Origin of the sequence: Bradyrhizobium sp. CCBAU 21365, from assembly GCF_015291305.1 — a bacterium.
GTDB classification, from domain to species: Bacteria; Pseudomonadota; Alphaproteobacteria; order Rhizobiales; family Xanthobacteraceae; genus Bradyrhizobium; species Bradyrhizobium elkanii.
The window spans coordinates 2,161,611-2,622,983 of the sequence record NZ_CP030036.1 but is presented as its reverse complement, the minus strand read 5'-3'; the positions used below and the strand labels follow the sequence as shown (position 1 = coordinate 2,622,983).

The following is a 461,373-nucleotide window of genomic DNA, read 5'->3' as shown; positions in this document are numbered from 1 at the left end:
TTTCGGCTCGATCGACCGCGTGGCTCAAGCGACGACGCTTCTGACGCGACGAGCCTGTACGTTACGGACCGATCTATCTCTTTCATAAACACCCGATTCAGCTAGTCTCCAACTAAGATAGCCCTGTTCGTTGAGCTAGCGGGCGGTATGAGATTGGACGCGCAGCGATGGGCTGTCTGCCGATAGCTCCCGAACCGTTGTATATTCCTGCAGTACGAACCGTTGTCTCATCAAGTCAAGGTAGACTCCTGCTCTCACATAGCGGCGCAATCGAACGGTTCGATGCGCGACCGTCACTTTATCTCGGGCTGCTTCCTGCCACTGACCGCCGCGCGGTCGCCTTGCTCTGCTCAAGCTTGCTCGCCGCCGCGTTCACCCCTGTGAGGACTCCCCATGAAATCACTTAAGCTAATCGGCTTTGCACTTGGAGCATCGATTGTGCTATTCACCGCGGCATTGGCTGAGGAAATCACCATCGCCGTCGCTGGACCGATAACCGGGGGCGAGTCCGCCTTCGGTCGGCAAATGAAGAACGGCGCCGAGATGGCGGTGGAGCAGATCAACGCTTCCGGCGGCGTACTCGGCAAGAAGCTAGCCCTCGACATCGAGGACGATGCCTGCGATCCCAAGCAGGCGCGATCGGTAGCGGAAAAGGTCGCTGCCGCCAGGATCCCGTTCGTTGCTGGGCACTTTTGCTCTTCGTCATCGATCCCGGCCTCGGAAGCCTATGCGGATGGCGGTGTGCTGCAGATCACGCCGGCTTCGACCAACCCGCTATTCACCGAACGCAAGCTATGGAACGTGGCGCGCGTCTGCGGCCGTGACGACCAGCAGGGCCAGGTTGCCGCCCAGTATATCGCGAAGCAATTCAACGGCAAGAACATCGCGATTCTGAATGACAAGACAACGTATGGAAAGGGACTTGCCGACGAGACGAAGAAGGCACTCAATAAGGCCGGTGTCATTGAAAAGATGTACGAGTCCTACAATAAGGGCGACAAGGATTTCAATGCGATTGTCTCGCGACTGAAGCGTGACAATATCGACCTCGTCTATGTCGGCGGCTATCACCAAGAAGCGGGCCTTATCTTGCGCCAGATGCGCGATCAGGGCCTCAAGACCGTCCTGATGTCGGGTGACGCGTTGGCTGATAAGGAATATGCTTCGATTACCGGCGCAGCTGGAGCAGGTACGCTCTTCACTTTCGGGCCCGACCCACGCAAGAAGACGACGGCGGCTGCGATCGTCGATAAGTTCAGAGCCAAGAATATCGACCCCGAGGGCTACACGCTATATACCTACGCTGCGGTGCAGGTCTGGACGCAAGCCGCAACGAAAGTTGGCACCGTAGATCCGAAACAGGTGATGGACACGATTAAAGCGGGCTCTTGGGACACTGTGATCGGCACACTGCAATACGACGCCAAGGGCGACATCAAGCAGCTCGACTACGTCGTTTATAGGTGGGACGACAAAGGTGGCTATAGCGAGACTAACCCGACCGCGTTCTGACGTATCTTAGTGCAAGATATCAAAGTTAGCGTCCCCATGGAGGTAGGACGGGGATCAATCTCGATCGATCGATTGCTCCAAGGCAGCAAGCTGCCGCCGGAACAAATTGAATGTCTGCGGTCAGCGTATGCTCGGACAATGCGCTCGCTCCGCTTGGTTGATCGAGACGACCCTATCGCCGAAATCGTCGCAAAGAAGGTCATCGAGATTGGCACAAGCGGGGTTGGCGATCCAGCAGACATATCAAAGCGCGTCATCGAGCAGCTCGGTGTCCGCAAACCGCCATCGGTCTAAAGCGAGCGCCGCGCATATGCGCAGTTTGGATCTAGTTTCCGATCGATGCACAACCTGCACCGGTTCGACGCCTCACGGGCCGGACTCAATTGAAGCTGATGACTTGGCCCAACGCAGACGTTTAGCGGCGGCACGAATAAGGCGTCCCTTCGCCGGACTGTAGTCACCGGTTTCGGCTTATGGAGAGTTTCGGCTATCAGGCCACGCGACGCGCATTAGCTCGGGCGCTTCGTTCCACGAAAAAGTTCGACCGGAAATTGAGCGGCCCCGCCTCGGGGAAACAAGGCGGGGCCGCTCCCCCTCCCCCTGGGGCCGCCGCGCTGCGGATCACAGCGGAAATCGTCTAGTTGCCGTCCTCTGTCACATATGATCACACGCCCAAGCGATTCACCTGGATTGCGGCTTCCGGTCCTCGCTACTTTCCGCGACGTGCCGCAAGACGAGCTGAGAAAGCTGCACTACCAGATTCTTGAGACGCGCTATTTCCTGCCTGCACCGCGCCAACTCTCGTTCTTTTTCTGTCACTATCGACACTTCGGAGCGGTCCCCGGCCGCATGGCTCATGCTGGACCTCATTTCGAGTAGGTGATCACGAGCGACGGCTCAAGCACATCCTTCGCTTGGATTGTACTGGAGTCCCGTATTTTTACGCCGTTAAACACGGTACGCTGCGGTCGGACGATCTCGCTACCTCGGCTCAGTGTGCCATTGCGGTCACAGATCCGAGCATTCCGTACAGAATCTTGGCGGGCATGACGGCCAACACGATCGAGCAGAAGCGCCGCCTCCCTTTCTTATCTGCGCGGCTTGAGCTCGTGGGCTGCTGGACAATGGTCGTCTTCATGTCCCCGTCATGCAGCAAGACGTCGCCGATGCATGCGGCCTCTCGACTGCGCAAGCGAATCGGACGATCCCGGAGCTTAGGCGTAGGGAGCTCATTGAATGGAACGGTCATGCTGTTGATTTTCTGCGAGATCAGTTCGAATTACTGGGGGAATTCCGCGCTCATGCTTCCTGCGCTGAATTTCTTTGGCCGCCGCTTCGTATTCTTCGTACAAGCAAATCAACAAGCGCACGCCAGTTCCGATCCGTACCGACGCTATTCGACCTGCAGCCGCGTTCGCTCGGCTGTGCTTTCTGGAACCACTTGAGCGTGATTACAGCGTGCGCGACCTAACCTGCGGTCGCAAAGCTTCGTCGCTGCAGTGATCTGTGCGGAGACTCCACAAACCGCGCTGGTAAAATCTCCAAGCGCTCACGTGGTACAAGCACAGGCACATAAGCAGAATATGGCATGCACTGTTGCGGCAGCTCGCGGATTGATTAGCTGCCTGTTAGAAATCGGAGTTCAGATTTTAATGGCGCGCGCCGCAGCTCAAACAACTTGATTCGTACCTAGCGTCACGTTGTAGCATCTCAAAGCAGGACGCGAGGGGCCTCGGACAAGCCAGCGGGGCTCCTCCGCCAGAGGCGCGACAACGACACCTAAGCGGTCGACTTTGCTTTACGAGGATCGTCAAGAACATATCGATAAGATGAGTGGCGTCGAGGATAGATGATCCCGGGCTGTCGGCGCATTGGTGAGTATCGCCTTGGTAAAAAAGGAAACAACGCCAGACCGACATCAATCCTTTTGTGATTAGAAATTTGCGGTGAATGCATCACCGCAAATAACCGTCGGCAGCCCTCCCTCTGTCGACGCGAGCTGGCGCGACGCTTAGCAGCCTCGTTCGCCCAGACTGACTTCCGCCCGGCCCTCGAATGAGGCCGGGCTTTTTTCCGATAAATGCGCAGCTTTGCTGTTCCAGCTAACCCCCGTCTGATGATTGCTAGAAGTTTAGGAGACAACAGTCCTGGTGGCCTTCGAAATGCTGCCCGCATGGCCTTTGTGACGCTTAACCGTAACCGGTATGAGCTCCCACGTCGGCGGTGATCAGCGTGCGCGTGCGTAGCGGATCGGCATCCAGTATTGGCGCATGGCCTCGACGGCTGCGGGAATATCGAGGTGGGCGTTGCGCAGAGAGTCTCGGGTCTCGCGGCCGGTCCGTGGCGGTCCGAGCAGCGGACCGGCCTGATCGTCGCGACAGTGAAGCAGGATGGGCAGAAGCAGGCGGTGATTGACGTTGCTGGCGTCCAGCAATGGCGCCCACGCCGACAGCCTGAGCCGCATCGCGGCGTAGAATCCCTGGCACCATGGTCGCGGATCGACGACGCCGTTGGGTTGACGCCGGTGCATCGGGGCGAACTGGTTAGGCGTGGTGGAAAGGATCTGGCTGATCTCGTTATGACGCAGCGCGACGGCGGAGATCGCAGCGAACTCCGGGGTGCCGCCGTGGTTGAAGGCATCGGCATCGATGGCAAGCAGTGGGCATATCCAATCGAGCGGGCTCATCGACACCGGTCCGGCCACGATCGCGGCGACGTAGCCGTCGAGCATGGGGAGACCGGTGGCGGCGGGATGCTGATCGACGCGGGCCTGGAGCCATTGCTCGAGCTCCGCAAGCGGCATGGCGGCGGCCGCCATCGACGATGAAGCTTTAGGGCGACGTGGGCTCATGCTGCAGCCTGTGCGATGCGCTCACGGGCCGCCTTCCAGTTCCAGACGAGCAGCTCGTGGAGCTGGTGGCTCTTGGTTCGCCCGGAGACAATCCGCTCCAGCACGTCCGTCAGATAGATCTGAGGATCGAGTTCATGGAGTTTTGCCGTGTTCACGATCGACGACAGGATCGCCCAGCTCTCGGCGCCGCCTTCGCTGCCGCTGAACAATGAGTTGCGTCTTCCCATGGCAATCGGGCGCATGGAACGCTCTACCGTGTTCGAATCGACCTCGACGCGGCCGTCGCGAAGAAACAGCGTCAACCCGTCCCAGTGATTGAGTACATAGTTGATCGCCTCCGCCAGCTTCGACTGCGAGAAGAGCTGGCCAACCATTGTGGTCAATCGTGCCTTGATCGCCTCCATCAACGGAGCGGTCCTGGCGCGACGGACGGCGAGCCGCTGCTCGGCGCTCGAGCCGCGGATCTCGGCTTCGATCGCATAGACCGCCTGCAGGCGTTCGATCACCTCGCGCGCGAACGGCGACTGCGTCGTCTTGAACACCTCGACGAACTTACGGCGGGCATGGGCGAGACAAAAGGCGAGCTGGATCTCGCCGCCATGATCGCGGGCGAGCGCCTTGTAGGCGGCATAGCCGTCCACCTGCAGAATGCCGGAAAAGTCCGTCAATTGTCCGGCGATCTGCTCCGTGCCGCGGCCGGCAGCGAACACGTAGGCAACCGCCGGCGGCGAGGGCCCGCCCCATGGTCGGTCATCCATGGCATGCGCCCAGAACTGGCAGATGCGGGTGCGATGTCGTCCGGGGTCGAGCACCGGCATCGGCGTCTCGTCGCAGAACACGCGCGCCGCGCTCTGGATCGTCCTCAGCTGAAGCTCATAGAGGCTTTTGAGCCACCAGGCGGCACGCCTCACCCAGCCGGCGAGCGTCGCGCGGTCGAGCTGGATGCCCTGGCCGGCCAAGATCTGCACCTGCCGGTACAGCGGCAGATACCAGGCGAACTTCGAGACCACCACGTGGCTCACGAGTGCGGTCGAGGCCATGCCGCTCTCGATCAGGCGCGGCAGCACCTTCGCTTGGACCACACCATCGGTGCAGCTGCGGCAGCCAAATTTGGGACGGATCGTGCGCAGCACCCGCAGGATCGCCGGGATGATGTCCAGCACCTCGCTGACGTCCTCGCCGATCTTGTGGAGCTGACCCTGGCAGCACGGGCAAGCCGTCGCCTCCGGCTCCAGCACCTGCTCGCAGCGCGGCAGGTGCTTTGGGAGTGCGCCGATGTTGCGGCGCGCCTTCTTCCGCGGCGGCTTGCCAAGCGGCTTCGCCGCTGCCGCATCGTCGTTGGCAGCGGCAGGTGGCGTGGCGTCGGTCTCGAGATCGCCCAGCTCAAGCGCGAGTTGCTCGTCCACGAGCACCGCAAGTCGCTCCGAGCGCTTCCCGAAGATCATCTCCTTGAGCGTCTGCATCGCCACGCGCAGCTTCTCGTTCTCGGCGTCAAGCGCGAGCACCATCTCGGTCAGAGCTGACGGATCGGTCGGGAGAGCGTCGGGGCGAATCGCCATGACCAGACGATACATCCGCGCGCGACACGCTCCAGCGAAATCCTCGCCTCTCAGCCGACAACGGCCGGCTGCTTCACAGGCTTGGGTGAGACACGCGTCCACTCGAGCCCGTCGACCAGCATCGCGAGCTGCGTCGCACTCAAACGCACCGCGCCGTCGCGGATCGGCGGCCAGGTGAAATGCCCTTCGTGCAACCACTTCGTTACAAGCACCATGCCGTTGCCGTCCCACGCCAGCAGCTTCACTCTGTCGGAACGTTTGGAACGGAAAACGAAGACGGTGCCGTCATAAGGACTCGTGTGTAACGCTTCGCTCACCAGCGCCGACAGCGTGTGCACCGACTTGCGAAAGTCGACCGGCTGGGATGCCAGCATCACCTTGAGGTCGGGCCGCAGCGCTATCATCGATCGCCTCTGAGCACCGACAGCACCGTGCAAAGCGTCGCAGTGTCCACTTCTCCCTCGACGCGAATGCGCGCCCCACTCACCTCGATCTCGACCACCCCACAGGCCATGGTCGGCGGCGCGGTCACCTTCAAGGGCCTCGCTTGCGCCGACGCTGCGAGCTGGCCGCTCTCGGCGCCAATCTGGATCGGCACGAAGCTCGGCGCCTTGCCGGCCATTGCCGTAATCTGGCGTCGCCACACCGTGAGCAGCCCGCGGGAAACGCCGTTGCGCCGCGCTACCTCGGAGATGTTCGTGCCTTCCTCAAAACTCTCCGCCACGATCCGGGCCTTCTCCTCGCCCGTCCATCGTCGCCGCCGGCGCTCCCCGGTGATCACCTCGACACGACGATAGGAGTCACCTTCCTGCCTGGCATCAAGCATGGCATTTACCATCGATCCACCTCCTCCGAGCAACTCATGCCAGGCTCTATCGCGCGTAAGCCCAGGGTGGGCTAGGTGGGGGCCTCATGCCGGTTACGCTGAATACGAGCACGTATTGTTCGAACAACCGCACGGCCATCCGGCCGCCGAGGCTGCGGGGAAGCCGCTGCACCGAGGCAGGATCGGTCGTTACGTCCAAGATCTGACGCGAGCCCAGATCGAGGAATTCGAGCAGATCGCCGAAAGTGAGCTGAGCCGACTTGGGTATCTGTCGGCTCCCCGCCTGTCTGGCGACGCGTGAGCCGCCCGCGCTGTTCCGCCGCGCCTCGTGGACTGCCACGAAGCTATCTTGCGCTGCTCGTCGGCCAGACCATTTCGCTGCTGGGCTCTAATGTAACCTTGCTGGCGCTGCCGCTAACCGCAATCACGTTGCTGGACGCGGGACCGGCGCAAACGGGGCTGCTGTTGGCCTGCGGTCGAGCGCCGTACCTGGTGGTGAGTCTGTTCGCCGGGGTCGTCGTGGACCGCCTCCCGCATCGGCGGATCCTTTTGACCGCCAATCTGGTGATGGCGGCGACGCTGGCCACAATTCCCTTGTTCGCCAACCTTGGACATCTTGGACTGGTTCAGTTGTACACGACGAGCATGCTGGTTGGGGTTGCCGCAGTGATCGCTGACGTGGCTTATCTGGCGTGCATACCCACCCTGCTAGATCGCTCACAGCTGGTTCGGGCACAGAGTTCATTGGAGCTCAGCCAAGCGGGCGCGATGGCAGCAGGTCCGTTCCTGGCCGGTTGGCTCGTCAACGAATTCTCTGCCCCGACCGCAATACTGGCGGACTCGATTTCATTTTTGCTTGCCGCCGCGTTGCTGTCTCTGGTGCCCCTGCGTAACGCTGGGTGCTCGGAGGCCGCGCCGAGAGCAGTGCTCGGCCAAGTCGCCGAGGGTTTGGTAAGCCTGTTCGGCAATCCGGTTTTGCGGGCAGTCACGTTGGCGAGCGGCACATTCATCTTTTGGCACAACGCGTATTCTGCGGCGTTTCTGCTGCATTTGACCAAGGATCTCGGGTTTGACAGCCGGCTCGTCGGCATGGCGCTCGGCATCGGTGCGCTTGGCGGTGTGGTCGGTGCGGCTAGCTCACCGCGGGTGGGCCGGGCGATCGGCCTCGGCCCAACTTTAATGATCGGTTTGGCGGTGAGCGCCGGCGGAATGAGCTTGGCGGCCCTGCTCACCCAGCCCTGGTGGGCCGCAGTGGCATGCGTGACCCTCTCTCAATTCATGCTGTGGATCGGCCAAGGGATCTACAACGTGCAGCAGGTTCCCATTCGATATGCGTTGGCCCCGCCGCACTTACAGGGCCGGATCAATGCGAGTATCCGCAGCGTGGTGTGGGGACTGGCCTCATTGGGGGCGCTCGCCGGCGGCGCGGTCGCTGCTGCGACGAGCCTGCGCACCACGTTGCTCGCGAGCAGCGTGCTTGGCATGGCCTCCATAGTGTGGATTTGGCCGCTGCGCCAGGCGCGCAGCTTGCGTCTATGACCGCGACGGACTGGCTCATGGACATCAAAGAATTTGGCGATCTTGATCGGCAGCCTGGGCGGCTAATGGTTTGGCGGATCAACGTCACCGAGCCGATCAGCTGGCGGGCTGACCCGCGCCGCCCGTCCTATGTGCAAGAGGAACATCTTCGCTCTGCGGACGATGGCCGACCGGGCTGGCTCGGCGCAGCATTCGAGTTGCCAGGCGAGCTCAATGCCGCTGCGCTGACCAAAGCGATCCTTGGCTGGGTCGATCGGCACGAGGTATTACGCAGCCGATTGGCCAAGGATGGATCGGCAATGCGTCGCGCCACGATTGATCCAGGCGCTGCAGCGCTTGAGCAAACCGTGGTGAGTGACTGCGCCGATAGCGGCGAAACTGCTCAGCTGCTCGAAAAACTGTTTGACGCGGAGACCAACCCGCTGCGCTGGCCGGCGTACGTCTTCGTGACGATCAGCCGGCCGACATCCACGAGCCTCCTGCTCGCCTCCGACCACTCTGTTAGCGATGCCTACTCGATGGCCTTGGTACCGTATGAGATCCACGAACTGTACACAGCCGCGATCCGTCGAGTGGAACCCCAGCTGGCGGCGGTGCACAGCTATCTGGATCACGCCGAGGCCGAACGAGAGCGATTGACCGATCTAACCGATGACCATCCTGCTATCTGCCATTGGCGCGAGCTGATCGCGGCGAACGGCGGTCAATTGCCGGACTTTCCGCTATCATTCGATACGCCGGAGAAATCCTTGCAGCGGAGCGGAAAAATGTGGCTGCTCGATGCGGCTGGCGCATGCGAATTCGATCGCGGCTGCAGGTCCCAGGGCGGAAACGCGGCGACGGGAATTTTCGCCTGTCTGGCGCTGGCAGGAAAGACACTGGCGAACCAACGACAATTCCACGCCGTTGCACCCTTTCACACCAGGTACGATCTGCGATCGATGCGTTCGGTTGGATGGTATGTCGGGATGAGCCCGGTGAGCTTCCGGGTGGCCGATACGTTGCCGGAAATCCTGAACGCCGCCCGGTTCGAACTCAAACGCGCCAAGAAAACGGCTCAGGTGCCATTTTCAAAGGCCATGGAGCTGCTCGGCACCACACTGCGCGACCGTTTCATGGTATCCTATATGGACAATCGGACGGTGCCCGGATCGGACCGCTGGCCCCATTGGCGGACGCGATTTCTGATTAGCCGTAGCTCCGATGCGTGCGAGACATACCTATGGATCAGTCGCTGGCAGGACGGAATTTCCGTGAACTTCCGCCACCCTGGTACAGCCACCGCGCGAAGTGCGATGGACAACTATCTTGCTGAGGTGGCCGCGCAGGCCCATCTGATCAGCGGCGCCCGTCCGCTACCGCGGCTCTCAATCGACTGACAGGATGGCCGAGAGGTTAGCGTTCTTGACCAAGAACCGCTCGCGTTACGATCACGATCATTCGGGTGACCGGAAGGGAGCTAAATTAAGGAGCCGAGAGCGCCATCTGCTCCGAGGCGGGCGCAAGCATAGGCCCTATCTGCTCTATCTTTTGGTTCGGGCGACTTTCTCGCGCGTGGCTTTGCGAGCGATCAAGATGATCCTCGCCAGAGGCCAAGTCGACACAATTCTTGCTCCGGACAGCAACGTGCGTAGTGCCGACCAGGATTTCGGGTCTACCACCAGCCAGATATTGCGATCAATTGCGAGTTAGCATCCTCACATCCATGCCTTTCTTGCATTGAGCTAGCGATGGCACGGTCATTGCAAGTCTTCGTTCAATGAATGGATTCGCCCCCACACGGCAGGCGTTGATTTTACGGGATCATGCGCTGATGCAGGCATATTCGTGCATGAAGGCGCAGAGGCTCATCGACGATGCTTTGTGCCAGCGACGTATCACGGAATACAAGCTGCAGCCGATGAGCGGCGACGAACTCGCTATCCAACGCCCCACTGGCGATTGACTTGGGCTGGAGACGAATGTTTCGGCATGACGGAACAATAGCGGTGGAAAGCGCGTAATTGAAGTGGCGCATCTTAAGGATCTACGAGAACTGATGCAGCTGCTTTGGCATTTGTTCGAAGCAGTGAACCGCCTTCCGAGGGGGCCAGAGCATACAGCAGCAGTTCGGACGATTAAGCGCTTTGAGCGTCGGCTGGCAGTATTGGTTCAGGCATCTGAGAAAGCTCGAGCTGCTCGCCCCGGAGTCGCGAGCCGTGCCGCCCCGCCAAACAAATGATCGTCAAACGATAATAGTATTTATCGAAGGTACCTAAGTGCGCTATCGCCAAGGCCTGCATAGCGACCGAGACGGGAACGTGAGGCTTGCAGCATCCATTCGCGCGGTGATCGGCCGTCCTGCGGCGCTGCGCCGCAGAGAATCCGAGGCAGGTCTTCCGGGGAATGACGACCAGGGCCGGATGTGATAGGCGCTAGAAGCGTGTATTCTTAAGCAATACATCACCTTCCACAGCGCGGGGATAATGAGCCGCCACTTCGAATGACGGCAATAGATCAAGAATAGCCTGCAGCGACAGCTGACCTTCGTAGAGCTCTCGGTCGCTATACTCCGTGTACACGAAGCGCGTATTGCTCAAGGTCTGCATGCCGCCTGCAATGACGTCGGCCTCCGCGCCTTGGACATCCATCCAAATGAAGTCAACCGTGTTCAGCTTAGCCTCGCTGCACCAATCGTCCAGCCGCCGGGTTTCAACCGAGAACGGGCGATCGAACCGAACCCAATCATACTCGGTAAGATGGTTTTTCGGTCGGCGTATCGAGCCGGAGAGATCCCATTCTTTTGCTTCTCCATCTGCATTGCTTGGATGGAAATCGATCGTCCCGTTTCTATCACTGATCGCGATTTCAAGCAGCTGCACCTTATCGAGGGAAAGGCCCAACTTCTTCTTGAAGCGCGCGATCGCCCGAGGGTCCGGCTCGAAGCAGTAAAGCTGAGCTTGTGGGCACAGGGTAAGAAACTGTTGCGTATCGGTTCCGTCATTGCAGCCGATATCCAAGATGACCGGATCGGGCTTCTGAAGAAGTGAAACGATATGCTGATGTACTTCTACAGACGACACAGGTTGTTTTCCTATTGGCGCGGAGATCGGTTGGATTCGCCATCAACTTCGCAATCACACGCCAGACGCTTCGGCACAACGTATATCAACGTATATAATCCATATGCCGGTCCCAATCGCCTTGATCCATCAGCGCTATGCAGCGCCGTCGACGCAAAACAGCCCGGCCGTATAGTTTTCCTTTAGCCAGTTCGTACGAGCAGCTTTGCTCGCAGGGCCGACAAGGAAGAGCCGTGAAAAAGATAGGGAAGGAGACTGTCGGCGCTTGATTGCTATCCCATTCGTGGGCCGTGATCGGCCTGATCTTGTTGCGCCGAGCGTGCACGACCTTGATCCATGCGCGTGACGGTAAACTCATATTTTGACGAGAAGCAATGTCAGGTTGGCAACAGCTTGGCGAGCTGTGTACACAAAAACGTTTGCTTCCCGACGAATGCACGAGCGGGCCAAGCGAGAGATTCAGCACGATTGCAGGCAGATCGCTCGGCTCATCTTTGGCCTGGCTCTTGCAACAATGAGGCTGCTCAAAAGGCGCCCATTGTCAACTCGTTCAAATGCTCAGGAGGCCTACATGAATTTCCGTCCGCTTCACGACCGCGTCGTGGTCAAGCGCATCGACGCTGAAGAGAAGACAGCTGGCGGCATCATCATTCCCGACACAGCCAAGGAAAAGCCCTCGCAGGGCGAAGTCGTCGCGGTTGGCCCAGGCGGCCGTGACGAGACCGGCAAGTTGATTCCGATCGACGTAGAGGTCGGCGATCGCGTGCTGTTCGGAAAGTGGTCAGGGACCGAGGTGAAGGTCGACGGTCAGGAGCTGTTGATCATGAAGGAGAGCGACATTATGGGCGTTCTCACCGATGTGTTTTCCAAGAAAAAAGCCGCCTAGTCCCAGCCCTCCACATCCACTCCGCCCTTGACAAACGCCTTGCCCGGGCGCGTCGAAGGATGAGAAACTGAACTGAGGAAATTCGATTATGTCAGCCAAGGAAGTCAAGTTCGGCGTAGAAGCGCGAGACCGCATGTTGCGCGGTGTCGACATTCTCGCCAACGCCGTGCAGGTCACCCTCGGTCCGAAGGGCCGCAACGTGGTGCTCGAGAAGTCGTTTGGCGCTCCCCGCATCACCAAGGACGGCGTCGCCGTCGCCAAGGAGGTGGAGCTCGAGGAGAAGTTCGAGAACATGGGTGCCCAGATGGTGCGCGAGGTCGCGGCCAAGGCAGCGGACGCCGCCGGTGACGGCACCACCACCGCGACCGTGCTTGCGGCTGCCATCGTGCGCGAGGGCGCCAAGTCGGTCGCCGCCGGCATGAACCCGATGGATCTGAAGCGCGGTATCGACCTCGCGGTCGAAGCCGTCGTTGCGGACCTCCAGAAGAACTCGAAGAAGGTCACCTCGAACGAGGAGATCGCCCAGGTCGGCACCATCTCCGCCAACGGCGACGCCGAGATCGGCAAGTTCCTCGCCGACGCCATGAAGAAGGTCGGCAACGAGGGCGTCATCACGGTCGAGGAAGCCAAGTCGCTCGAGACCGAGCTCGACGTCGTCGAGGGCATGCAGTTCGACCGCGGCTACATCTCGCCCTACTTCGTCACCAACGCCGACAAGATGCGCGTTGAGATGGAGGACGCCTACATCCTGATCAACGAGAAGAAGCTCTCCTCGCTGAACGAGCTGCTGCCGCTGCTCGAGGCCGTGGTGCAGACCGGCAAGCCGCTGGTCATCGTCGCCGAGGACGTCGAAGGCGAGGCCTTGGCCACGCTCGTCGTGAACCGCCTGCGTGGCGGCCTGAAGGTCGCGGCCGTCAAGGCTCCGGGCTTCGGCGATCGCCGCAAGGCCATGCTGCAGGACATCGCGATCCTGACCGGCGGCCAGGCCATCTCGGAAGACCTCGGCATCAAGCTCGAGAACGTCACGCTGCAGATGCTCGGTCGCGCCAAGAAGGTGATGATCGACAAGGAGAACACCACGATCGTCAACGGAAGTGGCAAGAAGGCCGACATCGACGCCCGCATAGCCCAGATCAAGGCGCAGATCGAGGAGACCACCTCGGACTACGACCGTGAGAAGCTGCAGGAGCGCCTCGCCAAGCTCGCAGGCGGCGTCGCGGTGATCCGCGTCGGCGGCGCGACCGAGGTCGAGGTGAAGGAGCGCAAGGATCGCGTTGATGACGCGATGCACGCGACCCGCGCGGCTGTCGAGGAAGGCATTCTCCCGGGCGGCGGCGTCGCCCTGCTCCGGGCCTCCGAGCAGCTCAAGGGCCTGCGCACCACGAACGACGACCAGAAGACCGGCGTCGAGATCGTGCGCAAGGCGCTGTCCTGGCCGGCCCGGCAGATCGCGATCAACGCCGGTGAAGATGGCTCGGTCGTGGTCGGTAAAGTCCTGGAGAAGGATCAATACCCTTACGGCTTCGACGCGCAGACTGGCGAGTACAGCAACCTTGTCTCCAAGGGCATCATTGACCCGACCAAGGTCGTGCGCATCGCGGTCCAGAACGCCTCCTCGGTGGCGGCGTTGCTGATCACGACGGAAGCGATGGTTGCCGAGCTGCCGAAGAAGATCGCGCCCGGTCCCGCGATGCCTCCGGGCGGAGGCATGGGCGGCATGGACTTCTGATCCCTCCTCTCAAAAGGATCGACAGGCAGAACCCTGGCAGCAATGCCAGGGTTTTCAACTTCGGGCAAACTTGCAACCACACCGCCATTGTCAGGCTGAGTTGGATCGGCAGTTGGCCCCGAGAAGCACAACGGCCGAAGCCATCCAGCCGTTTATATCAGCGACGCTCCGACCCAGCCCAAGATGGCTAGTCTGACTTTTCTCCCGGCGCCGCTCGGCTTGAAAATGAATCGGGCTCCCACATGGATTTCCGGGGCTGCTGAACCGGAATCCGCAACCGCTGTTCCCAAATTGGCTCCCTTCGCGGCATGGTTCCAAAGTAAGCGGCAAAGAGACCCCGTCTGGCGGAGTGGGTAAGCGATCGGCTATCGGCTGCTGAGTTTGTGAGCCGATGTGAGCTTCTATGTCTGCGCCTAGTTCTGGAACTAGAACCTTCCATATGATCGAAGCGGTTGCCGAGCGTCTTGAGGGAGCGCCGCGGCAGCTTCGCCGACGCTGGTCGGACGAGTTTAAGGCGCAAGTTGTGACAGAGGCGCTGGAGCCTGGCGCGAGTGTCTCGGCGATCGCCCGCCGGATTGGCATTCACCCGTCGCAGCTGTTCGCCTGGCGCCGTGATGCTCGGGCAGAGCGACATTGTCCCGCGCGGCACTCGAGTTGCGAGGGTGTGGTGGTGTCTGCGGCAGGCGCAGTGATCGAAATTGCCATTGGCGAGGTGATCGTGCGCGCCGGCGTGGACGTCGACGAGGCGCAGTTGCAGCGGGTGATCCGGGCGGTGCGTTCGGCATGATCCCCTCCGGCGTGAAGGTGTTCCTGGCTAGCCATCCAGTCGACTTCCGCAAGGGTATCGATGGCCTTGTTGCGCTGGTACGCGATGCCGGCTCAGATCCGTTCGATGGTTCGCTTTATGTGTTCCGCGCCAAAAGAGCCGACCGAATAAAGATCGTATGGTGGGATGGCTCTGGCGTGTGCCTTTATTTAAAACGGCTTGAGAAGGCGAGGTTCTGCTGGCCGCGGATCGGACATCATCGGGTGCAGCTGAATGCTGCGCAGTTGATGGCCCTGGTCGATGGGATGGACTGGAAGCGGGTCCGGACCGCGGCGGTCAAGCCGCCGGAGATTGTTGGGTAAAAGCACTGCGGCGAAGTGAATCAGTGAGCTGAAAGGGCAAGAGAACAGGGGCAAAATGTGCTCTGGTAGGCCCAATGATGCCGCCCGATCTCAACCTCCCAAATGACGTGGAGATGCTAAAGGCCATGGTGCTTGCCATGGCCGAGAAAGCGGCCCGCGCCGATGCTCTGGAGAGTGAGGTCGCCGATCTCAAGGCCTGCAACGCCGATGCCGATGCGCGCATCGAGCGACTGACACAGATCCTGAAGGCCTTCGACCGCGCCCGGTTCGGCCGACGATCGGAAAAGCTCGGCTCTGCGAATGGCGACGTCGAACAGCAAGCCTTTGTCTTCGAGGAGATCGAGACCGGCATCGCTGCGATCAAGGCCCAGGTCAGCAAGGGCCGTGCGCAAGCGGATAGCAAGCGTGCACCGCGTCGGCGCAAGGGCTTTGCGCCCCATCTGGAACGGATCGAAACTGTCATTGAGCCGGAAGAGCTGGCTGAGCATGCCGGCAAGCAGAAAGTGCTGATCGGCGAGGACGTGTCGGAGCGTCTGGATGTGGTGCCGGTAAAGTTCCGTGTGATCGTCACGCGCCGTCCCAAGTATGCGTTCAAGAACGCGGACGGCGTGATCCAGGCGCCGGCCCCGGCCCATATCATCGAAGGAGGCATTTGTCACTGGGCGGTGAATACTCCCCAAATGTGGGCATCGAAAATTCCCTAGCTGGCATCCCAGCCTGAAGGGGCCGCGGCGCGCAGGCCCCACATACCGGAGCGCTGCGGCCCTTTCAGGCTTTCCGCATCCGATCCTGTCGCCGAAGCGATTCGGGGGCGGAACGGATGATCCAGCTTGGAGATCTCATTGTGATTTTGGACCTTCATCGTCAGGGCTTGTCGATCAGCGCGATCGCCCGGCGCACGGGACGCGACCCGAAAACGATCCGCAAATACATTGCGCGTGGCCTCGAGCCACCCGCCTATGGCCCGCGGCAGGCTGGCCGGCCGAGCAAGCTGGCGCCCTATCTCGATTATCTGCGTGAACGTATCGCCGCGTTCCCGGACTTGAGTGCCGTCCGCTTAACACGCGAGCTTCGGGAGCACGGCTACACTGGCGCCTATACGGCCGTGAAACGCTTCGCGGCTGCGATCCGTCCTGACCACGTACCTAAACCCTTTGAAGTGCGATTTGAGACGCCTGCCGGGAAGCAGGCGCAGGTGGATTTTGCTCGCTTCGTGAGCATCTTTACCGACGAGCCCGGCGTGACGCGGATCATTTGGCTGTTCTCGATGGTGCTCGGCCATTCGCGCTTTATCTTCGCCCGCTTCGTCATGCATCAGGACCTACAAACGCTGCTGCGCTGCCACATGCAGGCTTTTGCGGCGATCGGCGGCGTCCCGATCGAGATCCTTTACGATCGTATGAAGACGGCCGTCACAGGCGAGGATCGCGATGGTCACATCGTCTATAATCGGTCGCTCCTGGCGCTTGCACAACATTACGGCTTCCATCCGAGGGCCTGCCGACCGTATCGCGCGAAGACCAAGGGCAAGGTCGAGCGTCCGTTCAGCTACATCCGGCAGGACTTCTTCCTTGCGCGCAGCTTCCGCAATCTCGACGATCTCAACGCTCAACTCGACGACTGGCTCGCGACTGTCGCCAACGCGCGCGTGCACGGCACCACGCAGAAAGTCGTCGCTGAGGCGTTTGCCGCCGAGAGGCCCGAGCTGCAGATGTTGCCGGCAGGGCCGTTCGACGCGTTGCTCAAGCTCGAACGGCGTGTCAGCCACGACGGGCTCGTGTCGATCGGCGGCAACTATTACAGCGTCCCCGACCGTACCCGCCGCATTGTCGAGGTGCAGCAATTGCCCGATGTAATCCGCATTCTCGATCAAGGCCAAATCGTCGCCGTCCATCCTGTTTTGGAAGGCCGCCGACGAACCCGTGTCGCACCCGAGCATCGCCAGGTGGTCAATCGGTCCAGGTCGCGACCTGGCGCCTCCGAAGCCCTCGTCGGTCGGACCGGCGATCACATCCCACGACGGTCGTTGGAGTTTTACCAAACTGTCGGCAAACGGCTCGCCCAATCGGGAGGCCGGCCATGACCATCCACACGCAGCCGGCAGCGATCGACAGCGTCAAGAAAAGCCTGGTCGCACTCAAGATGCCGCGCGCCCTGGAAATACTGGACACGACGCTCCGCCGCGTCGAGCAGGGTGAGGTCACATGGATCGAAGCGCTTGATCAGCTGCTGATCGAGGAGCTAACGCTGCGCGACAATCGCCGTGTCAGCACCGCGCTGAGAATGTCGCGCCTGACCACCGTCAAAACGCTCGCCGGCTTCGACTTCGCATTCCAGCCGTCCCTCGATCGCAATCGTATCCTGGCTCTTGCCGAATTGAAGTTCATCGACCGCGCAGAGGTGGTCCATCTGCTTGGGCCACCCGGCACCGGCAAGAGCCATCTCGCGACCGCGCTCGCGGTCGAGGCCGTGAAGGCTGGAAAGAGCGTCGCGTTCGCCACGCTCGCCGATATCGTCACCACCCTTGCAAAAGCCGAGCGCGAAGGCTCTTTGCGTGAGCGCCTACGGTTCCTTGCCCGCGCCTCCCTCCTTGTCGTCGACGAAATTGGTTACCTTCCAGTCGTGCCCGGCGGCGGCAACCTGTTCTTCCAGTTGGTCAATGCGCGCTATGAGAAAGGCGCGATGATCTTGACTTCGAACCGCGGATTCGCCGAATGGGGCGAAGTTTTTGGCGATCCTGTCGTTGCCACGGCATTGCTTGATCGCCTGCTTCACCACGCCGTTGTCATCCAAATCGAGGGATCGAGTTATCGGCTCCGGCAGCACGCCGCTCTGGTGCCGGAAAACGTCCGCTCGCGCCCACTCGCAAACCCGCCGCAGCCCAAGCGCCGCGGCCGCCCGCCTGGAAAGGCCAATGACGATCCCGATGCCGGCTGATCCCCGAAACCAAAGTCGTCGCCGTCACCTAGGGAAATTTGGAAGCCCATTCTCACGGAAAGTTCGCCGCCCGTTGACAGCATTCCGACGGAAGCGCTTTTGGCCCAGATCGCCGTCGCCAAATATGCCGACGGCCTGCCGCTCTACCGGCAGGAGGCGATCTACGCCCGCGACAAGGTCGAGCTAGACCGCCAGTTGATGGCGCAATGGATGGGCAAGCTCGGCTTCGAGCTGGAGATCCTGGCCGACTACATCTTCAGCGAGGTCAAGAAGGCCGAACGGGTCTTTGCCGACGAAACCACTTTGCCGACGCTCGCTCCGGGCTCCGGATCGACGAAAACGGCCTATTTGTGGGCCTATGCCAGGGATGACCGAACGTTTGGCCGCGACGGTCCCCCGATGGTGGCTTATCGCTTCGAAGACAGCCGCTCCGGCGAATGCGCGGTCCGGCACCTCAATGGTTATCGCGGCATCCTGCAGGTGGATGGCTATGCCGCCTATAACAAGCTCGCGCGATCCGATCGCGGCAATGATGGCATCACATTGGCTGGCTGCTGGTCACACTGCCGGCGCAAGTTCTACGAGTTACATGTTGCAGGGAGCTCAGAAGTGGCAACGGCGACGGTCGAGCGGATGGCGAAGCTTTGGCAGGTCGAGAAGACCGTGCGCGGTCAAAGCCCCGACGCACGCGTCGCCGCGCGCCAGCAAGCCTCCGCGGCGATCGTCGCAGATCTCTTCGACCTCTGGCAGCAGACCTTGCGGCGGATCTCCGGCAAATCAAAACTGGCTGAGGCGATCCGCTATGCCGTCTCGCGCCGCGCCATCTTCGAGCGCTTCCTGGCCGACGGCCGCATCGAGCTCGACTCCAACATCGTCGAACGCGCCATCAGGCCACAAACAATTACGAGAAAGAATAGTCTCTTCGCTGGCAGCGACGGCGGCGGACAAACCTGGGCGACTATCGCAACACTGCTGCAGACGGCGAAGATGAACAACATCGATCCGTTCGCCTGGCTCGCCGTAACGCTTCAGCGTATCGCCAACGGTTGGCCGAGCAGCGAACTCGACGCGCTTATGCCATGGAACCACGCCGCCTGACGGCCTCAGCTTGCCGCTTACGTTCCAAACACGGAGATACCGTGCGAACCACTGGGCGCAGAAGCCGCTCGGAATGAAGTCAAGTCCCGCGTGTGGTAGGCGGTCGCGTTCCGGCCCATAAAGAGGTTCAGTGCTCTCGGCGCGCCAATCGGTCCGAAAATCAAACGCCTAGAATTTACGACCGTTCGCATTTTACTTGCCGATCGCTCGTTGTTTGTAGATCAAGCTAACTTGTTCATCGAACGACTTAACGGCAACTTTCGCCGATGGTAGCCGTAGATCCGAACATCTTCGCGGATCTGCTCGCTGACCGAGCGCACGATACGTTTCTTCCGCCAGTTCCTGTTGAGATCGATCGGAATGGAATTGCCTCGAGGAACGACAAGAAGATCGTTCCGTTCGTTCAAGTAGACATCGTACATTGAAGTCCTCGCTCCAGGTCAACATAAGCCGAAGCCCCAGACCTTTGGTGACTTGGACGACACAGTCTCAAGAAAGCCGAACAGGGTGCTTTGCTCTCGGAACGCCTAGGCTGGCAGGGACGAATTCTGCTTCATCTAGGCAACAGGGACGAAGCTGAAAAACACTTCAGACTAGGCACCGTCTCGATCGGCGGGAGTCGGAGGCCTCGGCTTGGGTTGTTTTAAGCTCGTCGTTCCTAATGGTGCCGACCTATGCAACTAGCCGTGGCTTTCCGTGCTGCTTGCTTTCTAGTGATCCGGCTGGCGTCTATAACCTAATATCTGTTTCTGGGCTCAGTTGGCATTATCCTGCCCCTCATTTCGGGAGACCCCTTTTTGAAATGAAGGAAGTTACAGACATCATAACATTCTACGTCATTCAAGCGGAAGCCATACGACGATATGTGGTTCACCAGAAAGACCGGATCGAAAGCGAACGCCTTGAACCCGTTGGAACAATCTAATCGAACATAGTCATCCGTGCGCGCCACCCCCTTAACGGTGATGCCACAAAGGTCATAGTATTCATGGCGAGCCACCGTTGCCGTCTCGCTCGTCGAAAAGAGCGACAAAGCTAGATCAAAAGGCGCTTTACAGACCAGCGACAGAAATTCCATCGGCGCATCCATCGTGCCAATGAAATTAAATGGCAGTATGCAGAGCACCTTTCCATCATATCGGCGCATTATCTCGTCGATTAACCGCGTTCTTTCGAAGAATTTTCTGGCTTCGCAGCGGATAACCGCTCCTCTCCGATTTTTTAACCGACGCATACGAGGTGGATTTATTTCAATGCCAAGATAATCATTGTCATCGTTCTTAATGCCGATAAGGCGGTAGCCACTACAACCTACTTCTATGATCAGCTTGTAGTGGGTCTTGCACAGGAGATCGAGGTAAAATAGTCTCTCACGACGATGAAATTGCCGCACCTCGGCAGTGAAGTAGCTCGGACGCATGAGACGTACGCCTTCATCGCCTAGGTAGATCGCTCGATTGACTTGCTGGGATCGGAGCGCGGAGGAGTTCACCGGTGCCTCATATCATCTCTTGCGGATGAGACGTAAAGCCTACGGCATCGTCGTCCCATCGCCGTAGTCAATTCGTCGCTCAGCATTTTCGCGGCTGATGCCATATCCCCGACCGTCTGCTCGGGGCAGATGAGGTCCACCACTGTACCGGGCGGCGTCCAACTCTCGGGCAGGTCGGTTACGTCAATGGTAATAAGGTCCATCGAAACGAAGCCGACGATAGGCGCACGACGACCATATATGAAGACATGCCCTCGATTACCCAGAGTACGCGGAAATCCATCTGCATAACCAATCGCGGCGGTCGCGACCCGCATCCGCTTCTTTACTGTGTAGGACCTGAAGTATCCGATCGCTTCCCCATGCTCGACTTTACGGCATTGAATAATTTGCGTTCGCAGATGAACAACTTGCATTGGCTTGAAATCGGGATCCTCGGACGTCGAGAAGCCGAAAATTCCTCCACCCGATCTTACGAGGTCAAAATGAAACTCACGTCCGGCGAACAATCCGGCCGAATTCGATAGGGAAAGATGCGCATTCGGGAATAAGTGGGAAAGTCTGCGAAACCGATTCAGTTGTTGGAGACAAATCTCGTCTCGCCACTCTGCACAGGCGAGCTGACTCATGAACAGCACGACAGGCAATTCAGATAATCCGCTTCTATTTTCGGCGATTGCGCGCAACTCATCAATGGAAAACCCCAATCGAGACAGGCCAGTGTCGACATGAATTCCTGCGGGCAGCGCGCGATTGCGAAGTCGGCAATGCCGAAGCCAGGCCTCCAATTGTTCCCTGCTGTTGAGGATCGGCAGCAAATTGTGCTGCTCGGCCGCCAGCTCCATGCCCGGCAAAGCGCCGTAGAGCATATAGATCCTTGCCGATGATGGCAGCACATCGCGCAGGGCGACGCCCTCCTCCACATCAGCGACGAAAAAATGCGCGCAGCCGAGGGAAGCCAGGAAGGGCGCTATACGTGTCGCGCCAAGACCGTAGGCATCAGCCTTGAGGACGGCGCCGCAAGCGCTGCGAGGCGCAAGCCCCTGGCACTTCCGATAGTTGGCTTCAATGGCGCTGAGATCAACAATCATGGTCGATCTCGACGTCTCGCGAACGGACTCTACAGGTTTATGATAGGGATAGGCTTCGAGACCAATCGGCATATGTCATCTCATCACGCCACGCCGACGACAATCAATGGTGAGAATACAGTGATCGAATTGCCTCTTCCGCGCACGCGGGCCCAAAACGAAACCCGTTACCTCCACCGCCGCCAACGACATACAGGCCGGCGACATCTTGAGCTGGGCGAGAGAACGGGACACCATCGTCAGAATAGCAGTCGCAAAACACACGCGCTGATGCGATCGCGGGAATGTCAGGAGAAAACCATTTTGTCAGGATTGCGTTGGCGCGTGCGAGATCATCCGAACTGACGTGCAGCCCGCCGGTGTCAGGTCTCACATCCCATTCGTGCGAGGTGAAACTGAACAACCAATACCCCTCTTCGATCATAGGGATCAGGAACGCATAGTCATCGAACAAGCCGACCATTGGACAGTTCGTTGTAGGGCGCGCCGCCAAGTGAAGCGCGACGACCTTTTTAACTCGCAATCGCGGCCCCTCCGCTAAATGCGCGCGCAACGGTGACTCTGGCAGCCATGGACCGATTGCCAGAACGGCCCGCCTCGCCGAGAGTTCGCTATCATCAGATGTCTGAAGACTAATATGGCTCGGTCTTTGCCGTATCCGTGCAATCGATGTGCGCTCCCGTATCGAAGTTCCGACAGCCTTGAGCCGTTGGGCCAGATCCCGAACAATGGAATTGACTGGGCAGTAAGACCCCCGATCCAGCGCCACGACCATATCGCCGGGAATCAAAAATTGCGGCAGCGATAAAAGCCTCTCCCTCAGCGCAAAAGAAGTCGATGGGGCGGTGCCGACCACACAGCTCATTCGCGTGAGTTCTTCCGGATCGCGCGTCAACCACAATACGTCGCAGTCTCGACCGCTGGGCCACCCATGGGGATAGATCTCTCGCCAAATCTTTGAACCACGATTGAGGAGGCTTCTTTCCTTTTCATTACGACCGATGTTGATTTGGATTCCCGGGGCAAACCCACTGGCACCAGACCCAACGGTCTCTCGATCGAAGATCACGATTCTATCCCGGGGCCGGCTATTCGCTGCAATGAAGGCGGCACTCAGGCCCATGACGCCCGCGCCCATGACCGCCAGGTCGTAAATGCTGTCGGTCATCGAGCTCCCTCCCAGGCGATAGACAAAGCGCCCAGAATTTCGCTGCCGCGATTCTCCAAATAATGGGTTCGATGGGGCTGCAGAAACACCAGATCGCCGGCCTTGATGGCCAATTCTCCATCGTCAGTTATCACACGACCTTGGCCGCTCGTGATGCGCCAGATCTCGCAGGAAGAATGGGAATGAGGCGTCGACACAGCGAACGGATCTAGCCGAAATTCGATGAGCTCGACGGGACAAGGGGTCCGGGATTCGCCGATTTCTTCAACGTGCTGCAAGACGACACCGGGGCTATAGATCGTCATGTCGCCCAGGGCCATCAACCGTGCATTCTTCATGGCAAACTCCGAAAGATCCAGTTGTCGTGGCAGACTTGTTCGCCGGTCAGCAGGCCCTCTCGAAGCCAACGCTACTCCACTCGATGACGCCGGTTCCCGGCGCGCAATCGTAGGCGACGCGGCCGATGATTGAATTGAGGATTTGCGAAGCGCGCCAAGGAACCAGGCTTAGATTTGTATCGGCAATGCCACGTTGAAGGCGTGCGCCATTCTGGACGTACAAACGGCACTTTTCGGGACCGTCAAAACGAGCCGAGAACTCCTTGTCGACTACGATTTCTTGAGAGCCACCCGGAGCATTCAAGACCTTGAGCCGACCTGCGATCGGCTCAAGAAACGATGGGATTTCGGTGCGGTAGCCTGTGGCTAAGACGACAATGTCTGCGACATGTTGTGAAGAAGTGCCTGTCTTCCGCTGACGCAAATCCAAGCGAAAGGGAGACATGCCCCGCAAGTCTTCGGCCGTGGTGTCCACGTATACCTTTACGTGCGCGGGGTAGGACTGTCTATGAACCTCGCGGTCGTACAGCGTATTGTAGATAGCGCGCAGCGTCGAGCAGTTCACGCCATCGCTCGCCAACGATTGTCGCTCAAGAGTTTGCTTCCGGGCGGCTTCACTCTGGTCAAAGAACCAGTCACCATGTTGCGGAAAGAACCATTCATTGACGAAAGGACTGTCTTCGAGCGCAAATATGCTTGCGCGGCGCGTCACCCAGGTCAGGGTTCCCAATGGACCGCATGCACCACTGAGGAGATGAAGGAATATCTCAGCCCCGCTTTGGCCGCCGCCTACGACCACGACACGCTTGCCGGAAAGCTCACGTCGCCGCAGGAGAAGGGTACTCCCGTGAAACACCTCGTTTGGCGGCGCATTCCTGCCCCACTCAGGAACAGACGGTACCCTGCCCACGCCAAGCACAATCGTACCGGTTTGGTACTTGCGGCAATTCGTTATGATATTAAAGGCCTCGCCGCGCAGTTCGACTGCGCTCACGTGCTCGCCGAATTGGATGTTCGCCAGCTTCGCCGCTGCCCAGCGCAAATAGTCCTCAAATTCACTACGAGTAACAGACGCCAGCCCCCGAACAATAGCTTGATAAAGTCGCTTCTTATCATGCAAGTAGGCGAGGAAACTGTATGCACTCGTCGGATCAGCCGGTGTGACCAAGTCCTTTAGCGGGCTGGTTTGCATGACGGCACCTGCCAAAAGCAGACCGGGATGCCACTTTACCTTCTCTGAGCTCTCAAGGACGTTCAACGAAATGTCCAGAATCGGAGCCGCAAGCGCTGCCAGACTCAGATTAGCCGGCCCCGCACCGATCGCGATGACGTTATAGCTGTCGGCGTGCTTCAGCATCCCATGATCCCTACAAGGAGCCAGTCAATGTTCTCGGCTGCCCGAGAAAACTTGAGTTGCAAGAAGGACTGCATTCGCGACGATAAGCACCATCATGGTTATAAGCAGATTATCGAAGCCGCCGGCCTTCACGATTTGCCCTGCGATGCATGGAAATCCGAATAGGCCAATGAAGTAGGAGAGCGTGAAGACTTGAGAGGCAATAGCCAACGACGTGCCTTCCGTGTCAGCAATGTACACGACCATACTGTTCAGGGTCGAATAGCTGAGACCGTATCCCAGCGCGAACATCATTGTTCCGATGATGTAGTTCGCCGTACTGCCTACATTCACGAAGAGGATGAATAGCCCTCCGATAGTGCATATGCTGAGAACCGCGGCTACGCGCTCAAGGCGAAACTTTCCAATTATCGGCGCCACAGCGAACCGCATGAAGACGGCTGTCAGCGTGAAAACAAGAAAGAATGTGTCGGCAGACTGCGATCGCGATGCAGCATAGAGCGTTTGGAATGTGAAAAGACCGGCGAAGACGCATGCCCCAAGGCCGATCATGATGATCGGATATCGCGTGTTCGATTTGAGGGCTTTTAGCACGCCTTCCACGTTGAGACGTACAGTTGGCAGTTTGGTCTGAGGAGCGTGCGCCAGCCCCCTACCGGCGAACTCCAAGAACGTCGCGCCAACGAGACATGCAGCCGCAAATAGGGCGTACACCGCAATGTAGGATCCCGCAGTCACCGCGACGGTGCGCGCGAGAGGAGAAGCAAGCCCGATACCCAGCATTTGAGACCCGGAAAGCAAGGTCAAATACTTGATACGGGCTTCAGCCCGCACGTGACCCAGGACTTGAAGCGGCGCCAGCATATAGAAGCCAGACCACCCAATGCCGAGAAGAAGTCCTCCGACGTACGCGAAGAGCGTTAAAGTTGACGCTAATGCGAAAGATATCATCGCGGCCGCCATCATCACTGCGGCCACGGTGATAGTTCGCATTAAGCCAAGTGAATCTGCGATCCGGCCGACCATTAGCGAACACAGTATCGTTGCGATCGTACCGGTCGAGATAACGGCTCCGGCGGTCGTGGCGCTTTGCTGAATGGACCGCAGGGCGTCCACGAGAAAGAAGCTCGAGCCATAGGATGCGGCCAAGCTAATACTACCAAGCATGAAAGGAATGGAGACTTCTAACGGCATTGCACTGGGCAGCTTCTCGGCAGGAACGATGTTCGCGACTGTCACGCTGCAATCCTTCCGGGAAGGCATCGTTCAATATCTGAAACCGCCAACCTGCGCCCATCGATCTTCGGTGCCGCTCCATTTCGGTGAGGTGAAGGCGTCGAAGCGCGTGCGGCAACGGGATGGCCGCTATGACCGAGCCAACGCCATAAAGCTTCTGTTATCTTGGGCATCAGCGGCCAAGCCAGTATGCAGAGCCCCATAAGCCAGGCGTAGGCGGTCTTATGGTTCGGCGAGCCATCAAGATGATCAACCCATTCGATAAGCGGCCGCGACGATTGCGATACCCGTAGACGGTCGAGCGAAAGCGCGGCGCACTGCTTTTCGTAGAGTCGATCCAACGTAACCATCATCGCACCATCAACGTGACATCCAGCGAGAGAAGGCATCGAGTTTAGGGACTCCGTGCAGCGATCGATTGCCGCAGATATCTTGTCGAGAACCGCGTTATAGCGATCGACCAAGCGCTCTGGTACCAAGTCGGTCTCGGTTTCTTCCGGGCAGATTTCCGACAGGTACACTCTGAGGACGTCGACCGATATATTTGGAATTCGAGCGATTTCGCCTGCCCAGATCACGTGGCCGCGACTCGTAGAGAACTTCGAACCGCTCAGCCGAATGAAGTGATTGAAAAAAATTCGATCAAATGGGCGGAACGAGTTCTGACCCAAAGCGCATCCCGTAACTCCGACAAGCATCGGGATTGTGTTATCGATACCGGTACCGCCAATGAGGAACGCATTGGACTCGCGCGCAAAAGGATTGGGCTTGTGGGTGCCCTCCGTGTCCTTGTAACCGCAATAGAGAGAATGAGCGTAGAGTAAGGAGGAGTAGCTAAACAATATCTGCTGGCTGTTGAAATGTCGTGAATTCCAAGCCAGCCCGTGTAGTCCCGGTACGGTCAGCCTCATTTGCTGCCCTTTACGTGCGACGTACCGTTTCCCTATCTCCAGAAAGCTGGATTCGATGGCCGTATCGTCCCACTCCCGTAGAAGTCGGTCCTTTCCCGAAATTGAAAGGAATGCTGAAACGTTTTCCAACCATTCGACAATCCGCCCGCGCCTGGATACTGGATTCAGCGCTTCCTCGGGCTCAAAATGATGTCCACACTGTTCGCAGAAGAAGCTCCCCGCAGATGCCAGGCAAACCGGACAGGTTGCACCAAACCAGCCTCCAATGCAGAAACGCTCTTCTGGCGTGGCAGTAGAACCTGCATCGTCCACTGGTAAGCGACCTGCGAGGAAACGAAGCGAGCCCGCTGCAGATAAGGCGCCCATCAGCGCGTTGCCGACCTTCGAAAAGCGCTGCAGATTGCCGCCATACGCTGGGTCATCGAAATGATCGAAAACGACACCGACGGAGGCGAGATCTTCAACAATTCTGATATGGAAGCCATGTGCCAAGGCTGACGGGTCAATGTTCTCAAGAGCCGCTCGGACCAGGACATGGTTCTCGAAACCGTCAGTCGTCAGTCCAGAACGGACATGATGCCCCGCCCTCTTCAGGTGCTTCTGTACAACATCCATTCTGAGATATGGCCCAGCGGCATGCCCCAGATGTGCTCTGCCATTGGCGGTCAAGTTGACGGGAGATATATACACATCAACGGGATGCGTATTCGCTACATTTATCCGCGAGATCGTTGGACTTTTTTTCATAGCTGCACAGTGACTTCTATGAACACATTTCTGGAAACATCCAAACAGGTGCCAGACATCGCCGCTAGGGCGCGAAAACGCATGCGGCTTAGGGGTTATGGACGCAGTCCGGCTGCGTATTTCAAACTGGGCTCCATACGTCGAAGACCTGCAGCGTACTGTTTGAGATTTTAGAGCAGACGACGCTGTTTCGCGGGATACTCGACGTATCGCTCTACCTCAGCTCGCAACATAGGTAACCTCCTGACCAACCGCTGCTTGGATGCGATCAGTTCTGACGCCGTGAACGAAGCAAACGGCGCGCCAACTGAAAATGCGTGCTTCTTGGGCTTGTCAGAGCCTCCCGTTCGTCAACTTTCCGACATTGGTCACGAATCTCACAAGTGGGCCGGTAAAGCCGGATGAGAGCGGTCGTAGGCAGATAAGTTTCATTTTTTGCGACCATTGCAGCCAGCTGGTGATGCCGACGACTTGGGGTGGCGACCAGTCCGGACATAGCTTGTTTCCGCGGATCAACGCGTCACAGCTAATCGCTCACCATTAAATTAACCTGGGGTACGCCTGCACAACGGGCCGAGGTGCCATCCTAAACATTCCGCGCAATCCCTGGTTTAGGCGGGGGCCTTGATCCGGGATCGATAGCGCTGAGGCGCATACATTCTGTTGCATATGCCGTGGTTGGTAGCGACCGAGAGGTCAGCGAGATCATTGGAACGGATGTGGATGTCACCGAACAATACGCGGCCAGGCAGCGGTTGGAAAACACTCTTGCAGCACTGCAGGAAAGCGAGCAGCGAGTTCGCTACTACGCCGAAACGGCCTCGGACTGGCTCGGGATACCGGGCCGGATCACCTGTGCACCCGTCTTTCGGAACACGCGAGCGCTGCAGGCCTCTGGGCGGCCGAGCTCATTGGCCTGGCTCGTTGGGACGTTGCGTGCGATGTCGAGGCAGAACCCCAGAAATGGCAGCAGCATCGAGCAACGTTAGCTGCACATCTTCCGTTTCGCGATCTGATCTATCCCGTCATTCGCTCATTCAGCCACAGTACAGAATACGTGCAGCTTAGTGTGGCTGATTGTGGCGTCGGAATCGCTGAGGATGATACGGACCGTGTCTTGGATCCCTTCTTCACCACTAAATCAAGCGGTCTGGAATGGGACTTTGGATCTGCCGTTCAATCATGGAGGCTCACGGAGGGCGTCTGTCATTTGCCCGCAAGTCGGAGCCGGCTGCGACGCTTCAATTCACTCTGCCGCTGCACAGGAAAGCCATGTCGTGATTGGACGTTCTGAGTCGCCGCACGACGACAGGAAGGCTGGGGCCCGTCAAACGGTCGTCTCGTCGTCGTGAACGATGGCTCAAGGCCGATCGCTCAAGAACCTCTTCAATCCGTGCGCCCGGGCGTCGCCAATTTCGGACGGCTCGCGAGATACGGCGGAGCAAGCTTCTGTTGTCAACAGTCTGGTTCCACCCGGCTGGCGGATTGAGCGGTTCTCGATTTCCAGACCGAGCTGCCGTCATTGACCAATCGGCCCGAGATTGAAGCGTTGGCGAAGAGGTTCCGATCCTTCCGGTCCACAGGCGTTCCCACGAATTGGTGGAACGAACAGCTTTGTCTCATAGCCGCCGAACCACCGATGCCGGGACAAGCAATCTATTCGCACGCGGCGAGTTCAACGATCGTCGCCGTGTCGAGGACCCTGCCGGCAAGGTCCTTGATCAAGATCTCGTTTCCAGATTCGGCGAGTTCATTTGCCTTGGCGAGAGCTTGCTTTGCGGAGGAAACGACGACCCGGATAGCACCGTTGCCGCTTTTCGAATAAACCTGATATCCAACGCCACCCATCGCGCCTCGCTGACGAAGATCTCTAACGTTCCTACAGATCCGCGCCTAGTGCAAACGAGCCACAGCCCACACCTTCCGAACGGAACGAGTGCCAGGCGCTGGTCTGTAAAGGATCACTGGATACACCGCTTAGCCGGCGTTGTACGATTGAGAAGGCCCGTCGAAAGATGTTGATGCGTGCCTGGGTTGCCATCATCGCGAAACGCCCAGGGCGCAGCAAGCCGGTTCTGAGCGGCATCTCGCGAGGCCTCCCTTTCCGAACAAGCGCAGCGCCGCTAGCCGCTACTGACCCTGAGATGTTGTCCACCCCGTCGCCGAGAATGCTCGGAACGGAGCTTTGGCGACGATATATCTGGACCAATCAGCCGAGCTTGAAGCAGATCGATTTTCCCTCGACGGTACACTTGGCTTCTGACGAGGCTGGGACGCCGATCTGACGCTCAGTCTGTCTATTGGACTGCGGGGCAAAGCGACCGCCGCTCGATTTGCCGCTATCCTCCGCGACATCGTTCTGGCAAATCGACTCTTCTGAATGTTCCGCGCGTCAGCCTTTTCGGCCGGCCGCTGCAGGTCGCGCGCCTTCTCCCGGCAGCACTTAGCCGTTTAGGGAAGCCTCCTGCCGGTCGACCGCCGAGCGCTAAACCGAGTGATGGACGATAGAGTCCGACCTCGATGCGCCCCGCCAAGGGGCTGGGACAGCCACTGGTTGCTGCGCCTGCGAACAGAGGCAGATTGGTCACGCTTGGCAAATGGCCGCTATGGATAAGCAAGCAAGACAGTGCCAGCTGCATCCGGCACGGGTTAGAGAAGTCTCTGACTTTCGTCGATCGGCACCTGACACACGAGGCGGAGTGCCAGGCCATCTATGGTTTCTCAAAACGGAATGCGCCTTCACACCAGAGGCCACGGCGACCTGACGGTTGCTGCCGAAGACGTCCGCGGCTCCAGGTCGTAAAACTATCCGAATGCTTCACGGCGTGCCGGAGCACGAATTCTCGATGATGACGCTCGCCAGCCCCTTCACATGGACGTAATGAAACTGCAGATGATCTAGGGCGGGGTTCGTTCGCAATCTGGTGCTCAACACGCTCAGACAAATGCTGGCATGCAGCGCTGATGGACAATCCAGATCGCGGGTCAACCGCACCCGCGCCAGCATATGACGCTGTCGCAAAGCTCCTCACATTCCGCCCGCATTGCCGCTATCAACGCCCGCACGCAAAGAATGCACAAGTTCTCGCTCGACGAGATCGGCCCCTCATCAAGCGAACCTCTAACATCTCCACACCGTCAGCGTGGCTTCATCTCAGCACGTTGCCGTATGCTGAAGCGGCAGACTCGGAGCCCACATCCGGTTACCCCTAATCGCGACGTCCTGATTCTCAGGTCTCCATCGTTTCCGCGCCGGGAAAGACGGAGATCTCGGCAGAGTTGGTGAAAGCCCCGAACGCTCAGGCGACCCTTTGCGTGACAACGGTCGATATATCACGTTGGTTCGGGTTCCTGTAGCGCTCGGCAAGACTTTTGAACACCTCACCCATCTGATCTGAGCGAACAGTAAACTCCCCATAATTAGGATCAAAGAGGGTCGTCATTCCATTCGATGTCGACGTCGCGATTGAGTGTCTGCCACCTGCTGCGAAACGCAAGCTGAGCACGTACACCGATGGATCGGCCGTGATTTCGTTCACTATCTTGTTAATGCGCGAAGATGAGCCAAACCTATATCGTGTCTGTTCGTTGGATGGATGCAAACCCGCATCACTCAACATTTTGCCTCTTGCCTGAAAGTCATGAGAACCTCCTGCCCCAGCGTTTCGTAACTCAGTCTTGGCATCTTCATACTGCTTCTGCCGCACGGCCGCCGAGGCATGGTTTTGAGCACCCGGCTGCAGCGCACTCATTCGGGATGAGGGGCTACTATTGAGATCGAGCAGCCACTCCGCGGCCAACCCAAGGCAGATACCGTTAACATTGGCCTCAGGCAATTCAGCAGTCCTGTAATCGAACAGGGCACGGATCGGCCTTGCTGGAGAGGATGGATTGGAATCGGAGGACAGAGAGGATGTGCTGGAGTCGGAGGGCTCTGGACTGTAACCGTTTGCGTCTGGCCTGCTGCAGCAGCCCCCCATTTGGTCGAACGACTCACCATCTGACAGGCTCTCCTGTTGCGCGCATTCCGTAAGTGCTTGCGCAAAGCTGCCACTGTCCATCGACTGCCCCGATTGATCAGCCCGATTGGAAGCTATGGATTGTCCGCTCACTCGATTATACATGATGGCTCACCTGCCTCTTAAGCGCACGTTTCCTCAGAGCGAGTGCGGGATGCTCATGCTCTGCCTCTGAAGGATATTGCCGCAAGCTGACGGCGAGCTGTCGAGCCGACAAGCTTGGAATCGTTATCGTTCATGTCCCCTATTGGAGGCACACCGTTTTGATCGCCAGCTCTGTTCCGGGCGGGTGGCTGGGACTGCAGAGCACGTGGTTCCGCTTGAAGTGGTGCCCGCCCTCGATACGACTTCCGCTGTTGCTCGTACCCCTAGGTTCAACGCGCCTTTCCACAAGCACTGGCTTGAACACCCCCAAAAACTAATTCGAATCCCAACACGCCCACGATGAAAGTAGCTGCGGTGATGCATATGAGGCAAATCTTGCCGATTCAGTACACTTTAATGACCACCTGTGCGGCAGCAGGATTTCCGGCTGCCCCCCGGCACGTTGCAACTGGCAGAAAAGCCCGACATGTTCGGCAATCGCGCTGCCTTCCGGCGGCGCAGAACGACGTTTCTGCGCTAACCAAGCGCCCGCTTCTGCGCGGACATTGTTGATGCAACTCGTCATGCTGTCGCACTCATCCGTGCAAACAACATTGCCGCGTCGGACGGTCTTAGCCCAACAATGCCCACGAAGCTCGGCGGTGGCGTCGGGATGTCTCGATCAGTGGGTCTCCATAGATGCAGGCAATACCGGCTGTTATTCACATATTGCGAAAGAGGCGGATGCAATTGCATCACGCATTCCTCTTCATCCCAAAACAGGTCTTTTACGAAGCACATCTCTTCCCAGTTTGGACAACGCCGCGCCGTCGAGACAGCGACGTGCTCCCAGCTAGGACGAACTAATCCACTGATCTTGAGTTCACACCCGCAGGGACCCTGCACAAGAAACAGGCCGCAAGGGCCTGATCCAGGAACGCTGGCGAACTGGCCGTATTTTACCCGGCCAGCCTCAAGCTTCTCTATGATCTGCGCTCGCACGTCCCCTCCTTTGCCTCGCGGATCGCTTTGAAGTCGACGTAGATGACGTTGTCGGGCAACTGATCAATCGGCGCCAGCTCGGTCCTCACCCCGGCATTCCAAAACCACTCTTCAGCGAACCATCTGCTGAGAAATACGCTGATGTCCATCATCACTTGCTCTCCTAATTCTTGGTTTTCGAACGCTCACATCGTGTTTGAGGACACGACGGACACGCTCATCGCCCCCTTGATCGCAAGGCGCGCACGATCCGCTCGATACGAATCGGCCAGTTACACACCCATGGTTGACCCGACGGGCGGACCCGGTGGACGACTTCGTCACCACGTCGATCCTCGCGTGGGCCATCTTGCTCATCTATGCTGGCAGGCTTGGACTCTCATCGCCGAACAGCGCCGACCTGCAGGCAGATCAGCTCTTGAGCCTTAGCACGTCCAAACAAGTATTCATTGCCCTGCCCGTGCAGATCAGCTGGTGATGTGCTTGACCATATGAAATGGGTCGAGCCCGATCATGGCCCATCAACTCATCGACGATGGACCGATCGTCATCCCGGCGGCTCCATTTGATCGCATGTGATACCTGCTTGTAGATTCCATTATGGCGCGAAAACCGCGAGCGCTGCCGCCACTATGATTCGAAAGGGACGGCGCCTCGGTCCGCGCCGTCATGTGGGTCTTCGATAGCTCGCAGCACTCGCTTCTCGTGGTTTGAAACAGTGCCAATGCGTCATCTATGTGACCATGATCAGGCTGTAAGAGCGTAAACTCGAACTAGCTCGCATCGGAGCCGCAGCTGAGCCAACATGTCATTGAGTGAGCTGCCAACATCTCATCATTCTTCTTCCATCTCAGCAGCTCTTCGTCAGCTAGCGGTCAGGGAAGGAGGCTAGCTTGGCTTACTGCCTCAGACTCAATCGCGATCAACGGCGATCTTTCGGACCGCTTGTCGCCTGTGTCGCTGACGACGCACCTACTGGCGTTGGCTTTCAGACATCGGTGTCGCGAATTCGACTAAGGGCAGCTAGACCACGGCGCTGAACTCGACAAATCGCATTTTTCCTTTGTCAAAGCGGCGCCGGTACATCTCCGTTCGTGGCATGCTGATTGCAGCGGTCAAGAAAACGAAGCGAACAGGACGCGCCATAATCCACGATGGCCGTTTCGGCTGCCCGGAACGCTGCAGCGCTAAGCAGGCCGGCAATTCGCAGGGCTTTCGGCTGAGCGACGATACGAACGGAATTCTGACACTCAAGCCTTGAAGGAAGACCGCGAAACTCATGAGTGATACGAGACACCCAAACGCGCGCCCGCTTCCGTGGGCCAGCGCATCGTGGGATGAATGATGCACTGGCGCACACCAAAGCACCCCATGATCAAGCATTACGGCGCTGATTGCGGATCTTGGCCGACGCAAACGAAATGGAACCTGTGGCCACTGCTTGGGTTGTTCCTAAACGCGCTGCTCTGGGCCGGCATTTGCTGGATCGTCGCATCGCTCCTATGAGCGATACAGAATCGACGGCGATGTCTTGACAAATAGTGCGGCACACGAGCGCTTCTCGACCACTCGTATGCCGCGACTGTTCCGATCGAATCGTGCTGAGGATGAAGCAGGCGCACCACCGCCAGTCTGGCAGTGGCGATCTCTTTCTTTGACTTGGTTCAAGTCAACAACTGGCGGACTACCTAGACACGACATGCGGCTCTCTCGCGACGCAAACGAAACAGGCGGGGATAACAGGACAACGCCGCGAATCGGCGGACTGACATGACCCGCCAACATGCCGACTGACATCGACTACTACCCGCGCCCAGATGCGCAACTAAGGCCGGAAACGTGCTTTGTGACGCTTGCGCAAGGATGGCGACAGGGATCGCGTCGCCAGCCTCGCCAGCGCCCCGACCCCATCGCAACAGGAGCAGGCCGTCATACCACCATATTGCGCGCGGCCACCTCGTCCCTCTCCCCCGAGATCCATCGCCCCGCCGAACGGCGCGGCTCACCCCGTATACAGACTTGCAATAGACTTGGCCGCGCCGAGCGCACTGAGCGACCTTTGCTCCACAAAAGAAACTGCGAGCCGGAATGTGCGCGCGCGCTTTGCCGAAGCGCGGCCAGCCCTCACAACTCATAGTCGGACAACGCATCGTTCTCGTTTTGGCTCGCCTGCCAATCTTGGGCACGCAGAGCCAGCTTGTCGTATTCGATGGCAATCTTAAGAAGCCTATCTCTTAATTTGCCGTAAGCGAGTGCTTCCGCCTTCTTTCGCGTTGCTTCCGCACGGCCTCGCCAGTGATTGGGCTCGTAGAGTTTACTTTTTGGATTCATGGCGGTGAGCATGCAATTCTCAGATCAAAGAAATGCGACAACCGCGCTACGTACAATTACGTAACAGCGAGGCTCATCTCGTTAGCTACGCCACGGTACCATTCGCAGCCGCCGCACAGCAATACTGTGTGCACTGGTCCATCCGAACTCCCTCGCGCAGGCGTCGCTAAGACGGAATATGCACATTCCAAACATCTACAGGCGATTGGGCCCACAAAGGGGCTTGAATCGCTCGTTGCGTCAGATTGTACGATCCTAGACAAGTGAGGGCCACCTTCGACAATCTCGACGCTTCCTGACAGATAATGCGAACTGCGCGCCCGGGCCCATTTTCCGGTCGTCAGGTCATCTTGCGTTTGGCGCCAAATAACAACCACTGCACCACCGGCTTGAAAGGATATCATGAGTCAAAACCAACGACTCCGTTTGGCTTCGCTTCTCAATGCCAACTACCGCGCTATCGCTCTTGCTGTCGCAATGACAGCCGCAATCCCCGGACAGGTGAATGCGCGCGACCAAGCGCCGACCGCGGAGGAGAAGGAGGCTTGCATGGAGGACGTGTTCCGCCTGTGCAGCAGCCACATACCTGATCGTGCCGCCATTATGTCTTGTCTCCGATCAAAGCAAGCGAGCCTCAGCCAGCAGTGTCGCTACGTGATCTCCGTTCGAGATACTGGCAAGAAGAACAGTGACTCAAAGTGAGGGATCGCCGGCCGTGAGCGTGCCAGTTCACATTCAAAAATGGATCAAGCCTGTTCTTCCACCAAGGCAAGCGATCAAGCGCGGGCCGTCGAGAGTGGTACCAATCGGTCACAACTGACAGAAGCTCTGGCCCACAGTGCTTGTCCGGATAGGCGAATGCACAAATTACACTTCGATACGGTTCTAATCGCCAATAGGGGCGAGATAGCTGCACGAATCATCAAAACGCTGCGGAAGCTTGGACTCCGTTCTGCAATTGCCTACCACGAGGTAGACGCCCTGACCCCGGCCGTCTCCATGGCCGACTTGGCAATTCCGATCAGTGGCCGCACGCCGGTGGCGAGCTATTTGGACATTGCGCAGATCATAGCTGCCGCTCGCAAGGCGAACGCCGGGGCGCTGCATCCAGGATATGGATTGCTTTCCGAGAGTGCGGAGTTCGCCAGGGAGGTGATCAAGGCAGGCATTACCTTCATCGGGCCTGCTCCGGAAGCCATCGAACTCATGGGGGACAAGATCCGGGCCCGCAACTTCGTTCAGCGCAACGGCTTTCCAGTCCTTCCCTGCGCCATCGAAGAAGATGATCCGACGACATTCGTTTCGAGAGCGCAAGCTGTTGGATTTCCTTTGCTGGTTAAGCCGACGGGGGGCGGTGGGGGCAAGGGCATGCGAATTGTCCGCGACCCAAATGCATTGGAAGCAGCCATCGAGCAGGCGCGCAGTGAAGCGCGTTGCTACTTTGGAAATGGCCGACTTTATGTCGAACGATATCTCGAAATCCCGCGGCACATCGAAGTACAGGTGTTGGGTGACGCCTTCGGTAACCTAGTCCATCTCTTCGAGCGCGAGTGTTCAGTGCAGCGCCGCTTCCAGAAGATCATAGAAGAGACGCCCTCGCCCGCGTTATCACCACAATTGCGGACACGGATTTGCGAAGCCGCGGTCGGCATCGCCCGTGCGGCGCAATATCAAAATGCTGGAACGGTCGAGTTCATCCTCAGCGAAGGCGACTTCTACTTTCTCGAAATGAATACCCGCCTTCAAGTCGAGCATCCAGTGACCGAGATGGTCACTGGTGTCGACCTGATCGCCGAACAGGTTTATGCCGCAGCCGGCCGCGAACTTGCGCTTGCGCAATCCGATATTGCTTCGAACGGGCATGCGATCGAGCTCAGGCTGTACGCGGAGGCCCCCGAACGCGGATACGTTCCAACCACTGGCAAAGTACTTCTTCTCGAGTATCCGGACGGCGTACGGATCGACAGCGGCATCATGCGAGGTCAGCACATCACGGCGGCGTTCGATCCGATGCTTGCAAAGATTATCGTGCATGCCCCAAGCCGCATAGAGGCTGCTATGAAAGCCCATCGTGCGGTTCGAGAACTTGTTCTACTTGGGTGTGAGACCAATGCCAGCTTGCTCGCCCGGATCCTAGCTGACGAGGCATTTCTCGGCGGTCAGTTCCATACGGGATACCTTGAAGAAAACCCGCATCTTGCAACCGACAATTTTGCTACCGGATTGTCTGCGTTCCTGGCATCCGCCGCTCTCCTGACGAGACCGGTGCGTGCTTCCGCTGACGCCGTGCCCGAGCTTCACGCAGCATTTGGCAGCTGGAGAAATTGACGTGTATCACTCATTCGAGGTCGACCGCGTAGACCATAGGCTATGGCTTTCAACCAGCCAGCAGGGTTACCGGCTTCATTTGCGCGACCAAGTGATTGCCCCCGTCGCGTTCACGCATCACGGTGAGAGTAGTGGCATCCTGACCATTGCCGGGGAAAGCGAACCGGTCAGGTTTGCTATCGATGGCGACCTGATTCATCTGCATATACGCGGCAGAAGCCGCATTGTGCGCTACAATGACCCATTGCGAGCGCTCACTTCCGCGAATGACGAAACACGCCTGCTAATCGCCCGTGCGCCGATGCCTGGCGTAGTTGTTGCGACTACCGTTTCGCCTGGCCAATCAGTCTCGGCGGGAATGGCACTGATGATGATTGAGAGCATGAAGCTGCAGACGATCATACGCTCACCGCAGGACGGCATCGTCGATCGAATTCACGTCAAGGAAGGCGAAAGCTTCGAGCATGACGCTGAGCTGGTCACGCTCTCCGAAGAAGGGCGCTGAAATGCAGCGGATCGGTTCCGTAGCGGACGTTAACTCGCAAGCGTTTCGCCGCAACGATTGCCACAACAGACAGCTTGCGGCCGAATTGAAGGAACGGCAACGCGCTGCCCGCTTCCATCGGCCAGAACGGGATTTCGAGCGACTGCGTCGACAGAACAAACTGTTTGTTCGCGAACGGCTCGCAGCCTTGCTCGACCCGGAAACTCCGTTCCTAGAGCTTTCCACGCTGGCCGCCAACAAGGCGTATGATGGCGAGGTGCCCAGCGCCGCGCAGGTCGTCGGCATCGGCATTGTAGCGGGTCGGGAGGTGATTGTTCATGCCGACGATGCCAGCGTGAAAAGCGGTGCATGGTATCCGCTCTCAGTCAAGAAGATTGTGCGGGCCCTGGATATCGCCATCGAAAACCGTCTGCCGGTGGTTCATCTGTGCGACTGCGCGGGCGGGTTCCTGCCTTTGCAGGCAGAATTCTTTGCGGATCGCTACCACGCTGGTCGAATACTCCGGAATCAATCCATTCTCTCGAAGATGGGAGTGCCGCAGGTCGCCATCGTCATGGGCCACTGCACCGCGGCAGGGGCCTACGTCCCCGCGCTTAGTGAATACAACATTATGGTCGAAGGTACGGGGGCGATTTTTCTCGGCGGCCCCCCGGTCGTAAAGGCTGCCACCGGGGAACACGTGTCGGCCGAAGATTTGGGCGGCGCCCTCATGCATACCAACGTGTCGGGCACCAGTGATTACGTCGCAAGCTCTGAGATGCATGCAATTGCGATTGCCCGCGACGTCGTCGCTCGGTTCCGCCAACCGGCGAAAACTTGGATCGATCGAGTGGCTCCTGAGCCGCCCGCTTACAGTGCTTGCGAACTCTACGGTATCATTCCAAAGGATGCCCGAGCGCAGTTCGACATGCGAGAGATCATCGCTCGTCTGGTCGATGGCAGCCGATTTCATGAGTATCAGCCGCGTTATGGCACGTCACTTGTGTGTGGCTTTGCGCGGCTTCATGGATATCAAGTCGGGATCCTTGCCAACAATGGCGTGCTGTTCAGCGATAGCTCGCTGAAGGGTGCTCATTTCATCCAATTATGCGACAAGAATCGGACGCCCCTGCTCTTCCTGCAGAATGTCACGGGCTTCATGGTTGGCCGCGAATATGAGCGGCGTGGGATCACCAAGGACGGCGCTAAGCTGATCATGGCTGTGTCCGGAGCGTCCGTTCCAAAGTTTACGATTGTTTGCAATAGCTCGCACGGCGCGGGCACTTACGCTATGTCGGGACGCGCGTTTGATCCTCGATTTGTGTTCAGCTGGCCTAATTCTCAGATATCCGCGATGGGCGCTGAGCAGGCCGCAGGCGTTCTCACCCACGTCAAGGCACGACAGTTGGCTCGCGCGGGCGGACGCCTCTCCGAGCAGGAACTGGCAGCCATTCGAGAGCCAATTCTTGAAGAATATCACGAACGATCGAGCGCCTATTATGCGACCTCCGAAATCTGGGACGACGGCATCCTGGATCCTGTCGACACCAGAACCGCCCTCGCAATTGCATTGAGCGCTTCGCTCAATGCGCCGATCGATGCGCCGCAGTATGGCGTGTTCCGGCTGTAACGCAGGACCGAACACGAGATGCAGCTTGAGATAAACCACCTTGCGCAACCGTCAGCAGGTAGAGTTCGATGACAGCCAATCCGTGAAAGCAGTAGAGCATGGTGTACGTGACGTTCTGTGCACCTTCACCTGCAATCTGGCCGGCTACCTTCTGGTAGCCATAAGATCGGGCTTCGACCCCAAACAGGTAATGGAAGCCGGCTTCAACGCTCGACGACGCGGCGCGCGCAGGCCGAACGCTTCCGTGGACCGGATCGGAACACCGTGATCAAGAGACAGCCGCGGCAACCACCGGCGCGAGACATTTACGTTGGCGCTGGCGTCCACGCGCCTGCACTATTCTGATCGGCCGATGAGCTGTCCTGACAGCACCATAAGATGGAGAGCTTGACCCTCACGTAGCGTCAGGTTGTAGCCTCACCCAGGGGCCCGCGCCCAACCAACCGATACGCACGGGCCAATGAAGTATCAGCCGCCCAGGAGGCAGGCAGCTGCTTCGATGCACCAATGTCACGTCTCTTCAACGCCCCCCCCGTTGAACGGACGAGCCTCAGCTTTGGACAGGGATCGTGGAAAGTTCGATGGAAGCGCTCAAATCGATCATTGGCAAAGTTGCCAGCGGCGCCACTCTGACGCGTGAGGAAACCGCGTTAGCCTTCGACAGCATGATGTCGGGACACGCGACCCCATCGCAGATCGGCGGCTTGTTGATGGGAATGCGGGTTCGCGGCGAAACGGTCGAAGAAGTTACCGGTGCAGCCTCGGCGATTCGGGATAGAATGCCGCGGGTCGAGGCGGCATGCGATCCCATCGATATCACTGGCACGAGCGAAGGCCCCATGTGGTCGGTTAACGTGTCGACATGCGCCTCCTTTATTGTTGCCGGGGCCGGCGTTCCTGTTGTCAAGACCGCCAACCGCGATGTGTCCTCAGGTTCGTGTGCCGCAGACGTGTTGGCGCGCCTCGGCGTGAAGATCGACCTTGAGCCTGAGGCGGTTGCGCGTTGCGTGCACGAAGCTGGCATCGGCTTCATGTTTGCGGCGCCCCATTATCCGGCGATGCAGCGCGTTGGCCAGATTCGGACCGCACTTGGGACCCACACGATTTTCAATCTAATCGGACCTCTGTCCAATCCGGCCAGAGTCAAGCGGCAGATGATCGGAGTATTCTCTCGCGAATGGGTCCAGCCTTTGGCGTATGTATTGAAGAATCTTGGTGCGGAATCGGTATGGGTGGTTCATGGCTCGGACGGACTCGACGAAATTACCCTTACCGGCCAAACCTTTGTTGCAGCCCTAGAGGCGGGTACAATCCGCACCTTCGAAGTGACGCCGGAAGAAGCCGGTCTCCGCCGCTGCCGCAAAGAGGCGCTGGACGGCGGCGATGCCGACGCGCTCCAGGGCATGCTCGATGGTGCACCAAGTCGATTTCGCGACGCCGCGCTTTTGAATGCGGCGGCGGCTTTTATTGTAGCCGGCCGGGCCTCGACGCTGCAGGAAGGCGTTGCACTTGGGAGAGATTCGCTTCATCGCGGCGCCGCGGCCGCCCGACTGAAGCGACTGATCACGGTTTCCAATGCGTGACAGCCGAGTTGGTCGATGTTCCAACATTCTGATCAAGACCAATGCTCACAAGTGCGAAGGGACAGCAGGCGCAAACGCGCGCTGCTTCTGCGAGCTTTCGAAGACGTTGTTGCCATCTATCCGCGTACTGATCAAACAATTCGCCTTAACCACACGGCGCGAGAGTCCCCTTCTTTATCGGCAAGAGCCTGTTGCGGCACACAGTTGAAGTCGGGGACCGCGACGAAGCGCTCGTGCGCTGCGCAAAAGGAGATCATCGGGAAATGTCCTCACAGGATATGGAAACACTCGGATCTATTGCAACGATAGAACACATCATTCGAAAGTTTCGGGAATTGATCGACACAGACGGCTCGATTCCGCCGGAGCTACGAGGTGCGCTGCACGCGACGCTCGATGGGCATCTTCTCGATGCGAAAAAGCGTGCTCTGTTGAGAGTAAATTAGCGTGCCTATGCTGCTACATGCGAAAAAAACTCCGGCCGGACTGTTCCCCGTCGCGATCGACGCAGCGGGCAGGATCGCCGCTGACACGTCCATCAACAGGGCACTCCCAAGCAGGAAACTTCCTCGCGCTGAGATGCTCGGTGAGAGGGGCAGCCATTGGTTGCGCAATGCGACACCGTGCGCCCGATAGCAGGCGCAAAGGAATCAAGGTCATCCGCGCGTAACGGAGACACCAGAATTGGAGTAAAACTCCAGAGGCAGGTCATGAGCTACCCGTCCCCTCCTAGGATTCGTGATATTCCATCTGTCCAAGCGACCGAGTTCCGTCAGGCCATGCGAAATCTGGCGAGCGGTGTCGCCATCGTGGCGACCGGAAAGGCCGCCGAACGACGTGGACTGACGGTTAGTTCGGTGACCTCCATTTGCATGGAGCCCCCGTGCCTACTCGTTGGCATAAAAGTCGGCTCCGAGACGCATGACGGGATACTCGCCAGTCGCAGATTTGGAGTCAGTCTTCTGCGCAGCAACCAGGAGGACCTTGCGCTACGTTTTGGCGGTCAGGAGGGTGCGAAAGGTGTTCATCGCTTCGATACCGCGCCCTGGAAACAGGGCATCTTCGATGTACCGCTATTGCCAAACGCGTTTTGTGCGCTCGAATGCGTCCTGTACGACCACAAGGTGATTGGCACACATACCATCTTTATCGGACGAATTGTCGCGACCCGGGTCGGCCACGGCAATCCATTGATCAACTTCCGGGGCGCGCTTCGAACCCTGCTGCTTGATTGAGTGCGATTTCCCTTTGCGGCGTTCACGCGCGCCTGCACGTGTTAAAAATCGATGACCTGCATTTTCATGATCTGCGTCACGAAGGCACCTATCGTATTTTCCCGCGAGCCGCGATCCCCGCGCCAGCACAAAAGGTGAGCTACCCGCTCAAGCTGGACGACCTATTGATGCGAACAACGCGCCCGAGGCAGGCTTGGCACAAGAGGTCGGAATCGGGCGCGCTGATTCGCCCCCCAAGCCGAGGTTAACCGGGATTATACTCATCTTGCGAAGTGAGTATAAAAACGCTCGACGCCGGGTTCCACCTCGAGCACGAACTCACGAGATTGCTCGATGGCGAACCGAGCCGCTATTTTGCGTCGGCATGCGCGCCGGAAGACGCCACTGATCTTGTCGCCGGCCTTGGCATCGACGTGTTCAAGGCCAGTGCGCGCAGACATCCTCGCGGAAGAGTATTGGGAATGCAAGCTGCGCAGCTATCGGAGGAATTGATCAGAACAGCTACAGTTCACGAGACAGCAACGGCTCTCGAGCTTGCATGTTGGAGCCTACCAAGTTTGGTAGCTGTTTATTTCAACCCGCGTAGCATCATTGCCTGCGGCAAGACTTAGACTTCAGAGGCCCAGCTGACCCACAACGTTGGCGACTCTGAAGGTCTTCGCGTTAGATCATGATGCGATCAAATGGATCCTATCACGATTTTCTGCGAACGATGAAGGTCGAACTCAAAGGGCGTCAGATCTATGTCCAGCAACCCATTCGAAGCCGCGGTGATTCTCGACGGCATCCGCCGCTGGGTCGAGATCGAGTCACCAACGGAACGGCCGGACCAGGTCAATAAACTGGCTGATCTCGTCGCGTCGGGCTATCGTGACTAGTCAGTCAGCGTCGACCGCGTTGCGGGACGCGACGGCTGCGGCGATCATTTGGTCACACGCTCGTCCTGGGGCCAAGGCGTACCGGGCATTCTCGTGCTGAGCCATCTCGACACAGTTCATCCGATGGGGTTCATCGAGCGCCTGCCGTTCAAAGTCGAGGGCAACAGGGCATTCGGCCCCGGCATTTATGACATGAAGGGTGGTGCCTATCTCGCGTATCACGCGTTCCGGCAGGTTTGCGCCGATGATGTCCGCCCTCCGCTCGGCGTCACCCAACTTTACGTATCGGACGAAGAAATCGGTAGCCCGACCTCGCGGGCATTGATCGAGGCCGAGGGCCGCAAGGCCAAGTATGTGCTGGTGACCGAACCCGCGCGCGAGGGCGGCAAGATCGTCACCGGACGCAAAGGCGTTGCGCGCTTTGAGGTCTTCGTCAAGGGCACGCCGGCCCACGCCGGTGCGCGCCCCGAAGATGGCTGCAGCGCGATCCGGGAACTTGGCAATGTGATCCAGACACTGGAGGCGATGAACGATTTTAAGCGTGGCGTCACCGTCAATGTCGGCGTCGTCCGTGGCGGCAGCAAGTCCAACGTGATCGCCGAGGAAGCCTATGCGGAAGTCGATATGCGGGTGCCGACCATGGCTGACGCCGACGAGTTGGTTCCGAAGATCCTCGGCGTCACCTCACGTACCCATGGTGTCACCGTGAAGGTTATCGGCGGATTGAACCGGCCACCGTACGAAAAGCGCAACGCCGGCGCCGCACTTTACGAACACGCCAGAAGCCTTGCTGCCGAGCTCGGCTTCAAGCTGCTCGATGTATTCAGCGGTGGCGGCTCTGACGGCAATTTCACCGCGCCGCATACCGCAACCCTCGACGGTCTCGGCGTCGACGGCAAGGGCGCCCATACGCATTATGAGCAACTCTACATTTCGTCGATCGAGCCGCGCGCCCGGCTCCTCTATCGCCTCTATCAGACGCTGCAATGATCTTCGCTCCAGTGGAGCCGACGACCGCGACGTGCACCAGATGACGGCACGCTCGCACAATCGCGCGGCTCGCTCGAACGGCGCAAAGGGGTCAGCTACCATCAGGCCGGCTTGTCGAACACAATCGTCGGATCTCGCCCTGGGCTTGCCGCGTCAGCGCCCGACAGATGCGCAGTGAAGCATTCAATAAGGCACAGCGGACGTTACATCCGCTATGGCTGCGAAGACGACGGATGCCCGATCGCGAACGCGCGGGCTTTTCGACAACAGCCTCGTCGCTTGCGAACCTCGTCTCAAGCGACTTTCTGACGCAGACCCTGGCGCAGAATTGCGGTCGACACGACACCGCTTGGCAGCGCCTTACCGGCAAACCTGAGAGCTTTGGCATGCTCCGCGGGTTGCCCAAAAGAGCTTGAATCGCACGTAACGTTAAGTTGTACGATCCCTAAATCGCCGCGTGTCTCGTCTGCCGTCAGAATCGTGAAGGATTACGAATGTCTCACCTCGTCAGAACATACGCTGAGTGTTGGTCATGATCCTCATTCCCGCCAGCAAATCGGTCGAGATGCTATGCAGCGAGTCTTGATCGCAGTACCGCGGCTCGCAGGTAGTTGTGAACGCCCCGGCATTCCAGAACCAATACTGTGCGGCTGCCCCAAAGCGAGGCGCCAGCGAGACGGTGATGCCGGAAGGGATCGGCGTACACCTCGATCCCGAGCCCTCGCAGGGCGCCGCCGCTTCCCGCATTTGCAACCGAACGGCAAGACGACCGCACCGAACTCACCTCGGAGAGCCAGCATTTGGTTCGATTCACACCACTTTCCCGATGCTGGTGGAAGCTTATCCTCGCGCAAGTGTGCGACGGCCCATGCGACTGCGTATCTTTTCAAGAAACTTGAGCTGCAAGTGTCGCTCGGCGTGACTGGCGCGGCATCGGAAGAGATGGCGCGATATCGCGGAGCAGCAAGTTGAAAGAGCCGGACGGCGTCAGGAAGGTCCTGCTGATCGACCACATTGAAGGCCAATGCCGAGCCATTGTCGGCTTCAAAGATGGAGATCCAAGGTCGGCATATATGTGCGGCGAGCCTGTATGTCAAAGACCAGGCAAGAAACAGTCGTCATGGTGCACCTATCACTACGGGCAGATGCACACGACTGCTTCCGAGCAAAACAGAGCAAGTGGATCAAGTGCCTGATACCTCGAACAGTGTCGATCGTTCGCTCCCCATGACAGCCATCAAGAACCGCTCCGTCCTGCTCGGGCCGCGGGATCGTAACCTGGGTAATGGGTACCCGAAGCACTCAATCGAGGTCTGGCGAAGTAGATCCGAACTCCGGCTGAACTACATCGGAACCAGCGTCTCTTGCGAAGCTCACGGAGGATGAGTTTGGATCTCTGCACATTGATTGAGCGCAACGCTGCGTATGCCCCCGACAAAGCCGCGCTCCGTTTCGAGGGACACGCTCTGAGCTACTCGGGCTTCAATCGACGGATCGGGCGTGTCTCTTACGCCCTCAAGCGCCAACTCGGCATCAAGAGGGGTGACCGGATCGCGATCCTCAGCCTCAACCGGCCTGATTATCTGACATTGCTCTATGCCTGCGCGCGGCTCGGCGCAATCCTCGTTCCATTGAATTGGCGCCTTGCGGCCGCAGAGCAGCTTTTCATTCTTTCCGACTCCGGAGCAAAAGTGCTCGTGCTTGAACAGGCATTTAACGCCGTCTTGCCGGCTCTGACGCGGCAACTTCCCGATACCTGCCTCGTCGGCCTGGACTTCGCGCCGCCCGGCGGAAGCAAGTTGGACGACGTTCTGGACGAATGCTGTGGTGACGAACCCACTCCAGATGCGGATCTGTCCTGCCCGGTTCTGATCGTCTATACTTCTGGCACGACAGGGCGACCTAAAGGCGCTGTGCTGCGTCAGGACGCGTTGCTGTGGAACGGGGTTATGAGTCAGCACATGCATGACCTAACCTCGACTGATCACGCCCTGACTGTTTTGCCGCTCTTCCACGTCGGCGGCCTCAATATCCAAACGACGCCCGGTTTGCATCATGGCGCGACGGTAACTATCCAAAGCCGCTTTTCGCCAGAGGCAACGTTTGATGCATTCGAGCATGACCGACCCACACTTGCAGCCCTGGTCCCTGCCATGATGCAAGCGCTCACGGACCATCCGCGATGGGCAAGCGCGGATTTATCCGCGCTCAAAGCAATCTGTACCGGATCGACGATGGTACCTCAGCGCCTTGTCGAGCGCTTTGCGAGGCGCGGAGTGCCAGTCTTACAGGTTTATGGTGCGACCGAGACCTCTCCCATCGCGGTCTATACCAAGCTCGGCGCAGATCTCGCACCTGACGGCGCAAGCGGCCTGCCTGGCCTTTGCTGCGAAGCAGCCATCATCGATGATGTGGGCACCAAGTTGCCGCCCGGGACCCCAGGCGAGATCGTAATACGTGGACCCAACGTCTTCTGCGGATATTGGGGCGATCAACAGGCAACGCGTGAGGCCTTTAGTGATGGTTGGTATCGCACTGGTGACATCGGCCGCTGCGATGCCGACGGATATTTTTGGGTCCGTGACCGCAAGAAGAACCTGATTATCTCCGGCGGAGAGAATATCTATCCGGCGGAAGTGGAACGTGTGCTCATGGGCCATCCGGATGTCGCCGAATGCGCCGTCGTCGGTCGACGGGACCCACGCTGGGATGAAGTCCCGATCGCCTATGTGGTCAGGCGACCCGGGTCCCGGATCGCAGCCGAAGCGCTGCTGACGCATGTTCAATCGCAGCTCGCCCGTTTTAAGGTACCGCGCGAAATCATATTTACGCACGAACTGCCAAAAACGGCGTTGGGCAAGGTCCAGCATTTCATGCTGAAGGAGCTCGATACGCAGTCAAGCCCGGAAGGAGACAGCGATTGAGAACCGCGGATTGGTTGGCCGTAGTTCCCGACTACACCACAGGAGATATCGAGGCAGCGCAACACCGCCTTCCGGTCGGTACCTCCATACGATGCGTCGCGGCGAACTCATCGTCGCTGGCATGGTGGTCTATGCTTAATCACGCCAGGCGTCTGGGAGATTGTCGTTGCCTCGGATCTTAATCATGAATGCCGGGACAGCTCAAATGTCCGGTGGCGATCTAACAGCAACTCAACTGTCCCTTTCCGCCAACTCCGCATGCCGGTCTGCCTGGTTTGCACAGGAGGGTGACCTAATAGTCTCTCCGGTAGCAATCCCGGCAGACCTGCTATCCTTCATCGGCGCGACGCTCAATTTCGATGCCTCGAGTCTCTCGACGCTTGTGCCTGACGACGCCCGTGAATCGCTGATTCTCAACGATTGCACCCTGCTATCCAATGCTTTCGTCGAGCGACTCAACAGCCATATTCGCCAGAAATCAACTTGGAGAATATCTGCCTGCTACTCTAGTGAAGGCGTAGCGCGCTTGGCGGAGCTGCTTGGCATCCCGCAGAGCGGGGACGAATTCGCTTTGCAGCGAGGGCCGGATCTCTTGAACCGCAAGAGCCACTTCCGTCAATTGGCGACAAGTGTCGCGCTCCCACTGCCCAGTGGATGCGCGACCACAAACCCAAACGAACTATTCAGGGCGGTCACCTCCTTAAGGTCAGAGACCGGCAACGTGATCGTCAAGTTGGATAATGGAGCGGGCGGAGTCGGCAATGTTATCCTGACCGGCAACGAAAGTGGAGCACTTCCTGGGGCGAGAGATACCCGAACGGTTGCTTGGCCATCGTTTGATCCTCAAGCACTTTGGTCTGAGATGATCACAGCATCCTGCAAGACATTGGTCATTGAATCGTACCACTTGGCTCGCGCTCCGTTCTATCTTGAGTATGAGATAGAGGAGGATGGTTCCATCGTTTTCATCAACAGTGGAAGCATCCGTCTACGTCGCAGCGAAGACCGATCCGAACGAGCGCTCATCTGGACAGGGCTCGAGCTTCCAAGCGACCTGACGAATGAGCAATGGTTGGCTGCACAGGCGCACGCCTACCGATTTGTCGAGCTGGCGCGAACCTTGGGGTATCGCGGAATGATCAACATTGATGGCATTTTCGCGAGCGACGGCCGGCTTTTCTTTAACGAAGCGAACGGCCGGTGGGGCGGAGGGTCAGTGTTACATAGTATTGCCGTCCGGCTGCTGGGCATCGATTATTCCAGTCGCCACGTCATTTCTTCCGTAAGAAACGTTCCATTATGTTCTCTCCAGGCCGCGCTTGATCGCTTCGTCAGGTATGGATTTCTATTCGATGGCACACGCAAGGAGGGCGTGATCCCGCTTGCCGTCGATCAAGAGGCAGGCACCGTGGAGTGCCTGGTGATCGCGCGCGATAGGTCAACTGCCCGCGATCTGCAGCACCGGTTATTGGCAATGGCCAACTGAAATCACAGACCTCTTAAACTCCTCCATTCGTTCGAAGCCCCCCCGTATCCGAAACCTGTGCTTGACACCCGCTGCTGGGAACGTCAGGGGAGTGGTTGCCTTTTTCGCTCGAAGTAGACCAACCGTGAACTTCCGAATTAGGCAGCGTCTGCCAGAAGCTGGCCCGCGTCCTCAACCCGTTCGAAAGCCGTTTCCGCTAACGGTCCTCACAGGCCGTCAGCAGTGTTTTCGATGATCCGGCGATTCGCGCCGCCGCGTTTTGAACAGAAGTACACCAGCGATCGGCGCTCGCCAGCGTGCACAGGCTTCACCTCATGTCGGATCCTACATGTGGTGACAACCACGGCCCCAAACGGCGGTCGAAATACCTGCTGTTCGTACGCGTTCGGATAGACCACGAACTCACCCCCCTCAAAATCCCTCGCGAGTTGCACAATCACGGAGTACTCGAAGTCAGGGTCGCTCTCAGCGTCTAAGTGGATGCCAACGAACGAACCGGGAGGCAATCGATGCATTTGGCATCGGCGAATCACGTAATCTGACGATGCCCCCAAGATCTTCTTCAGCGCAAAGCTGCGGTCTTTCCTCTCAAGCAATTCGATGATCTGCCCCGGAGCTTTGCCATGCACATTGGTCGGAGGGCGGCCCGGCGGATCTACCCTCACCCGCTTCACGAAGACATTGTGCGAGTCGCCGGCATCTCCCACCCGCACCTCTTCTTCGGGAATCTCCATCTGGAGCTGATCGATCCTCGCCAAATCATCTTGGGTGAACAATGTCTGAGGGGCGATTACGACCGTACCCTTCACCAATAGCTCTATACGGTATTTGGTGAGAGCCTCTTCTGAAAGCAGACGAGATCTATCGTTCATTGCGCGCGCCATGCGACTTCACTCCAAGTTTGATCTTAACTGGTGGCTTCCCAATCCTCGCGCGTCGGGCGGAACGCTTCCTCCCAATGCTCGCCATCGAACTCTTCTATTGTTATGTTTTCGATCGTTCTCTTATCCAAGCACCGAATGTTTACGCTGAAACCCGTGGGGTTCGATCGCGGTCGATAGAATGGCTTTACGCCGCAAATCCGGCAAAACGTGTGACGAGCGATATTCTTGTTAAATTGATATGTATTGAGAAACTCTTCGCCACACTCAATTCTGAGCTTATCGCCGGATACAAGCAGGTGCAGAAACCCGGACATTTGGCAGATGGAGCAGTTGCATCGAACTGCGGAGAGCTCTCGCGGCGCTCGGACGTAGAACTTGACGGCACCACAATGACAACCGCCGTGATGTTCGATCTCCGCAAGACCATCTTCCTCAATTGAGACAGTTTGCAGCAGATCGCGGCACCACTGTAAGCTGAGCCGATAGGCTCGATCGAATTCATCCAAAAAACGACGATTGCCGTCAGCAGGCACAACTTCGCGAATGAGCCGGGTTGTCATTTCTCCGTGATACTTCTCGGCGGGATCCACGCCGCCGACATGAGTGCGGAAGTACTCCAGATCGTCAGACTGCGCATCAAAGGTTTTGACCAGAGTGGTCCACAGTGACTGGATCATTTCCGCAGCATGCAGCTCAAAAGCGACCATGTAGGCGCAGCGCACGACCGGATCTTTCGCTGACAATCCGGCATAGAGGGAATGCAGGTACCGCTTCGTTGTGGCGCTATAATTCGGCTGTATCGTTCTACCGAGTAGTCGCGATGCATCCTTTCTCAGCAGGTTTGAGTGGAAATCTTCAGTCGCCAGAATATCGGGTAGCGCCGTCTTGCCGCCTCGCAGAACCCGGCCATAACCGCCCGTCTCATCCCAACAGATGAAATTTGCGACCACGCTGGTTAGTTCAACATCCCTAGGAAGGTCTCGGTTGCGACGCATCGCATCAAATATGAGATCCTTTTGCGAGCCTGCCTGCAGGTAAGGGAACGCCTGTGACATCGCCAAGTATTCCGGCAGCAAGCTCGCAACTTGGCGTTTAGACATCTCCGCAGCGAACGGATGCAGGCCAAACAGATTTCGCGCTTGCTCAGTCAAGTACTCGCAGACTATCTGCGAAGGTCGATCCAGTTGAACTTGCGACGCTTGAGAAGGCCTCATTTGAATCCTAACCGTGGAGAGAATGATGTTTGAGGAGCACTTTCGAAGGCCACCAACTTGGTCCGACGGGTTTGCGGTCGCGTTCGTCATACAGGCGAACTGCTCCCAACCATCTTTGCGGTCCCAGGCAGGGCCATCAGGGATCAGTCCTGTACATGAGCGCGTCGATAGGAACATGTCGGTAGATTGAAGCCACCACCCTCTCGCGTTGGATTTCCCTCCACGAGCAATCCAATCCCGCGAATGACCAAACGCGCCATCCATCATTTGCTGACTCATGCTGAATATCGGCGTCCGCCAGGCCAAGGAAGCCTCGCCTGACATGCGCAGGCGGCACATCCGGCCAGCTCGACGCTTTCACCTGCGACCTGTCGTGGACGGATCAAGCATCCACGGTTGCTATTCACTGCCTGCTCATCGCATCCCCTGCGGACTTGATTTGGCATTGCCGAGACGAACCACATCCAGCGGGCTCTTCGAGGCCTGCAGCTACAATCTACGTGACATTGCGGCTGCCGGCCGAGAACGATTGTCTCAAGGCAAAGGGACCGCCGCTGCCATTCGCCCGTTCTGCGTGCACTCGTCCAATATCCTGTGTTCCTGCACGCTTGTAGCAATTGCTATGCCAACCTTGCACTACGCGGGTCAATGTCTGAGTACGAACCGGTAACTCAATGGTAGTGTTTTGAATCTGGCGGGAATTTACGCGCAGTTAGAAGCCGAACAGTGAAGGCGCGTTACCGAATCAGCCGATACCATCCGCGGTGGACACAGAGCTAGTGAAACGCCAAAGATTGCGCGCACAGCTACCTCGTAGGTGACCGAGCGGAACCTCATGCCTTGATTTCGTCTCGAGCAGGCGGGACTTCTGGCGATTGATGTCGGGAGCGCTTGCGTCTCCAGGAACGAATTCAAAATTTGTGCACCAATGGAGCGTCGCCGAAAATAAGCCGAAAAGATCAGGCGCCTTCCGGTTGGTCGGTAATCTCTCTAAGAGAAAATCACGGCCTGATTGCAATTGGGCTGGCGTGAGGTTTTCCGCAACCGGCCATTTCAGACGGGAAGGAAACTCGCTGTGTCACAAACGCTCGTTCAGCAAGCGACAGTCAAATCGCGGATCAACGCCATTCTTCGTGCAACCAGCGGCAATTTTCTCGAGCAGTTCGACTTTTTCTTATTTGGCTTTTACGCCAGCGCCATTGGGAAAGCTTTCTTCCCCTCGGACAACGAAACCGCCTCATTGCTCAACACCTTTGGCGTGTTCTGGTTGGGTGCCTTAATGCGTCCCGTGGGGGCGATCGTACTGGGAGCCTATATCGACAGGATCGGCCGTCGCCAAGGCCTGATCATCACGTTATCGATCATGGCGGTCGGCACCGTGATTATCGCCTTCTGTCCCAGTTATGCGACAATCGGCATTGCCGCCCCCATCATTGTTCTAGCAGGACGACTGTTGCAGGGATTCTCCGCCGGCGTCGAGGTTGGCGGCGTTTCGGTCTATTTGGCGGAGATCGCGACCCCAGGCAATCGCGGTTTCTATACCTCTTTTCAATCGTCCAGCCAGCAGGTCGCGATTTTTGTCGCAGCGATCGTGGGCTACCTACTGAATGAATCGATGCCGCTCGAAGCCGTCGCCTCCTGGGGTTGGCGCATTCCGTTTTTTCTCGGTTGCCTTATCATTCCTCTTATCTTTTTCCTTCGTCGGACGCTGGAGGAGACCCCAGAATTTTTGGCGATGAAGAAGCATCCCACGGCGCGCGAGGTCTTTGCCTCGGCGCTCGTCCATTGGCACACGGTCGTTCTCGGGATGATGATGGCGATCCTGACCACGACGACTTTCTATTTCGTCACCGTCTACGCACCGACGTTCGGCAAGACCGTCTTGAAGCTGTCCACCCAGGATGCGCTCTTGGTGACCCTCCTGGTCGCGGTGACCAACTTCATCTGGAATCCAATTGGCGGTACCGTTTCCGACCGTATCGGCCGCAAGCCAGTCCTGCTGGCCATTGCCGGCCTTGCGTTGATGACCGCCTATCCGGCTTTGAGTTGGTTGGTAAGCGCCCCCAGTTTCGGCAAGCTGCTTGCGGTGGCGATGATGTTCTCGTTCTACTTTGGCACCTACAGCGGGACTATGCTGGGTGCTCTCGTCGAGATCGTGCCTGCGCATGTGCGCACAACCTGCTTCTCCCTGGCCTTCGCTTTCGCGGCGGCCCTGTTTGGTACGTTTACGCCACTCGCCTCTACTTGGCTCATTGAGCGAACTAATGACAAGGCTTCACCCGGATTCTGGCTGATGTTTGCAGCTGCTCTCGGTATCATCGCGGTACTCACCATCTATAGGGGAACCCCCAAGCCATCGAGAGCTGAGAAGCCTTCGCTTCGGAAATCGCCCGAGAGCGCTTTGGGCGTGCAAACAGCATCTCGCTAGCACGTGATCCTAACCACTGACGTGTCATACGGCCTCGATCGATGCGCAGAGCCAGAGTTCGCTCAGCGTATCGACGCGGGGCTAGGAGCCGTATCGCATGTCCGACATTGTCGGAAGCCAGACACGAGCGATGACTGCATATCTGACACTTTAAAAGTAAGCTGTTAGAGTGCCACGTCCTCGGTGATCCGCGTACACGGCAAATCACCATCCAACATTGACACCAGGCCTCGGCGGGCGCTGGATGTCGGCTGTGAACGTTGGAAAGTCCAGGTCTGGAGACCGCCTTGTGGACAGCGGACGGTTCCATCATCGCGGATGTGCAGCAGGTTGGGTAGCAGCAGCAGGCCGTGATGGACGTTGTCGCCGTCCGGAATCCGTGCCCGCGCGACAGTCCGAGCTGTATCGTGGTATAGAACCCCGGCACCGTGTGCTCGGATCGATATCGTCCTCGACGTCGCGCCGTCGTCGGCCCGGACCGATCGGGCGCCCCCTCGAGGGTGTTACTGATGTCGTTGCGGCGCACGCGCGCGCTGGTAACGCGGCAGAATAGCCGGTGAGCATGGGAGCGCTTATGGCGGCGGGATGCCGATTGACGCGAGCCTGACGCGATCGCTTGATGGTCTTCAAGCGGCATCGCCGCTGACGTCATCGAGATGCAGCCTTATGACGCCGTACTATCCGGCGACCTGTGCGGTCCGATGGTGCACCATCTTGCACTATTCAGGCGGGGCAGTTTGCGCCGCCGCAGCCTCGTGGTTTGCTCGGACACGATGCGCTCCCGCACATCGGTCAGCGGACTGCAGGTCGACTCACGGATTTTGCCATGTCCAGGAGCGACGTCGGGCCGCTCAGTTCTCGACCGCCTTTGCTGCCGCTGAACAAGGCAATGCGTCTTGTAATCGGACGCATGGAACGCGCGACGTTCACCGCCATCAATTCTCTAGGCTGGAGTTGACCGGCCTGCAGGACCGCCCTGTGTCGGATCCCGCTTCTGCTCCGCCATATGCGATAGTCGTCACCGCAGGGGAATATCTCTGTACCGAAGGCCGCAACCGCTAATCGGCAGTCTTCGATGACGCTGCTCAATCAAGTACGACAGCCATGTCAGCATTCCGAAATCAGCATCTTCTGATGTCGCGGTTGTTACGAAGGCCGGGCTCAAAGAGCGCAAGCTACCCGGTCGCAATGAGACCGGGATTCCATCTGATGGCCATACAGTTCCAAAGTCCCTTGTGAGGATGGCTGTCCGAATGCAAGCGCTTTCCTTGCCGGAGATCCTCCGCTGGCAGTTTCGACAATCACATTACGCGAGAAACACAACCTTTCCGCTACTTCCGTGCTGGCCCATATCCTGCATCGCGTGCAAATGTGAGACAAGAGAGCACCGAAGATGAGAGTTACGTTTGCGCCTTTGCCGTCAATCGACGATACAGCAGCCGGTGTAGAGCCGGCGACGACGATTAGCAACCTCGTGGAGACGAAAGCGTGTAGCTCTTGCGTGCGTTGGCCCCGCCGCTCTTGATTTCGTTCTGGCCTGCGCATCACGCGTTTATGTGCGCCAGCACATCGATGTCGAGCGATGTTCGTGCGCGTCCGGTGGCAACCAACACGTTTGGCGCTGGTTTCGCAGCTTTGAGCGGCTTCGGATCAACCCGCGCCACCACTCTATCGCGCGAACAGACCCTTAGAGTCGAAACCAATGCCACTCGCGTGCTGACAGATGAATGCGCGCCAATTCTGACACGAGGTGCTTAGACGTGCCCGACAAACTGGATCTTCGAAGTTTCAAGCTACATTCGCAACGCGATGCCGTGCTCAATGAAGTGCATGCGCGCCCGTTTATGCAGCTTATTCCTCCATTTAAGGTGACACACTTCGCATTTCTTTCGCAGGGCGATGCGGCCGCAAGCGATCGCCGCGCCTTCGTCACGTTTTGTCGAGAGCGTGACCTTCCAGCTCCGCAGCTCTCAGCGAAACATCACCAAATCGACATCGGGCCCGTTGTGCTTCGCTGGGAGCAGCATGCCGAATTCGCAATCTTTACCTGGATAGCGAATGGCCCGTTCGCTCGACAGAGCGGCGACTCCCAAAGTGCGGTTCACTCCTTGATGCGCAACTTGCGGCAGGAAGGGCAATTGCTGGTCGCAATCAAGCTGGATGTCGAGCAGCACGCCGCCCCATTGAGGCGCGCCGAACAACTTTTTGACAAGAGCAGCCTCGCCATGGCCCGCATAAAGGGCGGAGCAAGTGTTATGGCCTCGGATTTTCGAGTCGACGAAAACGGTTTCACCAAAATTCTTGTCTGCGACCTCGGGCTGACGCCGCACAATCTTGGTGCACTGGTGCAGCGGCTGCTTGAAGTTGAGACCTATCGTCCGTTGGCGCTGCTTGGTCTGTCGGCCGCTCTTGAGCTTGGTCCATTTGTCGATCGCATTGACAGACGTCTCGGCGAGGTGCTCGAAGAAATGCAAGGCGCGGAGGGATTGAAGCTCAACAACCATCTCCTTGCCGAACTGACCGCGTTGGCCGCCTCTTTCGAGCGAGGCGCGACCGGAAGCCTGTTTCGCTTCGGCGCCAGCAGAGCTTATTACGAGCTAGTTCAATCCCGACTGTCCATCATCGAAGGCAGTGAGATCACGGACTATCCCACATGGTCGTCGTTCCTGGCGCGCCGGATGGCGCCTGCGATGCGAACTTGCGAGACGACCAAGGATCGTGAGGTAACTCTGTCGGTCAAGTTGGCGCGCGCCGCCGATCTGTTGCGAACCCGTGTCGACGTTGAAATCGAACAGCAGAACCGCGACCTATTGCACGCTATCAATGAACGCACCGGACAACAGCTTCGGCTGCAGTGCACGGTGGAGGGATTGTCGGTCGCGGCGATAGGATATTACGTGGTCAGTTTGTTTGGCTACCTTGCCAAGGGAGCGCACGATGTTGGTCTCCATGTAGAACCCTCTTATCTAACCGCGGCGTGCGTGCCGGTCGCAGTCGGGGTGATCTGGCTGGTTAGTTACAATGCACGAAAGCGACACCTCAAGCATCGCGACGGGCCGTCCGTAACGGACAGGTAAGCATCATTTAGCTGATTGACAACAGAGCTTGACGGCAGACATGCCCGACCCACGTGGCAACAGTTTTCACCAAGTCGTCGGCGGCCCAGATAGAGGTGATCGCCGACGGGAGGATTGTGCTTCAGCTCCGCTGATCGGTCGGCGCCAGGCTCTACACGTCTCCGTGCAATGTCGATGTGACCGGATGAGAGGCAAACCTTGACGCGTTCAGGACCGTAACGCTTATCGTCGCCAAGACTCCCAGGTCAAGCATCGCGGGCTAGCGCCGCAAGATCAGTTTCGAGCTTCGGTTGATGCTTAAAAATAGCATCAATCAGCGCCTGCGCTGGTTGCTCGGCAGCCTCAACCAGCGCCGCTTTCTCAGCCCGTGCAGAGGGAGCGAAGACTCGCTTGACGACGGTCGGCGAGCCCTTAAGGCCGCATTTGGAGACGTCCTCGACGCCGGCATCGTGCGCGCTCCATTTCACGATTGGTGCACGCGCAGCACGCAAGGCATCGGCCATCGCGCCGCGCCGAATCTGGCAGGTCCCCTCCAGCATGGTGATGAGACAAGGCAGCCTCGTGTGCAGCACCTGGACACCACCTTCGGAGCGTCGCTCCGCTTCAATTGTACGGGCAGCGAGGTCGAGGGTTTTGACCTTGGCGACGTAGGTCAGCTGCAGCACACCCAGCCGTTTTGCGACGCCGGGACCAACCTGCGCGGTATCGCCGTCGATGGTCTGCTTGCCGGTAAAGATGAGGTCTGGCGGACCATATTCCTTGCCAATTTTTCGGATGGCGGTTGCCAGTGCATACGTTGTGGCCAAGGTGTCGGAGCCGGCAAAGCAGCGATCGGTGAGCAGTACGGCGCGATCGGCGCCGAAGGTCAGCGCTTTCCGCAAGGAATCTTCCGCCGATTGCGGCCCCATCGTCAGCACGGTTATTTCGCCGCCGAACCGCTCGCGCAGCTCGAGAGCGGCCTCGAGCGCGAAGAGGTCATATGGGTTAATGATCGTCGGCACACCCTGACGCATGATCGTATTGGTCACGGGGTGCACGCGGATCTGCGCAGAGTCCGGAACCTGTTTAATGCAGACGACAATGTGCACTGAGTTGCTCCAAAGGTTGCGGTAGCTGCGAAGAGAACAGCAAGTGTTGTACCACAGCGCCCGATTTTGGAATCTGTTAGCTGCCACAGAGGTTTAGATGGGTAGATCGCCCCTCCGGCCCGGTGTTCTGGACGAACGAATATCGACACCCGTCGCAACTGCGACAGCGCCATTCCGTTCCGTCCGACCACGGCGCGGAGCCGTGAGCTTGCAAGGCCCACATCGCGACTCCTGCGCAATTCAAGCTGCAGGTCCGGTCGCGCTCCGGAACGGCGCCAGTATCGACGAGATCAAGGCGGCCTGCTTCGCGCGACGGCATATTGCGGCATTCCTGCAGCTCTTGAGGGGTTCAAGGCAGCACAGGAGATCCTAAGGACCGAGCACAGCCAAACGAACGATGAGGTTGCTTATGCAGATCCCGATCGCGCCAACGGGAGCCACCTGCCTAACTGCTCCCCATGAGCCTCGATCTGCTGATTCAGGCGCCCCCACAGCCTTTGATGTTGGCGGGAGCCGCTCCCGGGAAAGACCATCAGCCCAAGCTTGGATCAGCCCTCAGTCGCTCTTGAGTGCCTGCCGAGATTCCATCGTAAAATCGTAAATGCGATTGTGGATGGCTGACAAAGCAAAGTCCTCGGTCGAAATCCTCCGGCGTGATATCGCGAGCACCATGCAGCACCCGATCTCGACACCGTTGGAAAATGCTTCGTAGAACAGTACGCAGTTGCCGACAGTAAAGCTCCGAATTTTCATCCCCAGCTCGGGCCGCTGGCGGCCCGCCGTGGATTCTTGGCAAGCATCTGAAAGGCATTGCCGATACGATCGAGCAAGCGATCCGCAGCCGCAGTGTTGTCCGATGCGATCAAGAGCCAGATCTCCTCCAGGTCGGTCTCGGCCTGGGGCCGCCTGGTGAGATTACCCGCCATGCTTCCCGGCTTTCAGCCGTTCGCGTCCGCGGGCCTTAATTTGTTCAACCAGTTCGCCGGGCTCAAACGGTTCTGCCGGACCGCTTTCCAAGCCTTCCTGGATAGCGGTACGCAATGCCTCAAGCTTCGCCTTGCGACGCTCCTCGCGTTCTTCAACAAGGCGCAGTCCCTCCCGCATTACCTCGCTAGCGGCTGCATAGCGTCCGCTATCGACGAGATCCTTGATAAAGCTCTCGTAGTGTTTGCCGACGGTATAACTCGTGGCCATAGGCACGCCTCCTCGCCTCATAATATATTACTTTATGCTCTAAATACCGCGCTTTGATCCGCCAGCAACGTGAGGTTGTGGAGGGACGGAGGCAAACGGTGGGTAGGTGACGAAATCTCTTGGCTCAGTCTATCTGAGGCGGTTTTGCTAGCGTCGACCAACTTCATGTGATTGAGCCATGAACTACGATCAAGAGGATCGCAAGCCGATCAGGAGAAAAACCATCAGGACGACAATGTGCGAAGCTTTAGGCCGTGGCCGGCGAAGTCCCACTTGGCGACGTGGTGGTCAAACTGGCTGGCGAATTGATCCCTAGCCAGGCTCAGAAAGCCCGCCCTCATTGGGAAGGTGCAATCTCAGAACGCACCAACGAGCATTCCGAACGGCCGGACCGACATGCGCAAATGCTGGCGCCAACTACAACGCTGGTCGGTCCTCGCTTCGATTTGGCCGTGGCTCTCGCACGCGCGAGTGGCGATGGCATGGCAGGGCGAAGCCTTACCATTAACGATCTGTGCAAGCTCCTACCGCAAGTCGATCCAAAGGACGTCGAGAAAGCCGCTTTCGATCTGGATGCCCTGGGTTTGACCAGCATTCAGCGGTCGTTCGGTGAGCACTGGTGGCTACGGTTATCCCCCATCTGACGCGGTCATCCTTGCACCGTCGCCTGCAGCGCCATGGAATCAGCCGCCCGCCCGAGGTCGTCGGTGCCAAGCCTGCCAAGCAGCCTTTCGAGGCCTAAGGGACGGGACCGTTGGGGAGACAGCACGGTCACGTTTCGGAGGAGCTGGCGCGCCGACCCTGAGCGTCGGCTCCTCTTTTGGACCTTGTGTGAGTTAGGCAACAGTCGTCCCTCGGCGTACCTGCTAAAGAAATGACGTTGGGAATTTCAGGGCCCTAGCGCTGGGAATGACAGGGCGCCGCCGGGACAAACCATTTCGGGCCCGGCGGCGTAATTTTTGAGATTTACCGCGCTGACGCGCGAGAGGCGTCTCGAGATGTCTGACGACAAGATTGCTGTAAAGACCGTGCTGCTCGCGCTGGCCATCGGCATTGCGGTATGGGCAACCACGGGAGCGCCCGAGCCGGGCACAAATTCGCCGTTGCACGTCGCCACCAGGCGATGAGGCCCTACGGGGCTTGGGAGGATTGGGCGCGGTCGCTTTAGGTCGGCGTCATTCGAGCGGTAGAGAAAGCGCCGGCAGCGGCCTATTGCCCTGCTCGCAACCTGTTCGCCCCTTGAGCAGTAGAACTGGCGTTGAGGCATCCGCGGCAGTCCGGCCCATGAAATGGGTCAGATTAACGCCCGATGACCACTCCACATAACCAACAGCCGAAAAGGCAACCGCTCCCACGATGAGAATACTGAGTACTGAAGCGGCGGCTGCCGACGCCAAGCTTTGGCTGCTGAAAAACGGCATCACGATTCTCCGACACCGAGCTGCCACCCGCTCGTGCATTAGGCCAACTCGCGATGATCGAGTGTGAACCGCCTCACATTTCACGGGCAGTTGATGCCGAGGTCGGACCGCCGATGCCAGTTCAGGGCCGGCGGGCCAATTTTCGTTGATTCAGATCCTGGCCGCGGCCCAGTCGGGCAGACGATCCGGAAGCGGGCTGTCGAGCAGGCCGGCGACAAGCACGCCGAAGGCCGCTCCTTCGATGGCCTCTTCAGTGAACTCGACGTTTGCGTCCCATTCGAAATGGAGGACCGCTGAGGCCGTCGCCCGCATCCCCTCGATGGTCGTGGCGCGATTGTAACCATTCGCAGCTGATTCATGGCGTCCTCAAAGGCTTCTTCGGCCGCGGTATCGTCAACACCGATCTGGTAAAGCCGGAGAGTCTCCTCGCTGGCGGCATCGAGGAGGCACGATATTTCCACGAAGCTGCGTCCTTGCTCGATCAGTTCGGCTCGAGATGTTTGGGCAAGGGTGACGCCCGTCCGTGTTCTCCAGCGCCAAAAGCCTGTTCGAGCGGGAGCACCCAGGACCGTTCCCGGGGAAGCGTTCTGCCGTTAGCAGGCCTACAGGCCGATCAGCTGACGGGTGTCGCTGCAGAACCTTGGGGTCACTCGTTTGCCACGGCCAGATACCGCTGAGCCCGTCATAAGCATTCGGATGAAGCTCTGCTTTCCAGCATGCCGTCGCCCACGATTAACTGTTTGAGCGGTTCTAGTCCGCGGCACGATCGAGTGGAATCGCAGATGGAAGCATAGTGAATGCATATGGACGGCGACTGCGGACCAACGGAAGGCCGCGCAAGAAAGGAGTAAGGCGATGGATACGGCAGACAACGCCGACGCGGTGACCACTTGCGCATGTACTGTTGCCGCGCGGCGAACAGGATGGAAGTGGAGCGTCGACCATGATGAGAGGGCTACGCCGGGCTCGTGACGCAGGGAGGGCGTAGCCCGACCGGAGTTACGAGCCCGGCGTCGGCGCGATCCACAGCGGACCGCGCCGACTGGTGATCGCGGCCGGCTGGTTATGCAAGTGGTTCTTCCGCCAAGAGGAATCACTCGCGTGCCAGGCCGACACATTACCGATCACCAAATGAGGCTCTACATGAAGTACCGTCAGACCGATAGCCCGCCCGTGGCCGCCGCCAAGGCGTCGTTCAGCACCTCGACCGCTTACCGGATCGAGCAGGATCGACGCCTTCCGTCGCAGAAGAAGGCTCCTCGCGGCCGTCGCCGGCCAGATCCCTTGGCCCGCGTATTTGAGACAGAGATCGTGCCGATGCTGAAGGCCGCCCCCGGTGTGCGGCCGGTCACGATCTTCGAGGAGTTGCTCCGACGCCATCCTGAGCTCGGCGCCGGCATCCGTCGCACGCTGGAGCGCCGGATCCGGGCCTGGCGGGCGATCCACGGCGAGGAGCAGGAGGTCATCTTCCGGCAGACCCACGAACCCGGTCAGCGCGGCCTGTCCGACTTCACCGACATGGGCGAATTGGGTGTCACGATCGCGGGCGTGCCGCTCGACCATCGTCTCTATCACTTCCGGCTGGCCTATTCCGGGTTTGAGCACGCCCATGTCGTGCTCGGCGGTGAGAGCTTCATCGCTCTGGCCGAAGGCCTGCAGAATGCCTTGTGGTCACTCGGTGGAGCGCCACGGGAGCATCGCACCGACAGCCTGTCGGCCGCCTTTTGCAATCTCGACCGCGACGCCAAAGACGATCTGACGCGGCGATACGAAGACCTCTGTGCCCATTACGGCATGCGCCCCTCCCGCAACAATCGTGGCATCGCCCACGAGAACGGGGCGATCGAGAGTTCGCATGGCCATCTCAAGCGGGCGGTCGGCGACGCGCTGTTGCTGCGTGGCACCGCCGACTTCGACGATCTCGCTGCCTATCGTGGCTTCATCGATGAGATCGTCAGCCGCCGCAATGCCCGCAACGCCAAGCGGATCGACAGCGAACGTACCGCACTTCAGGATCTGCCGGACCGCCGCACGTCGGACTATGAAGAGGTGATCGTCCACGTGACATCGTCCGGCGGCTTCACCTTGCGCAAGGTGTTCTACACGGTGCCGTCGCGCTTGATCGGCCATCGGCTGCGGGTGCGCCTGTATGACGATCACCTCGACGTGTTTGTCGGCGGCACGCATCTCCTCACCTTGCCGCGCGGGCGGCCGCATCCCAATGGCAAGCACGATCAGGTCGTCGATTATCGGCACGTGATCCATTCCTTGCGGCGCAAGCCGATGGCGCTCCTCAACCTGGTCTACCGCGACCAGCTGTTCCCCCGGGAAGCTTACCGCCGAGCCTTCGACGTCTTGCGCAAACGCTTACCGGACAAGAAGGCCTGCCGGATCATGGTCGATCTCCTCGCACTCGCCCATGAGCGCGGTTGCGAGGCCGAACTCGCCGATCAGCTCACGGCCGACCTGAACGACGGCCGGCTGCCCGACCTCAACCGGCTACGTACTCACTTCGCCCCGGATCCCGCCCAGATGCCGAACGTCGTGGTGCGCCTCGCACCGCTCGCCACCTATGAATGCCTCATCGGTACTGCCGAGATCGGAGGTGCCGCATGAGCACAACCAACGTAGTCGACACCGCGCGCCTCAATCTGTTGCTCAACGAGCTGCGGCTGCCCGCCATCAAGGTGCTGTGGCCGCAATTTGCCGAGCAGTCCGATAAGGAAGGCTGGCCGGCGGCGCGCTTCCTCGCCACCATTGCAGAGCACGAGATCGCTGAACGCAGCCGTCGCCGCATCGAGCGCCATCTCGTCGAGGCGCGGCTGCCCACCGGAAAGACCTTTGACAGCTTCGACTTCGAAGCCGTACCGATGATCTCCAAGGCGCAAATGACCGCGCTCGCCGCCGGCGACGGCTGGTTGAACAAGGGCGCCAATCTGCTGCTGTTTGGTCCGCCCGGTGGCGGCAAGAGTCACTTGGCAGCAGCAATCGGCTTGGCTCTCATCGAGAACGGATGGCGCGTCCTCTTCACCCGCACCACCGATCTCGTGCAGAAGCTCCAGGTGGCGCGCCGCGAACTCAACCTCGAGGGTGCCATCAACCGCCTCGATCGCTTCGATCTCGTTATCCTTGACGATCTTGCCTATGTCACCAAGGACCAGGCCGAGACCAGTGTGCTGTTCGAGCTCATCAGCGCACGCTACGAGCGACGCTCTTTGCTGATCACCGCCAATCAGCCCTTTGGAGAATGGAACAAGGTCTTTCCGGACCCAGCTATGACCCTCGCGGCGATCGATCGCCTTGTTCACCACGCCACCATCGTCGAGATGAACGTCGAGAGCTATCGCAGGCGGACTGCCCTCGAGCGAAAGCGTGGTCCAGGGCGGCCACCGGAGCACGCGACACAAAAAACGCTCGCTTGATTGACGCTCCGCGACAATCAAAGCAAACAAAACTCTTGCGCGCGACAATCATCGCGGCGATCATCATCGCGCCGCGACACTGACTCGCCATCCTGATCGCCGCGCTCTTCCGACCCAGATCGTCGCGCTATATACTGTGATGCACCGAAGATCGATATCCCCGAGGCTTTCCACAAATGATAGTGGATGGCTTTCCACTGGCGGATAGGTTGGTCGCGGGGAGAATTCGCCATATTCCAGCTATCGGGGGGAGGCAGACCTGCTTGATCCCCTTCATGCCAAAACGGCGTCGGCAAATCTCGCACCCAGCTTTGAGTCCCACGACTCTGGGTCGACAAATTGTGTTGGGGGCCCGGGTCGATCCGCCGCAACCTGCCCCTTGCCCACTGCTCAGACCGTATTTGAAGTTGCTCCCGATTGGCGCGCGCTAGTCTTTGAACATGGCGGATAACCTGACGCTCGTCAGCTTATCGACAGCTGAGCTTCCTAGCGTACGCCTCCGTTGACGGCCGCCTTGTTTGACGGAGGCAAGCGCTGCAGGTCCTAGGGGGCATCCTGGGAGAAGGGCTATGACGATTTCGCGGGCAGAGGTGATCACATCGGTCGAGCCTCGGTGGTCGCGAGATGAGAAGGAAAGCTAGTTGCAGCATCGCTCGAGCCGGGAGCGACTGTTTCCGAGGTGGCTCGCATGGCCGGCCTTCATGTGAGCTAGCTGTTCAGGTGGCGCAAAAAGCTTGAGCCGCCTAGTCGGCTGAGACAAGACATGCCATGGAGTTCGATGAATACAGAACGGGCCCAGCCTCGCGCCGGCATACCTTTCGAATCCGAAAGCACCGAGCCAACGTCTAGGGCCGCCGGGCAGTCCCCTTCGTGCCTGACCCAGTGGGCGTCAGCCCTGACGCGGTGGGCGACAGGAGCGGCCGCCGCCGACCTCGTCTCGTCGCAGGACCGCGTCCTGGCGACCTGGGCAGCGGAAGAGGGGCAGGGCGAAGACGAGAATCGGCAAGAGGGGGTCAACCGGACGAGGGCATGGCGGGACGAAGGTGATGTCGGAGACGAGCTGAATTTGTCGTCATTGTCCCTGACCGCCTTGCCAGCCTCACTCTTGCCCAGGCTCCGGACCCTCAATGTCATCGGCAACCAGTTGAGCAGCCTGCCGGCCCGGCTTCCGGGCGGACTCCGGGACCTCTACGCCTCTGACAACCGGCTGACCAGTCTGCCCGCCCTTCCGAGCAGGCTCCGGCACCTCCACCTCATGGCCAACGAGCTTTCCAGCCTGCCGGCAGAGCTGCCATTTAGGCTCCGCAGCTTGACTGTCGATAGCAACCAGCTGACCGATCTGCCCGCCCTTCCGGCAACGATCGAGGAGTTGTCTGCCAGCAATAACCAGCTGACCAGCCTGCCCGATCTTCCAGCCAGGCTCCGCCGCCTGGACGTCAGCGAAAATCAGCTGACCAGTCTGCCCGATCTTCCAGCAAGGCTGCGGTACCTGGACGCAGGCGACAACCAGCTGACAAGCTTGCCTGGCGTTCCGGCCAGACTTCGATACCTGGACGTCAGCGAAAATCAGCTGACCAATCTGCCAGAGACACTCCCGGTCGGCCTTGAAATGCTCGGCGCCAGCAACAATCAGCTCACCGGCCTGCCCGCGACCGTGCTGACGCAGCTCGGCAGCGCGTCCAGCATCGATGTGCGATCTAATCCGATACCGGGCCCAGTGCTGGCCGATTTGGCGTCAGCCACGCGCGGCCCGGATTATGCCGGCCCGCAGGTCTTGCTGTCGATGCCCCTACAACCGGTGGAACATCAGCCGCCACTCCTGCACGAGGTTGTTGCGGATTGGCTCGCGGACGAGCCCGGCGCAGTGGCCGCCTGGCAGGGCTTCGCCGAAGAGCCGGGTGCGCAGGACTTCGCACTCTTTCTCGAAAGGCTCGCGGGCACCGTGAACTATGGTCATCAGGCGTTCCGCGACCAGGTGGCCGAGAATCTGCTACAGGCCGCGATGAGGCCGCGGCTGCGCGAGCAGTATTTCGAGCTGGCCAGTGGAGCGACTGCGTCCTGCGAGGACCGCGTCACTTTGACTTGGAACGGTATGCAGACCGCACGCCTGAACGCTGATGTCAAGGATGGGCTTTATGACAGTCAGCTCGACCAACTGCTCCAACACGGCCGTGTCATGTTTCGTTTGGAGGCGCTTGACGATATCGCACGCGAGACGGTCCGCTCGCTCCGTCGTGCCGACCCGGACGCCAATATCGACGAGATCGAGGTCTATCTTGCCTATCAGACCCAGCTACGGGATCGGCTGGAATTGCGCCACATCGCCCCTGATATGCGCTTCTTGAATCTCTCTGACGTCACGGCGGACGACGTTGCCCGGGCTGAGACGTCGGTGCGGGAACAGGAAGCGGCGGGTTTCGCGGATTTTCTGGCAACGCGCTGGGAGCCTTGGGATACGGTGGTGAAGCGGATCGCCCCCGATGATCATGCCGCGATGCGGGACCGGCTTGCCGATGCAATGGAAGATGAGTTTCCGACGCGCTTGAACGAACGACTCGCGGAGCCTGGCCTGACGGATGATGTCGATGCCCGGCGGGTGGTCGGAGCCCAGATCCTCAGCGAAATCGCCTGCGAGATCAAGGGCGAGCTGATGCATAAGGTTCTCCGGGAGCAGGGCCTCGAGCTCTGATCGATGCGATAGCCGCTCCGATCCTGCAGTCTCGTTTGGTCGTTACGGGACGAGCGATTGTTCAGGTCGCATGGATGATGCAGTTGCCGTCTGATGACCACCTCCGACCACCTCGGCGTGTTGTTCGCTCGCCGGCCGTACCTGGGAAACCCGCGATTCTAAACTAGCAAGCGATGCCAGAGTTCAAGGTCATTGCTCGCCTGGATTACGACGAACAGACCACGTTCGTCCGTGCAAGGCTGTGTCAGGTCACGACTGGCATAGCCTGGGTTGAACTTGATCACGCGCAGGATACTTCGACAGCGCGGCCAATGCCGCTTCATGATTCGCTCGCGTCGTAGCCGATGTCGCTCTCCGCCACCGGATCAGACTCCATCCGGATCCCGTTTGTGACCGCGAGCGGAGCGCGCTGGTGGCAGCGCAGAACGCCTTGCCGAATCTCCGTTCCCATCGGCGCAAGATTTCATAGCTCACTCGACGCCCAGCGCCCCCTGCATTCGTCGACAATGCGCAAGCTCAAGGGAAACCGGAAATACAACCAAACGCTATATCCGATCATTTCCGGTAGGAAGTAATGGCGACGATAAACCAGGGCGCTCGCCGCAGAGCTACCGGGCCGGAAGGCTGCCACTGCTGACCATCCGATAGGGCGGCGCGCGGCTCACCTTCTGAATGTCGACGATCCAAAGTCACTTCGGCGCTCTCGGCCCGACACCATGCCCGAGGGAAGCCGATGACGTAAGCGTGACGGAAGAGATCGGAGCCAACTTCGCCCCGCCCGAGCGCGAGCAGCTACGCTGCGGCTTCGTCAGCTTCTCGAAAGCTTGCTCTGGTAGGATGTCTGCTCAGGTGATCTTGGACGTGAGGCTGGGTGGACCCGCACAATCGTGACCCCATCCAATGTAACAGTTTGGTCGCAGCTGCAGCATGCCACTTCGGAAGAGCAGCAAGAGGGGCCGGCGAGGCAATAGACGTTTGAGCCGTCCTTGGCGACGGCGCTCCCAGCCAGTACCGGTACCTGTCCTCATCAGTCTGAAGAAGACCAGCGCCGCATTGATGACGCGACTGGTAATGCTATGGCTCGGAATCAAAGGTGCACATTAAAGCAGTACCACCGAACTTCGCCGATTACGGGCATGTTCTCCGCTTTCGGCGTCAAGCGTTTGATCTAAGCAAATCAGCAATCCTATCGCTCACGTCAACGAATTCTACTAATCGAACGATGAGGCGCCGTTGAGCAATCTTCGCGTTTGCTGCGAGCCAGCTACTCGCAGTGCGATTCCGCCCAGCCCCCCTCAGAGGACGACGAAAGTTTCTTTAAAATGATGACTCGTGCCGATAGACGCAGCGAGGCCGCCCTTGACCAGTATCACCCTGCTCTTCGCAGATTCTCCGAGGCACTTATTCTTGAGAGCCAGACGATATCTGGACTGGACCACGACTCGCGGATCAAGTCCGCTCGGAGGCTGTTCCCACGCGACAAGAATCTCATCTCCGCGTTAAATTTGTTTCGTGCTGCGGAGCTATGCGCAAAATTCGGTTCGTAATACGGAGCGTGCCTTGTCCGGGCGCTTCGAGCGGGCAGCTAAGCATTGCAGCCTTGGCGGAGCAATCTTCTATGGTGATTTGCCAGCTTCGGTTGGGTTAGGCGACACGGCACGTGACCACCTTATGGCAATTCAAGAGCATGTCGCTCCGATGGAAACTCGCTATTTCCGTGGTGTTGGCAATTAACCCACCGTCCGAGCCAGCCCGGGGCAATCGGCTCGCTCTGTCCGAAATCAGATGACGGACGATATTCAGGTACGGCGCATCGGCGCCCGACGAAGTGGATAAGCGTTTGGAGCGTCTAGCCGACATCCTCATTGACTGCATCGCCCACGGCAACTCGGTCAGCTTTCTGCCACCGCTAACTCGACGACGTGCGCTGGTGTACTGGCGTAGCGTCGCGGACGCGGTTTTTTGCAATGGATGCGTGCTACTAGCTGCGGAAGATGGCGCAGGGGATTATTTTGCTGCTCGGGCAGCCGTTGGATGAAGTGTGCGAGCCAGGCGAACGACCGCCATAAACTTTCGTATCGTTAAGTGACCCCCTTGAGGTGCCCAATTTTTACCAAGGTTCAATTGAGCCGCTGATCACGATCCTCTTAGCTGCATGCGCGGCTGGCCACAGCGACATCTCATTCGTCTTCGCCGGCTTCGTCAACTGATAGCGAATCGGGAGGTCGCGAATTCTATTTTTCGTCGGAATGACAGCATTTGCCGAGACGTGGATAGAGATACTGATGGAACCATTCGAGCTTGCGTGGTGCGAGTTCGAATACCAACGGGCTCTCAGATGCCTCGAAGCGAGGGAAAACAGGGCGAACGACGTCTGATCCATCATGCGGGAGGACCTGTGGCCAAACACTCTATGACAGCGCACGGCCACGCGCGCCACGAGCGGCGATACAGCGATCGAAAGCTCGCTCAAAGAATTAAAGAATTAGCCAGCACGGTCCTAATCAGAAGACCATCACCAAGCAGCGTAAGGCGGCGTCGTGCACGATGCACCGACGGGTTGCAAGACCGTCCGCTCGATTGAGGAAGAGGCAATCGTCGTTGCCTTTCGCAAGAACAACCTTGTGAGCTGCAAATTTATCGAGAATTTGGGCGCCCTTGCGCGATGAACACGGTACGCAATCATGTTGGAGCTCCGGTAGAAATACGGGAATGAAGCTGCGCCGGCGGTAAGCATGCTCACAAAATCCATGACAATTGAACTCGCGCTAGTTGTGGTTCGGTCGATATTCTGCCAAGCGTAACTGTCGGAGTGACGGATCCCTGACCTAGAAGGCAGGGGACCTCTCGATCGTAAGGACGGGTCGCCAGAATGAATAGATCAGCAGCAAAGAAGATGCAGCAGCGCAGTGCCGGCAAGCCTGACATTGAGTTGGGCAAGCGGATCCGCCTGCGGCGTGTGGAGCAGAAGATTTCGCAGGCCGAACTCGGCGATAAGCTCGGCGTCAGCTTCCAGCAGGTCCAGAAGTACGAGAAGGGCGTCAACCGTGTCGGCGCTGCCCGTCTTCAGCAGATCGCCACTACGCTCGACGTCCCCGTCACCTTCTTTTACGGCGGTGACAACAAGGCGCGCGAGGTTGAGAGCCTCCTGTTCCTGGACAGCGCCTTCAGTCTACGGTTGCTGCGCGCCTACAGTAAGATCAAGGATCAGACCGTCCAGCGTCAGCTGGTGTCGCTGATGGAGTCGATCGCCGCCGACGAGGATTGACCGGTACTCGACGTCAGATCGCGGCACATGGACGCGACCTCGTCTCAGGACCCACTCCCGCGGCGAGAGCGGTCGATTGACTTGTACACGCCTCACTTTCAGCCGGTAATCTCAGGGCTACTCTCCTCGATCACGGCACCGCATCCCCGATGTCGACACGATTCTGGTTGACGGATCGAGCGACAATCTGATCTTCGAGCTCGCCAACTCCGCCATTGACATCTCCCTCATGGTGAGGAGCGCCGTCCTACGTGCGAAAGGCGAAGCCGCGCGGCTTGCTATGGAAGATCGCGGCAAACAGCGCCTCTTTGGTCGGGAAACGGGTATAGACCGTTGCCTTGCTAGTACGGCATGCGATCTCCTCGACGCTGACGCCGGCGAGTTCACGAGCCAGGAACAACTCGCATGCCGCGGTCGAGATCCGCAGGTCCACTTCGGCGGCCAAGTCCGTCGGCGGCCGTCCCAGACGCACCGCCTTTTGCGCCGCCCACCTTATGTTCGCTCCTCCATTCATCCACCCTAGGCTAGTTTGTCCATTCAATTAGTCTTCTGGGAAAGAGAAGGTGGCTTAGGCGCCATGATCCAGCGACAAACTGACGGGAAGAGCGGTGAACTTGTTCGAGGTCGGAGCTGTTGTCTACCGCTGGTCGGCGACGCACGGCGTCCGTCAGGGGCGGCAAAATGGTTTCAACCCGTAACATGCCGGCGGGTTCACCACCGCGCCGCTCAGCCCAGTTCTCGCTGCGCTCCAAGCGAAGTCGCCTTGCCAGGGCGGCAGACGGGCGGTTCCTCGCATGCGTGGTCAACCTGCCGCCGAGGCGGGCCGCCCTTTTTCAGATTTTGGTGGCATTGGATGCGCCCGCAAAAACCCAGTCCTCTCATGGTCCGCGCACGTTCAGAACCGCTTGATCTCGATTCCGTACTTCCTCAGCGCGTAGCCAATCTGGCGCGGCGTTAGTCCGAGCAAGCGTGCAGCTTTTGCCTGTACCCAACCAGATTTTTCCATGGCTGCAATGACCCGCTCGCGATCGGCCATCTTCGCGCCACTTACGAGGACTGTGCCAGGGGGTGCCAGTGAGGCCAGTTCGCTGCCGACAAGTGGGGCCGGCGCGGTCGCTTCAGACGGCAAACTGATCGGCTTGGCGGGCACTGGGACGACCGGTGCCGTTTGGACTGTCGCCTCCTCGGACGTACTTTTCCACAGCATCGCGGAAAGGCACTGGCCGTGGCAACATGCAAAATCATTTCTCACGATCGATGGCCCGGCCGACAGGGTCGCTGTGCGCTCGATGCAGTTTTCGAGCTCGCGGACATTTCCCGGAAAGCCGCAGTTCATCAGCACATCGATCGCGCTCGCTTCCAAGGTCAGCGTACGGCCGTTCACGCTATTGAAATTCCTCAGGAACTCACCGGCAAGCAGCGGAATATCGCTGCGTCTTTCGCGCAGCGGCGGCAGCAGCAAGGGAACAACGCTGATGCGATAGTAGAGGTCTGCGCGAAACTCGCTCCTTGCCACAGCCTCTTCAAGGTTCTTGTTGGTTGCGGCTATGACTCGAACATCGACCTTTATGGTCTGGTTGCTGCCGACCCGCTCGAACTCCTGCTCCTGCAGGACACGCAGCAACTTCGCCTGGAACGGGGCCGAAATCTCGCCGATCTCGTCAAGGAACAGTGTGCCTTTGTCAGCAAGCTCGAAGCGCCCCTTGCGCGAGCTGAAGGCGCCAGTAAAGGCACCTTTCTCATGACCGAACAATTCGGATTCCAGCACTGTCTCAGGTAGTGCCGCGCAATTCAGCTTAATGAAGGGCCGCTTGGCGCGGGACGATGATTCGTGAATAGCCTTGGCTACAAGTTCCTTTCCGGTACCGGATTCGCCGCGCAGCAGAACCGTGCTGTTCGATTTGGCCACGACCGCGATCTTTTCGAGCAAGCCGCGCAGCGCCGGACTGTCGCCGATGATCCCATGAACAGGTACCTTCTTACGCTCCCGTACAGGCTGCCTAAACTCGAATAATTGCTTTTGCAGACGGTCCTTCTCCACCATCAGCCGCTCGCGATCGCAGGCGAACAAGCGATGAAGCCTTACTGTCTGTCCCACCAGGTTGGCGATCATGGTGAGCAGCCGCGCATCATAATCGAGCCGGAGACTCGACCTTTCGTCACAGACACGGTCGAGCGTCAGTGTACCCACGACTTTCGGATCGATGCGGATCGGAACTCCGATGAACGACACCGGCATGTTATCCGAGGCACCGAGCACCTCAAGGTCAGCTGCGCTGAACGCCGGCTCCGCTGCCACGTTCTCGGCGACAAGAGGCCTGTCGGTCGCAACGATCTGGTCGATTGCCTTCCGTGGCAGGCGCATCCGGAAGCGGTCGTCGCTGCCTTCGCTCCAGCCAGCACCCACGGTAATGTCCGGCATCCCGTCATCGTCGAACAGTGAGACGATACCGTGTCGCATCTGCACAAACGATTGCAGAAGGCCTACGACGTTGGCCAGCGTGACCTCGAGCCGGCAGGGAGCGGTGAGTATTTTCGATATTTCGAAGATACCGGTCAGCGCGCTCTCGCGCAGCGGCTCGCCCGAGAGCTCGCGCTCCGTCTCTGGATGAGAGGCAGGTATCTCGCGTGCGGAAGCGATATGCAGCATGAGGCGGTCTCCGTTATTTTGATCATCCTCCCTAGCACCTTGTTCGGATTTGCGAGCTTCGTTTTGCATGTCATGCTCGATCTAGCGTTACGAATTAACGAGATGACATAGAAGCGTAACACCTTTTCATGGCACGACGGTAACCTTACAGTGGTTTGATTTCATCTTTTTTCGGAATAGGTGCGCGACGTCAGCGTAGAACACGAACTTCAACGCTGAGGCTTAAGTCAGCCGCGTTGCCAGGCTTGGTCGATTCACAGATGTTGCCCACCATTGATCGGCACCTCGGCCCCCGTAACATAGCTTGCGGCATCCGAGCATAGGAAGAAGATGACCTTGGCCACTTCGTCGGGTGTTCCCACTCTGCGCAACGGGATGTTTGGCACGAGACGCGCTTCCGTGTCGGGCGACAACATGTCCGTTCTGATCTCGCCTGGCGCGATCGCGTTCACACGAACGCCATAGGGCGCATAATCGTGGGCCATTTCGCGTGTGAGACTCGCAAGCGCGGCCTTCGACGTCGCGTAGGCGCTGCCGGCAAACGGGTGCACCCGCGAACCAGCGATCGACGTCACGTTGACAATCGATCCTGACGCGGCCCTTAGCTCGTCAAATAAACCCCTCGCCAGCAGGATCGGGGCCACGAGATTCAGATGGAACACTCTCATCCAGGTTTCAGTTGACGTCGTCAACGAGGTCAGCCGGTCACCATCAGACGTCTTCGGCGAGATGCCGGCGTTGTTCACTAATGCGTGCAAGGGTGCGCCCGCCAAGCGTTCCTTGACCTGCGCGATCAAGCGCGGCAGCATTTGATAATCGCTAAGGTCGACCTGGACATGATCCTCGCGCCCGGAGTCCCACGGGCACCGCGCGCCATCGAATGGCTGGCGCGCGCAAGAAATGATGCGCCAACCTGCCTCCGAAAACAGCTTGGCAGTGGCATGCCCAATTCCGCGCGATGCCCCAGTCAGCAACATCGCCTTCTGCTCTCCCTGATGGAGGCGGGCTTCATCGGCGCGAAAGGGACAGCCCAAATGTGTCTCGGGCAGCGGACCTGCGATCAGATCGTCATTTGGCAGATCGAGACCCACGCCCGCCTCCTCTCCTGTAGCGCCGCTGGCGAACACGTAGCAGGATTTGGGCCACTCCGATGCACGCAAAGACGCTCCGGTTTTGCGTCCTAATGTCGCGCACGCCAAAAGCTTGGCGGATTCGCGACATGGTGCGTGTGCTTTGCAACATCGATGGTGCATCACCCACACAATGCCTGGAGCACACTCGGTCACTGCTAGGACCAGACACCACACTGCGCTCTCGTGATCGAGATCCGAAGCAGCGAGCGGATAAGGAACGCTCCTCGTCGAGGCAACGATCGGTCACGATGGTGGAGACACCCAGTAACCGTGTCGGTACGAAACAGAACCTGACGCACCAACTCCATACGTTAGGTTTTCTCGCAACTGATACCGAGCTCATCGCAGCACATCGCCGCGCTGATTGGTTGCGCGATCACGAGCGGGCGCACTGAATGTCCAACTCAATGCTCGAACCCGAAGGGTCCGTCCGCGCGAGCGAGTGGCGGCCGCGGCAACGGAACTCACCGGCCCAACGTAACCTCCTTCGAAAACTTGATCCGCGACGAACCGCCGAGAAGCTTTCACTTGCGGGTCGTCGCGAGGCAAGGCCGAGGACGATGTCCATCTGGTCAGCGTGGTGGCGGTACGGTAACGCCGCTCTTGTCAAGATCGAGCTTCAGCGGACGGCATTCGGCCGCCGCATCTTGCTGTTCTCCAGGGCAAGGGTCCGTTGGAACGTCGGTTTGGGCGATCAATTGTCGTCCGGAAACGTAGTGGCAGTGCTGCTCGATGCAAAAAGCGGCGATCAGATCGATGAGACGGGTTACGACTTTCATGAAGCCACGAGTTCTTTTGATGCTTCTTCAATCAAGATCAATCGGCTCGGATCGTTCAAATCGAATTCTATAACGCGCGGCGCAAAGAGGCGCGCATAGCGCGTGAAAGCGCTCGTCGGGGGGAAACGGATCACGGTATCGCATCGCGCAAGAAGATACATCTCGATGAGAGCGGAAAAGCCGCCCTCAGCTCCGAGCGCCGCGCTGTGCAACGGCCCGGCCTGAGCTGCCTGGAAGCGCTTTGGGATGGTGAAAACGTCAGGAAACATAGCTGACACCCTCTCAAGGACGTGCGCGCTGTCTGTGCACAGGAACGCCCTGACCGGTTTTGCATGCGGTAACGCCTTGGCCTTGTCGATGGCGTTACAGACCTGTTGCAAAGCCCGCTCGGGATCAGCCCAGTAGGGCGCATGCCCCATAACATCCTCTCCGTTGCCGTGCCGAACATGAATGCCGATCACGCTGAACGACGCAAGGTGCTCACGGAAGATGGCATCAATCCGTGCCTGCACTTCGGATCGCGGCTTGATGCTCCGAAAGATCTCTCGTTCAGCCTCCTCATCGCAGCGCCACATCAGGCAGGCGTCACACACAACTGTATTTGCATCGCTATCTTGCCCGCTTTGGAACAGCTGATCGAGTTCATCGCGTTCCCGGAAAATCTGCTCATCCGGGCGATAGGCGCAATCAATAGCTGGCCTATTCCACCATGCCGGGAAAAATGGTCCAGGAAATGAGTGCTGGTTGATCCGGTCGTCGCAGATCACCTGTACGCCGGCAATATCTTGAACCGGTTCGAAGAAGACGGGAAAGGCGTTGGTGAATGGTTGATCGAGATAACAGGACCCCCGCCAATCGATGACCAGCTTCCGTCCGGTCCGCTCGGCAAAACGCCACGCTGCAGCCAGCGACCACAGGCAGTCGCCCAAGCCCGTACGTCGTCGGGAAACAACGAACTGATCATTTTTCGAACCGCCAGGCATCTGCATTGCCTCCTTCCGGACTCCTGGTTGAACAAGAGACGTCATTGGAGACACCTCACATATGGTCTTGGCCGATGTTATGGTCGGCGCTTGTGCTGCTCGCGCGTTGCGTCGGTAGAACTTCATAGCAGCGCTATCCTCGTAGTGGGTTCTCTCAACGCCTCCCTCTTTTCTTCCACTAGAGTTGTTGCGCCGATATACCCGATTTCAACTGGATGCCTATTGGTGCCCTATTCCACCTCGGCCTAGCCTCCTGTACATGGAGGCGCAGTCTTGGTCTTACATATGATCGCCGGTTATGCTTCGCCCAGCGCTTTAATGCGGACGCAAGCGGCGCGTGGCGGATGCAGCCGAACGCCCCGCTGTTCCCACAAGAGCCGAAGTTCCTTGACGAGATCTTCGCGCCGGGGCTGGTCCAACATAGTTGTGTCGAGAAGCCAGCCGAGCGAGGCCTCCCCCTCGATCCGCATCAGCAGGTCGAAGAGCTCATGCGAGATACGCATGCTCTCGCGCCCCGAATGTCCCATACGGATCTCGGAAACCGTTTCCTGACGATCTTCCGCTGTGTAAGAGCGAATACGATGAAGGGATGCATACGGAGGCAATGAAACGCCCAGTGTACACCAATCCGGCAGTGTTGCCGGCCGCTTCTCGACGAGGAATGGCTTAACTACAAGTCCGTCCAGGTCGGTCGTCAAGAAGGTGACGATGGCGTCTGAAACGGAATCGACGATCGGCTCGGCATTGTTGTTAAAGGACGTGTTTAGAAGAACCGGGATGCCGGTTCGCTTCTTGAATGCATTAATGACATCCCAATAGGCAGGATTTGTGTTGCGCGAGACCGTTTGCAGCCGAGCAGTTCCATCAACGTGCGTGACCGCACCAAGCACGCTATGGTGGGCCGCCCGCACACGAACCACGAAGTTCATGAAGGGAAACTCCCGCTTGCCGCCTGGGAGCTCAAAGAACTCGCTTGCATCCTCCTCCAGCACTGACGGCGCAAACGGACGATAGCCCTCGCGCTTTTTGACCATCGCGTTTATCCGGTTCTTGTTTTCCGCTGGCCGCGGGTCGGCGAGAATGCTGCGGTTGCCAAGCGCACGTGGCCCGAACTCAGAACGGCCCTGAACCCAGCCGATGACAGCGCCATTTGCCATCCAGTCCGCTGCACTCGCTGCGATGTCATCACTACGTTGAAAATCGAGGTGGCTGGACCATGCATTGAGCTCGTGTTCTATGGCTTGCTCGGTCCCGAGATCGGGTCCCCAATAGACGTCCGACAATCGCTCGCGCGGCGCGGGCCGGCCCAGCTCGTTTGACATCATCAATGCGGCGCCGAGTGCGCAACCGGCGTCATGCGCCGCGGGCTGGACGAAGATGTCGTCGAAAAGGCCGGAATAGAGCAGCTTACCGTTCATCGTGCAATTGTGGGCTACGCCTCCCGCCAGGCACAAGCGCTTCATGCCCGTCGCTTCGCGATGATGCCGCAGGATATGAAAGATGATCCGCTCCAGCGCTTCCTGCAGCGAAGCGCTGACGTCTCGATGCTGCTGTGTGAATGCCATTCCCTTTCGCCGGACCTGGATGCTGCGGATCAAGGCCGGGCCGATTCGATCCAGATGGACCCGATAACCGCCATTGTCCAACAATTCATAGAACTGCGCGAAGAGCTCGCGATAGGGCGCAGGGTCCCCATAGGGGGCAAGCCCCATCACTTTGTACTCGTCGAACAACCCGTAGCCGAGATAACGGATCGCCTCGAGATAGAACAGCCCCAGAGAGTTATGTTCTGGAAAGCTTGCGAGTTGCGAAATTTCGGTGCCAGACCCTACTGCCAGCAGACCTGAGAGAAAGTCTCCGCCACCGTCGACCGTAAAGATCAGGCTTTGCTCGAATCCAGACATGGCAAATGCGCTCGCGGCATGCGCTTCATGGTGATTTACGAAGAACACGCGCGACGCATCGACTTCGGTGCGGAACTCCCGCGCCAGCAGCTGACGTAGCAACAGTTTGGCGTCTAACGGCACGGCCTGAGAAAGAAATAGCCGCTCCAGCATGGTATTGCAGTAGGATTCAGTCGCGTAGAACGCGATGCGGTCGATCTCGCCAAGCTCCACTCCTGCAGCTGAAAGGCAGTATCGGATCGAGTTGCTTGGCAACTTGTTGGAGTGCTTGACTCGATTGAGGCGCTCTTCTTCGACAGCAGCAAGCACGCGGCCATCCCGCACGAGCACTGCAGCGCCATCGTGCAGAAATGTATTGGGCAGCTCGGCCGAGTTTTGATAGATTCTGTCCAGACCGCCACTCACTCCGAGACACAACATCTCGCTCTCCATTTGGTCATGACAGGAAGGCGAACCGCCCTCCCCAACTAGTTCGTCTGTACTGTCACGCTCCCTCGGCCACGCGGGCCAGGAAGCACAACCAATGCTTTGCGAAGTCCGGCCCGGCGCCGAGCCGGCTCAGCCTATTTGGGTGCTGGGCGTTCCCGCACCGTCCGACCGATCCGGCGCCGTGCGCCCGGCTTGTTATAAAGCCATTGCGACTGCCCCTGTCGCAGCTCACGCTACCTCAACCAAGACAGCGCATCGCGAATTCCGTCAACGCAGCAGACGGCGCCGAAACAATACCGTCGACACAAAGAAAGGTAATACCGCGTACATGCAGAGCGCACCGACATGGAAGGCAGCCCCGCCGCTGGCCGCACGGTCCAGCATCGCCGGGCGGATGAGATCGACCGAATGCGCCAGCGGCAACAAGCCGGCGATGTGCTGAAAGGAGCTCGGCAGTTGGCTCATCGGAAAGACTGCGCCACACAGAAACACCATGGGTGTCAGGATTAGCGTCTGGTAAAACACGAAGTAGTCGTAGCTCGGCGCAAGAGATATGACGACCATCGCCAAACTTGCAAAGACAAGGCCGGTCAAGGCCACCGTCGGCATCGCATACAAAATGGACGCCCAGGACGCATAACCCAGCGTCGCAGCGACAATTCCGATTGCGGTTCCGGCCAGAACGGACTTACTGGCTGCCCACACCAATTCGCCCAGAACGACGTCGCCAAGCGTGAGTTGTGTGGACAGGATTGCTTCCCAGGTACGCTTGGCATCCATCCGAGCAAAGGTTGCATACATGGTTTCAAAGGTCGCGGACGTCATGGCGCTGGTCGCGACCATGCCTGCTGCCAGGAACGAGATGTAGGAGGTCCCTTCAACACGACCCACGATTAGCCCGAGCCCAAAGCCAAGGCCAAACAGGTTGGTTATGGGATCTGCGAGGTTGCCGAGAACCGATGCAAGCGCGACTTTCCTCCATGCCAGGAAGTTTCGACGCCATACTGCAATCCAGTTGTACGCATTAGCGGGCATTAGCGCCGCATAGCTTTCACCCATCCCTCACTTCTCCATCTCGCGTCCGGTCAGCCGCAAGAACACGTCTTCGAGATTCGGCGGCCGCTGCAGAATGCGAAGGCCCGCTCGGCCGCGCAGTTGAACACGTACTTGCTCCGGATACGGCGCATAGCAAAACAGCGTCTCTCCACTCACTTCGATATTCCGAGTATAAGGCTTGAGCCATTCACCGAGCTCATGTGGATCACCGCCATAGATCTCGATCACGTCGCATCCGATATGCTCGTCGATCAAGGCGTTCGGCTTTCCTTCGGCTATCTTGCGTCCACTCTTGAGCACGCAAAGCCGATCGCATAGGCGTTCGGCTTCTTCCATGAAGTGGGTGGTGAGCAGGATTGTCTTGCCACGCGCAAGCAGAACGCGCAGACGCTCCCATATCAGGTGCCGCGCGTGCGGATCGAGGCCGGTCGTGGGCTCGTCCATCACCAGCAGATGCGGATCATTGATCAGGGCCCGCGCCAGTGTCAGCCGACGCTTCATGCCGCCCGACAGATGCGCGACGCGGACGTTCGCCTTGCTTTCCAGCCGTGCAAACTCGAGCAACGAGGGTACGATCGTCTCAACCTTGCGAGCACTCAAGCCGAAATAACGGCCAAATACCAGCAGGTTTTCGCGTACGGTGAATTCGAGCTCGAGGTTATCGAACTGCGGCACAACGCCAACGCGCATACGTGCTACACGCGCGCGCGCAGGCACAGGCTCGTTGAGGATTGTAATCTTGCCCGCATCCGGCGAGATCATCCCGAGCAGCATACGCGCAATCGTGCTCTTGCCGGCTCCATTTGGCCCGAGCAGACCAAAGCATTCTCCGCGCGCAACCGAGAACGACAGCTCATCGACGATGATTTTGTCGCCAAATGATTTTCTGACGCCGGCAAGGTCGATTGCTGCGGTGGACATGTTCATCTTAGGCTGACAAAAGGCGTTCAGCCGAAGTTGGCTTGCTTACGACGGTTTTGGTCCAGAGCAGGCCGTCGCACCACACATGCTCTACGCGCCCCCACTGGCAGGCGGCGGCCACGTCCGGGAAGAATCCTCGTCCATGGAGGTTGGCACTCGTATTGCAGAGCAGCGGAATGCCGGTGAGCTGTTCGAACTCGACGAGCAGCTCGGCGATTTTGTGTGGAGAGTTGCGGGCGACTGTCTGCAACCGCGCGGAGCCATCCAGATGGACGATAGCGGGGACCTTATCGCGCCACTCCTCCCGGGTCTGGTGATCGAACAGCATATAAGGATCTGGCGTCCCGGGACTGAAGATCTCCGGCGCCCGATCCTCCAGGCAAATCGGCGCTACTGGCCGGAAATGCTCGCGGCGCTTGATGTCGTTGAGGTGATCTTTCATTGCCGGCAAGGTCGCTGCTGCAAGAATGCTTCTGCCACCCAACGCCCGTGGCCCAAGCTCGGCGCGTCCCGATAGGAAGATTACGGGTTTGTTGTCAGCAAGAATGGCCGCAAGCTCGCGGAGAGTGCATGGTGCAGGCTCCCATTCTGACGGACTTTCGCTGGCCTGCAGCGCCGGACCGCTATAGACTGACCATTCTAGTGGCCCGAACCCCTTTTGTGCCGCCATCGCGCTGCAAGCGGCGCCAATTGCCGAGCCGCTGTCATTTGGAAACGGCGGCACCCAGACCTCATCGAACAGTCCCGTCGCCCGAAGCGCACTGTTCCACTTGATATTGAGCCCGCACCCCCCGGCTACACATAGGTTTCTCGCGCCCGGAAGCGACGAGTGTCGCAGCAAAACCATCGCAATTTCCCGGACAAGAAGACGTTCCAGGAACACATGAAACGACGCAAGGACGTCTTCGGCTCGCTTGGCCGTCAAGCGCAGCGCGCTCGCCTCAAAAAAGTCGTGTACAGCGGCAAGCGATGCCTCAGCATTGTTGATGTCGGCGCGGTAGCGACGGGCCTGCTCCGTATCCGCAGCGAAGCGCTTTTCGTAAAGCTCCTGAAACACAGCCACGATGGTTTCGTCGAAAGAGCCAAGCGCAATATAAGCCATCAGCTTGCCGGCGATGCCCAAGTCCCAATTGGTGCGATTCGGCTGCCTGTAAGGGCCAAAATGAAGGCCCGCGGCAGCATAGGAATGACCGATCATTGGAAACAGACTGGCAATGAGTCGGGCGCCTCGAGGTTCGACATAGTAGAGACGTGGAAAGATGCAGCCATCCCATACCAGACAGAACGCGGGCTTTCCGGCGCTGGCAAACGGGCTGGTGCTGTATGCCGAGGCGACGTGGCCGGTGACGTGCGGGTAACTCTTATAGGGAAACACCTTGCCGCCAAGGATCAGGCCATAGCCATCGACTGAATCTAGAAGGCCCTCGGCATGGCGCTCGACATATGGCGCCCCCTTCAACGCGATTGGAACCGCCCCACTGAGAACCTGGAACTGCGACTCGATCTCTCCATCCCAGCCGTCGATGACGAACTGATCAATATCTCGTGGATCCAGGCCATGCTCAGCCAACGCGAGCACGACTGCATCGAGGTTATCGACAGATTGATACCGTGGATTGTTGCCGCGCTTCTCTTGTTCGGTGCAAAAGACAAGCTGTCCGTCCTCGACGACAGCGATTGCCCCATCATGTGTTAACTTGATGCCACAGATGCGCATACGACCCCCTGGCCCTAATGACCGTAATTTGGTTGTTCTGACGAGTTAATCGGCTTCCGGAACAGCACGAGCAAACAGTCTTCATTGACCGACTCAGTATGGCAATGAAGACGCTCGATCTCGGATAGGTTCTCATTGAAGAGAGAAATCACTGTTTCCGCACCGGCAGCGTGCCCACAGCGTCGACACGGAGCATCACGCGCGGACCCGAACACCAGAGCGCCATTTGGTGCAAGCATACCGACCAGATTGAGGATGGCTGTGTGCATCTCGGCGATGTCCTTGAGGTAGTAAAGAACCTCGGCCACGACGATCAGATCGAACTGCTCAGCCGTCGAGAACTGCTGAATGTCGCATGTTATCCATGTGATATGTGACCACCTCTTGGTCCGCTGGCGCGCACGCTCGATCGCCTGAGGCATGACATCGACCACGGTGAGCCTTTGGCAGTGCGGCGCCAGCATTTCGGTGAACGCACCGGCTGCACATCCGACCTCGAGGGCATGCACAACGTCACCGTTGCAACGCGACATCCGCAGCATCTGCGCGTATCGCTCCTGCTCGAACGAATTGCTGTCGAGCCGCCATGGATCATCGACAGCCAATTCGCGCTCCAATAGCTGATAGTTCTTGTCCGATGTCACGGGGGCATCCAACCTATTTGTAGGCGCTCGATCGCTCGGGACCGCAAACACTCTCGGTCGCCGCCACGCTCGATGCACGGTGCGAAAGCCCGGGCTTACAAATTGCGGCAGAGCTCACACCACTTCTCGCGGAGCTTATTCCGGTGGCCGCATGCGGAATGACAGCTTTATTCTCTCCGTCGCTTGCCACCATGACTTTACGCGACAGCCAATCGCTATTGCTCAATGTACAAAGCGCGTAGGCTTTCATCGGCAGCAAGAGAAAGATATTGATGGGTGTGTGAAGCGAGAAGCCGAGAAACCGCATATCGCGAGCACGGAACGCTGCCACACTGCACCGGACCATCGTCATGGCCGCAATCGTCAGCACCGTCCACCAGGCCACTGACCCGCCGATGACGAACTGCGCGAGCGCAGCCAGTGATGAGAGGGCGAGAAGCAAGGGGCCGAGATTTTGTCCGACAACGTCGAGCGTCAGATAGCGATCCAACTCGGGCAGCAAGCGCAACGCAAGAAATGTGTCTCGAAAGGTACTGCGCGCCCAGCGTAGTTGCTGTCGCAGATATGGTCCAAGGCTGTCCGGCACCACTGTTGCTGCGATCGCGTCGGGGACATACTCGGTTCGAAACCCCGCCTTGAGCATAAGGATCGTTAGATGACGATCTTCGCCGAAATCACTTGGCTTTCCACGAAAAAATTGCGTTTCGTATTGATCAAGCAGCAAGGCGAGCGCAGAGCGACGATACATGGCACACGGCCCGCAGCAGCACATCACGGCGCCGAAGCGTGCCTGCGCCGCGCGCTCTTCGTTGCAAGCCAACCAGTATTCCATATCGATCAGCTTGGTCAGCCAGGTCTCGTTGCGATTGCTCGCTACCAACTGCCCCATGGCCGCGCCGACGTCGGGGTCCTGCATCTTCGATACAAGCTTCGTGACCACGTCGACGGCAAGGATCGTATCCGAGTCGACGTTCAGGACCAGATCGCCGGAAGAGCTGCGTATCGCAGCAATCTGCGCCTTGCGCTTTCCGACGTTCTTGGCCATCAAGATGATGCGAAACCTCGGATCGCTCGCATAGATTTTGTGTACGGGTCCCAACAGATCGCGATTTGCGGATCCATCGTCGACCACAATGACTCTCAGTTTTCCGGCGTAGTCTTGACTTGCAATCGACGCGAGGCATTCGGAGAGTGTGTTTGGGTCCTCATTGAAACAGGGCACGATTACATCCACGCTGGGCAGAACCACCCCGGCTTGCTCGAGATCGTTCTGCAGCGATGAGGGATTGGTCGGCTGAGCGTAAAGCGCCTGCGCGCTCTTGTAGATGGTCGAGAGCAGCGCATAAGACGAAACGGCGACAGCGCTGGTTGTAGCGAGCAGATCCATGGGGTGCCAGTTTTGTTCAGTGAAGTTGAGGAAGCGGATGGATTTCGAACCCGCGCAGTTGCAGTGCCGGAATCAGATATGCCAGCGCCCTCACCGTCTGTTCACGCGAGGTACTGTCGATGCACGACGCCTCCTCGCCGGGCGGATATCCGTCGTGCAGGAGCACAATTGCTCCCGGGCGAACAGCCGCCAGCACTGACTTCACGATGCTATCAACCCCAGGACGCGACCAATCTCTCGGATCGACCGACCAGTGCACAGCAGCGAGGCCAGCCTTGGCCGACGTAGCAAGCACGTCTTCGGTCCATATGCCGTAGGGTGCCCGCATGTGCCGGGGCAACGCTTGTGGGCATGCCAATCGGATTGCCCTGCTCGCCGTTAGCACCTCATCATGTATCTCCGCTGCTTCGCATCTGGACAGATCGGGATGCGTCATCGTGTGGTTCGCAACCTCGTGCCCCTCGGCGATCATTCGTCGAATGAGTTCAGGTTGGTCGGCCGCGTACGTGCCGATAACGAAGAAAGTCGCGGGGACCCGATGTTGCGTCAGGACATCGAGGACGAGCGGCGTGCAAAATGGATTGGGCCCATCATCGAAGGTCAAGTAGACCGAACGACTTCCGCTAACGTCGCCGTAGTTGCACCGCACCGCAGATAGGGGGATGAGTTCATTCACAGCTCGGGCCCGTTCCGATCGATAATTGTTCCCGCCGGCCACTCGCCCATTGAGCGTCCAACTGGGAACACCACCACGAGCACGTCTTCGATGCGGATCGGCGACAAATTGGGGTAGACATCTGCCTGGGTGGAGCGGACGCGAATGCCTGGCATGAGGGTTGCCAACCCTCGCCTTCCGACCAGTCTGGTCAGATGCTTCTCAAGTGCGGGCCGGACCGTACCAAAGCCGAACGGCACCCCAAGCTCCTGCAGCGCAGGATACATCACGCGCATTGAGTGGCTAATTCCAAGCCCCTCAAGATCTGGACGGACGGCATACAATCCCAGTTCGGCCACGAGAAGATCAACGCCGCCAATCTTGATGAAGCGGCGCAGTAAGCCAATATGAGCAGCGACGCCGTGCGCGTCGTAACCGATTACGCGCATTTCAGGTCTTGCGCCGGCCCAACTTCGAATACCCTCGAATGGCTGTGCATTGAATGCACCAGTCGGCCCATAGCTCTTACGAAAGAAATCGGCGAGCTCGGCATGATCGGCGAGCTGCAGCTCGCTTTCCCAGCGAAGGCTCCACTGGACCTGAGTGCGCGCGGAAGGCTCTTCCGCAGACGGCGACACGGCAATATTCATGGCGGACTTCCCTGCGCCAGTAGGGATGAGAGCGGATATAGTCACGTAAGACACTCGCTATTCGCCGAACCGCTGATCAATCTGGAATGTGTTGGCATGCGGCATCCGCGCTCGACTATTCTCGCCAGGTCGCCCGAGAGTTGACTGAATCGGAGTGGCGCCATCGTTGGCGGCGAGACGATGGCGCAGCTCGCACGTGTCGTTCCAGCAATGCCATGGTCGACATATGCCCGGACATCCCAATGAGGCGATCGGGTTGTGCAGACTCCATCTGCATCCTGGGAGAGCTCCGTCGCGCCCAAGATCGCGATCGGCATTACCCTCTCTGAGGGCTGCCCATCGGTGTGTGAAAGCTCATCGAGGACACACGCGGCGGGCACTAGATCAACTTCGGTCTTATGCATCTTCGACTCGCCTTGTATTGCGATGGACAGGCGCGCCATTTGGCCAGTCGCCGGAAGTATTCGGCATCTGCGATCTGCGCACGCTGCTTGGTCGCGACACTAAGGTGAGGCTGAGCACGCCCTCAAGTGTACGCGGGTAAACCGCCGATATGGAAAGGGATGGAACGCGCATACGAAGGTTTATCGAGGCCTGCCTAGCGTCGCATCGCGTGAGAGTCGCACCTATAACAGGCGCAACGCGCGTGCGGCAGAGATAGCCACTTCGCACACGGATTCGGCAGATCCTCGCACGTCCAGGATTTCTTCTCGGAGCCCGCGTACGACCAATAGCCATCGTGGCATACCTAATTCATTTTCCAAACTGATGTTTGCTATCCAACAATCCGCAGTTTGGTAAAATCGATTGTTTCGATAGAACACATCCACACGATGGATAGACTCACGACATGCGGTTCAAGGGACTTGATCTAAACCTTCTCGTTGCGCTCGATGCTCTAATGACGGAGCGCAACCTCACAGCGGCGGCGCGCCAAATTAACCTGAGCCAGCCCGCCATGAGCGCTGCGATCGCGCGGCTGCGCAGCTACTTTCGCGATGAATTGTTTACGATGAGAGGTCGCGAGCTCGTCCCGACACCCGGCGCGGAGGCGCTTGCGGGTCCGGTTCGCGAGGCCCTGCTGCACATCCAACTCTCGATCATTTCTCGGGATGCGTTCGACCCGACCCTGTCGAGCCGACGCTTCAGGGTCATTCTCTCCGATTTCATGACAATCGTGTTTTTTCGGAGAATTGTTGATCGTATCGCACAGGAGGCGCCTGCGGTGCGCTTCGAATTGCTGCCATTTTCCGATGAACCCGGTGAGCTGCTTCGCCGCGGCGAAGTGGATTTTCTCATTTTGCCGGAATTGTTCATGTCGAGCGCGCATCCTAAGGCGACGCTATTCGATGAGACCCTCGTATGCGTGGGATGCCGCACGAACAAGCAGCTATTGCGACCACTTACATTCGAGAAATACAATTCAATGGGGCACGTCACCGCCAAGTTCGGACGGGCGCTGAGGCCCAACCTCGAGGAGTGGTTCTTGCTCGAGCACGGCTTGAAAAGGCGCATCGAGGTCGTTGTGCAGGGCTTTAGCCTGATTCCGCCCATATTGTTCGACACGGGCCGCATAGGAACAATGCCCTTACGTCTAGCCAGACACTTCGAAAAGTGGATGCCCCTGCGGATCGTCGAGCCACCACTCCCACTGCCCACTTTTACCGAGGCCGTGCAGTGGCCTGCGTTCCACAATACCGATCCGGCGAGCATTTGGATGCGGCGGATATTGTTGGAGGAGGCGTCCAACATGGGATCTGCAGATCGGAAACTACCAACGCGCAGGCGCTGCTAGGTCCACCACAAGCTGCTCCGGCAGATGCAAATATCCCACTCATCATTCGACGTGTCTGCCTTGTCATTTTAGCTTCCCGGACGGCCATGCTGCAAAACGCACGCGCGAGCCGGCCCGGGATTGTGAACGATTGCCGGCCCGTGCGCCTAACGATCCCGCAAACCGTGTAGTGCGCCTGTACTGCACGCGAGGTCCGACGCCATCGCGGAAGGACGCGAGCTTTCGAGTACGATGGTATTTGGCGAAGCGAATTAAATCGCTTGAACCTGACACTGCGTCAGGTTGTAATTTGCCTCCTGACCAATGCTGCGCAGGCGGACGTCAACGGGTCACATCGCGTGAACTCCTGGCTATGGCAGGATAGGCACTAAGGCTGGTTTGCCAATGGCGGCTCGACTAAGTCGAGTTGCGAGAGTGCCGGGAATCGACGAGATCGATCAGGTTGGCGCTCCCGACGGCTCGAGCCGCAGGTCGTCGTCCCCGAGCGCACTGCGTGCCATTCTGCGATGCTCCGCGAGCTTCTTCGCAATCGCACGAGAGGAACTGAGTTGATTCGCGCGAGCCAATGACACCGCTTCAGATGCAGCCGTTGTCGCTCATGGTATGCACTGTAAAAGACGAGCGCGTCGGATAATGAGATATGCGTTTCAACGGCCTTGATCTGAATCTTCTCGTCGCCCTTGACGCCCTAATGACTGAGCGCAGCCTTACCGCAGCTGCACGCAAGATTAACCTCAGTCAGCCGGCCATGAGCGCAGCCGTTGCCCGGCTGCGTTCCTATTTCCGTGATGAGCTGTTTGCGATGAGAGGCCGGAAACTTGTCCCGACGTCACGCGCGGAGGGGCTGGCGGCACCCGTTCGTGAGGCTCTGATGCACATCGAGCTCTCCATTATCGCGCGCGACGCATTCGACCCGGCGCAATCGAATCGGCGGTTCAGGATCGGCCTTTGCGATTTTATAACGATCGTATTCTTCCGACATGTCGCCGAGCGTGTCGCGCGCGAAGCTCCTGCCGTCAGCTTCGAACTGGTAGCGCTCGCCGATGAGCACGATGAACTTCTCCGGCGCGGCGAGCTTGATTTCATTATCCTCCCGGAACCATTCATGTCCAGCGCGCACCCGCGGATAGCCCTGTTCGAGGAAAGGCTCGTGTGTGTAGGCTGCGGCACGAACGGCGAGCTACGGCGACGGCTTACATTTGATCGATACATGACGATGGGCCATGTTGCGGTTAAGCTCGGAGTTGCGCGCATGCCTCCCATCGAGGAGTCGTTTCTACTTGATCGCGGCCTGAACCGACGCATCGACATCCTCGTGCACAGCTACGGCATGATCCCGCCCATGCTGATGGGCACGAGCCGGATAGGAACCATGCCTTTAAGGCTCGTTAAGCATTTCGAAACAACGATGCCCCTTCGGATCGCCGAGCTTCCGCGGCCGTTCCCAACATTTACCGAAGCGGTCCAATGGCCTGTCCTTCAGAACAGCGATCCGGAAAGCATCTGGATGCGAGAGATATTGTTGCAGGAGGCGGCTCGCATGACCTCTACGAGTGATGATTGCTCCATGAGCTACGCTTCGGAGCAAGCGGACACTGAAGGACGCCTGACGAGCGTTGCCTCGCGACTATCGTGACTCCTCTCAAGGACGTGCACGCCTCCTATATCCCGCTGCATGTCTCTACAGCCACACTTTAGACTTCTCCTGCTCTAACTCACGTCCAGCGTCTTCGCTGCCGACGGCTATCATGACGTTGCCGCGGGATTTGCAAATTGGCATGCCGCCCGACGTCAGGTGGCAGTTCAAGTCACCTATTGAGTTGTTTCAGAGGGGCCACACGTCAGAAGCGCCGCACCAAGCGCTCGATACATCGCGCGGGCCAGGCCCCGCCCTTGAGCGCGGCCTCACGTAGCGGCATGAGCAAGATCAACTCGGGGCTCGCGCCATCCGCGCTCAGAACCAGTCGTGCTCCGAATGCGCGGAGTCGATTCCTCCGCCGAGCCGCACATGACGCGCGGCCAGCCCGCCGAGCGATTGTACAGATGACGGGAATCGCTCGTGCTATTTTGCAAGACACCGCGCGCCTGTGTTGCCTTGTCGCATCACCTTAAGGCGCCATGCATCTTCCTCGCTCCGCGCCGCTGATCTGACTTCTTTTGGCCCTATCGCGGCCAAACGTCTTGACGACGTGCGCCGCCTTGGCGCAATGACAAACAAGGAGCCGACCGTTGGAACAGTACAGCGGCGTATTCGATCCGGAAGAACTATCTGTCTTAGGAAGCCTGTTTGATGGCGCAATCAATGCGTTACCGCCGTCGATGCGAACGCCTGAAAATCGGACCGCAGTCGCCAAACTCATCTTGGATAGTACAGAGAGCGGCGCGTCCAGGCTGGCATGCCTGATGAACTTGTTGATCATCATTTCACCTAAGGGTTGATCGCCAACCATTCTGAGGATAGTCACCATCTCTTACGCTGGAATGGAAGACGATCCAGCTAGAGCTTTGAAATAGCTTGAATCATACGTGACGTCAGGTTGTAGGCTTTGAAATTGAACAACATGAGCAAAGCTACACCACGAAGGCGTCGATGGCGCATTGGCGAACTTGCAGAGGCGACCGGAGTGACGGTACGCACGCTGCATCATTATGAACATACCGGGCTCTTGGCCGCATCGGAGCGCACAGACGGCGGTCACCGGATGTACGATCGTGAAAGCGTCCAACGAGTTCATCAGATTCGCGCGTTACGTGAGCTTGGCTTCTCCCTTCACGAGATACGTAAGGCAATGGAGGGCACTACCTCACTCATTGACCTGCTGCGCAAACATTTGGAGCGGATCGAACTTCAAGTCGCTCGAGCGACCCTGTTGCGAGATCGTTTACGCGACATGACGACAGGCAGTGAGATCCAGGTAAGTGTAGATGAGCTGCCTGCAACCTTGGATGCGATGTCTAAGGTCCAGACGCGTAGTCAGACGTCCCGATGTACGTGCAAATTGGCTATAGAGCGCGAGGAGCGGTGGAGGCGAATCCGCGACGAACTGCGTGATTGCATGGATCGGGGCGAACACCCTTGCGGTGAGCGAGCGAAAGCTGTGGCGGTTGCAGCGCGGCTGCTGATCAGCGAAATCGCCGGAGCCGATTCGCGCGTTTCAACGATCCTGAAGGTCCTTGCGCGGTTGAGTGCCCCTCGCAGTCTGGCCGGTTGGGATCCTACTCTTATGCAGTATCTCGACCTCGCCCTTGCGGGGCTGGAGGATCAGCCGTACTGACGGCCTGGGCGCAGGGATGCGCAGGATCTCGCTGATCATTCCGCCGAGACCACGGTTTATTAGTTTCTCACAAAGGGACTTGAACCGCACGTAACGTCAAATTGTAGGCTCTATCATGGTCGCGGCGTAGCCAAGCTGACGCGCACGACTTCGCTTGGCAGAAGCGACCACATCAGGCTTGGAAGCAAATCGAGCCGCCGGCGCTGGCGGTTCACTTCAGGTGAGCATTGGAGCCCTACAATGTTGGGTCGGCGTTACGTTTTAGCTGCCAGTGCAGCACTGCTCTTCTGCGCCGTCGGCTCGACTACGCGCGCCTCCGACGTCAATATTGCCGTAGCTGGTCCTATGAGCGGAAGCAGCGCGGCGTTTGGCGCACAAATGCGCAATGGAGCGGCGGCCGCCGTCGAGGCTTTGAACGCGTCGGGCATACTTCCCGATACCAAGCTGATATTGACCGTCGTCGATGACGCTTGCGACCCCAAGCAAGCCGTCGCAGTTGCGAATAAACTCACAACCGAGCGCGTCCGGCTAGTCGTTGGTCACTTTTGTTCTTCTTCGTCGGTTCCGGCCTCTGACGTCTACGATGAAGCAGGCATCATTCAAATGTCACCTGGCTCGACAAGTCCTCAACTGACAGAACGTGGCCTTAAGACGGTGTTTCGGATTTGCGGCCGTGACGACCAACAGGGTCTCGTTGCAGCTGAGTACATTCACGCAAATCACCATAACGAGACGATCGCAGTGCTCGACGACAAGAGCACGGCGGGTAAGGGCATTGCCGACGTGGTTGCGGCACAGCTGCAGAAATCCGGCGAGCACGTCATTCGAAAAAGCTACATAGCCGGTGAAAAGGATTACGCAGCACTGGTCTCAAGAATGAAGAAGGACGGCGTGCGGGTCGCCTATATCGGCGGCTATCATACCGAAATTGGACTGATCGTACGCCAGGCGTCAGAAGCAGGTGCCGGCCTCATCGTCATGGCAAACGATCCACTGATGACCTCTGAATTCTGGGCCATTACCAGCAGTGCAGGAAATGGCACATTGTTCACCTTCATGGCCGACCCCGTCAAGAATGCCAAAGCGGCCGGCATCGTGGCCAGACTCAGCGCTGCCAATCTGTCTGCCGAAGGATACACGCTTTACGCCTATGCAGCAGTCCAAGCATGGGCAGAGGCGGTAAAGCGGGCCAGCTCTTTCGATGCTCGACGAGTGGCCAGCGCACTTCGTTCGTGGCCGATCGATACCGTGATAGGCCCAATACTGTTTGATTTTAAAGGAGACAACGCGGCTCCTGGATTTCTCGTTTACCGCTGGCGTGACGGGCATGTTGAAGCCGTCAAGCAGAACTGATCGGGGACGACGAGCAACCTCCCACAATTCAGCCAGTGATACAGAGAATGAAACGCCCTCACGACCTTGGTGCGGCCCTACTGGCGTGCACTCTTATACTCGCGGTTTTCGGAGCATTTTTGGCGTTCGCTGCAGCGCTGGCAGAGCTGCCTGACGTCGATCCACTGGGGGATGAGTTGCGTCCGATGATAAACAAGTAGTGCTTGTGCAAACCCTCAGTATCGCACGACCACCTTGGCAGGCATGTCTTGATCAGACCGATGGTCGCTCTTTTTGGTTCACCGGCTCCTCCTCAAGTAGGCCTCTATGCCGTCTGCAACGGCTCGGCGACATCACGAAGTGCCGGTGGTTTCTTCCCACAACGTAGCCATGGAACTCAATTTGCATCAGCAATTTGCGTCATCGAGCCGGCATACCGACAGATGCACATGCGCGCTGCACTCTATGAGCAGGCGCGCCCCGTGCGAGGTCCTGCGAACAGCACACGGCAAGACGGCCAATTGGCGTTCCGACCGAACAGCTCTCCTCGTGACTTGCGTTGCCATCAATGGGCCCCCATTCCCGCTGTCCGCCGCCTTACTGGAAGGCTCGTTACCGTCCTGGCACGGCAATGCCGACATGCGAGGAAAAGCTCCACCTTGGAGCGAACCGCCGTCAGGCCGGCCGCCGCGACATGCCAATGGGCTGGCTACACACGAGCCAGAACATTCTCGACATCAATGTGATCGGCCATGCCATCGGCGTGCGCATCTTTGGGCGCCGTTATGCCTTCGCGAACAACCTTCGGCCTGTCGGGCCTGAAAGGCAGGAAGTTGCAGCCGACTTCGCTGAACTTGACCCTTCTGGAGTACCCTCCGACCCAAGCGTCGTGCTGGCGCGCGGCAGCTGACCTCCTATTGGCAATTTGCTCTGGCCGGAGTGCAAGTCCTCCCCCAAGAAGGGCGGACAGATGAAGCGACCGAGATTCACGGAAGAGCACATTATCGCGATATTGAGGGAGCATGAGGCCGGCGCGAAAGCGGCCGATCTAGCTCGTAGGCACAGGATCTCTGAGGCGGCAATCTACAATTGGAAAGCCAAGTTTGGCGGCATGGACGTTCCTGCGGCCAAGCGATTGAGGGCCCTGGAAGAGGAGAACGTGAAGCTAAAGATGCTTCTGGTGGAGCACATGCTCGGTGTGACGGCCCTTCGCGAGCTCCTGTCAAAGTAGTGATCAGACCGCCATTTGCAGATTCTCATGACCCAATCGCATCGTGCAAGCTCGGTGCCTGCACCCAACGAGAGAAGTCAAAAGCGGTCAAATAGCGAACGAGCCGTCTTTGAGACAGACGACATCAGGCAACCGGGACTTCTGTTCCACAAACGGAGATGATCAAGTGAAAAACAGCCCTCCTCCAAGACTAACGTGCGGCATTTTCGACCATTTGGACGACGACGGTCGCGATGTCGCGCGACAATACGAAGATCGCCTCAAGTTGGCGGAAGTGTGTGATTCTCTGGGATTTTACGCTTATCACCTAGCCGAGCATCACTGCACACCACATGGCAGAGGGCCGTCGCCGAATCTGTTTTTATCGAGCGTCGCGCAGCGTACCCAGAGACTGCGCGTTGGTCCGCTGGTCCTGTTGCTCAACCTCTATCATCCTTTGCGCGCGTTCGAAGAGATCTGCATGCTTGACCAATTGAGCGGCGGCAGGCTCGAGCTCGGTATCGGACGTGGCTCCCTGCCGACCGAATGGGGCTATTTCGGCGTCAGCGCGGACGCGGCGCCAGAGCGTTATGAGGAAGCCAGCGAAATCCTAAATGCCGCGCTTAAGGGGCATACGCTATCCTATCACGGACGATTTTTTGAGCTGAGCGAGATACCTTTGACCATGAAGCCTCATCAGCATCCATGTCCGCCGACCTGGATCACGAGCAGCCGGACCGAGTCGGCGGAATGGGCCGCTGAAAATGGCGCCAATCTGGCGTGCCAAGGCCGCTCCTCAGCTGTCCGAAACATTACGAATGCGTTCCGCTCGCATCGGGCGGGCATGACGGACGCGGACGATCGGGAGCCGTTTCTTGGTCTGCTCCGCATGGTCGTGATTGCGCAGTCTGACCGAGACGCCCATGCAGCAGCGGAAACCGCTTATCAGCGATGGCTCGAGAGCTTTAGATTCGTATACGAGCTGAACGCCATTCCGACACCACCTACCCTGCCGCTGACCTTCGATGCAGCGCTCGAGAACGAATTGTGCGTCGTCGGAACACCAGCTTCCGCCCGACAGCTCCTTCTTAACCAGATGGAGGAAGCGGGCGCCAACTACCTACTTTGCCAGCTTGCATTCGGGAACCTCCCGCTGGAAACTTCTCTATACACCGCAACCACAATCAGATCCGAGATCATCGCCAGACAATGACTATCCGATTTTGGCACCTCAGAGAGGCAGCGCGTCGCGACCTCCATCTATGATTGGATGTCCCGAAGTCGCTTATCTAGGACCTCCTGCCTTATTCAGCAGGAGGTCCAAAGACCGATGAGGACTGACTCGCCCCGATGACCATCGTGCAGGCCTCTCGGCCGACGTCGTCGGCGGTGACGTGAACTGATTTGGAGAGCGGCGGCATGTCAAGCCAACGTTGTTCATATGCTGCTGGCCTCATGCGTCTTCCAGAGCGGATCCCCCGATCGCGCGCGCTATCCGCGAGCTGGATGCATCCCATCAAAACTTTCGATTTTACCGTTCTTAACCAAATACCCCATAGTCAATCGCCGATTTTCGGAAAGCAGCCCTTCACGAACCACGTGTGACAATGAACCCAGTTTGCTTTGAGCGTCGTCGCCGGGCATCTCCAGCCGCGCGTGCCTGCATCACCAATGAGACTACCCCATCCTGCAAATCGCGGCACGTGCTGCGCACCCATAGTCGGATGGCGCATCGCAACGTCCCACGCGCCATCTACCGCGTAGTCGCCGACCTAATTGTCGTCATGCTAAAGGCGTTCCAGGAGATTGGCTCTCACGCACTCTTATCGGCTGGGGTCCATGCGTGCGCCGGCTAGGCCTCTGACAAGCGAACTGGGCCCTCGGCCAAGGCGAACCGGACCCCCACATCATCGTGGTCGGCGATTCTCACTCGCTCACACCCTCAGCGCTACTCGGCGCTGGCCGCCTTCACCTGCTTTCTGCAAACTTGCACCGCGGTCATCTCATTCTATGCGCTGTTCGCGACTGACTGCGCGTGTGCACAGCCTTCTGCAGCGGCAATTCGTTCTCGTCACGCGCCTGCAGCCCCGCGAACGCGACAAACGACGCACCTCTTTACTTAGCCTAGGCCTGCTCTTAATTACTCTGGAGAAACACCGTGGAACTCGATCCTTCCAATTCGCGTATACAGGACCTGAAGCACCGCATCGACCTGCAACTGGGCATCGTTGCCGCCCTCATCGGTGAAGAAGGCAACGAACTCGAAGCGGTCCGGCTGCTTAACGCACTCACAAACGAAATGATAAATGCGGAGCTTGCGCTCGGTCAGCTCGGCGATGCGAGGACCAACGGCTACACTAGCGACGGGCAAACAGCGCGAATGTCGGCGGACCGCGGCATCTATCATCCAGAAGACCTTCAGGCCTTGGGCCGGCTTTTCGATCAAACAGTGGCAGCTTTACCTGAGGCTCTGCGTACGCCTGCCAACCGAATTAAGATCGCCAAACTGATTCTGTCGCGTGCAGCGGAGTGACGTTCGATTCGGTGTACTCCGGCCGTTGAGGACGCGATGAAACGCCATTCATAGCTGGGCTTACGCCGCGCTGCGGTTTTGCGCGCCCAGCACCGCAGCAAGGCTCAAGATTCAATGGGCTTATGTCTCGCGAGCGAGCCGCTTCCGTTGCCCTGTCATATTGCAACCTCCGGCATCACAGCGGGGTTTGAAAGGACGCCATCGCGCCGGGGAGGTCATCATCGACTCTCATCTCAGCTGGACTTTCTTGTATCAAGTACATCGTATCTATAATGACTTATATTCCGCAGCTAAGCGAATGAATGCGAAGCAACGTATGTGGCGACGCAGAGGCATGGTTGTCTCGTTCGGTACGTTTTCCTCAATGGTTCGGCGCTTGTGTTGCGGCAGCACCTCTTACATCCCGCAACGCACTACATTCCACGGCTCCTTGCAGGACAACACCAACCAGATCATCGCAATTACCCCGCATCTCGTCACCGCCTTCTCTACTGCACTCCCACTTGACGCAAAACGTCACACCACGCGGCCATGCGAACGGGTCAAACAACAGAAAGACGGGCGCGCCGTCGATCATGTTAGAACGCCGACAAACACTGTCCAGACTGCGTCACGCGCTTAGGCGGTGAATCGTACAAAACGGTCAATACTGGGGTTCAAACGCTTCGTATTTCGAGGTTACGAATGTGGTGAAAGGTCAGCTCGTCCGCTAGCACCGTCGCGCCGACCCAATCTGGCCCGCTCTTCTAGTTTCTTGGATTAGCCACCACCACCGACCGCAAGCAATTTGGGCAATTCGGCATGAAAGCGCGCGATAACGCACGCCCGCCTTCGAGTGATACAGAATCATTGAACTGAATTTGATACTACGACGTTCGGTCATCCGCGCTTCAATAAGCGTCTGTATAAATCTGATCGTAGCGTCGACAGTGGCTCGATGCGTGAGCGCGCCTACGGACCCGATCTCTTGCTTGCTTGATAGGCCACCGGCACTCGATGCTTCGACAACGCGACCTCTTCGTATTCAAGATATCGATTGGAGTTTGAGATGGATCAGATCTCATCCGAGCAGATGCAGGCGCCCGAAATTCTCGTGAGCGCCGCGTTTGACAAGGCGTGGCGCTTTGTCGAGAAGGATCCGCTGCTGGCACATAATCACAAGACAGTACTTCATAGCCGATTGCGAGCTTCCCTGGAATCTTCGATAAGGAACGGCGAACGGAATACCTTGCATCTGGCGAACGAGGCGATACGAAAATTACGCGCAGAATTGACAGCCTCGACCAAGGCAGCAAGATTACTCACACTTCCGCGGCAATAACGATCAGCTATGTCACTGCTCTCCGCAATCTTAAGTCGCAGATTAGCATTCTCGATACATGGTTGTCGCATTATTTTTCCACCACTATTTTGCCCGAACCGCTTCTGAACTAATGCAGCGGGTACAAAGCGCCAAGCGCTGGGCAAGTCAGCTAAGGGTCAGAGTAAGCGACGACGAGGCAGGATAAGCTCGTTACCCCTTAACGTGACACTGTGCATACGAAGATTCTACTCATGCCCTAAACTCGGGACGCGCTTGGACAACTTCAGCGTAATGCCTCGTTAGGCGCTGCCGCATCCGCAAGCGCGAAGCAAATTAGCTACTAGAAGCAGGCAAGCCGCATCGACCTTTTTGGCTCCTCCGCGGGCGCACAGAGACCGTTGAGAAGCGTGCAAGAGTTACTATCGGCGGTATTGACCTTCGCTCATGGTGCGTGCCTATCGGCTAAGAGCATCTTGGTCGGGCTGTGCATGGCGATGAATGCGCGCCCAACAATCTGACGCAGCGTTCGATTCGACCCGTTTCTTGCAAAACAATGTTGTGCTGCAGTTACAGCAATTCGCGGCGATGTTGTTAAGACGCACAGCGCCGGGGGGCATCGAAAGGAACAACACTCGAATGAAGAATTTGCTGATTCTGACTGCATGCATCGGCGCACTCGGTGCGGCCGCTCCCGCATTTGGCGCGGACTTCGCCGGGCAGCCCCTCAACGTCAAAGCGCCTCCGCTGCCGGTTGCCCCCCCAGTTACCGACTGGACCGGCTACTATATCGGTATCAATGGGGGCTGGGGATCGAGCCATAATTGCTGGGATTTCAATGGCGTCACTCCCGAGGGCTGCCATAATTCGGCTGGAGCCACCGTCGGTGGTCAGATTGGCTATCGTTGGCAGATCTTCAATACAGTCTATGGCATCGAAGGTCAGGGCAACTGGGCCGATTTCAACGGCTCCAATGTCAGCACCGCCTTCCCGGCAGACGTCATTGGCACCAAGACGGATGCGTTCGGCTTGCTAACCGGTCACATCGGTTACGCGTTCAATGCCGTTCTGTTGTACGCTAAGGGCGGTGCTGCGGTGACCAGCAACACCTATCACATCAATTCAGTGACTACCGGAGCCGGGATTTCCAGGAACGACGATGTGCGTTGGGGTGGTGCGCTGGGCGCAGGGGTCGAAGTCAGCCTCACGCCGAGTTGGTCGGCTGGCGTTGAGTATGACCATTTGTTCATGCAGGGCAGCAGCGTGCTCTTCCCAACATCCGGCGGCGATCGCGTCCACCAGGACGTCGATCTCATCTCGGCACGGCTCAATTACAAGTTCAGCCCGGCGTTTGGCAGATAGTGATATCCACGCCAGCGGCGTCGAATCGAGATCCCCGACCGTCGGTCGGGGTTCTTTCTTCAAGTTCCTTTGACCAACAAGCACCCCCTGCCGGCCTTTTCCAAACACCAGTCGTCCCAGCTGGCTCATAGGCTGGATAAAACGCATCGCCGTGCTCCAACACTCGTTGAGGAGCTCCGATCCGACGCGACGAGGGGTTGCAATCGCTTGCCTCAACGGAAGCGCGAGCAACAATTAACCGTTGGCGCCAGCTCCAATTCGAGTGAGCAATTCAAAAAACATTGAGGCGAATCGCAATAGCGACTGCCTGGATCCGGGTGGTCGCACCCAACTTTCGCATCGCGTTTTTGATATGAAAATTGACGGTATTCAAGCTGATTTCCAAGATCACCCCAATTTCCCATGACGATTTTCCCTCCGCCACCCACCGCATGCAAGTGATCTCCCGCTGCGACAGGGTCACTTTCTTCTCTCCGCCATTATTGCAAGGACGTGCGATCTCGCCATGGGCGGTATGAAAGAGCGAAGCCAATGCGTTGAGATGGCCGATGCGGTCCTGAGGATCAACATCGTCGGATGGAGATGCAAACGACACCACCGATACACGGCCCAGCGGCCCAAACAACGGCACGCTCATACCATGCTTCAAGCCGGCCTCCCTGGCCTCGTCCAGTACGCGTCTCTCGTCTGGCTGAAGTTCATAGTGGTTCGCGAGTTGATCCCACAAAAACGGCCGCAACAGCATCGGCGTCCGCCGAACCACCGGATCGATGGTGTGATACTTGTGTTTGAAGTATCGCTCGCACCAATCTGGTGGCCACTTCACGGCCACGGTTGGGGGTGGATATTCCGCCAGGCGAAGTGGCTCAACGAAGTTGAGGGCGCCATAAGCAACCTCACCGAACCCCTCTTCGGTGGCGCAGTTTACGAGGAGCTCGAACAGCGCTCTGAGCGAATGCGTCTGTTTTGCGCATTCAGTGAAGCTAAAACGATCCATGATCGGCGGCTGAGGACGCCGATCATGGTCGGTGTCGCTGCGTTCGATTGCGCTTGTTTCAGGCGGAGCCAAGTTGGATTCCACGGCCTGAACCTCCCGGGTTTGCTCTACGAGAAGTCTGGAGCGCCCGCATGCTGCCAGACGCCATTTCCGAATTCGGGGCTCTGCCGGCCACTGCGGCGGCGTGATCGTCTTCGTCAAACAACCGAGGCGCCGCTGCTATCCTGTGTCTTAAGCCGAACAACGCGACGCAACCGTAGCGCCGATGCCCATCCAATGTGATCTAACCGGCTCCCCTGTGACGCGCTGGTAATCTAGGAATCGCCGCTGGGCCGGCCACCTTGATTGGTCCGCGCTCTCGATCTCTGACGCACATGCGGAGCGCGCGGATTTGAGGAAATCCGACTGTCCTAACGGTTCAGCCGGCGATACGAACCAAACAGCACGACCGGTTGCGGCGTCAGCATAGGTCAGATTGGCTCGTGCGAAACCCAGGTCCGGTGCGAATGAAGCTTCGCTGCATGTCAAGGTCGAGCACGAGCAGACTATAGGCACTGAGCTTCCCGAACGAGGTGAGCTAGGGTACGCCGACCCGCTGGCGGGCGCCGGCTCCCCACTGCGTGGTGTCACCGTCGATGCTCTGCTTGCCGGCGAAGGTGATAGTGGCGTCATTTTTCCTCCCCCTCTTGCGAATTCGCATCGCCAGCCCTTGGCCGATCCTGGGCCCCTCCGCCGCGTCGAGGACGCGATCGATAAGCAACATGCAGCAGAAACCCCAAGAGGTAACGACCTAGCATTAATGCGTGGTCTCTGAGGGGCGTGCAGGTCCGGCGCGAATAAATCGAAGGGGCGAATAGAAGTGGCGCCAACGATGCAACGAGAGACACGCGATGTCGCGAGAGCTCCTTGACGCAGAGGACACGTTGCATGTGCATCTCCAGAAGGGAGAGGACTTGGGATCGGACCAGCAAGTGTCATACCAGTTTTTGTGTTTGCACAATCATTCGTGGAAGCAAGGGCTTGGCAAACGGGCGGTTCCAGTACATGGCGTATTGAAGCAATCGTGACATCGGAAGGAAACGCGACAGCACCATTTGCGCGAGCCGCGGCACCAATTGATCCAGATCAAAAAAAGAATGCCGTTTTCGCGACGGCAGCCCCTCCAACGCGTCGATATCCCAAGCGCAGCGAACTTCTGGCCTGAAAGCACGGAGGCTGGCCGATCAGAGATCGACGACAAACACGGGTCCGATCACCGGCAACCGACCTTGCATGTGTAACGGCTCGGAATGCCCGTGGACGTCAGGCGAGGTCGGGAGTACTGCCTACCCGACATGCGTTGTCCATCCACCTGCAAGAGTCTTGGGCAGTCCAGTCAACTACCCAACTTGACAATTGATGGAGACGATCGACACATGGCAATCGTCATGCAATTTGGGTTGAGGATCGGTCCGGCAGCGCATTCTGACTAAACTCGGAATTCAAAGCAACAACCCCGCGGGAAAGACAATTGCACCTCGCCTCGGGAGGGCATCCTTGATGCGGTTCGCAACCAAGGCGAAGCGCGTCGCCAAAACCGGTGAAGTATGTTTTCTCTGGTCCTGGCGATCATCTCACTGCTCTATACGACCGTTGGCCAGGCGGGTGGTACTGCATTTCTGGCGCTAATGGCTTTTGCTGCTCTGCCATCGACAGAGATGCGCCCGACGGCGCTTGGTCTCAACATTGTTGTCGCGACTTACGCTACATGGGTCTTCAACCGCAACAAAGTCGTCGACTGGATAATGCTGCGTCCGCTTCTGCTCTCATCGATGCCGGCGGCGTTTGCCGGTGGCCTTATGGTGCTCGGAGAAGACATTTATAAGACGCTGACCGGGGTCGTCATTCTACTGGCAGGAGCCGTGATGATCGTGCGGCGTGGAGGCGCCGCCGATCGCATTTGCGAAAATCCGATCTGGGGAACGGTGGGCATTGGAGCGGCGATTGGCCTGGTTTCCGGCCTGACCGGCGTCGGCGGCGGGGTGTTCCTCGCCCCGACGCTCATCGCCCTGAATTGGGCGTCGCCGAAGCAGAGCGCCGCGCTGTCGCCCCCATTTATTCTGGCTAATTCCACAATCGGCTTCGTTGGAGCTCTTCTCGCTGGTCAATTTCCGTCTTCGTATTTCTGGCTTTACGCAGTCGCCGCGCTGGGGGGTGCCGTCGCAGGCACGATGATCGGCCTGAAATGGATGAGCCAGACAACTGCCAGGTTCATTCTCGTGGCGGTTCTATTCGTTGCCGGTATCCAATTGGTTTGCGCATGATCGCGCAGCTGAAGCGCGACCAATGAAGACCTGAACTGGATAATCTTACGAAGATTGATAACTGTAAAAGCAAGCGCAAAAGCAAGCGACATAAAGCGCTAGGCGGACAGAAACGCATCGTCAGATAGCGATCGCGTGAGAAGTTGGTCGGACTCGGATCCGGGATTAGCAAAACCTGACACTTGGTTGTGAATTGGTGAGCTGCCTGTATTGGCGATGGGACGTCGCCGAGCCAAGGCGCCCCGACGCACTTTGCCGGGGTTGGAAGTGCGCCGGGTCCGCCCCAACATCATCAGTACATCCGTGACGATGCTTGCGGCAATGAGACAAGCAGCGTGGCGGAAATGAGGCCTGTCCATTTTTTTGGGCGTGGCGTCTAAAATGCTTTCTGCGTGGCTCCAAGAGCCTTGAATCTCACGTAGCGTCAGGTTGTATGATCTCGCGCTTGTCGCGCCTCATCTAATGAGCAACTTCTTATCCATGGTATCTCCAACGGACACGTCCTGCTCATGGCATCTATCCGAGAGCTGCCGCCTATAGCGAAGGAAGGTGAGCGATGAGAAGCCGCTCCACCCGGACCTGCGCGGGATGTCGCTTGCCTCGCGGTGATGGGTCGAGATGGTGGATCACATCCACGCTCGCAGCGCAGCCTTCGGCCCTGGATACCTCTCGCCACGTCAGTCCCTAGGCCGTGATATCGAGAACGGAATTCCGATTTCGACTTAGTTCGGACCAGTTGACATAACTCAAAGACACAGGAGGGCGCATCGGCCAGCTTCGCGGCTGTATAAGCATGGGAAGCCAAGCCTTGCAGACCGCACTCCTGAACAAATATTGCGATGCTCGCCTGCCTTGGTACACCATCTACCCAACTGTACCGGATTTCTCCACGACAATCGGCGCCAGGACCTGTCAGACTTGGTTGAACCGGCTGCCGCCCGACGAACCCGTATCGCTCTATATCCACGTTCCGTTCTGCCGGTCGATCTGCTGGTACTGCGGGTTTCCTACAAGCCTCACGCGCAGCGAACGGCCGATTCGCAATTACTTGACGTCGCTGCGGGAAGAGATTCGTTTGGTTGCGGAGCGACTGCCGCGCGCCTTGCCCGTCAACGACGTGCATTTCGGCGGCGGAACGCCAACCAGCATTGCGGCGGTCGATTTCCTAGCTCTGATGGAGCTATTACGCCGCTATTTTGCCTTCAGCACGTCCGCTAGCGTCGCCATCGAGATCGACCCGCGCGCGCTCACGACCGAGATGGCGCAAAGCTTAGGGGCAGCCGGGGTCAGCCGCGCGAGCATTGGTGTGCAAAGCTTCGACACCAAGGTTCAAAGGGCGGTCAACCGCATTCAGAGCGAAACGCAGACGGCTTCTGCTGTCGAAAGTCTTCGCCAGCAGGGAATAAGCCGCATCAACTTTGACCTGCTTTTTGGACTGCCGCACCAGACGGTGCAGTCCTGTGTGAACTCGGCAAGGACGGCCGCGGCCATGCGACCCGACCGGCTTGCGGTCTTCGGTTATGCCCATGTGCCCTCCTATATGAAACGTCAGCGCCAGATCGATGAGACGGCACTGCCGGACAATGTTGCCCGCGTCGAGCAAGCTGCGGCCATGGCGAACACGCTGGTGTCTGCCGGCTACCGCCAAATCGGGCTCGACCATTTCGCCTTGCCGGACGACGAACTCACGCTGGCACAAGAAGCTGGACGGCTACGCCGCAACTCGCTGGGTTATTCGGCAGATACCTGCAAGACCGTGATCGGCCTTGGTCCGTCAGCCATCGGCCGTCTCGGTGACGGGTACGTCCAGAACGCGGCCGAAACCGCTACTTATAGCCGGCATATCAGAGCTGGCCGTCTGGCAACATCGAAGGGCTGCTGTCTCACTGAGGAAGATCGGCTGCGGGCTGCGATTATCGAGCGCCTGATGTGCGATCTGGAGGCCGACGTGCCGGCACTCTGTGCTGCCCATGGAGTTGATCCGATTGGGTTTCTCGATTCAGCCGACCGCTTGGAAATGCTCTCCGAGGACGGCATAGTGGAGATCCAGGACGGCTTCATCCGCGTCAAGCACGAGCACCGTTTTGTCGTGCGCGCTGTCGCTGCGGCATTCGACGCTCATCTCGACCGCACACCCTACTAAGCCACGGATCCGAGCACGGTTTCGATGCATCAACGCTGCTTGCGGACGAATGATCGAAACAAGTCCGCCGTGAAGAACGCCGACGAGCGCTGATTTAAGCGATGTTTTGAGCCGGGACAGTTTCGGCGAAGGCCCGGATGATGGCCCGCAAGAGTTCTGCGAGCCATCGCAGGAGCAGGCCGAAGTTGTAGCCGGCCGCTGCGAGGACGGCGTTGATACGGTCGCCGACGCGGCCTTTGAGATAGTTGCGGTCCATGCGGTGCTCGGCCTTGACGTGACCGATGACGGGCTCGACAGCCGCACGACGCTTCATCTCGCGCCGGATGGAAGCCGTGACGCGGCGAACCTGACCTGAGATCCAGACCCTGAGCCGGTGCGGGTGGTTGTGGCCGCGGTACCCTTTGTCGACATGGATGCGGCGAGCCTCCACGCCGGTGAACTTCTCCATGTCGGCGACCACGGGGCCGAGCGTGTGGCCGTCGAAGGGATTGCCGTGCAGCGCCTTGGCATGGAGCACGAACTGTCCACCCTTCGGGGACGTCACGGGGGTGGCGATACTGACCTTGCAGCCGAACTCGTAAGGCGCGCGGGCTTTGCCCTTGCCGATGCACTCGACCTCCGGCGCATGCAACGCATAGACCTTGGGGCCGCGCTGATGCTGATCCTGGCTGCGCACCCGCTGCGCCAGATCGAGCAGCGGGCCGAAGCGCGCTTCCAGCGCCGCATCGCCATCAATCTTGCGGCGGATATCGCGGATGATCCGGCCAAGCCGCGTCCGCAGGAACCTGAGTTGGCGCCGGGCGCGCTTGAACTGATGCGCGTGGGTATAGCGGCCGACCATGATGGCGGCGCGCTTCGCCAGGCGCAGATAGCTCTGGCGCAGCGGCACACGGTTGCGCTTGGCAAGCCCGACGAGCTTGGTGATGGCCCGATGCATCAGCCGCGCGTCGGTCGGATGCGCAACGGCCTTGGGCTGCACCGTGGTACCGACCACCACCCGCTCCAGATCCTGGGGACCGATGGCGCCAGTCTTGTGTGCCACCGACAGACTTTCCTGGATCAGCGCGACGAGCTGCTCCTCGCCGAGCCGCTGGCGCCAGCGCGTCATCGACGATCGATCGAACGGCAGCCGGTGGCAGAAGCTCAACTCGCCGCAGAAGTATTGATAATAGGGGTTCTCGATCCAGCGGCCGCACAGCACCTCATCCGAGAGATTGTGCATGTGCTTCAGGATGAACAGGCCGGCGACAAGCCGCGTCGGCAGGCCAGGCTGCCCTGGGCCGGTTTGGCACACCGAACCAAAGCGGTCATCCAGAAACTTCCAGTCGATCAGCGCCGGGCCAACCGCACCAGCGGGTGGCCCATGTCGATGATTTGATCGAGCGCCGGAAGCAACAGGTCTTTTTGGCGATCATCTCGCGGTTTGCTCATCGCCGTCCCCAATGCCGATGACCAGCCGTCAGGGAATCACGAATCGCTCGAAAGCAAAATCCAAAAATGCAAGAAACCGCGGCCCAACACCCCGCTTTCCTGCAAATCGAATACTTTATCGAGACAACTTCTGCCTATCTCTCAGGCCGATCTGCATTCTTCACGGACGACAAACAAGCGGCCGGAATGCTGTCGGCTGCCTTGATTCGGATCACCTCGGCGAGCGTGACCTTGGTGACGACGTTGCGTTCGTAGGCTTCGGCTATCTATCGCAACAAGCCACTTTGCGAAACGTACGGCTGACCTCAGTGAGTGCGGCTAAAGGCCTCGGCCACGCCTGTAACAGCCTTAACATATCAAGGCCTGCCCCTCTTCTGTCCTGTGATCACTGGCGCACCTCCGACGGAAACGGGGCCTTGTGGGTTGGACCGCTCTACGCGCTTCTCGGCGCGCTTCTTGGTCGGGCTCGAAGCAGCTTGTGGGGGCGACGAAGAAATGGCGGAGGGAGCAGAAGTGACAGCTGCTGGATTCTGCAAGGAATCAATCCGCGAAGCCAGCACCGTGATCTGATCTAAGATCCCCTTGAGGTCCTTCCGCTGCGCATCGATGTACCGGTTAAGCTCTGCGATATCCTCGCTCACCTTCTCCTGCGCCCAACGTATCTCGGTTAGGGATATTCTGTCCTGCGCCGACAGGCCCACCGCCGCATCTGCGTGCCCGGCTGCCGACGTCTCGACAAACCCCGCGAGGCTGCCGCCAAAATGGGCTGCTGCCGCACACAAGCCGACGAGGACGAGAAACACCAAACCGCAGCGAATTCGCCCTGACGAGCCGTATAAGAGCGGCCGCAAGTCTGAGGCGGCCGCCTGGTCAACCATCTCCATCGTTCCTTGCCCGACTTCCCCGTTTCGATAGACTTCTTGGTTGACGCGAGAGCTCGCGATGCTCACGCATCCCAGCGAGCCGCGGCCGCCCCAAAAACATTCTTCAACTCGCCGACCATTTGCTCCCTTGGCTCCAATGAAGCGGCCCGTCTTGACCAAGGCAAAGCGAACACCCTACGGGGAACTCCTGCATTATAGGGCTGGCGGTAGCACTAGTTCTCATCTTCCTCGGCCATGGTGCAGCATTTTCGCATCATTCAGGATAACGTTGCAGATTCTGCACCCTGCCGACGCCTGATGCGAGCCGGCCGCTATTTCCTTCAAAGTCGGACTCTCGGTTTCCGTGCTGCCGAGGCTGGCAACTTCGCGGCCAGGCGCTACGAAAAAGGCGCCACAGCTGGCGCTCGAGCCACCATGCCATTGGAGCGGCAAGTGTTGAGCATGGCCAACTACCAATCCTGGCAGGTTGATCGAGACGACGGACGCATGGCAAGCGTGGCCCACGAACGTTACGGGATCATAGCTAGGCACTCGAAATGCACCGCAGATTTGTCCGTGCCAATGCAGCGGACGGAATTAGCAACTTCTCGCCCACAGCCCTTAAAGCAGCTCGAAACCTGCTTCCCCCGCTGTTCTGGGCCACCATCGTGGACGTTGTGACGCGATCGCTGCGCGAACAAATTCCAAGGCTCTGTGGAAATCGCGGTCGTCGACGATCGCTTCGTCCTTGGCGGACCACGATACCAGGACAGCTTCACGAAGCCACGGCTCCGCTTTGGCAGGCATTGCATCCCCGTGGCTGCCACTTCGTCGAGAAAGGCACTTCGAGCAAGATGCTCGGCACGGCCGCAATCCTCTACCTCATAGTGGAGCAAGGTCGAGGTTCGAAATGTCTTGGCGGCTTGGACAGCTGCGGCTCCGCGCGCTCGCGGCCAACGGTTCTCGCTCAGCCAGCAAGCGTTGCTCACTCTCGGCAAATCCGGCCTGACGCACACGCAAGGTGCAGACCAGATCATGCTCGCGCTTACGGGTGACCAAGTCGCCAGGTCTAGTGAATCTCGCTGGGATAGACGTCCTGCCCATGAGGCGTCGTCCTCTTGTCCCCAGACGCCACGGCTCGGGAGGTCCGTTCTGGACTAGAGAGGCCGACTTTCAATCCATTCATGGCTCGCAAAACAAGGATGCGAAGTAGACTGTGCGTGATTGCTTTGTTGCGGCGACGACGCCTCGGACATCTTCGGCTATCGCAGCATTTGCCTGCAGTTTGCGATCAAGCGAGCCGCAACGGCGACTTGCCGTTGCGCTTTCGCTCGCGGCTTGTTTGGTCGGCGCCCCCGTTTCGGCACAAACTGCCGACGAGCCTGTCCCCAGGAGCAACGCTGCGGACCAAGCCACCAAGAGAAGAACGTTAACGCCCCCGGATATGGCTACAAAGCTCCGGATCGGCGTGGTCAATCAGCCGATTCGACTTCATGCCTCGGCGTCGGCGTCAGCCCCCAACCTACCTCTCATAAAGCCCGGCAGCGCCGGTCGGGTTGCTCAGACGCAAACGCGAAAGACGATCGCCCCCTTCGCACGCTTTGATGCTTTCCGAGAAAAAGGGATTTGGCTCAACATACCCGGCCCTGCTGATACAATTGATCAGGACAAGCATGGCGTTAGATCCGTACTGGCAGACGTCGGCATTGGCTATATCGGCTGGACGCACAACACCTTTGCAAACAACCAGCTGCCGAATGCGACCAGAAGCAGCATCGCCAACCAACTCTATATGGGGCAGAATCCGACGTTTGCTACGACGAACTTCGTGATCGTCACTTATGATCTCAGCCGGTTTGGTATTCCCGATGGACAGATTGTCGTTGGAGCCGAGCAGCAATACTGGACATGGAAACGACCGGGACCGGATCGAGTAGGATTGAATACATTCGCCTACTATCAAACGTTCTTCGACAGAAAATTCGAACTCAAGCTTGGCTATCTCAGAAATGCGAATGAGTTCACCGGCACATTATTCGGAGGAATTTCAGGATCAAACATGTTTGCCCTTTTCCAAGCAGGGATGAGCACCAACGCCGCGCCAACGCCCGCCGCCAACCTGAAGTACAATTTTGATGATCACTTGTACAACAAAGTTTCCGTGCAGCGGTCAATCAGTCCAGATGGTCCCTATGCGCAGATAACCGAAAATCCTTCGGGTTTAAACTGGAGCACAGCCAATGCCGGCATTCTGTTCATTGATGAACTTGGCTACAAGAGCAAGGCCGCTCCTGGCGTTCCCGACACGTGGCTGCGGGCCGGCATTGCTTTGAACAGCAGCCGCTACAGGAATTTGGCAGATCCGGATCAACAAAGGGAGAGCGGGAATAACTTTCATTACATAGCTGCTGACAGGCAGCTCTGGCAGAGTGACGTTGAGGGGACGCCATCTCGCGGCATCTATGGCGGATTCTCCATCATGGGAGCTTCACCTGACCTAAACAGGATCGGCCAGTATTACGAGCTTCGTCTTTATGCAAAGGGACTGTTTGACAGCCGGCCCAGTGATTTGATTGCTCTGGTTGCCAACAACACGACCTGGAGCAGGTTTGCAGTGGATGCTGCCTTGGCCAAAGGGCAGCTTGCGCATCACGATACCACAGCCATCACGGGGACCTATACCGCGCATCTCGCTCCGGGGATATATGCAAGCCTCGGACTGTCCTACATTCACAACCCGATAAGCGTCATCCACACGCCTCAAACAGAGCACGCCCTCAATCTGTTGGTGTCTACGCTGATATTTTTCTAGATCAGTGAGGATGCCACCAATTCTGCTACCAAACTCTCGGTTCGAAACAATTGCGCGCAAAGTTCTGCCAGCGCGCCGGCGAGACGCTGTGAGAGGAGACGAACCAGGGGGCCTGCTATCTCATGATCTAAGAGCCTCCTGGCCGGATTTCGGCTACAGCTACTTATCCGCAGGCTGCCCCGCTCGACATAGGGCGCGGGGGTGAAGTTCCAAGAATGAGCTGAGACAGATAGGGAATGTCATGCACGGTTCGGCGCACCATTAGCGCGACGAGGACAATCGCAGCCCCTAGAATTCCCGCCACAGCCAACTTGGATGTGAGATCCAACGGCTCTGCGTACGGTATCGAATCCATGAGACGAAATGCCATGCCCTGAATCAGGTACAGCACCAGCGTGCTCTGTCCTATTTCCACGGCGATAAAGCGGACCACTCGATTGGAGCGGCCAACTCTCCAGCATTGCCGGAAGAGCTCACTCATGATCGCTGAGGCCGCTGCTGAGCCAAAAAGCATCAGAAGCACGTCTTTTGCCGACTGCATATCTTTGACCAGGGCGAGATTGTTGTAGACGTAGGAGTCTTTGCGCCAGGCCAGAAAGCACACCAGTGCGGCTATTGAGGCAGACATGATCAAGAGCGGCTTGTAAGCGCCCGTTATGCTCGTCCACCAGTCTCTTGACTGCGCAAATGAGAATCCCAAGCAGAAGAACGGGTAAGTGTACTTTATGAGAGGAAATATGGAGAATGTCAGAGGTGCAAGTGCGACCTGGATGACCGATAAGAATAGGATCCAGGGCGACCAACGATTGAAGATCGAAAGAATTTTGACGAAAAGAAAACAAACGAGCGCGGCCCAGATGAACCAGTATGTGCCGGCGACATCGTTTAGAAGCTGTAAAATGTTGCCTGATGCGTCAGGGGCGCGGGGAAGCACGGCTAACTTTGCTGTCTCCAGGAGAGCGCACCAAAACAGCATGGACACCAAGAGCTGCATCGCCCGATCACCGACGGCTTGCATCAACGACTTTCGCAACAGCGCTCGGCAAGAAAGATATCCGCTTATCGCCATGAAGAGAGGCATGTCGAACATGTAGATCCATTTGAAGAATGGCGAATCCCAGAATCCTTCATCTCGGTAGAGGAGATATTGGATCAAGTGACCGACGATCACCAAAATGATGAGCACTGCTTTGTCGAAATCCAAAGCTAGATCGCGATCGTTTTCCTCTGGCGTACCAGGCAAAGTCGACCCAGTTACATTTCGCATCATCTCGACATCCCTTAATCCAACGAGCTGGAGATCCGTCTGACGTTGGGTAGCTGCCGCGACCAAGTACTGGCCGGAAGCTGCATCATCAGGTCGTCGGTGCCGCGCGGCAATCAGGATGGAAGTGCTTCCCAGCCAGATTGTCGCGCTATACGTCGGTCCATCATGCGCATCAATTTGGAGTTCCGAGCCGACATCAAAGACATCCCTGCCGGATGTCACAGGGCCACTCTCCGGAACGCTGCTTTGAAGCTAGCCGTTCAGGTCAGCTGGAATATCGGGTGCTGGTGAACCAGGCGTGCGAAGGTCGGCCGTGGCCTGGCGGCGCCCGAGAAGACACCACATCATGACGACTGTTCTTAAAGCCAAGTTTCATGAGATGCCGCGTTATACCGGAGCACGGGATGCCTGGTCCAAGAAAGAGATAGGCTGAGCAGCCGAACATCGGGATCCGGCGGCCAACCACTTAGTATGAAAAGCAACTGCTGCAGCTTTTGCTCCATGGAAATCGATCCGACCGATGATCGTGGAGGCAATTGCCATCGCAACTCTACGCTCCGATAGCTGGCTGCGCGCCAATGTTCAATTATATGGATGTGGGCGATCGTTATAAAGAAAGCGGGAACGAGCTATACGACGGTTTACCGATTTAAAGTGGTGCTACCTCACTTCGATCGGCTGCCAGACCGAGCAGTCACCTTGCTGGGTGTCCCGTCCGGAAAAAGTGTTTGCAACGCACTACGAGAATTTTGAACAGCGGCAATACCCAACTCGAGCATGAAGGCCTAAATATATGTAGGTTGCGCAGCAGGGCCTCCTTCCGAAAGTATTCGACCTTGCCATCACGATTAGCCAGCGTCAGCAAACCGACGTTTGTTGGCGAGCGTTCCTACATCCACCAGACGCTCGCGTCGTCCGCACTCCGGGCTGTGGGCGGTCGAAATGGTTCGAACAGTTGCGCTTACTGAGCAACGGCTTCTAAGGCAAGATGATCGGCGGAAGATTTGTGAAAGCCTGAGGGATAGAGAAGGCCGCGTTCAAGCTGCGCCAACAAACAGGAGGCTAGACCGCTCAGGCGGTGCCCATCTCAGTACTTCGAATGGATACATCGGCTGTCAAGGGCCGGGCTGTAGAACGCCTCGCGCGAGCTGCCCCGCCGAGCGCCTGAGATTGCCGTCCGCCTGCGCTCTTCAGCCACGTTCAGGATAGATGCGAACGCGCTGGCGCCCCTCGCTTTCATCCAACTCGCCCCTGTAGGGCACACCGCGGATCTGGAAATAGGTTGGACGCCCAGCCTGCGGCATGATGCGTTCCCCCTGCAGGACGCGGACAAGGTAAGGCGGAAGGAACCGCTCGCGGTGCTCCCATCCGCCGCGGATCAGATACCCAAGGTCCCGTAGGCCCTCACGGGGTTGCTCGGCTTGGACGATCTGCGGTGGATGATGAAGCGGCTGGGATGGCCCAGCTTCATCAAGGTAGCTCGGGCGCGGATGATGGATCAGGCGGACATCCGTGCGCCCTCCTGGTCCGAATGTGGCCGAGTAGCGCTCACCGTTGATCATAAACTGACTTGGCCCGAACTGGTTTGGCAGCAGATTGATGTTGCCGAGGACGTCAACCAACACGTCCGAGGCCGCTTGGGAGCCGTGACGCCAATCCGAGCCAACGACGGCCCCAATATCCCGCAGTTCCTGGGCGCCCCCGGACGGTCCAGCGAATGACGGCGCTCTGCGAAATTCAGGTGCGGGCGCAGAGCGTGCATCGTCGTGCAAGTCGTGCGGTGTGGACGGATCCAAATCAACCAAGGGATCCAGACCGCTGTAGATGTTTGATGACCGAGGCCTCACCGACGATGGTGAGGCGGGTTCCTGCATCTGTTGCCCGAGCCAATCCCAGGCCCCTTGGCTTAGGCTGGCTGGAGTCGCAGGAAGCCCGTGCGGCAGATTGGGTTGCGGGAGCCAATAGGGCGCTTGCACAGGTGCGGCGGGTTGGAGAATCTGCTCGCTGGACCGATCCCAAGCCCCGGCGCTCGGGCTGGCCGATGTTGCGGGAAGCTGCTGCGACGAGCTGGCCTGCCAACCGTGGTGCGGCACTGCCAGTGATGAGGTGGGTCCGTGGATCTGCTCACCAAGCCAATCCCACGCTCCCGCACTCGGCGTGGCTGGCGTTGCCGGGACCTCCTGCGGCGAGTGCGCCTGTCGGGCGCCTTCGGCGACGGGCTGCCCCGCATCCTCGGCAGGGTGCAAGCCGAGGGCCCTGTTCGCCTCAAGGATTTGCTGGTAGCGGCCAAGCCTGAGCAAATCAGCTTTGATTTTGCCGTCTTCGGTTTCTTGCCTATACTCCGCGACATCCTGGTCGAGCCCGGAGGTGAAGAGCCGGCCGGCGATGGCCTGCTTATCGTGCTTTTGCAGCCATTCACTCAGCCTCGACATTCGGCGAGCCTGCCTGTCGATCGTCTTCGGCTCAACCCTGCGTGTCGCCTTTTCCGCCGCGGCCCACATGCCGATGAGGGTCGCGTCCGCGGAATGGGGAGCCAGGCGACGGAGATCGGCTGACAAGGTGTTTCCGGCGCCGACCTCACGGAGCTTTTTCAAGGCAGCTTTGATACGCCTTGCGCGGTCCGCTGCATAGGTGTCGACATCTTGGTCGAGCTCAGCTTCGAGCTGGTGGTTTTCCACCTCCGGATCTTCCAGTTGCGCATTTTCCATCTCGAGGCGAATGCGATCCGCAATTGAGGGCCTATCGTTGTCATTCAGGCGCGCGCTCAAAATGCGCAGGTCGGCTGCCGCATTTCTGATGGTGCCGTCGGTGAGGTTGCCGGCTGCGGTGCCGTCGGTGCGGTTGCGGACTGCTCTTTGTCTAAACTCTTTGATGAGCGCCTCGTCTTCCGGATCGACCCCGCGCGTCCGGCCCGGCTGTCTGGCGTAATCGACGCGAAAACTCGTCGAGGAAGCATCCGACTGCGCGGTCTCCCGCGAGGACTTGCTACTCCCTCCAAAGGCCTTGCCGACCCCCGACTTGAAGCGCGACCACAGTCCGCGGCTTTTACCGCTCCTGGCCTGAACCCCAGGCTCCGCGTCCGGCAAGCTGTAGCGCGCGCTGCTGAATAGATCATCGCGCAAACTGGACTGCGGCACTTGGGCCGGAGCATCAAGCTGAAAGCGGGGAATGTCTAAGCTCCGCCGCGCATCGCCCCGTGCGCTGTCCCTAAAATCCGAGCGTGGCGGCACCCGCATCGAACCGCCGAGCTCGTCCCGTCGAACTGCTCGCCCGGCCCCTGTGGGAGCCTGGTCCGGCGAACTCGACTTTGCGGAACTCTCATCAGACGAATCGAGCTGCAAATCCTCCATCCGCCGCTCAAAATCGCCTTGCTGGCTTGCGTTGCCCCCTGGCTGCCCCGCTCGCCCCTGTCGGGCGGCGTACGCCTCCATCCAAGCTCCTGAATCGAAGAATGGGTCGACTGGATCCATCCTGCTCTCCTCGTGATGGTGTAGGCCCTGCGCAATCCGCACGCTTGCACGGCCGCTAAGTGGCAGCCGTGAAGCGAAGGCAGGTTCTGGATTTTTATGGGACCTAGCTTTCGAAAAGCTGACGAGAACAAGAATTCACAACGGGCAATGCCGTTGGCGTTGATCTCTTCTGAAGGGGCAGCAAGGAGCCGGCGAGGTGCGACGGCCGTGCCCTGCCCCAATTTCAGTTGCTGCCGACGGGACGCCCCAGCGCAAGCACGCTCTCGTGCGCACTATTGGCCCGAGAGCCGCTTAAAAATGAGAAGACAGCCCGTAAGCGTTCCTCTATTCCGATCTGGAAGGTCCGGCGGATAGCCAATCTGTGGCACCTGCGAAGAACGCTTTCAGCGACCATTTCGCGGCTTCGCCGTCGGTCAATTGGTGCGAATAAGGCTCGCGACCTGCGGGATTGGCCCCGACACCGGTGGATTTGTATTCAGCATAGTAGGCCGTCCTCAGCGAATTGGTCTTGCCCGGAGCCCATTCGCGCCAGCCCTCCGCGACCACCGGTGCATCCAACTTCGTCGATAGGAACACCACCGTTGCATAGGGGCGCCAAGGCCGGCCAAGCGCAACATCCCGCGCGGCGGAGTCGGCAGTCAGTATGCAATGCTCGAACACATAGGCACTGTCCTCGTCCGGCGCTGCCTTGCTCTGCGCGGTATAGACGACCGCCTGATTGGCGATACCGTGCAACTCACAGTGTCGGAAATAGGCCTTGGCATTGCCGAATATGAAATCGACGTGTCCCTCGATATAGCAATCCGAGAAGTATTGTCGCGACATTCGGCCGTTCTGCCCCTTACCGGCGAACAATGTGTCCTGGGCGCCGAGCAGGCGGACGCGGCTGATAATGTCTCTGTCTCCGGTAACGGACAGTGCGACGGCCTGCGAAGCTGGATTTGCCGAATTGAGCGCGTAATCGTTTTGGATCGTCAGGTTGTCGAGCCGGAAGTCATCGCCTGAGGCGTCCAGCGTAGCAGAACGGATGGTTCCTCCGACGTTGATCGCGCCGTCGCCGTACACAATGACCGTATCACCCGGCATCCTGCCGGAGCCTTTGATATGAACACCGGATTTGAAGACTTTGACCTTCTCGCGATAGATGCCCGGCGCGATCTGAATATCCCCACCTTGGGCCGGTAATGCGTCGATGGCGGCCTGCAGGGAGTGATAAGCTGCCCTCTCGGCATGCGAGACCAAAAGGGGTTGAGCACGGGCTGCCGAGATGCCGAAACATCCGGCCAGAACCGCAGCGAATAGCGCGAAAATCCGCATGTGATCTCACCTGTTATCGGGTTCGCTGCACGCTTGATGCAATCGGTGGAATGTGCCCCCGCGACCTGGCAGCCTAGTGTCAAACAACGTTTCCTACCGAACCGGAACTTACGCGCCCATAGGCGAACGTCCGATCGCGGTAACGCCTGTCCCCATTCGCAAGGCCAGCGAATCAAAACCGTATCAGGCAGACGCGACCGGTCTGAAGGTTCGGCACCGAGTTGTTGTGCTTACTGGTTACCGTCGCGGAATGCCCTGGCGCACCCCTCCCAATCGCGCGGCACCGGTTTCCTCACTTGCCCGGGTAGCGGCGGAGACACGTCAGAATGATCGGCTGTCACATTCGCATGTTCGAGCTGCCAAGTCGCGGAATCGGCAAATCGAACATCCTCTAGCGTCACGTCAAGCGCATGGCCCTCGTCAACCCCGCGCATCAGCAGCGCACCATTGTCGCCGCGCACATGGCGCAGAACGATCTGGCGATAGACTGGAATCCTACTGCCTTGGGCATGGGGATCGTACTTTGTATCGAACGCGACCGGCCATCGGTTGCCACGCAGACAAACATTCTCATAAGTCACGCGTTCGACCAGGCCGCCTCGGCTGACATCGCTCTTGATGCGCAGGCCAGACGTCGTGCCGTCCAAGGTCAGGTTGCTCACGAGTATGTCGCTGGCGCCGGAGTTCACCTCGCTGCCGATCGACATCCCATGTCCCCACCCGAAATAATTATCGGTGATGGAGATATGGCGAGTTGAACCATTATCGCCGGCTTTGATCGCTACGTTATCATCTCCAGTGCGGATGAAGCTGTGGATGATGGTCACATCCTGGCTGGCGCCTGGGTCGATGCCGTCGGTATTGCGGGCATCGGCCGGTGTATCGATCGTCAGACCCCAGACAGTGGCACCTTCGACCCGGTTCATCGCGACATGGAAATTGGGTGCATTGCGCAAGGTGACACCAGAAAGCGTGATGTCCTGCGCATGATCGATCTGAATCAAACGCGGAGCGTTCTGACTACCGCCCTCGGCTTGCGCGCGGCGGGCCAGCTGCCACCAGGTCTCGGCGCTGCCGACCATCGGCGCACCGCCCTGGCCATCGATGATGCCGTCGCCATAAATGCCGCCGCCGCGCGTTTTGGAGAAGCTGATGAACGGCCGGCAACCGTCGCCCTTACCTGCGATGCGGCCGCATTGTCCGCGGCCCTTGTCGTACGCAACTGGTTCCGGGATAGCCAAAAGCGTTGCACCGCGTCCAATCCATAAGGTTACACCTGATTTCATCTCGAGTGGATGCGACTGGAACTCGCCACGTCCGAGATAGACCGCAGCACCGGCGGGGCAATGGTCGATGGCATCCTGTAGCCGAGCCGTATCGTTGCTGCCAGACGGCACCGGGCGGTCGCAGACCGTATGAGGTGCAACGGGCTCTGCGACAATGCGGCGATCTTGCGCTTTTGCGCTGGGGCAGACAACCATGGTGGCAACGATGGACATCAGCGTCCATTCGCGAAAATGCTTTGTCATTAGCCTCGTCTCTTTGCCGCGAGCATCATCGCCGCTTCGTTGTCCTGAGCTGAGCGCTGACCAACCAGCCGCAGCTCACCTCACAGGCCAACGCAAGATGACATTTATAAGACGCAAAAAAGGCCTAGGCCTTGCGAGTTCACGCGATGAAGAATGAGCGTTCCGCAAGAGATCACACCTTGTGACCACATGCACTTGAGCGGCAGGTGCGAGGGCGCGTCTTCAATTGGCGTGCGACACTCGGTGAGGCGGCCCACCACCTTTACACGGCCTGCACACCAACGGCGTAGAGATGGTGAGCGGCTCTGATTATCTTAATCCACGCCAATTCCGGATTTATTGCTTTCTGTTCCCTCAAGGCGGTGGCTGTCCGCCTGGGCTGCAATTCAGATGTGGCATGCATTGTGATTGATCTTGCGAGTGAGCGCGTGGTCCAAAATTGATGGCTGAGCGCGCGAGACCGGTGACGCAACGCAACCACTCTAATAACGATTAGGCGGGGACAGATGACACAAGGTTCACAAGCAACGATCATTGGCGCCGGACGCGTCGGGTTAAAGCTAGCCGAACTTCTCACAGCGTCTGGCGGACGAGTACGCTTCGTGGATCACAGGCCGGTGGCTGGAATAGATCAGAACCTGATCGTGAGCGATGCGATCCACCTGACGCTGGAGGCCGAATCCGCTATTGCGGAGTCCGATATTGTCGTTCTTTCTTTGCCGTTCACGGTAGCAGGAGCCGCGTTCGGATCCGCCTGTCGGCGGCTCAAAGGCGGCGCATTGTTGATCGAGACGCTTTCGGTCAAGACGAGACCGGCCTCCTGGGCGGCCAACTTACCTCGCGAGGTGGAATATCTTGGCCTCAATCCCCTGTTTAGCCCGGAGCTCGGTTGGGCAAATCGTCCGGTTGCGGTGATCGCGTATCGATCAGGGCCGCGGCTCGAAGTCTTTCTGCAGCTTTTACGACGCACGAATGCAAGCCTTGTCGCGCTCGATGCTGAAGCTCACGACCGACTTCTTGCGCAGCGTCAGCTGGCTGCGCATGCGCTGCTCCTGTCGCTTGCAAGCATCCTTCGCGACGAGAACACTGAATTTCCGTTAGAGGTCGGTCCGCCTCCCTATCACCTTCTCCTGGCGGGAGTCGGGCGCATGTTGTGCGGCAACCCCGAGACGTTTGCTGAGATTCAGACGGAGAATCCTTTTGCGGCGACAGTCCGCTTGCGTCTGATCGCGGAACTCGAGAGGCTAAGCGCGGGCGGCCAGGAAGTCCTAGATCACCTTCGCTGCGAGTGGAGGGATCTCGCGCCACGTCTAAAACCGGCCGCCAAGACCTGCGAGCGCCTATTTGCGTGCCCGATTTTCCCTCTAGAGATGAGCGAACACGATTATCGCTCCGGCGAATGCCGCCCTGCGCGGAGTGATTGAGATTGAAGATATAGGTATGATTGACGTTCCGACAGGGAAAGAAATCTCGATTCCCGGGCAACTCAGCAGCGTAGCCTTCTCTTTTCGTTTCCCGAGCGCTTCCGACCAGATCGATCTTTCAGTGATCAGCAAACTTCGCCGGTGCAGCTGGCGGCGGCCTGCGCGGCGATTTGACGTACGCGGTCGTCCGTGGCGCACCACTGCTGACCGTGATTTCGGTTAGGTGTCTTACCGCCGGGCAGACCTTCACAGGACATTTCTGCACCCTATTGCCTTACGTTTATCAAGTCGTGAAGCATTGGTTGTGCGACGCGTCTCCACGTGTCTAGCGTGTAGCCGATTCCTTAGCGCCGCGTCCAACCAATGAGATACGCCCGATTCATCTTGGGTAAATCCGACCGGAACGCGCCATGCGCGAGATTGACCGCAGGAGTAATACCGAAATCGTACTTCTCGATTGATAAACTTCCGCCTACCCACGGACCGCCCTTGGTGCCTCGCTAAAATCGTTCGGCTGTACCGCTACACTTCCCGACTGGAGTCCCTCCTCCCCCTCTCCATGTGCAAGGCGCTCCAAATCCTGAGGGCTCGCGGTGTGAGGCTGGTACCGGCAAGTTGTTTCCAGGACTTCCGCACCTCGATCCAGCGGCTTTTTCGAGCGGGCAAGGCATCAAGCATTTTTTTGGCAATCGGAGCCAGGTGCGCAGTTTCGGAGTTCGGGTCTCGCTTGGCATCTTCAAGAATCTTAAAAGCGGCCCTTTCGGACCGCGTCCAACCCGACTCGGTGAACCTACTCTCCGCGAAATACTCGAAACACGTGCGGAACGTCAAAGCGCGGCCAATGACCGTATGGTTTGGTAGTCCCGCTTGGCTCAGCCACCGCCGGAGATACCCACACCGCTCTCGGCTGCCATTTTCGGGAGGACCGCGAAATTCCAAGACCAAAAGCATCGCCATGCCAGCGATTTCGCGTCGCATCTCTTCATCCTGCTTTTCGAACCAATCCCGGATTAGCTGTAATGGCGTCGCCGGCGAATTCACGACCGGTGCCGCAGCGGTGCGGTGGAACGAGACCACGTTTTCCAGCGGGGGCATGCGCGGCCATGGCCTTCCATCTGCGTCCCACAAGACCCACCGCGCTGCAATCTTTTTTGCCTCTTCAGAAGACCTGGTTCGCCAAAGCTCCTTGAGCGCCTCGTTGACGTAATATGAGACGTCAGCTTTCAGGCCGCATGTACGTGCTATTGCTGCGAGGCGTCCGGCGTCAATGAGCCGCGCCGCGAAGTTATTCTCTGCGTTCATTTGCCGAGGCCCTTCATGTCCTTCCTAGCGCGCCCCGCTATTGGCTCTTCGGCGGCGTGATACGGGCCCGCCGGGAGCTACACCAGCAGGCTCCCTCTCCCGCCTAAGTTCCAGGGATCACCAACTTCAGTAGCCAGCCATCGCCTCAACTTGCGATCGTGGCCGTGCCCACGAGAGGGCGCCCTGTGCATTTCGGGGGCCTGCATTCTTCGTGCCACGGTAACAGTCCGCGATTCGTATTCGTTGGGTCCGCTTTGTTCGCTTTGCGACTCGGGCCCGTCTTGTTTCTTTCCACTCATGGACTATTCGTGGCAACTTCATGTGCCGCCGAGAGATCATCGATTGCGCAAGCGCTTTTTCAGCAAATTCAGACCGGATGAAGGCTAGGCTTCGTGCCGTGTCATCGACGCCGTTTGAATCGGCGTCGTTGCGACGAGTGGGCCGTCAGATCTCGGCTTCACTTCGGGGGACATGCGACCAAGGCCACGTGTTGCGTCAGGGAGCATGCTTTCTCCCGGTTCGCTCTGCCGGAGGATGCCGCAGATACCCCAGCATCTTCAGGCAGAGTAACCCGTTCTTTCGAGGCAGAGCCCACTCTAGATATACGTGAGCGCGTCACGCGCGATATGCCACCCGCTCAACCTGGTTCGCTGACAAGGCCACCGCTCAGCTTCGCATGGAGCTTATCCAGCAGAGCATCTGCGCTTTTGTTGATCCTCCGGTCGATCGGGTCGATTTTCAGATCTGCCATCTGATACACATGGAGGCAGACAGATGTCGACGCCGGCCAGTGCGAAGTGCCCAACCGCCAGCATTTTCTACAAGGACGTGTGCACTCATGGTCCTAAGACACCGCGGATCGTTCCCAAACGAAGGGCCCCCGCCGGATACGAGGGCCCTTACAGAACTTGGAGGAGGAGAAGACTCCAAGCCCTATGTTGGCGACTGCAAACCTGAAGACGATACCCATTGATCGATGTCAGCTGCGATCTCCGCCCTCCGCGCACGCTTCAGCAGCTGGTCGCGCTCGACGCCTGGCGGAAGCCGCGCTGCCTTGTGGAAGATATCGTCGGCAAACGCATTGAGCCGGTCCTGCAGCGATGTGGTTTGCTTCGCTCTATTTCTGGTTTTCTTCATAAGGTGCTCCGTATTTTCTCGGGAGCGTTGAAGGCTCACCTGTGCGATGAGCGTATGAAGTTATGATGATCGTTTCCACAACCTAGGTTACGACCGCGATAATCCTTTGAGCGAACTCGCGCGAAGAAGACTTCGGAGGTCATGTCCGCGGCATTCGATTCCGCCTGTAACAACAAGCTCAACCCAGGTCGCTTTGGGTTTCTTGAGCGGCTTACTCAATTTACTTTTTGAACTAATTACACTGTCCAGCGCCTTGCGAATCTTGCTTGACGTCGTCTGATTTCAACCGGGCGCGACTTTGCCCATGTGGACCAGTTCATTGCCCTCCTGTTTTCCGAGATTTGGCGCGACGACACTCGTGGGGCCTTTGATAAACCCGATAACCGGAAACTCGCCTCGCCGGACGGCCTTCGCCGTCAGCCAGGCTTCCTTGCGGTCGGAGCGGTACGGCGCGTCCATCTTCTTCGAGATAATGCCCGCGTATTGAACTTCGCCGCGTGTTCGAACAGCTTCTGTCCATCACCCCTCGACATCTCACTGAAAAGAAACCGGCGGTTCGAGCTGGCAGGTGTCGAAGAGCCCCTGCAACATGGCCTTGCGCTCGATCTGCGCGTCTTCCGCAAGTCCTAGGCGTGCAGCCACAGGAGGCCGAAGTCGGAGTAGAGTAAACGATCTTGGCTGCCCCGGGCGAGCTACGGCCTGCAAATCGCTGCAATTAGTCCGCCCCTCATGGACGACCGCTACTTCGCCATCAACGATGGCCTGGCCGGGAACGTCGAACGCCGGGGCGATGAGCGAGAACCCTTCGTCCAGTTGAGACCGTTACTCGTGGAAGCTTTAGCCCTTTCGCTCCGAGAGCGCTGCGCCGGAGAAAGGAACAGCGGCGACAACATCGCGCATCAACGAGATGATCGACGGCTCATTATTCGATTGGCTTGACGCGGAAGCTTATCGCCCGCCGGGCCTCGGTGCGTGGGCGAAGGACAGAAACGTTGATCGATCGTCACGAGCGGATACAGCAGGCCGCCGGCGCGTCCAAACTACTGTTGGCAGCCTTAGGTGTAGTCGCGAATTTCCCACCAACTTCGGGCTGGAACTAGTGCATCCGGCCGATCGGAGCCCATAACAAGAGGGTACGTGTTCTGTGTCTCTTGCCTCGAACTGGATGGCCCACAGGTGTAGATGTGATGCCGGGGCCGAGCCCGATCGCCGAACCGCTATCCGCCGAGAGCAATGGCGGCCTACTCGGGACTAACTCCACCAGCGAACACGCCACCGGCGGGCACTGATGGTACAATGTGTCGAAAGCCTCGCGCGACGGCGACGACTATCGCGTCACGCCGAGAAGTCGTTCACCACGAGCTCCGGGCCAGGCCGACTATTACATCGTGCAGACGCGCCCCCCCGCGCGCCAAGGACCAGGCCGACATCATCTCTTTCGAGATCGGCAGGACAAATGTTCCTGCCGGATCCTCCCCACTCATCCTTCCGTCTCCGGCTTCTTGTATGGATTCGGTTCGCTAGCGGTCCGATAGTCATCCAGATTGCCGCCCAGGAACAGTACCTCGCGCTCCTCGATTGGCGTATCGCTCACCCATGCCAGATCGGGTTCATCATTCTCAGTCCCGTCCTCAAGTATCTCGACGATCTGTTCGGACGTCCAGGTAGCGGCCCTCGGCACCGTGTAGGTGTGCAACTCGTTCGCATTTTCCGCGATCGCTTTCGCGCCATACTCGTTGGCATCGTCCGGCGAAAGCAGCAGTCGCGAAGCGTCCTCGGACAGTGACACAAAGGGCGAAAAATTTGTGTCTCCCCTCATGTGCCCTGCCGCCGTGCGACCCAGATCAAGTCGTTGCCCTCCCCAAATGTTCCAAGGGGCGTGCTCGTAACGCAAAGACGCCATGAAACGCAAATGGTCCGTCGCGCTCTGATGCTCCAACGCATGCGGCTTGCAATGGGCGGCGTCGTCTTGAAAACGTTGCAGCTGCGCATACGACGATGCCACCCTGTCATCGAAAATGCGGCTGCGATCGACACTGCCGGCTGACGGCCCAGTCGTAGTTGGCCACTTCGCCGCTTGTTGCGCAGCCAGTTCGATCTCCCGTCCGAGCGCCCCGACGTTTGCACAGGTCAGCGTTGCGGCTAGTTGAGCGCGCGTTCTGACAAAGGATTCGGCCGCGCACCTTTCGCTACCTTGGATAGCCCGCGCTCGCTTATTGCCGTCCGTCACAATCCCGGATGATCCAGCCTCCAGTGGAGCTGCTGTTTGGTGAATTGGCTCAATCTGTCCAAGTTGCTGCTGAAAGTCTGCTTGCCCTGCCTCTTCGTGCTGCGGCTCGACGAAGCACGTGCGAGCGGCGGATGGGTTGATATTGTTAGATGGATCCATTTCATTCTCCCTTGACAGCCTTACCGCCAAATACGCAAACTGTCCCTACGCTATAATTGCGGGAACACCCGGCTGGTGCTCAGATCTGATCGCGCAGGACGCGATTGAGCAGAGAACATCGCGGCAAGTTACGAATGCTTGTGTTCTCTTTCTGCCAATTCTCTTCAGCTGCACCATCGCGCTGTGGAGTTTCGGCCGGTTTGCATCGGTATGGTCGAAAGTTAAACCCACTCCCGCTGGCCGGGCGGAGTTAGGGTAGCAGCAAACGTGCTGTTTCCGGGAAGGTGCGCGCTCTCGTAAATGCAGCCGCCGAGATATAATGCCGAGCGGACGCACCTGGAATTCGTTCTCGGAGGCTACTTTCATAATCATGGCCGCGCGCGATCGAGCAAGGCGTGTCTGCGGTCTGACGGCGCGGCATTCTCGCCACGTGCGGTTGCAATCTATCAGGCGCTGCTCGAAGCTCGAATGCTCCCGGGTGCATAGCGTAGTGCGTCCGCGAGACGTCTGGACCATCCAACGGTTTTGTCTTCAGGTCGGACCATCCCAATCCGTCAGTTTGACGTCGCTTTGCAGGGACAAAATACTTCCACGTTTCCCGTCTAGCCGATTTAGCTGTCGAGAAGCTGACGCGCCCCCTCACTGCTAGGTGCGACTCATGGAAGCGTGCGCCGCATGGCGAACGGCATTACAAAAACGGACAATCAAAGCACCAGAACTTCTCGATCTTTGATGGTCTGGAATTGCGGCACTTCCGGTGCTGCCGCTAGAATGATTTGGTGCGCTGGACCGCCAACAGAAACCATCCTCGCAAAAGTCCAGTCTGCCACGTGGAGAGAACAGCGCCCAAGCATGAACTTGCCTGTTTGCCAATAGTGCCGGTCTACGTGATCAAGCCTTCGCCGCTTACCCGGATAGGACCGGTGTTGTCCTGTACACCTGCCTGGACCGACCTCGCTATTTCGCGTATTAATCTGTTCATGCGGCATTAGAAGTGTGAGCCGCTAGGCTATCGAAACCACTTGCACAACGGCTCGCCATTGCATGACGTGTTGCAACGGCATGGCCAAGTCAGGTTTTCGTCAGATCCGATGTGTATGTCCATCAGCGCGAGCCTGATCACTTCCGCGACGGCTCCCCTGGCAAACACGACGAAGGAATATGACATGGCATTCCGTGGTACGAACACCAACGATCACATCGTTGGGACTGCTGATAGCGACTTTATTCAGGGTCTAGGCGGGAACGATTTGATCTCCGGCGGTGGGGGCGATGATGAGCTGGAAGGAAATCAGGGAGCCGACACAATCCATGGTGGTGCAGGCGACGATTTTCTGTACGGCGGTCAGGGCAACGATGTTCTGTTCGGCAATCAGGGCAACGACAACTTCATGTTCACGAGTGGGAACGGCAAGGATTTCGTGATGGACTTCACGGTGGGAGATAAACTGAATATTGAGGACGGGATCAATCACACCGGCATTCATACGCTTGCCGATCTTGCCAGTCACATCAAGGCGGCTGGCCCTGATACCACGGTCGTTGATCTCGGAGAGGGCAATTCGATCACGCTCTCACATGTGAATGCCGACGATGTTCTGCATCACCCGGACAATTATTTCTCAATCACGCATATCACCGATCAGCCCACCTGATCCTCGCGGCTGTCCTTGTCGGCCGAACATGGCGCACAGGCACGGCGATCGCGTTGGCACACCATCCCGCCGGCGGCGACCGCCGTCGCCCTCGGCCAGACGGTCAAACATTTCCCAATGAGCAGAAATACGGCGATCCGGGCTGATCGCCACGAATCCGCAGAGTAGCATGTAGACAGTAGACCCTATCGAGTGCGCCGATAGCGTTCCGGCACCGGATCAATGCAGTGGCGCTGGAACCAAGCGACATCTCGTGGCCATGCGAACGGTTTGACCCAAGGTGGCGCTCGCCGGCGGGCAACGTCTGCCGCTCAGCAAAGCCGCTACGCAGGGCTGGATCTCTTTCGTTGTTGCACATGATCGCTATCCCGTTCAGGCCTCGCGGAATTGCGCAGTGTCGAGAACACTAAGGGCGAATCGTACAAGCCGACTGCTCAGAGCTTGCGTCATGGCAGAACCGCGCGAGTGGCACGCCAGCGGGCTTGATCTGGACTGCCCGCTCCGCACCTTACTGTGAATGTCGATCACGAACGCATTGGCACCGGACGAGAGCGACTGTGGCAATGCAAAGCCCTTCAACAGTAGCGCGCGGCACAGCATACGCCTAATGTCTTCACCCTCCATCACAGCCTGCAAGGCGGCCTTCGCCGGAGCGACACCGATAATCTGTTTGAGGCACCAGATTTTCGCCAGATCATCGAGCGCATGAACGGAGCCAGGGCTTCTGCTTTTAGCGGATGTGTGATCCTGGCCCCACCAAAATTGCGGCGTCACGTATCGTGGGTTCACGGCCGAACACTCGCTTCTAAAGACGATATGTTCAATCTGTTTGCCCCCCGCGGGTTCATTTCGTTCGCCGCGAGCGGCTATCTCAGCCTGATCGCCGGCGGCGAGCCAATCATGATTAGCCAGCTCGACTACGAGAGTGGAACGGATAGATTGCGCTTCTGGGGAGGCATTGCCGCGGGTTACCCGTTCCTTGCTCTTTTCTCCGAACGAGTTCGGCTGATTGCCGAAAAGGCGCGGCTAACTCAAGACTTTCCCCATGCAGCCCGACGACTTCGCATCGCATTCCGATGCGAAAGTTGCTTCTGCGCCGCGCTCTTTCCACCTTCGGCTTACCGCTACATTTGCGCCGGTAGCTACCCCGCCTCGATTATCCCTTTCGGTCGAATGAAGACTGAGAACCATAAGGATGTCGACCGGTTATTTAAATTGGAAGCAGCCACCAAATTTGCAAGCTCCGGCAAATGAAATGCGTGCTGCCACTCCTTGTTTGACGTTCGCTCCAAGTATGTTCGGACGAGGCTGGTCACTCGAATGGAGCGTTCTCTCTGTCTCAGTCCGGCGGCTGGCATCCGAGACGAAAAACCGGGACGAAGTTAACTTTTTCGTCTCAGGCTCGTCAGCTTCTCGAAAGCCAACCCTCCTAGCATTCGAGCCTATCCTCTTGATATCGATGCCGCCTGCGACTGAACCGGCCAGAACCTAGGGTACGTGTTCAGCCAATGGCGGGAGACTTTGTTCTCAAAACAGATAGGAGACGCTGTGGAGACCAATCGGATAAGTGCTGCGGGGTCGCCAGGGACCCCAACGGGAAAGATCCAAACACAGGCGGATCATGACCGATTTACGCAGATCTTGAATGAAGCCAGGCCATCTGCTGCCGCGCCAGGGTCGGCGAAAGCTCCGATTTGGAAGTCGAGCGCTCCATATGGGAGCTTTTCACTCGGCATCCACTCTTGGAACAACGACGTATGGGGGGCGGGCGCTGGGCCTCAGACGATTTCAGTGAGCGCCGCCAATCAGTGGGACGTGTGGTCGAACCAGCCGAACACTCCTGGCATCAAGAGCTATCCGCACGAGACTTTCAACGTCGGAAAGCCGCTCAGCTCCATCAAGAGTTTGACCTCGAGCTTCAACCAGCAAGTGCCTGGCGGCGGCGCTTGGGACACCGCCTATGATATTTGGGACGCCTCAAACGAGCACGAGATCATGCTCTGGACAAACTACACCGGAAATCCCGACGGTGGCGGCAACGTCAAGCCAATCTCGTATCATTACGCCCCTTCGGGGGCCGCGATCCCGGTCTACAGCAATGTCAAAATAGGTGGAGCGACCTGGAACGTGTTTGAAGGCTTCAACGGTCACAAGGTCATCTCACTGCTACCCACCTCGAAGACCAACAACGGCACGGTGGACATCAAGAGTGCCCTGGAGTGGATCAAGTCGAAGGGCTACTTTGGCGACATAAAGGTTGGTAGCGTCCAATATGGTGTCGAGATTACCTCGTCCCCAGGAGGAATGAACTTCAATTTCAACAACTGGGCGGTGACCTCGAAGTGAATGCCCACGAGCTGTGAGCTGGCCTGCAGTCATGCCATTGAGCCGCGCCGACTGACGGGCTCAGCTTGCCGCTTACTTTTGAAAGGTCCGACTCCAGTGACACATCCACCAGAGATGCCAGAACGGAACAGACTCTGGCACAGTTGCCACATCGGTCAACGAGCTTCTGCCCCAACAGCTGCACCAAGAGCAGCACCAGCGGCACGACATTGGGGCCAAACTTCAATGCCGTAGCCAAACAAAGGTCCGACATAGACTTCGGCGGCGACGAGCCTGGGCGAGCCCGCAACACTGCTGCGGACAACGAAGATGCAGAATGTCGATCCATCGCTTGGTTAGCTGTAACGCTTCAGCGTATCGCTTATGGCTCGCAGGGCAGCGGGACGCGCTCATGCGCTGGAACCACGCTGCCTGGTGGCGTCTTCTCACCGCTTACAAAAGAAGGGTCGCCCACGTTGCCGCAAGCGACCCAAGTCTAGGGAGGAACGCCCAAGGAGGGCAGCGATAGCGGGGTGCTACCGCGCATCCTGAAAATAAGACCATCGTATCGGCGGCTCAATTGAACGTAGGGAAACGCCGGGCATCTAAAGGGGGCATGGAATGATACGAAGGTATATGGTGCCCGCTGGTGAAGCCGGCCACCTCTGCACTAGGCGCAGGCTGTCATTGCCTATGCATCACATTGAGCAGCGGCCAGAACTTGGTCACCGAGCCGTGGCTGGCTTGCCTTGCATTGTTCAAACTACATCGGTGAGGAATTCGCGATGAAGCTGCCCCTGGACTTAATCCCGTTACCTCCGCAGGACAGCCAAGCCCGAGGCCGCGCTTATCCTCGTCGGTCAAAGAGCTTGCTGAACGACTGGTGTGGAATGATGCCATCGGGAGGTGACGACCAACCGATTCCTAACCGGGGCTGCCTCCTCCACCTAGGCCATAGCAACATGGACCCACAGTCGCCGAGCCCGCCGCCAGATCGGGCCCTCGTCGAGATCAAGCCGATTGTACATCCATCAGAGATCAACTCGCTTCAGGCCCCAGCGCAAGGTGTTTCTTGCCAAGCCGGGCAGCAGCACGTTTCGTCGTCGGCGGCGGTCAATTGGCGTCGTTTGATTGACAGAGCTTGACAATAGCGAGAGCACCCTCCCCCCGAGAGTCGACCGCAATTACGTCATCGTGTTCAACGAGCGCAAATTCCTTGACGTTGGTTCGATCTGTAAATCGACGTCACACCGATGACAATCGGGAGGAAGAAAGCGGGATAGAAATATGCACGGCGAGTCATTGCCCCGAAAATGGGACATCTGATACGGAACGGCGAGAGACGACAAGTGAATGATCACATAGGTTTCCAGAGTTCCTTGCATAACGACGCCGCCGACCTGCTGCCCGATGAGGGCGCTCGGCATCGTTTTGAGGCGATCGTGGATCGTGCAGCGGATGCGCGTTCAACGTGGTTGCCGGTTGAGGAGCAGATGCGCGCAACTCGTGCCGAGCTTCATCGCGTCGAGAGCCACCGCCAACAGCTGATATTGACTCGCAGCGCCCATCGTCCCGGCGCGGACAAGGAGGACAAGCAAGGCCGTGACCTCGACAAGCAAGCCAGCGAGCTGACCGAAAAGTTGCGTCGCCTCATCGCTCGAGAGGCGACCGCTGCTGCCCGCATGCGGAACTGCGGGATCCTGGCATCCCGCTGCCGGGCCTTTCTGGCTCCCGGTGGCCTGCCGTCGCCCGCGCGCCTTGCCTCCGTCTCTCCAATCGCGCTGTCGGAGATTCTAGAGCGAGGCGAGCGGACCATTGACGCACTCGAGCGTCTGCGCCTGCGCATCCGCGAGCTCGAAGCCCACGCCCACCAGATCCGCAGTGCGCCATTTCCCAGTGAGGCGAAGAAGCGAGACGCCGCGGCGCTGATCGCACGACTGGCGGAACGTGGGGCGCCATCTATATCGGCCATGATTGATGACAACGCGAGCGAGATCGCATGGCCTTACACCCTCCAGAAACACAATCTGATTGCTGTCGTCCCCGATGCGAACACGCGGGTTGTGGGCACTGCATCTGGGCAGGTTCCCGATGTGATTGGGCTGCTTTGTTGGGCCCTTCGTGACACTCTGACCGAAAAGGTGAACGAACTGATCGAGACGAACAGTGACGATACCGCCGCGCTCCCCGCGGATGAGCGTGAAAAGCAGCTGGCCCAAATCGAAGCCGACAAACTGATGACCGAACGCAAAGAGGCCGCCCTAGTACAGGCCGCGCAGGCTGCGGGCGAGGCCGTCGAACACCGCCACGACATCAGCGTTCTGGCCGCGCTCCAGCTCGAGCTGGTCACGCAGTCACGATGAGGTCTGCGACTGCCCTCGGCGGGCATTCCGGCTGCTCGCGGCACTCCCTCTCGGCGCAATCGTCTCCACGACCAACATCCCCGACCACCTGCTTTCATTGCGAAAGTGACGGCAGAAATGGCGCTCTGCTGCGCAAGGAGAACGAACGGCTGCGCATGGAGCGAGACATTTTAAGAGGTTGATTGCGATTTTTGCCGGAAGCCGGACGTGAGCTTCCGCTCTATCGAGGACCATCGCGACGCCTATTGATCTCAGCCTGGCGCCCTTCGTCGGCGTTGACGACCGTGCCTTTGGCGATCCCGGCCTTGATGAAAGCGGCGGCCTGCCTCTCGGAACCGAACGGGCGGGACCGAATTGCCGCCGCGCTCGCGGATGGCGATCTTGCCCTTGCCGTTCTGGTTGCGGGTAACGCGGCGGTCAACGCGATCCTCTTGAGGTTGGCGGGCTTCACGTTGCCGAAATAGCGAGCCGCCTCTTGGTTGGCCTGCATGAACGCTCCGACATGCGCCGGATCAATCATCAGGAGGCGTACAGCCTCGACAGCGCTTGCACAATCAGGCTGAGAAGTATTCAGCCGCCGCCGTCCACCTCAGCAACCTTACCTTCGCCGCCCACGATATCGGCCCGCGGATAGCCTTGAAAGCCGTCTCGGCTTCCGCGTCAGTCATGCGGAAACACCTGAGCTAAGCTCAGGGTCGTAATTGTCGCGGCCAGTGGCTGCCGTCCAAAGATCCTGAGCGAAATCTTCGATGTGAATTCGGGTACCTTTGGGTCCACGGTCGAAACGCTTCACCAGCAAGACTTGCTGGTCGACAATGTGTTGAATTCTTCGGGAATTCCTTCGAAATCGGATTTTCGACAAGCTCGCGTTCCGGCACGTCCATTCCGAGGATTTCGGACAGCGCCAGAACGGCGAACTCGTTTTCCGACAATCCGACAAGATTGGGCGAAGGGAATTTTGCGATGTACTGACCTTGCTCGTCGCCGATGGGCAAACTCAGTCCGCCACCCCTGCCCGTATTTTTCATCACGGAGAGCTTCATCTGAACTCCCGCCAAGGAAGACCGCGCTTTTATCTCACGTGGACTGTCTTGAACGGCTAGGAAATCAGACGTCCTGCGTTGAGGGGTCAGAAATCGCAAGGATTTGCCAACCATGGATGCTTTCAGGGCCGGCCGCTAACCAATCGAAAATCGATCCGCCTCATGTTCGCGCTGTAAGCTGAATGGGCAAATCAAACATGACAGGATCGGCAATTCTGGAAAACGTGCGTCGCTACCGCGCAATAGCTTCGCTGTGCCGTCAAGCCGCAGCATTCCGCCCACTCCAGCGAGTCTCATTGCTGACGCAGGCCGACGAATGGGAGCAGAGAGCGGTTAGTGAGATCGAAGAATACTTTGATGCCCAAGACTCTCCGATACCCGCCCAGCCCTCAGGCAACGTCAATTGAGCGAGAGCTTAGTTAAGAAAGCGCATACGCTTGGCCCACCCCTACCCTTCAAGACAAGGCCGGACTGCTGATGAAGCCCCGCAACGATCCACTGATGGACCTTCTCCGAAAAATGCAGCCGGCCCATCAGTTCGGGGAATCTCGCGGCGATTGACCTCCGTGCGAACATAGGACTCGCTGCATTTACCTTTGTAGCCGGTGCAGTGATAATAGATGTAGCGCCCTTTTGGGGCTCACCGACGAAGACACAGCCGCAGTGTCCGCAATTATAAGCCCTGAGAAGGGAAAGTCTCTTGGACCACGCCGAAGCTTGGTGGTATTACGCTTGTCCAGGACAGCCCGAGCCCGCTCGCGAGGTATCATCGTTCATGAAAATCCCGTGGATTTATTGCGGCGCCTCGGGAATGACCCAACTCAACCTAAGACTGCCTGATAAGACCTCCATCCACTAATGTGGAATAAAATCGTTCCATTTCAGTGTTTGTGGAGCAATGACTTGCCAAGGATCATCTTTTAGGTTCACGCGCAAGTCTTTGATTTTATTGATATTGCGGAGAATATTACCCTTATTCTCCGCATTTTATGCGTAGAATGTTATTGCGTTGTCAGGAACAAGGTGCATATTCTCCGCATGAGTGCGGTGAATGGCGACTTATATCCACGAACTGAAAGACTGGCCGAAATTTACCTGGAACAGCTCAAAGCTGGCCCAGAAGCTGGGAGCTGTCCGTAACCGGCAGGGTCGTCTCACCGGTCGCATGGAAGAGCTCGGCTTTCGGCTGCGAACCGAAGCCAATCTTGAGGCCCTTACCGAGGAAGTCACCAAGTCGAGCGAGATCGAGGGCGAGGTTCTGAGCCGCGATCAGGTGCGATCATCGCTTGCGCGCCGCCTGGGTGTCGATATCGGCGCCTTTACGCCCGTCGAGCGCAATGTCGAGGGCATCGTTGAGATGATGCTGGACGCCACCGGCAGATATGAGGCTCCCCTCACCTCTGACCGTCTCTTTGGCTGGCATGCCGCCTTGTTTCCGACGGGCCGCAGCGGCATGACGAAGATCGCCGTCGGGAACTGGCGCACGGAGGATACGGGGCCGATGCAGGTTGTCTCGGGGCCAATCGGACGCGAGCGCGTTCACTATGAAGCTCCCAAAGCTGGTTTGCTTCCTGACGAGATGAAAGCCTTCATCGGCTGGTTCAACGGTACGCAGGACATCGATCCAGTTATCAAGGCTGCCGTGGCGCATCTGTGGTTCGTTACCATCCATCCGCTCGAAGATGGCAATGGTCGTATCGCCCGCGCGATTTCCGACATGGCGCTGGCGCGATCAGAGAACAGTTCACAGCGCTTCTACAGCATGTCAGCGCAGATCCGGCAGGAGCGGAACGCCTATTACGATCTCCTCGAAGCCACGCAGAAAGGCGATCTCGACATCACGGTATGGCTGGAGTGGTTTCTGGACTGTCTTGACCGGGCCTTTGATCGCGCCGACACCATCCTCGCCTCGGTTCTACGGAAAGCCCACTTCTGGAAGAAGCAAGCGAACCAGAAATTTAACGACCGACAGCGGGCGATGATTGAGCGTTTGTTCGAGGGCTTTGAAGGCAAGCTCACATCTTCGAAATGGGCACAGCTTACCAAATCATCGCAGGATACAGCCCTGCGGGACATCGATGATCTCGTTGCCAGGGGCGTTTTGGTGAAAGACGCGCCCGGCGGGCGTAGCACGAGCTATTCATTGATTGACGAAGTCTGAACACATCAGCGACCTAAGAGGATGTTCATGGCGGCCTGAAAAGCGGAAACGTGGCGCGCCAGCACCCGAGCTGAGATGGCCGAGCTCTGTCCGCTAGCAAGAGGTTCCAATGAACGTATACGCGAAACCCTCGCAGTCCGCGCTTTAAAGCCCCGGTTTGGTCAACCGAATGGCTTTCAGAACTTTCGACGCAAAGATGACAGCGATACATCATGCACTGGATTTTCAGCTAAGCGCGGAGAATGCAGACGTTTACATTTGCGGCCATCTCCGAGAAGTTCATTTGATTGTCGCGGAGAAATTGACCGACCAGGAGCGGGGTAGCGGCGCGATCAAAGCTGATTTCAGTCGCGTTGCAAAAGAAAAATCAGCAATCTTCAAGAGCTCCGAAAAAAATACATTCTGTTCCACAACAAATACGCCCGCGATAGCTAACCTCTGTGCCGATCCTCATGCGAGCATTTCGGATGCCCCGGCCCAGTAGACGTAATTTATCCGAGCAAAGCCGAAGCGAGTTTGGAAGAGACAAAGAAATTGGCCGACGAACGATTCAAGCGGATCGAAAAGCTTTTTGGCGATTGTCTGAAGATGCGGCTCCTGATGCCGATTATGGCCGGAGACCGCAACGATTAAATGCGTTTGAAATGGAATGAGCTGGGCTAGCGGTCAAGAAGGCCTTTTGCGCGTTGGCAATCGGTGACGAAATCGCAATCGCTTCAACATTCGTGGAACATGCTTGTCCCGCAACCGTTGTTCGCGTGCCGGCGCAACTGCCCCGACGGGGCACTTTTCCCCTCGAGCTCGTCAGCTTCTCGAAAGCCAACCGCCCTAGCATTCGAGCCTAGCCTCCTGGTCTCGATGCCGCCTGCGACTGAATCGGCCAGAAGCTAGGCTACTTCGCGGCGGGTATGCAGGAGACTTTGTTCTCAAAACAGATAGGAGACGCTGTGGTAGGCCAATCGGATAAGTGGTGCGGGTTCGCCCGGGTCCCGAACGGGAAACGTCCAAACACAGGAGGATCATGACCGATTTAGGCAGGCCGTGAAGAATTAGCTTGTACAAGCGGACTTTGCCTCAGCACGCTCACAACTGACACCGCACGAGCCAATCCCAACCCGGCATTACTGCTGGAACGAGGCTAGCCACATTTGTTGAACTCCTTAGGACGGAAGCCAGATTCCAATCGAGATTGGACTGGCGCGGACCGAGCGGCTGCTCGTCGGTGTGACCGACCACCTCGATGACATCCACATCGTAATCTCCAGCTCATGAAGTTCTGGCAGGAGTGGACCTCCGATCACCGCGGCAAAAGCTCAGGGGGTAGCCAGGGACGACTTCGGAACGTGCCCGGGATCCAGAACCGGGCTCATCTCCTCGATCTTGGCATCGATCTTACTGAGAACAGCGGCCGGCACGACATCCCGTTCGGGGAGTTTCCACCAATGGTCGTTCACCGACGATACGACCTGCTCGACGGCCGAGATGACTGCAGGCTCGGGTAGCCGCGCGCGATTGGCGAACTTTCGCCAGCGGTCCGGAGTAAGCGCTTTGAAGGATTTCTGTCCCCCCAAAGAGAGGGCCATATCGTCCTTCGGAAAATAAGCGGTGGTCGATAGGACGTCGTACACGGGCGCGATGGCCGGAGTGCCCCCCTCACCGGGGTATATTGTCGACCAATTCTTCAAGTGCATGTCGCCGTTGCCGACGAGCGCGGCAAGTGCCAGTCGACGAACGAATTCGAGTGCGGCGTCGGTCGAAACCGCCACGTTCAGCGCGGAGGCTATGTCGTGGTATGATGCGTCATCGTACTTTTTGGATGGCTGGCGGCCAAAGATCTGAGCGAAATCTTCGATGTGAATTCGGGTACCTTTGGGTCCACGGTCGAAACGCTTCACTAGCAAGACCTTGCCGGTCGACAATGTGTTGAATTCTTCGGGAATTCCTTCGAAATCGGATTTTTCGACAAGCTCGCGTTCCGGCACATCCATTCCCAGGATTTCGGACAGCGCCAGAACGGCGAACTCGTTTTCCGACAATCCGACAAGATTGGCCGAGGGGAATTTTGCGATGTACTGACCTTGCTCGTCGCCGATGGGCAAAGTCAGTCCGACACCCTTTCCCGTATTTTTCATCACGGAGAGCTTCATCTGAACTCCCGCCAAGGAAAACCGCGCTTTGATGTCACGAGGATTATCTTGAATGGCTATCGTGGTACTGCCGCCGCTCGGCACCACGCGCACTGCACCTGGCAGATCTTCGCCAAGCGCCGCCAGGAGGTCGAAATCGTTTCCTTGCCTCACTGCTCCGGCGTGGTGCTTTTCCATCGCCTCGCGAAGCTTGTCCTCGGGCAACAGATTCGCGAAGAACGCGGGCAGCACGTGTGCCGCGGGCTTCGGATCCTTGCGAAGCCCACCATCGGCGGAGCGGAACGAGAGGCTCAATATCGGGGGCCGCGACATGGCGCGATAGGCCGGATCAAGGCTGAAGGCGTTGAAATCGCCTGGCGTACGCACGAGCGTTCCGACCCTGAGGTCTTGAAGGAACACCTCCAGCGACTGAACGGTATTAGGGGCGCGGACCCGGGTGCTCATCATCATCCATATCGGTGGTGAACGCTGGTCGATCCTCGCCTTCGGAGGGCCGAAGGAGTGCGTTGACGCCGGCTACCATGGCCTGTGGGATCAGCATTAGCTCCATGCCGAGAGCGCGCGCGACGTTAATCAGCGTTGTCGCCCGCGCGGCGGCGTTGCCCTGCTCGATATCGCGGTAACGCGGCCGGGAAATGCCCGCGCGTTCGGCCACCTGCTCTTGAGTCAGGCCCGCTTGCTTTCTTGCATCCCGGAGGAGGCGTCCTAGCTGTTGGGTTGCTTCTGAGTTCCGCTCCATGATCCGTTTACGTATCTTTTTCTTCTAAATGATGCGTGAACATATCATTGCTTATCGCTTCTGCCAAGGCCCATAGATCCGTTTAGGTATCATTGGCTAATAAAATGATCCGCGAACGTATCTTACTGGCCAGGGGCGGTTCCCCAATGCCTAAGGCAATCTCGACCAGCGCGGGGCGAACTACCGCGTGCGCATGGACTCCATGGGCTCAACGACAAGGCCGACATCGTCATCATCGGCGTCACGCCCGGCAAGCAGCAGGCTCTGGAAGCCCTACTCAGCTTCCGCATGGCGCTTACCGGCGCGCCTCGCTCGATGAGGCGGCGCAGCGCGCCAAGAATGCGGCCTCGTTCAAGGGGGGCATGCGCCTCGACGCGTGGTTGATGGACCACTTCGGCTTGCATCGGCTTTTCGGACTTACGTCCACGCTTGATCTCTTCGGATCCGCCGCGCACCGCGCGCATTACACGTCCGTCCTGCGCTATCCGGTCCTGAAGAGGTTCGGTAACTATGCCGGAGCCAGCCGCGTGATCGAGGAGACCCTAGCGGATGAACTCGCCGTGCTGCCCAAGGCTTGGCTTGTGCCGTTCGGGCCGAATGCGGTGCGCGCGCTCGAATATCTCGCGGCGGCCGGACGCATCGATGACGCGCGTATTCTAGACGGCATCTTGCATCCCGGCGGCCAGCAATGGAACCGCTACAACGTGCAGCTCGGTCTCGTGTTCGCGATGCCGCGCTTGCGGTCCCAGGCGGGCCTGAAGTTCTGCGGCGAAGCGCTGTGTGCGCTCGAAGGTCGCCGCCCTGTGTGGCGAAGGCGCGCGGCCTTAGACCGTAGCCTAATTTTCTGTCTCCAGCGGGCGGGCCGACGATCGGTTTACAAGATGTCAATTTTACGTACTACTGCTACTTAAATCGAGCAAAACTTAAACTAGCGCTTGGTTTGAAGGTATGCTATTTTGCGTAGCATGACGACGCAATTGCCAGGAAAACTAAACCAGCTCCGCCGGGATCTTCCGGAGGGGCTGCTCGTTGACGCTGCCTGGCTGAGCAAGCACGGCTACGCCACCAGCCTCGTCAGCAAGTATGTCGCGGCCGGCTACCTCGAACGACCGGCCGGCCGCGTGTACCGAAAGCCGCGCGGCGCCCTAAGCTGGGAGCAGGCCGTCATATCCCTTCAGACGCTTCTTTACCGCACGCCGCTGGCCGTCGGCGGCCGAACAGCGCTCGCGCTTCAAGGCTACGAGCATTACCTGCCTCGCGCCACGCAGCAAGTTCATCTCTACGGACCTTCCGCGCCGCCCGGTTGGCTCTCGAAGCTTCCCCTCTCCATCCGTTTCGTCTTCCACAACAGCGCTGCGCTCTTCTCGCCGGAAGCGGGCCTGCCGCCCAAAGGCGATCTCGACCGCGCCAACGCCGCGGCCGAGAAGGAAGCGGCCGAAAAGGGCTTCGTCATCCAGTCATGGGGGCAATGGCGCTGGCCGCTGGTGGTTTCATCGCCGGAGCGGGCGCTGCTCGAAGTACTCGACGAGCTTCCCGATCACGAGAGCTTCGAGACCGCGGACAAACTGGTCGAGAGCCTTTCGACCCTAAGCCCCAGGCGCATGCAGACATTGCTACAAGCCTGCCAAAGCGTGAAAGCCAAGCGGCTGCTCTTCTTCTTTGCCGATCGCCATTCGCATGCCTGGAAAAACAAGATAAACAAGGATCACGTCGATCTCGGAAGCGGCAAGCGCATGCTGGTCAAAGGCGGCGTGCTCGACCGTACCTATCAAATCACCGTGCCGAAAGGGCTCGATGCCGTTTAGCGACCAATACCGCAGACAGGTTACCCTGCTGATCCGCGTCGTCCCCCTGGTCGCGCAGGAAGACTGCTTTGCGCTCAAGGGCGGGACCGCGATCAATCTCTTCGTTCGCGACCTGCCCCGCCTGTCGGTCGATATCGACCTCACCTATCTGCCGGTGCAGCCGCGCGACCAATCGCTCAAGGAGATCGAGACCGCGCTCACGCGCATCGCCGGCCGCATCAAGGCACAAATCGGCGGGTGCCAAGTCACAGAGGGATTGACCGAAGGGCGCGTCAACAAGCTATTCGTCCAGCTCGGCGCCGCAACCGTCAAAATCGAGGTGACGCCGGTCCTTCGCGGCTGCGTCTATCCCGCCAAAAAGCAATCCGTGACCGATACCGTCGAGGACGAATTCGGCTTCGCCGAGATCCAGGTTGTCTCGCACGCGGACCTCTATGCTGGAAAGCTGGTCGCCGCGCTGGACCGCCAGCATCCGCGCGACTTTTTCGACGTGCGTGATTTGCTCGCCAACGAGGGCATCACCGACGATCTGCGAAAGGCCTTCGTCGTGTACATGCTCAGCCACCACAGGCCGATGGCGGAAGTCCTCGATCCGCCGCGCCGAGCTATGAAGGAGGATTATGAACACGGTTTCGTCGGGATGACAGAAGAGCCCGTCCCGCTTACCGAACTGGAAGCAACGCGTGAGGAGATGATCAAGGCGATCGTGGCCGACATGCCGGACGCGCACCGGAAATTTCTGGTCAGCTTCGAACAAGGCGCGCCGGAGTGGGATCTGCTGGGGCTGCCCGGGGTGCCCGATCTTCCGGCCGTCAAATGGCGCCAGCTCAATCTCGACAAGCTGCCCAAAGAAAAACGCGCGGTGCTGACGGCCGCACTGAAGAAAGCGCTCGGCGTCTAGGCGGCTCGCAGCCGCCCCTGACGCTTTTTAGCTGACGTCGATCGGCGACGTGCGCCATACGTCTTTGCCAAGCGCGATCAGCATGTCCTGCCGTTGTTCGATATCGTTCGCCGACCAGTTCTCAAAGGCTTGCAACTTTTCGTTGATGCGCGTGATCGACGAATTCCTCCCGACCGGGCTCAAGGCCACGATGCTGCGCGTGAGATAATGACCCGACTTCGCGTATTCGGGCTTCTTCTTCTCGAAGAATCCGTTGCTCGCCACGATGTTGATCGGCTTTTCCAGGAGCGTCACGTTCCCAAGCTTTACTTTGTAGTCATCGTAGCGCTTACCGGGATTGGCGGTGAAGGACTGGCGGAGATCGGCCTCCGGCGTGTCGGGCAGAATGTGCTCGATTTCGAGCGCGGTGAATTCGCCAAGGCCGCCGGGCCCCCTCATGCCCTTGAAGGCAATTTCAACATGCTGCGCCAGCTTGGCCAGCAAATAGCTCGTGCGGTACTGCTGCATCGAACCAAGTGTGTATCGTTTGAGCGTATTCGCCCAGCTCGGCATCCTTGCCGACCATGTTCTTTTGTAGCCGTTCTGCCACGAACTCTTTGAGCTTGGCTTTTTGCGCTTTCGCATCGGCAATTTCCGTGATCTCGCGCAGTTCGTCCGCTCATATCGAGAAATTGCGCTCCAGATCCTTTGTCGGAGTCTTGGTGAAGATGTAATAGAATAGGAAACTTTCAAGCTGCCGCACGAAGTGATCGAACAGCGCTTTGGGAAAGTTCGCGGCTGCCAGCAGCAGCACATAGTGCAAGCTGAATGCCGCGCCGCAAAGCTGCTGAAGCGTGTCCATGGCGGTGCTGGACGCGCCGTCATTACCACGGCCTTCGGTGACGCCAATGTAGCGCTCGACGCTGCGAATGATCTTACGGACGAGGCCGAACGAATCGCTGCGGTAGCCGCACAGCTCGGCATTGTCTTTGTCGATCAGCCAGTCGTAAATCTCGTCTTCGCGCACCACACCGTCCCGGCGCTCGTTCTTCAGCTTGTAATTCGCCATGATGAAATAGTGCAGGAAGCGCAGCGGCTTTTCCTTGTTGCGCTCCAATGGCCCCGTGATCTTCTTCCACTCGTCCTTAAGGTGTGTGAAACCACACTGGTCTCTCTCGGGAGCCGCGCCGTCGGTGCGACGGCATCCGAAAACAACATGACGTAGCGAGAGGCGGGTGGAAACAAGATCGACGCCCCTCGCAATCAGATGGCCGCTCACAGTTCAAGCCCGCGGTCCCCAAGCACCTGGCGCATCAGCGCGCCCTTAATTTCGCGGGCGATCTCCTCGCGGATCTGGGCTCCGAACTGCACCTCGGCCTCGCTGTCTCCGGTTAGGTGATGATCTGCGAGCCGTTGCTCAAGGCGGCTCGGAAACTCCTCGTCCATCGCCTCCCTGAGCCGGACCTGCATCTGTGCATGGGCTTCGGGGGCGATCCGGCTCACCACCGTCCCCCAAGGTTGCCAGTGAGTTGCCAGATAGTCGGCGAACCCCGCCTCCTCTTGATTGCGCACCTGCGTCTCGGCTGCGGTGAGATCGTGCTCAGTGACGTAGGAGACTTCATAGAACCGCATGTCCGGCGCGATGAGCTGCAGGTCCAGCCGATCACGTAGCTTGACCTGATAGGCGAGATAGACCTCGATCTCGTCGACGAACCGGAGCGAGTTGACCTTCTGACGGGCGATCGGATCGAGCGCGTTCAGGCGGAACAGGACCCGCGCCTGCTGGATGAGTTCACCGAGCCGATCGTCATAGGCCCCATCCTCGACATCAGCCTTCAGACGTGCGGTCTGCATGCCGTTCCAGGTCAGGGTGATGCGATCCTGGCAGGTCTCGCTCGCCCCGAAAGCCAGCTGAAAAAACTGCTGGCGCAATGGCGGCCTGGTCGCTGCCTGCCGCAGGTCCTCGGCCACCGCCTGTCTGAACTCGGGATTATCATAATTCACAGTCTTCTGCAGCTTGTCGAGGAAGAGCGCGTATGCCGGGGCACCCGCCTCGTCGGCGAAGTTCTGCCAGGCGGCGATCGCCTCCGGCTCGCCCTTCAACCAGTCCGCTACCGCCTCGGCTAGTGGCCGTTCCTGATCCACCGCCGTTCCCCCGCCCATCGAGAAGAAGACCCGCGGGCCAGCATAGTTCGGGGCATTCAGAGCTCCCGCCAAATTCGTCCGCACCTGCTCGGGCAGCGGATTGTCATCCACATAAACCATGCACCCAGAACCTAGCTGGGTTAGCAGGGTCTCCGGCAAGCCGATCAACCGGTTGTCGCGTGCCTCGAGCACCTGGAGCTCGGCCGGGAGGGTCGCGGGCAGGCTCGTCAGCCTGTTGCCGCTGACGTGGAGTCTCTGGAGCTCGGGCGGGAGTGTCTCGGGCAGACTATTCAGGTGGTTATCGCGGGCAAAGAGCAACTGGAGCTCGGCGGGGAGAGCATCGGGCAGGCTCGCCAGCCTGTTGCCATCGGCTTCGAGCTCTTGGAGGTCGGGCGGGAGGGTATCAGGCAGGCTGGTCAGCCGGTTGCCGCCGACGGCAAGCAACTGAAGTCCGCTCGGGAGGGCGTCGGGCAGGCTGGTCAGCAGGTTGCCGCGGACATCGAGGTCCTGGAGCCCGACCGGCAGGGTGTCGGGCAGGCTGGTCAGCCGGTTGCTGCTGACGGCGAGTGTCGAAAGCCCCTCGGGGAGGGTGTCGGGCAGCCCGGTCAGTTGGTTGCTGCCGATGACGAGTGACTGGAGTCCCGTCGGGAGGGCGTCGGGCAGGCGAGTCAATCGGTTGTTGCTGGCGCCGAGCGTCCGAAGTCCAGACGGGAGAGTGTCAGGCAAGTGCACAAGCTCGTTGTCGCTCACGTTGAGCGATTGGAGCCCGGGCGGAAGGGTGTCGGGCAATGTCGTCAGGCCTAAGTATTGCAGCTCCAGCCCTGCATAGACGTCGCCAGTTTCGCCCCAGGCTATTATTCGTCTTACCGCCTCTTGCCGATCCTCGCCTTCCGCCTGCCGCTCATCGCAGGCCCATTTGTCCAAGATCTGGTCGAGCCGCGATTCCCTGAGGACGGAGCCTTCGAAGTCCGCCGCACCGCCTGCAGGGCCAGAGGCCCGTGTGTCATGCAATGCTTCGGTCCACTGCGCTGCGGCCGGGGTGAGCCGGCCGCCTCCTGTTGAGGTATTGCCATCACCTCGCAGGGGCCGTCGGCCGAGAATTGCTGCCCCGAGATTTTGCTGCCAAGGATTTGCTGGGGTCGTTGCCCACTCCGGCGCCACGTCACTGGCCTCCGCCCACGAATGCTCCTCCTGACCGACACTATGCGTCGGCCAATCGGCAGCCGCATCCATGCCGTGCCAATAATCCGGCAGACTGAAACTGCCGGCTGGCAACTGGCCACCGCGATCCGCGGCCGTAAAAAGCACATATTGATTGATCCCTTGTCCAGAGAAGGCTGGCGGATCCGATGGCAACCGCGAGGTGCCCTGTCCGACGCGACCCTCATGCGGCATTCCCAAAGGATCCGCATCTCTGTTCGACACAACGTCCGCGTCGCCGAGCCTATTTGAACTGGAGGGCGGGCGCTCGTGCGGATGCAACTCGTTCAGGTGCTGCGGAAACCCCGCTTCGTCCGCCTGCTGCTCTTCCAGCCCATGATAGTACGCCCGATCGACATCTGGGGCCTCGAATGGGTTGAGCTTGTTGAACGGATCCATCCCATCTCCTTTGACAGATACGATTAGCTAATGCCGGAGCTGGATAAACACGTTCTCGCTACAAGGCTTGGCTTTCGAGAAGCTGACGAGGAATCAGAATGAGCGTAACTGTCCTGCGGGACGCTTAGCGCTTGATTGCCCGCGCTGGAGTTCAACATGCCGATGCCGGACCATGTCGGAACTTCGAGAAGCAGATTTCTGAGGCTCTCTCAAGAACGTCCGCGCTTGCCTTTTGAAGCCCGTCGGCGCGGCTACAAGGCATTGATCACGCGCTGAGCGTTTTCTTCCTGTCGCAAATACGGGTAGGCGATAACTTCAACAGCTTGGCACGGCTTTTCTTGTTAATCGACCATCCAGAAAAATTGCATTCGGTAGCACTGGACGGCTTTAGCGAAAGCGGCATTCCAAATCGTTTCCGAAACTACGAATATTTTCCTTCTCAATCTAAGCGCGCACTGTAACGAAGTCACCAGTTATAATTCTCATTGCGGTCTCCCGGTGGCTGCCAACTCGGGGCACGCGGATAACAGGCCTTCCGGGAGATTTTTGTTGGGCCGGGACAGGCTTGGTCCTGCGAAGGAACGACTGTAAGGCACCGGAATCGGTACAGTCCCATGTATGAAAAACACCACTTTCTACGGATTTTATAACATAGCTTTGTGTTGAAAAATACCTAGGTTCTGGGTATATTTATACATGATGCTTCGAAGCCGCCGAACTCTCGCTTCCTATCTAACGGATCTGCTCGCCGGTGGACGGATCTCGTTTACGCGGGACGAAGCGATCGCCGAACTGGAGGTAACTTCGCGGGGCTTCCTGGCCGCCGCCAAACGCCTGCAGAAGAAAGGGCAGCTTCTTAATCCGCGGCACGGCTTTTACGTCGTCGTCCCTCCACAGTACCTGGTGCGCGGTGCTCCACCGCCGCAGTGGTATATCGACGATCTCATGGAACACGAGGGGCACCCATATTATGTCGGATTGCTCAAGGCGGCTGAGATACACGGCGCGTCCCACCAGGCGGTCATGCAATTCCAAATCGTAACCGACAAACGGATGCCCAAAATCCGCGCCGGCCGCTCGATCCTTTCCTTCTTCTATCGAAAGGAAATAGGCGCTCTTTCGGGAGCGATCGTTGACCACAAGACCGATACTGGCCGCTTCAAGCTATCGTCGCCCGAACTCACTGGGCTCGACCTTTTGCGCTATATGCATGTGACCGGAACGATAGACAGCATTGCCACTGTCCTTTCTGATCTCGGGGCTAAAATGAAGGCGCACGAACTCCAGAAATTGGCACCCGCCTTTGAGCGGTCCGTTATCCAGCGCCTCGGATACCTGCTCGACTACGTCAAACACAGCCAGGCAGCCGAGTCACTTCACGCCTACCTGCAAAACGAAAAACTGCTGCCCTGGGTCGAACTCGATCCTTCCAAGCGTAGTAGCAAGACCCGCAAGCCGCCGGAACGTGACACACGCTGGAACGTGCTGGTCCATCGCCGTCCGGAGCTCGATCAATGATTCCAGCCATGAACATCGTTGCATGGAGTCAAAAAGCTCCATGGCCCGAAGATCGACAGGTCGAGCAAGACCTCATCATATCCAGGGCACTCGTTGAAATCTTCAAGGATGATTATCTGAAGAAAGAGCTGCGGTTCCGCGGAGGCACCGCTCTAAACAAGCTGCACTTCCCAAGCGCCTATCGGTACTCGGAAGACATAGATCTCACGCGCACGACGGAAGGCCCCGTGGGCCCAATTCTGGACCATCTCCGGGCTGTCCTGGAGCCATGGATGGGGCGGGCGCATTACGACCTCGGAGAGATAGGGCCTCGGCTTACTTTCACTATCAAGCCCGAAGATGAAAACGCCTCTCAGCCGATCCGCGTCAAAGTCGAGATCGCCACGCGAGAGCGCATTGCTTATGACGGGGCAAAGTCGTTTCCGTTCCAGGTCAAGAATCCCTGGTTCAATGACAAGGCGGACATTGCATCATTCAGCCGGGAGGAAATCCTGGCAACGAAGCTCCGCGCGCTTCTCCAACGTGACAAGGGCCGGGACCTCGTCGACCTTGCCAAAGCTGTTGCGTTGCTCGACGGACTAGACGCCGCACGCATCGTGGAGCTGTTGGGCAAATATCTAGGTGCTTCCGGCCAAGCCATTTCCCGCGCCGAGGCCGAGGAGCGCATGTGGGCGAAGCTGGAAGATCCATCGTTTTTGGCCGACGTGCGCCCGCTACTTGCCGCGGACGACGCCGAGGATTTTGATGCCGAAGCCGAGCGCGCCGCGTTCGTTACGGTCTTTACGAAGCTTGTAAAACGTATCCCCGGCCACGCCTGGCTGAGACGTCCGCCATGGCGAAGCAGTTCGAAATGCCTGAGCTGGCCAGCACCTGACCCTATGACTCGTCCCAGTGCACCGACCGCCTTTGCTGCTCCGGCCACGTACGAACTTCATTCGTTAGGCTCGAAGGCGTTTCAGCAGTTGTGCGTTAAGCCGCTCTGGATGTGGGAAGCGACGTGATGGTTCGTGGGACGCTGCGAAACTAGCTCGGCGGCATCGTGAGCCAGGGCGCGAAACAACTTACCGATCCCGTAGCCGCGGCCCGTGCGGCGGTCGAGCCGCGACGCGCCGTGGGATGCAGCGACCCGCAATGCTGCGCCGGAGTCTTCAAGGCCGGCAAACTCCGAATTTTCCCGCAGGCTTGCAAGCACCGCTCGCCCGGCGTCGGCAACGACGAATTCGAAGGCGCCATTGCTGGCAGCGTATACGTCAGTTCGTAGACGAAGCAGTCATACAGCTTGCGCTTCTGCTTCTTCCCCTCCGCCATCAGCAATGACGCGGATTTCGTGGCTCGCGCGGAGCTCGTCCATATCGGTTATCTCGGGGATTTGTCCGGCCTTGAGTTCCTCGACATAATCCTCGATCGCGATTTGCGCGTAGGCTTGCTTACGACCCGATTTCAGCCCGATCCCGAAATACCCCACTTCGACGCTCTCTTCCGGGCTAAGAATATCCGGCAACGTGATGTGAAGGTCCGATGCATTCCCCTTCACCAGTGGCGTAACGGCAAAGGCTGGCAGCGATGACGCCCCGCATCGCCGCCCGATGATTGTAATGGTAAGCGCCATCTCTGAAATCACGACGGGTGGATGGGCGCCCTACATACCAGCAGGTCAGCGCGATCTGGGTCTGCTCTTTCTGGCTGACCAACGCGCCGTTCGTAATTGGCGGCCAACTGCAACAAGCGCTTTTTGATGAACGGGTCAGCTTGCTCAGCAAGTTCCCGGACGGTTCGCGCCCTCTCTCTACAAAACTCGTCGTCCATAGTACCCCACCGAAACTGCCTTCCGGATAATGCCCGTGAAGAAGTGGGGCTGCATATGACCCAGGTTACACTGCAAGATATTTTTCCGCAGTTTTGATCGATGCCGCGCGAGATCGATAGCACTTCTGCCAAGGTCAGCTGCTGTGCGCGCCTCGCACCTGGTCGGGCTCCCGCTTCATGCTGTACGTCGATTGAATCCACCTTTCCTGCGGCGTCGCCGCGGCCTCTGACGAAGACTGCGGGGAGTAAGTGATTTTGCCGCATCTGTGACCGCTTGCGCAGCGACTTCGCTGCGCGAGGAGTCGATCGTTGATCGAGGTGACTCTCTTTGATCGGCGACGGCCCTTTCGAGCGCAGAGAGGAATTGCCGGCCGTCTTCGGTAATTTCCCAGCCGAACGCATCGCGAAAGACATACTTCGCCGAAAAGATATTCAGGTCCGGCGCGTGTTCGGCCAACCGCTTCATGCGATCGGTCCAGTCGCGGCCGCTGTTCATCAGGATCTCCACGGCGCGTCGGACTTCGGCAACGGAAGCCCGCCCGCCAGGCTGGCCGGCCAACACTTTCAGGACGGTCAGCTGGAAGGACACTTGCCGTGTCTCCGATGGCTGTGTGTGTGCAGTTTCCCTGCAATGGATCAATGTCAGGGGCGGATCGTCAACAGCACGACGCCGTTAACCTCAACTATATTGGCTAATCCCGCGGGGCCAGCTCCTGGGATTTGACCTCGCCCTCGCTCAAGCTAATGCACGACTCTTCATCGAGGGCCGGTACGTCAGCGTAGCAGGACAGACCCGCAGCCGGAGCGCCGCGCGCCCATTGTCCATAACGGACGAACTCCACTATGGGAGCTCCTCCACACGCTACAGCATCGCTCTTAGATCGTGAGCGCCGGTCGGCGCATCGTGACTTCAGGCGATACATGCACCTCTCGACCTGTCGGGCACGAGCGTACGGTTCGGACCGTTCATTGCTACCGACGATTTCCCGCCACGCCCAACCTGCACGAGGAAAGAAAAAAGCTGGAACTGCCCCGGCATTGGAGATCGACGGCTTGAATCAAGCCTTTAAGCAGTATTGCGGCATAGCCTTGGTTGGAAACGACGGTCGTACGGCAAGCGTCCGGTGCACCGGCGCCAGACGCTGGTACGAGAATCCGCCTAGCAGGCAGACGCTTTCCGGAGGCGAACTGGATCAGCCAACCCTTAGATCCTCGGCCGACATTTTGCCCGAACGGCCTGCCTTGAGCTGGTAACTTACCCGTGCCCCCTCTTCGAGGGTGGTGTAACCGGCCTTTTCGACGGCGCTGATGTGCACGAAGACATCGGCACTTCCGTCCTCCGGCCGAATAAAGCCATAACCTTTGGTCGAATTGAACCACTTCACAATACCCATTGCCACGGCGGCATCTCCATAAGTGAACCGTTGTGATCTAGCGAAGAGTCTCGCAGCCATCAAGGTGGACAAAGAGACGCCGGTTCGCTGCACCCGTCACGTCCGCGACCTCTTTGTCGTATAACCTACGCGGCCCGAACGCTCTGCGCAGCCGGCAGCAAGACCTAATGCTGAAGCCAGTTCGCCTCAGGGCCTCGGAATCCGAATGACGTCTGAACCTTCGACTCATTCTTCGCGCGTGACCGCGTTACAGGAGAGTTGCAGAGCGGAGATCATGGCACGCTCATCCGCAGCCGAGCTGGAGCGAATGGTGCGGTCGCCCTTGCAGAACCAGGCGGCCGTAAACTCCTTCGCACAGCCCGGAGCAGGATCACCGATCCGCGCCGTGCCTGCACTGAAAGTGCATGCGTCCTTGCCGTTACAGGCTGCTGCAACCGCACCCGTGGCGTTGCCACGCGCCGAGATCCAGCGGCAATTGCCGCCATACGTGGCAGAAACGACCGAAATACCTGATTGGGTGACGGCATCCCCGGCCGCATCACGCAGCGCATACGTTGCGGCCGCGCCGACGAGAGCGGCAAGGCCAATGCTTCCCAATCGTACCAGGCGCCTGCGCTGTTCTAGCGAGGCCGCCTGATAGCAGCTGCGAATTCGCCTTCGGGCCGGTACCTCCAAGCCAAAATGCAGCAGGATCGCGACGCAGGTGGCCAGAGTGAAAGCAAGCGCGAGCGCGCCGAGATGGCCCAGCAGTTGGCTTGCGGTTTCCCAACGTACCACCGGAAAACGCCGGTAGATAATGATGTGTACAAGATAAAGCGCAAAGCTGGCCTCTCCGAGGAAGACGAGCCACCTTGCCGACAACAGCCGTCCTGCACTGCTGACGGGCTGAGCCGCCGCGACAAGGATGAGCGCAATCGGTGCCGCCAGAGCGATATTGTTGCGCCCAATATCGAACAGGCTCATGGCCGCCCCAAATGGCGGCTTGTGGGCGGTAAACCAGAACACCCAGCCTATCGCGCCGACACCAACGATTGCGGCGATATCGAGCAAAGCTCGAGATGGTCTGAAATCCTGGGCCAGCCACGCTTCATGGAGCTTCGCCAAGCAACAGCCGAGGACGAATTCCCATACCCTGCAAAAGGGCGAAAAGTAGACGATCCAGAGGAGAAGCGTGTTCTTCCAGTTCGGCAGAGCCGCACCCGTCCCATAGGCATGAAGCGCAAACAGATTGATGCGGCCCTGAAGCATGTACACCGCAAGGTCGATGCCAAGCTCGATTGTGCCTGCGCCAATCGCACATAAGATCGCCGCCGGAGCAGTTCTGATCCGCGCAAGTACCGGGCAAACGAGCGGAAAAAAGAGATAGAAGAACCATTCGGTGCTGACTGACCAGGAGACGATGCCGATCTCTTCGTACTGCCAGACGGGGGCAGCACCGGCTACATTTGCGAAGAACCAGGTTTGAATCATCCCGAGTTGAAACGGGACAATGTGCCACGAAAATCCCTCGGTTGCCGCCTTAGTTCCGAGAAGCCATGGCCAGACCATCGGTCCGGTCAAGAGCTCAACGAGAAAGAGAATAACAAACAGAGGATAGATTCGGGCTATGCGCGCCACGAGAAATTCAGGGATCGCTTTGCGCGGGCTGCCGGCAATCGAGCTGCCATAGTTATATTGAATGACAAAGCCACTCAACGTGAAGAAGACGGACATTCCGAACAGGCCCAGCGTCCCGATGCTGATATCGAGTGCAAGACTGGTACCCTCCAGGAACAGGCTTCCACCGTGAGACAATGCCACTGCTGCTGCCGCGACAAACCGGATTCCGGTCAGCGCGGGTATCTGCTTAACCATCGGTGTCGCTCGTCATTTGCGCGTTGGGTACAAATCCTGGCGATCGATGGCGCAAGGGCAGTCTGCTGGAGAAGGAACGCGATAGCGGCCATGAGGACCGATCGCATTGCGCGAGCCTGCCATGCGACCAGCCAGGTTCCTTCGGTAGCTCAAATCAAAATCAGAGCGACCGCAGCACCTTATTGGCAAGCCCGCTAACGCTGAAACTCTGCCTTCTGGTAGGGGGATCGGATTCGAATATTCCGCTCGACCGGCTCTGGCGCAAGGGACGTCCCTTGACCGGGCGCCGCAATACTTGCTGAACCCGTGCTTGCTCCCGGAGCGCCATCACAAAATGACGAGTCGTTGCCAGCCAATTTGCTGGCTGCGTTGGGCGCCGAAAGTGCCCGATGCAAGTCCAGATCAGCGCAGAGCAAGGAACTGCATTGGCGACGCGCGACAAAGCCCAGCTCCAGTTACAGCGGGTCCAAGCGCCAGATCGGGTCGTTTGGTAGCGCCAGTCTGAGCCGCGCTTTCAATTTCTTTGACAGCGACGGTCAAGGAATCTCGCTGCGGATTGGTGCAGCAACTCATTATTCTTTTCCTGCACGACTGGCCGCGCCTTCGCTTGGCCTGGCGTGCCAGAGAAGGAAAGGAAACGTGATGACAAAGAAGATCGCTGAGATCAAGACCACCATCCGCACCACCACTCCGTACACGGGTACGCTTTAGGGTTGGTTCGACGGGTGCCTTGAATGCATCCACCTGATGAGAGCATAGCGGCATCGGAGGGTGGTCCTTGCGACCACCCTCCTTTGTGAGACGTTTCGGGAGAGTAAGATGGTTGATTTGATCCAGCAGCGCATCGCTCCGTCCATATTGTCATCCGTCGAGATCAATCCGATCACGATCTTGAAGACGGAGCCTGGCATGGCACCGGTGCCGACGATCAAATCGGCACTCGCGAGCTCTAGCCCGTCTTATTCACGATGTGCCCGCGTGAAGAAGGCCACATTTGCGTTCCCCGGGGTGGGGTCGCGAGTGAGGGTTGCGGAGTTTTCCGCGGTTTGCGTCGAATGTGGGGAACGCGTTTGAGGAGCGATGGGGATGAACGGGGCATCAGCCGCCCCGTTGGTCACGGCGGTTGAGGGAAGAATGCGTTGACAAGGCCGCGGAACAGGTCGGCCTCGGGACAGGCTGCGGCGAAGGCGATGCGGATCCGGCTTGTGGTCTCGACGATGCGAGCGGCGATCTTGAGAAGTCTGAGCCTGATCGTTGCGAACTCGGCGGTGGCGAGGTCGCGCAGTTTCGGGATCCTGTCGCGCACGACGAGCACGAGCCAATAAGCGGCGGTGTGGAGCACGAGGCGGACCTGATTGGCGAGCGCCGAGCGGCAGCTGGTCCGATCGGAAGCGAGCTGGCTCTTGTGCAGCTTGATCAGGTTCTCGGCCTGTCCACGTTGGCAATAGAGGCTGTCGTAGATCCATTGAGCCGAGCCGATGCCCAGGCTGGTGACGACATAACGGATATCGAGCCCGTGCTCGCTCGCCTCGATGCGGGCGACGATGCGGCGCTCGTGGTGCCAGGAGCCGGCGGCGTGGCGGACCTCGGTGTAGTCCCGCACTACCGCCTTGCCTTCGATCGCCCGTTCGACGCGGACCGCGTCTGCGATCTGCTCGACCTTCACGGCGAGCGGCTTGGTCCCGGCCACGGCGAAGACGTAATCGATGCCGTTTTGCTCGCAGAACTCCATGGCCTCGGGGCGGGCGTAATGACTGTCGCCGCGGAAGGTGATGCGCGTCGTGGGCCAGCGCTTTCGAATGTGACGGACGAGGCGGCGCAGATGGGCACGAACTTCGAGGCCGCCCGGCACCTTGCCCGGGCGCAGAACGACCGCAACCGGCCGGCTGCGCTGGGTATCGTAGACATGGATCGGCAGAAAGCAGTGCTCGTCGTAATGGGCGTTGAACAATGATAGCTGCTGACGCCCATGCACCACGTCGACGGTGTCGTCGATATCAAGCGTCACAGCGCCCGGCGCGCGTGAGTAGCTGTCCATCCACAGGTCGACAAGCGCATAGCTCAGTCGGATCGTCTCGCGCAGGTCAGGGGCATTCTCCAGCCGCGACAGGGTCGGCTGCGAGCAGAGGTTCAAACCGCTGTCCGGTAGACGGCCGCAGGCCAGCTTGAAGGCCGGATCGCTGCGCAGCTGGTCGAGATCATTGCCGTCCTCGTAGCCGCACGCGATGGCGAAGATCCGGGCGCGGATCAGATCGACAAGGCGATGTGCGATGCGGGCCGGATCGCGCCGCTCGGGAAAAACGCGCGCCAGTTTCTCCGAGACCTTGGCATGACCGTCGGCCAGCGACAGCAGCATGACGCCTGCATCCGACGTCAGTCGCCCGCCATCGAAAGCGGCTGTGATCTTCTTGCGTCCGACCGCTGGAAATATGAAGGGCAGAATTGTATCGTCGACCATGGCGGGTGTGGCGGCCTCAATGTCAGCGCAGAATTGGTGTCAGCAACCGAATCCTACGCCCCATCAGCGGCTTACGCCACACCCGCCAGCCACTTCAAAGCTCATCGTGAATAAGACGGGCTAGTTCCGACCTTTCCGTCGTTGACGGCGACTGGCGGATCGGCGGCTATCTTGCCGGCCTGCAAGAGCTGATCGACGCCGAACTGCGGTGGGCCGATGAGAATAGGCCAAAACTGGTTGAGACGGCCCAGCAATCCTTGAAGCGGCTGTTTCCTCTCTTGGTCAGCGATGCCTTTACCGTGCCGAAGGATCTCACCAATACCTCAAGTAAAGAGGAGCGTACACGCTTCTATCATCATGAATATCAAAACAAGCTCCTGGTCGGGTTAGCCGAATTCCTGATCCGGTGCGCCCAAGAGCGCAACGAGCGTCACATCATCGTCATCGACCGGGCGGCCGCCCTGTCCGCCCCGGCCAAGAACCTGATCAAGCTGCTCGTCAGGCTGGACCACGATGCGCGCCTGTTTCGCTTTGTCCTAATCGATTACGAACAACGCCTCTATTTCCAGGACGCCAGCGAAGTTCATTTCGGCAGATATAGCTTGCAGGAACTGGGGCCGATCCTGGATCGGGAAGTCGCTGCGGAGAAACAGCGGCAGATTCATGAGGCAAGCGGCGGAAATCCACTGATTGCGGAGGCTTTAAGCACATGCGTAGCGGCCGGATTGCCGGTCATCGGCTACCTCGACCCCGTCGCGATCGTGGACCTTTATCTCGCCAGCCTCAACACCGGGGAACGGCACAGCCTGCTCAAATCGTACATTGAATCCGACTGCACGACGCCTGATCTCATCGCGCAACGAAACTATGCAATTTTCGAGCAGACGACCGCAGATCATCTGCATGAGCAGTTGCACCGCGCTTGCCTGGACCGCTATCTGGCGGACGAGGCGCCGCTCGTCATGCTTCATGCACTATCGATACGGGACAAATACAAGCGTCTGGAACTGCTTGCAGAACCGAGTCAGATCCTCCAAAGCATCGGTTTGTACGATCTCTGGTTTGGCTATTTCGGTGAAATTTTCGCCGATCCTGCGCTCCGCACCTTCGGCCCGGGAGACGCTCCGGCAAACGCTGCCTTCATCAACGCGGCTTTTGTGCTGTATTCGCTCGGCTGCGGCCGGGTGTCGGTTCCCTATCTGGATGAATTCTACAAGGCATTCCCGAAGAGCCGATACACGCCAACGGTTCTCTATGCCCAATCAATGACGTATGGACGCTATCAGCAGCCGGTCAATCTCACCGTGGCCGAAGAATACGCGTTGCGAAATCTGGAGACCATCGAACGAGATTTCAAGGATCACGACAAGTACGACTATATCAAGGTGTTTGCAGAGAACGCATATGCCTATATTAAGGCCAAGCAAGAGAAGTATGACGAAGCCCTCACCCTTTGCGCGGAAGGCCATGGCAAGATGCTTCAGGCCTATGGCGGGGAGCGTTTCAAGCTTCACCAGTCGATTCTGATCTACAACACCAGTCAGGTCTATGAACTCATCGACGATCTTCCTCGAGCAGAAAAGCAGCTGCGTGAGGCGATTGCCCACGATCCCTATTACGGCGAGTACCACAATGACCTGGGGAACCTGCTTTCGAAAGTAGCCGGAAGGGAAGCTGAGGCTCTACAGGCATATGCGCGCGCCATTGAGCTGTGTCCCCCCTATTACGAAGCCCATCTGAACAGGGCCGCACTTCGCAACAGAATGGGATATGCCGCAGGCGCCCTGGCCGATCTCGACAGAACGCTTGTCATCAAGCCAAACGAATGGCGAGCTCACTTCCAGAAGGGCAATATTTTGATGCGGCAAGATAGGCCGGAAGCTGCTCTGAAGTCTTATCTAGCGGCAGCCGATATCGATCCCAAGAATCCCGATTTACAGAGCAACCTCGGCCTTGCCTATTCCGAGCTTGGCAAGGCGAGCGAGAGCATCGCGCACTATCTTCGAGCCCTTGAACTCAATCCTCGGCATGCGCTCACGCACAACAATCTCGCCATCGAGTACTTCAACGAGGGTCGGCCAGATATGTCACTGAACCACGCCACGGTCGCAGTCGAGATTGGGGGAGATCCAGACTACCTCCTCACTCGTGAGCACATCCAGGCAAGTCTGCAAGCTGACCTGGCTTCGCGGCGCAACCGAGCTTCTGCGCCTTCCGCCGAACAGTCATGAGCTTGCGGCTCATAGCATTGATTGCCGTCGAAGCCGACGACGTGCGGCAGGATCTCCAGGTTAATGGTAGCAGGCACCTGAAAGCTTAGGGCAGAGTCTGGCGGATCCTGTTGCGCGACAAGTGATGCAAATTCATAGGATCTGACCAAGCAGGGGGAACCGCGTTGGCCAGCATTTGGTCCCGAAACACCGCCTGCCACAGACAGGGAGGCAGATATGGTGCCTTTTGACCAGTCGCGCGGTTGGCGAGAGCGTTGGTTATGCCCCTTCTTTGTCATCCCATCGATGTCACGGCACGAGACCAGCGTCATCTTCGCTTCTGCATCAAGCGATATCCACACGATGGCGTGTTCGATGAGCTAGGTTATAGATGACTGGTGCAAGCACACGGCAGTTCGTTTATCTGTCGCATTTGATCATTCAGATCGGCGGCTGGGCGTTTCGAATTGGCATCCTGATCGGCCTTCTTCAATCCGGCATGAGCGCCGCGGGTCTCGGCGTTGCCGTCAGTTTTGCGCCTATCATGCTTGGGAGCCTCTTCTTGTCGCCATTGGTCGACAGACGTAATCCGATCTCCGTCATGATGATCGTCAATGCTATTCGCATCTTCGCGCTGCTCGCCATCTTCGGCACCGACGGCGCCGATTCCTTTCTGAGCTATGCCTCAATCGGCGTCCTGAGCCTGGTGCAGCCCGTCTACTTGTCTGCAGAAGTTTCTTTCTTCCGTCGTATCACATCGGAAGACGACATGATCTCGGTGTTGCGCAACATTGCCAACATTGACTGGCTCACCTATCTGCTCGGAATGTTTGCGGGTGCCATGCTCTCCGACCGATTGCATTTGCCTGGCGTTTTGGCGTTCAACTTATCGGCGATCATCCTGTCCTTGATCGTGCTCCTTGGTATTAAGCAGCAGTTCAAAAGGACACCAACAGTCCTTGAGGCACAGCCCTCCGGAACCATCCTAGACCTAGCACCTCTTTATCCCGCATTCTTGGCTGTATTTTTGCTCAACCTCGGCGCCGGCATCATCAATGTCTATCCTGCTATACGTGCAACGGCTGACGGGGTTCTCGATAAAAGCGTTCTATTGACGATCGTCATGACCAATGGAGTTTTGGCCTTGCTGGGAGCGCTCGCCGTCAAGCCGATTTACAACCTGCTCGGCGCCTTGCCAACCATCGCCGGGGCCGCAGTGCTGCTTGCGGCATGCCTTGCCATCATGTCGCTCGATGCTGGCCTGCCCGTAGTCATCGCATCAAGCAGCGCAATGCTCGGCTTTGGCCAAATATTTGCCGCTGCCGCTCACAGCCACATGGTCTCTTCAGTGGCTCCGGATCGAGCCGGCCGCCTTTCCGGGTTATTTCAATGTTGTACCTATGGCGGCGTCGCGGGAAATGGCATTGCTCTGTCGCTTTTGAGTGATCGGCTCCCCTTCGGCATGATCGTGTTGCTATGCGCGGCGAGTGCATTTGTTGCTTTCGCCGTCGCGAGCCTTGCCATAATCAGATCAAGACATTCTCACGCTTGAGGTCCTGTCGCTCGCTAGATCAGGGATGCATACGATGCCATGGGATCAGCTATTTCTTTTAGAGCGCCCCTTTTCAGATCCGGCCTTGCCGGGACGAGAATTCTATTGCTGGCAATGCTTGCTGTTGGACGGGATATTGTCCGCATTTCCAAGCCGCGCTGCGAGGCTGGACGTTCGTCGGATTGCCTGGGCCAAGCCACGAACCGCACTCATCGAGAGGCTTGGCCAGGATCATCAGTCCGCCCCCGTTCTCATCTTCGAGAAGAGTAGCATCGCACCGGAGAATGCGAAGTACGCGAACGGGCTCGCCTATGTCGACGATTCATTTGCAATTCTTCATCTTTTAGCTCTGCGCCACGGGTTCCCGGCCCCTTATCCGGGAAGAGTGACGCTTTGCCCATGATGGTCATCAACGCTTTGACGCCCGCATTGGCCTAAGTCTAATTGAGAGTGGCCCGCTCGATCTCTCGAGTTGCAACCTGCAAAGACGATAGCGGATCCTGACTGAATATTTCTGACAGGACCCATCGTTCAAACTCTTTAACAGCCGCCATATTTCGCGCGTGCCCATTGACAAACATGTAGATTGAGCGATTGACCGGCGCAAAGCCAAACGGAGCCACAAGTTCTCCCTTCTCAAGGTTGCTTCGAACCAGAACTTGCGAAGATATTGCGGCGCCAAGCCCACTTTTTGCTGCCTCGACAGCCAAGGAAAATGTATCGAACACGACGAGGCGCGACCCCTGCAAGCATATTGCAGCTGCGCTTGCCCATTCGTTCCAGCCGTCCATCCTGGCGGCCTCGTGAAGGAGAGGAATCGATAGAATGTCTGCCGGGCTTTTGATCGTCTCGAGCATAGCAGGCGCGCAAACAGGACCGATCAGCTCGTTCGATACGTGCACTTCACGGACGGGAAGCGGTCGCTTCAACAGGCCGGAAACGAACAATACGTCCACGGCCCCAACAGCCAGCGCGTCCAGATCGGCGTCAGTTTCAAAGACAAAATCGATATCCTGATACAGTTGGCGGAACCGACCGATCCGGGGCAACAGGCCGTGCGACAAAAATGTGGTTGAACAGCCCACCACCACTGAACGTCCTCCATCGCTCCTTCGTAGCTCGTAGCATCCTTTCTCCAGCATTGTGAACGCGCTCGCACAGCTGCGCTTGAGCTGCTCGCCGTCGGATGTCAGCCGCACGCCCGAGCTATGGCGAACGAATAACCTTCTGCCGAACCAATCCTCAAGAAGCCGCATCTGGTAGCTTACCGCGCCGGTCGTCATGTTTAACCGCTCGGCGGCCCTTGAGAAGCTTGGAAACTCGCTGACCGCCTCAAACAGATGGAGGCTTTTCAGAATAGGAAGCTTGCGCATCTGACTTACTTCATGGCGTCGCAGACTGCGATGAGTCGTTGTTAGTGGCCTATGATGCGCCCGATTTATCTTAGGCACCAACGACGCTATTGATGACTGGCCGGACGCGCTTGGCCACTGACACCTCTTCGACATGGCCGATCAACGCGAGTTCACCGACCAAGCCCCTGCCTCAGTTTCGATCTGGTCTCGATCGAGGCTTACGGAGCTTCGGATCTGGTGGCTCCTGGCGCGCTTATATGACGGATCCCGTTTGGCGGCGTGACATTGCTGCGCTTTCTCCCCGAAAAGATGGAACGAGCTTTCGACTTGGAACAACAAGTCCTGGGTCAATCAGGCTATGCAATACTTTGCCCGTCGGAGATACCGCCGGGCTCGCCACACTGGCAAACGAGCTGCTAGTTGGGATTGCGCTCGCACGCCTCTCGCGCCCATGGAACTGCTCCAATCACTCTCAAAATCCGGCATTGTACCTTAGCCGCTGATTGGATGGCTCTCTGCTATCGCCTCCCGTCCGCCTCGATCAATTCAGCCAAGGAACGTGGTGACATCGAGATATGCAATGACCTGGATTTACCTGCTTCGATTCGAAGCTTGCGCCGAATTTAATCAGAACAAAGCCGCTTCGATGCATAGGTATATTCAAGCGCTAGTCGACGCGCATGTTCGACCAGATTGGCCGCGGCGCTGTGTCCTCCGTCGATGTTCTCGTAGTAGAAGTAGGGCTGACCGAGCGCAGCTAGTCTCGCAGCAGCCTTCCGGCCGTGCGCCGGATGGACGCGGTCGTCCTTGGTGGAGGTGAGAATGAAAGGAGCGGGGTAGGTCTTGCCCGGTACCAGCTTCTGATAGGGCGAGTAGGCTTCGATCCACGCACGCTGCTCGGCGATGGCAGGATCACCGTACTCGGCAATCCAGGAGGCGCCTGCGCCGAGGCTGGTGTATCGAAGCATGTCAAACAGCGGCACCTGGATGATCGCCGCGTTGAAGAGCTCGGGACGTTGGGTGATTGCGGCGCCAACGAGTAGGCCGCCCTGGCTGCCGCCGATTACGCCCAGCCGTCGCGGGCTCGTGATCTTGCGACGAATCAGGTCCTCGGCAACGGCAATGAAATCATCCCATGTCGTCTGCTTCGTTGCTCCCTGGGCTGCTTGATGCCATTGTGGACCAAACTCGCCGCCACCGCGCAGATTCGCAACGACATAGGCATTGCCCTGCTCGAGCCAGAGCCGCCCCACGGCTCCGAGATAGGATGGCAGAAGCGAAGCCTGGAATCCGCCATAGCCATAAAGAAGTGTCGGGATCGCGCCGTCAAACCTCGCGTTCTTCGGCCGCACCAGAAAATAGGGAATTGACGTGCCATCACGCGAAGTCGCTTCGAACTGGTCTACGACGTGATTGGACGCATCAAAGGCAGTAGGTGTCGTCTTCAATTCCTCAAGTTTTTCTGTTTCGGCATCAAAATACCAGATTGACGTTGGCCTGAGATAGTTCGAGATGGCGAACATCGCCTGGTCCGCTTGCTCGGACGTGGCAGACACGCTGACATTTGCATGTTGCGGCAGCTGGATCGGCGTCACCGACCAGGCTCCCTGATCGTACTTGTAAACGAACGCTTTGCTCTGAACGTTTTCAAGGATGGTCAGGATCAACAAATTCTTTGTGCGACTGACCCCGCTCAGGGCCTGGCGGGGCCCAGGCTGGAAGACAAGCGAGGCTTTGGCGCGTAGCGGATCCTGTTTCCATTCGGCCAGATCATACGAAATCAGCGAGCCGGTCCCAAACCTGACGTCACCGGGCTCCCATTCTTCGTCAAGTTCCACAAGCAGGCGGCCGCTCGCGAGCCCGACTATTGCGGCCTTCTTCGGGAGATTGAGCCTGATGGGCCCATCGGGGCGGAACACCACATAATCACGCTCGACAGAGCTGATGAAACGGATGGCGCCGGTCGCATGGACTTGACCTTCGCTGTCTCGAAGTACCAGGGGCACCGTCTGAACGTCGGTAGGCTCGCCGCGAAAGATCTCGCGAGCCCTACTGAGCGGCTGAGCGCGTTTGAGCTCCTTCACTACAAAGGGATAGCCGGCCTGCGTCAATGACCCCTCGCCCCAGTCCCGTGCAACAAGGAGTGTGTCACCATCGACCCAGCTGACGTTCTGCTTGCCCTCTGGAAGATAAAAGCCGCCCGCAACGAAGGAGTTGGCCTCGCGGTCGAACTCGCGTATGGACGCGGCATCCTTGCCGCCGTCGGAAAGATGAATCAGGCAGAGGCGCTCTTCAGGCCGAAGAGAGCTGCCACCTTGAAAGACCCAGTTCCTGTTCTCGGCGACGGCCAACGCGTCCACGTCCAGGATGGACTCCCACTGTGGATCCTCGCTACAATAGCTCTCCATAGTGGTGCGCCGCCATATGCCACGCACATGATTCTCGTCTTGCCAAAAATTCTCTAAGCCGCGCCGTCCCAACGAAACGTATGCAATCCGATCCTTGGCCTGCAGGATAGAGAGCGCCTGTTCGTAGAATCGCCGATACCGCGGATCTGACTGGAGCACCCCAAGTGTCTTCTCGTTCTCGGCGCGAGCCCATGCCAACGCGTCTTGTCCTTCGATGTCCTCGAGCCAAAGCGATGGATCATTCGTCGTCATAGTCGTTCGCTCCTGTGAAATCGCCGTGGACGTGGCTCGGGCAATCGAAGGCAGCGCGGCAGAGAGGCGTGATGTGTTCAAAAACTTTCTCCCGATGAGGCCGATGGGCCACGCTCGCACACCTAGCGCCCCTCGAGCAGAAGCAGCGGAAAGCACGCATGACACAGCGCAGCTTGCGCTATCTTGCGGACCGATTCACTGCAAGCTGCGTGCCGGCTAAAGAGCCGCAAGTTTCAGCCGCTCAAGGCTGCAGGACCATGTCCGGTTGCCGACATTGGTTGCCAAGCAGACACCGGCGGCGTGGGGTTTATCGGGCTTGAACTCGGCGCCGCGGTTCGAAATAATGACAAGCTTCATGTCGGGTCGCTGGTTGACAACATCCGCCACCTCGTCCGAGGCAATAGAATGGGCGGGACCTGCACCGGCTCGTTCATCCAGCTCCGGCGGTATCTCGTGCAGCTGCTGGTTAAAGGCGTGCTGGTTTATGGTTTCATCTTGCTTCGCAGCGCCTGATGTACTGCCGTAAGCCAAGGTTGCCGTGTCGAGCGCATCATGAATTCGAACCATCTCAAAACTCCGTTTGACGATGTTTGCGTTTGATTCAGTCGCAGATCAGCTCCGAGTGATATCCCCACGACGCCAGGGTGGCAGAGCTAGCTTTCGGGAAGCTGAAAAACGCCGAGCCAAGTGGCTGTCGTTCAACGACTTGCGTGCACTCGTCAAGGCGGTGAAGGCCAATCCGAGGTGCGGACGCCTCATCCGCCGCGATCACGTCGTAGTCCTAGATAGGAGAACCGGCGGCGCATCTTCCCTACTATCGTAGCGAAACTTGCGATCGCGCGTCGCCGAATAGACGCTGGCACCATTTTCACGCAGATCCTACAAGGTTTCATCGAGCTCCTTGGCGTGCCCGAGGCGGCTGGACATCGGCACATTGTCTACGTCCATCAGGTCTCGTACGACTCACTTACACGGCCAGAAGCAGACCGGCTTATCGTCGATCATAATGCGGCCGGACGCCTTCGAGATGCGATTGCCCCCGATGGCGCGCGTCGCGGCATCGTCAAGCTTCCCCATACAATTGTGGTTGCCGATGCACTATTGGCGCTCGACTGGGCCGGCATCAACTTCGGCATCATCACCAACACAGAAGCTGGCGAGCAACGCCTTAGTGCCTCGTTAGGGCCTTCCCCCGTTGTGAACGACAGGGCAAGCGCCACGGTCTTCTAGGAGCATGTGCTCGGAGCAATCAAGAATATCGCCAACGATATTCCCGACGTCGCTACGAAATGGGCTTCGCGAAAGAAAACGAAGATCGACTGGTGTTTGATTAGCGCCAAGATGCAGAAGTTCGCGCTCGGCGACTATCTCGAGCGAAAATCGAATATCCTCTAAGGTGTCAGAACGGGCTGCCATTCCGCTTGAATCGTCACATCCTAAACCAGCAGAGCTGGTAGCGTGGACCGGCCAGAATGCCGAGCATTGCTATGCTTATGTCATGTTAGCCTTCGATGACTTTAATTCAGGGGCAGGCTCACAATCCAGCTTACTCATCTTGGCTTATTGAGAGCGCCTGCGCCTCTTCTCCAAAGAAGCGTCCAATTTCTTCATTATGGTAGCGAAAAAGCCAAGCATATTTGGCGCGCACGGATTCGTCATTCCCTGCAGACGCATAGGCGCTCAAAATTGCATTGCGGTGCTGCCTCGCCCAGTCTCGACACGCGTTCTGCCAAGCTTCGGTGCGCATACGATCCCGACCGTCTTGGTCTTCCGCCTGATATCGATCTCGGTCCTCACCGCTGATCGTAGGCTCAATCGTGTCCAAGCAGATTCGAAGGTAGTTGATGAACCATTGGGTCTGGCCATTCGGAAGGTTGCTGTACTGCATCAGCGTTTTCGGGGTCGGATCGACATCATCGCTGTACTATTTGCGATGCGGGTGATCGGAGAGATAAGTCTGGAGATCGGGCGTGATGGCAATCATGGGAACGCACGCGGCATGCTCAAGCCGGTAGGCACGAACCAGCGCCGGGCTGATGAGGGTGTCCTTTCGCCGGTACCAAAACCCCAGGTCAACGCCTCCACGAAGGAAGATGCCGCGAAGCACGCAAGTGCCTTGGGCCCAGGCGTAGCTAGTCAGCTCGCTCATTAGTAGGTCGAAAGTCCCTTCAGAATCGGCGACCTTGGAGTGCAGAGGGACAGAAATAACAAGGCAATCGGAAAACGCGAGAACCGTCTTGCCGACGATCTTGTGTTCTTCCCGGATGAATCTGTCAGTAGATTTATGCTCGAACTCGTTTTGAACGTGTACAACTTCGTCATCGAGGGCGCGCAGCTGCTCCTCGTTGATTATTGCTTCCACGCGAGCCGAAAAGCCAAGGAGGTCAATAAAAGCAAACAGCCCGCTCTTTAGATTTCGGCGCACTATTTTGTTTGTCATGCCTGAACTTCCGCACGAATCAGCAAGTCAGATGCTCTGCTTAGGTACTTCTCACGTAAAAATTGTCATGGTGACCGCGAATATCACTATCTCGCGGGCTGCCTGTGAGGCGGAATTGGAGGAGACTTCGGTCGTCACCTTCGGCTGCCACGGGAACGTCTTGCTCATCCATGAAGCGGATTTGTTCGCCGGGACCTAGGTCTGCCCAGAATCCGTCGGTAGCTATCAGCAACTCGCCTTCGCCTTTGGGCATCATGGCCTCGGGAAGCAAAATTCCCTGGCGCGAAAACTACGTGTCAGGAGATGACGCGCGGGACGGTCGGCTATTGACGCAATGGATGTTTCGCCGGTTACGCTGGCAAGCGTGTGTGGCCGGCTCAGCCACTCAATGCCCCTTTTCGCGTTACGCCGTCCCAGCAAACAGTCGCCGGCGTACAGAGCAAGCGTCGCGTCGGGCCGGATATTCACGATCATATAGCTGGCAGAAGCTTGAGGGTATGCTTCGGCCACGATCTCATGAATCTGTCGCAAGCGCGCAGTAAGCGTTTCCGCCGTCAACTTCCCATCGGCGGCGATATACCAATTTATCAGCTCCTGCGTAATCTGCTGGGCGAACTCTCCGCTATTGTGACCGCTTGTTGAACCATCCATGACCACGCATAAAGCCTCCTCAGCACGTATGCCGACCCCTCCACAATCTCGATTGTACTTGGTCCTGGTACCGGCTTGGCTGAGCCAACTGACGTCGATTCCCATCTCAGTCACCAGCGCATTCGCTTACGATTACGAAGCGCTCACGGACGATGTCGATACGCCCTTCCGGGCCGCGCAAGAAAATGATCAAAGTCGGGATGCTCGAGTAGCGGCGCGAATTGCTCGGCAATGAACTGGCGTATGTCGGCATCGGCTTGCTGGATTTCCGCCACCACCTCCTTCCGGCCGTCGATGACGAGAAGGATGTCTTCGAGGTCGCGGCTCGCGAGCAAATCACTCTGACCACGCCCGAGATAGGCTTCCAGCTTTGTGGCTACAAACAATTCCGGGCTGAGACGCTTGATATTCAGCTCATCGGTAAGGGGCACCGTAACCGCCGTCTCTATCCCTTTCGCATACCAGCGGTTGCTGAATCCGAGAATATCCTCGTCGTCGGGCATGAAATCGACTTTGAGATCCCCAAGGCGCATCCGGCAGATGACCGTATCGTCCTGCGACTCCGCAAATCCCTTCTGTCGCAACTCGTCCTGCAATTTCGTCCATTCTGCAAACCCTACGAGATCGACGATGAGGTCGACATCGTCCGTCGCTCTGACACCCTCAAGGGTGATGTCGTCGGTGATAAAGAGAGCAGTCGTGGATCCCCCCACAAACACCAACCGTTCGCGAAGTGCGCTGCCCAGCGCCGTAGCGACCGTTTGGATCATTTGAAGCAATTGACCTTTGACGGTAGTCATTTTTTCAGAAGGCTTTCGGAAAGACGTTCCCCGGCCAGGCCTGCCTCTCTCTGATTGCCGAGCCGGATCGCATCGATGAGTGACAGATATTCGTACAGCCGATCATCTTTTTGAACAGCTTCCGGCACGCTCTTAAACAATGGCGTAACCGATTGCCCGATGTTGTGTCCGTCCGCGAACGGCCACACGTAGATGTATTCTCCTCCGCTGACCAAGAGGCTTTTAAGCATAGGTGCTGCAAAGGCCGTCGGTATGCCGCGCGTCATGGCGCCGGGCTTTGCCGGAAAAACGAATTTCATGCCATGGATGATAAAATTATTCAGATCGCGGCGATTGGGATTTGCCCGCCCCGTATTCCGGTCCTTGATCGCAAGTCCCGATGAGAGGCTTCGTTTGATTGAGGCGTTTATTTCCGTCTTGCTGATTCCCAGAAGCGCTTCCAAGTTGCGAACTGAATACGGATCATCGCCCTGAAAGCGCGGCTGAGGCTGTCTCGGCGTGGGCTCGTTTTCCCCTTCCTGAAGGCTGACGAGCTTCAAAAGAACGACCAAATCCTGACTCTTCATCCCGTCCATCCAGCCGTCCTCTGTCCTGGGACTGAGGACAGTACACCGTAATTGGCCGCCCCGCGTCAATGGAAGGTTGTCTTGATTACATTATCTACCCTGAGTCATGAATCTTGAATTGCCGTAAGTTGATGAAAAATATGTACTTTTGTACGAAATTGCAACGAAACACTTGAAAGCATTTAATCTACCGGTTCCACGTCCGCGGTGATCACCGCGCGGGGACAATCGGGTCGCGTAGACCAGGGAGCCTGCCACGACCTTGACCAGCTCGGTACATCGAGCAAGGGACCGATATAACGGAAACTGCCCGGAAGGGCGTCTGCCTCGAAGTCGAAGGCCTGGCTGATTGCCAGCAGAACTCGATCAGCCTGGTCGAACAAGTCCATAGCGTCCGAAAGAACAGGAAGGCCGAAATCGACGCGAGCTCTATTGAGGATAGGAAGGGACGCATTCATCGCCGCAGCGAGCGCGGCGGAGGCTGCTCGGACTTTGGCGCGCTCTGCGGGCGTTTTCGGTTGCCCCAATCCGGAAGTCGCAGGCGGCATTCCCGGAAGAATCCGGATGCTGACGTGAGGCGAAAGAAACGCGAAAGGCACGCCACATGCCTGCGCCCCGACCGCCGCGCCAAATAGGAGGTCGAGACCGAGGACCGCATCTGTTGGCACGCGGCCAACCTCGTCGCGAATATCGGCCGCGTATGCAGAGCAAGGCTCGAAGACGACCCTGCGCATGCGATCTCGCAGGTCCGAGACATCCGTTGGATCCGCGGCCCGCCCCTTCGGGGCGCGACGCCATGTCACGAATTCGAAATCAGCGGCCTCGACTTCTGTCCGCATCGCCGGATCGGCGATCACCCGGACATGATGACCATGACGGCGCAATCGGCGAGCCGCCGTAAGCAGCGGACTGAGATTTCCCAACGTGCCCCACGAGGCGAAGAGAAAATTGTAAGAAGTCACCGATCCCCCTTCGCAGTCGCGCATTCGAAAACTCTCCGCCCCTCGTCATGCAGGCACAACTCGAACTCGCGCGTGCGCCGGCCTGGGACGCCGCATGCGAGCAGTTCAGCAAGTGGAAGACAGAAACGTGTTGCCCGCAAACACAAACGCCTCGGACTTCCGACGCGCTTGAGCGACGGGCGCAGCCTCTCAAAGAGAACTCGAGCGACGCACCGCGACGATGTCCTCACGCGTGGTGCGTCGAAAAAGAGAAGCGTGAAGCTCGTTATTTTCAGATGATTCATTGCGCCGCGTGTCGTTTTCTCTCATAGCCTCAAAGCCTACAGGCTCACGCCACGTGAGATTCAAGCTGTCTTTTTCCGGTCTCGCAGTCCTCATTCCAATCTGTCGCCGGCGAAGTGCGCCTCCGCGCACTCCTGATTTTCGGGGGAGAGAAGCAAGCTGCCAAATGCACTGGTACCGTCATCTGATCCGCCTGACGCAGCCCGCCGGGATCTACAACTTCGCCGCCCAGGGCCACACCGGTCCGCAATTCTGTGCCTATGTCGCATCCCGGCAGAAGACGACGCGCATTGCCGCCAGCGTGCCTCTCGAAACGATGCCGCCTGTTGCCGGATTCCGACATTGCTGGTTTCAACCGGCGTGGCCCTGATCTCACAGCCCTTTATTCCGCGGCTGACTTCGTTCGATAACGTGCTTCAGCGTGACGCGATGACCACAATGCTATTCGGGCGTTCCTCCGGGAAGGACGCGGAGTGCCGCGAGCAGCGAACCGTCATCAGCGAACAGGTCCCAGATCATGATCCCGGCGAGTCCACGGCCCGCCGCGTACATCGTCTTTCGTGCGATGGAGAGCGGATCGTCGTAGCTGATCCATATGCGCCGTTCGGCGTCATAGAGCCAAGGCACCTGGGCCTCATCGCTCCAATACCTGCGAAAGCCCAACTCTTCCGGTCGCCTGGCAACGATATCCCGATAATCGATGCCGTCGCTCCCTCCCCACTCCTCGCTCGCCGCCGCGCCCTTCTGGAACAGCCCCCCGTTCTCCTGCGGAACGTCCGCAACAGCCCGGCCATAGAAAGCTACCCCGAGCGCTACCTTGGCAGGCGGTACGCCGGCCCGGATCAAGGCATTCACACTTGCATCGACATTGAGATCAGGATCTGGATCGCCGGCGCAGGCGAACAGCGGAGCGTTGAAGCCGGCAAAGGCCGAGCCGGCGCGATAGTCATAGGCCATCAGATGAAGCCGGTCGACCAGCCGGGCCAGGGCGGCCGCCTCCAGATTGACAATCTTGTCGGGAACGGCCGACACAGCGACGGTAAGCTCCAACTCCCTGTGCTCCGATGCAGAAAACTCGTCAAGCTGTCGGCGCAATTCCGCTATCAAGAGTGTGAAATTCGGACGATCCTCAGGGTGCACCAGGTTGTCCGCACGTCCTCCCGAGACGGGAAACTCCCAATCAATGTCCACACCATCGAACAGGCCAGGATAGGGCCGAAAGAACGCATCGATCACGGATCGTGCGAACCGCTCGCGAGAGAGCGGCATGGCAGCGGCGGCCGAGAAATACTTCGATCCATTCCAACCGCCCAGCGAGATCAGAATCCGAAGCTGCGGATTGTCCCGCTTCAATTCGGCGAGTTGGGCGAAGTTACCGCCGAGCGGACTCGAGAGCGAGATTCCATCGCAGGCTCCCGCGTCAAGGCAACGATCCGCAAGTTCGGCCAGTCCCTCCGTCGAAACGGTACCGAACGCATACATCAAGTGGGTCAGCTCGCGAACCGGAATCGTCCTGATGCCTGGACCGCCTGCCCGGGCCTTCCACGGGGCGACATAGCCTGCGATGACGGCGCTCCGGGCCGGCGCGGTCCGTCCCTGTTGAACCAGCGCATATCCGCCCACAAGCGCAGAAAACCCGCCCAGAGCGAAGGTTCGACGATCAACTGCCACGGCCTACGACCCTTCCTCTCAGATTGTATCCTGCTTCAAACGACAAGGTGGTCTGCGCGACGGATGAACAGTCCTGCTTCCGCGCACCTGTCGGCTCAGAATGATCAGCCCGAATTTCACCTCGCCAGACGGCCGATTGATCCATCGATCCCGAGCGCGCGCTCCAGGTTGGTTGCACCAGACGGCCTGCCGCATCCCGGTCTGAAGCTGATTGAACCGGAGCCAGCGCGCAAGGAGTTGGCAAGAATTCGGATACACGCGAACCGTTCAATGGGACGAGAGCATAGCATGGCTGCAAGGTCTCGAAACGTGCCTTGGTTTTCGCTTGACATAGCTCTTCGCACAGTAGGCACGCGGAGGTGTTCAACTGTCCGACAGGCCTGGCTGGTCTGCGCCGTGACATTGCGGACGGCCGATGATGTCTCATTCCGGCTTCGCCCGCCGTTCATTGAGCTATGGTCAGCACCTTGATGCCCTGCGAAAACCGCTTTGCCTGAAACAGGGGACGGCTTTCCACAGCAACCACGATACCGTGTCAAATCGGCGTCCATAATCGCTCGCCAAATGATCACGCCATGCAGACGCTGGTCGAAGACCGACCACGCCATCGCTGCCGGGCAGAGCAGCCAGCCTGTCAGCGTGCTCAGGAGGTGTCGTCCTTGTCCCGGCGCTTGCGACGGAGCAAGTCACGATAGCCGCCCCGCATGAGACGCAATCCCGTCTGGACAAGGCGAATGGTCCGGCTGCGCAGATCGTGCGTTTTCCAGCCTCGATCGGGAATGCGGGGATGACCAAACAGGCCTTGCGCGATCTTGCGATAGCTGTTGCCTTCCAGCCACCCGTCCATTGCACGCAAAGCGAGGATATGCCGATGCCGGGTCCCGGTCGATTGAGCGAGAGGGGCCCGCCCAAGAGGACGCTGTTCGAGCGCCAGCCAGAACCGGTGCGCGGCCTGCAAGCGGAGATCGAAGTCGCGGTCGAGCGGCAAGTCAACGGCAACCATTGATCCGCGCCCGGGAAGTTCTTTCAGCCAAAGCCGATGCCTCGCGCCTCCGAGGGGCACGATGGCGTGCCATCCATCCGGCGCCTCACGAAGCTCGCAGCCCGCCAGGTCGGCGAAATCGAGTTCGTACGGCCTGGACGCAGTCGGGCAGATCGCCGTGCGGATCGTCAGCACGGTCGACAATGCCTCGGGCGACCAGAAAACAGCTTGTTGGTCGAACGCCTGTTCCGGATCAGCCGCGAAACGTCAGCCCCCACTTCCGTCGGAAGTGATCCGTCGCGCTGGATTGTTTGCTCCCGAGGGCCTTGAAGTCTGCTTGATACTCACGATCGCGGCGTAGCCACTCCCAGGCTATGTCGTCCGCCTCGGCTTTCCTGATATCGTGATATGCGCGCTCTGATCTCCAGTCCGCACCTGACATTTGCACTATTTCCCCGCATCTTGTGAATGCACGCGCAAGGAAACTGCAGGCCTGTGACGATTTATGGTTGCAGTCGTATAATCATTCAACGTTCCACGCACTTTTGCGATGGAATGATCAACTTTTGCGATCTGAAGGCTCCGGCTTCCGCTTCAGATACCGTCACACCTCACTTTTGTTGCAGGCCGGCGCGGGACGTCAGGACGGGTCCGGCGCACCATCCCCGGCCTGACACACCGAAAGGATCATGTGCAGCTTCCGCGCCTCCTGGCGGCGGGGGCAATTCGGCGGCCGACGTAGCCGGCTTCTCCGGATTTGATTACGATTGTGGGTCCTAGTCGTCCGTGCAGCGCAGATCAGGCGATGTCGCCGACCGCATGCGGTCTTTTTTCTGACGGGCCGGCGAGGATATTCACTCTGATTGCGCACATGATCGCTGATCACGTTTCCAGGGACTGCTCCCGCACCGTCGGCTGGCTACCCGGAATGACAACGTCGGTGCATTTTTTGTCGCGCCATGTTGCATGTCAGGCATAGGGCGAGACGGACAGCGAAACACCGGAGCGCATGAGAGCGCAGACCGGAACAGGACGGTCTTCGATCATTTTGAACACCACCAACCCGCGTTGCGGAATCCTGCCCGCTCGATTCCGGAAATGGTGTTCGAGGATCCTGTACAAGTTTGCCGTTCCAGGACGAAGCCGAACCTGTGATGGACCCGCCACCGGGCAGATCCGGCGCCGGCCACGACTTGCAAGACGAACCCCGTAACGACGAAGCCCGGCACGGCAAAGAGCAAAAAGCGGGTCCAACCACGCACCGGCGCGCTCGGGGAAGCAACGCTCCAGGAAACGGCACTGGCGCAGCGGGCGCGCCGGGCGCCGGCGCTTCGGCCGGGAACGCACCGCGATGCCGTGCCTGGCCGGCAATGGCGCGCGAGCTGGATGCGTTGTTCGACCAGAGATCGCAAGCCGGGGGTTTGGCGCGATAGATCGTCTGGATTCTTCTGCACAGGGGATGCCCTGCCGGCAGTAGAGTCGGCCATTAACGCTTTATACCATTTGGGCGCAGTCGGTTACTGCTGCCTCCATACGTGCAACGTATCCGGACTGTCCGAAGCCGCACGGGCTTCGAGGTGCGGGAAGACCGCAGCTTGCCGCGACATATATCAGGCGGTCCATTCAGGCAGTGAAATACCAGTACCCGCACGTGTAGCGCTATATTCCATGCTGCTGGTTGAGCAGCTTCAGCCCGAGACGCGCGTTCCACCAATGCGGTCGCGGCCCGGCCCGGCTTGCATCGCCTCGGCCGCATGTTCGGCCGCCGCGGCTACAGCGCTAGTTGCCCGTTCGTAGTACGATTGCAGCGATCGGAACAGGACATCCAGAGTGACCTGCCGGTTGAGCTTGGCGCCGAGTTCGCCAGCGAAACTATCAAGCGCATCATATGCGGCAATCACGGCTGAAGCATCGGCTTCGGTCGGCTCGTTCCCGGCTAGCGCCGGGACGAACTGAAGGAGCCAGTCGACCGCCGCTGCCCGCATCTACAGGGATTGCGGCTGAAGACTTGCGGAACGAGCAGCGGAAGCCGGCCGCTGACGACCACGCTGTCGTTGCCTGGACTCGAGGCCGATCAAGGGGAGCCCTCCCGCCCGGCTCCGGCGCTGTGCGCCTCCACAAGCCCGGTTAGCCCCGCCTGCGCGACACAGCCCGACGAGCGCGGGCTGCGAGTGAACTGACGGCTCGCGCGTGCAGCTAAAGACCACACGCCAGAACTCTTGGATCTCGAGCGGTGGCCGGCAATTCAGCAGGCGGTCAACTACCAACGCTGATCATTGATCCAGATGACAGCCACATGTCACCTTCACTGACGAACATCCGCCAGTTAAGCGCACAAGGATTGGCATGCGGGCTCTATCACCTACTGTCCTCGCCAACGGCCGCATCCGGTCCACCACCCGGTCATTTGCCGAGATGCTGCGCGCGCAGGTTTGCTGCAGTAGCGAAATTTCGTTCCTCATGGAAGCGCATGATGGGCTCTCCGCCGCGATCGCCGGACGCGCAGGTTTCAAGGGTCTTTGGGCATCGGGCCTGTCGATTGCCTCCTCGCTCGGATATCGCGACGCCAGCGAAACATCCTGGAGCCAGCTCGCCGGGGTCGTCGAGCGAATCGTGGACTCGGGCCAGCTGCCGGTTCTGGTCGACGGGGACGGCGGCTTCGGGAACTTCAACAACGCCCGTTTGCTGGCCCGCAAACTCCGCCAGTGTGGTGCTGCCGGCGTCGCACTGGAAGACAGCTGCTTTCCGAAGACGAACTCGCTCCTTGGCGACCGGCATCCCCTTGCCGACGTCGATGAGTTCTCAGGCCGCCTGCGCGCCGTAAAGGACACGGTCGCGGACGATCTGATCCTCGTGGCCCGGATCGAATCGTTGATCGCCGGCCACGAAATCGACGAAGCAATCTCCCGCGCCCACGCTTATGCCGAGGCAGGATCTGATGCGATCCTCATTCACTCGCGAAGGACCGCCGCGGACGAGATCTTCGCATTCACCAAGGCCTGGCAGAACAAGCTGCCAGTCGTAATTGTTCCAACGAAGTACTATCGAACGCCGGTTTCGGCTTATCGCAGTGCCGGCATTTCCACGGTGATCTGGGCCAATCATTCCATGCGCGCTGCAACAGCGGCAATGCGGCAGGTCTGCAGTCGCATTGTCGCCGAGGAGAGTACTGCCGGTATTGAGCCTGCAATTGCGACGCTCGATGAGATCTTCGAACTGTTCAGGTACGACGAACTCGCTGATGCGGAAGCGCGATATCTGTCCCAGAGACGACGCCCGGAGCGCCATGAACAAAGCAGCAATGATTTTGAAGGATTGCTGTCATGAAGTCGTCTGGCGTCCGGTCCGGAGCAAACGACTCAAGGTTCTTTTCGACCGGCATGACGTCGAACGACAGACAGCCTGTCTCGTCGTACCGCCGTGCCTTACCGGCATCCCTAATTCTCTCAATCGCTTCACCGTTTGAAGGGCTCGCCGTCCATCCGGAGCGGCTGCTCTCCAGGATGAACGGCCTTCCCGAGTGGAATGGTGATTAGCTGCGCTTCGCGCCACAGCAACAAACACAGCCAACGCGCTGAACGAGGCGTCAGACGCCTGGCGCAACGCCCGGCTCTCTCATCGAAGTCTGCGACTCGAATTGATCCGTGGCCCGGGACAACGAAAGAGAACCGAATGGCAAGCACCGCTCCCAGACATGCCGTCGTTCTTGCCGCCGGCGCCGGTTCCCGCTTGCGACCCCTGACCGATCTGCGGCCAAAGCCATTGGTCGAGGTCAATGGAACGCCGATACTCCACAACGCCCTGCGACGTCTAGAGGCGGTCGGCGTGCAGGAAGTGACGATCGTCATCGGTTACCGAAAGGACGCAATTCAATATGCGTGCGGCAAGCGCTTCGGCAAGCTGAAAATCGACTACGTCGAGTCTTCGGTTTTCGATCGCACGGGCAGCGCATACTCGCTTTGGCTGGCGCGCGACGCGCTCCTGCGCGGCGACATCTACCTCCTCGAGGGTGACGTCTTTTTCGAGGAGGACGCGCTGCACTGTCTTGCCCGCGGCACATCTCCTGACGCAGCAGCCGTCGCGCCATTTCTGGCAACAATGCAAGGATCTGCAGTCCTGCTCTCCGAGTGCGGGTTCATCTCGAGCTTTCGCATGAAACAGTCCGGCGCCGACCTGCCGGCTGGCGGGCCGATGCTTTTCAAGACACTCAATCTGTTTCGACTCTCGGAATCGACCCTGCGGACGACGATTGTGCCTGCGCTCAAGGACATTATCGGTTCAGGAGCTAATCAAGCTTATACCGAAGAACTGCTGGCGTTTCTGATCGAACGGCGCGGCCTACGGCTCGCGGCAGCGCGATGCGATCATCTGCGCTGGTGGGAGATCGACACGGCCGACGATCTTCGCATCGCAAGCAGCCTGTTCGCCGACGAGAGCATAACACGGCGGCAGGCCGGCCCCCGAAATGATTGATTGCGACAAGTGAGTGCCATGCTCCGGTATCTGCTCGATCCGGCTAACGCGATCACAGCATCGGGCATGATATTGTCCGGGGTCGCCTTGTCTCTCGTGACGGACGGCCGCATCGAACTTGCCGTTGCAGTCGCACTCTGGGCAATGCTTGCAGACCATCTCGACGGGATTGTCGCACGCCGGATCCGGAACCGTTCAGAAGCAGCCGCAACGATGGGCAAGAGTCTCGACGGCTTCTCTGATCTCATTTACGGCGCGGTATTTCCCTCGATCGCGTTGCTGCAGTTGCACGGCGTCACCCTGCTGTCTGCCGCTGTGGGCACCACGCTGCTCGTCGCAGGTGCCCTCCGTCTGAGCTACTTTGGAATCACTGGCCTGTCGACGGATCGTTGCTTTACGGGTCTGCCGTTATCCTATGACGTTCCGATCCTTGCACTCCTCGTGCTGGCAGAGCCCTTTGTGCAACAGCCATTGTTCTCATGGCTGCTTCCCGGCACCTTTGCCACACTCGCCGCGTTGCACGTTTCATCCATTCGGGTTCCGGCCCCGACCCGATCGATGTACATCGCAATTGTTCTGTTCAGCGTCGCGGCTTCAGCCGCTCTGTCGATCCGTGCGCTGTTTTTTGCCTAGCCGGATCCCCTCATGCGCCAGGAGGCACCAATGCGCAAGGACGTTATCGACTTGTCACGAGCGGTACCACCGGTCGTTCCGGCCCTGGAGGCCGCGCTCGCAAAGAGCATCGAGGCACGAGTTTACCGTCCTGACGCCGGAGGGCTTCTGAGAACAAACCGGCCGCGCGGAACAGAGGAGGATCGAAGAACCGGGGCGGAATGGATCTCCCAGCGCCTCGGATTCACGCCGGACATCGACCGCATGATTGTCACCAATGGCACCCTGAATGTCCTGTTCCTGCTGCTGAACCACCTCGTGGGCAGAAGCGGCACATTGCTCACCGAAGAGATGACGTATCCCAACATGCAGGCGCTGTCCGGCATCCTTGGCTTCAATATCAGGGGAATACCGATGGATCGTGAAGGGTTGAAACCTGACGCGTTCGAGGATGTTTGCCGCAAGATCGACACGTCCAAGGTTCTTTACACGATTCCTACTGTGCAGAACCCCACGGCGGCCGTGATGTCATCCGGAAGACGCGTCGAGATAGCCACGATAGCGCGAAGATACAACGTTCTGATCATCGAGGATGACGCGCAGGCACTGATGGTCGAGGACGCGGGAGCTCCGATTGCAACGCTCGCTCCGGAGCTTACCTGGTATGTGATGGGGCTGGCCAAGACAGTCGTGATGGGAATGCGGGTGGCGTTCCTGATGGCTCCGCGAGCAGGGGATGCCGCCGCATTGATGGAAAAATTCGGCAAGATGTCGATGTGGTTTGTGGCGGCACTGCACGCCGAACTTGCCCAGGCCTTCGTTGCGAACAGGACCGCACATGAGGCAACAACAAGCATCCGCAAGATCGCCGCCTCACGGCGCCGGATTGCCGCAGAGGTCCTGCAAAGGCCTGATCTTGCCGGCGGGCCGCTGGGACTTCACGTCTGGGTCCCGACCCGACCGGACGCCAGGAGCCTGGCGAGCGAGGCTCTGGCGGCAGGTGTACTTGTGCGCCCAGGTTTTCAGTTTGCAGCTGAACCGGTACCGACCGGAGCGATGCAGGGACTTCGGGTGTCATATTGCGAAACACGTAACGAGGACGATCTGCGACGCGGTCTGGCGATCTTGGCAAAGATCATTTCGGCCCGGAACGCCTGGCCGGATACTGCGGCTACCTCCGGTCATTGATCGCTGTGCGGCGGTCCGGCCATAACAGTTTGCGAGATCGCGACTGACAGGCGCCCGTCGGGCGGAGATTACCACCCCGGCAGGCTCACTTCACGGCAGCTGTTGCAGGATGAGGACGAGGAGAAGGCCGCATGACGGAAGCAAGCGAACTGTTTCGCGGAGCGGCGCGCTACTACACACGACACAGGCTCGGCTATCCCGAAGATCTGTTCCGATCATTACTTCGCGTCTGCCGGCTCGCAGACAGGAGCCGCGCGATCGACCTCGGTGCGGGGACCGGACAGATCAGCATTCCCCTTGCCCATTCGATTGCGGATGTGCTGTCCGTCGATCCCAATGATGAAATGATCGAGGAAGGCAGGCGAAGGGCGAAGGAAAAAGGACTTGCGAACATCCGGTTTGTGGTATCGCGATCTGAAGATCTTCCCGAACCTGCGCCCTTGTTTCACATTGCGACGATTGCGAGCTCATTTCACTGGATGGAGCGAGACAGGGTACTTTCAAAGCTGTGCCGGATGCTGGAGCCGGACGGATGCGTTGCGATCATCGATCGCGAGCGGCGCGGTTCGCAGCCCGACGGATGGACCACAGCGATGTGGAACGAAATGAGAGATTTCTGGGGAGGGAGCTTTCCGGCGGGTCCTGGGACCGTCCGGCAAATGACCGTGTCGCACCTTGAGATGCTCCAGGCTTCCGCCTTCAATGAAGTAACAGAACTACGTCACTACTACGAGCACAAATGGAACATCGATGATCTTCTGGGTTACCTTTATTCCACGTCTGCAGGTGCTCCGGGTACTCTGGGTCCTCGTCGTGACGAGTTTGCGAGGCGCATGCGCCGCCTGCTGCTGTCCTGTTCACCCTCCGGCTCCTTTGTAGAACAGGGCTACATCACGACATTGCTCGGATACAGACCCTGATCGTCGCAGGCCCGTACGCCCGCCTGTCGCGCTTATGCCTTCGCGCTTCCCACGCCCTGGAATAGCAGTCGCCTCTTCATGGACGTCCGCTTCCGCCTGCGCGCAAGAACCCGTTGGGCGGCCGCTTCAAACCGATGTTCTCTCTCAGGGTTTGTCCGCAGTACGCGGATCTGAATCGTCCCCGTCTGCGCAATTCGGGGACCACAAGCCCGATAAAGTCCTTGAGTCCGCCGGGAACGGTCGCCGGCATTACGTTGAAGCCATCGGCTGCACCCTGATCAAGGAACTCTATCATGACATCTGCGATTTCGTCCGGTGTCCCCACGATCATCAGGTGGCCTTTGCTGTCCGATATTAAGTCGATCAGCTGTCGCCAGGTCATGTTCTGCCTTGCCGCCACCTCGAGGAGCAGTTTCTGTCGACTCTGGACGAGATTTGTCTGCGGCAGGGCCGCGGGGACCCTGGCGTCAAGATCGATCGCGCGCAGATCCGCAACGGAGCCCAGCACGCGATCTGCCAATCCAATCCGGGCATCGATGTGCGTATAATCTTGCAGTCTTCGGAGGATCCCGGAGGCCTCCTGCCTCGTTCTCCCGACGATCGGGACAAGGCCCGGCATGATCAGCACCTCGTCCTCTTCCCGCCCGAGGGCGTGCGCTTTCTTTCTGATCGTTGCGTAGAACCTCTTGCCACCCTCCAGAAACGGCTGGGCGGTAAATACGACCTCGGCGAATTCTGCAGCGAACGACATTCCAGCTTCCGATGCGCCGGCCTGGACCAGCACGGGATGCCCCTGCGGCGGCCTTGCGACGTTCAATGGACCTCTGACTGACAGAAATTGCCCGCGGTAATTCAACGGGTGCAGCTTGGTCGTATCAACGAAAATGCCCGTCTTCTTGTTGCGAATGAAAGCATCATCTTCCCATGTATCCCAAAGTCCCCTGACGACCTGGACGAACTCTCTCGCGCGCGCATAGCGGGCGTCGTGATCCGGCAGCTCCTCCTGGCCGAAATTGCCGGCCTCGAACTTATGACCCGAGGTAACAACGTTCCATGCCGCGCGGCCGCCTGACATGTGGTCGAGCGAGGCGAGCATGCGTGCGAGATGATAAGGCTGCTGGTAAGTCGTTGTCGCGGTCGCGACAAGGCCGATGCTTGTGGTTCTTGACGAGAGCGACGACAGGAGTGTGATTGGCTCGAAGCCGTCGTTCCGGCCCGCACGGGCTATTGCCGCCTTATCTGGTTCCATTACGCTTGGCGTATCGGCCAGGAAAATGAAGTGAAATGCGGCATCTTCGGCGAGCCGTGCCAGAGATGCATAATGATCGATATCGATTCCGCCATTTGCGGGTACCTCCGGATCCCGCCATGCGCCTTCGTGATATCCCGCCTGGTTGAGAAACAGCCCCAGCTTCATGTCGCCCCTTTTTGGCATGCCTGTCTCCAGTTCGAAGAAAATTCGCCGGCGCGGTGCCCGTCAGCTGTTCATTCGAGCCAGGGGCCCGCGCCGGCCGGCAGGCTCAGGTCGTCCAGATTCACTTTGGTCCCCGAGCCGCTCCCCTGACAAGGCGTGCAGAAATGCTGGAGGGATATGTCCTCGATCAAGTACATCGAAATGTCGAACCACTGCCGGTCTGATTACTCCAGTTGAAAGACAAACCTTGAAATCGTCACCGCTGAACACTGGTAGGCCTGCAGATGCGTTCCGGCCACACCGCTCAGCGGGATTCGCAGGCGCAGACTTGTTCACCTGACAAGCTGATCGCGTGTTGCCCAGCGGAAAGCGTAGCCGGAGATTGCACCATTGCAGGCAGTTGACGAAACCGCCTGGCGATTGCGAACGAATGTCGCGTCTGCCGAAGCGACGAGGATTGCGCTGCAGTCAACTACCGTGTTGAGCAATTGATGCAGCCGGCGAAACGTGGCATCGGTCGAAAGGAAGCTAGGACCAGAAACACAAGCTCCGCACCGCCTTGACCACCGTCAGTTCACACATGCGATCCGCCGGATGCAAGCTGCAGAAGGAGCCGGCGAGCGGAGCCACTTCAGCCCGCAGCGTCAAGGTCGCAGGGGGCTCCCGGGAGAAACGATCCGGCGCCTGCCAGGCCAGTCGGGGCCCCGGACCAACAGGAGCCTTCTTCCCGGACAGCAGCGCTTCCGGCGACTGATTGCGATAATGGCAAATTGCAACACTGAACATTTCGATCCATGGCCGGCGGGTTGCTGCCCGATTGCCCGGAGGGCGGCGGAGTATACGGGGACCAGAGCAGATGTCCGGAGGCAGTCATGTTTGAAGCGAGTGAGATATTCAGTGGTGCTGCGCCCTACTACGCGCGGCACGCCGTACCTTATCCGGAGGATGTCTTCAGATCGTTGATCCGGCTTTGCCGTCTCACCACGAGTACTCGTGTACTCGATCTTGGTGCCGGCACGGGACAGGTCGGCCTTCCCCTGGCGCAATCCGTAGGGAACGTGATTTCCGTCGATCCAAGCAGCGAAATGGTCGAGGAAGGGAGGCGAATGGCAAGCACGCGTGGAGTCAACAATCTGGACTTCCTCGTGTCGACGTCCGAGAACCTGCAATTGCCCGCCTCATCATTTGACCTCGCAACCATTGCCCTCTCCTTCCACTGGATGGATCGGGCCGCGACACTGGCAAAGCTGTCACAAATCGTGAAACCTGATGGATGCGTCGCGATCATCGATCGCGTGCGGGAGCATTCCGAACCTGGAGAATGGTACAATGCAATGGTGAACGACATTACCGACTTCTGGGGCGGCAGCCTGCCCGCCGGTCCCGGAGGTGTACGGCCAAGGCTGACAGGATCGCATCGGGAAGTCCTTGGCGCTTCCGATTTCAACGAAATCACGGAACTTCGTCACGACTACCAGTATCACTGGATCATTGATGACCTTCTTGGCTGGCTGTCCTCGACCGCAATGGGCGCACCAGGCACTTTGGGCCCCCGTCGCGAAGGGTTTTTGACGCGCATCCGTCAGCTTTTGCTGTCGCACTCGCCGTCGGGCTCTTTCATGGACCGCGGTCACATCACGACCTTGATCGGATACCGATCCCGAAGCAAAAGCCTCTGAGCGAGCGCTGGCTGATTTCCGGTGTACGTCCTGCAGACGTGCCGACGGAGCTCCGTCGGCAACTTTCCATGCAGGTTCGAAAACAGCGATTGTTGCGCTGGCCAGACAGCATCAGGGCGATCGATCGAGATCACAGTCATTCATGACGCGTTCTGATTGAGCCCGCCGGGCGAGGAATACGCAATCGCCCTATCCGGAATGGCGCGTTTCGCTCACCCGAGCTCTGGTCCAGAGCAGGCCCTCGCTCCATATGTGTCCGACACGTCCCCACCGGCAGGCAGCCGCAACGTCGGGAAAGAAGCCGCATCCATGGTGATTGGCGCTCGTATTGCAGAGCAGCGGAAGCCCCGTAAGCCTTTCATACTCGACGAGAAGTCTGGCGACCGTGTGCCGGGATTCGCGGGGGACTGTCTGCAATCGCGCGGACCCGTCGAGGTGCACCACGGCAGGAATCCTGTTTCGCAGTTCAGCCAGCGTCTGGTGCTCGAAAAGCATGTAGCGGTCCGGCGTTCCGGGGCTGAAAAATTCCGGTGCCCGATCCTCAAGGCAAATCGGCGCCACGGGTCGGAAATGCTCCCGGCATTTGATGCCGTTGAGATGGTTCTTCATCGCAGCAGAGGTGGCGGCAGCAAGAATGCTCCTGCCCCCCAGAGCTCTCGGTCCGAGCTCCGCTCGACCGTCAAGGAAGACCACAGGGTGGTTGTCTGCCAGGATAGTGGCAAGTTCCTGCATGCTGCAGGGCGACGCCTCCCATTCGCTTGGTACATCGGCGCGCTGCAGGGCCGGACCGCTATAGACGGACCACTCCAGCGGCATGAAACCCCTGTCTGCCGCCAGCGCGGAGCAGGCGGCACCGATTGCCGAGCCGCTGTCGTTGGGAAACGGCGGCACCCAGACAGCATCGAACAGGCCTGACGCACGCAGCGTCGTATTCCATTTGATGTTGAGACCGCAACCGCCGGCAATACAAAGATTTCGGATCCCTGGCAGGTACGAATGGCGCTGCAAGGCAGCCGTCATTTCCCGGACGAGCATACGCTCGAGAAGACAATGAAATGACGCAAGCACATTTTCAGGCGAGTGATCCCCCAGTCTTGCGATGCTGACCTCGAGGAGGTCGTGCCACGCTGCAAGCGCGTAATCTATGCTTCCGACCTCTCCGCGGTAATTGCGACCGAGCCTGTCGTCCGCCGCAACACGCTCCTCGTAGAGCTCCTGAAATACCGCCACGACCGCTTCATCAAAAGACCCGAGCGCGATATAGGCCATCACCTTGCCGGCAATGCTGCGGTCCCCGCCTCCGGAGCGGTTCGATCTTTTGTAGGGGCCGAACTTGTGGCCAGCCAGTACATAGGCATGTCCGATCACCGGAAACAGCGATTCAACAAAGCGGGCCTCGTGGCGCTCTACATGATAAAGACGCGGAGGTATGCCGCCATCCCACACAAGACAGACAGCGGGTTCTCCTGTCTGCGCAAACGGGCTGGTGCAGTACGCCGACGCAAGATGCCCTGTCACATGCGGGTAGCTCCTGTAAGGCAGGACTTCGCGACCGAGCATCAGGCCCGAGCCTTCGCACGCAGCCAGCAGACCACTGGCGTATGGCTCAAGATAGGGCGCCGCCGTGAGAGTGACAGGCTGGTTACCGCTGACGACACCGAACCGCGTCTGCGGGTCACCGGGCCAACCGTCGATGACGTACGCATCGATGTCCTTCGGACCAAGACCCTGCGCGGCCAAGGCGACGACAATGTCATCCAGATTGCCAATGTGCAGGTAGCGCGGATTGTTACCCCGCTTTTCCTGCTCGATACAGAACACAAGGCGCCCGTCCTCGACGAGGGCGATTGCCCCATCATGTGTCAATTTGATACCGCAGATGCGCATCGTGCCTCCGTCCTGTTGTTGCGCCCCGCCCCGGGTTCAAGGATCGAAGCGGTCGCGACTGCTACAGATCACTGGACTGCCCCCAATCGACATACGCGTTACGCCGGCCGCTACTGACGCTCGTTGCGTTTGCGTTGTCGCATTCCGGATCTGGAGCGATGCAGTATGCAGGCCAGGTGCAGGCTGTCAGAATCGCTTGACGCAGGAGGCCGATGCCGCTGCTGCAAAACCGCGTGGCGGATTGCGCACATCGGGAAGGTCGATTACGAACAGCGATGGGCGAGGTTGGCCAAAGCCCGTTTTCGATCTTTCGATCTGCTACCGTTCAGGCATCACAAATCAGTACTGGCGGCCGAAGCGGTCTTCGCCGATTGCGCGCGTTCACGAACAACGTGGATCATGCTGGCCTGGCGAGCGGCCGTCCACCTGTCGGCAGAATTTAGGCGGCATTGGAGCCTGCGCCCCCATCGCAGCAGCCTATGCTGACTGACAAAGAGCAATCCGAGCGGTTCACGGGGACCGCGCGGGAACTCGGGATGGACGAAAGTGGGGAGAGCTTCGAGAAGGCTATGAATGCGATTCTAGGCGACAATGATAAAAATAACTCAAGGCAAATCACCTAAACCATTGAAATTTCTGTTCATCTTTTGTTGTACACCTTGGGATCATATTGACCCACCATATGTTGGTTAAGTACGGTCATTTGAACTAACTGGCGAGGGTGCGTCCATGACGTCCAAGAAGCAAAGCGTCGAGTCTATGGACGCTCTCGGGCGTAGCATCGAAAAGAATCTTTCCCGAGAATTTGACCAGTTCTATATCGAGCAAGGTCTTGCTTCGGAACATAGCATCGCGGTCAAGAACGATTTCTTTCGCTCTCTCGATCTAAGCCGATTCAGCATTAGCGCAATTGGCGGCCGTCACACGACTGAGTGTGCATTCAGATCACCTTACAGAAGAAGAAGTAGCGAAGGTTCTAGACCTCGTTAACGAGGCTGAGCTACGGCGTGCGTAGCTGGCAAACAGGACCTGTGACGCGTTGCTCGTTCCGCTCCTCGCCGGCTCCTCTCAGGCGCAAGGCTTTCTGACGCTCGCGCCCGCCGCTGGGCCCACATGCAGCTGTGAGCTGCACTTCCATCCGGCCGGTTGCAGGAGACCAAGAGCGCCGATCCGGGCAAGCGCTGATGAACTGACGCCGGCTCCGTGAGACACCAAACGCACACAGGCAGACTCAACGAAGATCAAGTGGCGCGTCTCACGCCTGTCCTGCACGCCGGACTCAACTTCACCCGTCAGACCGGGCGTGACCGAAGCTCACGGTCACGATCTGCATAGTTCGGATTACATGGAGAAAACGCAGGAACAGATCTGCTTGCGTCGGGACAGGGTCTTTCCCCTCCGCTTGAGGTCGCTTGTTGCAGGCTCCCCGAACCATCGCATCTTCCTGAGTTCGCATCGAATTAGTTGATTATAGTCATCCATTTGTAGCGCTCCGGATGCGATGGATCACGCGCCAAGGGTCCTATCTGTTCGGGGGTATTATGCGAGTCAACATCAAAGACCGTGCTACGGACGCAAACGTTCGGCACGTGTATCACAGTGAGCCGCTGTACGTGGCTGCAGACAAAGTCCGGTTTCGACCAGTCACAAAACAGGGCGGCCTCGCCATCGCGCTGTCGACAGCAGCGTGGCTCGTCTGCAACCCGCTGCCGGCACAGGCAGCCAGCGTTCAGGACCAGAAAAGCGATCCGCGGGATGAGGCCGGCAAGCAAGCGTCCGCGAAAACAGGGTCGGCCCGGGGAACAGATCATCACCGGAAGAAAGCAGGCGCCGCGTCGACCTCGCGATTGCAGACCGGCGTTCAACGGCGCAAGGCGAATGAAGTTGCGGACAGTTACACGATTGAAAAGAAGCCCGATCCGTTCGCAAAATTCCAGAACCTCCGCGAAAAGGGACTGGTCGTCAGCATACCCGGGCCAGCCGATACAGTGGTTCAGGATGCCGGTGGCGTGAGATCTGCGCTGGCCGAAGTCGGCATCGGCTATCTGTTGTGGTCGCAGGTCACCTATACAAACAATCTTCTGCCGAATTCGGCCAGAAGCACCATCGCGAACCAGCTCTACAACGGGCAAAATCCGACGTTCAACACCGTAAACTACATGTGGGTGACCTATGATCTCAGTCGATATGGTATTCCAGACGGCCAGATCGTCGTGGGGGCCGAGGAGCAATCCTGGACATGGCAACCTGGCGGGCCGGATCGACTGGGCATCAACACGATTTCGTACTATCAGACTTTCTGGGACAGGAAGCTCGAACTCAAGGTCGGCTATCTCAGGAATTCACATGAATTCGCCGGCACGGTGGTTGGCGGAAATGCGGGATCAAATGTTTTCGGTCCCTCGTCGAGCATACTTTTCCAGGGAGGCCTGAGCGCCGCCCCGGCACCGACCCCGGCTCTCAACCTGAAGTACAATTTCGATGATCACCTGTACACCAAGGTGTCCTTCCAGCGTGCCGACAGTCCGGACGGGCTCTTTACCCAGATCACCGAGAACCCCACGGGCCTGAACTGGAGCACGACGCATGCCGGCGTTCTCTACCTTGATGAAACCGGCTATCTGAACAAGGCTGCTCCAGGCTCGCCGCAGACCTGGCTGAGGGCGGGGGCAGGTTACAACACCAGCAGCTACAAAAGTCTGGCGCTTCCAAATCAACAGAGAACCGATCCGAACACCTTCTATTACATCGCCGCGGACAGGCAGTTCCTGCAGACGAATGTTCAGGACTCGGCATCTCGTGGCATCTACGGCGGATTCTCGGTCATGGGAGCTCCTCCTGATCTGAATACGGTCAGCCAGTACTATGAGCTACGCTTTTATGTGAACGGACCTTTCGACTGGCGGCCGACCGACCAGATTTCCATCGTCGCGACTGACACGGTGTGGAGCAAGCTGGCGGTCGACGCCGCGCTGGCGAAAGGAAAGCTCGTTCATCGGGACAGTCAGGCAATCGCGGCCACTTACACCGCCCATCTCGCACCGGGAGTCTATACAAGCGTAGGACTGACCTACATCAACAATCCAACCAGCATCACGTACACCCCGCAGATCGGACATGCCCTGAATTTCTCCGTGTCAACGAACATCTTCTTCTAGGCGGGTACTTGTCGAACGGGCGCTGCCGATCAGGAGGCGATCGAGCGGCAGCGCCCGCTTCGGCAATGTGCTGCCGGGCCGTTGTGGTCAGTGCGGGAACTCGAAGGACCCGTAGCTACGCCGGAATGAAGTCGGGGAGCTCAGGCCGCGACGAGCTGCGGCACGATAGTGGTCCAAGATGATATGCTTGTCGACGACCTTGTACCCCGATGGTCTGGTGTTCTTGACGGCTTCGATCAGTTCCTCGAACTGCGTTAAGACCCTCGTTCAGTCATCAGTATCGAGCGGGTGACGTGATTTTCCCAAAAATGGAACTCTCCTCTTCCATTTTTGGGAAAATCATGATAGTATCCTTCCATGCTGGTAATCGGCACGGACATGGTTGAGCGCTATTTTTCCGAGCGCTCTGGTCATCGGGGCATCGACGCGGCGCGCGCTCAATACAGGGCATGGCTGGCGATTGCGGAGGCTTCGGACTGGCGGACGCCGCAGCAGGTGAAGCGATCGCATCCCAAGGCGAGCATCCTGAAAGGCGGACGTGTGGTGTTCAACATCAAGGCCAATGACTACCGCCTGATCGCCGTGGTTCAGTATCGTGATGGTGTATTGATGATCCGCTTTTTCGGCAGTCATGAAGACTATGACAAGGTGGACGCGGAGACGGTGTGATGAAGGCAACATTGATAATTATCCAGAACCAGGCCGATCATGAGGCGGCCAAGGCGCTTGTCGGCAAGCTGATGCAATCGAACGAGGCTGCCGATCGAGCGCGCATGGTAGCGCAAGCTCGCCTTATCGAGGCGTATGAACGCGCGCGCTGGCCGCGCAAAGCACCGCCGTTGCCGGATTTGCTGACCTATCTGGTGGAGCAACATGGTTTGACGCGCGCTGATCTTGTGCCGCTTCTGGGCACTGCGAGTCGCGTCAGTGAGGTCATGTCCGGCAAGCGCGAATTGAGCATGACGATGGTGAAGCGTCTGCGCGAACGTTTCCATATTCCGGCGGATTTGCTGATTTCCGCGAGTGGAAGTGTTGCGGCTTAGGTCAATCGGGACCATGACTTTCGTTACTTTTCGCGGATCAAGCGTGACGGAAGCCCTTCAACTCGACAAGCGAGGCCGTAGAGTTCGGAGCCAAGCAAGGCAGGACGTTTGCCGTCGATCCCGGCTGACACCTGATCCAGTAGGTCCTGGCGAGCCGACTCGCCAGTCGGCACATAGCCGTCAACGTCGTTTGCGAGGCTCTACAAGGACGCGAATGAATGAGAACAGAGCCAAGGCAGTCCTTCGGGTGTCGATCGCGGAACCCCACGAACTCGCTGACCATCGGCTCATCGAGAGGATCGAGGAGCCAGTGAAGTCCATGTTGGACAGCAAGACGGTCTATAGGGCCTCGTCCGTCAAGGCGATCATCATGGCTATCAAGGAGCGCGCCCTATCAGCCGATCCGTCACGGTCGATCGCGGACCATTTGTGGAACGCGGCACGCAGACTCTGTCCGCCAGTGCCGTGGCCGGCCATTATCGAGCTGATCTTGTCTGGAGACATTAGGGTCGAACTCCTTCGGGATGAGGGAAACGAACGGCGGAAGTGGGTCGCGCCTGTTGACGTCGGAGATTTCGTGACCGTTGTTCGGCTGGAGCAGGCCAAGCGTCCTGCCGTGCCAAGTGCCTGGATGACCAGAAGCCAGGCGGCTGAGATGCTCAATATTACCGAAAGTTCGGTCTGGAAGGTTGCTCGGGCGGGGTCCCTGGCGAGCAAGCGTGAAGGCCGTTCCGATGTGGCAACCACGGTTCGAAAGTACATCTTCCTTCCGGAAATGCTCGAGCGCTCGCCCTTCAATGTCGCGCATGAAGTGAGCCGCTGGCTAAGGTCGGTGGGCATCGAGCCGATCTCCGAATGGAGCAAAAGCGTCTTCCCAATCTATGATAGGGCCAGCTTTGAGCGTGTTCTCCCCTCGATGCCTCCCGCGCTCAAGGAGATCGACCTTCAGGAGAAGACGTCAAAGCGGGTGTCAACGGACGTGAAGTGGAAGGCCGTCGAGCAGGTCAAGACGGGGCTGAGTCCGTACTTCGTTTCCAGACGTCTCGGCGTCAGCGCGAAAGCCGTTACCGAATGGGTCGCGCACTTCGACGAGTATGGGGACGTATAGCATGCCGGCAAGCTCGAGGGCCATGAGGACTACATCCGTTCGGCGATCGAAGCCGATCCCTCCATAAGCGTGCACGCCTTTTGGCGGGCCTTCAAGAAGGACAGGGTCCAGGTCGGGTACACCATCTTGGCCATTTGTCGCGGATCTCGGATATCAGCGCGACGCTGCAGGGCGACTCGTCCTCAAACAGTGAAGCGATGTCCCGTTCTAAGCGAGGAGCGTCTATTGTCGATATTCACGTGATCGGCACCGGCGATCCGCGGCTTCGCGTTCATTCGGCATGTTCACGATTTCTTGGATCGGACAGCGAACTTCGTAACGAACTAACGGCAGCTCCCATCAGTCGAGCCACCAGAAGAAGCCTATTCGGCGTTTCGGTTCCCCCGGTCCTACGAAGACGAAATCTATTTCGATATCGGCGAGGCCCGCGCGCGACAACGTCGGCCTGTCGACAATGGTCCGCTTTTGAAGCGCGTGGAGAGCAAGCAATATCCGTCTATTGAGATCCCAGTTGTCGTAGCCGATGCTCGGCAGTGACCTGTCGAGGGTCTGTCGCGCGTTGCCACCGAGTGGCCTAGCGTTAATCGTCGCGCGCAGTTCGGGAAGTATCAAACCAACTAGATCCCAGCTCGCCTGGCTCGCCTCCTCTAGCGCGTGGACGAGGAGGTCGGATTCGATGTCGAGAACATCCTGTTCCGAGACGTCCCGCCGCAGCGAATTCCATCGCGTCGCCCAGTTTTTCGATGATCTTCCAAGCGCGAAGATGCTCCGCTCGAGATTGATCAATCGTACAATTGTCAGCACGTCGGCAAGGCCTGTTGCGTCTTTGAGCAGGTCGAGATCTAAAAGCACGTCCCGGGAATTCGCGACTGGTCGACGCCACGACTGATGGAGTTCGCCCTTGCGAGCAGCGTCGATCACAAATTGTACAGTCAACGCCGGAGCCACCTTCAGCATCTCGACGGCTCCCTCGCCGAGGTCGCGGCGCACGGCGACCTCAATAATCGTTGCCATCACTTCGGAGGTTTCACTGACAGCGAACAAGTGAGAGAGGTCTGGCCCAGCAAGATCGGCGACGGCACGCGCCGTTACCAGATCTGGACGCGCGGTCAGGATTCTCATCCGAAGAGGCGCTGTGGCGACGGAATTGACGATCTCATCGTCGGCGCGGGAAATGGTCCACTCGACGATCGGATCGCGCAATCGATCGAGCCGATTGCCATCCGCCGCGGCGAAGTTGACGACCTCCACCACTTCGGCAGCCGAAAGCCGTCCGAAGCGTTGCGCCATTTCGGAGACGTCGACCGCGGAATCCGCACCTTTCATATCGAGTAGGCGAAGCACGTCTAGGAATGATAGCGGCGGACAGATCGACAGGGAGTTCGTGTCGAACCCCAAGATGTCGTTCTTCAATATCGCTCCATCGTCCTCTTCGGGCACTTCATCGAAGACCTTGACTGCCGCCGCCATCGGAAGCGCCTGCGCCCTCTCCGAAACCAGGAAGGTCTCGACGAGCAGCCGAAAGCGATCCCGCGGATTCTTCATATCGCGCCCGTAGCGCCACAGGAATCGCCGGAGAGGAGTAACCTCACCGCCGCTCGCATCGTCGGTGGCAGTGTCGACCCATTCGGATCTAGCAACCCTCTCGCCAGTTTCAGGAAATGCCACTTGGACATCGTACCTTGCACTGCGTCGCGGGCGAGCGCCGAACTGCGCGGTTCGGAACGAAAACTCCATCCGCAAGCGGGGCCATTGCTGCGACCATACGGCGGCGATCGCCGCTTCGAGCGCCTCTGCTCCGGCGCTGGCGGTCAGAAACGTGGGCGAGTGCGAGTAGTACTGTCCGATGATCTCCGAGACCAGCTCCGCGCGGGATCTACGCTGCGACGAGGAAGTTGCCTCGATCCTCCAATCCGGCGTCAGCGGTTGCGAATAGAAACTCCGGCTGACGTGCCGCGGGTCCTGGAAGAATGAAAATAAACCCGACATGTCCGCTTGTGTGGCCAAAATCGACTCGTCCAACAAGAGAACATGGCTCCAAACGCAACCCGGTCGCGGCATCTCCGGGGCGGCCCAAGTTCGAATAAGCGCATAATGCCGCGACTCGACGAGAGGCAAACCAGTTACATAGCTCATTGCCGGGTCAAGCTTCACATCGCTGGCCAGGTCGCTCGCCGCGCCCAGATGATACATGTCCTGTGACGGCAAGCGGACCGTAGACGCAAGCTGTCTATGGCCTTCAGCGTAACCGAAGAGCGCGTGGTCGATCTTTCTGGGTATTCCTGTCGTCAATCGTTGCTTTCCAAACCGCTCAACCATCTCACCGGATGGGTCAGGTCATGTTCGGCCGCACCGTGACCGACGACACGGATTCGTTTGCTCGCCGGACGAATGGCCATAATTCGCTTGCGCTCCTCGTCGTCCCTCTCTCCCTTTTTGGGATACATGCCGCCTTGCGCCGAGACGCCGTACATCCGCACCGCATCAGCGATCTCACCGCCCCGCAAAAACTGGTCCAACAGCGGCATGCATTTCGCCAACCATTCTTCAGCAGACCTGTGTTTGGCTAGATCCCAAGCCGAGACGATGACGGCGATCCGGAACGGCCTTCTCGAGAAAGGATCTAAGCGGAGCGATTGGAGCAGATCGACCAGGCGCACCTGCACTGGGGCCTTCGCGGGCTCAAATGGGGGGTCTTCCGCCTTCAGAGGCTGCTGCCTTTCCGGAACCGTCTTAGCATCGCCTACCGCGGCTTGCGTTCCATTCTCATCCTCGTCCCCTTCTCCGTCATCATCGTCTTCATCGAGTTCCTCGTCATCGTCGTCGCCCAGCTTGGCCTTCACGTCCAAGATGGTGACATCGTCCATTTCATAGTTCGCGCTTACAAAAAGGAGCATGCCATCGGCTTTTTTGACAAGCTCGACAAAGTCCGGATCGCAATACCGCGTCGCGAACGCCGTCTGAAGGCTCTCGCCCGCGATATCCCTGAATTCCAGGGAAAATTCGGCGCCGCTCTCCTCATGGCGAAGATTTATTCTGACATCCTCCACCTCCTCGGATTTCGTCCGCTCTAGCCGCCAGCCATCGCTCCAGCGCTGCGCGATCTTCTCCAAGTATGCGAAATTGCCAGAGTGAAGTCCTTTGGCCAGTACCGTTGGGACCTCGCGGCTGTCGACCAAATGCCAAAGGGCAGCCGCAAAAGTCGATTTCCCTGCCTCGGACAATCCGAAAACCAAGTAGTTCTTGGAATCTCGCTCGTTCATGCCGTCACCATTTCGCCAGCAGACGGTCAATCTGCCTCGACGCATCGTGGACTGCCGGTTGCACTACGCTCGGAAGTGATGGCGGAGCCGTCCATCGCTCCAAGGTCTCACCTAAACCCAGATATCCGGTTTCGAGATGGGATTTTGGCAGCGCGCATACGCGATGGAAGCCGAATTCGATGCCGGCGGATTTGAACTCCTCAACGAGGCGAGCTTCGTAGTCGGCGAGGATCGCCGCGCTCTCCGCCGCCCGTTCGGGCCGGTTGGTCGCGTCGATCTTGGTCGCCAGCACTTCGATCGCGACGTCGTCGCGGAACGCACCGTTATCCCGAAGCGCGTAGATCATCTGTTTGAATTGGCGGCTATAGCCAGCATGCCGCTCCGGATTGGTCAGCTTTGCCGCATTGAGCACGAAGCACGCCCGATCTGCCAAACGCAGCTCAGCGAGTTCCTTGACGAGTGCGGTGTCCTGCCTCGCGGCTTGGTATGCCTCTCCCGATCTATCGGAGATGATGAGATGAGACACCGCTCGCCCGGTGTTGGGCCGAAGCGCCAAGTGAAAGAAGGCTGTCGGATCGTCCCTGCTGGTCCGGGGCGTCTTCGGGGATTTGCGTTCGGAATTTAGCAGTGCCAGATGATGGCGTCTCGCGAACCCTACCAGCGTTCGACTGCCTACGAAGTCGCGATCACCGATCGGCCCTTTACAAAGAGAAGCGTAAATGGCGGCGATCAACGTAGTCTTGCCGCTGCGTGGCTCTCCGATGACGCTCACCGTTCGGATGCGATGTCCGCGGGAGAAGGCCTCCAGATCTTCCATCTCCATCGTTTCGCCGGACGAGATGCCAACGGCGGGAACAGCGCGTTGAGGCTTCGGCCGTGGAGCCTCGGAAGCGACTTGAGAGGGCTGGGCCGATTTCCCAAAATGGGGGCACAGTTCGACCGGATCGTGCTTGAGATCGCAGGCCCCGGTTTCTGCGACCTTGCAACCTGGGCGTTGACACAGAACCGGCGCGGCGTTCATCAGATCGATCCGGCGTTCGTCATGGATACCCGTTCGCGGAATGCCTGTGTGGCCAGTTCGAGATGGGTCAGCTTCTCACCGGCAGCGTCCGGAGCCATTTTTGTAAACTGGTTGACCCAATCTCTGTCGGCGGAAGCAAGTCGCAGCGCGGTAAGCACTGGAAACACGTCGGGAGCACTATCCAACTTAAGTCGAGCGAGTTGAGAGGCGTCGAGGCCGGCCACGGCTTCCACCAACGACGTAGTCTCTTCGCCTTCCTTGCCGAGCGAGTGTTTGAGGATACCGTACGCCCCATAAGGTCCTGGCGAGAACTTGACCATGGCCCCCAGATCTACGCCGGAGACAAGGCCTACGCTTTTCTTCGAGATGCTGGTCCTCGGAATGTCGAGAGCGTTGCTCCAGTCTCCCACATGCCACCAAAGCATGTCGATTTCCTCTGCTAAGCGCAGGTTGTCCTGCCTCAACGCGAGGTAGGCGTCGCTGAGAGCGGTGACCGCCGCCTCGGAGCCGGTGCGCAGATCCTGTACCAAAGCTTCGGCCAACGCCGCCGTTCGAGGCGCGTCGAAGCCGTTCGTCATCTCGGTCTTCTTCGCCGAATGGTCGGCCGCCTTCGGAATGCCTATCTTCGCTGACGGTGCGGTCATCGCCGCCTTCTTGGATGACGCGGCGATGACATCCCGGGACCGCGTCACGAGTTCGCCATTGTCGAGCGCTGGTCGCTTCCCTGCATAAGACGAAGCGAGAGCAATCAGCGCGGTAGTGGTAGCCGTTTGCCCTTGCGCCACGAAGTGCCGTAGCACCAGCACCGCGATGCGACCTGCCTCCGCAGCGTCCTGGGCGACGAAAAAGTGAGGATCCGCATCGTGCAAGGGCTTCTGAAACCATTCGGCATAGACGGCCGCGTCGTACGGAAGATTAAATGCCAGTCTGCCCAGATCGACGATCTGGCCCCACGTGATGCTCTTTACGATCTGATCGAAGCCAGCTTTCCTCAAATCCACGACGGCACGATCGGTCGCAGGCTGTAGAAGTTTGTAGGACTCGATGAAGTTGAATTCCGCCATTACCGTCCCCCGTCGGCCAATATAGCATCGATCTCACGGTCCAGTTCGGCCAACTGTCCGCGCTGAGCGGCGCGACGGACCGCTGCGACCGCGACTTCGTAGTCCTTGAGTTCGTTGTCGCCGGTTTCGTCGAGCTTCATTTTGGCGATCAGACGCCGCTGCTCCGGCTCCTTCAGCCGAAAGATCTTGGTCGCCACCGTTCTGACGGTCACGGGCTTTGCGGGCTCGACCATCGGCAACTCCAGGGCCTGGGGTATGGCTTCCACGACTATATCCTCGTTCTTTTCGACCTTCGCCGGTTGTTTGGGGCGCTGCCATGCTGGCAGGTCGAAGAAGTTTTCCCGCACTTCGTTCTGGTGACGATCGGGTATCGCTATGAAATGATCGACTTCGTGGCCTCTTACCCAGACCTTGACCACCAGTTTGCGCTGTCCGTTGACGTCGGAAGTGGATGCGTCGATCCAATTGTAGCCGGGCTTCCATCCAGGTGCATCGCGTTCGGGCTGCAGCGCGCCAGCACGAATTCGGACGAAATACTTGTTCTCCTCGACACGTTCCGTGTGTTCGTGTCCGAACAGCTGCAACTGGACCACGCCGTTCATCCGATCTTCGAACGGCCCCCTATTCTTGATCCAATTGAATGGATGGTGGCACATGACGAGATGGGCCACGTTGTCGGCGCGCGTAATCTGCGCGGCGGCAGGATCGACGAGCATCGTGTTCTCCGCATCGCTCAGATCAGAAACGAGGACCGAATTGAAGCCCCAGAGCCGGAGAAGCGACCCGTCGTTCAGTTCGACATCGCGCGTCACGAAAGGCTTCGAGACGTTGGGGATGACCTTGCCGTCACGACCTCTGATGTTGTAGGGGCCGACCGCGCACAGCAGTTTCGCCGCGAAGTGCCGATTGTAATTCTCCAGCGGGCTAAAGAGGATCTGAGAGGACGACGGGTCATGCAACCACGTCCTGAGCTCATCGTCGATTGCCCCCGCTTTCGTCGCACGGAGATCCCGTCGCGCCGCCTTAAAACCGGGGCCGGCCTCCGCTTTGAGATCGACATCGTGGTTCCCCGGGATGGAGAGCACATTTTCGATCGCGCATTGCGCGGCCGGACACAGCTCCTTTTCCAACCAAGTGTAGGCGAAATCGTATTCTTCCTTCCGCCCCGCATACGCGATGTCGCCAGACAGGAGGATGATACCGGGAGGCCCGAGGCGGCCCCGCATGTACTTTACATCCTGTATAAGATCGTCCCGCAACCCGCGGTTTGGGTCGTCCGGCTCCCCTATCTCTCCGTGTTTGAAGTGGATGTCCGAAATGTGCAGCATAAGCATGTCGTTACAAGACCCTCAGGCTCTCTGGTGCGGCACGGGGAAACACGCCACCCTCACATTCGATATAAATGTTCCAGAGTCATCATGCCAGCGTGGAGGTTACAGCCCCTGCGAGGGCATGCGGCAGTGCAGCAAAGGCCGAAGAAAGCGTAAAGCCCTGGCGGGGTTGACCTCGATTGCTACGAATCGATGTTCGCGTGAATAAGTGAAGCTCCAGCACGATGGAGCGAAGCGTTGCCAAGCCAAGACTGGTCGACAAGGTCAGAAGCCGCCTTCCTGACGATTTTCCAGACGCCAGCTTGACGGAGCGCTGGCGGTGCTCACTCAGGAGAACAATCCCGCGCGGGCCAACCAATCCGCAAGTTCGTTTCGCGAATTGACGGCACACGTGCTCGAACTGATGGCACCCGATGCCGACGTGATGCGTTGCCAGTGATTCAAGCAGGATAAGAACGTTGAAGGTCCTACGTGCAGACAGCGGGCGCTGTACACTTGCCGTGGAGGGCTGACTGATGCATTCCTCAAAGGCAAGCTCGGCATCAAACCCGAAACGCTTCACTCTGGCCTGGGCCCCGCCTTCCAGGACCTAAACAAGCGGACCCACGTCCGACCAGAGACTGAATTAAAGACAGAGGAAGAAATCGATGAATTCGCGGAGAACGCGTTGGTCGCGCTTGACGATTTGTTCGAGACGATCGACGAGATGAAAGATCGTGTCGCCACCGCCTTATCGCGGGCGCTGAGCGGCGCCGCGACCAGCGCATCAATCAAACGATCGGTGAACTCGACGAAATCTCGGGTAGGTACGAGATTGGAGGCGTCCTGATCGACGATCCTGAGATATTGAGTGTGGAGGCGGATAGGATCCGGTGCCGCTTCACCGGATCAATCAGCGTTACGCGAATGGCCGGCGGCAAACATGACCCGGTGGATTTCAAGGAAAGCTTTCCCTTCGAATGCACGACCTCAGCGCCTGCGACGGCGCCGGAGGACTTCGATCTCGTTGATACGACTATAGAAGTCGACACTTCGTCGTGGAGGGAATGAGTCCAACGGAAATAGCGCCCAACCAGAGCAGTTGTCGCTCGCGCGCAGCCCAAGTCGTAAAGTGCAGCATTCTCTCGAGCGTCCCGAAATAGGCTAACTCGACATCATGCTTCTGTTCGCAAACCGATCAGAGGTTGTAGGCGCACCTAAGCCTAATCGACTCATTCTTATTGCGCCTCCGACTCGTTCTTTCGGAGGCGGCATAACGAAGCCGGAGTGCCGCGCGAGCTTCGAGCTCATGGGCTTTTGGATCACGCGACTAATGGACGGGCCCCCCGACCGAAGCCTTAGTCCCCTGGATCAGGAAGAATGTCGAACTCCAGGCAACTTGTACTGAAGCATCTCCGCCAGCGTTCGGCGCCGCTCGATCAGGTGCTCGACCAGCGAGAGAACAATTCTATGGAATTGGTTGCCTTCAGGGGCATCAAAAGAAAATAAATCTCTTCGGGCGCCAACGCCCGGTAGCAGAAAGAGCCATGCACCTACCGCCCCACTCTTAAGCCGTGATCGCCCCGGTTTAAGTGTGTCGGCATAAGCTGTACGGCAGGAGTGCCCTGATGGCGTACCATTCAGGGTCGGCAATCGTGGGGTTGTCCGGGCATCCGAAAGAGAAGGCAGGCCTGTACCGGAAACAAGTTCCCGATTCCTGACTGGAGGATTCGCCGGCTGTCTGGCCGGCCATCCGACCGGCAGATTTATGGCTTCACGGTCTGCATCGCAGCACCACACCGGCCCGGGCCGATTATTCGTGCAAGGCGGGCAAGGCCTTCCTCCAGGGATCCGGGCGAAACGTCGGCAAGAGAAACCCGAATTCCGTCCAGACCATTCGCATTTTCGACTGCGAATTCAGAGCCGCTTCGTATCAGCACGCCCTCCATTCGGGCCTGGTCGACAAGTTCATCACCTGAAAGGACATCGCTCTTCAACCAGACATGCAATGCGCCAATGCAGGAAGTGGAGATCCCGGGCATCAGCTTCACCACAAGTTCGCGTCGTCGTCCTGCTTCGAGGCGTATTGCCTGAAGCAGATCGTCAGCTGCGCCCTCCAGAATGGCACGGGTGGCCATGGCGGCGGAAGGAACGGACGCGTACCACATTGCCATCGCGCCAAATCGCGACATGACCTGCTCGATTGCGGCCCTGTCAGGTGCGACGACATATGCGATCCGCGCACCGACGAAAAAGCACTTCGACAATCCCATCACGGTCCATGAAATATCCGGAGCAATGTCGGAAAAGCCCGGCGGGAAATCTTCGCGAACGAGGCCCTGCGGGTCGTCCTCGAGGATCACCACCTCATGGCGGCGCGCGATTTCCGCGATCTGCGCCCGCCTGCCCGATGGAATTGTGCATGCGGTCGGATTTTGCGCATTCGGCACACAGTAGAGGAGTTTGGGCCGGTGAACATGACACGCCGCGTCAAACGCTTCAGGAATCAGCCCGTCGGCGTCGAGTGAAACCGGCACGAGGCGAATTCCAAGGATGTTCGCCGCGTCGCGTACCTGGGAGTAGGTAGACGCTTCAACCGCAATCGAGTTGCCCCGCCCGACCAGCGTCTCGAGAAGGATCAGCAACACGTTCCAGGTGCCGTTCGCCAGGAATAACCTGTCGGTCGGGATCAGGCCCCTATTGCCCCTGGCAAGGTATCTTTGCGCCGCAAGCAGATCGTCGCGGCTGCCGAGCCGCCGATGATGACGCATCTCGTCTGCACCGTCCCAACTTTTTGCCAGCGACAGTAATGTCCTTCGCAGGTACTCGTCCGCCCCCGCTACGCTGGGAGAGGTAATACGCCTAAGATCAATCATGTTCATGTTTCCCGCGCCTCGGTTGCGACCGGAACGATGGCGGCATCAGGTATCTGCCGGAGCGGTCTCACCCCGGCTGTTTCAGTCGAGATTCAGCGATGCGAACCCTCCGCCGGTCGCGGCGGTACGCCGTCCCTGATAGCCTGCAGTGCGTCCTTCAGGGCTGCCAGTTGCCGGTTGAGATCGGCCAGTGCCCTGGCCGTGGCGCCGGCGCCCATCTCACCGACAAAGAAAAAGTGCCCTCCGTCGACGGTACGGTTCATGCCCTTCGGCCACTCCCCGGCCAGCGCGCGCAGCCTGGTCCAGCTCTCGCACGGCAACCGGTTCAGGTCAGCTCCTGCCAGATGGTTGCGCAACAGGCCCATCAGACCAATGGCGCTCCATATCGCAGCGTCCGCCAAAGCGTGCTCCGCATCGCTCGAAGCCGTCGGCGAGATCGTTGCGCATAGCGGCGCCTGCTCGAAGGCGAAGGCCTGCGAGTCTGCGAGGGCCGCTTCAACGCTCGTGAACCGTCCATCCACACCGAGGCGATCGACCTCGCCGCGAAGCATGAGCGGGCCCTCGCCGTGATAGTGGATGCTGTGCGTTTCCGCGCTGATGATCGTGCGGCCGGCCAGCCGGTTGACCTCTTCAAGGCCGGCGATCGTGCTGTCGTGGTACAGGCTGGAATCCCACAGACCGTCTGCCCGGACCGGCTCGCCCTGCGCCAGACGGGGCGAAAGGCCGGGCCATGGCGGGCGCGCGCAAAGCGACACAAAGCCGGTCACGGGGACACCGCGCTCCATCAGGGCACCGTTGAGACGCAGCACGCCCTTGCCAGCCATGCTCCAGCCGGCGAGCAGCACCGGGCGCCGGCCAACCATATTCGCCGTGATTTCCGCGACACCTGCCGCCCATCGCGATAGCGTCATCAAGGGATCCGGCCTTGAAAACACCGGGTGGCTGGTCGGATAGGAAATGGCGAGCAGCGCCAGTCCACAGGCTTCGAGATGGTGGTCCAGAAAATCCTCTCGCCGCGCTCCGGGATGACCATAGGCCACGCGCGCCAGGTGCGCTCCTCCTGGCAGGAACAGCACGACGGGCCCGCCGGGTTCGAGGCGGGCATGCACCAGGAACTCGCCTGCTGCGTTCGCAACGAGCTGTTCCCGGTCGAAGGGCGGCGATCGCTCCCCTGCCCTTCGTTCGAGCCCAGACAAGGTCATGAAAGGTCCTCCCGGGATGCAGTCGCATGCTCTGACGCCAGCCCGGCCTTGCCGGCGATGTTGCGATCGCTCGCGCAGGCATCAGTCATCGGAGCTCTCGCCGGTCAGAGCGATCCAGTGCGGGCGGGCCAGTGGATGATCGCGCAGGATCGCCTGCCGACCTTCATCGAGGCGCGCCAGATGACACCGGCGCTGGCGCTCGCTGCGCCAGACGGCGAGCTTCTCCAGGTAGGCTGCGCCTCCTTCGAGCAGGGTGAGCAGATAGCTCGCATCTTTTGTCGAAGTCTGACGCCGGTTACCGACGCGGACGTAGACAGGTGAAGTATGGGCACCGATGTCGATGGGATGTTGCGTATGCAACCTGCCGCGACCGAAGCAACGCGCCGCAATCCATGAGCTGCGGTCGATGGTAACTGTTGCATCAAGGCTAGCCGAAAGTCCGTCAGCACCTGCTTTCGCGCTGGCGACGACCTCGCCGTTCTGTACGAGGTCGATGACTTCAAATGGCTGGGCCGAACGGGCCTGCGCCGTGATACGTACCTGTCCGCCCCCCTCGGCCAACTGAATCTCTTCGCCCGGCATCCTGCCGTCGACGTCCAGTTCCAGCATCGGGCCGGTGGAGACAAAGGTATGTCCATGGGCAATGGCGCTACACCATCTTGCGTAATCGAATTGCGCCCTATCGCCAAGAAAAGCATAGGTGCGCAGCGCGCCCAGCGCGGTACCACTGGACATCTTGTCGGTACCTCCGACGGCTGGCAGGCGGTAGCCCGCATTGAGGTAGGCGTACCATTGCCGGACGCCGGGACAGTCAAACGGCGTCTCTCCCCAATGGCCGTCGATGTGGAGATGGGCGGTGAAGTCGAAGTTGAACCATCTGACTTCCACAGCGTCGATCAACCCGAGCGCAATGGCCGCGGTCGCCTCCGCATGCGGCGTAGGGATCAGCTGGTTGAACACGAGGCCGCCCTGCATCTTGCAGGCCGCACACCAGTCGACAAGGCTGACGTCTTCCCAACCGCCGATATCATCCCGCTCCGCCCCGCCGCTCGACAGCGGCAGGATAGGTTCCTTCAGGTTCAGCAAGAAAACGTCGCCCATCATGTGATGGCGATTTTCGCTGTCGATGCGCACGATTCGATCGGACAAGCCGCTGTTGTATTCGCGCGCGATGCCGTGCCCGACACCTGTGAAAGCGCGCCCCCATTGAGCGGCCAGAAGGTTGGTGACGTTGACGTCTTCCGCCGCGCTCTCCAGCGTCGCCGTGACCGGGTCAAGAAAGTGGACATGGACATCGCCGCAATACCAGCCCCGCCGGCGGATATCGCTCCACCGCTCGAGCTCGAAGAGCAGTTCGGTTTGGCCTTGCCGGATCTCGAGAGCTGTGCGTATGACCTTGTATTCAAAGCCGTGAACGATTTCTGCGGCGACCTTTCCAACGGGCAGCACGATTTCGAAACGGCCCGGAACGTAGGCGTAACTCATGCTGCCCAGTTCGAGATCGCCACCGACGTGCTGGCCCCAGGCATCGTCGACAAACGCGGTATGAGCGAGCGGTGGCAAATACTCGCCATGGGCGCCGCGGAAGTGAACGCGTGAGGGCAGCTCCTGGCCGTCGCTGGCGTCGACGACCCGCACCTTGAGCCGTACCCGGTCGTGAGCGGCCAGCCTGACGGGTGAGTTGTTCTTGAGAATATCCTGCCAGCGAAAGCTGAGCAGCGAACTCCCCCTGCGCAGGAGCAGGCGAGCCTGCTGCGCTGCTGTAATTTCGGCATGGACCAGCGAGGCAGGCTGCTTCGTCACCGGGGCTCCCCAGCCCTTGACCGGAGCCGCCAGCCACTCGTCGAGCGATTGCGGCGGCAAGGCCGAGCATCGGGTAATCGTCCCCAGATCAACGGCCAGAGCCAGCTCTTGCGGGGCAAAACCATCGACCGGGACAAACCGAAGACCCGGCGTGCAGTCATCCGCACAAGCCTCGCTGAGCTTCGTACCAGGCAGGGCGGCAAGGTCGATGATCACGCCTTCCCGCGGCCCGCGGCGCAGCGGATTGGCTGAATCGATCGAGAGTGTGATGCCTGCAACGAAAACCACATCGGCATGTCGGGCCGTCAAGCCGATCGCAACGATCTCTTTCATCGGCGAAGGGTTTTCGAGCGCCATCAACCAGCAGGTCTGGCGGCTGTCTGCTGGCCCGGTCGTGATGCCGGTGAAGCGGGCGCGGCTGTCGAGCGGTCCGTCCTGACGCTCCGTGCCCCGGTGCACCGGCTGGTAGGCGGTATGAGGCAGTGCGGCATAAGCTTGCGTGCCGAGTGTCCCCTGCCGCCCCGCGATTTCAAATCCTCGTCGCACGGGAATTTGCGCGCGTCCGCCATCGGCGAACTGGATCGTATAGGTCGCCAGCAGTTCTCCGGTCTTTGCATCCGACCGCTCGAGGTCAGTAAAATGAGCAACCAGAATGCCGGCAGCGCGCTGCGGCCGGTGCAAGTGGATTGTCGCCTGCTGCGCGAGGAGGCCAGCCTGGTCAGTCAATGCAAGCCAGCGGCACCCGCCGTTGAGCGCGGGATCGACGAGGTCAAACGGAATGCCATAAAAGTACTGATGGCCCGCCAGGAAGCCTTCGAGGTCGGCGCCGCCACCGGACGGCCATTGCCGCACCGCGGGTCCCCTCTCGCTCCAGCGCCACCGGCCGTCCGCGGCCTGTTGCGGTCCAGCATTCGCATGCGGGCCCAGATCGACCGGAATAAAGCGGCGAGCGCCCGTTGCGGAAATCTCAAGGTCAGGCTGAACAGGCTTCATTTCGCCAGGATCGATTGCCGGCAAAAGAGGCCGTCGCATTGGGGCACGCATGAACGGTAGAGTCGCGGACAACCGCACCGGCCATTCTCAGTGTGGCAGCAGCGCATCGACGTCCTTCCCGAGGCTTGAGAGCGCCGCGGCCGGATCCTGCTTCTGCGAGACCACGAGATAGCAGTGATCCTCGATGGCCTTGATGATCCTGGAATTGTTCTCGCCCGGGAACGAGAACCAGCCTGTCATCATCGCAATACGCTGACTGGCGATGCGATGCTCCGGGTGGGCGTCGAAGAACCTGCCGAGTCCGGCAGGATCGCTGATCGCGGCGAGATTCACCGGCACGTAGCCGGTCGCCTCGACCATGATGGTCTGACCGGCCGGTCCGACTGCGAATTTGATGTAGTCCCAGCACGCCTTCTGCCTGTCGGGATCGTCAGTCAGCATGACAATGCCGTTGCCGCCGGCCGGAAGTCTGTCTGCCGTCGAAGAGACCGGCAATGATCCAACCTTCAGCCGGAAATTGCCGGCGGCTGACTGCTGGAAGCCGGTCAACAAACTGCTTGCGGTGAACAGGATACCGAGCTTTCCCGCCCGGAACGCCTGCCGGGCCTGCTCTGTATTGAGCGCCGGCTGGCCCTCCTTTCCCAGACGTTGCAACAGCTGCAGCGCCTGAAGGCCGGCCGGGCCGTCGAAGGTGATCCTAGTTTCGTCCTCGCTCATCATGCGGCCGCCGAAGGCGCCCACCAGCGTCTGGAACGACCAGCCGTTGTTGGTGTATTCGACATAGAGGCCGCCGGTCCCCTCGCCGAGGGCGTTGATTTTCCTGCCGAGCGCGATCACGCCATCCCAGTCGTCAGGCAGGTTGTCAGGATCCCCGCCGGCCTGCTTCACGAGATCCATGTTGTAGAAGAGCACGGGAACGGAAATTGCGAACGGCAGGGCGCAGGTTTTGCCGCCGTATGACGCAAACGATGTCACTTCTTGCGGAACGCCGATCGTGTTCCACGCCGGATCGCCTGCGATGAAGCGATCAAGCGGCACCGCTATCCCGCGATCAGCCAAGGGCCGGATCTGGTTCAGGCCCTGGTGGGAAATGTCGGGCAGCTGCTTCGTTATGTTCTGCCGCAAGGTCTGCTGGACGAGGCCGTCATAGTCGACGGCTGGGCTGTCGAGAACGACCCTGATATCGGGACGGGTCTCCATGAAACGCTGCGCAAGCGACTGATACAGACCCCTGGCGGGGGCGGACGCATAGGAAAGGCGGATCGTCGTCTGCGGAAGCGCGGCGGCGCCAAGGATCGGCGTTGCGGCCGCAGCGCTTGCCGTCGACAGGAACGTCCTGCGTGAAAGAAGCATCGATCGTCTCCGTTGGCCTATTGTTTGACGGCCCCGCCGGTCAGCCCCTCGACGAACCAGCGCTGCGCGGCAAGAAAGGCGATGACGAGGGGCAACACGACGAGAGTGGATGCGGCCATGAGAGGACCGTAGTCATTGCCGGCCTCCCCGTTCCGGAAGGCCACAATGCCGAGCGGCGGCGGCATCAGCGACTGGTCGCGCACTGCGATCAGCGGCCAGAAAAGATCGTTCCAGTGACCGACCACCGAAAAGATCGAGAAGGCGATGATTGCCGGCAGCGCCATCGGCACCATGATCCTCCAGACGATGGCAAGTTCAGAAAGACCATCGAGCCGCGCGGCGTGGACCACGTCATCAGGAACGGTCCTGAAGAACTGCCGGAGCAGGAAGATGCCGAAGGGCGAGACCATGTATGGGAAGACGAGCGCCGCGTAGGTGTTGAGGATGCCGAGCTGGTAGGCGAGGACGAAAAGCGGCAGCGAGAGCACCTGTTGCGGCAGGAGCAGGCCGATCATCACCATGCCGAACAGCAGATCGCGGCCGGGAAAGCGAAGCTTGGCGAGCGCATATGCGCAAGGGGCGCATACGATAATCTGGAGCGACAGGATGAAGGCGCAGACGATCAGGCCGTTGCCCATGTAGCGCGGCAGCGGCGCCTCGGTGAGCGCCCTCGTGTAATTCTCGACGCCATAGAATTGCGCCGGCCAGAACGATGCGCGGAAGATTTCGCCCGGCGGCTTGATCGACAGCGATACCATCCAGACAAAAGGAGCGATCATCACCGCTCCGGTGACAAGCAGCACGGCATGTCGAAGAGCCGCGGCACCCGGCGACAGGTGGCTGGTGGATGTGACGCCGCTCATTGACAGGATACCGCGCCGTCCATGGCGCTGGCCTTGCCCATGGCGAGCGTCACGAGCCGGGCAGGAAGGACAACGGCAGCCGTAGCCCGTTCTGATACCCTCGATACATGTGTGGCCATCGCCATTACCCGATCGTCAAGCGCTTGCAGAGCACGGTCTTGCGTTCCCTCTTCCGTTGAGCGCGTCGCCGTTGTGCGTGAGCACACACACCTGAATTGCTACAGGCGGATGACTGACATCGAATAAGTCGATCAATCGTCGCGCAAATGCGATGCTTCGCGGGCTGACCCTCGACTTTCAGCAATGGATTCAGATGCACAGATCAGGCATTCGTCTTGGCGACAGAGAACGCTCGGATTATGGTAGGATCTCCCGTCAGGACCACAAAACGCCGAATGGCTGCGGCAAATGGATTGCTGTGCCCCATAAGATCGCACATCGAGAGAATCGTATCCGGGGTAAAGTAACGAACACGATGTGGTCTTTGCGAGATGGACGTATCTTCCGCGACTTGCTCCCGCATAATTGGAATGCGCGTGTCGAGCGCACAGTTCAAATCGTGAAGTGAGAAAACTCGCCGGCACGAGGTCGGTCGCGCGCCGTAGCTCTGGCGCCACCGCGACTGGAGTAATTTGGCTTCTCATTGCGGCGACGGTATCGAACAGAAATTCGATGCCGTCCGCATTCAAGTCCACGACGAAGGTCGGGATGGCTACCTGTGCCGCACTGATCTATTGGAATCTGCGCCGCTCGATGGCGTCATTGGACGAACAATCGTGTCGGCCTGCCTCATCGGGGCTCTGGTCTACTTTGACGTCGAACAAAGTATTGACGTGCTCACTGTGGATTGTGGAAAAATCAACGTTTTCGGCATTGCGGTATTCGCGTAATAGTTGATGTAGTATTGAATGACTACTATAAGATTTTATGGGCACTGGGCAACAAGAAGACGCAGTCGTCACCATCCGGCTCTTGGCTAAGGGGATCGTCGAGATAGCTCGGCGGATCAACGATGGTGCCATCGTTCGGCAAGACGATATGCCGAACTCGCTGCGATCCGGGCTTGAGCGTCTATCACGGCACTGCCTTGTGGAAGGCATTGCCGACCATGGCGCGAATGTCCACGTCTTGATGGACCTGGCCACAATCCCGATCGGCGAATGGGGCATACCATGCCTTTCGGGGGATTTCCCCTATGTTCGAGCAGTCCTCATCGACCGTGACCTCGGTATCCCGAGCAGCGATTGCTTCGAGATAGGCTCCATCTCGACTGCTGAGGACGCCTATGAGGATATCCATCACCGCCAGTTGCGCGAAGCCGTCCGGTCCCACGGCAAGCGAGCCGACGAGGTCTACACGTTGGTCCGCGAGCGCCTCGTGCGAAATCCGGTCGATAATCAGAAGCACTTGATGGCGTTCCTTCTCGATAGTGGGCTCGCGAAGATGGCCGACGTCTTCCGCGGATGGATGCGGCCGATTCCCCTCTCATCGCGGTTTCCGGATGGAAAGACCAGGACTTGCGCGGGATGCGGTTCACTTCTTTATCCGACGCGGGACACCCGGAGGTTTCCCGTCGGACGGTGCAGGATTCGCGCCTGCACGGAAGTCCGGCCGACGCCTCTCGAAGGCATGGTCATCGACGATCCGCAGGAATGGCGGGTCGCGGCAGGAGACATCCTCGCGAGTTGGGTCGGTCCCGGCCTGCCGGAGATCCGGCTGCATGACGAACTCAAGGGGAGCGGAATTCCTGTTCGGCTTTATCCGGGCCAGGACGCCGTTGACGTCGGCATCCCATATGAACTCGGGATCGACGTCAAATCCTATTCGTGTCCGGTCACGCTCGGTGAGCGGCTGACCCGCTCGATCGGTGGCTTGGCCCAGTTCGACCGCCGCATCGTTGCAGTTCCCGATGCGAAGGTCAGGCGTCACGCAGGATACCTTTCGGACCTTCGCACCCATTACCGGGGAGAGCAGGACGTCGAATTCCGTACGATCTCCGAGACGCTCAAGGCGCTTTCCGCATGAGGAAGCCGCCCGACGATTTCGATCACGCGCTTCGCGTCCAGTGGGTTTGCGCAGCGCTACATGCCTTTCTCGGGAAGCATGAACTGGCCGGGGCGCCCGCGCTGTTATCGGGGTACCGATCCGTCCTGAGGCATCCAGCGGTCGCTCGGATCGCGCAGGCCGCATTCCAATTGCGGCAAATGGGCGTGAGCCTCGTTTCGGACGCAGCGTTGCGCGACGCGATCACGGACTGGTCGAACTGGGAGGTCGAGAATCGCGGAAAGGGCGACTACGTCGAGCCGCCGTTCAAGATCGATCTCGACGCACGAATGTCGTTTCATCTGCGCGTGCGGACTGACGATCCGGGATACGTCGCGATGGTGAAGGCCCTGACGAGGCCTCTGCCCGACAAGTTGTGGAACATCCCCCAGGTCGACGTTTCGCGTCCTTTCCGGGTGCCGATGGACATCTCAGGACTCGGCGAACCCCTTGTCGTCGATGCCACCGACCTCGATGGTAAGCTTCCTGACACGCCGCGCCGTGATTTCGTGCGCGACCGCGACGGCGGGATCGCGATCTCGTTCGTCGAGATCGAGCGCATCGCCGAAGAACTGGATGACATCGATACGGCATCCCCAGAGCGAATTCCCGGGAATTTCCGGGCGCGCCTTCGCGACGACGCCGGGAATCCCATCTTCACGCTCCTTTCGCCGAACGGCGGCTCGTTGTCCGCAACGGACCAGGTGGAACTGTCAGGCGTGAAGCACATGATCGGTCTTCCTGGAGCGGGAAAATCGACGCTGATCCTGCTCATGGTCGTCGCGCTGGCGCGGCGCGGATTGCGCATCGTCCTCCTGCTGCCATCGATCGAGGCGTCGCTCAACTATGTTGCCGAACTCGAGCGATACGGCATCGAACCGGCGCTCGTCGTCGGTCAGTCGGCGGACTCGCGCCAGCGACATGCCAGAAAGCTCGCCGAACGCATCGCTGCGGGAGACGATACTGGGGGTATGGGTCGGACCGCTCCAGGAGCAGAGCTTCTGTCGGTGAATTGCGCGCTCGCGGGTTTTCTCTCTGATCCCGATCCGCACGTTCAGTTTCCCCACATGAGACCGCCGTGCCGTGATCTGAGGCAACGACGCCTGAAGAAGGACGGCAGCGAAGCCCATGGCGACAGCAGCAAACTCTGCGCTCTCGCATCGGTTTGCGGCCGCCAAAAATCCGCCCGTGATCTTTCCGACCCCGATCACAACGTCTGGATCGGGCACGTGATTTCAACCGACGTGCAGACGTCCCCTCATTTCGCCAACGAACAGATTCGGTACTTCGAGGCCATCGCGCGTTCCGCCGATCTCGTGATCGTGGACGAGGCGGACGGGGCGCAGGCCGCACTCGACGGTCACGCGCTGGCGGAACTGGACCTCACCGGAAGCGCAGAATCTTACGAAGCCGCGCTGCTGCGTGACCTTATGGTTCCGGTGGCCACCGGACGAAACCAGGGTGGCAATTCGTCGGTGCAGAACTACGCCTATGCGAGCCAAGAATTCACCAAGCTCAACCGGGCCGTGGTCAGTCATTTGCTGGAGGATCGCCGCGGTCCGCAGCATCTCCACAAATTCCAGGACACATTCGTTACGGGCAACACCGTTCTGGCGGCGCTCTACGAACCGGAGAACGATGACGCGCAATCTCCCTTTGAGACCATCCGCCCGCTTTGGGACGGTCTCGTGCGGCGCGTCATGGCGGAGCGCGGCGGCTACAACGCGACCGCTGAGGATGACGACGAGAACGAAATCGTCGAGCTTGACGGAATAAACGTCGCAGCGATCGCGCGTTCGGCAGGAAAGCCGGAAGCCGACGTCGACCGCCTTCTTCACGAAATCATGTCGGGCATGAACCGATGGTTTGGGGCTACGGCCGTCCTCATGCGGGAAGAAGCGGCCGAACGGGTGAACAAGGCCTTCTTCCAGCTCTTTCCGCCCGTGGAGACGCTCGATCCCGAAACCGCGCGGGCGTATTTCGGGTTCCTGCTCGAGGTCACGGCCGTCGTATTCCAATTCCTAACTCTCATTCCGATGCAACAGGCGATGATCGCCGAAGGCGTGCACTCGCGTCGGATATTCGGGTCCGGGGTCTCGAACGATCTTGCCAAGTTCGTGCCGGAGGCGTTGGTCGGACGTCTATCGGGCATCAAGGTGTACTTCCAGCAGGGGTCTAAGGGCTGGACCCTTAAACTGAAATACGTGTCGTTCGCCTCTGCGCCCCGCCTTTTGCTTTACCGACTTGCGACGCTGCTCGAGGATGAAGGCGGTAAAGGCCCGGCCGTGCTGTTGGCGTCGGCAACGAGCTTTCTTCATGACAGTCCGAGTTACCACATTCCGGTCGGTCCGCATTTCGTCCTTCGCCGCGAAAACGAAATGGGCGCTTGGAACCGGAGCGAATACATCTTTTCGCCGGTGCCCGACCCGCTCGACCCGCGCAAGAACATCCGCCTGAGCGGTGCCTTCGAGGATCGTGATCGCGGCATCAAAGCCATCATTGATCATTACTTTTCCGGGGACACGCCGTTGGTGTCCCGTATGCGCGAGGATTTCGATCCGGGGCGCAGGGTCGCCCTGGTGGTCAATTCCTATGACCAGGTGCGGATGATCAAGGAGCATGTTCGCAAGAACCATGGTCCCTTCGCCCGTCGCCTCATCGGGGTCATGGACCAGGCTGAAGACATTCCCGGATCTGAACTCGGGGAATGGGTGACCGCATCCCAAGTCGAGGCGTTGGGGGCGCGGGACGATTGGGACGCCGTGGTCTTTCCGATGAGGGCTATCGGTCGAGGGGTGAACATCGTCTACCCCGACGGCCCGCGAAAACGCGACGCGGTCATCGGAACCGTCGTCTTCCTGATGCGCCCTCACCCGTCGATCGACAGCCTCGGATTTACCGCGGGCCTTGCCGGGCGCAATGCGCTGGATTTCGACATGGCGACCATCGACCGACAGGGCGGGATAGATGACGTCATCGGGGCGTGGCGCGCAAGCAGAAGCAATTCGCTCGACCTCATGAGGCGATTGCTGCGCTACCCCGTTCAGGTCGGAAGACTTGGAAAGTTTCTGATCAATCCATTTACCGCGGACATCATGGTGGATGTTCTGCAGACCATCGGCCGAGCCATGCGCAACGGCTGCCGGACGCGGGTGATCTTCGTTGATGAAGCCTGGGCTCCGATGTCGGCGAAGGGTAAGCCGGACAATCGTTACAGCAGCATGCTCGTGTGCATGCAGGATGTCCTGCGGAAATGCTTTGACGATGCCGACCCGGTTCGAAGAGAAACTTACCGACTGCTTTACGAACCATTTTTGCAGCCGCTTTCTCGTTGCACCAACCTGATTTTCCCGACCGAAAAAACGAAGAAATGACGTCAGAAAATATCAACGACACTAACTGGCGCCGCCGACGCGTCAGACAGGAAACGTTCATTACAGGCCTTTCCTGGCGCGGCCACGAAGGCGACGAAGCCCGTTCGATCTCGCTGAAATGGACCAAGTCCGCAAGCGGGCTATTGTCGGGCGTGCTGCAGGACGGCATCGGAAGCGGGAAGGACAACGGAAAGAACCTGCCCTATGCATCCCTGCGCTCGGTCATCGAGGCCCGCGTTCCTGGGATTTCGGCGGTGCGGTCCGACCTCGGAAAACCGTGGACGGATGTTGAACCCCGGCCCTTCTTGCGGGCATTCGGTCAAAAGGAAGACGGCTCCGACGTCGTGCGCAGCGTGTCGGGTGCCGTTGCCCAATGGACCAGTGACGTCCTGTTCGGGTGGGCTGACAGGCTGGACATAGGTACCGAAAGGATCGATCGAATCCGCACACTCAGTCTTGAAGGGCGGATCGTCGAACCTTCGGAGGCAAACCTTCTGTCGATCCCTCCCGGAACGGTGAACGCACACGAGAACTTCGCGGATGTCCGGGACGCTGTGATTTCGCTCCTGATCGCTGCACTCGAGGGCCAGGAACTGTTCGAGGGTCTCGGCCCGGTGCACCGCGTGATCGCGTCCGGTATGAACGGCAATGCCGTCGAGTTCGAGACCTGGCCTGTCGCGGCCCGCAACGGCTCGTTCTCAATGACGTGCACGATCACCGTGGAGACGCTGCCGTGGTCGGTCGAACCCTACGTCATCGTCAACGCGGGAAAGCGCATCTGGATGGATCGTTTCCCGCGGCCGGGCGAGCTATTCGGAAGGAAGCGCGTCACGACCCGCATGATGGTGCGAGGCGACCGCAGGCTCTCGATCGCGTACGAGATGGGCCTCAAGGCCGGAATTCCGGACAGTGACGGCATCGAGGATCCGGCGTTGCTGGCGGCGGTCCTCCAGAACGGTGTCGATCTCGGGAGTGGCATCCCGGAGGTTGCGGGTCGCATGAGTGCGGACGGCAATGCATTCCTGGCAGTTCCCTACAGCACGACGTTTGGGCGGACCAGAGTGCCGCGCGGCGCCACCGCGCAGGATCATGTAGATCTGGTCGCCCGGGTCGCGAGCCTGACGGAAAGGTTCGGCTTTTCGAGACTGCCGTTCGAGCCCGTTTCCGGTATCGGCGATCATGAGGAGTACCACAAGGCTCTTAAATCCGAGATGCTGCTGCATCATGCGGCACGCGATCTTCGGCTAAACGACATTTCCGACGACCGCGTCACCGCGCTTTTCGAGGAGGTGATCGGCGAGAAGCCCGGCAGGAAAATCAGGTCCGATGAGGTCATGGCGACGGGAAGTCTGATCGCGACGGTCAGGAGCGCCAACGACGAGCGGCTTTCCCGCATGTTCAGCGAGCGCGTAAAGGTCATTTTCATTTCGAGAACATCTGCGGAGGCCGATCTTTTCACAGCCGCGACCCGATCCATGTTCTCGACCGTCGATGTCGAGCGGTACAGCCTTCCTCCGAACGTCCACGGCGTTCTCGAAGCGGACAAGGACCGCAAGCGTTTCAAAGAGAAATTCGAGGACCGCGTCAGCGCGTGGAAAGCACTGGCCGAGACGATCGCCCGATCTCATCCGCGCGCACGGATCATCGTTCAGGTCGACAAGGAGTACGGAGAGGACGGCGCAATGCGGAAGCGCGAGGAGGACGCCGTCAACAAGCCTGCGGGACGCTATGCGTTGGCCCGGTACGCCGGCGCCAATGTCCAGTACCTGCTTCCGATGAAAACTGGAGAGGCATCCGCGTACCTGATCCGGCTTCAGGCTGCCCTCTATGATCTCTTGTTCGGACATTCCGGGATGGCCCCGGCGATCGGTCCCGCGATAAACCGTGCGTTCCCTGATGGCGGGATGCGTCCGGATTCGATCCTCGGCTTCTCGGTGATCCGAAAGACGAGGCAACGTCGTGGCGGGGTGTCTGTTGCCCTGATCACGGCATCGTTGCTGGACGCCGAAAGCGGAGCGGTGTGCGCGAAAATCGCGACCACGTCCGGGAATTCGGCGTGGATGGAATTCGGAGACGCCCTGGTTCATGCCGCCTCCCTCGGGGCGACCGGCATCGGCGACGGAAGCGCGAATGAAGCGACGCTCTTCCAGAGCTTCGTTTCCAGCGTTGTCAAGGAAGTGGTCTCTGATGGCCGCCGGCCGCTCGTCCTGTTCGACGCCACCAGCGCGCAGGGACTGTGGCCATGGCTCAGCAACAGGAAGTTAACCGGACTTCCCGCCTTCGGTCGCGAACAGGTACCGGACAAGGCCGTTTGGGAGGACCTGTCCGTCGTCAGGGTGAGGACGAAATCCACGCCTCGGCTTCTCCGCCTCATGTATCAGGAAAACGCGTCCGTTAATGGGGAGGAGATCATCAGGGATTGCCACGCCAGCACGTCGAACGTGACCGTTCGCGTCGTAACGGGAGAAGATCGCGGCGACTACGTCACGGCGCGGAAATGGCAGCGGACGCAAAAGGTCGTTCGCGGCACGAGCGCGTATCGCTCGTTGCTGGGGTTCCGTCGTTCGGAAAAGGCGGACGACGGAACGACGCTGTACAGGCGGATCGTGCATACGCCGGAAACGAATGACGCGGTGGTTCCGGAGTCGGTCAGCATCACGGTCGTGCGCACGGCGGCCGGAGCACAGCCGGATTCCATCGCCGCGCTCGTTGCGTCGTTGCGGTCGGGATACGCCCATACCGCAATGGACACGACGTTGCCCGCTCCGCTGTCGTTTCGATCAAAGTTTGAAGACTACATGTCGCGGCACGGTCTCGAGGAGGACGAAGACGTCGAGGACAAGGCGACGACGGCTTCCGACGCCGCCGCGAGCGACGATGGGCCTCTTGCCCCGGAGGCTGTCGGCGACGTTCAGACTCCGGCGGCAAGACTGCCGACGTTCGGAGAAGTTCGCGACCAGTTTCGCGCAGGCAATTTCAATTCGGTACTTACGGTCGGCACAAAGGATTTCAGTTTCATGGATAACGTCAACCTCGCATCAACCAGTGTTGGCTCGACTTCAATTATTGCACGGGCATCGACGGCCTCCCCGTCGGGGGACTTTCCGTTGGAAGCCGTCAGCCTGGTGAGCGATCTCCACGAACTCATCAAACCACGCTTGCGCGTCCCAAAAGTGACGACCCCCGAATGGTTCAGATCCCGCATGAACATTACGCGGCGTGACTTGCGGGAGCTCCACGACACGCACGGCGATCTACTCAGGATGGTAACCGGCTTTCCATGGCCGGAAGAGCGCCCGAACCTTGATCAATTCTTTGAATTTCTGCCGGAAGCGGCTCGCTATCCGCTGTTCTTCCGGTGCTTCTTCAAGACGATGCGCCTGATCCGGGACGATTACCTGATCAAGCCGGTCATGCAGCAGTATTGGGCCGAAAAAGCGCGTTTCAAGAACGTCCCGGAAGTCGAAAATGCCGAGTCCGGCCCGGACGCGCTGGTCGAGATGGTGGTCGCGGGCGCGTCGCATGATCTGGCGACCGCAATCGTTATCCTGGACTGGTCCGCCAGCATGGCGTTCGGAACGAGTGGACAGCGCCTCGCATCTTTGGTCCCCGAGATTTCAGACTACCTGCACGATTTGATGGAATGCGATCCAGCCGGATACGAGGCGCGCATTGGCGAACTGAGCGGCGAGAAGCGTGAGAGAGGGCAAAACCCGAAACTCCGGCTGGCGAGCGAAACTATTGAAACGGAGCCTGAGATCCAGCGGTCTCAAGAAGCCGGGATCGAGCCTCCGCTTCCGACCGCTTCCATCGACGACCTCGTGATCCGGTGGGAGAATGACCTTCTCGATCTCATTGATACGGCCAGGAAAGCCCTGAATGTCGGCCCCAACGCAGCGACGCAGCAGGAGATCGCGGCTATCGCGAGCCACTTGCGGGAACATATCGAGGAATTTGAGCGGCTCAAGCCAGACGGTGCCGCCAGCGAAGCCGTCATCTCCCGCCTGGCGAAGATCGCAAAAGCGTTTTCCGACGTTTCCGAGGGGTACATCAGGGACGTCTCCACGAGGCTGACGGAGATCGAGGCGATTTCCGCGTCAGCGCCGCAGCTCGCCTCGGAGGAAAGCCTGCGGGAAGCGGACGCGTTGGCCGAACGGGCTGACGCCGAGCTCGCCAGGGCGCAAGAGGCCCGTAAAGACGCGGATGAGCTTCAGCAGAAGAAGCTTCCCATGTTCGAGCTGGTCACCCTCGGCCAGGAGGCGATGAACAGGCTCGAGACCATCGTGAATTCCGGTCTGGAGAACGTTTCGAAGGCCATCAGCGCCATCAAGATGCCAACTTCCGTCACCCGCATCTCTCCCGCAAGTCCCTCAACGGTAGAGGTGGATCCTGTCGCCGCAGGAAGCGCTGATCCTGGCGCCGCGCCGCCCTCCCCGGCCGTCGAACGAACGACAGGAGTGCAAGGGAGTGGCTCCCGCCCTCCGGTCGAAATCACCATCGACGAGGATGACTTTGTCGAAATCGACGAAAAGCGGAAAATCGAGCCCGTTCACGAGGCGCTGGCTCCGGCCCTAAACGATGCCGACGAAGAGCCGGACCACCTTCTTGAGGACATCGAGAAGAAGGCGGACGAACTCTTCATTCGCGGCGAATTTGGTCTCGGTTATCACCTCGTCAACGCTGCGAGTACCGTTCTCGGTGATGCTTCGGCCCTCCCCTACAGTGCCGAGGAAATGCGCCTCTACGCGCTTGGAGCAAGAATCCCGGGCGTCTCCCGCATTGCGCCCGACGGCTATCACCAGGCGATCGAGGCCTGTGTGGCGATTGCTGCCAACCTCGGCATCGACGAGAGAGCCGATGCGCGGCGGATCTTGTTGATGGCCTCCGTTCTTCCCACCGCCCTGCTTCAGGTAACCGAGGCCGGTAATGCGTTCAATATCATAGACGCCATAAAGACGCACGAAAGGTGCTCGAGCTTCTTCTATCTCGTAGGTCTCGTGAAGGAGAACCGCAGCCTCGGATCTCCAGTGACGGCAGCAAGCCTGCGCGCAGCTTCCAGCGCCAACGCCGACAAATCGATTGCCAACGAACGGCGCAACGCGGTCCTGGATCAGATCAAGTCAATCAGGAATGCACAGTTCAGGTTCGTCCTCGGACAGAAGGTCCTGCGATCCATCACCGCAAAGAGCGGAATCGTCAGTGTGATGGAGAGCGCGGTCAACCAGCACGAGATCAACGCCGTCCGGGAATTCTCCAGGAAATATTCTGACCGTAACGAGGTCACGAACCTGCTGGACAGCGAGGTCCGGCGCATGGGAGCCGTGCAGACTATCGACGGCGGGGCGCGCGAGCGCCTGGTCGCCTACATCATCGACCTCGCCGCCGGCTGCGGAGCTTTCGCAGAAGCGGCGGGACCGGCCAACGAGATTCCGGTTGTCGGCAAGCGGTTGGATCAGGTACGCGATCTGGCGGACAACATGAAGGTCGGCATCCAGAACTTCGAGGTTGCGACGGCTGCGCCGACGGGAAGTGCGTTGCTTGATGCGGCCTACGCCCATGCACGCAGCGTGTTCAAAAGCCTCGCGGCGGTGATCCGCGGCGAAGCGATGCCGGAAGTCGATCGCAAGATCGTCAATCTCGAACTGCACGCACCCCTTCTGTGGCTTCCAGGCATGGCGTGGAGCGGAGCCTGGACGCCAAGTCCAAAGGATGCTGTCCGGTTGATCTCGGCGATCCGTGAATTCGACGGTCCCCGCGTCTCGGGCAACCTCGCCGAGGCCGCCGAAGCCGCCATTGAAGCGAGGCGGAGTGAGGATGCGTTCGTTCCGGCCAAGATGCTCCTGACCTTCGCGCCTCATTTCGGAATCGATGCGGTTCGCGAGGAACACCTCCGCGCGGTGATTGAGACCAACGAGGTCACCCGAAAGGCGCAGGTCAAGGCCCGGCACGCCGATGTCTCGAGGCTGATTGCCAAGGTGCGCCGCATGGCGCTCGGCGGGCTGGAGGAATCGACCCGTCTCAATGACGACCTCGACGAGATCAAGGTGGACGTTCCCTCACAAGACATTCCCGATTTCATGCCAGAGGAAATCGACGGGTTCCGCGTTCTCGATGTCAATGCCGCGTTGTCGCGCCTGAACGATGTCGAAGGCTCCGCGCGCCGTCTTCTGGACGACGCGAAGGCTGCGCTGGCTTCGGAGATTGACCGTCTGGGCGAGACGTCGCGGATCACGGGCGAAGAGAAGATCCGGCTTCTCAAGCTTCTCGATAGTGACGATCTCGCCACCGTCACCGACTGGATCCAGACTTTCAACTCCGGCGAGAGGCGTCCGACGCTGACCGGAAAGGTGATGAACGAGCCGTTGGACCAGTTCAACCATGTACTGAAAGAGACTTCCCAGATCGATCTTTCCGAGGCCAAACGTTGCATCGAAGGCAACGTGGCCTACGGCTTGTTCGATTTCTCCCGGCTTGACGAGGCGCGGCGCCAGGAGGCCGCCAAGACGCTCGAGGACTGGATTGAGTTCAAGAGGAGGATGAAGAACTCGCAGGTCATGCTTTCGCAGGGTATGTCGCACATTGCGGTTTTGCTGACCTCCATCGCCTACGGGACGGAATTCGTCGACGTGAATGGGGATCGCAGCAACGTGGGCAGACAAATCTTCGTGGTTGACGCGCAGATGAACCTGCCGTCGGCCCCTACGTCCTTGATGCTTCCGGAGTTCGGCAGCCTCACGAAGGGTGGCTGGCGGGTCGCGGCCGTCGGTCCCACGACGACGTCCGCCGAAATCATGGCGCTGGCGGAAGGAGCCGAACCGCGCGGGACCCTGGTGCTGATGTTCGGCTTGATGTCGGCCGACAAACGCAAGCAGCTGAAGCGCGACTGTGTAAAGAACAGGCGCAAGGTGCTCGTGATTGACGAGGCTCTTCTGCTGGATTATCTGGCGACGCCGGATGCCACGCCGTTGCGGATGTTCGAGATCGCGCAGGCCTACACAACCGCGACACCATACCAGGACTACGTTCGCTCGCCGGTCCCGAACGAAATGTTCAAGGGGCGCGCACGGGAAAAAGCCAAGATTCTGGAATCGTACGGTTCCTATATCGTCTATGGCGGGCGACGGCTCGGCAAGACCGCTCTTTTGCGCCACATATCAAGAAATGCCCCGGAACACGCGCTGTTCAAGTTCCTCGATCTGAACAGTTTCCCGCTCGACCTCTTCTGGCAATATTCTTCGGGAGCGTTGAAGGAAGTGTTCGCCAAACCGGTCAGCGCTCCCGAGGACTTCGTCGCCGGAGTGAAGGAATATCTGCAGGCCGACAATCGCCGCAGGATTCTGCTGTTGCTCGACGAAGCGGACAACTTCATCAAGCACGAGGCGTCGCGGGACTATCGCAATGTCGTGAAGCTCCTGAACCTGATGGCGGAGACCGATCATCGCTTCAAGTTTGTGCTAGCCGGGTTGCACAACGTTTCCCGCATCATCAAGTCGGAAAACTCGCCGCTGGCGCAAATCTCCAACGATCCGATCCGGATCGGGCCCTTGCTGCAGGAGGACGTCGGAGACGCGGAAATCCTGATGCGCGGCCCGATGTCTGCTCTCGGCTTCGAGTTCGAGAACCGCGAGGACGTCTGGCGCATTCTCAGTTTCACCAATTATTACCCGGTTCTCATCCAGGTGTTCTGCAGAGGTCTGTTGGATATTCTCGAGGACCAGATCCGTGATGGCCGGGAAGTCAAGGTGATCGACGGCGCCATGGTCGACGACGCGCTGAGAAACCCGCAGATCAGGAAGGTGCTCTACGACGCGTTCGACAAGACGATCACGGGCATCGAGCAACGTTACGGACTTCTGACTTACATCATCGCCTACGACGCCTACTTCTCGTCCGGACAGGGCCTGGAGGCGGACGGTTTGAGCGCGATCGAGGTCACCGAGAGTGCGATCCGGTACTGGCCGCAGGCATTCCCGAAGGGAAGCGATCCGTCGGAAATCGAATACCTTCTGGACGAGATGGAAGGGTTCGGGATTCTCCGGCGCACTACGTCGAAAAAGTGGACGTTGCGCTCCCGCATGCTTCTCGACCTTCTTGTTTCGAGCGAGGAGGATTTGACCGAACGCCTTCTGAGCTTTGGCGGCAAGAAGATCGAGCAGCAGTTCGATCCGAAGAACGCTCGCCGGACCATCGAGGTCATGTCGAGGGGGAAACAGTCCGCCAGCAAGACGTCGCCTTTGACCGACGGTCAGTTGTCGCAAATTTTCGCACCAGGACAGGATGATGCGAAAGTCATGGTGATCTTTGGATCGGCGGCGTCTGGCATCGGCGACGTGGTGTCCGCGATCGAGGCGTCCGGAACGTACCCTGGTGGCGAGCAGCGGAGCGCCACGCTCGACATTCGTGGCTGGAGCGACCGCGACGGCTTCGTCTCTGATATTCGGCGGAATCCCGTCGCGAAGAAGCGGATTGTCGTCGTTCCGCCGCAAACCGCGTGGCGGCACGACTGGGTGACGGCGGTTTCGCGCCTACCCAGCGTTCTGCGTCAGGACGTCAGGCCGATTTTCGTCGGCGCGCCGAGCCATGCCGAAGCATGGGTCGAGGCCTTCCGGAAGAGTCCGTCGCTCTCCCGTATCAAGGTCGAAACCCTGCGACCTTGGGCGCGCTCGTTCCTGGCCACACGGCTCGACGCGCTGCACCTGATCGGCTCGATCGAAGACGTTCTCCGCGGAACGGAAGGCTGGAGCGAGCCAACGCAGGCTGTTCTTGCCAACCTTCAACGCGGCATGAGGGTCAATGTCGCCATGGACCATGCGCTGGCCGCGGCGGTCAAGGACGGTGCAGAGGCGATCGGGATCGGTGAACGGCTTGCCCCTGCGTTCGTCACGCTGGCGCAATGGTGCGGCGAAACCGGTATCAAGGCATCCTACGGTAAGGACGCTCTCGTCGTGGAAGGAAAACCCGACGGGATCGATCCCGACTATATCGTCAGGTTCGCCGCGACCATCGGCGTGGCGTCGCTGAGCAACCCGTCAGCTCCGGCCGACCAGCAGATCATCGTGATGGATGACTTCGTCCGCCGTGTCCTTCTTTCGGGAGAGAGCAAGTGACGCCGCAGGATTGGTGGACCCTTCCAGGGCCGAACGGCTTCACGACGGCTCTTGCCAGGGACTTGATCACTAAAGGCGTCGCCGCCGCGAAATGTCCGCGGCCACTGCCGGAGGGATTGCACGATGCGATCCGTAAGAAGCTTGCCGACGAATACGTCGTCGATACCGTGGTCTTTGACGCTTCGAACCTGAAGGCGACGCAATCGCCCCTGCACGAGATGGCGACGTTGCGCCGGGTTTCAGGAGCCTCGATCGGCACCGTGGCGGACTTCCTCGAAAATCCCGATCTGGCAGACGTGGCGTTCATCGTCGAGGGCATTTCCGCGGACCATATCCAGACGTGGAGCTATTTGCTGCGTGCCGTCATGTCCGAGCGGGCCGAGAGTCCTCCGGCTGCTGGTCCCTACCTCCTTCTGCTTCTGCCGACCGGATGGAAGGCGGACGCTGAGAAGCGGCTTCTCGGCCAGATAGGCAGCAGGTTCTGGCGCGGATATATGTCGTCAGTGGACTCGTTCGGATGGATCGCAGCCAACGGCATACGGGTCGGATCGGGCATCGACGAGCGGCTGGCGTTGGCGACCTCGATCGAGGTCGCCGCATGGTCGCCGAGTCTTCTCGATCAGATGACGAGGTTCAATCTGGACGATCAGATATCGCCGACGGGATCGCTCGAACTCCTCTCCGCGCGGAGGGCATGGCCCTATCCATGCTGGGAAAACGGCCTCGTGGACGCGTGGGACGACATCCCCACTCCTCATGCTCTCGCCGCTGTCGCTCACGGGCTCTGGAGCGACATCGAACGCCGGATTTGGGTCGCTCAATCCAAGGTCCTGCTGCCGATGATCGACAGCGCCCGCAGGGGCATCATCCGCGCCTACCTCGACGAACTGTCGAAGCACGCGAGCCCATCCTCTCCCTACACCAAGAAGGTGTATGACCGAACGATAAAGATCACCGATCCGTGGAGCTTTGAGTGGTTCGAGATGATCACGCTCCTTGACGGCGCGGTGCCCCTTTCACACCTCCGGATCATGAAGGACCTCAAGTGGGTTCGCGACTCGCTGTCTCACGGCAAGACAATTGACAAGGACAACATCAAGAACCTGTGCGAGGTGTGGGAGGAGCACGTCCTCGATCTAATGGCGGCCCCCGTGAACGGCTGGGACTGGCCACGAACGGGTCAGACCTTGCGTATGACGGTTGGGCCGTCCGGAGCCGGGAAGAGCGCATGGGCTAACCGGCAGGCGGCAAGGGTTGTCTCGTCGGACAGTATTCGTGAAGAGATATTTGGCACCAACGATACTCCGCGCAATCAAGGCCATGTATTCCGAATGGCGCGTCAGAGGATGGCGATGGTGCTCAAGTCAGGCGAGGATGTCATCCTCGACGCTACAAATATCAAGACGACGGACCGCAAACGCATCGCAACGAGCGTTCCGCCTGATTGCAGCATTGAGTACGTGGTCATTGACCGTCCTCTCTCGGAAAAAATGAAGACACGCGGGGAACGTGCCGCAGGCCTGATCGAAGAGCATCACCAGACTTTCGGTGCGTCGATCACGGAATGCCTCGATGGTGATGGATTGCCCAATGTGCGGTTGATTGATCTTCGCGAAAATAGCGCGGGCAACCAATGAAGCCTTGGGCGTACCGGGGCTTCTTGCTCCCATCGCCGTCCAACCTTGCCCCCCGTGCAGCGCTTCAATCTGGAATGGGTTGAGACGCAGTTACAGCACCTGTTGCGGCAGGAGCAGACGAATCATCACTATTCCGAACAACAGGTCGCGGCCGCCAAAGCTAAGCTTGGCGGGCGCATATGCGCAAAGGGCGCAGACGATAACCTGGAGCGACAGGATGACAGCACAGACGGATCAAACGCCACCTTGGCCGCGGCAAAGCCGTAGCTGGTACAAAAATCCGTTGGGCATTGCCCGTCCCGGTTTGAGTCCGGCCGTCCGCACCACTTGTTCAACAGACGAAGGCACCGCAGATCGTAGTGGTTGGCCAGGATCTGCAATCCGACGGGGCGCGGTTCGTCTCAAACCTAAATGGCACTGCGCTCTGCCGACCAAACGGATGGTCTCTCGCGCGACATTCCGGATTGACGGCAATGGAGACTCCGGCATCGGGGCGATCTCGCGAAGGCTCCCCGCAGGCCCTTTTGTTCAGAACTTCCGGTATGCGGCGACTTTCACTCCAGTAGCGCCCTGATTTCGGCGCGAAGGCTGCGCACTTCGGAATATAGTTCCGTGATGTGGTGAGCTGTTTGCTCAGCCCCGCGTGCGCCTACAAAAAAGAAATGCCCGCCGGCGACATCTCGGGATAAACGCGAGGGAAGCGTCCGGGTCAGGGCACGTAACTCCTTCCATCGCCCGGCATCGAAATCGAGCGCCCGGGCCTGTGCGCGGATCATCTGTATGTTGAAGAAATTCCAGTTGATTGGGTCAGCCAGTGCGTGCCCGTCGTCGGACCTGTCTGTGGGACTGATCGTTGCGGCCAACGGAAACTCGGAAAAAGAAGAGGCCCTCATATCGTCATGAGCCTCCTCGAAATTCCAGAATGTGCCCTGATCCGAGAAGCGCTGGGACGTGCCTCGAAGCATGACAGGCGTGTTGCACAGATAGTGTTCCAGATAAAGCTGTTCGTCGAGAATCCTGCGTCCGTTGATCTGGTTCTGGTGTGAAAGACTCGGCAGAAAGCCGTCGATATATACGCCTCCTGTCCAAAGGCCGTCCGGTGTCAATGGATCGCCACCTTGTCGCACAAGATTGAGCCCGGCAATCGGTGGCGAGGCGGCCAGCGACAGAAAGCAGACTGCATCGATACCGCGGGCCTTCAGGGCCGTGTTGACGGCGGCAACCGAGCGACCGGCCATGCTCCACATGGCGACCGCGACAGAACGATCCGGCGTTTCGCGCAATACATCTGAGGTAACGGAGGCGATCCAGTCCGCCCAGCCTGCAATGGTCAGATCAGGCACGATCGCGCCAATACACGGATGATCGGTTGGGTACGACAGGGCAAGCAGCCCGATACCCTTTTGCTCCAGCCAGTGGTCCAGGAAATCGGCACGCTCGGAAAACGGATCGCCGTAACTGATGCGCGCCAGATGGACTCCGCCCGGCAGGAATACGACAAGCGGGCAATCACTCTTCCCAGGTCTGAAGTACCTCAGGCCCCGCACACCGGAGCATTCCACACGCTCTTCCCCGGCAAACAACATCCCGGTTTGCGGTCTTCTCATGAAACTGTCTTCCCTGTTTTCAAGCATGTTCGGTTAAATCTGTGGCGAGCGGTGGTGCCAGTCGGTGAGGTCCTGATAGGCATGGGCAACGGCCAGCAGGGTCGCCTCGTCGAACGGCCGGCCGACGAGCTGGCAGGCGACCGGCATGCCGTCCGCCGTGAAACCGCAAGGTACGCTCAGCGCGGGCAGCCCCAGATAGTTGAACGGCCTCGTGTAGATGTTGATGACGCGGCTGCGATTGAACTCGTCGGCGAAGCGTTCGTCGCGCATCTTCTCGATTGCCGGCGGCGGAAGAGGCAGGGCCGGCGTCAGCAGGACATCCGCATCTGCGAACACCCCCTCGCAGAATTCACGCAGGTAGCGGCCGCGCAGCGCCAGCGCCTCAAGGTAACGCGGCGCCGGGATAAAGTTGCCGCGCTGCAGCTGGTTGCGGTTGGCTTCCGTGATGTCGGCGCCGCGCTCGCGCAGATCGCGGCCGAACACGGTTGCGGTTTCACAATCGCTGAGCACCGAGGCGAGGTCCCAGAGCAGGTGCCCGTCGGGAAGATCTGCCGGCCTGATCGTGGCGCCTTGGCGCGCCAGGATCTCCTGAAAGCAGGCCAGCGCATCGGCCACATCGGGATCGACCACGGACCAGAACCGCCGCTGCACGGCAATCCGGATGTCGGCGAGCCTTATGGAGAGACCTCGCTCATAGTCGGGGACCGGCTCATCGCTGGAGGCTGGATCGCGCGCATCAAAGCCGCAGATGCAGCCCAGCAATCTGGCCACGTCACGGGCCGTTCGCGCCATCGGCCCGATCGTATCGAGCGACCAGGAGCGGCTCAGCGCGCCGTGCCGACTGATCCGGCCGCAGGTCGGCTTCAGTCCGGTGACACCACATACGGCAGCGGGAATCCGGATCGATCCACCGGTGCAGGATCCAAGGGAGCCGTAGATCAGGCGGGCGGCAAGCGCAGCAGCCGGACCATATGATGAGCCGGGATTGAAACGTTGCGTATTCCAGGGGTTATGGCAGGGCCCGAGCGGCTCTTCGCCCGGCGTATCGGAGCCCGCCAGCTCGGTCATGTTGAGAGTGCCGATCTCGACGGCGCCCGCGCCGTCCAGCCGCTCCAGCACGGTCGCTGTCTCTTTCGCGACCTCGCCCGAAAAAATCCGGGAGCCGCAGCTTGCGGTCCGTCCGGCTCTTGCGAACATGTCCTTGTGCGCAAGCGGCACACCATGCAAGGGCCCAAGGATGCGACCTTCGGCAAGGCTGTGGTCGGCGCGCCGGGCCGATGCCAGTGCTCCTTCCCGATCGATCGTAACGAATGCGTTTATCCGCGGCTGCCAGGCATCGATCCGCTCGAGACATGCCGTGACCGCCTGGCAGGAGGATATGCGGCCTTGCCTGATCGCATCAGCGAGCTCGCACAGACTCAGGGACGTGATATCCTGCATCATGTTCCCGCCGGACGCTTCAACAGAGCCAGCATCCGGGCGAACTGCGCCGGCTCATCACCTCTCGCGAGCTGCGATGCGCTCGCCCGGACAAGCGAATTCAGCCGGGCAACATGATCGGCCAGGGCCGCCGCCCGCCCGTCATCCAGCGGCAAGCCGTGCAACTCATTCGCCAGATCCGCTATTGTTTCCTTCTTCAGCATGCCAATGCGCTCACACCGTCCATGGCGGGTAGCCGTCCACAATCAGGCGACGCCTGTCGCGATGATGCTTGCGCAACCAGCGCGGAATTCTTCGATGCGTTCATGCGCATAGCCTGGCGCAACTTCCTCCGCCTTCGGCCGGGACAGACTGCAATGCGCCGGGCGCGGTGCATAATCCTGGCGTAAGAGACCGGCGACAGGACGGCCTCGGAAGCAACGCTGCGCTCGCATACGGCCGTGAGCACGGGAGTTCTGCAGGGCCGCCATGACCTGCGAAGTGCGATCGTATCTGTGCAAGAAGAGCAGCAAGGGACCGGACCTTATTCGTCCAGGACAGCGACCGCACGGATCGGGCTTGCAGTACCGCCGCGGATCCTGAGCGGAAATCCGATGAAGCGGAACCGGCCCTTGCCGACGAGCCTGTCGAGATTCCACATGCACTCGATGTGGGTGATGCCGCGGGCCGCGCAGGCAAGGTGCGCCTTGTAGTTGGCCTCGCCTTCCGGTGCCGGGCTGATGGCCTCGACGCCGAACATCAGGATCTTGCGGTCGGCGAGCCAGTGCACGGCATCGACATGCAGCCCTGGGAAGTCATGCAGATAGCCGGGCGTACCCCAAAGACGCCTGTTGACGCCCATGTCGATGAGCACCGTGTCACGCGGCCTGATCTGCTGGCCTGATCGTATGAGCGCCTCTTCCATCTCGGAGGCCGTGATCTCGTGTCGCAAGGGTACATGCGACAGATCGAGGCAGATCGCCCCGGTATAAAAATCCTCCAGTGGAATCTGGTCGATCGAGGGAGCATCAGGTTCGGGATTGAAATGACAGGGCGCGTCCACATGGGTTCCCGAGTGGTCGCTGAGCGACAGCGCCCAGGATTTCGAGCTGAAGCGCGTCGCGCCGGCTTGTTTGATTTCGCTGTGATCGTTCCAGACGCCCATGATGATCGGTGGATGCACCTGGGGCGCCGGGGCGCGATGGTGAAGTTCCCGGCTCAGATCGATCAGCTGCATCTTTGGCATCTCCTGGTAAATGTATCTTTGCGAGGCCCCCCGAATGGCTGGCCGCGACACGAGCCCCTCGACGGATCAGGCAGATCCCGCGCGAGCCCGGTCTCGCTGCAACCCGCGGATCGTTGGCACCTCTTCAGACCTCAATCGCCTGCCGTTCATTTCCGGACAGGACATCAGGATTGCCGGCGCGCGAAAGATCTCGCGATATCGGCAACCATGGACGATAGCTCGCCGGCGCTCCCGTGCCGGCCGTCCTCAGTGTGGCAGCAGCGCATCGACGTCCTTCACGAGGCTTGAGAGCGCCGCGGCCGGATCCTGCTTCTGCGAGACCACGAGATAGCAGTGATCCTCGATGGCCTTGATGATCCTGGAATTGTTCTCGCCCGGAAAGGCGAACCAGCCTGTCATCATCGCAATGCGCTGACTGGCGATGCGATGCTCCGGGTGGGCGTCGAAGAACTTGCCGAGCCCAGCGGGATTGCTGATCGCGGCAAGATTTACCGGCACGTAGCCGGTGGCCTCGACCATGATGGTCTGGCCGGCCGTTCCGACTGCGAATTTGATGTAGTCCCAGCACGCCTTCTGCCTGTCGGGATCATCAGTCAGCATGACAATGCCGTTGCCTGCGGCCGGAAGCCTGTCGCTTGCCGATGAGACCGGCAATGATCCGACCTTCAGCCGGAAATTGCCGGCGGCCGACTGCTGATAGCCGTTGAGCGCACTGCTTGCGCCGAACAGGATACCGAGCTTTCCCGCTCGGAATGCCTGCCGCGCCTGGTCCCGTTCAAAGCCGGGCTGGCCTTCCTTTCCGAGACGTTGCAACAGCTGCAGCGCCTGAAGGCCGGCCGGGCCGTCGAAGGTGATCCTTGTTTCGTCCTCGCTCATCATCCGGCCGCCGAAGGCGCCCACCAGCGTCTGGAACGACCAGCCGTTATTGGTGTATTCGACATAGAGGCCGCCGGTCCCCTCGCCCAAGGCACCGATCTTCCTGCCAAGCGCGATCACGCCATTCCAGTCGTCAGGCAGGTTGTCAGGATCACCGCCGGCCTTCTTCACGAGATCCATGTTGTAGAAGAGCACGGGAACGGAAATTGCGAACGGCAGGGCGCAGGTTTTGCCGCCGTATGACGCAAACGACGTCACTTCTTGCGGAACGCCGATCGTCTTCCACGCCGGATCGCCTGCGATGAAGCGATCAAGCGGCACCGCTATCCCGCGATCAGCCAGAGGGCGGATCTGGTTCAGGCCCTGGTGGGAAATGTCGGGCAGTTGCTTCGTTATGTTCTGCCGCAAGGTCTGCTGGACGAGGCCGTCATAGTCGACGGCGGGGCTGTCAAGAACGACCCTGATATCGGGACGGGTCTCCATGAAACGTCGCGCAAGCGCCTCATAGAGTCCCCTCAGAGAGGCCGGAGCATAGCAGATCCGGATCGTCGTCTGCTGATGCGCACGGGCCCTCAGGACCAGCGTTGCGGCCGCAGCGGTTGCCATCGACAGGAAGGTCCTGCGTGAAGGAAACATCGATTGCCTCCGTTGGCGTGTTGTCTGACAGCTCCGCCCCCTCCCCCGACGCAATGTCGTCGGGCAAGGAGAAGATTTCGCAGGCTGGCCCGGCGGGCGGGGATACCATTGACGCAGATCGACGAAGCCACCCGCCGCGGTGATGGGCAGCACGACATCGCGAAAAATGGCGGCAACCGGCGAGAGCCGGCTGGCAGACGTGATAGCGCTCATTGGTAGTGCACCGTCCTGTCCATGGCGCGGGCCTGAACGAGCGTGAGCGTCACGACGATGGCGAGAAAGACGACGGCAACGGCGGCACCATATCCGGTGTGCAGATATTCGAAGCTCTCCCGGTACAGCGTATAGAGCAGGACTTCCGAGGCGTGGCCGGGCCCGCCCTGTGTCAGCACTTTCACGGTGTCGAAAGTCTCGAACGCCCTCAGTGCCACGACGATGACGACGAACATCGAGACCGGACCGAGCATGGGAAGTGTCACGGTACGCAGCCGGTCGAGCGCACGATCCGCACCGTCTATATCGGCCGCATCATAAAGGTCCTGAGGAATGCTCTTGAGGCCGGCGAGGAAGAGCACCATGGCGTAGCCGAGGTTCTGCCAGACCCCGATGACGGCGAGCACCGTCAGCGCGGTATTCTCGTCGCGCAGCCAGTTGGCAACGGGCAGGCCGAGGGCCGCGAGTATCTGGTTGACGAGGCCGATCGCCGGATGCAGCAGCGCGTCCCAGGCGATTGCCGTGGCGGTGATCGTCGCCATGAAGGGCAGAAAGTGAACGGCGCGGTAAAAGGACCGGCAGGATCTGCCGCTTTCGACAAGAAGCGCAACCAGAAGGCCGAGCACAACAGTGCCCGGCACGACCATCAAAACGTAGAAGACCGTATTGAGGAGCGAGGTCCTGAAACCGGCGTCGGCGAAGACCTCGCGGAAGTTGGTAAGGCCGACGAAGGAAAGCGAACGCGCCCCGAACTGCCAGTCCGTGAGCGCGATGACGAAGACGCCCGTCGCCGGCAGAAAGAACAGGATAATCAGAAGGAATGCGGCAGGCCCGACCAGCGTCCAGCCCGCCAGCACTTCTGCAACAGCCCGTCTGCGCGCCGCAAGGGACGACGTCGGCTCGCCACCGGCCGGGCACGCCCCGTCGGCAGCACCGGAAAGCGCAACGGCTTTGCCCATCAGGCAATCTCCCGGAACGGGGCGACCGATCCCGGTCCCTGCCCGGCCTCGCGGCGCAAACGACGTCCGTCACGGGTAAAGAGCAGCACACGATCCGCCCGGACGCCGAGATGCAAGGTCTGTCCCGGCGCGATCCGGGGCGCCCGTTCGGCGAGCAGCCTTGCGATCAGGGGATGATCGATGCCCGGCAGGTCGAGATGCACGAAGAGATCGGATCCCATATGCTCGATCAGGCGCACAGAACCGGTCAATGTGTCCGGACCGCGATGTTCGGCGAGTTGAAAAGCCTCCGGACGAACGCCGAGGGTGAGAGGCACGCCCGAAAGCGCATCGGCCTCGATCCCGAGCGTCGATCCGGCTACATCGATCAGGCCACGCTCGCGCACCACACCGTCGAGGATGTTGATCCTGGGCGAGCCGATGAATTCGGCAACACGTCTGTCATCGGGGTCGGCATAGATGTCCTGCGGCGGCGCGACCTGCAGCAACTCGCCGTCGAGCATCACCGCGACCCGGTCCGACAGCGTCATGGCCTCGGCCTGATCATGCGTGACATAGACGAAGGTAGCGCCGATCCTCTGGTGCAGTTCCTTGATCCCGGCGCGCATCTGCACCCGCAATTTGGCGTCGAGGTTGGACAGCGGCTCATCCATCAGGAATACGGCGGGATGGCGCACCATGGCGCGGCCAACCGCGACGCGTTGCCGCTGGCCTCCGGAGAGCTGTCCAGGTTTGCGTTCCAAGAGGTGACCTATCCCGAGCAAGCCGGCTGTCCGGGTCACTTCGGCGTCGATTTCGGCAGAGATCCGCGCTCCTCCTGGCATCAGGCGGCCGAGAACAGGCAACCGCTGCATGGCCGAGAGGCGCCGCATCCGCAGCGGCAGCGCCATGTTGGAGGCGACCGTCATATGGGGATAGAGCGCGTAGGACTGAAACACCATCGCGACATCACGCAGCTTTGGCCGCAGCCCATCCACTGCCCGCTCGCTGATCGAAATCGAGCCTGCGTCCTGTACATCGAGGCCTGCCAGGATCCGCAGCAGCGTCGACTTTCCGCATCCCGATGGTCCCAACAGGGTCAGAAACTCGCCGTCCGCAATCGACAGCGACACACCGCGCAGGACCGCCGTCGGGCCATAGTTCTTCCGGATGCCGTCAATCTGCACGGATGCCATAACTTCACTTCCAGACCATCGTGAAAGCTGACGTGTTCGCCAGCCGGTGACGACTTCAAAGACCTCCATTGCTAAGGCTGGATGACACCCATCGAATAACTCAATCGGAACCTGCAGTCATGCGATGACAGGCACCCCGGTCAGCCGATGTCGCCGGAAGACGAGCCCGTTTCGATGGTTATGCGCTCTCGCGCGCGGACCTCGTGATGGAGGCGAACTGCTCCCGTTTTCGATCAGCCGCATCCGGCGCTGCTCCGGACATCTGAACGCGGCAGACCGATTCGAATGGCCGGTCCAGACAACAACTGCATTTTCGTTGGCCATTCCGCCACCATACCAGCGTGACAGCCGCGAAGCGGACAAGGCACCTTGGGCGTCATCTTGCCTGTGCTTTCTGTTCGGTCATTGCATTCCATCCATGATGACTGCGGCGTGCCGGATATCATCAAATCACTGCCCATCGCGCCGACGCTGTCATCCGCTCATGCGTATGCCGGCCTCCCCCGGGGCTGCCGGGCGCGCAAGGCTTGCGGCATCACACGCGATAATGCCGCGAGATGGCAGGCAGCCGCTCGTCGTACTCACCTGCCTCGACTGCTGCGCCGGTCAGCGCGAGGGCCGACCGGAGATCCGATCCTCAGTTACCGCAACTTTCGATTGGTTGATCCAAAAAATGCGATAGCCCGATTGGTCTCCGCGTCCGGGAGCGGATAGAGACAATGAACAATCATCATGTCTTCTTTCGGGAATCCTGTCTTGTCGCCCGCTGCAGCACAGCTCGATGCCGTCCGGCCCCCTGATGCCGGAGCATGGACGGAGTTGCTGCGCGCCCGAAGAACCGGTCCGCTCGCCTTCAGTCATGGGACCGCCGGTTTCGGGACCGGCACCTTCGCCTGTGAGGCAGGCATGCGGACTATCCGGCATGAGCGCGGCAGATCCTCCGTCAGGACGACGTTGCTGCCCGTGGCGATCAAGAGTGCCAACGACCTTGCACGCGGTTGGAGCAACCACCGGATCGCAGCCAGCCGTGACGCCGGACAGGTCGTCCTGAATGAATTCGTCGCCAGCCTCGATCGGTCCGAGGAGGTGGTGACATCAACACCGTGCCCCCGCCCGGACGGGGTTGCGATCGAGGCAGCCCGCAATGAACCTTATGTTTTCATGCCCCTTCTTACGATCGCATCGCGGCAATGCCGTGGTGTCGCGCCCGCCCGGCTGAATCCGGGCGGGCAGCTTTCGTGCCGTGTGCCGGATCAGGTTTTGCGGCATTCCGCTCACTGCACAGGCATCATCGAAAAGCCCTCGCCTCGCGCGGCAGGGCGATGGAAACCGGCACCGCGGTCCTGGATCGCAGGATTCGCGGCTTCACCCCGTATCCGGCTTGCTCGCGCCTCTTCGTCCGGACGCTCACCCCGCCTGCGAGCGCAGCATCACCGTCTCCGTCTCCCAGCTATGAAAGATTTCATCATGTCAGCCAGACGCCTCCGCGCCCGCATGGCCGAGACCGGCCTTGTCCACATCATGGCCGCCCACAGCCCTCTTTCCGCGATTTTAGCCGAAGAAGCCGGATTCGATGGCCTGTGGGCCTCCGGCTTCGAACTTGCAGCGCTTTACGGGCTCGCGGACATGAGTCTGATCTCGATGGCGCAGCATCTCGATATGCTGCGGTCGATTGCCGGACGTACGACGCTGCCGATTGTTGCCGACATCGATACGGGATACGGCAATGCGATCAACGTCATCCATGCAATTGGTGAATACGAGCGGGCCGGCGCCAGCGCGGTTGTCATCGAGGACAAGACCTTTCCGAAGGTCACAAGCCTTGTTGCGGGTGGTCGACAGGAGCTGCTGCGGATCGAAGAATTCCAGGGCAAGCTCGAGGCTGCGGTCGCAACAAGACGGAACCCGGATTTTCTCGTCATTGCCCGCACCGAGGCATTGATTGCAGGTCTGGGCGAGACGGAAGCCCTGCGCCGGGCACTGGCCTATACGAAAGCCGGCGCCGACATGATTCTGATCCATTCGAAAAAGCAGGATGCCTCCGAAATCGAGAGCTTCTCGCGTGCCTGGACCGGAGCGGTGCCGCTGGTGGTCGTACCGAATGCCTACCCGGATCTGGATGCAAGACGGGTTAGGGCGCTGGGCAATATCCGCATGATGATCTACGGCAACTACGGCATCCGCGCCGCGGCAACCTGCATGCAGGAGACGTTCCGCCGGATCATCGCCGATGGCGGCGTCCAGAACGTGCACAAGGATATTCTGCCTGTGGAGGAGATTTTCAGACTTCAGCGGACCGAAGGGATCAAGGCAGCTGAAGCCCGCTTCCTTCGTTGAGCATTGGCCCCAAATCATCGCCGGGCAGCAAGGTCCTGAAACAGTACAGGCTCCAGGCTTCCCTCGGGTCGCTACACTCCGCGCCAGCGGGGAGATGCTCGTAAGCCGTTTGTTCTTTTGAAACTGGTTGCGCTGCCCGTTCCTGGAACAGCGGTGACCGGGATCACACTTTCCAGCGCGCCAGCATACGCATCGAAAAAACGGCCTCCGCGATTGTGATATCGAGCCAAACTGCACGGATCGTACAAAGAAGCCGCTTTTCCGCGCGCGACAGCATTGAAAAGCAGGACTGCGACCATACCCATCGAATAATGTGATGGAGTATTCGTTTTCGCGAAGGCCATCCATGGCAACCAGTCCATTGCAGATGCTACCGGAGCAGAAGATGGCCGTCGAGCAGGATGAAGTGCCCCTCAATGCAATCCGGGTATTTGTGACCATCGCGCGGGAAGGAAGCGTCACGCGCGCGGCCAGCGCATTGGGCGCAACCCAGAGCTCCGTCAGCCGTTATCTGGCCGTGTTGCAGGACTATCTCGGTACAGACCTCGTGGAACGGCGAGGCCGGGGAAGCCAGTTGACGGAGTTCGGAAGGCTTTTTGCCAACACCGTTGCCGAACCGCTTGATACAGTGTGTTTCACCACGAAGAGAATGCGACGGCGCAACCGGTCGGATACGAACCGCATTGTGGTCCGCACATCGCTTTCGACCTTTGCCTACTCGTTTCTGATTCCAAATCTCCAGGCATTTTCCGCCGAGATGGACGGTGTCATCGTGGACGTGATCAGTTCATTGTCGCCGCCGAATTCATCCGACAATTTCGACATCCTGATTACCCGCGATCTGACCGTCATCGAGCCAGCCGACGACTGGGAGATCCACAATGAGACGCTCGTATGCGTGGGCTCCCCAAACCATGTTATGGGAAAGACGCTCTCGATCGTCCGTTCAATGCCAATTCTGAACGTGACCTCCCGGCCCGACATCCTGCCGACATGGCTGAGGGCAATGAACCTGACCGCAAGCGACATGACGTCGGGGGCGCGGTACGACCACAATTACCTTGCCCTGCCGGCTGTCCTGACAGGAAAATGCCTGCTGGTCGCGCCAGAAATCATCGTCAGCGATCTCGTGCGCGAAGGGGCGCTGCATGTGATCCCGGGATCGCGTACGCCCAGTGGCATGCAATATCGCGCCTATGCAGTCGACCGCAGTGACAATCCCGAAATCGCCCGTGCCTTTTGCCGATGGGTTGCCCGGCTCTGTAAAAAGGCCGCGATTGCAGAGGCGAGCTGCTAGTTGTTTGGAGAACGGGAAGCCCGGTTGAAGGACCAAATTCAGGCGCGATAGTTTAGCGCGTAAAGCTCCCCGTCGTTGAAGAGGAGTGTGCAAGCCAGCTGCCGGCTTCTTATAGCAGGTTTCTCCAGGCAAGAAGACGTAGTTGCGTCATCGGATACCGTTGATCATGCCGTGAGCGCCGCCCGGCGGGCATGATGTGGCGACATCCGGAGCCAGTGGGACATCGTATTGTTTGGGTACGGCCCCTGCCCATCAGCATTGTCGGTGCTCGTTTTATTAGTTCGGTTATAGCCCGTGGTTTGATGGCCATCCGAATGGCTGCCTTGGCGCATGAAAGCTCGTGCGCTCGTGGCCTGGAATGTCCGCCGGATCCGCGTAGATCGCGGTATCCCGCAGGAGCAACTGGCGTACGATGCCGGGGTCGATCGTTCCTATATGAGCGGTCTCGAGCGGCAATCGGCGAACCCGACAATCGATCTTCTCGATCGTATCGCGGAAACACTGGATGTTCATCTGTCCGAGTTGTTCGTTCAGCCACCAAAAGGCGCGACGGCTCCCGCGACCTTGCGCAAGGGACGCAAGCCGGTCCGCCGTCATCGCAGGAAGAGGTAGCACTGCTCGCGCGATGGCTCGAGGCTGCGGCGACAGGCACCGCCCCGTTGGCCGGGAACGACAATCTCGCCCGTCTGGACGACGTTTGCTGGTTTCGGTCCAATAGCAATCATCCCGCCCGCCTGGACCCGGGGGGCTGGAGCCGCGCCCCGACACACCGGTCATTCAGACCCGTGGCGGCAAAGCCTTCACATCACATATCCTGTCTGGCAAGCAGTCTGGTGAACGTGCTCGCGCGCGTTCGCGCAAGGCGTGAAAGGCGGAACCATTTCTGGCTACGCCAGATTCCAGATCGATCCAATCACTTGACGGGACGGCCTGCTTTTGAGACTGGACTTCGAGACTGGACCGGGAGAACACCTCGCGTCCATTTGAAATTGATGGATTATTCACTCGTCGGCCGATCGCGACGCAGGAGATGACGGTAGCCGTGGCGCGCTACCCATCTGGCACGAGCCAGATGACTGTCGAAAGCGCGACGGGCGCGATCAGGCTCAAGGGCTGGATCAATACAAAGCACAATGCGTGCAACCTCGCGCCAGTCGGCGTTGTCGGCTTCGGCGTCGAGGATACGCATATAAGTGACAGCGTGTTGCTCATCGTAGCCCGTGAGCCCGGGCTCGCTTGGTGCCAGATCTGCGACCTTGGGATCGGACGACACGGGCTGAAAATCCTGAAAAATGCGAAAGCCTTGATCCGGGCGACTGTAGCGGTATTCAGAGCCGCTTCGTAGGGAACCGATCGTCGCAGTCGACAGAAATATTCTTCCTGCCGGATGTCAGCCGGCAGCGGAGCCCCCTGACGAGGCGTCTCGTCCCGTTTGCCTCCATTTCGCTCACTCCTCGGTGTGCATTTGATTGCTGGTCCGGGTTGCTCAAAAGCGAAATCGGACTTCCCGCGCAGCGCTCGTCAGCTTCGCTGCCCGTTGCCAACAAAAAGATCGCCCTGTACCGCCTGGGCAAGCAAGCACGTGCTGATTGCCGGTCGGTGTTCCGGCTGCGCCGTCCAGTCGGGCGGGGAAGTTTTCTTTTCAATGACGAACTCCGGTGACCCCTGCTATTGGTTGCCGACGGCGAGCACGCGGCAACCGTCGATGATCCATTTTGCACGGCCAGATGATTATAGAGCGCCGCGCGAGCTCGCGCTGGCCGGCAATCTGGAACAACGTGCCGGACGATCCGCGCAACTTTCCTGCAGTCGGCGCGGTCGGCTTTCACATCAGGAAGTCGCCAGGAGATCATCAAATGCGCTTGCCATAACTCGTCCGGACCGCCTCATCTGGCCCGCCGCCGGCGACATCCGGCTAGCCGGCTTTCTCGTTGAAGCTTATGCGCAGAGACGGCTCAACTCGTGCTGGACGAAGCTAACGTAATACGAGGGTTATAGCCAGTGGTTTGATAGACAATCAAATGGCTGCCTGAGCGCATGAATGCTCGTGCGCTGGTGGCTTGGAATGTGCTTCGGATCCGCGAAGAACGTGGTGTTCCGCAAGACCAGCTGGCTTACGACGCCGACGTTGACCGTTCCTATATGAACGGAATCGAGCTGCAGAAGAAGAACCCGACAATTGATCTTCTTGAACGAATGGCAAAAACGCTCGGCGTCCATATCTCTGAATTCTTTGTTGAGCCTCCGGAGGGTGCGAGGCCGCCCAGGACCTTGCCTAAAGGCCGCAAGCCGAAGCGTCCATCCCGTAAGACGAAGCGGCCCCCGGGATAAGGGTCACCTTGTGGCAACGCACCCGCAACTGCACTGATTGCAGGTCGCAAGTTTACCAGGGACGGACGCAGGGAAAGCTCACGTAGAACAAACTCTCCGAAGCTCTCTGCCCAATGGGGTCAGGCTTGAGGGAGCCGCCCGGAAATGCTGGCGCCAGATGCGACATCGGTTGGCGGAATGTTGTTGGACATCGTCAAGCGCTCAAACTCGTCTCATTCCAGGCGTGAACCAGCCGCGACATGCAGAACTCGCGCGCCGCTTTGTCCGAAACGTACTGAACGATTTGATCTGCCTCCGCCCTCGCCATTGTCCCCATTTTCAGTTCGCGCTAAGGAGCACAAGCTCGCGATGGAAAATCCTGCGCTCATAACCAAGGCAGCATCTACGGCGAGCCCGTACTGTAATGGCCGCGAGCATTCCGCCACGGAAACGCGGCTCTATCGGCGAAATCATGGATGATCGAGGCGCCACGATCCGGACACGAGGCAGGACGTCATGCGTAACGCGCCCAAGCAGAAGTTTGCGTGTCTCTACGCACGCCCGGCAACTGTCGACGAGCTGAGGTTTCGAGCGTATGACGGTCTGGCTGGCGCTCTGGCGATTGCGGCCTGCGGCGGGCGTGCACAATGAGGATCGACTGCGAGGTTCACGCCTTCCGCCAGGAGAGCCGTTTGGTAGCACCCGTCATCGACGGCTCCGTGGAACGACTGGAAAGCGCGGCGCGCGGCTGCGCGATCACAGGGCTGGTTCTGGTCCAACCCGCTTTTCTGCACGACGATCCGACAGAACTCTTCGTTCAGGCGAGCCAGACCCGAATGCCCGTGAGGATCATTCCGCCCATACTGAAACCGCCGGCGACTGAGGTCCTGGAGGCGTGGGGCCGATCGGGTGCGGCGGGCTTGGCGCTAACCCTGGACGATCCTGACGAACTGTCAGAATGCTTTGAGGCTGCCCTCCAACTGGGCTTCCACCTGGAGGTGTCCGGCGGGCTCGAAGGACGAGAGCGCCTCGCAGAGCTGCTCCTGGCCGACGGCCATCGTCTGGTGTTACGGGAATTCGGGCTCGCGGACAGCACCCGCGATCCCGCCTGGGATCCGCGACTGGAGCGGCTTTTGGCGCTCGCCGAAGGCGCCGAGGTATGGGTGAAGCTGTCGGGACTCGGACGCGTCCCGGATGCCTGGGCCGGGGCAGCGGCGGGACGGCTGCTGGAAGGGCTCGGGCCGAAACAGCTGCTCTGGGGATCGGAGTGGCCAAACGTGACAGCCGCCCACGCCTACGCGCCATGCTATGCGCAGACGTTGGACTGGCTTGAGGAGCTCATTCCAGATGAGCACGCGAGAGGACGGATCCTTAACGAGACTCCTGCAGCCCTGTACGGTTTCCGCAACTAAGACCCGCAGACGGACGCATTCCGCGCTGCGACCCGAGGTCCAGACCCGCGCGCTTCGCTACCAATCCAGCATAGTGTATCGCGCCCACTCTGGTGGCGAGTGAAGCGCCCCCTTCAGAAGTCAGAATCTCTTCGGAAGCACCTGTAAAGGAACTTCTTCCCGGATTGCGTAGCGAATCTCTATCCCCGATCCGCATGATCGATCGAGTGTTCGCACACTTATCCACGCTGGCTTGCAGGAAGTCATCGACGCCGACCGGAAATGAGCCCTGACAACTGGCCGCAACCGATCAAGGCGGTTCAGCATCAATCCTGGCCCGGAGGCCTCTCGGCGACGATCTCAATTCTCTTGCCAAAAAGGTCGGCTCGCAGCGCTCTCTCCTCCGGCCTACTGGAGGCCCGGCTGTTCGCCAGCGCCGGAGCCGGTCCGGGCACCCGGCAGGGCCATCGGCGGCAGCTCGAGCCGGAGCGGGCGGCGGTGCAGCGCGACCTCAAGCGCAAGCACGTGACGCTGTCGATGATGCCAGCCTTCAGATTATCGCTCACCGTCTGCCGCGTCGTGCCGCCGAAATAGGCAAAGGCCCGAACGTGCGAGGCGATCCAGTCCGGCAGGCTCTGGGTGAGGCTGGCTTCGGCGTAGGTGTAGTTCGAGGCGCCGAGCACGGCGACGAAGATCTGCGTGCTGCGCACCTCGCCGCTGAGCCCGTCAACCACCTCCATGGTGTGACCGGAATAGTCGACGAACAGCTTCTCGCCGGCGACATGGACCTGGCGCAGGGTCGGCTTGAGGCGGCCGGCCCACTCCTTGTAGCGTTCGCAGAACTGCCGCGCGGCGAACAGGATGGAAGTGGAGCGTCGACCATGATGAGAGGGCTACGCCGGGCTCGTGACGCAGGGAGGGCGTAGCCCGACCGGAGTTACGAGCCCGGCGTCGGCGCGATCCACAGCGGACCGCGCCGACTGGTGATCGCGGCCGGCTGGTTATGCAAGTGGTTCTTCCGCCAAGAGGAATCACTCGCGTGCCAGGCCGACACATTACCGATCACCAAATGAGGCTCTACATGAAGTACCGTCAGACCGATAGCCCGCCCGTGGCCGCCGCCAAGGCGTCGTTCAGCACCTCGACCGCTTACCGGATCGAGCAGGATCGACGCCTTCCGTCGCAGAAGAAGGCTCCTCGCGGCCGTCGCCGGCCAGATCCCTTGGCCCGCGTATTTGAGACAGAGATCGTGCCGATGCTGAAGGCCGCCCCCGGTGTGCGGCCGGTCACGATCTTCGAGGAGTTGCTCCGACGCCATCCTGAGCTCGGCGCCGGCATCCGTCGCACGCTGGAGCGCCGGATCCGGGCCTGGCGGGCGATCCACGGCGAGGAGCAGGAGGTCATCTTCCGGCAGACCCACGAACCCGGTCAGCGCGGCCTGTCCGACTTCACCGACATGGGCGAATTGGGTGTCACGATCGCGGGCGTGCCGCTCGACCATCGTCTCTATCACTTCCGGCTGGCCTATTCCGGGTTTGAGCACGCCCATGTCGTGCTCGGCGGTGAGAGCTTCATCGCTCTGGCCGAAGGCCTGCAGAATGCCTTGTGGTCACTCGGTGGGGCGCCACGGGAGCATCGCACCGACAGCCTGTCGGCCGCCTTTTGCAATCTCGACCGCGACGCCAAAGACGATCTGACGCGGCGATACGAAGACCTCTGTGCCCATTACGGCATGCGCCCCTCCCGCAACAATCGTGGCATCGCCCACGAGAACGGGGCGATCGAGAGTTCGCATGGCCATCTCAAGCGGGCGGTCGGCGACGCGCTGTTGCTGCGTGGCACCGCCGACTTCGACGATCTCGCTGCCTATCGTGGCTTCATCGATGAGATCGTCAGCCGCCGCAATGCCCGCAACGCCAAGCGGATCGACAGCGAACGTACCGCACTTCAGGATCTGCCGGACCGCCGCACGTCGGACTATGAAGAGGTGATCGTCCACGTGACATCGTCCGGCGGCTTCACCTTGCGCAAGGTGTTCTACACGGTGCCGTCGCGCTTGATCGGCCATCGGCTGCGGGTGCGCCTGTATGACGATCACCTCGACGTGTTTGTCGGCGGCACGCATCTCCTCACCTTGCCGCGCGGGCGGCCGCATCCCAATGGCAAGCACGATCAGGTCGTCGATTATCGGCACGTGATCCATTCCTTGCGGCGCAAGCCGATGGCGCTCCTCAACCTGGTCTACCGCGACCAGCTGTTCCCCCGGGAAGCTTACCGCCGAGCCTTCGACGTCTTGCGCAAACGCTTACCGGACAAGAAGGCCTGCCGGATCATGGTCGATCTCCTCGCACTCGCCCATGAGCGCGGTTGCGAGGCCGAACTCGCCGATCAGCTCACGGCCGACCTGAACGACGGCCGGCTGCCCGACCTCAACCGGCTACGTACTCACTTCGCCCCGGATCCCGCCCAGATGCCGAACGTCGTGGTGCGCCTCGCACCGCTCGCCACCTATGAATGCCTCATCGGTACTGCCGAGATCGGAGGTGCCGCATGAGCACAACCAACGTAGTCGACACCGCGCGCCTCAATCTGTTGCTCAACGAGCTGCGGCTGCCCGCCATCAAGGTGCTGTGGCCGCAATTTGCCGAGCAGTCCGATAAGGAAGGCTGGCCGGCGGCGCGCTTCCTCGCCACCATTGCAGAGCACGAGATCGCTGAACGCAGCCGTCGCCGCATCGAGCGCCATCTCGTCGAGGCGCGGCTGCCCACCGGAAAGACCTTTGACAGCTTCGACTTCGAAGCCGTACCGATGATCTCCAAGGCGCAAATGACCGCGCTCGCCGCCGGCGACGGCTGGTTGAACAAGGGCGCCAATCTGCTGCTGTTTGGTCCGCCCGGTGGCGGCAAGAGTCACTTGGCAGCAGCAATCGGCTTGGCTCTCATCGAGAACGGATGGCGCGTCCTCTTCACCCGCACCACCGATCTCGTGCAGAAGCTCCAGGTGGCGCGCCGCGAACTCAACCTCGAGGGTGCCATCAACCGCCTCGATCGCTTCGATCTCGTTATCCTTGACGATCTTGCCTATGTCACCAAGGACCAGGCCGAGACCAGTGTGCTGTTCGAGCTCATCAGCGCACGCTACGAGCGACGCTCTTTGCTGATCACCGCCAATCAGCCCTTTGGAGAATGGAACAAGGTCTTTCCGGACCCAGCTATGACCCTCGCGGCGATCGATCGCCTTGTTCACCACGCCACCATCGTCGAGATGAACGTCGAGAGCTATCGCAGGCGGACTGCCCTCGAGCGAAAGCGTGGTCCAGGGCGGCCACCGGAGCACGCGACACAAAAAACGCTCGCTTGATTGACGCTCCGCGACAATCAAAGCAAACAAAACTCTTGCGCGCGACAATCATCGCGGCGATCATCATCGCGCCGCGACACTGACTCGCCATCCTGATCGCCGCGCTCTTCCGACCCAGATCGTCGCGCTATACGCAGAACCACGCATAGCTGAAGCTGTCGGAGTTTGCGTCGCAATACTCCTCCCACAACAGCATCAGCGTGACGTTCGGGCGCCGCAGTTCGCGATGCACGAGCGCCCAGTCCGGATGCGGACGCTCGTCGCTGGGCCGATCGGAAGGCGGCGGAAACAGGCGGTTCTCGAGCCGGACGTCGTCATCCAACTCCGGCGGCAACGGCCAGGTCAGGCCGGCGCGGCGAGTTCGATTGAGGTACTTGCAGACCGTGCCCTGGGCCAGGCCCAGGCTGCGGGCAACGGCGCGTTGCGACATGCCGACGCTGTAGTGCAGGCGTAGAACTTCACGAATGTGGCGCATGGACAGCCTCTCGGTCGGCATCTCGATTCTCTGCGGTTAGGCAAAAGACCAAGCTACCCGGGTTGCAGACTGTCAGCGGTGCGCGCCTCCTGGTTGCCCCCGATCGCGATCGCTGGAAATAGCGATCACGATCGACTGGAAATGGTGATCACGATGCTCTGGAATGGGTGATCACGATGGCCTGGAATCGGTGATCACGATCGGCTGGAACGCGCATCCGCGTCCATAACGGCGCGCTCGCTGAATGCTTCCAGTTTCGCAAGGCATGTTGCCGATGGATCCGGATCGACGTGCTTAATCCTGCTTGGTGGAGCCGGCAGGTTCGGCGGCGCCGCCACTTTCGGCCGAACGCCGGGGAGAACCTTGCTGAACCCACATTGACGGGGCGCTGATCAGCGCGTTCTGCCCGACCTGCCGGAGAACTTCGACGGACGTCTCGCCTCGAGCGGCGGCTTCCAGAATTTTGGAAGCGACGTGCGTTCGAGTGCCGGTCTCGTGAGGAGACAGCCCTTTGCAAACCTCATCCAGAACCCGACGGAGACAGGCAGTTGTTTCGGAGTCGAGCATACACGACCTCCTTCACTGGAGCGGCGCAATGACTACACTGCAAGCGCGGCTTTCCCGACACGAACAATGTCAGCCGGCGATGTGAACCGCGAAAGAGATGGCTTTCCATCTCACTTAAGGTTGTGCGACCATACCGCGGACAACGCCGCGTGTCATCACCCGCTGATGTCTCTAGCAGGATTGCCGGCATTTCGGAGAAATTGTTCGACAGGCTAACATGGTCTCCTGACCAAGCAGGTCTTCGCGATCTAAGATGTCCGCTCGCGGCACGTTATCGTCGAGCTATTCTACGTCGTGAGCCCCTAAAGCTTTCTCCATGCGCAAATGCTCGGCGTGCGCGACCAGTTCACGTTAGATGTCAGCGCATTCTGCGTTCCGCTGAAGCACTTGCCGCGTTCGCAGCACGGAAGAAGCACCAAGGCTCGACGCCCGGCGGCCACAGCCCAGCCTTCCTTGATTGAACAGTCAAGCCAAGCCAGTTCCGGACTTTCCCGGCAATCCAATCGGAGCCAGCGCCGTCATCTGATCCGCAGAATAAAGTTCAGCAGTTCCCTTGCAGGACACTGAGTGAGATCCTCAATACATGCATGAGTCTACGTCGGAGAGTATTCCTCCCAAACTTCGGCCTGCTCTGCATCCTGATTACACGCCTTAGTTTCCAGACCAAGGACTCCCTACAGCGTCTTCAAATACTCAAGCAGCGCCCGCCGTTCGGCGTCGGTCAATTCCGGACCGATGATCCCGGGCGGCAGCTTCGTTATATCGGCTTGCTTGCCCTCAAAAGAATGCCCGCGATTGCTGTTCCCAAGCAGCGATACGTTGAAATCCGTCAGGCCAGCCGCACAGGCGTCCTTCGCTCGCACTTTCCCAACAAGCCCAACGTTCACGGGATCGAATTTGCGGCTGCCAACGCAGAAAGACGTCGGCCGTTGGCCCTGCGGCAATAACATGTCCTTGAGCGTCGGCACGGACCCGTTGTGCAGATACGGAGCCGTTGCCCAAACACCGTCCAGCGGGCGAGCCCGGTACTGGGGTTCAAGAGCAAGGACATTGTCGTCCTTGCCGTTACGGTTCGCCCGAGCACCAACATATACGCGCGGGTTTTGACAGTTTTTCCTTGGCCCCCACATCTGCTGCTTGGTTTTTTCAGAAGAGTCGTTCGCCAGGTTCCATTGATCGATCGTCTTGCCCACGACGTCCATCAGCGCGAGCACAAATAGCGGATCTGCCGACCGGTCGGCTGGAAGACCGCAGCCCCAGGCCTTGTTCAGATCGTCGACTGGATTGAGACCGAGCGACTGGGGCAAGTGAACGCGCCGCGTCGTTAAGACATTGGATTGCTGACGATCGGTGCCGATTGCGTTCACTGGCAGCTGAACGACATTGAAATAGTGACGTCCACCGATCTCGATCCAATTCTTCTCGCCCTTCGCGGAGCGGTCTGGGTTCTCGGGCTTCCAAAACGAATCTTCCGGCCACTTCGCGTCGAAAGCGGGATCATTGACTGGTCCCCGGTGGCACTCAAAGCAATGCGAGCGGTAAAGATCGCGACCTTTCTCAACGAGTGTTTCGTCGATGGCCCAGGCCGGGTCGCCTCGGAATTGTTCTTGCGCGTCCTTCCATCGTGGCGCGACAAGCCCGTTGAATTTTCTGCCGCTTGCCTCGGCTGACGAAAAGGGATCGGTGCCACGCAAAAGCTCCTCGAAGCGCGCGATATCCAAAAGGTGGACGGATGATGTAAAATGCGGCCGTCCGGGAGCCGACGCTCTCATATTGATCTTCGCGCTGACGCCGAGCGCCTCGCCGGAATTGCGAACAAGCTCGTTAAGAACAGAGGCGTCATACTGCGCCCAAAGGAAGTACGGCGTGTCCCAGATGGGCGGAAAGCTCACCGGGGCGTCATTGCGCGCGAAGTTGCCTTTGAGGAGGGGATCGGGGAGTTCTCCGGTCACGGGATCGAGGAAATTGGTATAGAAGACCTGGTTGCCGATCCGGTTCAACGCATCCAGCCGGCCAAAACCCTCGTCGAGATTGGTAACGCCCTGCCCCGTCAAAAGGCTATCGCTTGCGGTCTTTTGCTTCTTGATCTTTTGAAGTGCGAGTTCCAGGTCACTTCGAAGCTTCTTGCGGTCGATGCTTCGACCTTCAATGCTTTCAAGGCGACTGGCGAAGCGTTCGAATCGCCACGGCAAGATTAGCGTGTAGCCGATCGACAGCCCGATGACCCGTTCAACCTCCCCGAGATTGACCATCGCCGGTCCACCATCGTAGCGGATACTGACATTCTTATACTCGAGATGACCGGTGTGACAGGCGGCGCAGGTCAGTCCGATCTGATCTTCATAGATGGCCCCCGTCGTCGGGTCGATGCCCCCCTTCAGGATTGCAAAGCCAACAGGCAAACCCTCCGGATTGTCCGGCGCGCCTGCTGTCCAAGTTGAGCTCCCGTCCTTCGACGTATCATCGTGATAGCCGTAGGCCGGTGCCTTCCGGGCAAAGTCCTTTGAGCTCGGACTTGGGATGAAACCAAGGCGTCGCAGATAGTCGTCGTCCGTTAGGCTCGTGTAATGGATCGACAACTCGGGACGTTCCAGGGCGAGGAACCATCGATACGGGACGGGAATGGTCGCCGTGCCCTGCGATGTATGGTGAAACCAGTAGCGCTGCCGTGAAGTCCAATTCTGCGGCAGCCAGTACGCGCTTTCGATTTTTGACGGCGCGGGCAGTGTAGCAGGCAGCAACTGGGCAACCAGATTTGCGCCGTTCTTGACCTTGAGAGCCGCATCGCGGAGCTTTTCCGGCACGAAATATGCCATGCCTACTGCCGCCACCGCGAGCAACACGATCATAACTAATAGAGCGATGACATGAGGCCACCGCCTCACCAGCCCACCGACCCAAGAGCGGGACGAACGCGCCCCCATAGTACCCTCCATATCTCTATCTCAAGTAGCCCCGTCTGCCGCGCGAGCACGCCGGGAAATGGCGCTGACTACTTGTTCAGCAACTGGCTATTGATGAAGGCGACCACGTCAGCCGTCTCTGCTGCGGCACGCCGGGTTATGGTCGCGGCTGCCGGGCCACCATGCAAGAACGACGGAAACCACCCGAAATTGCGAACATTCCAATTTTCCTTCGGCAGAACCGCTGGGTTCACGCCCGGCACAGCGAAGTTCTGCACTTTCCTGGCGAGTGGCTGCGCCGTCTCGGTGTGACAGCTCACGCAGTCGGTATTGAAGAAATGGCTCGTCTTCGGATCCGCGATGATATTGACGATCTCGAGTACGCGGCTATTGGGGACGTTGGCATCGATAAAATCGGCCGTCGAAACGCCCTTACGATTGGCGGGCGGCAAAGGCGGAGTCTGCAGCGCTGCATGGCGACATGTCATTGGATTTTGGTTGTTCGTGACAGGCCGCGGGACGACGTGTGTGCCACTGAGGATGCTGAACATCTGTGCGGCATGCAGGCCATCGAGCGTCGGACCAGGCACCGCTATCAACCCGGCCTGCGGGACCCTGAGCATCGAGACGAACACCCAGGGTTCGGGCGGTGAAATGCCCATGATAGCCATGGTGTTGAGACGCTGCGAGGAAAGATGCTTTTCCAGCAGGGCTTTAACTGCATCTCGAAACGGCTTCGCGGACGCCCCGACAAGGCCCGGATGCACGTTCATGCTACCTGCAGTCGAGACTTTGACATTGCCGAATTTTCCCGCCGCAAGTTGGTCACGCAAGGACGCAACGTCGCGGACGATTGCCTTGAAGGCTTCGTCGTCGGGCTTAAATCGCGGGAATGGCGCACAACCATCGAGAGGCGGATCGGGATCAAGGCTGAAGCTGAAGATCAGGTGGCCGGCCGTGTCATGGACCTTGAATCCGTCGGGTCCATTGGTCACCGGCTGAATGATCAGGCGAATTTGCGGCTGCCGGCCAAACTGGGCGATCACATCAGCCGATAATCCCGGTGCTCCCGGATCGATCCGGATGCCGGCGACAAACCAGGCATCGATCTTCTTCACGACAGCTGGCAGCGCAATGCGGCGCGTGCCGGAATCCGGCACGCTGGGGCGTTCGGGATTTTCAGCGTTTGCGACAAAGCGCGCGAAATCCTCGTCGGAAAAAAGCCGCTGCGGAGCCGTCGTTGGACCAGTGAGATCGGATACCGCAATCAGATTGACAAGGTCAGCCGGCGATCTGGGTGCAGGAAACAGGATAGATACGTCGTTGGCTGAAAGCGGCTTCGATGCCGTCTGAGCCTGGCCTGCTGCGGCTCCCGAAGCAACGGCAAACATCAGCCCGGCGACAGACAGCCCTTCAAACAGTCGACGAAGCTTCGACCGGCATCTTTCACCTTTTGCCATCTTCGGCAATTCTCCTCTAAAACTCAACGTTTCCAATGTCAGATGAAGAAAGCGCAGCTTTCTAGCTTCGCTCCGTCGCATAGGGCCCCCTAGCAGTGGATCAGCCTTCTCAATCGCTACCGTAAAGTTTGCCTTGCAAGGTCTTGAGCTGAGTCGGATGTAACGCCTCTTCAATGCAGCCAAGGAACATCTCGCTTCGAGCTTTGACACGCTCGCCGTCAGCCGGGCCATGATCCATGTCCGTTTGCAGCGAGCGCACGGCGATCCAGTCCTTCGAAGGATCCTTAAGCAACTCGAACAATGTTCGGTCTTGGTAGGGATGGAGACGGAAATGAGCGAAGGCAACTTTGGCTGAGATCTTGGCATCTCGAAGTGCGTCGGGAAGTGTGAGGAGATCAAGTCCCGCCAAGTCTCCAACCTGGAGCATGTGGTTCTGGGCTTCCTGATATTGCTCGCGTCCGACCAGTTGGTACATTCCTCGCGGACGAAACAGCCAACCGTCATCCGTCCCGGGCTGGTTTGCGAACGGGTTACCCTCGTAGCCGAGAACAAAGTTCGCGAGTTCCTTGGGATGGTTAAGCAATGCGTCCATGGCGACCGGCGGCTTGCTCGCGGCCGCCAGGTCAGCGTTGTTCTTAGCTATTCGCTCGCGCCATTTGCGTGGGAGTTGCGAGACCGCGCTATAAGAGAAGTTTTCGCTGCTGCGCGTAAAATCAGCGCTGTCGTAGGAGATTGACCCGAGGATGTAGGCCAGGATGCGCGGGTCGGTCTCCTCTACGCGGTCCCATTCCTGCAACAAGGCTTTGACCTGCTCGGCCTGAAAATACGCCATATAGCTCTTTCGATATGGCGGCATGGATGGCGGAGCCGGCAAATCGTTCTTGAGTGACACGGCCAGCTGGTACTCGTACGCAGCAACTTTGTCCTGGTATCTCTGATAGCCATGCTCTTGCAGCCACTTGCTCTCATAACAAGCAAGCAGCGGCTGCGGTTTGATCTTTGGCGTCGGTCGATATTCCTTGTCCAGTTCGTCGGCGTAGGCCGCCTGGGCAAGTTTTGCATCCTTGAGCGTTTCAAATGCGGAGGCGACAGACCCGTTCAAGAGATGAAACAATTTCACTTGCAAGCAATCGGCATTGCTTTGTCTCTCGCGGGATTGATCGAAATCATCCTTCGGCACGCAGTCCCAGAAGCGGCCGCTGCTCAGCGAGATGATATCTGCGGTTTTCTGAGATAGCGTCCAGCCAAGCGGCAGGCTGTAGAACAAGCCTGTTATGTCCGTGCGGCCAAACGTTGGAAAGCGTTGCACGCTGGTCGTTACATCGTTCTCCGGCCGGCGATCGATATTGGTCGCGTGATTGAGCGCCACATAGGTTCGAGAGGTGCGCGTGCTCAGAAGCGCGCGCACTGGCTCCATCAGTTCACCGAACATGAAGGAACCGTGATCTCCGAACTGACCGCTCACCAGCGATAGGAGATAAATCCGGAACTTTGGCGCATCAGAAGTCCCCTTGATGCTGTTGAGCCGCTCAATTAGATCAAGCGCGGTCTCGATTCCGGAATTCTCGACATATCCGCCGTCCACCAAGCGTGCCTGCGGATTGGCGGTAATGCAGTCATTCCTTAAGGGAACCGTCGCTGCCGGTGTCACCCACGGAAATCGAGCGCTCGTAAACGCCGCTGTGCTCAGCCGAATCGGCAGGGAATGGCTCGCGACGGTTTGACCGACCCCGCTTCCGGCCCGATCAAGCGTCGCGAGAATACAGAGGTCTCTGTCTTTGGAGTGTAACGGATCGATATCGAAGGGCGAGATCACAACCCGCTTGCCGCTACCGGCATCTGTCGTATTCAACAATAGCGCCGGCATATTGTTGCCTGGCGTCCAATGCGACTGAAACTCGGCTTTTAGCAGATTGGATTGATCGCCGATGCCCCCGAGGGTCTTGAGCATTCTGTCTGTCGCATTCTCCAGCGCGTATTCCAGAAACCGTGCGCGATCGAAACTTGGAATCGCGACCGGCGAAAACAACTGGGTGAAATCGGTAAATAGAAAGCCCGCAACCAATGGCGAGAGAAAGTCCGTATCCAGGACGCTTGCAACGCGTTGTTCCACCGGTCCAGATGCATCGATATCCTCGGCGCGGCCGACGCCTGCGAGAAAGTCCGCGATTTTCGGGCAGGTCTTTGCGTCGGGAGTGATCGCATCAAGTGGCGCATTGTCGGCATGAAGCGCAGCCGCGAAAATTGCCGAACCGACGCTTCCGCCGGAGACGCCGCTTATCGCAAACAGATGCTGCCGAAATGCCGGACAGAGATCCTGCATTCTGGCAAGAAAGCGCGCCGCATTGTTGGCTGCGTAGATGCCGCCACCCTGGGCAGCCACAATGAATACGGGATATTCCCCAAGCCTGTTGGCCTCGGCCACCCGCGACTTTTGCAGAAGCCACTCGCGAAATGCTTCGACTGCAGAAATGCGCGCCTTCTCTTCCGACCTGCCAGCTGCTTGGGCTACGGTGCGCAGCCCATGGTCGTCACTTCCGAACAAGGAGGCAACCAGGAACAAGCCGCCAAAGACAACCGGTATGAATGGGAAATTGAACCTGATCGTCAGTAGCGCAAAGTGCGTGGTGAGAGCCACCACGCACATCGTAAAGAGAGCGATCACGCCGAATGATCCGACGAATTGCGCAAGGCGATCGGGAAGCAATACGAACCCCGCCGTCAACAGGGCGATGGCGCCGATCGTGAGCGCGAGAAATCTGTAGCGGATGAAATAGGCGTTGTTGGCCCGGCTGGCGAGTTCAGTCGAGCGATCTCTTGATCCCATCCGCCAGGCGAACATGACAAAGCAGGCGAGCAGGACCAACATGGCGAAGGCGAGGATAAGCAGCATGTTCCGCTCGAAGGCGAGCGCCTGGTCCTGAATGCGGAAGATACTCCCGACCTCCTCGACCTCACCGATCTTTTCAGCCGGGCGCGAGGCGAGTTGACCTGCGGCCGCAGCGACGATCGGCAACGCTCCAAGCACAACAGGCGCAAGTTTTATATAGAGAGCCAGCCGGCCCGTAGCGCGCGGGATCAGAGGAAGGGTCGCGGTGGTAAGCTGAAACGCGGACGCCCAAACCGTTATCGCGATCACGCCAAGGGCGATAAGCTCCTCGACCGTAACCCACCCAATGTCGTCAGCGGCGATCCGGTAGAGCTCCTGAATCTGATCCGGCAGGTAAAGCAAAACTGAAATGGCCACCGACAGAACAACAATCCACCGAAGATTGCGCAACAATGTAAAAAGCTGCTCGCGCACAGTCATCGCGCCACCTCCGAACACTGCCTAACGGGATAGCCCGAGCGAGCAAAATCGACCTAAATTCCAAAGACACTCGTACCGGTTCTCATCGAAAACATGACGCCGGAGATTAGGGGCGGCCTGCAATAATGACGACTGACAAATTATCGTAACGCGCGTCGAGAATTGATAACTTAACCTGCAGTAGTGGAGCGATTTATCGATTCAATCTGCTGGACGGTCAAGAGATTTTCGACACAGATGACTAAATCAATGGTGTCGATGTTTCGCACCTGGGATTCACCAACTTGCGCGCTTTTTCTTCACTCACTCGTTCAGAACGCAAGAAATCGGCAGCGTCGCCACTCTCCTCCATATTCGATTCTAACCGTGGATCATCATCAATCGATGTATGCCTCAAGGCTTACGGGCACCGGGCACCTACTGGTTCGCTTAAACAACGCGTCAAGACTAGAACTCCGTTCCGCTCCATCGCAACGGCAAAGGCTCCGTCTCGTGGTGCACCCGCAAACGTGACTCGGGCCGGAAGCCGGACTCGGGAGTTTATCTTTGGTGCCTCGGGCGCCTGGCCGGCGATAGCTTGGTCCCGGACGTGCGGCCAAAGACCCGAAGGCCAGCCGGACGGAGCTGTTCGACTACTAAGGCGCGGCGCCCGGCGGCCGCATCACTTCGTGCGGTTCTTCTCGGCCGCGATGCGCACCATGGGCCAGTCTTCTCCGAAGGTGACGAACGAAAGCGACTGCTCTTTCGTCAATTCCTCGACGGGAAGGATTAGATTCTCGCGGCTGTTTCGTCCGACTATGAATCCGGACAAAGCTCCAGATTTCGATATGACCGGAGCGCCGACGCTTTGCTTGTTCGCGAATGGACGACCACGCGACGTGGCTAGGCCGCAATACGGCAGGCAAAGGTCCACTTCCTTGCCGTCCTTGATCCGCACCTTGAACAATTCGCCGGTCAAGCGACCAAGCTTGTTGTTCTTGGCCCTGGACTGCTGATTGCGACGCGAGCCTGAGGACGCTGGAGAAACCTCTTCCGCGTTGACGCGTCGAACCCGGAAGTTCGGTCGATCCCAGAGGTTGCTTCGGAAGTCCCGTACGGTAACCATCTTTTCGGACGACTGGACCGGATCGTTGAAAAGCGGGGATGCCTCGAGCTGGACCGCCTGGAAGCCGACGTGGGGCGACTTGGCGCCCAGGACGTCGGCAACCGGAACGAAGTGGCCGACCCGGACATTCGACCGCCCGGGACCGCGAACCAGTTCGCAAAGGCCAGAATCCACCTTGCCCACCCGGGAATGCGGCGTCATCAGCGCAAAGACGGCAGGCCCCTTTCGGACCAGGGCCGACAGCATCATCTTCGCGCCCTTCTTGCCGTCGATCTTGACCCTGACCAGGGTGCCTATCCGCAAGGCATTGGAGCTGACACTCGACGGTTCGCGGAGACCTTTCAGCTCAGTCTTCATAGTCGATGTCTCTCGTAGTGTCGGGCTCGCCCAGCTCCACCAGAACAGGTCCGACCATCAACGGGAATAGATCGAACCTTTCGGCTCGTCTGGTATCAGCCGTAGGTAAATTTACTTTGATCGGCTCGCCCTCGATGTTGGTTCGGAGCATGCGGATATTCGAGAAGTCCAGATCGTAGGCCCTGGATATCAGATTGAGTGAACGCTCGAGGGAATCCGCCAGCACTTTCATGCTGATGGCGGCATTCCCTACTCCCTTACGGGTCCACGCATATTTCGAGGAGTCGTATCCGGGCAGTATGGCCGCATCGAGATGCTCGAAGGAAAGTTCCCCAAGACGAACCAGGTCCGGCTCATCAAGGATCTCTTTCGCGGCCGGTGGGGCGCCATGACGCACCATAACTTTCGCGAACCGCGTCGTCGGAGGCTCGATACATTCGGGCGCGCCGTTCTCCGGGACCATCGTCGCCTGATTGTCCACGGTCTTAAGGCTACCTTTCACATGCGTCACGCACCGCGCCGGACCATTGCTGAAATGGGAAAGGAGGAGCTTGTTGATGGGCGCGGCCGAAAAGGAATAGGCACTCTTGCTCTCGTGCAGCAGCGTGACGGACGGCACCGGATCTCTTTTGATGAAAGGCTCGATCTCCTCCGTATCTTCGTCTTCAAGATGTACGGTGGAATAGAATGGGCAAGGATCCTCGCTGTCTTTTTTCCCGGCCGTGACCCGTGCGCGCCGTTCTTCCTCGATCGCCTTTACATCCGTCTTCATCGGCTTCTTCGACAATCGCGCCGCCAAAATGTGCGCCGCTTTCGTCACGTCCTTCCCGAGGATCGGAGAAAGCGCGTCGATCAGGCCGCCGTCGCCCGATCCGCTGACCATGACCTCGTCGCCGGATTCGATGATCGATGACGGAGACCAGTAGGCAGGGGTCTGCAGATTGCCGAACTGCCTTTCGGCCCCAAAGCCCGTGGCGATCACGCAGACATCGGCCTTCAGCTCGGTTTTCTGGGCGTCGGCAAGCTTGATCGTAAGTGGCGTCGCGGCGCGCTCGATCTCATCCACTTCGGCGTGGATGAACGCGACGTGCTTTGCGAAGCTCTCCTCCCATTCCTTCATCATCGCGTCGACGACTTCGGTGACCGGCGCTTGAGCCCAATTCAGGAAAGGCAGTTCGGTCGCGGGTGTCGGCTCCTGGAACGGCCAGAAGATGATGTTCGGATGGAGCTCCCGATGGATCGCATTACGGTAAGAGGTGAAATCCACCTTTTCCTTGTCCACGATAGTGACGCCGGCCCCCAGGCTGCGAAAGGCAGCAGCGATGGTCCTCCCGGCCACACCAGCCCCGACTATGCACACGCTTCGATGCCCCGGCGCGAGATGCCGATCGGAAATCTCCGCTGCCAGAGCAAGCGCTCGTAGCTGTTGGGAATAGAAGTTCTGCTGCGGAAGAAACGGATTGAGTACGAAAAGGTTGTCTGTGAGCTTGCACGCCTCATAAACGTGCGCGCTGCGTTCTGCATCGATCGGCATGCGTCTTTTACGTTCGTATAGCTCCGCCATCGCTCAGGACGCGACGGCTCGTGAAAAGGAGTTTTCAAAAGTCAGGAAGTATGTGCCACGACATGCGAGTATGCCGCGTCCGCAAAAACAATGATGGCCTTCTTCGTCCCCCCGAAGACACGCGACCCATCCCCGTTCAATCGGCCCAAGACAAAATAGTAACAACTGATAGTTGCGTAAAGCGATTTGTTGGACTACGGCTAAAAACAAGGTTGGTACGATACGCACAATCGATGGCTCGTATACGTGGAATTAATGCGTCCCGCGCGTCACCGCCAATTCCTGTGCTTACAGAGTTCGCCGAGCTTGCCGCCGTCGGGGGCCGGCAACTCCTTCGGCTCCGACATGATCGCGCCCCTCGGGTGCCCGAACCGGAGGATTTAAGACGGCAGGGATCGTCAGCGGCTCGAGCCATTCCTTGTGCTAGCTGATCTTGGATGGCATTTCTGACCACGGCAAATAACCCAAGTCGAGACGTTGCGCGCCACCAGTCAATACCCACACCAGATTACCCCTCGTCGCCAGGTGGCTCAAATCGTTCCAAACCGCCCAGCGCTTCCGTATAGCGGATTCAGGCCCTGAAAGCGGGACATCGCAAGCCCGTATCACCGGGCACGTCGACGTACACCGCCGGCCCGGATCTAGCGCTCAAGACACCAGTCAGAACTTCCGCTGATCATCCAATCTCAGTACGCAATGAACAAAGGCCGCGTCGCCCTCGAGCGATCGAGCAACCCCTTCAGGCAAGCGAGGCCGCGTAGTTACGGCTCATAAAGAGATTTCCGGATGTCACGCAGCTCGTCCGCGTCATCCGCAAGAATTGTCGCGAAGAACTTTCCGAGCAAATCAGCGACCACGTCCGATATCTGCACGGCCGGCTCCTCCACCGATTTCGCAAAGCGATGGATCTGCAAAGGAAGCGCCTCATGCTCCATTCGGTAGCCTGCACGTAACGTTTAACGACAGCTTCACGGCATGGCGATGAGGAACTCACCGGCTTCGGACAAGGCCTCCCCGCATATGCCTTTATCGCATAGTCCGACGTTGGGCGGCGGCACAGATCGTCCCCATCCCTATGGAAGGCGACGCGACGGTTTTCGGCATCGCCCCGCGCGCGCGGCAAAGGATGTGCTTGCCGGAAGACGAATACATGAGCGGCCGTCGACACGCGGTGATACTCGTCGATGTCAACCTATCGTTCGCGATACGTAACGCCTTCGACCGGCTGCAGAGGTCCGCAACAGACCACAGGGGCTTAGCTACGCTACGCTCAGCCAGTCGGTCAGCGCTTTGACGTGCACGGCGAAATCTCTGGCCTCGCTCGGTCCGCCTTTGTAGTTGATTCCGGCGACCGCGCCGTCCTCATCGAGCAGCGGACCGCCGGACATGCCCTGCGAGAGCTTTTGCGCGACCTCGATCATCGGAACGGCGCTCTTGATGGGCAACGACGTTATCAATCCGGATCGCACGTTGATCTTGTCGCCGGGGCCAAAGCCGGGAAATCCGAGCGCCGTCGTGTTGTCGCCAGCTTTGAATGTGCGCTTCGATATATCGAACTCGTAGTACTCGGTGGCAGGTATTTCGTGCGCGAGAACGGCAAGATCGCGATGCGCGTCATTTTTGGCAACCGTCACCTTGAATTTATTCGAAGGCTTGCTGGGGTGATAGACCGCGATATCGGTCGCGCCGTCAACGCAGTGCCATGCCGTAACGAGACCCACCGACTTCAGGAAGAAGGCCGTGCCCTGCACGCTGCCTTCCGTTGCGTCATCGCCCCAATGCTCGACCACCCACACCGCACGCTCCCTGATCTCGAAAATCGTGGGCAGAATTTCGAGTTTCTCGGATGGGAAGAGCTTGTTGTAACGCGAGGCCAGACTGCGGAAAATCGGATCCGAAGGTCCCTTGATGTGCCCTACCCAGGATATCCGGCCGCGAAGATGCGACGCGAGGGCCGCTTCGCGACCATACTTGTCCTTGAGGGTCTTCTGAGCGACCGCAGCGCCCTGCTTTTCGACCACGAATAATGCTGCCCGGATGTTTCGAACGAATTTTCGGTCGACATTGACGATTTCATTGATCTTCAAGCCGGTCACCGTTCGCCGCGAATGCTTGTCGGCGTAGTGGACCTTCTGTGGATTGATCGCGAAACCGTTGGACCGGAATGCTCCGCGAAGCCCATCCTTGAGCAGATCGGGCGAGAAATTTCCGGCCGGCGGCGGAGGCCCTTCGAACAACAAGGTCAACGGCTGGTAGCTGGAAAACGTGACGTCGTCGGCATACCGGGTGTAGATGCAGCGGCTCTCCTTGGCGATCCTCTGCAATTGCTTGTCCATCCGGAAACAGATCATGTTGGAGATTATGGGACTGCTAGGTGCGCCTTGCGGCAGAACACCCTCGTTGCAGCAGATCCGCGCCAATATCTCAGCGACTCGACCGTCGATGCTGAGCGCGCTCATCAATCCGGAAACACGTCCTTCCGTAATTGCCGAAAAGAAGCCTTCGATATCCAAGTTCATTATGAACTTGCTCCGGAGATGCGCCGTAGCGTTCGTCTTGACCGAACGATTGTCCACAAAGCCGTGAACGGGATTCCTCGGTCTGTATATCGGCGCGAGCGAGGACGCGATCTTGGTCTGCAGCATCTTCAGCCGATAGTCCGGCGCGCTTATGATGCGCTTCTTTCCTTTGCCTTTCGAAATCTCGAATTTCTGATACATCCGGCTACGAAACCACCAGATCTTCCTGAGTTCGGCTGCCGATACGGCAAGGAACTTCAATAGTTCGGCTTCGCTGGTAAGCTCGTTCGGAACTGTGACCTGGATCGGAGTGACGAAGAACGACGCGGGGCCAGGCACGAGGTCTCCCTTCCAATCACGCCAAGTATTCAGGCAGCAACGTGGCGCGCACGATCCTTGATCAGACTTTCGCTCTTACGCCGCAGTTACGACAGCGCGTATGCGAGGGGAGACCTCGTAATTCATCAATAGCAGAGCGTTCCGGGAACGCCACGCGTCAGTCCCGGAAATTCACATAGATATTTGCAGCGTTCCATTGGCATGGCCCGGACGCCGATTCCATTGCCGCGGACGAGGTTTCGATGCTCGCCGAACGAGACTTGGTGCCGGCGCGTGATTGTCGTCACGGTCTCTTCGGACATCGCGGGGTGGTCCTGCGGATTTCAGCGACCGCCGGCGTGAGGATAAACGCGCGCTCCATGACATTCCAAGATATCGAGGAGTTCAGACATCCGGCTTGCGCCCTGCAAGAGGTCATCCTGGGATTTAAGGCGTGGATTTCCGGGCTGCACCTAATTTATCGTAGGTGTCGAATGTCTTCCGACCGATGCCGTAGGCGACGTGATTTCCCTCGTTTAGACTTTCGACGATGTCTTTTGTCCGGCGCATTAGGGTCTGCTTTGTCTTGCCTACGTCCTTTTCGAACTGGGCGGAAAGAAACTCTTGAGCGTCTAGCCTGGCTCCTTGCTCGATCGATTTCAGGACGTACTGTTTTACGGCTTCGTAGATTTCGGCACGTCGCTTGAATTCCAACTCCGCTTCTTCACGGTCTCTTCCGACATAAGCATCGTAACGGCTCGCGGATGCGGCATAACCCTCCGCATACGCTTCAGCGATCAGGTCGTGGCGGCCCAGTTCATAAAATGCGAGCAGGCCTTTAGTGTATTTGGTTTTGTCGACATTCATAAATGACAAGGGCGCCAAGCCTGCTTTGAGCAGCGGTACGTTGCAGATGACACGTCCGGTGCGCTTGTTCACATCCTCGAAGTACTGGAGGTAGCTAATCATCACCATCAGAAAGAGGCTTCGCTCAAAGGGATCGTCAATGAGAGCCTGCTTCTGCACGATGAGGGTGAGTTGATCCTCGAGGATTTGCGGAATCGCCAAGGGCATGTAAGCGGAGTTGCCCAGTCCAACGATTCGCCTTCTCACCGTTCCGCGCGCCGCCGGATCGATAAGGCCACGAGAAAGCAAAGAATGGACGTTTCTTATTTCACGAACATCCAATTCAATGTCACCGATGTTGTCGACGAGATAGGTAATCGCCTCCTTGTGATCAAGGATCATCTGAGTTTCATCGGCGGCCTTTCCTTCAGCGGCTTGGCCGTACTCGATGAGCACCTGCGTATCCAAGTATGAGTAGGTGTTTCCTTCCAGGCTGGACGAAGCGTAGGACAGATCGACAAGGAGTTTTTGCACGATAGCGCGCGAATAGGTACTCGCATCAGCTCTCACTCCCCCGCCAGCGGCCAAGAGTTGCTGCGAGACTTCAGGGTCCAACCAGCGCGTTTGATTTGGGACATAGTTCTCAAGGATGGACCGGTCGTAGCTGACGGCCTTTCGGCGCTCCGGCGGAATGCTGAAATATTGATTGTAGTTGTCCGCCTTGTATCGGGTATTTCGCCCCTTCCCCTCGACCAGAACATATCGATCTGCCTGAAGGGCAGATAGGCGCCTGGAGAGGGTTGGCTGGCTTATCGATATTCCGTTCCGCTCCAGGGCAGCGAGAATTCCGGAGGCAGTGTTTGCTCCGGTTTCGATGGCATCAAGGATGGCCTTATCTGTCTCGTTTAGGGTCATGGCCTGAATACAATGCTGAATTGATTGGAGTTGGGCCTAAGGGCCATTTTCGAAGGGCGGACGAGCGCTAAAGCAGCGCTTGAATAGATATGCGAATAGAAATGCTTAAGATCAATCCAATCAAGCCCCTGAAACTTCTCTTATTTTCTATTTTAGGAGCTGAGAGGTCAAAGTCTCTCGAAGGCAATCCTGAATGGAAAGCGAATTGATTAACGATGGGACTTCAACCCTTACGAATGGAACAGTGAATAGAGAGGGCTTTCGTCGCGTGGGCAGGCAGCCCTTCTGCAGTTAAGGCACCCTTGGTTGTGACAGAAGCCACAATCAACCTACTCTGCGGTCTGACCGCCGTTCTATCGGCCAGCCGCCCACCAAGGCGAAAGCGGAAGGGGCCTTGGCGAGGCCGTCGGCAGTGCGGTCGAAGCTACGCCGCCAGGGGAGCGAACGTCTCGCGCGAGTTTATCGTCTCGCACCCTCGCACTCCTGTCGAGTTGAGATGAACGTTGCTACGACGACGCCCCTGATTGTCACGATGCAAACTCCGGCCTCCGTCCTGTAGCCATGGTGTTGCGCTAGTCTTACGAGTTCGCCCAACTGCCTGGCTTTGGATTCCACATCCGAAATGTTCGATCCGACATTTAGCAGCGACCTCGCGGCTAAATCGTCGGTCCTCGCTTGCACCGAAAGAATATCGATGATCTTCGAGGTTTCGAACCTCGACCTTTCGATGAGATCGGAGCCAATCCTGCTCCTTCCGCCGGCATCGGAAAGGCTGGACGCCTTCGACTTGGCCTCCGCGATCATGCCATCCTCCAGCGGGGAAATCACCGGATCGCTCCTTCCTCCGCGTAGACTTTGGAAACGGTCAGACAGCATCGATCCGTATCCTTGGATCCGACTCAGGGAACTTTTCAAAGACGCACCCAATTTCGTATCGAGCAAAGCCGACGATCTTCTTACGAGCTCGGACCTGGCGTCCGACGACGACACCACCCCCTTGAGGAAGTCGTCGACGAATTCGACCGCGGCCGCTCTTATGCCGTCAGTCAGGAAATCGTCGCTCATCGCCTTCAATATTTCGTCGATCACCTTGCCGGAGACAGTTTCCTTCACTAGCTCCGATATTGCTGGTTCGATGACCTCGGGGACCTTCGCGGCGTCGAGTGCAGTCGAGAGCAACTCTCGGATCGCACGCTGCCGCGATGAGCCGTCGCGTGGTCGTTTGAGGTCGTCCTCTGGAGGGGCCATTCCGCGCGTTGGCGCCCCCCGAGGTGCCTCAAGAGCGGATCCGAGCTCGGCCAACTTGGACGAACTTGCCGCCGGCGGCACGTTCAGCATGTCGCCCGACTGAAGGTGTCCCTCGAACTTGGCTGCGTTCGCGGCCGTTCTTACCGCTATGCGCTCGTTCAGCCGCTCATCGGAATTCAGGACCCCGGCCTTGAGTTCGGCGTCCCAGATACCCGAACCGGCAGGCGGGGCCGGCGGGCGTGGTCCCGCGGGAGCGCCTGCAGGTCGCGGCCCACCCCAATCCCCGGGCGGCGGCGAAGTCCGGAAAAGATGGTCGTCCTGCTGGGTCGCCCTATCCAGCATGACCTTCGCGAACTGTATGGACACGCGGAAAACGGCTCGTTTGTATGAATTGTCGATAGCATCGTGAGCCGACCGAAGTTCGACCCGCAGGGCGTTCAAGCCGCTAGGCGCAGAACCGTAGAAGGAGAACAGCAGGACCGCGACGAAGAAGGCGCCGACGACGTCTATGCCCTTCGATGCCATCTTCGAAAGTCGAGCCACCCTTGAGGAGAGAAGCGGGAAGAAGAGCAGGTTGAAACCAAGAACGAGTATGATCGCAAGGCGCGCCTTCAGAGCGAAGGATTCAACGCGTTCAATGATGTGTCCAGCCTCGAGGCTATTGTACCAAGCAAGAACGGTGCTCAGCCGCGGTGAGAACTCCGTCAGGAAAAGGTAGAATCCGATCTGCAGCAACAGGAAACATGTCGAAACGGCGCCGGTGACCACGCAGTAAGTGGTGAGTTTCGAACCGACCTCGGCGAGAATCGCGTTGCCGCTGTGCCTTCGGCAGACCGAGCGGATCGCAAACACGGAGATAGCCGAGACGATCAATACCCCCAACGGCAACAATCCGACGAAGGAAAAACCCGCAACAAACGCAAGCCAAGCGGGGATCAATATCACTGGAAGAACAAACAGCTGCGAGAATTCCCGCAGACGAGTTGAAACGCTCAAATCCGTCTCCTCCGCTCGGCAGGCCGCTCTATTGACTTTGAACTTCTGCCGGCGCGTCAATGAGACCCCTTCCTATCCAGGCGAATTCCTTCAAGCTCAGCCGCAGCATTGCTCAGACTCTGTGCGGACCTGGTCTCGAAAGGCTAAGCAAGGACAGTCTCCTTAGGTCGGAAAAATTCGGCGCGGGACATTGTCACACGCGACGTTATTGACAACACTTGGAGCCGCCAGTAATCCTTCAAAATATACCTTTAAGTTGTAGCACACCGCGGCGAATTGTTGGAGCGGCATCGCAGGTCCGATATTACTCAGCTCGAAATTATTTCCGTACGGACCGGACGCTGGCTAGATGTGTCACTCACCTACAACCTCGACGAAGCAGCGCGTGCGACAGACGACGAGCTACAAAACCAGGCAGCGGCGAGGATAGACTAACACCACTTGGATCAGATGCCGTTGCTGTCCAACTTCATACGCTCTGCGCAAAGTCGACGAATACATGTCCTGCGTGGACGAGCCATCCAATACGTCGGGCAGCGCCTTGGCGGTCGTCTCGACGACATGAAACAGCAGCCGCGGCTGACCTGAGGACGTGTGCTTGAGGTCCCCTTGATGGCAGCCAGCATGCCCGCCGCCGTCGTTACGCCCTGACTGTCCTTGCTGTCCGCGTTGAAGTCGCAGTGGCTCAAACTATAGGAGCATCGAAAGGCGTCGATGCTCGCCTGCCGTCCACGAAGTGTTGCGGACGAGTTCACCTATCGGAAATGGAATAATGTAAAGGGAAGCGACATCCGAACCGCGCAAAAGCGAGATGAATTGCTTTCCAGACTGCAAGACTTTGGGCATTCGAACCCGAACCTCTGCCGCCGTAACGTTCATAGCTTGTCGGAAGCACACGATCTCGAACCGATCACAGCAATCAACGAGGCTTTGAAAGAGGCGATCAAGGCCGTCCCAGAAACATTTTCTGCTGTCACCTGGAGCGCCGAGCGATTTGCAGCTCGCGCTCTTGCGTGAAGCCGTATCAATCAGGTTCGATCGAAAGCCGACCTACATTTCTTTCGTTCTTAATCTGTGAGACAGTGTCGGAGGTTTGGTTCGAGCCGCCGCGAATACGTTCCGTTCGATGGAAGAATGCCAAAGTAGTCACATGCCAAAGTAGCCACACCTCTTGCGTGCCGGAGCACGCTTCTTTTTGCTGTTCATGAACGCCTGAAGATCCCTTAAGCGTATTTCAAGGTCAGGTCGAAACGAACTTGGACGCGCTGGACCGTCGGGCGCATCTCCTCAGCCGTACCGCAGCGCGTCCCTCATCTCTTCTGAGGGTAACGATGTGCTGCCTGCCGTCGCGAATTCTTTCCGCCGCTGAGCCATAGCCGGTTCGGTCATTTGCGCGCGCTAGGTGACTTCAAGATGATCGACAGGTGCGATCAGTTCGCGATCGAGCCGATGCCTGCGAAACCTGCATCTTGGGCCGAAATCTGTGTCCTCAGCTCCTACCGATCGGTCGCTCGCCGTCGCCAACGATGCTGCCTCACAGCAGTCAGCGCGCATCGAATGGAGCCAGATCTCCTTGAATGATCTTCGAGGTCGGCAGCAGCGACATTCAAATCGCGTTTTGCCGAGTATAGATGTTTAAATCACTTGGCCAAGTCGCCGGCATCTGACGAATGCTCCGCTTCGATGCTCCCGATTTACGAGCCGCGGGATCTCGGCCGCTCTGCCTATTTCCTCTTACCGGCTTATCCCAATTCCCTATGGACTCTTGGGAATTACTCTCGAAATCGGCGAGTGAGATGCCGTATAGTCGCGCGATACGCGTAAAGGGGGCTTTTCCGGTGCACGACAATTCGATGGAAAGAGCCAGATGGCTCCGCGATTTGCGGCGCTTTCTGCCTCTGCGCAGCCAATTCGTGCTCTCGGGCAATACCCGCGACCTTCAGATGCACGAAATCGTTCCGGGCGAGGTGACCGCAGCGCCCCTATCTCGGGTCTTGCCGGACGTCTTGAAGGCAGCTGGTTACGCCCAGATCGCATGGTTCGATGTTCTGAACGGGTTTAGGGATATCGAGCCGGGGGACGGAAGCTGCCTCACGCGATTGGGTCTGATGCCGACGGGTGGCGCTGCGGCAGGCGGGATCGACCTTCTGTCGACGACGCTTGAGCGGCACGTCACCGCTGAAGGACAACCCTCGGCCCTGATCGTCGACTTTGCCTCCAGACTGGTCGCCCGAAACGACGCCTTATCACCGGCCGAGCACCAGCTTTTCTCCCGGGCGCTGATCCTCTCTCATGCGGCGCGCGCGCGTCCGGCGGGCGACAAGCGCCTGCCCTTCTTCAATACGGTGGTCTGGATCGTCGACAAGGAGGGCGATCTGCCCGACTGGTTCCTGATCGGAAACCCAAAGATCAGACACATCCCTATCGGACGACCGGATCATCTTGCGAGAAAAAGCATGATCCGCTCTCTTGTCCGCGGTCTTCCGGGTGCGCAGGACGCGGAACAATCGGAATTAGAGAAGTGCACTCAAGCATTCGTGGACGAGACGGAAGGCCTTCTGTTACTGGACGTGAGCGCGGTCGCGCAGCTCGCCCGCAGCGAAGGCGTCCAGTTCGATTGGATCGGCGATGCCGTCCGGCGCTTCAAAGTGGGCGTGACCGAGGATCCATGGCGCAAGATCAGCCGCGATAAGATCAGCTCGGGCGAAGAATTCGTCGGGCGACGCGTCAAGGGACAGTCTCACGCAGTCACGCATATGCTTGATATCGTCAAGCGCGCGGTGACCGGGATCGGCCAATCGCCGCGGGGCGGCCGACCAAGAGGCGTAGTCTTCCTTGCTGGGCCCACCGGCGTCGGCAAGACGGAACTGGCGAAAACGATCACGAGCCTGCTGTTCGGCGATGAATCTGCATATATCCGCTTCGATATGTCGGAGTTTAGCGCCGAGCACTCCGATCAGCGGCTGATCGGCGCACCGCCCGGCTATATCGGATATGACGTCGGAGGCGAGCTCACGAACGCGATCCGTGAAAAGCCCTTCAGCGTCGTCCTGTTCGACGAGATCGAGAAGGCTCATCCGAGGATTCTCGACAAATTCCTTCAGGTCCTCGATGACGGCGTCCTCACCTCCGCACGAGGCGATCGCGTCTATTTCTCAGAAGCCTTCATTGTCTTCACGTCCAATCTAGGCATCTACGTACCGGGACCGTCCGGCGAGAGAATTGCCAACGTCACGCCCGAAGAGACTTTCGATGCCGTGCGCAGCAAGGTCCGAGGCGAGATTGAAAGGCACTTCAAACAGGTCCTCAACCGGCCCGAGATATTGAACCGCATCGGAGAGAACGTCATTGTTTTCGACTTCATCCGTCCCGAGGTCGCAAACGAGATATTCGATCAGATGGTCGACAATTTGCTTAAGGACGTCAATTCGCTGGGCTATGACGTGACTTTGAGTGGCGCTGCCCGTGAGCCTCTTCGCGGCCTGTGCCTGGCTGATCTTTCGAACGGCGGCCGAGGCATCCGCAACCAGGTGGAATCTCACCTCATCAACCCGCTCTCGCGGGCTCTATTCGATAACGGAGCAGGAGCCGGACGCAGATACAGGATCGAAAGCGTCCGCCCTGGTCCATCGACGACGATCGAGCTCGTAAGCGAGCCGTCCCCATGAAAAGAATGGTCAATCTGTCGCGCATCCATTTCCCGGTCACGACCTTGGGGCCCGGCCAACGGATCGGGATCTGGTTTCAAGGCTGTTCGATCCGCTGCCCAGGGTGCATCTCCATGGACACTTGGGTGCACGGACGCGGAACGACGGCCGTAGATGAGGTCGTCGAGGCGGTTTCCCCATGGCTTTCGATGGCCGACGGCATCACGATTTCGGGTGGAGAGCCTTTCGACCAGCGCGAGGCCTTGTTCGATCTCTTGGCGGGCCTGCGAACTCGAACGGACGCCGATATCCTGGTCTTTACCGGGTATTCTTGGGCCACGATCTGCGATGCGCTCGCGGCTTCACCATCGCTCATCGACGCGATCGTTTCCGGACCGTTCAATATCGAAGAGGCGCAGACCATGGCGCTTCGTGGCAGCGACAATCAGGAACTCCATCTATTGACGCCCTTGGGCCGCGCTCGGCTCGAGAGCTTCGACCGCCCCATCGGCGAAAAAGATCGCGCGCTCGACGTGATGTTCGACGATAACGGAGACGTCTGGCTTGCGGGCATTCCCGCGCGCGGCGACTTCCGGCGCCTGCAACATATTCTCGAAGGCAGCGGATCGACGCTTGGAATTTCGGAAGATACCCGTTTCCCCTCTCTTTAGAATTTAATGATGATCAGACTTTGTCCGAACTGCACCACCGAACGTCCCGTCACCGAGATCTTCTGCGAAGGCACGTTGAATGGCCAAACCTGCGGCTGGGACCTCTCGACGGTCGATATCACGCCGCGTAGTGCGACGAGACCGAAGCCGAATCCACCTGTAAATCCCTCTGCGAGCATTCCGATCTGCCGAAACGGTCATCAGGGCTCTCCCGGCGACCTGATCTGCAGCGTCTGCGGCGAGCCGATCATCGAAAGGCAAGAAGCGCCCTCACCGGCGGAACCCATGCCAGGGCCGGAACTCGCGCCCGAGGGCGAAACGATCGTGGACGGCTGGCGCCTGCAGGATCGGATCGCCTCATCCAGCGCAGTCCGCGAACGCTTCGTCGCCACGCGCGACTCGGACGGTCAACGGGGAATACTCACGCTTTACGCTATAGGCGCGGAGCCGGATCAAGCGATCTATGATTTGCTCTTAAAGCTCCCTCGAGATCACGTCCCGGAATTCTTCGCCACCGGTCGCTGGCAAGAGCGCGCCTATGAGGTCGCGGAGGAATTTAGGGGCGGCACGCTGACGGATCTCGCCGTCGATCCCGCGGATCCGGCTGCCGTAGCGAAGCTGGTCGGCGAGCTAGCGCAGGCCGTTCACGCCCTCACTGAAGCTGGATTGCGACACAGGGATCTCCGCCCTTCCGTCATCTTCGTGCGTTCAAGGGACCCGCTTGACCTCGTCATCAGTGGCTTCGGATCGGCACGGCTCTCCGAATTCGACCTCGATATCGTGTCTCCGCTCGAAACCACCCGCTATATGGCGCCCGAGGCGATAGCCGGCGGCGTCGCGCCGGCTTCTGACTGGTGGAGCATGGGGATGATCTTGCTGGAAAAGATCACCCAAGGCGCGTGTTTCGAAGGTATCAACGAGCAGGCCTTTCTGATCCACGTTTTGACCAACGGCGTACACCTGCCCGAAAGTCTGGATGAGCGGATCAACACCTTGCTTCGCGGCTTGTTGGCCCGTGACAGGCGCCAGCGCTGGCAGTGGAAGGAAATTCAGGCGTGGCTGCGCGGAGAGACCATCTCAGCTCCAGCGGCCGACCGAGCGGGCGACACAGAAGGCCACGCCTCGATTTCGCTGGGTGGCAAGCAATATCGATCTGCAAACACGTTCGCATTGGCAGCGGCTGAAGCTGCGAACTGGGACCAAGCCAAGGCCCTCGTCCTCAGAGGCGCGGTTGCAAGTTGGGCTGCCGAAGCCGGCTTCGAAGCGGCGATAGCGGCGGGCCTTCGGCAAATCCTGCGCACCGAAGATCTTCAGGAGGATTTGAAGCTTTCCATCTCTCTTAAGACGCTCAACCCGTCGATGCCTCTGATCGTCAGAGGTAATATCGTCACGCCGGGTTGGCTGCTCGATCACCCGGGCGACGGCTACAGTCTCATCACCGGCCCGGCACCCGATCTGCTCCGGAAGATTGATCCGGACGATTGGCTCTGGCGCCTGAAGGTCCGCTCCGACATGGTTCGAAAGCGGTTGGACCAGCTGGAAATCGCGGTCGACGAAGATGCTCTGCGCGTCCACCTTCTGTCGACCTCTATGGCCCGCCTGGCCGCGCTGTGGGAAGAACGGCGAAAGCTTTTCCCCGACACCGATCACGCCGGCGTGGCCGCGCTCACTGAGCGCCGCATTTCGGCGGAAGAAGATCTCCTCATCCTGCTCAGCGCGACCTCGAACCAGTTCCGCTCGGTTGCCGAGGTCATCGAAGAAGCCGAAAAGGAAGCGTCGGCGGCCGGTCTTAGCGACTTTTCCGCCGAGGAAACGACGACCCTCCTTGGCCGGCCACGTCGCGAGATCTATCAGGCGATCGACGAGCGCATACAGAACTTTGCCAGATGCGGCATCAAGGAAGTCGACGAGTGGGCGGACCAGTTCCGCCTGGACAGACGGATGCCTCTTGGGCGCGCGCTCGCCCTTCTCTGTGTGCCCTCCGAGATGTGGAAGCCGCTTCCAAAGCAAGGCTACGTCTCGACGATCTTGGACTTTTTCGCCAAGCGGATTTCGGGCGGAGTATTGCGCGGGCCGCTGACGCGCATGCTGATTGGCAAATCGGCCAGGATCGACCTCACCGAACTCAATACGTCCAGGGTGCCGGCGAGCGAGATTCTCGATCAGCTGCTTGGCCGCACGAACCGGACCGTGAACCTCGATCCAGCGGCTTTTGCCGATGATGACGGCCTTGAGCGACGATTGCGCTCGTTGCACTCCCACGCGCTGCTCTACAAGCGCGATACCGGCATCGATGGCCTGTATCTGGGATTTCCATTCCTGATCATGCGCGATCATCGGCCGAACGCGAGACCGCGGATTGCGCCGGTGCTGCTGTGGCCGGTGCACGTCAGTCCCGAGGTCGGAAATCGCGGTCATGTCACGTTGGGATACGGACGTGAGAGAAACCCAGACACGGAGATCGAGCACGTTCTCGTCAATCCGGCTCTCGAAGGAATGGTTGGCATCCCGGAGGCGAGACGTTGGCAAGAAGCGGCCAACGAGTTTCTTACCCATGCAAGCTTGTCCGTCCAGGCGGTGATGGACGCCTTCAGCCGATTGGCCCAGCCAGTCGGCAACGAATTGACGGCGCTTCCGGGCAAGGACGTCGAGGTCGCAGCGCAGGAACGTCAACTGGTACCTGCAGCCGTGCTCTTCCATCTGGCTTTCATGGGCCAGGCCGTCATGAAGGATCTCGAGACGCTCCGGGGCCTACCTCCGACAGCGACAGCGCTCGAGGCTGCGCTCCGTTTGAACGAACAGCAGGAGGCGCCTCTTGCATCGCCGCAAGTGAAGGAGGTCGACCGATACTTCACGGCCGACAGCGATCCTTCGCAGGAGGCCGCCGTCTTGGAAGCGCGTCAGGCCCCGGGACTTGTCATCGAAGGACCTCCCGGAACTGGCAAGAGCCAAACCATCGTCAATATGGTCGCAGACGCTATAGGCACGGGAAAATCACTCCTTGTGATCTGTCAGAAGCAAGCCGCTCTCGAAGTCGTGCGCAAGCGTTTGGACAAGGAGCGCCTGAGCGATCGCTTCGTCATGATCACCGACGCCAATCGCGACCGGGAGGCGATCGTGGGTGCAGTCCGTTCGCAGGTCCAGGCGTTGCACAATCTGCTTCCCGGAGTGTCTGCGGCCTGGAAGCGAGAGCGCGAGCGCCTCGCGGCGCGCATCGAGACACTCGAGATGGAGCTGGACCGCCGCCAAATCGCGCTCCATTCCATCGATGATCGGACCGGATTGTCCTATCGAGCGCTGCTCGGCGAACTGCTCGCGATCGAAGAAGGCAGAGCGAAGCCGATCGAGGCTCCTGAACTCCGGCCTTTGCTGTCGGATCTACATCCCGCAGACGTGGCAACGATCGAGGAGAATTGCGGTCCGCTCGCGAAGTTCTGGCTGTCATCGAAATTCGAAGACAATCCCCTGTCCGCCCTCAAGCCGTTCAATCCCGACCGAGGAACCGCGGCTGCACTCGCCTCGCTTCTGCAAGCATTTTTGCAAGCGGACGCCCGGCGCGAACAGGCCGATGCTGAGACGTCGAACTGCCTGACAATATCGGATGCGGCGGAATTTAGGTCCTGGCTTGTCGAAGCGGGCGAGCTCCGTTCGATCAGCGATTCGGTGTGCGCAAATCTCGCTCGATTGCGGCCGCTGTTTCGCAAGGTCGAGGATGGGGCATCGGAAGCTGCGCGTATTCTCGAGGGCCTATCGGCGATTAAGGAAATCTTCTCATCGCTCAATGGCCCAGCCTACAAGCCGAACTTTTGCTCCAAGCTGATCGCCTTGAATGAGGATGAGCTGCGCTCCGCTGGAGAGCTCGCGGGCCAGGTTCGCCTGCCGGCAAGTGCCCTACAATGGATCAACCCGCTACATTGGCTGCGAACGCGTCGTGTACGCCAGTTTCTTGCGTCGCTGCAACTCCCGCAGGATAACGACGCTATCAGCTCACTGTATTATGCGGTCGAGCTCGAATTGGCCATGCGCCAGCCGAGGCGCGAACTCGAGCACTATTTCACGACCCTGTTCGGGCGAGCCCCCAATCTGGATCTGTCGCCTGGTAAGCTCGCCGATTTCGCCGAGCGCCTTGGCTCGTTCCTCGAGGGTCTGGGGGGCCACAATTCGCTCATCGATCGGTGCCCGAGCCGGCTTGAGCTCGATAAGGCGCTCTCGGCCGGAAACACCGAAGAGCTCGGATCGTTCTTTGAGCGGGCTGATCTCGCGCTCAAAAGGCATGACATAAGAGAGCAGAGCCGCGCCGCTTTGGACCGGCTTAGGACATATTTCGACGAACTGTGGCTCGGATCGAGACGCTCGGCGATCGAGAATGGTCGCTCCAATACGAATGCCATTGACCAGATCGTGCAGGCTCTGCCGATGCTAAGCAGTTACCAGGAATATCGACTTCGATCTTCGCGGCTTGGTGACAAGGAGCGTGCCATCTTCGCAACACTCAGGTCCACGGAGTCCGAGCTGTCGAAACTGGCTTCCGAAGATCTCGACGGCTGCGTTCGCGCCACCATACGCCGCGAGGCGCATTTGGCATGGAAGGCCGGTATGGAGGGTGCGAGTCCTGACGTGTTGTTCGATGGCGATGAGGTCGAAGCCAAGGTCAAATCGCTTGCGGAAGCCGACGCGCAGATCCGGCAATACAACAGGGACCTTCTCGTCCAAGGTATCGACGCCAGCAAAGTGCGTGCGACGGTCGAGTGGGATGCGATCACCAAGCTGCGCGGCCCGCGAGCACTAAGATTGCGCGAATTCATCGATCGCGCCGCTCCGCTCGGTCTGTTCGCGCTCCGCCCCGTCTGGCTCATGACACCCGATGTCGCCAGCCGCGTGCTGCAACCTCGCGCCGGATTGTTCGATACCGTCATCTTTGACGAGGCTTCGCAGATGCCCGTTGAATATGCCTTGCCCTCTTTATTCCGAAGCAGGCTTGTTGTCGTCAGCGGCGACGAAAAGCAGATGCCGCCGACCTCATTCTTTGCGAGCAAGGTCGAGAACGACGAAGCGGCGATATTCGACGGTGAAGAACCAGAAGAAGGAGCGAGCGAGGAGGAGCGCGAGGCCTTCGCAGAGACATGGAACCGCCGAGAGATCAAGGATTGTCCCGACCTCCTCCAACTCGCCCGCTCCGCACTCCGCACCCGTACTTTGCAGGTGCACTATCGTTCGAAGTATCGGGAACTGATTTCATTCTCGAACGCCTCATTCTACAGCAACGGTCTTAGCGTCCCCGTTCGCCATCCCGAAGAAACAATCCGTAGACTCAAACCAATCGAAGTGGTGCGCTCGGACGGCACTTACAAGGCCCAGACGAACCAAAAGGAAGCCAGCGATGTCGTGGCATACCTATCCGAGCTTTGGGAGGATTCATCGCCGCCGTCGGTCGGTGTCGTCACGTTCAACCGCAAGCAGGCCGACGCCATAGAAGATGCTCTGGAAGACCGCGCCGAAAACGATGCAGCATTCCGTGAGGCACTGATGCGCGAGCGCGAACGTATGGAGCATGGCGAGGATATGGGCTTTTTCGTTAAGAACGTGGAGAACGTACAAGGCGATGAGCGTGACATCATCGTTTTCTCTACGACCTTCGGCCGCAACGAGCACGGCGTCTTCCGCAAGAGCTTCGGCGCGCTCGGACACGCAGGCGGCGAGCGCCGCCTGAACGTCGCGGTGACGCGCGCAAGAGAAAAGGTGGTCATCGCCACATCGATGCCGACGGTTGAGATATCGGACCTGCTGACGAGACGGAGCGGTCCCAGGGTGCCGCGCGACTATCTGCAAGGCTACCTTGAATATGCCAGGACCGTCTCCGACGGCCTTGCAGACTCCGGCAAGACTCTGTTGGAGCGGATGGTCACCCAACAGCGTCCCCACAACGAAGCCGGACATCACGAGGACGACGGCTTCACCAGGTCCGTCGAAGCCTTCCTGGAGGCGAATGGCTACAAGGCCAGCCGGGCTCGCGATGGCGGCGCATTCAGCCTTGATTTCGCCGTAACCGATCCGCGGACCGGCCTCTACGCGATCGGCGTCGAATGCGACGCGCCGCGACATCGATTGCTTCAGAGAGCGCGTGCTCGTGAGATCTGGCGTCCGAAGGTATTAGGGAGGGCCGTCCCATACGTTCACAGAGTTTCGTCATATGCTTGGACTCATGCGGGAGACGCCGAACGCCTGCGGCTCAAGAACGCTGTAGAATACGCGCTCCGTGGGGGAGGATTACAATGAGCGGGCCCAAAGCATTCAGGATCGTTACCCGAGCCGAGATCATCGCCATCTGTCGTCGCAACCTGGCGCGGCTCGACGCCGCGGTCGAAAGCTGGACCTCCGCGGGTAGACGCAACGGGACGATTGAGCAGAACGATATCGAAAAGGTCATAGCCCGGCGAGACGAGCTTCGCCGCCTACTCGACGCCGATCGTTTCGTCGAACTACAGAAGCAGGTCGCAGCTGAGATCGGCTTCCTTCAGGTGGACTCCGAGCGCCGCGTCGAAAGAGCTGCTGAAATAGCGGCGCGCTCGAAGCGTGATTTGAGACGCTCGAGAGCGGCAGCCGAGGCGCTGCTGCAGAGGCTGCAGGCTCTGAAAGTCGAGATTCCCGCCGACATTCGAAGCGAGCTCAGTGGTTCGAGTGCATCTTCCGAGCGCCTGGAAGCGGCTATGGCAAGAGCGTTGTTGCTGCTGCCTTCTCAGGCGGCGCCGGATACCGCGACAGACCGCCAACGCGAGCTTGCCAGTCAGCTTGGCGCCGGCGAACGTCGTGATACGTTGCGAGAATGGATTTCTCGACAACCTGAGGAGATGGAGGATCCCGCTTTGGCGCGCGTCGATGCGGTCCTGGGCGAGTTGCGCGGCCTTGGCATCGATTCTTCCCCGTTCGCAGACCGTGTCGCGCTCCTGGAAGCAGAGCCGCCGACGAGAAGACCGCTTGTCGCGGATAGCCTTTTGCTGGACCTGGCAGCGGCCGTGAAGGATGGCCGCGCCCGTGCGAAACTAGCAGACGAGCTTCGTGCGCGACGCGCCGAACTTTCTGTGATGAAGTCACCGCAGGCGGCCTCGCTGCTGAGCGAAATCGACCAGACCCTCACCTCGCCAGCTAGCAGCAACGGGCAAGAACTCGTCAAGCGCGCAGACTTTCTCATCGAGGAAGAATTCAAGGCGATGGCCGCCGAGGAACGCAGGCGTGCGGTGCTCGAAGGTCTTGCCAGCCTGGGATACGAGGTATCGGAGGGAATGGCGACCGCCTGGGTCCAGAACGGCCAGATCGTCCTGCGTAAGGCGGCCAATGCTGGCTACGGGGTAGAACTGTTGGGCGGATCGAGATCTGATCTCCTCCAGGTCCGAGTCGTCGGTATCGGCAGTTCGGCCGAAGTTCACGATGAGAATCGTGACCGCGACATGGAAACGATCTGGTGCGGCGAGTTCGATCGACTGAGGACGTTGGTCGCGAAAGCCGGCGGGAACGTTGCGATGGAATTCGCAAGGCCGGCCGGTCAATTCCCCCTGAAGATCGTCTCTGATCCGGGTGCAAGCCACGAAGCGGCTGATGCCGAAAGATTATATCGAGCACGACCACTCAACCGTCACAATTAAGAATCTGTAAGAAACCAGCCGCAGCCTAAAGGAAATAATCTTGTAGATACCGGCGACGATCACACGGCCCGAAGTATCTCTTTCGCGCGGTCGAGAGCTTCTGCGGCAACTCCTTGATAGCTATCCCTTATAATTAGACTTTCTATTGCGTCGCGCACAAATTCGGGATTTGGCTTATCGATCTGAACGACGGTTTCGATCACGTTCGGTCGACATGCGCGGATCAGGGCAGCGGAATGACCATCGCTTGCGGCAGCGATATCGAAGATATCATGCTGCCAACGGATAATGCTCACCGGAATAGCAGGAAAAGGCTTTTTGCAGAAGCAGCAAGCTCCGCATCGCTGATGCCGAACTGATGTGCGAACTCTTTTCCGCATGGACGGCTCAACTTTCCGCCGAAGAAAGCTGCCATGTGTCCGGGCACAGTCTTAGCGGCAGCCGGAAAGACAAGAAACGATCGCCTGCGCGTCCAGCTGTTTGCTGTGAGGCGCATTGATAGTGGGCAGAACGATAGCCGCGGTCTTCATATGTGATCCTTACACCCCCGAGAGCGGACGTCGGGAATCCACCGGCCGGGGTGTAATGCCGAATCCAACGGAGCCCTGACATCCACAAGAGCAATTGCCCATCAACAACAAGAGCATTAATTGAGGTCAATTCGAGTCCAACTATATGCATCCAAGAATCGTTGACCCCAATCGTCAGGGTTCGCGCTGTTCTGCTTGGCTTTCAAGCTTTTGAATGGCCTCACGCCGAAACAATGGCGGCAGCGAAATTGGCTGCGGTCACTCAAACCGAAATGGTGTTTCGCAGGGTGGCTGAACTCAAGCAACACATGCCATCGACAGAGCGCACGGGATCGTCACGTTAACGCTCAAATTCCTCGGTCGAGCGCGTTTTTCGACGAATTTCACCAGCGTCGTTGTGCGAGGTAGAGGCCATCTTAAATCGATGAAGCTGGCGCGTACCTTGGAAGACATTTGGAAGCCATCATCGGGACCGGGCGACGCAGTTTGCGGCGACGAGCGCGGTATACGGGGAACACGGCTGGCGGGGCGTCTTGTGCCAGCGCGCCACACTTGGCGGATCGAGGCTGGTTGCAACAATGCACGCAGACCTGACGTCAAACAGCAGATCAGTTTTCAGGTGATGCCGCGTGACTGCTGGCGGCGCGCAGCTGTAGCTTGCACTTCACTCGCTTCGGCGCCCGCTCCTGGCGATCCACGCCGCCTACCGTGTCGGTAACCCTCGCAACTCTTTCCGGGAGCAATGGGATCTGTGTTGATCGCCGCGCGCCGCACGTTTGCATTGGTCAATTTCGAGCGCTGCCGCGGCATCGCTGGCGGCGGCGATCCCTTGCGTTCGCTCGCGCGCCTCACGGGACTACGACTGCGTCTGCCCGCATACCAATTACAGAATACCAATTGCGAATATCAACTTTTGATTGATACAATTACACTCAACCACCGACAAATGAGGAAATTATGTCAAGGGTTGCTGCCTACCACACGGATTCGCTCGAATATCCGCCATCTCATCGCAACGTCTATCACGACCACGACAACTGCCCGGCCGGAAAACAGATCAAGCAATGGCACCGCAAAGCCGGTCAAGGTAATAGGCCGCGTTGCGATGATTGCAAGAAGCTCGGCTAAGTCGCGAATTTTCCACGCAGCACAGACTATGGATCAATGCCGAGCCAAAGGATCGGTAGGTAGATGATTCTGCGCGGCGGCGCATGTCGCCGCGCCTTTCTACCGCATGACTGTCGAAGGCGACCATAGCAAATCATCCCGTACACCCTGTACGCCTCCGCCTGCAGCAGCAGCAACGACACGTCTACGGACCAAGTCACCGCGCCACATAATATCAGTCCGCCACTCGAGCGCCAGAAAACTCGCCGTCAACGCGCACGAAATCACCTCGATCACAATTTTGCATCGGATCGCGCCACTCGCCGACACATGTGCTAACGTACAGCGTAGCGACAGATGGCGATGACACCCGCTTTGTCAAACGCCATCCGGAACTGCCCCCGTCATGGAGAACCACCCGCATTCTCGGGCTCATGATGTTGGTTGCAGATTTGCTCCGCCGCGAACGTGATAGAGAGTGGCGGAGCCGAACAGACTGCGTCAGCAGCGGGCACCTCGATGAGGCCGCTCTTTTGGTTGGTGCGGAGCCGGTAGCTGCCGCTGCGGATGGTCAGCACGTAGTTGTGGTGCAAGAGCCGGTCGAGGTGACCTTGCCCCCAAGTTTTATCCAGTCCTGAGTTCGTCCCGGCTGTTGGATTTGCCCGGTTGGGCGGTGGTAGCGACGGAGCTGGCGCGGGGCCCTCGACACAGCGCAGCGCCAGATCCCGGCGCGGGATGGCAGGTGATAGCGAACTCGGATGGCGTCTGCCATCCGATCCGCGAGTGTGGCCGTGCATCGTTGTAATCGGCGCGCCAGCATCTGAGCGCGACGCGGGCCTGGGCCAGCGAGGTAAATAGCGTCTCTTCAACAGTTCATCCCGCAGCCGGCCTTTGAAGCTCTCAATAAAGGCATTCTGCATGGGCTAGAAGTCAGGTGACGTTATGCTCCAAGGAGGAGTTGGTTTCAGGAGCGACGGCCAGCATCCGCTCGGGACTAAAATGGGAGGATCTCTTCGCTAAAGTCTGATCGATGGCTTCCCAAGCGGCCCTTGAGATCACGAACATCACCGGGCCGTGAGCTCGCTCGGTTTGCGAACTGATCGCGCCTCTCAAAATCCGATCGCGCCGTGTGGTTCAGGCATTGCGGATTTCAGCTGGCACCTCATTGGCACTTACCTCATGGCAGTTACCGTACGTGCAATCTGAACGAAGGGAGCATTCCAGCCACGACCCATCAGCCTGCCTTAGCCATTTGAGCGGCGGCTTATTACAACGCGCAACTCGGTCAGCGATAGCGTTCGTCGCTGGATCATCCGACAGAGTTGCGAACAGAACATTCGCGCCAGCCTTCGTTCCGCCCTTCGCAGGGCGCCTTTTCGTCTTCTTGGTCATCATTGTCCTCCACTCAAACAACCTTTAGAGAATCTATTGCCCCAGGGCGCTCTTGAAGCCGGTCGTAATGCCGCTGGTCAGCTGCGAAGCAATATGCGTACTTTCGCCGATTGGGATGAGGAAGTTTCCGCTCTGCGTTTTGTCGAGCGGCGCGAAGGTAACCACGAGGTCATGCTTGCGATTGCGCAAGGCGGACAGCAAGTTGCCACTTTGATTGAATGTTGCTCTCACGAGCTTCCATGCAGGAGTAATGCTTCCGCTAGTATCGATTTCGAAAGTTACTTGATGCGAAAGCACATTTTGCTTCGCGACGCTTGTGATTTGCCCTGTCGCGACGCCGTTGACCATAGCGTCGAGCCATTCCGCCAGTTTCAAGTCGCTCTGAATCAGTAATGAGTCGGTCGGCGCCGCGGTGTCACGCTCACACCTTCCGTTTGGCCCAAGATAGAGCTCGCTTACTTTGTAATAGAAATTTACCTTATCCACGCGAGTTGCGTCTGCTGATCCATTGAATGATCCGCTCAACGTGAAGATTGACGAAGGTGGCGAGGGAGGAAACCAAACAGCCGTCGGATTAGCCGTGGACTTCTCTTCAAGCTGGATAGTGAGGGCCACTTGAGCTCCCCACTTACGCAAGAATAGAGCATCGGACGAACCGGCTCTTGCATTGATAACTCTGGTAACTGCATCCTCAAGTTCGCAATGAACGCTTCGAACGATTGCCTGCACCAAAGCATTGTTGGAGGCGTATGATCCACCATTAGGAAAATCGCGAATTTCTGGGACGCGCAACCCACATCCTGCAAGCGCACAACCAGCGACAAGTGCGATCAAATTGATTCCCGGCCTCAACATGCCAAATCCCCGGGTTCAAAAATTAGCTGCGCAGGTTTCTAGAGGAGCGAGGGTCCCTCCGGTCAACCTGACCAAAATTGGTTGTTATCGAACGCCATTCGACCTGAGAGTGCAACTCGCAAAAGTAAACCTTCACGATTTGGTGCAACCCCTGTTGCGTGCCCGACACAGCACCGCGCGTTGCGCACAAAGCGGATGTTGAAACAATCAGTGCGCCTAGGATCGAATGGCTACTCGCGGATTCGTTGATGGTCGCAAGCGCTTGTCGGGGAACTGCATCACGGACGCTCGGCGACAGCCGTTTCTTGCTTTTCGAACCCATTATGTCCGCCCTTGCACTTGCCTAACTTCCCACCGCTTCAGAGCGGCGTTTGTGAAGGCGGCACTCGATACCTTGCTGCATCCCTCGACAGTGGCGCGGCAAAAGCAGTCCGTTGTGGCAGGTTCCGAGCGTGAAGTCGGCGAGTTTATCGCGCAAGTGCACCCCTTCTCCACAAGAGCGAATGGCAGGCTGCGCGTCTTTTGAAGGTCGCTCTGTACAGCGATGAAACGGCTCCGACATGTTGAAGACGCAATCGAAAAGCGGAAAGAGCTGAGTTGGTACGCTGCGTACGCAACTTTTTCTTTAGCTGCAGGCTGAATTGAACTACTTGAAGCCAGCACGCGTAGACCTCTTCGCATCACCCTCATTTCGTGAATCGGGATCATCTTTTATCCAAATCGCAAATATGTTTAGCGAGAGCCGCCAAGAGATTGGCGGTGCTTTAACCGCTATGCTCTCACTACCGCTGCCCTAACGGGCGTTTCCTCCCTTGCCGCCGGTCCCATGGATCGGCTGCTCTCTTCGGTATCGGATCAACGCTTTCATGACTGAGGAATCATAGATCAATCTGCAACTCGACGACGACGGAGGGGAAATTGTGCATCGTGGGTTGACAACTATTTATGCGACATAGAGGCGTGCATTTCAGCATTCGAGAAGTGTTGCCGGGCCAGTGGCGCTACAGTTTTGAAGTCGATGGCAAGATGATCAGTGGCAAGAGCCGAACCAAGCCTCAACCTCTCGCGGTCCGTCCGGTCAAGGATCGCATCAAACGTGAATTGAATCGCAGCACGGAACATATGAGTTGATATAGGGGCGCTCTCCTGTCCCAAATGCCATTGACGAGGTGCGAAGCCGTGGGTGCGAATATTTCAAGGCAACCTGCTTGCGTTGATTCGCGAGCCTTGAACTTCTCTCTAAGGAAATCGGCCCATGGCTAGATGCACAGCACCGGTACGAGGTCATCGCACAGCAAGCGCGGCAGCAGAGTGCCCTGCATGTAGTGGCCGCTATCGCGGCTTCAGTTACCCGTCGTATTCCCCGCCCTCCACTCCGACTTACACCCCGTCCTACCCCTCGCCGGGAGGCAGCGGCAGCGGCCGAAGCAGCAGCGGCGGCGGCGGGTCCGGCAGCCGCGTACGAGCGAGATGGTCGCGCCCCGGTTCGTCCGTGTTGTACACGCCCGCCGAAGTGCGGGCACTCACGCCCATCCGCGAGAACGTCGAGAAACAAGCGTCCCTTGACCGTCGGGACGTCTTTCTCTGCCATGCGTGGGACGACCGGCAGGGTGCTGCCAAGGAACTGCACGATTTGCTCGAAGCGCGCGGTGTCAAGGTCTGGTTCAGCGAGAAGGACGTAGACCTCGGCGTGCCGTTGCTCCGCGCCATCGACAAGGGCTTGGCGAATTCGCGGATTGGGATCGTGCTGGTCACCCCCGCGCTGCTGCTCCGCCTCCCAAAAGAAGGCATCGCCGACAAAGAACTTTCGGCGCTCCTCGCTGGTGAGCGTCTCGTTCCCGTCGTGCACCAGACGACGTATGAAGCTCTCCGCGAGGTTAGCCCTCTGCTCGCTTCGAGAACCGGCCTAGACACCGCAGAAGCACCTATGGCGGACGTCGCTGCCAAGCTCGCCGAGGTCGTCCTATTGCCCTGATGGCCGCTCCACGCACAAGCGTTCCGGGCGCTGCCGCGCGAGTCATGCCACAGGCAAAGACGTCTCGTCGACGTGCACACTACTTTTGGCTATCCGGAGACCCACGGACGTGCTCTCCACCAGTAGTTGCGCTTAGTAACGGACGGGCTGGGGAGGCTCTTTAATGAGGAATTTGGGAATAGTGGCGCTCGCCGCCACCTTAGATGGTTGTGCGTCGTCGGCTGCCGATATCACGCCGAACTACGTTTCACCTGTGATGTATCAGTCCTACACCCGCCAACAGCTCGCCCTGGAGGCGCAGGGCGTATCTGCGCGCGCAGCTGCCCTCTCGGGTGCTCAGGACAGTCAGCGCACAAAGGATACAATAGCGACGACAGCCGCAGTCATCGTTTTCTGGCCCGCAGCGTTCCTAGTTGGCCGTGACAAGCAGACCGCAGCCGAGCTCGGTCAGATGAAGGATCAGATGGTCGCAATCGAACAAGCCTCGATCGCTAAGAAGTGCAATATCCAGTTTCAGAATAAGCCGCCGCCGGGAACAACCTAACGCAGTCCGTTTTTTCGACACCCCACGCGGAGCACCCGCCGAGTTGAACGCCGCGCCATGACCATCCCGCTCATCTCCGCCATTTCCCTATTGCTTTGTGTTGCGGGCCCGGCAGCCGCCGAATGCGGAGAACGGGGCGGCCCCGGTTATCGTGGCCCGAATGGCAAATGCGTCGGATGGGCTGAGATAGGCCGCATATGCGGCAATCCGCCCGCAACTCGATGTAGGCCTGAGGCAGTTGCGCCGCACGCAACTGATGCAGCCGGCCACGGTGCGAAGATTGAAGAGCTGCGCCAGCCGCAGAAGAAGTAACGGGCTCCCGCGCCACCAAGTAGCAGAAGGGCTACCGGGGGTCTGCCTGGCGTTGGACTTAGATTTGGTGATTTTGATCAGCGTCCTCCGGGTTAGAGCCGAGCCAGTGTCCTGAGCAGTTGCTCGGCTTGTTTTTCAATGACATCTAAATTCATGCCCTCGAGAACACACGACGTAAAAATTGGGGCGCGCATGCCCGCCTATAGAGAGCAAGGCGGTTAGGGTGCCGCATGATCCGAGATGCATCACAAATGAACCCATTGAGTTGATCTGTAGCTTAGCCGAGCAAATGTGGAGGGTAGTATGGCCCTGCACTTCAGCCGCGTCGACACCGGCGATCTGAAGCTATGGATCGCAAGCAGTGACGACTATTCATTCGTTATCAGCGACGAGAGCCGAAGCGGACCTGGCTTGCGTGGAGAACCCGGCTTTGTTGCGTCATATCGGCCAGACTTTCTGAATAAGCCCGCGGCTCAGGTGCCCGGATCGCCCTTCGGAGCATTTGCTGAAGCCGAACGTGCCTGCAATGCGTTCCTCGGCCACCCAATTATGGAGGGATGACGACCCGAGGCCGGTCGAGTGCGGTCCAAAAAGCCGCGTAGTGCATGCGTACGAAAAGCCTGCGATCGGACCGCTAAAGCATGATCCGGAAAAGTGCGAAGCGGTTTTCCGAAAAGATCACGCTCAAACAAAGAGCTAAAGCGCGATGACGATTCAACCTAATCACATCGCGCTTTAGAGGCGCGCCCCCTCGCTCAGCGCTTCTTGACTGCCGGTGATGAAGGGGATCAATCGGATCCGCTGACTGTTTGAAGAGCAGCCGAGCAGGAAAGCGGCGCGGACAGGCCCGGGAAAGCCAAAAAAGAGCAAAGTAAGGCAGGATTACTGATTGAAGCTGGCGCCCCTCGGCGCATAGTCACGCAATGATCGAGCAACGACCAGCTTTCATGGCTTGTAAAAACCCCGGCTCCGGCTGGAGGATCGATATTCTGTGGGCCGACGGCGAAACTGAAGTCATCAAGGGGTTTGTCACGGAGCATGACGCGACAAAGTGGATTTCTGAGCATTCGCTGACGTGCCAACAAAACACGAGCCAACAGCGCTAGCGGTGCGGCCAAGTTTCTGAGCGATCTCGCGCTGCGCGAGTTCAGCTTCGCGGATCATTTGTAGCAGGCGCTGTTCTTCCTCTTCTGCCACAATTGGCAAGACGTTCTCCGAATTGTTTGGTTCTGGAAATGCCTACGCCGCTGACTCGACGAAGGGAGGCAGAGCCGAGCGGACGGCCTCAGCGGCGGGCGCCCCGATGAGGCCCCTCTTTCGCTTGGCGCAGAGCGAGCAGCTGTTGCAGCGGATAATGATCCTGTAGCTGTGGTGCAAGAGCCGGTCCAGAGTCGACGGCAACCTCGGATCAGCGAACACGGTGCCTCCTTCGGCAACGCTAGCATGGCGCCGATTTCGTGGCGACGGCCGACCAGCTGGAAGAACAGATGCGCCGCGTCGGGCTCTGGCTTCACTCAAGTAAGTCAGTGACCTGGAGATTGACCGGCGTAATTCAGCGCGCAGCATTTGATGCCTTCTTAAACCTATCAATGATATCAGAACGTTCCCGCTCCATCGTCGCCAGTACAAGCATTTGGATGGGTCTTCCGCAGCGACGAGACAAGCGGCAGCCCGCCACGACCTCCTGGAGATCCTCGAGGATCGCTACCGCCGCCGCTCCACCATCGTGACCGGCGAGCTTCCCGTCGATCAATGGCACGCACTGATCGGCGATCCCACCTACGCCGACACCGTCCTCGGCCGCCTGGTCCACAAGGCCCACCGGATCGATCTCAACGGCGAGAGCATGCGGCGAAGCTGCAAACCCGGCCGAGAGGCCTAGTAGGTGGCGCTGCGGACATGTGGCATGAAATCATCGCGGCGGAAGGAAGCCGCGAACGCAGCTTGCAGCGTCTCGGCCGACAGAGGAGAAATCCAGGGCAGTCTCCCTAACCAACGCACCCGGCCAACCTCGCAAATTGCTCTCAGAGCATCCGGATTCTTTTCCCCAACAAAGGCAATTCCGAGCACATCGATCTGACGTCTTCGGAGAGCCTCTATGGATAAGAGCGCGGAATTGGTCGTCCCGAGCGCCGTGCTAGCGCAGAGCACAACAGGGAGCCGCCAACGCTCGAAGACGTCAATGTAAAGGGTACCGCAGTTCAGCGGCTCCATCAGTCCGCCGGTCCCCTCGATCACCAGCGGCTGCTCACCGGAGGCCGGCACGTCGAGCGAATCCGTGTCGATACGAACCTCGTCGACCTCTGAGAAACCGTCGGACGAGCCGACCGCATGCAGGCGATAACGCTCTGGCAAGATTCGTTCGGCTGAAAGACCACCGAGCCGAGCGACGCACTCAGTATCGGTCTCTCCTTCCAGGCGAGCCTCAATCGGTTTCCAAAACTTCGCACCGAGGAGATTAACGAGCCCTGCGCAGAAAACCGTCTTTCCAATCCCGGCGCCCGTACCCGCCACCACAATCCGCTGCGGGCTCATCGAGCCTGACCTCTTGTCCCTTCGTCCAAAATATTCAGTATGGTCCTCACGTCTCCTCCCCATGACATTCAGCGTCGGTGAAACTCAAAAATATGGCCAATCGAGAAGGCCGCCTGTCGTTTGTGACGATCCGGCAGCCTACAATCGCGGTACGGTGATCCGGTCCCAATGGAGCACAGGTGGCTCAGTCGCCCTTTCACCTCGCCTCACTGATTTGCACAGCGGCGCGGAGTTAGGGCCATCGCACTGGGCCAAAAGGGGCCTCCCCGTATGACAGAGATTGAGCTTCGAAATTTGTCGCGCGTAGACCGCCTCTTCCCAGAGTTGAACTTGCTGTGTTGTGTCAGGTTAAGATTGCTATCGGCCTACAAATATTGTCCCGATCGTACGAAGACATCCACGTCAGGCAGGATGTGTCCTTACAGATGCAGAACGGTACGCTTCGGACATAAGTCCCGCGCGAAAATGGCTGAGTTCGCCTGCTCTAATAGCGAAGACGTGCTGCATGGCCCTGACATTCACAAGTTCGCAATGGCTCAACGAAGGGATTTGTTGCTCGTTCTCAGCTTCTGCGCGACGCACTGTCCTATGAAGAGGCCAAGCCGGCTCGCTGGTTCCTCGAATCAGCTGCCGCGGAGGTCCCCGCAAAGAGCTACCCGCCTGCGCCCAAAAGAATACGGCGCGCGAGGCCAAAGCAAACTTTCTGTCGCCTTCACAGCATTGCGTGGGGCTTGATCTCGCTATAGGAACGCCCCGAGGCTACTGCGTCACGCTTATCGATCATCATGATTCGTCACATTGTCTTCTTCACAGCCAAGGATGAGGCCGGTATCGACCAGATCGTCGAAGGTCTGTCGATACTCACCTCAATACCTTATGCGCGCCGGCTCGAGATTGCGCTCAACCGCAAGAGCGATCAACTCGGCAACGATATCGACGTCGTTGTGTATGGTGAGTTCGACAGCGAGAGCGATCTGGCTGCATACAAATCGCACGATTTGTATCGAGAAGCGATCCGGCGCGTACGACCACTCCGGGAGCTGCGGCTTGCCGCTGACTACGAGCCATCAACAGATGTGCATTTCGCCGGGATGTCAGGGTTAGCCCAGATAGCACGGCCCAGGCGACCACCTGGCCGCGGATAACCCGATGAGTAGTCTAAGCGCGCCGCCGACGGGACGAAAACTGCTCATTTTCAGGACGGCATCACCTTTAGTGCGGGCTTCACAACGTGCTGCCCTTCGGTAACAGATAACCTCATGCACGTCCTGGAGATGCCGTGGATTGATCCAGTCAAGGCGTTGCGATGCTTTGCGCAGCGGCCGCACCTTACCTTTCTCGATAGTGCGGCAGAGCATGAGGTGCTTGGGCGCTACTCCTATCTGGCCTGCGAGCCGTTCAGCACATATTTTGTGTCGGATGGACAGGCTAGTTGGAACGGGAAGATCGTTGCTGGTGATCCATGGGCCGTCCTCCGCAACCTTCTAGCCAGATATCGAGAGGCGCATCGCCCCGATCTCCCGCCGTTCCAGGGCGGCGCTGCCGGCTTCCTTGGTTACGATCTGAACCGAACGCTGGAGCGGCTGCCGCGGCCGTCGATTGTCGGTCTGCAATTGCCTCAAGCGGTACTAAATTTCTATGACGTGGTGGTCAGTTTCGATCACCGGGACCGCAAGTGCTGGATCGTCTCGACCGGATGGCCGGAGCAGGACTCCGCTCGGCGAACCGAGCGTGCGCGCCGTCGCGCCGACGAGTTTGCGGCGCTGCTAGTCAGGCCAAGGTTGCCGCCGCTCACCATTCCCAGCACTGCGGGCGCATGGCATTCGAACTTTGGCCGAGAAGGCTTCATCGCGGCGGTCCAGCGCGTCGTCGAGTTGATTCTGGCCGGGGATATATTCCAAGCGAACATCGCACAACGCTTTAGTGCCAAGATATCGCCCCTGTTCGATCCCCTCACCTTCTATTGCCAGCTGCGGTTATCGAACCCGGCACCATTCGCTGCCCTCTTGCGCTACGACAAGATGACGATTGCATCGAGCTCTCCTGAGCGGTTTCTGAAGCTCGACGGACGACAGGTCGAAACTCGCCCCATCAAGGGAACAATCGCGCGCGCCGTGGATCCGAAGGAAGATCGGCGCCGCGCCGAAATCCTCCTTGCATCCGAAAAGGACCGCGCCGAGAATATCATGATCGTCGACCTGCTGCGCAACGATCTGTCTCGCGTTTGTACGGACAATTCGGTCGAGGTTACGGCATTATGCAACCTCGAATCCTACGCTTCAGTGCACCACCTCGTCTCGGTTGTCAGGGGCGCACTTGCTGCAAATCAAGACGCCGTCGGTCTGCTTCGCGCCTGCTTTCCAGGCGGCTCCGTGACCGGAGCTCCGAAGGTGCGAGCAATGGAAATCATTGCGGACATTGAGCAAGTGGCGCGAGAGGTCTATTGCGGGGCGATTGGCTTCATCGGATTCAATGGACAGATGGATACCAACATTGCGATCCGCACCGTAATGATTGACGACGACCAGGCTGTGTTTCATGCAGGGGGCGGAATAACGGCGATGTCGGATCCGGAAGCCGAATATGAAGAGACGCTTGCCAAGGCCCAGCGACTGTTCGATGCCTTTAATGCCGATCCGTCCGGTGTATTTTGATCTTCATCATCGACAATTACGACTCCTTCGTTTTCAATATTGCGCGCTACTTCCGCAAGCTTGGTGCAGAAACCAAAGTTGTCCGGAATGACGCGATCCGCTGCGCCGATCTTGTTGCGTTCAAGCCACGGGCGATCGTCATCTCTCCCGGCCCCTGCACACCAATGGAGGCCGGGATATCCACAGCGGTTGTCCGCGAACTTTCGGGCCACATCCCAATTCTCGGCATCTGTCTTGGGCACCAGTGTATTGGGAGCGTTTTCGGCGGCCGGGTTGTGCGCGCCCGTTGTCCGATGCACGGCCGGGCTTCCGACATAGCTCACGATGGCCGAGGATTATTCAAAGAGCTCCCGTCTCCACTTTCTGTTGGACGCTACCATTCTCTGGCGATTGAACTCGGTGAGGCGGACGCGTCGCCTCTCGCGGTGACAGCCCGTTCAAATGAAGGTGAAATTATGGCTTTGTCCCATCGGCATCACCCAACCCACGGCCTGCAGTTCCACCCGGAGTCAGTACTTACCGATCAAGGTGACGCGCTGCTTATGAATTTCTTGCGCTTAGCGGAGAGTTTCCGAGCGTGAAGCCGGAGAGTTTATCGCGCAAGTGGCGCCTACTCCGCAAGATCGAATGGCAGGCTGCGTGCCTTTCGAATCTAGCCCTGTAAAACGACGAAACAGCTTCGACCTGTTGAAGGTGTAACCGAAAAGAAGAGCTCGGTTTGTACGCCGCGTACGCAACTTTTGCTTTTGCTACAGGCTGAATTGAATTACTTGAAGCCAGCACGCGTAGACCTCGCATCACCTTCATTCGGTGAATCGGGATCATCTTCTAGCCAAATTGCAAATTTGTTTTGCGAGATCCGCCAGGAGATTGGCGGTGCCTAAGCGGTATACTCTCCTACCGCTGCCCTAACGGGCGTTTCCTCCCTTGACTTGGCCGCCGGTCCTATGGATCGGCGGCTCACTTCGGTATCGGGTCAACGCTTTCAGGATTGAGGGAATCATAGATCAATCTGGAGCTCGACGACGACGGCGCTGGGGGCCATTGTGTATCGGGATTGAAACTATTTATGCAGCATAGAGGTGTGCAATTCAGCATTCGAGAAGTATTGTCGGGCGAGTGGCGCTACAGTTTTGAACTCGATGGCAAGACGATCAGTGGCCGAACCCGAACGAGGTTGGAGCTTCTTGCGGTTCGTCGGGTCAAAGATCGCATCAATCGTGAATTGAATCGCGCACGGAACATGTGAGTTGATATAGCCTCTTCCTTGGCGCGTTCGCGATCGCGATACTCTCGTTCGTTCTCGAAAGCGAGTGCGGCCTTCCGGTCGGCGGTTCTCTTCAGATGCTTCTGCGCCTTGCGGCTCGGCGACTTGCGGTATGCCTTCTTCCAACTGTCGTCTATGGCGAGACCAGCAGGCAGTTCGTGCGTTTTCCTTGAACTTCCCGCTTGAGCCCACGGGACGCTTCAGAACGACGCCCGGTGCCGCCGTGGTTCCTGCGATGACGTCTGGATCCTCACTTTCCTTTGCCGCGCCCTGATGGAAAAGATTGCTGTCCGAGCCCCAGGCTTTCAGAGCCAGCCTTCATCGACGGAGCCGCGATCGCCAAGTCGAAGAAGCCGAGCGGGGTTTGGTAAGTCTTCAGCTTCCTAGCCATGCCTAAAGCGCGGCGGGACACTTGACGGGAGACGGACGCAGAAAGCCTTTCCAGTTGGCACGGGGCGCCATGAACCGATACTCCGTTTCGGGGCGGGTCTAAATTCAAGACGGCTATCTAAACCCGGTTCCGACTGAGCAGGTCTCAAAAACAGCGATGTCGTCGGCTTTTGCCGCACCGCACAAAAAATTGCGGTGCTAGACTTATTCAACCCTCCGTCTCTCCCGGTTGACCTACACAGCCGTTCACTTATTGTTCCGCGCTGATTAAATCACCACTAAGTCCCCCCTCTGTTTGCAGCGGCATTCCATGAGAGTTGATGCACGTGAGCTATTCAAACATGTCACCGCCGAAAAGTCCGAACTCTATCGGAAGATCATGGATGCGTTCGCCGCGGCCAAGCGACAGTTCCGTCTCCATCTCAGACCCGACGAAGTTCTTGGTGAAGCGCAGTGGAATGCCGCACCTCCCAGGATCGAAGATCTTCAGGGCGCATTGGCGCAACTAACCGAATGGGGCAATCTCGAGTCGCAGCCTGACACGGCCCGTGTCGCTAGCATCAGCGATTTCTATCGTGCGCGTTTCCTCTATCGTCTTTCTGAAGGCGGGGAGGCGGTCGAGTCAGCCCTTGCTGTATTCAGCCAAGCACTAAGGCGGCGAGCCGAGCTGCAGAGCGTTGCGCTCGAAGACATCGCAAAGCAGCTGCAGGTTCTACGAAACCTCGCGCAAGAACCGGTGTTCGACGCCGCGAAAATTCATGAGACGCTGCGTGATTTGGTTCGAGTCTTCGAAGGTCTCGCCGAAAACGCCCAAGCGTTCATGGTTAGCATCGGACGCAGCATCGAGCTTCAACATTCGGATACAAACGCAATTATCGCCTACAAGAAGAGATTGATTGACTATCTTGATCGATTCATCGGTGACCTTGTCAGCCGCTCGGGTGGTATTGCGCAGCATCTTGTCGCGCTTGACCCAGTCATTAGCCCCCTTCTGCAGCAGGCGTCACAACGCGAATCGCGAGACGCGGCTCCTGTACAAGAAAACGAACAGGAAAAGCCTTCAACGCAGTCGCTTGATGCTTGGACAGAGCGATGGAAGGGACTGCGAGGATGGTTTGTCAGCGCGGGAAATGATCCGCCGCAAGGCGAAGTGTTAAGATCGAGGGCTCGATCTGCTATCCCGCATCTGCTCGCGGTCATCGCTGCATTGAACGAACGCCGCAGCGGTCGCAGCGATCGATCCGCGGACTTTCGTGTCCTTGCCCATTGGTTTGCGGATTGCGCCAGCGAGGACGAGGCACATCGGCTTGCCCGCGCTGCGTTCGCACTCAATCCGGCCCGGCACTTCCTGATCGGCGCGGAAACAAGCGATCTGCCGGCTACGACGCCTTGGAATGATGCTCCGCCCGTGCGCATACACCCGCGCTTGCGCGAATATGGCGAGATGGCTCCGCGTGGCCCGCTCCCGCGCGTGCAGGATCGTCAAGCCGAGCGAGAACGACTCCAGGCGCAATTGACGGAAGAAGATCGTGAAATCCAGGAGGCGCGCTCGCGGCTCGCGAGCGGCGAGCCCACGCGTCTGTCCGAGCTCGGCGAGCTCGATCGTCACGGGTTCCACCTGTTTCTCACCCTGCTAGGTGAAACGCTTCCAGCGCAGACACACCCCGACGAGGTTGTCGAACGACAAACTGGCGACGGCCTGTTGCGGGTCCGCCTGGAGCCGCTCGACGCAGACTCGACTGCAGAGATCGCAACCGAAACAGGGCTGTTCACCGGTCGCGACCACCTTCTCACCGTGACGTCGATGGAAGCGCGACATGAGTAGCGTGACGGAACAGCAGGACGGTCAAATCCGGCGTGGCGACGCCGGACACCCGGATGGCAAGGCGACCCGCGTCCAGAGCCAGCACATTGGACTGCATCAAGCACGCTACGTGCGAGAGGAGATTTCAACCGCGCTTCGCGCTCTCTTAATGACACCGCTGATGACGTCAGCGCATCCTGATTTCACGGCTGTACGTCGACATTGCGAAACCCTCAGAGAATGGTTCGCGCGCGAAACGGGATGGATACTGAATGTCGAGCGCGACTGCGCTCGTCTCTTCAAGCGTCCTGCTGATCTTCTCGATTCCACGCGTGGCTTCCCGGATTACGATAGACGCCGCTATATCCTGTTCTGCTTGGCGTGCGCCGTCCTTGAGCGCGCCGATCCGCAGATCACGCTCCGCGTTCTTGGCGATCGGCTGCTTGCATTCGCCGCGGAGCCTTCACTGAATGCCTTTGGCTTCAGTTTCACGCTGCAGACGCACCACGAACGACGCGAACTTGTGGCCGTCTGTCGCCATCTTTTAGACATTGGTGTTCTCGTTCGCGTCGCGGGTGAGGAAGAGGGCTTCGTGCATCACGTTTCCGAGACTTCCGAACATCTGCATGATGCGCTCTATGACATCCAGCGTCGCGTCCTCGCCGGGATTCTTGCCGCAGTACGCGGTCCTTCAACATGGGCCGCAGAAGAAGCGCCGCAGGATGTAGAACAGCGGTTGCAATCGCTTACCGCTGAACATGTGCCGGACAGCGACGACGGCCGCAGGACCGCTACACGGCGTGACCTGTCGCGACGCCTCCTCGACGATCCGGTCGTGTACACCGACTCACTCGATCCAGTGACGCGCGCGTACTTCTTAAATCAGCGTGGCCCGATGGGAGCTCGCCTTGCGGAAGCTGCTGGTCTCGTTCCCGAACAGCGCGCGGAGGGATTGGCGCTTGCTGACGAAACCGGAACGCTTACCGATCTTTCCATGCCGGCGGAAGGCACCGAGGCGCACGTCACGCTCCTGGTAGCTGAGCATCTTGCGGGTACGCTCCGCGATGGAGGCGAGCCTGAACATCAGATCTCAACTGAAGTCGACATCACGAATTTCATAGAGAGGGTGCGAGAACGCTATGGCCGTTATTGGCGAAAATCTGCACGGGAACCAGGCATGCAACGTGAACTGGCACGTATCGCATTGGAGCGGTTGCGCAAGCTTCGTTTGATCTCAATGTCGGCGAACGGTGTCCGTCCGTTGCCTGCAATAAGTCGCTTCGCCGTCGGACAGGCGGAGATTCGGGAAGCCGGCACGGCGCGCAAATCAGCCGGCCAGCAAGATCACGATGCGCAATAACGGAGCCCAGCCGGACCTGCCCGCTCCCGCCCGCGAGCGGTGGCAGCCGCTTCGCCTCGGATTGGTCGATCTCTTTCACTACGACAGCGAGGAGTTCTGGTTTCGCGATGGACACCTGCTGCTTCGTGGGAACAACGGGACCGGAAAGTCCAAGGTGCTCTCCTTGTCGCTTCCATTTCTGTTTGATGCCCAGCTGAAATCGTCCAGAGTCGAACCGGACGGCGACACGACGAAGAAGATGGCCTGGAATCTGCTGCTCGGGAAGCACGAGCGCCGGATGGGTTACACCTGGATTGAATTCGGGCGCTTGTCAGAGGACGGACAGCCACGGTACCTCACTCTGGGCAGTGGTCTGTTGGCGGTCGCGGCACGGCCGAACGTCGATAGCTGGTTCTTCATTCTTGACGGTCAGCGCATTGGTGAAGACGTGTGGCTCACGAGCCCGCATCGCGTTGTGCTGACCAAGGAGAAGCTTCGAGAGACCCTGGCCGATCATGGGCAAGTCTACGACACGGCGGCCAGCTATCGCCGTGCGGTAGACGAACATCTCTTCCAATTGGGTCATGCGCGCTATTCGGCGTTGATGGACACACTGATCCAGCTTCGGCAACCGCAGCTATCGAAGAAGCCGGATGAAGGTAGTTTGTCGGCCGCGTTGACGGAAGCACTCCCTCCCCTGTCCACCGATCTTTTGACCGACGTGGCCGATGCGTTCAACCAACTTGAGGAAGACCGTCGCCAGCTGCAGGACTACCAAGCGCTCGCTCGTTGCGTCGGTCAGTTTACGGATCGGTATCGGACTTACGCTAGGACGCAAACACGACGACAGGCGCGAGGTCTGCGTAGCGCGCAAACAGGCTTCGACAATGCCAGTCGTGCGGCTAATGAGGCTCGCTCTGAGCTCGCAGCTCTAGAAGCGGCGGAGGAAGAGGCTAATGGCGCCCATGGCGCTGCAGAAGAGATCGTGGCCACAAACCGAACGCGCTGGGAAGTGCTGCTATCTGACCCGGCGAACAAGGACGCAAATCGACTGGATTCTGCCGCAAGAGAAGCGAGCGATCGCAAACGTGAGGCCGAACAGGCCAACGCAAGGTCAGCGGCATCGAAGAGCCGCTTTGTCAGCGAACAAAGCGCTACATTTGAACGGGGCGAACGCGTCGCCAGCATAGGCGGCCAGGTACTTGAGGTTAGAGAAGCCGCCTTGCCGCTCGCTCAGCTCAGTGGCACCGACCAACAGTGGAACCAGGGACCTCTGACCGGGTCGGATATCGCCGAGCTCGCTGAATTGAACGAGCTGGCTTGCGAAGCTGCAAAAAGCGATCTGCAGCAAATCATTGAGCGACGTCGTGGACAGGTTGCGCATGTGAGGAGTCTACGGGGAGCCGTCGACGAGGCCGAGCGGGATCATGACGCGAAGGATCGGTCACATCAGGAGCGGCAGGAGGAAGCGAAGGCAGCCCAGGCCCGACGTGATGCAGCGGATCAGGCCGTGGAAAGTGAGGGACGTGCACATCTTGATGCCTGGGCGACGCACTTTGGTACGCTGCAGCAATTGACGTTGCGAGACGCACAAGGATCGCTGAATTTGCTCGCGACGTGGGTTGTTACCCTGGAGGGGGAGAACCCGGCGCGCGGTTCGTTGCAAGAAGCTCAGCAGGTCGCCAGCGAGCGCCTTGCCACGCGCCGTTCGGCGCTCATCGCTGAACGACGGGCAATCGAGAACGAAGAGGCGGATCTAACGGCCGAGCGTGAGCGCCTTGAAAAAGGCGTGGACGCTGTACCGTCCATTCCGCCATTTCGCGCGGCGGGGGTTCGAGTTGACCGCAGTGGCGCGCCTCTGTGGCAGCTGGTTGATTTCCACGAGCGTCTTGATACCTCGGAGCGCGCCGGCCTCGAAGCCGCACTTGAGGCATCGGGACTTCTCGATGCATGGGTCGAGCCTGACGGAACTGTGCACATTCCGAGTGGGCCGCGACGGCTCCATGATACGGAACTCGTTGGACGTCCGTGTCAGGTGGAAACGTTGGCGCACTGGCTGCAGCCTGCGGGAGATCAAGTCTCGGCGGACATTGTCACAAGCCTGCTACTTGGCATGAGCTGCACGGAGCAAGATAGCGGCGAGGCGGAGACCTGGCTATCGCCGACCGGATGCTTCCGAATTGGCGCGCTCTCCGGCGCCTGGTCCAAACCCATTGCAATCTATATAGGTTATGCCGCCCGCGCTGCGGCTCGCGCGCGCCGGCTTGAGGCTATCTCGGTCAGGCTTGACGAGCTCGCTCAAGCACGAGCTGCTCTCGAAGATCGCTTTTCGGAGCAAGCGCGCGACCAAGAGCGTGCCGCGGAGGAGTGGCGTGGTGCCCCTGGAGACGATTCATTGCGAGCCTGCCACGCCGAAGTAACATCGGCTGCCCGTGAATTTACCTCGGCTTCCGGTCGGCTCGAGCAAGCCGCGCAAAGACTGGCGGAATCTGTCGAGCGCCGAAGCAGTGCGCGCTCGATCCTGCATAAGGACGCTCAGGACCTGCATCTTCCCGACGACTACGCTCAATTGAACGCCGTCGACACCACGCTTGCGCAGCTGACGGAAAAGGTATTTGCGCTCGCTCATGCGGCTCGCGAGTTGCGCCAGGCTCAATCGGAATTGCTGAAACAACAGAACCGTGAACGAGATGCCAAACAAGAAGCGGACGCAAATATTGCGCACGCAATCGAGCAGGGGCGCAATGCCAGCGAGGCGAGGATACGGCTGGAGACGCTGCAAGAAACCGTAGGCGCGAAGGTTGCCGAATTACAAGCCAAGCTTGAGACCGCCCGAACCGCGCTCGAGCTCAGCGAAGCTGATTTGAAGAGAAAGGGAGCAATTGCCCGAAGCGCGAGTGAGGAACGGGCGCGGGCGGAGCAAAAAGTGACCTCAGCCGACGAGCTATTGCAGGAGCGGATTGCAGGGCGTCAACAAGCCGTTGCTCGATTGCAGGGATTTGCTGCAACCGACCTTCTGCCGATCGCCCTTCCTGAAATTGACCTACCTGACTCTCGAGCAGCATGGACGATTGAGCCGGCGCTGACGCTCGCGCGCCGAGCCGAACAGGCCCTATCAGACGTTCCGCATGATGATGAGGCGTGGAAGCGGATCCAAAGTCATCTCTCTGTGGATTACACCGAACTCAGCCGCGCCCTTAGCGCGCTCGGTCACCAGGCCCAAATGGACCAAACGGCCGACTATGGACTGGTGGTCACTGTCGTCTATCAAAATCGGCCGGAAAGGCCGGATCGGCTTACGGAACGGCTCAAGCATGAAATTGCTCAGCGTCGGGAGCTGCTGACGGCACGCGAGCGAGAGATACTGGAAAATCACCTCCAGGCCGAGATTGCCGCGGCGATCCAGCGATTGATGCAGGATGCAGCTCGGAAAGTCGATGCCATCAACGAGGAGCTGTACAAGCGACCAACGTCGACCGGAGTCCGCTTCAGGCTGCAGTGGCTTCCGCTGGCCGAGGGGGCCGAGGGGGCGCCCGTTGGATTGGATGCTGCCCGAAAGCGGCTGTTGAACACAAGCACGGATCTTTGGAGTCCCGAGGACCGCAGCGTGGTCGGAGCCATGTTGCAGGATCGAATCGATATCGAGCGGGCGAATGCGGATTCGACGACGGGCGGTAGCCTTCTCGATCAATTGAGCCGAGCTCTCGACTATCGTCATTGGCACCGGTTCACCGTCCAACGTTGGCAGGACAAGCAGTGGCGCAAGCTGTCCGGGCCTGCATCGAGCGGCGAACGCGCGCTTGGCCTGACGGTCCCGTTGTTCGCGGCGGTCGCCAGCTTTTATAGCCAGAGCGGCTCGCCCCACTCTCCGCGCCTCGTGTTGCTCGACGAGGTTTTTGCCGGCATTGACGATTCTGCGCGGGCCCACTGCATGGCATTGATTCGTGAGTTCGACCTCGACTTCGTCGTAACAAGCGAACGCGAGTGGGGGTGCTATGCTGAACTACCCGGCGTCTCGATCTGCCACCTTCAGAGAATTGAGAATATCGATGCAGTACACGTCTCCCGTTGGACCTGGGATGGCCGCGCCAAGCAGCGTGAAAATGATCCAAATCGAAGGTTTGCAGGCGCATGATTGAAGGGGACGGCCGTCTCCAGCGTCTGCTCGGCGGCGATGCGCGGGCTCCGCTTAGAAAGCGTCTTCGACAGCGCTTCGAGCGAGGCCCCGTGGATGGAAAGATACAGGGGTTTCGGCTTTCGAATCTCAGCAGCGCCGAGCATGCGGCACTTGCCGGGCTGATGGGTCGACCGACTCGTTTCTCAAGTTCCATGCAGGTCGATGTGCAAATGATCGACGCCGCCTTGAGCCGAGCAGGTGTCGCACCGTCACTGCGCGACGCGCTGGAATCAATAGACGGTCCGATCATTCACGCAGAGACGGCTCGGGCCGAGTTGAGAGCAGGATGGTCGAAGGCGCTGTCTGGCGCAACCCATCAGGATCTTTCGAGCTTTCTCCAAACGCCCTTCGGGATGGGCCTGGTGAAGCGGCTCTCGAATGGTGACACAGACGTCGCCACCCGACTTTGCTCGCAGGCAGATATTGTGCTCAAGCTTCTACCAGCCAAGGGTATGACCCGGGCACAGCTGGCGGCGAAAAGCCTTGGCGACGCGCACGCGCTCGACACGGGACAAGCCGTAGCGACGTTGGTACTCGCGATTTGGCGCAAGGTGAATCTCGACCGGGACATTTGCGACGACGCGCCAGCGCTTGAGAGCGCCAGGGTTCGCGACAATGGCGAGGAGCGGATTCGTGACATTTGGGCCAAGGCAGGAATTCTGGTCAATGAACTCGCACGGCCTGCCCTGTTTTTGAACCTCCAGATCAGCAGCGGCCGCTTGTTGCCGCTGCCGTCAGGCGAGCCAACTTACGCCTCACTGCGCTTTTTGTTGCGGTCCGATCCCCTCTGGATGGTCAAAGGACAAGACATCTACGTTTGTGAAAACCCGAATGTTCTCGCGATCGCAGCCGACGAACTTGGCGTGAACTGTGCGCCCATGGTGTGCACTGAGGGAATGCCTGCCGCCGCCCAACGCGCCATATTGCAGCAACTCGCAATCGCGGGCGCCCGCCTGCACTATCATGGAGATTTTGATTGGCCAGGCTTGCGCATCGCCAATCACGTCATCCGTGAGTTTGGGGCCGTACCCTGGCGGTTCGACGCCGAGGAATATGTGGCGGCAGTGGCACGAGCGCCGCGTCCCGGCTTTGCATTAGCCGGCCTCGAGGTCCACGCCTTATGGGACGATGCTTTGACAGCATCGATGCGAACCCACGGTCTTGCGATCGCCGAAGAGAGCCTGACCGACGACTTGTTACAGGATCTGGCTCGATGATCGTCCGATCTACCCTCGTGATATACGGGCCATTGGCGACACGAATGCAGCGTCTTGCGGCGGCGCGCCAGGGAAACATCGGACGTGAAACCCTTACCCTTCCACTTGTCGCCCCACGTCTCGTCGGCGGTTTTATACCCCCAGTAACGACTGGAGATCTCCATCCTGCGATTCGGGCGGCATTGGCCGGCGGAAGTTCCCAGGACCTCGGTAACGTCCCGAGCCTGCCGGGGATGCCCCGCGCCGTTCATCAGGCGCTCGATGCGGTGTGGCGTGCGGACATCGACCTTTCATCCCTTCCCCATGACGTCGGTCGCTTTGCTGATCTGTTGCTGCTCGAGACCCGCTTAAGGGAACTTCTTCCTTCCTCCAGGAGACTGCCGCGTGATCTGCGTGACGCCGCGATGTCGCGCGTGTTCCGATCGAAGACCTGCTTGGGCCTGTCACACTGGAAGGGATTGTCGAGATCGACGCGCTCTAGTGCCTTTTGCTTAACGAAATCGCTAGGTTCACCGATCTTGCGTGGGATACCCCTGTCCAGAGTGAGAATGCATGGTTCAAAGGCACGGTTTGCCGTAGACCTCAATTGCTCCGGCCGACGTTTCGGCTGGCCACCTGCTCCAGCTTGATTTCTGGCGCCGATTTCTGAATGCGCATTGCTTCGCGAAGAGACTGGATCTCGATGGGACACGGCTCGCCCTCCTGCACAGCACCGCCCAAGACAAATACCTTCAGCTCCGCAACATTCAGGCGACCATCATCGACGATATGCAATCTGCGGATATATTCGGTTTTCATCGTGATAGAATGTATAAGCGCTGTCGGCTTTGGTTAGCCCATGTAGCCGTATTCCTGCATCTCTCAGCTCATCGATATCCATCTGAATGGTCCTTAGCATAACGACCTCATCGGGTTTTCGTCCATGAGGCTGGAAGAGCGCAGGGCAGCTGCAGCAGCGCTGATCAACATGATGGAGATCGTCGATGCCAGCCACTTGGCTGGGCTACGCCGGCTGTGCCGATAGTGGCGACGGCAATTGCACGCCCCCTGATGGCTCCTTTCGTAGGCGGATGTTGACAAGCGACTATAGGTATATTACTATAATTGTGTGAATGATCTACTGCGCACGATCAAACCCACCGTATTCGTGGGTTCGAGCAAGAAAGACCTGCGGGCATTTCCCGCGGCCGTCCGAAGCGAGATCGGCCAGTCCCTTTTCGAAGCGCAGCTTGGCGAACACCCGCGCAACGCGAAGCCTCTAAAGGGCTTTGGCGGGGTTTTGGAGATTCGCGACAATTTCGACGGTGATACCTACCGCACCGTCTACACAACGCGTTTAGAGGGCGTCCTGTACGTCCTGCACGCATTCCAGAAAAAGTCCACCAGCGGCATTGCCACACCGCAAAGACACATTGACCTGGTCCGGCAGCGCCTACGCGACGCCGAGGCCATTCACAGGGCAACAAAGGGAGACCGATAATGAGCACGAAGAAGAAGCTGCCCGCCCATAGCCGGGGCTCCGGCAACATTTTCGCTGATCTCGGCCTGCCGAACGCCGAGGAGCACCAGCTCAAGGCTGCTCTCGTTGTCCAGCTGAAGCGGTTGATGGCGGAGCGGGAGATTACCCAGACCGAAGCCGCCAAACTCGTCGAGATGAAGCAGCCGGACCTGTCCAAACTGCTTCGGGGGCATTTCAAGCTGGTTTCGGTGGAAAAGCTGCTGCGGATGCTGACAGCGTTCGATCAGGATGTCGAAATAACGGTAAAGCCACATCGGAAGCGTGGCGAGGTCGGCCGGATCACATTCATTCCGGCCTAGTACCACTGCTGAACGGGAGGGGTCATGACATTCAAAGCGACCGCGGCTGGGGCCGCGCATGAACCTACCCTTCACTGTCCCAATTGCAACCACGAGATTCGGCTCACCGAATCGCTCGCCGCTCCCCTCCTCGCGGAGACCCGGCAGCGTTTCCAGGAACAACTCGCCAGCAAGGACGCCGAGGTCGCACGAAAGACCGAAGCAATCCAACAGGAGCGCGAGAAGCTTCAAAAGGATCGTGAACAGGTCGAGGACCAGGTCGCCAGCCGACTGGCGGCGGAGCGAAGCCAACTCGTCGCCGCAGAAGCGAAAAAGGCGCGCGAGACAGCCGCGGCCGAAGTCCAGGCCCGGACGAACGAGGCGGCCGAGCTTCGCCAAATGCTCGACGCGAACAACGCCAAATTGGCGGAGGCGCAGCAGGCGCAGGCCGAACTCATCCGCAAGCAACGCGCACTCGATGAAGAGAAGCGCGAGCTTGATCTGACCATTGAGAAACGCGTTCAGGCGCAGATTGACCCGATCCAGATCAAGGCCAGGCAGGAGGCCGACGAGGCGGCACGGCTGCGCGTCGCCGAAAAGGACCAGACCATTGAATCAATGACGCGCACCATCGAGGAGCTGAAACGCAAGGCTGAACAAGGATCGCAGCAGTCCCAGGGCGAGGTGCTGGAGCTTGAGCTGGAGGAATTACTTCGCGGCCGGTTTCCGACCGACACGATTGAGCCGGTCGGAAAAGGCGAGCTTGGCGCCGACGTGATCCAGCAGGTCAACGGGTCGATTGGCCAGCCTGCTGGCATTATTCTCTGGGAGACGAAGCGTACCAAGGCGTGGAGCGACGGCTGGCTTGCGAAGTTGCGGGACGACCAGCGCCGCTCCGGCGCCGACGTCGCCTTGATCATCTCCCATGTCTTGCCTAAACATATCGAGCAGTTCGACCTGGTCGACGGCATCTGGGTGGCTCATCCGCGTTGCGCATTGCCCGTAGCGGTTGCGCTCCGCCAAGCGCTGATCGACGTGAGCACCTCGCGCCTCGTCCAACAAGGTCAACAGACCAAAATGGAGCAGGTCTACCACTACCTGACGGGAACGAAATTTCGGCAGCGTGTCGACGCCGTAGTCGAGAAGTTCAACGACATGCGCGAAGATCTCGACAAGGAACGCAAATTTATGGGACGCCAGTGGGCCAAGCGGGAGACCCAGATACTGGCCGTCATCGATTCCACGGTGGGAATGATCGGCGACCTTCAGGCCATCGCTGGAAAAGCCATGCCGGAGATTCCGAGTTTGGAGGTGCCATTGCTGGAAAATGACAGCGAACTGGAGCGAAAGCTAGGATAGCACTGCAGCAGCTGGTGCTCCGGAGCCACACTGCTAATCGCAGATGCGATTATGTCAGTTTTCGGAGTCGATCGGCTAGTTGAGCGTACCGGACACCGTTTCCGTCGGAGAAATGCCCGCACCACGCGGCAAGGAACAGCTTCTCTAAATCAAATCTCTTTTCGCGCCGTAGAATGATGGCAATGCGCCAGGGATAGTACGGCGCCGGGACTTCGCCCATCTTCAGGTACTTGGAAAATGCGTCGGCAACGATGGCCGTCTGCTCTCCGAGATTGTTATCAATTGCCCTCAGGTGGTGTCCGAATTCGCCTTCGCTTAGCGAAAGAAAAGCGGGTCCGGACGAGGCTTGATTGCAGCTTTCGCCGCTCGCAAGCATTCGCTCGATAACGGCACGCTGATTGGCGGACATCTACCTCGACCTTATCGGGAGGCAGCTAAGGGAAGCGAAGCCGGCAGCGGCGGCCGCGCGGGATGGATTTGCCGATCCGGCACCCGAAGGGCCGAAGGGAAACCGTTTCCGCCGGTTCTGTGGGTTCCCAGCCTTCGGGCGCGTCCCGCCAGCGGGACCGGGCTCTCGCGAGCCGTCGTCTCGAACCTTTGGGCTACGGGGGGAGGTCTGAGTGCATATGGAATCGAGCAGAGTCAATTGGTTACTACTAGTTTTCACTCGAAATAGCCATTTCAGCGAATGCTGAAGACGATCTTTTCAGTGAAAATTGCTTGACTATTTTCACTGGTATGGCTATTTTCAGCAAATGCTGAAACCATACCCCACAGTGAAATTCGAGAAGGAAGCCGCCCACCGGCTGCAAGCCGTTTTGGCCGAAGTCCCGTTCCTCTCCGTGGTGGCCGTCAAGCAGAACGTCATTGACCCTGATCATCGCTGGGAGCTCGACCTGCTCGTTGAAGTCAAGTCGAATGGACGCCCCCAGAAGATCGTTTGCGAGTTCAAGAGCAATGGCCAGCCGCGCATCGTGCGGGCCGCGATTGACCAGCTCCGGCACTACGTAAAGAGCCTCGACAAGGGCGCGTACGGCGTCGTCATCGCGCCCTACCTGTCGCCCGCCGCGCAGGGCCTCTGCCGTGAAGAGAATATTGGCTTCCTAGACTTTGAAGGCAATTGCCGTCTGGTCTTCGGGGGCGTGTTCATCGAACGCGCGGTTCCTCTCAAGCCCGCGACCGAGCGCCGCGAAATCAAATCGATCTTTGCACCAAAGTCCGCCCAGATTCTCCGTCTGCTGCTACGCGATCCCAAACGTGCCTGGAAGGTCGCCGAGCTTGCCGAACAAGCTAATGTGAGCCTCGGCCATGTCAGCAATGTCCGCCATGCCTTGATTGACCGCGAATGGGCAAGCACCGACCGCGAAGGGCTTAGCCTTATTCGTCCCGACGCGCTGCTCGATAGCTGGCGGGCGGTCTATGAAAAGCCACCAGGCCAGCAGCTTCTCTTTTACACCACCTCACACGGCAGCGCCTTGCAACAGCGCCTGCCGAACGTCCTCGAAGAGGCCAGCCGCAAGGGTGAGGCCATGCTGGCCTCCTTCTCGGCGGCGCAGTGGCTCGCGCCATACGCCCGTATAAGTACCAACTATTTTTACGCCGATGAGAAGGGCCTCTCGGTACTCAAAGAGCGCCTTGATTTGTCCTCCCCGGCACGCGGTGAGAATGTTAGCGTCCTGCAAGTCGAGGACGAGGGACTCTTTCGGGATTCCATCGAGCCCGCGCCGTATGTCCGGTGCACGAGCCCCGTCCAGACCTACCTTGACCTCTACGTAGCCGGAGAGCGCGGAAGGGAAGCCGCCGAGCATCTCCGCGAGGAAAAGCTCCAATGGCAAAAGAAGTGAAGCCCGAGCCGCAGTCCGCTGCCGACTACGACGAGCGCACCACGGCGGCCGTGAAATCCGTGCTGGTCGAAATGGGCCAGATCCTCGGCAGCTTCAAGGGCAAGTTCGCGGTCATCGGCGGCGCTGTGCCCTGGCTCCTGCTTGAGAACGAGGACATGGCCCATGTCGGCACGCTCGATATCGACATCGCGCTCGATGCCGCAGCCCTCAAGGACGACGCCGAATACAAGGCGCTCATCGAAAGCCTAATGGAGAACGGCTACGACCAGCGCACCGAGCTCAAGAAGTTTCAGCTCGTGCGATAGGTCGTCCCCAACGACGGCAGCCCGCCCATCGACGTGATCGTCGATTTCCTGATGCCGCGCCATGTCGAGCTCACCAAGAACAAGCCGGCCCTCATTGAGAATTTTGCCGTTCAGCGCGCAGACGGCGCCGATCTTGCGCTCCAGTTTTATCAGATGGTGGCGATCGACGGCTCGATGCCCTCGGGCGGCAAGAACCGCGTCGAGATCGCGATCGCCTCGATCTCGGCTCTTCTGGCCATGAAGGGCTATGCCATCCAAAACCGGCATAAGCAGAAGGACGCCTACGATATCTATTACTGCATCCGCAATTACCCCGGCGGGCTGCAGGCGCTCGCCGCGGATTGCAAGCCGCTGCTCGAGTTGGCGGAAGGCAAACAAGGCTACGCCCACATCGCCGGAAAGTTTGTCAAGGAAGATGCCTACGGCCCAACGTCGGTGCGGAAGTTCGTCGAGGAAACGAATCTCCTCGGAGACCGTACCCCCGATCAATGGCAACAGGACGCTTTCGGACAGGTGCAGGCCTGGCTGAAGGCCTTGGGGCTGGTCTAGCGGGAACAAGCCCATGGCAAAAACACAGGGCCCTTACGGCGACCGATGCAAGAGCGGCGATGCGCTCTATCCCGCTGCTCGCCGTCGATACGACGGACGTTTTCGATGAGATCGCCGCGGCCAAGCACGAACCGCGGCGAGGTCGGATGCAGGCGGCGCGCGGGGAGGTGCTCGCCGCCTATCAGGGCTACGAGGGTGTCGCTCGATTTCAAATCCCGCGTCGTCAATCTCGACGGCAAGGAGTTCGCAATCATGCGATGGATGGGACCCAGCAAGCCGTTCATCGAAAAATGGAAGCGTGCATCAGCCCACGTCTTCTTCAACGCCGGCGCCTATATCTTTTACCTTGCCGGCCCCGGCGTGGCTTCCCGTCTGGGTGCCCCTGAAGCGCGGCGAATTCGCCCTCTGTGCCCTGACACGCGATGAGTTTTTGCGGGCCGTCCGCTGGGAGGATGGCGCTCCTTGACCCAGAAGTACGAGGAGAAGAAACCAAACGTACTCGATCCACGCCAGTTGGTGCGCATCGAGGCCGTGCATCGTGGCTTCCTGTATCAGCACCTCTATCTGACGAATTGCCTGCTGGGCGCGGGTTCGGTTGGCGTCGACAAAATCGTCGTCGAAGGAGACGAGGACGTAGACTGCATCGGGCGGCCGACTGCTTCTATGTGCAGGTGAAGACGCGGTGGATTCCATTGCGACACTCGTCACGCCGCACGTTTTGAACCAGTCCGCCAGCTCATGCAGGTCTCGCGTGAATGTGCCGAAAGAGCGCACAGGCACGTCAGTGCAAGCGGGGTTCACCGCAGCCATGTGCATCTTTGATCCGATGTCGACGGCGGCGGCCGCGACGTTGACTGGCCTAGGTTCTGGGCGGTCGCCGGCCGTCCTCTTCTTGAGCATGGCAATCCTCCATTCAATAATGAGCAGGAGGGTTTGAGCTATGCCAATCGTCATCTTCCTAATCGGGATCGTCGCCAGGGCGACGTCACCACTCTCAAGTTCGCATGCACCCATGGACCATGTTTTTTAACGGGGATTGTGCCTCCAATAATCGAACGGCCGCTACCCTCCCAGCCGCCGAGGGTAGCACAAGGCTGTTTCTACGCCGCACAGGCGCGCCACTGTGCTGGACAGTTTTTTAAAATGTCGCGCTCCATGCGCAGCCGCTCGTTCTCTCGCTGCAAACGCGCGATCTCTGCCGCGTGGTCCGCCGACGGCAGCGACGCCTGCGTTGTGGGGCGCCGCGTCGCTGCCGTCGGCTCCAGCCGGGCCTCTCGCTGCTCCACCCACCGCCGTAGCACGGAATCGCGCAGGCCAAGCTCCTTGGCCACAGATCCGATCGAGCGCCCGCTCGACGCTACGAGGTCAACCGCTTGCCGCTTGTAGTCGTCCGTAAACGACCGACGTTGACGTCCTTCCATCCGACACCTCCTGGCTCTTCGAGCCTACTACAGGTGTCCATCAATTCGAAGGAGGTTCACTGCTTACCACCTGCCCGGACGCAGTCGCGATAGAGCCACGGTGCCGCGAACGAACCTACCCAGACGCCTAGACCGCCTTGCTCGGCGGCTCGCTGATCTGCGGCGTACCTGCCCTTCGAGCACTGGGACCAGTCTAACGTGTGCCCCTGCGATACAAGCCACTGAGGCAAGTCTAACCCAACCTCGCTGCTCGAAGGGCGGAATGGTCAGTTCGTGGTACTGGGATGAGTTAGGTAGTCGGATGGTTTGCTCTCCGGCAAGGGGGGACGCTGTTTCTAGATGAAATCGGAGAGATCTCCGGCTCATTCCAGGCGACGCTGCTGCGGGTGATCAGGAGCAGGAATTGTAGCGCGTCGGCGGCAGCGCGGGACAATCGGCATGCTTGCCGAGAAAGTCCGCAACCTCGGCCTCGACCGCCAAGGCCAACAGAGCAAGCGCCCATTGCGCAAGATTTCGGTGAGTTGATTGTCGACGTTTCCCGGTTGAACTGTTCTCTTTGGACACGGAAGTGGAGGCGTCATGCCCCCACGATAGCTCGACGTGATGTCAGCGTAGCGCTCGCGAAAAATCCCGATCTGAGGCATGCGTTTATATAGCCCGCATCGCAATATACCAACGTGTAATCGAGCTAGCCACGGGGATGATTGGCACGAAGAGCGCATTCACTCATTATGGCTTAATGGCTATGTACACTCAATTTTACCCGCTATTCGGGGAATCGCAGGAACGTACAGCTGAAGGTGCTGCACCTAACCTATATTCCAGTTTAATCGATGACCTGAGTCAGTTGAATTTCGCAGATGCGGATGACCGTCGGGCATTTCCTCCCACCCTACACAGCATATTTGCAAGGCATGGACTGTTCGGCCTCACTACACAAGTAGAGCACGGCGGATTAGCTCTTCCCTTGCAAGAGGCAATCGACCTCATCTCCGCCACCGCATCCTTTGATATCTCGGCTGCCTCTACCCTCGTCATCCATAACTTCCTGGCCTTGCCCTGCATCGAAGCGGCGCCGCACGTCCCTGAACAAAGGCAGGTCATGTGGGGTGCAACACGCGGCGACCTTTGCGCTTTCGCTTTGACGGAGCCTGGAGCTGGCTCTGCCCCGCGGCATATAGAGGCATCGGCTTTTATACACGGAGATAGAGTTCGCATCACTGGCCGCAAAATCTGGATTGGCCTCGCTGACTGGGCTCGCTGGATCGTTTGCTTTGCCCGAGCCTCTGGTCCAGATGCGAAAGGTCGGCTCGTTGGTGTATTAGTTGATAGGCAGGCTCCGGGTCTAAAGGTCACCCACGAGCATCGCACACTGGGTTTGCGTGGCATTATCCAAAATACTCTGGAGTTCCAAGATGTCGAGGTGCCGAGCGCTTACGTGCTCTCTCGCGATCAAGACGGCTGGGGAGCAGCATCATCTAGCATGAACCGCGGGCGTATCGGTGTGGCGGCAATGGGTCTTGGAGCCCTTGAGCGCGCTATCCAGGTTGCAGCCTCTTATGCGAGCCATCGTCGACTAGGTAAGCTGCGCATGATTGAGAATAGCTATATCGAGCAGTTATTTGGGCAGATGGTACTCCGGCGCGAAGTAGTGAAGGCAATGCTGTATGCTTCCTGCCGACTGGTCTCAGCGCAGGGCGCGCCTAACGTCCACCTTGCATCGGCAACGAAGGTTTTATCGTCGGAGTGGTGCGGCCTCGTCGCTGATCAATGTGTCCAACTGCTGGGTGGCCGTGGATACGATGAGGGAACGCCTGTCGCTAAAATCTATCGAGATGCCCGCATTCTCCGTATCTTCGAAGGTCCGACCGAGACGCTCCTATCACATCTCGGCCGCTGCCTTCTCTCTAGAGCCACACGTGACGAAATAGCCGATCTTTTTCTGTCTCTTGGTGCGGCGCCAGTCCATGCTGCTGCAATTAAGGAACTCTCTGGGCTCAGCGAGACAGACGGTGCGGTGCTAATCTATGCGGGCTGGCTCGCCACACTAGGACTGGCACAAGCCGTCATATCTGCTGGTTGCTCCTCCGCCTCAGATTGTGCCGCAGCCGCCCCTGACCTGATCAGTTCGGAATTCGCAGCTCTTCGCTCTCGCGCGCCGGCGCGCCCATGTTTCGAAGGCCGCATTCGCGCCAGTCGGACTCTGAATGCCTTTCTTCAAGACGCAGCTTCTTCCATCCGCTCACCTGTCCTCACAGACGATTACCTCAAATTGGAGCAGTATGTCTAATGTCTCGCTAGCAAGCGGAGCGAGGAGGTCGATCCTATGGTCGCCGGCATTGCGAGCACGCCGATTCACGCTCGATCCTCAGCAAGCGCTTGCCACGCCAACAAACCAGTGATCGGGCGGGTCAAGACCGCCTGTCTCCCCGAAGGCGGCGGCGAAGAGCCTAGGAACAGAGGAAATTCGCGCGAGAGGCGAGACCATTTTGAGATTCAAACCATGCGTTACGCTAATGATGGAGCCATTTCGGCCGACACCGGGCAGCCTAGAATCCGGAAGTAGGTCTCTTCGGAAAAGCTACGGCCAACAATTTTTGCGCTCACAGAATTTTGCGGCTCGATAGTTAACATCTAGCGCTAAATACTCGCGGCCATACTTCAGCAAGAATTCGCGGGCTTCATCAGCGGCCCGCCGTATCGCTCCGGAATATAAGCTAGCTGTCAGTTCAGATTCGAAACGAGAGCCCCTCGTCCTCCGCCATGCCGCTTCCATCGACCAGGATCTTCCGAGTAAAGCCCGGTTCTTGCAGAGCTTCAATTCATTCCGCTCGGGCGTCGAAAACATGATCGCATGGCGCAGCGGCCCCTCACCAGACTGCTTGGATTCTCGCAACAGAATAAAGGGCGACTGTCAAAGCGCGCCCGCGGCAACGAATTCTCCCAGTTGACGCCAGACGAAGTCACGAAGTCGAGGAGCTTTATCAAGCCGCCTTCTACGATGCCGGTTAAATGTCTTGTCAAGCGTTGGCTGATTTTATTGCCGTCTCCCTGCAGGACCGGGCTGTCGGCTGGCGCTGAAATCCCGGCTTGCGCCGGGTTTTCACCCTTCGGCTTCCATTCCTGACGGAAACTCCGGCGCGGCGGATATCGTGAGTCGCCGTCGCGGGTCTTGCTCGAAGGCCTTGGTCGCGCGTCTTGGTCGCACGTTTTGGGCGTTGGCGTTGCCGACCGACGATACAGGGAGGCAGAGGGGAGCGGCCTTGGCCGTGACGGGTTGAGGGTCGGAGAAGAGTCTTCCGGCGCCCGTCATGGAGATTGCTCCCATGAATACGCAGATTGTTGATGCCAGCCGCCCCCCAGTTTCGGTTACAGGGTGGATGTGAGCCGCGGCGAGCGCGTTGGTCGGGTGTCCTCGGAGTGGTTCTGTCGTCCGGCGGATGAGTTATCTGTCACTCAACGAATTGGCCTGCACGATGCGCGATTGCCCGGACCGCAGCCGGACGCGCGTGGTCGACAGCGCGCTCATCCATGTCGAGGCGAGCGGTACTGATCCTGAGCCCCTGGCCTTGATGCTGCCCGGCTCGGACACGCCGCTCGTCCCGACCCACTGGAGCTTCGGCCAGCTTGCAAGCCAAGTTGGCGCGCCGGCCACTTACCTGCGGCAGCTTCCCGCGACACTCGCAGCAATCAACCTGCTATACGGCCTGACCGCCAATCGCGTCGAGCAGATCAAAAACGCTCTCGAGCGCGCGGTAATGTTTTAACCAGCAACGGTCATGAGCGTTCCTCGCGTTTCGTTTCGGGAGTTCTTGAATCGCAGAATAAGATACTCTGAACGACAGCGCTGCCAAGTGAGCTCGTTCGACCGAAACAATAAGCTTTCGAGAGGAAGTATGAAAGACGGCGGCGGCGGGGCAGTTTCTTCAGCAAACGGTGCCGTAGCAGCCGCCGCATCCGGCTCAGTCTTACCCGCACGGGATTCGACCAAATGTCAGGCCGCCGTATTCCGCGCGGGTGGACATCATGCGACAAGGTTGAGAGAGCTATGGCTTGCTGAATTGCGATAGACTGCACGGACCAGTGGAATGCCCCCGTCTGCTTCGGAAGGTGCGCATTTGGTCTCCGAAAGCGACCTTGAGCTCGCTCTTGATTTCGTCCGGGCTCGGGCCGCCGGACCGGTCGAGGGCATTTTTGGTCCCGGGTCGATGACCTGGCGGATCGACCGAGAAGCCATCACCTTTTTGGGCGCCGGTCGTGCCTTGCTGCTTCAGCTGGCGCATCCCTGGGTCGCCGCCGCCGTGGCCGAGCACTCGCGAACCTTCGCGGATCCGATCGGTCGCTTCCATCGAACCTTTGACGTAGTGTTTACGATGGTGTTCGGCTCGCTCGATGCGGCCCTTACCGCTGCCCGGCACCTGCACCACCGCCATACCATGATCGTCGGCCGCCTGCCCGAAGCAATCGGTCCGTTCGAGAGCGGCTCGCCCTACCGCGCCAACGAGGTCGCAGCGTTGCGCCGGGTCCACGCGACCCTCGTCGACACTGCTCTGGCCGTCCACGACCTGATCCTGCCTCCGTTCACGGTCGAAGAGCGCGAGCGCTATTGGGCCGAGAGCCGGCTGTTTGGGGCATTGTTCGGGCTGACGTCGAGCGACTTGCCGGCGGATTGGGACGCGTTCGCCGCCTACACCGCGGCGGTGATGCAATCGGATACATTGTCCGTCAGCACGGCCGCGCGCGAGGTGGCCCGACAGATCTTCGCCGGCGGGCGACCATGGTTGCGGCCGCCGCGCTGGTATCAAACCCTGAGTGCCGAGCTGCTGCCGGACCGATTGCGCACCGGCTTCGGATTTGCCTTTGACGAGTGCGATAGGAAGGCCGCAGAACGTGCCCTTGCACGAATACGTCGCATCCAAAATACCGACCCAGCTTCGCTACGTCGGCCCCTACCAGGAAGCTCAAGCGCGACTGCAGGGAACGCCGCAGCTGGGCTGGACAACCCGGTGCCTGAACAGGGCATGGATAGGACGCCCTAGGTTGGAAGAGCGCTGGAACAGGTGAAGCAGTCCGGGACAGCCGCCGACGTAGCGGCGACCCTTTTGGTCCTCCCGCGACAACCGACACGCGAAAGACTTACGCATCTACCTTCACCAAAACTTCCCCGGCGATGATTTCGGGGTCTCCAAGATTAAGGTCATGCAGGCTTGCTTGAACGAAATCCAGCACTTTATCGTTCGCAGCATTGGCGCTTTCGCGGTCCTCGAATATCATCACAGCGACACCGACGCCATCGCCCCCATCCAATACGTAATAAGATCTGAATCCGTGCGATTCCCTTAGGATCTGACCGATGCCGCTTTTGGCGCGGCGAGCAGCATCCGCAACCGAACGAACCTTGGTGTACTTTCGAATGAAGATGTACATCAGCCACCCATGCGTCTCAGTCCCAACCGGCGCACCAAAGCATATTGGGCCTGTGCTGGGCTAGGACCTACTTCCGCGTTGGTGCGTCGATTTAGTATGCCCGCAGCCACGTCCGATCCTGCCCAAAACAGCCCCGGCAAAGTGAGGGGCACGGTTCAGACACCAAGGGCGAACAGGCGACATGGTCCAAGCTCTTGCGCCGGAGTGTCACAGACTTATGTGAGAAGCGGTGAGCACTCGCTTATTGCGACTGCCAATCCAACAATACTCACAAAAGTCAAGGAGGATCTCCGTCCGCTTCACGACCGCGTCGTGGTCAAGCGTATCGACGCCGAAGAGAAGACTGCGTGGCGGCATCATCATTCCGGACAGTGCCAAGGAAAAGCCCTCGCAGGGCGAAGTCATCGCCGTTGGCCCGGGCGGCCGCGATGAAGCCGCCAAGCTGATCCCCATCGACGTCAAGGTCGGCGACCGGGTCCTGTTCGGCAAGTGGTCGGGCACCGAGGTCAAGATCGAGGCCAGGAGCTTCTGATCATGAAGGAGAGCGACATCATGGGCGTTCTCACCGGGGTCGCCGGCTCCAAGAAGGCGGCCTAACGCTGACCGCCACAAACGCTCATCCCTGCCTCGCAGGTGAGAGACGAATCTCAACTCAAGGAGGAAAATATGTCAGCTAAAGAGGTCAAACTGGGCGTCGATGCCCGCGATCGCATGCTGCGTGGCGTAGACATCCTTGCCAATGCGGTGAAGGTCACCCTCGGTCCGAAGGGCCGCAACGTGGTGCTCGAGAAGTCGTTCGGCGCGCCCCGCATCACCAAGGACGGCGTTGCGGTCGCCAAGGAGATCGAGCTCGAGGACAAGTTCGAGAACATGGGCGCCCAGATGGTGCGGGAGGTGGCGTCGAAGGCGGCGGATGCTGCCGGCGACGGCACCACCACCGCGACCGTGCTGGCTGCGGCGATCGTCCGTGAAGGCGCCAAGTCGGTCGCCGCCGGCATGAACCCGATGGACCTGAAGCGCGGTATCGATCTCGCAGTCGAGGCCGTTGTCTCGGATCTAGAAAAAAACTCCAAGAAGGCGACCTCGAACGAGGAAATCGCCCAGGTCGGGACCATTTCCGCCAACGGCGATGCCGAGATCGGCAAGTTCCTCGCCGACGCCATGAAGAAGGTCGGCAATGAGGGCGTGATCACGGTCGAGGAAGCCAAGTCGCTCGAGACCGAACTCGACGTCGTCGAGGGCATGCAGTTCGACCGCGGCTACATCTCGCCCTACTTCGTGACCAACGCCGACAAGATGCGCGTTGAGATGGACGACGCCTACATCCTCATCAACGAGAAGAAGCTCTCGTCGCTGAACGAGCTGCTGCCGCTGCTCGAGGCCGTGGTGCAGACCGGCAAGCCGCTGGTCATCGTCGCCGAAGACGTCGAAGGCGAAGCCCTCGCCACCCTCGTCGTCAACCGCCTGCGTGGCGGCCTGAAGGTCGCGGCCGTCAAGGCTCCGGGCTTCGGCGATCGCCGCAAGGCCATGCTGCAGGACATCGCGATCCTGACCGGCGGCCAGGCCATCTCGGAAGACCTCGGCATCAAGCTCGAGAACGTCACGCTGCAGATGCTCGGTCGCGCCAAGAAGGTGATGATCGACAAGGAGAACACCACGATCGTCAACGGCGCCGGCAAGAAGGCCGACATCGACGCCCGCGTTGCCCAGATCAAGGCGCAGATCGAGGAGACCACCTCGGACTACGACCGTGAGAAGCTGCATGAGCGTCTTGCCAAGCTCGCAGGCGGCGTCGCGGTGATCCGCGTCGGCGGCGCGACCGAGGTCGAGGTGAAGGAGCGCAAGGATCGCGTTGATGACGCGATGCACGCGACCCGCGCGGCTGTCGAGGAAGGCATTCTCCCGGGCGGCGGCGTCGCGCTGCTCCGGGCCTCCGAGCACCTCAAGGGCATCCGCACCAAGAACGACGACCAGAAGACCGGCGTCGAGATCGTGCGCAAGGCGCTGTCGGCTCCGGCCCGCCAGATCGCGATCAACGCGGGCGAGGATGGTTCCGTCATCGTCGGCAAGATCTTGGAGAAGGATCAGTACGCGTTCGGCTTCGACAGTCAGACCGGCGAGTACGTCAATCTCGTCAGCAAGGGCATCATCGATCCGACCAAGGTCGTGCGCACCGCGATCCAGAACGCCGCCTCCGTGGCCGCGCTCCTGATCACCACGGAAGCGATGGTTGCCGAGCTGCCGAAGAAGAACGCCGGCGGCCCCGCGATGCCTCCGGGCGGCGGCATGGGCGGCATGGACTTCTAAAGTTCGCGCTCAAGCGATCCAAGAAATGCAAAACCCCGGCAGCGATGCCAGGGTTTTTGTTTGCGCGCAAACTGCCCGAGGTCCTCTGCGTCGCGCAGCCAATGCCGATGATGCTTCGCACAACCTCACGCCGATACAGGAGCCTTCCGCTGCTCACAGCACGCACGTTATGCACAACACTCTCCATAAATATACGTTGGCTTGATTTGACAATTTCAAAAAATTGTCCGCGAGAGTCGCAAACCGAACCGACAGTGGCGCCTTCGTCCCGCAGAGTAGTGTCGGGGCGGGATCGAAGCTCACCCGAAACTCAGAATCGAACACGGAGCGTCAGCGCTGTCGTGACGCATGCAAGCGTTGCGAGGAATGCTTTCGCGCGAGAAGGGGACTGCGCCTTGAGTGAAGGTGAAATGAAAGTCACGGTGAACGGCACGAACATCTTCGGAATGCCGTTGTTGGGTTTCCCGAAGATCGCATTGCCCGGAGTGGTCGGCGATCTAGCTGTGGAGAGCTTTGCTCGAGCGCGCACAGCCTCTGAACAGATGACCGAGGCGTTGAGCGAAACGTACTCGCGCAACGCGGGCGTCGCGACCGATTACGGGCTCAAGGTGCTCGAAATCTCTCACGCCAATACCGCCTTCGCGTTCGATTTGTTCGCCCATCTGCTTGGCAGCGGATCGGCGTCCGAGGTCTTGACCTTGTCCACCGAGCGAGCCCGCAAGGCCTTCGACCAGAACAAGGAATTGTGGGAGCTCGGCCAGAGGGTTACGACAGACATGCGCGGGCAAGTCAAGAAGCACGTCGACAGGGCTCTCCATCACGCCGCCTGAGGAAGGACGGCAGGCCGGCCGGCACAGGAGGCTTACGGCTCTACACCAGCTCTAAACCTTGATACAGTTGAACATGAGGTCGGTTGATCGCTACAACTGTTTTCGCGTCTTCCTTGACCCCACTTGGCTGACGCACCTTCCAAGTTGACGGCCCTGGCCCGCCCCGCCGGGGCCGTTTTCTTTGAGTCCGTCCAGGCGCGACAGCGGCAAAAAAGCCGTGCGACGCGCCCGCGATGTTCAGCTCCATTCCGCGTATCGCCAGCGCGACATCGAATTGGGTGGCGTGGTGATCGCGAAGAATTTCGCCAGCGCGAACCGGACGACGTGGCCGAAGTGGTGCGTGGCGACGGTCCTGCGGGCGCTGCGCACCGCTGTGAGGCTCGCGGCGAACAACGCGCGCAACTTCCCGCCAATCTGCCCCTTCAGCATCGGCGTCGAGTAGGCGAGCGGCCTGCTGTGTAGAGAGCACGACAGGGCCGCCGCCAAGGCAGCAGCGCCGAGGGCAATGGCACTGCGAAGTCCACTTAGCCTGCAAGAAATAAATATACACGGAATCGACAGCTCAAAGGTCGATCTTGATAGCGCAGGCGTATCGTTGGAGCTTCTCAGAGAAGACTCGGTCCCGTTGAGCCAGATGGATCTACGTACGATCTGTACCGCATTTGCTTGAGATGATACTGCAGGATCTGATAGCCATCATACAAGTCGTGTTCGCGCGAGGTATTTCGTGCATATCTAGCATCTTCCGACGTCTCGCGGCCGATCTTTTCAAGCGGATGATGCGAAGATGAAAGAAGTACCCGCACCTCACATTCAGTATGACGAGCAAGCCACCGGGCAAGAAGAGCAATTCGAGAAGGCCTTTGATATTCTATTTGTAAGAGGTCTTGAAGAGGCGACGTCATCCAACATCAACCGATTCGACTCCCATAGGGAGCATTGGTCCACCCGCGGCTCGATGAGGCACTCAAACGTCGGCTGCGGGAAATTTACCGCACGCCTGATCCGGTGGCATTGCTGGCACAGACGCGGGATGCTCAAAATGAGCCGCGCAAGCGCGTTGATCAGCGGGCTGGAAAGCTAACGATGGCTGTCGCGCCGGTGCAAAGCGACTTGGCGGGCTTTGCCCGCGAGCTCGGCGATGTTGGAAACAGGGTGAGCAGCGGGGTATTCATCGGCGCCGCTACGTGCGGCGCAAACCTGTGCCACGTCGGCCATCGATGCTCGACCCCTACATTCCCATCATTGAGGAATGGCTCACCGCGGCTCCGCACTTGTCCGCGGTCGATCTTCTCACCCGCCTGCAAGCGCATGCGCCCGGTCGGTTCGGCCGCCATCAGCGGCGTACGGTGCAGCGATTGGTGAAGAACTGGCGATCAAATTCCGCTCGACAGCTCATCAGCAGCACAGAGATCAAACTATCGGTCCAAGCTTCGTCTCTTACTATCTAATGCCGACAGGTTCTTTCGCCGAATCACCGCAAGCCGCTCGCTCCGGGCGATCTGGAGGGCGCGCTTCGCGAGCGGCTTGCTCCGACTCGCGTCACGCGATCCAGAAGACACCAGGGTGCGCTTCGGTAACATTCTCATCTAAGGCAATATGAGGGAGCAGTTCCGGATGGCGTTTGACACTCCGGCTTTGCTTTTGGAAGGCACTCTGGGCTACGCAAGATCGGTGATTACGAGGAGGCGCAACCTCCGCGAAATGAAATCTAAAACGCGAACGGCACCTCTTCTAGGATGCCGAGGCTAGTTACGCGGCGATCAGGGATTGAAGTGTGCAACAAATCGATTCTTACAATCGATCGAGTGCAACATACCGATATCGGCGCCGTGCATGCCAGTGGCGGAAGGCTACGCCTCCCTTGTGGGGAGCTGCAGGCGCTTGCAGTGCTGTGACCCAACTGTCGAAGAGCGTCGGTACGGTAAATCCATACGCCACGTTCTGGAAACCGGGGGCGGGACGACCGCCTCCGGTGACCCGGTGCCGGTGGCAAGAGTTCCCCGGCCTACTCACCGTGGCACTGCGCAGTTTACGACGAAAATCAGTCTTGTCCTATCGGCCTAAATCCATCTGCCCGTCAGCTTCTGGAAAGCTGAGCGCCACACCATGAAAGCGCGGATGCCTAGACGGCGATGCCGTCCAGTGAACGCAGTGGACGTGCACCTTTCGGGGTACTCGATGCTCGACCGGAAGCGTGCTTGGCACCATTTGGCCGTAACTCGGAGGCCGGCGCTCAACGCGAGCCTTTGAAATAGTTTTCCGCAGGTCGCAACGCGAACGACCTTCGTCGAACGAGGGCTCGCGCGGCTCAGTCATTTGAGAGGATAGACAGCATGGATTTCAACCCAACAGACCCAGCGAACACGAGCCCACGGCCCGACGCACCACGGTCCTCCGATTCAGCGGGCTTTGAGCATGAGCCGAGCGCATTGCAGGCGCTGGCCGAAGCCCCCGATTACGACCAGGATCGGATTTGGCAGGAGATCGCACCCGCGCCATCGCGGGCAGAGCCATCCCGAGCTGCGGAAGCTTCCGATTTCGGCAGCGATTCGATTTGGCAACACCTTGAACCCGAACTGATGCGTGGTGGGCCATCGCGACCCAGCCCGTCGCAAGCCGGGACCGTTGTCGTGCGCGGGCGCTGGGCGGCCAGAACTCGAAAACTTCGTCCTGCAAAACGGACGTCGCGCCAAGGAGTACGCGCGACTATGACGCGTGACTTTGCGCCGCGACTCTCTGACTTCTGAACGCAGCCAACCATCCGGTCAAATGCGGCCGGTTTCCGCTCGATCAAGAAAGCCGACAATGTTTGAAACATTAAGCCGTAAACCCAACGATCCCCTGCTTGCGCTGATTGGGCTCTTTGACGCAGATCCCCGACCAGACAAGATCGACCTTGGGGTCGGCGTCTATCGCGACGAGGCCGGTCATTCGCCGATCTTTCGTGCCGTAAAGGCTGCGGAGCACCTGATTTGCGAGACCCAGAACACTAAGGCGTACGTGGCGCCGGAGGGTGATCAAACATTCCTTGATTTGCTGTGGTCGTTGGTTGGCGGGCATACGGCAACCATCCACGCCTCTGGTGTGCAGACACCCGGTGGCTCGGGTGCTTTGCGGCTCGCTGCCGATCTGATTCGCGGGACCGGACAGGGTAAGATCTGGCTAGGTCAACCGAGTTGGCCAAATCATGCAGGAATTTTCTCGGGTGCCGGTCTCTCGGTCGAGACTTATCCATTCTTTGATGTTGCCTCGCAGACCATTCTAGTTGACAGCATGATGAATGCACTACACCAGGCCGAGCCCGGCGACGCAGTTTTGCTCCATGCTTGTTGTCACAACCCGAGCGGCGCTGTGCTGACGGCGGACGACTGGCGTCGGATCACCGCGATGATCGCTGCGCGCGGACTTACGCCGTTGATTGATCTTGCCTATCAGGGTTTCGGTGCCGGGCTCGACGGAGACGTCGCCGCGCTTCGTTCGACAATTTCTGCCGTTCCAGAGGCGCTTGTCGCGGTGTCCTGCTCGAAATCATTTGGACTATATCGCGAGCGTACGGGTGCGGTGTTTGCGGTCGCGTCTTTGCAATCAGCTTCAGAGACTGCTCGGTCCAATCTTGTTGCTATCGCCCGCGCCAGCTACTCAATGCCGCCCGATCACGGCGCCGCAATCGTGAAGACCATCCTCAGCTCCCCCGAACTATGCCGGGACTGGCGTGAAGAGTTGGAATCGATGCGTCATCGCCTCCTCGCGTTGCGAAAATCTTTCGTCGACGCATTGGGAGGAAGATGGTCGAATGCCGTCGCCATCGGCTCGCAAGAGGGCATGTTTTCCATTCTGCCCCTCTCACAGACCGAGGTGCTGAAACTAAGGGAAAAGCACGGCATCTACATGCCGACATCTGGCCGCATCAACGTCGCCGGCTTGAAGCGCACCGATGTGGCGCGTGTCGCAAGCGCGATCAAGGCGGCTGTGAGTTCCGCACGGGGAGATGGACCTTGATAGAGGCCTCAGACCGCCGTCAAAGGTTCGATTCCCTACTGGCCCGCCTGCCAGATCATCCCTCCAGGCATATCCACGAACTCCTGCCTTGGAACTGGCGCCCTCCGCGCATCGCTCACGCCGCCTAATCGCAATCGGCGATCCGCCCAAAGCGACCTGACCAGGGCCGTCGCCGGATGCGTACGTCTGACTTCAATCCGATCGAGAATGCCTTCGCCAAGCTCAAAGCGCTCTTGCGTCAGGCCGCAAAACGAACCGTCGAAGGCCTCTGGACCGCGAAGGTGGCATCATTGATCGCTTCACAGCAACCGAATGCCGCAACTACTTCATCGCCGCAGGATACGCTGCAACATGATCGGCGAATGCTCTAGCTTGCGCCGCGGTCTCCTCCACCTTGGCGAGCTTTAGCTCGAGCTGCTCCAGCAATGCGCGTCGCTCGGAGGACTGTCCGAACTGCTCGTGGCGGAGCTTCTTGATCGTGAGTTTGAGCTTCTCGATCAGCAAGGCCCCCTGGGCTTCGGCTTCCGCGGCCAAACAGGCGGCTCGCTTGGGCGAGCCCCCCGGTGTAGTGTCCGGGAGAGCCACTCCAGCCAGCTCCATTAGCCCAAGCCGGGATGAGCCAGTCGAATCTGGAGGGACCGCCGATTGGCGACGAGGTTGTCAAGGTGCAGCGGCTCGTGCGCTGGCCGCTCTCCTTGGGCCAATCGTCGAACCAGCGCCCGCGTGCCGTCCACCACAAAGACGCCGCAATCATAGCTGTTCCGCTGCTGGGCCATGCTGGGTGACTCCAGGCGGGCACGCAGCCGTCGTGCGAGCTGCGCTGCCGCCTCGTGGTTGTGTCCCCGGACAGAGTCGTAGTGATAGGCAACCGGCTCTCCTTGCGTGTGGCAATCAAGGAGCAGCAGCGACCAATGCGTGCCGGGGCGATTAGGATCCATAGCGTCGTTCACTGGCAGGAACAGGAAGTCGGGACCATTACCATTTGGATCGTAGCCGATGCGCTTCAACGCGCGGAGCATGTCGGGCTCGGCGCCGAAGCGCAGTCGATAGTGAGCTATCAGGGGGTCCACGAACTGCGTCAGGGCGGCGAGTTCCGGACGGCTCCGCCGCAACTCCTCCGCTAGGAGCTCGTAATCCCTGTTGATATGCTTGTCGCCCAGCCATTCCTTGGCACCGAGCTCTAGTCTACTGCGGCCGTAGGAGGAGGCTGTCGGATCCATAGCCCCGATTTGAGCATCGGCGGATGTGCGCGGGAAAGGCGCAGAACGAGCATCATCACGCAGCTCCGGCAGCGTGGGCGGATTTAGATCAATCACCTGCGGTCTGGGCGCATCCCGACCAACAAATGATACAGAACCAGCGTAGGTGTCTGAGCGAACCCTGGCAGGATCAGCTGGCGCAAAGTGAGCATCGTCCCGCAACTCGGACGGCGTTGGCGCATTCAGATCAACAAATGGCTCAAGACCAGCGTAGGTGTCTGAGCAAACCCTGGAAGGATCGGCTGGCGCAAACTGAGCATCGTCCCGCAAGTCGGAGGGCGTTGGCGCATTCAGATCAACAAATGGCTCAAGACCAGCGTAGGTGTCTGAGCGAACCCTGGAAGGATCGGCTGGCGCAAACTGAGCATCCTCGCGCAACTCGGAGGGCGTTGGCGCATTCAGATCAACAAATGGCTCAAGACCAGCGTAGGTGTCTGAGCGAACCCTGGAAGGATCGGCTGGCGCAAACTGAGCATCCTCGCGCAACTCGGACGGCGGTGGCGCATTCAGATCAACAAATGGCTCAAGCCTGCCCTTAGCATTTGACGCGGGCCTGGATGGTGATCCTGGTTCTTGCAGCTGTTCACTCAACCAAACCCAAGCTCCAGCGCTTAGGCTGGCCGGCGTTGAGGGAAGATCCCGCGAAGAGCCGGAAAACCGATCGCCCTGCGCGGCCGGCGAGCTCGGCTGCTCAGGGCCTGGCAGCCCCAGCTCTCGGTTCGCCTCGACGAGTTTCAAGTAGCTGCGAAGATGCGACAGATCGGGACCGTGTACTCTGCCTCCAGTCCATTGGAATGCTACTACGTCATTGTCGAGGGATACCTGCTGCCTGCTGGAGCCGTTTAGCCGCCCGATGATGCTCCCTTTGCCATTTCCTCTCAGCCACGCACTCAGCGCACGAAGACGCCTCGCCCGCTGTTGCGCGGACTGCCTCAGCTTCGCAGTCGGAGTTTTAAGATCTTTCAGAGCTTGGCTCAGCGCGCCCTCGATGAGGGGCGCATCTTCTGGATGAGGAACTAGGCGACGGGGGGCACCGAGGACGCGGGGTTCGGGTGCTTCGACTTCTTCCCCCCCACGCAGCAGCCGCCGGAGAACGTCCACAGCCGACCTAATGCGGTTCTGGGGGTCACGGCCCAAGCTCCTGTACTTCGCTATTTCCTCATCGAGCGATGAACCGTCTCGCAGCCGAGAAGCTACAGGGCCCCGATGACTTGCGTTAACCCAGCGGACAAAAGTCCCAAGTCCGGAAACATTGTTGTTGATGGCCCCTGGGGTAAGCTTGCGCCTCTCGGCGTGCACGCGAAACCTCGTCAAGAGTTCCGCGTCTTCGGCCGGAAGCTGCTCGCCGATCAGCTCGTCCGGCGACGACGCCGGAGCTTGTCTCTGCGCTGGTGACGTCGCCAGTTGATGGGATGGGATCTGCATCAGCGGCCGCTCAACCGCGTCGCCCTGCGGAGGCGGCGAGGGGCTGGGTCCGTCCATCGTCTCTAAAGGCAGATCCTGCTGGTTCGCAGGCAGAATCTTCGGCCAGCTGACAGCTCCGTTCGACCCGCTGTGCTGCGCAGCCGCGGAGAGGGTCGGCTTCATCTCGGCGCGAACCGCGTCTTCGAGATCAGGCAGGGGGCGAATATGACGCAGGAGTTCGATCGCTGTAGCACCCGCCGGCGACTTCAGGAGATGAGCCAGTGCGGCTCCGGCTTTACTGCGGCCATGGGGGTCCACCTCCTTATACCGATTGACATCTTTATCCAGCGAGCCGTGGCCAAGCCGAGCAGCAATGCCGGGCTTATCGTTTTCACGGAGGTAATCACTGAAATCGATAAGAAGAGTTGCATAGCTCCTGGCGGTGTTGGCGGTGCTTGGGGGTGCTTCTTCCTTGTACCTTTTGATGAGATCCGCATCCTGGGGATAGGGATTCCGCTCAACCCGGCTTGCAAACGGCGTGATGCCGCCCGGCGATTGGGAGGCTCGAAGATAATCCAGTGGGGCAGCGATGGCCTGCTCCTCCTTCTCGGCGAACTCCTGGGCATCCTTGTCCAGCGACTTGTCGTAAAGCCGGGAAGCAATGCCCGGCTTGTCGTTCTTCACGAGCCAATGCCCCAAGCTGAAAAGACCACGTAGATTGCGACCGACCGTGCTCTCGGAGGCCCCAGCTTTGATGAGTGCCGGCCTCAGCCCCTCAATAAGAGAGGCATCTTCGCAATAAACAGGATCTAGGCTGCTACCTGCGAAAACCAATTTTGCATGGCCGGGCGGTAGCGCCGAGGCATTCAGCATCGTTCCACCGCCTTGACTGTGCGGAGGCGGCGTAGATGGGTGCCCGCTCGACCGCATGATGGGAATCTGCTCGCCTGGCATGAGGATGTTGCGGTAACGCTCATCCGTTAGCTCGTCGTCCTGATGGCGCCAGTTCACGGGATGAGGGGACTCTGTAGGATTCAATGCCGGGCCATGCCGCGGTGGCTGAAGACACGACGATGCACCGGCCTCGTCGACCGTCCCATAGAATAAATCTCGATCATCCCCCTCAGCGAGTGCCGCTGGCCAACTGAAGGCGGGCTGCGACGCGCCCTGCTTAGCCGCGGCCTCAATGCCCCCTGCCCGGGCAATGATTGACGCGACTCCGCCCGGCGACTGAGAGGCGCGGAGACGATCTAGTGCGGTAAGAACGAGGTGCCTGCGACCTTGATCGAAGATCGCAGCGTCGCTGCTGAGCGATTCGTCGTTAAGCCGAGCAGCCACTCCCGGCTCGTTTTTTGCAAAGAGCCACTGGCTGAATCTGCGAAGAGGACGAACATAATTCGTCTTAACGGTGATCTCCTCGTACCCAGCCTTAACGAGTGCTTCTTGAAGTCCGGAAATCAAGGGCGCGTCTTCGGGATGAAAAGGCGGACCGTTGAGTTTTCTCGCTCCATTACGCAGATGATCAAGTGCCGCGCCGATACTTTTGTTACCCCCGGCGTCCTTGTAGCGCTTGATCTCTTCATTGAGCGGTTCGTCCTCGTTCCATTTCTCGTCCTGAAGCCGAGCAGCAATGCCAGGCTTGTTGTTTGCACGAAGGTAGTGGCTGAAATCCGTGAGAATGGATGCATAGGTTTTGGCGGTACTTGAAGTTCCGGCCGCCACCGCTTGCTGTCTGTATTCTTTGATGAGAAGTCCATCCCTGGGATAAGGAGTGAGGTCAGGGCGGCCTGCGATCGGTACGACTCCCCCCGTCAATTGAGAGGTCCGCAGACGAGCTAGTGCCCAACGGACGTTCGCCGTCCCACCTTTGGTTATGAACTCCTCGACATCCTTGTCCATCGACTCGTCATGAAGCCGATCAGCAATGCCCGGCTTGTCCTTTGCAAAGAGCCAGCGGCTCAAGCTGAGCAGATAACCGACGTAGCTCGTGGCGGTGCTCTCGGCAGCTCCCAGGAGCGCCTGCCTAAGGCCGGAAACAAGGCGCGCATCCTTAGCATAAAGCGGCTCCTTGCTGCGACCTACCAAGACCCAATTTGACTGAGCGGTCTGGAGCGCTGCGGCGCCCAGCACCGCCTCATCCGTTCCGGCATTCGCCTCAGATCGCGATGCCTCCGCTTGATGGGCGCGGACCTGCATGAGCACGGGAGCAGACGGGACAGCGATCTCGCTCAGCTGCTGCTCAAAGGCCGCCGCATCTGTGGACGGAGCCGGTGAGCTCTCTTGCGGGCCCGCAGTGCCCGATTGTTGACGCACCCAGTTGGTGGATTCGAACTTCATTCGTTCTCACTTTCGGACTATAGGCCAATTTGAAGCCTGAGGTCGGTTGTGATTTGCCACGGAATCGACTCGGCAGCATCGAACCCAGCAGAAAACTATCGTGAACGCCCAAAATGCCGCGTCGAAGCACTCCGACCGGGCGCTCCAGTATTCTTGCAGCGATCGCCAGCTATGATCGCCTCTGGAAACCCTGCTCTATGTGCGATATCTGTCGAGAACCTGACGCGGAGCCGCCGACTTCCTGCAGCGGACACGCAGACTGCCCCCATGGCCGGAAATCGATAAGGAACCTCCCGAAGAACGGTTCTGTGGGCGTTCTTGAGCCTTCTTGTATGATCGTGCCCCGCAGCGTGGTGTAGCTGAGTGCGGGTGCCGGCATGGGCCTGGATCGGTCAGTGGCGATAGCCGGAAGGCTCACGGCGGGATCATCGCCCAACAGGGCGATGGTTCCCAGTGTCATGTAGCGTCGACGCTCGACGCCCCGCCCGTCATTCTGCTCGAACAGGATTGCGCCGACCAGACGGGTGATGGCGTCCTCATTGGGAAAGATGCCGACCACTTCGGTCCGCCGCTTGATCTCGCCGTTGACGAAGCCGGCGCACGCTAGCCTCCCCCCGCAGCGTCGCTGCGGTAGCGGCTGGTCGAGGTCTGGTAGTACTGCGCGCGGATGGCCGCCATGGCCTCGATCAACGCTCCCCAGGGCGCGGGAAAGCGTTCTTTCGCCATCACCCGGTCCAGCATGCGCGTAAGGCCGGCCAGCTCGTCGTTGAGGAACTCCACCACAGGCATAGCCGGATAGCGCTGCAGCAGGAGAATCGCCGCGTTGTAGGCCTCGCCGGCCGACCTGTCCTTGTCGCGTCCATGCAGGTCGTTCTGCAGGCGCCCTATCGCGGAGATGAGCCGCAGGACCTGGCGAAACGCCGGACGCGCGCGCAAGGTCGCCATGTCCAGCCCCCACAGCAACGACAGGCAACAGAGCACGTTCGCGTAGGCGATCGAATCGATGCCGTTGTGCAAGTACTCGGTGTAAGACCAGCGTTCCGCCCCCGCCGCTTGCGCGTGCCCGGCGCGCAGCGCTGCGCAGTAGCACCGGGTATCGTCGAGAAGCTGAGCATAGTCGCGACGATCGTAGGCGAGCGCGGCCAGCGAAGCGCGCAGCACAGCGCAGCCCTCGAATCCGGGAAGCGCGCACGGCACGCCCTGCCCCAGCGCCTGCTCTACCGCGGCGAGCTGCTCCGGCGCGATCAAGCCAAGATCGTTGCAATCGTCGAGCCAGAACAGCAGCGCCAGTTCGCGATAGAATGCCACGATCAGCGTTTCGTCCTGCGGATCGCGGCCGGTGCGGGCGCTGGTGTCGCGCAGGCTCAGGTGGATGCTCTGCAGGATGTACTGGCCACCCCTGACCGCTTCCACGGCATGCTCGTCGGCGAATCCGGTCAGGGAACGCCCCCACTCCAGCACCTGCTGCAGCGCGCGTTCGGTCTGGATCATGGCGTCGCTTCCGCTCCCTCGGCCGGGACGCGCCGCCCCCAACGAAGCGCCAGCCACAACCCGGCGAGTTCGGCGACGCGCACGACCCGTGTGGGGCAATACAATTCCTTGCCGATCCACAGCGGCGTCTGCGGCAATGCATGCGCCGCATGGCGGGCGAGCATCCACTCCCGCGCACGCGCCACCGCCTGCGCGATGCGCCGGCGCCCTGTCGGCTCTTCGCTCCCGTCCATCACGTGCAACGTGAACAGCGCATAGGCGGTTTCCTCGAACGTGGACGCGCGACCCGCGCCCCAGCCGCCATCGTCGCGCTGCGCCAGCAGCAGCGCCGCCAGCGCGCGCTCATCGCGCCACTGGCGCTTGCCTTGGGCCAGCGCAGCGACCGCATGCGCGGTGGGATACAGCCACGAAACGTGCCATTTTTCGTTGTCCCACAGACCGTTCGGGTTGCGATTGGCCTCGACGTAGGCGCTGGTGCCGACGGCGGGCTTTCCCAACAGTCGCAACGCATGCAGGGCATGGATGTTGGTCGACACGGAGGCATTGCGCTCGCCGGGGAAGGTGACGAACAGCTCGCCGATTTCGAATTGGCGCAACGCATCGACCGCCGGGTCGCGGCCTGCAAGGCGCAGGACGCACAACGCAACGGCGGTGTCGTCCGCATCGGCCGCAAAGTGCAAGGCCGGGCCCAGACCGCGCACGCCCAGGCGGGCGTCGAGCTGCGCGACGATCACGCGCACCGCCTCGGCGAGCGCGGGATGCGCGAACAGCCCGGCCAGATGCAGGGTGTACAGCGACCAGCATGGCTCGAACACATTGATCGGCCAGACATTGGGAATGACACCTTCGATGCCGCTGCGCGTCGCCCGCGATGCCATCTGCAAATACTCATCGGCGCGCCCGAGCTGCGGCGTGCTCGCCTGTGTCACGGCGTACGCACGCCACGCGGCGGTGGCCGCCGGACTGATGCCGATGCTGCCGTCGTCATCCGGGAATGCGGTGGTCGGCGACGTCCCCCAGGCTTCCCAGGAGTGCAGCAATGGATGGCCGCTCGGCAACGTTGCCACAGTCCCCAGCTTGACCATGCACGCTTGCCGCAACGGCAACAGCGCCGGGTGGCGCGGAAACGCCACGTCGCCCAGCAAGGATGCGGCCTCGCCGCAAAGCTGCGGCAGGATCAGCTCCGCGCCGATGGGCGCATCTTCCGGCACCGCATGCGCGTAGGGATCGGGCTGGCGCTGGAGGAACTGGGTTGCAGCCTGGACTGCGTCTGCAACGCCGGGAAGAGAATCGGCGCGCTGCAATGCCAGCAACGCCGCCCACGTGGGCGCATGGCGGAACCGCGAGAAGTCCGCGCTTCCCCAACCGCCGTCGGCCTGTTGCTGCGCGAGGAGCCACGCGTATGCGTCCTGCCGACCGGTGACGTTGCCGTGGAACCACAGCGCTCGCGCCGTATCGTAGACGGACGGACCGACGCGGCCACCATCGCTCATCTCGCTCAGCAGGCGGCGCAATTCGGAAAGAATCTGTTCGGACAGCGCATTCACGCGGGATGTTCCTTCTGCAAACGATTGACGGGAACCAGAATCGGGCAGACGCCGCGCACGTCGCCGCAGGCCCGTCGCGGTCCGGCGCCTCAGCAGCGCCGGACGGCCGCATAGGCTTGCGCGCCGCGCGCCACGTGCGCCGCGGCAATGCTGGCCAACCGCTGCGATCAGCGGCGCGAACTCGGGACACAGTGCAGCATGCACCGCTGCCGCCGGCCGATCGCAACGCCACGGGGGCGCCTCCATGCGGACGGGCGCGCTCATGCGGATGGCGCATGCTTGAACAGATACGCGTTGGTCCGCTGTAGGATTTGCGCCAACCGCTCCGTACGCGGCCCCAGCGGCGCGATAGCCTCCCCGCTATCGCGCAACAGATCCAGCGCGAACTGGCGTGCTGCCTGCAGCCCCATGAACGACGCGCAGGTCGGCTTCTGCGCCGCCTCGTCCTTGCCGGGGGTCTTGCCCAGCGCCGCGGTATCCGCTGTCACGTCGAGAATGTCGTCGATCACCTGCAGCGCCAGGCCGAAACAAGCGCTGTAATGATCGAGCGCACAGTACAGCGCAGCGTGCGCGGCATCATCCGCGACTGCGCATAGCGCGCCCATGCGAACGGACGCGCGCACTAGCGCTCCGCTCTTCATCCGGTGCATCGCCACGATCCTGTCCAGCTCGACGTGCTTTCCAACCAGCGACAGATCCATGGCCTGCCCGCCTGCGGCACCCTCGGCGGACACCGCCTGCGCCAATTCGCGCACGAGCGCGATACGGTTGTCGCCCGGCGCATCCAGGCTCGCCAGGGTCAGGAAGGCGTGCGCCTGCAGCGCATCGCCGACCAGGATCGCAGTCGCTTCGCCGAACTTGACGTGCACGGTCGGACGGCCGCGGCGAAGCACGTCGTCGTCCATCGCGGGCAGATCGTCGTGAACCAGGGTACAGGCGTGCATCATCTCGATGGCGGCGGCGACGTTTTCGAGCATGTGCGCCGGTGTGTCGGCCAATGCGCCGGCAGCCAGACAGAGCAAGGCGCGGGTACGTTTCCCGCCATGCAAGGTGGCGTAGCGCATCGCCGCCATCAGCTCGGTCTCACCGTCATGTTCGGCGCAGAGAAGACGCGCCAGCTCCAGTTCGACCCGCTTTGCGCCGTCCTGCATCCAGATCTCGGGGAGCAGCAAGCCGGATGCGCCGCGCGCCTGCGTGCCCGATCCGCCGGGCGCGGAATCATCAGTTCTGTCGTCCTGTGGCCTGGAACCGGTCTGCATGTTGTTTTTGTCCTTGACAGGAGACCGCCACGGCGAGCCCCGCCGCCAGGGTGTTGTCGGCGTCGCACCGAGTGCAGCAATGCTGCGCGTCGCCGGCGCCGTTGGCTCGCCACAGGGGCATGCGATGCCAGCTCATGAGAATCCGATGCGGATCGTCATGGACGGATGTGCGGTCGGGTAATAGCGCCGGCCTTTTTCGACGCCGCTTAGCAACCGCGGCCGCACCCCGGCCTCGTGCATGGTCAGCGCCAAGGCGATACAGAACTGCACCAGTTCCAGCCATGCCAGGTGGTAGCCCATGCAGACGTGTGGGCCGGTACCGAACTGCAGCATGTCCACCGGCCGGATCGGCTCGGTGCGTTGCAGCCACCGCGCCAGCCGAAACTGATCAGGCGCCTCGTGCAGCAGCGCCGAGGTGGAGAAATGCAGCAGTGGGATGCACAGATCGGTGCCCGCGGGAATGCGCCGTTGGCCGAGTCTCAATTCACGCAGTGCGCGACGCACTAGGAGCGGCGTCGCCGGATACACGCGCAGCGTCTCGCGGAACATCGCCTCGGCGACCGGACACTGCGCCAGGTCCGCGTGCCGGGTCGGCACCGTGCCCACGCGTTGCGCCTCCTCGACCAGGGTGTCCCACAGCCCAGGCTGCCGCGCCAGCTCGATCACCATCCAGGCCATCGTCGAGGCGGTGGTGTCGTGACCACCAAGCAGCAGCAAGCGGATATTGGCGACCAGGACGTCATCGGAAAGCGCATCGTCGCTGCGATCGAAGGCGCTCACCATGTCGTTGATCAACCCGGTGCGCGAGGCATGTTCGCGCGCGGCGCGGACGAACTCGCGCAACCGCGCATCGATCCAGTCACGGGCGGCGCGGCCGCGCCGCAAGGGCAGTCCGGGCAGGTCGACCGGGGGCGCGACGATCAACTGCAGCAGTTGCTGGTACTTGCGACGCCATCCCGGCAGGTCCTGCGCGGGGATTCCCATGAGACTGAAGATCAGCTTAAGCATCAGATCGCCGGTTTCGCGCAAGATGGTTACGTCGCCGCGGTCGCGCCACCTCTGCACGCGCGCCCGGATGACGGGCGCGAACAGCTCGCCGATGCCGGCCTGGGTCAGCCCCTTGGGCAGAAGCGCCGCCTGGATCGCATCGCGCGCCTGCCGGTGCGCGATGCCGTCCTGGGTAACCAACGTTCCGCCAAACAATTCGGGCGCGATGTCTTCGATCAGCGCCGAGGATACGTCCTTGTGCCGGAGCAGTGCGAGAGCATCCGGATCCAGACTGGTCATCAGGTGTCCGGCAGGGCCGAAATCCAGCCAGAAGTGGCTGCCCAGCCTCCGTTCCGCGCGCCGCAGCAGGCGCGGCAGGTCGCAGACGACGGCGGGAAGATGACCGACCAAGGGGAAAGCGCCGGGCACGACCGGGATGTCGTGCCGTAGCCGATGCCGACGGTTCAGCGGGTTGAGCATCATGTCCATCAGCAGCGCGGCGACGTGTCCGCTTCGGCGGTCTCGCCGGAAGGCCGCGCGGCGCGGCTGTTGCCACCGTCGGCGTACGTCGGCACATGCGCCAGCATGCCGCCGTCGATGCACACGACCTGGCCGGTGATGAACGCAGCATCGTCGGAGAGCAGGAACGCCACCAGCGCAGCCACATCGTCGGGGCGGCCGACGCGCGGCAGGAGGTGGTGCCGCCGCAGATGCCGTTGCGTGCACTCGTCCAACTTGGCGAGGAGACGATCGGTCATGATGAGACCCGGTGCAACCGCGTTGCAGCGGATCTGCGCATGACCGTACTGGGTGGCGAGCGAGGCGGACAGCATGTTCATCGCCGCCTTCGACGCGGCGTAGGACGTCTGCGCGGTGTCACCGCTGAGCCCCTGGCACGACGACGTGTTGACGATCGCGCCACCACCGCGGCCGATCATCCGTGGGATGGCCTGCCGGCAGCAGAGCAACGTGCCGCGCAGATTGGTCGCCATTGTCTGATCCCAGACCGCCAGGTCCAGGTCGAGGATCCCGCGGTCGCGCGGAGTCAGATGCACCAGCAGGTCGACCCCACCGAAGTGGCGCTCCGCCGTTTCGAACAGCGCTGCCACCGCGTGCGCATCGGCGATGTCTGTGGCCGAGGCCAGCGCGCGGTCCGCTTCGGATGCAATTTGCGCAGTGCAGGCGATGGCCGCCGAGCCATCAATGTCGGCGACCACCACTCTGCCTCCCTCGCGCGCGATAGCGACGGCGCATGCCTTGCCGATGCCTGCGCCGGTCACCACGGCCACCTTGTCTGCAAACCGTCCCATCGTGTCCTCCTGGATGGCATTGGTCTCTCGCGGCATGGCGCTCGGCCCTCCGCTGGAGAAGGCGCAGGGTCGGCACCGGCGCGCTCGCCATCGCCAGCGTCGCTTTCGATGACCCGAATGGCGGCGACCGGGCACTGGCTCGCCGCGAGCCTCACGGCGGCGTGCAGCGCCTGCGGGACCGTCGCCACGCACACTTCGGCCACGCCGTCTGGTTCGCGCTGGCGAAAGGTGCCCGGCAGCGTCAGCACGCACTGCCCGCTGGTTCCGCACAGGTCCTGGTCGACCACGACGCGCATCTCAGCTCCCCCGCGCATGCAGCCGCACCGGCAGCGCGCGGAACGTCCGAAGGAACGCGGAGGGCTCCCGGGTCGGCTGCTCGGCCAAGGCCAGCGTGGGGAAGCGCGCCTGGATTCGCGGCAGGCTCTCGGCTAACTGCACCCGGACCAGTTGCGCACCGAGGCAGAAGTGAATGCCGTGGCCGAAGCTCAGCATGATCTTCCCGTCGGTCGACATGCCAGGACTGGTACCGTAGAACCGCGCGGGATCGAAGCGGTCGGGATCGGCGAAGGCGTCGGGGTCGCGATTGCCGGCCGCGATCAGCATGCGCACGTCCGCGCTCTTCGGGATCACCATGCCGCCCAGTTCGATGTCGCGCTGGGCGATACGCGGAATGGAGCTGAACATGACGGGCGCGTCGCAGCGCAGGACTTCTTCGACGAATGCCTTCACCCCCACGGCGTCTTTGTGTAGCCAGTGCCGCTGTTCGGGATACGCGAGCATCGCCAGGACCGCATGGTCGATGGTCGCAGCAGTGGTGGCGAAGCTGCCCAGCAGCATGCCCCACAGCATGCTGATCAACTCCGCATCCGACAGCATGTCGGCATCATCGTCATGTGCGCCGACCAGCATCGACACGATGTCGTGGCGCGGGTCGGTGCGCTTACGCTGTATGAGGCAGCCGAAGTAGGTCTGCACCCTGGCGCTGGCCGCGTCCGCCGCGGTGAGCTGGGGATCGCTGGCATGCGGGCGCAGGCCTTCCAGAATGGCGCCGATGCCGGCGGCGAGCCCGAACATGTCGTCATGGGGCATGCCAAACAGTTCGGCGAAGACCAGCATGGGCAACGCCAGTGCGAATTCCCGATGCAGGTCCACCGCCTCCCCGCGCTCCAGCGCGGGCGCCATGCCGTCCAGGCGCGCGGCGACGATGCGCGCGATGCCTGGCCGCAGGTTGTCGATCTGGCCCATGGTGAAATCGCGCGAGATCAGCCGGCGCAGACGCGTATGCGTCGGTGGGTCCTTCATCGCCAGCGAGGACGCCAGCAGATTGAGCGACAGGCTGGTCGCCGCACGCGGGAAATAGCGCGCCAGTTCGTCCGGCGCCGGAGCCCGAAACGCATCGCCCGTGGCCTTGAGCGCCCAATAGATGTCGGCGTGGCGGCTCAACAGAAAGAGGCCCGACGCCGCGCGATGCACCGGATCGTGCTCGCGCAACCAGCGCATGAACGGATACGGGTCGTGCATGCACGCTGGCGACGCTAGTTCAGCGAATGCGTCCCCGCATGTTGCCGTGGTTTCTTGCACGTCCATCCTGGTTACCTGTTGGCTGGCTGATCGGCGCGCGCCATGCGCGCCGGCAAATTGCGGAGAAGATCGCGATTCCCGGGGGCGTCCACCACATCACCAGAGCACCGGCAACTCCTCGAATCCGCCAGGATGATCTCCTTGCGCAACTTCAGTTCTTCAGGCGCCACGGTCAGACGGAGCGCGGAAAAGCGCTGGAAGATCGAACCGAACACCGCCTTGAGCTCCAGCTTGACCAGCGCCAGCGCCGTGTCCGTCCCGAAGACCATCGCACTGCGATTGGTGATGATGCGTGAACAGAGCAAATCGCGTGCCGAAGTGAATTCGCAGGCCCAGCAGGCACTCCGTAGCGGCGCGTAGTGTCAGGTTTCTGGCGTTGAGTCTCAATACCGACAATCGGCGCAGCAAGTGCCGACAAAGGCCCGCTCTCGCACTGAATGTGCGGGGCAGCCCTTGCGCGACATTTCAAGCATCCGGATTGGCTGCAGCAGGTGTGGTTCGCCGGAAACCACTCCGATGTCAGCGGTAGCTATCCGGAAAACGAAGCCCGCCTCTTTGACATCTCGTTGGGTTGGATGGCGCATGCGGCCGAGAACTTTACCGACGGCAAGACGCCCGACGGCTTCGGCATCGAGGTCGACGATAGATTCCTGACGCTGGATCCGGATCCGCTTGGTCCGTAGCACGACGAGTGCGAACCCGGTCGCTTGCGGGGGCAAGTCAAGTGGACGGAAGGGTTCCGTCAAGTGCAGAGCTAGGCTGTCCTTCATCCGGCGGCACTTGAGCGCTTCGCCGCGAAGTGGGGCGTGCAGCAAATACTAGGAATAGGGTGCCTATACGTCAAACACCCTCATGGTCTAGCGCGCGCTGGCGCTACGCGCATTGTGTTCCTTGTAATGCCGATCATCTTTGGCGCGCTTGCAAGTTGGGAAATCTTAAAAGGCGACAACAAGTACGAATACCTCACGGCCACCACGGCGCTGGTCGCCGGCATCGTGCCGGCGGTTTACGCGGCGTTGAAGCTGGATGAGCATCTGCCGACGGCCGTGCGGCTAGCTGGTGAATACAAGAACCTGGAGACCTTTTCGGGGACCTCGCCGCAATAGGCCCTCACAAGCCATCCGACGTGTTCGAGGCCGAATACAAGGAAACCCGGACTCGATTAGAATGCCAAGAACGAGGCGTTTACTCCACCCGAGTGGTGCTTCAAGCGCGCGTCTTTCACCATCTGGTGGCGCCAATTCGCCGGCGAAGCCAGGATGCGCACTCATAACACAGCCCCCTGCGCTCCAGCATGGCTCGAGTGGGTCGCGGCGCGTTCATGACCAGGATCCGAGAGGAGAGAGCGAACGGATTCGGCTCGATCACCTCGATTGAGTCGATTTGCAACGCGCCGATGGCGACGCATGCTGCTTCCACGCAGGATGGTTCGGCTACGGCTCCTCAGGCAAATCAATCCAAATATCCGCGGGACCTTCCAGGAGCGTATCCTGATCGGGAACGTAGATGCTATCAAAGACCCTGAGGCCATGAGCCATTGCCGCACCAATGATTATGAAAGGGAGCTTGACCTGCTCCAGATCTTCGAAGCTATCAGCGTCTACGATCCGAACGAAATCGAGTTTAAACTGTCGGAATGTGATCAGAGGTGCGGCTGATGCTATCAGATCCTTGATGCAGGACGTCCCTTTAGCGATCTCTTTCCTCAAATGGTTCAGTGCCATGAAGAGGCACGAAAGCTCATCGAGCTCAGAGCGGCTAAAGCGTCGTAGCCGCGACGAAATCGGGACTCCGTTCCTATATCTCACCGTCGGCACAAATCGTATTTCGCAGTCAAGAAGCAGGTCTGCGACGGCGCGCTTTACCAAGATCGCCTGACCGATATCTTTCAAGCCAAAATAGCTGCGAGTGGGGCGTGCATAGCAGATCCAGCGGATGGAACCGGTAACAGCTTCCTTCAAGTGTTCCTCGGGCCCGTCCAGACGCAGATCATAGTCGTCTTGCGTTAGAAACGTTCGATAGCCCGCCGGAAACATCTCGGCATCGCTGGACGAAAGCACGGCGGTTGCTCCCGCGCGTAGCGCAAGCCCAATGTCGTCGTCCAGATTGAACTCGTAGCTAACACCGGGTTCAAATTGGCTCTTGTTCGGGTAGACCGTGACGATTGCAACGTCATTCTCAATTGCCGCCCTTCTGATGAGTTCTGCATGGCCGCGGTGCAGAGCGCCCAAAGTGTGCACCGTGCCAATCGTCTGGCCTGTTCTCGCGACCTCCCGGAGGAAGGCCCTGCCTGCTGAAAGGGAATCTAGATGCATGTGACTTGATCCAGTTCTTCTGAACACAAGGACGGCCTTGTCCCATCGCTCAGACTACGGAAGACTTGGCCTGAGCGCCGCATCGACCGCGCACGGTCAGCTAACATCGACGAGAGTTTCATGTCTCACCTCACAAAAGGGCTCGGTCCCAATCGACCCAGTCTGCCTGACATTGTATTTCCCAGGTCTTCATTTCGCGCCCTCTGAAACAATCAGGTCGATCCAGCTCGACCACGTCTCATCAACGACGACAACTCAGCCAGATAGGTTTCCGGCTCGCGCGGCGGACCATCCTTCAGAGCGGTCTGTAGTCCCGGACATCTATCTGCAAAGAACGGCGGCTCGAATGTGGTTATCGTTGCGCCCGCAAAATCGACCTTTACGAAGCTTGCCTGAAAGGGGGATATTCCACTCAAGTTCGCGTCGCGCAAGGAAGATTGATTCATGCGAATGTATGCCAGGCGCGCAGCCTCGAGGTTACTGCCGGTCATTCCCGCAGCGAGATATGCCTGCACTAGATTGGATCCTTCGAGATTTGCGCGATCCAATGCCATTGATTGCGGGGGGTCACCGGTAAGTATCGACCTGTAGAGGTAAGCCTGAGATAGGTCTGCATTCTCAAGATCGCAGTCGCGCATAAACGCACAGCGGCCACGAAAGCCCACAAACTTGGCGGCTCGCATGGTGCTTTCTATTATCGAAATGCTTTCGCCTGATGCCCGGGACAGGTCCGCTCCATCGAGCTGGCAGGAACGAATAGATGCACCGTTCAACACGGCACCGACGAGGTTCGCGTCGGACAAGTTTACGGACAGGAGCCGTGCATCGGTCAATTCTGCCTGTTCAAGCTCCATCCTGGAAAGATTTGACAGATGCAGATCAGCAAATGGGGCGCTCAGTGCTCTCGCCGTAATCCGGCCGCTCACCTTTGAGAGTCTCAGATACGGAAGATGAGCGCCTTCCAGGACAAGGCCGTCGACCGACGTGGGACGCACGATCGATAAGCAGTCACCCTTTGACTGAAAAAAAGAGCAAGCCGCAAGATACGTCTTCGTGATCGTGACCTGGCTCAATTTGGCAAAGCGAAAAGAAGCGGAAGAAAGGAAGCACTCATTAATAGTCGAGCCTTGCAGTTCCGCCCCATCGAATACAGCGTAACTCGCGTCGCATTGATAGGCGAGAAGTCCACTGAGCATCGCGTTATCAAAACGCGTTCTTTTCATGCTGCAACCGTGAAACAGACTGCCGGTCGCATCAACTACATTGCGCAGACTGGCATCATCGAAGTTGCAGACTTGTGCTGCAATCGCGTGCATATACGCACAATCGAGCTTGGCGCCACGGAAGCTTGCTCTCTCTAGCCCGGGACAGATAAGGTTCGCCCCTGAAAGGTCTGCCCGATCTAACGTTGCTCCGTAGAGTTGCGCGCGATTGAGGGTGCAGCGCCGCAACGGGAAATCGGATAGGTCGAGACCACTGAAGTTCTCGGAGGATAGCTGCAGGCCAATCCCCGTTCTTCTGATAGCCTCCTCAGTTCGCCTCGCAACGGCCGCCACTGCGCGCGGCCGATCAGAAGCTCGGCTCCAGTATCGAACAAATTCTCCATCGGATGAAACGTTTTTTATCGGCCCGGCCCAGTTCTCTGATTCTTCATTTGCGCTGCACTCGATGTTAGCGTCGATCGTTTGCGACATGTCGACGATTCCATATTGCCCGGATTGCGAGTCGGCTTCTCGTTGTGAAGCTCTTGTCACTCGGCAAGTGCGGGTAAGCTTAAGCGATTGTCACACCGGGGGTCTGCCAAACCGCGAATCGATGGGTCGATGACGCAGCAATTGTGCGGCGGGCCTTCGCAGCCGCGGTGGTGCGCGCGTCGACAGAATGTACCATGGCCCCTCCACCACTGCTTGTTGCGATGATCCACCGGGCCCGCCAACGTCAACGACGCAAGCTCAACGACTATGCAAATATGCCCAAAGACGCGATTTGGCTTGATACGGCTCTCTCCCGGCAAATGCATCCGTCAACCGAATGCGCGAAGTTCTCGTTCTTGCTTCTTTCTCAAAATGAAGCCACGGCTTGGGGCCGAAAGTGATCGCTTATGTAGCGCCGTACTCGGAATTACCTGAGCAATGACCGTGCCACCCGATCAGCTGTAATAAGGGGCTGAATAAATGCGATGAAATCGAGATCATCGGATCGACGCCAAGTGTTTTGAACCCGACAAAAGCCGTCTCTTGTCGGGGATCGCACCAGGTTCGCAAGGATATCGAAAAACCAAGTTCCGAGCTCGCTCGCGAGACGCGCGATGGCCGAGAAGGGGCACATAGTCAAGGGATTCGGCACGTTCCAACCGTCGATTCGCGAACAGGGAGTGTACGAGCGCGACTGGCCAGCTCCGTGCGCCGGCCGACCCACCGCGTACCACACACTGTGCCGGCGGAGCGATGAACGAGCCCGCAATCGTGATCAAACTGGCGCGCAAAATGGTAATACTTCGGCGATCGAAGATCGGCTATTTATGATCCAGAAAGTCGAATTCGGCAGCATTCACGCGATGCCTCTTTCGAGAATCGTTGACGAACGACTTATCTCAGGACCGCGCACAAGACGGGGCATGGCGGCGATAAGGCTCCTAGTATATTCAGATAGTGGATTGAGAAATATCTCTTCAGTATCGCCACAGTCGACAATTCTCCCCTGGCGCATCACGATGACGCGATCGCTGATATGACGAACAACGCCGAGATCATGGGAGATGAAGAGATAACTTATGCCGAGGTGAGCCTTCAGATCGCCGAGCAAGTCCAGGACTTGGGCCTGGATCGAGACGTCTAGCGCCGAAACCGGCTCATCGCAGACGATCACGGCAGGATTTGGTGCAATCGCGCGGGCGATCGCGACGCGCTGGCGCTGACCGCCCGAGAGCTCGATCGGTCGCCGGTCGAGCAGGCTCTGGGATAATCCGACTAGATCGAGCAGCTCGATGACGCGCTCCTGACGCTTGGTCGACGTCTCGACGTTGCTCGAAAGGCTGTCGGATAAGATGCCGCCGACCGTCCAACGTGGATCAAACGAGCCAAGCGGATCCTGATAAATGATCGATATCGACCGTCGGCGAGCCCGCCGTTCACGTTCGGCAAGCTTGGTCCAAGCCTTTCCTTCAAACTGAACGGCGCCCTCGTCGGGTTCCTCGAGGGCCAGGACCATGCGCGCCATCGTGGACTTTCCCGACCCGGACTCACCCACGATGCCCAATGTCTCGCCGGATCGCAATTCGAAGGAGACACCGTCGACGGCCGCCCGTAAAGCGCCATCCGGGCCGCTGAACCGCTTCACGAGGCTTGTGGCTTCGAGCACGATGGGACGAGATCTCGGCAGCAATTGCACGGGTGGGTGCGTTCGTCCGCCAATGGTCGATGGTGAGAGGCGTGAGCCGCGCGGCCGGCCTGATGGCACGGCATCCAGCAGCTGACGAGTATAGGAATGTCGTGGATCTGCAAATATCTGAGCGGCGGTACCGCGTTCGACGACCTCGCCTTGACGCATAACGAGGACCTCATCCGCCACGCGGGAGACCACCGCCAGATCATGACTGATCAGGATCAGAGCTTTACCCCGGGTTTTGGTTTCCTCAAGCAGTGCCAGCACCTGAGCTTGCGCTGTCACGTCTAGAGCGGTGGTCGGCTCATCGGCGATGAGGACGCGTGGCTCGAGCGCAAGTGCTCCAGCGATGAGAGCCCGTTGGCGCTGACCGCCGGACAATTGATGCGGCAGTTGCTGAACCTTGATCTCGGGCTCAGGGATGCCGACGAGCTTGAGGAGAGCAATCACGCGCTGTGCGAGTTCCTGGCGTGATGATACGGCACCATGCAGGCGTAAGCCCTCGCCAATCTCTTTGCCGATCCGGCGAAGCGGGTCCAACGAAACGAGTGCATCCTGTAGTACGAAGCCAATCCCGCTGCCGCGAATGCGCCGCCAGCCACGATCGTTAAGGCCGATCAGGTCCGTCCCATCGAAGCTCAGTTGGCGTGCATGGACCCTGGCGTGGCGACCGGCTAGGCCTATGAGAGCCCGCGCGGTCACGCTCTTTCCTGAGCCGGACTCACCGACGATCGCGAGGCACCGCCCCGGTTGTAAGGAGAAAGATACATTGCGCACGACCACTTTCGTGGCGATGTCGCGCCCGAAGGAGACACGCAGCGAATCGACCGTGAGGAGGTCTGCCTGCTGCGAGACCGGCCTGGGAGGAGCCTGCAACATTCAAGCCTTTCCTTCCAGACGGTCCTGCAGGTGGCCTCCGACAATGGTGAGGCTAAGGGCAAAGATCGTCACGGCCAGTCCGGGTATGACCTCAAGCCACCAGGAATAGATCACATAGTTGCGCCCGGCATTGAGCAGCGCGCCCCATTCAGGGGCCGGGGGAGCAACGCCAAGACCTAGAAAGGCTAGCCCCGACGCCCAGATAATCGCCTGACCGACGCCGATTGTCATCATAGCTGTCAGGGGGTTCATCGTGTTCGGAAGAATATGCCTCCAGGCGATACGGGGAAACGGATGTCCGAGCGCCTTGGCTGCCTCCACGTACCCGGTACCCTTGATAGAAAGCATCTGGCCCCTGATCATGCGCGCATAGCCTGGCGCCGTGGCGATTCCGACGGCTATGACCTCAGTCAGCACCGACGGCCCAAAGACCGTGACGAACACCAGGGCGAGCAAGAGCGTGGGAATTGCGAAGAGCACGTCGAAAATCCGGGTGAGAATGCTGTCGACCACGCCAGCGAAAAGTGCGGCTGCGACGCCGAGAATGAGTGCAACGGATATGCTCAGCGCGGTCGCACCAAGTCCGATGGCAAGCGATTGGCCAGCCCCCTCCAGCACACGGGAGTAGAGATCCCGGCCCAATTGATCTGTACCCAACCAATGGACGGTCGAAGGCGACTGCAATGACGAGCTCAAATCGATAGCGAGTGGGTCGTGCGTCTGCAGCACCTTTGGCGCGATGGCCGCGAGGACAAAGAAGCCAATGATGGCAAGCGAGGCAGCAACCCGGAAGGGAACATTGCAGATGAATTCCAAGACTTCTCTGAGCGGCTGAGACACCGTGACTTCCGCGAACCTGCTCATGTCAGCTTCATCCTCGGATCGAGCATCCGGTAAGCTAGATCGACAATCACACTAAGAAGAACGAATAGGCCCGCCGAGATCAAAACAGCTCCCGAGACAATCGGAACGTCCCGCGAGGACGTCGCTGCGACGAGAACTCCACCCAGGCCTTGGCGGGCGAAAACGATCTCTATCAAGATCGCCCCCGACAGAAGCTTGCCAAGAGCCCAACCTGACAACGTAATGCCGGGCAATGCGGCATGACGCAGGACATGGTGAAGTCTGACGCCGAAATCACTCATACCTCGAGCTCGCGCGGACGTAACGAAGGGCTGCTCGAGCACGCGCGTGAACTCGTTCAGAACGACTTGTCCGAAAAAGCCCGACAGTTCGAGAGCCAGCGCAAGGGTTGGGAGAACGAGTCCCATGGCAGTACTTTCCCCAACAACGGGAAAGATCCGCAAGTTCACCGCAAAGACGACGAGCAGAATTGTAGCTAGCCAGTAAGGCGGTACGGTTGCCAGGAAGATTTGCGCGCCGCTGAGCAGCTTCGACCATATGTTGTCTCTGCCGGCGATCAACAGGGTGGCCAAGACGGCAATAGCCCATGCCGTCAGCAGCGCGGCGATCGCCAGAACAATAGTCGGACCAATCTGCTCTGCGATGATTCCTACGACGGGTCGATGCTGCTGGTATGATTCACCAAGATCTCCGTGCAGGATTCGCCATATGTAATTCGCATACTGAACCACGAGCGGTTGATCAAATCCATATTGCGCATTGACAGCTGCGAGCTCTGCCGGAGGCGCCGGCCCAACGTTACCACTCCGTACATTGATGATGATCTGCGCGCGATCGCCTGGCAGCAAACACTGCGTGAGGAACGCAAACGTTGCTGCAGCCCACACGACAACCACGCCGGAGAGTATGCGGCGCGCGAACCAAACAAGCGGATTTTGGGCTACGAGCTTCACGGCCTCATTTCCTTTCATCAAAATGAGCGTCATAGAAGACGGGCTCGCCCACCGACCCGTGGTCCAGCCATACGTCTTTCAGATTGGGGCTGGTGGCCAAAGTCACGTCCAGCACCGTGAAGCCAATCACAGGAGCCTCATCCACGATCTTCCGTTCCGCCTGCTGATAAAGACCGGCACGTTCAGCGCTGCTAAAATTCTGCTCCGCCCTTTGGATCACCCCCCAAAGCGCCGAATCCTGGAAGCGCGACGGATTGAATCGATTGGGTTCACCATTCTGGTCCGGCTTCCATGAAATCCGGAAGATCTCGGCGCCGGGTGCAACCCAATAGAGCAGCACGATTTCATAATCGTCGGGGCCGAGATTTCGTCCGGCAAAGAAATCAGCGGGATTAGTGGGTTGAAGACGTACGTCAAAACCGGCCACCCTTGCCTGCTGCTGGATTACTTGCAAGGCTTGCTCGCCATCGGGCTTCAGAAAAGCGTTCGAATAGGAAATGCGCACCGTCAGTGAATTGCCGTTCTTGACACGGATGCCGTTACGGTTGCGCTCAGTCCAACCCGCCCGATCAAGCAGCTGATTGGCTTGCCGAATATCGTACGTATACGCCCGCCCGAGCTCGTGCAGGTATTCCGGCGAGCTTTGACTTAGCGCACCGTTGCCTTCAAATGGCAAAGAGCCAAGAAAGGATGTGTCAACCGCGGCCTTTCGATCAGTAGAATAAGCGAAAGCCTTGCGGACGAGCACGTCGTCAAAAGGAGGCCTGGCCGCATACAACGCAAGGCGTAGAGGAGTGCCGCCGGTAATATGCCGCAATATTCCAAAGCGGGAATTAGCGTCTTTCCATGCAATGGCCGGGATATCGTATATGGCATCGGTCTCGCCTGTGATCAGCGAGCCGTATCGGACAGTCTGATCTGGCAGAAACTTCCAGCTTATTCCGTCAACGTAAGCCGGGCCCTGGTGTTTCGCGGTGGCCGGCGCCGAATTGTAGTCAGGATTGCGGCGGAAGGTGACTTCCCGCCCATGGCGCCACTTGTCGACGATGAAAGGACCCGAGCCGACCGGATTCTCGCAATTCACCGCAAGTCCACGTTTGAGCGCGGATGGCGACAGAATGCCTTGTGAGGATTGGGCGAACACATTGAGCAAGGGCTGGAACGGCGTCTTCAAGGTTACCTGCAGCCTCTGAGGAGCGATTGCCTTTGCCGATTCGAAGCTGTCGCTAAGATAGGGAGCAGCAGTGGGATTGCGAAGATCGGGGTCATTGCTGAGCCACCCGTTGATATTGTCAGCGATGGCCTGCGCATCGAGAGCAGTCCCGTCCGTGAACTTCACATTCGGCTTTATCTCGAATGTGTACACCTTTTTGTCGTCGGAGATGGTCCAGGACTCGGCCAACCATGGCGCAATCTTGCCGTCGTCGCTGCGAGCAACCAGATTGTCGCTGTATTGGCGTTGCAGGTACCATTGCTGCACCCACCCGCCGAACAGGCAGGCAGGCTCTTGAAAATGCCCATAACGGATAACGCCTCCCCGCTTCACGGCTACCCCTTCTTGAGCACGAACGCTGGGTGCCCATTGAGACAGGCCTGAGAGCACGGCAAGGGTAACCGCCATCTTTCTTGCTAGATGGCTCGACTGGCCAGTGAAGCGCCTCGTGGGTCGCGCAGTCGGTAAAAGCATATCCAGGCTCCGGAGCATTGGTGTTGAGGAAATGTCACAGCGGTGAGCCAGCTGTGGCTCTTGCCGGCTCGAAAGGAATCGAAATCCCGAAATGCTCTCGCAGTGTCTGCCCCCGATATTCTCTGCGAAACAGTCCGCGCTTCTGCAGGATGGGCACCACATTGTCGACAAAGGCCGGAGTGCCATCCGTCAGCACGTCCGGAATGATATTGAAACCATCGACCGCACCGGCGCGGAACCATGCCTCAATCGAATCCGCGATCTGCTCGGGTGCGCCCACGATCAGGCGATGCCCAAACGCTTGAACGGCACTGATGATCTCGCGAACCGTCCGGCCTTGACGTGCGAGGACTTCAATCGTGCGATGGTGGCCGACAGAAAACGGAACCTTATCTGCATCGGGCAAAATCTCCTGCGGGATGGTCCTTTCGAGGCTAAGCTTCTCGACTGCCACGCCCATGCTTCGTGCAAGAGCGGCCACGGCGCGCTCTAGATCGAGCAACTCGTCCAGCTGCTCTTTGCGACGAGCCGCCTCTTCCTCGGTTCCGCCGATGCAGGTGACCAGGCCTGGCAGGATGAGCGGAGCCGCGGAGCGTCCGAATTGCCGAGAGAGCGCGCGCAGGCGCGCGGCCTCCTGCAGCGCCGTTGCCAAGTCCCCGGCTGCCGCAAACACGACATCTGCACTGCGGGCACCAAGCCGTAATCCGGGCTCCGAACCGCCTGCCTGAACGATGACGGGATGACCTTGCGACGAAGCGGGATGCGTAAGTGGACCTCGGATACCGAAGCTATTCGTAGCCGGGTCGAGTAGCCGGAATTGCCTTTGATCTGCGTAAACTCCCGCAGCCTGATCGGCGATGATCATCTCGTCGCCCCAGCTCAGCCAGAGAGCACGGACGGTTTCAACGAAGTCCTCGGCGCGTCTGTACCGATCCGCTCGTGCGATCTCATGACCGCCAAAGTTCGCAGCCGTCGCCGAGTTCGAGGTCGTGACGGCGTTCCAGGCGACGCGGCCGCCGCTGATGACATCGAGAGATTGAAAACGCCGGGCGAGATTGTATGGCTCATTGTAGGTTGTCGACGCGGTCGCGATCAGCCCAATCCGCTCCGTTTCGCGGGCAATCACAGAGAGAACCAACGTAGGCTCGAGCCCGTTCAGCGGCGGCTCGTGCGTAATGTCGGAACTTATCGCGGGCGTGTCGGCGAGGAATACGGCATCCAGCAGACCGTGCTCCGCAAGCTTCGCGGCCCGGACGTAGTGCTCGATATCGAAAAAGGCGCCTGGATCTGTGCCCGGCCAGCGCCACGCGGCAGAGTGCCCACCAGCGCCATGAAGATTCAAACCCAGGTGAAGCATGGAGTTGACCGAAGACATCACACCTCCGAATGCGACGGCCTCTGAGCCGCTCGCAGGGTTTTGTAAACAAGCCGATCTCCGCCTGCGATTTCGGCGGCCACCCAGCCCTTTCGCGCAGGGCCGCCCTGAATGCCCCCGAGCAACCTATTTGAGAGCGCTGATAATAGGGCGCCGATTGATGCCAGGCGGGTATCACCAAAGAGGCCTTGGCTAGGCCCTGCGATGTTCTCCGAGCCGGCGCGCCCCAGAAGACCTACGACCACGATAGTTGCCAAATGACGCCCAACTATGTGCAGCTCGTTTGCATTCCCGATTTGATTCCACACGAGTGCACTCACACCGGCTCTCCACTATTCATCTAAAGGCTCGCTTCGTTCTCAGGAAGGTGCTGTCGACGCGCCCATTCGCGATCGTAACGCTTGGACCGACCGAGCGAGCTCAAGCTATTCGATCTCTAGAGGTCGAGAGCAGCCAAACGCAATAGTTGAGTATTTCAATCTTACATCCTCGGTTGGCATCCTCTTCTATTCGATGTCGATCTTCCCATCGCTAAACCAGACTGCTCTCTGGTCATGTTCACCGAAACGTCAATGCATGATTACCGCGACCTCAAGCGGCAACCGCCCGGCTCGCAGCTAATAAATCGATGCGTTCGACGACACATAAGACATTTGGCGCGACAGTTTTGATCAACCGCTTCTGCCGCGTTTGAAAGTTAAGGCCAGCCAATGAGGTGAAGCCGAGCCCATCATTCAATAATGCGATGAAATATTCCAAATTCTCGATTCCTCGGTGACACAATCCTGGCAGCTGAGATTGCTACTTGGTCACGCGCGCCCCGAAGGCCGCATTCCTTGGCGGGCTGGATCAGCTGCCTCAGGAATCAGCCTCAATCTGCACTCGGCCGACGCGGTGCTGAACCGGCGCAAACGCCGGTGGTGAGGTCGAAAGAAATTATGCAACACAGAGGCGTTGCAATTCAGCACGAAGCGTCGGCAGGCGAATGGCGCTACAGTTTGAGATGGGCGGCAAGACGTCCAGCGGCAAAGCCCGAACGAGATTGCAGCTTCGTGCAGTCCGTCGGGTCAACGATAGCATTAATCGCGAGCTGCATCGCCGTGCAGAAAGTCAGAGTTGATATTGCCGTGGATGCTTCTGTCGGCTGCGCGGCTCAATCTCTGCCGTCTTGGGATCAGGGATGCCAGTTAACCCGCATATCGAACTTGATGCGCACGCGCCGCACTGGGCGCAATTCGCGATTGGACATCGCCATCAGACAACGAGCGGTATTTCTCCCATTTTCGCCTCAGCTCCCGGCCGGGCGTCCACCCGTTCGCATCGCAGCATCCCCGCCGGCATGGTGGGACGAAGGGCACATGCAAATCGTTTACTTGGCGGACAAGCGGCCCTGACCGCGACGAAGCCGACGCCTTGCTGACGCTCAACAGGATAATGGAGGTGGACCTTCGGAGTCGCCGACGACAAAGACGGCGAGCAGGCGCTGGACGTCGTCGCGAACCTAATGGCGGCTGTAGAGACGTTCTGGAGCTGGCCGGCCGTGGCCAGTTTACCCAGTTCATCCTGATGGACGGCTCGAAGATGGATGCACGCCTCCGCGACCGAGTGGGTCTGCCACGAATTCCCGGCCGCGGGGATCCCCAATCCCGGTAGCTTCGTTGGCTTCGGCCTTCGATCAGGTATTTGCGAAGAAGGGCCGCGGCGGCTGCTTGATTGTCCTTGAACGACAGGGACTCACGAAATGCGTAGGGCCAAAACAATCTCACAAATCGCCGCGGTCACTGCCCGCCAAGGTATCGTTGCCTGGATCACCATAATGCTTAAATCCTTGGTGATGGCAGACGCATCGGAAAAATTTTGCCGAGCCAGTACACTGATGACCAGGTTCAGGCCCAGCGGGTCGGATATTATCTACTTCGTGTGAACGTAGAGAACGCGTTGCTTATCGGTGATCCTGTCGATTTCCTGGAGCCAGCGGTCGAAGTTATTCAACTCTACCTTGTGGGCCCACATACGCGTTGCGGCTTTCTCAGCACGCTTACAACGTAAGATTATCTGCCATAATACAGGAACAAATCTTCCACCCTCGAAGACTCGAACAATCCGTCCGCGAAGAGATTGCTCGCGACACGATTAGGTCTGTGCCTGATCAGCTGATTCTGATGGCGATGGCGTGGGAGGGCGAGAAGACTGCGCTGCAGCAAGATCCCAGAGCATATAGGTCGCAGCTTCGCCGTAGCACGCTAACTTTGCGCGCAATTCCGCATTCGTCGTGACTGACCGAAAGCCGAACTGTTCCCATAGCGGCCGCGTGGCATAGACCGAGACCAACGCTAGAACTGCACCCGACGAGCGTGCGAGTTGCTCGAGCGTCCGGATATAGGCCGCCGCTACACCACCGCGGGCGAAGGGCAACACGGCCACGTCGTGCACGTAGAGGCAGTCCGCATCGTCGGGCAAGCTTGCTAGGAAGCAATCGAGCGGCGGAATCTGATACTGCTTCCAGGGGTGGGCAAGGCCGTAGCCGACTATCCCTTCATCCCCGACGAGCACGCGGCAGCCGTCGGGACAAAGCCGCATCTTCTCCGCAAACACGTCAGGCCGCTCAAAAAGATCGGGATGGATGCGCTCTGCGATCGCGATGATCGCAGCAATGTCGGTCGTGCTGGCCGGACGCCAACGAGGCTTGCTCACGTCTATCCTCATCCCCTCTCATTCGTCCAATCGATTCGGTCGCTACCATGGGCGCAGCGAAGAATATCGCTGCCATCGTCGCAGGACAACACGCCGCTCGGCTCCCGAATCGTGATCCGGTTCAGATACCGTTTCCCGCTCGCGTTACGGCGGGAGTCGTTGACTCGTCCGGAAAGACTACAAGTATGAAGCGCGGTACGGAGGTAAGTGGCGGCAATTGATCAAGTACGAAACGCTTGATGATACTTGAGGAAAAGGATCTCTCGGCTTTGCTCCTCCCGGCCAGAAGAAAGGCAATGGATTTCTCTCCTTCGGCAAGTCGTGGCGGCAAGATCTTCCAGCGTCCACAAGCCCTGATCCATCAGCACTACGGACTGCGCCGCAGCGCCATCGTTGTCGCGCGCCATGGAAAATTGCCCCCTCAGCGTCACGAGGAATTGCCCCTCCTCGGATAGCTGAGGAGAGAGTGAATGAAGCAGGAACAAATCACTGAAGACTTGCCGTGGAGTGATCCACGGGGGCAAGCGATGAAGACGCCGGATGACGTGGCGGAGATGTTGCGCCTGAGAGCGTGCGGGTGGGATCTGAAGCGGATTGCGCGGCAGCTTGGCTGCAGCCATCACACGGCGAAGGATTACGTGGCGGCGGGCGGGGTGAAGCCGTTCAAGTCGCCTGAGCGGCCGAAGCGTCTCCACGGCCTTGAGGGTTGGCTGCGCGAGAGGCTCATTCGGCATCGCGGCAATGGCGACGTGGTGCGCCAGGACCTCTTGGCCGAGAAAGGCGTGACAGTCAGTCGGCGGACGCTGCAACGTGCCGTGCAGCCCTATCGCCAGGCGCTGAAGGCGGAGGCGCTGGCGACGACGCGGTTTGAGACGCCGCCGGGCCGACAGCTGCAGATTGACTTCGGGGAGCGCCTGGTCGAGCTCGGAGGAGCGAAAGTCAAGGCATTCGTGTTCGTGGCGCTCGGCCACTCGCGACGGCTTCATGTGCGTGCGTTCCGGGCCGTGAGGCAGGAGCATTGGTTTGCCGGTCTCGAGAGCACATTCACGACCTTCGGCGGTGTGCGCGCGATGCCTCAGCAGGACCGATGCAGGTCGTCTACGGCGACCACGGGCGAGAACTCGTCACTACGAAGCATCGATCGCTGAAAAGATCGACACCGACATAACTGCCTTTCTCGATTGGTACAACACCGAAGGGAAAATCGATCCGCTCATCAAGGCCGCAATCGCGCGTCTGTGGTTCGTGACGATCGATCCCTGTGAAGACGGCAATAACGTATCGCGCGCGCCATTGCCGACATGTCGCTTGCGGCTCCGGAAGGAATTCCGCAGCGCTTCTACAGCATGTCCGTTCAGATATGACGTGAGGGAAAGACCGACTACAACGTGCTGGAGACCACCGACCTCGGACGTCACGCCGTGGCTTGAGGGTTCCTGGGCCACCCTGAACGCGCCTTCAGGGGGCAGAAACCATTCTCGCGGCCGTGCTTGAAAAGCGGACGTCTGGAAGTGGCAGTCGCGAGACGTAGACCGTATCGTGACCGGCTAGGCGGAGCGCATGAATTTGGCTAGCCTTACAACCAATGAGGGAGTGAGACGTTGCCGCAAGGACAGTAGGCCGGCACATTGAGCCGCCATCAACGGTGCTTCGACTGCGCCGCGTCGAAGCGTGGCGGAGAGTGCGGCTAGAGCGACTGCTCAGCAAGAGTGATCCGGACAGGACCAAGCGCATTCGCGCCGCGCGTCTGTATCTGGAAGCTGGCGCTCGCCGGATGGCCGCTGAGCGCGGGATCATTGATCGCTGATGTGGGAGTTCGACAGCATCCTGCGGGGCAAGCGATCAGCGGGACAACATAAAGACGCCGGGCGTCGTCGCGAAGTTGGCTTCGGGTGCAATCTATATGCATCACGGTACGCTGTCTCCGTGCGGAGCGCTTCGCGAAACTGGTTCGCAGGCAGATAGCTTGTCTTCCCCGATAGCTTCGTGGACATCTTGATCCAAGAGAATTCTGCCCCGTTATCACCGGCCCACTGTGCTGCTCTACAGATGGGCCAGCAACGTCGCGGCCGCGCCGCCGCCTGTCGCAGTGAGACCCGGGCCGGAACCCGATCGACAAGCCATCCCCGCATAAGCCAACCCACTGCAAGCGCCAGCAGATGCGTTCGCCACTGCGATCAAGGAATGCAGGGCGAAACGACTATCAGGCGAGTTGAAGGGCTTCGCCTAACCCAGTGTCCGAACACTCGCATCATCGCGGCTTTCAGAAAGGCGATCTACAATACCTTCATTTGATAGTGCTCCTGACGACAAATCGCATGCAGATTGCGAAGCCTTGACCAACAGCAGTTGTCAGAAGCCAGACGCCAGCGTGGCCAATTAACAGGCGTTCGCTAACATGGTCACGGCGCAGAAAGCCCGAGACGCGATAAGGTCGAATAAAAAACAAAGCCGCCCGCGCGGCGGCACTTCTGTGTGAAAGAAGGCGCAACCTGTTCCGCCCCCGCCGATGTTGCCACAAGCGCGACATTGCACGCGAAGGTGCAACGACCGTCCGCCCCCGCTGCCGCATTGGGCGTCTTTCTCTATCTTTCGCTGACGATTGCCGCGATCAGTTCAATGCCTGAATGGGGCTGCAAGAGGCGGGCATTTCTATTGCACACGTTGTCATGAGGCTCATCGTGCATGCTTCATGTCAATGTGAAAAACCGGCGCGCAGACCGGCCGCATCAAGATGGACGTGCGGCGAGTGGACCGATCTGGATAGCGAAAAAGCTATAAGTCCCGAGTCGTAGAATTCGAGTATATTGCCGATCGTTGCGCCCAACACGGCGCTGCCGGTCAGGTCTGAAGCTGACTGATCTCGATGAGCGTGTGACCGAACGGTACCTTAAGTACCGAGCGCGGAAGCTGTGCATCCAGGCGGGCGACCGGGCGGCGCTGAAGCGGTTGCTATCGGTGTTGCGCGAGGCGGGCATGATTGCACCTGCGCCACTGCCGCCGACCACCCCGGAGCACCAGATATTCGAGGGGTTTAGTGATTATCTGCGACAGGAACGCGGGCTGGCGCCGAGGTCCATCATCTGCCACCTGCCATCCATTCGCCGCTTCCTGCGTGAGGTATGCCCTGCTGGTGCCCGCGATCTCGGCAACATCAGCCGGGAGGGCGTCACCCGCTACATCGAGCGCCACGCCCGGGATGGGAGCGCGGAATCCGGGAAGCGGATGTGCTGGTCGCTGCGCGCATTTCTCCGATACCTCCATCATAAGGGGGTGACTCGGCTTGCACTGGCGGATTGCGTACCGTCGGTCAGGCAATGGAAGCTCGCAAGCCTGCCGACCTATCTGTCCGCCGCGCAGGTCCAGAAGGTCCTCGATGGTTGCGATCGGGCCACCACGATGGGACGGCGGGATTATGCCATCCTGATGCTGCTGGCGAAGCTCGGTTTACGGGCTGGCGAGGTCGCGACCCTCACCCTGGATGATATCGACTGGCGATCCGGCGAGATGCTGATTCGCGCCAAGGGTCGGCAGCGAGCGCGAATGCCGATGCCTCCAGACGTCGGTGCGGCCATCGTTGCCTACCTGCGGGATCGCCGTTCGACGTCGTCGTGTCGCCGGCTGTTTCTGCGCACGCCGGCGCCTCACGTCGGCTTTGCATCCGGTTGCGCGATTACGGTGATCGCCAAGACCGCCCTGGAGCGCGCCGGCGTCCGTGGCTACGCCCACCACGGCGCCCACATCTTCCGACACAGCCTTGCTACCGAGCTTCTCCGATCCGGCGCCACCTTGTCAGAGATCGGCCAGTTGCTGCGACACGAGAGCCATGACACCACGCGCATCTATGCGAAGGTGGATATCCAGAGACTCCGCACATTGAGCCTGCCGTGGCCGGGAGGCGCGCAATGACCACTCTGCGATCCGCACTCGAGCAATATGTGAGCATGCGCCAAGGGCTTGGATACAAGTATCAGCAGCAGGCCCGGCGGCTCGCCAATTTCGTCTCCTTCATGGAGGAGCGCAAGGCCGTGACCATCACCACGAAGCTCGCCGTCGCCTGGGCGACTCTGCCACCCGATCGTCACGCATCCTGGGTCTTGCGATTGACCGATGTACGCGGTTTCGCGCGCCATGTCGCGAACATCGATCCCGGGACGGAGGTGCCACGCGCCGGGATCTTGCCACCCCTGAAGCGTGCCAAGCCCTACGTCTACAGCGATGCGGAGATCGAGGCGTTATTGAAGGCGGCACGTGCCCTGCCTCCCGCAAACGGACTGCGGCGCTGGACTTATCATTACCTGTTCGGGCTGATCGCAGTGACCGGCATACGTCTGTCCGAGGCGATCGGGCTTGAGCGTGCCGATGTCGATCTCAAGGAAGGCTTGCTCACAGTTCGAGAGAGCAAGTTCGGCAAATCACGCCTCGTGCCCTTGCATCCGACGACCCGTGCAGCTCTCCGCAGCTACGCCAAACGGCGAGATGCTCACCTCGGGTCGTGCTGCGGTACGCACTTCTTCGTGGCCGAGCGCGGTGGCCGATTGCGGCACCAGTATGTTCACCGTGTTTTCTTGTGCTTGTCCCGCGAGATCGGCCTACGGCGCCCGGGCGACCATAGCGGGCCACGCATACACGATTTCCGGCATCGCTTCGCCGTCCGCACACTTCTCGGCTGGTATCGCGAGGAGACCGATGTCGAGCAGCAGCTTCCGGCGCTTTCCACCTATCTCGGCCACACCTGCGTGCGCGACACCTATTGGTATCTTTCGGCCTGTCCGGAGCTGATGGAAGGGGCCGCCCGCCGTCTCGACCGGCGCTGGGAGGTCAAGCCATGAAGCCAAGCAGCAACCTCGCCGCGCTCATCGAGCGTTACTTCACCGTGCGGCTCATGCACGAGCGCAATGTCAGCGCCAACACGATCGCATCCTATCGAGACACGTTCCGGCTGCTGTTCACGTTCGCACAGGCGCAGCTCCGCAAGCCGCCGTCGGCCTTGGCCCTCGACGATCTAAACATGCCCTTTATCAGCGCGTTTCTCGCTGATCTCGAGACGAAGCGGGACGCCAGCGTCAGGACGCGCAACCTGCGTCTGACAGCGATTCGCTCCTTTTTCCGGTTCGTGTCTTTCGAGGAGCCGGCTCACAGCGCCCTGATCCAGCGCATCTTGGCGATTCCAAGCAAGCGTCACGACAAGCGCCAGGTGCATTTCCTGGCACGGTCCGAGATCAAGGCGATTCTTGCCGCTCCTAATCGCACGACTTGGCTCGGACGTCGCGATTATACCTTGCTGCTGCTTGCGGCCCAGACCGGCTTGCGCCCGTCCGAGCTGATCAGCCTCGACAGGGGTGCCGTCCACCTCGGCACCGGCGCGCATGTGCGATGCGTCGGAAAGGGTCGAAAGGAGCGATGCACGCCACTAACCGCGCACGCGCGCGGCGCCCTCCAGGCATGGCTCAAGGAACCGGCGCGCCACGGCGCAAACGCGCTGTTCCCCAACATGCACGGTGGTCGGCTCAGCGCCGACAGCGTCCAATCGCTCCTGGCCAAGCATGTGCGTGTCGCCAGCGAGAGCTGTCCGTCACTGGCGTCCAAGCGGGTATCGCCGCACGTGCTCAGGCACAGCGCTGCGATGGAGCTGCTGGAAGCGGGCGTCGATTGCTCGGTAATTGCGCTGTGGCTCGGTCATGAGTCGATCGAAACAACGCAGACCTACCTGCATGCCCATCTCGCACTCAAAGAAGCGGCCCTCGCTAAGCTCAAGCCGTACGCACACCGCAAGCGAACCCGCTTCCAGCCGAGCGACCGCCTGCTCGCCTTCCTTGAGGCGCTGTAAGATGCCAGACTATGCCGAATGGAAGCAGGACGACGATCGCTCGACCAGCGGCAAATCCGCGCGAACGACGGGCTCTTCCCAAAACCATTCGGCATAGTTCGGCGGTCGGCATAAACGGCAAAACTCCATGAACTCGATCCTCAGATCTATCTGACGGACGTGCTGGAGCGGATTGTCTCCGGGCGAACCAAGAGCCACCAGCTCCACGAGCTGCTCGTCTGGAACTGGAAGGCGGCCCGTGAGCGCATCGCACAGGCTGCAGCATGAGCCCACGTCGCCCTAAAGCTTCATCGTCGATGGCGGCCGCCGCCATGCCGCTTGCGGAGCTCGAGCAATGGCTCCAGGCTCGCGTCGATCAGCATCCTGCCGCCACCGGTCTCCCCATGCTCGACGGCTACGTCGCCGCGATCGTGGCCGGACCGGTGTCGATGAGCCCGCTCGATTGGATATGCCCACTGCTTGCCATCGATGCCGATGCCTTCAACCACGGCGGCACCCCGGAGTTCGCTGCGATCTCCGCCGTCGCGCTGCGTCATAACGAGATCAGCCAGATCCTTTCCACCACGCCTAACCAGTTCGCCCCGATGCACCGGCGTCAACCCAACGGCGTCGTCGATCCGCGACCATGGTGCCAGGGATTCTACGCCGCGATGCGGCTCAGGCTGTCGGCGTGGGCGCCATTGCTGGACGCCAGCAACGTCAATCACCGCCTGCTGCTGCCTATTCTGCTTCACTGTCGCGACGATCAGGCCGGTCCGCTGCTCGGACCGCCACGGACCGGCCGCGAGACCCGAGACTCTCTGCGCAACGCCCACCTCGATATTCCCGCAGCCGTCGAGGCCATGCGCCAATACTGGATGCCGATCCGCTACGCACGCTAATCACCGCCGACGTGGGAGCTCATACCGGTTACGAATGGCAGGCTGCGCGCCTTTCGAATCTAGCCCTGTAAAACGACGAAACAGCTTCGACCTGTTGAAGGTGCAACCGAAAAGCGGAAAGAGCTCAGTTAGTACGCCGCGTACGCAACTTTTGCTTTTGCTACAGGCTGAATTGAATTACTTGAAGCCAGCACGCGTAGACCTCTTCGCATCACCTTCATTCGGTGAATCGGGATCATCTTTCAGCCAAATTGCAAATCTGTTTTGCGAGATCCGCCAAGAGATTGGCGGTGCCTAAGCGGTATACTCTCACTACCGCTGCCCTAACGGGCGTTTCCTCCCTTGACTTGGCCGCCGGTCCTATGGATCGGCGGCTCACTTCGGTATCGGGTCAACGCTTTCAGCATTGACGGAATCATAGATCAATCTGGAGCTCGACGACGACGGCGCTGGGGGGCCATGGTGTATCGGGATTGAAACTATTTATGCAGCATAGAGGTGTGCAATTCAGCATTCGAGAAGTATTGCCGGGCGAGTGGCGCTACAGTTTTGAAGTCGATGGCAAGACGATCAGTGGCCGAACCCGAACGAGGTTGGAGCTTCTTGCGGTTCGTCGGGTCAAGGATCGCATCAATCGTGAATTGAATCGCGGCACGGAACATGTGAGTTGATATAGAGCTGCGCTCCTGTTCCAAATGCTATTGGGGCGAAGCCGTGGGCGCGGATTCCGCCATTCCGCCACCTGCTAATCTATCAGTGCACATCCACCGATGATAACGAATTTTCATTTTAGACACGGACCGCTAGCTAACTAAGGGGGCATTGCGTGCCAACATACCTGGCATCTTACGATATAAAAGAAACTAGCCCAGATCCACATTCCACGTTTCTCAAGCAAGCCGCGGCCCACAATTGGAAACTTTGGATACTCGCCACCAACAACATCTGGTATCGCCTACCGAACACCACTCTTGAAGGCACCTTCGCGAATATCGAGGCGGCGAAAGCAGCATTGGAAGCAACTCGCGCCGCCACCGAAAGGGAGATGGGACGGACCGTAACGATGAACAAATGGATCATTGTCGACTACGGAGCATCGAGCTTTAATTCGGATCAAAGACAGAATGTGTGACTCAGCTATTGGAGCAACCGTTCCGCCTCAGGGCCATAGGGACTATCGCATAGCGCTAGCTAAGATCGGCTTGCAACCTCGAGAGACAGCTCATAAAGTAACGTGTATTGAATGGAGCCATTACCATGTCCGACGAAAAAGACGATTCGCAGCACGTCAATCAAAATTATACCCCCGAAGTCATCAAAAATTACAGACCCGCAACGCTGCCAAACCAGCAGCATCCGGGTCATGGGGTAGACGGAAATTATATTCCGACGACCGATACGATTCCTAGTTCACCACCGCCAAAGCCAAAGAAGTAATTCGATTTAGATCCGGCGACGGAGATCTACTCTCGCGATTTGATCGGCGGGAATATACGTAATCTCGTGCCCCCAACTTGCGTCGATGGGATCTGCTACTGGAACGAACCCTACGCCGCGTTTGCTTTGTTTGTCGGTAAGTTTGTCGGTGACATACATTAAGATATCGCCTTTCGCGCCCAATACGCAGGGACCATTCGGGCTCGCCTGAAATCTCGAAAGGTTGTCGCACATCAGCCAAGTCCCATCCTTCAACTGAACGACTAATTGAGTCGCCACACATCGTTCTCCATGAAGTGCCATCCAAGCGCTTGGTAGATCGTCCGAATGACTGATGCGCGTTGCTCGCAGCATGCGTTCAAAGCGAGGCCGCCCGAGCACTCTCCACGAGGCGCCAGCAGCCATCGCAAAAAGGAACGTGATGCCTGATGAGACTACCAGGGAAAGATTGAGAACCCACCGGCCAAAATAGAATGCAAAAGCCGAGACGAAAGCAAAAACTAAGATCGAAAAGGTGACGTCGGCCAGCTTGTGGTGATCTCTAATTCCAACGTTCGCAATATAGTATGCGACGTAGCCACAAGCGACCAAGAGCAACGTCGACCACGACTGATTCAGCGCTAGTTCGACGGCTTCTTTCGTCATTCGCAAAACGTAGCGCGATTAAGGCCAAGACGCAATCAGAGAGCTGACGTCAGAATGAAAGCGCCACCTTATGCGCCCTGCGCTCAGCTACTTTGCGTTTCAATCGACTCTATCTAGGCGCAGGATTCAGCCGACGCCAAGCGGTCCAGTCGATCGGGACAGGATGCGGCGGTCCGCCGATTTCGTCCTCAGGCCAGCGATCGATGATGCGCTGAGTGACGCCGTCGCGCGAAACGGTGGTGAGTTCGGCAAAACCACCGACGCCACCAAGGCCGGCCAGGATAGCGTTTGGCGAATTGACTCGTTCATGGCAGTCCACTTGATAACCTAGACCCATCTCTACAGCTTCTCTCCGCGTGCCACTGCCGCGATCATCGATCGTATGTGCTTTGCTCCCTCTCACCGAATGGCCGGCGCCCGATCGAAAATGAGTTCGTGGTGATCCACGAAGACCGGAGGGCCGCCGGATCAGGTTGGCGACTGAGCGCAGTCCGGCGTTCTGGACCTATGCCGTCAGTGGCGCTACCCGTCCCACCATATAGCGGCGGGGTGCAACTGATCTGGAGGCCGCTAGGAACTGCTTCCGTCGGGCATCGAAGCGGTTCTATGGTGATCTGAGCCTCAAGAGCATCGAGCTCTGGCATCATGCCGACCACGCAGCCTAGGGCGCGTGGATCCACCCAGGAAGACCGATGATCGTCTATTTTTCATGCCAGGGCTGCGGCACCAGTTATTCTGCGGTTCAGGAGCCGGCATCCGCTCCTTTGAAGAGCTCGGGCCTTTTTGTCTGCATGCGTTGCGGGAAGCCCGTCCATCATTGGTCAGGAGCCTATAGTTACACTGACTGGAAACGCATGGAATTCGGAGATAGCAAAGATGGCTCGGACCTCCTCTGAGTGAGACGCCGGCTGTGCGCAATTGTTAGTGGATCTGCTGGATCGAAACACCCAATCAACGATTGGTTGGTCTATCACAGGCAGGCACCTCAACGGGAACAGCAAAGCCAGCCTTTACCCGATCCATAACGACCAGCGTCTTGAAGCATTTGATGTCCGAATTCTTGTAAAAGAAGCTTCTGGTGAATTGCTCGTAGTCCTCCATGGTACGCGCGGTCACATATAGAATAAAGTCAGCATCACCGGTGACGTAGAAGCCGTTGACGACTTCAGCTGACGATTTGATGGCCTTCTTAAACCTATCAATGATATCACAACGCTCCCGCTCCATAGTCACCAGTACAAGCATCTGGATGGGTCTTCCAACGGCCTTCGGCGAAACGATCGAGATATCGGCCTCGATGATGCCTTCCGAGCGCATTCTCTTCAACCGGCGTTGACACGCGGTCGCAGAAAGCCCCGCTATTTCGCCGATCACCTCGGAAGTCAGACGGTTGTTCTTCTGCAACATTTCGAGGATGCGAGCGTCTATCCGATCGTATCGCATTGCATAATAGCTCCAACCCTGAGGCGACGCTCACCGCCAGATCCAGGCGCGGCGAAGAGAATTGTCCAACGGCATGAAGACATAGAAGATTCACTAGGTGTCGGCTCCGGTCTTCTTTACTCGCCTGACTCTTTCGTGCATCCGAGCGCCAATCACGGGAAAGCGGCAGCGGCCGCTTAAGCATGCTCGATGCCCTGAGCGCACCAAACACCTTTGTATCTTTGACGGTCATGGACGTCGGCAAAACTTCAAGCGGTTGTCCGCCGTTCACGGCCGCGTCGTATCCTGCCAATGCGCTTTCCGAAAGAACTGACGTGCGTTGCCGCGCATGATCCGGTCAATCAGGTCACGGGTGTCCTCAAGCGCGATCCAGCCTTCGGCGACCAATTGCGAGAGAGCCCGTGCGATTCCACGGCGCGCTACACACGCATGGCCATAAATGGGCTCGACAGCGACATAGTCACCGCCAAAGGTGAAGATCTTGTTGGACGGAACCGCCATCAAGAACTCCTTCAAAAAGCGAACGCCCGCCACCGGATTAATGATCCATGCCCAGCACATGTCGATCGCAGCGTTAGGATAATGTTTGGCCAGCGCGATAAACTCGTGCTCGTATGGGTAGCCGATGTGCATTAGTACGAATCGGGTTTCGGAAAAATCCTGCAGCAGACGGCAAACGTCTGCGGCATTGCTGCGAGTGCGGGCGAGTTGCATCACGCCGTAGCCAGCCAAAACGCCGGTGTGCAGTTTGACCGGCAAGCCGTACTCGCCAGCCTTGCCGACGCAATAGCGAAATAGATAGTCTTGCAACGCCTTGAGGTCCCCAGGGCCGAGGGCGTGCAATGCGCCTACTCTGTCGGCATGGTGGGGGAATAGTCTTGCGGCATGCGCCTTGGTGACGGGCTCGAAATCGAGGGCGCGCGAATAGGCAATTTGCGATTTTACAGCCACGGCTTTGCTGCCGTATGTCGTGAAATAAAAGTCGACAACCTCGAGCCATTCATCGAGCGTCGTCGGGCGCCTGCCCGTCTCGGCTTCTACCCACGCAAAGTCAGCAGCACTACACCGGCACAATTGAAGGATGCTTATGTCGTGGTCGAGCAAGTCCGGCTGCTCGGTCTCCATAAAGATGCGCTGTAGCGAATTGACGTGGCAGCCTTTGATGTTTGCGAGGCTCAAAATGCGTGCGTAAAAACCCGGCTGAACGGTTTCACGGTATTTCTCGGCGATGCGGGGCAGGCTTTCGGCGGTCAGGTCCTCTTCACCGTAAACGCCACGAAACGTATGGCGCAGCGCCTGGGCATAGCCGGTGTGGCGGATGCGTTCCCAATAGGGGGCGATCAGCCGATATTTTTCCTGGCTCGTAAGGTCCGGCCCGAGAAACGCTCGTAGGTCGGAAGCTGGCAGGCCTGCAACCGCGAGATCCTCGGCAGCATAGGATCTGAATAGATAGGCCCAGTCGTTGCATGGCAAGGTTCGTGGATGGATTGCTCCGGAAAGGCGCTGACTTTCCTCGATCAGATGTTCGTGGGTATCCACAAATGGCGTCTCCTCGACCCATTGCGCGATTTGTCGATCCGCGTCTGTCATCGACTCCCAACCAACCGCTCCGCCTCTCATTTCGCGCTCCTTTTTGGTGACGACAGTTGCTTGCGTCTGCATTCACGATCGCACCGAGCATTGGACCATTCTGTCGGTCCGGTGTTGACGTCGTACCGCCGTGACGGCTTCGCGTCGTCGCGGGCAAGCTCAGTAATTGACGACATCACTAGGGTGGGCAACGCGCTCTTTAAGCGCATCGGTCATTGGGAAATTCAGATTGATGTTTTTCGGCGGGATCGCAGCTACGAACCATTTGTCGTAGATTTTGATGAACTCGCCGGAGGCCATGAGTTTGGAGAGAACGTCGTCAACTATCCTTTTGAAGTCGGGATCGTCCTTCGAGAACATCAGACCATAGTAATAAACGGTACCGTAGTTAGCTTTTAGAAAGATGAGGTCAGCTGGTTTCGAATAATCCGCCTTCATGCCGGCCAAGAGAATGTCAGCTTCCACCCACGCCGCCACACGGCCGGTCGTAAGCAGCAGTAATGATTCCGCATGATCTTTGGCTTGCGCGATAGTAAGATTGAGGTCGTCTCCCTGCGAAATGCCTTTGGCAATGCCGAGAGCATCGGAACCCTGAGTTACGACAACGGTCTTTCCCTTCAGGTCTTTCGGTGTCTTGAGCCCGCTTGACGCCTTTGCGAGCCAAGCCGTTTGACTGGCGAAGGTTGCAACGCTGAATGACACCTGTTCCAGACGCTGCTTACTGCTGGCAGTGCCACCGCACTCGATGTCGATCGTGCCATTCTGGATAAGTGGGATCCGGTTTGACGAGTTGACGGGCGTGAGCTTCGTCTGAATGTCCGGAGTGCCAAGATCAACTTTCAGACGGTCGACGACGTGCGCGCAAAGGTCGAGCGAAAAACCAACAGGCTTCTGATCGGCGCCGAGATAGGAAAAAGGTATCGAAGCCTCGCGGTAACCAATGCTGATCACCCTTTTCGATTTGATGTTGTCAAGCGTTGGCCCCGCCTGGGCCGTGGAGATCGCTATTCCGGTGATCACAGTCGCTGAAAGCAGTGCAAACATTTTAGCCATGGAATTCCTCTGATTCATATGAGCCGCGCTTTTGCGTCTTTGGCCTTGGGCAACGCGTGCGTTGCCACGCGACCCACGCGCGATCAGGCCTCGCTAGGATTGCCCCTTCCAACAGCCGGCAGACGCCTAGTGCCCGAACCTGGAAGCAAAACATCCGCTCATTTCCGCACCGCACATAAACCGGGCAGCACTCAGCCGTGGCTAAATGATAGGCCTCACGATCCGTTTGGCACCATATAAATTTCAGTTTGCGAGTTTTTTAATTCCGAAATATGATAATTTAATTACGGGCGACGTCACAAATTCGACAGGTCCGCCCTAACCACCACTCGTGAGATGCTTCCGCCCGTCGGCGATCATGCTCAATCGGGAAACACGAAATCCATGCAATGTGCATTTTCTAAACTTTGGGAATCCGTGCTTTTCATCGTTCACAGTCGGCCCCTTCGCGCGGGCGGCACTCACTTCGAGCGTCTTTCCCGCAGCACAAAGGGTGCACGTTTAGAGCACCGCGGCGCCGACCAAGGCTGGGATGGTCGAGACCGAGCCAAATGGGACGCAAGTCCTGGTCGAACCGGGGGTGAAGCTGGCGATGCCTTCGTTGGTGTCGTCGGCGCTTCGGGACCCGACTGATCACACGACGTCTCACCTCGAGGTGTGCTGGCGATACAGCCGCTTTCGCAAGTCAATTCCTTACGCAAGCTCCAAGTCTACACGGCTCAAGAAAAGAGCGGCCACCGCCGGCGCGGTGGCCAAGTCAGGGAGAAGTGGAAGCTGACACGCTGATCACCGAGCTTGACGGGCAGCCCACGACACGTGTCAGGCGGCAGGCTGTATCGAAAATCCCCTCGTACGTCTCCGAGGTCCTTGAATTGCCCGCCACCAATTTTCATCTTGGCTACGTTTCGGCGGAAAACGCCGCCGGTACGCGCGGCGTTAAGCATTCCTTCCGGCTCCCGATCAGAATGATCTGGCGAGGACATCCGAGTTCGATCGATTCCATGGATCGAACCGACTGCGGCTCGGCTCTTTTGACCGACTTCGGAAGACGACGATCTGCATTCGTTAACTCGTACTTCCTTTTGATCCATGCTCGGGATCTATGATGCCAATCGCGCTCGCGTCGGCCTGGTAAGTCGACGCGGATCGGTCGTTTGGGCAATCAAATCCGGGGAAAGACCCGGCTCCTCGTCAAGTACTTCGCGGATTGTCTTGCCCGAGATCAGCACCTTCTTCGCCAGCTCGGCCGCACGCTCATAACCGATCGCTGGGCTGAGGGCTGTCGCAACCGCAGCGCTGGCCTCGAGGTGTCTAAGACATACTTGCTCGTTTGGCGTGATCCCGGTGACGCACTTCGTGCGTAGCACCTCGATCGCATTGATCAGCAGCTCGAGAGAATGGAGAACATTGTACGCAATCACAGGCTCCATGACGTTCAATTGGAGCTGCCCGGCTTCCGCAGCAAGTGTGATAGTTAGATCGTAGCCGATGATTTGGAATGCGACCTGATTGACGACTTCCGGCACCACCGGATTGACCTTGCCAGGCATGATGGACGAGCCGGGCTGAAGCGGCGGCAGATTAATTTCGTTTAGCCCTCCGCGTGGTCCACTAGAAAGTAGCCTTAGGTCGTTGCAGATCTTCGACAGCTTAGTCGCCGTTCGTTTGAGCATACCGGAAAACAAAACGAAGGCTCCGGTATCCCAACAAGCTTCGATCAGGTTGCCGGCCGCAACGAGCGGGAGACCCGATATCTCGCAAAGTTCCGAAATGGCAAGTGCCTGATAGTCGGGATTGCTATTGATGCCGGTACCGATCGCTGTGCCTCCAAGATTGATCTCCTGGAAGAATGAGGCGATCTCTCCGAGTCGAGAGACATCCTCGCGAAGGGTCGTCGCGAAGGCTTGGAATTCCTGCCCCAAAGTCATTGGGACGGCATCCTGCAATTGCGTTCGGCCGAGCTTTATCACTTCGCTGAAGCAAGTTGCCTTCTCCTCAAAGGCAATCGCGAGGCGCTCAAGTGCAGCCTGGAGCTGCCCGTGGGACAGCAATATCGCAAGCCGGATTGCGGTCGGATAGATGTCATTCGTGGACTGCGACAGGTTGACGTCATTGTTGGGGTGGACGACGTCGTATCGTCCCCGCGGAAGTCCCATGATTTCCAGGGCACGGTTTGCTATCACCTCGTTCATGTTCATGTTGGTCGACGTTCCCGCTCCTCCCTGGAAGACGTCGAGCGGAAATTCTCTCCACAGCACTCCCCGTGCTATTTCGCCGCAAACCTCGCAGATTACATCGGCCTTATTCTGCTCAAGATCTCCGAGGCTCGCATTTGCCCTGGCTGCGGCCATCTTCACGAATGCCAAGGCCTTTAGGAATATGGGAAAGTGGTTGATCGGAATGCCAGAGATCGGGAAATTTTCGATCGCGCGCGCGGTCTGCGGCCCATAGTAAGCTTTGAGGGGGATCGTCACCGGCCCAAGGGAATCGCTTTCAATGCGCTCTGTTGGCGATGCGCCAGTCATATCAAACTCTCATTTCTGTCATGGCTTTTCGGGGAAGACCGTGCGGGCCGCGACCTCAGTGGATGATCTGATTGAGGAAGGCCTTCGCGCGTTCCGTGTTCGGCGCGCGAAAGAAGGTGCTCGGATCGCCCTCTTCCACAATTGAACCGCGATCCATGAAGACCACACGATCCGCAACTTCGCGCGCAAAACCCATTTCGTGCGTGACGCAGACCATTGTCATCCCGTCCTGCGCGAGCTCAACCATGGTTTCGAGCACCTCTTTGACCATTTCCGGATCGAGGGCAGAAGTCGGCTCGTCGAAGAGCATGATCTTGGGCTGCATGCACAAGGCACGGGCTATAGCGACACGTTGCTGCTGGCCGCCCGACAATTGCGCGGGATATTTCTTGGCCTGATCGTGGATCCGGACTTTTCCCAGCAGCATCATCGCCCGGTCATTCGCCTCAGCCTGAGTAAGGCCCCTGACCTTCATCGGAGCGAGCATGCAATTTTCGATCACCGAGAGATGCGGAAACAGGTTGAAGCTCTGAAAGACCATGCCGACTTCACAGCGAACGTTGTTGATATCGCGAATTCGGTCCGTCAGCTCTATCCCATCGACCACTATACGGCCGGCGTCGGGCTTTTCGATATGATTGATGCAACGGATGAGAGTTGACTTCCCCGAACCCGATGGCCCGCAGAGTACGATCTTTTCTCCTTTGGCGACGTTGAGGTTGATGTCGCTCAGGGCATTGAAGCTGCCGAACCGCTTGACGAGGTGCTCGACGACAACCATCGACGCCTGGTCGCCCAGGCTAACTGTGCGCTCTTGTTGCATACTGATCTCCAGGTTGTAGTCCCTAGGAACAACGGGTCATCAGATAATCGATTGACTATCGGTGGGCGCCCGCAATTGCGGAGTTCTTGCGGAGCCAGGCGACAAATTGGGACGCGGCGGAGCTTATGATGAGATAAACAACGGCCACTGCGAGGTACATCTCGACGAGGCGGCCATTGAGCTGTGCCAGCTTCGAAGCCGCACCAAGAAGATCAGTGAGCGATAGTACGTAAACGAGGGACGTATCCTGAAACAGAATAATAGTCTGGCTCAGTATGATCGGGCTGGCGACCCGAAACACCTGCGGAAGGACGACATGACGATACGTATCGAATGTCGACAGGGCGAGAGCCTGGCAAGCCTCGAATTGTCCTTTGTTCACAGCACGCAACCCGACGCGGATGATTTCCGAATAGTAGGCGGCTTCGAACAAGCCAAACGTGATGAACGCCGTATAGGTGGCACCGACTGGAATCGGACGGCCACCGCCTGAGAGGTACCCCAGAACGATGGGTACCAGGAAGAAGAACCAAAACAGGACAAGAATGAGCGGAATCGATCGCATCAGGGCGACATAGCTACGCACGAGCTGGCTCAGAATGCGGAGCTCAAAGTGCTGCACGAGGGCGAAGAGCGTTCCAAGAAACATCCCGACCAGGAAGGCGGCCGCCGTCAAGGAAAGCGAGAACAACAATCCTGACCATAGATAGGGCCACGCCTGCACGACAATCGAAAAATCGAGGCTGTTCATTTCACGACCTCCATATTGCCAGGCAGGGGGCTCTCCAGCTTCATGTCGTCAAAATCTGATCCGACGGCTTCCCTGCCCGGTGCGGTACCGGGAATGCGCACGGCTTTGTCGATGAGCATCATCGTCTGGTAGGCGATCAGAGCCAAAGCAAGATAGATGAGAGTGGCGGCGCCGAATGCCGTGAAGGTTTGGAACGTAGCATCGCTGATTTGGCGCGCCTGAGCGGTCAGCTCCATCAAGCCGATGTTAGAGCAACGGACGTATTTTTGTAGACGCCCATCACCTCACTTGTCAGACTTGGCACAATGAGCCGAAGTGCCTGCGGCAAGATGATATGACGATACATCAGATATCCGCTTAGGCCGAGTGCGGCAGCCGCTTCGTGTTGCCCGTTTGGCAAGGCTTCGATGCCAGCGCGAACCTGTTCTGCGATGCGCGCGGCGGTGTAGAGGCCGAGGCACCACAGGGCCGGAAAGAAAGATCCCCAAGGCGGCGGTATCTGCTTTATCCAGTCTCCCATGGTAGTTGGAAGAAGCTCGGGCAGGACGAAGTACCAGAGAAACATCTGTACGAGAACGGGGATGTTTCGAAAGACCTCCACGTACAATCGTGCTAAAGCCCGGAAGAAGGGGTTATGTACAGTTCGCCCTATGCCGACGGCGATTCCGATTGCGAACGCAATCCACCAGCCGAAGAAGGCAAGCGCCAACGTCCAACCAAGACCGGAAAGAAGCCAGTCGATGTAACGCTGGCCATCCATGGTCCTTTCAAGAAGAACTCCGAACATCGCGAGCCTCACGATTGCAGGTGCGCATAACGACCATGCTCCGCATGGCTGGTCGTCGTGCGCGTTGCGCCGGTGCCAGTCGACCGCGTCACTTGATTACGCGGCCTTCTCCTTCAGCACGCCAGTAAGCGGAAAGGCGTAATACTCACCCTTGGACGGGATAAGACCGCCGTCCGCTTCGCGTGCGTTTTCTCCAACTATGCCAAATCCTAAGCGGCCCTGAATGACTTTTTTAGCTGGCGTCCGCGGATGAGATGCACCAGACGATCCACATCGGCGGCGGTGTTGAACATGCCGAACGATACGCGAATGCCGTCGCGCTCGGGGGAAACACGCACGCCGTTCTCTTCGAAGTAGCTGAGCCATTCTGCCGCGGGAAGACCAACGACGTAGATATGAGGCGAGCGATGTTCCCGCTGACGCGGACCCACGAGACTAACGTCGAGTTCGTCCAGTTGAGCGATGAGATGATCACCCAGATCGAAGCAATGGTTCTGAATGTTCTCAACGCCGATCTGCTCGATCAAGTCAAGCGAAGCCCCGAGCGCGTGAACTGCGGGAAGATTGAAGTTTCCCAGCTCGAAGCGTCGCGCGCTGGGAGATGGCGTCAGGCAGTCGGGACGAGCGATAAGGTCGTGAGGAATCTCCGCCAAACTGGCAGCGGCAAGATAGGCAGGCTCCAGTTCCTTCAACGCCTTATTCCAATAAAGCAACCCGAGACCTTGGGGGACGAGCAATCCCTTGTGACTCCCGGAGCCGACGAAGGTTGCCTGGGTGGCCTTCGCATCGATTGGAACGATTCCGATTGCTTGCATGACGTCGACGACGAAGTAGAGCTTCTTGTCCGCGCAAAGCGCGCCGATGCTCTTGATATCGAAGCGATGCCCGGCGTGGAAGGTGACGTGCGACAGCGAGATCGCACGGGTCTTTTCGTCGATGCGCGGAAGGAACGTGTCGGCGTTTACGACGTCCGTCATCGGAAGGAAGTCGATCTCGACCCCTTTCTTCTTCAAGTTGAGAAAGGCATAGGTGTTGTTTGGATGATCCCCATGGATCATCAAAACGCTATCGCCGGCTCGCAGAGGCAACGCGTTCGCCGCGATGTTCATGCTTTCCGAGGTATTCTTCGTAAAGGCAATTTCGTCGGCCGACACCCCAAGGAAACGGGCTACTTTGGCACGCGTTTGCTCAACCCGATCGAGCCACACACCTTTCGGTCCGGCGGTCTCCAAGCCTTCACGAAGAAAGGTTTCGATGGCGGCCATTACGGGACGCGCGAGCGGCGCCTGAAAACCGGAGTCGAGGTAGACCATCCTTTCGGCTGCAGGAAACTCCTTGCGCACAGCTTCCACGTCGTAATGACGAGACATTCCCAATCTCCCTTTCAAAATAGCCGCCCGCACCGCCGATTCCCGGGCTTGGTCGTCATCCAAACCGGGCTCGTGCAATGCACAAAAACCGATCAACGACCGACAACGCCAACGTTATGAGCAAACCCGCGTAGGGTCCAAGCCGTTTTTTCATATTTCAGTAGCAATAATTCCGAAATCTGATAATTCTCTTAGATGGAGGTCACAATGGCGGAACAGAAAAACACTGCAGGACCCCTCGACCGGGCGCTCGCCATAGTTGGCCATGTCGCTAATCAGACAAAGGCCGTCTCGGTCGCAGAGATCGCGAACGCCCTTTCGTTACCCGTTCCAACCGCGCATCGGCTTGTCGGAAATCTGGAAGAACGCGGCCTCCTTCAGAAAGCGCTTGGATCGAAGCGCTACGTGGTAGGCAATCAGTTGGTTATGCTGTCCGCCAAGGTCATCGGCGCGGCTTTTCGCACGGCGCGGCGGCACGCGGTGCTGCGCGCGGTTGCCGGCGAGATCGGCGAACAGTGCGAGATCGGTGTCGTGCGCGACAATCTCGTCACTTACGTCGACAGCGTACGCGTGTCCCAACCACAGGGGCTTCAATTCAATCCCGGCGAGGCAGCTCCGCTTCACTGCACCTCGACCGGAAAGATCTACATGAGCCGATTACCCGAAAGAGCGCGTGAAAAGCTATGCCGCTCACTCGCTTTGACGCAATACACTGATAAGACCATCGTGGATTGCGAGACCCTCCTGAAGCTTCTCGAGGAGACGCGCCATCGAGGGTGGGCAAAGACCAATGAGGAATACGTGAAGGGCGTCGTCGGCTGTGCGGTTCCTATCGTTTCTCCGGACCGAGAGCTGATCGCCTGTCTCGGCGTGTCCGTGCCCGCGGCCCGAGTCAGCTTTGCAGAGCTTGAGCGCTTCATTCCTCCACTTCAAAGAGCCGCCGAGCTCCTGTCGCAAACCATCCTTCAGACGGATAGCGAGGACGAAACCCTTGAGGATACTTGAGGAGACGGATCCCTCGGCTCCGCTCCTTCTGGCCGGGAGAAAGAGAATGGATTTCTCCTTCGGCAAGTCGTGGCGGCAAGATCTTCGAGCGTCCACAAGCCTGATCCATCGCCGTTACGGACTGTGCCGCAGCGCCATCGTCAACTAGCATGCCTAGTGGTTGATCGAGATGGAGGGCATCTGGCAAGGTAGATGCCAGGCCAGAGCTCAAACGGGATAATAGTTGCAGTGCGCCGACCTTCATGCACGATCACGGCACCACTCCCCCTGAAACGACAGATCCGCTTGGCGCATCTTTGCCAATCCGACTCAGGCCCGATCCTTGGCACGCACCGCTCGCATGTTGCTGCTCGCTATCATGCACAGTCGTGCCGGACGGCACACTTAGCTGATATAATCCAGCATCCGCTTCTCGCGCGGACCGGTTCAAGGCGCGGGCCGCCATTTGACGCATACAAATTGACCATCGGTGACTGCACGAAGTGTCTTCGGACAATCTCGTCCTGCCCCCCTCTCTATGAGCGACCGCGACCTACAGATTCCTGCCTGGGTCAGAGAGCCCTGCCATAAGACCCATCAGGTGTTCACCTTCCAGATCCCTAAGGAGAGCGCGGATGAACCGCGATGCCGAACTAAGCGGCATGGCCCATGTTGCTTTCGCCAGCCTGATCTTCGTTACTATGTCTTCGGCTATCAAGGTTGTAACGCAGACGATTTCCCCCTTGCAGGTGACTGTTCTGCGTAGCGTCCTGTCGATCCCAATCATCTTCCTTATTCTCCCTAAACACGTCCGCTTCGACTCCCGCCTCCTTTTTTCGAAAGAACATTTTTTCAGATCTGTATTTGGCTATACGGGATTTCTGGCATTCGTCGCTTGTGCATCGAAGCTTCCCCTAACGGTAGCTGCCTCAATACTCTACACGTCACCCATCTGGTCCTTGCTCTTGTCGGCGCTGGTACTGAAGGAGCGGCAGAACATCGCGACGGCCTTTGGACTGATTCTCGGGCTCTTCGGCATGCTTGCCATAGTTCAACCGACCATCAGCAGCGCAGACACATGGATTGTCATTGGCTTGATTGGCGCAGCCCTCGACAGTCTCGCTGTCATGATGATACGGCGCATAGCCAGCGTCGATGCTCCCGAACAGATGGCCCTATACTTTATGCTTTGGAGCTCTGTGATCGGCCTGCCTTTTGCAATCCCTGTGTGGGTTTGGCCGGCACCCGCTGATTGGCCGTTACTGTTGCTTATTGCGGGGTTGGCCGCACTGTTACAGATCGCGCTGGGGCGCGGTTATGCTCTCGTCCGCCTCGCGCGCGCCGCTCCACTCGACTTCGTCCGTCTGCCAGCAAGTTTACTGGTCGATCTGGTCTGCTTTGGCATCACTCCAACTCCTATGATGTGGCTTGGTACCGGACTTATCCTGGTCGGGTCTTCGGCCTGTCTGGCAGAAAGAGTGATACGGAAATGACACTGACCTCTGATCAGGTTGAAAGTCGCTGTCGCGGAAGACACCGGCAAGATAGACACTTCAACGTGAATTGAGTCTATCTACGCCAACCACTTCTCATTGAACAAAGGCAGCCCCTTTGTGTTTTCCTTAACGAAAGCGCTCAAGTTAGCAATACCGTTATGCTTATTGGTCGAAGTAATCACATTTCCAATCAACTTCCCGAGCCGAACGAACTGCGCTTCATCAAAGCCTCTCGTCGTGAGAGCGGCGCTACCGATTCTCAGTCCACTTGCTTCTGATGGCGGACGGTTGTCGAAGGGAATCGGATTCCTATTGGCGATGACCTGGGCTGCCGATAACGCCGCTTCAAGTTGACGACCGCTCATATCCCAACTCATCAGACTGAGAAGCAATAAGTGCGACGAAGTACCTCCGGAAACGAGTGTAGCGCCCGTCTCAAGCAAGCCAGCCTCCAACGCCTTGGCGTTTCTCAACACCTTTCCGGCATACCTCTGAAAAGAGGACGTTTGCACCTCAGCTAACAATGCGGCTCTTGCCGCAATCAGGTCCATTTTAGGCGCCCCTTGCAGTCCGGGAAATATGGCACGGTCGATCGCCTTGCCTAAACGCTTTTTGCACAAAATAAGTCCGCCGCCCCGCGGGCCTCGGAGTGTCTTATGTGTCGAAGTTGTTACAATGTCGGCGTGAGGGAAGGGAGACGGAACGGCGCGGCCAGCAACGAGACCCGCGGTATGCGCTAGATCCACCCAAAGAAGCGCGTCAATCTCACGTGCGATCTCATGCATCTTCCCATAATCAAACAAGCGTGGATATGAAGAACCGCCACAGATGATTGCTACGGGTCGATTCTCGAGCGCGATCGAACGCACCGCATCATAGTTCAGTTGCTCGTCGCTCTTTGACACTCCATAGAAGCACCACCGAAAGTTTTGACCGCTCGCATGGAATGAAGCACCGTGACTCAAATGGCCGCCATCTTGAAGCCGCATCGCCATCAGCCTGTCTTGAGGCTGAAAAAGGCCGTTCATTACTGCGAAATTTGCGATGGTAGCGCTCATCGCTTGCACATTCGCGTGTTCGCATGCGAACGCGGATTTTGCTCTCTCGATTGCCAGCCGCTCTAGTTTGTCAGCATACTCGCAGCCTGACACACAACGGCTTCCCGGATACCCCTCCGCATTCTTGTCGGCAAATATGCTGCCTTCGAACTCCCTGACTCTGGGAGAGGAATAGTTTTCAGAAGCGACTAAGCTCAGCTGGCTTAATTGGCGTTGCTCCTCCAAGTACAGCAGCTCTCCCACTTCTTCGTCAAAGCTTTCGCATCGATTATCCATGACCGCCCCTGCCCACAGTGATGCTGCCGTCGTCGTCAGTTTTTCGCATGCGACAGTTGAGCGAGTTCACGCTCGATACCTTGAAGCTCTTCCAGATCTCTTCCGAAAATTACAAAGTCGTAGGGTCCGGCATCTTGATGGCCCTCCACCATCACAATTGCGCCCCGTCTATCGGCAGGCCTATAGTGAAGCTGCTTTCGCCGCAGCAGATCAATGAGGTCGGGAAATCGAAGCGCAATGGAGACGCAATTTCGGGAAAGAGCAACACGCGCTCCATTTTTGATAGCGCATTCCAATCCTAGCGCGCTTGATACGGCCCTGATTGAAGAGAAGCCTCCGTGGCGCCCGTTTACCTCACATGCAAAGAACCCAACCTCTTTGGCTCTAACGATGTCGACACTAAGTGGTCCGAAATACCCGATTTGTTGGGCGTAGTTGCCAAGACTTTTGCACCACGAGAGAACATCGTTGGGCAAATGATCGAGCAGAGCGCTACTCCAATATGCCCCGCCGTATCCTGGATTGAAGAGGATCGAAGCTACACCTACAAGCTCAACCCTGTCTCTCCTGACATCAAAATGGACGCCCATCGAAGACTCATTTTCACTATATACCTCGACAATCACGGGCTCTTTTACTGTCGGAGACAGCCCAAGTTCATGAACGGCCTCGCGCAAGGTAGCCGCATCAATTTTTGGTGTCGCCACGGCCCGCGTCGCGCCTTGCGACGATCCCGCCGCGCTTTTCGAAATGACGATATTGCCGTCACCACCTGCATGACGCGCCATCTTCAGAATGGCACTCTCAGACTCTGACAGGACTGCACATACGGCTTCGACCAATTGTTGCATGCTTGCACAATTGCTGCCATTAGCGATCGGCACGCCAAGATCGGAGGCAAACTGGCGGAATTTCTCCTTGTCGTTAAGAAGTCGCGTTGCGACCGGGCTTGCTCCAACGTTCTCATCTGAAAACCTTACAGGAAGATTCCCCAAAGCTCTCGCGATGGAAATTGATACCTCGTCAGCGATATACGGCTCCAGACATGAAAATTGAGCACCCATAGTCATCAGACGTAGCGATCTAGAAAAGGCGCTACCGGGCGCGATGTCCTGTTCCGAGATCGGCAGGGGACGCTTGGTGGATGTCGATGAGGTCGACAGCAATTTGATGTTACCTCCACCTTTTAGGGAATTGACGTAGTTCAAGAACTCCTTCGTGACCGGAGTTGGGGTAATAAGCATATCGTCGTCCCTAGCAAGCCAGAGCAGCCTCTTGGCCGAGGCTGCATTTGCTCTCAGGAATTCATCTGATAGCGTATGAGCCGAGGGCGTCATTGCAGCGGAGCCAGTGTTCGCGAGTATGACCCGGCTCATCATTCTCCCCCGTCGCGCGCCTGGTTTACGAGCTCGTTTTCCTTTTCCCACCAGGCAATACAGGAGTCAGCAAGAATGCTGATTGGATCAACGATGTCATCGTCGTCTACCAGACCGTCGGAAATGGCCGACAATTCACTGCAACCAAGAATAATTGCGTCAGGCGCGAAGGGTCTGATCTGATCAACAAGCTGCTTCAGCTTTGGTCGTGCTTCCACGGCATTTCCAGACTTGACATCCGCGATGATCTGAACGGCTTCTCGTTGAAACTCTGCACGACAACATGCGAATTTCTCGCCGAAACACTTCTCATTCGTTTGCGGGTATAGAGAGTGCTGCATAGTCGCATTCGTTCCCAGCAGGATCAAACGAAGTTCGCGAGCTGCGGCGTCCCTCCTGCCGCAAATCACCTTGGCTGTGATCTCGGTTACGTCAATCAAAGCCACCGACAGCGCCTGCTTGATCTCACCAACCCAGAAGTGCGCGGTGTTGCAGGGGATGGCTATCGCTCCACATCCCGCTTGCTCTAACCAATGAGCCCGCTCCAATATCTGCTGCAATGGCGCGTCACTCCCCTCTGAGATTGCTTGTGATCGATCAGTGATATCGGGAAGCGATAAAGCAACATACGGAATGTGATCCTGATCTTTCTCCGCTCGGCGTTTTCGCGCGAGAGATTCCAAGAATTTGGCAGTTGCGAAGCTTCCCATTCCGCCCACTACCCCAAGGGGCCTCCGTTGCCCAAGCGGTCCTGCAAACGGCATATCGAGCCTCGATACAAAGTTCATAGTATGACGACCCTGCCTTTCGCGCTTCTTTGACTGCAACAGCACTTCCGTTCCGCAACCACTCATTCAAGAGGACATGCTCGCGTGGTAGCCAAAACAATTCGCGCTCCTCTGTTGTGACAACGTATGGCGCCGGTTGCAACATTAGGTAATGAGCCGTGCGAACAGCAAAGGGTATGCCAACTCGACAGGAAAAGTGGTCTTCAGAGACCTGATGGAGATTGCGATATTTATAGTTGTCGACACATTGCCTGTGTCACGAATGAGACACGCCGGCGGACGTTATGTGTGTGTGCAGAGCGACAAAGGGGATCGGCGCCATTGAGACGAATTCGGACATTGCCCTGACAGCCATAGAAAATGTAAAGATCGTCCACCGAGGAGCTAATAGAGCGCACATTGCTTATTTGCTGGAGAAATTACTGTCGGAGGCGAGCCAGACCATTCAAACAACGGCTTCCGAAGAAAGGACAAAGAGGCATGTCTTCGAAAATATCCTGTGAAGATAGCCATCACATGCCCAAGCAAACCATTGAAAGGGCCCTGCAGCATGCGGACACGAACCTGAATGCTAGCCTTGACCGGCTCTTCCAACTGCTGCGAATTCCGTCCATCTCGTGCGAACCGCATTATGCACGGCAATGCCGCGAGGCCGCTTCCTGGCTCGCCCATGAGCTATCTGACATTGGCTTCGATGCATCCGTCAGAGCTACGATTGGAAACCCTGTAGTGGTCGGACACAGCAAGCAAGCCACCGGTCCACACGTCCTATTCTATGGCCATTACGATGTCCAACCCGTAGAGCCTCTGCAGGAATGGGAGTCTCAACCCTTCGAGCCGACGCTTAGGGTCCAGCCTAACGGGGAGACCCACATTGTTGCCCGAGGCGCATCTGACGACAAAGGCCAGCTCTTGACTTTCATTGAGGCGTGCCGTGCCTGGAACGCGACAACAGGAAGTCTGCCAGTTGGCGTATCTATGTTGTTCGAGGGAGAGGAAGAAAGCGGCAGTCCAAGCATGGAGGCATTCTTGGACGAATTCGAACATGAATTGCTTGCTGATGTCATGTTGCTTTGCGACACCTCATTGTGGAACGACGCGGTACCCGCGATTACCGTTATGTTTCGCGGCCTATTAGAAGAGGAGGTCCGAGTAACGTGCGCCGACCGGGACCTGCATTCGGGTGCTTATGGGAATGCTGCACGCAATCCAATCCAGGTTCTCGCTGAACTCATCGCCAGCCTGAGAGGCAGGAACGGAGAAGTCGCGATTGAGGGCTTCTACGACAACATATCGGAGTTGGACAGCACTGTCAGAGACGAGTTGCTGAAGCTGAATTTCGACACCGAGCAATTCCTTGGAGCTGTTGGCCTCTCTCAGTCGGCTGGGGACGTTTCTTACTCGGTAATGGAGCAACTCTGGACTCGCCCTTCGTGCGAAATCAATGGAATAGCAGGCGGGCATTGCGGAGTTGGCCTGAAAACGATCATTCCGTCCAGTGCCGTCGCCAAGGTCTCTTTCAGGTTGGTAGATGGTCAAGATCCCGAAAGGATACGATCGACGTTTCGCAATCACATTCGCGCTCGAACACCGCGCGACTGCAAAGTGCAGTTTGCCGGGCTCACAGGCCACCCCGCATCTTTTATCCAGCCAAGGAGCCCGTATCTGGACTGCGCGCGCGCCGCTCTGAAACAGGAGTGGGGTTGCGATTCGGTGCTGATAGGAAGCGGAGGGTCGATCCCCATCGTGAACACTGTTAAGCGCCGGCTAGGGCTGCAGTCCCTACCCATCGGTTTCGCGCGAGCTGATAATCGTCACCACAGCCCAAACGAAAAGTACGATCTCTACACTTTTCAAAAGGGAATTCGTTCGTGGATTCGAATCCTTGCGGAGCTTTCACGATGCACAAACGATCGGATCGTGTCCCAACCGGAACAATTAGGCGGCGGACAATATATGAACCGTCAATGAAGCCGCGCCTGCAACAATCCGCTGACGCCTCGACGCCATTTTCGCGCGCTTGCTTTCAATACCATTTCACGCCGCTCAATGTGACACGGGAACGCGCCGACCGCCGGGTACCAATGATCCGGTGCGCACATGGCGCGCATACAGTTGCACCAGATCGAACACACGCCGAGTATGCAGCTTAAACTGCTGGCGGAACGACATTCCGGATCTAAAACGTCAAGCACTGCCGCTGGTTGGCCCGCTTTCTGCATCGTGATACGGCGGACACTAGATGTCCGACGTTAGACATGGAGAAGCTATGCGCATCTGCGGCATCAAATTGAGGCATGATGGAGCGATCGCGCTCATCGAGAACGGAAGACTGGCTTTTTGTGTTGAGCAAGAGAAGCGGGACAACAATCTCCGCTATCAAGCCATCGAAAACCTTGACGATGTCGTCGCCGCCTTGGCCGAGCACGGACTGGATTCGTGCGATGTTGATCAGTTTGTGATCGACGGCGGGGGGGACGGTCAATCCCAAGTGCTCAGTGGTACTGACTCTGTCACTCTCAAATGGGGACCGTACGTAGAGCCCCATGCGGAAGGGCTTCTCACTTCGTACAACGGCTCTGGCTTGATTCTAGAAGGCAGAGCATTTCCCTATAAAAGTTATTCACACGTCTCGGGCCATGTGGCTTCCGCGTACTGCACAAGCCCGTTTGCTCAGTCCGGACAATCGGCTTTCTGTCTTGTGTGGGACGGCTCCATCCTTCCACGTCTCTACCACGTTGAACGTCAGGGCGCCCGATTCGTTGAATGTCTGTTTCCAATTGTTGGTCATGCCTATGCTGTGGCCGGCGATCACTTTGGGCCTTCAAAGATCTGGACCGCAAACCCTGGGATTTAGGTGTCGCTGGCAAGCTAATGGCCTATATCGCGCTGGGTTGTGTCGATGATGCGATCGTGAGTGTCTTTCGGGAGCTCTACGAGGAATGCTTTGCCGGCGACACGCAGCGTGCTCGTGGCTACCGTACGGAGATCGAGAGCGGGGATTGGTTTCCTGCCATGCACGCTTTCTTTGCAGCCAGCGCCTCGCGATTGGATCACAAGCGAGATGAAGATATACTCGCATCATTTCACTCTTTTCTCGAGCATCTCCTGGTTGAGCGATTGGCAGCTGCTGTACAACGTCATTCACGGCTCCCAGGGCGACACAATCTGTGCATAGCGGGCGGCTGTGGTCTTAACATAAAGTGGAATAGCGCAATGCGGTCCGCCGGACTGTTCGATGCTGTTTGGGTGCCCCCCTTTCCGAATGACAGCGGCGCGGCTATAGGTGCGGCTTGTGCCGCATTAGCAGAGCGGAAGGGCTTCGTGCCACTCGAATGGTCGGTCTACGGTGGTCCGCGACTTCTGCGGAACGAGGCGCCACCAGGATGGGAAGCCGCACCGTGCAATATGCGCGAGCTTGCTAAGATCCTTGCGAGTAACAAGCCCGTCGTCTTTCTCGCCGGCAGCGCTGAGCTCGGACCGCGAGCATTAGGCGGACGAAGCATCCTAGCGGCTGCCACATCAGCGGGGATGAAGGATCATCTCAATCAGATCAAACGTCGTGAATGCTTTCGGCCAGTGGCGCCCATATGCATTGAAGATCGTGCGCCAGAAATCTTCTTCCCCGGAACCCCGGATCCTTACATGCTGTTCGATCATCAGACGCGAGCGGAATGGCTCGATAGAGTACCAGCTGTTGTACATCTTGATGGATCTGCGCGATTGCAGACTGTTTCTAGAACCTCTGAACACAAGATCGCCGAACTCCTCGTGGTCTACGAAGAACTTACCGGCATCCCGCTGCTTTGCAATACGAGTGCCAATCTCAATGGACGTGGGTTCTTTCCGGATGCTGCGGGAGCTTGTGAATGGGGACGAGTTGACCACGTATGGTGCGATGGCATGTTGTGGACAAAAGCCGCATAGGCATGGTTGTGATGATGAGCAACGTGATCTTTGCAACGGGGCCTTGCTCCCTCGCGTCTTGCAGCATGCGATCTTAGAATCTTGGGTAGCAGGAGTGCCTACGATGAGGGCTACCGATCTCGCGAAGCTGCGGCAAGCTTCGCACGGTAGTCGAAAGGTAGGCGTCGAAGCGTTCCGGCAACGGATTTTGAAATTTGAGAAGATCTGCCATTCCGCTCATGGCGATGTCGGGCGCCTTGCTGCTCTTCCAGGGTTGTCGCCAGATCCGAAAGCTTTTGCCGCCGCTCGAACTGCAGCTCCTTCACGTGCAAGTCGGCCTTTCTCTGTATCATGGTCGCTTGCCTACGGATCATATCGGGCAGGCCGGCGCCTTCGGTCGCTCAGCGGCGCCGATATCGCCGTGATCGTCTCGCAGGCGCGCCCGCGAAACGTCGAGCATTTCGACATGGTCGACGGGATCTGGGTCACCCACCCGCGGTGCGCCATCCCTTCGTCCGAAGCCCGCCTGGTCGGACATGATCAGCGATGAAGTGCTGAGAAACGTTATGGATGAACTCTATCTGCCGCTGAATGCCGGGATGAGGTCTTAGCGTCCGTCGGCGCACGTACGCTATTGGACAGGGCCGGCCATCTGCTGCTGGAGCAGGATCCTAAAGGCGGCTTCGAGGGCAAGCTATCCGGCTTGGTCGATCGCGGATTCATCAGCCCTCGCGAAAAGACAACTCTCGAGGCCGTTGCAGACGCAGGCAACGCGTCTGCTCACCGAGGATACACACCCACTGCCGAGCGACTCGGACACATCGTCGACATCATAGAAAACTTTCTGCAGCGTGCGTTTGTCCTTTCTCGCGCGGCCGATGAAGTCCGGAATTCGACACCGCGGCGCCCCAAGGCAAAATAGTCGGGAAGGCATCCGTGACAAAGCTCCCGCCACATTGAAATCGCTCGACGAGTGAGCATATGGGGAACAACCTTTAGTGCTGCCGCCGGGCGCAATTGCACGGAGCGGCAAACCCTCATTGCATAAACGTCCAGGAGACGACTTGAGCGACGAGAGCCCTACGATCGACGATAGCCCCGAGAACACCGCGCCACCGCCCCCTCCGTGGGCCAGGGCGACCTTGAATGACGTCACGCAGGTCGACTTCGAAGAGCTGGTTCGGTCATTGGACAGCGCCGATGCGGCCGAGCTGGGAGACCTATACCGACGCGCTCTCCCCGACACGCAGCCCGAACCCGAGACCCCAACGTTCCGTGTTTACTCCATGCTCGCTGGGGCCATGGGAATGCATTTCAAGGCCAACGAGCCAAACGACCCTTTCGCTGCAATGATCGTCTGGGCAGACGGTCGGCGCTCGGCGACACCGGCCGATTTTCGTGGCGCGATTGATTCCCTGGCCGCGATGGCCGAGCGGGCACAGCACCCTGTGTTGCGAGCCCGGCTCGCGGACCTGTGCTGGCTGCTCGATCTTAAACGACGACGGATCGGAGTATGTGCCGCGACCGCCTACGTCGAAGTTGTCTCCAAGGTCGATGCCGGCATCCTCAAATTGCGTTTCGACGAGAACGAGACCGGCGCCCTACGGCACGAGGCGCGCGATCTGCTCAAGCGGGCCCTTTTCATCGGTCGCGCCACCAAAATGGACAAGAATGGCCCTTCGGACGCGCAGAAGCTCGTCGTGGCGTTGCGGAAGCGAGCGATCGCGAAGCGACTGACTAGTCCCACCCTGATGTTCGGGCGTCTCGACCTTCACTTCGGGATCTCGGATGCAGCCGAAGTCGGCAAGGAGGTCGAAAACTTGATCGCCGGCCTCCCCGCCGGCGCTGACGACCACACCTTAGTGGAGCTTTGGCGCCTTTCCGCCCGAGCTTACCATAAGGCCAAACACGACGACGACGCGAACCGTTGCCGGTCAACGGCAGGCGAGCTGCTGGTCGCGATGGCCAAGCGCCAGCCTTCGGCCATGTTGGCTGCTCATACGCTTACGGAAGCCATCCAAGAGCTGCACGGCTTGCCAGGCAGCAAGGATCGCCGGAAGGAGTTGCGGCATCTCCTGGTGGATATTCAGGCGGGCATCGCCGACGAAATGTCGCCTTTTGCAATTCCGATGGACCTCGAAGATATCGCCAAAGAGGTCGAGAAGAGGATGCAAAAACCTACTTTGCTCGACAAACTCTTCACGTTCGCGGGCCTCAGTCATTCTCCGGATCCGGATCAACTTATAGCCGAGGCGGAGAAGGCCATCCGAGAGCATCCGTTCTCGTCCCTATTTGGCGGCAGTCACCACGACCGCGATGGCAAGGTCATCTATCGCAGCGAAGGGGGCAACTTTGGCGAAACGCAGGATGACTCGACGCTGCGTCAACAAATCGCGCGCGATGAGGGGCTACGCCGCCATATTACGGCTTCTGCCGAGATCGAAGTAGCTAGGCAATCCATCGTTTCGAACCACTACTTGTCCGAGGAGATCTTCGCAGCGCTATTGGAATTCAGCCCCTTCGTACCGCGGGGGCTCGTCATGACCTACAGCCACGGTTTTACATGCTTCTTCCGCGGCGACTTCATTAGCGCTCTCTACATCCTGACGCCTTTGCTGGAAGCTTCGCTTCGGCACGTACTCAGAGCGCACAGCCACGACGTCACAAAATTGGACGATGCCACGAAGATTCAGGAGGACCGAACGATATCCGCACTGTTCGAGCAGATGCGACCGGAGCTGGATTCGATCTTCGGCAGCCCCATCACGACCGACATCGAGAACGTCTTCCTCAAGAAGCCGGGGCCCTATATCCGTCACTCGATAGCCCATGGACTGCTACACGACGGAGAGCCATACTCGGACGACTCGCTGTATGCGTGCTGGCTGATCTTCCAACTTTGTATGATCCCGCTGTACGAACATCGGCGACACATCCGCTTGCCATTCGACAGCCCTTCCGAAGCGATTGATGAGAAGGGATAGTGCCGTGGCGCGAAGGCTCCCGGCAACTAGGACCCGCTTTGCCCGAACGTGAAGATCGGATCGGGAATGTCTCCGCCAAAGAGCTTGGATTGCCGCTCGGACTGCCACTTCTTGATGCGTGAATTGACGCTATCATCGATGGTGGTCATGAAGCGCGCGAAGACTTCACCCGGCGATCCGCACTCCGCGTGCCACAAATCGAAGCGACCGTCGACGATCTTCGCGAATAGGACGGCGCAGCTCCAGAATTCCTCAGGGCTCGTGGCAGACTTCATCATCCCGTACCAATGCCGTGCCCATGCGTTCCTATGATAGGCATAAGTTGCCGCCCCGTAGGCTTGCCCGACAAATCCTTCGCAAGCCTCGAACCGCTGCAGCGTACGGGTGGCATGTTCATTCAGGTCTGAAAATCCACAGACAAGAAGAGCCCGCGCCGTCTTTGCCGGCTCCTGGATCGCCAACCTTTCGTCGACGTATTGCTGAATGAACGCTTGCGCTCCGGCCTCATGCGCGGCGAGAACCTCCGAAGCTATCAAGGAGTCGTTCGCGGCCGCGTCGAGTCGGGCGAAGCACAATTTACGCACCTCCGTGATCGAAGCACGGGACCAGGCCGCAACGGCCTCCGCGGGAATGCTCGATACGCCGATGACACGGTTTACGAAAGGTCGAAGCGAGGCCGTTCGAGCGAACAGCTCTGCAGCACCCGCGGGATCGCTTGGCGCGATTGCCCTCGCGAGCCCCGTTGCGAATGCATGCATGGCGCGGAACACTCCCTCGCCGGCGACCAGCAACGCTTGCTTCCAACTCTCCGCGAGAGAAGGCATCCGGGCTACAATCGCATCGAATCCTCCCCAGGAGAAATCGTCCAGGATGATCCGGGCGTCGGCGAGAGTAACGTGATCGACGAAGCGGTCGAAGGCCTTCCAAGAGCGCTTCTGCCGTTGCTGAAACGCGTCATCATCTTCTCCCAGTCTCTCGAATGCCTGCTGCATGTCGCGGGCCGGCTGATCCACCAAGGACAGAAGCGGCGGCTCCTGCCCCTCGATCGCGGTGACTGGCTGCTGCACCAGGGGAAATTCAGGGATGTCGTTCACACCGATCGCACGGTGGAATGCGACATCGACCCTATCGGCGACCGATTTGGCGCCCTCATCGCTCAACTGCGCCGCGAAGCCATAGAAGTTCGGCCCCATGCGACCAACGGCCTCGGCGGCGCCGATCAAGCCCAACTCGGCGGCTACCAGCAGGCACCGCGAGCCATACCAGATCTCACGATGGCCGTTCTTCGCGTCGCAATTCGCGGCGTCCCAGCCCGTCGCCAGAAACTGCTTCAACAGAACTGGGTCTCGAGACCGCGCGGCGAGCGCCAATGCTCTCATTCTCATTCCACCATCGGGGGACGAGAGCAAGGGAATGAGTCGGGATTTCGCCGCATTCGACAGGGAGCTTTTGCTGAACTGAGCGAAGTTTACGACCATCGCCAATCTGTTGTTGTCGCGGGATGTGAGTGCGCGATCCAGAGCAGCGTCAATCTCCGTCTCGCTGGCGGGTGACGTAGCCTCCAGCAGATCTAGCAATGCCTCGTTGCCTCCTCCGGCCTCCAGCGCCCGGAGCTGCTCATCGCCGCTCCGGTGCGGAAAGGCTGCGCGAAGGGCATACTGCTGCACGAGCCATTCGTCTCGAACCCCGCCCTTGTCCGTCAAGAATTCGGACGCCGGCGGCGAAGAGCCGATCGAAACCAGTCGGGTTACGATTTCCGGCTCCAGGATCGCACTGTCCTTCAATAGCGCCATCATGGCCTGCCTCAACGACAGCACGTTCGCCCGATCGAGCGCCTGCCGGGCGAACTTATGGCGAAGTTCGACGGCCGTGGCTGGCTCGAAGCGGGCAAGAGCGGGCATGGACCTGGTGACCTGGTGATCCTGAGGGGTCATGCCAAGGCCTGTGCTCAGCTCCGCAACGTTGGCGTTCCTGCTGGCCGTAACGATTGCACCGATATTCTCCGGCGCTTGTGTTGCGGTCGGATCGCAAGGATCGACCGCACTGTAGAGCGGGTCATTCAAGGAAAAGCGCGGTCGGTCGGGGGTGATAGTCCCGAAAATGGCATGCGCTTGCGCCGCATCGTCCGGATCTCCGGTCGCACTCAACATGGTGGCCGCCGCGCGCTTGCCCGTATTCGACGCCTCCGTCGCCAGAAACGGCTCGCAAGCGGTTCGGACGGCATCCCGCATCGGCAACCAATCAACGGCATTGAAACGCATGAGATGTCGGAAATGCTTATCCGGTCGGTCGAAGTCCGGATTCAAGGCGCTGGCGACGGCCCATCCCATAAGCGCGGGGATGGCGGGCGCTAGTGGCTTTCCCGCCATGAGCTCGAGGGCATACGAATGGAGCTGCGGCAGACCTTTTCGGGAGTCTTCCTTCAGTTGCTTGCCGATAAATTCGCGTTCAGCCTCCGACAAGGCCGAGCGGCGAGTCTCGAGCTCCTGCTTCAGCCGTTCCGATTCCGCGGCGTCCTTTGCCGGATCGCCACTCGAATGACGGAACGTGCCTACCTCGGGCGCTAGAGAATGGCGGGCTAGCCACTCCAGCGCCTGGCGGGCTATCTCCGCGGCATGCTTTGGATCTGCCGATGCCGAAAGCAGCGCTACTATGAGCCATCTGGAGTTTGGCAGCATAACCAGAGAAAACGCGGCGTCGTGCGTCGCCCTCAAGAATGGCTCTGGAGATCGCTTCGCCATCGCCTCGAACGCCGGATAAAGATCATCGGATACATTCTGCAAGCCGACGAAATATTTTGCCAACGCCGCCTGCACCTCGATGGGGCAACCTTCCTGAAGAAAGGAAATCTGCAACGCTGCGAAGACCACATCGGAGGTCTCCGAAAGGGCACTGATGGGCTCCATCACCTCGGCTAGTTTGGCCTCGGGGTCTCGATTGGCCCGCAGCTCCTTGCGAAGAACGCTCGTCAAAGCCAGGCCGAGCGCCAAGGGAAGGCTAACCATATTTCCACCGAGCTGTCGTGGAGATCAGTCGACCATTGGACGTCTTAATGACAGAGCCGCCGATGATGTATTCGGAATTGCTTGGAGCCTCACCTCGGCACGGCCACGTACTTGTCCGGCGTCGAACACAAGCAGACATCAAGCGGCGGTTTGATGTCGAACATCTCCGCTCCGTTACTGAAGTCGAAGATTCTCCGGACGCGGTAGGCCGCTGGGTTATGCGCAGCCGTCTCAACCTGGTTACGGGACAGCCAGACGCGCGTGCGAGCGTGCCTGTTGGTGGTCTTGATTTCGAACAGCCGCTCCTCGCCGTTGTCTGGCGCAAAGGATCTGATGTCGTAACCCCGATGGTCCTCGCCGCGATCCGCGGGCCAATCCATCTTCTTGGCCAGGTCGCGCCGGCCGGCTTGACACAGCCGGTCGTACTCGAACTTGAACACCATCTCCTCGCCAGCGCGCCTCAGGGAGCGGTTGTGTTCGTCTCTGGCTGCCGGATCGTACTTGCCAACTAGGCGCTGCAGCGCCGGCCGGTCATCCTGCGCGTCCGAATTCGGAAAACGCCGGTGGCGGGACCAGAACCGGCCCTCCAGCCGACGTGAAAGGCGGCTTCACCGACACAGTCGATCACTTCGGATGCTGCCCTAACTGGGCCTCAACGGCCTCCACCAGGGAATCCTGGTAGTTGGCCGGAGCAGCCCCGGGGATCCGGGCGATCCCGGGCTCCTCCAGGACGGCCGACACGTTGCCGAGCTTCCATTTCGATCGCCTTTTCGGATCGCCCCACCTCCGGCGATAGCCGCCGGTACAGATCGGCCATGTTGATTTTCGGCTATCCGGATTACGGTGTGGGGATGTTGGAAAAAATCGGATTATCCGCAGAGGGAGGAATGGAGGCGCCGCGCCAGCCGCGCTCATCCTTAGGTTTCCCGGGGCCCGGCGCGTGAGCACCGCGATCACCCTTGAAAAATGCCATCAAGAGCTCTACTTTGATATCATCGCAATCAATCTCCGGAGGACGCTATCATGGCCGCTGTCACCATCCGCAACCTCTCTGAGGAGGCGCATCGCGCCCTGAAAGTCCGTGCGGCGCAGCACAATCGCAGCGCGGAAGCGGAAATGCGCGCCATTCTGGAGGCCGCCGTGCGTCCCCAGGGCCGGCTGCGGCTAGGCACCGCCCTTTCGGAGATGAGCCGCAAGATTGGCCTCACCAATGCCGATGTCGAGGCACTTGAACATGGGCGCGACGTGCGTCCCGCTGAGCCGATGCACCTCGAGTGATCCTGCTTGATACCAATGTGGTCTCCGAGGCGATGAAGCCCGAACCGCATCCATCGGTCCGCCACTGGCTCGACGCCCAAGCGGCCGAGACGGTGTTTCTTTCCAGCGTTACCGTCGCCGAACTTTTGTTCGGTATCGGCGCGCTGCCGCGCGGCAGGCGCAAGGACAGGCTGGCAGTTGCGCTCGACGGCGTGCTGGACCTTTTCACGGCCCGCATCCTGCCCTTCGATACCGCCGCGGCGCGGCGCTATGCCGAACTCGCCGTTAAGGCGCGCGCGGCCGGAAAAGGCTTCCCCACGCCCGATGGCTACATCGCCGCGATCGCCGCCGCCCACGGCTTCGCGGTGGCATCGCGCGACACGAGTGCGTTCAATGCTGCCGGTCTGACGATAATCGATCCCTGGACTGCAACCAGCTAACAGGCATCCGGATGCATCGGCTGCGGATTAAACGAAGAATTGGACGTGCTCCACACCGTAATCCGAATAGCCTGATTTTCTCGCCGGCCCGCTCCCGCTCGAGCATCAGGAAATAATTGGCGACCACGATGGCGACCTGCTCGGCCGTCCAGTCAGTCCCCCTTGGCTCCTGGCACTGCGCCCTCGGCGTCCACGATTGCTTCCCCTGTCCCGGCGGGAAACAAACCAGGCCCCGGCAGATCCGCAAAACGTAAGACGGGCACTCGCCTTCCTGACGTTATCCACCCTGCTATGGACCTACCCTACCGCTAGGCCATCCGTGGGCCGAGGACTGCCGGAAGACTGGTGCCGTCGCGCCGCGCAAGTTCGGCGTCCAGTCACAGATCGACGATCATGAGGAGTTCCTAAGCAGCTCGTCGCGAAGCGGGCCTCCATCAAGCTCGATGAAGTGCACGCTGCTTTGGACCGACGCGGCACCTGTCCGGCCCACCGCGCCTCCCGGTAACTGGCCCTGAAACTAGGCACTCCGTCGGCGGGAATGCCGGCTGGAGGCGTCCGAACCCCTCCGGTGCGCCCCGTTCACGTCTGGCGCTCCTGCTCTCCCGCTTTCGCCGACGAGGTCCAGTCGGGCCCACTCCACAGCCCTGAAGATCAAGTTCACCTATGTGTTCAAGCGGAGGACATTCCCGGGGGCGACCGGGGCCCCGGCAGGACCACAATTGACAATGGAGACCCCGGAGTGCCTGACTAGCTTTCCCAAACGCAGAATGTTCTCACCCAAGATCCGGCCGAAAAGGACGAGCTCAACAGCTACCTGGAGGCCGTCGCCGACCGGTTCGGATTGCGTTGGCTTGAACAGGGCGACAGAAACCCTGTGCCATCGCTATGGCAGGCCAAGCAAGCACGCTCTTGCGACCAATGAGCTGGTGACCTTGGGCTATGCCCTTTGGAGGCTCGCTAAGGCCGATCTGAACGGGACCCGACATCAAGTCAATCAGTTGAAGATCGGGAGCGATGGCGAATGCGCCGGCAAAGACATCGCGCTCACCAGCGCGGCGTTCAAGCAGGCCATCCTCGCCGGCCAGGTTTCTGGCCACGGGATCCAGATCGAAGCCAACGTGTCCATTGCGCGCCGCGCGCCGGGCCACGTTGGATTGAGCATGCGTATCAAAACTTCACGTTGAAGGTGGCATTCAGTCCGTTCTGTGTGAGGCCAGAACCGAATTGGCCTTGATAGGCGATGCCAAGGGTGCTGTTGCTCGAAAGTTGGAAGTCCAGACCGGATTCCACGAGTGCCACATCCTTGCCGATGGATACGCCTGAAGCTGCAAAAGCGCTCGAACCTGCAGCAAAGCTGGCTGTCGACAGCGGAATAATGTCACCTAGGGCATGACGCCAGCCAACATCAGCGCGCGCCGTCGTGGCAATGTGGCCAAGTTGAAATCGGGTGGTCGCGTAGACGCCGAGCGTGGAGAGCGTCGTATCCATCGTGTCAGCGCGAATACCAAGCGCCGCCCCGTTCAATCCCCTCTCGTAGAAAGCATCCGTCGCGACGCGAACATGGGCGAGATTGGCATAGGGTTCGATCACAGAAGACCTGCCGAGATGGACTTTGTAACCCAGTTCTGCAAAGATCTGGGAAGTGCCTGCACCGTGATCCGAGATCAAGTTGTCGTTGAACCCGGGGAACCGAACGTTGCGGCTCATCTCAAGATCGTGCCACGTATAGGCAATGCCTGAGCGGAAGGCGAGAGCTCCTTCCGGCAGGATCCACTCGGTGCCTGCATAGGTCCCGAACGTGTAACTGTCACTGCGACCTGACGACGAAGCAGCGCCAGCCTTGAAAGTGGAGCGGCTATAGCCCGCAAGAACACCGAAGCGCCAGTCCTCAAATACCGGCCTGTCGATCCCGGTCATGAAGCCGCTGATGCTGGATCTGGTGCTTGCGGCATTGCCGTCACCTGATTGGGTCGTCCATCCGCCAAAGGCAGAAGCCCACGCGGCGTAGCCCTGCAGGTCATAGGATGGCGGATCAGAAGACGCCGCGGAGATCGCACCGATGGCAGAGGCAGACTCGCTACCCGGCCTTTTCTGCTCAGGACCATAACCGATTGCCGCCATCGCTGATGATGGCGCCCCGCCAAACGCCTGTTCCAGGCGGTCGTAGACCGCCGATCGCGCATAGAAGCTGTCATTGATACGTGTGCCCTGTTCGGACGCATAGATGGAGGGCGAGAGCTGTCGCAGCGCAGATGTCACCGCCGTGCCGTCAGGCGAGGAGAAGTCGAGTGCCGCGACGAGCGGGTGCAGCCCCGACGCAGCGTTGCCGGCGACTTGATCGAGCGCCGCGCCCACCTCGCGGCTGTTGGCATCGGTCCCATATCGCGAGTAAGCATCGGATGGGCGGGAAAGCGTCAACGCATAGGTGTTGCCGCCCTCGGCTGTAGCACTCGCCAGCAAGGTCGGTGATTGCAGCGATGTCGTCACGTTCGTAAACGAGCCCGAGAGATTTGTTGCATTCAGCCACCGATTGGAGAAAAAGCTGAACCCGCTGCCATACCAGCCGCGCTGTGGGGTGATCGTGAGCGTGCCGTCGAGCGTCGCATTGCCGTTCACCACCAGACGACTGAACGCACCGCTATCATTCACCGCGACCTGCAAGCGACCGGTCGAGGTCTGCAGATAGTCGCCATTCACCGTTATGCTGTTATCAAGGCGACCGATAAGCGGCGCGACAGCACCGCTATTGGTGAAGCGGCCGTCAGTACTGAGCAGATAACTGCCATTGCCGGACAACGTTGCGCCTTGCGCAACAGTTGCGTCATACACTTCGTGATTGCCGGTCAACAACGTGACGCCACCCCACAGCTGCAGCGACAGGTTGCGTCCAACGATATTCCCGTCATAGCGGGTCGCAAAGCTTCCGTCGGGCTCCTGCGTTGAGTGACCGTTCGCATCAGGCGTCATTCCGAACGTTAACTTGGTCAGGCGCGGAGCACCGTTTTCGTCAAGCTGGGCGTAATCGGACAGTATGTCCCCTGACAGCATTGCGCCACGCATCACATTGATCTCGCTGACGTAGCCATTGTTCGACATGTACATCGCTGCATGACCGCCAGCCAGGCGCCCGGTCAGATCGAACTTGCTGACGAGGGGGCCGTCGATTTCGTTCAGCATCGGGGCCGCGTCATTGCCGATCGTGCGAATATACGAGCCACGATATTCAAGGTCGTTGCCCATCGCATTGTTGCCAAAGTCGAAACTTGCTGCGATGCCATGCTCGCCGAGAGCCTGCACGTCCCCGCGCTGAGTAAACGTGTGATCCTTGCCATAGGCGAACATGACGCCGCGCCCATAGGCGCCATCGGCGTACACGCGGGTTCCGGGCGGGATTATGATCTGGTTGTTTTCGCCGTCGACGCGGATGCCGGCGCCCCCTGCTCCCTTCGAAAGCAGGTCGGCACGTTGGACCACAATATTGCCGCTGCCATAGACGTGCAGCCCAAGTCCGAGCGTAGCCGTATTGTACGTATTCGGCAGATAGGCGGTGCCGTCAGCATTACGAGCGAAGAAGGGATTGTCGTTTACCAGAGTCTGGCCATTGGCGTAGATGGAGTAACCGAAGTGGTTGCGCCGATCGATGCTGTAGCCCATATCCTGAAACGCGGCGATCTCCGCCTCCATCAGGGCGGTGTAGTTCCGGTATCCCTGGTGGCTCATCAGGCTGTTCTTAAGCTCGCTATGCGAGGCGAAGGGCGCATCCCGTCGACCATGCTCGTCCATTACGCGCACCGGAATACCAGGCATGGCACCGGCCAGCACTTCACTCACATGCTTCCCGGCGAAATAGCCCCGATCGCGGCGCAGATCGAAAACGTCGTCAGCTGGTAGGTTCGTGCAGACGGAGCAATAGATCGTCTGCCCAGGCTTGGCTTGTTTGCCATTGTCGTCGCGCAAATGCTCGGTCCACGCATTTATCTTTTCCGGGAAATACGTTGATATCGGCCCAGGGAAATACGGAGATGGTTCATAGTTGATAGTGCTGAGCATACCGTGTGCATGGCCGAGCTCATGGATCACTACGGGCGTAAGACCAATCTCTGGAGTCGTCGGCAATTGCGAAGGGATGTATGCTTCGGACGAAAACCCCATCAGGCCAATTGTAACCATGCCATGCGCACCGTAGTGCAGCTCGCCTGGATCCTGGCCCATGAGCGACGCCTGCACCTTGGTGCCGCCACCGGGGGACATACCACTATAGGCAGATGCGTTTTTCTCGCTATTTCCCCCGAAGTTGACAATGGCCGGCGCGTGACCCGGCATAAGCTTGATGATTTCCGCCCAATACCGAATCGCCGCCAATGAATGATCTATGTCCGATTTCGGCAAATTCCTCGTTGAAACCCCGTCACCTTCCCAATAAGGACCATCGCCGGGTCCGAATATCTGCGCTCGCATGAAGGTCACGCCGTTCGTATCCGTGACATCGAAAGTTTCAAGGGCCCTACTGGGCGAACCCAGCGACGCACTAGCCGCAAGTACGATGGCCGTAACTGTCTTCGTCTTCGTCTTCGTCTTCATACTACACTACACATTCTCTTCGATGCATTGATTACAGGTGTGTTTTGCCATCTAACTCGAGCGCGGGTGCACGCAGATGGGCGAGCGAAGCGCGGCCGTCATTGGTCAGACATCGGCGTGCGTAGTTCGCGCGCGATACCTGACGGCAGCACTTCAATACGAAAGGAAAGCCATTTCCCTGGATCGGCTTTGATTGAAACCAAGTCCGCTCAAGGAGGTGTGTCCCCATTGCTGGTGACTTTGATTTCAAATTCCTGGAGCTCAGACTCTGGCACATCACGCTTGCCATTTGCGACCCGCCGAGCGCTGCTCGTCAGACCGAATATGACCGCCCGCCTGCGGTGCCGCGCCTATGTCGATCGATTTCATGGTGCCGTTAGCAATGCGAACTCCTATTGCCTTTTGATCGCACGAAGGTCCTGCATTCTGCAGCAGACCCAATCCGACGAGGCGGCGGCTGCGCGCAACCAACAAGCAGCGGAGCAAAAGTTGGGCCAAATCGCCTGATGCGTCCGCCGTGCGCAACCAGTTGAACGCAGCAACATGCACGACGGCCCTTCGCGTGAAAAACAGGCACTGCAATGTTCGGCGACGGCCATTGTTGTCGCAAACTCGCCACTGCACTGGAGCGCCCCCCGGCAGTTGGAATGTTCGTTCATTCATGCTTGCTGCGATTGCCGCGATCAGTTCAAGTTTTGAATGGGGTTGCGAGGGGCGGGCATTTTTATTGCACTCACCGTCGTGAGCTTCGGTCCGGCATGCGTCAGGCACATGCAGAGCACCAAGACGCGGAGCCGACCACCTCAACCAGACGGCGTATAGAGTAGGTGAAGTGCAATGTGGCGCGACCTCACCGATCGAAATGCTCAGGCCAGCCATCGCGCTTCAGACGGACCGAGATTGGCCGGACAAATGACTCGAAAGAAGCCGGAGGCGGTCCTTGTTCCGGCAGACGAACGCTTGACCGGCCGCGCCGTGTTGGGCGCAACCATCGGCAATATTCTCGAATTCTACGACTTTGGGACCTATAGCTTTTTCGCTATCCAGATCGGTCAGACGTTCTTCCCGGCAAGCGACCCGTTCGCCAGCCTCATGCTGTCGCTCGCAACCTTCGGCGCTGGTTTTGTGACCAGACCGATCGGGGCCATCGTGCTCGGCTCGTACTCGGATCGAGCCGGCCGCCGACCCGCCATGACCGCGAGCTTTGCAATGATGAGCGCCGCAGTCCTTTTGTTGGCGGTGACGCCTTCGTACGAGACAATAGGAATTGCCGCGCCGCTACTGGTGATTTTCGCACGTTTGGTGCAGGGCTTCGCACTGGGCGGTGAAGTTGGTCCGACGACTGCCTATTTGATGGAAACGGCCCCGGCCGAACGGCGCGGTCTTGCTGTTTCGTTCCAGCCTGCCAGCCAACAGATTGCCGCGACGGCCGGAGCGCTTGTGGGAGAAATACTCTCCCTGACCATGACAAGCGAGGCGCTCAGTGCTTACGGATGGCGGATCGCGCTTTTGCTCGGCGCCGCTACGCTGCCGTTCGGACTCTGGTTGCGGAGCGCCCTGCCCGAAACGTTGCATCGCCCCGACACGCCGGCTCCCGGCGTTCAGCCTGTAAGCAGGCAGCCTGCCGCTCGCCGCATCATGAGTCTGGGATTTGTCATTTTGGCCAGCTGCACGATCATCACTTACGTCACGGGATATATGACCACCTATGCGCTGAACACCTTGCAGGTTTCCGCGCCTCTCGCCTTTGGCGCCACACTCATCTGCAATACGGTAGGAATTGCCGCCGCACTGCTGGGCGGCTGGCTCGCAGACCGCGCGGGCCGCCGGCACATCATGATTTGGCCGCAGATCGCGGCGTTGCTGATGACCTATCCAGTGTTCTTCTGGATCTCGGAGAGCCGCAGTGCTCTCGCACTTCTCGGAGGCCTCGGCGCGCTCACCATGATCGGAACGATTCCGTATAGCGCCTTCTATGTGAGCATGGCCGAAGGTTTGCCCAAGAACATTCGTGGCGGCGCCTTCGCGACGACCTACGCCTTCGCCATTGCGATCTTCGGAGGTACAGCCCAACCCATCGTCACCTGGCTGATCCACCTGACCGGGAGCGCGCTGGCGCCGGCCTGGTACATGCTTGTCGCGAGCGCGGCCGGGCTCTGTGCCATGCTCTTGATTCCTGAGACTGCGCCGCTCAAGATTCGGAGCGCTGCGCTCAGGTAACGTCCGTCCTAGCACTGGACAATTTGGTCGCGGCTCTCTGCCGCCTGATATCGCGCTCGCGCCGGTCAGCAAGAATGTAGGGCCCCGCGTTCGACGTGGTCGTTCGCGCGGCCATCGACAGCACCGACAGAACGGATGGCTCCGACAGCGCCCGGGATCGCGTCGATGGTCACCGGCTTCATCAGACTGTCGGGCGCTCGCAGCGCTGAACACGACGCGATCGACGAAGCGCCCGGAGCTGAGAAGCGAGGACGCCCGGCTTGTCCGAAGCACCAAGCCTAGGTTCGCGCCGCGGTTCTCAGCGTGCTCAAAGACGGTCCTGGCAAGGTCGATTTCACCAAGGAGCTCCGGTTACATGTCGCGACGCCTGCCCTGTGCCTGGTTCATTGACAGGATCGTGTCATCAGAAGTTCCGGCCCGCAGCTTAGCCACGGCAGCTAGCCAGAAACTCGGTTTCCAGCTCACCTCATACTCGGCTTGCATGGCCTTCCAACAGCTTCCAGCAAAAGGAGCTCGAGGGAATTCGCGAGGGCGGCCGCTTTTCAAGTCCAGACGGGGTAAGGCGTGACGGTAGCAGGGCGATTGACCGGCCACCTAGCCACACTTCAGGCTGCCGACCAACCTATGGTCGATCCTAGTCTCGAGGACATCGTGGGCATCTAAATACCCCTCGGCCCGCTTCTTGGCCTCTTCGTCACTATGGCACTATGGCTGGTGAATTCATGGGTAACCCGCGCGGCTCTTGCCGCATCGACCGCGAACGCCACGTGCAATCTAAGTCCTTTGACCATTCTCGTTCATTGGATCGATCGGCAGGACGTTCCAAGCCGGCGCGGAATTTCAAGGAATGACGGATGCAACGAACGTCTGGAGACTGCTCGCTCAATCCGAATGCGCAGATTCACATAGTACAATTGACTTGCATGCCGATGGCGAGCCTAATTGATGGGTTGCAAGGCTTACAGAGAGAACCAGTGAATTTTGGAACGCCTGCGCAGGCCAGATTTATCGTTCGAATGGGGACCTCTGGCTGGATGGTTTATGATCGAGAACGCAAGGGACCAGCGCTGATAAAGGACAGCCACCTGGCCGAGAAACTGACAAGGGAACAGGCTGAACACATAAAAGAGAGCCTGACGAATACTCAGGGCAACGACCAAACTTAGTCCTTCGTCCATGGTGCTCGGTTGGCGCCCGCAATCCAGTAAGGGTCAAATCCTTGAGCCTCGATTGGGCAAACGCAGTCCCGGTTCTCGTGATCGCTGCCGGCCTCGCGCTGGTGCTTGTCGGCCTCATCGGCATAGTCCGGCGCCGAGGTCCCGAGCGACGCCACGCAGTGCAAGCAAAAGAAGATGTGTCCGGATCCAGCGAGCCGCCAAAATCCCCGAGCGCCAAAAAGCGGCACAAGAAAGCGCGGCCTGCTGAAGACTCTCCCGCGAAGGACCTGGAGGCCCGGCCAGCCAATGAAGAAGAAAACTGACTGGCACAAACATCTAGCTCTGCACCCAGCCCGAAGAGACAGGATCTTCACAGCCGCTATCGCCGCAATGCTTACGACGCTCGCTCGATGCACGGACGAGTTCGTATTCGCACACAGCAGGATTCGCCAGGACGCCTGAAGGCAGGGAGGAGTCGTAAAATCCGCATTGGCCGCATCCTGCGAACCGCGCGACTCAAGCTGACCTGATATCAATGGCGACGCCTAGTAGGTGTCATTTACGACACGGAGCCGCCGTGATGTAAGAAAGTGCTGTGCAAGACGGTTCTCATCTCGCTCTGGAGCGATGCTGGGTGAATGGACGCCAGATCGAGAATTTTCTTCATGGCTCGAATCCTCGCGACGCGGAAGCGTTGAAGCCAGCTTGCACCGCATCCGACAAGCCAATAGGGCCGCCGCCTGAACTGGGCCATTTCGCATTGCTCGCACAGCAGCCGCATTTTCTTCAAGGAAGGCATTTGCCGAGAATATCGATCTGGGTGTCTTCCAAAAACCTGCAGGGACAGAAGTGCGCCTCATGTCCAATCCTGCTTGGAACAAGCTCGCAGGCCGTGTCCGCCCGAGTCCCGGCCCCGGGGGGATCCCGTTAGCCATCCCGTCGCTTGACGGCGCCAAAACAAAACCCCGGGCCCGAACTTTTCCGCGAGCGCGATGGTCAATTTGTCCAATTGGCTCACGACGAACCCAGCGACGACTGGCCAGAGCGATCAGTTGAAAGGCCGATCGAGCTGACGATCGGCGCCATCAAGTAGGATCGGCGTCACTGTCCACGAAAAATAGCCAGCCCGAACCAGAACGGTCCGATGATGAGTGGAACGAGGCCGATATGGGGGAAATCCGCGCCCAGCTCGAAATGATAGCTGCCGAAGGGAAAGCCCGTAGCGATGCCAAGGCTTTCCATCGTGAGCGCAATCGAGCTGCACGATGCAAACAGGATTGAGGCTCGGCGCGGACCATAGGCAAGAGCGGCGGATCAGCGCGCAGGCGATGAAGATCGCCGCGAACGCTTGCGCGAGCGGATTTGCATTCCAGGAAAAACCGATTGCGGCTGCGAGAATGCTGGCGATAGAAGCCCAAAGTGCAATCTCCTGTCCAGAGCCTGTTGTCCGAAATACCGTCTCGTCTCGTTGTGTTTGCCCCATCGTAAGTGACGGCGCACACGACGAATCGTAGCCGGCGTCTCGCGCCTCGAAGCGGGCGCTAGGACTTCTTCTGCACTCGCTGAGAGAATGTGACTGCGCGCGCCGGAACACGAGCTTGCTTGTGATCAAGTTCGTCGCCGGCACTACTTCATCATCGCTTCGACCTCTGTACGAAACGCTTGACGCGAACTGTCCCGCGAATAGAACATGTGGCCGCCGGGAAAAACGACAAGTTTGACGCGCGGAGCCGAGGCAAATGGCGGCAATTGATCGAGCAGGATTTGTGATTCGAAATACGGCGTGACGAGGTCAAACAGGCCGTGCCCGACCAGCAATTTCATGCTCCGATCCGTTGCCAGGATTTGGCGTAGCTCCGAGAGCGACTCGGGTGGGGTGCGGCCGAAGTCCCAAGATTGGACGACGGTGCCGTTCAATAGCTCATAGGAGCCGTCGGGCCGCCAGTTAAGCTTGCGCGTCAGGAGATCGACAGTGGCGCTGGTCAGAGGCGCCAGTAGTGTATCGCTCGAGGGATCCCCGGAAAGGTGAAGATCCGACTCCGGATATGGATCTATGCCATGCACCGAGGCGTCATAATTGCCGATGAGCTTGCCGTTCTTACGATCGAATTCACGGCGGAATTCGGCTAGGTCGAGGCGGCCCGCGAGCCGGCGACTCACCGCTTGGTCGATGCCGGTCAGCGCCGCAGCCTTATCGGCCAGACGCATGGTTGCTTCCTTGTCCGCCTGGCCCTTGATGAGGTCGACCAGATACTCCCCGCGTGCATAAGCTTCCACGTCGGCGAGATCGGCTCGCTTTACCGGACCTTCTGCTTCACGCAGGGTAGCGACATAGCTCGGCAGTCTTGCGACGTACTGCAGCAGGCTCGTGTGGGCAAACTGGCTGGAGTCGAATCTTGGCGAGACCATGATCAGCCCCTTGACACCTATGCCCTGCCGCATCTGCAACTGGTGCACAACCTTTGGCCCGCGAATGCCCCCATAGCTTTCACCTACGATGTATTTCGGCGACAACAGCCGGTCATGCTTTTCGAGCCAACGGCGGACCACCAGCGCGAGCGAGTTGACGTCGCCCTCAACGGAGAAGAACCGCTTGCGCGCGTCATCGCTGGTCCCCACGAAACGGCTGTAGCCGGTGCCGACCGGGTCGAGAAACACCAGATCGGTGAAATCGAGCCACGTTTCCGCGTTTGGCCTCGCCTCCGGAAATGTCGATGGCGTGACCTCGTCAGCATTGATCGGCAGCCGCCACGGTCCCGCATTGCCGAGCTGCAGCCAGGCCGATGATGAGCCCGGTCCGCCGTTGAAAAAGAATGTTACCGGGCGCATGCCGCGATCGGTGCCGTCGAGCTGATAGGAGGTATAGACGATGTCAGCCTGCGGCTCGCCCTTGTCGTCGAACAACCGGATGGAGCCGGCGGTCGCGACGAAGGCAAGCGTCCGTCCAGGGAGCTCAAGCGTGTGTCCGGTGCTGGAGTCCGGCGGCAGGCGATGCGGCTCAGCAGCAGACGGCATACTCGTTTGGCCAGCGCCACTCTTTTGGCCGGACCGCATCGTGACCTGGGCGGGCCGCTGTGGATCGTCGGCTTGCGCGCTCCCAATTACCCCGCAGGCAAACAGGATCAGTGCAAGAGAAGTACGGTACAGTGCGATCAGCTGCATCGGGTTTTCCTGGTCCGGCGCGCACCTTGGTACGCGAGACATGCCGTCAAAACGGCCTTACCAGTAGCTCATGCCGGGCAACTACAAACCCACTAGATCCAGTAGGGACGACCACCGTGCCGCGAACTGGAATGGGATTTCCTCTTCCGGAAGCTGGGCGGCCTAACAGCATCCGCAGTCCATTGAAGTCGATCTCTTTCCACTTGTACTAATCCCTCATTTTCCCCTCTTGAGCGGCTTTTCAAACGTAACCGGCATGAACTCCCACGTCTGCAGTGATCAGCGCGCGCGAGCGTAGCGGGTCGGCATCCAGTACTGGCGCATGGCCTCGACGACGTCCGGAATGTCGGTATGGGCGTTGCGCAGGAATTCCTCGGTCTCGCGGCCTTTCCTTGGTGGTCCAAGCAGTGGACGCCCCTGATCGTCGACGCAATGCAGCAGGATGGGCAGGAGCAAGCCGTGGTTTATGTTGCGGATGTCGAGCAGCGGGGTCCATGCCGATAGTCTCAGCCGCATGGCGGCATGGAATCCCTGGCACCACGGCCGCGCATCAACGTCGCCATTCGGCTTGCGGGCATGGGTGGGCGCGAACCGATGTGGCGCGGTGGAAAGAACGTTACTAATGTCGTTGTGGCGCAGCGCGACGGCCGAAATCGCAGCGAACTCAGGCGTGCCGCCATGGTTGAACGCATCGGCGTCGATGGCGAGTAACGGACAGATCCAGTCGGGCGGACTTATCGACACCGGCCCGGCCACGATCGCGGCGACATAGCCGTCGAGCATAGGAAGACTCGTGGCGATGGGATGCTGCGCGGCGCGAGCCTGCAGCCAAGGCTCAAGTTCGTCGAGCGGCATCGCGGCTGCCGCCATCGATGATGAAGATGATGATGAATGGCGGCGCCGGCTCATGCAGCCTCCCGTGCGCTGAGCTCGCGGGCCTTCCAGTTCCAGGCGAGAAGTTCGCGCAACTGGTGGCTCTTGGTCTGGCCGGAGATGATGCGCTCCAGCACATCGGCCAGATAGACCTGCGGATCGAGTTCATGGAGCTTTGCCGTATTGACCAGCGATGCGAGGATTGCCCAGCTCTCAGCACCGCTCTCGCTGCCGCTGAATAATGAGTTCCGCCTTCCCATCGCAATCGGGCGCATTGAACGCTCGACAGTGTTGCTGTCGACCTCAACGCGGCCGTCGCGGAGAAACAGCGTCAGCCCATCCCAGTGATTGAGCGTATAGTTGATAGCCTCCGCCAGCTTCGACTGGGAGAACAGCTGGTCGAGCATCGAGCTCAGTCGCGCCTTCAGCACCTCCATCAGCGGTGCGGCCCTGGTGCGGCGGGCGGCAAGCCGCTGTTCGGCGCTCGAGCCGCGGATCTCGGCCTCGATGGCGTAGACCGCTTGCAGGCGCTCGATCACTTCGTGAGCGAACGGCGACTGCATCGTCTTGTACACTTCGACGAATTTGCGTCGGGCATGGGCGAGACAAAAAGCGAGCTGGATCGCGCCGCCATGACCGCGGGCAAGCGCTTTGTAGGCGGCATAGCCATCCACCTGCAGAATGCCGGAGAAGCCGGTCAATTGCCCGGCGATCTCCTCGGTGCCGCGGCCATCGGCAAACACATAGGCGACCGCCGGCGGCGATGGGCCGCCCCATGGGCGATCATCCATCGCATGCGCCCAGAACTGGCAGATACGAGTGCGATGTCGTCCGGGATCGAGCACCGGCATCGGCGTCTCGTCGCAGAACAGCCGCGGCGAAGCCTGGATCGTCCGCAGCTGAAGCTCATAAAGGCTCTTGAGCCACCATGCCGCACGCTTCACCCAGCCGGCGAGCGTTGCGCGGTCGAGATGAATGCCCTGGCCAGCCAGGATCTGCACTTGGCGGTACAGCGGCAGATACCAGGCGAACTTCGAGACCACCACGTGAGCCACGAGTGCCGTCGATGCCATTCCGCCTTCAACCAAACGCGGCAGCACCTTCGCCTGGACCACGCCGTCGGTGCAACCGCGGCAGGCGTATTTGGGACGAACCGTGCGTAGTACCCGCAGGATCGCCGGGATCACGTCCAGCACCTCGCTCACATCCTCGCCGATCCTGTGCAGAGCGCCCTGACAGCACGGGCACGCTGTCGTGTCCGGCTCGAGCACCTGCTCGCAGCGCGGCAAATGCTTGGGCAACGCACCGATGTTGCGCCTCGCCTTCTTGCGCGGCTTCCCAGCCGGCTTCGTCGCAGGTAGATCGTCGTTGGCTGACGCAGGTGGTGTGACGCCGGTCGCGAGATCGTCCAGTTCGAGCGCGAGCTGCTCGGCCACGATCGCCACCAGCCGCTCCGAGCGCTTGCCGAAGATCATCTCCTTCAGCGTCTGCATCGCCACACGCAGCTTCTCGTTCTCGGCGTCAAGCGCGAGCACCATCTCGGTCAGAGCCGCTGCGTCGGTCGGAAGAGCTTCGGGGCGAATCGCCATGATCGAACGATATATCCGCGCATCACAGGCTCCAGCAAAATCTTCGCCTCTCAGCCGACAACGGCCGGCTGCTTCACAGGCTTGGGTGAGACACGCGTCCACTCCAGCCCGTCGAGCGAGGGCACATCGAAATATCCCCTCTGGGGAGTCTGACGAATCACCTGCCATCGAAGTTACAGTGTGCGAACCGACGCATCCGCTGTTCGGCCGCACGTTCCGCGTCATTCGCCGCTCGGTTCATCGTGGCGGGGGCTTCCCGCTTTCGTACGAGGTCGAATATCGAGACGGTGCCAGCCTTTTGATTCCGGTCGTGGCGACCGAACCACAGATGTCGATGGAGAATCGAACGAAGCTGAGCGTCGAGGCACTACACGATCTGATCTCTCTGGTTGAGCAGCTCGAACACGATGCCGATCGATCCGAAAGACCTTTGGGCCACGCTGTCAACGGCACTGCAGCGCCAAATCGTCAACGAGGTCGCCGCAGTGCTGGCGGAGGCAAGTCATGAAATCCGAGCTGGTCAAGCCGATACACCTGGCGCGACGCGCGGTCGTGTACATCCGGCAGTCGACGACCCACCAGGTTGTGACCAACCAAGAGAGCCTACGATTGCAATACGCGCTTCGCCAACGCGCCATCGAGCTCGGCTGGCACGAAGCTGGCATCGACGTCATCGACGCTGATCTTGGCATCAGTGGGGCGTCGGCGGCTCAGCGCAGCGGCTTCAAGGAGTTGGTCGGACGTGTTGGTCTTAACGAGGTTGGTCTGATCCTGTCGATCGACGTGACGCGTCTCGCCCGCAACTGCTCGGATTGGTATCCGCTGCTCGATATCTGCGGGCTGCACGGCTGCCTCATCGCCGACCGTGATGGCGTCTATGACCCTGGCAGCGCCAATGGCCGACTGCTGCTCGGCCTAAAGGGGACGATATCGGAGCTCGAGCTCCATACGATACGTAGTCGATTGACGGCTGGTCTTCTTGCCAAGGCGGAGCGCGGTGAGCTTGCGCTCACCTTACCGATCGGCCTTGTCCGCGATCCCTCTGGCGTCGTCGTCAAGGACCCGAACCTGGAGGTGCAGGAACGGCTCGAGCTGCTGTTCGAGACCTTCCTGAAACTGCGCACCGTTGCCAAGGTCATGCGTGAGTTCAACCACCGTGGTCTGGAGCTGCCGCGCCGCAATCGCCACGGGGATCTGCATTGGGCGCGGGCGACGACATCCGCGGTCGCGGCGATTCTGAAGAATCCTGCCTATGCGGGCGCCTTCGTTTACGGACGGACACGACTGCGCAAACCGTCGGACGGAAGATTACCGACGAAGGTGCCGAAGCCGATCGAGCAGTGGCGGATCATCGTCAAGGACCGCTATCCTCCCTATATTGCTTGGCAAAGCTACGAGAAGATCAGGGGCATCGTCATCGACAACCGAGCAGAATACATGCGCAACAAGACCAGGGGGGCTCCACGTGAGGGCGAACTACTGCTGCAAGGCATCGCAAGGTGCGGAAGATGCGGTCACAAGATGTACGCGCGCTACAAGAGACGCGCCGAGTACGTCTGCAATCACCTGCGTTCACATCAGGGGTTGCCGACGTGCCAATACATCCGTGCTCCCCGCGTCGACGCCGCCGTGGCGCAAGCCTTCCTTACAGCGCTGGCGCCGGCCGAGATCGACGCGTTGTCGTGCGCTCGTCGCGCTCAGCAACAGACGTACAAAGCAATACGAAGCAATGCCGAGCAGCAGCTCGAGCGGCGACGCTACGAAGCAGCACTCGCCGAACGTCAGTTCAACCGCGTCGATCCCGACAACCGGCTCGTCGCCGCCGAGCTCGAGCGCCGTTGGGAGGCGGCTCTGAAGGATGCTCGAGCGGCAGAGGAGGCCCTGGCCCGTTTGAAGTCTCCCCAGGCTATCGCTCAGATCACCGTCGGCAACAAGGCGCTGAACGACAAAGTCGTCCGCCTCTCCGGCCGTCTGCCTGAGATCTGGACGGCCCCGAGCACGACCGACGGGAAACGCAAGGCGCTGCTGCGCTGTCTCATTGACAAGGTGATCCTCGACCGCGGCGAGCACGACGCCGTCAGGATGAGGATCGTCTTGGCGCGGCGGAGCCGTCACCGACATCGAGGTAAAGATGCGCGTCAACTCAGTAGCGGATCTCGCCCAAGGCGCGGAGATGCGAGAACGCGTGCTTGAGCTCGCCCGCGCCAAGATGCACGACGACGAGATCGCTGCCATATTGACGAGCGAAGGACAACGGTCACCAAGTTGCCCCGACAAGGTGCTGCCTATCACCGTCCAGCGCATTCGCTTGCACGCCGGCCTCAAGGGGCTTACCGAGCAACGTACACGATGGCGCCATTCAACCGACTTGCTCAGCGCACAGCAACTTGCCGGCGTATTGAACATTCCCGTGAATTGGCTCTACGTTCAGATCAGGCAAGGGCGCCTTTTGATCGATCGTCATCCTTCCGGCGCACATCTGTTCTCCAACACGTCGCGCGTGATTGAGGCTGTTCGAAAACTACGCAATCATGAGCTCAATCATCTCGATCTCAGAATCACTGAGCCTCACGAGGAGGGGCATCAACATGCGTAATCGAGCAGCATCGCGAGCTGCGTCGCACTGAGATGCACCACGCCATCGCGGATCGGCGGCCAGGTGAAGCGCCCCTGGTGCAGCCACTTCGTCACCAGCACCATGCCGCTGCCGTCCCACGCCAGAAGCTTCACTCGGTCCACGCGCTTGCTGCGGAACACAAAGACGTCGCCGCAATACGGGTTCGCACGCAGCGCTTCGCTAACCAGCGCCGACAGCGTGTGCACCGACTTGCGAAAGTCGACCGGCTGTGCCGCCAGCACCACCTTGAGGTCAGACCGTAATGCAATCAACGGATGCCCCGAAGCGCCGATAGCACTGTCGAAAGCGTCGCCAGCTCCACTCCGGGCTCGACCCGGATGCGTGCCCCGCCCACCTCGATCTCAATCATCCCGCCAAGCTTGCCTGGGGGCGATGCCATCTGCGGCAGCACCTTATGCGCGGACGCGAACCGGTCCGGTTCGTCTGCCGTCGCCGGACCGCTCTCGGAAGCGATCCGGACCGGCACGAAGCCTGGCGCCTGAAAGCTCGCTGCCGTCGCGAACTTGCGCCGCCACACCGTCAGCAGCCCACGGACAACGCCATGGCGCCGAGCGACCTCGGAAATATTGGCCCCTTCCTCGAAGCTCTCCGCCACGATCTGGGCCTTCTCTTCCGCCGTCCAGTGCCGTCGCCGACGCTGCCCCGTGATCACCTCGATCCGACGATAGGAGCCGCCTTCCTGCCTGGCATCAAGCATGGCTTCATGCATGGCATCTGCCATAGCCCACCTCCAAAAAAACAGGTCATACCAGGCTGTATCGCAGCTCATTCGCGCGATGCCCAGGTGGGGGGCTCATGCCGATTACTTTCAAACGAGCGTGGGGTAATATTGGGTCAGATGCATCACTCGGCTGACTCAGATCGAATTGAGCTCGACTGGACCGGCTGTTCGGCTGTTGCCTATTCCAGGCCGGGTGTCGCGGCGTTTGAATCGCAGGTCGGCTGACATGAGCCTTGGCAGGGAATTCCCGAGACGACGTGACGGCTCGAACGTCCCGTTCTGTCCAGCTTTGGCCACCAGATTCGCTGGCCGGGTTGGCAATGGCTTGGTTCGTCTCACTTGCAGACATTCCGCAACCGGCATTCTTAGACCGGCAGACGCGCGGGCTGAGCATCCGCCTTGCCTATGTCTGACAAGCGCAGGGGGTCAGATCGACCACGACGTCGGTTGTAGAGATGACGCCTCTGCGATGCGTAATCGCCAGCACGGTCACATCTTCCGCTAGGCTGCGAATATGGTCCATGATGTCCCGCTCGGTTCGCTCGTCAAGGGCGGAGCTGGCCTCGTCGAGAAGAAGGATCGCCGGCTCGCCATAGAGCGCACGGGCAATAGCAATACGCTGGCGCTCCCCGCCTGAAAGCTTCAAACCGCGTTCTCCAACGGTTGTTTCAAATCCTTCCGGCTGCGCCTCGATGAACGGGAGAATAGCGGCTTTTTCCGACGCGGTGCGAAGGCGTCCCTCATCGCGGGGCCGACCTAGCAGAATGTTGTCGGCCAGCGACACATTGAGCAACGTCACGTCCTGCGGCACGACAGCAACTGCAGCATACCAATCCGTGCGATCGATACCCGTTATATCGGTTCCATCGACCAGAATACGGCCGCAGTCCGGCTCGATTGATTTCAGGACGAGCCTAAAGATTGTCGACTTCCCCGATCCCGTTTCGCCGACCAAAAAAGTAATCCCGCCGCGTCCAGCCAAAAACGAGACGTTCGTAACGCCACGACCGTTTTCGTAGGCATAACCAACGTCCTCGAAAGATAGTTGGCCGGCGGAGGGCGTGAAATCATGAGTATGGGACGTTCGCCGCTCTTCTGGTGCGCCCCACAGTCTGGTGAGAGGAATGAGGTCGGCGCGCGACCTCGATGCGTCCGAGATCGCGCGCGCGACCATCTCGAAGGGCATACTGAGTTGGAGTATAAGCGTGTTGAACAGCACAATGTCGCCGATCGTGACCATGCCAGCCTGGTAGTCGGGAACCAGAAGGAGAAGAGTGACGGCAAATTGTAACGCGACGGCTAAGCCGAGCACGGCGATGTAGGGCAGTCGTTGAAGCACGTAGGCTCGACAGTTATCCCGCACCTCCCGCGCTTTCACCGTAAAGCGCTGGCTCATCCAGGCATGACTGCCAAAATGGCGCAACGTGTCCATGGCATTCATGACGTTGCCGACGAAACGCGCATTCTCTTGTCCGGCGTCGACGGCCCGGTCCAGAAATACGCGCGCCCGACGCGTCGAACTCCAGGTCAATGTAATCGCGGCAGCCCCATAGGCGACGACGATTGCGGCGATCTGAATATTGACGAGCGCACCTAGAGTAGCGATCGTAAGCAAAAGCTGCGTTGCAGCAGGGAAGAAGATCGTAGTTCCAAGCTGGACCATCGTGATCAACGCGCTGCGGCCGCGCGCGGCCGCACTCTGTATTTCCACGGGATTGTGCTCAAGGAAAAAGGCTGCGGTTTTTCTCAGGATTCGATCGAAAAAGCGAGTTGCAGCGATGAAGCCTAGGTTTTCTGCTGTCATAAAGGAAAGATACTGCAGCATACGCTGAAATGCGGAAGCAATGCCAAGCAGGACCGCATAGCCAGCGAGTCCCCAGGCGAGCACCGACGCGCCTTCACTGCGCGGCAGACGATCAATCAGAGACGAAAATACATAGGGGGCTACGACGCTGCTCGCGCTTGAGATCAGCACCACCGTGGCAACGACGAGAAGCAGGCACCGATCGGACCGCCAGTACGCATGCAAGATTTCGGAAATCGGCGACAACGCTGTGTACTTTGACATATCTGCGACACATCGAGGGAACGGCGCGCTTTGCTTTGCGCAGAGAGCGGCATGGCCTTGTCGCACGGTCTAGATTTCAAACGAACTCGCGTAAAGATGCTCGATGGCTGGCTCACCGAAATTTGCTATCGCTAACCGCCAGTGGACTTCAAATGAGCTCTGTCCAGCGCTGTCATGCAACCCCGCCAGTCTTGGTAGGTTGTCGCCCGGCGTCTCACATGAAATACGTCGTGTTGTGGCCGACAACTGACGCGCCACACTACCCGGCTTCTTACTGAAGCATAGGATGCCGAGACGACAAGAACCCGCTCCGTAAGGAACACGACATGAAGTGTGCAACTGCAGACACACGCAAACGGCCCGCGTCCGATGCAACTGAACTTCCTCTACCGGTTCTGCCGCCCCCTACTATTTAAGACACCAAAGGAACCTCTACCTAACGATAGTGCCACGGAGGGCTGGCTTTAAGATTGATTGCATCATTCTTCACGCTCTGTTGCCGCCCCTCACGCGAGGGGCGGCTCGAGTTTGTATCAAGAACAATGCTCAAGGCTACTCTGAGAATAGGTGATCTGAAAACCTTCGATCCTGCCGTCAGAGACTGCTCAATAGCAATTGGTGAAAGCTACATCCGGCCATTCCAGCATAAGAGCCTTGAGAGCTTGTTGCTAAAGAACTCCGACCAATGGTTCTTCGTCATACGGGAGCGTCAACGAGTAGCAGACGAGTTCGGCACCAACCCCATCGCCACAGCTAACGCTTCTGCGGATCAGCTTCGTCAGAGCTACCAACAATGCATGCACTGGCCGCTCGATTTTGTCGTGATCGAGGCCGCCCGCCGAGGTCCGCGCCTGCAGGTACGAGCTGGCCATATCGGCAGCCTGCCGATCTACTTCCACGTGGAGGAACGCACCCGTACGGTTACACTATCCTGGGATTTCGTCGATTTTTTGGGTACATCGCGAGCGATTGATGCAGAGATCATAGCTCATCACCTGTCGATGAGAACGTTTTACTCTGCGCGGCAGCCCTGCGCGGGGATTAACTTACCGACTGCCGGCGCAACCTTGTACGTCGACAGGTCGGAAACTTCTTTTGAGTACGGCTCATTAGATCCGTTCACTAGGCCGTGTACCTATAAAACTTGGCGGCTCATGTGACTGGTGACTACGTCCGCTTTGCTCCAATAGCGACCAAGTTCGTGCGGCAGCACAATATGTCGCGATGGCCAGAAGGAGACATTGCCGGCGGTCAGACTAGTGGGCGTCCGGAGTGTTGGCTCGTTCCGGCTGTGTGACAAATCTTCCCGCACCGCTCCATTGTTCCTAACTTAGCAAGATCAAACTCTCGCCAACTGGAGCGCGGCCTCAACGCCGCCTTCCAGGATCTGCTCTGCCTGGATGGTGTCGGGGACGGCCCGCGCGAACTGGAGAGTGCCCACCATGAGACCGAAGATGGCGGTCGCACGGCGGCGGCTCGCTGCAGAGTCGGCACCCGGAAGTAGTGCAGCCAGCGACGAAACGTAGCTTCGCAGCGCTTTCTCGTAGTCCTGCCGAGTGGACAGGGGCTGGCGTGCGATTTCCGGGAGCAACGCCGCCGAAGGGCACCCGTCCGCCGGGTCTTCGAGGTGAGCGCGGTTGAGGTATCTCCGGATCGCCCCCTCGAGGGACAGGCCCGGCCGCTGTTCCTCATCGAGGCGATGTTGTTGGTCGCTAAGCGCGCTCGCCAGCGCCTCGCGAACGAGTGCGTTTTTGGACCCGAAGTGCGGAGAGAATGCGCCCTTAGTCAGACCGGCCTCGCCCATGATCCCGGCGATCCCGGCGGCGGAGATACCGTCTTGGCGTATGCACTTCGAGGCTACATCGATGATGTGTCGTCGCGTCGCGGCCTTGTGTCCTTTCTCGAAACGCATCTCCACTCCTTCGATATCCGTTAAGCTGCGGCCGCTTCCAATAGGGCCTGGAGGTCGCGATCACGTTGCTGGGCAACTGCATTCACATGTTCGCTGCCAAACTGACTGAACAGGGATGCCGGCCGATCATATCCACACGCGACACCGCCATCTTCATCCTCGCGCAGAAGGACGCGGATGGGTGCGTACAGCCCCGCCGACAATCGATGGCGGGTCATCTTGGACGCGGTGAGCGGATTTCCGATATCAAACTGGATGGATCGTCGTGTCAGCTGAGCAACAGCTAGGAGCGCGCCGTGGTCACCCTGCCCGAAAATGGTGAGCGGCGAAGATGCCTCCAACTCTCGAAGGGCGCGCTCACTTTCGCCGTATCGCAGGAGAGTGAATATCCCGTCATCGATGCGCCGCGCCAAGGTCGCGAGCTTGGCTCGAACGTCCTCGAAGGGCTGTGTTGAGCGGATGGTAACGTACTCGACCGGAATGGCACGCGTTGAGTGCAGTGCATTGGACATCTGGTGATCCTCTAATCTTTTGTCGCTGTCTGCAGGCCCCCTTCGCGACGCGAAGCAACCACGACACTAGGTTGAACCGGACTTGGCACCCAAGATGCCTTCGATACCGCGGGCAAGGTTTAGAAGCCGCTGATCACTTCCTAGAGGGCCATCCAGTTCGAGCCCGATCGGCAACCCCGCGCGAGACAGGCCGACAGGAAGGCTGATACCGGGCAGTCCCACGCTGCTTGCCGACACCGTGTGGTTCGCCAGAGCGAGGTAGCTGACGTCCTGCCCCGCGATGTGGACGGTCGCCTGCTCCCCGATCGAAGGCGCCGTGCAGGGCGTGGTCGGTTGCAGAATGACCCACGCCCCATGAGCGACGAACGCCGTGTTGAGGCGACGCTGGATTTCCGGCCGGCTCACGTTGAGCGCCATCTGATAGGCCTCTGCCGAGGTAGCACCTGCACCACCTGGCAATACGATGTGCTCCCACGCCTGCCGAAGCTGAGGCTTAAGGCTTTCGTAAATGGCCTCAAACGCGGTCGGAATCGCGTGGCGCCGAAGAAACTCCGAAATCGCGCCCATCGTCTCATGAGCGAAGATGCCCCATGTTGCCGTTTGGACGAGGGAATTGAAGTCGCGGCCAAGGTCCATTTCCACGACCTCGGCGCCGGCGTCCTGCAGTTGCCGCACCACCGCACGGAATCGGGACTCGACTTCGGGGTCAACCAGATCCAGGAACTGTCGCGGGGCGAAGGCGAGCCGGGCTCCCTTTAAGCCGTAGTCGCCGTCGGAGGACTCCGCAGCCTGTTCGCCAGTCACGACGTGGTCAACCAGAATGCAGTCCTCAACGCTTCGGGCAAACACGCCCGTCGTGTCGAGTGTATGGGAGATCGGAGCAACGCCGTTGCGCGGCCAACGCCCGGTGGTTGGCTTGAAGCCCACGACTCCACAGAACGATGCGGGTACCCGGATGGACCCAACGGTGTCACCGCCCAAGGACGCGGGAACCAGTCCAGCAGCCACGGATGCGGCGGAGCCGCTTGAGGAGCCGCCTGACATGTGATCCCGCGCGTGCGGATTCTTCACCTGACCATAACGTGCGTTGTGACCGGTCAAGCCGTAAGACATCTCGACAAGGTTGTTCTTGCCGAAAATCAACGCGCCCGCCTTCTTAATTGCCCGGACAGCGTCGGCATCTTCGCGCGGCACAAAATGAGCCAGACCTTCGATTCCCAGACTGGTGGGTAGCCCTTTCGTCAAATAACTGTCCTTCACCCCAAGCGGCATGCCAAGGAGCGGGGCCGCCGATCCGGCCGCACGCAACTTGTCTGCGGCCCTCGCGGCCGCCAGCACCTCCGCCTCATCGATGGTGATGAAGGCGTTCAGTTCGGCAAGCGCTCGGGCGCGCTGTAAAAGAGCCGCCGTGTAGGCCTCGGAGGTGATGTCGCCGTTGCGAACCGCTGCTGCAGCGGTTGCGAGCCCAAACGAGCTGACATCTGCGGTTTGTCGCGATGAGGCAGTTGTCTTGTCGTCCACGAAATCCTCGCCAGGAGCTGTTTGGCGGCACCCGGCCGCCACCTAACGGTGGTCCAGCTCAATGCCATTACGGTCATAATATTAAATTACAATCGTAATTCAATCGGGGTGGCGACCTGCTGGGGACACATGCGCGTGAAGTGCCGATGGACGGTTGCGAGCAATGATTGGTTCAGCGACTTCTGCAATGGGTCATTTTCGACGGTTTCTGCGGAGATAGTCGGCTGGCTGACGTCCGCTTCCCCGTAAGCGTGCCGCGCGGCGAACAGGATGGAAGTGGAGCGTCGACCATGATGAGAGGGCTACGCCGGGCTCGTGACGCAGGGAGGGCGTAGCCCGACCGGAGTTACGAGCCCGGCGTCGGCGCGATCCACAGCGGACCGCGCCGACTGGTGATCGCGGCCGGCTGGTTATGCAAGTGGTTCTTCCGCCAAGAGGAATCACTCGCGTGCCAGGCCGACACATTACCGATCACCAAATGAGGCTCTACATGAAGTACCGTCAGACCGATAGCCCGCCCGTGGCCGCCGCCAAGGCGTCGTTCAGCACCTCGACCGCTTACCGGATCGAGCAGGATCGACGCCTTCCGTCGCAGAAGAAGGCTCCTCGCGGCCGTCGCCGGCCAGATCCCTTGGCCCGCGTATTTGAGACAGAGATCGTGCCGATGCTGAAGGCCGCCCCCGGTGTGCGGCCGGTCACGATCTTCGAGGAGTTGCTCCGACGCCATCCTGAGCTCGGCGCCGGCATCCGTCGCACGCTGGAGCGCCGGATCCGGGCCTGGCGGGCGATCCACGGCGAGGAGCAGGAGGTCATCTTCCGGCAGACCCACGAACCCGGTCAGCGCGGCCTGTCCGACTTCACCGACATGGGCGAATTGGGTGTCACGATCGCGGGCGTGCCGCTCGACCATCGTCTCTATCACTTCCGGCTGGCCTATTCCGGGTTTGAGCACGCCCATGTCGTGCTCGGCGGTGAGAGCTTCATCGCTCTGGCCGAAGGCCTGCAGAATGCCTTGTGGTCACTCGGTGGAGCGCCACGGGAGCATCGCACCGACAGCCTGTCGGCCGCCTTTTGCAATCTCGACCGCGACGCCAAAGACGATCTGACGCGGCGATACGAAGACCTCTGTGCCCATTACGGCATGCGCCCCTCCCGCAACAATCGTGGCATCGCCCACGAGAACGGGGCGATCGAGAGTTCGCATGGCCATCTCAAGCGGGCGGTCGGCGACGCGCTGTTGCTGCGTGGCACCGCCGACTTCGACGATCTCGCTGCCTATCGTGGCTTCATCGATGAGATCGTCAGCCGCCGCAATGCCCGCAACGCCAAGCGGATCGACAGCGAACGTACCGCACTTCAGGATCTGCCGGACCGCCGCACGTCGGACTATGAAGAGGTGATCGTCCACGTGACATCGTCCGGCGGCTTCACCTTGCGCAAGGTGTTCTACACGGTGCCGTCGCGCTTGATCGGCCATCGGCTGCGGGTGCGCCTGTATGACGATCACCTCGACGTGTTTGTCGGCGGCACGCATCTCCTCACCTTGCCGCGCGGGCGGCCGCATCCCAATGGCAAGCACGATCAGGTCGTCGATTATCGGCACGTGATCCATTCCTTGCGGCGCAAGCCGATGGCGCTCCTCAACCTGGTCTACCGCGACCAGCTGTTCCCCCGGGAAGCTTACCGCCGAGCCTTCGACGTCTTGCGCAAACGCTTACCGGACAAGAAGGCCTGCCGGATCATGGTCGATCTCCTCGCACTCGCCCATGAGCGCGGTTGCGAGGCCGAACTCGCCGATCAGCTCACGGCCGACCTGAACGACGGCCGGCTGCCCGACCTCAACCGGCTACGTACTCACTTCGCCCCGGATCCCGCCCAGATGCCGAACGTCGTGGTGCGCCTCGCACCGCTCGCCACCTATGAATGCCTCATCGGTACTGCCGAGATCGGAGGTGCCGCATGAGCACAACCAACGTAGTCGACACCGCGCGCCTCAATCTGTTGCTCAACGAGCTGCGGCTGCCCGCCATCAAGGTGCTGTGGCCGCAATTTGCCGAGCAGTCCGATAAGGAAGGCTGGCCGGCGGCGCGCTTCCTCGCCACCATTGCAGAGCACGAGATCGCTGAACGCAGCCGTCGCCGCATCGAGCGCCATCTCGTCGAGGCGCGGCTGCCCACCGGAAAGACCTTTGACAGCTTCGACTTCGAAGCCGTACCGATGATCTCCAAGGCGCAAATGACCGCGCTCGCCGCCGGCGACGGCTGGTTGAACAAGGGCGCCAATCTGCTGCTGTTTGGTCCGCCCGGTGGCGGCAAGAGTCACTTGGCAGCAGCAATCGGCTTGGCTCTCATCGAGAACGGATGGCGCGTCCTCTTCACCCGCACCACCGATCTCGTGCAGAAGCTCCAGGTGGCGCGCCGCGAACTCAACCTCGAGGGTGCCATCAACCGCCTCGATCGCTTCGATCTCGTTATCCTTGACGATCTTGCCTATGTCACCAAGGACCAGGCCGAGACCAGTGTGCTGTTCGAGCTCATCAGCGCACGCTACGAGCGACGCTCTTTGCTGATCACCGCCAATCAGCCCTTTGGAGAATGGAACAAGGTCTTTCCGGACCCAGCTATGACCCTCGCGGCGATCGATCGCCTTGTTCACCACGCCACCATCGTCGAGATGAACGTCGAGAGCTATCGCAGGCGGACTGCCCTCGAGCGAAAGCGTGGTCCAGGGCGGCCACCGGAGCACGCGACACAAAAAACGCTCGCTTGATTGACGCTCCGCGACAATCAAAGCAAACAAAACTCTTGCGCGCGACAATCATCGCGGCGATCATCATCGCGCCGCGACACTGACTCGCCATCCTGATCGCCGCGCTCTTCCGACCCAGATCGTCGCGCTATACGTAAGCGTCCAACCGGGGCCTGCCCGGAAGCGTCGCGTCAGGCCAGACCCCCTGTGATTCAAACTCCCAAACTGGGGGCTGGAATCATGCGCTACGAACTCGCCGATCATGAATGGATTGCCATCAAGCCGATGCTGCCGAACAAGCCGCGCGGCGTTCCTCGGGTTAACGACCGTCGTGTCCTCAATGGCATCTTCTGGGTCTTGCGTTCCGGAGCACCTTGGCGCGATTTGCCGGCGGCGTTCGGTCCTTACACCACTTGCTACAACCGCTTCGTTAGGTGGCGGCGAGCTGACGTCTGGAGCCGCATCATGGACGCACTTGCGGCTGCCCATGATGCCGCTGTCCAAATGATCGACAACTCGATTGTCCGCGGCATCAACATGGGGCCTGCATCACAAGGAACGAGCGCCTATCGATGGGAAGGTCGCGCGGCGGCTTGACGAGCAAAATCCACGCGGTGGTCGATAGCAATGGTTTGCCGGTACGGTTGACGTTGAGCCCCGGCGAGGCCCACGACGTTCGACTTGCAGGACAACTGCTCTCTCATCTGAAGTTCGGGTCAATGTTGCTTGCCGACCGTGGCTATGACGCCGACTGGATAAGAGAGCTTGCCATGAAAAAGGGGTCGTGGGCCAACATCCCGCCGAAACGCAATCGCAGCGATCCGATCTGCTTCAGCTCCTATCTCTACCGCGCTCGCGACTAGGTCGAACGGCTCTTCAACAGGATCAACCAATGTCGTCGTGTGGCGACGCGTTACGACAGGCTTGCGGGAAACTACCTTGCCTTCGTCCAACTCGCCTCTATCCGCCTATGGCTGGCTGCGCGTTATGAGTGCACGCCCTAACGAGCTCTCTGGGCCGGAGCAGAGCAATGGTCTCCTTGAGTTTGCGGATACTTTGCAGGACGTTGTGCTCTCGCGGCCAACGGGCATTTGTGCAAGCGCTGTGGAGCTGAGCGGAAGTATGGATTCGGCTTCGGTCGCGATTGCTGTTGGCAAAAGCGTGAAAACCGTAAGGTGTGGCGGCATCCTGTTGGGCGACGGGAGCAGCCCCAGGCAGTCTGATCGGCGAGCGCGCATTCTGAGCGCACTGAATTGCCGCGATCACCCCCTTGAAATGCATACCCACATGCCGGCGATTGATCTGGATCTTGCCCCAGAACGACGCCTGCCACTCACTTCAGAGTATTGCCTGGAGGCATTTGAGGCGCTCTGCGACAGCTTTCGCGCGGACGGCTACGAAATCGTCTGGTCCGGCATAGGCGGCGACAAGCTTTGCGCTTGCTCCACCGCCGAGGAGGGCGGCTCAAGATCTTCGTCTTCACGTCACCTGGAGATCGCCGTTGAACTTGCAGACGGCCTGTTGACAAATCGCGCGCTCGACGCCGCTCATTCATCCTTCCTTTTCAGCGCGCCGCTTAGCGCGACCGTATCCACATTTCTGCTCGCAAGCCTTTGTCATGCTCGTCCACTCGCAAGGCGAGGACTTTGGCCCGTTCGCCCGCTAGGCGATCCGAGATTGATTAATACTGCAGCGAAGCTTCCGCTTGCACTTCGCGCGGGCAAGGAAATATTCCGTTCCTACCTGCGTAATCGGCTGCGCTGCGATGTGTTTCCGCACGGTTATGCAAAGGAGACTTTCGCGCTTGTGTTACCAAAGGCGATTGCGGCTCGTGCAGACACGATTTCATCGCAGCTTTCCTCTTGCGCCCTGGCCGACTTCGGCTTGGTTTCGCGAGAGTCCGTTATGGCGCTCTTGAATAGGGTATTAACAACGCAAGTTGCTGCAACCAGCGCCTTGGTTCGCTTCCTGTGGGCGGAACGCTTCGTTCGGCAACTATGTTGAGAGCTTCACCATCAACAACCACCGGTTAGAACACCTGCTACATCAAAGAAAGGTTGAGAATTGGACGTTCTCGCCCATCGGCACGATGGAGCTAGACTGTGTCGGCGTGTATCGCGGGGCTATCGGCAGAGAACGCGACACTGGACGTTATCGTTTACCCCTGTCGTTGCATGCCGTTTAGCCCTTTTTCCGTTAGATAGATTCGTCTTTTGGAGGCGGGTCGCTCGCGAAGGGAGGCGCCGTCTGGCGCGCACTCTGTCACGCATCCCGGCAAGCCATAAGGATATGGACAGGGCTCTTCGGCCTGCACTTACCGTTAGATCACCAGAAGAACTCTCCTGGTGAACGCATTGGAATGGCTTTCGTCGGACCTATGACTACTAACGGTTGACGGAGCTGCGATACCCCGCGCGGTCGCTAGGCCTTTCCATATCGAGAGCCGAGATCTCAATTTAATCAACGATTGCTATCGTTTTAGATTCTCGTCCCGCGCTCGGATGATAACGTGCAGCTCCGCGGAGTGCTTTTGCATGATCATTGATGGCCACTCTGTGCTGGAACATCCTCATCCGTTCCTTGCGATCATGCTCCAGCGGCGGAACCGGAACGGCTTCAGAGGCGGCGCGCAAATTTCTTTACGCAAGAGGACGCGGCCGCTGTTCCCACGAGCGGCCGCGCCGCGAGGCCTCGATCCTCATTTTCTGCTTGGTTTGTATCCGGTGGTTAGTGCTGTACGCACGCCGGATCGGTCAAACAAAAAAACAGATCGCAGATACCATTCAACGGGTCGTCCGCGCATTGAGGATATGACGTGTCGGCGACCTGCACCTTGGCAGCGACGGGTTGAGCGGCGGCTTCAGCAACACAGGCCGGCACTGCCGCCGTTGCAAGCGCGGCGGCGCTCGCAGTCACAAACAGCAATTTTTTCATTCCAGAGTCGCTCCCTTAAGATCGGCCCCAAGCCGTCCTCATGGATATATGACGTTGCCACAAGTGGTAAAATTGATTTTCTTGATCAGGCCTATCTACGGGATGGATGAGTTCGGACATCTTTGCGGGCTCGGTTATGAGTTGCTCGGAGAAGCCGTTTATGGTCGGCTTCTCGCCGGCCTCTAAGCGGTCCGCATTGATCTGAGCAATCGGACAACGCGGTAACTGCATCGTCTCGGCCCAATGACTTGCACGGCTTGGAGGCTGGACGCGTGCTGCCCGAGGCGGTGAGTCACATTCCTGATGAGTGCACAAGCGAACTCATTATGACGGATGCGACGACTGCGCGATCGCTGAAATTCCATTCGTTTGTTCGGCTGCGCTAGAGGCTACACCGCATGGCTTCGGCCCGTTCAAGTACGGCGGCATACTGCTAATTCAGCGAGACTGCATTCCTGACCAGAACTTGCCACCGAGGGCGATATTGTTGCTGAGCGCGCGGCCGACTTCGTCGCGCAGCGACGGCGGCACTGACTGCAACCATCACCTCAGACTTGCTCGAAGGTCCCGATCGCGGCTGCCCTTACAAAATCCACACGGTACTCACTGCCAACGAGAAGAATCATGGCCCAAACGAATTATCACCGAGGCGATAGCTTCTGCAGACGTAGAAGCACCAAATGACCATTCTCGGATATGCCGCGTTAGCATCCAGGATCGACATCTCATCCGCTAGTTCAACTCCTAAAGGCAGCCGGCGACCGCGATCTACCGCGAGATGATCAGCGGTGCCGCGCCGATCGGCCACAACTCACCACGTTGATGGTAGCGCCTCCACCCCGGCGACGTGGTGCTGGTGACGAGGCTGGACCGGCTCGGCCGCAGCACCCGCCAGCTAAATGAGCTTGATCGAGCGCATCGGCAAGACTGGTGCTGCATTCCGCTCGCTCGGCGATAGCGCTGGTCATTCGCACATCGCCTAGGGAGCGACGCGGTTGCGACTGTCTTGCCGTCAGCTGAGAGCAATGTTGAAGCATTGTCGAGGGATGCTCGACGCCGGCCTTGCGCAACGACGCAGCTTACCGCAATCGCCTCGATCGGCGTCTCGCTGCCTGCCAGGGGTCCGACGATGCGTACCCACTGGCGGCGCGAGCAACTCGCTGCAGAGCGATGAATTGCCTATGTCGGCAACAACAACCGAAGCGATCGCAGGGTTCTAGCCCAGCGCGCGATCGGTCACAGTCGGGTTGCGTCTCATACCCGCGTAAGCTTAACGAACCCTCCTTCGGCCAACTCGGCTTGGTAGGTTCTTCCGTTAAGCTGGATTGTTTTGGGGGTGTTTGCGGTCGGCATGAAACCTTCTTCGCGCAACTTATCCATGAGAGCAGGTGTCGCCCATTGGCGTGGTAGCGGCGTTCCGAAGCGCCGGTTCTCCGTGAATAAGGCTCCGAAGTCTCGCCCGGCCTGCCCCAACCCCACTTGGTCCTCCGCAGGGTTATGAACAAGACGAACGCAATTGGAACCATCGAAACCGGCCGTGTAGCGGTGACCTTGGATTCACAGGTCATCGTCGGCTGGTCCGAATCCGGCAGGAGACCACGATGGAACAGCCGTTCGACCATTGAATCAGGTGCGATTTGCGAACCGTGGGAAAATCTTTGAGGAGCGGGTCCAGGCGATGCGGCAGACGCCGAGTACAGATCTTGCAGCGCAGATCTGCATGTCAATCTCTGCGCGCGATCCGTCGTTTCTGCCTCAACTTCGACGGGTTACCAACCAGAATGAGCGGGATAGCCCGGCCAGCGCGACAAAGAACAAACGAGAGCGCGGCCTACGTGAGAATCCGGCAAGCGAGAAACGAACTATTCACCCGATCGAGAGTGCAGAACGAACAGGTCCCAGCACCTTCTGGGGGCCATGGAGGCCGATGCTGGGACCGTCGTGGCCACATCCGGGGGTAGCAAACGGACAGGCCCACCTTATTGTGCATCGTCAATTCGATTCGTCAAACCGGCCCACGGTGTGCGTTCTCGCGGAACGCCGATCACTCGGAAATCGCTTGAGATTCACCGGCTTCAGCCAGCCGAACCACTACTCAGCGCAGCCCAAGCGGCACTTCCTCGCCAGATACGCGCACTACATCCCGTGTCGAGCGAGTTGCATCGAGCCGAACTCCGCCTCAAGACGGGGATACCATGGCTGGCCGCCACCTCTGCTGAACAAGGACTTGCAGAACGCCGGCGCAAGCCTGCCGCGGTGGATCAACACGTCTTCGTGTCCCATTGCAGCTCGAGCATTCTGCCAGAGCCGATTGTAGCCGCGCTGTTCATTGGACTTCACGTGGCAAGCAGCGAACTCGGCGCCATCCAGCGTCGCCAATTGCGAGACATATACCGGCCTCTTCGTATGGATGTGCACCCACACCGGATCCGGCATCGCACCATTGCTCAGTGCCCTGGGCTGCAGCTTGATCTCGAACAGCGTGCCTGGCTCCCCCTTCAACGCACGCGGCGGATCGGCAGACGTCAACTCATCGGCCGCCCGCAGGTATTCAAGGTACTTCTGCGACGGAAAGGCGTACGTCTTCATGCAATCCATCGTGATCGCAGCCTTCCGCGCGTTCAAAGAATTTGCCTGTCCCTGCACCTCGGACCACATCGCCTTGAGCCGGACTATTTTTTCGTGCACTTCAGGCACCTGCGCAGGCGTAAGCAGGCCACGTCGGCGAGGTTCCTCTAGCGCCGCTACACAGGCCTCGATCTCGGCGGCTTGCGTCTGAAGGCGCTTAACGACGAGATCCACGATGTGGCCGGCATCCTCGGGCTTCATTTGGCGCGTTTGCGAGACGGCGCTTTGCTGCGCTGGAAGATCGAACTGCAGCAGCTCGTCCAATCTATTGAGCAATCCGTTCAGCGCTTTCCTGGAGGGCGGAGCACGCCACATTTCCTGGCCGGCCGTTGACGATGATTCCTTTGCGCGTGCCGCCTCTTCCGGGGTCGCAAGCTTCTTGGTGCCCAGATCCGAGAGAACGATGACCTTACCTGTCGGAGCCGAAGCAGCGTCGGGCCTGGCGACCTGCGCCTCGCGTAGACCGGCCGCCGAACTCCCCTCACCTGCCGCCGGTGTGCGCTTGCTTTTTCCCTTCTTGCGCGCAGCCTGGCCCTCAGACACTGCGCCGGTATTTTCCGGTATCCAGTTGGCGGGCGGCTCGATCACGGCGGGTGTCTTTGGCTGCACCGCCAAAAACCGCGTGACGTCGTTTGCGGTGACCCAGGCAGCTTCCTCGATCTGGTCCAACAGGTCCAATGGAGTGTCCGCCCCCATTCCAGCATCCCTCAGCCCAGCGACGATGCCGTGCACCCCCGACGCAAATTCAGAAAGCCGTTCCATGACCCCTTCCAAAACGGTGCTGTGCTCCGCGTCGAGCGCCGCTCCGCGGTTGTACAGAACGGCTTCGCCCGTCGACGCGAATGCCGGAACAACATCGTTGATGAAGGTCCCGAGCAGACGCATCCGCCCGTCCTCACCGATGAGGGCGTTACTCAGCGCTGGTTCGAGCGTGCTCGCCCGCGATTCGATCAGGAGCCGCGCGAGAGCGATCCGCGATTGCAGATACGTGCACTTCGTAAAAAGTGCCCAGCCGGTATGCAGGCGTAGCATCTCGGGCGTGGACCCCGGCAAGCTGGCGGTGGCCACGCAGACGGACTGCATCCGTTCCGAGCGCAATGCCTTCTTTCCCCACCACTCCATGCAGGCCATGTAGTGCTTCGCCACGGTCGACACCGCTCGGCTTAGCTGGGCGGGCGCAGCGTTGGCTTTGCGCAGCTGCTCGAGCACGGCTGCGGCTTTCTCTCTACCGGCCTCCAGGTCGTAGACAATCGAGGTAGCCACGGCGTTGCATTGGTCCCCCGCAGCAAGAGTCTCGACTCTGACTCCGCAAGCCTGATCGTCGGAAAGAAGGCTGCGTGCCACGTCGGGAGGGAAGCTCGCATAATAGTCCAGAACTTCCGAGCCCGCCTTGACGACTTGATCAATCAGGTCCTGCGCCTCCGACCGGTTCCGCGCTTGGCCGGCCGCCGTTTTAGAAGCACCAACAAAGGCCACAAGTAGGCCGCGCATTTTTTTCTGCGCTGCTCTGACCTCGTCTCTCGTCGGGACAGCCACATCCGAAGCCGGCGGCTCGCCGACGAGCGGCGCCATTCCATCTTGAGACCTGGAGTGCATCCGCTCCACGACGGAATCGAACGATTGCCTGGCTTCTCCGGAGACCGGTCCAGGCTCCCCGCCCGATCCCCACATGCTATCAGCTTCTGCAGGCTCAACGTGCGATTTGCCAGCTCGGCCAATGCCCGTCATATCCAATCTCCGATCGAATCGAGAATGCGCAGCCTGTCTGATTAGACAGCTTGGCTGACGGGCAGCTGACGAACAGCTCTTTCCGGGCTACACAGAAAATGGCCGGATCACCGTGGGCTCCGGTTCATCGAGGCTGCCAGTGCTGCAACAGGCAGCGATGCAGCGGATGAGCGCATCAAATCGGGGATCATCCGCTGCAGTGCATGACCGCACCGTAACGTTGCTTCGGCGTGATCCCGCCAAAATCCATACTGACAAGCCGCGGCAGATGCGACGGGGCAAGACACTATCCAGCGTCGCGTTCGTCTGCACGGACTTGGCGGGCTATCTCGAATAGCGGAGAGCCGCCACGAGAATGCCAGCATCTTGAAACGGCTTGATCATTGCGGCGAGGTGCATCCCCCGACTTTGTCGAGGGGGAGAGACCTTCGGCCGCCGTACGTCCCATCATCGAGGAGGAGATACGAGTCTTAAATCCAAGAACCTGCACACCCACGGTCGCACACAATTTAAATAGGTCTAAATCTTCGATCAAAATCGCATTATCTGTATTCACCTTCGGATCGAGCAGAACCCATATTGAGGGACTCCTTCGCAGCTCCCGCCCATCCGAGCCCGTTGAGCAACGCTCATAAAAAAATGGCAACGACCGTGCCAAGCGCACCGAGCGTCAACCCGACCAGCGAACCGGCCGTCGGCACATCACGAAAAAGTATAAAGGCGAGAACTGGCTCCACGACCAGAATAGCTCCGACTGAAATCGCGACAATGATCCAGATATTCTTGAGATGCATGTAGCCCAGCGCGTATCCGAAGACGAGCAGGACGCCACCGACGGATATCAGCACAAACATCGGCAGGAGCATTGTGACATCCCCGCCGGCCTTGCCAAACTGCCTTGAGGCAATCAACTCCGCGATTATCGAAAGCGCTTCTCCAACGAAAATCGCGGCCACTGCTACAATCTTCACTGTCAAGCTCATCGGCCCTTGATTCCAACTATCCAAGTCAGCGCCGCAGATGAACACTCGGAGGTATCGGTGATCTTGCCTCTTGGAGGTGCCAGTGGATTATGCGTCGCTACTTATCGCTGCTCGCAGGCGTCTCAAAGCCTGCCCAATTGCAGACCGGATCTCAACATGCAGCGATTGTTTCGCGCCGACCAAGCCGCACCCCGGGGCCGGTCGCCAGATTCGAGGGATCGAAGCCTAGGCTGCAATCCGCACAGGAAGAGCGGAATAACCGTGCACAAAGTTCGACGCAATTCGCTCGGGTTCGCCGACAACCTCGACTTCCAGTCGTGCCTTCAAAATCTCCTCCCAGAGGATTTTCAGCTGCAGCTCCGCAAGATGTCGACCAACGCAGCGATGGATCCCAAATCCGAACGAAAGATGTTGCCGCACGTTCCTGCGGTCGATGACGAAGCGCTCGGCGTTCTCGATGACTTCATCGTCGCGGTTTCCTGAGATGTACCACATGACGACCTTGTCGCCCTTCCTGACTTGTTTCCCACCGACGATGCTATCGGCCGCGGCGTTGCGGCGCATATGTGCGATGGGCGTTTGATAACGAATAATCTCGGACACGGCGCTCGAGACAAGTTTCGGATTATCGCGTAGCTTTCGCAGCTCGGAGGGGTGCTGGTTCATGAACAGGAGGCCGCCGGTAATCGAATTGCGCGTGGTGTCATTCCCACCGACGATCAGCAGAATCAGATTTCCAAGAAACTCACTCGGCTCCACGTGTCGAGTTGCAGGCGAGTGCGCCATCATGGAAATCAGGTCCATCCGTGGCTCGGCATTGATGCGCTCGTTCCAAAGGCCTGTGAAATAATCCAGGCACTCGGACAAGATCGCACTTCGCTTGTCCCAGCTATCGATCGGCTGGCCAGTTCTGGGCATTGCAACAGCTACGTCCGACCAATAGGTCAGCAGACGCCGATCCTCAAATGGAAAGTCGAATAGCGTGGCAAGCATCTGCGTCGTCAATTCGATGGAGACCCTATCCACCCAATTGAAGTCATTGTTGCGCGGCAAGCCGTCCAGAATCGTCCTGACGCGACGACGGATCAAGCTCTCGAGTTTCGTCAAGTTTTCCGGCGCGACTATCGGACTTACAGTATCACGCTGCTCGCGATGCTTAGGCGGACCCATCTTGATGAAACTCTGCGTCCAGTGCCTGTCAGGCACGTCGACAATAGTGACGCCTTGCTCCGACGAGAATATCTTGTGATTAGTATCTACCTCTACGATATCGCGGTATTTCGTTATGGACCAATATGGACCATAGGGGCTATCCTGGCAGTAGTGAACGGGATCTTCCCTTCGCAGCCGCTCGAAATAACCCCATATGCTATCATCTTGAAAGCGCTTGGCTTCGCTTACGTCCAGATTGCTCAGCGGGATCTTAAACGCGCCGTCGGTTCTGTAGTCTACCAATTGCGTTATCACGATCGCCTCCGCAGATTTTGCTCTCTTGAGAGCTTGCGGATCCACAGGTCGCGATCCATCGTTTCGAGCTGCCGTGACGTTTTGTTGCGAGCGGATCGTCGCCCCAACAGAGTATCCTAAAGCGCGGGCAGTCACCCCTACCAGTTCCGGCAGGTAAGGATGGCGTTGACTTTCTAACTCGATTTGCCCCAGTGGATTGATGAGAACAATCCTCGCTACACAGGCGTCGCCCAATGCCAGCTAGATCGCTGCTCGCGCCACCGAACAGCGCAATGTGAGCCACTAGGTGCCAGATACGACGTTTTCGGCTCCCCGCGGCCGCATATTGGCCGCGGGATCGTGCGGTGACCACGACCCACGCTGATCGTCGTCGACGAAATCAGTTAGCACCGCTCCGCCGAGAAAGGCCAATTTGGTTCTCAACATGGCAACAAGCGTGCTTCATTCATCATCCTGACCAGCAACTTGCCATCTAACGGGAATAGGAACTATCGCCGCCAAGAGCTTGCGATGCTCGACCGCTTGTCCATCGCATTGATGGCGCCCAAACAGTTCGCGAGCGCAATCGCTTGCGCGACAAATAGAAAGATGTTTCAGAACCTGCGCTGCCATCGGAAAGCCTTAGGATGTGCCGCTTGGGCGGATCCGGCGCCGGTTCCGCATCGCTACGGCTGCGGAAGCATCTCCGCAGACCATTCTAGCGAGAACACCGAGCCCAGCATCTGGCGTGGCGCTGACTCGGAACGAAGATGTAAGTAACAGCCAGCGGTGCTACGCGACGGCCAACGCATAGAGAGCCGAGTTGGCACGCCAGGCCTATCCAGGCTTCGGTAGGCGTGGCCGAGCTCGGAGCATTGTTAGCGACGAGATAGGAGCTTGGTCTAGGTCATTTCGCCAACCTGCATATCCTGTATTTGCAATCCGTGAGGAGCAAAGCAAGCGGCTGCTCATCGAACGCTGCGCTCCCTCTCGCAATTTCTTGCTCCGGCGCCTGAAAGGACCAGACAGAATGACGGCATATCCCATGGTGTTACAAAACTTACGCGCTGCCAATCCTGGTCGCCGGGTATTGGAGATAACGACGACCGCAGGATGCATCGTCCGGTGTACTTATTGCCACCAAGACAAGTTCGCTGATCGGCAAAGACCCGTGTCTCAAGCGAAGTACCTAGGTCTTCAGGATTTCGAGCGGTGTCTTGCACGCGTGCCGAGGACTACCGAGATCAGTTTTGCCGGCTACTCGGAGCCTTGGCTCCATCCGAAATGCACCAGGATGGTTGAGCATGCTTACGCACGTGGGCATCAGATCCGAATTTTCACGACCCTCGTCGGAATGAACGGGAGTGACATTCGGCGCTTGCAAATGCTGCAGTTCAGGGCTTTCATCGTCCACGTTCCTGATGACGGCACTTATATGAACAGCCGGCTCGTCGGAAAGTCCTATCTCAATGTCATGCGCCGACTCGTCGAGGCGAACATTCCCTCGATTCGATTCGTTGTCCTGGGCAAAGTCCATCCGGACCTCGCCGACACCATTCCCGCAAAAGCGCTGCAGCGCTTGCGTCCGCTGAGTAACAGCCGAGGACGTCTAGAGTCGAATATCATCAAACCGCGACAGCCCGTCGTCGGACCCTTGACGTGTATTGGCAAACAACAACATCGGAATGTCCTTCTACCAAACGGCGACGTTACTCTGTGCGGGATGGATTTTGAGCGGCGTCATGTCCTGGGCAATCTTTTGCGCGACGAATACGCATATCTCTTCGAAAGCCCAATTTTTCACGAAATCGCCGATCGCATGAACGGAATGGATGGCTTTCTGCTCTGCAGGATGTGCGAGTTTGCTCACCCGCAGACGTCGGGATGTTATATGGATGCCGACCAACAGACGTGACGGCCGGCCTGCACGAGTGTGGATGTCAAGATTCTCTCTGAAGAACGCGACCGATGCCAATTCGCTCGCCACGTGCCGGGAACGGCCAAACCGATGGAAACCGCCGGATCGGATATGCGATTGACACGAGGCGGATCAGAGCCGCGCCTCAGTGAGGTGAACCAGTTGAGAGCCTGCGCTGTAGAGGGCCTCACGGGCGGCACGAAACCGCCGATATTCAACCGGCGCAGCTGGAAGTGGTAGGTCCTCTTCCGCAAGGCGGCCGAGAACGTAGGACGCCAACACCCGGCCGAGGACGGTCCCAGGTGCAATCCCGCGCCCGTTGTAACCGCCGAAGGACACGAGGTTACGGTCGAGCTTGTGAAAGCGCGGCAGGTGGTCGGAAGTCATCCCGATCATCCCGAACCAGCCGGCTTCGAACTCGACGTCGCCGAGCTGCGGAAACAGCCTACGTAGCGACCTGACCGCCCAGGCTCGGTGAACCAAGGTGCCGATACCCTCTAGAGCGCCAACGCTGCCGAACACCAGACGGCCGGACTGATCGAAGCGAAACGAGGAAAGGACCTCGTGGGTGTCCCATGCCCCTTGTCGTTCGGGCAAGATTGAGGTCCTGAGACGATCTGGTAAGGGCCGCGTTGCCAAATTGAAGTAAGGTAGACGGATCTGCTCTCGCTGAATCCGCAACCAAGGTCTTTTGCCGTAGGCGTCGGTAGCGACGATTACCCACTCAGCACACACAGATCCCATTGCCGTGCCGACCCTCCAGCGCAACCCCATTTCGTGGACTGTGAGGACTTCAGTCTGCGCGAATATCCTCGCGCCCGCCGCAAGCGCAACGCGCGCCAAGCCGCGCGCATAGGCCAGTGGCTGTATTGTACCGGCGCGCGTATCGAGCAGCGCGCCGGTATAGTTGCCACCGCCAATCTTTCTGCGCGTCTCCTTCGCATCAAGCACCGCGACCGGAGCGCCGCGTTTCTGCCACTGTTCGGCACGAATCTGGATTTCCTCCAAGCCCCTGCGGCCGACCGCGCAATGCAGGGTCCCCGCGCGCTCAACTTCACAGTCGATCCCATATCTCTCGATCAGTGCAAAAACCTCCTGCGGTCCTCCACCCAGTAATTCGATGAGCCGCTCTCCAAACGGGGAGCCGAGCGTGTCTGAGAGCGTGTCGGGCATGACCCACATACCCGCATTGACGAGCCCGACGTTGCGCCCGGAACCACCGAATCCAATTTCGGATGCCTCCAGCAGAATGACGCGCACGCCGCCCTCCGCGAGGCGGATAGCCGCAGAGAGTCCAGTATATCCACCGCCAATCACAACGACATCGGCTTGCAAATCACCCACGAGAGGACCGGTATACGGCGGCGCCGGCGCCGTGAGCTCCCATAAGCCGTGCGACTTGCGATTGCCTTGCATCCGACGAACTCGTTCTGCAACGCATCAAACTCGGCCGGCGGTCTTCGCTATCGAACTACCGATCCGAACGAGTCGTGAACCGGTACTTTAGCAGTTTGACCAGCAGCAGCGCTTGGCGGATCCAGGAGCCGAAGAGGCTTCATCGAATCGTGAGCTCCCAGATGATCCGGATATGCCCGCCATGAATCGATGGTCGGAAAATATGCATATTTCTAACACGCAGGTTACTATTATCGATCAAGTTCAAGACGCGCCCAATATCTCCCTGATCAGAAAAGACGACATACATCAGGCCGTTGGCGTTGAGCCAATTATGCGCTCCGCCGAGAGCTGAGGCCATGGCGCTGTGATCTTCGTCAAAGCAGGAGCGCTCCAAATCGTCCCTTGCTTTTCGGTTCCAGTACGGGGCGGCAAACAAAATACGGTCGAACTTTTCTTCAGGCTGCAGCGCAGAATAGATGTCACTGAGGCGCGCTTCTGCCTGCTTGGAATGACCTAACCGCTCGATGTTTAACTTTGTGGTGAGAACGGCTTGCGGATTGATATCGAGAGCCACCAGGTGTTCTGCCCCAGCGCGAAGTGCCGCCAGCCCCAGGACGCCTGATCCGCATCCCAAATCCCATACTGTTGCTCCAGATTGGATGTGCCACTTCGATATCAAGGCGTCGGGAGCGTGACTTAGGCGTGGCGACAGAACGCCGGGGAGAATGTGCAAGAGCATACCGCACACTTCCACGTCGTGCGGGTGTTCGCATGACCGCAGATCCGCGATCATAGCGTCTACATCGGTCGTTTGGCGCCGCGCCGATATGGCTTTGGGGGCAGTCATTCAAATCTCCAGTTCCCTGGCGCGCGCTTTGCCTCATCGTCCTGCCATCCAATCGATGGAACGCCCTATTGAGCAAGTGCGCCTGCTGTTGCACTGTACAGGGCCTACCGGTTTAAAGAGTTTCGGGCAGGTTTGTCCCAACGTGTCTGAATGCGCTTTGCGCCTTCGCCGACTGTCATTGCCTCTCAATAAGCAACGGCCGTGCCATCGGAATTCAAAGCGCTCGGCTTCTGATTTTCCTTGGAGAACGACTGCCGGCAGCTCTGATGTTCTGCCGCCCCGACGATTGTCTCCGGCGGTGTCGGACTCCGAACACGTATGACCAAGTTGGCGTACGAATGGCTTCGTGTTGCGGCTATTCTCGCAGCTATTCTCACGGCAGGTTGACCGGAAATCAGAAGTTGCGACCTGGAAACTTCGACGAGAGCTCGTCAGGAATAGACAAGATTTCGCACAATTCACGATTTGATGCCGCCCCAATGGCTATCTAGCTGATTTAAGAAAAAGCGATATTTCACCCTGCGCTTGCCTCCGACGATCGAAAACTCGCCGACGCCATACCGGCCTTCGCCATCATAGCGCCGATCGCCTGAATCGAGATAAGGAGGCGATCATCAATGGAGCGGCATACCCTTGTTGCAGCTCAACTCCTCAACCCGCGCCCACTTTTATCACAATCCCCTCTTTGTGTCTGCGATCCGCGCTGCAGCGCCTCGGAGCAGACACTTTCCGGACCTCGTTCACTCTACCTGACGGGAAGTCACGTCAGGTTTTGGAAAGTTAACATCAGTAGCGAGGAACCACAGAGCTATGCTGGCGGACGAGATCATGGACCGATTGAGCACTATCAACCAAGCTGATCATGATTCGGCTGCATCCAATGCGGCCGCGGAACAACCGCAACAGCCGCAAGCGGAGTTCGAGCAGCACCTGCTGGACGCGCCAGGGGCCGACCCCATATATTCCCATAGAGAGCTTTATGATGTCACCGAGGAGGACGATCGCCTCATCCAGGCGGCATCCGGCGCTGCTCTCAAGCGAGATTTACCGCCGAGGCCTACCACCGTCAGTATTTATGATCGTCGGCTTCGCAAATTGGCTGAAGCGCTGAAGCAGGATGGCAAATCAATTTCTGGCCTCGATGACAATGCGTTGCTCGGACACGCTAGAAAGCTGCTGCCGAACGACAAGGTGATCGCCCCGCATTGTCAATGGTCAGTCGGTACCGCGAGCCTGACGCAGACGCTCTCCCCCTCAGAACACATTATCGTCCTTCCAGGGAAGATGAGCGTCTCATCAGGGAGGCTGCCGAGGCACGTTTTGGTCGACAGATCGGCGAGAAAAAGGCCGGGGGCTATGCGAGCGGGCTGCGGAAGTTGGCGGTAGCGCTCCGCCCGTCGTCCATTGCCAAGCTCAGCGATGACAAACTGCTCGGCCACGCAGTCCGTTTGTTTCGAAATGACAAGACGCTCATCGCCGCCTTGAACGCTCTCCGCGACTATCGCGCGATCGTCGGGCGGGGTAATTTGGGCGCAGAAGGAGGCAGTTCGCGGCAGGTCATTCAACCGCCCTCTCCTTTGCCCATGCGGCCGGTCGATGAACAGCGCTTGGGGAGCGCTGCGGATCGCGACGCCTCACTACCGGCTGATGGTTTCAATACTCTGCAGGTTTGGCACGAGCCAAGTTTAGCCCCTCATTCTCCGATACATAGTGTGGCCCAGGATGAGCTTTTCGATACCGCGGAGCAGAGCAGCGAGCTTTCAGCTCCTGGCTTCGATGCACCATTGCTTTCGCAGCAAATGCGTTCAGCGACTTCATCGCCCGCGCCAAGTTTCACTCAGGAAGAACTTTTCGATGCCGTGACCGGTTGGCAACGAATGCACTCGGCGACTTCATCGCCCGTGCAAAGTTTCCTCCAGGAGGAGCTTTTCGATGCCGTGACCTGGCGACCCAGCCCGCGGCCGAATTTCGTCCCTGAAAACTATTTTGGACGGATGATGGACCAAGGCGCTGCGGCCCAGACCACTTGAGCGGACGTCCTTTCCAGCCAGCGACAGCTTTGATGCTTCTTTGGCCGTTCCCGAGGACTTCTCCCACGGCACCCAGCCTGCGCCGGATATGATGCGCTCCAAGCTGGGTCGATGGGGTCTGTTGCCCGATGCAGCACAGTGGGTAAAGACCTACGATATTCGCGGTGAAGGCTATACGGGCGTGTTGGGACCGCGAGGGCCCAATGATGTTCAGCTCATCCATCTGCGGTCTCCCGCTGTCGGCGATACGTTCGATGTGTCGTTTGCCGTTCCCAAGGACTTCTCGCATCGCACCCAGCTGGCTCCTGACATGATGCTATCCACGTTGGGCAAGTGGGACTTCTTGCCTGTTGCGGAATATCCGGTCATGAACTACGAGATCGGCGGCGAACGCTACACGGCCATGTTGGGACCGGGAGGACCCAACGACGTTCAACTCATTCACCACCCTCGGCCCGCTTTGCTGGGCGAAGCGACGCGTGCGGTGGGGAGGGCTTCCCCGGGTATCGACGTCGGTCCTGCGCCAGGGTTTGATGCACCCGCACCTTTCGAATGGCGCGAGGACGCCCCTTCGGCGCTGGCGCCAAACCGTACACAGCCGAAAGCCTACCTGGAGGCCGCGTTCTTCTCTTCCATCGGCCGCTATTTGGCTAAACAAGGGGCTCGTCGGCGATGTATCTATCACGTTGTCGTCGCATTCGGCAGCGACGGCACTTTCAGCCGAGCAGACCCGAGAACCATCGGGATACAAGATGCGAACGCGCTACAAGACCATGGCTTGGCCGACGATCAAACGTGAATCATCACCGGCCGGTGGACCATTCGGATTGGAAAGAATGTCTCACTAGGGTCGCGGACAAGGATGCGAACGTACTTTGGCGACCCGGTTTTTGGTTTGATGAGGGCCCTTGGCTCCTGATCATACCAGCATAGCCGGCACTGGCGATCCTCCGATCACAAAGATCCGATGAGGATCGTCAGCCCTCATATGGCGCCTTTGAGCGAACTGGCGCACCTTCGTGCAACTCGGACGCCCAGACGAAAGACGGTCAGAGACAATCCGGCCGTCTTCACGATCTATATTATCGTGCCATGCTCGGTGAAGCATCCACGCGGTTAAGGAAACAGCTTCGAAGTGGGGTCCTGCGCCGTGCTCTTCTTACCAGATGAACTTCGCGCCATCAGGCAGGTCGCAGATGAATTCGCCCTGGTGCACAAGTTCGGTGGTCCCGACGACAAGCTTCGAGGCCCGCACCGTGAGCTTGCCTTCGCGGCTGAGGCTATGGCGGATGTACTCGGTGACGGCATGTCCCGCGCTGTCCACCGTTTGGTGCGCATTGGCGAAGCTGATGCCGTTCTGGGGCGTCACCCTGAAGGCATTGATGACCAGACCGGCCTGCGTCGCCGACGCAGGCTTGCTACCCTCCGCGTTGGCACAGCGGCTCATGTCCAGGATGAGCTTCACGTTCTTTCCGGTCTGCAGGGCATTGAGCACCTCCGTGTATTTTGGCGAAGGCTCGTCGGCTCTCGCCATCGTGCTCATGCTTGCGGCCGAAAGCAGGGACAACAGGATCGTCAGCCCTTTGCCAGTACACTTCATATGCTCATCTCCCTCGATAAGTACCAAAGATCGCACGCTGCAAGACGTCGTCCTCGCAAGCCGTTTGGCGGATTCCAGACATCAAGCACGCCGCGCCCTGCGACAAAAACAACCTGTCGCGACCAAGCACAAGTGGTTGTGACGGCCATTCCGACGTCACAACCTCGTAGGTCAGGTTTACTAAAGTGGCCTGAGCTCGTACGACATCGCTGGAACGATTCGATCGACCGCCGGCCGCCTAGAACTACAAACGGCAACCGGTCGCGCCAATCCAACGGAGGCCGATATGACCGAGCGGCCCCAAATGCGCCTAAGCGGGCGATTTCCGAAAGAAGACTTCGACCAACCGCATCTGCCAGCTTGTCCACGTTGAGACCTGGTAGGACTCTCTGCCCGCGGGGATGGCCGACAATGGGTGGCTGGGCGAACAAGCTCAGTCAAGACACCCGATCTCGCCCTCGTCGAAAACAGGAACGCCAGATGGCACAAAGCAGTGTCGACTTCAAATATATCGCTTTGCGTGGCTTCTGTCTGGCTGACCGCTCACCTCACTGAACTGAATTCATCCGGCACCCCTCAAACGGATACTGGCTTCCTTCCTGGTCCGTCAGCTTCTCGAAAGCTGCACCTGCAAAACTCCATGCCAACGGCCGGCACTCGAGGGGAGATGGAAGAAGAATGAATGTTGATCCACGGAATCCCGCAGATACTCCCTTTGAGGCTCACGGCGTCCTGAAGCAGCCTCACCGCGTGGACCGGCAGCCAGACGAGCTGAGCGCACACACCGACGCGCCGGCACACAGGTCCTAGCATCAAGCAAGCTTTGAGCAGCAGCTAGATGACTTGAGGTCCGACGCGTGGTGCCCATTTCGACCTGCCCTTCCAAATTGATCTTTGACGTCACTCATTCGGGCGGGCTTCGGCTATTGCCTGACATCGATCCGGTCGCCGCGTTCGTGCCCGAGACCGAACCCGTGTCGTGAGCCGGAGAACGCCTTCGGCGAAATACGGGACGCGCGTTTTGAAGACCGTCAAGCGCAGTAAACGCCGCATCAAACACGGCAAGCCGCGCAGCCGCTCTACGCCTATCCGCCTTTTGAATGCGTTCCATCAAAACAATTGATTTTGCCGATCCTGCATGAAGCCCCCATAGTCGGTTGCGATCTTTGGAGGCAGCATTCAGGAATGTGGTGTGACAATCGATTCTCTGTCCAATCCCTTGCCGGTCAATTCCACTTCGGCAATCGCGCGTCTGCATCCAGAAGATCACGCGCCAGATCAACGCTTCTTGCGGCCAGCCAAAGTCAGCCTGCCAATCGCCACGTGTGAGGCGATCCGGCAATCGCACGCTTACGCGCGCAACGGCTTCGCCCTTAACGCGCAGCAAGTATGGCTGCCTCATGCCATCGTTGCAGGTCAGACTGCGCGTCATAGAATTTGGAGAGACGAGATGCTCACGACGTTGGAGAAAGTAAGACCGACAGAGATCCTCAAAGCTGTGACCGTGTCCAGACTGCCTCGCTGTCGCCTCAAGACGCGCACAAGTTTGAGGGTACGTTGTAACCAATTGTTAAAGACACTTGAATCTCACCCAACGTCAGATTGTAGGATTTCCGACAACCTCGCGACACACAACCGCGCTCGCGCGAACACTTCCCGACAGGTAGCAAGAATTGCGAACGTCTCTCAAACTCAACGCCACACCACTTCGCTCGGTCACACGGATCGATCACTCCTGTCGACGGCGTGTTCTCAACACCGCTTACGTGCAGCGCGAAGGAATCAGTGCGACCCCTGTTGCAGCCGGATCAGGATCTAGCATTCGGGCCGAAAGCAGGCTCTGTTTACCTCGCACTGTCCGTGCACCACGCAACCAAAAACTCGAGCTTCGATCATTCCGCCGCCGCTCATCCAAGATGAGATGCAGCTGGCGCAATGACCTCGATCAGAGGCGTCCTAACCCCGACAAGCAGCGCCCCTATCTGCCCCTCATTCACGACTTGTCGATGGGGCGCAGCATTGGACGCGGCAAAACATCGGGATCGTTGGCGCCCTGCATGTCTATCACCGGCTAGGGAGCGGTTTTCTCAGTAGTCGGAAGGCACATCGATCTGTTCGTCGTACATCGCTGCGCCGGAGGCATCGTCCAGATGCGTGGCCTGAAATTGTCATTCACGCGGAACACCTTGCCTCATCGGGACTTGGCGACGCCACAGGCTCGACAGCATAGCAAGATTGACCGCGGGGCCGGGGCAAGGTGGAAGTGGTGGGGAGTTCCAACAATGTCGGTTTCGCCAGGCTGTTCAGCCACAAATCCATCGGCTCGCTCCTGGGTATTGGCTTCGATTGCGCGCTCTAACGCCATCACGATCGAAGACGGCTACTCAGTGCGTGCAGACATCTCTGCGATCAATGCTCAGATCCGCCAATCTGCTGCAACCGCTTGCGGCCTCGTGAATGATTTTGCATCTCTTCCCGGCATAAAGGGCCCGCTCGGCATCGCCGGCGACGTATGCAGTCACCGTCGGGTCATCGCATTTTTCAATCTCATGATAAGTATGTCACCGGGATTGATCGCCCGCCACCACGCTCCGCTTCGTCGCTGCCGCACTTTGGCGCTCACGCCAAGGCGGACGTCTGTCAGTTTCGTCGAACCTCTTGGTCAACCGTGACGCGCTTAAGGTCTTGGCGTGTATGGACGAGAGGCGATGAAATGCGAATTCTCCTGGTTGATCATCATGCGGACTTTGCCCGTGCTGTGAAGGAAGCGCTCCCCTATTGCGGGTTCGCAGTTGACGTGACACGCACGCTGGATGAGGCGGCGGCCGCGCTGGATTGCGCCAACTATCACATTCTTTTGCTCGAATTGGTTCTGCCCGATGGAGACGGCTTGGATTGGCTGAAGCAGCTGCGGCGCGAGGGACGCTCGATGCCGGCCATTATGATGAGCAGTCTCAACGATCTCGGCCGGCGGATTGCGATCTTCAATGCGGGCGCGGACGATTTCCTCCCCAAACCCGTATCGACCGAGGAACTCATCGCACGCATGCGGGCCATTCTGCGGCGGTCGACGCAAATGACGGCGCCGCTCGTGACATTCGGCAATCTGCACTTCGACCCCATTGCGAGGCAAGTCGCGGTCGGTGGTCGGATACTGAAGATTGCCCGCCGCGAAGTGTGCATTCTTGAACATTTGCTCAACCGTGCCGGCCGCACCGTGCCGCGCGCATCACTGGAGGACAGCCTGTACGCGTTCGACGATGAGGTCTCGACCAATGCGCTGGAAGTCGGGATCTATCGCCTGCGCACGCATTTGAGCCAGTCGGGTGCGACGCTCAGGATCAAGACCGCGCGCGGCGTCGGTTACACCCTTGAACTCATTGAGGCAGCCTCGGCTGCCTGATTAAATCGAACTCGAAAGCAACAATCCCTTGAAGGTCATTTACAATGCTGCCGGCACCGATGAGCCGTCGATGGTCGCCAGCGCGTCGCGCTCTGCCGGTTTATCTCGCCTCTGCTACGTCCTGTGCGGATTTGCTATGCTGTTTTCATCTGCTGCGGCAGCCGAGATCAAGCGGGATGGCAAAGGAGAACCGCCACGCGCGGCGCCGGGCGGCACCTCCGGCACGCTGAACCTGACTTCTTCACAGGGCAAGACAGTTCATCTGACCGCTGCGGCGACCAGCATCTTTGTTGCTGACCCGACGATTGCGGATTATCAGGCACCGTCGAACACGACGATCTTCGTGTTTGGCAAGAAATCCGGACGGACCAGCCTCTTTGCCCTGAACGAAAACGGCGAGGCTCTCGCCGAGCTGCGCGTGGTCGTTACACAGCCGATCGAGGACCTGCGAGCAACGCTTCGAGCCGAGGTTGGCGACTATCCGATCCACGTGAGCTATACCCCACGCGGCGCTATCCTAAGCGGTACGGCGCCCAATGCCGAAGTCGTCGAGACCGCCAAGAAAGTTACCGAGCAGTTTCTTGGGGCCGGGTCACTGGTCGTCAACAAGATCCAGGTCGCCGGGTCGTTGCAGGTGAATCTCAGCGTACGGGTCGCAGAAGTCTCCCGCAGCGCCGTCAAGGATCTCAATATCCATTTCACCGCATCCAGCCCGAACGGCGCTTTTCTGATCAGCGGCAAAGATGGCGGGTCTGGCGCCGCCGGCGGCGGCGGCACGATCGGTATCGGGTTCAGCGCCGGCAATACCAATCTCAGCGCTGTTCTCGACGCGCTCGCCAGCGAACACCTCGCCTCGATCCTGGCTGAGCCGAATCTGACGGCGATGTCCGGCGAGTCCGCAAGCTTCCTGGCCGGCGGCGAATTCCCCATTCCTGTGATGCAGGATAATCGCCAGGTTTCGGTTCAATTCCGCCAGTTCGGCGTGAGCCTCGAATTCGTTCCGACGGTTCTCAACAATAATCAGATCAATGTCCGTGTGAAGCCCGAAGTCAGCGAACTGTCGAGCGAAGGCCAAGTCAAGATCAATGGCATGGAAGTCCCTGCCCTCTCGACGCGGCGGGCCAGCACCGTGGTCGAGCTCGCCAGCGGTCAGAGCTTTGCAATCGGCGGACTGATTAGGCGCAACTTCAACAACGACATCGGTGAATTTCCCTGGCTCGGCGACGTGCCGATCCTCGGCGCGCTGTTTCGCTCCTCATCGTTTCAAAAGCGAGAAACCGAACTTGTCATTATCGTCACGCCTTACATCGTGCGGCCCGGATCGAACCCGAGCCGGATGAGTGCGCCGAGCGATCGCATCGCACCGCCGTCGGACGCGGGCCGCATTTTGACGAATACGCTGGCGCGACCGCCAAAAGACCGCGATGCGCCCCGCACCAGCGCACCAGGATTGACCGGCAGCGCCGGCTTTATCATCGAATGAGGATCGTCAAATGACTCTGCGACATCTGTGCCATTTGATCGTTATGGCGGCAACGTTGGGTGGATGCGCAAATAGTGCTTCGGTCCGTTCCGAGCCGGCTGAGCAGGCGATCCAGGTGGAACAGAAGAGCAGCGTCTTGTTCTTGCAGAGCCTTCGTGGCTCTGAAAGGCATCGGCTGCGGAATTTCATTGCGCATGCCAGTGGCGGTCGCCGGGATGCACTCCATATTGATGTCACCGGCTCACCCCGGCTCATTGCACAAGTGGCCCACGAGGCCCGTGCCATGGGCATCGCCCCCTATAACATCCGCCTGGCCGCCTCCCCGATCGATCTGCCCGCCCGCTTCGGGGTGCGGATCGAGGCCATCACCTTTGAGGCCCATCCTCCCGTTTGTCCATCTCTTTCCATCGTCGGACCTGCGGTAAACGACAATTCATTCGATCCGACCCTTGGCTGCTCGACCAGAAACAATCTGGCAGTCATGGTCAACGATCCGATCGACTTGCTGGACAATCGATCTGTCATGACAAGTAGTGGCGATCGCGCCGCTAGTCCTCTTGCCAGCTACGGCACCTTTGCCCCGCCCAACAAGAGCAAAGAGGAAGATGGAGGGAGCAACAGGGCAACACCGGAAGCCCCCGCGGCGACGACGAGGGACGTACAGCCCCCTCGATGAGGGGCTGGCGCCACCGTCAAGATGATCCAGGGTTTTTTCGTTCCGATTGAATTAGAACGGGTCTCTATAGATTTTCGCTCTGGCGCGTTTCTTCACGCGAACCGGGACCCGCTTCGCCCGGAAGCACTCTAGACCAGGCCGCCAGCGTAAAGCGCTTTTGCGACCGCCTCGAAATATTGCGAAGGAACCGGGTTGCCGAGCTTTGCTGTGCCGAGCAGCTGTCGCGCCAGGACGTCGTCATCCACAACCTTGAGGCCCAGCGCGCGCGCCTCGCCAAGCAGTTTGGAAGCAGTTTCGCTCTCGCCACGGCAGACCAGGATCGGCACGCCGGTTTCGCCGCGAACATAGCGCAGCCCAACCAGGGTTGTGGATCCCGTTAGGATCAGGTTGGCGCGATGAACGCCAAGGGGAGCCTCGTTCGCGGACTCCTGGCGCAGACGCCGATGTTCGCGTTTCACTTGCGGATTGCCTTGCTGTTCCTTGTTCTCGCGCTTGGCCTCGGTTTCGGTCATGCGCATCTCCTGCAGGAACAACCAGCGCTGGATCAGAAGATCAGTCAATCCGCCGACGAGAAACGCCCCGCCCGCAATCCCGGCCAGCAGCTTGACCTCGGTGAAGACCAATCCGAAACAGCCCATGCCACAGACCGGCAAATACACCAACGCTTTCCAGCTAGCGGTCACGGTGAAGAAAAAGCACGTCCCGAGGAGCACCACCTTAACCAGAGTCTTGCCAAGCTCGATGGCCGATCGTTTCGATGCGATCCGCGTCAAGCCCTTGATGGGATCCAGTTTCTCAAGTTTCGGTTTGAGTGGCTCCAAAGCAATCATGAAGCCGCCATTGGCCAGAACATTAGCCAGAAGGGCAGCTGCCACGGCCGCCGCGAGTAAAGGCCCGACCGTTGCGATCGAAAGTTCCAGTAAGCCGCTGAGCGCCTGCGGAACGGCGCTCGTGAAAGGCTGCTCCTGCAGTTTGTCGATCAGCCGGACCGTTTCATGCCACTTGTCTTCGATCGCTCCCGCTCTCCACCACAGACAGGAAAGACCGGCGCAGGCGCTGACCCCGCTCACCAAATCCGCACTGCGCGCGCTCTGCCCCTTCTTGCGTGTATCGCGCAGCTTCTTGGGTGTCGGAGGAAGCTTTTTCTCCTCGCTCGTGCCGCTCATTTCAAGAGCTTCTTGAAATGCTCGAGTACGTTGTTCGACGTCAGGATTTCAGCTCCCGCATATTCGAGGAGATAGACGGTGTAGCTGACCATGATGACGCCGAAGGCGACATTCTTGATCGTAGGCGAAAGATCGTTCAGCTTTAGCTGGGATGCAAAGCGGCCGAGCATCATGACCGACACGTCGATCAGCAGCAGCAGGGCCAGCACGGGCCCGGCGACCAATAGCGTCGTCAGCATGATATGATCGAGAAGGGCGAGGCATTCCATTGCCCCTTGTGCCGTGACCGCAGGCAGGAACCGATACACGGGCCAGATCAGATAGCTGCCATAAAGGCTGCTCACCATGGTCTGAAGGCCGCCGACCAGAACGAAGATCGTGACCGCAGTGACACCGAGAAAAAGCCCGGTTCCCGACGCCTGGCTGTGCGTTGCAGGATCTTCTGCCGCAACCTGGCTCGAGATTCCTCGCTGGGTATCGATGATGTCGCCGACCGCCTGGATGCTCCATAGGGGAATACTGAGCAGGATGCCGAGCAGAAGGCCGACGAAGACCTCCTTCAAGCCGAGCATGGCGACGCTGACCAGACGCGTGTTCGGGTCGAGCGCCTCCAGGCCGAGCTTGATCTGCGGGAGGCACGGTAGTCCGATCGCAATCGTCAGACTGCCCCGAATCAGGCCGCTGATACGCGGCCGCGTAAAAACGGGAAGCACAAGCATGATGCCTAAGGCGCGGGCCGCGCTTAGGCCGGTTGCCGCGGCAAGTTCGATGCCGCCCTGGACGAGAGCGTGCGCATCGGTGGGTGAAAGGCCAGCCATCCAGGTCCCGCTAGTATCTTGCGGTGAGTGCAGGAAACTCGCTGAAAATGCGCTCGGCCTGTTCGATGAGCGGAGCACTGAGCACAGGAGAGAAGCCGGCGAGCACGGCGACGACGACCAGAAGCTTCACCGTCAGGGGCAAGGTTTGATCCTGGAGCTGGGTTGCCGCCTGGATGAGGCCAATGATCAATCCCGAAATCAGGGCTGCGAGGAGCGGCGGCAGAACCCAGATCATGAAAAGCACGAGCGATTGGCTCAGGTGCATGAGGATGCTGGCTTCGTTCATTGTCAACCTCCGGGCGTCGTGTAGCTTAGCACCAGCCCGTGCATGAGACGTGACCAGCCGTCGATGGTGACGAATAGAAAGAGCTTGAATGGAACAGATATTACTGTCGGTGATACCATCGACATCCCCATGGCCATTAAAATCGTCGTGACGATCAGATCGATGGTGATAAAGGGAAGATAGAGAAGAAAGCCGATTTCGAAGCCGCGCTTGAGCTCCGAGATCAGGAACGACGGCACAAGAATCACAAAATCATCAGCCGTGGCACTGCCGCGCATCTCCTCCGACCAGACATGTTCGGCCGACGATAGGAAGAACCGGCGCTGCTCTTCATTGGTGAACTTCTTCAGATGGGCGCGCAGCGGCTCCTGCCCCTCCTTGGCGGCCGTCACCCAGTCATCGAACGTTTGGTAGCGGAGTTGCGGATCCGTCAGGCGGTTGTAGGTCTGCTCAAACACCGGCGCGCTGATGAAGACCGTTAGGATCAGTGCCGCCCCATACAGGACAATGTTGGGCGGTATCGATTGGGTTCCGAGCGCGTTGCGCACCAGGAAAAGCACAACGGAGACCTTTATGAAAGCGGTCGTTGTAACGACTGCGAAGGCGAGCAGGCCGAGGCCGACCGTGATCGCAAGAAGCGCCAGGATGCTGGGTTGAATCTCAGTCATTGACCGTCAGCCTGCCGCGTAACCTGACGGCAAGTTCCTCGCCGATCCGCACGATATCGCCGCGGCCGATACGCTGCCCGTTGGCAAGAATATCGACGGGGCCGTCAAGCGAACGGCCGAGTTCGAACACATGGCCTTCGTTGATGCTCCGCAAGGTTCCAATCGACATCGGCCAGCGGCCACATTCGAATACGAGCGTGATCTCGAGACTGTCGATATCGGCCTCGGAGGGGAGCTGTTGTGCTTGGGGTTGTGTCGTCATGTGTCCACTTTTCAGGGGGTGGGATTGCGAGCGGAATGGCCCCCGCAGAACCAGCCTTTCGCCGGCGATCTTGGCAGGAGCCCACAATGCGCTCGCAGTGAGGATGACCTGGCCTCGAGCAAGCGGAATAGCGTCCGGCAGCAGCGCATCGCCTCGCTGTGCCTGACGAACAAGGCCGATCGTGATGCGGAGCGAACCAACCTGGCCTGCGACAATGACAGGCAGTTCAGAATGAAGCTTGGGCGTCTGTCGCGGCAATCGGCCAAGCAGTTCGCCCAGGACGCTGAACGCTGGCGGAACCAGAGCGTCAAGAGACGAGAATAAAAGCAGGCGAACCTTACTCGCGAGCTGACCATAGGCGACGTCGAATTCCAGGTATGGACCTGATTTCGCCGCTTCATCGGTGCGCAGAAGCTGCAAATTCCGCTGCATCAGTCGCTCCAGTGGAGCGAGCAACGGCTCTAGCGCCAGTTCAAGGACCAGCGAACGCGTCGGCTCGGAAGGTAAGCTCAGGCCGTTCTGTACGGTTGCAACCAGCGCTTCAGCAAGCGGGACGGGCAAGGACAGGACGAGCATTTCGCCGCCTGCGTCAAAGACACAATCAAGCATCGATGTCTCAGTCGGCTCGACCTGCCAGACAAGCCGATTTATACGCAGCGATAGCGGCTTGTCGCCGAGACGGCTTTGCAGAGGTCCGCGGAAAACCGCGATCTCATTGAGCCACGAGACCACAGCATGCGAGAGGATCGGCTGCGCTCTGAATGGCACCGATCCGTCCGGCCTCTGGGTCGCAGGCGACGCCTGCTCCTCACGGCATGCTGGCGTTAAGGTAGAAGTATCGACCATCAGCTCGGCTCGTCTCCCCTTTGGGCGGACGCGCCTCTGCGGTAGCGAAGCAACACCTCATCATCGGCTTCGATTTCCGTCGCGGCTTCAACATGAGCATTGGTGCTTCGCTCAACGTCACGCTCGATCTCTTGCCATTTGTGGGACGCCGCCGAACGTTTGGCCCAAAGCGTCCGCGCCTCACGGACTGCAGTCTCGGCCTGATCTTGAGCGGAGCGCGCCTCGTCAAGAACCCGCTGGGCTGCCGCGATGTCCTCTGCGAGTCGGCCGATGATAAGATGGTGGCGGCGCTCGAGTTCGCTGACGGATATCGCGTTCTCCGATAACATCTGCCGATAGAGTTCGGCTTCGACCCTTGCGCGGTGTCTTTCGGCATTTGCAAGCCGCTCGCAAGCCTGTGCGACAGCTTCATCTGCGACGCGGCGCTTGGCTTCCATGTTGGACAGCTCACGAAGGGCACTCCGCTCCCTCATGTCCTTCACCAGCCGCAATTTCGACGCATGAACACAGTTCATGCGGTCAGACGCGACATCCATGCCACCGTCTCCCCAAAATTGCATGCTTCGTCCTGGCCCTGACGCAGGAACGTGCGCAACTCCTCGATCGAGGCGATCGCCCGGTCGGTCAGCGGATCGGAGCCTTGCTTGTATTCGCCGACCTTGATCAAGAACTCGGCCTCGGCGTAGCGCGAAAGCAGATCACGGAACAAGGAAGCGGCCTTGCGATGCTGAACAGACACGATGGCATCCATGACGCGGCTTCGGCTCGACAGCACATCGATTGCCGGAAAATGCTCTCGCGAGGCTAACGCGCGCGAGAGAATGATGTGCCCGTCAAGAATGCCGCGAGATTCTTCGGCGATTGGGTCGCCCGTGCCGTCACCTTCGACAAGCACGGTATAGAAGGCCGTGATGGAGCCATGCTCGCCCATGCCGGCGCGCTCCAACAGGCCCGGCAGCAGTGCAAAGACGGACGGCGGAAATCCGCGCCGGGTCGGAGGCTCTCCTGCGGCAAGGCCGATTTCGCGCATCGCGCGGCTAAAGCGCGTTAAGGAATCCATCATAAGAACGACGCGCAGCCCCTGATCACGAAAATATTCGGCCAGCGCCGTCGCCATATGGGCGCACTGAGCCCGCTCCATGGCCGAACGGTCGGAGGTCTCAACAACGACGACCGAGCGGCGGAGCGCTTCGCCAAGATGGCGCTCGATGAATTCACGCACCTCTCGGCCGCGTTCGCCGATCAACGCGACAATCGTGACGTCGGCGGCTGCACCCTTGACGATCTGCGACATCAGTGTCGACTTGCCACAACCGGCGTCTCCATAGATTCCGATCCGCTGGCCTTCTCCACATGTCAGGAGCCCATCCAGGACACGAACGCCGAGCGGAAAAGACTGTTCGATACCGCGTCGTTTCATGGGGTTAGGCGCCTTACCACGCAGCGGGCGCACTTCGCCAGCCTTTATGGGGCCCTTACCATCGAGCGGACGACCGAAACTGTCGATCACGCGGCCGAGCAAATCGGGGCCGACCGACACTACCTGCATTCGCCCGGTCGTGACGACTTCCGCACGGTTGGACAAGCCGACCATGTCACCGATCGGCGTGAGTAACACCCCGTCCGGCAACAAACCGATCACTTCGGCCTCGAGCGACCATCCGCTGCGGGGATCCTGCAAGAGGCATAGTTCCCCAACCCGGGCCTCCGGCAGGACGGCATGGAGCAGTGTACCGATCGCCCGCGTGATCCGACCGCGGACGGCACGCGTGTCGATATGCTTAGCGGAAGATCTCAAGGATGACAGTGCGGAGTGGACTGCCCCTTCTTCAGCCGCAGCATTATGGGTCGGTCGTTGCGTGGTCATGGCTCACCTTCGTGCGAAGGCAAGCCAAACCCCAAACGAAGCGCGCGGAGCTGCGCGGCAAGTCCGAGGTCGACATTGCCAAACTCGCTCCACAAAACGCATTGGTCCGCCGCGAGCGCCGGATCCAGCTCGATCCTGACCTTGGGCCGGCCCTCCTGTCCATTGTAAACTGCGAATTCGCTGGCAAGCAGATCGGCCTTTAAGGGCGATACGTGAAGGCAAACTTCCGTGTTCTTGTACTTTTGCTCGATCGCGTGACGAATACTGCGCACCAGCATCTCTCCCGGATCAAAGGCGCCAAGCAAATCGCGCACGATCTCAATGACCAATTCGGGCAACTGCTGCTCCAGAACGGCTTTTCGCTGCGCGAGTTCACACGCAGTCTGCGCAATCAGTCGCGTCATTTCCTCTGCGCCCGCCTTGACGCCCTCGGCATGACCGCGCCACCGTTCCCGCTCATAAGCTTTGCGTCCCCAGCTGCGAACACGCTGCAGGTGCCGTTCGGCAGCGGCCCGCGCGTCCACGGCTTCATGCCAGATCTTGAGCTCGGCTGCCGGGATCAGGGGTCCAAGCGGGCGGAACTGCGGGGTCACAGGCAATGCTGGGACGTCGACTGTCATACCGTGGTGGCCTCCGCCCGCAAATGGGTCATAACCAAGGAGAGCAGCGGGCCCGCGGCACAACGGTGCTCAGCCGCCGGATTGTCCACGGCGGTCCCAACGGGCAGGCGTAGAAGCACGCGGATACGGTCGAGCGCTGGAGCCTTGTCGAGCCAGGCGCCAAGACAGGCATGCCCGTCGTGTTCAATCTGTCGCGACAGGCGTTCGGGATCGGCAATAGGCGTTGTTGCGACCGCACTGGATAAATGCCGGATGGCGAAAGCATGCGCTTCAGCACCGATCATTTCGACCAAAATTGACAGATCGTGCTTTGAAACCAGCTTCAGGACGGAGCGTGCATGCCAGATACTGCCGGCGAACAGGGCAGCCCGCCGCGGATCATGCCCGAGCAAAGGATCCTCGTTCCAGCCCGCTCCGCTTACATCGACTTCGTGGCCGACCAACAGTGCGGCCAGTCTTGGCTGCAGCCTAAAACTCTGCTGTAGTCGGAGCAACGTGGCAGGCGACAGCAGCGGATCAAGACAGGCAGCAAAACGGCTTGGGTGGATCGAGACAACAAGCTCGCGCAATCGATCGGAAGCCAGCGTGAACGAACGATTGGGTTCGGTGGAAGACATTGATACCGACATGAGCGTCCTGGCTATGTCGAATCAGACATGATCTTTTTACCAGCAGCCTGAACGGCGGGCACATTCGAACGCCTGTTGAACATGATCAGGTTGCGCGATGATTGCCCGAACTGACGAAGACGCGCACCGAGCAACACATAAGATGCAATGACGAATATGGCGCCGGCGCCTCCAACCCCAAGCGCAAGCCACGGCGTTGAAGCAGATTTTGCGCTTTGAGCTGAAGCGGCTGTCGGCGACGCTGGCTGCTCAAGCGGAGTTCGCTCAACCGGCACGAAGACCACAGCCACCTTGTCGTAGGACAGCCCTTCGATGCTGTTGGCTACGAGCATCTTGATCTGAGGCAACAGCGCCGAGAGCTTTGCGTTGGAGCCATGTCGGATGAAAACCGACGCTGAGGACGGGGTCGCATCTTGCCGCAACAGATCGTTTTTAGGAAGGACCACATGGACCCGGGCGGAAAGGACGCCATCGATATCGCTAATGGTGCGCGACAATTCCTCGCTGAGGGCATAAACGTAACGGGCCCGCTCCTCGATCGGCGACGCAACGAGGCCCGATCCCTTGAATACCTCGCCAAGATTCTTGAAAGATTGGCGCGGCAGCCCCTCAACATTCAGCAAGTCAATCGAATAGGCGAGCTGCCTTTCCTCGACCTGGATCGTGCTGGTCCCATCTTTGGCGACAACACGAGCTGCATCGACACCCTTGCCAAGGAGAAGCGCAAGCATCTCATTGGCTTCACGCTCCTGAATCTTACTGTAGAGATCAGCTTTGCAGCCGAGCAACGGAACAAGAAGGGGCAGAGCAAGGCAAACGCGAAGCCGTCGCCACGATTGACGGCTGCCGTTGCCCGCACTGCACATCACACCACGCATCAGCTTCATTCAGCCCGCCGAAAGCAGCTTGTTCAGCGACGAACTCACGGCGCTGGTGCTCTTAGAGACAAGGGAAACCTGAACGACGTCCCGGTAGACATCCCGCAGATTCACCACCATCGAATCGAAATCTGCCGCTACCGGTTTAACTGTCTCATGCGCGCCGATGTCGAGCGGCTGCAATAGCGGCTGCGCGGCAGGTCCGGGCTGGATGACGCTCGGCGCAGACGACACACTACCGACCGCCGGAGCACCGACATGACTGTGGTACATGGTAGAAAGCGCTTGAAGGATGCGATCGCCCGGCGGATTCGCTAGCGTGTTCGTGCGCTGCACTTCCGATACCGGCGGAACGACTGCGGCTCTATCTGCGACCGATGAGGTGGCACTCTGGTCGGAGGCCGCTTGCGCAAGAGACTGCTCAAAGTGCGCCTGCTCGCCGGCGGCTGCCGGCGAGCAGGCATTGGCAAGACAGTCGGCTGAATTGGGTGAGATCGGCGTTGCGCCTAACATCATATAAGGAGTCATTGCGCTCGTTGATGAAACCAGGCGTTGTCTGACACTGAACGGATCAAGATCGTAGTACGGTGAGCTGACGAAAACCTGACGAGGATGCGCCGCCTTGCGTCATCTAAAGATCACGTTTGGCGTCCAGGCTGGACCGAAATTCCAAGTTTAATTCTCAGAAGGCCTTCAGGAATGTTTGTCCGATCCACGATGGTATTGAAGAGAATTCTTTACGCCGGAGGTTTCATCTGTCTTGGAATGGTCAGCGCGCTTGGCGCCCCCCTCTCGCTGCCGTCGGCCCCTTATAGCTACACGGTTTTGGACCAGGACCTTTCTGCCGCGCTGCAGGAGTTTGGCAACAATCTCAATATCAGGGTCAATGTCAGCACTGAAGTGAAGGGCCGGATTCGCGGACGAATGCCGGACCTGCCACCGCGCGAATTCCTCGAGCGTTTGACCAACCTTTACAATCTTCAATGGTATTACGACGGCCTCGTTCTTTACATATCCGCGGCCCACGAGGCGCAAAGCCGACTGATGGTGTTGAGCCCGATCAGCTTCGATGCGTTCAAGACCGCGCTCGATGCGCTCAACATCTCCGATGAACGCTATATCGTGAAACCGGCCCCCGGCGATGGCCTCGTCCTGGCTTCGGGCCCGCCACGCTTCATCGCGCTGGTGGACCAGACGTTGAAGGGCCTTGTGGCGGAGGCGCAGGCGCGGCGCAATCCTGCCGCCGCCGAAGGGCCGCCGCGGGATTCGGTTTTGATGTTGTTTCGCGGCTCCTCGAGCGTGGTTATTCGGGACGGACGCCCGGAAGGGCATTATTCGCCCGACGCGCCGCATCAGGACGGCACCGTGCGGGAGGCTGGCACGGGCCAGAAGTGACTAACCGATGCGAAAACACCTTCAGCCGAAGTCGATCCGATCTGTATTGGCTCAAATCCGTCCGATCGTCAGCTTTTCGAACGCTAATGCGCCCAGCATGAGCGTGCGGATGTCTGGACGGCGGCGCCTGCTCCCGACCGCAACGGACGTGGGCAACCAGCCACGCTAGGCGCGAGCGGAAGTTGGTAAGCGCCAGTTTTGACGGGGGCTCGAGGGCTTAAAGGTCGACACGAGCTTCCGAACCAACTGCGTCGGAGCCGCAGGCATGAATACGAGCCGAGAGCCCGACTCACCAGAACCGCCTACGGACGCGATCGGCTTTCAGCAGCGGCTCAGTGGCGCGCATGCCAGGCCGTGTGGACTCTTGGTATTTCGCTGAGCCGCCAATGCCTGACCAATTTTCTGAAAGGACGCGTAACTAATGATTTAGTATATTCATCTTGGCGGGAGGCCAAGATGGCCAAGATAGTCGACAGCCTGCCAGATAGGACGTTGCCAGGTGCTCCTGCCGTTGGCGACGTCGCGAAGGTCTGCTGGCGGCGGACTATGTCCGCGCTCCGCGGGCTGCTATGGAATGCTTACCCAGTGGGCGCTCGCCGTGTAATTGTCCAGATCAGAGGCCCGCGTCCATCGACGGTTTGATACGAACGAACCCCTCTTGTCGAAATTCGGCTGTGTGGGGCATACCCAGCATGGTGAAACTTGTGGTCCGGGAGTTATTGCTAGGCAAGAGGCCGGCCCTCCTTAGTATGTTGATCTGGGCATCCGAGGCCGTATGGGGACAGAAGACCCAGTGGTCGGCTATGAAACGCTCGTCCTCGGGAATGAAATTTGTGAGCTCCGACAGCGCAGCCCCGGCGGACGAGGATGGCCCGGCTTGCGAAGGTCCGGCCTGAGACGGTCCAGCCTGCGATGACCCGGCTTCCACATTCTGCCAAATTAGATCAGGATCAAACTCTGGGAGTTCCGCGATGGCTTGAGCGATCGGCTGCTGCGAGCCTGGCTGTGGAGAGCTTTCTCTGGCGGCCACCAATGGCCCGGGGGAGGGCGCAGCCGGCGCATATAGATCATCCTCCCGATCCAACAGTGATGAATAGGGATGCCCCGACTCCAAATATTGCGAATAGGGATGCCGGGCGTCCAGATATGGCGAGTAGGCTTTGCCCTGCTGCACGGGAGATCCCGCAGCAGGTGGCAGAGCACTATCTTCGACCTCGCGCAGCTGGTGCTCAAAGCCCGCTGGACCCGCGGGCGCTGATGGTGAATCGGGCTGCGGGCTTGTGTTCGTTGGGCTGATTGAGTTGAAATCCATCCTGCTCCTCCTTTGAAAGTTTGGCTCGAGCCATAGTTCGACGAAGGCCATTTGCATTGCGACCTCCAGAGAACTGTTTCGAAGGCTCGTGTGGAGTGCACCCTCCGAGCCGCCGGCAGAGCATCGGGTGTTCGATGTGCATCTCCATTAAGATGGATAGGCGGCATCGCCCTCTAGACATCCGCTCTCTCATGCTAAGAGAGTTAGCTTTCGAGAAGCTGACGAGCGTCAAGAGGATTCGCAATGAGCCAATGGAGAAGGCATTGACCTTCGCCACAAGCTGCTTCGCATTTTCAATTCATCTCTGCTTGGCGCAGACTTGCGCACGATGCTGTCCTGACGCGGCGCGTCCCCTGCAGTATCTCTCCAGCAGGCGGTCGAGGCTCATCCTGGTGTCGATCAGGATCTGATATGCCAGGATGAGGATGCCGGCCCTTCGCTGGACCGTGGCATGCCTAGCCGTCGCATGCCGGGCTATCGCTTGCAGGGCCATTGCAGGCCGGACCCCACGCTCGACCCTTGCAGCCGGACCGTCTCAGCCAGGTCCTTCCGAAGCCGCACCACCAGAACTGTCCGAGTTCCATATGTTGGACGGACGTCTCGCCAAGGATTACTGGGTTTTCATTGGCCAAACAGCCACAGGCGCTCAGATCGATATGCTGGAGTGCAGCGGAGTGAGACCGAGCAAGGACCGCCACAAAGGTTTTCACTCTTCTCGGGGTGCCCACACAGCCGAACGCAGAGCAGAGGGCTTCATTCGTCTCACGCCATCGCTGGACTCGATCCCTTGGCCCGAAGCCGGCTGAAGATCGGCCTGCGGACTCTGGGGAAGATCGGCCTCCCCACTAGCAACCATGGCTCGCGCCTCGGCAGGGCCATGTCTCTGGCGCCGACAGATTGAAATTGCGGACGGCAACGGCAGTCGGTGACGGCCCCCGGCCGGCGAAAAATTGCCAAGCTCCCACTTTAAGGCCCAATCGATCAGTGCAGAGACCTGGTCACGTCAAGATAGATGCACGGCGAGAGACAAACGATCACCAGTGCGCCCTCTTCTCACTTTTGCCTTCTCCGCCCTGCACTTTATATGAACCGACGCCGCGGAGTCGGCCACCTTGACCATCACGCGTGATTGTCACGTACACAGCCGCCGGCCCGCAGCATTCAAGTCAGGTTTTTCCGCGTCCCTTTGGCTAAGGTGCGTAAAACAGTTTCCGTCCGCCCTTCCCAAAAGGACGGCTAGCGTGCAACCAATTCTTCTTAAGCCGCATTGCAGGCGGCCTTAGCGCAAACCGCGTGGACATCGGTTACGTCGCGCGCCTCGTGAAACCGGGATTGAGTTCATTTGCGCATCGGCACATCAACGGGCGCAGTTTTCTTCGATCGGTTGCCCGATACCGCGCTGCCTCTGCTCATCCCAGCCGGAGCGTTTTTGATGAACTCCGATACTGGCGGACACCTTAGGTGTGCTCAACACCTCCACTTTGGCACGTCCATCCCAAAGGCCCGCGACCATGATTTCGAGCGGCATAGATCAAGGTCCGCTGCGGCCCCGCAAGCAGCGGCAGAGCCGACTTTCGCAAACGTCCGAAAATGCGGGGGCGCTCCAAAGCGCCGTTCCGTCTGGCTACGTCCGGCCGAAAGCTGCCCACACCCCGTCTTCGCCGTCCCAGCTGCCGCGGCTCGCCGCCTTGGAGTACTCGGTGGCGCGCTGCTCGAAGAAATTAGCGTGCTCGACGCCATTGAGAATCTCGACGAGCCAAGGCAGCGGATGCGCCTTGAGCTGGGTGAACCCGCCCTCCTTGGCTTCGAAGAAGCCGAAGACCGGGGCAATCCGCAACTGGGTCAGTCGCCAGTCGGCGACATAGCGGACGTAAGTGTGGATCTGCTCAGGCCTCATGCCCTCGATCTTGCCGAGGCCGAAGGCGAGGTCGACGAAATTCTCCTCCAGCTTCACCATGGTTTTGGCGACGTCGACGATATCGTCACGGACGGAGCGCGTCACCGCGCCGGTTTCTCGGTTCCATTCGTGAAACAGCTTGATAATGCCCTCACAATGCAGGCTCTCGTCGCGAACCGACCAGCTTACGATCTGTCCCATGCCGTTCATCTTGTTGTGGCGGGGGAAATTGAGCAGCATCGCGAAGCTCGCGAACAACGCCATGCCTTCGGTGAAGGCGCCGAACATCGCCAAGGTCCTGGCGACATCGGCTACTGTGTCGACGCCGAACTCGTGCATGTAGTCCGCCTTGGCACGCATCTCGGAATAGCCGCGAAATGCCTCGAACTCGGTCTTGGGCATGCCGAGCGTTTTGAGCAGCAGCGCATAGGCGTCGATGTGGACCGTCTCCATATTAGTGAAGGCCGCCATCATCATCTGGACGGTGAGCGGCTGGAAGATCGGGATGTAGCGCTTAAGATAGTTATCGCCGACTTCGATGTCCGATTGGGTGAAGAAACGGAAGATCTGAGTGAGCAGCGCGCGCTCACTGTCGGTAACGCGGTCCGATGCCCAATCCTTGAGGTCGGCACCAAGCGGCACCTCCTCGCCCATCCAATGGGTCTGCTGCTGGCGCTTCCAGAACTCGTAAGCCCAGGCGTAGCGATCGACGTCATAGCTGCCGGTCGAGTCGAGGAGGCCGACGCACCGTTTGCCGATCAGTGTGCGCGGATCGACGGATGAGAGATCGATCACTGACATGCGAGGCACTCCTCATAGTCAGTGTGCCGCTGCGGCTGCGGCGGCGCCGCGTTGTCGCCGTCAGCGATGTTGCCGGCGAACGCCGCGCGCGAGATCGATTTTGAACGGCAGTAGTAGAGGCTCTTCACCCCGCGCTTCCATGCCGTCCAATGCAGCATGTGAAGGTCCCACTTATCGACGTCGGCCGGCAGATAGAGGTTAATCGACTGGCTCTGGCAAATGAACGCGGCGCGGTCGGCGGCAAGCTCGACGATCCAGCGCTGGTCGATTTCGAAGGCGGTGCGAAAGACCGCTTTTTCGTGTTCCGACAGGGTGTCGAGATGGGCGACTGAACCCTCGTGCGCGATGATCGACTGCCAGGTCGCCGAAGTATCTGCGCCCTTGGCGGCCAGCAGCTTGGCGAGATGCGGATTACGCACCGAGATGGCACCGGACAAGGTCTTATGGGTGTAGATGTTGGCCGGGATCGGCTCGACGCAAGCGCTAGTCCCGCCGCAGATGATGCTGATCGAGGCGGTTGGCGCGATCGCGATCTTATGGCTGAAGCGCGCCATCACACCGCGTTCCAGTGCATCCGGGCACGGCCCACGCTCGCGCGCGAGCGTCACGGATGCCGCGTCGGCATCGCGACGGATTTTCCGGAACATGTTCAGATTGAACGACTTGGCCACGACACTTTCCATCGGAATGCCCTTGGCCTGCAGGAACGAATGGAAGCCCATGACGCCGAGGCCGACGGAGCGCTCACGCAAGGCGGCGTAGCGGGCACGCTTCATGCCGTCCGGCGCCACCGTGATGAAGTGGGTCAGCACGTTGTCGAGGAAGCGCATGACGTCCTCGATGAAGCCTGGCTTCTCATTCCACTGATCCCAGGTCTCGAGGTTGAGCGACGACAGGCAGCACACCGCGGTGCGCTCCTCGCCGCGATGATCGATGCCGGTCGGCAGGGTAATTTCGCTGCACAGGTTGGAGGTAGAGACCTTGAGGCCGAGCTCGCGCTGGTGCTTGGGGAGCGACCGGTTCACGGTGTCAATAAACAACAAGTAAGGCTCGCCGGTCTGCAGCCGGTTCTCCAGGATGCGTTGCCACAGTTGGCGGGCGTCGATCTCGCGGATGACATCGTTGGTCCTCGGGCTGCGCAGAGCGAACGCGGTGCCGGCGCCCACGGCACGCATGAACGCGTCGGTAACGTTGATCCCGTGGTGCAGGTTGAGACTCTTGCGGTTGAAGTCGCCGGACGCCTTGCGAATCTCGAGGAACTCCTCGATCTCGGGATGGTGGATATCGAGATAGACCGCCGCAGAGCCGCGCCGCAACGAGCCCTGGCTGATCGCCAATGTCAGGCCGTCCATGACGTGGATGAACGGGATGATACCCGAGGTAACGCCGCCCTTCACCTTCTCGCCGATCGAGCGAACGTTGCCCCAGTAGGTGCCGATGCCGCCGCCGTTAGAGGCAAGCCAGACATTCTCGTTCCAGGTGCCGACGATGCCTTCGAGCGAGTCCGACACCGAGTTAAGGAAGCATGAGATCGGCAGACCGCGCGTGGTGCCGCCGTTGGACAGCACCGGTGTGGCCGGCATGAACCACAGCCGAGACATCGCATCATAGAGACGTTGGGCATGCGCAACATCATCCGCGAAGGCGCAAGACACCCGCGCGAACATGTCCTGGAGCAATTCGCCGGCGAGCAGGTAACGGTCGGTCACCGTCAGCTTGCCGAACGGCGTCAACAGGTCGTCGCGCGTCCGATCGAGCTTGAGATCGGCCCGCCTTGGCGATGGAGCAAGGGGGCGCGGCAGCGGAGCCGGCGATGGCAAGACAAGACCCGACTCAGGCGGGGTAGGCCTTGCCTGCGCTGGGCGCGGCTGCACATGCGGCGGCTCAATGAGATGACCCTGCTGATCGAAATTGTAAGACGGCGACATCGGCAACCCCGCGATGTTGGGCGCGGGCCGGCGCGGACGACTTGCGAGGAATCCGGGCAAATGTCCCCGGCTGCAAGCGACCCACCGGGACACCCCGCCCGAGGACTTTCATTCGGTCGCGGCAGGTCTCCTGGCTCGCGGGTCACTGCGGCCATCGGCCTTCCCGGCGCTGTGTCGCGCCAGTGACCATGATGACAACCGCTCGCCGCTTACAGTTGCGGGGGCAGCCCCGGAGTTGCCGTTTTGGCGCACCGGGTTCCCTCTTAGCTTCCACCCTACAAGATGTGGGGAACGGAAGACCGTGACTGACTATAGATAGGTCTACGCGCCGGGATTCGTCAATTGGAGAGATCAAGATTTAGAAGGCAAAAACATACCGACCGCCCGGACCACTCTATCGCCGCTGTCACTTCTTGCTGCAGAGATGCCTTGGGCTGCCTTTCAGTTTCCGTTAAGCTTGCGCATAGTCGAGGAAATTCTGACCCACGTGTCGCATTGATGCGATCTATGAAACCGCGCGTCAGCAGAGAGGGAATTCGGCAAGGCGCTCTCCGATCTGAATCGCAGCGCTCGCCGCGACAAATGGCATCTGGACGAATCGTTATCCATCGTCGGCGAACAACATTGGCCCTGGCGCGCCTTCGACCAGAATGGCCTTGTTTTTCGACGTCTTGATCCAGCGCCGAAGAGACTCGCGCGCTGCACAGTGGTCCTTAACTGTCAGGGCTCCAGCGCAACGTGCAAGCCCTCGTTGCTTTCAACATGAACGTAACGGGGTCCAATCGGCCGTCCCCTGCCGCTGGCGACGGTGACAACGTCTTCCAGAGGCGTGGCCCGCGCATCCGCCTCTGGGCGAGACAAGATCAGATCCGCATGCAACAGCCCTTCTGATTCGAGGCCGGTCGCATCCACGCCAAGGGCCGCCAAGCTGGCCAAACAACTTTCAAACTCTTCAGCATCGCGAAAGCGACGCTGGATAAACGTCGCGCCGGTAAGACGTTCTGTCACAAGACCACGCTTTGCAAACGCTTCGGCCAACGATTCAAATGGGAACATTCGTAGCACAAAGGAGATGATCCATGGTTGCTTCTCTGTCGCATCGAGAATCTCGCTGAACGTCTTCTCGGTAACGTAGCCGATGCATCCGGTTGACATGATAACATCCACGGAGCGGAGAATGCGCGCGCTATCCGTCGATAGCGCCTCCTTTTCAAGGTCAGCGACGATGCCCTGCTCCAAGAGGCCAACACTCTTTGCATAGCTGATCGCCTGTACCGACACGTCGAGGCCGATAAAGCGCGCCAACCCGACATCAGGCCAGGCTGCATAAAAATTGCGATCGAGACTCACCAGTGTTTCAGAACTGATCGCCCTCATCTCACGCCGGGCGTAGCGGTGACGCAAGCCCCCGAAGGTCAGCGGAAAGCGATGCACTGCTGCGTTGATGCCGTATGAACATCCAACGTCGAGCACGACGGGCTTAAGGCCGGTTGCCGAAGCTTTCGCTGCCAGGATTTGGCGCACAACCGGCTCAGCCACGTCCGGAATCATATAATCTAGGTCTCCGAGGATCGAGAAATATGCCCTCGGATCATCAGAAGCATAAATATTATGGAATATAGCTTTAGACCGATTAATACGCGAAAAATCCATCCGCAACACAGTTCCTCCCATCTCATTTGCAAGCGAGTCGACGACAGTGCCTTCGTACTCGCCCGCACTTTGGTATACAGGTCGGTCTTACACCCGCCGATGCGACAGCAGAAGCGGCAAGCGGACAAGAGCATCCGCCTGCGTAAGATTTTCATGAAACTGGTCCCGCACCGATGAACAGCCGCTGGAGATACATTCGGCCGAGTTGAGAGCGGGTCGAGGCAACGGCAGGCAACATGAGAAGAACCGTTTCTGTCGCGTGATAAGATTGGCAGCATTCGTGAGCGCGAATCGGCCAGCACCTTAGAGAAGCGAGCTGACCGAAAGCTGACGAGCGTTCGTTACCCGATGACCGCGGCAGGTTTCCATTTAGGAAGAAGCATCGGCCTCCAACTTGGGACGAATTTTGGTGTCGATCCTGTCGTGAAAATAGCAGGTATACTCATCCGATCTCGGAGGCTGCATCTTGAAGAAAGTGCTATGTGTTCCTGTTTTCACCTGCCTGACGTCGCCAGGACGCTCGGCGCGCCGCTGACGCTGCCATCGACGCCTTACAGTTACATGTTCTGGATCAGGACCTCGCGACCGCACTACAGGAATTCGGTCACAATCGGAATATCCGGGTCAATGTAAGTACTGGGGTGAAGGGGCGGATTCGCGGGCGGCTACCGGAACTCCCACCGCGAGAATTTCTCGACCGCTTGATCAAGCTCTATAATTTTCAATGGTACTACGATGGGCGGGTGCTTTACGTATCCGACGCGCACAAGGCGCAAAGCCGACTACTGATCTTGAATCCGATCAGCTTTGATGCATTCAGAGACGGCAAAGCCGTCGCGTATCGCAACGACGCCACAGGCTTCGAGCAACAGCTGTCCGAGCTAGGAGGTAGCGGCATCCTACATCGCAGCTTGCGATTTTTTTTGATGCGAACCTTTGAACTGCTCTAAAAGACTCGTCATACGGATGAAATTCGACGTTTAAGGATGAGAGACGTTCCCGCTGTGAGGAGTAACACGGGCCTCAACCGGCAATAAGCAGACATGCGCGGTCAATCCAAGGAGCTTTGAGCAGAAACTGACGGGACCGCATGAAGCGGACGAATCTAACTAACTAGCATCGGATTTGGCCGAAGCTTGGAGCCGCGCCGTCACGCGCCGAGCCATCATTCGACGGCGGACGTGCCGCCACCACTGGTCCTCACTCGCCAAGCCGCCACATTCCTTAGATCGACATGCTGAGAAACTGCAATGTGATGTCAGGCAGGCACCCGCGGACAACAACTTTCGCCATCGCGGGTGTGCCGCACATGGCCGAACCGCGAGGAGAAAACTTATTCGTCTCCCAAGTCGTTAAACCTGCTCTTGCGGCTAGTTTGCGTCCGCCCTTCGTAACCGCGTGACCCAACTGTTATCTCGTATTGAGCCCGCGACGTGGATTCGATGCAGGGTCGAAGAGCGCAGCGGCCAAGGACGAACAAAAGGACTTAGGCCGGGCGTCCGAGCTTTGATGTTTGTCAGTGCAAGTTGGGTCCGCTCAACGCGTCTGACGATGGAGTTTTTCGAGGACTTGGTCGACGACCGGTATCTGAGCCGACCATGCTGGATGCGCAGCTCAGAAGAGCCAGCAGCTCAGAAGAGCGAGCACTTTTTCTGGCGCAGGCGCGGGGGTGGCTACTGCGAAATCAGCGCCCACCTTAAGGTGTTCCGGAGCTCTTGCGAGATTGTTGGACCAAATCAACGAATGCTCCCGATAGGCAGACGTAAAGCTTTAACTCGCTGACATGGCACCAGGCCAGGCGAACGCAACTAAGCGAAGCTGGCACCGGCATTGAAATACGTCCAGGTCCCTTGCGGGCAAGACTACTTCATCAATCACCCTGAAATCGTCTGAGCGCCGTCAGCTTCTCGAAAGGTTGTCCGTTTTACCATACGGGCGAATATTTAGACGGCGGCGTTCCCATGGATAGTCGCGAAACTGAGCGCTGAAGGCGCACTGAGCAACAGGATGCAAGTGGTAGGACCTGTTGAACTCTGCCGATCAACACTCCCTGTTCGTCGCGATCTCGGGCCGCGCCGGTGACCGTCTTGTGGTGCACACTTACATCGGAGGACGTGTAATGTCAGTCGACCTATCGCCAACCGCCAACTCAACTGTGGCTTTCTCCGGAATGCCCGCCCCTCCCTCGTCGGCGCAGGACTTTTCCAGCTTTCAGGCGATGCTGGCCAGCCTCTCCTCGAAAGACACGACCAACGATCATTCAGCATCGCAAGTGACGGCCTCCACAGAATCAACCAAGCAACTGACTGAGGAACTCACGCAGGAGGCGCGGAGTATCCTGCCACCAGAGATAAGGGCAGCATTGGATGCATATCAGGATGACCCACAGCCGTCCTGTGCTGCCGGCAGCCCAATCATTGCGGAAGCGCCCGTACAAAGCTCAAGGATCACCTGGAACGGTGGCACGCTGACTAATGCGGAACTGCAGATTGTCTCTGTGCTGAACCGCCACAAGGACAAATGCCCGCTTGATTGGAAGTCTCTGGGAGATTTGGCCAACGATCCCTCGACACCGCCGGATCTAAAGGCGGCGATCGAGGCACTGCAACAGGACCCGGAGCTCTTCTATGCGATCGGTTCGCAAGGCGACGGCCGCTGTGGCGGCAAGATCAAAGCGGGCGATCTCAGCGGCTTTTCCGACCATCACCCTCAAGTTGCCGCGTTCCAGGAGCAGCGGGCGCGGATCTACGAGCAGAACTACATGCCATCCGACGGTACCGGGAACGGTGAGCCATCGGTCATGACACTGACCGATGCCTTGCGCGAACTCTACCGCTATTCCGATAACCTGCCCAAGAACTTGAGCCTTGCGGATTTCAGGCGCATCGTGGACGGCAACGCCGACATTGGCAAATGCCCCCCACAGGTCCTCGCCGCGGCTCAATATTTTCTCGACCACCCGGATCAATGGAAGCAGTTGTACGGCGGCTCGATAGATAAGGTCCACAAGGAGGACTTCCTGCAGGTCGCTTCGTCATCGATGAGTCTCACTCGACCCGAGCTGAGCACACTAAACACGATCAACAAGAACCAGGACGCTTTCTTTGGAAATGGCGATCTGACCCGGGAAAAGCTCGTGAGTATGGTGGACGACAAGAGCCTTTCCCCTGAGGTGCGAAGCGCGGCTTCCCAGCTGCTCTCGGATCCTGTGCTGTTCGGATTGATGAACAACGCGATTACTGGTTACAAAACCCACCACAAGTTTTTCGACTTCGGCGGCGGCCATACGGTCGATTCCGGAAACATCAGCAGAAACGATTTCAACCAGTTCTTCAACAACATGTCTGGTGCGAACCGCGCCGCTCCGCAATTGAAAACGCATGCCGCTCAAACGCCGGCCGAACAGGAGGCTACCGCAGACATGATGATTGGCGCGGCAGATCAGCCCGACATCAAGTCTCCCAAGAAGAACGGTGGCGCCCTCATGCACGCAATTAATGACGTGCTCAAGGTAGGCTCGAAGGTACTCGACTGGACAGCGACGGCCGTTGGTGTACTCGGCTTCATTCCAGGGCTGGGCGAACTGGCCGATCTTGCTTCAATGGTGATCGAGGCCGAAGCGCAAGCTGCAAATCTTCTGCACACCGCGATCAGCGGCGGCAACATGAAGAAGGCGCTGGAGGAAGCCGGGCTGAGTCTTGCGGCGCAGGCCGTGGGCTGCATCGCCGGCCCCGAGGTCAAGATAGCGATTCGAGAAGGCTTGGTGAAGCAGGCAATTCAAGAAGCGGCGACGGCCGGCATCAATCTGCCGGTGTCGATGGCCCAGTCCTACGCGGAGGACTATCTGAATAACCTCAAGGCACGGATTGAATCCGAGCGCACGCAAGCTGCAGGTGCCTACGCCTAGTCGTAGCGGCGCTAACGAAAGGCCAGCTTGCGCGGCCTGCGCGGTAGGGTCGTCCCCGCCGCGCAGGTCGCGCAAGCATATTCGATGCTTACACCGACGAGCGTGCTTGTCGCTAGCTAAACCGGCGCATTTGTCGGCTGCACTCGAGCACCCGACGGGCGTTCTCACATCGCGTGCGCCACCGCGAAGATTTCGTCGGGCCGATTGCGCCACCCATCGCGGACGGTAAACTTGTTGATGCCTTCACGCCGCGACGGAACCGGTGGAGTGGCGTGCCTGACCGGTTTACGTCGTCGGATCGAGAGCACATTAATGGAGGTGACGCTCAAGGTCCTTGTCTCCAGCGCCTCCTGATCGCTGTCCACGAAAGTGATCCATTTTTATGGGCCTGCTCCGAGCGGGAATGGAAGATCGCTCTTCATCGCTGACTCGCATGAGCAACTTTATCCTGGCGCAGCAGCCCGGGACAGGATCTAGACAAATCGCTGCGTGGTTCGAGGTACCTAAACTGCCGAACGAGCTGCGAGGGGTCCAAAGCCGGGCGAGTCCCGAGATGGGCCACGTCAAAGCTTAAGCCCGTTTTATCCGTCCGGCGCTTACATTCCGCTTGTCAACGCTGCGCTTTGATGAACAACGGCTTGCCTGATCAAGTGCCACATAGGCGAGGTCTTGTACCAACCCTGTGATCTGCAGCTTACGCCGACACACTGCCGAAATATGAGGCGGCCTGTCCAGAGGCAACATCAAAGAGATCGGCTCACAGAATTTCTGAGGCTCGTCAGCTTGTCGAAAGCTAATGCTTCCATAGTAGCCGTGACGGCGACCGCTCCCTCCGCACGAACGAAGTTTTGAAGTAGGAGAACCCGATGCGCATTTCCAGCTCTAGCGCCGCTGGGCACCTTGATTCCGACCTCCACGCGACTGGCGGCGGCAAAAAAGGATCTCGGGCGCCTGGCGAGCACGATGATCATGGCCAATCGCATGGTGCAGGCGCTCCCTTAAATGGCGGCGCGTCTGGTCCAGACGCTGACTCGCAAGCCGCTGCTATGCAGCAAGCGTTCAACGTCGCTCTCGGCGCCGTCGCTATGCAGTTTGTAAGTAGTGCAATGGGTCGTTTCGACGACGCCATGGCCGAGACAGAGGAGGATTCCTGACCTCGCATGTTGCGGCGTCAGGAAAATCGGAGCCGCAAGGCGCGGCAATCTTCAAATAAACAGGAGAGACAATATGGCTGATAAGGTTGGTGCTTCTCATTCCTCGACGGCGGGTGGCGCAGCTGGTACTGCTACTGCAGCCGCGGGTTCCGCCGCAGCTGAAGCTGCGGGAGAAGCGGCATTCAACAGGCAGCTCGCCGCCCTGACTGCCAGCAGCACGAAGGCTGCTGAAAGGGATGTAGAACTTCGCGTCGTCTCGACAGAACTCTCGACCGTCAAGAAAGTGGCCGACGAGCGGGTGCAGTAACGGATGAAGCGGGACGAAATTATATCCTCCCGCTTTTGCCGGCCGCATGATCTGTGAAGTCGCAACAGACCGTACGGCTTTGCCGTACGGTCTCGTTCTTCATTCAGGAGACGATCGTGAATGAACCAGCTTCCCCGCTATTCGAAGTGTTGTCGGGGTGTTATTCCGGGTTGACCGGCAAAGCGGGGAGCGGCTCCTGCTTGATTGGCAGCAGCCTCGATGCTGATTTGGTCTTCATCGAGCAAGGCCTCGAACCGCACCATCTTCGCGTCAGCTGGCATATCAGCTCGATCGAGATCGAGGCCCTTGCCGCGGACGTCGCGATCGAGGGTCGCGGCCCTATTTCGCCAAATGAGACCGTTGTTGTCCCTCTTCCTGCCGTCATCCATATGGGCGCGATGTCCATTCGCTGCTCGACCGAAGGCACTCAGCAAGCCGGCTCTACCGGGCGCTGGCATGTACCGATTATCCCGCTTGCCTTGGTCCTCATCAGCTCTGCCGCAGTTGGCACCCTTTCAACGAGATTTGTCCAGTTCGACAGCGCCGCAGCGCTGAGCACCTCGTCCTCCGCCACGGACATTGCCCCCAAAATCGCGCTCGCGACCCCTGATGTTCCGGCCACCGACGCAGCGGCTCAACGGCTGCAAGGGGAAGTTGACGCGGCGGGCCTGCTCGGCATCAAAGTCAGTTCCGGGCCGGGCGTTGTGACCGCCGATGGCACTATTACGCCTGCCTCGCTCGCTAAATGGCGGGAAGTCCAGCAGCGGTTCGATGTCCAAAGCAATGGTGCTTATACGCTCGTCAGTGCGGTCGCCATCAAGGAGGAGAAGGCGCCCCCCGCAATTGCCGTCCAGGCAGTTTGGCGCGGAAGCGCCCCTTATCTGGTCATTGCTGGTCAAAAGTACTTCGCGGGTGCACTCCTGAGCAATGGATGGACCGTAAAGGAGATCGAGGACGGACGTGTGCTGCTGACACGCAATGGCCAGCTTGCTGCTTTGTCTTATTAGAGTTTTAGCCCGCGGCCAACGAAGGAACGTTTCATGACTAGGCTGCCGCAGCGGTCCGTAGAGCCTGGCATCGCCTTTCAGGGAATTAACAACGAGCATCATGCACCTGTTATCGCCCCGGCCACACCTCAGGCCAGCAGCGTCGGCATCGACAAGGTCCATGGAAACGGCAAGGGTCACACGTCAGTTGTCCAACAGCGCGAAGCGCAGGAGCGGTTGGCTGCCAGCACGATCGATAACGCGCTCGAACTCAAGTCAATCGATCCAATCTCGCGGATCAATCCCACCGATGCCACCGAGCACGCAGGTAAGATCGAAACGAGTTCGGAACTTGCCTGCCTGAAGGGCCCCAATCTCGCGCATAGCCTGCTCTCCTTCGTCACGCCCCGCCTGCGTCATTCGCATGTAGTACGTCCGGAGCAACACGGCCTTCTCCTCGAGCGTCTGGCCGATGCGCTGTCAGCCGCGCCAGAGGGCTCGGTGGCAGGCGAAGGGGCTGCGCTTCTGCGGCTGGAGCTGCGGCGTTTAATCCTGCTCCGGCAGAATCACAACAGCTTGATCCAAGGCTAGCAATGCCAGATCCGCACGAAGTGCAGCACTTCACACCTACCCGGTCGTCGAATGTTTCCAAAGCCGATCGGGCAGTTCCGATCTCTGGGCCCGAGCGCGATTTGCTCTGCACGCTTTCCTATGTCCACCTTGCGTGCGGGCAGAGCGCACACAGTCTGGCGCTCTTGCGGCTCGTCGTTCACGAACATTCTCAAGACGTCGAGCTGCTTCGCATCCTCGCCTATGCCCTCATCTCGGAGCGCCTCGGCGAGGAAGCGCTATCGGTATTGGACAGGCTGGACATGCTTGATGATCAGCCATCGTCGCGTCTGCCATTGCTGCTGCTGCGCAGCCATGCTCTGCGTCAGGCTGGCCGCATGGCCGAGGCGCAGGCCACCTTCAAGCGCTATGTTTCCTTGCGGGGCAACCCGGCTCCGGTCAAACAATAAGGCTTTGCATGGCCAGTCACCTACGAAATCTCGTCGCCCGCGCACCGGCCCATCCGGATATCATGGTCGCACTGATGCTGCTTCTGGCGATCGGCATGATGATCATGCCGATCCCGATCATCGTGATTGACATGCTTATCGGCTTCAACCTCGGCTTTGCCATATTGCTGCTGATGGTTGCCCTCTATCTCAGCACGCCGCTTGATTTTTCGTCGCTGCCGGGCGTCATTCTGATTTCGACGGTTTTTCGTCTGGCGCTGACCATCGCAACAACACGCCTGATTCTTGCGGAGGGCGACGCCGGCAGCATCATCCACACCTTTGGCGACTTCGTCATTTCGGGGAATATCGCTGTCGGAATCGTCATATTCCTGATCGTGACCATGGTGCAGTTCATGGTCCTTGCCAAAGGCGCCGAGCGCGTCGCAGAGGTGTCAGCGCGATTCACGCTCGATGCACTTCCGGGCAAGCAGATGGCGATCGATGCGGAGCTGCGCAACAACCATATCGATCAACACGAAGCACGTCGCCGGCGCGCGGCACTTGAGCAAGAAAGCCAACTTCATGGTGCAATGGATGGCGCCATGAAATTCGTGAAAGGCGACGCGATCGCCGGGTTGATCGTCATCTGCATCAATATGCTGGGCGGAATCAGCATCGGCCTGCTCTCCAAGGATATGTCGCTCGATGCCGCGATGCATCACTATACGCTGCTGACGATAGGTGATGCGCTCATTTCACAGATTCCCGCACTGTTGCTGTCGATTACGGCCGCGACCATCGTCACACGGGTCAACGGGCCTTCCAAGCTCAAGCTTGGGGCCGATATTGTCAGCCAACTTACGGCGAGCACACAAGCGCTTCGGCTGGCGGCCTGCGTCTTATTGTTAATGGGATTCGTTCCTGGCTTCCCCTTGCCCCCGTTCGTCATCTTGGCCGTGCTCTTCGCTGCCGCAAGCTATGTCAAGGTCGGCGCGAAAGGCGACGAGCCTGCCGCGAAGACAGGCGCAAACGTCACTGCTTCGGCACCGGCTCCAGCACAGGCACAGGCACAGAAGCAAGCCGCTCATGCGGAAGCACTTCCGATTGCGTTATTCCTTGCGCCGAACCTGACACATTCAATCGACAAAGACGAGTTGGAACAAAGCATCGCGCGCGTTTCCACGTCGGTATCGGCAGACCTTGGAATCACGGTTCCGCGTATCCCGGCCCGGATTGACCAGAACCTGTCCAAGTCGCAGTTCAGGATAGATGTCGATAGCGTGCCGGTTGAACGGGATGTGATCGATCCGACGCAACTCGTTCTCAACGATGATATTGCGAACATTGAACTAAGCGGCATCCCATTTCGGCAAGATCCGGAGACGGCTCGCGTATGGATCGAAGAACGCCATGCAGCTGCGCTCAAAGCCGCCGGGATCGGACACCACCGTCCGGTCGAAATTCTTGCTTTACGTCTCCATTCCACATTGACACGCTACGCACAGCGCCTGGTAGGCATTCAAGAGACACGTCAACTGCTTGCCCGAATGGAGCAGGAGTACGCCGATCTGGTGAAGGAAGTGCTTCGTACGGCGACCATTCCTCGGATCGCAGAGGTCCTGCGCCGTCTGCTCGACGAGGGGATACCCATTCGCAACACTCGCCTCCTCCTGGAGGCCCTTGCAGAATGGAGTGAACGCGAGCAGAACGCCGTCCTGCTCACTGAATATGTTCGTGCCGCCCTGAAGCGGCAGATCTGCTTTCGCTATGCCAATGCCCACCGCGTTGTGGCCGCCTTTATCATCGAGCGTGAGACTGAAGAGATAGTGCGCGTTTCGGTGCGCGAAACCGCTGTCGGACCATATCTCGTTCTGGACGATTGGCAGAGCGAGAAGCTGCTTTCACAATTCCGTCAGATCCATTCGACCATCGCACAAAGCCAAAGCCAGCCCGTCATTCTCGGCTCGATGGATATCCGGCGCTTCGTACGCGGCTTTCTCACCCGCAACGGGCTCGATCTGCCCGTTCTGTCTTATCAGGATCTCGCCTCGGAGTTCACAGTCCAGCCGATTGGGTCCGTGAAACTTCCGGCTACCAAGGAAAGGGTTCCTTCCTCGGAGCGTGGCGGGCTGCTTCCAGCCGCAAGTTAACAGAGCACAGCAGCTCGTCGTGAGATAGCCTATGAATTCCTATGAGATAAGCCTCTGGCGACGCGCATGCTTCCTTCGCTCAGCCTTGTGCTCAAGCTCGCTCGCTATCGTTCTGCTCGCAGGCTGCGCTAACCCGGATAGGTCGGCCCTTTCATCGCGGCAGACGCCCTCGTCAGACCTAGCTGACGCCAAGGCGATCGATCCTGGCGTGCGCGAACGAATTCCATACAGCCTCGGTCGGGATGCTGATGAGCAAACTCTGCGCGATACGTTGAAGCAACAACCAAACAATGTCGATGCGGCGATCTCTCTTGCGCGGGTCCTGCTGGCCCGCAAATCGCCCGATCAAGCCCTTGAGGTTCTCGATAATGTCCTCTTGGCGGCTCCCGGCGATCTGCGCACACTGAACGCCAAGGGCGTTGTCCTCGATCAGAAGGGCCGCCATCAAGAGGCGCAAGGGCTATACCGCAAAGCTCTCGAAAGAGAACCCTCAAATGCGATGTTGCACAACAATCTCAAACTGTCGCTTGCGCTAGAAAGTAAGACGGAGACCGAGGATGCCGGGTCACAACCGCGGATGGATGACGCCTTGGCGCGCAGCGAACAATAGCGTGCAAAAGCTTGACGCTTGAGTGGCCGGCTTGCCGATAACTAGGCTCCCCTTAATCGGCCGCACTATACGCCGCCGCAAAACCTCAAAAGTAATTAGAGATGCGATCGATAATTGTATCGCCACGTGTAGTAACATTGCAATTCATCCGTTACTTACCTTGCATATGACACCGCCACCTTGCGCCGGCAGAGACCAAATTAAGCCTGCAGTCCGACATTCGTGAGAGCTTTCGCGGCTTCGATAGAATAGACAACATCCTCCGTGAACCGCTGCTTGGCGCCTTTCATCCACCCCTGAAGAATGCCGATCTGGTCGGGCGCTGAAGACGTCGAGGAGACATGCTTGAAGAACTCTGTCAACTGCGTCGCTTCGATTTGAATGCGCTCCTGCCAGTGCCAATAGGCCTCTGAGTACTTTTTCACAAACTCGCTTTGCGCTCCGATGGCTCGCTTCGTGAAGTCCTGAAATGCGCCGGCTGCAATGCCGATGTCATCGTTGATCCCGGTTTCTTTCGTCATCGCCATCTCCTGTATGGTTGTATATGGACGAGACGACGCCTGAGCAGCGCTCCCGCATGTCTCCCATGATCACTAATTGACGCGCCCACACACCATCTCATGATTGTGAGGCCACTATTGTCACTTCTCGACCGAGCAAGCGACGTGCCACAAACGATCGTGAGGGCTTGCCGTCCACGAACAGGAAAAACATGTACTTGATACAGCGCTCCCGCAGCCCTGATCCGCAGCGTCGGACTCTGGACATAATAAGTATCACACCGGACAGGGCAGAGTGCGACAGGAATAAGGGCAATGGCAGTTCGTACTAAACAGCGACGAAGGTGGATCGGGGAGCATTGCCAACGCTTCAATGCTCCGAGCCTGCTCAGCGCGCATTCTCGCACAGACCGTTGCTTGGTGCATGTCCCATCGCTCGAACTCCGCGCCAGCATATAGTGACGGCAAAGGCGTCGTGCAGTCCGAGCAACCGGCCGATGGTAGACTGACGATGCTATGCGTGTCGATCAGTACGACGAAACCAGTCGGCTGGTAAACGCGCGTATTCCACTTCTTCTTGGCTTGCTTCTCACCGCGATGAACTTTCGCTGGCCATTGACCGCAACCTTGGATGGGCCGAGAACAGTACGACCCGGACTTGCCCCACCAAAACTGAGAGGCGACGGCCGTTTCGTATGCAGCTAATATTTGCCAGGGTTCGGAAAGACAAAAACGTTCGCTTAAGCGCTCGCGGCTAGGGGACAGGGATGATCACGCCGGTTCGACGGGACTGGAATCCAAGCGAATTGTTCAGCGCTCTTACACCTGCGATGTTCAGCGCCGAACCATCAGCCATACGCGCACGTTGGGATAAATTGTGGCCTGATTTATACACGGAATATGACGCCCGGCATTTGAAACAAGAACTTGCCGCCAGAAATCTCATCGCGACCGATGAAGCTGCAGCATTTCTCAGCGCCTGGGTGATTGATGAAGAGCGCCACACCAATGGCTTCATCCGGATCATTGAACTTGTCGCGAACGGATCCGAAAAGCATCTTCGCGAGAGGTTGGGCGCTCGATCGCATGATTTTGGTCCGATTACCGATTACCTGAAGGACGAATTCTCCTTGTTAGTTATGATTGCGTTTGACGAAATGTGCACTTGCCGCGCCTACGCGGCAGAAAAGCCGTTTTACGACGCTCTTGGGAACAACACGTTTCATCATTGGCTGCGAGAGATAATTGCCGACGAGGCGGTTCATTCGATGAACGCTGTTAATGTCATTCGCGCGCGCTATCGCGACCGCATTGGGCAAGTCGGCGCAATACTCGATAGCCTCATCCGCGCGTGCGATAATCTACGCTATTCTGGCACCTTCGTCCTCGACTACTTCGGCACAGCGTACTCCAAGGAGCTTCTCGCCAACTCTCGCCTCGCCACCATGAGAAACATCGTCAAGCCACTCCCGGCGTAGAACGAGACAGCAACAGGCGACAGGGATTTGATCCGGAGTCATATCGCGGTTCAATTTGTCTATCCCCGCTGCCATTCTACGGTTTGCGCCAGATTGTCGTGTGCTTTCTTGCGCAATGTCGTGTTCACGACCTGCCGGCCGTTGACCTTTGACCAGAACACGCGCGCCGGATCGGTCTTGCGTCCGGTTGGCGCGCCGTGCGGCCCGTGCCGCACATCGGGCATTTGGCCCGACCTTTGCTCCTTGCCAAACCGTGTACAGCCTCCTGTTTTGTCGGTCTATCTGCCACAAAACATGGATCTCTATGGAGCGAAGGCAAGGCCATGAAGAACCGGAGTACCGTCAACGCCATGGCGTCGAGCATCGCTACTGGCGCTATCGATTCAGTGACACCCACCTCCCCGGCGGTCGAGCACAGGACGGCTGATAGCACCAATCGTAACCTATACTCTTCTGCGGAGGAGAGCATCTTTGCTGAGGACAAGGCCAGATCGGATCGACCGGCTACCCTCATGCTTCCAAACGGCCTGCAAGTGGTGATGATTCCGGATCATCGCGCACCCGTTGTGACTCAGATGATCTGGTATAAGGTTGGCTCCGCCGATGAGCCGGCGGGCAAATCGGGGCTAGCGCATTTCCTTGAACACCTGATGTTCAAGGGCACAACCAAACATCAGGCGGACGAATTCTCCCAGACCGTGCTGCGCGTCGGCGGCAATCAGAACGCCTTCACGGGAAGGGACTATACCAGTTATTTCCAGCACGTGCCGCGCGAACAGCTCGGCAAGATGATGGAATTTGAAGCCGACCGCATGACCGGTCTTATTCTCAAGGACCGGGACGTATTGTCAGAGCGCGACGTCGTGCTGGAGGAATATAATATGCGCGTCGCCAACAGGCCGGATGCGCGGCTTGTCGAGCAGATGATGGCGGCGCTCTACCTCAACCATCCCTACGGTCACCCTGTGATCGGCTGGCGGCAGGAGATCGAAAATCTCGACCGCGAAGACGCGCTCGCTTTCTACAAGCGTTTCTACGCGCCGAACAACGCCATCCTGATCATCGCGGGTGACGTCAAGGTCAGCGAGGTCCGCCCGATGGTGGAAAGGAATTTTGGCGGCATTCCCCCGCAGCCATCGATTCCTGCGGAACGCCTGCGACCGCAGGAGCCAACGCCGGCCGCGCCGCGCACCGTGACGTTGGCAGATCCCCGCGTCGAGCAGCCAGCCTTGCGCCGTCTCTATCTCGTACCCTCGGCTCGCACCGCGACCGCCGGGGAGAGTCCAGCGCTTGAGGTGCTCTGCAAATTGATGGGTGGTGGCATCAACTCATATCTCTATCGCGCGCTGGTAATCGACAGGCGGCTCGCGATCAGCGCCTGGACGCGCTACAGCGCTACTGCGATCGATCTCTCGCAATTCGAGATTTCTGCCACGCCGAAACCGGGCGTCGAGCTCGGGCAGCTCGACTGCGCCATTGACGAGACGGTCGCCGATATTGCGCACAATTCCCCGCAGGCAGAGGATTTCGAGCGGGTCAAGACACAGCTGATCGCGCAAGCAATCTATGCCCACGACAACTTGGAAGAGCTCGCGACCTGGTATGGCGGCGGACTGACGACCGGATTGAGCATCGACGACGTCCGAGGCTGGTCGGACAGCATCCGCGCCGTACGGGCGGAGCAGGTACTCGAGGCCTCGCGCAAATGGCTCGACAAGAAGCGCTCGGTGACCGGCTATCTCACCAAAGCGACGTCAAAGCACACGGAGAAACGATCATGACCTGTTCCTTTACACGGCGTTCCGTCCTCATCGGCGGAGCTTCATTGTCAATTGGAATGCTTGTTTCGCCAGATTCGCTCGGCGCCGCCAAGAGCGTTGCCGCGGCCAAGATCCAGCGCCTGGTCTCGCCCTGTGGGGTAGAAGCCTGGTTCGTCAAAGACGCAACTGTCCCGTTTATTGCGATGGAATTCGCTTTCAACGGCGGCGCGACACAGGACCCCGCCGACAAAGCCGGCGTCGGCCACATGGTCGCTGACTTGCTCGATGAAGGCTCCGGCGATCTCGACTCCAAGAGCTTTCACGAGCGGCTCGACCGTCGCGCCATTGAGCTGAGTTTTGGATCGACGCGCGATCAGTTCCGCGGTGCCTTACGCACGCTCGAGGAAAACGCGGATGAGGCCTTCGACCTTTTACGGATGGCACTAACCTTACCCCGTTTCGACGCGGCCGATGTCGAACGGATCCGTGCCAGCCTGCTCGCGAATCTTAGGAATGATTCAAACAATCCTTCATCGCTCGCCAATCGCAAGTTCCTCGAAGTCGCCTTTAACGATCATCCCTATGCTCGGCCAGCCGGAGGCACGCTCGAGAGCGTCCCGAAGATTGGCGTCACCGATCTCAAGGGCTATGTCCGGCGCGTGATCGCAAAAGACACCCTCAAGATCGCTGTGGTCGGTGACATTCAGCCAGACGTCCTCTGCGGACTGCTCGACAAGGCGTTTGGCGGCCTGCCGGCCAAGGCGGACTCGGTGCCGATTCGCGACGTCGTCGCAGCAAAGCCGCCGCAGCGCGTCTTCATTCCGCTCGATGTGGCCCAGACGGCTGTGACTTTCGGTGGTCCCGGCGTCCGCCGCAGTAAGCCCGATTTCATGGCCGCCAATATCGTCAACCACGTTCTCGGCGGCGACGGTCTGTCGTCACGGCTGTTTCGCGAAGTTCGCGAAAAGCGCGGGCTGGCCTATTCCGTCCGTCAGCAGCTGGTCTGGATGAATCATTCCGCCGTGTTCGTAGGCAACAGCGGCACCCGCGCCAATCGTGCCGGCGAGACGCTTGAAGAGATTGAGAAGCAGGTCCGCCGTATCGCCGACGAGGGCCCGACCCGACAAGAACTCGACGATGCAAAATCTTACCTGAAGGGCTCGAAGATGCTGGCTCTCAATTCTTCATCAAAGCTAGCGCGAACGCTGCTGCAGCATCAGCTTGACAAGCTACCTATCGACTATATCGAAAACTACAATACCATCGTCGATGCGGTGACGTTGGAAGACGCCAGGAAGGTCGCGCAGCGGCTGTGGGGCCAGGGTCTGCTCACCGTTATCGTCGGCCGCTCCCCACCGGTCGCGGCCGAGTCGGCACCTGTTCCCTCCGCCACGACGACCCCGTCACACGCCGAGCAGCTAGGCGCCACACCATCACCCGCTTTACCGAGGAAACCCAATTAACTCTCAGGCAACCTCAGCGCCGCAGGCACGAGACTCGCTCTCCACGTCCTCCGGTAAAGAACCGGCAGTTTGCTGCGGCGGAGCAAAAAAATTGCGCTCAAATTCTCGCACTAGCGGCGTAATCACACATTAACCGCTTGCCGATCGTTGCTAATCTCTCACTGCTGGCCCAAGCGGAATTCTTGGCCCTGGGGCCTTCGCAGAGCTAGAGTTTGCTCCTGTCGGCGGACTCCGGGGCAGAGAAGCAGGAGCTATGAAGTCGACGCTTCTTGTTTCCGCTCCTTACCCGATTTGCTAGCAAATATGTGCTTTTAGCTGCCTTGCGCTTTACAGGTGTGCTCAGTTACTGCGACCCTGGCGAACTGGCGTTATGTTCTGTGGTGTCACGCGGCCCGATCCTGAATACCTGTGACGATGATCAGCAGCGGCCCATCGTGGCAGCGGCAGCCCCACAATAACGGCGGGTTCCCTCGACGGCGCCGCCTGGGATGCCACCTGATCGGCCGCATTGTGGCGGACCTGATTATATGCACGAGAAAATTATCGCTTTCGACATGTCGCGGAACGGGCGACTCTCCGAGCGACCAACCTCCGTGTCGCTAGATGCAAGTATGGGGGATGGTCGGTGACGCTCATGCCCAAAGTGAAGATCCCTAATTGAGATGGTCATCAGGCTCGCCGATCAAGCAACTGCAGAAGGGCCCGTCGGATACCGCTTCCCGCCGTCGAACAGGTCCACAGAGCCGAGGTCCCGGGCCGAGCTCTCAGCTCGGCGCTCTGACTGCCGCGCGGCAATCAGGGTGACAGTGGAGCGTCAATCAGGATGAGAGAGCTTCGCCGGGCTCGTGACGCAGGGAGGGCGTAGCCCGACCGGAGTTACGAGCCCGGCGTCGGCGCGATCCACAGGGGACCGCGCCGACTGGTGATCGCGGCCGGCTGGTTGTGCAAGTGGTTCTTCCGCCAAGAGGAATCACTCGCTTGCCAGGCCGACACGTTACCGATCACCAGATGAGGCTCTACATGAAGTACCGTCAGACCGATACCCCGCCAGTGGCCGCCGCCAAGGCGTCGTTCAGTACCTCGACCGCGTATCGCTTTGAGAAGGATCGAAGGCTCCCATTGCAGAAGAAGGGAGCCCGCGGCCGGCGCCGACCGGACCCGTTGGCCAGTGTTTTTGAGACCGAGGTCGTGCCGATGTTGAAGGCGGCCCCCGGCGTGCGGGCTGTCGCGATCTTCGAGGAGATGTTACGCCGCCACCCTGAGCTCGGGGCTGGAATCCGCCGCACGCTGGAGCGCCGGATCCGCGCCTGGCGGGCAATCCACGGCGAGGAGCAGGAAGTCATCTTCCGTCAGACCCACGAAGTGGGTCAGGTCGGCCTGTCCGACTTCACCGACATGGGCGAGCTCGGGGTCACCATCGCGGGCGTGCCGCTCGATCATCGCCTCTATCACTTCCGGCTGGCCTATTCCGGCTTTGAGCACGCCCATGTCGTGCTCGGTGGCGAGAGCTTCGTCGCCTTGGCGGAAGGACTGCAGAATGCTCTGTGGTCGCTCGGCGGCGCGCCGCGGGAGCATCGGACCGACAGTCTGTCGGCCGCCTTCTGCAATCTGGACCGGAATGCTCAGGACGATCTGACCCGGCGGTACGAGGACCTCTGCGCCCATTACGGCATGCGGCCTTCCCGCAACAATCGCGGCATCGCCCATGAGAATGGGGCGATCGAGAGCTCGCATGGCCATCTCAAGCGGACGATCGCCGATGCGCTGCTATTGCGCGGCACTGCCGACTTCGATGATCTCGCGGCCTACCGCGGCTTCATCGACGAGATCGTCAGCCGCCGCAATGCCCGCAACGCCAAGCGCATCGACCACGAGCGCGCCACCCTGCAGGCATTGCCAGATCGCCGCACCTCGGACTACGAGGAGGTGATTGTCCGCGTGACGTCAAGCGGCGGCTTCACCTTGCGCAAGGTGTTCTACACCGTGCCGTCACGCCTGATCGGCCACCAGCTGCGGGTGCGCCTTTACGATGATCGTCTCGACACGTTCGTCGGCGGCACCCATCTCGTCACCCTGCCGCGTGGGCGGCCGCATCCCAACGGCAAGCACGACCAGGTCGTCGATTATCGGCACGTGATCCATTCCTTGCGGCGCAAGCCAATGGCGCTGCTCAATCTCGTCTACCGTGATCGGCTGTTCCCGCGCGATGCCTATCGGAAGACCTTCGATCGTTTGCGCGAACGGCTGCCGGACAAGAAAGCCTGCCGGCTCATGGTCGATCTGCTTGCGCTGGCGCACGAGCGCGGCTGCGAGGCCGAACTCGCCGGTCAGCTCGCCGCCGACCTGGACGCCGGCCAACTGCCCGATCTCGGACAGCTGCGCACGCACTTCGCGCCCGATCCTGCCCGTGTGCCGCAGGTCGTGGTGCATCTCGCGCCACTGGCCGCCTATGAGTGCCTTATCGGCACCGCCGAGATCGGAGGTGCCGCATGAACACGGCCAACACCGTCGACACCGCGCGCCTCAATCTGTTGCTCAACGAGCTGCGGCTGCCCGCCATCAAGGTGCTGTGGCCGCAATTTGCTGAGCAGTCCGACAAGGAAGGCTGGCCGGCGGCCCGCTTCCTCGCCACCATTGCCGAGCACGAGATCGCCGAACGCGGCCGCCGTCGCATCGAGCGGCACCTCGTCGACGCACGGCTGCCAGCCGGAAAGACCTTCGACAACTTCGACTTCGAGGCCGTGCCGATGATCTCCAAGGCGCAGGTCACCGCGCTCGCCGCCGGCGACGGCTGGCTGGGCAAGGGCGCCAATTTGCTGCTGTTTGGCCCGCCCGGTGGCGGAAAGAGCCATCTCGCAAGTGCTCTCGGCCTCGCTCTGATCGAGAACGGATGGCGCGTTCTCTTCACCAGAACCACCGATCTCGTGCAAAAGCTCCAGGTGGCGCGGCGCGAGCTCAACCTCGAGGCCGCCATCAACCGCCTTGATCGCTTCGATCTCCTGATCCTCGATGACCTGGCCTACGTCACCAAGGACCAGGCCGAGACCAGCGTGCTGTTCGAACTCATCAGCGCACGCTACGAGCGACGCTCGATGCTGATCACAGCCAATCAGCCATTCGGCGAATGGAACAGGGTCTTCCCGGACCCCGCTATGACCCTCGCCGCCATCGATCGGCTTGTCCACCACGCTACCATCGTCGAGATGAACGTCGAAAGCTATCGCAGGCGGACCGCGCTCGAACGAAAACGCGGACCTGGACGCCCGCCGTCACACGCGACACCCAAAACCGTCTCTGATTGACGCTCCGCGACAATCAGAGTTCAAAAAACTCTTGCGCGCGACAATCAACGCGGCAATCATCACCTCGCCGCGACACCGACTCGCCATCCTGATTGTCGTGCGCTTCCCACCCAGATTGTCGCGCTATACTCTGACATTCGAATGTGCAACGAGGCTTTAAACAGGCCGCTGCTCGATAGTTTTCTTGTTGTGTTCGCTCGTCACGTTGCCTGCCGGATGAGACGGCCGCCATGATTGTCGAGTTAGATGTCTGACGATCAACCGGATCAGCACGGCCGTGCGACCCAACGCGCCGAAAGCGTCTTAAGCACCGGGGCGGAACACCCCGGTCATGCCCACGCCAAAGCCCAACTTTCCTGACGTACGTGAGACTCTCGAATTGTTTGCGCTGATCAACGATCAAATTGAATTAGCATGATGGTGATCGCGATCATCAGCGCGCATGGTCGACTGCTCGAATAATTTGTCCTTTCAGCTCACCACAAACCTCACGTGAAACGCGATCACGAGAGATTAGTTATTGTCATCGAATTGCATCGTCGTCGCAATCAAAGAGCTCCGATGGCTCGGCACTGGAAAACCTCATCAATCGGGCCGCACCCGCGTCGAAGATTCAATAGCCCCTTCTTTCTGCCATGTTCGCATCCAAAGCAAAGACACGCCGATTGCGCACGTCGCGCGCGGCAATAGCGAGTGTCTCAGGAGAATTCCATGGTGAAGCCGGTTGTGATTGTGGTGGGCGCGGACAAAGGAGGCGTCGGCAAGACGACCGTATCACGAACGCTTCTGGACTACTTCAACGTCAATAACGTGCAAACACGCGCATTCGACACGGAGTCGCCGCGGGGAACGTTGAAGCGATTCTATCCCGCAATCACCGAGATCGTCGATATGGCGACGACGGCGGACCAGATGAAGATCTTCGATACCCTGAACTCAGGGCTATCCGTCACCGTTATCGATGCTCGCGCCGGCTTACTATCCACAGCACTGGCCTCCTTGCGCGACATCGGCTTTTTGGATTCGGCGCGATCCGGCCAGATCACTTTTGCCGTATTCCATATTCTGGGATCATCCATCGCTTCGCTGGACGAGATCGCCGAGACCGCGACCTACATGGCCGGCGCAAAGTACTATCTGGTGAAGAACTTCATCAACGATACTCAATTCTTCCAGTGGGACCAGTCGACCTATAATTCTTATTTTCACCGCATCAAGCATGCGACCGAGTTGACCATCCCGAAGCTCAACGAGATGGCCTACGAGCAGGTCGAAGTCGCTTCTGTCCCATTCGTCGATTTTGTCGCAAACAAGGGCCGGAACGATGAGCCGGCGAACAATTCCTTCGTTCTGCGCGGCTATGTACGGCACTGGCTGGCAAATGTCTGGAGCGAGTTTGATCGCATCAACTTGACGGAATTGGCCGGCGCCAAGTCAGCGACTCGGAGCGACGATAAGTAGTCGCATTATCGGCGAGCGACGGGTTGAGCCCAGGGACGAAGTGAGATTGATCTGCTGGCTATGTTAGCGACTCCTATCTACATCATCTGCTCTCCTAGCCCGCAGGTCGGCAAAACTCTCGTCGCTCGCCTCGTGAGCGAGTACTTGCTGCTGAAAAATGGTACGGCGCTCTCCTTCGATGTAAATCTCAAGGAACCGTCATTGCTCGATTATCTCCCCAACATCACGGAGACCGCAGATGTAATTGACACTTACGGTAAGATGCAACTGATGGACCCACTGATCATACACGATCGGGTAGCCAAGGTGATCGACCTCGGCTTCCACGCCTTCGACGAGTTCTTCAAGATGTGCGAGGAGATCGGCTTCATCAAGGAAACAGCACGCTGCTGTGTCGCGCCTGTCATCCTCTTCGTCGCGGGCGCTGACCGCCATTCCTTCCGTGGTTATCAAATGCTGCGGCGGCAGATTCCACCGGCGGCGCTGGTCACCGTCCACAATGAATTCGTGCTGCGCGAAGGACTACCTGACGCGATGGATTGTGAGCGAGTGCTCCGGATTTCCGCGCTCCCGTTGTTTCTAAAGAGATATATCGATCGGCTGAGTTTTTCCTTCACCGGGTATCTGCGCGACGAAAAGGACTGGACCACCGAACTGCATCAGTGGATCCGGCGAAACTACACCATGCTTCGTGATTTGGAGTCGAGCGTGATGCAGCGAGGGTCCTATCGATCTCGCGCAACGAATATCGAGAGCCTACGAGGCACAAGGGCGACTGTGGGACCGGTTCACTATCCATTTCGCTATCAGAGATGAACGAGTGATATTCGACAGAGTGCTCGCCTGGTCGAGTAGTCGATAGAACGATTTCTCTTGATCGTCCGCACAACCTAGCGACCGAGACCTGCCGGCAACTCATTCGCTCGACGAAACTTCTCCATTCGTTCCTCGATAAGGATCGATAGCCGCCTGAGATTGCGCGCAGCTGGCCGGATCGACGGCTCCCGCTCGAGGGCGCTTCAAAGCTCAAGTCCGAATCTCTCGAGGACCTGATGCATGACCGGGCCTTTGATCTCGAGGGCGATCTCTTTGCGAATCTGGGCGCCAAGCACTCGCTCTGCATCGGCATCGCCCGTCAGACCATTCTCGGCCAGTCGCCGATCCAAGCGGGCTTGGAATTCATCGCCCATCGCGTCGACGAGCCGCCTCTCCATTGCAACATGGTCTTCGGGTGCGATGCGCCTCAACACGCTTTCCCATGGGTGCCAGCGCGTTGCCAGGTAGTCCGGAAATTCCGCTGCCTCCTGATTGCGCACCGACGCCTCGGCTCTGACAATATCGTCCTCGGTCACGTTAGAGACATTCAAGAAGCGCATATCCGGAGCGATGTGCAGCAGCTGCAGCGGGTTGCGCAGCTGGGTCTGGTAGGCAAGGTAGACCTCGATCTCGTCGACGTCGGCGTCAGGATCGGCACGACGAAGGGAATTGACCGTCTCGCGTGCGATCCTGTCCAGCGCCTCCAGACGAAACAGGACCCGGCCCTGCTGGAGCAGCTCGGTTAACCGGCCGTCATAGACGCCGTCTTCAACGTCAGCGTTCAGCCGTGCGCTCTGCATGCCGTTCCAGGTCAAGGTAACCCGATCTTCGCAGCGCTCGCTCGCTCCCGAGGCCAGTTGGAAAAACTGTTCACGCAAACGCGGCCTGACGGCTGCTTGCCGCAGATCCTCGACGACCGCCTGCCGGAACGCTTCGTTGCCATAGTTCACGGTACCCCCGAGCCGGTCGAGGAAGCGTGCATAGTCTTGCGCACCCGGTTCTTGGGCGAAGCGCTGCCAAGTGGCCATTACCGACGGCTCGGCCTCGAGCCAGTGCGCCACAACCTCTTGCAGCGAGCGCGGCTGGACTTCCAGCGCGCCTTCGGCCGTCGATAAAAAGACCTGCGGGCCTGCATAGCCCGCTGCATGTATCGTTGCCGTCAGGCCAGCCTGCACCAAATCGGGGAGCGGATTATTCTCCAGATTAACGCTAGAATAACCGCTTAGCTGTGTCAGCAGGGTCTCGGGTACGCTGGTCAGCTGGTTGTTGCTGGCGCCGAGCCAAATTAGGTCGGGAAGCGCCGTTTCGGGCAGACTGGTCAGTTCGTTGTGGCTAGCGCTGAGCCATTGGAGCCCGCCCGGAAGAGGCTCGGGCAAGTCCGTCAGCTGATTGTGGTCGACGTTGAGGCGCTGGAGCCGGGATGGAAGGTCGGGCAGATTGGTCAAGCGGTTGCCGCTGGCGTCCAGTTCCTCAAGCGTCGCCGGAAGGCGATCAGGCAGACTGGTTAGCTGATTGTTATCGACCCTCAGCCGCAGCAACCCGGGCGGTAGCTGTGCGGGCAGGTTGGTGAGCCCGTTGCTGATGACATCGAGCTGCAGCAGGCCATTTGGAAGCTCGGGCAGGCCGGTCAGCCGATTATTGCTGGCAGAGAGCCACTGGAGACTGACCGGAAGGTTCCCAGGAAGGCTGTTCAGCTGATTGTCGTCGACATTCAGGCGACGCAGCCCGGCCAGGGTCGACGCAGGCAAGCCGGTCAGGGACAGGGACGACAAATCTAGGGCCTCATTAACATCGCCTCTGTCCTGCCAAGCCCTCGTACGACTTACCGCTTCTCGACGGTCCTCGTGTTGCCCCTGCCCGCCTTCGGCGGCCCAGGTCGACAAGACCTCGAGCTGCGAGCTGGACGCCTCGCCAGCGGACGCCAGCGCATCCGTCAGGGCTTCGCCCCACTGCGTGGCAGCCGGAGATGCCGGCTCGGAGGTTTCCGAATCGGAAGTTCCCGAAGGAGTGCCTGAGCCAAGCTGCTCTGTATTCATCGCCGTCTCTCCGTATCCAAACCAAGCGCGTCCGCAGCCGCACCTTTAAGCCGTCAGCCTCACCAGGGTTGGCGCGCTGATCGGCTGATGACAAAGCTGGCGGTCATACGGCGCAATCACCGCCCACGGCTGGCGCGCACACCTGCCGGCCTGCAGGCGAGCAACTGCAGCTCACCGCAGCACAGCCAAAGCCTCGGCGGTAAATCCCTTGATGGATACCATCCAATTCTCTTGCCAGATCTGAGAACGTCAAGCCGGACCAGCCAGTAAAGATGTTCCTGCTACGAGACGTAGCTGTCGATAAGCTGACGGGCTTCAGAGCGACGAACAATGGGCGGACGGCTGGCCATCAGCCTCTCCCGAAGCTTAGGCGTAGATAGCGGACCGACGAAAAGCAGACGAGGATCAACCGAGTTTTAAGCTTGGCAAAATGCTCGCTGTTTACGGCGCCTCGGCGGCGCGGCGCTGATAGCCGGCGAGTTGCGGCTCCTACTCCCGAGGCAACAAACCGCCCCCTGCTCATTCAGATGGCCACGTTGGGACGCTAGCTTGAAAGCCCGCGATCCCATGTAGCACCGCTCACGCTTCACTGCGAGGCGGTACGCCCCGGCGCAATCGGCAAAGGCTGGCTGATAACCTCCTAGATGGCGAGTCCCCACCTATTCTGACATCGGCGGCAAGGATCGATCTTGCCAGATCGGTTCAGACTGCCGCAGGTTTCGGCCAGCAAAAGCGGACGACTCGGCCCTTGCCGGGGCGCTTTCTCAGTCGAACAACGCGCGCCCGGCTGCATCTGACACTGATTCGATGGAAGTTTCTTAACTTCGAGATCAATGCATTAGATCCGCCCCGCGTCCGATAAACTCGAGCACCGACTGCGCCTCGTTGATTTCGCTTGAAACGCGCTTCAATATCCGAACTGCCACCTCTTCCGTCGCGATCAGCCCCGCTCTTTCGCAGGCTAATCCGAAATGATGCATCACCTGTTCGTAGGAGGGCGCAACACGATTCTGCAACAAGCTGATCGCCAATGATGAGAGCATCTGCTCGACGACATCCTTCTCAGCCTGGATCAACAACTACGTCCTTCCGATTGTTTACTCAATTCTGTGGCTGTGCACGCCTCCGACTGCATCCCAAGAGGGTCGCTGCGTGGGATTGTCGTGTTGTGACCTCGCCGCATACTACGCATGAACACCGCTAGGAAGAGGCTTCTTTGGCCGATTGCCTTGTTTGGTGGGACCACTTCTCCCCTGACCGGAGCTGAGTGGCTTCACTTTGTATCAGTTGCAGCTCCTCGATGATCTTCGCTATCGCCTCATGCCCTGCTTCGCCTTGCGGCCACCTATTGAAGCCATCCATCAGACTCTCCGATTCCGGTTTGGTAAAGTCAAAGAACCGGATACCGCGGCCTAGGACCTCATTGACGATCGCGATCGTGGCTTGGCGAGCGGCGCTCTGCAGCGGCCATCTATTGAAACCGATCACCAGGCCCCTGAGATCCTGGGCAGTGAAGTCTGAGAGTCCCGTCCTGCGGCCGGCACGGCGAAGGACCTCGTCCGCGAGCACAACGGTCACTTGACCACACGGCAGCTCCTCCGGCCAATTGCTGAAGCCGTTCACTAGGTTCGCGAGCCCCTGCTGTGAAAAATCGTAGAGCTGAGTGGCGCGGCGCAGAACCTCACGAGCGAGTGCGACGGCTGCTCGGCGAAACGCCGGCTCTTCCGGCCACTTGCTGAAGCCGTTCACCAGGTTCGCCAGGCCCTGTTGGGTAAGATCGGGGAGCTGGACAGCACGCCAAAGTACCTCACCAGCGATCGCAATTGCAGCTTTACGACAGGTCGCATCTTCAGGCCATTTGCAAAACCCGTTCACCAAGTTTGCCAGTCCTTGTTGGCTATAGTGAGGAAGTTGGTCAGCACGGTGCAGGAGCTCACTTGCGATCGCGATTGTGGCTTGACGAGAGACTGCCTCATCCGGCCATTTACTAAAGCCATTCACCAAATTTGCCAGATCCTGCTCGCCAAACTCATGAAACCGGGCGACCCGACGAAGAACTTCGCCTGCGATCGCAATCGTGACTTGACCACACGCCAGCTCTTCCGGCCACTTGCTGAAACCGTTCACCAGGATGGCCAATCCCTGCTGAGGAAACTCGCAGAGCCTGCCGGAACGATGCAGAATTTCGAGTGCAAGCGTGGCTGCTGCTTGGCGCGAAGCCGCCTCATCCGGCCACTTGCTGAATCCGTTGACCAGGCTCACCAATCCTTGCTGTGTAAAGTCGGAGAGTTGGTGATGGCGGCCTGCGCGCCGAATGACATCGCCCGCAATTGCAACCGCCGCCTGGCGAAAGTCTGCTTCTTCCGGCCATTTGCTGAAGCCGTTTATCAGCGCCGCCAGGCTCAGATTGTTCAACTCTTGAAGCGGCCTGCTTTCCTCGCGACAAAACTTCGCTATTCTGATCGCCCCTTTGCGACATTCTGCTCTGTTGGAATGCCGACCGAATGATGCGGCGAATATGGAAAGGGCTCTTATCCCGATTTTTCCAATCAGCGCATGGTCAAGCAGCGACACGCGAGAAGCTATTCTTTCGCAAACGTCCCGGCCGACCTGACCTCCGGCCTTCCGGCTCACCGCATTGCATGTCGTGGCATATCCCCACGA

At 59.1% G+C, this 461,373-nt stretch carries 353 protein-coding genes, 24 pseudogenes and 1 riboswitch (1 of these 378 cut by a window edge); of the genes and pseudogenes, 184 read left to right on the top strand and 193 right to left on the bottom strand.

Translation table 11 applies throughout. From position 1 onward, the window contains the following. Positions 1 to 393: 393 nt before the first annotated feature. Together XI02_RS12035 and XI02_RS12030 are read left to right on the top strand one after the other, a co-directional pair. Positions 394 to 1,512: a branched-chain amino acid ABC transporter substrate-binding protein gene (locus XI02_RS12035; protein WP_026192388.1), complete on the top strand. Its 1,119-nt coding sequence runs from the start codon at positions 394 to 396 to the stop codon at positions 1,510 to 1,512. 1,247 nt (positions 1,513 to 2,759) lie between these two features. Next, positions 2,760 to 2,957: a hypothetical protein gene (locus XI02_RS12030; protein WP_016842082.1), complete on the top strand. Its 198-nt coding sequence runs from the start codon at positions 2,760 to 2,762 to the stop codon at positions 2,955 to 2,957. Between the two features lie 782 nt (positions 2,958 to 3,739). Here XI02_RS12030 and XI02_RS12025 read toward each other — a convergent pair. From XI02_RS12025 to XI02_RS46335, 4 genes are read right to left on the bottom strand one after another with little or no spacing between them, the layout of a single operon-like run. Beyond that, the gene (locus XI02_RS12025) at positions 3,740 to 4,330 is read right to left on the bottom strand and encodes a UPF0149 family protein (protein ID WP_018270224.1); all 591 of its coding nucleotides are present in this window, start codon (positions 4,328 to 4,330) and stop codon (positions 3,740 to 3,742) included. A 29-nt stretch (positions 4,331 to 4,359) separates the two neighbouring features. Next, positions 4,360 to 5,922 (bottom strand): IS66 family transposase, encoded by a 1,563-nt coding sequence (locus XI02_RS12020; protein WP_129964824.1) that lies wholly within the window; start codon positions 5,920 to 5,922, stop codon positions 4,360 to 4,362. A 50-nt stretch (positions 5,923 to 5,972) separates the two neighbouring features. Beyond that, on the bottom strand, positions 5,973 to 6,326 hold the full coding sequence (gene tnpB / locus XI02_RS12015) for an IS66 family insertion sequence element accessory protein TnpB (protein WP_018268845.1): 354 nt from the start codon (positions 6,324 to 6,326) through the stop codon (positions 5,973 to 5,975). Then, a complete protein-coding gene (locus XI02_RS46335) occupies positions 6,323 to 6,760 on the bottom strand; it encodes a transposase (protein ID WP_038381409.1) in 438 nt (145 codons plus the stop codon). Before XI02_RS46335 ends, tnpB (XI02_RS12015) begins: the two co-directional genes overlap by 4 nt. 103 nt (positions 6,761 to 6,863) lie before the next feature. On the opposite strand from XI02_RS46335, the gene XI02_RS12005 reads away from it, so the two are divergent. The 4 genes from XI02_RS12005 to XI02_RS11990 all read left to right on the top strand — a co-directional run bounded on the left by XI02_RS12005 (position 6,864) and on the right by XI02_RS11990 (position 10,232). After that, positions 6,864 to 7,049: a hypothetical protein gene (locus tag XI02_RS12005; protein ID WP_038376181.1), complete on the top strand. Its 186-nt coding sequence runs from the start codon at positions 6,864 to 6,866 to the stop codon at positions 7,047 to 7,049. Continuing rightward, positions 7,046 to 8,287 carry an MFS transporter gene (locus XI02_RS12000; protein WP_240536984.1) on the top strand — a complete coding sequence of 414 codons (1,242 nt, stop codon included), beginning with the start codon at positions 7,046 to 7,048 and terminating at the stop codon, positions 8,285 to 8,287. The genes XI02_RS12005 and XI02_RS12000 overlap by 4 nt, the downstream gene beginning before the upstream one ends. Positions 8,288 to 8,304: 17 nt before the next feature. After that, on the top strand, positions 8,305 to 9,666 hold the full coding sequence (locus tag XI02_RS11995; protein WP_233475763.1) for a condensation domain-containing protein: 1,362 nt from the start codon (positions 8,305 to 8,307) through the stop codon (positions 9,664 to 9,666). Between the two features lie 380 nt (positions 9,667 to 10,046). Beyond that, positions 10,047 to 10,232, top strand: a complete 186-nt coding sequence (locus tag XI02_RS11990) for a hypothetical protein (protein ID WP_016845961.1) — start codon at positions 10,047 to 10,049, stop codon at positions 10,230 to 10,232. A gap of 469 nt (positions 10,233 to 10,701) precedes the next feature. Here XI02_RS11990 and XI02_RS11985 read toward each other — a convergent pair whose 3' ends face one another. Then, a complete protein-coding gene (locus XI02_RS11985) occupies positions 10,702 to 11,349 on the bottom strand; it encodes an FkbM family methyltransferase (protein ID WP_016845960.1) in 648 nt (215 codons plus the stop codon). Positions 11,350 to 11,920: 571 nt separating this feature from the next. On the opposite strand from XI02_RS11985, the gene groES (XI02_RS11980) reads away from it, so the two are divergent. The 8 genes and pseudogenes from groES (XI02_RS11980) to XI02_RS11945 all read left to right on the top strand — a co-directional run. Next, positions 11,921 to 12,235: a co-chaperone GroES gene (gene groES, locus XI02_RS11980; RefSeq protein WP_016845959.1), complete on the top strand. Its 315-nt coding sequence runs from the start codon at positions 11,921 to 11,923 to the stop codon at positions 12,233 to 12,235. 88 nt (positions 12,236 to 12,323) lie between these two features. Continuing rightward, positions 12,324 to 13,964, top strand: coding sequence for a chaperonin GroEL (gene groL / locus XI02_RS11975; protein WP_168858704.1), 1,641 nt, complete (start codon positions 12,324 to 12,326; stop codon positions 13,962 to 13,964). 439 nt (positions 13,965 to 14,403) lie between these two features. After that, positions 14,404 to 14,751 carry a transposase gene (locus XI02_RS46330; RefSeq protein ID WP_018270221.1) on the top strand — a complete coding sequence of 116 codons (348 nt, stop codon included), beginning with the start codon at positions 14,404 to 14,406 and terminating at the stop codon, positions 14,749 to 14,751. Next, positions 14,748 to 15,092 carry an IS66 family insertion sequence element accessory protein TnpB gene (tnpB, locus tag XI02_RS11965; RefSeq protein WP_016844268.1) on the top strand — a complete coding sequence of 115 codons (345 nt, stop codon included), beginning with the start codon at positions 14,748 to 14,750 and terminating at the stop codon, positions 15,090 to 15,092. The genes XI02_RS46330 and tnpB (XI02_RS11965) overlap by 4 nt, the downstream gene beginning before the upstream one ends. A gap of 74 nt (positions 15,093 to 15,166) precedes the next feature. Continuing rightward, positions 15,167 to 15,745: pseudogene (locus XI02_RS11960) on the top strand (IS66 family transposase zinc-finger binding domain-containing protein); the annotation flags it as partial. Between the two features lie 167 nt (positions 15,746 to 15,912). After that, positions 15,913 to 17,175: an IS21 family transposase gene (gene istA, locus XI02_RS11955; protein WP_016844266.1), complete on the top strand. Its 1,263-nt coding sequence runs from the start codon at positions 15,913 to 15,915 to the stop codon at positions 17,173 to 17,175. Next, positions 17,172 to 18,029, top strand: coding sequence for an IS21-like element helper ATPase IstB (gene istB, locus XI02_RS11950; RefSeq protein ID WP_016844265.1), 858 nt, complete (start codon positions 17,172 to 17,174; stop codon positions 18,027 to 18,029). Before istA (XI02_RS11955) ends, istB (XI02_RS11950) begins: the two co-directional genes overlap by 4 nt. 81 nt (positions 18,030 to 18,110) lie before the next feature. Beyond that, positions 18,111 to 19,127: pseudogene (locus XI02_RS11945) on the top strand (IS66 family transposase); the annotation flags it as partial. A gap of 221 nt (positions 19,128 to 19,348) precedes the next feature. Here the strand turns inward: XI02_RS11945 and XI02_RS11940 are convergent. The 11 genes from XI02_RS11940 to XI02_RS11890 form a co-directional block, all read right to left on the bottom strand. Then, positions 19,349 to 19,549, bottom strand: a complete 201-nt coding sequence (locus tag XI02_RS11940) for a hypothetical protein (protein WP_075968505.1) — start codon at positions 19,547 to 19,549, stop codon at positions 19,349 to 19,351. A 314-nt stretch (positions 19,550 to 19,863) separates the two neighbouring features. Then, positions 19,864 to 20,619, bottom strand: coding sequence for a hypothetical protein (locus XI02_RS11935; RefSeq protein WP_244620922.1), 756 nt, complete (start codon positions 20,617 to 20,619; stop codon positions 19,864 to 19,866). After that, complete coding sequence (gene alr, locus XI02_RS11930; protein WP_016841046.1) at positions 20,616 to 21,710, bottom strand: alanine racemase; 1,095 nt, start codon at positions 21,708 to 21,710, stop codon at positions 20,616 to 20,618. The genes XI02_RS11935 and alr overlap by 4 nt, the downstream gene beginning before the upstream one ends. A 103-nt stretch (positions 21,711 to 21,813) precedes the next feature. Further along, complete coding sequence (locus XI02_RS11925; protein ID WP_016841047.1) at positions 21,814 to 22,878, bottom strand: FAD-binding oxidoreductase; 1,065 nt, start codon at positions 22,876 to 22,878, stop codon at positions 21,814 to 21,816. Next, a complete protein-coding gene (locus XI02_RS11920) occupies positions 22,875 to 23,216 on the bottom strand; it encodes a cupin domain-containing protein (RefSeq protein WP_016841048.1) in 342 nt (113 codons plus the stop codon). Before XI02_RS11920 ends, XI02_RS11925 begins: the two co-directional genes overlap by 4 nt. A 46-nt stretch (positions 23,217 to 23,262) precedes the next feature. After that, the gene (locus tag XI02_RS11915) at positions 23,263 to 24,573 is read right to left on the bottom strand and encodes a lysine N(6)-hydroxylase/L-ornithine N(5)-oxygenase family protein (RefSeq protein WP_016841049.1); all 1,311 of its coding nucleotides are present in this window, start codon (positions 24,571 to 24,573) and stop codon (positions 23,263 to 23,265) included. A gap of 24 nt (positions 24,574 to 24,597) precedes the next feature. Then, complete coding sequence (locus tag XI02_RS11910) at positions 24,598 to 25,812, bottom strand: MFS transporter (RefSeq protein ID WP_240536982.1); 1,215 nt, start codon at positions 25,810 to 25,812, stop codon at positions 24,598 to 24,600. Beyond that, complete coding sequence (locus XI02_RS11905) at positions 25,809 to 27,467, bottom strand: class I tRNA ligase family protein (protein ID WP_077231022.1); 1,659 nt, start codon at positions 27,465 to 27,467, stop codon at positions 25,809 to 25,811. Before XI02_RS11905 ends, XI02_RS11910 begins: the two co-directional genes overlap by 4 nt. A 1,656-nt stretch (positions 27,468 to 29,123) precedes the next feature. After that, positions 29,124 to 29,315, bottom strand: a complete 192-nt coding sequence (locus tag XI02_RS11900) for a hypothetical protein (RefSeq protein ID WP_016841051.1) — start codon at positions 29,313 to 29,315, stop codon at positions 29,124 to 29,126. Between the two features lie 1,451 nt (positions 29,316 to 30,766). Next, complete coding sequence (locus XI02_RS11895; RefSeq protein WP_233475764.1) at positions 30,767 to 31,303, bottom strand: YopT-type cysteine protease domain-containing protein; 537 nt, start codon at positions 31,301 to 31,303, stop codon at positions 30,767 to 30,769. Between the two features lie 1,250 nt (positions 31,304 to 32,553). Beyond that, positions 32,554 to 32,724, bottom strand: a complete 171-nt coding sequence (locus XI02_RS11890; protein ID WP_016842003.1) for a hypothetical protein — start codon at positions 32,722 to 32,724, stop codon at positions 32,554 to 32,556. A gap of 155 nt (positions 32,725 to 32,879) precedes the next feature. Between XI02_RS11890 and XI02_RS11885 the strand changes: the two genes are divergently transcribed. Further along, entirely contained in the window at positions 32,880 to 33,050 is a 171-nt protein-coding gene (locus XI02_RS11885; protein WP_233475768.1) for a hypothetical protein, read from the top strand. A 1,646-nt stretch (positions 33,051 to 34,696) separates the two neighbouring features. Here the strand turns inward: XI02_RS11885 and XI02_RS11880 are convergent. Beyond that, positions 34,697 to 34,915 carry a hypothetical protein gene (locus XI02_RS11880; RefSeq protein WP_016842006.1) on the bottom strand — a complete coding sequence of 73 codons (219 nt, stop codon included), beginning with the start codon at positions 34,913 to 34,915 and terminating at the stop codon, positions 34,697 to 34,699. A gap of 846 nt (positions 34,916 to 35,761) precedes the next feature. On the opposite strand from XI02_RS11880, the gene XI02_RS11875 reads away from it, so the two are divergent. The 10 genes and pseudogenes from XI02_RS11875 to XI02_RS11830 all read left to right on the top strand — a co-directional run bounded on the left by XI02_RS11875 (position 35,762) and on the right by XI02_RS11830 (position 48,441). Beyond that, complete coding sequence (locus tag XI02_RS11875; protein ID WP_016842008.1) at positions 35,762 to 37,231, top strand: acetyl/propionyl/methylcrotonyl-CoA carboxylase subunit alpha; 1,470 nt, start codon at positions 35,762 to 35,764, stop codon at positions 37,229 to 37,231. Then, positions 37,173 to 37,736 (top strand): biotin/lipoyl-containing protein, encoded by a 564-nt coding sequence (locus XI02_RS11870; protein WP_155258714.1) that lies wholly within the window; start codon positions 37,173 to 37,175, stop codon positions 37,734 to 37,736. The genes XI02_RS11875 and XI02_RS11870 overlap by 59 nt, the downstream gene beginning before the upstream one ends. A gap of 1 nt (position 37,737) precedes the next feature. Beyond that, positions 37,738 to 39,345: an acyl-CoA carboxylase subunit beta gene (locus XI02_RS11865; protein ID WP_026192385.1), complete on the top strand. Its 1,608-nt coding sequence runs from the start codon at positions 37,738 to 37,740 to the stop codon at positions 39,343 to 39,345. Positions 39,346 to 39,385: 40 nt separating this feature from the next. Next, a complete protein-coding gene (locus tag XI02_RS11860) occupies positions 39,386 to 39,613 on the top strand; it encodes a hypothetical protein (protein WP_125459188.1) in 228 nt (75 codons plus the stop codon). A 313-nt stretch (positions 39,614 to 39,926) separates the two neighbouring features. After that, positions 39,927 to 40,928 (top strand): anthranilate phosphoribosyltransferase, encoded by a 1,002-nt coding sequence (trpD, locus tag XI02_RS11855; protein WP_016842012.1) that lies wholly within the window; start codon positions 39,927 to 39,929, stop codon positions 40,926 to 40,928. Between the two features lie 263 nt (positions 40,929 to 41,191). Then, positions 41,192 to 41,374 carry a hypothetical protein gene (locus tag XI02_RS11850; RefSeq protein WP_075968510.1) on the top strand — a complete coding sequence of 61 codons (183 nt, stop codon included), beginning with the start codon at positions 41,192 to 41,194 and terminating at the stop codon, positions 41,372 to 41,374. Between the two features lie 264 nt (positions 41,375 to 41,638). Next, positions 41,639 to 42,163 (top strand): flavin reductase family protein, encoded by a 525-nt coding sequence (locus XI02_RS11845; RefSeq protein WP_085964790.1) that lies wholly within the window; start codon positions 41,639 to 41,641, stop codon positions 42,161 to 42,163. Between the two features lie 743 nt (positions 42,164 to 42,906). Beyond that, positions 42,907 to 44,031, top strand: a pseudogene (locus XI02_RS11840) (M20 family metallopeptidase). Between the two features lie 1,388 nt (positions 44,032 to 45,419). After that, entirely contained in the window at positions 45,420 to 46,955 is a 1,536-nt protein-coding gene (locus tag XI02_RS11835; protein ID WP_026192383.1) for a class I adenylate-forming enzyme family protein, read from the top strand. Between the two features lie 184 nt (positions 46,956 to 47,139). After that, a complete protein-coding gene (locus XI02_RS11830) occupies positions 47,140 to 48,441 on the top strand; it encodes a peptide ligase PGM1-related protein (RefSeq protein ID WP_240536980.1) in 1,302 nt (433 codons plus the stop codon). Positions 48,442 to 48,647: 206 nt separating this feature from the next. Here the strand turns inward: XI02_RS11830 and XI02_RS11825 are convergent, their stop codons facing one another. Together XI02_RS11825 and XI02_RS11820 are read right to left on the bottom strand one after the other, a co-directional pair. Continuing rightward, positions 48,648 to 49,325, bottom strand: coding sequence for a 2OG-Fe(II) oxygenase (locus XI02_RS11825; RefSeq protein ID WP_016842020.1), 678 nt, complete (start codon positions 49,323 to 49,325; stop codon positions 48,648 to 48,650). A gap of 23 nt (positions 49,326 to 49,348) precedes the next feature. After that, entirely contained in the window at positions 49,349 to 50,818 is a 1,470-nt protein-coding gene (locus XI02_RS11820) for a GFA family protein (protein ID WP_233475859.1), read from the bottom strand. A gap of 796 nt (positions 50,819 to 51,614) precedes the next feature. On the opposite strand from XI02_RS11820, the gene XI02_RS11815 reads away from it, so the two are divergent. Together XI02_RS11815 and XI02_RS11810 are read left to right on the top strand one after the other, a co-directional pair. Further along, the gene (locus XI02_RS11815; protein WP_016842022.1) at positions 51,615 to 52,967 is read left to right on the top strand and encodes an MFS transporter; all 1,353 of its coding nucleotides are present in this window, start codon (positions 51,615 to 51,617) and stop codon (positions 52,965 to 52,967) included. A gap of 1,760 nt (positions 52,968 to 54,727) precedes the next feature. Then, complete coding sequence (locus tag XI02_RS11810) at positions 54,728 to 56,044, top strand: DUF3422 domain-containing protein (RefSeq protein ID WP_026192381.1); 1,317 nt, start codon at positions 54,728 to 54,730, stop codon at positions 56,042 to 56,044. Positions 56,045 to 56,289: 245 nt separating this feature from the next. On the opposite strand, the gene XI02_RS11805 is transcribed toward XI02_RS11810, so the two are convergent. The 3 genes from XI02_RS11805 to XI02_RS11795 all read right to left on the bottom strand — a co-directional run bounded on the left by XI02_RS11805 (position 56,290) and on the right by XI02_RS11795 (position 58,326). After that, entirely contained in the window at positions 56,290 to 57,132 is an 843-nt protein-coding gene (locus tag XI02_RS11805) for an electron transfer flavoprotein subunit beta/FixA family protein (protein WP_026192380.1), read from the bottom strand. A gap of 749 nt (positions 57,133 to 57,881) precedes the next feature. After that, on the bottom strand, positions 57,882 to 58,058 hold the full coding sequence (locus XI02_RS11800; RefSeq protein ID WP_016842027.1) for a type II toxin-antitoxin system RelE/ParE family toxin: 177 nt from the start codon (positions 58,056 to 58,058) through the stop codon (positions 57,882 to 57,884). Further along, on the bottom strand, positions 58,048 to 58,326 hold the full coding sequence (locus XI02_RS11795) for a type II toxin-antitoxin system ParD family antitoxin (RefSeq protein WP_075968511.1): 279 nt from the start codon (positions 58,324 to 58,326) through the stop codon (positions 58,048 to 58,050). The genes XI02_RS11800 and XI02_RS11795 overlap by 11 nt, the downstream gene beginning before the upstream one ends. A gap of 254 nt (positions 58,327 to 58,580) precedes the next feature. On the opposite strand from XI02_RS11795, the gene XI02_RS45285 reads away from it, so the two are divergent. The 3 genes and pseudogenes from XI02_RS45285 (at position 58,581) to XI02_RS45975 (ending at position 59,453) form a co-directional block, all read left to right on the top strand. Then, entirely contained in the window at positions 58,581 to 58,970 is a 390-nt protein-coding gene (locus tag XI02_RS45285) for a hypothetical protein (RefSeq protein WP_225163822.1), read from the top strand. Further along, positions 58,958 to 59,065 (top strand): annotated as a pseudogene (locus XI02_RS45280) (IS481 family transposase); the annotation flags it as partial. The gene XI02_RS45285 and the pseudogene XI02_RS45280, both read left to right, overlap by 13 nt. A gap of 259 nt (positions 59,066 to 59,324) precedes the next feature. Then, entirely contained in the window at positions 59,325 to 59,453 is a 129-nt protein-coding gene (locus tag XI02_RS45975; RefSeq protein ID WP_256438835.1) for a hypothetical protein, read from the top strand. A 48-nt stretch (positions 59,454 to 59,501) separates the two neighbouring features. Here the strand turns inward: XI02_RS45975 and XI02_RS11785 are convergent, their stop codons facing one another. Next, positions 59,502 to 59,747: a hypothetical protein gene (locus tag XI02_RS11785; RefSeq protein ID WP_129964890.1), complete on the bottom strand. Its 246-nt coding sequence runs from the start codon at positions 59,745 to 59,747 to the stop codon at positions 59,502 to 59,504. Positions 59,748 to 59,897: 150 nt separating this feature from the next. Further along, on the bottom strand, positions 59,898 to 60,059 hold the full coding sequence (locus tag XI02_RS11780; protein ID WP_016842032.1) for a hypothetical protein: 162 nt from the start codon (positions 60,057 to 60,059) through the stop codon (positions 59,898 to 59,900). A 753-nt stretch (positions 60,060 to 60,812) separates the two neighbouring features. Between XI02_RS11780 and istA (XI02_RS11775) the strand changes: the two genes are divergently transcribed. From istA (XI02_RS11775) to XI02_RS11760, 4 genes are all read left to right on the top strand, one after another. Beyond that, positions 60,813 to 62,363 carry an IS21-like element ISBj11 family transposase gene (gene istA, locus XI02_RS11775; protein ID WP_080586188.1) on the top strand — a complete coding sequence of 517 codons (1,551 nt, stop codon included), beginning with the start codon at positions 60,813 to 60,815 and terminating at the stop codon, positions 62,361 to 62,363. Beyond that, positions 62,360 to 63,169 carry an IS21-like element ISBj11 family helper ATPase IstB gene (gene istB, locus XI02_RS11770; protein WP_016842034.1) on the top strand — a complete coding sequence of 270 codons (810 nt, stop codon included), beginning with the start codon at positions 62,360 to 62,362 and terminating at the stop codon, positions 63,167 to 63,169. The genes istA (XI02_RS11775) and istB (XI02_RS11770) overlap by 4 nt, the downstream gene beginning before the upstream one ends. A 778-nt stretch (positions 63,170 to 63,947) precedes the next feature. Beyond that, a complete protein-coding gene (locus XI02_RS11765) occupies positions 63,948 to 65,858 on the top strand; it encodes an NEL-type E3 ubiquitin ligase domain-containing protein (RefSeq protein WP_018270203.1) in 1,911 nt (636 codons plus the stop codon). 2,896 nt (positions 65,859 to 68,754) lie between these two features. Then, a complete protein-coding gene (locus XI02_RS11760; RefSeq protein WP_016842040.1) occupies positions 68,755 to 69,126 on the top strand; it encodes a helix-turn-helix domain-containing protein in 372 nt (123 codons plus the stop codon). Between the two features lie 247 nt (positions 69,127 to 69,373). Here XI02_RS11760 and XI02_RS11755 read toward each other — a convergent pair whose 3' ends face one another. The 13 genes from XI02_RS11755 to XI02_RS11695 all read right to left on the bottom strand — a co-directional run bounded on the left by XI02_RS11755 (position 69,374) and on the right by XI02_RS11695 (position 84,034). Beyond that, positions 69,374 to 69,571: a helix-turn-helix domain-containing protein gene (locus XI02_RS11755; RefSeq protein WP_157183431.1), complete on the bottom strand. Its 198-nt coding sequence runs from the start codon at positions 69,569 to 69,571 to the stop codon at positions 69,374 to 69,376. A 450-nt stretch (positions 69,572 to 70,021) separates the two neighbouring features. Next, positions 70,022 to 71,776, bottom strand: a complete 1,755-nt coding sequence (nifA, locus tag XI02_RS11750; RefSeq protein WP_016842042.1) for a nif-specific transcriptional activator NifA — start codon at positions 71,774 to 71,776, stop codon at positions 70,022 to 70,024. 254 nt (positions 71,777 to 72,030) lie between these two features. After that, positions 72,031 to 72,867: an SDR family NAD(P)-dependent oxidoreductase gene (locus XI02_RS11745; RefSeq protein ID WP_026192378.1), complete on the bottom strand. Its 837-nt coding sequence runs from the start codon at positions 72,865 to 72,867 to the stop codon at positions 72,031 to 72,033. Positions 72,868 to 73,481: 614 nt separating this feature from the next. Beyond that, complete coding sequence (locus tag XI02_RS11740) at positions 73,482 to 73,688, bottom strand: hypothetical protein (protein ID WP_125459275.1); 207 nt, start codon at positions 73,686 to 73,688, stop codon at positions 73,482 to 73,484. Next, positions 73,685 to 74,797, bottom strand: a complete 1,113-nt coding sequence (locus XI02_RS11735) for a nodulation protein NodZ (protein ID WP_077231073.1) — start codon at positions 74,795 to 74,797, stop codon at positions 73,685 to 73,687. Before XI02_RS11735 ends, XI02_RS11740 begins: the two co-directional genes overlap by 4 nt. Before the next feature lie 170 nt (positions 74,798 to 74,967). Further along, on the bottom strand, positions 74,968 to 76,995 hold the full coding sequence (locus tag XI02_RS11730; RefSeq protein WP_026192376.1) for a carbamoyltransferase: 2,028 nt from the start codon (positions 76,993 to 76,995) through the stop codon (positions 74,968 to 74,970). Between the two features lie 276 nt (positions 76,996 to 77,271). After that, positions 77,272 to 78,063 carry an ABC transporter permease gene (locus XI02_RS11725; RefSeq protein WP_016842047.1) on the bottom strand — a complete coding sequence of 264 codons (792 nt, stop codon included), beginning with the start codon at positions 78,061 to 78,063 and terminating at the stop codon, positions 77,272 to 77,274. A 3-nt stretch (positions 78,064 to 78,066) separates the two neighbouring features. After that, positions 78,067 to 78,987 carry a nodulation factor ABC transporter ATP-binding protein NodI gene (gene nodI / locus XI02_RS11720; protein WP_018270195.1) on the bottom strand — a complete coding sequence of 307 codons (921 nt, stop codon included), beginning with the start codon at positions 78,985 to 78,987 and terminating at the stop codon, positions 78,067 to 78,069. Position 78,988: 1 nt separating this feature from the next. Then, positions 78,989 to 80,698, bottom strand: coding sequence for a nodulation protein NodU (gene nodU / locus XI02_RS11715; protein ID WP_018270194.1), 1,710 nt, complete (start codon positions 80,696 to 80,698; stop codon positions 78,989 to 78,991). Between the two features lie 14 nt (positions 80,699 to 80,712). Further along, positions 80,713 to 81,393: a nodulation methyltransferase NodS gene (nodS, locus tag XI02_RS11710; protein ID WP_240536973.1), complete on the bottom strand. Its 681-nt coding sequence runs from the start codon at positions 81,391 to 81,393 to the stop codon at positions 80,713 to 80,715. Further along, entirely contained in the window at positions 81,356 to 82,729 is a 1,374-nt protein-coding gene (nodC, locus tag XI02_RS11705) for a chitooligosaccharide synthase NodC (protein ID WP_018270192.1), read from the bottom strand. The genes nodS and nodC overlap by 38 nt, the downstream gene beginning before the upstream one ends. A gap of 16 nt (positions 82,730 to 82,745) precedes the next feature. Continuing rightward, positions 82,746 to 83,405 carry a chitooligosaccharide deacetylase NodB gene (gene nodB / locus XI02_RS11700; RefSeq protein WP_016848466.1) on the bottom strand — a complete coding sequence of 220 codons (660 nt, stop codon included), beginning with the start codon at positions 83,403 to 83,405 and terminating at the stop codon, positions 82,746 to 82,748. Next, positions 83,402 to 84,034, bottom strand: a complete 633-nt coding sequence (locus XI02_RS11695) for a NodA family N-acyltransferase (RefSeq protein WP_026192374.1) — start codon at positions 84,032 to 84,034, stop codon at positions 83,402 to 83,404. Before XI02_RS11695 ends, nodB begins: the two co-directional genes overlap by 4 nt. 850 nt (positions 84,035 to 84,884) lie before the next feature. On the opposite strand from XI02_RS11695, the gene nodD1 reads away from it, so the two are divergent. From nodD1 to XI02_RS11640, 11 genes and pseudogenes are all read left to right on the top strand, one after another. Next, a complete protein-coding gene (nodD1, locus tag XI02_RS11690) occupies positions 84,885 to 85,829 on the top strand; it encodes a transcriptional regulator NodD1 (protein ID WP_016848464.1) in 945 nt (314 codons plus the stop codon). Positions 85,830 to 86,469: 640 nt separating this feature from the next. After that, positions 86,470 to 87,465: a transcriptional regulator NodD2 gene (nodD2, locus tag XI02_RS11685; protein WP_016848463.1), complete on the top strand. Its 996-nt coding sequence runs from the start codon at positions 86,470 to 86,472 to the stop codon at positions 87,463 to 87,465. A gap of 593 nt (positions 87,466 to 88,058) precedes the next feature. Then, complete coding sequence (locus tag XI02_RS11680; protein ID WP_075968983.1) at positions 88,059 to 88,268, top strand: hypothetical protein; 210 nt, start codon at positions 88,059 to 88,061, stop codon at positions 88,266 to 88,268. 122 nt (positions 88,269 to 88,390) lie between these two features. Beyond that, complete coding sequence (locus tag XI02_RS11675) at positions 88,391 to 89,104, top strand: MerR family transcriptional regulator (protein WP_026192373.1); 714 nt, start codon at positions 88,391 to 88,393, stop codon at positions 89,102 to 89,104. A 240-nt stretch (positions 89,105 to 89,344) separates the two neighbouring features. Then, positions 89,345 to 90,457 carry a branched-chain amino acid ABC transporter substrate-binding protein gene (locus XI02_RS11670; RefSeq protein ID WP_194483399.1) on the top strand — a complete coding sequence of 371 codons (1,113 nt, stop codon included), beginning with the start codon at positions 89,345 to 89,347 and terminating at the stop codon, positions 90,455 to 90,457. Positions 90,458 to 91,136: 679 nt separating this feature from the next. After that, positions 91,137 to 91,346 (top strand): hypothetical protein, encoded by a 210-nt coding sequence (locus tag XI02_RS11665; protein ID WP_225164195.1) that lies wholly within the window; start codon positions 91,137 to 91,139, stop codon positions 91,344 to 91,346. Between the two features lie 60 nt (positions 91,347 to 91,406). Continuing rightward, positions 91,407 to 91,664: pseudogene (locus tag XI02_RS11660) on the top strand (transposase); the annotation flags it as partial. Between the two features lie 169 nt (positions 91,665 to 91,833). After that, a complete protein-coding gene (locus XI02_RS11655; RefSeq protein WP_026192371.1) occupies positions 91,834 to 92,859 on the top strand; it encodes an LLM class flavin-dependent oxidoreductase in 1,026 nt (341 codons plus the stop codon). A 945-nt stretch (positions 92,860 to 93,804) separates the two neighbouring features. Beyond that, the gene (locus XI02_RS11650; RefSeq protein WP_016840019.1) at positions 93,805 to 94,179 is read left to right on the top strand and encodes a hypothetical protein; all 375 of its coding nucleotides are present in this window, start codon (positions 93,805 to 93,807) and stop codon (positions 94,177 to 94,179) included. A 1,048-nt stretch (positions 94,180 to 95,227) separates the two neighbouring features. After that, positions 95,228 to 95,500 carry a hypothetical protein gene (locus tag XI02_RS11645; RefSeq protein WP_075968984.1) on the top strand — a complete coding sequence of 91 codons (273 nt, stop codon included), beginning with the start codon at positions 95,228 to 95,230 and terminating at the stop codon, positions 95,498 to 95,500. Between the two features lie 618 nt (positions 95,501 to 96,118). Further along, positions 96,119 to 96,841 (top strand): outer membrane protein, encoded by a 723-nt coding sequence (locus XI02_RS11640; protein ID WP_016840021.1) that lies wholly within the window; start codon positions 96,119 to 96,121, stop codon positions 96,839 to 96,841. Positions 96,842 to 97,112: 271 nt separating this feature from the next. Here the strand turns inward: XI02_RS11640 and XI02_RS11635 are convergent, their stop codons facing one another. Beyond that, positions 97,113 to 97,838, bottom strand: a complete 726-nt coding sequence (locus XI02_RS11635) for a LuxR family transcriptional regulator (protein WP_016840022.1) — start codon at positions 97,836 to 97,838, stop codon at positions 97,113 to 97,115. A gap of 577 nt (positions 97,839 to 98,415) precedes the next feature. Further along, positions 98,416 to 98,601: a hypothetical protein gene (locus XI02_RS11630; RefSeq protein ID WP_016840023.1), complete on the bottom strand. Its 186-nt coding sequence runs from the start codon at positions 98,599 to 98,601 to the stop codon at positions 98,416 to 98,418. Between the two features lie 823 nt (positions 98,602 to 99,424). Here XI02_RS11630 and XI02_RS11625 point away from each other — a divergent pair. Further along, positions 99,425 to 100,141 carry a sulfite exporter TauE/SafE family protein gene (locus XI02_RS11625; protein WP_016840024.1) on the top strand — a complete coding sequence of 239 codons (717 nt, stop codon included), beginning with the start codon at positions 99,425 to 99,427 and terminating at the stop codon, positions 100,139 to 100,141. An 808-nt stretch (positions 100,142 to 100,949) separates the two neighbouring features. Beyond that, positions 100,950 to 102,284: an oxygen-independent coproporphyrinogen III oxidase gene (gene hemN, locus XI02_RS11620; protein ID WP_026192370.1), complete on the top strand. Its 1,335-nt coding sequence runs from the start codon at positions 100,950 to 100,952 to the stop codon at positions 102,282 to 102,284. Between the two features lie 94 nt (positions 102,285 to 102,378). Here hemN and XI02_RS11615 read toward each other — a convergent pair. Beyond that, positions 102,379 to 103,715 (bottom strand): annotated as a pseudogene (locus tag XI02_RS11615) (IS5 family transposase). 66 nt (positions 103,716 to 103,781) lie between these two features. Here XI02_RS11615 and XI02_RS11610 point away from each other — a divergent pair. Continuing rightward, complete coding sequence (locus XI02_RS11610; protein WP_018270183.1) at positions 103,782 to 103,970, top strand: hypothetical protein; 189 nt, start codon at positions 103,782 to 103,784, stop codon at positions 103,968 to 103,970. A 101-nt stretch (positions 103,971 to 104,071) separates the two neighbouring features. On the opposite strand, the gene XI02_RS11605 is transcribed toward XI02_RS11610, so the two are convergent. Further along, entirely contained in the window at positions 104,072 to 104,593 is a 522-nt protein-coding gene (locus XI02_RS11605) for a hypothetical protein (protein ID WP_233475513.1), read from the bottom strand. Between the two features lie 1,429 nt (positions 104,594 to 106,022). Here XI02_RS11605 and XI02_RS11600 point away from each other — a divergent pair. Beyond that, positions 106,023 to 107,390, top strand: a complete 1,368-nt coding sequence (locus XI02_RS11600) for a carbohydrate porin (RefSeq protein WP_018270180.1) — start codon at positions 106,023 to 106,025, stop codon at positions 107,388 to 107,390. Between the two features lie 163 nt (positions 107,391 to 107,553). Here the strand turns inward: XI02_RS11600 and nolL are convergent, their stop codons facing one another. From nolL to XI02_RS11580, 4 genes are all read right to left on the bottom strand, one after another. Further along, positions 107,554 to 108,660 (bottom strand): nodulation factor fucose acetyltransferase NolL, encoded by a 1,107-nt coding sequence (gene nolL, locus XI02_RS11595; protein WP_050994061.1) that lies wholly within the window; start codon positions 108,658 to 108,660, stop codon positions 107,554 to 107,556. A gap of 1,187 nt (positions 108,661 to 109,847) precedes the next feature. Continuing rightward, positions 109,848 to 112,007 (bottom strand): hypothetical protein, encoded by a 2,160-nt coding sequence (locus XI02_RS11590; RefSeq protein ID WP_233475512.1) that lies wholly within the window; start codon positions 112,005 to 112,007, stop codon positions 109,848 to 109,850. Between the two features lie 444 nt (positions 112,008 to 112,451). Then, a complete protein-coding gene (locus tag XI02_RS11585; protein WP_050994063.1) occupies positions 112,452 to 113,444 on the bottom strand; it encodes a pectinesterase family protein in 993 nt (330 codons plus the stop codon). A gap of 230 nt (positions 113,445 to 113,674) precedes the next feature. Continuing rightward, on the bottom strand, positions 113,675 to 114,973 hold the full coding sequence (locus XI02_RS11580) for a glycoside hydrolase family 28 protein (RefSeq protein WP_075968325.1): 1,299 nt from the start codon (positions 114,971 to 114,973) through the stop codon (positions 113,675 to 113,677). Between the two features lie 506 nt (positions 114,974 to 115,479). Here XI02_RS11580 and XI02_RS11575 point away from each other — a divergent pair. Together XI02_RS11575 and XI02_RS46325 are read left to right on the top strand one after the other, a co-directional pair. Beyond that, on the top strand, positions 115,480 to 116,397 hold the full coding sequence (locus XI02_RS11575; protein WP_051448149.1) for an NAD(P)-binding domain-containing protein: 918 nt from the start codon (positions 115,480 to 115,482) through the stop codon (positions 116,395 to 116,397). Between the two features lie 170 nt (positions 116,398 to 116,567). After that, a complete protein-coding gene (locus XI02_RS46325) occupies positions 116,568 to 116,726 on the top strand; it encodes a DUF2478 domain-containing protein (RefSeq protein WP_157788180.1) in 159 nt (52 codons plus the stop codon). Between the two features lie 193 nt (positions 116,727 to 116,919). Here XI02_RS46325 and XI02_RS11565 read toward each other — a convergent pair whose 3' ends face one another. Next, entirely contained in the window at positions 116,920 to 117,699 is a 780-nt protein-coding gene (locus XI02_RS11565) for a hypothetical protein (RefSeq protein WP_233475511.1), read from the bottom strand. A gap of 969 nt (positions 117,700 to 118,668) precedes the next feature. Here XI02_RS11565 and XI02_RS11560 point away from each other — a divergent pair. Both XI02_RS11560 and XI02_RS11555 read left to right on the top strand, forming a co-directional pair. Beyond that, the gene (locus XI02_RS11560) at positions 118,669 to 118,902 is read left to right on the top strand and encodes a hypothetical protein (RefSeq protein ID WP_155258794.1); all 234 of its coding nucleotides are present in this window, start codon (positions 118,669 to 118,671) and stop codon (positions 118,900 to 118,902) included. Positions 118,903 to 119,142: 240 nt separating this feature from the next. Then, a complete protein-coding gene (locus XI02_RS11555; protein WP_125459114.1) occupies positions 119,143 to 119,466 on the top strand; it encodes a hypothetical protein in 324 nt (107 codons plus the stop codon). Between the two features lie 850 nt (positions 119,467 to 120,316). Here XI02_RS11555 and XI02_RS11550 read toward each other — a convergent pair. Then, complete coding sequence (locus XI02_RS11550; RefSeq protein WP_028344337.1) at positions 120,317 to 121,225, bottom strand: hypothetical protein; 909 nt, start codon at positions 121,223 to 121,225, stop codon at positions 120,317 to 120,319. Positions 121,226 to 122,322: 1,097 nt separating this feature from the next. On the opposite strand from XI02_RS11550, the gene XI02_RS11545 reads away from it, so the two are divergent. The 4 genes from XI02_RS11545 (at position 122,323) to XI02_RS11530 (ending at position 127,568) form a co-directional block, all read left to right on the top strand. Further along, positions 122,323 to 122,880 (top strand): calcium-binding protein, encoded by a 558-nt coding sequence (locus tag XI02_RS11545; protein ID WP_233475510.1) that lies wholly within the window; start codon positions 122,323 to 122,325, stop codon positions 122,878 to 122,880. Positions 122,881 to 123,696: 816 nt separating this feature from the next. Beyond that, positions 123,697 to 124,134 (top strand): hypothetical protein, encoded by a 438-nt coding sequence (locus XI02_RS11540; RefSeq protein WP_016840782.1) that lies wholly within the window; start codon positions 123,697 to 123,699, stop codon positions 124,132 to 124,134. A 243-nt stretch (positions 124,135 to 124,377) separates the two neighbouring features. Beyond that, positions 124,378 to 125,226 carry a glycosyl hydrolase gene (locus XI02_RS11535; RefSeq protein WP_334369633.1) on the top strand — a complete coding sequence of 283 codons (849 nt, stop codon included), beginning with the start codon at positions 124,378 to 124,380 and terminating at the stop codon, positions 125,224 to 125,226. 1,328 nt (positions 125,227 to 126,554) lie between these two features. Beyond that, the gene (locus XI02_RS11530) at positions 126,555 to 127,568 is read left to right on the top strand and encodes a hypothetical protein (RefSeq protein WP_075968327.1); all 1,014 of its coding nucleotides are present in this window, start codon (positions 126,555 to 126,557) and stop codon (positions 127,566 to 127,568) included. A 220-nt stretch (positions 127,569 to 127,788) separates the two neighbouring features. Here the strand turns inward: XI02_RS11530 and XI02_RS11525 are convergent, their stop codons facing one another. Together XI02_RS11525 and XI02_RS11520 are read right to left on the bottom strand one after the other, a co-directional pair. After that, positions 127,789 to 128,088, bottom strand: a complete 300-nt coding sequence (locus XI02_RS11525; RefSeq protein WP_028344341.1) for a hypothetical protein — start codon at positions 128,086 to 128,088, stop codon at positions 127,789 to 127,791. A gap of 213 nt (positions 128,089 to 128,301) precedes the next feature. Continuing rightward, positions 128,302 to 128,647, bottom strand: a pseudogene (locus tag XI02_RS11520) (HipA domain-containing protein); the annotation flags it as partial. A 161-nt stretch (positions 128,648 to 128,808) separates the two neighbouring features. Between XI02_RS11520 and XI02_RS45270 the strand changes: the two are divergent. The 3 genes from XI02_RS45270 to XI02_RS11510 all read left to right on the top strand — a co-directional run bounded on the left by XI02_RS45270 (position 128,809) and on the right by XI02_RS11510 (position 131,256). Continuing rightward, positions 128,809 to 129,018: a hypothetical protein gene (locus XI02_RS45270; protein ID WP_075969274.1), complete on the top strand. Its 210-nt coding sequence runs from the start codon at positions 128,809 to 128,811 to the stop codon at positions 129,016 to 129,018. Between the two features lie 644 nt (positions 129,019 to 129,662). Continuing rightward, positions 129,663 to 130,772, top strand: coding sequence for a Fic family protein (locus XI02_RS11515; protein ID WP_016840785.1), 1,110 nt, complete (start codon positions 129,663 to 129,665; stop codon positions 130,770 to 130,772). 196 nt (positions 130,773 to 130,968) lie between these two features. Further along, positions 130,969 to 131,256 carry a hypothetical protein gene (locus XI02_RS11510; RefSeq protein ID WP_125459405.1) on the top strand — a complete coding sequence of 96 codons (288 nt, stop codon included), beginning with the start codon at positions 130,969 to 130,971 and terminating at the stop codon, positions 131,254 to 131,256. A gap of 829 nt (positions 131,257 to 132,085) precedes the next feature. On the opposite strand, the gene XI02_RS11505 is transcribed toward XI02_RS11510, so the two are convergent. Together XI02_RS11505 and XI02_RS11500 are read right to left on the bottom strand one after the other, a co-directional pair. Continuing rightward, positions 132,086 to 133,363, bottom strand: coding sequence for a type II toxin-antitoxin system HipA family toxin (locus XI02_RS11505; RefSeq protein ID WP_168856699.1), 1,278 nt, complete (start codon positions 133,361 to 133,363; stop codon positions 132,086 to 132,088). Further along, entirely contained in the window at positions 133,338 to 133,658 is a 321-nt protein-coding gene (locus XI02_RS11500; RefSeq protein ID WP_016840789.1) for a helix-turn-helix domain-containing protein, read from the bottom strand. Before XI02_RS11500 ends, XI02_RS11505 begins: the two co-directional genes overlap by 26 nt. 362 nt (positions 133,659 to 134,020) lie before the next feature. Between XI02_RS11500 and XI02_RS11495 the strand changes: the two genes are divergently transcribed. Genes XI02_RS11495 through XI02_RS11485 form a run of 3 tightly spaced genes read left to right on the top strand, consistent with a single transcriptional unit; the run spans position 134,021 to position 136,364 of the window. Then, positions 134,021 to 134,569 carry a hypothetical protein gene (locus XI02_RS11495; protein ID WP_016840790.1) on the top strand — a complete coding sequence of 183 codons (549 nt, stop codon included), beginning with the start codon at positions 134,021 to 134,023 and terminating at the stop codon, positions 134,567 to 134,569. Positions 134,570 to 134,623: 54 nt separating this feature from the next. Continuing rightward, complete coding sequence (locus XI02_RS11490; protein ID WP_016840791.1) at positions 134,624 to 135,463, top strand: type IV toxin-antitoxin system AbiEi family antitoxin domain-containing protein; 840 nt, start codon at positions 134,624 to 134,626, stop codon at positions 135,461 to 135,463. Then, positions 135,453 to 136,364 (top strand): nucleotidyl transferase AbiEii/AbiGii toxin family protein, encoded by a 912-nt coding sequence (locus XI02_RS11485; RefSeq protein WP_016840792.1) that lies wholly within the window; start codon positions 135,453 to 135,455, stop codon positions 136,362 to 136,364. Before XI02_RS11490 ends, XI02_RS11485 begins: the two co-directional genes overlap by 11 nt. 27 nt (positions 136,365 to 136,391) lie before the next feature. On the opposite strand, the gene XI02_RS44865 is transcribed toward XI02_RS11485, so the two are convergent. The 3 genes from XI02_RS44865 to XI02_RS11475 are packed head-to-tail and all read right to left on the bottom strand — an operon-like array spanning position 136,392 to position 140,087. Beyond that, positions 136,392 to 136,988: an HNH endonuclease family protein gene (locus tag XI02_RS44865; RefSeq protein WP_197971325.1), complete on the bottom strand. Its 597-nt coding sequence runs from the start codon at positions 136,986 to 136,988 to the stop codon at positions 136,392 to 136,394. Positions 136,989 to 137,022: 34 nt separating this feature from the next. Beyond that, on the bottom strand, positions 137,023 to 137,622 hold the full coding sequence (locus XI02_RS44860) for a hypothetical protein (protein WP_197971326.1): 600 nt from the start codon (positions 137,620 to 137,622) through the stop codon (positions 137,023 to 137,025). Continuing rightward, positions 137,619 to 140,087 (bottom strand): NEL-type E3 ubiquitin ligase domain-containing protein, encoded by a 2,469-nt coding sequence (locus tag XI02_RS11475; protein ID WP_233475508.1) that lies wholly within the window; start codon positions 140,085 to 140,087, stop codon positions 137,619 to 137,621. The genes XI02_RS44860 and XI02_RS11475 overlap by 4 nt, the downstream gene beginning before the upstream one ends. A 696-nt stretch (positions 140,088 to 140,783) precedes the next feature. Here XI02_RS11475 and XI02_RS11470 point away from each other — a divergent pair. Beyond that, positions 140,784 to 141,605, top strand: coding sequence for a type IV toxin-antitoxin system AbiEi family antitoxin (locus XI02_RS11470; RefSeq protein WP_028344355.1), 822 nt, complete (start codon positions 140,784 to 140,786; stop codon positions 141,603 to 141,605). A gap of 8 nt (positions 141,606 to 141,613) precedes the next feature. After that, a complete protein-coding gene (locus XI02_RS11465; RefSeq protein WP_233475507.1) occupies positions 141,614 to 142,606 on the top strand; it encodes a nucleotidyl transferase AbiEii/AbiGii toxin family protein in 993 nt (330 codons plus the stop codon). Positions 142,607 to 142,875: 269 nt separating this feature from the next. Here the strand turns inward: XI02_RS11465 and XI02_RS11460 are convergent, their stop codons facing one another. The 5 genes from XI02_RS11460 to XI02_RS11440 form a co-directional block, all read right to left on the bottom strand. Next, positions 142,876 to 143,214, bottom strand: coding sequence for a hypothetical protein (locus XI02_RS11460; RefSeq protein WP_016840796.1), 339 nt, complete (start codon positions 143,212 to 143,214; stop codon positions 142,876 to 142,878). A 372-nt stretch (positions 143,215 to 143,586) separates the two neighbouring features. Then, a complete protein-coding gene (locus XI02_RS11455) occupies positions 143,587 to 144,000 on the bottom strand; it encodes a hypothetical protein (RefSeq protein ID WP_129964879.1) in 414 nt (137 codons plus the stop codon). Positions 144,001 to 144,604: 604 nt separating this feature from the next. Then, entirely contained in the window at positions 144,605 to 144,811 is a 207-nt protein-coding gene (locus XI02_RS11450; protein WP_018270149.1) for a cold-shock protein, read from the bottom strand. 219 nt (positions 144,812 to 145,030) lie between these two features. Continuing rightward, positions 145,031 to 146,659 carry an acyltransferase family protein gene (locus XI02_RS11445; RefSeq protein WP_129964878.1) on the bottom strand — a complete coding sequence of 543 codons (1,629 nt, stop codon included), beginning with the start codon at positions 146,657 to 146,659 and terminating at the stop codon, positions 145,031 to 145,033. A gap of 1,114 nt (positions 146,660 to 147,773) precedes the next feature. Next, positions 147,774 to 149,117 (bottom strand): IS1380 family transposase, encoded by a 1,344-nt coding sequence (locus tag XI02_RS11440; RefSeq protein ID WP_129964838.1) that lies wholly within the window; start codon positions 149,115 to 149,117, stop codon positions 147,774 to 147,776. A 257-nt stretch (positions 149,118 to 149,374) separates the two neighbouring features. On the opposite strand from XI02_RS11440, the gene XI02_RS11435 reads away from it, so the two are divergent. From XI02_RS11435 to XI02_RS11425, 3 genes are all read left to right on the top strand, one after another. Next, positions 149,375 to 151,348 (top strand): tetratricopeptide repeat protein, encoded by a 1,974-nt coding sequence (locus XI02_RS11435; protein WP_246783619.1) that lies wholly within the window; start codon positions 149,375 to 149,377, stop codon positions 151,346 to 151,348. Between the two features lie 370 nt (positions 151,349 to 151,718). Next, on the top strand, positions 151,719 to 152,879 hold the full coding sequence (locus XI02_RS11430) for an MFS transporter (RefSeq protein ID WP_018270146.1): 1,161 nt from the start codon (positions 151,719 to 151,721) through the stop codon (positions 152,877 to 152,879). A 34-nt stretch (positions 152,880 to 152,913) separates the two neighbouring features. Next, positions 152,914 to 153,282: a DUF3088 domain-containing protein gene (locus XI02_RS11425; protein ID WP_041482740.1), complete on the top strand. Its 369-nt coding sequence runs from the start codon at positions 152,914 to 152,916 to the stop codon at positions 153,280 to 153,282. Positions 153,283 to 153,319: 37 nt separating this feature from the next. On the opposite strand, the gene XI02_RS11420 is transcribed toward XI02_RS11425, so the two are convergent. The 3 genes from XI02_RS11420 to XI02_RS11410 all read right to left on the bottom strand — a co-directional run bounded on the left by XI02_RS11420 (position 153,320) and on the right by XI02_RS11410 (position 157,461). Next, entirely contained in the window at positions 153,320 to 154,252 is a 933-nt protein-coding gene (locus XI02_RS11420) for a LysR substrate-binding domain-containing protein (protein ID WP_168856698.1), read from the bottom strand. Between the two features lie 605 nt (positions 154,253 to 154,857). Further along, on the bottom strand, positions 154,858 to 156,894 hold the full coding sequence (locus XI02_RS11415) for a prolyl oligopeptidase family protein (RefSeq protein WP_233475506.1): 2,037 nt from the start codon (positions 156,892 to 156,894) through the stop codon (positions 154,858 to 154,860). 216 nt (positions 156,895 to 157,110) lie between these two features. Then, positions 157,111 to 157,461, bottom strand: coding sequence for a hypothetical protein (locus tag XI02_RS11410; RefSeq protein WP_018270143.1), 351 nt, complete (start codon positions 157,459 to 157,461; stop codon positions 157,111 to 157,113). Between the two features lie 339 nt (positions 157,462 to 157,800). On the opposite strand from XI02_RS11410, the gene XI02_RS11405 reads away from it, so the two are divergent. Then, the gene (locus tag XI02_RS11405; RefSeq protein WP_129964874.1) at positions 157,801 to 158,124 is read left to right on the top strand and encodes a hypothetical protein; all 324 of its coding nucleotides are present in this window, start codon (positions 157,801 to 157,803) and stop codon (positions 158,122 to 158,124) included. 316 nt (positions 158,125 to 158,440) lie between these two features. Here the strand turns inward: XI02_RS11405 and XI02_RS11400 are convergent, their stop codons facing one another. From XI02_RS11400 to XI02_RS11375, 6 genes are all read right to left on the bottom strand, one after another. Beyond that, a complete protein-coding gene (locus tag XI02_RS11400; protein ID WP_038379274.1) occupies positions 158,441 to 158,782 on the bottom strand; it encodes a hypothetical protein in 342 nt (113 codons plus the stop codon). A 36-nt stretch (positions 158,783 to 158,818) separates the two neighbouring features. Next, positions 158,819 to 159,334: a hypothetical protein gene (locus tag XI02_RS11395; protein ID WP_038379273.1), complete on the bottom strand. Its 516-nt coding sequence runs from the start codon at positions 159,332 to 159,334 to the stop codon at positions 158,819 to 158,821. Positions 159,335 to 159,586: 252 nt separating this feature from the next. Then, on the bottom strand, positions 159,587 to 160,090 hold the full coding sequence (locus XI02_RS11390) for a hypothetical protein (RefSeq protein WP_129964873.1): 504 nt from the start codon (positions 160,088 to 160,090) through the stop codon (positions 159,587 to 159,589). A 38-nt stretch (positions 160,091 to 160,128) separates the two neighbouring features. Beyond that, the gene (locus tag XI02_RS11385; protein WP_334369631.1) at positions 160,129 to 160,785 is read right to left on the bottom strand and encodes a hypothetical protein; all 657 of its coding nucleotides are present in this window, start codon (positions 160,783 to 160,785) and stop codon (positions 160,129 to 160,131) included. Next, positions 160,782 to 161,351: a hypothetical protein gene (locus tag XI02_RS11380; protein WP_129964885.1), complete on the bottom strand. Its 570-nt coding sequence runs from the start codon at positions 161,349 to 161,351 to the stop codon at positions 160,782 to 160,784. The genes XI02_RS11385 and XI02_RS11380 overlap by 4 nt, the downstream gene beginning before the upstream one ends. A 182-nt stretch (positions 161,352 to 161,533) precedes the next feature. Beyond that, the gene (locus XI02_RS11375; RefSeq protein ID WP_041482739.1) at positions 161,534 to 162,337 is read right to left on the bottom strand and encodes a glycosyl transferase family 28; all 804 of its coding nucleotides are present in this window, start codon (positions 162,335 to 162,337) and stop codon (positions 161,534 to 161,536) included. 424 nt (positions 162,338 to 162,761) lie between these two features. Here XI02_RS11375 and XI02_RS11370 point away from each other — a divergent pair, with 424 nt between their 5' ends. Then, complete coding sequence (locus XI02_RS11370; RefSeq protein WP_018270132.1) at positions 162,762 to 162,965, top strand: hypothetical protein; 204 nt, start codon at positions 162,762 to 162,764, stop codon at positions 162,963 to 162,965. 71 nt (positions 162,966 to 163,036) lie between these two features. Here XI02_RS11370 and XI02_RS11365 read toward each other — a convergent pair whose 3' ends face one another. The 4 genes from XI02_RS11365 to XI02_RS11355 all read right to left on the bottom strand — a co-directional run bounded on the left by XI02_RS11365 (position 163,037) and on the right by XI02_RS11355 (position 167,233). Next, complete coding sequence (locus XI02_RS11365; RefSeq protein WP_129964872.1) at positions 163,037 to 164,266, bottom strand: glycoside hydrolase family 18 protein; 1,230 nt, start codon at positions 164,264 to 164,266, stop codon at positions 163,037 to 163,039. Between the two features lie 643 nt (positions 164,267 to 164,909). Then, positions 164,910 to 165,443, bottom strand: a complete 534-nt coding sequence (locus XI02_RS11360; RefSeq protein WP_245467055.1) for a DUF2285 domain-containing protein — start codon at positions 165,441 to 165,443, stop codon at positions 164,910 to 164,912. A 58-nt stretch (positions 165,444 to 165,501) separates the two neighbouring features. Beyond that, positions 165,502 to 165,690: a transcriptional regulator domain-containing protein gene (locus XI02_RS46320; RefSeq protein ID WP_038379271.1), complete on the bottom strand. Its 189-nt coding sequence runs from the start codon at positions 165,688 to 165,690 to the stop codon at positions 165,502 to 165,504. Between the two features lie 1,246 nt (positions 165,691 to 166,936). Then, complete coding sequence (locus XI02_RS11355; protein ID WP_129964870.1) at positions 166,937 to 167,233, bottom strand: hypothetical protein; 297 nt, start codon at positions 167,231 to 167,233, stop codon at positions 166,937 to 166,939. A gap of 430 nt (positions 167,234 to 167,663) precedes the next feature. Here XI02_RS11355 and aepX point away from each other — a divergent pair, with 430 nt between their 5' ends. From aepX to XI02_RS11330, 5 genes are all read left to right on the top strand, one after another. Continuing rightward, on the top strand, positions 167,664 to 168,575 hold the full coding sequence (aepX, locus tag XI02_RS11350) for a phosphoenolpyruvate mutase (protein ID WP_129964884.1): 912 nt from the start codon (positions 167,664 to 167,666) through the stop codon (positions 168,573 to 168,575). Between the two features lie 345 nt (positions 168,576 to 168,920). Next, the gene (locus XI02_RS11345) at positions 168,921 to 169,721 is read left to right on the top strand and encodes a phosphocholine cytidylyltransferase family protein (protein WP_038379269.1); all 801 of its coding nucleotides are present in this window, start codon (positions 168,921 to 168,923) and stop codon (positions 169,719 to 169,721) included. Between the two features lie 18 nt (positions 169,722 to 169,739). Beyond that, the gene (locus XI02_RS11340) at positions 169,740 to 170,354 is read left to right on the top strand and encodes a CDP-alcohol phosphatidyltransferase family protein (protein WP_018270125.1); all 615 of its coding nucleotides are present in this window, start codon (positions 169,740 to 169,742) and stop codon (positions 170,352 to 170,354) included. A gap of 30 nt (positions 170,355 to 170,384) precedes the next feature. Then, the gene (locus XI02_RS11335) at positions 170,385 to 171,521 is read left to right on the top strand and encodes a PLP-dependent aminotransferase family protein (RefSeq protein WP_168856695.1); all 1,137 of its coding nucleotides are present in this window, start codon (positions 170,385 to 170,387) and stop codon (positions 171,519 to 171,521) included. A gap of 131 nt (positions 171,522 to 171,652) precedes the next feature. After that, positions 171,653 to 172,441: a class I SAM-dependent methyltransferase gene (locus XI02_RS11330; protein WP_129964868.1), complete on the top strand. Its 789-nt coding sequence runs from the start codon at positions 171,653 to 171,655 to the stop codon at positions 172,439 to 172,441. A 76-nt stretch (positions 172,442 to 172,517) separates the two neighbouring features. Here the strand turns inward: XI02_RS11330 and XI02_RS11325 are convergent, their stop codons facing one another. Further along, positions 172,518 to 173,876: an LLM class flavin-dependent oxidoreductase gene (locus XI02_RS11325; protein ID WP_168856694.1), complete on the bottom strand. Its 1,359-nt coding sequence runs from the start codon at positions 173,874 to 173,876 to the stop codon at positions 172,518 to 172,520. Between the two features lie 851 nt (positions 173,877 to 174,727). Between XI02_RS11325 and XI02_RS11320 the strand changes: the two genes are divergently transcribed. Beyond that, complete coding sequence (locus tag XI02_RS11320; RefSeq protein WP_129964866.1) at positions 174,728 to 175,534, top strand: class I SAM-dependent methyltransferase; 807 nt, start codon at positions 174,728 to 174,730, stop codon at positions 175,532 to 175,534. A 189-nt stretch (positions 175,535 to 175,723) separates the two neighbouring features. On the opposite strand, the gene nodU (XI02_RS11315) is transcribed toward XI02_RS11320, so the two are convergent. Further along, complete coding sequence (nodU, locus tag XI02_RS11315) at positions 175,724 to 177,421, bottom strand: nodulation protein NodU (protein WP_129964865.1); 1,698 nt, start codon at positions 177,419 to 177,421, stop codon at positions 175,724 to 175,726. A gap of 1,613 nt (positions 177,422 to 179,034) precedes the next feature. Between nodU (XI02_RS11315) and XI02_RS11310 the strand changes: the two genes are divergently transcribed. From XI02_RS11310 to XI02_RS11295, 4 genes are all read left to right on the top strand, one after another. Continuing rightward, on the top strand, positions 179,035 to 180,579 hold the full coding sequence (locus tag XI02_RS11310) for a carbohydrate porin (protein ID WP_246783618.1): 1,545 nt from the start codon (positions 179,035 to 179,037) through the stop codon (positions 180,577 to 180,579). Between the two features lie 357 nt (positions 180,580 to 180,936). Then, the gene (locus tag XI02_RS11305; RefSeq protein WP_129964864.1) at positions 180,937 to 181,248 is read left to right on the top strand and encodes a type II toxin-antitoxin system HigB family toxin; all 312 of its coding nucleotides are present in this window, start codon (positions 180,937 to 180,939) and stop codon (positions 181,246 to 181,248) included. Then, a complete protein-coding gene (locus XI02_RS11300; RefSeq protein ID WP_074274398.1) occupies positions 181,248 to 181,622 on the top strand; it encodes a type II toxin-antitoxin system HigA family antitoxin in 375 nt (124 codons plus the stop codon). The genes XI02_RS11305 and XI02_RS11300 overlap by 1 nt, the downstream gene beginning before the upstream one ends. A 214-nt stretch (positions 181,623 to 181,836) precedes the next feature. After that, the gene (locus XI02_RS11295; RefSeq protein WP_129964863.1) at positions 181,837 to 182,730 is read left to right on the top strand and encodes a hypothetical protein; all 894 of its coding nucleotides are present in this window, start codon (positions 181,837 to 181,839) and stop codon (positions 182,728 to 182,730) included. Positions 182,731 to 183,069: 339 nt separating this feature from the next. Here the strand turns inward: XI02_RS11295 and XI02_RS11290 are convergent, their stop codons facing one another. From XI02_RS11290 to XI02_RS11270, 5 genes are read right to left on the bottom strand one after another with little or no spacing between them, the layout of a single operon-like run. Continuing rightward, positions 183,070 to 185,022, bottom strand: a complete 1,953-nt coding sequence (locus XI02_RS11290; RefSeq protein WP_129964862.1) for a hypothetical protein — start codon at positions 185,020 to 185,022, stop codon at positions 183,070 to 183,072. After that, positions 185,019 to 185,993, bottom strand: coding sequence for a hypothetical protein (locus tag XI02_RS11285; RefSeq protein ID WP_168856693.1), 975 nt, complete (start codon positions 185,991 to 185,993; stop codon positions 185,019 to 185,021). Before XI02_RS11285 ends, XI02_RS11290 begins: the two co-directional genes overlap by 4 nt. Before the next feature lie 4 nt (positions 185,994 to 185,997). Beyond that, positions 185,998 to 187,014 (bottom strand): hypothetical protein, encoded by a 1,017-nt coding sequence (locus XI02_RS11280; protein WP_168856692.1) that lies wholly within the window; start codon positions 187,012 to 187,014, stop codon positions 185,998 to 186,000. Beyond that, positions 187,014 to 188,078, bottom strand: coding sequence for a GTPase-associated system all-helical protein GASH (locus XI02_RS11275; protein ID WP_168856691.1), 1,065 nt, complete (start codon positions 188,076 to 188,078; stop codon positions 187,014 to 187,016). Before XI02_RS11275 ends, XI02_RS11280 begins: the two co-directional genes overlap by 1 nt. After that, complete coding sequence (locus tag XI02_RS11270; RefSeq protein WP_233475505.1) at positions 188,078 to 189,406, bottom strand: metallophosphoesterase; 1,329 nt, start codon at positions 189,404 to 189,406, stop codon at positions 188,078 to 188,080. The genes XI02_RS11275 and XI02_RS11270 overlap by 1 nt, the downstream gene beginning before the upstream one ends. A 322-nt stretch (positions 189,407 to 189,728) precedes the next feature. Here XI02_RS11270 and XI02_RS46315 point away from each other — a divergent pair. From XI02_RS46315 to XI02_RS46310, 3 genes and pseudogenes are all read left to right on the top strand, one after another. Continuing rightward, positions 189,729 to 190,022: pseudogene (locus tag XI02_RS46315) on the top strand (hypothetical protein); the annotation flags it as partial. 54 nt (positions 190,023 to 190,076) lie between these two features. Then, positions 190,077 to 190,238, top strand: coding sequence for a hypothetical protein (locus XI02_RS45260; protein ID WP_233475504.1), 162 nt, complete (start codon positions 190,077 to 190,079; stop codon positions 190,236 to 190,238). Continuing rightward, complete coding sequence (locus XI02_RS46310; RefSeq protein WP_369527353.1) at positions 190,175 to 190,459, top strand: hypothetical protein; 285 nt, start codon at positions 190,175 to 190,177, stop codon at positions 190,457 to 190,459. Before XI02_RS45260 ends, XI02_RS46310 begins: the two co-directional genes overlap by 64 nt. A 695-nt stretch (positions 190,460 to 191,154) precedes the next feature. Here XI02_RS46310 and XI02_RS11250 read toward each other — a convergent pair. The 5 genes from XI02_RS11250 to XI02_RS11230 all read right to left on the bottom strand — a co-directional run bounded on the left by XI02_RS11250 (position 191,155) and on the right by XI02_RS11230 (position 198,394). After that, the gene (locus XI02_RS11250; RefSeq protein ID WP_168856688.1) at positions 191,155 to 192,270 is read right to left on the bottom strand and encodes a PLP-dependent aminotransferase family protein; all 1,116 of its coding nucleotides are present in this window, start codon (positions 192,268 to 192,270) and stop codon (positions 191,155 to 191,157) included. An 86-nt stretch (positions 192,271 to 192,356) separates the two neighbouring features. Beyond that, positions 192,357 to 193,466 carry a hypothetical protein gene (locus tag XI02_RS11245; protein WP_168856687.1) on the bottom strand — a complete coding sequence of 370 codons (1,110 nt, stop codon included), beginning with the start codon at positions 193,464 to 193,466 and terminating at the stop codon, positions 192,357 to 192,359. A gap of 81 nt (positions 193,467 to 193,547) precedes the next feature. Further along, the gene (locus tag XI02_RS11240) at positions 193,548 to 196,262 is read right to left on the bottom strand and encodes a CehA/McbA family metallohydrolase (protein ID WP_168856686.1); all 2,715 of its coding nucleotides are present in this window, start codon (positions 196,260 to 196,262) and stop codon (positions 193,548 to 193,550) included. An 87-nt stretch (positions 196,263 to 196,349) separates the two neighbouring features. Further along, complete coding sequence (locus XI02_RS11235; protein ID WP_168856685.1) at positions 196,350 to 197,615, bottom strand: extracellular solute-binding protein; 1,266 nt, start codon at positions 197,613 to 197,615, stop codon at positions 196,350 to 196,352. Between the two features lie 17 nt (positions 197,616 to 197,632). Beyond that, positions 197,633 to 198,394 (bottom strand): carbohydrate ABC transporter permease, encoded by a 762-nt coding sequence (locus tag XI02_RS11230; RefSeq protein ID WP_370181241.1) that lies wholly within the window; start codon positions 198,392 to 198,394, stop codon positions 197,633 to 197,635. A 716-nt stretch (positions 198,395 to 199,110) separates the two neighbouring features. On the opposite strand from XI02_RS11230, the gene XI02_RS11225 reads away from it, so the two are divergent. From XI02_RS11225 to XI02_RS11205, 5 genes are read left to right on the top strand one after another with little or no spacing between them, the layout of a single operon-like run. Continuing rightward, positions 199,111 to 199,368, top strand: coding sequence for a hypothetical protein (locus XI02_RS11225; RefSeq protein WP_129964963.1), 258 nt, complete (start codon positions 199,111 to 199,113; stop codon positions 199,366 to 199,368). A gap of 37 nt (positions 199,369 to 199,405) precedes the next feature. Further along, entirely contained in the window at positions 199,406 to 200,503 is a 1,098-nt protein-coding gene (locus XI02_RS11220; protein ID WP_129964962.1) for a hypothetical protein, read from the top strand. Then, positions 200,500 to 203,895, top strand: a complete 3,396-nt coding sequence (locus tag XI02_RS11215) for an ATP-binding protein (protein WP_129964961.1) — start codon at positions 200,500 to 200,502, stop codon at positions 203,893 to 203,895. The genes XI02_RS11220 and XI02_RS11215 overlap by 4 nt, the downstream gene beginning before the upstream one ends. Beyond that, positions 203,892 to 213,002 carry an RNaseH domain-containing protein gene (locus XI02_RS11210; RefSeq protein WP_129964960.1) on the top strand — a complete coding sequence of 3,037 codons (9,111 nt, stop codon included), beginning with the start codon at positions 203,892 to 203,894 and terminating at the stop codon, positions 213,000 to 213,002. Before XI02_RS11215 ends, XI02_RS11210 begins: the two co-directional genes overlap by 4 nt. Further along, positions 212,999 to 214,639, top strand: a complete 1,641-nt coding sequence (locus XI02_RS11205; protein ID WP_129964959.1) for an AAA family ATPase — start codon at positions 212,999 to 213,001, stop codon at positions 214,637 to 214,639. The genes XI02_RS11210 and XI02_RS11205 overlap by 4 nt, the downstream gene beginning before the upstream one ends. Positions 214,640 to 215,193: 554 nt before the next feature. On the opposite strand, the gene XI02_RS11200 is transcribed toward XI02_RS11205, so the two are convergent. The 7 genes from XI02_RS11200 to XI02_RS11170 form a co-directional block, all read right to left on the bottom strand. Then, entirely contained in the window at positions 215,194 to 216,273 is a 1,080-nt protein-coding gene (locus XI02_RS11200) for a hypothetical protein (RefSeq protein WP_168856684.1), read from the bottom strand. 6 nt (positions 216,274 to 216,279) lie between these two features. Beyond that, positions 216,280 to 217,689, bottom strand: coding sequence for an amidase (locus XI02_RS11195; protein ID WP_194483398.1), 1,410 nt, complete (start codon positions 217,687 to 217,689; stop codon positions 216,280 to 216,282). Next, the gene (locus tag XI02_RS11190; protein WP_038388754.1) at positions 217,686 to 217,889 is read right to left on the bottom strand and encodes a hypothetical protein; all 204 of its coding nucleotides are present in this window, start codon (positions 217,887 to 217,889) and stop codon (positions 217,686 to 217,688) included. The genes XI02_RS11195 and XI02_RS11190 overlap by 4 nt, the downstream gene beginning before the upstream one ends. 320 nt (positions 217,890 to 218,209) lie before the next feature. Beyond that, positions 218,210 to 218,902 (bottom strand): cyclase family protein, encoded by a 693-nt coding sequence (locus XI02_RS11185; RefSeq protein WP_210262709.1) that lies wholly within the window; start codon positions 218,900 to 218,902, stop codon positions 218,210 to 218,212. A gap of 255 nt (positions 218,903 to 219,157) precedes the next feature. Further along, positions 219,158 to 220,423, bottom strand: coding sequence for an extracellular solute-binding protein (locus XI02_RS11180; RefSeq protein ID WP_168856681.1), 1,266 nt, complete (start codon positions 220,421 to 220,423; stop codon positions 219,158 to 219,160). A gap of 209 nt (positions 220,424 to 220,632) precedes the next feature. Continuing rightward, a complete protein-coding gene (locus tag XI02_RS11175) occupies positions 220,633 to 221,595 on the bottom strand; it encodes a carbohydrate ABC transporter permease (RefSeq protein WP_168856680.1) in 963 nt (320 codons plus the stop codon). Further along, entirely contained in the window at positions 221,595 to 222,770 is a 1,176-nt protein-coding gene (locus XI02_RS11170) for an ABC transporter ATP-binding protein (RefSeq protein ID WP_168856679.1), read from the bottom strand. Before XI02_RS11170 ends, XI02_RS11175 begins: the two co-directional genes overlap by 1 nt. A gap of 756 nt (positions 222,771 to 223,526) precedes the next feature. On the opposite strand from XI02_RS11170, the gene XI02_RS45255 reads away from it, so the two are divergent. The 3 genes from XI02_RS45255 to XI02_RS11155 all read left to right on the top strand — a co-directional run bounded on the left by XI02_RS45255 (position 223,527) and on the right by XI02_RS11155 (position 227,016). After that, on the top strand, positions 223,527 to 225,107 hold the full coding sequence (locus XI02_RS45255) for an isocitrate lyase/phosphoenolpyruvate mutase family protein (protein WP_246783616.1): 1,581 nt from the start codon (positions 223,527 to 223,529) through the stop codon (positions 225,105 to 225,107). A gap of 385 nt (positions 225,108 to 225,492) precedes the next feature. After that, complete coding sequence (locus XI02_RS11160) at positions 225,493 to 226,404, top strand: LysR family transcriptional regulator (protein ID WP_168856678.1); 912 nt, start codon at positions 225,493 to 225,495, stop codon at positions 226,402 to 226,404. Between the two features lie 330 nt (positions 226,405 to 226,734). Continuing rightward, a complete protein-coding gene (locus XI02_RS11155) occupies positions 226,735 to 227,016 on the top strand; it encodes a helix-turn-helix domain-containing protein (RefSeq protein ID WP_038388629.1) in 282 nt (93 codons plus the stop codon). A 385-nt stretch (positions 227,017 to 227,401) separates the two neighbouring features. Here XI02_RS11155 and XI02_RS11150 read toward each other — a convergent pair whose 3' ends face one another. Next, positions 227,402 to 227,677: a DNA -binding domain-containing protein gene (locus tag XI02_RS11150; protein ID WP_168856677.1), complete on the bottom strand. Its 276-nt coding sequence runs from the start codon at positions 227,675 to 227,677 to the stop codon at positions 227,402 to 227,404. Between the two features lie 764 nt (positions 227,678 to 228,441). On the opposite strand from XI02_RS11150, the gene XI02_RS11145 reads away from it, so the two are divergent. Beyond that, positions 228,442 to 228,735 carry a helix-turn-helix domain-containing protein gene (locus XI02_RS11145; protein WP_194483397.1) on the top strand — a complete coding sequence of 98 codons (294 nt, stop codon included), beginning with the start codon at positions 228,442 to 228,444 and terminating at the stop codon, positions 228,733 to 228,735. Between the two features lie 626 nt (positions 228,736 to 229,361). Next, complete coding sequence (locus XI02_RS11140) at positions 229,362 to 230,126, top strand: amidohydrolase (protein ID WP_194483396.1); 765 nt, start codon at positions 229,362 to 229,364, stop codon at positions 230,124 to 230,126. 518 nt (positions 230,127 to 230,644) lie between these two features. Here XI02_RS11140 and XI02_RS45250 read toward each other — a convergent pair. Beyond that, positions 230,645 to 230,947 (bottom strand): annotated as a pseudogene (locus tag XI02_RS45250) (IS21 family transposase); the annotation flags it as partial. A gap of 161 nt (positions 230,948 to 231,108) precedes the next feature. Here XI02_RS45250 and istA (XI02_RS11130) point away from each other — a divergent pair. Beyond that, positions 231,109 to 232,659 carry an IS21-like element ISBj11 family transposase gene (gene istA, locus XI02_RS11130; RefSeq protein ID WP_080586188.1) on the top strand — a complete coding sequence of 517 codons (1,551 nt, stop codon included), beginning with the start codon at positions 231,109 to 231,111 and terminating at the stop codon, positions 232,657 to 232,659. Continuing rightward, complete coding sequence (gene istB, locus XI02_RS11125) at positions 232,656 to 233,465, top strand: IS21-like element ISBj11 family helper ATPase IstB (RefSeq protein ID WP_016842034.1); 810 nt, start codon at positions 232,656 to 232,658, stop codon at positions 233,463 to 233,465. The genes istA (XI02_RS11130) and istB (XI02_RS11125) overlap by 4 nt, the downstream gene beginning before the upstream one ends. 127 nt (positions 233,466 to 233,592) lie before the next feature. On the opposite strand, the gene XI02_RS11120 is transcribed toward istB (XI02_RS11125), so the two are convergent. The 11 genes from XI02_RS11120 to XI02_RS11070 form a co-directional block, all read right to left on the bottom strand. Next, positions 233,593 to 233,961 carry a hypothetical protein gene (locus XI02_RS11120; protein ID WP_194483394.1) on the bottom strand — a complete coding sequence of 123 codons (369 nt, stop codon included), beginning with the start codon at positions 233,959 to 233,961 and terminating at the stop codon, positions 233,593 to 233,595. 273 nt (positions 233,962 to 234,234) lie between these two features. Then, positions 234,235 to 234,507, bottom strand: a complete 273-nt coding sequence (locus tag XI02_RS11115; RefSeq protein WP_338028899.1) for a hypothetical protein — start codon at positions 234,505 to 234,507, stop codon at positions 234,235 to 234,237. A 674-nt stretch (positions 234,508 to 235,181) separates the two neighbouring features. Further along, positions 235,182 to 237,323 (bottom strand): di-heme-cytochrome C peroxidase, encoded by a 2,142-nt coding sequence (locus tag XI02_RS11110; protein ID WP_244980748.1) that lies wholly within the window; start codon positions 237,321 to 237,323, stop codon positions 235,182 to 235,184. 176 nt (positions 237,324 to 237,499) lie between these two features. Continuing rightward, positions 237,500 to 238,870 carry a hypothetical protein gene (locus tag XI02_RS11105; protein WP_244980749.1) on the bottom strand — a complete coding sequence of 457 codons (1,371 nt, stop codon included), beginning with the start codon at positions 238,868 to 238,870 and terminating at the stop codon, positions 237,500 to 237,502. Positions 238,871 to 238,979: 109 nt separating this feature from the next. Further along, the gene (locus XI02_RS11100; protein ID WP_244980750.1) at positions 238,980 to 242,180 is read right to left on the bottom strand and encodes a hypothetical protein; all 3,201 of its coding nucleotides are present in this window, start codon (positions 242,178 to 242,180) and stop codon (positions 238,980 to 238,982) included. A 661-nt stretch (positions 242,181 to 242,841) separates the two neighbouring features. Continuing rightward, a complete protein-coding gene (locus XI02_RS11095) occupies positions 242,842 to 243,642 on the bottom strand; it encodes a hypothetical protein (RefSeq protein ID WP_172648464.1) in 801 nt (266 codons plus the stop codon). Continuing rightward, complete coding sequence (locus tag XI02_RS11090; RefSeq protein ID WP_172648465.1) at positions 243,632 to 245,176, bottom strand: FAD-dependent oxidoreductase; 1,545 nt, start codon at positions 245,174 to 245,176, stop codon at positions 243,632 to 243,634. The genes XI02_RS11095 and XI02_RS11090 overlap by 11 nt, the downstream gene beginning before the upstream one ends. Before the next feature lie 791 nt (positions 245,177 to 245,967). Then, a complete protein-coding gene (locus XI02_RS11085) occupies positions 245,968 to 246,141 on the bottom strand; it encodes a hypothetical protein (protein ID WP_172648466.1) in 174 nt (57 codons plus the stop codon). Positions 246,142 to 246,465: 324 nt separating this feature from the next. Further along, positions 246,466 to 248,064: a reverse transcriptase domain-containing protein gene (locus XI02_RS11080; protein WP_172648467.1), complete on the bottom strand. Its 1,599-nt coding sequence runs from the start codon at positions 248,062 to 248,064 to the stop codon at positions 246,466 to 246,468. A gap of 426 nt (positions 248,065 to 248,490) precedes the next feature. Next, entirely contained in the window at positions 248,491 to 249,804 is a 1,314-nt protein-coding gene (locus XI02_RS11075; RefSeq protein WP_172648468.1) for a Fic family protein, read from the bottom strand. A gap of 459 nt (positions 249,805 to 250,263) precedes the next feature. Continuing rightward, positions 250,264 to 252,048, bottom strand: a complete 1,785-nt coding sequence (locus XI02_RS11070) for a hypothetical protein (RefSeq protein WP_172648469.1) — start codon at positions 252,046 to 252,048, stop codon at positions 250,264 to 250,266. Between the two features lie 714 nt (positions 252,049 to 252,762). Here XI02_RS11070 and XI02_RS11065 point away from each other — a divergent pair. The 5 genes from XI02_RS11065 (at position 252,763) to XI02_RS11045 (ending at position 264,006) form a co-directional block, all read left to right on the top strand. Beyond that, entirely contained in the window at positions 252,763 to 253,065 is a 303-nt protein-coding gene (locus tag XI02_RS11065) for a hypothetical protein (RefSeq protein WP_172648470.1), read from the top strand. Positions 253,066 to 253,886: 821 nt separating this feature from the next. Then, positions 253,887 to 255,716, top strand: coding sequence for an AAA family ATPase (locus XI02_RS11060; RefSeq protein WP_244980751.1), 1,830 nt, complete (start codon positions 253,887 to 253,889; stop codon positions 255,714 to 255,716). Further along, entirely contained in the window at positions 255,713 to 256,366 is a 654-nt protein-coding gene (locus tag XI02_RS11055; protein WP_168857690.1) for a 4Fe-4S single cluster domain-containing protein, read from the top strand. The genes XI02_RS11060 and XI02_RS11055 overlap by 4 nt, the downstream gene beginning before the upstream one ends. 9 nt (positions 256,367 to 256,375) lie before the next feature. Further along, positions 256,376 to 262,642: an AAA domain-containing protein gene (locus tag XI02_RS11050; protein ID WP_168857691.1), complete on the top strand. Its 6,267-nt coding sequence runs from the start codon at positions 256,376 to 256,378 to the stop codon at positions 262,640 to 262,642. Then, positions 262,639 to 264,006 (top strand): hypothetical protein, encoded by a 1,368-nt coding sequence (locus XI02_RS11045; RefSeq protein ID WP_018270052.1) that lies wholly within the window; start codon positions 262,639 to 262,641, stop codon positions 264,004 to 264,006. Before XI02_RS11050 ends, XI02_RS11045 begins: the two co-directional genes overlap by 4 nt. A 59-nt stretch (positions 264,007 to 264,065) precedes the next feature. On the opposite strand, the gene XI02_RS11040 is transcribed toward XI02_RS11045, so the two are convergent. The 3 genes and pseudogenes from XI02_RS11040 to XI02_RS11030 form a co-directional block, all read right to left on the bottom strand. Beyond that, on the bottom strand, positions 264,066 to 264,302 hold the full coding sequence (locus XI02_RS11040; RefSeq protein ID WP_155258909.1) for a hypothetical protein: 237 nt from the start codon (positions 264,300 to 264,302) through the stop codon (positions 264,066 to 264,068). 1,965 nt (positions 264,303 to 266,267) lie between these two features. Further along, positions 266,268 to 266,566, bottom strand: a pseudogene (locus XI02_RS46305) (transposase); the annotation flags it as partial. A 502-nt stretch (positions 266,567 to 267,068) separates the two neighbouring features. After that, on the bottom strand, positions 267,069 to 267,869 hold the full coding sequence (locus XI02_RS11030; protein WP_233475652.1) for a hypothetical protein: 801 nt from the start codon (positions 267,867 to 267,869) through the stop codon (positions 267,069 to 267,071). 981 nt (positions 267,870 to 268,850) lie between these two features. Here XI02_RS11030 and XI02_RS11025 point away from each other — a divergent pair. The 4 genes from XI02_RS11025 (at position 268,851) to XI02_RS11010 (ending at position 271,282) form a co-directional block, all read left to right on the top strand. Next, positions 268,851 to 269,021, top strand: coding sequence for a hypothetical protein (locus XI02_RS11025; protein ID WP_155258910.1), 171 nt, complete (start codon positions 268,851 to 268,853; stop codon positions 269,019 to 269,021). Positions 269,022 to 269,145: 124 nt separating this feature from the next. Next, the gene (locus tag XI02_RS11020) at positions 269,146 to 269,865 is read left to right on the top strand and encodes a toll/interleukin-1 receptor domain-containing protein (protein WP_026192349.1); all 720 of its coding nucleotides are present in this window, start codon (positions 269,146 to 269,148) and stop codon (positions 269,863 to 269,865) included. 163 nt (positions 269,866 to 270,028) lie between these two features. Beyond that, positions 270,029 to 270,409 carry a hypothetical protein gene (locus XI02_RS11015; RefSeq protein WP_018270047.1) on the top strand — a complete coding sequence of 127 codons (381 nt, stop codon included), beginning with the start codon at positions 270,029 to 270,031 and terminating at the stop codon, positions 270,407 to 270,409. A gap of 615 nt (positions 270,410 to 271,024) precedes the next feature. Beyond that, entirely contained in the window at positions 271,025 to 271,282 is a 258-nt protein-coding gene (locus XI02_RS11010) for a hypothetical protein (protein ID WP_080586171.1), read from the top strand. A 468-nt stretch (positions 271,283 to 271,750) separates the two neighbouring features. Here XI02_RS11010 and XI02_RS11005 read toward each other — a convergent pair whose 3' ends face one another. Both XI02_RS11005 and XI02_RS46300 read right to left on the bottom strand, forming a co-directional pair. Beyond that, complete coding sequence (locus XI02_RS11005) at positions 271,751 to 271,927, bottom strand: hypothetical protein (protein ID WP_155258911.1); 177 nt, start codon at positions 271,925 to 271,927, stop codon at positions 271,751 to 271,753. A gap of 364 nt (positions 271,928 to 272,291) precedes the next feature. Beyond that, positions 272,292 to 272,369 (bottom strand): annotated as a pseudogene (locus XI02_RS46300) (ArsR family transcriptional regulator); the annotation flags it as partial. Positions 272,370 to 272,390: 21 nt separating this feature from the next. On the opposite strand from XI02_RS46300, the pseudogene XI02_RS11000 reads away from it, so the two are divergent. Then, a pseudogene (locus tag XI02_RS11000) lies at positions 272,391 to 272,603 on the top strand (ATP-binding protein); the annotation flags it as partial. On the opposite strand, the gene XI02_RS10995 reads toward XI02_RS11000, so the two are convergent. Next, the gene (locus XI02_RS10995) at positions 272,600 to 273,256 is read right to left on the bottom strand and encodes a dethiobiotin synthase (protein WP_026192348.1); all 657 of its coding nucleotides are present in this window, start codon (positions 273,254 to 273,256) and stop codon (positions 272,600 to 272,602) included. The pseudogene XI02_RS11000 and the gene XI02_RS10995 sit on opposite strands and share 4 nt — an antisense overlap. 785 nt (positions 273,257 to 274,041) lie before the next feature. On the opposite strand from XI02_RS10995, the gene XI02_RS10990 reads away from it, so the two are divergent. From XI02_RS10990 to XI02_RS10980, 3 genes are all read left to right on the top strand, one after another. Next, a complete protein-coding gene (locus tag XI02_RS10990; RefSeq protein WP_018270042.1) occupies positions 274,042 to 274,401 on the top strand; it encodes a Dabb family protein in 360 nt (119 codons plus the stop codon). Positions 274,402 to 274,515: 114 nt separating this feature from the next. Then, complete coding sequence (gene pabB / locus XI02_RS10985) at positions 274,516 to 275,910, top strand: aminodeoxychorismate synthase component I (RefSeq protein ID WP_028345393.1); 1,395 nt, start codon at positions 274,516 to 274,518, stop codon at positions 275,908 to 275,910. Beyond that, entirely contained in the window at positions 275,907 to 276,491 is a 585-nt protein-coding gene (locus tag XI02_RS10980) for an aminodeoxychorismate/anthranilate synthase component II (protein WP_018270040.1), read from the top strand. The genes pabB and XI02_RS10980 overlap by 4 nt, the downstream gene beginning before the upstream one ends. A 676-nt stretch (positions 276,492 to 277,167) precedes the next feature. Here the strand turns inward: XI02_RS10980 and XI02_RS45245 are convergent. Next, positions 277,168 to 277,568 (bottom strand): annotated as a pseudogene (locus XI02_RS45245) (cell envelope biogenesis protein TolA); the annotation flags it as partial. Positions 277,569 to 277,877: 309 nt separating this feature from the next. Here XI02_RS45245 and XI02_RS10975 point away from each other — a divergent pair. From XI02_RS10975 to XI02_RS10960, 4 genes are read left to right on the top strand one after another with little or no spacing between them, the layout of a single operon-like run. Beyond that, the gene (locus XI02_RS10975; protein WP_168857692.1) at positions 277,878 to 279,392 is read left to right on the top strand and encodes a TIGR02677 family protein; all 1,515 of its coding nucleotides are present in this window, start codon (positions 277,878 to 277,880) and stop codon (positions 279,390 to 279,392) included. Continuing rightward, positions 279,385 to 280,731, top strand: a complete 1,347-nt coding sequence (locus tag XI02_RS10970; RefSeq protein ID WP_168857693.1) for a TIGR02678 family protein — start codon at positions 279,385 to 279,387, stop codon at positions 280,729 to 280,731. The genes XI02_RS10975 and XI02_RS10970 overlap by 8 nt, the downstream gene beginning before the upstream one ends. Continuing rightward, entirely contained in the window at positions 280,721 to 284,845 is a 4,125-nt protein-coding gene (locus tag XI02_RS10965; RefSeq protein WP_168857694.1) for a TIGR02680 family protein, read from the top strand. Before XI02_RS10970 ends, XI02_RS10965 begins: the two co-directional genes overlap by 11 nt. Further along, a complete protein-coding gene (locus XI02_RS10960) occupies positions 284,842 to 286,104 on the top strand; it encodes a TIGR02679 family protein (protein WP_168857695.1) in 1,263 nt (420 codons plus the stop codon). The genes XI02_RS10965 and XI02_RS10960 overlap by 4 nt, the downstream gene beginning before the upstream one ends. A 582-nt stretch (positions 286,105 to 286,686) precedes the next feature. Here the strand turns inward: XI02_RS10960 and XI02_RS10955 are convergent. Next, the gene (locus tag XI02_RS10955) at positions 286,687 to 286,902 is read right to left on the bottom strand and encodes a hypothetical protein (RefSeq protein WP_038379230.1); all 216 of its coding nucleotides are present in this window, start codon (positions 286,900 to 286,902) and stop codon (positions 286,687 to 286,689) included. 310 nt (positions 286,903 to 287,212) lie between these two features. Between XI02_RS10955 and XI02_RS10950 the strand changes: the two genes are divergently transcribed. The 3 genes from XI02_RS10950 to XI02_RS10940 are packed head-to-tail and all read left to right on the top strand — an operon-like array spanning position 287,213 to position 289,260. Further along, positions 287,213 to 287,584: a type II toxin-antitoxin system RelE/ParE family toxin gene (locus XI02_RS10950; protein WP_168857696.1), complete on the top strand. Its 372-nt coding sequence runs from the start codon at positions 287,213 to 287,215 to the stop codon at positions 287,582 to 287,584. Next, on the top strand, positions 287,584 to 287,922 hold the full coding sequence (locus tag XI02_RS10945; RefSeq protein ID WP_035634480.1) for a helix-turn-helix domain-containing protein: 339 nt from the start codon (positions 287,584 to 287,586) through the stop codon (positions 287,920 to 287,922). Before XI02_RS10950 ends, XI02_RS10945 begins: the two co-directional genes overlap by 1 nt. 24 nt (positions 287,923 to 287,946) lie before the next feature. After that, positions 287,947 to 289,260: a DUF2130 domain-containing protein gene (locus XI02_RS10940; protein ID WP_168857697.1), complete on the top strand. Its 1,314-nt coding sequence runs from the start codon at positions 287,947 to 287,949 to the stop codon at positions 289,258 to 289,260. A gap of 49 nt (positions 289,261 to 289,309) precedes the next feature. On the opposite strand, the gene XI02_RS10935 is transcribed toward XI02_RS10940, so the two are convergent. Next, on the bottom strand, positions 289,310 to 289,669 hold the full coding sequence (locus tag XI02_RS10935; protein ID WP_168857698.1) for a hypothetical protein: 360 nt from the start codon (positions 289,667 to 289,669) through the stop codon (positions 289,310 to 289,312). A gap of 307 nt (positions 289,670 to 289,976) precedes the next feature. On the opposite strand from XI02_RS10935, the gene XI02_RS10930 reads away from it, so the two are divergent. From XI02_RS10930 to XI02_RS45235, 3 genes are read left to right on the top strand one after another with little or no spacing between them, the layout of a single operon-like run. Then, positions 289,977 to 291,104, top strand: a complete 1,128-nt coding sequence (locus XI02_RS10930; RefSeq protein ID WP_197971328.1) for a type IV toxin-antitoxin system AbiEi family antitoxin — start codon at positions 289,977 to 289,979, stop codon at positions 291,102 to 291,104. Continuing rightward, the gene (locus tag XI02_RS45240; RefSeq protein WP_233475653.1) at positions 291,089 to 291,409 is read left to right on the top strand and encodes a hypothetical protein; all 321 of its coding nucleotides are present in this window, start codon (positions 291,089 to 291,091) and stop codon (positions 291,407 to 291,409) included. Before XI02_RS10930 ends, XI02_RS45240 begins: the two co-directional genes overlap by 16 nt. A gap of 33 nt (positions 291,410 to 291,442) precedes the next feature. After that, entirely contained in the window at positions 291,443 to 291,958 is a 516-nt protein-coding gene (locus tag XI02_RS45235; RefSeq protein ID WP_233475654.1) for a hypothetical protein, read from the top strand. Positions 291,959 to 292,261: 303 nt separating this feature from the next. Here the strand turns inward: XI02_RS45235 and XI02_RS46295 are convergent, their stop codons facing one another. Further along, on the bottom strand, positions 292,262 to 292,972 hold the full coding sequence (locus XI02_RS46295; protein WP_370143838.1) for a hypothetical protein: 711 nt from the start codon (positions 292,970 to 292,972) through the stop codon (positions 292,262 to 292,264). A gap of 86 nt (positions 292,973 to 293,058) precedes the next feature. After that, positions 293,059 to 293,379, bottom strand: a complete 321-nt coding sequence (locus tag XI02_RS10915) for a transposase (RefSeq protein ID WP_168857699.1) — start codon at positions 293,377 to 293,379, stop codon at positions 293,059 to 293,061. 700 nt (positions 293,380 to 294,079) lie between these two features. Between XI02_RS10915 and XI02_RS10905 the strand changes: the two genes are divergently transcribed. The 3 genes and pseudogenes from XI02_RS10905 to XI02_RS10895 all read left to right on the top strand — a co-directional run bounded on the left by XI02_RS10905 (position 294,080) and on the right by XI02_RS10895 (position 298,443). After that, the gene (locus tag XI02_RS10905; RefSeq protein WP_172648471.1) at positions 294,080 to 295,669 is read left to right on the top strand and encodes an acyl-CoA dehydrogenase family protein; all 1,590 of its coding nucleotides are present in this window, start codon (positions 294,080 to 294,082) and stop codon (positions 295,667 to 295,669) included. 1,036 nt (positions 295,670 to 296,705) lie between these two features. Beyond that, positions 296,706 to 297,116, top strand: a pseudogene (locus XI02_RS10900) (DUF932 domain-containing protein); the annotation flags it as partial. Positions 297,117 to 297,497: 381 nt separating this feature from the next. Continuing rightward, a pseudogene (locus XI02_RS10895) lies at positions 297,498 to 298,443 on the top strand (oxygenase MpaB family protein). Between the two features lie 72 nt (positions 298,444 to 298,515). Here the strand turns inward: XI02_RS10895 and XI02_RS10890 are convergent. Next, entirely contained in the window at positions 298,516 to 298,806 is a 291-nt protein-coding gene (locus tag XI02_RS10890) for a hypothetical protein (protein WP_168857701.1), read from the bottom strand. A 264-nt stretch (positions 298,807 to 299,070) separates the two neighbouring features. Here XI02_RS10890 and groES (XI02_RS10885) point away from each other — a divergent pair. The 7 genes and pseudogenes from groES (XI02_RS10885) to XI02_RS10855 all read left to right on the top strand — a co-directional run. Next, positions 299,071 to 299,403: pseudogene (groES, locus tag XI02_RS10885) on the top strand (co-chaperone GroES). A gap of 69 nt (positions 299,404 to 299,472) precedes the next feature. Then, on the top strand, positions 299,473 to 301,113 hold the full coding sequence (gene groL, locus XI02_RS10880; RefSeq protein WP_168857702.1) for a chaperonin GroEL: 1,641 nt from the start codon (positions 299,473 to 299,475) through the stop codon (positions 301,111 to 301,113). A 410-nt stretch (positions 301,114 to 301,523) separates the two neighbouring features. Beyond that, complete coding sequence (locus XI02_RS10875) at positions 301,524 to 301,943, top strand: phasin family protein (RefSeq protein WP_233475655.1); 420 nt, start codon at positions 301,524 to 301,526, stop codon at positions 301,941 to 301,943. 217 nt (positions 301,944 to 302,160) lie between these two features. After that, positions 302,161 to 302,385, top strand: coding sequence for a hypothetical protein (locus XI02_RS10870; protein ID WP_026192343.1), 225 nt, complete (start codon positions 302,161 to 302,163; stop codon positions 302,383 to 302,385). Positions 302,386 to 302,730: 345 nt separating this feature from the next. Then, positions 302,731 to 303,027, top strand: coding sequence for a hypothetical protein (locus tag XI02_RS10865; protein WP_028344433.1), 297 nt, complete (start codon positions 302,731 to 302,733; stop codon positions 303,025 to 303,027). 1,724 nt (positions 303,028 to 304,751) lie between these two features. After that, complete coding sequence (locus XI02_RS10860) at positions 304,752 to 305,945, top strand: amino acid aminotransferase (protein WP_028344434.1); 1,194 nt, start codon at positions 304,752 to 304,754, stop codon at positions 305,943 to 305,945. A 188-nt stretch (positions 305,946 to 306,133) separates the two neighbouring features. Then, positions 306,134 to 306,300: pseudogene (locus XI02_RS10855) on the top strand (IS630 family transposase); the annotation flags it as partial. On the opposite strand, the gene XI02_RS10850 reads toward XI02_RS10855, so the two are convergent. The 11 genes and pseudogenes from XI02_RS10850 to XI02_RS10800 form a co-directional block, all read right to left on the bottom strand. After that, positions 306,267 to 306,479 carry a hypothetical protein gene (locus XI02_RS10850; protein ID WP_157183419.1) on the bottom strand — a complete coding sequence of 71 codons (213 nt, stop codon included), beginning with the start codon at positions 306,477 to 306,479 and terminating at the stop codon, positions 306,267 to 306,269. The pseudogene XI02_RS10855 and the gene XI02_RS10850 overlap by 34 nt on opposite strands. A gap of 65 nt (positions 306,480 to 306,544) precedes the next feature. Further along, positions 306,545 to 310,945: a Ulp1 family isopeptidase gene (locus tag XI02_RS10845; protein WP_246783615.1), complete on the bottom strand. Its 4,401-nt coding sequence runs from the start codon at positions 310,943 to 310,945 to the stop codon at positions 306,545 to 306,547. Between the two features lie 397 nt (positions 310,946 to 311,342). Next, positions 311,343 to 311,534 (bottom strand): annotated as a pseudogene (locus tag XI02_RS10840) (transposase); the annotation flags it as partial. A gap of 14 nt (positions 311,535 to 311,548) precedes the next feature. Next, entirely contained in the window at positions 311,549 to 312,436 is an 888-nt protein-coding gene (locus XI02_RS10835) for a hypothetical protein (protein ID WP_168858883.1), read from the bottom strand. After that, entirely contained in the window at positions 312,433 to 313,983 is a 1,551-nt protein-coding gene (locus tag XI02_RS10830) for a hypothetical protein (RefSeq protein WP_168858884.1), read from the bottom strand. The genes XI02_RS10835 and XI02_RS10830 overlap by 4 nt, the downstream gene beginning before the upstream one ends. Before the next feature lie 260 nt (positions 313,984 to 314,243). Then, positions 314,244 to 315,242, bottom strand: coding sequence for a polyprenyl synthetase family protein (locus tag XI02_RS10825; protein ID WP_168858885.1), 999 nt, complete (start codon positions 315,240 to 315,242; stop codon positions 314,244 to 314,246). Between the two features lie 132 nt (positions 315,243 to 315,374). Beyond that, a complete protein-coding gene (locus XI02_RS10820) occupies positions 315,375 to 316,718 on the bottom strand; it encodes a cytochrome P450 (RefSeq protein ID WP_168858886.1) in 1,344 nt (447 codons plus the stop codon). After that, a complete protein-coding gene (locus tag XI02_RS10815; RefSeq protein WP_075969281.1) occupies positions 316,718 to 317,539 on the bottom strand; it encodes an SDR family oxidoreductase in 822 nt (273 codons plus the stop codon). Before XI02_RS10815 ends, XI02_RS10820 begins: the two co-directional genes overlap by 1 nt. Positions 317,540 to 317,546: 7 nt before the next feature. Then, a pseudogene (locus XI02_RS10810) lies at positions 317,547 to 317,835 on the bottom strand (ferredoxin); the annotation flags it as partial. A 1-nt stretch (position 317,836) separates the two neighbouring features. Next, on the bottom strand, positions 317,837 to 319,126 hold the full coding sequence (locus XI02_RS10805) for a cytochrome P450 (protein WP_075969279.1): 1,290 nt from the start codon (positions 319,124 to 319,126) through the stop codon (positions 317,837 to 317,839). Between the two features lie 90 nt (positions 319,127 to 319,216). After that, positions 319,217 to 319,362, bottom strand: a pseudogene (locus tag XI02_RS10800) (cytochrome); the annotation flags it as partial. Positions 319,363 to 319,611: 249 nt separating this feature from the next. On the opposite strand from XI02_RS10800, the gene XI02_RS10795 reads away from it, so the two are divergent. Both XI02_RS10795 and XI02_RS10790 read left to right on the top strand, forming a co-directional pair. Further along, positions 319,612 to 319,803: a phospholipase effector Tle1 domain-containing protein gene (locus tag XI02_RS10795; RefSeq protein ID WP_240537164.1), complete on the top strand. Its 192-nt coding sequence runs from the start codon at positions 319,612 to 319,614 to the stop codon at positions 319,801 to 319,803. A 213-nt stretch (positions 319,804 to 320,016) separates the two neighbouring features. Beyond that, positions 320,017 to 320,226 (top strand): hypothetical protein, encoded by a 210-nt coding sequence (locus tag XI02_RS10790; RefSeq protein WP_097671449.1) that lies wholly within the window; start codon positions 320,017 to 320,019, stop codon positions 320,224 to 320,226. A gap of 327 nt (positions 320,227 to 320,553) precedes the next feature. On the opposite strand, the gene XI02_RS10785 is transcribed toward XI02_RS10790, so the two are convergent. The 9 genes from XI02_RS10785 to XI02_RS10745 form a co-directional block, all read right to left on the bottom strand. Beyond that, positions 320,554 to 321,435, bottom strand: coding sequence for a pantoate--beta-alanine ligase (locus XI02_RS10785; protein ID WP_129964856.1), 882 nt, complete (start codon positions 321,433 to 321,435; stop codon positions 320,554 to 320,556). Between the two features lie 212 nt (positions 321,436 to 321,647). Beyond that, on the bottom strand, positions 321,648 to 323,129 hold the full coding sequence (locus XI02_RS10780) for a pentapeptide repeat-containing protein (RefSeq protein WP_026192339.1): 1,482 nt from the start codon (positions 323,127 to 323,129) through the stop codon (positions 321,648 to 321,650). An 856-nt stretch (positions 323,130 to 323,985) separates the two neighbouring features. After that, entirely contained in the window at positions 323,986 to 325,698 is a 1,713-nt protein-coding gene (locus XI02_RS10775; protein ID WP_018270008.1) for an ABC transporter ATP-binding protein, read from the bottom strand. Continuing rightward, complete coding sequence (locus XI02_RS10770; protein ID WP_016846349.1) at positions 325,699 to 326,562, bottom strand: ABC transporter permease; 864 nt, start codon at positions 326,560 to 326,562, stop codon at positions 325,699 to 325,701. Beyond that, positions 326,559 to 327,548 (bottom strand): ABC transporter permease, encoded by a 990-nt coding sequence (locus XI02_RS10765; RefSeq protein WP_233475796.1) that lies wholly within the window; start codon positions 327,546 to 327,548, stop codon positions 326,559 to 326,561. Before XI02_RS10765 ends, XI02_RS10770 begins: the two co-directional genes overlap by 4 nt. After that, positions 327,520 to 329,136 carry an ABC transporter substrate-binding protein gene (locus XI02_RS10760; protein ID WP_233475797.1) on the bottom strand — a complete coding sequence of 539 codons (1,617 nt, stop codon included), beginning with the start codon at positions 329,134 to 329,136 and terminating at the stop codon, positions 327,520 to 327,522. The genes XI02_RS10765 and XI02_RS10760 overlap by 29 nt, the downstream gene beginning before the upstream one ends. Before the next feature lie 100 nt (positions 329,137 to 329,236). Further along, positions 329,237 to 330,577, bottom strand: coding sequence for an NtaA/DmoA family FMN-dependent monooxygenase (locus XI02_RS10755; RefSeq protein ID WP_016846346.1), 1,341 nt, complete (start codon positions 330,575 to 330,577; stop codon positions 329,237 to 329,239). 591 nt (positions 330,578 to 331,168) lie between these two features. Beyond that, positions 331,169 to 331,336, bottom strand: coding sequence for a hypothetical protein (locus XI02_RS10750; RefSeq protein ID WP_155258783.1), 168 nt, complete (start codon positions 331,334 to 331,336; stop codon positions 331,169 to 331,171). 1,374 nt (positions 331,337 to 332,710) lie between these two features. Next, positions 332,711 to 333,271: a GNAT family N-acetyltransferase gene (locus tag XI02_RS10745; RefSeq protein ID WP_050999493.1), complete on the bottom strand. Its 561-nt coding sequence runs from the start codon at positions 333,269 to 333,271 to the stop codon at positions 332,711 to 332,713. 239 nt (positions 333,272 to 333,510) lie between these two features. Here XI02_RS10745 and XI02_RS44855 point away from each other — a divergent pair, with 239 nt between their 5' ends. The 9 genes and pseudogenes from XI02_RS44855 to XI02_RS10700 all read left to right on the top strand — a co-directional run bounded on the left by XI02_RS44855 (position 333,511) and on the right by XI02_RS10700 (position 341,419). Next, positions 333,511 to 333,726 (top strand): hypothetical protein, encoded by a 216-nt coding sequence (locus XI02_RS44855; RefSeq protein ID WP_141382095.1) that lies wholly within the window; start codon positions 333,511 to 333,513, stop codon positions 333,724 to 333,726. A gap of 15 nt (positions 333,727 to 333,741) precedes the next feature. Next, positions 333,742 to 334,419 carry a transposase gene (locus XI02_RS44850; RefSeq protein ID WP_197971329.1) on the top strand — a complete coding sequence of 226 codons (678 nt, stop codon included), beginning with the start codon at positions 333,742 to 333,744 and terminating at the stop codon, positions 334,417 to 334,419. A gap of 1,726 nt (positions 334,420 to 336,145) precedes the next feature. Then, complete coding sequence (locus XI02_RS10730) at positions 336,146 to 337,180, top strand: site-specific integrase (RefSeq protein WP_244980753.1); 1,035 nt, start codon at positions 336,146 to 336,148, stop codon at positions 337,178 to 337,180. Then, positions 337,177 to 338,103: a tyrosine-type recombinase/integrase gene (locus tag XI02_RS10725; RefSeq protein WP_129964852.1), complete on the top strand. Its 927-nt coding sequence runs from the start codon at positions 337,177 to 337,179 to the stop codon at positions 338,101 to 338,103. The genes XI02_RS10730 and XI02_RS10725 overlap by 4 nt, the downstream gene beginning before the upstream one ends. Continuing rightward, a complete protein-coding gene (locus tag XI02_RS10720; protein WP_018269999.1) occupies positions 338,100 to 339,101 on the top strand; it encodes a tyrosine-type recombinase/integrase in 1,002 nt (333 codons plus the stop codon). The genes XI02_RS10725 and XI02_RS10720 overlap by 4 nt, the downstream gene beginning before the upstream one ends. 114 nt (positions 339,102 to 339,215) lie before the next feature. Beyond that, a pseudogene (locus tag XI02_RS10715) lies at positions 339,216 to 339,368 on the top strand (transposase domain-containing protein); the annotation flags it as partial. 29 nt (positions 339,369 to 339,397) lie between these two features. Beyond that, on the top strand, positions 339,398 to 339,982 hold the full coding sequence (locus tag XI02_RS10710; RefSeq protein WP_028344409.1) for a UPF0149 family protein: 585 nt from the start codon (positions 339,398 to 339,400) through the stop codon (positions 339,980 to 339,982). Positions 339,983 to 340,808: 826 nt separating this feature from the next. Continuing rightward, positions 340,809 to 341,114, top strand: a complete 306-nt coding sequence (locus XI02_RS10705) for a hypothetical protein (protein ID WP_129964851.1) — start codon at positions 340,809 to 340,811, stop codon at positions 341,112 to 341,114. 125 nt (positions 341,115 to 341,239) lie between these two features. Then, the gene (locus tag XI02_RS10700; protein ID WP_129964850.1) at positions 341,240 to 341,419 is read left to right on the top strand and encodes a hypothetical protein; all 180 of its coding nucleotides are present in this window, start codon (positions 341,240 to 341,242) and stop codon (positions 341,417 to 341,419) included. A 6-nt stretch (positions 341,420 to 341,425) separates the two neighbouring features. Here XI02_RS10700 and XI02_RS10695 read toward each other — a convergent pair whose 3' ends face one another. The 10 genes and pseudogenes from XI02_RS10695 to XI02_RS10650 all read right to left on the bottom strand — a co-directional run bounded on the left by XI02_RS10695 (position 341,426) and on the right by XI02_RS10650 (position 352,406). Further along, positions 341,426 to 342,064: a hypothetical protein gene (locus XI02_RS10695; protein WP_129964849.1), complete on the bottom strand. Its 639-nt coding sequence runs from the start codon at positions 342,062 to 342,064 to the stop codon at positions 341,426 to 341,428. Between the two features lie 109 nt (positions 342,065 to 342,173). Further along, positions 342,174 to 342,401, bottom strand: coding sequence for a hypothetical protein (locus XI02_RS10690; protein ID WP_129964848.1), 228 nt, complete (start codon positions 342,399 to 342,401; stop codon positions 342,174 to 342,176). A gap of 614 nt (positions 342,402 to 343,015) precedes the next feature. Continuing rightward, positions 343,016 to 343,507: an Lrp/AsnC family transcriptional regulator gene (locus XI02_RS10685; RefSeq protein WP_129964847.1), complete on the bottom strand. Its 492-nt coding sequence runs from the start codon at positions 343,505 to 343,507 to the stop codon at positions 343,016 to 343,018. 267 nt (positions 343,508 to 343,774) lie between these two features. Then, positions 343,775 to 345,169, bottom strand: a complete 1,395-nt coding sequence (locus tag XI02_RS10680) for an amidohydrolase family protein (protein WP_129964846.1) — start codon at positions 345,167 to 345,169, stop codon at positions 343,775 to 343,777. Between the two features lie 87 nt (positions 345,170 to 345,256). Beyond that, positions 345,257 to 346,150, bottom strand: a complete 894-nt coding sequence (locus XI02_RS10675; RefSeq protein WP_028343737.1) for an amino acid ABC transporter substrate-binding protein — start codon at positions 346,148 to 346,150, stop codon at positions 345,257 to 345,259. A 1,100-nt stretch (positions 346,151 to 347,250) separates the two neighbouring features. Then, positions 347,251 to 348,675, bottom strand: coding sequence for an aspartate ammonia-lyase (locus XI02_RS10670; protein ID WP_129964845.1), 1,425 nt, complete (start codon positions 348,673 to 348,675; stop codon positions 347,251 to 347,253). A gap of 55 nt (positions 348,676 to 348,730) precedes the next feature. Then, a complete protein-coding gene (locus tag XI02_RS10665; protein WP_018269989.1) occupies positions 348,731 to 349,498 on the bottom strand; it encodes an amino acid ABC transporter ATP-binding protein in 768 nt (255 codons plus the stop codon). A 55-nt stretch (positions 349,499 to 349,553) separates the two neighbouring features. Next, positions 349,554 to 350,249, bottom strand: a complete 696-nt coding sequence (locus XI02_RS10660; RefSeq protein ID WP_018269988.1) for an amino acid ABC transporter permease — start codon at positions 350,247 to 350,249, stop codon at positions 349,554 to 349,556. Next, a pseudogene (locus tag XI02_RS10655) lies at positions 350,246 to 351,036 on the bottom strand (amino acid ABC transporter permease). The gene XI02_RS10660 and the pseudogene XI02_RS10655 overlap by 4 nt, the downstream one beginning before the upstream one ends. 209 nt (positions 351,037 to 351,245) lie before the next feature. Beyond that, a complete protein-coding gene (locus tag XI02_RS10650; protein WP_080583579.1) occupies positions 351,246 to 352,406 on the bottom strand; it encodes an aminotransferase class V-fold PLP-dependent enzyme in 1,161 nt (386 codons plus the stop codon). A 207-nt stretch (positions 352,407 to 352,613) separates the two neighbouring features. Here XI02_RS10650 and XI02_RS10645 point away from each other — a divergent pair, with 207 nt between their 5' ends. Then, positions 352,614 to 353,411: an IclR family transcriptional regulator gene (locus XI02_RS10645; protein ID WP_026192335.1), complete on the top strand. Its 798-nt coding sequence runs from the start codon at positions 352,614 to 352,616 to the stop codon at positions 353,409 to 353,411. A gap of 614 nt (positions 353,412 to 354,025) precedes the next feature. Then, positions 354,026 to 354,883, top strand: coding sequence for a DMT family transporter (locus XI02_RS10640; RefSeq protein WP_018269984.1), 858 nt, complete (start codon positions 354,026 to 354,028; stop codon positions 354,881 to 354,883). Between the two features lie 80 nt (positions 354,884 to 354,963). Here the strand turns inward: XI02_RS10640 and glyA are convergent, their stop codons facing one another. The 3 genes from glyA to XI02_RS10625 all read right to left on the bottom strand — a co-directional run bounded on the left by glyA (position 354,964) and on the right by XI02_RS10625 (position 358,423). Next, positions 354,964 to 356,220: a serine hydroxymethyltransferase gene (glyA, locus tag XI02_RS10635; RefSeq protein WP_018269983.1), complete on the bottom strand. Its 1,257-nt coding sequence runs from the start codon at positions 356,218 to 356,220 to the stop codon at positions 354,964 to 354,966. A 35-nt stretch (positions 356,221 to 356,255) separates the two neighbouring features. Then, positions 356,256 to 357,464: a peptide ligase PGM1-related protein gene (locus tag XI02_RS10630; RefSeq protein ID WP_233475735.1), complete on the bottom strand. Its 1,209-nt coding sequence runs from the start codon at positions 357,462 to 357,464 to the stop codon at positions 356,256 to 356,258. 131 nt (positions 357,465 to 357,595) lie between these two features. Beyond that, positions 357,596 to 358,423 (bottom strand): aspartate/glutamate racemase family protein, encoded by an 828-nt coding sequence (locus XI02_RS10625; RefSeq protein WP_157183416.1) that lies wholly within the window; start codon positions 358,421 to 358,423, stop codon positions 357,596 to 357,598. 477 nt (positions 358,424 to 358,900) lie between these two features. Between XI02_RS10625 and XI02_RS10620 the strand changes: the two genes are divergently transcribed. The 5 genes and pseudogenes from XI02_RS10620 (at position 358,901) to XI02_RS10600 (ending at position 365,274) form a co-directional block, all read left to right on the top strand. Further along, the gene (locus XI02_RS10620) at positions 358,901 to 360,355 is read left to right on the top strand and encodes a M20/M25/M40 family metallo-hydrolase (protein ID WP_168858480.1); all 1,455 of its coding nucleotides are present in this window, start codon (positions 358,901 to 358,903) and stop codon (positions 360,353 to 360,355) included. 298 nt (positions 360,356 to 360,653) lie between these two features. Further along, positions 360,654 to 362,311: pseudogene (gene nodU / locus XI02_RS45970) on the top strand (nodulation protein NodU). 103 nt (positions 362,312 to 362,414) lie between these two features. Beyond that, the gene (locus tag XI02_RS44840; protein ID WP_197971330.1) at positions 362,415 to 362,840 is read left to right on the top strand and encodes a DUF2130 domain-containing protein; all 426 of its coding nucleotides are present in this window, start codon (positions 362,415 to 362,417) and stop codon (positions 362,838 to 362,840) included. Between the two features lie 84 nt (positions 362,841 to 362,924). Further along, the gene (locus XI02_RS46290) at positions 362,925 to 363,212 is read left to right on the top strand and encodes a DUF4145 domain-containing protein (protein WP_080586241.1); all 288 of its coding nucleotides are present in this window, start codon (positions 362,925 to 362,927) and stop codon (positions 363,210 to 363,212) included. A gap of 364 nt (positions 363,213 to 363,576) precedes the next feature. Beyond that, positions 363,577 to 365,274 (top strand): hypothetical protein, encoded by a 1,698-nt coding sequence (locus XI02_RS10600; protein WP_050999494.1) that lies wholly within the window; start codon positions 363,577 to 363,579, stop codon positions 365,272 to 365,274. Between the two features lie 26 nt (positions 365,275 to 365,300). On the opposite strand, the gene XI02_RS10595 is transcribed toward XI02_RS10600, so the two are convergent. Continuing rightward, positions 365,301 to 368,264, bottom strand: coding sequence for a hypothetical protein (locus XI02_RS10595; RefSeq protein WP_129964842.1), 2,964 nt, complete (start codon positions 368,262 to 368,264; stop codon positions 365,301 to 365,303). A gap of 104 nt (positions 368,265 to 368,368) precedes the next feature. Beyond that, positions 368,369 to 368,722 carry a DUF3883 domain-containing protein gene (locus XI02_RS10590; protein ID WP_129964841.1) on the bottom strand — a complete coding sequence of 118 codons (354 nt, stop codon included), beginning with the start codon at positions 368,720 to 368,722 and terminating at the stop codon, positions 368,369 to 368,371. 580 nt (positions 368,723 to 369,302) lie between these two features. Between XI02_RS10590 and XI02_RS10585 the strand changes: the two genes are divergently transcribed. The 3 genes from XI02_RS10585 (at position 369,303) to XI02_RS10575 (ending at position 371,160) form a co-directional block, all read left to right on the top strand. Further along, complete coding sequence (locus XI02_RS10585) at positions 369,303 to 369,557, top strand: plasmid stabilization protein (protein ID WP_016846334.1); 255 nt, start codon at positions 369,303 to 369,305, stop codon at positions 369,555 to 369,557. Then, positions 369,554 to 369,976: a type II toxin-antitoxin system VapC family toxin gene (locus XI02_RS10580; RefSeq protein ID WP_016846333.1), complete on the top strand. Its 423-nt coding sequence runs from the start codon at positions 369,554 to 369,556 to the stop codon at positions 369,974 to 369,976. Before XI02_RS10585 ends, XI02_RS10580 begins: the two co-directional genes overlap by 4 nt. 851 nt (positions 369,977 to 370,827) lie before the next feature. Further along, a complete protein-coding gene (locus tag XI02_RS10575; protein WP_016846332.1) occupies positions 370,828 to 371,160 on the top strand; it encodes a hypothetical protein in 333 nt (110 codons plus the stop codon). Here XI02_RS10575 and XI02_RS10570 read toward each other — a convergent pair. Continuing rightward, positions 371,144 to 374,557 (bottom strand): autotransporter domain-containing protein, encoded by a 3,414-nt coding sequence (locus XI02_RS10570; protein WP_246783614.1) that lies wholly within the window; start codon positions 374,555 to 374,557, stop codon positions 371,144 to 371,146. The genes XI02_RS10575 and XI02_RS10570 overlap by 17 nt on opposite strands. Before the next feature lie 276 nt (positions 374,558 to 374,833). Continuing rightward, positions 374,834 to 375,220, bottom strand: coding sequence for a hypothetical protein (locus XI02_RS10565; RefSeq protein ID WP_157183415.1), 387 nt, complete (start codon positions 375,218 to 375,220; stop codon positions 374,834 to 374,836). A gap of 249 nt (positions 375,221 to 375,469) precedes the next feature. On the opposite strand from XI02_RS10565, the gene XI02_RS10560 reads away from it, so the two are divergent. Both XI02_RS10560 and XI02_RS10555 read left to right on the top strand, forming a co-directional pair. Next, a complete protein-coding gene (locus XI02_RS10560; RefSeq protein ID WP_016846328.1) occupies positions 375,470 to 376,777 on the top strand; it encodes an MFS transporter in 1,308 nt (435 codons plus the stop codon). A gap of 1,219 nt (positions 376,778 to 377,996) precedes the next feature. Then, positions 377,997 to 378,257: a hypothetical protein gene (locus tag XI02_RS10555; protein WP_125459168.1), complete on the top strand. Its 261-nt coding sequence runs from the start codon at positions 377,997 to 377,999 to the stop codon at positions 378,255 to 378,257. A gap of 778 nt (positions 378,258 to 379,035) precedes the next feature. Here the strand turns inward: XI02_RS10555 and XI02_RS10550 are convergent. From XI02_RS10550 to XI02_RS10535, 4 genes are all read right to left on the bottom strand, one after another. Continuing rightward, the gene (locus XI02_RS10550) at positions 379,036 to 379,176 is read right to left on the bottom strand and encodes a carotenoid biosynthesis protein (RefSeq protein WP_233475737.1); all 141 of its coding nucleotides are present in this window, start codon (positions 379,174 to 379,176) and stop codon (positions 379,036 to 379,038) included. 384 nt (positions 379,177 to 379,560) lie between these two features. Beyond that, entirely contained in the window at positions 379,561 to 381,096 is a 1,536-nt protein-coding gene (locus XI02_RS10545; protein ID WP_026192333.1) for a S10 family peptidase, read from the bottom strand. Positions 381,097 to 381,375: 279 nt separating this feature from the next. Beyond that, positions 381,376 to 382,005 carry a UPF0149 family protein gene (locus XI02_RS10540; protein ID WP_233475738.1) on the bottom strand — a complete coding sequence of 210 codons (630 nt, stop codon included), beginning with the start codon at positions 382,003 to 382,005 and terminating at the stop codon, positions 381,376 to 381,378. Further along, a complete protein-coding gene (locus XI02_RS10535; RefSeq protein WP_018269968.1) occupies positions 382,002 to 383,558 on the bottom strand; it encodes an IS66 family transposase in 1,557 nt (518 codons plus the stop codon). Before XI02_RS10535 ends, XI02_RS10540 begins: the two co-directional genes overlap by 4 nt. A 178-nt stretch (positions 383,559 to 383,736) precedes the next feature. On the opposite strand from XI02_RS10535, the gene XI02_RS10530 reads away from it, so the two are divergent. Genes XI02_RS10530 through XI02_RS45220 form a run of 3 tightly spaced genes read left to right on the top strand, consistent with a single transcriptional unit; the run spans position 383,737 to position 386,154 of the window. After that, positions 383,737 to 384,066, top strand: a complete 330-nt coding sequence (locus tag XI02_RS10530; protein ID WP_157183414.1) for a hypothetical protein — start codon at positions 383,737 to 383,739, stop codon at positions 384,064 to 384,066. Further along, complete coding sequence (locus tag XI02_RS10525; protein ID WP_063710720.1) at positions 384,063 to 385,751, top strand: recombinase family protein; 1,689 nt, start codon at positions 384,063 to 384,065, stop codon at positions 385,749 to 385,751. The genes XI02_RS10530 and XI02_RS10525 overlap by 4 nt, the downstream gene beginning before the upstream one ends. Then, positions 385,744 to 386,154, top strand: coding sequence for a hypothetical protein (locus tag XI02_RS45220; RefSeq protein ID WP_233475739.1), 411 nt, complete (start codon positions 385,744 to 385,746; stop codon positions 386,152 to 386,154). The genes XI02_RS10525 and XI02_RS45220 overlap by 8 nt, the downstream gene beginning before the upstream one ends. On the opposite strand, the gene tnpB (XI02_RS10520) is transcribed toward XI02_RS45220, so the two are convergent. The 3 genes from tnpB (XI02_RS10520) to XI02_RS10510 form a co-directional block, all read right to left on the bottom strand. Further along, positions 386,142 to 386,447 carry an IS66 family insertion sequence element accessory protein TnpB gene (tnpB, locus tag XI02_RS10520; protein WP_050999495.1) on the bottom strand — a complete coding sequence of 102 codons (306 nt, stop codon included), beginning with the start codon at positions 386,445 to 386,447 and terminating at the stop codon, positions 386,142 to 386,144. The genes XI02_RS45220 and tnpB (XI02_RS10520) overlap by 13 nt on opposite strands. Continuing rightward, complete coding sequence (locus XI02_RS10515) at positions 386,444 to 386,917, bottom strand: transposase (RefSeq protein WP_026192332.1); 474 nt, start codon at positions 386,915 to 386,917, stop codon at positions 386,444 to 386,446. The genes tnpB (XI02_RS10520) and XI02_RS10515 overlap by 4 nt, the downstream gene beginning before the upstream one ends. Before the next feature lie 403 nt (positions 386,918 to 387,320). Continuing rightward, entirely contained in the window at positions 387,321 to 388,985 is a 1,665-nt protein-coding gene (locus XI02_RS10510; RefSeq protein ID WP_018269964.1) for an ABC transporter ATP-binding protein, read from the bottom strand. Between the two features lie 542 nt (positions 388,986 to 389,527). On the opposite strand from XI02_RS10510, the gene XI02_RS10505 reads away from it, so the two are divergent. Beyond that, positions 389,528 to 390,145 carry a hypothetical protein gene (locus tag XI02_RS10505; protein WP_016846311.1) on the top strand — a complete coding sequence of 206 codons (618 nt, stop codon included), beginning with the start codon at positions 389,528 to 389,530 and terminating at the stop codon, positions 390,143 to 390,145. A gap of 179 nt (positions 390,146 to 390,324) precedes the next feature. On the opposite strand, the gene XI02_RS10500 is transcribed toward XI02_RS10505, so the two are convergent. From XI02_RS10500 to XI02_RS10490, 3 genes are all read right to left on the bottom strand, one after another. Further along, entirely contained in the window at positions 390,325 to 390,897 is a 573-nt protein-coding gene (locus tag XI02_RS10500) for a TetR/AcrR family transcriptional regulator (RefSeq protein ID WP_026192331.1), read from the bottom strand. A 20-nt stretch (positions 390,898 to 390,917) separates the two neighbouring features. Next, on the bottom strand, positions 390,918 to 391,409 hold the full coding sequence (locus XI02_RS10495; protein ID WP_016842784.1) for a DUF302 domain-containing protein: 492 nt from the start codon (positions 391,407 to 391,409) through the stop codon (positions 390,918 to 390,920). A gap of 66 nt (positions 391,410 to 391,475) precedes the next feature. Beyond that, a complete protein-coding gene (locus XI02_RS10490) occupies positions 391,476 to 392,930 on the bottom strand; it encodes an amidase family protein (RefSeq protein WP_018269962.1) in 1,455 nt (484 codons plus the stop codon). 412 nt (positions 392,931 to 393,342) lie between these two features. Here XI02_RS10490 and istA (XI02_RS10485) point away from each other — a divergent pair, with 412 nt between their 5' ends. The 4 genes and pseudogenes from istA (XI02_RS10485) (at position 393,343) to XI02_RS10470 (ending at position 397,682) form a co-directional block, all read left to right on the top strand. Continuing rightward, positions 393,343 to 394,893: an IS21-like element ISBj11 family transposase gene (gene istA / locus XI02_RS10485; RefSeq protein WP_080586188.1), complete on the top strand. Its 1,551-nt coding sequence runs from the start codon at positions 393,343 to 393,345 to the stop codon at positions 394,891 to 394,893. After that, positions 394,890 to 395,699, top strand: coding sequence for an IS21-like element ISBj11 family helper ATPase IstB (gene istB, locus XI02_RS10480; protein WP_016842034.1), 810 nt, complete (start codon positions 394,890 to 394,892; stop codon positions 395,697 to 395,699). Before istA (XI02_RS10485) ends, istB (XI02_RS10480) begins: the two co-directional genes overlap by 4 nt. Before the next feature lie 219 nt (positions 395,700 to 395,918). Further along, a pseudogene (locus XI02_RS10475) lies at positions 395,919 to 396,682 on the top strand (IS5 family transposase). A gap of 118 nt (positions 396,683 to 396,800) precedes the next feature. After that, positions 396,801 to 397,682 (top strand): hypothetical protein, encoded by an 882-nt coding sequence (locus XI02_RS10470; protein ID WP_125459151.1) that lies wholly within the window; start codon positions 396,801 to 396,803, stop codon positions 397,680 to 397,682. Between the two features lie 723 nt (positions 397,683 to 398,405). Here the strand turns inward: XI02_RS10470 and XI02_RS10465 are convergent. Further along, complete coding sequence (locus XI02_RS10465) at positions 398,406 to 398,612, bottom strand: hypothetical protein (RefSeq protein ID WP_018269959.1); 207 nt, start codon at positions 398,610 to 398,612, stop codon at positions 398,406 to 398,408. Positions 398,613 to 399,459: 847 nt separating this feature from the next. On the opposite strand from XI02_RS10465, the gene XI02_RS46285 reads away from it, so the two are divergent. Next, positions 399,460 to 399,570: a hypothetical protein gene (locus XI02_RS46285; protein WP_077230994.1), complete on the top strand. Its 111-nt coding sequence runs from the start codon at positions 399,460 to 399,462 to the stop codon at positions 399,568 to 399,570. Positions 399,571 to 400,748: 1,178 nt separating this feature from the next. On the opposite strand, the gene XI02_RS10460 is transcribed toward XI02_RS46285, so the two are convergent. The 3 genes from XI02_RS10460 to XI02_RS10450 all read right to left on the bottom strand — a co-directional run bounded on the left by XI02_RS10460 (position 400,749) and on the right by XI02_RS10450 (position 405,415). Further along, positions 400,749 to 402,968, bottom strand: a complete 2,220-nt coding sequence (locus tag XI02_RS10460) for a hypothetical protein (RefSeq protein ID WP_026192329.1) — start codon at positions 402,966 to 402,968, stop codon at positions 400,749 to 400,751. Positions 402,969 to 403,597: 629 nt separating this feature from the next. Further along, on the bottom strand, positions 403,598 to 403,939 hold the full coding sequence (locus tag XI02_RS10455) for a hypothetical protein (protein WP_240537172.1): 342 nt from the start codon (positions 403,937 to 403,939) through the stop codon (positions 403,598 to 403,600). Between the two features lie 237 nt (positions 403,940 to 404,176). Beyond that, positions 404,177 to 405,415, bottom strand: coding sequence for a cytochrome P450 (locus XI02_RS10450; RefSeq protein ID WP_026192328.1), 1,239 nt, complete (start codon positions 405,413 to 405,415; stop codon positions 404,177 to 404,179). 1,366 nt (positions 405,416 to 406,781) lie between these two features. Here XI02_RS10450 and XI02_RS45215 point away from each other — a divergent pair. Beyond that, a complete protein-coding gene (locus XI02_RS45215; RefSeq protein ID WP_225161279.1) occupies positions 406,782 to 407,312 on the top strand; it encodes an SPASM domain-containing protein in 531 nt (176 codons plus the stop codon). A 135-nt stretch (positions 407,313 to 407,447) separates the two neighbouring features. On the opposite strand, the gene XI02_RS10440 is transcribed toward XI02_RS45215, so the two are convergent. Both XI02_RS10440 and XI02_RS10435 read right to left on the bottom strand, forming a co-directional pair. After that, positions 407,448 to 408,731 carry an FAD-binding oxidoreductase gene (locus XI02_RS10440; protein ID WP_016844737.1) on the bottom strand — a complete coding sequence of 428 codons (1,284 nt, stop codon included), beginning with the start codon at positions 408,729 to 408,731 and terminating at the stop codon, positions 407,448 to 407,450. 139 nt (positions 408,732 to 408,870) lie between these two features. Next, positions 408,871 to 409,560 carry a methyltransferase gene (locus XI02_RS10435; protein ID WP_016844738.1) on the bottom strand — a complete coding sequence of 230 codons (690 nt, stop codon included), beginning with the start codon at positions 409,558 to 409,560 and terminating at the stop codon, positions 408,871 to 408,873. Between the two features lie 810 nt (positions 409,561 to 410,370). Here XI02_RS10435 and XI02_RS10430 point away from each other — a divergent pair. From XI02_RS10430 to XI02_RS10420, 3 genes are read left to right on the top strand one after another with little or no spacing between them, the layout of a single operon-like run. Beyond that, the gene (locus tag XI02_RS10430) at positions 410,371 to 410,946 is read left to right on the top strand and encodes a hypothetical protein (RefSeq protein WP_016844739.1); all 576 of its coding nucleotides are present in this window, start codon (positions 410,371 to 410,373) and stop codon (positions 410,944 to 410,946) included. Continuing rightward, positions 410,937 to 411,590, top strand: coding sequence for a hypothetical protein (locus XI02_RS10425; RefSeq protein ID WP_016844740.1), 654 nt, complete (start codon positions 410,937 to 410,939; stop codon positions 411,588 to 411,590). The genes XI02_RS10430 and XI02_RS10425 overlap by 10 nt, the downstream gene beginning before the upstream one ends. A gap of 40 nt (positions 411,591 to 411,630) precedes the next feature. Continuing rightward, positions 411,631 to 412,389 (top strand): hypothetical protein, encoded by a 759-nt coding sequence (locus tag XI02_RS10420; protein WP_016844741.1) that lies wholly within the window; start codon positions 411,631 to 411,633, stop codon positions 412,387 to 412,389. Between the two features lie 360 nt (positions 412,390 to 412,749). Here XI02_RS10420 and XI02_RS10415 read toward each other — a convergent pair whose 3' ends face one another. Then, positions 412,750 to 413,133, bottom strand: a complete 384-nt coding sequence (locus tag XI02_RS10415; protein ID WP_225161277.1) for a VirK family protein — start codon at positions 413,131 to 413,133, stop codon at positions 412,750 to 412,752. A gap of 961 nt (positions 413,134 to 414,094) precedes the next feature. Then, positions 414,095 to 414,577 carry a hypothetical protein gene (locus XI02_RS10410; RefSeq protein WP_155258733.1) on the bottom strand — a complete coding sequence of 161 codons (483 nt, stop codon included), beginning with the start codon at positions 414,575 to 414,577 and terminating at the stop codon, positions 414,095 to 414,097. Between the two features lie 895 nt (positions 414,578 to 415,472). On the opposite strand from XI02_RS10410, the gene XI02_RS10405 reads away from it, so the two are divergent. Genes XI02_RS10405 through XI02_RS10390 form a run of 4 tightly spaced genes read left to right on the top strand, consistent with a single transcriptional unit; the run spans position 415,473 to position 418,752 of the window. After that, positions 415,473 to 415,862: a hypothetical protein gene (locus XI02_RS10405; RefSeq protein WP_125459152.1), complete on the top strand. Its 390-nt coding sequence runs from the start codon at positions 415,473 to 415,475 to the stop codon at positions 415,860 to 415,862. 41 nt (positions 415,863 to 415,903) lie between these two features. After that, the gene (locus XI02_RS10400) at positions 415,904 to 416,593 is read left to right on the top strand and encodes a response regulator transcription factor (RefSeq protein WP_026192327.1); all 690 of its coding nucleotides are present in this window, start codon (positions 415,904 to 415,906) and stop codon (positions 416,591 to 416,593) included. Between the two features lie 28 nt (positions 416,594 to 416,621). After that, positions 416,622 to 418,076, top strand: a complete 1,455-nt coding sequence (locus XI02_RS10395) for a type II and III secretion system protein family protein (protein ID WP_016844746.1) — start codon at positions 416,622 to 416,624, stop codon at positions 418,074 to 418,076. A 10-nt stretch (positions 418,077 to 418,086) separates the two neighbouring features. After that, positions 418,087 to 418,752 carry a CpaD family pilus assembly lipoprotein gene (locus tag XI02_RS10390; RefSeq protein ID WP_016844747.1) on the top strand — a complete coding sequence of 222 codons (666 nt, stop codon included), beginning with the start codon at positions 418,087 to 418,089 and terminating at the stop codon, positions 418,750 to 418,752. A 128-nt stretch (positions 418,753 to 418,880) separates the two neighbouring features. Here XI02_RS10390 and XI02_RS10385 read toward each other — a convergent pair whose 3' ends face one another. The 11 genes from XI02_RS10385 to XI02_RS10335 form a co-directional block, all read right to left on the bottom strand. Further along, positions 418,881 to 419,918, bottom strand: a complete 1,038-nt coding sequence (locus tag XI02_RS10385; protein ID WP_194483393.1) for an EscU/YscU/HrcU family type III secretion system export apparatus switch protein — start codon at positions 419,916 to 419,918, stop codon at positions 418,881 to 418,883. Beyond that, positions 419,915 to 420,736: a type III secretion system export apparatus subunit SctT gene (sctT, locus tag XI02_RS10380; RefSeq protein ID WP_016844748.1), complete on the bottom strand. Its 822-nt coding sequence runs from the start codon at positions 420,734 to 420,736 to the stop codon at positions 419,915 to 419,917. The genes XI02_RS10385 and sctT overlap by 4 nt, the downstream gene beginning before the upstream one ends. 10 nt (positions 420,737 to 420,746) lie before the next feature. Beyond that, complete coding sequence (locus XI02_RS10375; RefSeq protein ID WP_016844749.1) at positions 420,747 to 421,022, bottom strand: EscS/YscS/HrcS family type III secretion system export apparatus protein; 276 nt, start codon at positions 421,020 to 421,022, stop codon at positions 420,747 to 420,749. Positions 421,023 to 421,024: 2 nt separating this feature from the next. After that, positions 421,025 to 421,690, bottom strand: a complete 666-nt coding sequence (sctR, locus tag XI02_RS10370; protein WP_016844750.1) for a type III secretion system export apparatus subunit SctR — start codon at positions 421,688 to 421,690, stop codon at positions 421,025 to 421,027. Continuing rightward, positions 421,683 to 422,684 (bottom strand): type III secretion system cytoplasmic ring protein SctQ, encoded by a 1,002-nt coding sequence (gene sctQ / locus XI02_RS10365; protein WP_016844751.1) that lies wholly within the window; start codon positions 422,682 to 422,684, stop codon positions 421,683 to 421,685. The genes sctR and sctQ overlap by 8 nt, the downstream gene beginning before the upstream one ends. 113 nt (positions 422,685 to 422,797) lie before the next feature. After that, positions 422,798 to 423,334, bottom strand: coding sequence for a YscO family type III secretion system apparatus protein (locus XI02_RS10360; protein WP_018269951.1), 537 nt, complete (start codon positions 423,332 to 423,334; stop codon positions 422,798 to 422,800). Beyond that, a complete protein-coding gene (gene sctN, locus XI02_RS10355; RefSeq protein WP_026192326.1) occupies positions 423,310 to 424,665 on the bottom strand; it encodes a type III secretion system ATPase SctN in 1,356 nt (451 codons plus the stop codon). The genes XI02_RS10360 and sctN overlap by 25 nt, the downstream gene beginning before the upstream one ends. Then, the gene (gene sctL / locus XI02_RS10350; protein WP_016844754.1) at positions 424,662 to 425,285 is read right to left on the bottom strand and encodes a type III secretion system stator protein SctL; all 624 of its coding nucleotides are present in this window, start codon (positions 425,283 to 425,285) and stop codon (positions 424,662 to 424,664) included. The genes sctN and sctL overlap by 4 nt, the downstream gene beginning before the upstream one ends. Continuing rightward, positions 425,282 to 425,902: a nodulation protein NolU gene (locus XI02_RS10345; RefSeq protein WP_276325804.1), complete on the bottom strand. Its 621-nt coding sequence runs from the start codon at positions 425,900 to 425,902 to the stop codon at positions 425,282 to 425,284. The genes sctL and XI02_RS10345 overlap by 4 nt, the downstream gene beginning before the upstream one ends. Positions 425,903 to 425,925: 23 nt before the next feature. Then, complete coding sequence (sctJ, locus tag XI02_RS10340; RefSeq protein WP_016844756.1) at positions 425,926 to 426,801, bottom strand: type III secretion system inner membrane ring lipoprotein SctJ; 876 nt, start codon at positions 426,799 to 426,801, stop codon at positions 425,926 to 425,928. Beyond that, positions 426,802 to 427,320, bottom strand: coding sequence for a nodulation protein NolB (locus XI02_RS10335; protein ID WP_233475196.1), 519 nt, complete (start codon positions 427,318 to 427,320; stop codon positions 426,802 to 426,804). It lies immediately after the preceding gene. Positions 427,321 to 427,491: 171 nt separating this feature from the next. On the opposite strand from XI02_RS10335, the gene XI02_RS10330 reads away from it, so the two are divergent. Beyond that, positions 427,492 to 428,187 carry a hypothetical protein gene (locus XI02_RS10330; protein ID WP_026192322.1) on the top strand — a complete coding sequence of 232 codons (696 nt, stop codon included), beginning with the start codon at positions 427,492 to 427,494 and terminating at the stop codon, positions 428,185 to 428,187. Between the two features lie 613 nt (positions 428,188 to 428,800). On the opposite strand, the gene XI02_RS10325 is transcribed toward XI02_RS10330, so the two are convergent. The 5 genes from XI02_RS10325 to XI02_RS10305 form a co-directional block, all read right to left on the bottom strand. After that, positions 428,801 to 429,556 carry a hypothetical protein gene (locus XI02_RS10325; RefSeq protein WP_233475198.1) on the bottom strand — a complete coding sequence of 252 codons (756 nt, stop codon included), beginning with the start codon at positions 429,554 to 429,556 and terminating at the stop codon, positions 428,801 to 428,803. A gap of 1,300 nt (positions 429,557 to 430,856) precedes the next feature. Beyond that, entirely contained in the window at positions 430,857 to 431,027 is a 171-nt protein-coding gene (locus XI02_RS10320) for a hypothetical protein (protein WP_155258801.1), read from the bottom strand. A gap of 96 nt (positions 431,028 to 431,123) precedes the next feature. Next, a complete protein-coding gene (locus XI02_RS10315) occupies positions 431,124 to 432,197 on the bottom strand; it encodes a ribonucleotide-diphosphate reductase subunit beta (RefSeq protein WP_162136766.1) in 1,074 nt (357 codons plus the stop codon). Then, a complete protein-coding gene (locus XI02_RS10310) occupies positions 432,188 to 434,017 on the bottom strand; it encodes a ribonucleoside-diphosphate reductase subunit alpha (RefSeq protein WP_225161267.1) in 1,830 nt (609 codons plus the stop codon). Before XI02_RS10310 ends, XI02_RS10315 begins: the two co-directional genes overlap by 10 nt. 210 nt (positions 434,018 to 434,227) lie before the next feature. Then, a riboswitch (cobalamin riboswitch) is annotated at positions 434,228 to 434,444 on the bottom strand. Positions 434,445 to 434,845: 401 nt separating this feature from the next. Next, positions 434,846 to 435,778, bottom strand: a complete 933-nt coding sequence (locus XI02_RS10305; RefSeq protein WP_026192318.1) for a hypothetical protein — start codon at positions 435,776 to 435,778, stop codon at positions 434,846 to 434,848. 701 nt (positions 435,779 to 436,479) lie between these two features. On the opposite strand from XI02_RS10305, the gene XI02_RS46150 reads away from it, so the two are divergent. Further along, entirely contained in the window at positions 436,480 to 436,728 is a 249-nt protein-coding gene (locus tag XI02_RS46150; RefSeq protein ID WP_016847924.1) for a hypothetical protein, read from the top strand. A 1,268-nt stretch (positions 436,729 to 437,996) separates the two neighbouring features. Continuing rightward, positions 437,997 to 439,685, top strand: coding sequence for an HrpF/NolX family T3SS translocon protein (locus XI02_RS10295; protein WP_026192317.1), 1,689 nt, complete (start codon positions 437,997 to 437,999; stop codon positions 439,683 to 439,685). Positions 439,686 to 439,849: 164 nt separating this feature from the next. Here the strand turns inward: XI02_RS10295 and XI02_RS10290 are convergent, their stop codons facing one another. Continuing rightward, on the bottom strand, positions 439,850 to 440,050 hold the full coding sequence (locus tag XI02_RS10290) for a hypothetical protein (protein WP_125459153.1): 201 nt from the start codon (positions 440,048 to 440,050) through the stop codon (positions 439,850 to 439,852). Positions 440,051 to 440,912: 862 nt separating this feature from the next. Between XI02_RS10290 and XI02_RS10285 the strand changes: the two genes are divergently transcribed. From XI02_RS10285 to XI02_RS10260, 6 genes are all read left to right on the top strand, one after another. Next, positions 440,913 to 441,146 carry a hypothetical protein gene (locus XI02_RS10285; RefSeq protein ID WP_075968406.1) on the top strand — a complete coding sequence of 78 codons (234 nt, stop codon included), beginning with the start codon at positions 440,913 to 440,915 and terminating at the stop codon, positions 441,144 to 441,146. 116 nt (positions 441,147 to 441,262) lie between these two features. Further along, complete coding sequence (locus XI02_RS10280) at positions 441,263 to 442,153, top strand: hypothetical protein (protein WP_026192316.1); 891 nt, start codon at positions 441,263 to 441,265, stop codon at positions 442,151 to 442,153. Positions 442,154 to 442,186: 33 nt separating this feature from the next. Beyond that, positions 442,187 to 442,723, top strand: coding sequence for a hypothetical protein (locus tag XI02_RS10275; RefSeq protein ID WP_016847917.1), 537 nt, complete (start codon positions 442,187 to 442,189; stop codon positions 442,721 to 442,723). Positions 442,724 to 442,725: 2 nt separating this feature from the next. Then, entirely contained in the window at positions 442,726 to 443,151 is a 426-nt protein-coding gene (locus tag XI02_RS10270) for a hypothetical protein (RefSeq protein WP_050994308.1), read from the top strand. Positions 443,152 to 443,159: 8 nt separating this feature from the next. Beyond that, positions 443,160 to 445,283 (top strand): type III secretion system export apparatus subunit SctV, encoded by a 2,124-nt coding sequence (gene sctV / locus XI02_RS10265; protein ID WP_026192314.1) that lies wholly within the window; start codon positions 443,160 to 443,162, stop codon positions 445,281 to 445,283. 208 nt (positions 445,284 to 445,491) lie between these two features. Continuing rightward, entirely contained in the window at positions 445,492 to 445,893 is a 402-nt protein-coding gene (locus tag XI02_RS10260) for a tetratricopeptide repeat protein (protein ID WP_225161263.1), read from the top strand. A 200-nt stretch (positions 445,894 to 446,093) separates the two neighbouring features. Here the strand turns inward: XI02_RS10260 and XI02_RS10255 are convergent, their stop codons facing one another. Next, positions 446,094 to 446,414 carry a hypothetical protein gene (locus XI02_RS10255; RefSeq protein WP_018269940.1) on the bottom strand — a complete coding sequence of 107 codons (321 nt, stop codon included), beginning with the start codon at positions 446,412 to 446,414 and terminating at the stop codon, positions 446,094 to 446,096. A gap of 746 nt (positions 446,415 to 447,160) precedes the next feature. Between XI02_RS10255 and XI02_RS10250 the strand changes: the two genes are divergently transcribed. Next, a complete protein-coding gene (locus XI02_RS10250) occupies positions 447,161 to 447,871 on the top strand; it encodes a hypothetical protein (protein ID WP_240537185.1) in 711 nt (236 codons plus the stop codon). A 59-nt stretch (positions 447,872 to 447,930) separates the two neighbouring features. On the opposite strand, the gene XI02_RS10245 is transcribed toward XI02_RS10250, so the two are convergent. After that, positions 447,931 to 448,095: a hypothetical protein gene (locus XI02_RS10245; RefSeq protein ID WP_016847912.1), complete on the bottom strand. Its 165-nt coding sequence runs from the start codon at positions 448,093 to 448,095 to the stop codon at positions 447,931 to 447,933. A gap of 288 nt (positions 448,096 to 448,383) precedes the next feature. On the opposite strand from XI02_RS10245, the gene XI02_RS10240 reads away from it, so the two are divergent. The 6 genes from XI02_RS10240 (at position 448,384) to XI02_RS10215 (ending at position 456,673) form a co-directional block, all read left to right on the top strand. Beyond that, positions 448,384 to 449,652, top strand: coding sequence for a pitrilysin family protein (locus XI02_RS10240; RefSeq protein WP_018269939.1), 1,269 nt, complete (start codon positions 448,384 to 448,386; stop codon positions 449,650 to 449,652). After that, the gene (locus tag XI02_RS10235) at positions 449,649 to 451,094 is read left to right on the top strand and encodes a pitrilysin family protein (RefSeq protein ID WP_050994307.1); all 1,446 of its coding nucleotides are present in this window, start codon (positions 449,649 to 449,651) and stop codon (positions 451,092 to 451,094) included. Before XI02_RS10240 ends, XI02_RS10235 begins: the two co-directional genes overlap by 4 nt. A gap of 942 nt (positions 451,095 to 452,036) precedes the next feature. Then, complete coding sequence (istA, locus tag XI02_RS10230; RefSeq protein ID WP_080650313.1) at positions 452,037 to 453,587, top strand: IS21 family transposase; 1,551 nt, start codon at positions 452,037 to 452,039, stop codon at positions 453,585 to 453,587. After that, entirely contained in the window at positions 453,584 to 454,396 is an 813-nt protein-coding gene (istB, locus tag XI02_RS10225) for an IS21-like element helper ATPase IstB (RefSeq protein ID WP_018269937.1), read from the top strand. The genes istA (XI02_RS10230) and istB (XI02_RS10225) overlap by 4 nt, the downstream gene beginning before the upstream one ends. A 711-nt stretch (positions 454,397 to 455,107) precedes the next feature. After that, positions 455,108 to 455,857, top strand: coding sequence for a hypothetical protein (locus tag XI02_RS10220; protein WP_018269936.1), 750 nt, complete (start codon positions 455,108 to 455,110; stop codon positions 455,855 to 455,857). Positions 455,858 to 455,917: 60 nt separating this feature from the next. Continuing rightward, positions 455,918 to 456,673: a hypothetical protein gene (locus tag XI02_RS10215; RefSeq protein ID WP_018269935.1), complete on the top strand. Its 756-nt coding sequence runs from the start codon at positions 455,918 to 455,920 to the stop codon at positions 456,671 to 456,673. 203 nt (positions 456,674 to 456,876) lie between these two features. On the opposite strand, the gene XI02_RS10210 is transcribed toward XI02_RS10215, so the two are convergent. The 3 genes from XI02_RS10210 to XI02_RS10200 form a co-directional block, all read right to left on the bottom strand. Then, a complete protein-coding gene (locus XI02_RS10210) occupies positions 456,877 to 458,709 on the bottom strand; it encodes an NEL-type E3 ubiquitin ligase domain-containing protein (RefSeq protein WP_016848203.1) in 1,833 nt (610 codons plus the stop codon). An 830-nt stretch (positions 458,710 to 459,539) separates the two neighbouring features. Next, a complete protein-coding gene (locus tag XI02_RS10205; protein ID WP_225161260.1) occupies positions 459,540 to 459,785 on the bottom strand; it encodes a hypothetical protein in 246 nt (81 codons plus the stop codon). Between the two features lie 124 nt (positions 459,786 to 459,909). Further along, on the bottom strand, positions 459,910 to 461,373 hold the 3' portion of the coding sequence (locus XI02_RS10200; RefSeq protein ID WP_018269934.1) for a hypothetical protein. Its footprint extends 198 nt past the window's final position; only the last 1,464 of its 1,662 coding nucleotides appear in the window; its start codon lies off the right edge, out of view — the gene reads right to left on this strand; it ends in the stop codon at positions 459,910 to 459,912.

Excerpts from the sequence above, each read along its gene's own strand:
- groL (WP_168858704.1), top strand. The coding sequence starts at position 12,324 with ATGTCAGCCAAGGAAGTCAAGTTCGGCGTAGAAGCGCGAGACCGCATG.
- XI02_RS11170 (WP_168856679.1), bottom strand. The coding sequence starts at position 222,770 with ATGGCATCCGTGCAGATTGACGGCATCCGGAAGAACTATGGCCCGACG.
- XI02_RS11465 (WP_233475507.1), top strand. The coding sequence starts at position 141,614 with ATGAACATCGTTGCATGGAGTCAAAAAGCTCCATGGCCCGAAGATCGA.
- XI02_RS10790 (WP_097671449.1), top strand. The coding sequence starts at position 320,017 with ATGCCGATCATCTTTGGCGCGCTTGCAAGTTGGGAAATCTTAAAAGGC.
- XI02_RS10690 (WP_129964848.1), bottom strand. The coding sequence starts at position 342,401 with ATGGGTCTAGGTTATCAAGTGGACTGCCATGAACGAGTCAATTCGCCA.
- XI02_RS44865 (WP_197971325.1), bottom strand. The coding sequence starts at position 136,988 with ATGCGAAAGCGCAAAAAGCCAAGCTCAAAGAGTTCGTGGCAGAACGGC.
- tnpB (WP_018268845.1), bottom strand. The coding sequence starts at position 6,326 with ATGATAGCGCTGCGGCCCGACCTCAAGGTGATGCTGGCATCCCAGCCG.
- XI02_RS11330 (WP_129964868.1), top strand. The coding sequence starts at position 171,653 with ATGACGGAAGCAAGCGAACTGTTTCGCGGAGCGGCGCGCTACTACACA.
- XI02_RS11920 (WP_016841048.1), bottom strand. The coding sequence starts at position 23,216 with ATGAAGAATGCACGGTTGATGGCCCTGGGCGACATGACGATCTATAGC.
- XI02_RS11155 (WP_038388629.1), top strand. The coding sequence starts at position 226,735 with ATGAAAGCTCGTGCGCTCGTGGCCTGGAATGTCCGCCGGATCCGCGTA.
- XI02_RS11635 (WP_016840022.1), bottom strand. The coding sequence starts at position 97,838 with ATGGATCGTTTTAGCTTCACTGAATGCGCAAAACAGACGCATTCGCTC.
- XI02_RS11185 (WP_210262709.1), bottom strand. The coding sequence starts at position 218,902 with ATGCAGCTGATCGATCTGAGCCGGGAACTTCACCATCGCGCCCCGGCG.
- nodD1 (WP_016848464.1), top strand. The coding sequence starts at position 84,885 with ATGCGGTTCAAGGGACTTGATCTAAACCTTCTCGTTGCGCTCGATGCT.
- XI02_RS11575 (WP_051448149.1), top strand. The coding sequence starts at position 115,480 with ATGACACAAGGTTCACAAGCAACGATCATTGGCGCCGGACGCGTCGGG.
- XI02_RS10675 (WP_028343737.1), bottom strand. The coding sequence starts at position 346,150 with ATGGCTAAAATGTTTGCACTGCTTTCAGCGACTGTGATCACCGGAATA.
- XI02_RS11735 (WP_077231073.1), bottom strand. The coding sequence starts at position 74,797 with ATGAAGTTCTACCGACGCAACGCGCGAGCAGCACAAGCGCCGACCATA.
- XI02_RS11430 (WP_018270146.1), top strand. The coding sequence starts at position 151,719 with ATGACTGGTGCAAGCACACGGCAGTTCGTTTATCTGTCGCATTTGATC.
- XI02_RS11590 (WP_233475512.1), bottom strand. The coding sequence starts at position 112,007 with ATGGAGGATTTGCAGCTCGATTCGTCTGATGAGAGTTCCGCAAAGTCG.
- XI02_RS10875 (WP_233475655.1), top strand. The coding sequence starts at position 301,524 with ATGAAAGTCACGGTGAACGGCACGAACATCTTCGGAATGCCGTTGTTG.
- XI02_RS11460 (WP_016840796.1), bottom strand. The coding sequence starts at position 143,214 with ATGGCGCTTACCATTACAATCATCGGGCGGCGATGCGGGGCGTCATCG.
- XI02_RS11850 (WP_075968510.1), top strand. The coding sequence starts at position 41,192 with ATGTCCTCACAGGATATGGAAACACTCGGATCTATTGCAACGATAGAA.
- glyA (WP_018269983.1), bottom strand. The coding sequence starts at position 356,220 with ATGGATAATCGATGCGAAAGCTTTGACGAAGAAGTGGGAGAGCTGCTG.
- XI02_RS10770 (WP_016846349.1), bottom strand. The coding sequence starts at position 326,562 with ATGAGCAGGTTCGCGGAAGTCACGGTGTCTCAGCCGCTCAGAGAAGTC.
- XI02_RS11300 (WP_074274398.1), top strand. The coding sequence starts at position 181,248 with ATGAAGGCAACATTGATAATTATCCAGAACCAGGCCGATCATGAGGCG.
- XI02_RS11505 (WP_168856699.1), bottom strand. The coding sequence starts at position 133,363 with ATGAGCACCCGGGTCCGCGCCCCTAATACCGTTCAGTCGCTGGAGGTG.
- XI02_RS10620 (WP_168858480.1), top strand. The coding sequence starts at position 358,901 with ATGCCCAAGCAAACCATTGAAAGGGCCCTGCAGCATGCGGACACGAAC.
- XI02_RS10245 (WP_016847912.1), bottom strand. The coding sequence starts at position 448,095 with ATGCCCGATGTGCGGCACGGGCCGCACGGCGCGCCAACCGGACGCAAG.
- XI02_RS10275 (WP_016847917.1), top strand. The coding sequence starts at position 442,187 with ATGACTAGGCTGCCGCAGCGGTCCGTAGAGCCTGGCATCGCCTTTCAG.
- XI02_RS10865 (WP_028344433.1), top strand. The coding sequence starts at position 302,731 with ATGAAAGAAGTACCCGCACCTCACATTCAGTATGACGAGCAAGCCACC.
- sctN (WP_026192326.1), bottom strand. The coding sequence starts at position 424,665 with ATGACCACGCAACGACCGACCCATAATGCTGCGGCTGAAGAAGGGGCA.
- XI02_RS10560 (WP_016846328.1), top strand. The coding sequence starts at position 375,470 with ATGACTCGAAAGAAGCCGGAGGCGGTCCTTGTTCCGGCAGACGAACGC.
- XI02_RS11295 (WP_129964863.1), top strand. The coding sequence starts at position 181,837 with ATGAATGAGAACAGAGCCAAGGCAGTCCTTCGGGTGTCGATCGCGGAA.
- alr (WP_016841046.1), bottom strand. The coding sequence starts at position 21,710 with ATGATTGTTGATCTCAGCGCCATTGAAGCCAACTATCGGAAGTGCCAG.
- XI02_RS10550 (WP_233475737.1), bottom strand. The coding sequence starts at position 379,176 with ATGGAAAGCCTTGGCATCGCTACGGGCTTTCCCTTCGGCAGCTATCAT.
- trpD (WP_016842012.1), top strand. The coding sequence starts at position 39,927 with ATGGAAGCGCTCAAATCGATCATTGGCAAAGTTGCCAGCGGCGCCACT.
- XI02_RS11500 (WP_016840789.1), bottom strand. The coding sequence starts at position 133,658 with ATGGAGCGGAACTCAGAAGCAACCCAACAGCTAGGACGCCTCCTCCGG.
- XI02_RS11605 (WP_233475513.1), bottom strand. The coding sequence starts at position 104,593 with ATGGTTGACCAGGCGGCCGCCTCAGACTTGCGGCCGCTCTTATACGGC.
- XI02_RS11340 (WP_018270125.1), top strand. The coding sequence starts at position 169,740 with ATGCTCCGGTATCTGCTCGATCCGGCTAACGCGATCACAGCATCGGGC.
- nodU (WP_018270194.1), bottom strand. The coding sequence starts at position 80,698 with ATGCGCATCTGTGGCATCAAGTTAACACATGATGGGGCAATCGCTGTC.
- XI02_RS10320 (WP_155258801.1), bottom strand. The coding sequence starts at position 431,027 with ATGCCGCTCGAAATCATGGTCGCGGGCCTTTGGGATGGACGTGCCAAA.
- XI02_RS11740 (WP_125459275.1), bottom strand. The coding sequence starts at position 73,688 with ATGAAAGTCGTAACCCGTCTCATCGATCTGATCGCCGCTTTTTGCATC.
- XI02_RS11110 (WP_244980748.1), bottom strand. The coding sequence starts at position 237,323 with ATGGCATATTTCGTGCCGGAAAAGCTCCGCGATGCGGCTCTCAAGGTC.
- XI02_RS10335 (WP_233475196.1), bottom strand. The coding sequence starts at position 427,320 with ATGACTCCTTATATGATGTTAGGCGCAACGCCGATCTCACCCAATTCA.
- XI02_RS10915 (WP_168857699.1), bottom strand. The coding sequence starts at position 293,379 with ATGGAAGGACGTCAACGTCGGTCGTTTACGGACGACTACAAGCGGCAA.
- XI02_RS10785 (WP_129964856.1), bottom strand. The coding sequence starts at position 321,435 with ATGCATCTAGATTCCCTTTCAGCAGGCAGGGCCTTCCTCCGGGAGGTC.
- XI02_RS10665 (WP_018269989.1), bottom strand. The coding sequence starts at position 349,498 with ATGCAACAAGAGCGCACAGTTAGCCTGGGCGACCAGGCGTCGATGGTT.
- XI02_RS11485 (WP_016840792.1), top strand. The coding sequence starts at position 135,453 with ATGCCGTTTAGCGACCAATACCGCAGACAGGTTACCCTGCTGATCCGC.
- XI02_RS10660 (WP_018269988.1), bottom strand. The coding sequence starts at position 350,249 with ATGAACAGCCTCGATTTTTCGATTGTCGTGCAGGCGTGGCCCTATCTA.
- XI02_RS11195 (WP_194483398.1), bottom strand. The coding sequence starts at position 217,689 with ATGATGCAGGATATCACGTCCCTGAGTCTGTGCGAGCTCGCTGATGCG.
- XI02_RS10505 (WP_016846311.1), top strand. The coding sequence starts at position 389,528 with ATGCTCAAGGCTACTCTGAGAATAGGTGATCTGAAAACCTTCGATCCT.
- XI02_RS11420 (WP_168856698.1), bottom strand. The coding sequence starts at position 154,252 with ATGCGCAAGCTTCCTATTCTGAAAAGCCTCCATCTGTTTGAGGCGGTC.
- istB (WP_016842034.1), top strand. The coding sequence starts at position 232,656 with ATGAGCACAACCAACGTAGTCGACACCGCGCGCCTCAATCTGTTGCTC.
- XI02_RS11270 (WP_233475505.1), bottom strand. The coding sequence starts at position 189,406 with ATGCTGCACATTTCGGACATCCACTTCAAACACGGAGAGATAGGGGAG.
- XI02_RS11915 (WP_016841049.1), bottom strand. The coding sequence starts at position 24,573 with ATGCTGAAGCACGCCGACAGCTATAACGTCATCGCGATCGGTGCGGGG.
- XI02_RS10815 (WP_075969281.1), bottom strand. The coding sequence starts at position 317,539 with ATGGGACGGTTTGCAGACAAGGTGGCCGTGGTGACCGGCGCAGGCATC.
- XI02_RS10725 (WP_129964852.1), top strand. The coding sequence starts at position 337,177 with ATGACCACTCTGCGATCCGCACTCGAGCAATATGTGAGCATGCGCCAA.
- XI02_RS10400 (WP_026192327.1), top strand. The coding sequence starts at position 415,904 with ATGCGAATTCTCCTGGTTGATCATCATGCGGACTTTGCCCGTGCTGTG.
- XI02_RS10995 (WP_026192348.1), bottom strand. The coding sequence starts at position 273,256 with ATGAGCCCGCAGCGGATTGTGGTGGCGGGTACGGGCGCCGGGATTGGA.
- XI02_RS10470 (WP_125459151.1), top strand. The coding sequence starts at position 396,801 with ATGGATTCGGCTTCGGTCGCGATTGCTGTTGGCAAAAGCGTGAAAACC.
- XI02_RS10465 (WP_018269959.1), bottom strand. The coding sequence starts at position 398,612 with ATGAAAAAATTGCTGTTTGTGACTGCGAGCGCCGCCGCGCTTGCAACG.
- XI02_RS11820 (WP_233475859.1), bottom strand. The coding sequence starts at position 50,818 with ATGAGTCAGCAAATGATGGATGGCGCGTTTGGTCATTCGCGGGATTGG.
- XI02_RS11200 (WP_168856684.1), bottom strand. The coding sequence starts at position 216,273 with ATGCTTGAAAACAGGGAAGACAGTTTCATGAGAAGACCGCAAACCGGG.
- XI02_RS10760 (WP_233475797.1), bottom strand. The coding sequence starts at position 329,136 with ATGGCGGTTACCCTTGCCGTGCTCTCAGGCCTGTCTCAATGGGCACCC.
- nolL (WP_050994061.1), bottom strand. The coding sequence starts at position 108,660 with ATGATGCGAAATGTAACTGGGTCGACTTTGCCTGGTACGCCAGAGGAA.
- XI02_RS11665 (WP_225164195.1), top strand. The coding sequence starts at position 91,137 with ATGGGCTGGCTACACACGAGCCAGAACATTCTCGACATCAATGTGATC.
- XI02_RS11445 (WP_129964878.1), bottom strand. The coding sequence starts at position 146,659 with ATGGTTAAGCAGATACCCGCGCTGACCGGAATCCGGTTTGTCGCGGCA.
- istB (WP_016842034.1), top strand. The coding sequence starts at position 394,890 with ATGAGCACAACCAACGTAGTCGACACCGCGCGCCTCAATCTGTTGCTC.
- sctV (WP_026192314.1), top strand. The coding sequence starts at position 443,160 with ATGGCCAGTCACCTACGAAATCTCGTCGCCCGCGCACCGGCCCATCCG.
- XI02_RS11780 (WP_016842032.1), bottom strand. The coding sequence starts at position 60,059 with ATGCGGGCGACGGCCTCAGCGGTCCTCCATTTCGAATGGGACGCAAAC.
- sctJ (WP_016844756.1), bottom strand. The coding sequence starts at position 426,801 with ATGAAGCTGATGCGTGGTGTGATGTGCAGTGCGGGCAACGGCAGCCGT.
- XI02_RS11075 (WP_172648468.1), bottom strand. The coding sequence starts at position 249,804 with ATGACCCTAAACGAGACAGATAAGGCCATCCTTGATGCCATCGAAACC.
- XI02_RS10390 (WP_016844747.1), top strand. The coding sequence starts at position 418,087 with ATGACTCTGCGACATCTGTGCCATTTGATCGTTATGGCGGCAACGTTG.
- XI02_RS10215 (WP_018269935.1), top strand. The coding sequence starts at position 455,918 with ATGTTAGCGACTCCTATCTACATCATCTGCTCTCCTAGCCCGCAGGTC.
- XI02_RS11695 (WP_026192374.1), bottom strand. The coding sequence starts at position 84,034 with ATGAATATTGCCGTGTCGCCGTCTGCGGAAGAGCCTTCCGCGCGCACT.
- XI02_RS11090 (WP_172648465.1), bottom strand. The coding sequence starts at position 245,176 with ATGCCGATCGATGCAGAACGCAGCGCGCACGTTTATGAGGCGTGCAAG.
- istB (WP_018269937.1), top strand. The coding sequence starts at position 453,584 with ATGAACACGGCCAACACCGTCGACACCGCGCGCCTCAATCTGTTGCTC.
- XI02_RS11240 (WP_168856686.1), bottom strand. The coding sequence starts at position 196,262 with ATGAAGCCTGTTCAGCCTGACCTTGAGATTTCCGCAACGGGCGCTCGC.
- XI02_RS11490 (WP_016840791.1), top strand. The coding sequence starts at position 134,624 with ATGACGACGCAATTGCCAGGAAAACTAAACCAGCTCCGCCGGGATCTT.
- XI02_RS11875 (WP_016842008.1), top strand. The coding sequence starts at position 35,762 with ATGCACAAATTACACTTCGATACGGTTCTAATCGCCAATAGGGGCGAG.
- XI02_RS11020 (WP_026192349.1), top strand. The coding sequence starts at position 269,146 with ATGGCTAGATGCACAGCACCGGTACGAGGTCATCGCACAGCAAGCGCG.
- XI02_RS11370 (WP_018270132.1), top strand. The coding sequence starts at position 162,762 with ATGCACTGGTACCGTCATCTGATCCGCCTGACGCAGCCCGCCGGGATC.
- XI02_RS11995 (WP_233475763.1), top strand. The coding sequence starts at position 8,305 with ATGGACATCAAAGAATTTGGCGATCTTGATCGGCAGCCTGGGCGGCTA.
- XI02_RS11210 (WP_129964960.1), top strand. The coding sequence starts at position 203,892 with ATGACGTCAGAAAATATCAACGACACTAACTGGCGCCGCCGACGCGTC.
- XI02_RS12025 (WP_018270224.1), bottom strand. The coding sequence starts at position 4,330 with ATGGCGGCCGCCGCCATGCCGCTTGCGGAGCTCGAGCAATGGCTCCAG.
- XI02_RS10315 (WP_162136766.1), bottom strand. The coding sequence starts at position 432,197 with ATGTCAGTGATCGATCTCTCATCCGTCGATCCGCGCACACTGATCGGC.
- XI02_RS11470 (WP_028344355.1), top strand. The coding sequence starts at position 140,784 with ATGATGCTTCGAAGCCGCCGAACTCTCGCTTCCTATCTAACGGATCTG.
- XI02_RS11645 (WP_075968984.1), top strand. The coding sequence starts at position 95,228 with ATGGATCAGATCTCATCCGAGCAGATGCAGGCGCCCGAAATTCTCGTG.
- XI02_RS11385 (WP_334369631.1), bottom strand. The coding sequence starts at position 160,785 with ATGACTACCGTCAAAGGTCAATTGCTTCAAATGATCCAAACGGTCGCT.
- XI02_RS11105 (WP_244980749.1), bottom strand. The coding sequence starts at position 238,870 with ATGGCAAAAGGTGAAAGATGCCGGTCGAAGCTTCGTCGACTGTTTGAA.
- XI02_RS10360 (WP_018269951.1), bottom strand. The coding sequence starts at position 423,334 with ATGGATGTCGCGTCTGACCGCATGAACTGTGTTCATGCGTCGAAATTG.
- XI02_RS45240 (WP_233475653.1), top strand. The coding sequence starts at position 291,089 with ATGGCAAAAGAAGTGAAGCCCGAGCCGCAGTCCGCTGCCGACTACGAC.
- XI02_RS11795 (WP_075968511.1), bottom strand. The coding sequence starts at position 58,326 with ATGGCCACGAGTTATACCGTCGGCAAACACTACGAGAGCTTTATCAAG.
- XI02_RS11180 (WP_168856681.1), bottom strand. The coding sequence starts at position 220,423 with ATGTTTCCTTCACGCAGGACCTTCCTGTCGATGGCAACCGCTGCGGCC.
- XI02_RS10585 (WP_016846334.1), top strand. The coding sequence starts at position 369,303 with ATGGCCGCTGTCACCATCCGCAACCTCTCTGAGGAGGCGCATCGCGCC.
- nodU (WP_129964865.1), bottom strand. The coding sequence starts at position 177,421 with ATGCGCATCTGCGGTATCAAATTGACACATGATGGGGCAATCGCCCTC.
- XI02_RS10835 (WP_168858883.1), bottom strand. The coding sequence starts at position 312,436 with ATGATCCAGACCGAACGCGCGCTGCAGCAGGTGCTGGAGTGGGGGCGT.
- XI02_RS10755 (WP_016846346.1), bottom strand. The coding sequence starts at position 330,577 with ATGTCTTCGGTCAACTCCATGCTTCACCTGGGTTTGAATCTTCATGGC.
- XI02_RS11275 (WP_168856691.1), bottom strand. The coding sequence starts at position 188,078 with ATGGCGGAATTCAACTTCATCGAGTCCTACAAACTTCTACAGCCTGCG.
- XI02_RS10645 (WP_026192335.1), top strand. The coding sequence starts at position 352,614 with ATGGCGGAACAGAAAAACACTGCAGGACCCCTCGACCGGGCGCTCGCC.
- istB (WP_016842034.1), top strand. The coding sequence starts at position 62,360 with ATGAGCACAACCAACGTAGTCGACACCGCGCGCCTCAATCTGTTGCTC.
- XI02_RS10235 (WP_050994307.1), top strand. The coding sequence starts at position 449,649 with ATGACCTGTTCCTTTACACGGCGTTCCGTCCTCATCGGCGGAGCTTCA.
- XI02_RS11625 (WP_016840024.1), top strand. The coding sequence starts at position 99,425 with ATGTTTTCTCTGGTCCTGGCGATCATCTCACTGCTCTATACGACCGTT.
- XI02_RS11475 (WP_233475508.1), bottom strand. The coding sequence starts at position 140,087 with ATGGATCCGTTCAACAAGCTCAACCCATTCGAGGCCCCAGATGTCGAT.
- XI02_RS11725 (WP_016842047.1), bottom strand. The coding sequence starts at position 78,063 with ATGGGTGAAAGCTATGCGGCGCTAATGCCCGCTAATGCGTACAACTGG.
- XI02_RS11395 (WP_038379273.1), bottom strand. The coding sequence starts at position 159,334 with ATGACAAACAAAATAGTGCGCCGAAATCTAAAGAGCGGGCTGTTTGCT.
- XI02_RS10845 (WP_246783615.1), bottom strand. The coding sequence starts at position 310,945 with ATGAAGTTCGAATCCACCAACTGGGTGCGTCAACAATCGGGCACTGCG.
- XI02_RS10685 (WP_129964847.1), bottom strand. The coding sequence starts at position 343,507 with ATGCGATACGATCGGATAGACGCTCGCATCCTCGAAATGTTGCAGAAG.
- XI02_RS11120 (WP_194483394.1), bottom strand. The coding sequence starts at position 233,961 with ATGCCGACCGAGAGGCTGTCCATGCGCCACATTCGTGAAGTTCTACGC.
- XI02_RS10545 (WP_026192333.1), bottom strand. The coding sequence starts at position 381,096 with ATGCAGCTGATCGCACTGTACCGTACTTCTCTTGCACTGATCCTGTTT.
- XI02_RS10295 (WP_026192317.1), top strand. The coding sequence starts at position 437,997 with ATGCTGGCCAGCCTCTCCTCGAAAGACACGACCAACGATCATTCAGCA.
- XI02_RS10240 (WP_018269939.1), top strand. The coding sequence starts at position 448,384 with ATGCTTCCAAACGGCCTGCAAGTGGTGATGATTCCGGATCATCGCGCA.
- XI02_RS10775 (WP_018270008.1), bottom strand. The coding sequence starts at position 325,698 with ATGTTGCAGGCTCCTCCCAGGCCGGTCTCGCAGCAGGCAGACCTCCTC.
- XI02_RS10565 (WP_157183415.1), bottom strand. The coding sequence starts at position 375,220 with ATGAATGAACGAACATTCCAACTGCCGGGGGGCGCTCCAGTGCAGTGG.
- XI02_RS11825 (WP_016842020.1), bottom strand. The coding sequence starts at position 49,325 with ATGGCGCGCGCAATGAACGATAGATCTCGTCTGCTTTCAGAAGAGGCT.
- XI02_RS11285 (WP_168856693.1), bottom strand. The coding sequence starts at position 185,993 with ATGAACGAGCGAGATTCCAAGAACTACTTGGTTTTCGGATTGTCCGAG.
- XI02_RS10415 (WP_225161277.1), bottom strand. The coding sequence starts at position 413,133 with ATGAGCACGATGGCGAGAGCCGACGAGCCTTCGCCAAAATACACGGAG.
- aepX (WP_129964884.1), top strand. The coding sequence starts at position 167,664 with ATGCTGCGCGCGCAGGTTTGCTGCAGTAGCGAAATTTCGTTCCTCATG.
- XI02_RS11235 (WP_168856685.1), bottom strand. The coding sequence starts at position 197,615 with ATGCTTCTTTCACGCAGGACGTTCCTGTCGACGGCAAGCGCTGCGGCC.
- XI02_RS10535 (WP_018269968.1), bottom strand. The coding sequence starts at position 383,558 with ATGGCGATTCGCCCCGAAGCTCTTCCGACCGACGCAGCGGCTCTGACC.
- XI02_RS11925 (WP_016841047.1), bottom strand. The coding sequence starts at position 22,878 with ATGACCGACAGCATTTACGACCTGGCGGTCATGGGCGCGGGCGTCATG.
- XI02_RS45215 (WP_225161279.1), top strand. The coding sequence starts at position 406,782 with ATGCTGCAGTTCAGGGCTTTCATCGTCCACGTTCCTGATGACGGCACT.
- sctT (WP_016844748.1), bottom strand. The coding sequence starts at position 420,736 with ATGGCTGGCCTTTCACCCACCGATGCGCACGCTCTCGTCCAGGGCGGC.
- groES (WP_016845959.1), top strand. The coding sequence starts at position 11,921 with ATGAATTTCCGTCCGCTTCACGACCGCGTCGTGGTCAAGCGCATCGAC.
- XI02_RS11525 (WP_028344341.1), bottom strand. The coding sequence starts at position 128,088 with ATGATTGATCCGGCGCATGTCGGAGCGTTCATGCAGGCCAACCAAGAG.
- XI02_RS12020 (WP_129964824.1), bottom strand. The coding sequence starts at position 5,922 with ATGGCGATTCGCCCCGACGCTCTCCCGACCGATCCGTCAGCTCTGACC.
- XI02_RS10720 (WP_018269999.1), top strand. The coding sequence starts at position 338,100 with ATGAAGCCAAGCAGCAACCTCGCCGCGCTCATCGAGCGTTACTTCACC.
- XI02_RS11095 (WP_172648464.1), bottom strand. The coding sequence starts at position 243,642 with ATGAAGACTGAGCTGAAAGGTCTCCGCGAACCGTCGAGTGTCAGCTCC.
- XI02_RS10695 (WP_129964849.1), bottom strand. The coding sequence starts at position 342,064 with ATGACGAAAGAAGCCGTCGAACTAGCGCTGAATCAGTCGTGGTCGACG.
- XI02_RS10590 (WP_129964841.1), bottom strand. The coding sequence starts at position 368,722 with ATGGTGTTCAAGTTCGAGTACGACCGGCTGTGTCAAGCCGGCCGGCGC.
- XI02_RS11600 (WP_018270180.1), top strand. The coding sequence starts at position 106,023 with ATGGCTACAAAGCTCCGGATCGGCGTGGTCAATCAGCCGATTCGACTT.
- XI02_RS11990 (WP_016845961.1), top strand. The coding sequence starts at position 10,047 with ATGAATGGATTCGCCCCCACACGGCAGGCGTTGATTTTACGGGATCAT.
- XI02_RS11145 (WP_194483397.1), top strand. The coding sequence starts at position 228,442 with ATGAATGCTCGTGCGCTGGTGGCTTGGAATGTGCTTCGGATCCGCGAA.
- XI02_RS10710 (WP_028344409.1), top strand. The coding sequence starts at position 339,398 with ATGGCGGCCGCCGCCATGCCGCTTGCGGAGCTCGAGCAATGGCTCCAG.
- nodD2 (WP_016848463.1), top strand. The coding sequence starts at position 86,470 with ATGCGTTTCAACGGCCTTGATCTGAATCTTCTCGTCGCCCTTGACGCC.
- XI02_RS10345 (WP_276325804.1), bottom strand. The coding sequence starts at position 425,902 with ATGTCTTCCACCGAACCCAATCGTTCGTTCACGCTGGCTTCCGATCGA.
- XI02_RS11865 (WP_026192385.1), top strand. The coding sequence starts at position 37,738 with ATGCAGCGGATCGGTTCCGTAGCGGACGTTAACTCGCAAGCGTTTCGC.
- XI02_RS11585 (WP_050994063.1), bottom strand. The coding sequence starts at position 113,444 with ATGCGGATTTTCGCGCTATTCGCTGCGGTTCTGGCCGGATGTTTCGGC.
- tnpB (WP_016844268.1), top strand. The coding sequence starts at position 14,748 with ATGATCCCCTCCGGCGTGAAGGTGTTCCTGGCTAGCCATCCAGTCGAC.
- XI02_RS11905 (WP_077231022.1), bottom strand. The coding sequence starts at position 27,467 with ATGAAAAAAAGTCCAACGATCTCGCGGATAAATGTAGCGAATACGCAT.
- XI02_RS10375 (WP_016844749.1), bottom strand. The coding sequence starts at position 421,022 with ATGAACGAAGCCAGCATCCTCATGCACCTGAGCCAATCGCTCGTGCTT.
- XI02_RS10540 (WP_233475738.1), bottom strand. The coding sequence starts at position 382,005 with ATGAGCCGGCGCCGCCATTCATCATCATCTTCATCATCGATGGCGGCA.
- XI02_RS10325 (WP_233475198.1), bottom strand. The coding sequence starts at position 429,556 with ATGCAAATGGCCTTCGTCGAACTATGGCTCGAGCCAAACTTTCAAAGG.
- XI02_RS10700 (WP_129964850.1), top strand. The coding sequence starts at position 341,240 with ATGTCCGACGAAAAAGACGATTCGCAGCACGTCAATCAAAATTATACC.
- XI02_RS10285 (WP_075968406.1), top strand. The coding sequence starts at position 440,913 with ATGGCTGATAAGGTTGGTGCTTCTCATTCCTCGACGGCGGGTGGCGCA.
- XI02_RS11550 (WP_028344337.1), bottom strand. The coding sequence starts at position 121,225 with ATGGATCCATCTAACAATATCAACCCATCCGCCGCTCGCACGTGCTTC.
- XI02_RS11425 (WP_041482740.1), top strand. The coding sequence starts at position 152,914 with ATGCCATGGGATCAGCTATTTCTTTTAGAGCGCCCCTTTTCAGATCCG.
- XI02_RS12030 (WP_016842082.1), top strand. The coding sequence starts at position 2,760 with ATGCTGTTGATTTTCTGCGAGATCAGTTCGAATTACTGGGGGAATTCC.
- XI02_RS11055 (WP_168857690.1), top strand. The coding sequence starts at position 255,713 with ATGAAAAGAATGGTCAATCTGTCGCGCATCCATTTCCCGGTCACGACC.
- XI02_RS11390 (WP_129964873.1), bottom strand. The coding sequence starts at position 160,090 with ATGGGAATCGACGTCAGTTGGCTCAGCCAAGCCGGTACCAGGACCAAG.
- sctR (WP_016844750.1), bottom strand. The coding sequence starts at position 421,690 with ATGACTGAGATTCAACCCAGCATCCTGGCGCTTCTTGCGATCACGGTC.
- XI02_RS10935 (WP_168857698.1), bottom strand. The coding sequence starts at position 289,669 with ATGTCCGCCAATCAGCGTGCCGTTATCGAGCGAATGCTTGCGAGCGGC.
- XI02_RS11785 (WP_129964890.1), bottom strand. The coding sequence starts at position 59,747 with ATGCCGTTTTTCAGCAGCCAAAGCTTGGCGTCGGCAGCCGCCGCTTCA.
- XI02_RS44850 (WP_197971329.1), top strand. The coding sequence starts at position 333,742 with ATGAAGCAGGAACAAATCACTGAAGACTTGCCGTGGAGTGATCCACGG.
- XI02_RS10955 (WP_038379230.1), bottom strand. The coding sequence starts at position 286,902 with ATGAAAACCGAATATATCCGCAGATTGCATATCGTCGATGATGGTCGC.
- istA (WP_016844266.1), top strand. The coding sequence starts at position 15,913 with ATGATCCAGCTTGGAGATCTCATTGTGATTTTGGACCTTCATCGTCAG.
- XI02_RS44855 (WP_141382095.1), top strand. The coding sequence starts at position 333,511 with ATGATACTTGAGGAAAAGGATCTCTCGGCTTTGCTCCTCCCGGCCAGA.
- XI02_RS10515 (WP_026192332.1), bottom strand. The coding sequence starts at position 386,917 with ATGGCAGATGCCATGCATGAAGCCATGCTTGATGCCAGGCAGGAAGGC.
- XI02_RS10510 (WP_018269964.1), bottom strand. The coding sequence starts at position 388,985 with ATGTCAAAGTACACAGCGTTGTCGCCGATTTCCGAAATCTTGCATGCG.
- groL (WP_168857702.1), top strand. The coding sequence starts at position 299,473 with ATGTCAGCTAAAGAGGTCAAACTGGGCGTCGATGCCCGCGATCGCATG.
- XI02_RS11730 (WP_026192376.1), bottom strand. The coding sequence starts at position 76,995 with ATGTTGTGTCTCGGAGTGAGTGGCGGTCTGGACAGAATCTATCAAAAC.
- XI02_RS10825 (WP_168858885.1), bottom strand. The coding sequence starts at position 315,242 with ATGCAGACCGGTTCCAGGCCACAGGACGACAGAACTGATGATTCCGCG.
- XI02_RS10210 (WP_016848203.1), bottom strand. The coding sequence starts at position 458,709 with ATGAATACAGAGCAGCTTGGCTCAGGCACTCCTTCGGGAACTTCCGAT.
- XI02_RS11140 (WP_194483396.1), top strand. The coding sequence starts at position 229,362 with ATGAGGATCGACTGCGAGGTTCACGCCTTCCGCCAGGAGAGCCGTTTG.
- XI02_RS11830 (WP_240536980.1), top strand. The coding sequence starts at position 47,140 with ATGAATGCCGGGACAGCTCAAATGTCCGGTGGCGATCTAACAGCAACT.
- XI02_RS46295 (WP_370143838.1), bottom strand. The coding sequence starts at position 292,972 with ATGGGTGCATGCGAACTTGAGAGTGGTGACGTCGCCCTGGCGACGATC.
- nodI (WP_018270195.1), bottom strand. The coding sequence starts at position 78,987 with ATGAACATGTCCACCGCAGCAATCGACCTTGCCGGCGTCAGAAAATCA.
- XI02_RS10640 (WP_018269984.1), top strand. The coding sequence starts at position 354,026 with ATGAACCGCGATGCCGAACTAAGCGGCATGGCCCATGTTGCTTTCGCC.
- XI02_RS10440 (WP_016844737.1), bottom strand. The coding sequence starts at position 408,731 with ATGCAAGGCAATCGCAAGTCGCACGGCTTATGGGAGCTCACGGCGCCG.
- XI02_RS11280 (WP_168856692.1), bottom strand. The coding sequence starts at position 187,014 with ATGAACGCCGCGCCGGTTCTGTGTCAACGCCCAGGTTGCAAGGTCGCA.
- XI02_RS11545 (WP_233475510.1), top strand. The coding sequence starts at position 122,323 with ATGTCCATCAGCGCGAGCCTGATCACTTCCGCGACGGCTCCCCTGGCA.
- XI02_RS10960 (WP_168857695.1), top strand. The coding sequence starts at position 284,842 with ATGATTGAAGGGGACGGCCGTCTCCAGCGTCTGCTCGGCGGCGATGCG.
- XI02_RS11515 (WP_016840785.1), top strand. The coding sequence starts at position 129,663 with ATGGCGACTTATATCCACGAACTGAAAGACTGGCCGAAATTTACCTGG.
- XI02_RS46330 (WP_018270221.1), top strand. The coding sequence starts at position 14,404 with ATGATCGAAGCGGTTGCCGAGCGTCTTGAGGGAGCGCCGCGGCAGCTT.
- pabB (WP_028345393.1), top strand. The coding sequence starts at position 274,516 with ATGCACGTCCTGGAGATGCCGTGGATTGATCCAGTCAAGGCGTTGCGA.
- XI02_RS11510 (WP_125459405.1), top strand. The coding sequence starts at position 130,969 with ATGACAGCGATACATCATGCACTGGATTTTCAGCTAAGCGCGGAGAAT.
- sctL (WP_016844754.1), bottom strand. The coding sequence starts at position 425,285 with ATGACAGTCGACGTCCCAGCATTGCCTGTGACCCCGCAGTTCCGCCCG.
- XI02_RS11245 (WP_168856687.1), bottom strand. The coding sequence starts at position 193,466 with ATGACCTTGTCTGGGCTCGAACGAAGGGCAGGGGAGCGATCGCCGCCC.
- XI02_RS11375 (WP_041482739.1), bottom strand. The coding sequence starts at position 162,337 with ATGCGCGACTGCGAAGGGGGATCGGTGACTTCTTACAATTTTCTCTTC.
- XI02_RS11880 (WP_016842006.1), bottom strand. The coding sequence starts at position 34,915 with ATGCTCACCGCCATGAATCCAAAAAGTAAACTCTACGAGCCCAATCAC.
- XI02_RS11675 (WP_026192373.1), top strand. The coding sequence starts at position 88,391 with ATGAGCAAAGCTACACCACGAAGGCGTCGATGGCGCATTGGCGAACTT.
- XI02_RS11065 (WP_172648470.1), top strand. The coding sequence starts at position 252,763 with ATGCTCGCCTGCCGTCCACGAAGTGTTGCGGACGAGTTCACCTATCGG.
- XI02_RS11900 (WP_016841051.1), bottom strand. The coding sequence starts at position 29,315 with ATGGGTGGCGTTGGATATCAGGTTTATTCGAAAAGCGGCAACGGTGCT.
- XI02_RS11610 (WP_018270183.1), top strand. The coding sequence starts at position 103,782 with ATGCAAGAAACCGCGGCCCAACACCCCGCTTTCCTGCAAATCGAATAC.
- XI02_RS10570 (WP_246783614.1), bottom strand. The coding sequence starts at position 374,557 with ATGAAGACGAAGACGAAGACGAAGACAGTTACGGCCATCGTACTTGCG.
- XI02_RS11800 (WP_016842027.1), bottom strand. The coding sequence starts at position 58,058 with ATGGCGGGTAATCTCACCAGGCGGCCCCAGGCCGAGACCGACCTGGAG.
- XI02_RS11400 (WP_038379274.1), bottom strand. The coding sequence starts at position 158,782 with ATGCAGTACAGCAACCTTCCGAATGGCCAGACCCAATGGTTCATCAAC.
- XI02_RS11580 (WP_075968325.1), bottom strand. The coding sequence starts at position 114,973 with ATGACAAAGCATTTTCGCGAATGGACGCTGATGTCCATCGTTGCCACC.
- XI02_RS11190 (WP_038388754.1), bottom strand. The coding sequence starts at position 217,889 with ATGCTGAAGAAGGAAACAATAGCGGATCTGGCGAATGAGTTGCACGGC.
- XI02_RS10680 (WP_129964846.1), bottom strand. The coding sequence starts at position 345,169 with ATGCAGACGCAAGCAACTGTCGTCACCAAAAAGGAGCGCGAAATGAGA.
- XI02_RS11415 (WP_233475506.1), bottom strand. The coding sequence starts at position 156,894 with ATGACGACGAATGATCCATCGCTTTGGCTCGAGGACATCGAAGGACAA.
- XI02_RS45270 (WP_075969274.1), top strand. The coding sequence starts at position 128,809 with ATGACAGGATCGGCAATTCTGGAAAACGTGCGTCGCTACCGCGCAATA.
- XI02_RS11160 (WP_168856678.1), top strand. The coding sequence starts at position 225,493 with ATGGCCGTCGAGCAGGATGAAGTGCCCCTCAATGCAATCCGGGTATTT.
- XI02_RS10670 (WP_129964845.1), bottom strand. The coding sequence starts at position 348,675 with ATGACTGGCGCATCGCCAACAGAGCGCATTGAAAGCGATTCCCTTGGG.
- XI02_RS11015 (WP_018270047.1), top strand. The coding sequence starts at position 270,029 with ATGAGGAATTTGGGAATAGTGGCGCTCGCCGCCACCTTAGATGGTTGT.
- XI02_RS11215 (WP_129964961.1), top strand. The coding sequence starts at position 200,500 with ATGAGGAAGCCGCCCGACGATTTCGATCACGCGCTTCGCGTCCAGTGG.
- XI02_RS11890 (WP_016842003.1), bottom strand. The coding sequence starts at position 32,724 with ATGATGGACATCAGCGTATTTCTCAGCAGATGGTTCGCTGAAGAGTGG.
- XI02_RS11115 (WP_338028899.1), bottom strand. The coding sequence starts at position 234,507 with ATGCTCGACTCCGAAACAACTGCCTGTCTCCGTCGGGTTCTGGATGAG.
- XI02_RS11940 (WP_075968505.1), bottom strand. The coding sequence starts at position 19,549 with ATGTACGATGTCTACTTGAACGAACGGAACGATCTTCTTGTCGTTCCT.
- istA (WP_080586188.1), top strand. The coding sequence starts at position 60,813 with ATGCAAGTGGTTCTTCCGCCAAGAGGAATCACTCGCGTGCCAGGCCGA.
- XI02_RS10630 (WP_233475735.1), bottom strand. The coding sequence starts at position 357,464 with ATGCTTATTACCCCAACTCCGGTCACGAAGGAGTTCTTGAACTACGTC.
- XI02_RS11335 (WP_168856695.1), top strand. The coding sequence starts at position 170,385 with ATGCGCAAGGACGTTATCGACTTGTCACGAGCGGTACCACCGGTCGTT.
- nodC (WP_018270192.1), bottom strand. The coding sequence starts at position 82,729 with ATGGATCTGCTCGCTACAACCAGCGCTGTCGCCGTTTCGTCTTATGCG.
- istA (WP_080586188.1), top strand. The coding sequence starts at position 231,109 with ATGCAAGTGGTTCTTCCGCCAAGAGGAATCACTCGCGTGCCAGGCCGA.
- XI02_RS11010 (WP_080586171.1), top strand. The coding sequence starts at position 271,025 with ATGGCCCTGCACTTCAGCCGCGTCGACACCGGCGATCTGAAGCTATGG.
- XI02_RS11540 (WP_016840782.1), top strand. The coding sequence starts at position 123,697 with ATGTTCAATCTGTTTGCCCCCCGCGGGTTCATTTCGTTCGCCGCGAGC.
- XI02_RS10905 (WP_172648471.1), top strand. The coding sequence starts at position 294,080 with ATGATTGGCACGAAGAGCGCATTCACTCATTATGGCTTAATGGCTATG.
- XI02_RS11440 (WP_129964838.1), bottom strand. The coding sequence starts at position 149,117 with ATGGTCGACGATACAATTCTGCCCTTCATATTTCCAGCGGTCGGACGC.
- XI02_RS10600 (WP_050999494.1), top strand. The coding sequence starts at position 363,577 with ATGCTCGCTGGGGCCATGGGAATGCATTTCAAGGCCAACGAGCCAAAC.
- XI02_RS11100 (WP_244980750.1), bottom strand. The coding sequence starts at position 242,180 with ATGACTGTGCGCGAGCAGCTTTTTACATTGTTGCGCAATCTTCGGTGG.
- XI02_RS11565 (WP_233475511.1), bottom strand. The coding sequence starts at position 117,699 with ATGAACGCAGAGAATAACTTCGCGGCGCGGCTCATTGACGCCGGACGC.
- XI02_RS11230 (WP_370181241.1), bottom strand. The coding sequence starts at position 198,394 with ATGATCGCTCCTTTTGTCTGGATGGTATCGCTGTCGATCAAGCCGCCG.
- XI02_RS11495 (WP_016840790.1), top strand. The coding sequence starts at position 134,021 with ATGCGCCTCGACGCGTGGTTGATGGACCACTTCGGCTTGCATCGGCTT.
- XI02_RS11410 (WP_018270143.1), bottom strand. The coding sequence starts at position 157,461 with ATGGTTCGAATTCATGATGCGCTCGACACGGCAACCTTGGCTTACGGC.
- XI02_RS10500 (WP_026192331.1), bottom strand. The coding sequence starts at position 390,897 with ATGCGTTTCGAGAAAGGACACAAGGCCGCGACGCGACGACACATCATC.
- XI02_RS10975 (WP_168857692.1), top strand. The coding sequence starts at position 277,878 with ATGAGAGTTGATGCACGTGAGCTATTCAAACATGTCACCGCCGAAAAG.
- XI02_RS10330 (WP_026192322.1), top strand. The coding sequence starts at position 427,492 with ATGTTTGTCCGATCCACGATGGTATTGAAGAGAATTCTTTACGCCGGA.
- XI02_RS10805 (WP_075969279.1), bottom strand. The coding sequence starts at position 319,126 with ATGGACGTGCAAGAAACCACGGCAACATGCGGGGACGCATTCGCTGAA.
- XI02_RS10650 (WP_080583579.1), bottom strand. The coding sequence starts at position 352,406 with ATGTCTCGTCATTACGACGTGGAAGCTGTGCGCAAGGAGTTTCCTGCA.
- XI02_RS10270 (WP_050994308.1), top strand. The coding sequence starts at position 442,726 with ATGCCAGATCCGCACGAAGTGCAGCACTTCACACCTACCCGGTCGTCG.
- XI02_RS11845 (WP_085964790.1), top strand. The coding sequence starts at position 41,639 with ATGAGCTACCCGTCCCCTCCTAGGATTCGTGATATTCCATCTGTCCAA.
- XI02_RS11380 (WP_129964885.1), bottom strand. The coding sequence starts at position 161,351 with ATGAAGAGTCAGGATTTGGTCGTTCTTTTGAAGCTCGTCAGCCTTCAG.
- XI02_RS11760 (WP_016842040.1), top strand. The coding sequence starts at position 68,755 with ATGCAGCAGCGCAGTGCCGGCAAGCCTGACATTGAGTTGGGCAAGCGG.
- XI02_RS11355 (WP_129964870.1), bottom strand. The coding sequence starts at position 167,233 with ATGCGGGCAGCGGCGGTCGACTGGCTCCTTCAGTTCGTCCCGGCGCTA.
- XI02_RS10945 (WP_035634480.1), top strand. The coding sequence starts at position 287,584 with ATGAGCACGAAGAAGAAGCTGCCCGCCCATAGCCGGGGCTCCGGCAAC.
- XI02_RS11765 (WP_018270203.1), top strand. The coding sequence starts at position 63,948 with ATGAATACAGAACGGGCCCAGCCTCGCGCCGGCATACCTTTCGAATCC.
- XI02_RS11640 (WP_016840021.1), top strand. The coding sequence starts at position 96,119 with ATGAAGAATTTGCTGATTCTGACTGCATGCATCGGCGCACTCGGTGCG.
- XI02_RS11085 (WP_172648466.1), bottom strand. The coding sequence starts at position 246,141 with ATGGAGCATGAGGCGCTTCCTTTGCAGATCCATCGCTTTGCGAAATCG.
- XI02_RS10430 (WP_016844739.1), top strand. The coding sequence starts at position 410,371 with ATGCTGGCGGACGAGATCATGGACCGATTGAGCACTATCAACCAAGCT.
- XI02_RS46320 (WP_038379271.1), bottom strand. The coding sequence starts at position 165,690 with ATGTCAGGTGCGGACTGGAGATCAGAGCGCGCATATCACGATATCAGG.
- XI02_RS10435 (WP_016844738.1), bottom strand. The coding sequence starts at position 409,560 with ATGACTGCCCCCAAAGCCATATCGGCGCGGCGCCAAACGACCGATGTA.
- XI02_RS10860 (WP_028344434.1), top strand. The coding sequence starts at position 304,752 with ATGTTTGAAACATTAAGCCGTAAACCCAACGATCCCCTGCTTGCGCTG.
- XI02_RS11630 (WP_016840023.1), bottom strand. The coding sequence starts at position 98,601 with ATGTTGCTTATCGATCGCGTCCTCGACGCGGCGGAGGGGCCCAGGATC.
- XI02_RS10385 (WP_194483393.1), bottom strand. The coding sequence starts at position 419,918 with ATGAGCGGCACGAGCGAGGAGAAAAAGCTTCCTCCGACACCCAAGAAG.
- nifA (WP_016842042.1), bottom strand. The coding sequence starts at position 71,776 with ATGCTGCATATCGCTTCCGCACGCGAGATACCTGCCTCTCATCCAGAG.
- XI02_RS11320 (WP_129964866.1), top strand. The coding sequence starts at position 174,728 with ATGTTTGAAGCGAGTGAGATATTCAGTGGTGCTGCGCCCTACTACGCG.
- XI02_RS11175 (WP_168856680.1), bottom strand. The coding sequence starts at position 221,595 with ATGGGCAAAGCCGTTGCGCTTTCCGGTGCTGCCGACGGGGCGTGCCCG.
- XI02_RS10965 (WP_168857694.1), top strand. The coding sequence starts at position 280,721 with ATGCGCAATAACGGAGCCCAGCCGGACCTGCCCGCTCCCGCCCGCGAG.
- XI02_RS10255 (WP_018269940.1), bottom strand. The coding sequence starts at position 446,414 with ATGACGAAAGAAACCGGGATCAACGATGACATCGGCATTGCAGCCGGC.
- XI02_RS45975 (WP_256438835.1), top strand. The coding sequence starts at position 59,325 with ATGTCTGACGACAAGATTGCTGTAAAGACCGTGCTGCTCGCGCTGGCC.
- XI02_RS10305 (WP_026192318.1), bottom strand. The coding sequence starts at position 435,778 with ATGGATTTTTCGCGTATTAATCGGTCTAAAGCTATATTCCATAATATT.
- XI02_RS10460 (WP_026192329.1), bottom strand. The coding sequence starts at position 402,968 with ATGACGGGCATTGGCCGAGCTGGCAAATCGCACGTTGAGCCTGCAGAA.
- XI02_RS10220 (WP_018269936.1), top strand. The coding sequence starts at position 455,108 with ATGGTGAAGCCGGTTGTGATTGTGGTGGGCGCGGACAAAGGAGGCGTC.
- XI02_RS10495 (WP_016842784.1), bottom strand. The coding sequence starts at position 391,409 with ATGTCCAATGCACTGCACTCAACGCGTGCCATTCCGGTCGAGTACGTT.
- istA (WP_080586188.1), top strand. The coding sequence starts at position 393,343 with ATGCAAGTGGTTCTTCCGCCAAGAGGAATCACTCGCGTGCCAGGCCGA.
- istB (WP_016844265.1), top strand. The coding sequence starts at position 17,172 with ATGACCATCCACACGCAGCCGGCAGCGATCGACAGCGTCAAGAAAAGC.
- XI02_RS10525 (WP_063710720.1), top strand. The coding sequence starts at position 384,063 with ATGAAATCCGAGCTGGTCAAGCCGATACACCTGGCGCGACGCGCGGTC.
- XI02_RS10970 (WP_168857693.1), top strand. The coding sequence starts at position 279,385 with ATGAGTAGCGTGACGGAACAGCAGGACGGTCAAATCCGGCGTGGCGAC.
- XI02_RS10765 (WP_233475796.1), bottom strand. The coding sequence starts at position 327,548 with ATGACGCTCATTTTGATGAAAGGAAATGAGGCCGTGAAGCTCGTAGCC.
- XI02_RS10780 (WP_026192339.1), bottom strand. The coding sequence starts at position 323,129 with ATGTCGCAAACGATCGACGCTAACATCGAGTGCAGCGCAAATGAAGAA.
- XI02_RS46335 (WP_038381409.1), bottom strand. The coding sequence starts at position 6,760 with ATGGTAAATGCCATGCTTGATGCCAGGCAGGAAGGTGACTCCTATCGT.
- XI02_RS10940 (WP_168857697.1), top strand. The coding sequence starts at position 287,947 with ATGACATTCAAAGCGACCGCGGCTGGGGCCGCGCATGAACCTACCCTT.
- XI02_RS10405 (WP_125459152.1), top strand. The coding sequence starts at position 415,473 with ATGTCGGTTTCGCCAGGCTGTTCAGCCACAAATCCATCGGCTCGCTCC.
- XI02_RS11305 (WP_129964864.1), top strand. The coding sequence starts at position 180,937 with ATGCTGGTAATCGGCACGGACATGGTTGAGCGCTATTTTTCCGAGCGC.
- XI02_RS10890 (WP_168857701.1), bottom strand. The coding sequence starts at position 298,806 with ATGTACATCTTCATTCGAAAGTACACCAAGGTTCGTTCGGTTGCGGAT.
- XI02_RS11050 (WP_168857691.1), top strand. The coding sequence starts at position 256,376 with ATGATCAGACTTTGTCCGAACTGCACCACCGAACGTCCCGTCACCGAG.
- XI02_RS10250 (WP_240537185.1), top strand. The coding sequence starts at position 447,161 with ATGATCACGCCGGTTCGACGGGACTGGAATCCAAGCGAATTGTTCAGC.
- XI02_RS11325 (WP_168856694.1), bottom strand. The coding sequence starts at position 173,876 with ATGCCAAAAAGGGGCGACATGAAGCTGGGGCTGTTTCTCAACCAGGCG.
- XI02_RS11045 (WP_018270052.1), top strand. The coding sequence starts at position 262,639 with ATGAGCGGGCCCAAAGCATTCAGGATCGTTACCCGAGCCGAGATCATC.
- XI02_RS11670 (WP_194483399.1), top strand. The coding sequence starts at position 89,345 with ATGTTGGGTCGGCGTTACGTTTTAGCTGCCAGTGCAGCACTGCTCTTC.
- XI02_RS11345 (WP_038379269.1), top strand. The coding sequence starts at position 168,921 with ATGGCAAGCACCGCTCCCAGACATGCCGTCGTTCTTGCCGCCGGCGCC.
- XI02_RS11250 (WP_168856688.1), bottom strand. The coding sequence starts at position 192,270 with ATGAACATGATTGATCTTAGGCGTATTACCTCTCCCAGCGTAGCGGGG.
- XI02_RS11220 (WP_129964962.1), top strand. The coding sequence starts at position 199,406 with ATGGGCACTGGGCAACAAGAAGACGCAGTCGTCACCATCCGGCTCTTG.
- XI02_RS10820 (WP_168858886.1), bottom strand. The coding sequence starts at position 316,718 with ATGGACATGATGCTCAACCCGCTGAACCGTCGGCATCGGCTACGGCAC.
- XI02_RS10990 (WP_018270042.1), top strand. The coding sequence starts at position 274,042 with ATGATTCGTCACATTGTCTTCTTCACAGCCAAGGATGAGGCCGGTATC.
- XI02_RS12035 (WP_026192388.1), top strand. The coding sequence starts at position 394 with ATGAAATCACTTAAGCTAATCGGCTTTGCACTTGGAGCATCGATTGTG.
- XI02_RS44840 (WP_197971330.1), top strand. The coding sequence starts at position 362,415 with ATGAGGGCTACCGATCTCGCGAAGCTGCGGCAAGCTTCGCACGGTAGT.